The organism is Mesorhizobium sp. M0954 (assembly GCF_040319155.1).
Taxonomy (GTDB): Bacteria; Pseudomonadota; Alphaproteobacteria; order Rhizobiales; family Rhizobiaceae; genus Mesorhizobium.
Genome location: NZ_JAMYNR010000003.1, coordinates 1 through 342,400 on the forward strand (window position 1 = coordinate 1; position 342,400 = coordinate 342,400).

Genomic DNA, 342,400 nt, shown 5'->3' on the forward strand with positions numbered 1-342,400 from the left:
ACGATGAAGCTTTTTCCCGTCTGCTTGGGAACGTTAGCTTCGGTGAAACCCTTGCAATTCGACATTTTCGATCCTTATCTATGAGTGACTACATACTCATTTAGGGGCTAAAACTCAGGCGGCAGACCCCTTCCAGAAAAGGTCGAACCCGGCCTGCCGGATGGCGTCACTTTCCTGAGGTTTGGCTGTGACCGCGTTGATGCTGATGTCGGCCAAGTCGAAGAGAATGGTATCGATGTAGAAGGCGATCCTGTCAGGCGCGGCATGGCCGGCGAGACACTCCTCCACCATCGTCCGCGCATCCCGCTGGATGGCGTGACACCGGTTCCGGCTTTCCGCTGTCACGCGATCCGACACCTTCAACTGACGAAGGGCCTTGCGCGCCGTGGCGTGAGCCAGTCCCCAGTCAATCAGACGGTTCCAGACCGCGAATAGTCGGTCTTTGGGGGAGGCGTCCGCCGGATATGGCGCCAGCATCATCTCTACCAAGTCGGCCTGGATCTCGAGAAAGAGCTGGTTGAGCAGATCGTCCTTGGTTGGAAAGTAAGTGAACAGCGTTCCCTCAGACACGCCAGCAGCCTTTGCGATCTTGGCCGTGGACGCGCCTGTGCCCAGGCTGGCGACGAACTCGGCCGCTGCATCGAGCAGTGCCTGTCGCTTTTCTTCACTGAGGGGACGCGCCATATTTCCGTCCAACGACATTGAGTGAGTACATACTCGATTATATAGGGAATAGCATGAGATTGGTCAAGGGATGCAGCCCCGCATCTTTCGCGGTCCATACCGACCAAGCTCGAATGAAGATTGTGTGGGCACACACCATGAGGCTGCGGCTGCCTTTTCAATAAGGGACGCAGTGGGGATCGAGATGTCTGTCGAAAGGGAAATGCATTGAATTCAGGGCGTTGATTGCAGTCCCCGGGGCATCATCATGCCTACTTCGATGAGAGCAGGTGATGGCACGCCCAGCCCTGACCAATCCAAAAGCGTGAACGGCACCACAAGCGGACATTACTCGGTATCTATCGAGATGTGTGAGCCGCCTACACTACGACACAGTTTCCCGCAGTATCCGAAACTACGCTCCCCTCACTCCCACTCGATCGTTTTGAGCCATCGTAACGCGTTGACGCGGCAGCACAAACTTTTCTGCACGCCCTAAAGAACCGACTCTGCGATCCGTCAGAAATCTGCGCTCTTGATTTCAAAAGGGAATTTCGGCGATTCGGGATCGGCTCGGTTTCGGCGACTATCGACAACAATCGGTCTATTTTCGACAGCCGCGCCGCAACAAGCCGCGACCCACTGGGGACCAAAAAAAGGACCGTCAAACACGGCCGAGCGGTCCGCACGGTTGCGCCCGGCATTCGCTCGTCGCCGTGGCGTGCCTCACTTGCCGTATGACGCAAGGAACACCCGTACGCCGGCCGCGGCGTGCCGTCGAAGCTTCGCCGGTTTCGGAATCGACTCGTCACCCAACAGCATGGCCCTGTTCAATGGCTCGCCCATAATCAACCAATTGAACTGGGAAGCGGCGACGGCCGGATCATCGATCGCAAGCAGGCCGTGATCAGCCAAACGCTCGAACAACACTGCCATCGCCGCAATTGCGCGCCCGGGTCCGCCATCGAAGAGTGCCTTTGCCAGTTCCGGGAAGCGGCCGACCTCGCCGATCACCAGACGGCGCAGCTGCATGACGCGCGGCGTGAGCACGGTGGCAAGCTGTCGGTAAGCATAGCGCTGAAGATAATCGGCAATATCTTCGCCCTCGGCGAGTTCGGGCATTTTACTGTGGACCCTATCGCTGGCTCGATTGGTCACGCTGCTCACGATCTCTACGAACAGCGTCTCCTTGCTCGGAAAATTCTTGTAGACGGTCTGTTTCGACACCGCCGCAAGCGCCGCGATCTCGTCCATGTTGGTGGCCAGATAGCCCTTTTGCAGAAACACCTCTGTAGCCGCATCGAGGATGGCCCGGCGCTTTTTCGCCGACCGTCCGTGCGGTTCGAGTTCTTCTGTAGCACCTGCTGAACGCGTCGTGGTCATGCTCCTGGCGTGTCCGCTGCCGATTGACTCATGGGTACTGGACCGTCTAGTTTGATTTGGACCGAGATGCAACGGGGAGAGATCGACAATGCACATCCAGTTCGCGGAGCTTCCAGTGTTCGACCAGGAACGCGCCAAGGCGTTCTACATCGATCACCTGAATTGCCGCATCGTCGCCGATCAGCCCATGAGCAATGATGGCTGGCGATGGATCGAACTCGGATTTCCAGGGGCCGAAACCACCCTCCACTTCCTAAGGCGCAAGGACGAAACACCATCTGAGGGGCCCGTCCTCGTGCTGGTTGACAACGAAATCGAAGTCACCGTTCAGAGACTCAAATCGCGAGGCGCCGAGATCATAGCAGAACCGCGCCCCGCGCCATGGCAACCGGGGCGCACGATCGCGGAATTTCGGGACAGCGAGGGCAATCGCATGATGATCACCAGCAGATGACGCACTCACCTATCATGACCGCAACTTGCTCTTGCGGTGGCGTCGAACTCAAAGCCTTTGGCAGGCCGATCGTGAGCAGTGCCTGCTACTGCGACGACTGCCGGAAGGGAGCTGATCAGATCGAAGCTTTGCCAGGTGCTGGCGCTATACGCGATCCCGATGGCGGCACCGCATACATCCTCTATCGAAAGGACCGCATCGAGTGCTCCAAGGGGGCCGAATTGCTGAGGGGTTACAAGCTTAAGGAAACTTCAGCCACGAATAGGGTCATCGCCATGTGCTGCAATTCAGCGATGTTAATGAACTTCGATAGAGGTCCACATTGGGTCTCGGTATACAGAGCGCGGTTTCACGGGAAACTCCCGCCACTGCAGCTGCGGATTTGCACGAAGTTCAAGTCGGACAGCGATGTCATTCCTGACGACGTGCCGAGCCACCGGGGTTATCCTCTAGGGTTCGTCGTTAAACTTTTGGCATCGCGCGTGGCGATGTTGCTAGGTCGATAAACCGGCCGCCAGCCTGCGCGATAAGATTCAGACAGGTGCGCAAATCGGATACGGCCCTGCCGCTCAGGCTCAGGCCTCAATGAACTTCTGTAGGCGATCCGCCACGATCAACCCTGCCCGGCTGTTCAAGTGCACGCCGTCAGTGTGAAATAGCCAGCCATTTACGCGGGCGACATCATCCGGACGCTGCCGCAGCACCAGTACGCGAAAAGCATCGCGATAGAATGGAAGAAAGTTGAACGCCGTGTAGGCCCGGCCAGGCGAGGCGCGAACCGCCTCGGTGAGCGCCTCATGGAGCTGGACATAGCCGCAGCGTTCCTCGTGCGCGATGGCCGCCACGATCGCAGAATATTCCTTGATCCGCCGGTTGAGCTCGCTCTGGAACGGATCGTCCGAATCCGGCGCTTCTCCTATCGGAGGGAGCGAGCAAAGGCCGATGTCCGCCGCCGTCTCGCGCTTCAGCCTGCGTGCTATCTCGGCCAGATTCTCGTGGAACCAATCGGGCGAAGGTGTGCGGGGCAGACGCTTCCAAAACGTAAAGAACCGCCGCACCTTGCGTGACACGAGCGTGAGAACATCATTCCCGCCGACCCAGACGATGACCTTGTCGGGACGGCAGGCGAGCACATCCGGCAACCGCTGCAGCGCATTGTAGGCCAAGTCGCCGCCGACGCCAAAATTCCGGAACTCAAATTGCCCGTTGCCCGGCCGCCGGCGGAGCTCCGCCATCCAATCGAATGCCTGGCGCTTGCCCGCCGTGCTGCTCGACCCGAGGCACGCCACGATTTTTCGTTGAGGACGCACCATCGTAACTCCGCCAGGCCAGAAGTGAGAAATCGCCGCCTTATGCTCTTCCCAAAACGGCCGGCCCAGTCATGAGTTTCAGGTCGGATTCCGCGGCGTTTTCCAACATCCATGGACAGGCATAATAATCTTCGATGCGATCGATGACGCGACCGGCGACATGGACACGAACCGGCCACGCGACCTGCCACCGGTCGCCTCGCTGGAAGAGCACGATCAGGACAGGCTCTCCGTCGATCGCCCCCAACTCCATGGTCCACGTCTCCGGGTTTCGCTCGTATTCGACGAAATAGGGAGAACTTCTGACCAGGCCGTCGAAGCAGTCGGCGACCCGCAACCGAGCATCGGCGCTGGTCAGGCTCCGCACGCCATCCCAGTCATGGCGGTTGAAGAGGTCAACATAGCGCTGCAAGAGCCGCGCGGTGTCGGGATCAAGCGGACGGCTCGGTTCACCGGCAGGTTCAGCGGGCAAGTCGGCGAGCTTCGCCCGTCCGCGGGAGAGCGCGGCTTTGACGCCCCCAACCGTCGAGTCCACGAGTTCTGCGGTCTCTTCCAGCGAATAGTCGAACACGTCCTTCAAGAGGATGCAGGCGCGCTCCTTGGGCGGCAAGCGGCCAACCAGCCGTTCGATGGCGCGGCGTGCATCGGTCGCTGCCGGCTCTGCAGAGACAACGCCGATGTCGTCCGAATAGCCGTGCTCCGCGCGCTCGCGCACATCGCGTCGCCTCAGAAAGTCGATGCAGCGATTGTGAGCGATGCGAAACAACCAGGATTTTAGCCTGCGGGGATCATCGAGGGTCTCGATCTTCGTGTAGGCCTCGAACAGCGTCTCCTGCACGAGATCCTCACCGTCGAGGCGTGAGCCCGTCATGCGGGCGCAGTAGCGATGCAGTTGGGCGCGGGCGCCTGACACCGTCTCGAGGAAGGCGCGATATCGCGCATCGAACAGGCCGGTCGGCCGCTCGGGCATGTCCTTCAGCTGCCACATCTTGGTTTCAATTTGCCAGTCATGCGACCTCCTGACCTTCAGCGCGTGTTGCCGCGGTTGCGGCCAGACCAAGTTTGGGGCGAACCCATTGTGCCAACCGCGCGATCGCGTCGTCGGCTTCGGGAGCGCGGCCGGCCATCATCTGGAACGAGTGCAGCATCCCGGGAAATACGTCTAAGCGCATCTCGACGCCGGCGGCTTTCGCGCGGTCGGCGAGCGCTCGGCTGTCGTCGAGCAGGGTTTCGTCTCCACCCACTTGCAGATAGATCGGCGGCAGGCCCTTCAGATCGGCAAAGATCGGGCTGGCGAGTGGATGCCGGGGATCGGTCCCTGCAAGGACTTGCGATACCAGCATATCCACGACCGCCTTCTGGAAGAAGGCGTCCTTCTCGCGGTTGCTTTCGTAGGAGTGCCCGCTCGCCGACAGATCATACCAGCCAGAGATGCTGAGGATCGCGGCCGGCAGCGGCCGTCCCGCATCGCGGAGTTTCATCGCCGCCGCAACGATCAGGCCAGCACCAGCGGAATCGCCTGCAGCTATGGTGTGCTTCGGCGCGACACCCTGCTCGGCGAGCCATTCGAACGCGGTCACGGCCTGCTCGATTTGGCGCGGAAACTTGCTCTGGAAAACGTAGTCGTACGTAGCGAGCAGAGCGTAACAGCCGATCGCCTTAGCAAGGTGTCCGACCATCTTGCGATGGGTCCAGATCGATCCGCCGACATAGCCACCGCCGTGCAGGTAAAGCATGACCCGGTCTTTGGCCGCCGTTTTTGGCTGAACCCACAGCGCGGTCTTGTCGCCGACCTTCGTCTCGACGTAATCGACGCCGCCCGGTTCTGCCGTCAAAACGGACCACTCGGATGCTTCCTGTGGCGATTCTCGACCGCTGCGAAAAGCCTCCGCGAGCGTTTCGTAGTGTATCTTGTTCGCTAGGCTCTGCTTGCTGTTCATTTGTCACGCTCCAATTCGTCCAGGAGGGCGATGTCAAGGATGACCGTGCCCATGAACAGCTAAGACGGATGAACCCAGCGAAAGGATACGTGGCCGGCAGATGCAACGCCTCGCCGGTGGCAGTTGCCGCGGACCCCGGGTGTCAAACCCAGCAAGGCTAGGCTGCTCCACCCTTCTCTGTGGGACGTTCGTTCCAGACATTCGCCGATCGGCCAGATGCTTCGTCTATGCCGTCGCCGGGTGGCCGGGGGCTGGGACTATTGACTATTATCGCCGAGCCAACATCGCCTTAAACGTGCTGCTCTATCCTCTTCTACTCCGCAGTACTCCTCGTCACTCCCACTCGATTATCAATCGTTAACTTAAGAACTTGAATTCGCTTCACAAAATGTTTTTTCGGTTTCTGCATACCGTCATATAGACCGCCAAAAGTACCGGCTTTTGAAATCATTGGTTTTTTCTGGCATATCGCGGAAATTACGGTTCCGCCATCTATCGGCAGGCGCGGCGGCGACATCACTCCTTGGCCCGCACCGCCGCCTCTACGCCAGACTACGCCGCCCACGATTCCTCCCGGAATTATACCGTCACGGCTCGGTCCGCCATCCCCGGCGCGTGAACGTCCTTCACCTTCAAACAACCGCTTGGCCAGGCGCGCGAAGTGAAGGTCGCGTTGTGAGGCCTGCTGTGCCCTCCCCTATCGCTCACCCTTTGCGTGTCAGAAAAAAGAATGTGACTCGACAAGGATATCATCTCCACGTCGGAGCAGGATTGAATTGAAGCCCTGCCTACGGTGTAGTCCTTCGTCGTCCGCGAGTTCGCCCCGCGACATTCATCCATTGCTGATCGCCAGCAAATGTTCGGCGTTGCGTGGGCCTCTCTGGCGCAATCGCGCCACATCTCTCGACGGCGGCAACCCGAACTGACGAGCATATTCGCGGCTGAACTGGTTTGGGCTTTCGTAACCCACACCGAACGCGACGGACGTGGCGTTGCCTTCTCCGGCAATGAGCAGGGACCGGGCGTGTAGCAAGCGCACGTGCTTTTGGTACTGCAGCGGGCTGAGCGCCGTCACGGCCTTGAAATGGCGGTGGAACGCGGAAACACTGAGAGCCGCCATCTCCGCTAAAGCCTCGACGCGCAACGGCTTGGCGAAGTTCTCCCTGATCCACTGGATGGCGATCCCGATCCGCGAGAGAGCAGTGTCAGGCGTGGCGACATCACGCAGCATCCAGCCGAGCGGCCCCTGCATCACGCGGAAGAGGATCTCGCGCTCGTAGGCAGGCGCCAGGGCTGCGATCTCGTTCGGACGCTCCATCAAGCGCAGCATGCGAAGCCAGCAGTCGAGCAGGTCCGGTGTGACCGGCGCGACGGAGAAGCCGGGTCTGTAGAGCTCACCTCCAGCAGGTTTGGGCAGGTCGGCCAGCAGATTGGCGACGATCGCCGGCTCCAGAGTCAGGCTGATCGCCAGATAGGGTTCTCCGTTTTCAGATGGGTGCACGGAGCCAACCGCCGGCAGATCGACCGACATCACGAAATAGGTCGCGGGATCGTAGCGAAACGTCCGATCGCCGACCGTCATCGTCTTCGACCCTCTCAGGATCAGATTGACCATGGGATCGTAGACAGCGGCAAGCTGATGTTCCGGTATGTCGCCCTGAACCATGGCGACACGCGGAATGCCCGTCTCCGTGCGGCGGTTTTCCGCGCGAGAAGCCAGCTGCCTGAGTTCCTGAAGCTGCGTGCCCATGGGCATCGTTGTTTCACAGCGGTGCACGCCGATCAACAGGGAAGCAGAAATAGGCAAGATCCGAGTAGGATCGTGCGAGCGGCCGCGATCCCCCGCGCCTATCACCTGGTCAGCAAATCCAAGGAGCACCAAATGAGCATCGTCATCATCACAGGCGGCAGCCGCGGCCTCGGCGCCAGCGTCGCGATCCAGTGCGCCAGGCGCAGCATGGGTGTCATCCTGACTTACAACAGCAATCCGGATGCGGCAGCGAAGGTCGGCAAGGCGATCGTAGCGGATGGCGGCAAGGCAGTCGCCATAAAGCTGGACGTCAGCGACAGTTCGGCGTTCCTTGCGTTTCGCGACGCAGTCGGCGAAGCGCTGGCAAGGACCTGGAACAGAAAGACCTTCGATTTCCTCGTCAACAATGCGGGGTACGGGCTCTATAACCCCATCGCCTCGGTGACCGAAGAGCAGTTCGATGGACTGTTCCGCGTGCATCTCAAGGGGCCATTCTTTCTCACGCAGGCCCTGCTTCCCCTGATCGCCGATGGCGGTCAGATCGTGAACGTCACCAGCGCAACCAGCCGCGTCGCGACCGCCGGCGTTGCGCCCTACGCCTCCTTCAAGGGCGGCCTCGAGGTGCTGACGCGCTACATGGCCAAGGAATTCGGCGAGCGCCGCATCCGTGCCAACTCGATCGCGCCGGGGCCCATCCGCACCGAGCTTGGCGGTGGGCTAAGCGAAGAATTCGAGGCGCTACTCGCCGGGCAGACTGCGCTCGGTCGCGTCGGCGAACCGGACGATGTCGGCTGCATGGTCGCCAGCCTGCTGTCAGACGAGAACCGCTGGATCAACGCCCAGAACATCGAAATTGGCGGCGGCTACATGATTTGAGGAAGCTCACATGCTCGATCATGTGCTCCTGACAGTAAATGATACGGCGCGGTCGATCGCCTTTTGCGAAAGGCCACTTCCTATGCTCGGGGTCACCGACCGCCTCGACTACGACGGTAAGGACGGACCGGCGGGGCATCCCGACCTCAAGGGCTTCGGCGCCAAGGGCCGGATGTTCTTCTGGCTGAGGGAGGGCTCGGCAGCACCCGGCGCGGTGCATGTCGGTTTCGCCGCCGATTCTGAAGCGATGGTGAATGCCTCCCATGCCGAAGCTTTGGCGGCCGGTGCGACCAAGATCAACGCACAGGGACCGCAGCTGCACTATGATCCCCGCTACTATGCGGCGCAGGTCAGAGACCTGGACGGTTGCAGCCTCGAATTCGTCTTCAAGAGCTGGCAGCACGGGAGCTAAAGCGATGACCGCCAACACCTTGCGCAAAGCGGCAGATGCGCTGATCGCGGCAACCAACGCGTTCGACGCCGACGCGGCGGTGACCTTGTTCACGCCAGATGCGGTGATCGACGACCCGTCGACCGGTCACCGATTCGACGGTCATGCCGGCGTCCGCGATTACATCGAGCGGTATTTCGTAGGCTATCACACGGTCACCCGCTTCCTCTCGATCGACGGCATCGGCGCCGGCCAAGCGCGCGTGCGGGTCAATTTCACCGGAGACTTTGGTCACGAGACCGGCCTTCTTGACATCTCGGTTAATGCCGCCGGGCTGATCGTTCGCATTGACGCCGATCTCGAATAACTAGACTAGCTTTACGAACCTGCCGTTCTCGTCTCTCTACAGTTCCAGCAGTCTGTCCAGCGCACGCAGCAGCTTTTGGGCGAAGCGCAACGCGTCGCGTACAACGTCCAGAACATCGACCAGGCGTAGCACATCACCCTACGGCAATGCCTCGATGTCCACCCGGACCAGCAGCTCGTCGCCGACGCACGCGAACCCTGGCAGAACAACGTCGGCGGGCATCGAGGGGAACGTCTCGGCATTTCAATTGGGCTGCGAAAGCGCGACGCAATTCAATCGTGAGTTCCGGCGTCTGTTTGGCGCTCCCCCTCTGCGCGACGTGAAGCGCCTGCGCCGGTTCGAACAGGCCGCGCAAGAACGTCGCTTCGACGCGACGACATCGACGTGCACTGAATGGAATCGACGAGAGATCAATTTGCGAGCCGCTCTATGACTAGGTCGAGCAAGGCTCGTAACCGTGCGAGCCGCCGTAAGTCCCGGTGGTAGCCCACATGGGTATCCCGGCCGGGTGGCGTTTCGCCGATGTCTATCGCTGCGAGCCCAGGCGTGCGGTCGCCCAGTGGCCTCGGCAAAACCGCAAGCCCGGCGCCCTGCGCACAAAGCTGCGCCTGGACCTCGCGATTGTTGCTGCGCAGGCAGACTTCAGCGTTAGGCAGCTTCTGTTTAAGCCACACTGCGTCGGGCATTTCTGCGTATGCCATATCCATGGTGATCAAACGCGCGCCCGCACCGTCTCCCAGCAACGGGGAGGCCATGCCTGCTGGTGCGTAGAGCGCATAGGGAATGTGCATCAGTCGACGCGAGATCACTTCCACGTCGCTGAATGGGGTAATCCGAAACACCAGATCGGCCTCTCGCCGGGGAAGGCTGTAGAGGCGCGCGTCGGTGAGCAACTCCACGCATAGCTTCGGATGCCGGCGGCCAAACTCGGCTAGAACGGGAGCCAGCATGATGTGACCAAACCAATCCGACGACGAAACGCGCAAGTTGCCCTCGAGATGCGCCTCGGCGCCGGCAAGCCGCCGCTCGAAGGCGAGCGCCTCTTCCTCGATCTTTTCGGCATGGCCGAGCACCGCTTGACCTTCGTCGGTCAGAACAAAACCGTCGGAGTTGCGTTGGAAAAGCGTATGGCCGACAGCCTCTTCCAGCGCGCGCAATCGCCGACCCATTGTCGGCTGCGTCTGCCCAAGTCGGCGCGCTGCTGCGCCCAAAGTGCCCTCGCGGGAAATAGCCAGAAATATCTTTAGATCGCTCCATTCCATCCTTGATACTCAAACGTGCTCGCATGGATTCTCACGAAGATCGCCCATCTTCATGCGATTTCATATGCAGCAGATCGAGGCGGGGCGCCATGGGAGGCGCGATATATTCGAGCCGGGAATGCAAGCGCCGGCTCGAATCGTGGGATTCTTGAGCATCCACGCCGCCCGTCACGCAGATATGGGTGGGGCCAACCGAGCAAATTCCTCCCGCGTCGCGGGATTTCCGTCAATCGACTCGTAAACCGTCTTGCTTCGTTCGAGCATGCCCATCAGAGACTTCGGACCTTCGAACGGGCGTCCGCCAATGTGCCAGCCATCGGTGTGGAGTTCCTCGATCAAGATCCACACTACTTCGCGAAACGCCTCGGAACCTTCGAAGCGAACCATGACGTCTGTGAGGGCCTTGGCCATTTCATGCTTCTCCTCGGCGGAGAAGACGTTGTCGACCAACGTAACGCGAATATAAGGCATGATGTTTTCCTTTTAGGTTCTTGGGATCCGTGAACGGAGACGTCGTCTGGGAGGCTGTCACGGTCCCGGAACAGCCCGCTTCGACGTTCCGCATCAGACGTCTATGTCGACGACCAGCTTGCCCTGGGCATTGCCATCTTCGATGGCAGCGTAGGCGTCGCTCGCTGTTTCGAGTGTGAAGAGACGCGGATCGACGATCGGGACAAGCTTGCCAGCCTCGGCCAGCCGCGCGGCCTCCCGCATGATCTCGCCGTGGTGTTCACGGCCAATGCCTGTCAGCAGCGGAAGAAGCGTGAACACGCCCGAATAGGTCGCCGCCTTGAACGACAGTGGCGCCAGTGCGTGACTACCCCAACCGAGGGAACTGACGACATGGCCAAACCGCTTGACGGAGGCGAATGACGCGTCCAGCACCGTCCCGCCGCCGGTGTCGTAGACGACATCGAAGCCGCGACCGTCCGTGTATTCGGCGACATATTGCTCCACCGTCTTCTCGCGATAATCGATCGCGACCGCTCCCAGGCGCTCGATCAACGGCTTCTTCGCGGCTGCGTCAGTGGCGTACACCTCGGCGCCGAACGCCTTCGCGATCTGGATCGCAACATGACCGACGCCGCCCGCACCGCCCTGGACCAGGACCTTCTGACCTGCCGAAACCTTGGCACGATCGACAAGGCCCTCCCATGCGGTGATGAAGACCAGCGGCAGCGCTGCCGCCTCGCGCATGGACAGGTTCGTGGGCTTCGGTGCAAGCAGCCGCGCATCGACTGCTGCGAACTGGGCCAGCGAACCTTGGTTCCCGCCCACGCCTCCGGTCATGCCAAAGACCTCGTCCCCGCGTTTGAACGCGGTGACACTCGGACCAACCTGCTCGACGACGCCGGCAAGGTCGATGCCGAGAATCGCCGGAAGCGGATGTTTCGCATGTGCCGCAGCGCCTGCACGGATCTTAGTGTCGAGAGGATTGACGCCGCTCGCTCTGACCCTGACGAGAACCTCGCCGTCGCCAGGAACGGGCCGCGAGACTTCCGAGAGCCTGAAGGGCTGTTTGAACTGACCCAAGATCAGCGCATGCATGGTGTGAGTGGATTGGGACATTGACGTACTCCGTTGTTTGTTGACGGACTTACGTTGCCCCATTTAAAGCCGCTTGGAGATTAACGATACTGCACGACATCCAAACATAAATGTTTGGCCCGAGCGTTGGAGCAACCGGCCTTGCGCACCAGCGTCAGCGCCACGACCTGGTCGACCAGCCTGGCCTCAAGCGGCGCGATGCCCGGAGGCCGGGTCTTGACGCGCAGCAGTCCTTCGACACCCTCGGCCATGAAGCGTTCCTTCCATCGCCACACGCAGGTTTTCGACTTGCCGGTCGCCGCCATAATCGCGAGCGTTCCAAGCCCCTGATCGGTCAGCAGAATGATCCGCGCCAGACATGCTTCTGCGGCGAACTCCGCCCCGCCACGATCGCTTCAAGCCGAGCCCTGTCCGAGGCCGTTACAGAAATGCTGATGCCAGTACGCATCCCCTAACGTCGCACGCTGCGGCGACAACAGAAATCCCAACAGGACTCTTTCGTCCCAATCAATCCACTAGAAGTGGCCGCAGATCGGAGTTGCCGGGCAAAGATGGAGAAAGCCAGCTTAGCGGAGTGAAAAACTCGACTAGAACAGTAATTGCGCGGCGATGAAACTAGCCGCCCAAACTACGATATTGCCGCCGTTTGTACCCCTCACTCCCACTCGATGGTGCCTGGCGGTTTGCTCGTCACGTCGTAGACGACGCGGTTGATGCCGCGTACCTCGTTGATGATGCGGGTGGCGGCTGCTCCCAGGAATGCCATGTCGTAATGGTAGAAGTCTGCCGTCATGCCGTCGACCGAGGTGACGGCGCGCAGCGCGCAGACGAACTCGTAGGTGCGGCCGTCGCCCATCACGCCGACGGTCTGCACGGGCAGCAGCACGGCGAAGGCCTGCCAGATGGCGTCGTAGAGTCCGGCCTTGCGGATCTCGTCGAGATAGATGGCGTCGGCCTCGCGCAGGATCTCCAGCTTTTCGCGGGTGATGCCGCCCGGACAGCGGATGGCGAGACCGGGACCGGGGAACGGATGCCGGCCAATGAAGCTGTCGGGCAGGCCGAGCTCCTTGCCGAGCGCCCTCACCTCGTCCTTGAACAATTCGCGCAGCGGCTCGACCAGCTGCATGTTCATGCGTTCGGGCAAGCCGCCGACATTGTGATGCGATTTGATCGTCACCGACGGGCCGCCGCTGAAAGAGACGCTTTCGATGACGTCGGGATAGAGGGTGCCTTGTGCCAGGAAATCGGCGCCGCCGAGCTTCTCGGCCTCCTCCTCGAACACTTCGATGAACAGCCGCCCGATGGTCTTGCGCTTCTTCTCGGGGTCCGACTCGCCCTCGAGCGCGCCGATGAAACGGTCAGAAGCGTCGACCAGGATCAGCGGCAGATTGTAATGCTGGCGAAACATCTCCACCACGCCTGATGCCTCGTCCTTGCGCATCAGACCGTGGTCGACAAGGATGCAGGTGAGCTGGTCGCCGACCGCCTCATGGATCAGCAAGGCCGCGACCGAGGAATCGACGCCGCCCGACAGCGCGCAGATCACCTTGCCCTTGCCGACCTGTTTGCGGATCGTCTCGACCGCGTGCTCGCGGTAGGCGCGCATCGTCCAGTCGCCTTCGATGCCGGCGATGTTGTGGACGAAGTTGCGGAGCAGCCTGGCGCCGTCCGGCGTATGCACCACTTCGGGGTGGAACATGAGGCCGTACATTCTGCGCTCGACATTGCCGAAGATGGCGAAGGGCGAGCCCTCCGATTTTCCGAGCACCTCGAACCCCTTGGGCAGGGAGATGACGCGATCGCCATGGCTCATCCACACCTGGTGGCGCTGGCCGGGCGCCCACAGGCCCTCGAACAACGGGCTGTCCTTGGCGATCTCGACGAAGGCGCGGCCGAATTCGCGGTGGTCGGAGCTTTCGGCGACGCCGCCCATCTGCACGCACATCGCCATCTGGCCATAGCAGATGCCGAGCACCGGCACGCCGGCATCGAAGACGATCTGCGGCGCGCGCGGGCTGCCGATGTCGCCGGTCGAGGCCGGACCGCCGGACAGGATCACCGCCTTCGGATCGATGCGCTTGAACGCCGCCTCGGCCGACTGGAAGGGCACGATCTCGGAAAAGACGCCGGCCTCGCGGATGCGGCGGGCAATCAGCTGGGTGAACTGGCTGCCGAAATCGACAATCAGGACGGTGTCGGGATGATTGGCTGTTTTCATGGCGAGCGTTTAGAGAAAGAAACGAGTCGGCGCAATGGGTTGTGAGGTCGCGCTTTCACTTCGATTCCGGTGTATCGTCCTGAACGCCAGAGGCTTTGTCCAATGCATCAGTTTGCGTTGTATCGAGTGACCGCAAGGCGCCCATCAGCGCCGCGAAACGCTCGTGACCAAGGCGGGCAACATAGCTCCGTTCGATCTGCAGCTTGATGCGGTCGCCATCGCGCAGGGCGTCCAGGCCCTTGCGGGTGTAGCGCACAAGCTTGCCGCGACCGTCTTGCGGATCGGGCAGACGGTGCAACACACCTTCCGTCTCCAGGCCATCGAGCAATTGCTGAATCGCCTGCTTTGAGATCGCCGAGCGCTCGATCAGCGCCGACTGGCGCATGCCGCCGCGCGGGATATGTCCAAGCAGGCCGGCACGCGCTTCGGTGAACCAGTGATGGCCGGCAGCGCGCATCGCAGCGGCGAACTCGGTCTGCCAGGCGCGGCTCGCCTGCCACAGCCGCCAACCTATGTGATCCGGCAGCGCTTCAGGTTTTTCGTCAAGGCCCTTGACCAAATTCTTCTCGCCCGATACATAGTCAAGCATCTTGACTACTAGTTCACTCTAAGTGGCGATGCCGGTCAAGGCAATCGGCGACTTCAATTCAGGAGGAAATCATGGCAGCACTTCAGAAGGAAGCCCTTGCAATGCTCATTCCGGGCATGACCCATGTGTTGGAACGAAACGGCAAGGAGGCTTACGTCTATTTTGAAAGCGAGGGTGCCGCGCACATGCTGCTCGACGATGGCGAGGCGCGACGCGGGCGCTGGCGGATGCTCGATGACGGTTATGTCGCCGACTGGGACACCGGCGCGACCGGACGCTGGACCCTCGATCACGAGCCCGGGTCAGTCACTTACATCAATCGCGACAACGCCGTTCGCTTCAGGATGATCGGCGTGCTGTTCGGCAACGCTAAGAACCTGCCGCCCCAACAAGCTTGAAGTCGATCGCGCCTGAGGCGATCGCCTGTTGCAGCAGTTGCACCGCCGCGGCCAGCTTCTCGTCGATGACGTGCAGATATTCGGTCCAGTCGCCAACGTGTCTCAGATCGGCCGCGCCGTCGGAAATGCCGCGCAGGCCGATAAGCGGAACGTCGAACAGCTGGCAGGCGCGCAGGCAGGCGAAGGTCTCCATATCGACCATGTCGGCGGCGATCGCGTCGTAGGCGGCGCCGGTGACGATTGCCGCCCCGGTCGACAGCGTCGCCTGTCTGACGCCTGGTATCCTGAACGGCAGCGGCACGCTGACAGGCAGGTCGAGGAACGGGGTGGCGCCCTTCTCGAACCCCAGGGGCGAGGCGTCCATGTCGCGGTAGCCAACCGAAACGGCCTGGTAGATTTCCGTCTGCTCCAGCGTCCGGCTGCCCGCCGACCCGAGCGACACGACGAGATCGGGCAGCGCCATCCCGGCATGCAGCCGGGATAGTTCGGCGCTGAGTCCGACGCCGGCCTCGACCGGTCCGACGCCGGTCATCAGCGGTGTGAACAGCCGCTGCAGGTGTGGACCGTATTCGGCCTCGGCCGCCATGACGAAGAGAACGGACTTGCCGGAGATCGGGGTGAGCTCACCAGGTGTCTTGCCGGCCATGATCGTCCATCCTCCCTACCCGCTCCTCAGCCCTCGATTCCGTCGCGGCCGAGCACTGTCATCATCGTTCCGGTCATCGTGGCGATCAGCTTGGCCTCGCCGTCGACGGCGAACGCATAGGCTTGTCCATCGGCGACGATGATGGTGCGGCCGGGCTTGGTCACCGAGCCGCGGAACAGGAAGCGCTCGCCCCTGCCGGGCGCCAGCAGATTGACCTTGAACTCGATGGTCAGCACGCCGGAATTTTCCGGCATCAGCGAGAATGCCGCATAGCCGCAGGCCGAGTCGAGAGCCGTCGAAATGACGCCGGCATGGAGAAAGCCGTGCTGCTGCGTCAGCGCCGCAGAATAGGGCATTTCGATCTCGATGATGCCGGGCGTCACCAGCGTCAGCTCGGCGCCAATCGTCATCATCGCGTTCTGGCGCGCGAAGGACGTCCTGACGCGGTCCTCATAATCGGGAGCAGGAACGATCTTTGCTGCCATGGCCGTCGCCCTTCGTTTCTCGGGCAAATCTTATTGCAAAGGCATTTATCGCAGAGGGGTGGGCGGCAGGCAATCGCAAATGCTGCACTGCAGCATTCGGCTTAGCCCTGAATCGATGGCGACGATTCAGCCGGCCCACCGCAGCGCGCAGAAGTAAAAGCCGTCAGTGCCGCTCAGCAATGGCGACAGCGAAATGCCGCCCGCAGCGCCGATGCGCAGTGCCGCTTCGTGGCCCGGAAAACGGCTGTCCCAAAGCTGGCGGTGATCGAGCGGGACAAAACCGGGATGGCGATCCCGGAACGCCGAAACCTGGTCGCCATTTTCCTCGTCGAACACCGAACAGGTGATGTAGACCAGCAGGCCACCGGGTTTGACGAAGTCCCTGGCGGCATCGAGGATCGTCTCCTGCTCGCCCTTGCGGGCGTCGAGCTGCCTCTGCGTCAGCCGCCATTTGGCATCCGGCCGGCGCCGCCAGGTGCCGCTGCCGGTGCAGGGCGCATCGATCAGGACGATATCCATGTGCCTGCCGAGCGGCGCCAGTTCGGCCGGCCTGGTGACGATCTGCACATTGCGGTTTTCCGAACGGCGGATGCGATCGAAGATCGGCGCCAGCCGTGCCTTCTCGGCATCGTGGGCGAAGATCTGGCCGCGATTATCCATCGCCGCGGACAGCGCCAGCGTCTTGCCGCCGGCGCCGGCGCAGAAGTCGAGCACCTGCATCCCAGGCTCGGCGCCGGCCAGTTCGGCCGCAATCTGGGAACCCTCGTCCTGAACCTCGAACCAGCCTTTCTGGAAGGCCGGCTCGGCCTGCACGTTCGGGTGCCTGCCGTCGCCCTCGATCGGCGGGATGCGGATGCCGTGCGGCGCGATCCGGGCAGGCTTGGCGCCGGTCTCCGCCAGTTCCGCCAGCACCTTGCCGCGATCGGCTTTCAGCGTGTTGACCCTGAGGTCGAGCGGCGGGCGCGTCGCCAGCGCGGCACCCTCTTCCACCCAGGCCGTGCCGAACGCCCGTTCGAACAGCGGCATGCACCAGTCGGGGATGTCTGCCCTGACCGCCGGCGGCGCATCGGCAAGCCGGCGACCGCCGAGCGTTTTCAATTCGTCGGCGGTAAGCAGCGGCGGCGCGAACTTGTCGCCCTCGAGCGCCTCGTTCAGCGACTGCGCCGTCTGGCCCCATTCGAGCAGCAGCGCGCCGAAGCCGATGGCGCGCGGGGTGTCTTCGCCCAACAGCCAGCCGGCCGAGCGCTTGCGGCGCAGCGCGTCGTAGACGATGTTGCCGATCGCGGCGCGGTCGCCGCCGCCGGCGAAGCGGTGCGACAGGCCCCAGTCCTTCAGCGCATCGGCCACCGGCCGGTGGCGCCGGCCAATGTCGTCAAGCACTTCAATGGCTGCCGCCAGCCGCCCGCCCAGTCTCATTTGTCGTCTTCCATTACTCAGTAAATTAATTCCGGCCCTGCTCTTAGAGCTTTTCGTGCCCTGATTGAAACAGTTCTGTTTCGCCGACGGCGAGACGATCCATGCCGAGGGGTGACGAATGTGGGTTGGTGCATCGCGAGCCGCGGCCACCAGGCGGGCGCCGGCATGCGGAACGAAAACAATTCGATCAGTATATTACATGCTTCTAATGTGCGTGTCCGGCGCTCACAAGCATAGCGGCTTGCGAAACTGCTCTGCTTTGCAAGTTTTCCGGTTGCGAATACTCTTTGCGCGGTGATTCGCGTCGCAGAAAAAGCGGAGCCGCGGGTCGATACGAGGAGAGGGCAATGAAAACTTATCTGGCGGAAGTTCTAGGCACGTTTCTATTGGTGTTCATCGGCACGGCTTCGGTGGTGACGGGCGGCTTCGGCGGCGCGCTGCCGCTCGGCCAGGAAGGTATCGGTCTGGCGTTCGGCATCGGCCTGATCGCGGCGGCCTATGCGATCGGCCCGATTTCGGGCGCGCACCTCAATCCGGCGGTGACGCTCGGTGTGTTCCTCGCCGGGCGGATGCCGGCCAGGGACGTCATTCCCTATTGGATCGCGCAGGTCATCGGCGCCATCATCGCGTCGCTGGCGCTGTGGATCATCGTCTCCGGACAGGTCGGCGGCCACACCGGCGGCTTCGGCGCCAATGGCTGGGACGTGACGAAATGGGGCGTCAGCTCGGCCTTCCTGTGGGAGCTGATCGGCACCTTCACCTTCGTCACGGTGATCCTCGGCGTCACCAACGCCAAGCACACGACGGCCTTCGCCGGCCTGGTCATCGGCCTGACGCTGGCCGGACTGCACTTCGCCATCATTCCGGTGACCGGCACATCGCTCAACCCGGCCCGTTCGATCGGACCGGCGCTGTTTTCGGGAACTGCGGCGATCGGCCAGCTCTGGCTGTTCATCGTCGCGCCGCTGATCGGCGGCGCCATCGCCGGCGTGGTCGCCAAGGCCGGTATCTTCGAGAAGGACTGATTTTTCGAAGGCTTCATGAAAAAGGCGCGGGTCGAGGCCCGCGCCTTTTTCGTTGCGTCGAGAAATTCGTATGCCCGGATCAGGCCGCGAGGTCGAAACGGTCGGCGTTCATCACCTTGGTCCAGGCGGCGACGAAGTCCCTGACGAACTTCCGCCCGGCGTCCGCCGAGCCGTAGACCTCGGCCAGCGCCCGCAATTGCGCGTGCGAGCCGAAGATCAGGTCGGCGCGGGTGCCGGTCCACTTGACTGCCCTGGTCTTGCGGTCGCGCGCTTCGTAGACCTCATCTGAGCCGGCGGCCGGATCCCAGATCGTGTTCATGGAGAGCAGGTTGACGAAGAAATCGTTGGTCAACGTGCCCGGCCTGTCGGTGAACACCCCGTGCTTCGACTGACCGGTGTTGGCGCCGAGCACCCGCAACCCGCCGACGAGCACCGTCATCTCCGGCGCCGTCAAGGTCAGCAGCTGCGCCCGGTCGACCAGCATCGCTTCGACCGACATCGGCGGCTTGCCCCTGACATAATTGCGGAAGCCATCGACTTTCGGCTCGAGCGCGGCGAAGGACTGGACATCGGTCTGTTCCTGCGAGGCGTCCATGCGGCCTGGCGTGAACGGCACCCCCACGTCATGGCCGCCGTCTTTCGCCGCCTTCTCGATCGCGGCGACGCCGCCAAGAACGATCAGGTCGGCAAGCGAGACCTTCTTGCCGCCGGACTGCGAGTTATTGACACCCTTCTGGATGCTTTCGAGTGTCTCGAGCACCTTGGCCAGCTGCGCCGGCTGGTTGACCTCCCAATCCTTCTGCGGCGCCAGGCGGATGCGGGCGCCGTTGGCGCCGCCGCGCTTGTCGGAGCCGCGGAAAGTCGAGGCCGAGGCCCAGGCGGTCGAGACCAGTTCTGAGACGGACAGGCCGGAGGCCAGGATCTTCGCCTTCAGCGAGACGATGTCCTGCTCGCTGACCAGCTCGTAGTCGATTGCCGGTATCGGGTCCTGCCAGATCAGCTCTTCCTTCGGCACGAGCGGGCCGAGATAGCGGACGGCCGGACCCATGTCGCGATGCGTCAGCTTGAACCAGGCGCGGGCGAAGGCATCGGCGAACTGATCAGGATTCTGATGGAAGCGCCGCGAGATCTTCTCGTAGGCCGGGTCGACGCGCAGCGCGAGGTCGGTGGTCAGCATCGCCGGCGCGCGGCGCTTGGAGGGATCGTGCGCGTCCGGCACGGTGCCTGCACCGGCGCCGCCCTTCGGCGTCCACTGATGGGCGCCGGCCGGGCTCTTGGTCAGCTCCCATTCGTAGTTGAACAGATTGTCGAAGAAGTTGTTGCTCCATTTGGTCGGCGTCGTGGTCCAGGTCACCTCGAGGCCCGAGGTGATGGCGTCGCCGGCAATGCCGGTGGCGTGCTTGCTCGACCAGCCGAGGCCCTGCGCCTCGATGCCGGCGCCTTCCGGCTCCGGGCCGACCAGCGATGCATCGCCGGCGCCGTGGGTCTTGCCGAAGGTATGGCCGCCGGCGATGAGCGCCACGGTTTCCTCATCGTTCATGGCCATGCGGGCGAAGGTTTCGCGGATATCGCGCGCCGCGGCCAATGGATCGGGCGTGCCGTTCGGGCCTTCCGGGTTGACGTAGATCAGCCCCATCTGCACGGCGCCGAGATGGCCCTGAAGTTCGCGGTCGCCGGAATAGCGCTCGTCGGCGAGCCACTTGGTTTCCGATCCCCAGTCGACGTCCTGCTCGGGCTCCCAGACATCGGCGCGGCCGCCGGCGAAGCCGAAGGTCTTGAAGCCCATCGATTCCAGCGCGACGTTGCCGGTGAGGATCAACAGGTCGGCCCAGGAGATCTTCCTGCCGTATTTCTGCTTGACCGGCCACAGCAGCCGGCGCGCCTTGTCGAGATTGGCGTTGTCCGGCCAGCTGTTGAGCGGCGCGAAACGCTGCTGGCCGGCGCCGGCGCCGCCACGGCCGTCGCCGATGCGATAGGTACCGGCGCTGTGCCAGGCCATGCGGATGAAGAGCGGGCCGTAATGGCCGAAATCGGCCGGCCACCAATCCTGCGAATCGGTCATCACCTGGTGCAGATCCCTGATCACCGCATCGAGATCGAGGCTCTTGAATTCCTTGGCGTAGTCGAAGTCCTCGTCCATCGGGTCCGACAGGCTGGACTGCTGATGGAGGACGCCAAGGTCAAGCTGGTTCGGCCACCAGTCACGGTTGCTCCTCCTGGCCGATCCATGTGGGACCGGGCATTTGCCGGCGCTGTTGTCGTCGGTTTTCGCGTCCATCTTTGCCTCCGATTTGTTGATTTTCCGGGATTTTGTTGATTTTCCGGGCAGGGCCGGCGGCCGCGCCATCCTGGAATGGTTCCAGACTAGCCCGCCGAGCCGATAAAGACAAATTGCCTTTGCTGTTTATTCTGATAGGTTTTCCTTATGATCGGTTTGACCGTCCGGCAGATGCATTATTTCGAGGCGCTGGCGCAGACGCTGCATTTCGGCCGTGCCGCAAAACTCGCCGGCGTCAGCCAGCCAGCGCTGTCTTCGCAGATCGCCGAGATGGAGCTGCGGCTGAATTGCCGTCTGTTCGAGCGCGGCGGCAAGGTGGTGCGGATGACCGACGAGGCCGTGGCCCTGCTGCCGCGCATCGAGCGCATCCTTGCCGACGTCCGCGACGTCGAGGCGACGGCCCGGCGCGGCCGCCCGGCGCTGGAAGGCCGCTTCCGGCTCGGCATCATCCCGACGGTGGCGCCCTATCTCTTGCCGCATGTGCTGCCGGAGCTGAAACGGCATTTCCCGGCCTTGCAGCTGGAACTGCGCGAAGCCGTGACCGCCTCCCTGGTCGAGGACACCAGTTCGGGTAAGCTCGACGCCTTCGTCGCGGCGCTGCCTCTCGATTACCCAGGCCTGGTTACCGAGGAACTTTTCTCCGACCGGTTCTTCCTGGCCGTGCCGGCCGGCGATCCCGCCTTCGCCTCGCCGCCGGTGCCACCGGAGAGCCCGGCACTGGAGCGGCTGATGCTGCTGGAGGAAGGCCATTGCCTGCGCGAACAGGCGCTCGCCGTGTGCGGCAACGTGCGGCCGGTGGCGATGGCAAGCTACGGCGCGACCAGCCTGACGACGCTCTTACAGATGGTGGCGCACGGGCTCGGCGTCACGCTCATCCCGGAAATGGCGGCCGGACCGGCCAGCACTATCCCCGATTTGAAGATCGTGCCGTTCCAGGAACCGATGCCGCAACGCACGATCTGCCTCGCCTGGCGGCGCAACAAGGTCCGGCACGACGAATGCGTCGAACTGGCGAAGATCATTCGCGGGCTGGATGCGGCGGTGCTGGCGGCTTGAGCGGCGGGTCAAGGATCCGGTTTTAGCCCCGAAGCCAACCTGCAAGAAAACGGCTTCAACCCTTTTTCCAGGCTGCGAGCAACGGGCCGTTGCTTCCATAGACAGGGTCCTTGCGCGGACGGCCGACCCTGGGGATCGTGACGACTGCCTTGGCATGGTCGGCGGCGGTCGTACACAGGTCATAGGTGCCGGATGGAGGATAGGCGCCGACAACCAGAAAATCGTCGGATGCGGAAAGACGCTGGTGCCCGGTGCCGGCCGGAAGAACCGCGACGTCGCCGGCCTTCAGCGGCAGCGTTCGTCCCTTGCTGCCGCCAAAGCGGACCTTGGCCGTGCCGCGCGCAACGCCCAGCACCTCGTGTATCCGCGAATGGTAGTGGACGTAACCGTAGATGCCATTGCGCCAGCTATCGCCCCAGTCATTTGCCTCGAAAAGCGCCTCCATGACCGCCGCCGGATCGAATTCCTCGGGCAGCGTCACGGCGCCGCGATAGACGACAAGCGGCCAGGACGGATGGTTGGGCACCAGGCCATCATCCCCAAACCGAAACGTATTCGGTTTACTCGGCCTGACTAGATCGGGGACATCGCGCCGGCCCGGTCTGGCGATACCGGTGACCTGCTCGACGGCTTTCTTCGTGGTTTGCAGAATGCTCATGATGTGGCCTTGGATTGGTGGTGGCTTCATGCCGATTAACCGGCTGCATGGCGGGTCGGTTCCGCTGAGGGCAGAGATCTGCGATCTGTGCGGTCGGCATTTGACGTCCGGGCACATCGAAGCCGCCCAAGTTTCAAGACTTGAACACCGCAAGATCCAATCGGTCCCGCCGCTGCGTCGTCCCATGGCACGGATGAGACGATACACTGTTTTGCCACAGCGCTCGCGACAGCTCGCGAAACGGGCGACCCGCAGAGGCTTTTTTCGTGTTATGATGCACTTGCAACGCGCGTAATCTCGACCTCGGCAATATGGCAAGGGTCGAACGCAATTTTTGCCCTGGCGTCGCCCAGCATGGACTCAACTCCGGATGGCTGGGTGTGCTTATCCGGGGCGAGGAGGTTGTCCATGTCCACGAGTAATGTCGAACGCCCGCTGCAGCCGGGCGACCGGGCGCCGAATGTTATTCTCGATGCGATCTCCCGCGAAGGCAAGATCGCGCTCGATGATTTTCGAGGCCGTAGCCCGTTGTTGATCGGTTTGTTCCGAGGCCTGCACTGTCCGTTCTGCCGGCGCCATGTCGCGGCGATGGCGCAACTTAAGCCGGCCCTGCGTGAGAAAGGCGTCGAATGCCTGGCGGTTGTCAATACGCCAGTCGAGCGGGCGCGGCTCTATTTCCGTTACCACCCGGCACCCGATCTTCTCGCCGCGTCCGACCCGGAGCGGGCCTCGCACCGTGCTTTCGGCTTGCGCGAGGTCGGGATGGACACGGTCATGGCGATCCGTGTCGATCTGCCGGGCGAGTTGCCCGAGCCTATGGACGTCATGGCAATGTACGAGTTTCTTAACAAGAAGGAAGGATATGAGATTACGGGAGCCGATCAGCAGGCGATGGCTTCCGGCCAGGGGCAGCTTGTCGGTCAATTCCTAATCGACCGGGCGGGCATCGTACGCTGGAACTTCACTGAAGTTCTGGAGGATGGCCTCAATACCTTCAAGGCGCCGAATCCGGAGGAATTGATGTCAGCGGCCTCCCAAGTTGCACATTGATGGGCTGCGGAAATAGGCGGCTGACAACTCGCTCGACGACCGCGCCCTTCCCGCTCTGGCCTGCTTGGGCACCAGGCCATCATCCCTAAACCGAAACACATTCGGTTTGTGCGGCCTGACAAGATCGGGAACCTCTCACCTGCCCGGTCTGGCGACACCGGTGACCTGCTCGACGGCTTTCTTCATGGTTTGCAGAATGCTCATGATGCGGCCTTGGATTGGTGGTGGCTTCATGCCGATTAACCGGCTGCATGGCGGGTCGGTTCCGCTGAGGGCACGAGAGGACGGTTGTCTGGTCTCAATAGCGTCTATGCAAGGCGCTGCTTCTTCTTGCGCCAAGGAGCGTTGGCTTCCCAATTTCCAGCCATAATGCAGCCGTACGGCAATACCTCGTCGACAATTTCGGCCAAGCCATATTTCTCTATCTGGCGACGTACGGCCGATGCGCTTTTGTAAGCGCTGGGCAGTTCCGAAATATCCGTCACGCCTGAGAAAAAGCGGGCGTCGATCCCCTTCGTCTCCTCCGCAAAGATATCAGCATCGCTGCGTCCCGCCTGCATGCGGCGGTGCTGGGTGCGCGAGAAGTTTCGCCCCGCGCCATGGGGCGAGAAGCCGAGGCCGTTGGGCGCATCCTTGCCGCGCACGATCAAGACCGGTTCCGCCATGTTGAGCGGGATCAGAGTGAGGTCGGTGGCATCATAGGCCCAGCCGTCAAAGGCCGGCGTCGCGCCCTTGCCGTGATAAAACAGTCCATCGGAACGTCGAAAGACGAAGTTGTGCTCGTTCCAGAAGCGGTCCGATACCCTAGCCGACGAACGTTCCGCCGCCATGTCGTGGATCAGCGTATGATTGGCTTTCGTCCATTCGCGGATGATCTGAAGAGCGTCCCAATAGTCATCGCCCTCCCGCGTATCCGCAGGGATCCATGCATTCTGCGGCAACGTCTCGGGCGAGAGCTGCTTGCGGTGTGCTTCGGCGATCTTCATGCCCTTGCTGTAGAGGCGGGCGCCGGGAGAACGGGATCCGTGGTGCGTCACCAGCGCCGTCTCGCCGCTCGACTTCAAGGTGCCGACATAGGCGAAGTGGTTGCCGTCGCCCTGCGTCCCCAGATGCTCGATCGCAGCGCCGGTGACGTCGCGCAGCAGCGGGTTCGCCTCGAAACGCTCGAACACCTCCCTCGACGGCCGGAACTGTTGGCCGCGCGGACGCCCGCCGGGACCGAAATGGGTGACCGCCTGCACCGCGTCGAGCAGAGCCGCCGGGGCCACGCCCGGAAACACCGAGATCGCCATGGAGCAGCAGATGTCGGCCGAATGCATGCCCGGGTGAATCGCTTCGGACACGGCGATCCCGCCGACGGGGATGGTGCCCGAAGGACCGGCCGGGCAAGCATCCGGCATGATGGCGCCGGCGCGGATGACGGGCGTGCGCATCAGCTCGGCCATGCTCGTGGAAACCGCTGCGATGTTGGCCTGCTCGTCGGGCGTGTCGGCCTCGATGTTGACGTGAAAGGCCAAGGCGCCGGCCGTGCGCGGCGGGGTCGGCGGCGGCGGCACGAAAGTGCGCACCGCTTCCAGCGCCTCTTCGAACGAGCCGCCACGCTCGAGCACAGCGTTGCCCTCGGCAAGCGCCTTGCCGAACCACTTGCCCTGCGCCATTCCAGCGTCGATCAGATCCTGTCCGCTCAAAACTTCAACCATGTCACTCTTCCAAAAAGACCGTTCAAACAAGCCGAAGGACGGCAAGAAACGGGAGACCTTACATATTCCGCCACTTCGCGATCCGCGAAGGAAGGACACGAACTTTCACGCCTTTCGGCCACCCGCATTCGCGGGCTGCGTCTACCTGTAGTCCCACCTGCATCCGTCATTCGATCGAACGGGTCGGACGACAAGCTCTTGCAAGACATCGACGGATCAGACGGCCCGTCGAGCGGATTCGAACCGCTATTACCCATGTAGTCCTGCATTCATTCGTCCTTCCCGGTGCGCGGGGCGACAAAGTGTCGGCGAGACATTTTTCTGAGCTACTTTCCACAATCTGTGGAAGGAGTCGCTTGAACACTCGACCTCTTGCCCCTTTCAGCGCAAGCGCTCTATCCATGTAGCCCCGCTGGCATTCGCCCTTGTCCGGCGACGAGGATCGGCAAGACGATTTTCTGCGCTACTCTGGTTCTGAACCAAAGGGGCGATTTGAACACCCGACCTCCCGCCTTGCGGCGGGCGCGCTACCTGTAGTCCTGCCTGCATTCGCCGTTTCTTCCTATAAGCTGCGGCGACAAGGATGGACGAAACCCGGGAGTCCCGCTCGTGCCAGTGAGCGCCTGCGTCGGGTGAGGAGTCGAACCCCACGGAGCATCCCTTCCTTTGGTGCTGTAGTTCCATCCGGCATTCGCCGCGGCTATCTGGTTCAAGGTCGCGACGACAAGAGATTGGCGAAACGTCCCCTTCTGCTCTACCGGCTGAGCTACGGACCCGATTGGCAGGTCCGGCGGGGCTCGAACCCGCGACACGAAGACTATGATGTAGTTTCGCCAGCATTCGTCGCGCTAGATCTTCTCCTTCCGTTCACCGACAGCGGCGGCTATGCAAGTCGCCAGGCATGACCGCAAGAGTCATGACGACAAGAGTGATGAAACGTCTCCCGCGTGAGCGGGTCCTGCTCTATCCACTGAGCTACGGGACCATGGTGGAGATCCCGGCGGGATTCGAACCCGCGACCTGGAGGGTGAAAGCCTGTAGTTTCATCGGCATTCGTCATGCCCGTATTAGAATTCCCTTGCCGGTCCCGGCGGCAAATCCGCCGGGACCGTTGTCAAAGTTCCACCGCCTCGATCGTGCGGACCCAATGGTCTGGGTCGCCCTTCGAGGACAGCATGGTCCCGATCACGTCAAAGACACGATCGGAGAAGCCGCCGACATTCAGCACGTCGGCGCGCCCCTTGGCCTGTGTCGTCGTGTAGGGCTGGATGTCGATGCAGACGAGTTTGGCTTCTGGATTTGCGGCCTTGAGCTTGCTCCACTGCTGCATCGTCGCCGTGCCCTGGTGCTGGTACACGGTTGTATCCACCCAGGACTGGTTGTCCGAAACGAACACGACGAGGTCGACCTTGGCGCCTTCGCTCACCAGCCGGGCCAGCGGCGCGGAACAGTTCGTTCCGCCACCACCGATCGCGGCGAGCTTCTTCGCGTTGGTCATCACCGTATCGCGAGCGTTGAGGCGGATATCCACCACATCGTTCTCGAACGGCAGCACCCGCGCCGAGGGATTGCGGCGCAGCAACGCGGCAGCCACGAGGGCGGCCACATCGATGCAGCGCACGACCGAAGTCGAGCCCTTGCGGAAGCCCGTCACCGGCGAGGCCATGGAGCCGGACACGTCCGGACACACCACCACGCGACCGTCGATCTCGGGCACGTTGGAGAGCGCGATTTCCATCGCGTCCTGCAACGCCTCGGTCACCACGGCTGGCACGCCCTCGCCGACGGTGTTGAACGCCACCATCAGCTGATACGGGAATACTCGCGAACGCCGAACCTCGTGCTCGTTGCGCAGCCGCGCCGCCAGTTTCCCGGCAAACCCTTCCACCTCGAACACGCCGTTGCGTGCAAAGGTGTTCAGGTTCTGCCGCAGCATCTGCCAGCCCGCCGTTTCCGCGATCTGGACCCAATGCGCCTTGCTCAGCGGCATCGCGGTCAGCATCTGGAACGGCACTTCCGGCACAGGCAGCGACGGATCGCGCTTGAACGCCTCGAAAGCCTGCACCACTTCGGGCAATGCCGCGACATCATGCGGCTTGCCGATCAGGTAGCCATAGAGCGCCTCACGCGTCGCCGACTTCGGCTTCGGGTGAACCATCTTAATGACGTCGGCCAGCGACGGGTCGTTGCCGACTGCCGCCCGCATGATCTCGAAGTCGTTCGCCTTTTCGAGCCACACCTGGACCATCCGTTTCGGGCGCGTACCGAGCGACTTCCGCCCAGTTGCTCCCGACCGCATGACCTGCACGAAATTGCGCAGCATCTTGCCATTCTTCACGATGCGCCCAAAGGCCTTGGTGAACTCGTCACCCTGCATCTGGGAAAGCACCGCCAGAATCAGCGCCGGCATGTCCTTCATGAAACCCTGCTCGAAAGCATACACAGCGGTCTTCGCCAGAAAATCCGGCTCGACCTGCCAGGAAAGCTTCAGAACGTCGTCGAGCTGCTCCCGCGCGTCGGCGTAAAACGTCCGGTTGAACGTCCCAGTCGCCGTCAGTTGCGCCAGAGCCTGGTGCGACGTTAGGGCATAAGCCCCGGCAGCCTCATGGTTCACGGCATCGGTGCGCGGGAGCAGCTTTCCTGCCATCGTCGCAAACACGGATTTGTTTGCCATTGTCATTTTTTCCTTCTGTTCACGCTGGATACATTTCAAGTCGCGTGCCAGTTGGATGGTGATCGCCAGCTAGCTCAGAATAATTTTGATAACCAATTGATCTTTAAATGATAATTTTTGTATGACGAGTGGGCGGTATCTACCCCGGGGTTGCGAGGCGGTAGGATATCCGATATTGCAATCTAAAGTTTTATACGATGAGATAAGAATGAGACGCCGGGTTGCGATCGGAATTCTCGGGACGACGCTTGATGTGGGTCGCGTGGATCGCTGGAAAAAATGGCGACCGACGGTGGCTCTCTGTCAGCAACAGGGGTTCTTCATCGACCGGCTGGAGCTGATCTGCGGACCCAACTCCTCCGGCCTCGCCCGTCAGGTCGTCGGCGACATAGAGCAGGTCTCGCCGGCGACCGTTGTCAGAACGCACGTCATTCCGATGAAGGACCCGTGGGATTTCAGCGAGGTCTATACCGGCCTCCGCGACTTTGCCCGCGCCTACGCTTTCGATCCGGAGAAGGAAGACTATCTCGTCAACATCACCACCGGCACGCATGTCGCGCAGATCTGCTGGTTCCTGCTGACGGAGGCGCGTTTCATCCCGGCCCGTCTCATTCAGCTTTCACCACCGCGAAACCGGCAGGAAGGCGACGATTATTCGGGCAACCATTCAATCATCGATCTCGACCTGTCGCGCTACGACGCGATCGCGACGCGTTTCGCAGCCGAACGCGACGAAGCCACGTCATTCCTCAAGTCGGGTATCGCCACCCGCAGCGTGGCTTTCAACCATATGATCGACCAGATCGAGAAGGTGACGATACGTTCACGCGCTCCAGTGCTGCTGACCGGCCCGACCGGCGCCGGCAAGTCGCAGCTGGCGAAGCGCATCTACGAACTGAAAAAGGCCCAGCGCCAGGTTTCGGGGGCTTTCATCGAGGTCAACTGCGCGACACTGCGCGGCGACCAGGCGATGTCGACGCTGTTCGGACACGTGAAGGGCGCGTTCACCGGCGCGCAATCGGCGCGTGCCGGCTTGATGAGGTCGGCCGACAAAGGCGTCCTTTTTCTCGACGAGATCGGCGAACTCGGGCCGGATGAGCAAGCGATGTGCCTGCGGGCGATCGAGGAGAAGCGCTTCCTTCCGGTTGGCGCCGACGAGGATGTCGGCTCCGATTTCCAGTTGCTTGCAGGCACCAACCGTGATCTCTCGATCGGGGTCGCCGAAGGGCGGTTCCGCGAGGACCTATTCGCGCGGCTAAACCTCTGGACGTTCCAACTGCCGGCCTTGAAGGACCGCAAGGAAGACATCGAACCCAACCTCGAATTCGAGTTGCGCCGGTTTTCAGAACGCGAAGGGCAGAACGTTACCTTCAACAAGGAAGCACGTGACCTCTATGTGAAGTTCGCCGTGGCGCCGGACTCTTCCTGGCGTGCTAACTTCCGCGATCTTTCGGCATCGGTAACCCGTATGGCCACGCTCGCGCCGCAGGGGCGGATCAATGAAGAAACTGTGCGTGACGAGATTGCCAGATTGAAGGCACAGTGGAACACGGCTCCGGCAGGTTCGACCGACGACGCCGTTCTGGAGGATATCCTCGGCGCCGAAGGCGTAAGCCGCATCGACCTCTTCGAACGCACCCAATTGGCGGCCGTGGTCCATGCTTGCCGGGATAGTCCATCGATCAGCGCAGCCGGGCGAAAGTTGTTCTCAGTTTCGCGGTTGCAGAAAACCAGCGGCAATGACGCTGATCGGCTGCGCAAGTATTTGCACCGCTTCAACCTGACCTTCGAGGCTCTGAACCGGTCCGGCGTGTGATTGTGGTTTTCCCAACGATTTCGGGTCTGCAGCCGATTGCTACCTCGCCCCCCAACCCTCACGGCACAAATATCAAAAACACCCAGGTAAAAAACACCACCAGATGCACCAAGCCGGTCAGGAACGTCGTTCTCTCCGTGCTGAAGCTCACATTGCAGATGAAAAGCGCCAGGACCAAAAGCACCGTGTCGGTCGCCGGCAGCCCCAGGGTCAGGCCTCTTCCGGTCAGCAGGCTGGCGGCGGCTATGCCCGGTATTGTCAGGCCGATTGTGGCACAGGCCGAGCCCATGGCGACGTTCAGGCCGCGCTGCAGTTCGTTGTTGAGCGCGGCACGAACCGCCGAGATCGCCTCCGGCATCAGAACCAACCCGGCGATCATTGCGCCGACAATGGCGTCGGCCTGCGGCACCTGGTAGGCGACGAGCGCGTCCTCAACGCTTGCCGCGACCTGTTCGGCGAGCATGACGATGCCGATCAGCCCGATCAGCAGGAGAACAGCGCCGGCGGCGACGCCTTCGTGGGCGTCGGTTCGCACTGCGGCGCCGTGTGCTTGCCCGTCGATGAAATCGTCGCGGTGGCGGACAGTCTGCGCGAACAGAAAACCGGCATAGAGCAGCACCGAAAGCACGCTGACGAAGCCAAGTTGCGCGGCCGAGAACGTGCCGGGATCGGTGGTTCGCGTGTAGGTCGGCAGAATGAGCGTCATGACGCTCAGCGCGACCAGCACCGCCAGATAGGCGCTGGTCCCTTGGCGGACGATTGCCTGCTTGCGATGGCGCCAGCCGCCAAACGTCAGGCACATGCCGACGACACCGGTGGAGGTGATCATCACCGTCGAGAACACGGATTCGCGGGCAAGCGTCGGGTTGTTCGCGCCGTGCAGCATGATGGAAACGATGATCGACACTTCGATTGCAGTCACCGCGATGGTCAGCACCAACGTGCCGTACGGCTCGCCCACCCGCCGGGCCACCGCCTCGGCGTGGTCGAGCACCACGAAAATGGTGGTGAACATGATCGCGCTCGACAGCGCGCCGATAAATATCCTGGTGCCCAGCGACCCTTCGTCGACCGACACCCCGCTGGCCCTGACCGCGACAGCCATCACCAGAGCGGCCAACGGCATGCCGTAGGAAATCGCCGATCTTGCGAAACCACTCATTGTCACCTTCTTGCCTTCCCGCAAATCCCGTGGAAGGGCGATTTGCAATCACTGTTGCGCACCGCGACCATCCAGAGAAATCGCATATGACAGGTCATGACGCCATCGCGGCGTACCCCAGCCCTAGCCCCTCCCCACAAGGGCAGCGCAATCGCGTACGCATTCTTGCGAAGAGGACCCCCACCCTAACCCTCCCCACAAGGGGGAGGGAACGCTGCCGCGCGCCCTTGCTTTCCCTTTGGCGCCGAAAGGCAGGCAATTTGCCGAGGTCGGCGCCACCGAAAGTCCCCCTCCCCCTTGTGGGGAGGGGTTAGGGGTGGGGGGTCCTCTTCGCAAGAATCCGCCGCGATTGCGCTGCCTCCTGCCCCCGCACACCTCGAAACATCATGTCACCCGCAGGAAGCTCGCGCGCTAGCCGGGCGTGTTGGCCTTGACGACCTTCTTGCATTCGGGCGTCAGCTCGCTCATGTGACCGGCCAGGCATTTTACGACGCGGCCACCGCCCGGCAACACGCCCTTGCACAACCTCTGGTAATCTGCTTGGCAGGCCTCACGCTCGGCCGCCGTCTGCGCCAGCACCGCGGTGGCTGCCAGCTGAGTTGCCAGGAAAAGCACGCCTAACCCAATCCGCATGGAACACCCCTCAAATATGTTGCCCAAACAACGCCTCCGTCACGCGTAGGCACAAACGGAAGCCTTTTCACGCCGTCTTCTGCGTCACCAATCCCAGCTCGTCGACCATCGCCTGGCGCATCAGGAATTTCTGCGGCTTGCCGGTCACCGTCATCGGCAATTCGGTGCGGAAGCGGATGTAGCGGGGGATCTTGAAATGGGCGATCTGGCCGGCGCAGAAGGCCTTGATCTCCTGCTCCGTGGTGATCTGGCCGGGCTTCAGCACGATCCAGGCGCACAGCTCCTCGCCGTATTTCGGGTCGGGAATGCCGAACACCTGCACCTCCTTGACCTTGGGGTGGCGATAGAGAAACTCCTCGACCTCGCGTGGATAGACGTTCTCGCCGCCGCGGATGACCATGTCCTTGACCCGGCCGACGATGTTGCAATAGCCCTCGGCATCGATGGTGGCGAGGTCGCCGGTGTGCATCCAGCCGTCGGCGTCGATGGCCTCGCGGGTCTTCTGCTCGTCGTCCCAATAGCCCTTCATCACGGAATAGCCGCGCGTGCAGAGCTCGCCCGGCGCGCCGACCGCGACGGTGGCACCTTCGGCGTCGATGGCCTTGACCTCGACATGCGGATGGACGCGGCCGACGGTCGAGACGCGCTTTTCCAGGGGGTCGTCGACGCTGCTCTGGAACGACACCGGGCTGGTCTCGGTCATGCCGTAGGCGATGGTCACCTCTGCCATATGCATCAGCGACACCACCTTCTTCATCACCTCGATCGGGCATGGCGAGCCGGCCATGATGCCGGTGCGCAGGCTGGTGAGATCGAAGGAGGCGAACTCCGGATGGTCGAGCAGGCCGACGAACATGGTCGGCACGCCGTAGAGCGCGGTGCAGCGTTCCGTTGCCACCGCCCTCAGCGTGGCGCCGGCATCGAACCCCTCGCTGGGGAAAACCATGGTCGCGCCCTTGGTGACGCAGCCCATCGTGCCCATCGACATGCCGAAGCAATGGTAGAGCGGCACCGGGATGCACAGCAGGTCGTCGACGGTGAGCCGGATCGCCGCGGTGACGAAATTGCCGTTGTTGACGATGTTGTTGTGGGTCAGCGTCGCGCCCTTGGGCGCGCCTGTCGTGCCGCTGGTGAACTGGATGTTGATGGCGTCGTCCGGTTTCAGCCCCGCTGAAATCCGGTCGAGCTTGTCATGCTCGTCGCGGCCGGCCATCGCCAGCACGTCGGCGAAATTGAACATGCCCGCAGAATTCTCCTCGTCCATGCGGATGACGGTCTTCAGCGCCGGCAGCTTGTTGGCGTCGAGCTTGCCCGGCGCAGCGTTGGCGATCTCCGGCGCCAGCGCCGCGATCATGCCGAGATAGTCGGAGCTCTTGAATGTGGCGGCGGTGACCAGCGCCTTGCAACCGACCTTGTTCAAGGCATATTCCAGCTCGACCAACCGATAGGCCGGGTTGATGTTGACCAGGATCAGGCCGATGCGGGCGGTGGCGAATTGCGTCACCAGCCATTCCCAGCGGTTCGGCGACCAGATGCCGACGCGATCGCCTTTCTCGAGGCCGAGCGCCAGGAAGCCGGCGGCCAGCGCATCGACAGTCTCGGACAGCTCTTCCCAGGTAAAGCGCTTGTCCTGCTCGACGAAGACGGCGGCATCGAGCGTGCCGTATTTGCCGACCGTATCGGCAAACAGCGCCGGGATGGTCAGGTTGAGCAGCGGCACGCTGCGCTCGCCCGAGACATGCGCCGTGCCGTCGACCGGCGCAATGAACGAACCGCCATCGCGCTTGGAGCGCAGGCTGGTGGCATTCTTCAACTCGTCGAGATTGATCGGCATCGCCGTGTCCTCCGCAGACCAGCCGAGCCTATCAGCCCGGCGGGGTGGTGGAAATCCCGTCCATGGTGGGGCTGGGTGGGAACTCGCCTGTAAGGGCCGAAAATAAAAAACCCGCCTCGGCGGGCGGGTCTTCGGGGCCAATTGGCACCATAGCGAGATTAGTAGCATAGCTGCCGGCACAAAGCAAGAACAAAATTGCTGTACGCCAGGAAATTGCTTCGGGTCGGCGCAGCTGCTTATCTCCCCCCTCGAGGGGGAGATGGCCGGCAGGCCAGAGGGGGTCGCCGCGCGCGGAGCTCCAGCCTGTTCTGTCGGTTAGGAGAGTCGCGTCAAGACGTACCGACCTCTGTCGCCTTCGGCGACATCTCCCCCTCAAGGGGGGAGATCGGCTGGTCGTCAGCCTGAATTCACCGATGCCATCCTGCCCGCAATATCGCGCAAAGTCGCCTCGTCGGCCGCAGCGCGCGCCTTCCTCGACGCCACGAGGCAGGCCTGCGAGCGCAGGATGACGCCGTCGGCCAGCACCTTGAGATGGTTGGCGCGCAGCGTCGCGCCTGACGTGGTGATGTCGACGACGATATCGGCCAATCCGGCCGCCGGCGCGCCTTCGGTGGCGCCAAGGCTTTCGACGATGCGGTAGACCTGGATGCCGTGCTTTTGCGAAAAGAACTGCTGGGTCAGGCGCCAGTATTTGGTGGCGATCCTGAGCCGCCGGCCGTGGCGCTGGCGGAAATCGGCGGCGACGTCGTCGAGGTCGGCCATGGTGTCGACATCGAGCCAGATGTCGGGCACGGCGACGACGACATCGGCATTGCCGAAACCGAGGCGGGCGATGATTTCGGCGCGCGCCTCGCAATCGGCGAGGTTTTCGCGCAAAAGGTCCTCGCCGGTGATGCCGAGATCGACCGACCCCTGGCCGATTTCGCCTGATATCTCCGAGGCCGACAGGAACGCCACCTCGACGCCGTCGAGGCCGTCGATGCGGGCGCGATATTTGCGCTCGTCGCCGGGCAGGCTTACGGCAAGCCCGGCCTTGGCCAGCACCTCCAGCGCCTGCTCCTTGAGCCGGCCTTTCGACGGGATCGCTAGCGTGATCATGGCGCCGTCTCCCGCAGCGCCTCGATGCGGTCGAGCCAGACGGAAAAACCGACGCCGGGGATCGGCGTTTTGGCGCCGAGCAGCGTCAGCAGCCGGTCATAGCGGCCACCACCGGCGAGCGGCCGGTCGCCATCCTGCGCCGCGATCTCGAAGACCAGGCCGGTGTAGTAATCGAGCGGCCGGCCGAAGGCGGCGTCGTAGCTGATTTCAGACATCGGCAGGCCGAGGTTTTTTATGGCCGCGGCGCGGGCTGCGAAATTCTCCAGCGCAGCCCCCAGTGAAAGCCCGGCATCGATCGCAAAGCTTTCGAGCGCCCCGGCGGCGCTGTCGAGCGGCACGTCGATGGCCAAAAAGCTCTTCAGCGCCGCAAACGCCTCGTTCGACAGCCGCACGCTGCGCAGTTCGGCCTTCTCGATCAGGCGCCGCGCAATCTCGGACGGTGAACGCCCGGCCGTTGCCGACAGCCCGGCCTGTTCCATGCCGCCGGCGACATGCGCCGAAAGACCGTCGAGATCGCCGTCGAGGACAAGGGCGGCGACCGGGCCGGCAAGCTGGCTGTTGCGCGGTGGATTGGCGAGGTCGGCAAGTGCTGCCTCCAGCATCGGCGCCGAGCCGAAGGCACGGGCCAGCCGCATGCGCCAGCCGCGCGGCAGGCCAAGTGCTGCCAGCACCGCCTCGAAAATGGTCTGGTCGCCGAGCGTCACCGCCAGTTGCCGGCCAGGCAGCACCAGCGACAGCAGCGCATGCGCATCGGCCAGCGAACGGGCGTCGGCGGCGGCCGTGTCGCGGTCGCCGAGATCCTCGATGCCGGCCTGGAAGAACTCGTTGCCGCCCTCGCGGCGCTGGCGAAACACCTCGCCGAGATAGGAATAGCGGCGCGGCGTGCCGGCCTGGCTGGCGATGTGGTCGAGGCAGACCGGAATGGTGAATTCCGGCCGCAGGCAAAGCGTCTGTCCGGTCTCGCTCTCGGTGAGAAAGATGCGGCGCCGCAAATCCTCGCCGGCCATGTCGAGGAACGGATCGGCCGGCTGCAGCACAGCGACCTCGACCGCGTGCGTATTTCGCGCGGCGAAGAGGCTGGTGATGTCGGATGCGATGGCGGGGCGCGAGGTCATGGCAGGCGCCCTTCCCTTCTCCCCCAGGGGGAGAAGGTGGATTGGCGCGAAGCGCCAAGACGGATGAGGGGTGCCGGAAGAAATGAGGCGTCGGCGTTCCCTGGAACACCCCTCATCCGACCGAGCTTCGCTCGGCCACCTTCTCCCACAAGGGGAGAAGGGAGTGGCGCCCTACTTGCCACGCGCCCGCTCCTCGGCCTGCGCCGCCAGTATCTTCTTCACCTCGGCGACCAGATCGCCTTCCGCCACGGTCACCTGCGCCGGTCGTGCGGCGCGCCATTCGGCGTTGTCGGCGATCTCGGCCGACATCTTCGCGCCTTCGATCAGGTCCTTGATCTGCACCTCGCCCTTGGCGCGCTCGTCGCCGCCCTGGATGACGGCTACCGGGCTGCCGCGGCGGTCGGCATATTTCAACTGCGCCTTCATGCTGGCGCCGCCGAGATACATTTCCGAGCGGATGCCGGCGGCGCGCAGCTCGGCCACCATCTTCTGGTAGCGGCCGAGGCTTTCCGTGTCCTTGTCCATGGTCAGCACGACGACCGGCGCGATGACATCGGAAGTATCGAGCTTGCCGAGGTTCTTCAGCGCCGTCATCAGCCGCGAGACGCCGATCGAAAAACCGGTCGCCGGCACCGGCTCGCCACGAAAGCGCGAGACGAGGCCGTCATAACGTCCGCCGCCGCCAACCGAGCCGAAGCGCACGATCTGGCCGTCCTCGTTGGGGATCTCGGCCAGCAGCTCGGCCTCGTAGACCGGGCCGGTGTAATATTCGAGGCCACGGACGACGGATGGGTCGATGCGAATGCGATCCTCACCGTAGCCGCTTTGCGCGACCATGGTTCTTATCTGCTCCAGCTCTGCAAGACCCTCGACAAACGAGGCATTCGTTATGCCGAGATGTTCGAGTTTCCTTTCCTCGACAAGATTGCTGAGCCCCGGGGTGATAGATCCCAGTGTCTGGACAATTTGTTCGGGATCATGCTGCGCCATGACCGTGAAATAGCTGATCACAACATCGATTTGCGCGTTACCCAGCCCGGCGCCCTTGGTAAAATCACCGCTCTCGTCCTTGCGCCCGGCGCCCAAAAGCAGGCGAACCCCCTCGACGCCCAGCTTGTCCAGCTTGTCGATCGCCCGCAGCACCTGCAGCCGGCGGCCAGCGTTCTCGTCGCCGCCGAGGCCGATCGCCTCGAGCACACCGTCGAGCACTTTGCGGTTGTTGACGCGGACGACGTAATCACCGCGCTTGATGCCGAGCGCCTCCATCACGTCGGCCATCATCATTGCCATCTCGGCATCGGCCGCGACACCCGGCGTGCCGACCGTGTCGGCGTCGAACTGCATGAACTGGCGGAAGCGGCCGGGACCGGGCTTCTCGTTGCGGAACACCCAGCCGGAACGATAGCTGCGATAGGGTTTCGGCAGGCGCTCGAAATTCTCGGCGACGAAGCGCGCCATCGGCGCGGTCAGGTCGTAGCGCAGCGACAGCCACTGGTCGTCATCGTCCTGGAACGAGAACACGCCCTCGTTCGGCCGGTCCTGGTCGGGCAGGAATTTGCCGAGCGCATCGGTGTATTCGATCAGCGGCTGGTCGACCGGCTCGAAACCGTAGAGCTCAAAGACCGAGCGGATCGTCGCCATCATCTTCTCGACGGCGCGCAGATCGTCGGCGCCGCGGTCGACAAAGCCGCGCGGCAGCCGCGCTTTCATCTTTTCGGATTTGTCGGCCATGGGATGGGTACTTTGCTGCGTAAACGGTGACTTATTTCGGGTCGGCGTGTCCTACCGATGCAGCCCGGAGAAGGCAAGGGTTTGCGGCTCTCCTTCTCCCCTTGTGGGAGAAGGTGGCCGAGCGAAGCTCGGTCGGATGAGGGGTGTTCCAAGGAACGCCGACGTCTCGTTTCTTCCAACACCCCTCATCCGGCTCGGCGCTGCGCGCCGATCCACCTTCTCCCACAAGGGGAGAAGGAAAGGCGAAAAAGAAGCTGAAACAATTGCGCCATGCGCGCGGCATCGTGCCGACACAATCCGGGCCGATAAGCGCGCCGAAACAAGGGGTTCGGGGCCATGGCCACGCTACAGAAGTTCGACATCATCGATAGCGGCGCACGCGACGCCTCGGTCCGGCTGCGGCCGGCCGATTGTTATGCCCCGAATACGAAGCAAATCGCCGGACCGTTCGAGGTCGCGGCGCAACAGCGCAGTGGACCGACGATGCGCGACGTGCTGATGACCGGCCTGCTGGTGATCTATCCGGTGTTCGCCGCGCTGGCTGCCATCCTTGCCGGGTTTTTCCTCGCCGGCGCCGGCGGCGCCTGAGCCGCTATTTCGGCCGCTTGAACGCTTTCCGTTCCGCCTCGACCGGTTCGCGGCAGACGCAGCCCTCGAGATGGTCGTTGACCAGCCCCATCGCCTGCATGAAGGCGTAGACGGTGGTCGGGCCGACAAAGCTCCAGCCGCGCTTCTTCAGCTCTTTCGAAATGCGGACCGAGACGGCCGTCGTCGGATTGGCGCGCAAATGCGCGAGGTCGACGATCTCGGGCCGCTCGTGCGGGCCGGGCTCGAACTTCCAGAACCAGGCGGCCAGCGAGCCGGCCTCGTCGATGAGTTCGCGGGCGCGCTTGGCGTTGTTGATGGTCGAGACGATCTTGCCGCGATGGCGGATGATGCCGGCATTGCCGAGCAGGCGATCGACATCGGCGTCGGTGAAGGCGGCGATCTTGTCGACATCGAAGCCGGCAAACGCCTCGCGGAAATTGTCGCGCTTGCGCAATATGGTCAGCCAGGACAGGCCCGACTGAAAACCTTCGAGGCAGATCTTCTCGAACAGGCGGCGGTCGTCGGCGACCGGCCGGCCCCATTCGTGGTCGTGGTAGTGCAGATAATCCGGCAGGTTGCCGTGCCAGAAGCAGCGGGCGATGCCGTCGGGACCGGCAAGCAGACCTGTCTTTTCATCCATGGCGGAATTCCGTTCGTGTCTTGGCGTTAACGCGTTTTGACGCGGCCTTTACCGCGGCTTTACCAGATTCCTGAACCGGGCGGTAACCACACCAAAAGCTTTACTGACAGATCGGCATTTTACACATTCCGATTCATGTTTCGGTTGCCGCTTCGCGCCCAATGTCGGCGAAATCGGGGAGGCTTTGCACCCCGGCATGTTCGACGATCAAGGTGCGTTGCGATGAAGACATTCTTGTTCCCACTGTTCGGCGCCGCGGCCGTACTTGCTGCCGGCGCCGCCAATGCCAACGACCGCTATGCGGAGAGGCCGCCGGTGGTGGTCAGCCCGGATCTTTCGGCACCCTGGGTGCTGCAGCTCGGCCATGCCCCGGGCATCGTGCGGCAGAGCCGGCAAGAGGCGCAGCCGCAACGGCGCTACCGGCGGCTGGCCGAACCCGATCAGCTGCGCACCGCAGCGGTGCAGGCGCCGGCCAAGCGCATGGTGATGCGGCCGCAGATCGACCCGATCTATCTGCCGCAGGAAGTCGCCTATGACGGCCCGCAGAAGCCGGGCACGATCGTCATCGATACGCGAGAGAATTTCCTCTATCTGGTCGGGAAGAACGGTAAGGCGCGGCGTTATGGCGTCGGCACCGGCAAGCCGGGCTTCGAATGGTCCGGCACCCACAAGATCACCAACAAGCGCGTCTGGCCGGATTGGCGGCCGCCGGCGGTGATGATCGCCCGCGAAGCCGCCAAGGGCCGTTATCTGCCGACCTATCTCGCCGGCGGCATGGAAAACCCGCTCGGCGCACGCGCGCTCTATCTCGGCTCGACTGAGTACCGTATCCACGGCACCAATCAGCCCTGGACGATCGGCGGCGCGGTGTCGTCGGGCTGCATCCGCATGCGCAACGAGGACGTGGTCGACCTTTACGAGCGGGTCAATGTTGGCACGACGGTTGTAGTCATGTAATCTGCGGTTGACCTCATCGATGATTCTGCTCAGAAGCCTCGGGAGCATTGAATAACGGGGGACGGGCCGTGTGGGGATGCGGCCAGTCACGAAAGGGCAGCGCGGCAAGCCGTGCTGCCCTTTTTGTTTCCGCCAGCAGGAATTGACGGGAAGATTTTGCCGGCACGTCGCGCGACCGGCATGGCGGTTCGCTTTTCGCGCTGCCTTTTCGCGGTTGCTTTGCTATGTGGCGGCTAAAGTTCCAGACAAAGGCCCCATCCCGGTGTCCCTTTCCGACGACAGCCGCTATCTCAGAGGCGGCCCGGTTGCTCAACGCATCATCGCCGGCGTGCGCGAGGACGCGGCGATCGCCACCGCCGAAGGCTTTCCGCCCAAGCTGGTGTCGGTCACCGTCGGCGATACCGCCGCGGTCGATGTCTATGTCCGCAACCAGCGCGCCAAGGCCGGCTTGGCCGGCATCGGCTTCGAGGAAAGGCGCTTTCGCGCCGACATCACCGCCGGCGAGCTGGAAGCGGCAATCCACGGGCTTAACGCCGACCCGCGCGTCACCGGCATCATCATCCAGCGGCCGGTGGCGGTGCACATTCCGATCAAGACGCTGCAGGCGGCGGTGCATCCGCTCAAGGATGTCGAGGGCATGCATCCGGCCTCGATCGGCAACATCGTCTACAACCAGCTCGACCTGGCGCCCTGCACCGCCGCCGCTTCGGTCGAACTGCTCAGGGAAACCGGCCTCGACCTCAAGGGACTCGAGGTGGTGGTCGTCGGCCATTCCGAGATCGTCGGCAAGCCGATCGCGTTCCTCTTGATGAGCGAAGGCGCGACGGTGACCGTCTGTCACCACATGACGCGTTCGGTGGCGGCACACGCACGCCGCGCCGACGCACTGTTCGTCGCGGTCGGCAAACCGCGGCTGATCAAGGCCGACATGGTCAAGCCGGGCGCCGCCGTCATCGATATCGGCATCAATTCGGAAATCGGGCCGGACGGCGAGAGCCGCATCGTCGGCGACGTCGATGCCGAGAGCGTCAGGCATGTCGCGTCGTGGATCACGCCGGTGCCGGGCGGGGTCGGCCCGATCACGGTGGCGATCCTGCTGCGCAACACGATGGTAGCGCTCAGCCGCCAGCGCGCCCGCTACCAGGCCACCTACGGCATAGCGGACAGGCTGGCGGCGGAGTAGGCGCTTTCGTCACGTGTATTGCGGCACATGGCAGGTGATCCGGGACTCGTCATCCCAGAAGACGTAGAGCACGCCGCCGCTGCCCCAGAAGAAACCGGCGAGTGAATCGAACTGAAGAAGAAATTTCATTTCCCGGTCCGTTCCGGGAACGACTGGAAACTGCGGTCCCTGAATCCATGACGGCAGCCCACCAAGCCGAAACAGGTTTTGCCTTGAATTGCTTATCCCGTACGACTGCCTGAGCCACCGTTTAGGGGTCGGTGCCAACCGAACAGTTCTTTTCTCGGCGGCTTTTGCAGGCCTCTCAATGTAGGGCGAATGCAGAGGTGCGATCGGCGTCGGCACACCGGCAGCGTCGTGGGAATAATAGGTCGGTTCGAGAGAATTCGCACAGGTCTCGATACGGAGTCTGGGAAGAGGCATCGTCAGCTCATTCCCAAGATCGTCCAGCGTAATCAGATGTATCAGTCGCTCTCGACAGGTCGGGCACACTGCCGATCCTTCGCCGCCGACCGTAAGTGGCCTGCCAGTCGCCGGCAGATGCCAGGTAGGATGATGGCGATGCGTCGGAAAAGACATGTCGCTCGGAGCGCCTTCCTCAAAGCTGAAATGATGACATGCCGGCGGCGAACGAGGATCATCATGCGTCAGCCAGTCTGCGAAATCGGGAATGTCGCCCAAGGTACTGTCTGGAAACAATTCCGGCGCCTGCAAGGCGACGTGAGCCAGCAGATCCTCCACGTCTATTCCGCGTTTCACTTCCTCTTGCAGGAAAAATGCCAGACGAGCCAAATGCGCGTCGTCGAGAAACGAAACGGCGTCGATAATCAGATTGTCTTGCTGGACGTCGGCTTCTACCGCTGCCTTTATGAGCGCAAACAGGAATTCGGACCCATCCTTGAGATGACGAGCGATGATTGTCTGGCATTCGCCATAGCTGGCCTGGAGCGTCGCCGGCGATTTGTCCGACAGCAGCCGAACGACGGTTCCAATCTCTTCGGACTTTGGGTTGGGCATCTCGGCAGTCTCATCGGCGGGTGCGCAGCAATCAAACCAATTTTGGCGGCTCGCCGCCATAGGCCCAGTCCAGCAGCTTTATCGTATGCACCACCGGCAGCTTGGCGGCGGAAGCGATCTGGGTGATGCAGCCGATATTGCCGGTGGCGACGATTTCAGCACCGGTCGCCTCGATATTCCTGAGCTTGCGGTCGCGCAACGTCGCCGAAATCTCGGGCTGCAGGATGTTGTAGGTACCGGCCGAACCGCAGCAAAGATGCCCTTCGCGCGGCTCGCGCACGACGAAGCCGGCACGGACCAGAAGCTCCTTCGGCTGGCGGGTGATCTTCTGGCCGTGCTGCATCGAGCAGGCTGAGTGATAGGCGACGATGGTGCCCGGCTTGCGGACCGGCTCGGGCAGGTCGAGGCTTGCCAGATATTCGGTGATGTCCCTGGCCAGCGCCGAGACCCGCGCAGCCTTGTCGGCATAGGCCGGATCGAGGCGCAGCATGAAGCCGTAATCCTTGATGGTGGTGCCGCACCCGGATGCGGTGATGACGATGGCGTCGAGTCCACCCAGCTCGATGGCGCGCGTCCAGGCGTCGACGTTCCGTCGGGCCGACGCCAAGGCAGCGTCCTCGCGCCCCATATGATGCACCAGCGCGCCGCAGCAGCCCTCGCCCTCGGCCACCACGACCTCAACGCCAAGCCGGGTCAGCAGCGAAATCGTCGTGTCGTTGATGCCGGGATCGAGCACGGATTGCGCGCAGCCGGTGAGGATGGCGACGCGGCCATTTTTCTTCGCGCCCTGCCCGGCATGGACGCCCGGCGAGGCCATCGGCGAGACTGCCGGGACCGACGCCGGGGCCAGCTTCAACATCGCGCCCAAAGGCTTCAATGCCTGGATTTTCTCAAACAGGCCGGCGAATGGCTGGCCGAGCTTCGCCAGCTTGAGCGCCGCGCGGAAACGCGAGGGGTAGGGCAGCACGAAGGCCAGCATGGCGCGTGTCAGGCGATCGGCCAGCGGACGCTTGTAGGTCTCCTCGATATGGACGCGGGCGTGGTCGACCAGATGCATGTAGTTGACGCCCGACGGGCAGGTGGTCATGCAGGCGAGGCAGGACAGGCAGCGGTCGATATGGGTGACGATCTGCTTGTCGGCGGGGCGACCGTTCTCCAGCATGTCCTTGATCAGGTAGATCCGCCCGCGTGGCGAATCCAGTTCGTTGCCGAGCGTCACATAGGTCGGGCAGGTGGCGGTGCAGAAGCCGCAATGCACACATTTGCGCAGGATCTTTTCCGATTCCGCGACATGCGGATCGGCAAGCTGGGCAGCTGAGAAATTGGTCTGCACGTAAACGAATCCCTACCGTTTGAGCATGATCTTTTCCCAAAACCGGTACCCAGTTTTGGGGATCATGCTCATAATCCCAGAAACCAGCTTTCCGGGTTCTTGACCGCCTCGCCGCGCTGCAGCGCCTGCAGGCCGAGAATGCAGCGGGCGATGAACCAGACGGCAACGGCAACCATCAGCACGACACCGATGACCACGATCATCAGCAGCGCCGAGATCAGTGCATAGAGCAGGCCGATCCAGAAGGTGCGGATCAGGAATGTGTAATGGCTTTCGACGAAGCCGCCGGCCTTGCCGCGATTGATATAGGCCAGGACGACGCCGACAATGCCGCTGACGCCGATGGCTAGGCCGGCGAGATAGAGGATGTAGATGACCAGCGCGTTGGTCGGGCCGGGCTCCAGCCAGCGGTCGGTCTGGCGTGACGTACCGTTTTGGCCTGGATCGCTCATTGTGCTCCTCCCTCGGTTGCCGGCGCGAGAGTAGCAGAGCTTGCGCCCGGCGCCATACGGCCGGGATTGAGGATATTCTTCGGGTCGAATTCGGCCTTCAGCCGCGCCGACAGTGCTGCCAGTTGCGGCGCTTGCGGTTCGAACACCGGTACGGCGGCGCGGTGCGAAGGGGTTGCGCGCACCAGCGTCGCATGGCCGCCGCCATGTCTTCTGATCAGGCCGCGCAACAGGCCGGCCTCGGGATCGTCCTGCTGCATGCGCAGCCAGATCAGCCCGCCCTGCCAGTCGTAGAAGGCATCGACCGGGGCCTGCATGCGCAGCGCCAGCACCATCTGGTGGCCCCGCGACGGCGCCATCGAGACGCGCCACACCGGCCTTTCGCTGCCATCGGCGAACGGCGCGCAGTCGCGGACACCGCGCCAGACCGAGTACGAGACCGAACCGGAAATCTCCTGCAGCGGCCCAGCGTTTTTCAGCAGGTCTTTCAGCGCGGCAATGCGGTAAGCGACCGACGGGCCAAAGCCCTCGATGCGCAGCAGCGTCGCGGCATCGCTGCCGAGACTGCCGCCGGCGACCCTGGCTGCGACCCGTTCGGGAAGATGGGCAGCACTCGACACTTCGGCGCTGGAACCCAGCGCCAGCGCCATGGCGGCGGCGGCGTGATCGTCGAGCAGGCCGCGGATGGCAAGCGTGACTTCGGTCTCGGCAGCAGGCAGCACCTTGAAGGTGACGTCGGTGAGCACCGCCAGCGTGCCCCAGCTGTTGGCCATCAGCTTGGACAGATCGTAGCCGGTGACGTTCTTGACGACGCGGCCGCCCGACTTGAAGGCCTCGCCGCGCCCGGAAACGGCCGCTATGCCGAGGATATGGTCGCGCGCAGCACCCACCTTCAGCCGGCGCGGGCCGGAAAGGTTCGCGGCGAGCGCGCCCCCGATCGTGCCTCGCGCTGGCTCACCGCCGAGCAGCGGGCCGTAATCCATCGGTTCGAAGGCAAGTTGCTGGCCGTTTTCGTCAAGCAGGCTTTCGATTTCGGCCAACGGCGTGCCGGCTTTTGCCGACAGCACCAGTTCGGCCGGCTCGTAAAGCATGACGCCGGAGAGTTTGGAAAGGTCGAGCGTATGCTCGCTCTGCTGCGGCCGGCCGATACCGCGCTTGGAGCCGTGGCCGAGGATTTCGAGCGGGGATTCCTCTGCGGCTGCCCAGGCGACGGTGGATAGGGTTTCCGCGGCTGTGGACGGGGTGAAGGTGGTCATGGGACGGACGCGGCATTTGCAAATGCGGGAACGTCGCGTTCCTTCGCGCCCCCCTCTGTCCTGCCGGACATCTCCCCCTCAAGGGGGGAGATAGGATGCTGCGTCGGGCTTCGCCAATCTCCAGCGTTAACAGGAGGGCGAGGCGCCGAAGCTGGCAATCTCCCCCCTTGAGGGGGAGATGTCCGGCAGGACAGAGGGGGGTGTTCAAGTGCTAACATACGCACTCAAAACCTCGGAATGTCCGGAAACGCCACTTGCCCGCGATGCACGTGCATCCGCCCGAGCTCGGCGCATCGCCTCAATTGCGGGAAGACCTTGCCGGGATTCAAAAGATGGTTGGGGTCGAAGGCGCATTTGATGCGCATCTGCTGGTCGAGGTCGATCTGGTTGAACATTTCCGGCATCAGGTCGCGCTTCTCGATGCCGACCCCGTGCTCTCCGGTCAGCACGCCACCGACCTTGACGCAGAGCCGCAATATGTCGGCGCCGAAACTCTCCGCTTTGTCGAGTTCGCCCGGCACGTTGGCGTCATAGAGGATGAGCGGGTGCAGATTGCCGTCGCCGGCGTGGAAGACATTGGCGACGCCGAGCCCGTATTTCTGCGACAGCTCGCGCATGCCGGCGAGCACGCGCGGCAGTTCCTTGCGCGGGATGGTGCCGTCCATGCAGTAATAGTCGGGCGAGATGCGGCCAACCGCCGGGAACGCCGCCTTGCGGCCGGCCCAGAAACTCAGCCGCTCCTGCTCAGATTGCGAGATGCGGCATGTGGTCGAGCCGTTCCTATAGGCGATGGCTTCGACCAGGCCGATCAGGTGATCGACCTCGACACCCGGCCCGTCCAGCTCGACGATCAGCAGCGCCTCGACATCGAGCGGATAGCCGGCCTGGACGAAATCCTCGGCGGCGTGGATGGCCGGACGGTCCATCATCTCCATGCCGCCCGGAATGATGCCGGCGCCGATGATATCGGCAACGCATTGGCCGGCCTGCTCGCTGGTCGGGAAACCGATCAGCAGGGCACGCGCCGTCTCCGGCTTCTTCAGGATGCGTACGGTGACCTCGGTTACGACGCCGAGCAGTCCTTCGGAGCCGGTCATGACGCCGAGCAGGTCGTAGCCTTCCGCGTCGAGATGGCTGCCGCCGAGGCGCACCACCTCGCCATTCATCAGCACCATCTCGATGCCGAGCACATTGTTGGCGGTGAGACCGTATTTCAGGCAGTGCACACCGCCGGAATTTTCCGCGACATTGCCGCCGATCGAGCAGGCGATCTGGGAGGATGGATCGGGGGCGTAATAGAAGCCCTCCTGCTCGACGGCGGTGGTGATGCCGAGATTGGTGACGCCGGGCTGGGCGACGACGACGCGGTTCTGAAAATCGATCTCGAGGATGCGGTTGAAGCGGCTCATCACCAGCAGCACCGCGTCTTCGAGCGGCAGCGCACCGCCGGAGAGCGAGGTGCCGGAGCCGCGCGGCACGACGCGGATGTTGCGGTCGCTGCAATATTTCAGCACCCGCGACACCTGGGCCACGGTTTGCGGCAGTACAACGACGAGCGGCAATTGCCGGTAGGCGGTGAGCCCGTCGCTCTCGAAGGCGCGCATGGCATTGGCGGCGTCGACGACGCCCTCGCCCGGCACGATGATGCGCATATCGGCGACGATCTCGTCGCGCCGGCGCATCGTGGCGTCGTCTGGTTTCGGCATGGCAAGGCCGGACATCGACAGCCTCCTTCGATCGACTGGTAAAAATCATTTACCAGCGACAGTGGTCGCTTGCAAATGCCGCGTTGGCCGGGATGAGAGGCCTATGGCCGGGACAGCCTTCCGCAGCGGCAATCTGCCGCTGCGCCCCACATTACTCGCCCGCCTGCTTGCCTGGTTCGGAGTGCATGCGGCGGACGCGGCGCACGCCCCACCAGACGAGCACGACGGCGAGCGGCACCGAGGCGGCGGTGACCATTTCCGGCGCGAAGGCATGGCCGAAGATCGAGGCGCCCTTGGCGACGTACCCGATGAGGCCGACGACATAGTAGGAAACCGCGGCGACCGAGAGCCCCTCCACCGTCTGCTGCAGCCGCAATTGCAGGCGGGCGCGATTATTCATCGATGCCAAAAGATCGCGGTTCTGCTTCTCGACCTCGACGTCTACCCAGGTGCGCAGCAGTGTGGTGGCACGGGTGAGCTTCGTCGACAGATTGGCCTGACGCTCCTCGACCGAACGGCAGGTACGCATCGCCGGCGCCACGCGGCGCTGCAGAAAACCGCCCCAGGTGTCGTAGCCGGGCACCGCCTCTTCGTCGAGCGCCTCCAGCCGTTCACGCACGATGCCGTCATAGGCGCGGCTGGCGCCGAAGCGGTAGAGGCTGGAGGCGGCATCGGCCTCCAGCTCGGCGGCCAGCTCGGTCAAGTCGGCAAGCAGCGTCTGGCTGTCGCGGGTCTCGGCGACCTTCATTTCCAACGTGGTCTGGGCCAGCCTGTCTTCGATGCGGCGGGCCCGACCGGACAGCGTCAGGGCCAGCGGCAGCCCGAGCATGGCCAGCGTGCGGTAGGTCTCGATGTCGATCAGCCGCTGCGACAGTGCCCCGGTGCGCGCCGGGGTCAGGCCGCGGTCGAGCACCAGCATGCGGGTCAAGCCGTCGCCATCCTGACGGAAATCGGTGACGATGGCCGCGTTGCCGCGCTCGACCAGCGAATAGCACAGGCTGGTCGGGTCGAAGCCGGCGATCAGTTTTTCGTTCGCCGGCGTCCATTTGCGGATCTCCAGCCTGATGCCGGAAATCACCGTGCCCGGCGGCGAAAACCCGTTGCCGAAGGGTGTGTCTTCTTGCCCCCTGCCGTTTTCGGCGAGCGGGCCTTCCCAGAGATAGGTCGAGAATTCCGTGTGGCGTTCCCAGCGCAGCGAGCCCTTGCCCCATTTCATCGCGTGGTGGCGGGCGTGAGGGTCGGGCGCGGCGATGCCGAGGCGTCGCGACAATTCGGAAAGCACGGCCTGATCGATCCCGGATCCAGCTTCGGTCATGAAGGAAAGCTGCACCAGCACGCGCGGCTTTTCGACCAGCGGCTGCGGCCGGGCGTGGACCTCGCCGAGCGCGCCCGGCCGACCTTCATGCGCCGGAAAGCCCATGACGGTGCCGCCCACGGCTTTGGCGCGCAGCTGGAATTCGAGGTTGGAAGGGTCGGCGTCTGGCACGGCTGGTCCCCCGGGCTTCTGTGAGCCCTTGGCAATGATGTCCCTCTAGAGGCAATCGCCAGGGGACGCAAACGCCCAATTTAGCTGAAGATGATATGGCGCCGCGGCTGTGAAACGGACCCGACCCCCGGCGAATTGGATAAATAATTTGACCAGTTGGCGACGCCGGCTTTATCTTGCGCGACATCGGTTCAACCCCCAGGCATCCCGTTTGAGCGACATTTTCTCCCGGATCGAGCATTCGCGCACCGCCGACGAGGTGGTGCAGCAGATCGAGAGCCTGATCCTCGAAGGCGTCCTGCGCACCGGCGACCGGCTGCCGGGCGAGCGCGAACTGGCGCGCCAGTTCGAGGTGTCGCGGCCGATCCTGCGCGATGCCTTGAAAGCCTTGGAAGGGCGCGGGCTGTTGACGACACGGCCAGGCGGCGGCACCCATGTCGCCGATGTCATCGGCCAGCTGTTCACCAAGCCGGTGACCGACCTGATCTCGATGCACCGCAAGGCGGTGACCGACTATCTGGAGTACCGCCGCGAGATCGAGGCGGTGGCGGCGGAATATGCGGCGCGGCGTGCCACATCGGACGATCTGGCGCTGCTCGACCGCATCATGGCACGTATGGACGAGGCGCACCGGACCGGCAATTTCGACGACGAGGCGGAAATCGATGTCGAGTTCCATCACGCGATCTGCGAATGCGCGCACAACATCATCCTGCTGCACACGCTGCGCTCCTGTTATCGGCTGCTGTCGGAAGGCGTGTTCCAGAACCGGCGGCTGGTGTTCAACGTGCCGGGCGCGCGCGAGGCGCTGCTTTCGCAGCACCGGGCGATCTACACCGCGGTCAAGGCCGGCGATCCGGCTGCGGCGCGGCAGGCGGCGATGGACCACATCTCGTACGTCGAACGGTCGATGGCCGAGGCCGAGCGCAGCGGCGACTGGCAGCGCGTATCGCGGCTGAGGCTCAGGCAGCGCTCCGAGCCCGGTGGCGGTGAGCCGGCAAGAAAACAGCCGTAGGCACCGCCCAGAAAATTCAACGACGAAGCAGCGAAGAACCAGCGGAAAAAAGATCCATGAGCAGCATTCTCACCATCGCCGACCTCAAGGACCTGGCGCGCCGCCGCGTGCCGAAGATGTTCTTCGACTATGCCGATTCCGGCGCCTGGACCGAAAGCACCTACCGGGCCAACGAGGAAGATTTCCAGAAGATCAAGTTCCGCCAGCGCGTGCTGGTCGACATGGACAACCGCTCGCTGGAGTCGACCATGATCGGCGAGAAGGTGACGATGCCGGTGGCGCTGGCGCCGACCGGCATGACCGGCATGCAGCATCCGGACGGCGAGATGCTGGCGGCCCAGGCGGCGGAAGAATTCGGTGTGCCGTTCACGCTGTCGACAATGAGCATCTGCTCGATCGAGGATGTCGCGTCGGTGACCAGGAAGCCGTTCTGGTTCCAGCTCTATGTGCTGCGCGACAAGGATTTCGTCTTCGATTTGATCGACCGCGCAAAGGCGGCGAAATGTTCGGCGCTGGTGCTGACGCTCGACCTGCAGATCCTCGGTCAGCGCCACAAGGATATCCGCAACGGGCTTTCGGCGCCGCCGCGGATGACGCCGAAGCACCTGTGGCAGATGGCGACCAGGCCGCGCTGGTGCGTCGGCATGGCCGGGACCAAGCGCCGGAGCTTCCGCAACATCGTCGGCCATGCCAAGGGCGTCGGCGACCTCGCCTCGCTGTCGTCGTGGACGAAGGAGCAGTTCGATCCGCATCTGTCGTGGAAGGACGTCGCCTGGATCAAGGAGCGCTGGGGCGGCAAGCTGATCCTGAAAGGCATACTCGACAAGGAGGATGCGCTGATGGCGGCCAGGACAGGCGCCGACGCGATCATCGTTTCCAACCATGGCGGCCGCCAGCTCGACGGCGCCTCGTCGTCGATCATGGCGCTCGAAGAGATCGCCGACGCCGTCGGCGACGCGATCGAGGTGCATATGGACGGCGGCATCCGTTCCGGCCAGGACGTGCTCAAGGCACTGTGCCTCGGCGCCAAGGGCACCTATATCGGCCGGCCTTTCCTGTACGGCCTCGGCGCACTCGGCAAGGAAGGGGTTACCAAGGCGCTGGAAATCATCCGCAAGGAGATGGACATAACGCTGGCTCTGTGCGGAAAGCGCCTGGTCACCGACATGGGCAAGGATCAGCTTCGGCGCTAAAGTCCCGTGACGGCATGACCACGGAGGCGACGCAGGCATTGACGGAGCCCGGCATCAGTTTCTACGAGGCGCGCGGACCGCAAGGCATGCGCCTTTACGCGATCGGCGATGTGCACGGCCGGCTCGATTTGCTGACCGCCATGCACCGGCGGATCGAGGCGGAGCTCGGTCAAAGGCCGTCGGCCGATTGGCGCGTGATCCATCTCGGCGACTATGTCGATCGCGGCCCGGACTCCAGGGGCGTCATCGATTTCCTGATCGACGCGCAAAGACGCGATCCGCGTCACCTGATGCTCGGCGGAAATCATGATCTCGGCTTTCTCGATTTTCTCGATGTCCCCGATCCGGACGGGCTGTTCATGCGCTATGGCGGCATCCAGACGGCGCTATCCTATGGCGTGTCGCTCGGTGGGAGCAGCGCCTGGTTTGGCCGCGCCGATGCGGCACTGCAGCAAGGGCACGCCGCACTGGTCGAGGCGGTGCCGCAGAACCATGTCGAGTTCCTGCGCTCGCTGCCCTTCTCAGTGACGTTCGGCGACTTCTTCTTCTGCCATGCCGGCATCCGGCCCGGCGTTGCGCTGGAAAGCCAGAGCCGGCAGGACCTGATCTGGATCCGCGAGGTCTTCCACGACCACACCGGCCTTCATCCGAAGATCGTGGTGCACGGTCATACGCCGGTGCCCAAGGCCGAAATCACCGGCAACCGCGTCAATGTCGACACCCTCGCCTGGCAGTCGGGAAACCTCACCGCGCTCGTGGTGGACGGCGCGGACAAGCATATCCTGACAGTGACGGGTGAGCGAGCGTAGGAAACGCGTGGGATTATGAGCAGAGAGGCTAGCGAAGCGCGGCGGTGACGCCGTAGCCGTCAACGGCATTGTGGTCGTTGGCCGCGTCGGCGGAATAAATGCCGAGGCCGCACAAGACGATAGCCGACAACATGACAAAGGACAAAAAGGCTGCTTTCACGGACGTCATCTCTTGTTGAGCTTCCTGCATCTATGCACGAGCGGGTTACCAATGCGTTGAAACGCAAAATACGTCGCAAATGTCGGACGGTTTCGCGCTTCTAGGCATGTTCTGTATCGGCGGTGTGTCGCGCGGGTCACAGGAAAGGTTCATCGCGGTTGCACGCAAGATGCAGAGCGCGCGCCTTTTAGGCTGGCGGACAGACACAGGCCAAGGATGAAACGCGCTATCCCCGGCGGATTTGCCGCCGCGTGCCAAATATGCAACGTCGCCAAATACGTTGACTATATGGGCCGTCAGATCGTCGCCACCCAGGCGCGGGCGATGGCCAGGCCGGCGGCATCGGCTTGCGGTCCGTTGCGGGCCATTTCGTCGTCGAGCCGGACGGCCCAATCCGGATGGCGTTCGGCGATCAGCGGTGCGAAGGACGTGCTCCAGTCGCGAACCATCGGCCGGTCGGCCTCGAAATGAAACTGGAAGCCATAGACGGCGCGGCCGATGCGGAACGCCTGGTTCTCGGCGACGGCATTGCCGGCCAGCCGCACGGCAGTCTCGGGCAAGACAAAGGTGTCGTCGTGCCATTGGAAAATCGGGAATTTTTCAGGCAGGGCGGCGAGCACCGGATCGGCCTGCGCCGCCGCGGTGAGCGCGACCTCGTGCCAGCCGAACTCCGACGCGCCGCCGATCTGGTTCTCGCCGCCAAAGGCGCGCGCGACCAACTGGCTGCCGAGGCAGATACCAAGCACCGCGCGATCCCTCTCGGCAAAGTCGCGCGTCAGGTCGAGCAGGCCAGGAAAATAAGGACAGAGCTCGTCGTCCAGCGCATTCTGCGCGCCGCCGAGCACCACCATGGCGTCATGCCCGCCGCTATCTTGCGGCAGCGCGTCGCCGCAGTAGGGACGGCGCAGGTCGATAGCGGCACCCGCCTCGACAAGGGCCGCGCCGATCTGGCCAAGGCCCTCATTGTCGAAGTTCTGGACAACCAAGACCCGCATCGAAACCTGCTGACATGAAATTGATGCAACGAGCGATATCATGGCGCCAGCATTGCAGCCAACAGGGAACGCCTATGCCACTGCAAAACCGGATCGACCCGTTCGGCACCATCCATGCCGTGCCGGAGCGCGGCCTGTTCATGGGCAATCGCGGCATCATTCACGACCCCGAGACGAGAACGCTGTTGAAGAAGCGCTGGGCGCTGCAAGCCTGGATCATCTGCGTCTGCGAATTCGGCAACGTGCGGCGCGAGCCGATGGGACGCAACCGGGCTGGCGGCAAGGCCGGCTGGACCGAGCTGTTTTTCCTCGACGAGGTGACGGCACTTGCCGCCGGCCACCGTCCCTGCTTCTTCTGCCGGCGCGAGCGGGCCAGGGATTTTGTCCGGCGTTTCGGCGACGCCTTCGGCATTGCCGAGTCACGCGCGCCGCAACTCGACAAGCGCCTGCACAAGGAGCGCCTGGCATCGGGCGGGCGGGCGACGAGACTGAAACCGGAAGCGCTTGCGGATTTGCCGGACGGCACGATGATCTCGTCAGGAAACAGGGCGTACGCCCTGTTTGACGGCGCCGCGCTGCCCTGGAGTTTCGGCGGTTATGGCGAACCGGTGGGATTCGGCGATTTTACCGACGGTCCAATCGGCCTGCTCACGCCGGCGACAACTGTTTCCGTGCTGAAGCGTGGCTACAGACCTGTCTGGCACGCCAGCGCGGAGGCTTGACGCCGGCGATGGCCTCGCCCATTCCTCGGCGATGCGCGCCAATTACAAGATGCAGCGGCTGTTCGTGCCGGACGGGCTTGGACCGGACATCGAGTTCGACATCGGCCCGCAGCAGAGCCATTATCTCTCGCACGTGCTGCGGCTCGGCGAAGGCGCCGAAATTCTGGTCTTCAACGGCCGCGACGGCGAATGGTCGGCGGCGATCGCGGCAAAATCGAAGAAGGCGTTGCGCCTGAAGTTGCTGGCATTGCAGCGGCCGCAGCCGCCGTTGCCCGATCTCGTCTACTGTTTCGCGCCGCTGAAGCAAGGGCGGCTCGACTACCTCGTGCAAAAGGCGGTGGAGATGGGCGCCGGCATGCTGCAGCCGGTCATCACCCAGCATACGCAGGTGGCAAAACCCGGCATCGAGCGCCTGCGCGCCAATGTCGTCGAGGCGGCCGAGCAATGCGGCATATTGGCGGTGCCAGAGCTGCGCGAAGCGGAAAAATTCGAGCGCCTGCTGGCGGGCTGGGACCGCGAGCGGCGGCTGATCTTCTGCGACGAGGATGCATCGACCAACAATCCCCTGCCGGCATTGCAGGCGGTGCGGGAGAGAAAGCTCGGTCTGCTGGTCGGACCGGAGGGCGGCTTTTCCGACGAGGAACGCAAGATGCTGAGAGCGCTGCCTTTCGTTACCGCGATTCCGCTCGGGCCGCGCATCCTGCGGGCGGACACGGCGGCGGTGGCGGCACTGGCGCTGATCCAGGCGACAATCGGCGATTGGTGATCAATTCCAGTTACCCGCTGGCTCAGGATTTTTCGCTTGATCGGCTACTGACATTTCGTCCATCTAGCGCCGGCAGTGGCCGCGTGTCCTTTCGGGCGCGCAAAGGACGCTGTAGCATTTGATTGGGCACATGATCCTTTCCGAAAATCGAAGCCGGTTTTCGGGGCCATGTGCGGAGGGCTATTATGGCGCGCGATACTACCGATTTCCGGCCGATCGAAGGCGTCGACGAACTCGTCGAGCACCTGGCCGAAGGCAACAAGCCGCGCGACAAATGGCGCATCGGCACCGAGCACGAGAAATTCCCGTTCTATGTCGACGGCAATGCGCCGGTGCCCTATGGCGGCGAGCGCGGCATCCGCGCCATCCTCGAAGGCATGCAGGACAAACTCGGCTGGGACCCGATCATGGATGCCGGCCGCATCATCGGCCTGGTCGAGCCGACCGGCCAGGGCGCGATCTCGCTGGAGCCCGGCGGCCAGTTCGAGCTGTCCGGCGCGCCGCTGGAGACGATCCACCAGACCTGCCGCGAAGGCAATGCGCATCTGGCGCAGGTGCGCGAGATCGCCGAACCGATGGGCATTCGTTTTCTCGGCCTTGGCGGCAGCCCGAAATGGTCACTGGCCGAGACGCCGAAGATGCCGAAATCGCGCTACGAGATCATGACCCGCTACATGCCCAAGGTCGGCACCAAGGGCCTCGACATGATGTACCGGACCTGCACTATCCAGGTGAATCTCGACTTCGAAAGCGAAGCCGACATGCGCCGCAAGATGCAGGTGTCGCTGAAGCTGCAGCCGCTGTCGACGGCGCTGTTTGCCAACTCGCCCTTCACCGAAAGCCGGCCGAACGGCTTGCAGAGCTGGCGCGGCGAGATCTGGCGCGACACCGACAATCAGCGCTCCGGCCTGCTCGAATTCTGCTTCTCGCCCGATTTCGGCTTTGCCGATTATGTCGAATGGGCGCTCGACGTACCGATGTATTTCGTCATCCGCGACGGCCAGTATCACGACATGACGCACATCACCTTCCGCCAGTTCATGGCGGGTGCTGCCCGTAACGACCTGCCGGACGGGCTGCCGACGATGGGCGACTGGGCGAACCATCTGTCGACGCTGTTCCCCGATGTGCGGCTGAAGCGCTTTCTCGAAATGCGCGGCGCCGATGGCGGGCCGTGGCGGCGCATCTGCGCGCTGCCGGCCTTCTGGGTCGGGCTGCTCTATGATGCGGCTGCGCTCGACGCGGCCGAGGCGCTGACCTCGAGCTGGAGCTACGACGAAGTGCTGGCAATGCGCAACGCGGTGCCGGAACAGGGCATTTCGGCGCCCTTCCGCAACACGACATTGCGCGAGATCGCCCGCGACGTGCTTGTCATCTCGCGCATGGGACTGAAGAACCGCGGCCGCAAGAACCGCGACGGCTATGACGAGACGTCGTTCCTCAACACGCTGGACGAGGTCGTCGCGCGTGGCACCACCAGCGCCGAAGAGATGCTCTCGGCCTACCACACACGCTGGGGCGGCTCGATCGAGCCGGTGTTCATGGAATACGCGTATTAACGCTTCGCTATCCGCTTGGCCGATGGTCCGGCAAATTCGCTTCAATCGGTGATGGAAACGAACTAGGCTTCTCCAACGAGGATTTTCCCGGAGGAGAAATCAATGCCTTCCTTGTTCGATATTCTGGCGCAGGCCCAGAACGGCAACGGCATGCAGGCGCTGGCCCAGCAGTTCGGGCTTTCGCAGCAACAGACGCAGGCGGCGGTCGCGGCGCTGCTGCCGGCCTTTTCGCAGGGGCTGAAGCGCAACACGGCGGACCCTTACGGGCTCGGCTCCTTCATGACGGCGATGGCCAGCGGCCAGCACGCCAAATATTTCGACGATGCAAGCCGGGCCTTCTCGCCGCAGGGCCTCGATGAAGGCAACGGCATTCTCGGCCATTTGTTCGGCTCGAAGGACCTGTCGCGGGCCGTCGCCAACCAGGCCGCGCAGGCGAGCGGCGTCAGCCAGCAGGTGTTGCAGCAGATGCTGCCGGCAATCGCCTCGATGATGATGGGCGGGCTGTTCAAGCAGACCACCAACCAGCTAGGCGGGCAGATGCATGCGGCAGGCGGTGGCGGTAATCCGCTTGGCGAGCTCATCGAGCAGATGATGCGGCAGGCGGGCGGCGGCGGCCAGGTGCCGGCCCCTCAGCCTGCAGGCCCCACGGATAACCCGCTCGGCAAGGTGTTGCAGGACATGTTCGGCGGCGCACAGCAGCCGCAACAGACGCAGAGCCCTTACGGCGACAACCCGCTGGGCAAAGTGCTGCAGGACATGTTCGGCGGCGGGCAGCAGCCGCAAAGCCGGCCGCAGCAGACGCAGAACCCTTATGGTGACAATCCGCTCGGCAAGGTGCTGCAGGATATGTTCGGCGGCGGTGCACCACAGCCACAGCAGCCGCAGAACCAACCCCAGCAAACACAGAACCCTTATGGTGACAATCCGCTCGGCAAGGTACTGCAGGACATGTTCGGCGGTGGCGCACCGCAGTCTCAGCCGCGTCAGGCGCCGCAGCAACCCCAGGCGCCGCAGCCGCAGGCCAATCCGAGCGGCAGGCCGAGAAATCCGTTTGACGACCTGTTCGGCAAGATGTTCGAGACAGGCGCCCAGCAGCGCGACGACTACCAGAAAGGCATGGAGTCGATCTTCGACCAGTTCAAGCAGGGCATGGGCCGGCGCTAGATCAGATACCGGCAACCAATCATCAGTGCCGCCCAAAAAAGAAAGCCCGGTCCTGGGAGGACCGGGCAGCGCGCAGGCTGGCCGGGGGGATCCGGCAGGGAGTGGGGAGCCTGCGTAACTTGGTGGCGTCGTGCCTCAAAAAGGTTCAACGCGCCCGAACGGCGAAACCCACGCGATCACACGACCTTGCGGGCAATATCCTCGATCGTTTCGGCGCGCTCGACCGCGATGACGCGAAGCCTCTCTGTCGGATCGCGGCCAAAGGGTACACCGACAGCGACGTGCAGGTCGGCGCGGGTCAGGCCGATGTCGGCGAGCTCGGCATCCGACATCTCGCCGAGGCGATAAAAGGCGCGGCGGTTTTTCCAGGCGCGGTAAACATTGGCAGCGGCATTGGCCACGCGCGTCGCAACGGCCGGACGCGAGGTGATGCGCGAGGTCTCGGTAGCGAAATCAAACGTAGCCATGTCGGTCTCCTTCACATTCGAACGGGCGAAACCGGTCGATCGGGCGCTGGCGACAGCGGCCGTTCCGGCTTCGATTCATCTAAGATGATGCATGTCGTCGCCCCAAAACCGGTGCCCACTTTTGGGCGACATGCATTCGCTTCATGTGGACAATCGGAATTTGCCATGGCCCGATTGATTAATCCAACGAATGTTTCTAATCTTTAGCATCAGCATCAATGATGGATTAGGCCAATGAAAGCGCCGCTCGATCTCGATCAGTTGCAGACCTTCATCTCGATTGTCGACACCGGCAGCTTTACCCGCGCGGCGGAAGCGGTGCATCGGACCCAGTCTGCGGTGTCGATGCAGATGCGGCGGCTGGAGGAACGGATCGGCAAGCCGCTGTTCGAAAAAGACGGCCGCACCAACAGGCTGACCGAGGAAGGCGACAGACTGCTCTCCTACGCAAGGCGGCTGCTCTATCTCAACAAGGAAACACTGGCCGCCTTCGACGACCGCCGGCTCGAAGGCACCATCCGCATCGGCACGCCGGACGATTATGCCGATCGCTTCCTGCCAGAGATCATGGCGCGGTTTGCCCGTTCCAACCCGCATGTCGAACTGACCGTTATCTGCGAACCGACGCCGGGACTGGTCGAACACATCAAGCGCGGCAATCTCGACCTGGCGCTGGTGACGCACAACGACGCGCGCGGCCAGTCGGAAGTGGTGCGGCGCGAACCGCTGCTGTGGGTTACCTCGGCCAACCATGCGACGCATGAGCAGCCGATCCTGCCGATGGCCTTCGGCCGGCCGAACTGCATCTGGCGGCGGGCCGCCGCCGACGTGCTCGATCAGCAGAGCCGCGACTATCGCATCCTGTTCACCAGCTTCTCTGCCACCGTCATCGCCGCCGCGGTGCTTTCCGGCCTGGCGATCTCGGTGCTGCCGGAATGCGCCCTGCGGCCCGGCATGCGGGTGCTGGGCGAGGCCGATGGTTTCGGCGCCCTGCCCGATTGCCGCATCGGCATCATGCGCGGTCAGACCTCGCGGCCGGAGATCGTCGACGCGCTTGCGCGCCACATTTCGGAGAGCCTCGACAATATTTCCGTGCCACTCGGCGAGGAGACCGGCACGTTCGACTTCGCCGCCCTCGCCTTCGCCAAGATGAAGCGGACCAAGCCGAACCAGATCCTGCCGGGCTGGTGATCGCGCGATTGGGGCGGACATCGAACACGGCCGCCTTGACGCCGGCCAGCAATCGTCCCCCAATCGGCCGATGAGCGACGCAGCATCCGAATCACGCACCAACGCTACCGAATATACGGTGAGCGAGATTTCCGGCGCGCTGAAGCGTACGGTCGAGGACGTCTTCGGCAATGTACGGGTGCGCGGCGAGATTTCCGGCTATCGCGGACCGCATTCCTCCGGCCATGCCTATTTCTGCCTGAAGGACGATCGCGCGCGGCTCGACGCCGTGGTGTGGAAGACCACAATGAGCCGGCTGAAATTCCGTCCGGAGGAAGGCATGGAGGTGATCGCCACCGGCCGGCTCACCACCTATCCCGGAAAGTCGAACTACCAGATCGTTATCGACAAACTCGAGCCGGCCGGTGCCGGTGCGCTGATGGCGCTGCTGGACGAGCGCAAGCGCCGGCTGCAGGCCGAAGGCCTGTTCGACGCGTCGCGCAAGCGGCGTCTGCCGTTCATGCCCTGCGTCATCGGCGTCGTCACCTCGCCGACAGGCGCCGTCATCCGCGACATCATCCACCGCATCAAGGATCGGTTTCCACTGCACGTGCTCGTCTGGCCGGTGCGGGTGCAGGGCGAGACGGCGGGTGCGGAAGTGACCGCTGCCGTCAACGGCTTCAACGCACTGCCATGGGACGGCGCCATCGCGCGGCCCGATCTGTTGATCGTGGCGCGCGGCGGCGGCAGCCTGGAGGATCTGTGGGGCTTCAACGACGAAGCGCTCGCCCGGGCCGTCGCCGCTTCGGGCATTCCGGTGATTTCCGCGGTCGGCCACGAGACCGACTGGACATTGATCGATCTGGCGGCGGATGTTCGGGCGCCGACGCCGACAGGCGCCGCCGAGATCGCCGTGCCGGTCAAGGTCGACCTCGAAGCGACGCTTGCCGGCCTTGGCGCGCGGTTGAAGACCGCACTGTCGCGCAATTTCGAACGCAAGCGGCAGGCGGCACGCGCGGCCGCCCGTGCGCTGCCCTCGCCCGACCAGTTGCTGGCGCTGCCACGGCGGCGCTTCGACGAGGCGACGAGCCGGCTCGGCCGGGCGCTGTCGGTCAGCGTCGAGCGCAAGCGAGCCAGGCTTCTGGGGCAGCGGCTGACGCCGGCGACTTTGTCGCGGCGCATGAACGAAGCCCGCACTCTGACGCGCCGCGACCTCGCCCGTGCGCAAGCGGCTTTCTTCGCCATCGTGCGCGAGCGTCGAGCGCGGTTTTCGCGCACGGCGACCAGACTGTCACCGGCGCCGATCGCAAGACGGCAGAAACTGCAAGGCGATGCCCTGCTGGCGCTGACGCGGCGTCAGGACCAGGCAATTTCGCGGCGGCTGGACCGTCTGCGTGGAAAACTGACGCAGGCAGACCGGCTGCTGGCGACGCTCTCGCACAAGGCCGTGCTGGCGCGAGGCTTCGCGCTGGTCAAGGATGTGGACGGCGCCGTGGTCAAGCATGCGGCAGAAGTTGTGTCGGGGATGGCGCTTTCGCTGGAGTTCGCCGACGGCACCGCCGATGCAGTCGCCATCAGTGGCACGGCGCGGCCGAAGACGGTTGCCAAGCCCGCGGCCAAGCTCAAGGCGCCAGGCGGCCAAGGTTCGCTTTTCTGAGGAAGAAATGACCGACCCGCATCTTGCGACGTCCTCGGGCAAACTGCGCGCCCGTGCCTTCGCGATCCCATTCGAGGGCACGCCAGGCCGCTTCAATGCCATCACCGATGTGCCTGGCGTGATGGTCGGCTATACGACGCTGATCTCAGGGGATGGGCCGCTCGTCGTCGGCAAGGGTCCGGTACGCACCGGCGTGACCGCGATCCTGCCACGGCCCAGAGGCGAGTTGGCCGTCCCGGCGTTCGCCGGGATGTTCAGCGCCAATGGCAATGGCGAACTGACCGGCTCGCATCTGATAGAGGAACTCGGAGCGTTCAATCTTCCCATCACCATCACCAACACCCATTCCTGCGGCGTCAGCCGCGACGCAACGTTGCGCTGGATGCAGACGGTGCTGCCGCAATCGCTCGACAGCGCCTGGGCGCTGCCGGTGGCGGGCGAGACTTACGACGGCTTCCTGAACGATATCAACGGCCACCATGTGAGCTTCGAGCACGTGTTTTCCGCGCTCGAAACGGCTGAAAGCGGGCCGATCGAAGAGGGCAGCGTCGGCGGCGGCGCAGGCATGATCACCTTCGGCTTCAAGGCAGGGTCCGGCACATCCTCGCGCAGCGTCGACTGGAATGGAGAGCGTTTCACGATCGGCTGCTTCGTCCAGTCGAATTTCGGTGCACGGCGGAACCTCGTGATCCGTGGCATCAGAGCCGGAGCGGAACTCGCCGACCCGGCGACCCGGGACAACACGCCGCGAGCGGAAAAGAGCTCCATCATCGCGATCGTCGCCACCGATGCGCCATTCATGCCGCACCAGTTGAAACGGCTGGCGAAACGCATGCCGCTCGGCGTCGCGCTGACCGGCGGCTATGGATACAATTCATCCGGCGATATTTTTCTGGCCTTCAGCACGGCCAATGCCGATGCGGCGCGCGGCGCGGCCGGCAAGCTGGTCAGCGCCGGCTATATACCGGATGCCGACATCAACCCGTTCTTCGACGCCGTCGTTCAGAGCGTGGAAGAGGCAATCCTCAACGCACTGGTCGCCAATGAAGACATGACCGGGCGCGACGGCAATTTCGTGCCGGCGTTGCCGGAAGCATGGCTCGAGGAGAGATTTGGCAAAGCTGCGCGGCGATAAGACCGCGCAACTGCATCAGACAGCCAATGTTCGCCCGGCAGGTTTTGCCGGGGGGCGGTCCGTCAGCCGGCAGGCTTGTTGGAATTCCGCTCGTCCTGATCGGCCTCGGCCGCCTCTTCGAGCCTCGAAGCAATGAGCTCCTGAATGTCGCCGACCTCTTCCTGGATATCCTCCAGGGGTATGCCGGCTTCGGCGGCCTTGGCCGCACATTCCCTGGCGAGGGTCTCGGCCTGCTTCTCGATCCTGGCTGGCGAGGGCTGGCAGTGGACTTTTTCGCCAATCCACCCGCGCAAGAACTCGATTGCGTGTTCACTCATACTGCTGTTTCCCTAGCGGCTATGCCGGTTGGTAATCATAAACGTCGGCATCTTCGAAAAGATGCGTGCTGCCATTCGAGCCGAGTCGGCTTCGCCCGGCAAGCCGAACTTGTCCGAGGTCCACAGAGCCGAAGGGAATGGAGGGTTCAAGGAGCACGTTCTAGTTCTTGAGGACTGATTCTCTCGAGGAAACTCGTTCGACCCGCGCTATTGTTTCTATTTGCTTTTTGTCGGTTTTCAAGCCGTTTTAGATCACAATAGATGTCACAATAGCTAGCACATTTACCCCACTCTCGCCGGCACCATGTAAGAGGCGAGCCGTCAAAGCCGCCGCTATATAGTGATAACCATTTGCAATGTCGACTCTGCTTGCGGTCCTGCTTCTTTCCGCCGCGCTTGCTGGGAGATATGTGGTGTGACGGGCCTTGCCGTGCAAGCTGCCGAGCGCCTCATGCAAGGCGTGCAATAGCGTCTTGTGGAACCCTGAAGTGCTTGTCTAGCGTGGCTCTCTACCGCTGGCGATAAAGGATCATGCCGGCATGATAGAGGACGCCTTCGACGAACTCACCATCCGCGGTGAAGCCCGTATCGTCCCAGTATTCTATGTGGTTGCCGTGCATTTCATAGCGTCCCCGGTAGGCGCTTTCGCGGTCACCGCGCGCTTCGTCATAACGGCCGTTCGGCAGGAGTTCGTGCCTGATATGGCGATCCTCGGTGACCCACATTCCGACATAGGGATGATCTTGGTGCGTCATTGGTTCCTCCGCAAGGATTGGAGTTGCAGGAAGGGTCAGGCCGGTTGGAGCTACAGCAACGGCAATACCCGTAAGCACTGCGGCCAAAGTGGATCGCATCAATGCGCCGCCTTCGTCGGACGCACGACTATCTCGTTGACGTCGACATCGTCGGGCTGTTCGATTGCATAGAGCACTGCCCTGGCGATGGCATCGGGTTGCAGGGCAATAGCACGCCAGGTTTTCATGGCGGCGGCAGCGGCTTCGTCGGAGATCGTGTTCGCCAGCTCGCTTTCCACCACGCCAGGATGAATGCAGGTTACGCGGATATCGTCACTCTCCTGGCGGAGCCCATCGGAAATCGCGAGGACAGCGTATTTCGTTGCGCAATAGACGGCAGCCGTGGGCGAGACGGCCAGTGCGCCGATGGAACCGATATTGATGATGTGACCGGAACCGCGTGCCGTCATCTCGGGCAGAACCGCCGCGACGCCGTACAGAACACCCTTGATGTTGACGTCCACCATCAGCTCCCATTCGTCGACCTTCGTGGCTGCCATGGCCGACAGCGGCATGACGCCCGCATTGTTGACGATGACATCGACCTGGCCCCATTCGGCCCGGGCGGCGTCGGCGAATGCTGCGACATCCGCCCTCCTGGTGACGTCGAGCGCTCGCACGCGAACCGTTCCACCAGCTGCCTCGATTTCGGCCGCAAGCGCTTCAAGGCGGTCGGTGCGGCGTGCGCCGAGCATCAGCTTCGCACCTGCCGCGCCAAGCTCGCGGGCAATGCCGGCGCCGATGCCGCTGGAGGCACCGGTGATCAGAACAACTCTGTTCATGGTCATCGAGATGATCCTTTTGGTCTGTGATTATTTTCACGATGTGAAGGGATTGGGTGCGGGTGAGCTCCCGCGGCGCGCCGGCCCTATTTGGGGGGGCTCACTGGGCGGTGTAGCCGCCATCGACCAGAAGCAAGGCCCCGGTGATGAAACTGGATGCCGGCGAGGCAAGAAAGGCGATGGCCTCGGCAACTTCTTGCGGCTGGCCGATCCGGCCGATTGGATGCGCGCCGCCGAAGCTGCGCAGCATCTCTCGGCCATTCTCCACCACACCTTCCATGATGTCGGTTTCGATCACGCCAGGAGCAACGGCGTTGCAGCGAATGCCCATGCGCCCGTATTCGATCGCGATCACCTTGGTCAGCTGTGCGACAGCGGCCTTGGAGGAGCCATAGGCCGCCTGCGTCTCGAAGGCCGCGACGGCCGAGATCGACGAGACATTGACGATCGAGCCGCCACCGCCGGCAGCCATCAGTTCCACCGCGGCACGGGCAGTGACGAAGCTGCCGCGCGCGTTGATCTGCAGAATGCGGTCATAGTCGTCGACCGAGGTCTCAGTCAGTCGTTTGTTGAGCGTGCGACCGGCATTGTTCACGACGATGTCGAGTCGACCGAAGCGCTTCGCGGCGAGTTCGACCGAGCGTCTGGCCAGGTGCTCGTCGGCGACATCGCCGACCAGCGTTGCCACATCCTCGGCTTCCAATTCGCGTACGGCGTCGCTGAGATCGCTTGCCACGATCCGGGCGCCGCGCGCCCGCAGCAGTTCCGCCGCGCAGCGGCCGATGCCGCGTGCCGCGCCGGTCACGAGGGCGACTTTTCCATCCAGGTCCCAGGAGGAAGGGAGTGATGTCATGGGATATCTCCTTGGTCAGCCGGCTTCGGCTTGGATCGGGAGGATCAAGCCTTCTTGCCATTGCGACAGAGATAGAGCCGTGGCATTGTCGCGATAACCCGCCCGCCGTTAACCTCGATGGTAAGTTTGACTAACCAATGGATATCGATCTCAATGCAATTGCCGTCTTCGTCGCGGTGGCCGAGGAACGCAATTTTCGTGCTGCGGCAGGCCGGCTGGGCGTGACGCGCTCGGCGGTCAGCCAGAGCATCCTCAGGCTTGAACAGCGCCTTGGCATCGCATTGCTGCAGCGCACGACACGCAGCGTCAACCTGACCGAAGCGGGCGAGCGCCTGCTGGCGAGCGTCGCACCGGCGATCGCCGACGTGAACGCGGCAATCGAAGCCACCACGGAGTTGCTGGACCGCCCGCGCGGCCGCCTGCGGATCGCGGTTTCGTCGATCGCAGAGGCCTTTCTGTCAGGACCGTTGCTGGCGTCCTTTGCAGAAAGGTTTCCCGAGGTGCATCTGGATATTGTGGTCACCGACGAGGAATTCGACATCGTTGCCGAAGGCTATGATGCGGGAGTGAGGCTCGGCGAAGTGATCGAGCAGGACATGATTGCCGTGCCGGTATCGGGCGATCAGCGGCAGGTGGCCGTCTGCGCCCCGCGCTATCTCGAAAAGTTCGGAGCACCCGCCCATCCGCGCGAGCTTGTGGCTCATCGCTGTATCGGCTGGCGGCCGGCGCCGGGAGTTTCGCCCTATCGGTGGGAGTTCGGCGAGGACGGGCGCGAGTTCGACGTGGCGGTTGCGCCCGAGATCACTACCAACGACATGTGGCTGATGATCCGGCTGGCCGTTGCAGGCGCCGGGATCACGTTCGGCATGGCCGATACATTCCGCCCCTGGCTCGACCGCGGCGAGCTCGTGCCAATCCTCGACGGCTATTTTCCGCCGTTTGCGGGTTTCTATCTTTATTTCCCCAGCAGACGGAATATCGCGCCGAAGCTGAGGGCCCTCGTGGACCACCTGCGCGCCACGCGCCAGGCGCGGGATCGCAGGTAACCGCAACCGGATCGTAGAGATCGCTTGCGCTATTGGTCAGAAGCCTGGCTGAAAGCTGAATGGTACCGTTGGCTGGGATCGAACCAGCGACCTCCGGATCCACAATCCGGCGCTCTAACCATCTGAGCTACAACGGCACGTTTGCCTGAGCGGGATCGAGATGAAACGTTCGGGACCCGCTCTGTCGTTCGGCGATGCGTCCATACGGGCTATCGGAGTTTAATTCAAGGCTTTTGGCAAGGCAAAAGCTCGCTCCGGCATCGAGTCATTTTCCGCCGGACAAAAGAAAAGGCCGGCGGGAGGAGGTGCCGGCCTTTTCCTGTTACGAGCCAGCGGGAGGAGGTGCTGGCTGGTCATCCCGGTGAGCAGAGGGAGGAGGTTCCACCCGCCGGGTATTCACTTAAACCACTATATCGCACATCTATTTGTCTGACGAAATGCGACCTTTTGATGCATCGTCAAACTGTGCGCAAATATTAGGCGATCTTGATTTCTTTCACGGCCTTCTCGAAGGCGGTCTTGATCGGCTTGGATACGTCCTCGGCCGCCTTGGCAGCAACCGCCTGGAAGTCCTTAGCCTGCTCGACGGTCATTTCGACGCGCTTGCGCAGGAAAGCGGTCTGCAACTCGACGACTTCCGACAGCGACTTGGCGCCGATCAGGGCTTCGAAATGCGCGAAGCCGGCTTCGGCATTGGCGCGCAGGGCGGCAATGGTCTTGAGCGACAGGTCGCTGGAAACGGTCTTGGCGGTCTCGTAGGTCGACTCCAGAGCCTTCTGGGTCTCCTCGGCGCCGGTCTTCAGCTTGGCATAGGCCTCTTTCGACTGCTCAACGCCCTTTTCGGCGAAGGCACGGATCTGGTCGGTGGCCTTCGAAGCGTCGAAGCTCGGGAACTCAACGTTTTCGATCGTTTCAGCGGTCTTGGTCCTGGACATTTTCCATCCTTTTCAGCGGCAGCGGCTTTGACAAAATGCCGTCTCGTTCATCTATCATGGCAATATAAAGGCAAATTTTGTGCATTGCAACATGTTTGTTGCATCGCACCATAAAATATTTGGTTCGCGGCGTTAACCACGCGCCTAGAGATTCCGCTGGTTGCACGCTATGACTTGTGGACCTTCGCGCCGTCGGCTTTTATTAACAAAGCGTTAACCGCAAATTGCCCGCTCTGTGAGGGTCGCCAAGCGCATGCCGGCTGAAAACTACTCCTTCCTTGACGTCGCCGTGCTCGACGCCGTCCGCCTGCGCTTCGCCGCAGGCGACGCGATCGCCATTCTGTCGGCAGATCTCGAGCAGGTGATCTGGGCCAACGGGCCCGGCGCGGCGGTATTCGGCTATCCGGACATCGGCGCTATCATCGGCGCCTCGGCAGGGTTGCCGCTGATCGCCCGGCGCCAGATCATGGCAACCAGCGGTTTTCCGCAGATCGGCCGCGACCGTGCCATCACGGTCCGGCTGGCGACCGGCCTGACCAGCCGCGCCGTCGGCTTCCTGGCCAGCGCGGTGACCATGCCCGATGGCGAGGAAGCAATCATGCTGGCGCTGCCGGCGGCGCAGACCGGCTCGCGCAGCGCCGCCGAGATCGCCGACCGCGCCATCGGTGGCTTTACGGAAGACGGCCACTACATCGCCTTTGTCGATGCCAAGGGCAATATCGACGCCGCATCGGACGGCTTTTCGGCGCTCGGCATCCGGCCTGAGACGCTGGCCGCGCTTGTCGCCGACGTGGCGAACGAGAGCGACCGCATCGTCAAGCGCCTGGTTCCGGGTGGGTCCAGCTCCTATCCCGCGGGCCTTGCCCGGCTGACGGACGAGCGGCACCTGCTGGTGGTGATCGACGAGGACCGGCTTGACGGCGAGGCCCCCGATGGCGAGCGCGCCGGCGGGGAAACCGAGGCGGCAGCGGCACCGAGCGGTGGCGATCTTCCCCAGCCAACGGACCAGGACAACGAGCAGCTGATCGCCAGCACCGGCGCGGCGGAGATCGACCTTGCAGCGATGCAAGGCACCTCGGCATCGGCGGAGCACGAACCTGCCGACGCGGCCGACGATCACCGCACGGTTGGCGAAACGCCGACGCAGCATGACCATTGGTACTTCAATGCCGGCGACGACGCGCAGGTCCCGCCCGGGGCAGCTGCGTCCGGCAAATTCGAGACCAGCCCGGACGCTTCGCAGGCCGGCGCGGATACTTCGCCGGAAAGCGCCGCAAAGGCCACCAAAGCCGCCTCGCCGGCCGAACACAGCGCTTCGGCGATCGATCGCACCGCCGCGCCCATGCGTTTCGTCTGGCGTACCGACGCGGAGGGCCATTTCAGCGCCCTTTCGCCGGAATTTGCCGAGCTCGTCGGCAAGCCTGCCGCCGACGTGATCGGCCGCCGCTTCGAGGACGTTTCGGCCGCCTATGGCCTCGATGCTTCTGGCGAGATTGCCGGCCTGCTCGAACGGCGCGACACCTGGTCCGGCCGCTCCGTGCTGTGGCCGGTCGCCGGCACCGATCTGAAGATACCCGTCGATCTGGCGGCGCTCCCGGTTTACAGCCGCAGCCGCGTTTTCGAAGGTTTTCGCGGTTTCGGCGTGGCCAGGAGCGGCGATGCGGTGGTCGATCCGGATGCCGTCGGCATGGCCCTTGTCGCCGAGGAGAAACCTGCCGCGACCATCGGGCCGAAAGCCGTCGAACCTCTCCCCGAGACACCTAAACCCGCCGATCCGTTCAGGGGCGAAGTGCCGGCATTGACCATCGTGCCAAAACCCGAGCGGCGCTTTGCCGACAAGGTGATCCGGCTGGCCGAGCACCGGCAGCCGGCCAACGACAAGGGCCTGTCGACGCTGGAACGCAGCGCGTTTCGCGAGATTGGCGAGCGTCTCAAGAAGGACAGCACCCCGGCCGAAGAACAGCCCGGCGCCGGAAAGCAGAAGCCGGTTGAGAAAGTCGAGGCAGCCGGCAGGGCCGACGAGCCAAAGCTGAAAGAAGCCGGGCTGGCGGACAAGGGTGAGATGCCGGCACAAGGTCCGGAAAGCGAGGCGGCTGCCGCCGAACCGCCAGAGGCCGATGCCGAGGACCAGAAGGACCTTGCCCGGCTCGACGGCGAGCAGCCGGATGAGGCGGTAGCAGAGGCGCAAGCCGGCGAACCCGTCACACGCCCTGTTTCCGGATCGCTGCTCGACTATGCCGACCGCGAACCCAGCGACGAAGCGCAGGAAGGCATTGAGCCCAGCACGAACCGTCGAACGATCGTCGCCGAAGCGCCGCGGGATGGCGACGACGACAGCATGACGGCCGAAGATTTCCGTGACGCCGAGGACAGCGAGGATTGGTCCGAGGACAGCGCAGCCGCAGCCGACGCTGCCGGCCAGGTGCCGCCCATCGAGCGGCCGCAGGCACCACCGCTCAAACTCGACGGCTTCGTGCCGTCGGCGTTTGCCGGAGAGGACAACAAGGGGCCGGATACCTCGATCCTCGGCAAGCTGCCAGTACCGGTGCTTATCCATTCCGGCGATCAACTGCACTACGCGAACGACGAATTCCTCGGCTTGACCAGCTATGCGACGCTCAATGCCCTGGACGAGGCCGGCGGGCTCGGCGCGCTGTTTGCCGATCCTTATGCCGACGACGGCAGTTCGGACGGCGGCGACCGCGCTCTGCGGCTGAAAACGCGCGAAGGTCAGGAGTTTCCGATCGATGCGATTTTACGCTCCGTGCCCTGGGGAAACGGCAAGGCGCTGATGCTGGTCGTACGTCGTTCCGGCGACGACGAGGCAACAGCCATTCCACATGGCGCCGCCGAAGACCAAACGCAGCCGGATGTTTCCGAGCTCAAGGCACGCATTGCCGAAATGCGCACTATCATCGACACCGCCACCGACGGCGTCGTGCTGATCGGCCGTAACGGAACGATCCGTTCAATTAGCCGTCCGGCGGAAGCGCTGTTCGGCTTCGACAGCGACGAGGTGGCCGGCAAACCGTTCGTCTCGCTGTTTGCGATCGAAAGCCAGCGCGCGGCGCGTGACTATCTCGAGGGGTTATCGGAGCCCGGCGTTGCAAGCGTGATGAACGATGGCCGCGAGGTGATCGGGCGCGAGGCGCAGGGGCGTTTCATTCCGCTGTTCATGACCATCGGCAGGCTGCCCAACGACAGCGGCTTCTGTGCGGTGGTGCGCGATATCACCCAGTGGAAGCGGGCCGAAGAGGACTTGACCCAGGCGCGCGCGGTCGCCGAACGCGCCTCGTCGCAGAAGACCGATTTTCTGGCCCGCATCAGCCACGAGATCCGCACGCCGCTCAACGCCATAATCGGCTTTTCCGAGCTGATGGTCGACGAGAAATTCGGGCCGGTGGCCAATGACCGCTATCGCGACTATCTGCGCGACATCAACCGTTCGGGCAACCACGTGCTCGATCTGGTCAACGACCTGCTCGACATTTCGAAAATCGAGGCCGGCCAGCAGGAGATGGCCTATGAGGCGGTGTCGCTTAACGACACGCTGGCCGAAACCGTGGCGATGATGCAGCCGCAGGCCAACCGGGAACGCGTCATCATCCGCTCCAGCTTCGCCTCGCGGCTGCCGGAAGTGGTGGCCGATCTGCGCAGCGTGCGGCAGATCGCGCTCAACATCCTGTCGAACGCCGTCCGCTACACGCAGGCTGGCGGCCAGGTGATCGTGTCGACGGCTTACGAGATCTCCGGCGATGTCGTCATGCGCGTGCGCGATACCGGCATCGGCATGAGCCAGTCCGAGATCGAGCAGGCGCTGAAGCCGTTCAAGCAGATCAATGCGCTGAAGCGCGGCCGTGGCGACGGCACGGGTCTTGGGCTGCCGCTGACCAAGGCGATGGTCGAAGCGAACCGGGCCCGGTTCACCATCAACTCGACGCCCGGCGAGGGAACCCTGGTCGAAGTCGCCTTTCCCTCGACCCGCGTGCTCGCCGGTTAGCTATGGTTGCGCAAAGAAAAAAGGCGTCCAACAGGACGCCTTGAATGATAGGATTGCTGTCACAACGGGGCTTGAGCGAATCAGATCCTCTCGGGGCTAAGAGGAACGGGATTTCTCCCTCAAGTTACGCACGACTATTGATGCCGGGCCTTAACAAATCCTTACCGGCACGCCGGAAAATTTACCAATGTGTACCACTCATGAAATCTAGGTAAATTCCGAAGAGATAATTTGTTAACGATACCGGAGACCTCAAAACAGCTCCTACCTTGGATCCCGGGGTCAGTCGGCAAGCTGCGGCAGGTTGCGGAACAGCTCGAGCGCTTCGGGATTGGCGAGCGCTTCCTTGTTCTTGATGGCGCGGCCGTGCACCATGTCGCGTACCGCGAGCTCGGTGATCTTGCCCGATTTGGTTCGCGGAATATCGCTGACGGCGACGATCTTGGCCGGCACGTGGCGCGGGCTCGCCCCGGTGCGGATTTTCGCGCGGATGCGTTTTTCCAGCTCGGCATCGAGCTCAACGCCCGCCGCCAGCCGCACGAACAGCACGACACGCACGTCATTGTCGAAATCCTGGCCGATGCACAGCGCTTCGAGGATTTCCGGCATCTGCTCGACCTGATTGTAGATCTCCGCCGTGCCGATCCTGACACCGCCCGGATTGAGCGTGGCGTCGGAACGGCCATGGATGATCAGGCCGCCATGGACGGTCCATTCGGCGAAATCGCCGTGGCACCAGACATCGTCGAAACGTTCGAAATAGGCGGCTTTGTATTTCCTGCCGTCAGGGTCGTTCCAGAAGCCGATCGGCATTGCCGGAAACGCCTTGGTGCAGACGAGCTCGCCCTTCTCCTGGCGGAGCGGGCGGCCGTCATCGTCCCAGACATCGACGGCAAGGCCGAGCCCGGGCCCTTGGATCTCGCCGGTCCACACCGGTTCGATCGGCACGCCGAGCACGAAGCAGGAGACGATATCGGTGCCGCCGGAAATCGAAGCCAGATGCACGTCCTTCTTGATGCCTTCATAGACGAAGCGGAAATCTTCCGGCGATAGCGGCGAGCCGGTCGATGAGATGGTGCGCACGCTGGAAAGATCATGCGTGCGGATCGGCTTCAGGCCGGCCTTGCGCACGGAATCGATGAATTTGGCCGAGGTGCCGAAATAGGTCATCTTTTCGGCATCGGCGAAGTCGAACAGCGCATTGCCGTCCGGGTAGAACGGCGAGCCGTCGTAGAGCAGCAAGGTGGCGCCCGATGCCAGGCCCGACACCAGCCAGTTCCACATCATCCAGCCGCAGGTGGTGAAGTAGAAGAAGCGGTCGCCGTCGAGCAGGCCGGCATGCAGCCGTTCTTCCTTGACGTGCTGGATCAGCGTTCCGCCGGCCGAATGGACAATGCATTTGGGAATGCCGGTCGTGCCCGATGAAAACAGGATGTACAGCGGATGCGAAAACGGCAGCCTTTCGTAGGCGACAGGCCTTGCGGCAAAGGGTGACAGCGCCTCTTCCAGCGCAGCCGCCTTGCCGATGGTCGCGGCGACGTCGAGCGAGGTGCCGAGATAGTCGACAATGAGGACTTTGCGGACGGTGGCGAGCTTGCCCGCCACGGCCGCGATCTTGTCGGCGACTTCGATCGCCTTGCCATTGTACCAGTAGCCGTCCGGCGCGATGAACACGACAGGCTCGATCTGGCCGAACCGGTCGAGAACCCCCTGCTCGCCGAAATCTGGGGAGCAGGACGACCAGACCGCGCCGATCGAGGCGGCCGCCAGCATCGCAGCAACGGTCTCCGGCATGTTGGGCATCATCGCGGCGATGCGGTCGCCCTTCTTCACCTTGAGCGACAGGAAAAGCTGCTGCAGTCGCGAGGTCAGCGCATGCAGCTCGTTCCAGGACAGCCGCCGCTCGACCTTGTCCTCGCCGCGAAAGACGATTGCGTCGCCAAGCCCGGTTTTCTTGAGGAGATTCTCGGCGAAGTTCAGCTTTGCCTCAGGAAAGAAGGTCGCGCCGGGCATCTTGTCGCCATCGACCAGCACGCGTTCGCCCTTGTCGCCGACGATGCCACAAAAGTCCCAGACCAGGCTCCAGAAGGTCTCGCGATCATCGATCGACCAGCGATGCAGGTCGGCATAGGAGGAGAAAACCTTGCCGGCCATGTTCGCCGCGGCATTCATGAAGGCGGTCATCGGCGCCGCGTCGATCTGCTCTTGCGTCGGGATCCAGAGCGGTGCGTCGTCAGTCATCATTGTTTCTCCGTAGGCTGCATCGCTTATGCATATCGCGATGCAGCAGAGCAAGATTTTGTTGGACCGCGCCGGTCAGGGTGTGCGCAAATGCCATCGCCGGGCCATAAAGACTTGAAATGCGTCAGCCGTCGGTTACACCCGTCGGGCGATTTTGTCGGAATGGAAGCATACGGGGCGATATGCCATCACCTTTGATCCGACGCGGAATATGGGCGATCGGCGCAGCCGTCATCGTCATCGCGCTGGTTGTCGCAGCCTTGCCGTTGATCGCCTCGACCCGCATCGTACGCGACCGTATCGCGTGGGAAATGAGCGCGTGGAGCGGTTTCCGGGTCACCATCGACGGCGCGCCGCGTATCGAGGTCTGGCCGAATTTCCGGGCGATCCTGAGCGACGTGACGCTGTCGCAATGGACAGAGACGGATGCGCCGCCCGTGGTCGAGGCCGAACGGGTCGAGGTCGACCTCTCAGCGATGGCGGCGCTGCGTGGCGATGTGGTGTTTTCGACGGCGCGGCTGGTACGACCGACGATCCGGGTTCAGCGTACCGCGAGCGGGTTTTTCCTGCCTGCGATTCCCAGCGGCGGGCGCATTACGCGTTCGATCGATGCTGCCCGCGCGGTGATCAACACAAATCCCGCCAAGCCGGATCTCGGCAAGCTGCCGACAGATCCGTTCGGCACAGTCGAGTTCAGGGACGGCCGCGTAGTGGCTGCCATCGGCGGCAAGGACCAGGAGATATTGAGCAGCCTGAGCGGCCAGGCGAACTGGGCCGCGATGAACAGCAATGCGACGCTGTCGGCGACCGGGATATGGCGCGGCGAAAGTGTTGCCATCGACGCCGCATCGCCGAACCCGCTCGTGCTGTTTGGTGGCGGCACAGCACCGGCCACATTTTCCTTCAAGGCGGCACCGGCCAGTTTTTCGTTCGACGGCCGCGCCAGCATGTCGGAGAACGGCTATTTCGACGGCCAGGCAAAATTCGCCGCACCTTCGCTCCGACGCGTGCTCGAATGGTCGCAGGCCGGCATCGCGCCCGGTGCCGCAATCGGCTCGATCTCGGTTTCAAGCAAGATCACGGCGACGGCCGGGCGAGTCAAATTTGAAAACACGGCACTGACCCTCGACAACAACCCGGGAATGGGTGCGCTGGACTTCACCTATGGTGAGGCACTGCCGGTGATCTCCGGCACACTTGCCTTCGATACGCTCGACCTCAGATCATTTCTCTCCGCCTTTACGCCGGTACCATCCGCCGGCGGCACCGGCCCGGGCGAAATCGATACGAGCTTCGCCGACCGGATCAATCTCGATCTCAGGCTGTCGGCGGCGCATGCCACCGCCGGCGCCATCCAGCTTGCCGACGTCGCTGCCACTGCCCAGGTCAAGAACGGCCTTGCCGTCTTCGACATCTCGGATGCATCCGCCTTTGGCGGCAACGTCCAGAGCAGCGTCCGTTTCGACCGCAAGCCCGCCGGCACGGAAGTCGAGATCCGGCTGCTTGCTTCCGATATCGACGGCGGCGCTTTCGGCACCGCGGCCGGGATGACACGGCTGGTGCCGATCGGCACTGGAACCGTTTCGGTCATCCTCAAGGGGCCTGGCAGAACCTGGGACTCGATTTTCGAAAACGCCAATGGCTCGCTGTCGGCGACGTTCGGCGCGGGTGCGCTGAGCCGGCTTAACCTGCCGGCGTTCCTCAAGCACACCGAACAGGGCGGATTCTTCGCGCTGGACGACGTCTCGGACGGAACGCTGCCGATCGACGGGGCCGAGCTCAAGGCGAGCATTTCGAACGGCGTGGCGCGCATCGACAAGGCCGAGGTGAATTCCGCGCAATACAAGATCTGGCTTTCCGGCATCGCATCCTATGCCGGACGCGGGCTGGCGCTGTCCGGCGGCATCGTCCAGCCGAGCCAGGCTGCCACGCAGACGAACGGCCAGGGACCCAATCAGTCGTCGTTCTTCGTCGGCGGCACGTGGAGCACGCCGTTCATCTCGCCGATAAGCCGCGGCGTTTCGGGAGAGTAAGCAGCAGCAGCATCAACCGCGCTGCGCGGCCTGCTCGTCGCGTTGGCGCTGCACCTCGCGGCGTTTGTTTGCGAGCGAAGCGATGATCACGCCAACTGCGACGACCGCGATCAAGATGGTGCAGGCTGCGTTGATTTCCGGCGTCACGCCAAGGCGGACCTGGCTGTAGATCTTCATCGGCAGCGTCGTGGCGCCGGGTCCCGAGGTGAAGCTGGCAATAACCAAATCGTCGAGCGACAGCGTGAAGGCCAGCATCCAGCCGGAGACGATAGCCGGCATGATGACCGGCAGCGTGATCTGGAAGAAGGTCTTCACCGGTGGCGCGCCGAGGTCCATCGCGGCCTCTTCCAGCGAACGATCAAAAGTGATCAGGCGTGACTGAACCACCACCGCAACGAAGCACATGGTTAGCGTGGTGTGGGCAAGCGTCACCGTCAGAAAGCCGCGGTCGAGGCCGACGGCGACGAAGAGCAGCAGCAGCGACAGGCCGGTGATGACTTCCGGCATGACCAGCGGCGCAAACACCATGCCGGAAAACAGCAGCCGGCCGCGAAAGCGCGTGTAGCGTGTCAAGGTGAGCGCCGCCAGGGTGCCGAGCACGGTCGCCACGCTTGCCGAGATGACGCCGACGCGGGCCGTCACCCAGGTGGCGTCCATAAGACCCCGGTTGTGGAACAGCGACACGTACCATTTCGTCGAGAAGCCACCCCAGACGGTGACCAGCTTCGATTCGTTGAAAGAGAACACAACGAGCAGGACGATCGGCAGGTAAAGAAAGGCAAAGCCGAGCACGATCGAAATGATGTTGAAGCGGCTCCAGGTCGCGTTCATTGGTCCTGCTCCTGGGTGCGCGCCTGGGCTCGCTGGAAGAGCATGATCGGCACGATCAGCAGCAGCAGCAAGATGACGGCGACGGCGGACGACACCGGCCAGTCGCGGTTGCCGAAGAACTCGTTCCACAGCGTCCTGCCGATCATCAGCGTCTGCGAGCCGCCGAGCAGATCGGGAATGACGAACTCGCCGACGGCGGGAATGAACACCAGAAGGCAGCCGGCGATGACGCCGGGCAGCGACAGCGGGAAGGTGATCTTCCAGAAGGCGCTGGTCGGCGGACAGCCGAGATCCTTGGCGGCCTCGATCAGCGAATTGTCCATCTTCTCCAAGGCCGAATAGAGCGGCAGCACCATGAACGGCAGATAGGAGTAGACGATGCCGATGAAGATCGCCGTGTAGGTGTTGAGGATGATCAGCCGATGGCTGATGATGCCGGTGGCGAGCAGCAGCTCGTTGAGCAGGCCCTCGGGCTTGAGAATGCCGATCCAGGCATAGACACGAATCAGGAACGAGGTCCAGAACGGCAGGATCACCAGCATCAGCAAGGTCGGACGGATCGTCGCCGGGGCGCGTGCCATGCCATAGGCTATGGGATAGCCGATCAGCAATGTCAGGACGGTCGAAATGGCGGCGACGATGACGCTCGTCACATAGGCGTTGAAGTAGAGCGCATCCTGCGTCAGCAAGATGTAGTTGTCGAAATTGAGGGTGCCAAACCACGCGATAACCCCGGAAATGCCGCCGCGGAAATCGAGCACCGGCGTGTAGGGAGGCATGGCGATCGCCGTCTGCGACAGCGAAATCTTGAAGACGATGATGAAAGGGACGAGAAAGAAGAACAGCAGCCAGAGGTAGGGGATGATGATGACGAGCCGGCTAACGAACGCCGCTCCCAGCCTGACCAAGGCGGATTTGCCGGCAGCGCTTGCCGGAGAGCTTGTTGCGGCGGTGACAGCGGACATGATCAGTCTCTACCGTGTCAGGACGACGCCGGCGTCGGGGCGGAAAGAAACCCAGGCGCGGTCGTTCCAGGTCAATGGGTCCTCGGTGAGGCGTGCCGCGTTCATGGTGCTCGCCCGCACCACCTGACCGTCGTCCAGCCTGACGTGATAGACGGTCATGTCGCCGAGATAGGCTATATCGTAGACCTCGCCCTCGATGGCGTTGACGGCACCGGCCGGTTTCGTGGAGGACACCTTTATCTTCTCCGGCCTGATGGCGAAGGTAACCGATGTTCCGGCGGCGGCACTGCCGGCATTTTCGGTCCGGATGGTGATGCCGTTGCCGGCATCGATGCTCGCGCTGCCGGCCTCGCCAGCCGCGATCTTGCCGTCGAACATATTCACATTGCCGACGAAGCCGGCGACGAAGCGGGAACCCGGCGCTTCGTAGACCTCGGCCGGCGTCGCCACCTGCATCACCTCGCCCTTGTCGATGATGGCGATGCGGTCGGCCATCGTCATCGCCTCTTCCTGATCATGGGTGACGACGACGAAGGTGAGGCCGAGGTTCTGCTGCAGGTCCATCAGCTCGAACTGGGTCTCCTCGCGCAGCTTCTTGTCCAGCGCGCCAAGCGGCTCGTCGAGCAGCAGGACTTTCGGCCGCTTGGCCACCGAGCGCGCGAGTGCGACGCGCTGGCGCTGGCCGCCCGACAATTGGTGCGGTTTGCGCTTGGCGAACTGCTCGAGCTTGACCAGCTTCAGCATCTCGGCGACGCGCTTGTCGATGTCGGCCTTGGCCATGCCTTCCTGCTTGAGGCCGAAGGCGATATTGTTCTCGACCGTCATGTGCGGAAACAAGGCGTAGGACTGGAACATCATGTTGACCGGCCGCCGGTAGGGCGGAATGCCGCGCAGATCCTGGCCGTCGAGCAGGATGCGGCCGGCGGTCGGCTCCTCGAAGCCCGCAAGCATCCTGAGCAGTGTCGATTTCCCGCAGCCTGAGGCCCCCAGCAAGGCAAAGAATTCGCGTTCGAAAATGGTCAGCGACAGGTTGTTGACCGCTGTGAACTCACCGAATTTCTTGGTGACGTTGTCGAACTGGATGTATGGCTTGGCGTTCGGATCGTTCCATGGCGCAAAATCCCTGCGGATGCTGCCAAGCGATTTCATGTCCCACTCCGTCCTGCTGCTTGCCCCATGAGAAAGCGGCTCCGGCAACGGCTGCCGGAGCCTGGTCAGATTGCTATTGGCCGGTGACGATCTTGGTCCAGGTGCGGGTGATGATGCGCTGGGTCTTGGGATCGTAAGGCGATACGGTGTAGAGCTTCTGCAAGGTGGCTGCATCCGGATAGATCGCCGGATCTTCCAGGATCGCCTTGTCGATGAACTGCTGCGAAGCCTTGTTGCCGTTGGCATAGAGCACATAGTTCGACGATTTGGCGATCACTTCGGGCTTCATCATGTAGTTCAGGAACTCATGCGCTTCGGCGACATGCGCTGCACCGGCCGGGATCGCCATCTGGTCGAACCACATCTGGGCACCTTCCTTCGGCACGGAGTAGCCGATCTCGACACCCTGCTTGGCTTCGTCCGCGCGGTTGCGGGCCTGGAAGACGTCACCCGACCAGCCGACCGCCAGGCAGATGTCGCCATTGGCCAGGGCGTTGATGTATTCGGAGGAGTGGAACTTGCGGATATAGGGCCGGACCTTCAGCAAGGTTTCTTCGGCCTTGGCAATCTCATCGGGCGACGTGCTGTTCGGATCGAGGCCCAGATATTTCAGTGCCGCCGGTATGATGTCGGCCGGCGAATCCAGTACATAGACGCCGCAGTCCTTCAATTTGGCCAGGCTTTCGGGATTGAAGAACACGTCCCAGCTGTCGATCTTGTCGGTGCCGAGCGCTGCCTGCACCTTCTTGATGTTGTAGCCGATGCCGACCGTACCCCACATGTAGTTGATCGAATATTCGTTGCCGGGATCATATTTGGCGGTCCGTTCCATGACCGTGTCCCACATATTTGAAATGTTCGGCAGTTTCGACTTGTCGAGCTTCTGGAACACACCCGCCTGGATCTGGCGTGCAAGGAAATTGCCGCTGGGCACGACGACATCGTAGCCGCTGCCGCCGGCGAGCAGTTTCGTTTCCAGGATCTCGTTGGAATCGAAAGTGTCGTAGACGACCTTGATGCCGGTTTCCTTGGTGAAGTCGTCGATGATCGAACTGTCGATATAGTCCGACCAGTTGAAGACGTTGACGACGCGATCCTCGGCATGCGCGCCAAAGGTAAAAACTGCCAGAAACGCCGAAGTCGCCGAAAGCCAGAGCGCTTTGCGGGTCATGCTATTCTCCTTTGATGAGTGTTCCGTCGCCAGCTCGTCGCGGCGTCCGCGCGGCTGGGCATTTGCTTCAAGGTATTGGGCTTGCAGGCAGGCGACAAGCGCGAATTGCCGGCGCCATTATGGTTCGGCGGCGAGCCGACAGCGAAGACCTGGCGTGGCGTTGGTGGTGTTCCGACGCCGTCGGAAGCTTTCGCTACGGCGCGGGCAGGGAGACGACGATATTGTCCGGCCTCAATGCGGCCGGCATGGAGACTTGGCAAGATACGCCTGTCTTGTTGTTGCCGTGATCGCAGCCTGCCCGCGCGGCTGCGACGTTGTCAATGGTTCATCTCGCTTTGACGCGCGCACTGCATCAATTAGGTGACGGCACACCGATGACGCCCGCTCGCGCGGGCCGCGTCTGGCGCTTGAACTCGAGCCCGATATGGACGAGGAGCGCGGTGACGACGACGGCACCGCCGACGATGGTACGCGCCGACGGCACCTCGGAATGAATGAGCCAGACCCAGATCGGGCCAAGGATCGGTTCGAACGTGCCGAGCAGCGCCGCCACAGCGGCCGGAACAAGCCGGGCACCGGTGGCGAAGAAGGCGAGACCGAGTCCCAGATTGATCACGCCAAAGGCAAAGAGGAAGCCCATATCGTGGCTGGAGACGCCCAGCGCCGACGCCTGCGATGCCGCAAAGGCGGCCGCCAGCATCGTGCCGAGGCAGGTCGCCGGCGTCATGCGCACATGGGCAAAGCGGCGCGTGATGACGGTGGCGATCGAGAACATGACAGCGATGAGCAGCGCCAGCCCGTCGCCGATTGGCGACACCGCGCCATCGAGCGATTCCGACACCATGATGGCGACGCCGACAATAACGGCGGCGATCGCCACCCAGGTCGCCACCGCCACCCGTTCGCGAAACAGCGCCCAGGCAAACAGCGCCGCCAGAAGCGGCACGCCGGCCTGCATCAACAGGATGTTGGCGACGGTGGTATAGGCAAGCGCCACGACGAAAGAGGTCGACGCCGTGGCGAAGCAGAACGCCACCGCAAGGCCGGCCAGGCCCATGCCGCGAAACAGCTTCAGCGTGCCACGCCAGCCATCGCGCCAGACCATGAAGCAGAGCAGGAAGGCGGCGGCCCAGACCGAGCGCCAGAACACCACCGTCCAGCTGTCGGCGTTGTCGATGAAGCGCGCAATGCTGCCGCCGAAGCTCCACATCAACGCCGACAGGAATACCAGCAGGAAGCCGACGCGTTCGCCTTGCGGCGACACGATCGGCGAAGCGGCAACCGGAGATGATGCGGTATCGGTCATGGGTATGACTGTCGGCGAATTCGGAGCAGCACGATGTGCAATGGACGACAGAGACGTGCCTCATTCGCGTAACGCAAAGCAGAAGGCCGGGCGTGATCCAGTTCGATGTTCCGTTTGGCGCACTGATGAGGGCGCCTCGCCCCTCGCCCGGCGATGATCCGAGGCGACTTGTCGATGATGCGTTACGAGGTGCTCTTGTTGCCGCGGATAAAACGCCAGAGACCGGCCAGCGGAACCAGCAGGAGCAGGCCAAACTTTTTCAGCGCGATCAGCGCCACGACCAGAAAACCTGCTTTCGCCGCCAGCTTGCCGGCAATCAGGCCACCGACGCCAATCGCCGCAACCGTATCGACGCCCGGCACGAAATCGGCGTATGTCTTGCCGGTATTGAAGTCCGCGAGGCCAAGCACCTCATCCAGGCTTTGCCTTATCTCCGGCAATTGTTCCACCGTCGCGATATAGCTCATCACGAAGACGCCCTCCCTGCCAAGGAAACGGACGTCGTAGTTGAGCGTATGGGCGGCATCGTTGCCAAATTGCAGCTCCTTGGCCCAGTGCAGGCGCTTGTGGGCCGCGTCATAAACCGGCGGCGACGCCCAGCCGATCAGCGTAATGGGCGCATAGCCATCCTTTACCCTCTGATCGTTGCCGGACAGAGTGTCTGACTGCATGTTGCGCAGCAGTTCATTGTAATCGATGGACGCGGCGTCGCTGTCGTCGACGTAACCGATCTTTTCCCAGCGCAGCTCTATCCCCCAATTGTTGTCGGCAATGGGATCATGGGAGACTGGAAAGATCATGCCGAGGGCATCGGAACCAGAGTCGGGCGGATTGCCCCAGGCTTCGGTGAGGACGGAGAGCGTGTCCTTCTTGTCCAGAAAATAGAACTTGTCCTTGAGGTCGAGATGGATGCCTTCGGCAAGATTTATCGCGCCGGTCTTCGGATCGATCTTGTCCAGGAACGCCTTGCCGGCATCATTGTAGTGTTGATAGGAATTGAAGAAATCCGAGGACTTTTCAGCCAATGCGGGATCGGCCGAAAACGCGAGCGCCAAGCCAAGCCAAAAAACTGTCCTGCCCATGATTGATCCCCCGACCGTTGCGCAGTTCTTTTTTTTGATACCGTACCGTCAATGCTGAATCAATATTCGGCTGAATCAATATTTTGGCTGAACCAATATTTTGGCCGGCAACCGCGAACCAGCTTACTGGTTGCCGCCGCAGGAACAGATGAGGTCCTTTGGTCGAAGATTCAGCCGCAATATTGCTGGAGCCGAATCACTGGAAATCGAACGCCGACAGTCCCGTGACCATCTCGTCGAGGCCGAGTGGACGTGTAACGGGTGGCTCGGCGCGGGCGAGGCAGCCGATGCGTTCGCACAGCCGGCAGGCAGGGCCGACCGGCGTCGCCAGCGCAGCGGCGCTCTGTCCGGTCTTGCCGATGGCGGCCGGCCCCGGCAATGCCGCTCCATAGACGACCTCGTCGCGAAAACCGATGTCGCAGCCGAGCAACAGCGCCGTGCGCCGCGGGCGCTCGGCAAACGAGCCCTGCGGCCCTTCGAGCGTGCGGGCCATGCAGAGGAACGCCGCACCGTCGGGCATTTCCACTGCCTCGACCAGGATCTGGCCGGGCTGGGCGAAGGCGGCATGGACCGGCAGCTTCGGACAGCCGCCGCCGAAGCGGCTTTGCGGAAAGCCGTGGCTGCCCGCCTTGCGGAACCGATTGCCGGCACTGTCGACCTCGAGCATGAAGAACGGCACACCCGACGCACCCGGCCGCTGCAGCGTGGTCAGCCGGTTCGCCGCCTGCTCGAAAGAGACGCCGAAGCGCGACCGCAACATGTCGATGTCATAGCGGGCACGGACCGCAGCGGCGCGAAAAGGTTGATAAGGCATCATCAGAGCGTGCGCGGCATAGCGGCCGAGCTCGAAACGCGCCAGCCGGCGGGCTTCGTCCGTGGTCAGCTTCAGCACCTGGATCTCGGCAGCTACAGCGACGCTCATGCGGATCAGGCAGGCCTCCATCGCCACCTCGCGCACTTGATCGAATGGCGACAGCCGCTCGGACAGGAACAGGCGCTGCGAGTGACGGTCATAGCGACGCCGCCAGTTGGGCATCGTGGCGACCGGCAGTACCTTGACGACGATGCCGAATTCACGCCGCAGCCAAGCCTTCAACGCACTGAACAGATCGTCGCCGGGATCGAGCACCGACGTGAATGCCTCGGCTTCCTCTTCGAGCGCGGCAAAATGGTTCGGCCGGCGTTCGAAAATCTCATGCACCTCGTCGATCGGCAGCCTGGCACCGGAGAGGGCGGTGGCCTTGCCCTCACGCGCGAGCAGCTCGTTGATATCCGACAATCGCTCGGCCTGCTCGCGATAGGCGCGAAACAGCTTTATGACAGCGGTGGAAGCGTTGGGCGCCGCCTCGGCAAGCTCGATGAGTTCCTGGTCGCCCGGCAGTTCGCCGGCCAGCAACGGATCTGAAAACACTTCCTTCAAATCGGCGACCGACCCCCTCGCCTCGCCCTGCAATTCATGTGGGTCGACCTTGTAGACGGTTGCCAGCCTCAGGATCAGTTGCACCGTCAGCGGCCGCTGGTTGCGCTCGATGAGATTGAGATAGGACGGCGAGATGCCGAGCCCTTCGGCCATCGCCGTCTGGGTCAGCCCCTTGGCGTTGCGGATGCGACGAATGCGCGGCCCGGCAAAGATTTTGTGGTCGGCCAATCGAGTTTCCTTGACAGAAATTTACATCCGCCGATGGCATGGCTGTCTTTACAATCATGACAGATTTACAGCTCTCATCAGTCAAACACAACACAGGTTTTCCCTTATTTTATGACTGATCAGGAGGTTTGCCTCGCTTGCGTCGTGCCGACGTGTAAATGGTGTCACACATATGGCGCACATATTTTCCCTCTGCGACGCCTTCCTAAACCGGCATCAAAACCGCCTGGAGTGATCAATGACCGACTTTTACAACCTCGTCCCGTCGGCGCCGCAAGGCCGCTTTGATGGCATCGAAAGGCCCTATTCGCCGGACGACGTGAAGCGGCTGCGCGGCTCGGTGCAGATCCGGCAGAGCCTCGCCGAAATGGGGGCAAACCGGCTGTGGCAGCTCATCCATGAAGAGGATTTCGTCAACGCGCTGGGTGCCATGTCGGGCAACCAGGCGATGCAGCAGGTGCGGGCCGGGCTGAAAGCGATCTATCTGTCAGGATGGCAGGTCGCCGCCGATGCCAACACCGCTTCCGCCATGTACCCGGACCAGTCGCTTTATCCCGCAAATGCCGCGCCCGAACTGGTCAAGCGCATAAACCGCACCTTACAGCGCGCCGACCAGATCGAGACTTCGGAAGGCAACGGGCTGTCGGTCGACACCTGGTTCGCGCCGATCGTCGCCGACGCGGAAGCCGGCTTCGGCGGGCCGCTCAACGCCTTCGAGATCATGAAGGCGTTCATCGAGGCGGGTGCGGCCGGCGTCCATTACGAGGACCAGCTGGCTTCGGAGAAGAAATGCGGCCATCTCGGCGGCAAGGTACTGATCCCGACCGCCGCACACATCCGCAACCTCAACGCCGCGCGGCTTGCCGCCGACGTCATGGGCACGCCGACGCTGGTCGTGGCGCGCACCGACGCTGAAGCGGCAAAGCTCTTGACCTCCGACATCGACGAACGCGATCGACCCTTCGTCGATTATGGCGCCGGCCGCACGGCGGAGGGCTTCTACCATGTCAGCAACGGCATCGAGCCCTGCATCGCCCGCGCCGTCGCCTATGCGCCCTATGCGGACCTGATCTGGTGCGAGACTTCCAGGCCCGATCTGGCGCAGGCCAGGACGTTTGCCGAAGGCGTGCGCAAGCACCATCCGGGCAAGCTGCTTGCCTATAATTGCTCGCCGTCTTTCAACTGGAAGAAGAATCTCGATGACGCGACGATTGCGAAATTCCAGAAGGAACTCGGCGCCATGGGTTACAAGTTCCAGTTCATTACGCTGGCCGGTTTCCACCAGCTCAATTTCGGCATGTTCGAGCTCGCCCGCGGCTACAAGGAGCGGCAGATGGCAGCCTATTCGGAACTGCAGGAGGCGGAATTCGCCGCGGAAGCCAATGGCTATACCGCCACCAAGCACCAGCGCGAGGTTGGCACCGGCTATTTCGACGCCGTCTCAATGGCGATCACCGGTGGCCAGTCTTCGACCACGGCCATGCATGGATCGACCGAGCACGCCCAATTCAGGCCGGCGGCGGAATAGCGGAACAGCAGACAAACAGAGGGAACGCCCAAGCGGGCATGGCAACACAACAGGCAAGGCAACACAGGGAGAAGACCAATGGCATCGATAAGCCGCGTCAAGGAACGGGCCGAAGAGCAGGCCACCAGCATGAATGTCGACCAGCAGGCGACCATCCGCATGCTGGCGAACGATCTGCACAGGCTCAATCAGTCGGTAATGAAGGCGGTCGAGGCCGGCGTCTCGGTCGAACTGGTGCGCTCGGCACGGCACCATGGCGGCGACGGCAATTGGGGCGATCTGCTGATCCCGGTTATCGTCACACAGCGGAGCCACGACTAATGAATTCTACCGCACCGCGCCTTTTTTGAACGCGGGCTATCGCACCTCGCAGGCAGCGGCTCTGCCTAGTCCGGCAGAGCCGCTAGTGCAACGATTTCAATAACAAGATCAGGCTGCGCAAGTGCTGCAACGCCGATAACTTCCGAGGGCGGCGGGTTGTTGTAGCTGCAGTGCTTCGGGCAGTGCTCGGCAAAGAATTCGTCCAAGACGTCCAGGCGAAAATTGGGAGAGCTCAGAACGCCGCCATCGGGAAATGGTCCCTTAACGAAGAAGGTCAGCCTGATCAGATGCTCGAGCGCACTGCCAAGCTCCTCCAGGTCTGATTTGATATTGGTGAGAATTGTGCGCCACTGTGCCGCTGCACCGCCAATGGCGCCGCCGCCGCTTTTGCCGATCGGATCGTAGTCCTCGGCGGTCGCGGTGTTTCCGGAAAGGTAGACAAACCCCTTCGCGCCGGTAACGACCGTACCCTTTCCCCATGGCATCAACCGGCCATTTTTGAATTTCTTGTGAGTCACGAGTTCCATTGTCATCTCCCGTCGATCAAAGAGACGTGTGTAGCCAACGAGGAAGGGTAGTCCGGCGAGGCGATGCGACAAGCTCGCGACAGACTTGCCTCGACTTCATCCAACCTTTCGTCAATCTGGCTATAGCTGTTAGTTGACGCGTTCGCGCTGCACAGCCAAACTTAGCTGAGCCTGCCCGTTTGTGGTGGCGACTTCTCCTTTCGAGCGGCGGCAAAGAAAAGCATTTAATTTTAATTTTAATGTTTCTTGCGATATTCTCCTGATACGCCATTTGAGCTTGACATGAGCAGTGATCTCACGCCAATTACCTCTCGAGTTTCAACCCTGCATTGAAACATTGAACAACGGCCTGCCCCGCCATGTGCCCTGCGAATCGCGACATCGAGACTGCAAAACAGCTGCCTTTCGCTAGCCGGGACGTGGAGACGCGGATGCTCCCGGATTTCTCGCGGGTGCTGGTGGTCGGAAAATCACCGATCAACCGGGTCGTGGTTTCAAAGATCGTCGAGCGGTCCGGCCTCAAACCGATCTCGGAAACTCCCGAAACCGCGGCAAAGGCCTTGCACGCGCTGATTCCCGGCACTGTCGTTCTCGACGGCGGTGCGGAGAACGGGGACTGCGACGCCTTGCTGTCGGGTATCGATGCACTGCGAAGGGCGTCAGGCAGATCGCTTCCGTCGGTGATCCTGCTTTCAGTCAAGACCGGCACGCCGGAGAGCCTGGGCCTGTCCAGCGTCATCGACGCAGTGGTCGTCAAGCCGATCACCACCGAACGGCTGCAGCCGGTGATCGACCGGCTGATCGCAATTAGCCGCAATTGACGCCTACCGCGATGCCTCGGCTGCAGACCTGATCAATCAATCTCGCCGATACGCTCGATCAAGCCCGGCAGTTCACCGAGATTGGCTATCTGGCGAAAGCGTGGTGCCGAGACCGGCGGCTCGACATGTTCCAGCACCCAGGTCAGCTCATGCGGAACGTGGATGCCCCAACTGCCGGCTTCGATGGCCGGCACGACGTCCGATTTGAGCGAGTTGCCGACCATCATGCCCTTTTCCGGGCCGTCGCCGTGGCGGCTGAAGATGCGGCTATAGGTGGCCGCGCTCTTGTCGCAGACGATCTCGACGGCATCAAACAGCTCGCCCAGGCCGGATTGCGCGAGCTTGCGTTCCTGGTCGAACAGGTCGCCCTTGGTGATCAGCACCAGGCGGTAAGCGCCGGCCAGCTTTTCCACGGTCTCGCGCGCATGGGGCAGCGGCTCGATCGGATGGCTGAGCATCTCGCGGCCCGCGGCGAGAATTTCAGCAATGGTTGAGGCAGGCACCTGGCCTTCGGTGACCTCGATCGCCGTCTCGATCATCGACAGCGTAAATCCCTTGATGCCGAAGCCGTAGACCGCGAGGTTGCGCTTCTCGGCCTCCAGCAATCTTGCCGAAATCCGATCCTCCTCGGCGTGGTCGGCGAGCAGCGCGGCGAGGCGCTGCTCGGTCATGCGGAAGAACTGTTCGTTCTGCCACAGCGTGTCGTCGGCATCGAAGCCGATCGTCGTCAGTTTGCGGCTGTGTTGCATGGGGACCATTAATTGCAGCGTTGCGGGAAGCCGACCCTAGACCAGGAGGCTTTTATCCGGAAGTCGTTGTGTTCCCCCGGTTATCGAGGCGCACGCCAGCCGGCTCCCCTTCCCTTTCGTCGTCGGCAACGGCTATACTCCACAATCTGCAACAAATCTGGTGATTGATGCCGCCTGCAAAAAAGGAAGTCCGTCCGTCGAGCCGCGGAGGACGCGCCCGCACGCCTGCCTTCGTGAAAAACCAACGTGGCGTCAAGAACTGGAAGGAAGTCAGCGCCTGGCTGGAATGGCGCGGCATCGAAGATATCGAATGCATCACACCCGACCAGGCCGGGGTTGCGCGCGGCAAGATGATGCCATCGAAGAAGTTCACCTCCAACACCTCGCTGGCGCTGCCTTCGGCGGTGTTCATGACAACGATTTCCGGCGGCTATCCGGAGGACGGCAACGGCTTCCACTATCCGGAGGACGACGGCGACCTCAAGCTGATGCCTGACCTCTCGACGCTGACGGTGGTGCCGTGGGAGGAGGACCCTACCGCGGCGGTTATCTGCGACCTCGTCCACCAGGACGGCCGCTCGGTCGAGTTCACGCCGCGCAACGTGCTGAAGCGCGTGCTTGCCGCCTATGACAAGCGTGGGCTGAGGCCGGTCGTGGCACCCGAGATCGAGTTCTACCTGGTGCGCAAGAACCCCGATCCGGACTATCCGCTGACCCCGCCGGTAGGTCGATCGGGACGGCCGATCGGCGGCGGCGCCGGCTATTCGATCGCCGGGGTTAACGAATTCGACGAATTGATCGACGACATCTACCATTTCTCCGAAAGCCAGGGCCTGGAGATCGACACGCTGATCCACGAGGAGGGCGCCGGCCAGCTCGAAATCAATCTGCGTCACGGCGATCCGATCGAGCTCGCCGACCAGGTGTTCATGTTCAAGCGAACCATCCGCGAGGCGGCGCTCAAGCACGAGATCTACGCCACGTTTATGGCCAAGCCGATCCAAGGGCAGCCCGGTTCGGCCATGCATATCCATCAGTCGATCATCGACAAGAAGACCGGCAAGAACGTTTTTTCGGCGGAGGACGGCTCGGAGACCGAGGCCTTCTTCCATTTCATCGGCGGCATGCAGAAACATGTGCCGAACGCGCTGGTGATGTTTGCGCCCTACGTCAATTCCTACCGGCGGCTGACGCAGTCGGCCTCGGCGCCGGTCAACAACAAATGGGGCTACGACAACCGCACCACGGCCTTCCGCGTGCCCCGCTCCGACCCGGCGGCGCGGCGCGTCGAAAACCGCATCCCCTCCTCCGACGCCAACCCCTATCTGGCGCTGGCGGCATCGCTTGCCTGCGGACTGATCGGCATGACCAACAAGATCAAGGCCGAGCCGCCGGTTCTGACGACCGCCAACGAGGACCAGATCGACCTGCCGCGCAGCCTGCTCGAAGCCGTCGACCTGTTCGAGGCAGACGAAGAACTCGGCGCGCTGCTCGGCAAGTCATTTGCCGCCACCTATGCGGCGATCAAGCGAGCGGAATTCGAAACCTTCATGGAAGTGATCAGCCCGTGGGAGAGGGAGTATTTGCTGCTGAATGTGTAGTAGGGGAGTAGGGGAGTAGGGGAGTAGGGGAGTAGGGGAGTAGGGGAGTAGGGCAATATGGCAGTAGGGCAGTAGGGCAAGGATGACGGACAAGATCGCATCGTACAGGGATCTGATCGTTTGGCAGCAAGCCATGGACCTAACAGTTGCAATCTACCAGGTGACAAGGACTTGGCCGAAAGACGAGATCTACGGGCTGACGGGTCAGGTGCGTCGGGCAGCAACGTCGGTGCCCGCCAACATCGCCGAGGGTTACGGCCGAGAAAGCCGAGCTTCCTACCAGCAGTTTCTCAGGATCGCCCAGGGATCACTCAAGGAACTGGAGACACACCTTTTAATCGCGCAAAGGGTTGGAATTACCTCTCGCGAGGCGGTCGAGTCATTGATGCCCCACAGCGAGAGCGTAGGAAAGCTCTTGCGGCTTCTGATCCGCAAGCTGTCGGCTGAATAGACACCTACTGCCCTACTGCCCTACTGCCCTACTGCCCTACTGCCCATCTGCCCTACTGCCCTACTCCCCTACTCCCCTACTGCCCTACTGCCCTACTGCCCTACTGCCCTACTGCCCTACTGCCCTACTGCCCTACTGCCCTACTGCCCTAGCCGAGCATCATGACTTACCAATCCCCAATCTCCCCCGGCCGCTCCTGGTACGAAGACACGGCCGGGCCAAGGCCCGAATATCCGGCGCTCGACGGCGACCGGACATGCGATGTGGTGATTGTCGGCGGCGGCTTTACCGGCCTGTCGGCGGCGGCTCATCTCGCCACGACAGGCGCGGATGTCGTGCTTATCGAAACGCATCGTTTCGGTGACGGCGCATCGGGCCGCAATGGTGGCCAGCTCGGCACCGGACAACGGGCCTGGGCAGAGGAACTGGAAGCGGAATACGGCTTTTCCCGCGCCAAGGCACTGTTCGACCTGGCCGAAGAGGCCAAGGCGCATCTGCTCGACTTTGCCGCGATGCACCAGATCGAGATCGACTATATGCCCGGCCAGATGTCGGTGGCGCACAAGAAGCGCTATGTCGACGACTACAAGGCGCATGCCGAGATCATGGCAAACCGGTTCGGTTATCCGCACATCTCATTCATGGATGCCGCGGAGACAGCCGAGCGGCTGGGCTCGACGCATTATTTCGGCGGCACCCGCGACACCGGCACCGGCCACATCCATCCGCTGAAACTGGTCATCGGCACCGCAAAGGTGGCGGCAGAGGCCGGCGCAAAGCTTTTCGAGCAGACGCCGTCGACCGGCATCACCTCCGGCGGCGGCAAGGTCAGGGTTGCGACGCCGAAGGGCACGATCACCGCCGCTAAATGCCTGATCGGGGTCAATGCCTATGGCGGCACGCTCGAACCGGTGAGTGCCGCGCATATCATGCCGATCGGCTCGTTCATCGGCGCGACGGTACCGCTGGGAGCCGATTCCAAAATACTGCCGGGTGGCGAGGCGGTCGACGATTCGCGCTTTGTCGTGCGCTATTTCCGCAAATCGAAGGATGGGCGGCTGCTGTTTGGCGGGCGCGAGATCTATGCGGTCAACGATCCCAAGGACATCCACATCCACATCCGCCGGCAGATTGCCGAGATTTATCCGGCACTGAACGACGTCGAGATCACCCATGGCTGGGGCGGCTATGTCGGCATCACCGTGCCGAGAAAGCCGTTCGTGCGCGAAGTGATGCCCAATGTGACCTCGATCGGCGGTTATTCCGGCCACGGCGTCATGCTGTCGAACTTTTTCGGCAAGCTTTATGCCGAGACGGTCGCCGGCAACCGCGACCGGCTGAAGCTGATCGAGGACCTGAAAATTCCACCCTTCCCCGGCGGCCGGCGTTTGCGCGCGCCACTGCTCTTCCTTGCGCTCAACTGGTACGCGTTGCGGGACAGGATCTAACCAGACGTTGCAGAATCCTTAACCAGGGCGCAGAATTCCCGCCAAGGGCGCAGTGATGCCACAATCGCGGGCGAAAGATGATGCTCGTGGGCAGCTGAACGGGGAATTTTTGCGGGCCTGCCCGCTTTTGGTTTGGGACCGATGCCGATCGAAATGCCGGCTCTCCGGCATGGGTCGTAAGAACATCGGCCCGCAAATGGAGGTGGCAAGTGTGAGAGAGCCCTTCAGTTTCGGCGCGCCGGAACGACGGCGCCTTGCGATGCAATTCGGTTACGATATGCGGCCGACGTTCTGGCACGGGGTCCGGTCGAACGCGCATCTGGTGATAGCCGCGCTTGGCACGGTCGCACTGCTCGGCGTTGCCGCGGTGGCACTGTGGCTGGCATTGCCGGCAAATGAGCGACAAGCGGCCGCAAGTCCTGAGCAGATCGTTCCGACCATCCCGGTCAAGACGACGAAGATCATGCCTGCCAAGGTTGCTGCGGCGCCGCGGACGACGGGCAAGGCAGATGCGGTTTCCCCAGCGGTGGCCGCGGCGGAAGCCGAGATACCAGCGCTGGCTCCCAACGATCCGCGCTGGACAGGGCCAAAGACGGCATCGGCCGCCGCCACGGCAGCATCCGACCAGCTGGCAAGCCAGACCGAGCAGGCGACCGATAAATCGTCTGCTTCGGTGGCATTCGCCGACCCGGCAGCAAAACCCGACGCTGCGGCATTGTTTGCCAAAGTCGCGGCTCCCGGCAGCTCAACGAAAAACAGCGGGCCCGATGGCGCGCAGACCGCCGCCATCCCCACGCCTAAGCCGCAACTGCCGACGCAGACTTCGAGCGAAGACGACAACAGCACCAAGGCAAATTCCGGAAGAGCCAATACTGCCGGTACCGGACGCATCCTGAGATCCGTCACCATGCGCACCGCCCCAAAAAAGAATGCAGCCGCCATTCTCACCGTGCCGGCCAAGACCTCGGTGCAGGTGATGAGCTGCAAGCAATGGTGCCAGATCGTCTACAACGGCAAGCGCGGCTGGATTTACAAGAGCTACGTCAAAACCGGGGCGTAGGGCCGGCAGAGCGATTGCGGGTCGCTCGCCATCAGCCAGTCCTTCGCCGGAGGCCCCGGCCGTTCAAATACAACGTCCGCCGTCGACTTCCAGCGCCACGCCAGTGATGAAAGCCGCTTCGTCCGAAGCAAGCCAAAGCGCGGCATTGGCTATGTCGAGCGGCGTCGAAAGCCGGCCGAGCGGGATCGACGCGCGGAACTTCTCGCGGATCTCGAGTGTGTCGGCGCCCATGAATTTCGCGAGCATGCCGGTCTCGCCGGCAACTGGGCAGAGGCAGTTGACGCGGATGTTCTTCGGCGCGAGTTCCACCGCCATCGATTTGGTCGCGGTGATCGCCCAGCCCTTCGATGCATTGTACCAGGTGAGGCCAGGCCGCGGCCTGATACCGGCCGTGGAGGCCGTCGTCAGGATGACGCCACCGCCTTGCCGTTCCATGACCGGCACCACTGCAAGCGCTGCGTGGTAGATCGCCTTCATGTTGACTGATGTGATCAGGTCGAAGGTCGCTTCGTCGACTTCCAGCATGTCACCGTTGCGATGGGTGTAACCCGCGTTGTTGACCATGATGTCGATGCGGCCGAAGGCGCTCATTGTGGCATTGACCATGTCGTCGAATTCGGACCGCAGCGAGACGTCGGTCTGGGTCCAGATCGCCTTTTCGCCGATCTCGCCGGCAACGCGCTCTGCGCCCTTGGCGTTCAGATCGGCGACGACTACCCGCGCGCCCTCCTCGGCAAAGCGCCTGGCCATGCCCTCGCCAAAGCCCGAGGCAGCGCCAGTGATGATTGCGACCTTGTTTTTGAGGCGCATGCTTTTCTCACTCATCGTTGAAAGCGATCGATGACGCGTTTGGCCATGGCCATCGAAAGATGTGTGTCCATTGCCGATTTCTTCTTTGGCTTTCGCTGCCATCCGGCTCTATGCTGCAACTGCGAAGGCTCCGGAAGCATCGCTTGCCGACAAGCCTCCGGCCAGCGCCGGTGTCAAGAGCACACGCGGATGTGACGCAATGGCACTGGCAAGTTTAAATCGATTAGATTATATCAGCCGCGTTATCGCGACCGGCGTCACAGCGGACAGACCATGACCAGCCAGATCATTCCCGTCGACCCTTTCGACTTCATCATTTTCGGCGGCACCGGCGACCTGTCGGAACGTAAGCTTCTGCCGTCGCTGTACCACCGGCAGCGCGACCACCAGTTTTCCGAGCCGACGCGCATCATCGGCACATCGCGTTCGAAGATGACCGACGAGGAATTCCAGTCGTTCGCCAGGCAGGCGATTGCCGATCATGTGAAACCGGAGGATATCGACGCCACGGAACTGAAGACGTTCCTCGCGCGGCTCTCCTATATCCCGGCAGATGCAACCACAGGTGCCGGCTTCGACAGGCTGAAGAAGGCGATCGGCGACAGCGAACACATCCGCGCTTTCTATCTGGCTGTGGCACCGGCGCTGTTCGGCGACATCTCGCACAAGCTGAAGGAGCACGGGCTGATCACGCCGAATTCGCGCATTGTGCTGGAAAAGCCGATCGGCCGCGATCTCGCTTCGGCGCGCGCGCTCAACGACCTGGTCGGCGACGACTTCCATGAAAGCCAGATTTTCCGCATCGACCACTATCTCGGCAAGGAGACGGTCCAGAATTTGATGGCGCTGCGCTTTGCCAACGCGCTCTACGAGCCGCTTTGGAATTCCGCCAATGTCGATCATGTGCAGATCACCGTGGCCGAGACTGTCGGCCTGGAAGACCGCGTCACCTATTACGACAAGGCCGGCGCATTGCGCGACATGGTGCAGAACCACATGCTGCAGCTGCTCTGCCTGGTCGCGATGGAGGCGCCGTCGTCGATGGACGCCGATGCCGTCCGTGACGAAAAGCTGAAGGTGCTGCGGGCGCTGAAGCGCATCAACGGCAACGAAGCGCCGAAGCACACGGTGCGCGGGCAGTATCGTGCCGGCGCCTCGGCCGGCGGGCCGGTGAAAGGCTATGTCGAGGAACTCGGCAAGAACAGCAACACCGAGACTTTCGTTGCGCTCAAGGCCGAGATCGGCAACTGGCGCTGGGCGGGCGTGCCGTTCTACCTCCGAACCGGCAAGCGGCTGGCGACCCGCGTTTCGGAGATCGTCATCGAATTCAAGCCGATCCCGCATTCGATCTTCGGCGAGAGCGCCGGGCCGATTTCCGCCAACCAGCTGGTCATCAGGCTGCAGCCCGACGAGGGCGTCAAGCAGTTCATCATGATCAAGGATCCGGGGCCGGGCGGCATGCGGCTGCGCCAGATTCCGCTCGACATGAGTTTTGCGCAATCCTTCGACGGCCGCGCCCCCGATGCCTATGAGCGGCTGATCATGGACGTCATCCGTGGCAACCAGACGCTGTTCATGCGCCGCGACGAGGTCGAGGCGGCGTGGAAATGGATCGACCCGATCCAGGACGCCTGGGAAAGCGGCAGGCAAGAGGCGCAAGGCTACACCGCCGGCACATGGGGCCCCTCGGCCTCGATTGCGCTGATCGAACGCGACGGGCGGACATGGCACGAGAGCAATTAGGCGGCGCCTACAACTGGCACGAATTTGCCGGACGCCAGGAGTTGGCGACAGCGCTTGCCGGCCACGTCGCCGGCCGTCTGTCAAAGGCGATCGCCGAGCGCGGCACGGCGCTGCTTGCGGTCTCGGGCGGCACGACGCCGGCGAAATTCTTCGCGGCGCTTTCGACCGTTCCGATCGCCTGGGAAAAGGTGACGATAACATTGGTCGACGAGCGCTTCGTGCCGCCCTCATCGCCGCGCTCCAATGCCGGCCTGGTTGCCGCCAACCTGCTGCAGAACGCGGCCGCCGACGCGAATTTCGTGCCGCTCTACCACGCCGCGGCAAGTATCGAGGGTACGGCGGTCTCCGACAGTGAGGCGCTGCAAGTGCTGCCCTGGCCACTCGACGTCGTTGTGCTCGGCATGGGAACTGATGGCCACACCGCCTCGTTCTTTCCGGATGCCGACAACCTGGCAAGATTGCTCGATCCGTCGTCGCAAAGGATCGTGCTTCCGGTTTATGCGGCAAGCGCCGGCGAGCCACGGCTGACGCTGTCACTGGCGCGGATCATCAAAGCCGCCTTCATCGCGCTGCATATCGAGGGCGCGGAAAAACGCAGCGCATTCGAGGCCGCGCTTGGAACTGGAACACGAAAGCCCATTCGCGCCGTGCTCGATGCCACTCAAAAGCCCGTAGAGGTTTTCTGGGCACCCTGATCTCAACTTGGCTGCAGGTCCCGGCAACAGCCGGAAGGTGTTTGCGGGACCTCGCCTGAAAGGACCGACCGCCATGACCGCAAGACGCGATATCGAAGCCATCACCCAGCGCATCCGTGAGCGCTCCAAGCCCGGTCGCGAGGCCTATCTCGGCCGCATCGCCGAAGCCTCGAACCGCACCGCCAACCGGGCCGTGCTGTCCTGCGGCAACCTGGCCCACGGCTTTGCCGTCTGCAGCCCTTCCGAAAAGGTGGCACTTGGCGGCGACCGGGTGCCGAACCTCGGTATCATCACCTCCTATAACGACATGCTGTCGGCGCATCAGCCTTTCGAGACCTTTCCGGCGCTGATCAAGGATGCGGCGCGCGAGGCCGGCGGCATCGCCCAGGTGGCCGGCGGCGTGCCGGCGATGTGCGACGGCGTCACCCAGGGCCAGCCCGGAATGGAGCTGTCGCTGTTCTCGCGCGACGTGATCGCCATGGCCGCGGCAATCGGCCTGTCGCACAACATGTTCGATGCCGCCGTCTATCTCGGCGTCTGCGACAAGATCGTGCCTGGACTGGTGATCGCGGCGCTGACCTTCGGCCATCTGCCGGCGGTCTTCATCCCGGCCGGGCCGATGACGACCGGCATTCCGAACGACGAAAAAGCCAAGATCCGCCAGCTCTATGCCGAGGGCAAGGCGGGACGGGCCGAACTGCTCGAAGCGGAATCAAAATCCTATCACGGGCCGGGAACCTGCACTTTCTACGGTACCGCCAATTCCAACCAGATGCTGATGGAGATCATGGGCCTGCACACGCCTGGCGCTTCCTTCGTCAATCCCGGCACGCCGTTGCGCGACGCACTGACCAGGGAGGCGACGAAGCGGGCGCTGGCGATCACCGCGCTCGGCAACGCCTACACGCCGGTCGGGCGGATGATCGACGAGCGCTCGATCGTCAACGGTATCGTCGGCCTGCACGCCACCGGCGGTTCGACCAACCACACCATCCACCTGATCGCCATGGCAGCGGCGGCCGGCATCGCCATTACCTGGCAGGATATTTCCGACATCTCGGAAGCCGTGCCTCTGCTGGCGCGAGTCTATCCGAACGGCCTTGCCGATGTGAACCACTTCCATGCCGCCGGCGGGCTCGGCTTCCTAATCCGCGAACTGCTCGACGCGGGCATCCTGCATGAGGATGTGCAGACGGTGTGGGGCGAAGGGCTGCGCCCCTACGCGGTCGAGGCCAGGCTCGGCGCCGACGGCGGCGTCGTGCGCGAGGCTTCGCCGCGCGAGAGCGGGGACGAGAAGGTGCTGGCGCCGTTCAAGAAGGCGTTCCAGCCGAGCGGCGGTCTGAAAGTGCTTTCGGGCAATCTCGGCCACGCCGTCATCAAGACATCGGCGGTCAAGCCGGAGCGGCGCATCATCGAGGCGCCGGCCAAGGTGTTCGACAGCCAGCAAGGCCTGAACGAGGCGTTCACGGCGGGGTCGCTGACCGGCGACTTCATCGCCGTCATTCGGTTCCAGGGTCCGAAGGCCAACGGCATGCCGGAATTGCACAGGCTGACCACCGTGCTCGGCATCCTGCAGGACCGCGGCCAGCATGTGGCGCTGGTCACCGACGGCCGCATGTCGGGCGCTTCAGGCAAGGTGCCGGCGGCGATCCACGTGACGCCGGAAGCGGCGGAGGACGGGCCTATCGCCAGGATCCATGACGGCGATATCATCAGGCTCGACGCCGAGGCCGGGACGCTGGAGGTACTGGTGCCAGCCCGCGATTTCGCACTGCGCCGCCCCGCGGACAGCGACCTCATAGGCAATGAATTCGGCTTCGGCCGCGAGCTTTTCGCCGGGTTCCGGCAGTTGGTGGGACGCGCCGACCATGGCGCCAGCGCCTTCGGTACGGCGTGATTTTTTCGGCAATAAGTAAGAGCGGCTAATGGCTGCTCTCCACTGGATTTATTGAACCGTCAGTTCGGCTCGCGCGCCGGCCCTGACCGTTACCGTGCCTTCCTTCGAGCTGTTGTCCGATTTCTCCGAAACCACCGCGTAGTCACCGGCCGACAGGGTGGCTTCATACTTCTGATCATAGGCGTAGCCGACCGACTTGCGGGTTCCGTCGATGGCCTTCCTGGCCTCGAATATCTCGATCTTCGAGGCTCCTGGCGCGGTTATCGTCAGCATGCCGGCGTTCATCGCGATCTTCAGATCCTGATGGTCGCCAACCTTGACGCTGAACGGCTGCTCGGCCACCGCAAGGTCGACCGTCGCGACCATTACATAATCGTCGGGCGGCAGATCGAACTTGCTGTCCGGACCGTAGGCATAAGTCACCTCCTGCCTGGTTCCGTCGACGTTCTTTTTCGCCTGGAGCACTTTGAAGCCGATGCCCGAACCCTCGGCCTTGTCGCCGCCGGCAGCATAATAGGCGTTGGCGACGACACGCCCGACGCCGACGATGATGTCCTTGTCGATGACCCTGCCGGCGGCAAGCGGGATCGTCTCGATAACCATGCCCTGGCCGATCGTGACCGTCACCTTCTGGTCACCGGCCGGCAGCACGACTTTCGTGTCACTGTAATAGGTCGGCGGGGTGTCGACGCCGGGATAGCCGATTACGACAGCCGCGCCGTCATCAACGTCCGCTCCTTCGCTCGGCCTGGGGTGGATGACCAGCGTGCCGGCATTCAAGTTGAAGTGCGGTTTGGCGACCTGGCCAGGCTCTATTGTGATCTTCTGTTCGGCCCTGGCCTCGCCGGCACGCGCGACGACGATATAGTCGCCCGGCTCCAGATTGCCTTTGTAGGTGCCATATTCGGTGGTGACGGGATCGCCGCGCGTGCCGTCGGAATTCGCCTTGTAGATCTCCCAGGCATTGCCGTCGGTGACGGGATCGCCACCCTCGGCAAGCACGACGGTGGGCACGAAATTGGACTCCGCCGGCTGAGCGGGCGCCGGCTGGGGAGCAGGCTGCGGGGCGGGAGTCGGTTCAGGGGCGGGTGGCGGAGGCGCGACGGTCTCGACGAGGGCGTCCTGCAATGCCTTTTCATCCGACGCTTCGATATATTTGCCGCCGGTATTGTCGGCGAGGCAACCGATCTGCTTGCCTTCGGCCGCCGTCAGGCCGAAGCCGACGACATTGACGGTGAAGTCGACGCCAGCAGCCTCCAGTTCCTTGCCGAGCGCACAGGGATCGCCGTTGCATGTCTCGATGCCATCGGTGATGAGCACGACCGTCGCCTTGTCCTCGGTGTATTTCAATGCTTCCGCCGCTTGCTTGACCGCGGCGGTCAACGGCGTCTTGCCCTGAAATTTCAAGCTGTCGGCCGCGGCTGAGATCGCACTTGCCGAGCCTGCCTGCGGTGGCACGATGAGTTCGATGTCGTCGCAACTGGCCTTCTCGCGATGGCCATAGGCCATGAAGCCTATTTCCTCCTCGGCCGGGACCGATTGCAGCACGTTCCGCAGCGATTGACGGGCGATTTCGAGCTTGGGCTTGCCGTCGATCTGCGCCCACATCGAGCCGGAGGCATCGAGAATGACGATGACGCGATCGGCGGCGAAGCCGAACCCTGTCGTCCACAGCAACAGGGCCGCCGCAGCGACGCTCTGCACAAATCCCGTCATCAAAAATCCCCCGTCAGTGGCCGCCGCTCGGCGCCGGAAAGCTATTTGACGCTGCGTCGCGACACAAGCCCGGGTGGAGTACGAAGCTGCGCCACCTCTGTGCAACCCTCAATAGGTCGTGCGGCGTTCCTCGGAAGGCGGCCGGCCGAATTGGAGCCGATAGCTCTGGGCAAAATAGGAATGCGAGGTGAAGCCGGTGGCGATCGCCACGTCGAGGATCGGCATGTTGGTCTGGCGCAGCAGTTCGCGCGCCCGCTCGAGTCTAAGCCGCATATAGTAGCGCCCGGGCGTCACGCTGAGATGGCGCAGGAACAGGCGCTCGACCTGGCGCACCGACAGGCCCGCCGACTTGGCGAGCTGCACCGCCGACAGCGGCTCGTCGAGATGGTCGGCCATCAGCTCGACGATGCGGCGCAGCTTCTCCGACTTGCCGGTCAGGTCGCGTTCCGGGCCGACGCGCTGGCGGTCCCCGGCCGAGCGGATGCGCTCATGCTGGAACTGGTTGGCGACGCCATTGGCGAGGCTCGAGCCGAAATCACCGCGCACGATCTCCAGCATCAGGTCGATCGATGTGGTGCCGCCGGCGCAGGTGTAGCGCTTTCGGTCGATCTCGAAGACGTTGCCGGTGCAGTTGATGTCCGGAAAGCGTTCGAGGAAGCCGGCGCGGTTTTCCCAATGAATGGTGCAGCGATAACCATCGAGCTGGCCTGCTTCGGCAAGCAGGTAAGAGCCAACCGAAAGCGCGCCGAGCGCATTGCCGCGCCGGCCCCAACTGCGCAGCGCTGCCAGCACCTTGCTCTTGCCGGGAAATTCCGTCGTCAGCCCGACCGAGACGAACAGGATATCGACCGGCGGCAGATCGGCAACCGCGTAGTCGATCTTGAGCGGCAGGCCGTTGGACGCCATGACGGCGTCGCCGTCGGACGACACCGTAGTCCAGCCATAGAAATCGCGGCCGAGCAGCCGGTTCGCCGACCGGAACGTGTCGATTGCCGCGGCCAGCGAGAACATGGAGAACTTGTCGACCAACAGAAACCCGAACTGCCGCCCGCCCTGAACGGGATCATTGGTGACCGGCCGTTCTAAGGGAACAGTGAGGTTCGGCAAGGACGCTGCTTTCTGGTCAGAAGGAAGGCCGTTTCAATCCGGCTGCGAGATAGGCGGAAGCTAGCGTGTTGGCCATCAGCATGGCAATGGTCATCGGCCCGACGCCGCCAGGCACCGGCGTGATGGCGCCGGCCGCCTTCGCTGCTTCGGCAAAGGCGACGTCGCCGATGAGGCGCGTCTTGCCTTCGCCCTTTTCAGGTGCGGCGACGCGGTTGATGCCGACATCAATGACGGTGGCGCCAGGCTTGACCCAGTCGCCGCGGACCATTTCAGACCGGCCGACGGCGGCGACCAGAATATCGGCGGTGCGGGCAAGCGCCGGCAGGTCCCTGGTCCGGCTGTGTGCGATGGTGACGGTGCAGTTGGCGGCAAGCAGAAGATTGGCCATCGGTTTGCCGACGATGTTCGAACGCCCGACGACGACCGCATTGAGACCGGACAGGTCCTTGCCGCGCACCCGTTCGATCAGCAGCATCGAGCCGGCCGGCGTGCAAGGCACGAAGGCGGTCTCGAGCTCGCCGGTGCCGAGCTTGCCGACATTGATGAAGTGGAAGCCGTCGACATCCTTCTCAGGCGCGATGGTCTGGATGATCTTGCCGGAATCGATATGGCCGGGAAGCGGAAGCTGCACGAGGATGCCGTTGATGGCCGGATCGGCGTTGAGCTGGCCGATGATCTTCAACAGGTCCGGCTCGGAGGTTTCGGCCGGCAGCGTGTGCTGAACCGAATGGAAGCCGCATTCCTTGGCGGTGCGGGATTTGGAGGCGACATAGACCTGGCTCGCCGGATCCTCGCCGACGATGACCACGGCGAGACCGGGCTGCCGTCCGCCCTTTTCCGCCAGTTCGGCGGTCAGGGCCTTGACCCGCCGCACCACCTCTTCGGCGACGCTTTTTCCGTCAATCAACTCAGCCATGAACCACCCTCGACGCCTATCGCGTAAGCCTGCCGCGTTAAAACATCCATGCGGCGCGCTCCAGATATCTTTTATGCAGGCCGTTGCCCAGAACCATGCGCTGCGGGCGGACATGCAGCGCGGCATTTTCACGAAAATCGAGCCGGGCAATCCCGTCAATGCGCCGTCGCATGCCGTTAACTCGAAACCGGCATGTTTTATTCGACGTTCAGAAATAGCGGCGATGCGTGCGGTTTTCGGTGAGCTCGCGAACCGCCTCCCGGAATTCGCGCAGGCTGGCGCGGATTTCCTCGATCTGGCTTTGCTGATCGGCGGCTTCCGAGGCCTGATTTGCCTTCCTCGACCAGGCCTGAGTATGGGCCGAATGCGGCGGCGCGGGTTGCTGCGGATAAGGTGCCAGACCGGCATAGAGCGGCTGCGGAGGGAAGGCGGGCGGCATCGCTGCGATGGAATTTGTCGCGGCGGAAGTCTCACCGGACGCCTCCGGCGCTCTGCCAGGCATGAGCCGGCTCAGCGCCGACAACACGGCACCGATCGGACCAGGACGTTTGGTACGCGCGACCTCGACCGGCTGAGCGGGAGGCGGCGCTGCCCGGTATGCTGCGTGATCGGCGGAACCGGCATCGGGGCCGCCAAGGGAGCCAGCGGGGCCGAAAAACCCATCGGCAGCTGCAGCCTCTTCCATCAGTATGGTGCCGGCCTTTGGCTCATCAGGATCGGGCTGGCTTATGCCGGCGGCTAACAACAGGATCGGACTGGCACGCGCTTCGCGGCGCGAGCGGGCAAGACGATGGCGTGTGGCGGCATCCTCGCGCCATGACGGGCCTGCGCGGTCTTCTAGCGAAACCAGCGATGCTTCGTCCTCGCCGCGCACCGCCTCGACGAGCGACAGCAAGGACTGCTCGTTCCTCCAGTGTTCACGATTTTTCCTATAAGCCATGGTTTCTGGAGCCTTCCCCTCGGGCTGGGACGTAGCGACCGCCACTGGTTAAGCGATGCTAAACAGGCATAGGAAATAAAAGGTTAATTTGGTCGCCGCGACTGCGCGACTACATGCGCATCCCAACCGCAAGGTCGGGGTTTCCGCCTGATCACGGTCCCAACAGGGCTTCCCCGTCCTGCCGCGAACGTCTATGGGGAAGCCATCTCTATGGGAGGCTTTCGATGACGATCAGGCTTGTTCTCGCCGGTTGCGGCAATATGGGCTACGCCATGCTCTCGGGCTGGCTGAAAGCCGGCAAGCTCGCTCCGGCTGCGGTGTTCGTGGTCGAGCCCAATGCCGAGTTGCGCAAGCGTGCCGAAGCACTGGGCTGCGCTGCCGGCGCGGATGCTGGCGCCATACCGGCGGACGCCGTGCCGGCCCTCGTCGTCCTTGCGGTCAAGCCACAGGTGATCCGCGACGTCACGGCTGGCTACATCCGCTTCAACGATGGCCGGACCACCTTCCTCAGCATCGCCGCCGGAACGCCGGTGGCCACGTTTGAAGGTATTCTCGGCGACCGCGCGCCGATCGTGCGCTGCATGCCCAACACGCCGGCGGCGATCGGCAAGGGCATGATGGTGGTGTTTTCCAACAGGCTGGTTTCCGACGAAACCAAACGCTTCGTCGCCGACCTGCTTTCGGCAAGCGGGCAAGTGGCCGATATCGACGACGAGGCCCTGATGGATGCGGTGACGGCAGTCTCCGGGTCGGGGCCGGCCTATATCTTCCATTTCATCGAAGCGCTGACCGTGGCCGCCGAGAAAGCCGGCCTGCCGACCGGGACTGCCAAGCTCTTGGCAATGCAGACGGTCTACGGCGCCGCCTCGCTGGCCGCCGAAAGCGGCGAGGAGCCGGGCGTGCTCAGACAGCAGGTGACCAGCCCCAACGGCACCACGGCTGCGGCCCTTGCAGTACTGATGGGCGAGGACCGGCTGACGCGCCTGCTCACCGAGGCGGTGGAAGCGGCGCGGCTGCGGTCTATCGAGCTGGGGAGGTAGGGCTTCTGGGGGAGCCGGTCGGCGGTGACGATCGATCGTTCCTTTCGGCATTAGCTACCGGTAGAAAGCCGTTACGCGGCGTTCCTTCGCGCCCTCCACTGTCCTGCCGACATCAAAATCGCGATAGCCTAGAATGTCGACAGATATCAGCGATGCCCCCACAAGTCGTCGATCTCGTCCTTGTTCAGGGGCCGCCCGTCTTTGCCGGCTTTGGCTTTGAGATCATCGACAATGGCCGCGAGCCGCTCTGCCAGAGAAAGGCGTCCATTTTCCCGCTTCAACTCGGATTCACGGACCTCAGCCATCACCAAGATTCCCATACAGCATCTCGTCCTGCAGCCGGCGCAAGGCGAACAGCCCGGTCGTCGGGTCGGGCGCGGCATTGTCGGCGGTGAGCAATTCGCCTTTCCTCACCGGTTTCAGCACCTTGCCGCCTTCGAGCAGACCGACCGGCACGGCGCGATGGGCGCGGGCCTGTTCGACGGTCATGGTCCAGGAGCGGTAGCAGGTCTCGCCGATCGCATCGAAAACCTCGCCTGCCGCCAGATCCCGCTTGGCCACCGCGCAGACCTCGGCCACCGGCCGCGGCAGCGGCACCATGTCGGGCTTGCCGTAAAGCGCGATGCGAGCGGCCGTCAGCGGCACTTCCAGCGAGGTCAGATGGTAGGGCCTGAAGAAGCTGTAATAGGGACCGTGGCCGATATGCAGATCGTCCATGCGCTCGATGATGCGCGGATGCGTCGCCTCGACGATGACGAAGACACCGGGCGCCACGCCCTTGCCGACGGTGTAGTCGACGACGCCCTTCTTCGACAGAATGCCGCCCTGCTCGCGCGGGATCAGCACCTTGACCAGCTCGTCGCGATCGGCCTTGGGGCCGTGCATGCCGGGAACGTCGGGCACCAGCCCGGTGGCGTTGGCAATGGCGCACATCTCGACCATGGTTTTCGAGCCGTCGACGAACTCGACCAGCATGCGCGGATTCATGTTGCGGCGCAGCGCCTCCTCGCGGTAGTCGTCGGGAACGGCGTCGTGGTTGAGAGGGTTGTTTTTGCCCTTGCCGGCGGAGACGATGGTGTAGCCGAGCGCCGAGGCGAACTCGATCAGCTCCATGCAGCTCGACGGCTCGTCGCCGGCGCCGACCGAATAGACGACGCCGAGCCGGTCGGCCTGCTGCTTTAGATAGCAGCCGATGGTAACGTCGGCCTCGACATTCATCATCACCAGGTGCTTGCCGTGCTGCATCGCCATCAGGTCGAAATCGGCGGCGACCCCGGGCTTGCCGGTGGCATCGATGACGACATCGATAAGCGGATTGGTGACCAGCATTTCGTTCGAGGTGACGGCAATCTTGCCGCTTTCGATCGCCTGGCTGACCTTCGAAGCGCTGTCCGCTTCGGCTGCCATCGCCTGGTCGCCATAAGCAATGCGGATGGCGTCACGCGCCGTATGCGGGCGGCGCGTCGAGATCGCGCAAACCGAAATGCCCGGCATCAGCATGCCTTGAGTCACCAGGTCGGTGCCCATCTCGCCCGAACCGATAACGCCGATGCGCACCGGGCGGCCTTCCGCGGCGCGCTTGGCAAGATCGCGGGCAAGCCCGGTCAAGGCGACATTGGTCATACTGGAACGTCCACTGCTTTAAGTCTTTGTTTTTATGCATGTCGTTGTCCCAAAACCGCGGCACACTTTTGGGCGACATGCATTATGAAGCGGGAATAGCAGGGAACGGCAACCCATTGCCAATCGAAACCGGCCGCGGCCACCTTTTCCTGTGCGCTATTGCAATTCGGCCAGCAAGGCTTTTGCCTCGGCAAGGTTCTTGGCGGAGCCGGCGGCAAGGTCGTCCATCTTGCGCTCACTGAAGATGACGAGCGCATGCTCGCAGGCGCCTATCGCTTCCTCGACCATTGCCCTCTGCTTGCGGGCAGCACCCAGATCGGTAAGCACATCGCACAGGCTGTCCTCGGTGAAGGCGACGCCCGGCACCGAACCGATCTTCTTCTGCACAGCGATCGCCTCGCGCAGGATCGGCACTGCCTCCTCGAATTTGGCGACGTTGTCTTCGGCGCGGCCGGCGAGCGTCAGCTGATAGCCGATCTCGTTTTGCAGGCTCGCCCAGCGGTCGGGGTCGCGGTCGCGGCCGACCTCGTCTGCGAGCGCCCGGTTGACGGCGACCGCTTCGGCGAACAAAGCCGGCGAAGGCTCTTTCGCGCCGATCATGCCAAGCACATTGGCCAGGCTTGCCTGCGTGCTGGCCCAGGGTTCGGGGGCGCGGTCGCGCGTGCGCACGCTCTGGATCGAGCGATAGATGCCGGCCGAGCGCTTCAGCAGGGCGACGTCGTCGCGCCAGTAGCCCAGCGTCGACAGCGCGCTGGCCAGGTTTGCCTGGTTGCGCAGCCATTCGTCGGCATCCCTGTCGCGGCTCATCACCGTCAGTGCCGCCTCATAGGCCTGGACAGACTTGGCCATGGCGTCCGGATCGGAGCTGGCGTTTGCCTGCATCATGCGGGCATTGCCGAGGTCGCCTTCGACCGAGGCCCAGAGCGAGCGGTCGGGCAACGTGGCATAGACGGCCAGTGCCTTTTCATGCGCGGCCGCCGCCTTCTGGTAGAGCGATGGGTCATTGGCGCTGCCGGCAAGGTAGTAATAGGCAGTGCCTAGTTCGTTCTGCAGCTGGGCGTGATCTTCCGGCACCGTGGCGAGGTCGTAGAAGGGCAGCGCCGCTTCTAGCGCCGTCGCCGACTGGCGGAACGCTTCGCCGTCCTGCGTGCGGTCGCCCAACACCAGGAGCACGTGGCCCAGGCCCCATTGCGTTGCCGCCCAGGCGTCAGGATCGCTGTCACGGCTCTGCACTTCGAGCGCCGCACGATAGGCCGCCGCCGAGCGCTGGAGCGCCTCGTCCGGACCGCCATTGGCCTTGCCGAGCATGGAAAGTGCTGCACCCAGCCGGAACTGCGTCTTCGCCCAGTCCTTCGGGGCGCTGTCCTTGCTTCGCACGGTGAGCGCTGCACCATAGGCGGCGACCGCTTGTTCCAGCACCGCTTTGTCGTTGGCGCGGTCGCCCCAGGTCGACAAAGCGTTGCCGAGACTGTGCTCGATCGAAGCAAACTCGATTGGAGCAGCGGCGGCGGTATAGATCTGCGAGGCCTCGCGATAGGCGGACGCCGACTCCCGGAGATAGTCGATGCCGGTGTCCCGATCGCCAAGCGTCGCATAGACTGAGCCTAGATTCTGCTTCAACGAAGCCCAGTCGAGCGGCAGCTTTTCGCGCGGATATTCAGAAAGTGCGGCCTCATAGGCAGCGATCGCCTCGAGCAGCGCGTCGTTGCCTTCCTGCCTGGCTCCAAGGCGCTGCAAGGCATTGCCAAGCGTCAACTGGCCGTTCGCCCAGCTCGCCGGCGCATGCTCGCGCGTCCAGACCGCCAGTGCGGCCTCTGCGGCCTCCCGAGCATGCTGAAGCGTGGCGATGTCGCCATTGATCTGGCCGATCGATTCCAGCGCCGAGCTCAAATTATTCTGGATCGTCGCCCATTGCGCCGGGGCGCGCTCGCGCGTCATCTCCTCGGTCGCAGCCTGATACGCGGCCACTGCCTGCTCAAGCGTCGGCACGTCTTTTTCACGCTCGCCAAGGCGAAACAAGGCCGCGCCGAGATTGACCTGGCTCAACGCCCAGTCGAGCGGGACGCGCTCTCTGCGGTATTCGGTCAGCGCGGCGCGATGCGCTTCGATCGAAGCGCGGAAACTGTCGATCGTGGCCTGGCGCTCGCCGATCTCGGACAGCACGATGCCGAGATTATTCTCAGTCGCCGCCCATTCGAGCGGCATTTTTTTCGCCGCTTGCACCGCGAGCGCCGCGCGGAAGGAGGCGACGGCCTTGTCGAGCAGTGCGATACCATTCTCGCGCTGGCCGAGCCGCCAATAGACGGTGCCGAGATTGCCAAGCGTCGAGGCCCAGTCGTCCGGATCGGCGTCGCGTGTGTAGACGGTCAGCGCCTGGTCGAAGGCGGCAGCCGCCTTGTCGAGGTTTTCGCGACCGGCCTCGCGTTCGCCCAGCGTCGACAGTGTGGTGGCGAGATTGTTTTGCGTGGCAGCCCATTGCCGCGGGCTGTTTTCGCGCGACACATAGGTCAGCGCCTTTTCATAGGCAGCGACCGCCTGCACCAGAAAGGCATTGTCGCCAGAGAAAGAACCATGCGCGGAGAGCGCCTGGGCCTCGGCTGCCTTGTAGAACCAGGCTTCATGGTCGTCCCATTTCTCGACCTGCTCATAGGCCTTGGCATAGTCCTGTGCTGCCGCCTGATAGCGGAAGGAAATTTCGTAGGTTTTGGCGCTGTCGCCGAAAACCTCGGCAAACTCGAACCGACGCGCCTTGAGGTCGGCTTCGGCCTGGTCGACGGTCTTCGACAGTTCGCCAACGCGGGCCTTGGCCTGTTCATGGATTTTCTGCGCTGCTTCGAGTGCGCCTTCTTGCACCGCCTGCTCGGCCAGTCTTGAAAGCCGCACGATTTCCGGATCCTGGCTCTTCAGCGTCGCCTGCTCGGCTAGTACCTGTTTCAGCCGCTCGGTCTGGCCGCGCAGCAATTTATCGAGCTCGGCCGCATCCCTGGGTTTCTCGGTGCCCAGCGTCTTCAGCATGGCGTAGAGCGCATCCATCGGTACGCCGCCGTCGCGGGCGATCGTCTCGATCTGGCGGCGTTGCGGGTCGGGCAGCGTCGAGATCGTCACCAGCAGCCGGCGACGCTCGCTGAGTATCTCGCCCTCTTCGCCTTTCGGCACCTCGGCGGGCGTACCGAAATAGAGCAGCCGGCGCAGGCTCTCATTGACCCACGGCCGCTGCCGGCCGCCGGTCTTGAGATAGACCTCCTCGCCGATCATGCGCAGCACGGTGCCGAATTCCTCGCCGCCCATCATGTCGATGTGACGTAATATGGCTGCCGCATAGGGGCTGTTGCCGTCTGCGGGACCGTCGAGCGCCACCTTGCCGGGCTCGGCGGCAAAGCCGATGACCTGGCCCAGGCTGTCATCCGCCGCACCCTTGGCCGGCGCTCTGCCGTTCAGCGCCACGACGCTGCGGGTTTCGCCAAGGCCGCCGGCGCCGATCGGCTTGCCCGCTTCGCCCGGCGTCAGTTTGAGCAGCGTGCCCGGTGGAAACGGATCGTTGCGGCAGGCATCGAGCAGCACGATGGTGACCGGCACCTTGGCCTTCAGCTCGGCCACGATCGATGACAGCGGCACCAGCTTCTCGCCGGCATCGTCGAGCGCTGTAATGTCGGTATCGACCGGCACCAGGAAATTCTCGCCGCCGGCTTCGATGCCGTGGCCGGAATAGTAGATAATGGCGACGTCGGCACCCTCGGCATCGTCGACGAAGCCTTCGAGGTCGCGTCGCAATTTGCGCGCGTCGCGATTGGTCGCGACATCGGTTTCGAAGCCGAGCCTGTCGAACATATCCTCGATGGCGCGGGCGTCGTTTTCCGGATTGGGCAGCTTGCCGACATGCTCATAATCGGACTGCCCGATGACGAGCGCGACGCCCTTAAGCGCCTTCGGCTCTTCAGCCCGCGCAGGAACCAGCGCGCACAAAAGTGCAAGCAGCGCGGCAAACGCCACGCCTATGCGCCCTGTTGCCCCTGAAAACAGCATCGTCGTCCCACCCCAAACCCAGCGCGCCATCTTCCGCAACGGCATGGCATCATGATGGCCGGCGCGTGGCAAGTGTTCGGGCAAGAGGTGTTCTTGTCGTGGGGAAGGGAGGCAGGAATGTCATGCTGCTCCGCGCCCCCTCCTGTCCCGCCGGCCTCTCGCCCCTCGCCCAGCGCTGCGCGGCCGCTACTTGTTTGTTGACAGGCATGCGAGGCCTACATGTGGAATTTGGCAGCAGAGGGCTGGAGGCTCCTCAAGCAGAGCGTCATCGGCTTCATCGACGACAATGCGCTGAGCCATGGGGCGGCGATAGCGTTTTATGCCACGACCTCGCTTGCGCCGATCCTGCTCATCGTTGTCGCTATTGCCGGCATGGCCTTCGGGCACGAGGCGGCGCAACTCGCCCTTTCGGCACAGATCGCTGGCCTGATGGGGCCGCAAAGTGCCGAGCTGCTGCAGGCGACGATCGAGAGCGCCTCGCAGAAGGAAGCGGGAACCCTTGCCAGCATTCTGGGGCTGGTCACGCTGTTCGTCGCCGCATCCGGCGTGTTCGGCGAAATGCAGCTGGCGCTGAACGAAATCTGGAAAGTCAAACCGAGCGGGGCAACGATTTCACGAATGGTGCGGGCACGCATTGCAAGCCTGGGCCTGGTCGCCGCGCTTGGTTTCCTGCTGCTGGTGTCGCTGGTCGTAAGCGCTGCAATTTCGGCGCTCGGAGAGGTCATCAACGCCGACCTGCCGTTCGGCACCATCATCCTGAGCGCCATCAACGGGATCGTCTCGTTTGCCCTGATCACACTGCTGTTTGCCGCAATCTACAAGGTGCTGCCGGACCGCAGCCTGCAATGGCGCGATGTCGGCATCGGCGCCGCGGTCACCGGGTTTCTGTTCACCATCGGCAAGTCGCTGATTGGCTGGTATATCGGAACCAGCGCCATCTCATCATCATACGGCGCGGCCGGCGCCCTGCTCGTCGTGCTGTTATGGGTCTATTATTCAGCGGAGATATTTCTGCTGGGCGCCGAATTCACGCGAGCCTATTCGGTTCGACATGGCAGCCGGTCCGATTTGAAGAACAAGGTGGAATTGCATGGCAAATGAGTTCACGCCGAAATTCGACCTAGCCGACGAGGTGGTGGTGGTCACCGGCGCCTCGCGCGGCATCGGCCGCGCCAGGACAACCGCACTGGGTCAAACCTAGTGTCCGGCTTCCTCATTCATTGCCGGCAAGCCAACGGACCATATTCGCCATCAGTCTTCCGTAGAACGGCCACGCGAGGAAATCCTGCGAGAGCCAATGCGGGCCGATATCGGTTGCCCAGGCAATCGTGCGGCCGCGGCCATGGCTATCGACGGCAAGGAGCGGCCAGTCGGTGCCGCGATGGTGGCAGGTCGCCAGAAGCCGGGACGAACCGTCGCGCCTGAATTCCAGCTTGTTCATGCCGAGAATCGGCGGCAAAGGCCCCTCCACCCCGGAAAAAATCGGATGTGACGACTGCAGGATGGAGGCCTGCAGGCCTTGCGGCACCTCCATGCCGTCGCAGTAGGGTAGGCAATGGACCGGCAGAACGTCCTCGACCGGGGTGTCGTGGAAACGCGCCGTCCCGAACATGCCCTGAAAGCCCATATAACCGCCGGCCAGCATCAGCCCGCCGCCACCTTCGACATAGGCCTTGAGCACATCGAGGCGGTTGACGCCGACACGCCCGGCGCGGGCATCCGGCGTCACCAGCAATGTCAGGGCGCCGACATCGGAGATCACCACCGCCTGATATTGGGCGAGCCCATCGAGGTCATAGGGAAACTCCGCGCTGCAACGCTCGCCGCCGATCTGCGTGACCGCGATGCCTTCAGTGGCCAGCGCGGCATTGAAGGCCGTCGCGCCATTTGTCAAGGCCGCACTTGTAAGCACGTCGCTGCCGATGGCGATCGACGTCGTCGCCGCAAAGGTTTCGCCCGCAAGCAAGATCTTCATTGCCGCCCCGCACTGTTTTCATTTCGAGAGGTTTTTGGGAAGGGCGCCGGATGGACCGGCGCCCCCTAGAACTCAAGCTCTACAGGATCAGAATTTGAACTCGGCCAGATTTTCGGGAGTTACGATCTTGGCCGGACCAAGGATCAGTTCGCCGCCGGCGCCAATCGTGTATTCGCCGAGCCTGCCTGCCGTGAACTTCTCACCCTCCTTGCCGGTGATCTTGCATTGCGCAAACGCCTGGGCCGTCTGATAGGTAAGATAGCCAAGATCGGTGACGTTCCACCAGATATCCTGAGCCGCTTCGTCCTTGATGTATTTCGAGATCAGAGTGGCCGGCGCGAGGCCGGTCAGCTTGACCTTGCCGATCATGCCCGCTTCCTCGAGTGCACGCGCGGCCGCCGGAAGGCCGATGCCTGCCGGGACGATGATCACCTTGAGATCGGGAAACGCCTGCACCAGCGCCAATGCCTGCTGCTGGTTGATCTGTTCGCTTTCTTCGCCATAGGCCACCTGCACCAGCTTCATTTTGGAGAACTTCGGCTCAGCCGCCATTTTCGCCTTCATGAAGTCGATCCAGGCATTCTGGTTGGTCGCCGTCGGCGTCGACGACAGGATCGCGAATTCGCCTTCACCGCCGCTGAGGGCGAATGCACTTTCGAGCATCATCTCGGCGAGGCTGTCGCCCTTCACCTGATTGACGAACACCGCACGCGCATCGGCGGCCACATCGGAGTCATACGAAATCACCCTGACGCCCTGCTGAACGGCGCGCTTCAGCGCAGGCGCGACGGCGTTGGCGTCGTTGCCGGCAATTGCGATGACTCCGACCTTCTGCGAGACAAGGCTGTTGATGAATTCGATCTGCGCCTCGGCGGTCGCCTGCGATGGGGCGACCTGGGTAGCGGTGCCGCCAATTTCCTTGGCTGCCTCTTGTGCGCCTCCAAAGGCCACTTTGAAGTAGGGATCCGTGTCGAGCTTGGGCAGGAAACCGACCGTTACGGGTTCCTTGGCGCACTCCTGGCTGAAGGCCAGCGAGCTTTGCGCAAGCAGAACCGCGGATGCGAGCAGGGCTAATCTAAACGCTTTCATTGTGACTCCTCCGTCAAAATTCGGGCTTGAAGGAAGGGGCCCGAGATCACCCCTTTGTCTCGCGCATTGCGCGGGATCTGCTGAGCATCTCCTGTGTGGAGCGCCAGTAATTGCCGACCAGCAGCGAGCCGATCAGAAGCAGGCCGATGATCATGCCCTGCGCGTCGCCACCGATCTGGTTCAGCGCCAGCACGTTGCGGATGATGGCGATCAGGACCAGTGCCAGCATGACGCCGGTCAGGCGGCCCTTGCCGCCAAAGACGCTGACGCCGCCGAGCAGCACGATGGTGATGACGTCGAGCTCCATGCCGAGCGCATTGTTGGCGCGGGCGTTGGAAAGGCGCGCGGTATAGACGATGCCGGCCATCGCCGCGACGACGCCCGAGACGACGAACAGGTTCAGCACCATCCGGCGCGTGTTTATGCCGGAATAGCGCGCCACCTCGGGGCTGCCGCCGAGCGCGTAGATGCGCTTGCCGGTCGGCGTCTTCTGCAGCACGACCGCAAACACCGGCGCCAGCACCAGGAAGGGCACGATGGTCCACGGTATCTCGGTGCCAGGCAGGTTGTTGATGCCGAAATCGACGACCGCGGGCGGCAGGATGTTGACCGAGCCGGTGCCGAGCAGGATGTAGCCAATGCCTCGATAGAGCGCCATGGTGCCGAGCGTCACAACCAACGACTGCAGTCCGAGGCCCGAGACCAGATAGCCGTTGAAGGCGCCGAGCAGGCCGCCGATGACGAGCGTCAACGGGATTGCGGCAAGTGTCGGCACACCGGCCTGGACCAGCAAGCCAAAGACGACGGACGTCAGCGCCAGCACCGAGGCGATCGACAGGTCGATCTCGCGGGTGATGATGAGCAGCGTCATCGGCAGGATCAGCAATGCCTTTTCCGAGGCGCTGGCGGCCAGTTGCGAGAGATTGAAGCCGGAAACGAAATTCGGCACGAAGATCGCGGCATAGAGGAAGATGGCCACGCAAGAGGTCGCCAGCAGCAGATCCCAGAAGTCGATCGAACGGAGGAACTTTTTCACCGCGCCCTCGCCTGTCTTGCCTGCTCGGCCCGCCGCACGATGAAGGTGTCGATGCCGATGGCGACCAGGATCACGAGGCCGTAGACGCCCTGCAGCCACAGCGGGTCGACGCGCACCAGCGTCAGCCCGTTCTTGATGACGAGCAGCGTGAGCGCGCCGAGGATGATACCGAGCAGCGTGCCCGAACCACCGCGGATGGCGACGCCGCCGACCACCGCCGACGCGATCACGGTGAGTTCGAAGCCGAGCGCGACGCGTGCATCGATGGTCGCATAGCGCGATGCCCACAGCGCGCCGCACAGGCCGCCGAGCAGGCCGGCCATGCCAAAGGCCAGCAGAATGCGGCGGTCGACGGGGATGCCGATAAGACGCGCGCCGTCGGGATTGGAGCCGGCGGCGAACAGTTCGCGCCCGATCGCTGTGCGATAGAGCAGCACGTAGCCCAGGCACAGGATAACGATCGCGATGATGACGATCAGCGGCACGCCGGCGATCTTCAGGCCGGTCATGTCGAGCCAGGCTTGCGTGACTTCGTCGGCGCTGATCTGGTCACCGGCTGCCCAGATCGAGTTGAAGCCGCGGAACATCGACATCGAGGCCAGAGTGACGACGATCGCCGGGATCTTTCCCCTGGTGACGACGAGGCCGTTGATCAGGCCGGCGACGCCACCGACGGCGCATGCGGTTATCAGGCCAATGCCGATGTCGAGCCCTGGATAGGCCTGGACCATGCTGGCCGCCATGTAAGCCGACAGGCCGATCACCGCAGCGATCGAAAGGTCGATGTTGCGGGTGATCAGCACCAGCATCTGCGCGAGTGCTGCAACGACGAGCAGGGCGGCATCCATCGACACGGCGGTCAGGTTTGCAGCGCTCACCATGCGCGGGTTGATGATGGTGACGGGGACGGCGACCGCCAGCATCGCGGCGAGCAGACCGAACTCCCGCCGCTTCAGTATGTCGAGCGGTCCTTTTCTCTTCTCCTCGCCGGCGGCCTGTGCCGCCGCATCGGCGCTTTCGCCGGCCTTGGTCGCTGCTTCCAGCACCTTTTCCTGAGTGGCTTCGCCCCTGGCAAATTCGGCCGTCCGATGGCCTTCGCGCAGGACGATGATGCGGTCGCACATGCCGATGAGCTCGGGCATTTCGGAGGAGATCAGGATGATTGCCATGCCCTGGGCGGCAAGGTCGGCGATCATCGCATGCACTTCCGCCTTGGTGCCGACATCGATGCCTTGCGTCGGCTCATCGAGGATGAGGACGCGCGGCTCGGTGCGCAGCCATTTGGCCAACACCACCTTCTGCTGGTTGCCGCCGGACAGTTCCTTTACCGGCTGCGCGTAGCCGGAAAAGCGAAGCTTCATGCGCTTCAGCCAGTCCGAGACCAGATTGATCGCGCGGTTCGTGCCGTAGAAGCCGGAGCGGGCTGCCTTGTCGAGGACGGGCAGCACAGCGTTGTCGAGGATGGAAAAATCCATCACCAGGCTCTGGCCCATGCGGTCTTCCGAGACATAGGCGATGCGCGCATCCATGGCGTCGCGCGCCGAGGCGAAGCGCACTGCCTCGCCGTCGATCAGGATTTCGCCGGCATCGGGCTGGTCGATGCCGAACAGCACGCGCGCGATCTCGGTCCGCCCGCTGCCGACCAGGCCGCCGAGCCCGAGCACCTCGCCGGCATGGAGCTTGAGGTCGATATTGGAAAAGCCGCCGGCGTGCGAAAGCCCCCTCGCCTCCAGCACCAGTGCGCCGGTGGCGTGGCTTCGTTGCGGATAGAGGTCGGTGACCTCGCGGCCGACCATCATGCCGATGGCAGCGGCGCGGCCAAGCTCGGCCTTCGGCTTGACGCCAATGAGGCGCCCGTCGCGCAGCACCGCGATGCGGTCGGCGATGCGGAAGATCTCGTCCATGCGGTGGCCGACGAACATCATCGCGACGCCATGCAGCCGCAGGTCGGCGACGACGGTGAACAGCCGCTCGACCTCGCGCTGCGACAGGGCGGCCGTCGGCTCGTCCATGATCAGCACCCGCGCGTCGAGCGACAGGGCGCGGGCGATCTCGACCAGTTGCTGTTCGGAGGTGCGCAACGTTCCGAGCCGGGTTTCGGCCGGCACGTCGAGGCCGACTGTCGCCAGCACCCTGCGCGCGCCGGCAAGCATGGCGGCGTTGTCGATGCCGCCGAAGCGGTCGCGTGGCATATGGCCGAGATAGATGTTCTCCGCCACCGAAAGATCAGGGAAAAGACCGGGGTGCTGGTGCATGACCGAGATGCCGGCAGCCTGGGCGTCGTGCGGCGAATGGAAGACCACAGGCTTGCCATCGACTTCGACATGGCCGCCGGTCGGGAGATACACGCCGGCCAGCAGCTTTACGCAAGTGCTCTTGCCGGCGCCGTTTTCGCCAAGCAGAGCCAGCACCTCGCCTGAGCGCAATTCGAAGGACGCGTCCTTGAGGGCGATCGTGCCGCCGAAGGCTTTTGTCGCCTGAACCAGGGCAACGGGGACAGCCGCGTCGCTCTTCACCATGGCGTCGGCTTCGCCTAATGCGCCCAAGTGCAGCACCTTTCCTCCCTGGTCCTGTTTTTTCAATTTGCTATATTAAATGGCCGAATGCCGCAACTGGAAAATTGACTTCCATGGCCGCGAAGGGCACTGTCGCGTCGCGCACGGGTGCGATTGGAGTGCTCGACCCCGCGGCAGCCTCAAAGCTGCAAGCGGCTGGAGTGGCTCTGCGGGAATGAATGGGGAGGCGCCGGTTTTGTCCGGAAAAGGCAGCAATTCGGTCAAGGTTCGGCATTATAACGAGCGCTTCGTGCTTGATGCCATTCGCCGCCTGAAGGAGGCATCCAAGTCCGATCTGGCGCGCGCCGCAAATCTGACGCCGGCCGCGGTCGCCACCATTGTCGACGGGCTGGAATCTTCCGGATTCGTAAAGCAAGTGGGAAAAAGGTTCGGGCAACGCGGATCGCCGTCCACTCTCTACCGACTTGCACCTGAGCGTATCTACAGCGTCGGCATCAAGATCGGCCGGCGCGCGCTGGAAGCCGTGCTCGTCGACTTTGCCGGCGAGGTCCGCTCGCGCGAGTCGCACGAATATCGCTTTCCGGATCCCGACATGGTGCTCAAGGCCGGCAACATGTCGCTGGCCAATTTCGACATGCTGGTCGAGGGGCTTGGCGATGCCAGCATCGTCGGCGTCGGCATCGCCTCGCCATATTTCCTCGGCGGCTGGAGCGAAGAGCTCGGCTTTCCCGACGATCTCGGCAGCCGCTGGGAAGCAATCGATCTGACGACGTTCTTCGCCACAAAGCCGAAGACCCCGGTCTTCGTGGAAAACGACGCATCATCGGCCGCACTCGCCGAACTCATCCAGGGGACCGGCGCGCGGTTCCGCGACTTCATGCATATCTCGATCGACACCTTTGTCGGCGGCGGACTGGTGCAAGGCGGCAAGGTCCATACCGGGCCGCACGGCAACAGCGCCGCGCTCGGTCCTTTGCCGGTCTCGCCTTCAAGCCTCGATTCGGTGGCGGCCAAGCCGGCGCGCTACCAGAGCCTGCTGCATCGCGCTTCGATCTATGTGCTGGTCAATCATCTCAAATCGCGCGGCATCGAGATCAACCGCGTGCGCGAACTCGACCCCTTGCCGCCAGGGGCGCGCGAACCGCTGTCCGAATGGATCGACGATTGCGCCAATGCGCTGGTCGAGGCGATCATCGCCATCACCTCCGTCATCGACATCGAGGCGATCGTTCTCGACAGCATCCTGCCGCGGCCGATCCATCTCGAGCTGCTGGCAAAGGTGCAGACCCAGTTCAACAGGATCAGCGCCATCGGCATCGTGGCGCCGGAAATCGTCTCGGGACAATTCGGCCCCGAGGCCTCGCCGATCGGCGCGGCGATGCTGCCGTTCTCGGCACTGTTGGCGCCCGACAGCGGCGTGCTCATGATCGGCAAGGACAGAACAATGCTGCCGGGCAGCCTTTCGAGGCTTGCCAGCCAAGGCCAACCAGCAAGAAGCTCAGCGCCTTCAACGGCATAAGACAGTGCCGCGAAAGAGCATCAAGCTCCAGGCATCATCAACATCAGCTCGCAGTCCGGCACGGGCACGACGGGCTTTTTGCGCCGGCACCGGAACTTTTAGCGGCTGCTAATCTTCATTCGTCACCAACATTGAAATGCCGATCGGTCCGCGCTCCGCTTCAGTGCGGGCCCAGGAAGCAAGGAGGAACATATGAACTGGGATCAAATCAAGGGAAAATGGACGCAGTTCAAAGGCAAGGCGAAGGAGCAGTGGGGTGACCTCACCGACGACGATCTTGATCGGATCGAGGGCAACCGGGACCAGCTCTTGGGGCGTATCCAGGAGCGATATGGCATCGCCAAGGAAGAGGCAGAGCGCCAGGTTGATAACTGGTCCAGAAGCATCAGCTGAGCCTTGGACGCAACGCCGTCTTCTGCCCCCACCGGGGTGAAACGCTGCGTCGCCCGCCGTGCCGACTGGTGCGGTGGGCTCTTTCGACAGCGAGGCCCCACGAGGAACCTTTAGCCGTATCTAATATTCTACTTGTGTGGCGGGCTTCGCCCCGGCGTGCGCCCCGCCCGGAGGCGAAGGAGTGCAATGATGAACAACATTATCTGGCTGGTCGGCGCGATCGTGATCGTAATCGCCATTTTGAGCTTTTTGGGTCTGCGATAGCATCCTGAACCCTCTCTTCGAGCCGGCGACCGTCCCCGCTCGGTATGGCCTCAGCGCGCCCAAGCTGGTCAGACTTAGGTCCCAAGCAAGATACTCCAGGATTGGACCGAAGCCCCGGCTGAGGAACGTAGCCGGCTGGTTCACGTTGTGGTGAGCTTTGGCGCGACGAAGATGCGTCCGGGCGGAAGAGTTCAAAGCCAGGGAGGAGAGGCCCGACGCTCCGAACGGGCGTCGGGCCTGGGCGTAATGCAAACAATCAGCAGACTGTTCAATTCCCATGCCCAGGCAGCACGTGCCGTGGCCAAGCTTCAGGCTGCCGGGATTCGTCGCCGGCAAATCAGCGTGGTCGGATCTTACAACGACAATGATGAACCGATCAGCGTTGCTGGATATTACGACGATGAGATGAGCGCTCTCTGGCGGGGTGCGATTGCTGGTGCCGCACTTGGCGCGACGGCTGGTCTGTTGGCCGGCTTCAGCGCTTTTGGAGCTCAAGACGTTGATCCTGCGGGGATGACCGGCATGGCCCTGGTCGGTGCGGCTTGGGGCGGCTTTGCCGGCGTGCTTCTCGGAACTTTTGCCAATTTTGCCCAGAAGCTGCGCAAGCCGAAGATCGCAGAAGGTGTCGTACTGGTGATGGCCCGCGTCGATGAAAGGCAGGTCGGCGCCGCGCACACGGTGCTCCGGAGTTTCGCGGAGATGCCTTCCGGGCAGATGAAGAGGAGCGCTTTGCCAAATTCAAGCCGGCTCCGCGTCCGATCTGGTGCCCGATGAAGTTTGTTTCGCGAAACGGGAATTCAAATCGGAGGCGCCCGACGAAAGCTTGGCAAACCAACACTTTGGAAGCATGCGGGCTACTTGCCGTCGTGTTGTCCTTTATTCTTACCGTTCTGTTGGTTGGTCTCATCCTTGGCTGAACCCATGCCCTTGCCACCGGCGACACTATGCCCGGCAATTGGCGAAGGTTGTGGCCAGTTCGAAGGATTAAACCATTCGTGCTAAGCGTTAATAGCTTGTAGCCATAGGAGAGGACGCCAACGTGGACAAACGGGCTGAAGGAGACGCGGAGAGATTGGCTCGAGGCGAGTTCGAGCTCAAAGCCGAACGATATGGTGTGAACGCCTTTCTTCTCGTTGTCGAACTCGTAAATCTGCTGGAAAAGCGTGGAACGATCAGCAGCGACGACGTCGCGAAAATAGCCGAAGCCGCCGCACTTGCCGTTGCCGCATCCAGCGAACCCGACGTGAACAGCATCAATCTGTTGCAGGCCATCGCTGCCGCACGCCGGCCCAAATAGGCTTATATCAAATCCGCCAGCAATCGGCGCCCACCGATAAACGCTATATTGAACTGATCTCGATCGAGCGTGCGGAGCCATTCCATGTGCAATGACTACGAGCAGCACATCGCTTGGGCCGAATACTGCCGGATGATGGAATCGCTGGCGCTCAAAATCCCCAGCCATCAAACCGAACTGGATCTGCCGCAGGCGGATGACATCCGCATCAACGACCCCGCACCTGTAATGCGCGCCGCCGGCGACGCAATCGAACTGGCGTCGATGACATTCGGCTTTCCTCCGGCCGGGCCAAAAGGCGGACCTGTATTCAACTTTCGCTCGGAGGGCCGGCAGTTCAGCAACAGCAAGCGCTGTCTCGTTCCGGCGTCGGCATTCTTCGAATTCACGGGAACGAAATATCCAAAAACCAAGCACAGGTTCACGCTGAATGGCCATTCGTTCATGGCGATTGCCGGGCTGTGGCGCGAGGGTGTCGGCAACAAGCCGCCGACGTTCACGATGCTGACGAGCGAGCCAGGGCCGGACGTGGCGCCATATCACAACCGGCAAGTGGTTGTGCTGCGGCCATCGGACTGGGCGGCCTGGATCCATCTCACGAGGTCCGAGGCTGAACTCCTGCGGCCGTTGCCGGTAGGGTCGCTCAGAGTGGAGACAGCTCGGGCAGGTTCGGAGTAGGAACCATCGGAAAATTGCGCGCTGAGCTGCGGCCGCGCCTCACGGCGACGCGCGCCATGCTCAGAACGAATGCCCGCGCGATATAAGCGCTTCAGCCCCGCTTGACGTAGCCGGCGGTGACCTCGTCCTTGTGGGCGGCGAAAGCTTCCAGGACTTCGGTTTTCTCAGGCTTCGGAATCTTGAAATGATCCAAGGTCCGCCCGAGTTCGGCTGCGACCTCATCGAATTCCGCGGGGGAAATCCGCAGGTCGCGATGCGCCTCCTCGAGGCCGAGCGGCGTCGTGCCGGGCTTGGTGGCGACGAACTTGAAGGGCCCGCCAGAAACGTCGCAGACCCACAGCGTGCGCATGAACTTGAGGCCGGGCAACCTTTCAAGGTTCTTGGTGTGCCATTTGCGCAGCTGCGGATTCTTGGACTTTTGGCCTACGATCGGGTTCCTCACGACGGCGTCGCTGAAGTGATCGATCACCGCTGCGATGGCAAACACGCCGCCCAGCCGCTCATACAGACTTTTCTCGGATGTGGTTTTCTTCGTCTGCGCGAGCGCCTTGTCGGCAGGCAATACCGACGTCGATGCGGCGGTCAGCGCCAGCGCGGCGACAACACTTCGTCTTGTCAGAGAAGTCGAAATTTTCATCCCTGGTTCCCTTCGAGGTTAGGCCAGAGCGAGCCGCAGCCTGTCTGGCGGGCTTCATGAAATGACATTCGGACACTTTGCCGTATTTTAGCATCACCTAAAGAACTAACGAGCCCTTCGCCCGAATTATTCCGATTGGGCGGCATTGCCGTGGTCAACATGCGTCAAAAGGGGCGAAGGCCGCGCGGATGAGGAAGTGTTAAGCACGCGTCGCTGCACGCGGCAGAGGTCGCGAAGCCACTTCGGCCGCATCTGTGCCCCTGACCTTGGGCATTTTCCTTCTGTGTCGTGTTGTCGGCGGCAATCAGCCCCGGTAGGGGCGTACAATCGCTTCCCGCGGCTTTGCCGGCTGCTTGCGGCCAATAGCCTGTGCTTTTCGAAGATCGCGAGCTTCTGCGGATAGGTCATCCGCACCTTGGCGTTGCACCCGTCGCATCTGAAGTGCGCGATTGTTCTTAGTGCAGAGCCCTTTCTTACCGCCGGATGCAAGCAATCCGGACATTCGAATGTGAGCGCGACATCCGATAAGTCTTCGGCTAAGCCCATTTCCGTCCCCTTCGCAAGCTCGGTGGCTACACTCTGGCGATTCTCAATGAGCAATTCAGATGCCAATCCGATTGTGCCAATGCGGGACTAGAACAATTCGCCTCGGAACGCCGCCTAGCTAGTGCGCCTTCTCTGCGCCTTTTGAGCGACGAAGAGACCTAACTTCCTCCAGCAGTTCGCGCTCATTGGTAGTCACGTTTCGGAAGATTGCGACAATCATCACCGCCAAGGCTTCGGCATCCAGGCTTAGAGGGTCAATGTGCTCATCTGCGCAAACCTGATCAAACACGCGTTCACAAATAGCCAAATCGTGAGGGCTGAGGCGAGTGCGATTGAAACGCCGGCGCGACATTTGCGAGCCTTCGACGCCCGCCGCCCCGTTGCAAAAGAAGCGGGCCTTGGCAAGAAACGCGAGTCGTTGAGTGGTTGTTCCCGGCTGCAAGCTTTGTTAAGCCGCCTGCAGCTGGGCAGACTGGAACGCCTTCCCCGCGCGCATCATGGCGCGTGCGAGCGGAGCTGTGCCTCGACCTTGGCATTTTCCTAGCATGGCGAGATGCTTGGCACCTCAGGCATTTTCGGGCGCCCGCCCGAACGGGGCTGGCCGCCATGCGCGGGCCCTAGAGGGTTTGGCATCATGAACAGTCTTCTTTGGCGGCAGGCGCTTTAGCTCGCTCGAAACTTGGTCCGTGCCGTAAGTCGGTACATATGCTATAGCTAATATTGGGTCGAGGGGACGACCATGAAAGGGAGGACCAACCATGAAGCCGCATTCCCTCAGCGCCCGCCGTATTGGCCTGCTTATATTCTCGGTGTGTGCTTTCGGGCTGATGACGTCAGCCTCAATACCCGCAGACAGCAAATTCGCCGTCGAGCCGGTGGTTGAGAAAAAGGTGAAGGAACTGCCCTCCGGACCGTTGTACTGGCGGCTGGATAATCTGCCAACGCTGGCGCAAGCCCAAAGCGTTGCGGGCCCGACCTCGCTTGCGGCCGAGGTCGCAGGCAAGGTCTGGCTGTTCACGCTTGGACCGAAGGATGGCTCTACGACCGGCGGAACCAAGGTCGTCGAGATCGGACCGATCCCTCCGATCAGCGCAAGCGAGTATTTGCTGCGTGTCAACCGCGCCGGTGGAGCGCCCGGCGTCAAGACGAAGATCCATACGCATCCGGGACCGGAGGCCTTCTATGTGCTGGCCGGCAAGCTCGGCCAGAGAACGCCCCACGGAGTGACCTATGCTGAAGCTGGCACGGCAATGATCGGACACGGGGCCAACACGCCGATGGAGGTGTTCAGCGCCGGCACAACCGATCTCGATGAGCTGGCCATCTTCGTGGTCGACGCCAATCAGCCGTTCTCGTCGCCGGCCAGCCTCGATTGAGGCGACATTTCCCGGGATGATACTTCCGCTCTCCACCTGTTGCAGACAGTCGGCGACCAGTTGACGCTAACAGGTGCATGCTGAATTCGATGGTGCTGCGAGAGAGGATTGAACTCTAGGTATCTATAATAAAATCAACTACTTACGATGAGTTTTGTAACATTGTGACGGGCGACAAAATGGCTGGGAATCACTTCTAGCCTGCGGTTCTGGCTGGACGCCAAAAGACCCGCCTCCCCTTTACTGTTTTCTCTCCAAGGCATTCTAGATCAAGCCTTCATTTGAATGCCTGGACCTTCACCGCGCCGCCAAGCACCAGGAACCGAAATACGTTTACGACGATCCGTATGCGCCGTGATGATAGATCAGCGCCGGGCCCGGCTCTCCGCTCACCACATGCCGGACGCTGCCGAGGATCAGCGCGTGGCTGTGGCGAATAATAGTATCCTCAACCGCGCAGTCGACCGCGGCAAGCGCCTCGTCGAGTGCCAGTGCGCCGCTTGCAAGGCTGGACCAGCGAGCGCCCTCGTAGCGCGCCGACCCCTTCAGGCCACCGCGCCCGGCAAAGCGGTCGGCAATCGCGATCTGGTCGGCACGCAGCACATTCACGCAGAAATGCCGATGCCGGCTGATGGCTGCCCAGGTAGACGAGTTCAGATTGATGCTGACAACCATCACCTCTGGTTCGACCGATAGGGAATGGGCGGTGGTAACGGTTGCGCCCGTCCGTTCGTCGCCAACACCGGCGGTGACCACAGAGACAGCTCCGGCCAGGTGTCGCATCGCAAATTTCAGGGGAACCCGGGTTTCCACTAAGGTTTCCAATAGGGGAACGCGTTCGGTCAGTGTCATCTGGATAGCCTCATCGTGTTTGCAGCTTCACGACGCCTTGCGACGCAACGCCGTTTGGTATCCCAACCATTGGTGAATTTCGGCGGCGATGCGCTCGGCATGTGCGGTGACTTCGGGAATTCCCATCAGTTCGCCGACGCTGCCTCGCGCCAGTGGCCCGCTGACGAAAATGCTATCGGTCGGGCGCCCGGATGTGCCGACCGCACGGCCTTGGCTGTCGGTATCCAAACCAAGACCAATCGGATCGAGCCGGACCAATCCCATCCGCGCGAGCGCCGCAATCGCCGTGTTGGTCCGCAAGATATCGGCGTGCGCCGGTCCGGTCGTCACGATCACACTGTCGAAAGCATCGACAACGAGGCTGCGTTGGCCACGCAGTCGCTGCCTGACGCAAATGCGTCCGTCGACCTGTTCGGCGCCGACAATCGTTGCGGCGCGATAGGCAAGCTTGCCCTCGGCGACGCATCGATCGAGCACGTCCGCAACTTGCGGCGCGAGGCGGAAGCGATGCACGTCCCAGAGCGCACGAAGATGGCGTGCCACACGTCGCTGCTCGGCCAGCGGCAAGGCCTGCCAGATGGTTTGTCCCTGACGTCGGACAGCATCGAGCACCGGATGCCAGTCTTCGCCCCGACGCTTGGCATCAAGGATCGTTACCCGGATGCGCCTGAATAGTGCCGTTGCGCTGCGTGAAGGCAGGGTCGTGAAATCGCCAATTGGATCGGCCAGCATCGCGGCTTGGCCGCGCGAGCGATAGCCGTGGCGTGACAGCGCGACGATGTGGCCACGATGCCCCTTGCGGTCGAGCGTTGCAATCACGTCCGCCGACGTCAGTCCGGTGCCCACGACCAGGACACGGTCGTCGCGGCCGATCGCTTCCAGCCTCTCGAGATCATAGGGATTGGCCACCAGCCCGGCTGTGCCAGCCACGGACTTCAGGGGCATCGGCAAGGCCGGCGGCGGATGCGTCGTCGCAATCACCACGGCGTCGGCAGCGAGCGCCCCGCCATCAGCGAGGATCAGACGGTAGCCCTCGCCGGTGCGCTCGACCGATGCGACGGCGGACCTGACATGGCGGATCGTTTTGCTGAGAAGGAAGGGCCGGAGATGAGATTCCACATAGCGCCCGAAAACGCGACGCTGCGGGTAGAGTGCTCCGTAGGCGGCAATAGCCTCGGCATCGTCTACAATGGCTCTGGTCTGCTCCAGCCAGTCGGCAAAGTGGCTGTCCTGGCCGGAGATCAGCGTCATTCTCGACGCCGGCACATTGATACGATGCGCCGGATCGGCCGTGGAGTAAGCCAGACCATAGCCGAGCCCCTCGCGGGGCTCGACGACCACGATATCGGATGCACCGGCCGGGAGCAGTCGCGCCAGATGAAACGCAGTCGCCGCACCTGAAAAGCCGCCGCCGACAATCGCTATGATCGGTGCGCTGGCGCTCAAGACTGGCTCGCGCGCAGCGCCGACGGGCGATGGTCGCCGGCCACGGTTTCGCCGAAGGGGCCCATGTTGACGGCCGTCTGCCGCGTTGAGATCTCGTGATCGAGTGGCAACTGCGGCAACACAAGTTCGCCGAAGCGATAGGCTTCCTCCAGATGCGGGTAACCGGACAGGATGAATGTATCGATGCCTATGCGCCGGTATTCATCGATCCGTGCCGCCGCCGTAGCCGCATCGCCGACCAGAGCGGTGCCGGCGCCGCCACGCACCAGGCCGACACCGGCCCACAGATTCGGACTGATTTCGAGTTTGTCGCGACGGCCGCCATGCAGCCGGCTCATGCGCGACTGGCCGACGGAATCCATGCGCGCGAAAACCTTCTGCGCCTCGGCGATCGTCTTGTCGTCCAGGCGGCTGATCAGGCGGTCGGCATCGGCCCAGGCTTCGTCATTGGTTTCGCGAACGATGACATGCAGCCTGATGCCGAAACTCACCTGGCGTCCGGCCTTCTCGGCAAGGCCGCGCACATGGTCGACCTTTGCGGCGACGTCAGCCGGCGGTTCGCCCCAGGTCAGATATTTATCGATCTGCTCGGCGGCGACCGCATTGGCCGCCTCCGACGAGCCGCCGAAATATAGCGGCGGATGCGGCGTCTGCACAGGCGGGAACAGCAGCCTTCCGTCCTCGATGCGGAAATGTCTGCCTTCGTAGGCAACGGTCTCGCCGCGCAGCACGGCCTTGTAGATATCGAGGAATTCCCGCGTCACCTCATAGCGCTCGTCATGGCTGAGGAAGATGCCGTCGCCCTTGTTCTCGACCGGGTCGCCGCCGGTGACGACGTTGATGAGCAGGCGCCCGCCCGAAATGCGGTCGAGCGTCGAGGTCATCCGCGCCGCGAGCGTCGGCGACTGCAGCCCGGGACGGACGGCAACGAGGAAGCGGAGCCGCTGCGTCAACGGCGCCAGCGCCGACGCCACGACCCAGCTGTCCTCGCAACTTCGGCCGGTCGGCAGCAGCGCACCGTAATAGCCGATGGCGTCGGCGGCCTTGGCGACCTGGGTCAGATAGGGCAGGTCGACCGCCCTGCCCCCCTCGGAGGTGCCGAGATAGCGGCTGTCGCCATGGGTCGGAAGAAACCACAGGACCTTGATCCTGTCGGGGATGGCAGTGCTCATGAACAGTCCTCTATGACTTTACGGCGTTCTCGCTCAGCTCCAGGCGTGTAGCGGCGGATTGACGTCGTTCAGGTAATAGTTGCCGAGGATCGCGTATTTCCAGCGCACCGGATCGTGCAGCGTGTGGGTTCGGGCGTTGCGCCAGTGCCGGTCGAGATTGTGCTCGGCCAGTGTGGATCGCGTGCCGGCGAGTTCGAACAGTTTGTTGGTGGCGTTGATGGCGATCTCGGTGGTGAGGATCTTGGATTCGGCAACCGCGATCTGCGCTTTCGCGACGGTCCTATCGTTCGGATCGGCCACGGCGCGGTCGACCGCAAGGCCGGCCTTGTCCAGAACCGCCTGCGCCGCATTGGCCCGCAGGCGGAGGTCGCCGACCGCCTGGATAGTGTAGGGATCCTGCCAGGCATGATCGACGCCGCTGTCGATCCATGCGCGCGACTTGGTGCGCACGAAGCTGACGGTTTCGTCGATCGCCGCGTTGGCGATGCCGAGATCGACAGCAGCCTGGATGATCTGGAAGATGGCGCCGTCGGCGGTCGGCCGGTCATAGCCCTTGTAGCCGGGGACGAGATGCGTCTTCGGCACTTTCACATTGTCCAGCAGGACTGTGCCGGACAGCGTCGTCTTCTGGCCGAAGCTCGACCAGTCGTCGATGACCGTCAGTCCGGGCGCGCCGCGATCGGCGATGGCATACCAGGCCCGGCCCTCGTCATCGAGCGCCACGATCGGCACCAGATGGGCGAGCAGCGCGCCGCTGGAATAGAATTTCTGGCCATTGACCACGACGTGGTCGCCAGCGTCGACGAATTTGGTCTCGAAATCGGCCGCCCGCTTGGAGCCGAATTCCGAGAACGCGTTGCCGAACCGCGTGCCGGACAGAACCTCGGCGAAGAGCAACTGCTTCTGGGCCTCGTCAGAGACGGTGCGGATGGCGGCGACGACGCCGAGATGGTTCTGCGGAATCTGGCCGAGCGACGGATCGGCCGCCGAGATGATGGTGATCACCTTCGACAGCGTCACATAGGAGAGTTCCGGTCCGCCATGGGCCTTCGGCACGTTGATCGACCACAGGCCGCTCTGCGAAAACGCATCGAGCTCTTCCTTCGGCCAGATGCGCTCGCGGTCCCGCCTGGCGGCGTCCTTGGCGAAGTCTGCGGCCAGTTTTTCCGCCACAGCGATCGCCTCGGCGTCGGTCTTGATGACATGCGCTCTGGCCGACGGACGCTCAACCGGGGGGACGGCGCTGCGGATATCGGACGGCTGCTTCGATTGGATGGTCATGCTGCGGTCTCCTGGGGAAAATGTTGCGATGGAAGCGGCGTGCCGCCGAGATAGTAGGTCTTGATGTCGTCGCGCTGGCGCAGGTCGGCGGCCGACCCTTCCAGCACGCTCTTTCCGTTTTCGAGCACGGTGGCGCGGTCGGCATATTTCAGCGCCACTGCCGAATTCTGCTCGGCGACAAGGATCGAAAGATCTTCGTCCCGATTGAGCCGCTTCAAAGCGCTGAAAATCTCGTCGACGATCAGCGGCGCCAGCCCCATCGAAGGCTCGTCCAGCACGAAGAGTTTCGGCCGCGACATCAGACCGCGGCCGATCGCCGTCATCTGCTGCTCGCCGCCGGAGGTGAGGCCGGACCGGGTTCGCCGCTTCTCGGTGAGCCTGGGGAAAAGCGCATAGACGCGGTCGAGGTCGGCCTTGACGCCGGTGCGGGAGGACGAACGCCCGAGCGCGCCGGTCAGAAGGTTCTCCTCGACCGTCAGCGAGCGGAAGCAGTGTCGGCCCTCGAGGACCTGGACCAGACCCTTGCGGACGAGGTGAGAGGGGCTTGCCCTGGAGACATCCTCGCCGTCGAAAGTGATCCGGCCAGCGGTAACAGTACCGCGCTCGGCCGGGAGGAGATTGGATACGGCGCGTAGCAGGGTCGTCTTGCCGGCGCCGTTGGAGCCGAGCAGTGCGACGATCTCGCCTTTGCCGACCGACAGGTCGACACCGTGCAGGGCGGCGATGGCGCCGTTGTAGACGGCCTCCACGCGACTGACCGACAGGATCGGATTTTCCGGGCTGGACATCGATGACTCCGCAATAGGCAGGAAATCGCGGCCGGCCCGGGGGCCGGCCGCGAGTTGTTGGACTTCAGTTGCTGACCACTGCTTCGGCGTCTTCGGCCGTGCGGATCTTGATGCCCTTTTCCTTGGCATAGGCCTCGGACGACTTCTCGATGATCGGACGCAGCAGCTTCCAGTCGGGCGCAATCCAGTCGGAGACGACGTTCCACTTCTTGCCGTCCCACTGCTGGAAGGTCACGTAGCCGTCACCTTCGTGATTGTCCCAGGAGACGTTGATCGAGTGGAACAGGTCCTTGGCGCCCAGCGCCTCGACGCGTGCCGGATCGAGCTTGAGATGCTCGAAGCCCCAGCGGACTTCGTCGCCGGTGAGCGTGCGGTTGCCGAACTTGGCCTGCGCGATGCGGACCGCCTCGACATTGAGGATGCCGTTGACGATGCCGAGATTGTGGTAGACCGAGCCGATACGGCTCTTTTCCTCGAGATTGCCTTTGCCGGCGCCGTAGACCGTTTTGACGATCTCCTGGACCACCGGATACTGCTCGCCTGACGCCTGGGTGGTGATGGCCGTATAGCCCTTGGCGGCATCGCCGGCGGGGATCACATCCTCTTCCGAATTCGACCAGACATTGCCGACGATGTGATCGGCCGGGAAGCCGGTCTTCTGCGCGGTCTTGAGCGCAACCGGGTTCATCACGCCCCAGCCGCGCAGCACCACATAGTCCGGATGCTCGCGACGGATCGTCAGCCACTGCGCCTGCTGCTCGTTGCCTGGATGCGGAACCTCGATCTGCGACAGCTCGAAGCCGTATTTCTGCGACAGCAGCTCATAGATCGGAATCGTCTCCTTGCCATAGGGCGAGCCGTGATAGAGCACGACGATCTTCTTGCCCTTGAGCTTGTCGAGGCCACCTTCCTTGGAGGCGATATAGTTCACGATGCCCGAGGTCTCGCTGTAGGGATTGAGCAGCAGCGGGAAGACGTAAGGGAACACGCGTCCGTCCGTGGTGTCGGTGCGGCCGTGGTTGATGGTAATCAGCGGCACCTTGTCATCGGTGATGCGGTCGATCATGGCATAGGCGATGCCGACCGAAAGCGGGTTCCAGGCGGCGATGCCGGGATTGCTCTTCAATCGTTCATAGACCTCGACGCCCTTCTCGACCTCATACTGCGTCTCGCCCTCGCTCCAGGTCAGCTTGACGCCGTTGACGCCGCCGTCGCGGATGTTGATCAGGTTGAGATAGTCGATGAAGCCGCCGAAGAAGCCGGTGCCGCCGGCGGCATAAGGGCCGACGCGGTAGCTCTGCAGGGGAAAATACTGCTCGTCGGCGTGGACCGCCGTCGCGCCGAGGACGAAGGCCGTGGCGATCGCCGCTTTCTTGAGGTGACTGAAGAAGGTCATGGATTGCGTCTCCTGAGGTTGTGGTCCGTGAGAGGATGTCGAGCGGCGCTCAGCTGGACCTTGAGCCGATCCGTCGTTTCAGGCGGTCGAAGAGGGCCGACAGCCCGTTCGGTTCCGCGATGAGGAAGATGATGATGAGCGCGCCGAGCACGATGCGCTGGCTCATGTCGAGAACACCCGAATCGAACAGTCCGCCAAACAGGAAGGCGCCAAGCCGCGACAGGATGAGCGGAAAGATGACGATGAACGCCGCTCCCAGAAAGGCGCCGCGTATCGAGGCCAGCCCGCCGATGATGATGATGAACAGGATCTGGAACGAGCGGTCGAGATTGAAGCCGGCCGGCTCGACGGTGCGCAGATAGGTGAAGGCCCACAGCACCCCGGCGACGCCGATGATGAAGGACGAGATGGCGAACGCGAGCAGCTTGGTCTTCAGCACAGGGACGCCGATCACCCGCGCGGCGGTTTCGTTGTCGCGCACGGCGATGAAATTGCGGCCGGTCGCGCTGTTGACCAGGCGCCAGACGAGCGCCGTGAGCACGATGACCGTGGTCACCGAGAGCAGGTAGCGGCCCGTCGCCCTGTCGAGCGAGAAGCCCGCAACGGCAAGGTGCGGCGCCGAGATCACCCCGGAAGGGTTGTCGTTGGAGAACCAGCCGAACTTGGTCAGCGCCCACTGCACGAAGAACTGGGCGGCGAGCGTCGAGACGGCGAGATAGAAGCCGCGCAGGCGCAGGCTCGGCAATCCGAACACGACGCCGATGCCGGCGGCCGAAATCCCGGCCAGGATCATGGTTGCAGCCAGCGGCAGTCCTTCGACCCGAAGGTTGAAATTGTAGGCGGCGAAAGCGCCGACCGCCATGAAGGCGGAGGAGCCCAGCGAAAGCTGGCCGCAATAGCCGGTCAAAAGGTTGAGGCCGACCGCCGCCAGGCTGAGCGCAAGGAACGGCAGCAGGATCGCCTCGACGAGATAGCTCGACGCATAGGCGGGGATCAGGCCGTAGGCCACGGCAATCAGGGCGACGGGCAGAGCTAACCTCTGCCAGTCGATGGGAAGCCTTGCGGCATCGAGCGCTTGCACGGCCATCGGTCAGACCCTTTCGACAGTCTTCTGGCCAAACAGGCCGGAGGGGCGCACCAGCAGGACGACCAGCGCCAGCGCATAGGCGAACCAGCCTTCGATGCCGCCACCGACAAAGGGTCCGAGGTAGACCTCGGCGAGCTTCTCGCTGGCGCCGATGATGAGGCCGCCGACGATGGCGCCGAGGATGGAATCGAAGCCGCCAAGCACCAGTACCGGCAGCGCCTTCAGCACGATCAGCGACAGCGAGAACTGGACGCCGAGGCGCGCGCCCCACAAAAGTCCCGCGACCAGTGCCACGAACCCCGCGGCCGTCCACACCGTCCCCCAGATCCGGGGCAGCCGCAGCCCGACGGCGAGCGCCGCGAACTGGTCGTCTGCGACGGCGCGAAATGCCAGCCCGATCCGGGTCCAATAGAAGAATGCGCTCAAGCCGGCGACCATCGCCGCGGCAATGCCTGCAGCAAGAAGATCGAACGACGATATCAGGATGCCGCCGACCTCGAACGGCGTGTCGTCGATGCCGAGATCGAGCCCGTGCACCTGCGTGCCCCACACCAACTGGGCAGCGCCTTCAATGATGTAAGACAGGCCAAGCGTGGCCATGAACAGCGTCATCGGCGAGCGATTGACCAGCGGCCTCAGCACAGTTCGCTCGATGGTGAAGCCCAGCGCAACCATGACCGCGAGGGTAATGAGCAGCGAAAGCGCAAACGGGATGCCGCGTTCGACAAGGCTGACAAAGGTGAGTGCGGCGAACAGCACCATCGACCCTTGCGCGAAGTTCAGCACGCCCGACGTCTTGTAGATCAGCACGAAACCGATGGCGACGAGCGAATACATGACGCCTGAGAGCAAGCCACCGACCAGCACCTCGATGACGAAGAGGAAATCATAGTAGCTCATCAGATGCCCTCGCCATCTTCGCCTTGGGCGGTGCCGATATAGGCCTGGATCACCGCCGGATTGGCCCTGACCTCGGCCGGTGTCCCGTCGGCGATCTTGCGGCCGTAGTCGAGCACGGCGACGCGGTCGGAGAGCCCCATGACCACGCCGATGTCGTGTTCGATGAGGATGATGGTGACGTCGTGCCGGTCGCGCGCTGCGCGCACGAAACCGGCCATCTCGGCCTTCTCGGTCGCCGTCATGCCGGCCATCGGCTCGTCGAGCAGCAGGATCTTCGGCTCGGCGACAAGCGCGCGCGCCAGTTCGACCCGCTTCTGCAGGCCGTAGGGCAGCGTTGCGACCAGGCGATCGGCGACGGCCTCGAGATGCAGGAAGGCGATTGTCTGGTCGACCTTTTCAGCGATCGCGGCATCTTCGCGCCGGGCGCGCGGTAGACCGGCGATATGTTCGACAAAGCTGGCGCGCCGGGTGTGGACGCGGCCCGACGCGATGTTGTCGCGCACTGAAAGCCCACCGAACAGTGCCAGGTTCTGGAAGGTGCGCGCGACGCCGAGCCGTGCCAGACGGCTTGCCGACACCCGGGAGAAGGACTGGCCATCGATCGCGATCTTGCCCTGATCGGCGTGATAGAGGCCGCTGATGATGTTGATCAGCGAGGATTTGCCGGCGCCATTGGGACCGATCACCGCGCGGATCTCGCGGCTTTTGACCTCGAGGTCGACATCCCGCAATGCCATGACGCCACCAAAAGAAATGCTGATCCCGCCCAGCGCCAGGATCGCATCAGCCTTTGGCGACAGGCGCGCCGGGCGCGTGTCTTCGACGGGACCAGCACCAGCAAGAATCCCGGAGATTTCGGGCGCGCGCTCGTATGCGGCGGCTCCCAGCGAAGCACCAATCATGAAACGTCCCTGATTTTGAAGGCGTGCGGGCGGCGGCCTGAAGGCCGCGCCTGTCCTATTCCGCGGCGACGAGCTCCCTGTCGCGCGCCGCTTCCAGTTCGCGCACCAGAGGGATGACGCGCTTGCCGAAGAACTCCACCTCTTCCTGGAAATGCAGGAAACCGAGCAGGATCAGATCCGCGCCGGCATCCTTCAGCTTGAGGATGCGTTCGGCAATCTGTTCCGGCGTGCCGATGAGATTGCTGCGGAAGCCGTCATTGTATTGGACAAGATCCTCGAAAGAGGATTTCGCCCAGTTACCCTCGCCTTCCGGCGAGGCCTTGCCGGCGTTCTTGACCTGATCGGCGAAACCCTGCACCGCCTCCGGATTGGCCTTGGCGATGATCTCGTCGAGCACGGTGCGCGCTTCTGCCTCGGTTTCGCGAGCGATGGCAAAGGCGTTGACGCCGATCTTGACCTTGTGGCCATTGGCCTTCGCCTTGGTCTTGATGTCGTCAACCTGCTTCTTGATCTCTTCCGGCGTGTTGCCGTTGGTGAAATACCAGTCGGAAACCCGCGCAGCCATGTCGCGCGCCGCGCGTGATGAGCCGCCCTGGAAGATCTCCGGCTGCGGATCGATCGGCTTCGGCTTCATCGAGTAGTTGGTAAAGCGATAGAAGTCGCCCTTCAGAGTGAAATTGTCCTCGGTCCAGATGCCGCGCAGCGCACGGATGAATTCCTCCGAGCGGCGATAGCGCTCGTCATGGTCGAGCCACAGCTCGCCGATGGCGGCGAACTCACCGCGGAACCAGCCGCTCACGACATTGACGGCGACACGGCCATTGGTCAGGTGATTGATGGTGGCTATCTGCTTGGCCGCCAGCGCTGGATTCCATGGGCCCGGCAGGATCGCCGCGATGACTTTCAGCGTTGTGGTGGCAGCGAGCAAGGCATGGCTGAACGAGACGGATTCGTGCTGGTTGTCGGCGCCATAGCCGGCCGTGAAGCGTATTTGGCTCAGCGCGTAGTCGAAGCCGTTGGCCTCGGCGATCTGGGCGAGCTTGCGGTTATAATCGATGTCCCAGCCTGTCCGCTGCTCGATGTTCGAGATGACAAGGCCGCCCGAAACGTTCGGGACCCAGTAGGCGAACTTCACGTTGTCGGAATTCGAGGTCATTTCGTTTCGTTTCCCCTTTTTGATTGGCTTCAACCGACGCGCGTGGCGACGGCAGCATTTGCATGACTGGAATTAAGCAAGGAAATCGCTTCGGTAGCGGCCCGTGAGATGCGCTCGATAATCGCCGCGCCGACGATCTTGGCATCGACGAAATCGTCGGGCGCGCCGTAGACGCCGGTCGGGACGGTGACGGCCCCGAAAAAACCGAACAATGGCCGGAGCTGATGTTCGAGAACCAGGCCATGGTATGGACTTCCGCCGGTTGCCGCGAGAAGCACGGTCTTGCCCGTCAGTGCACGATGATCGACGAGGTCGAACAGGTGCTTGAGAGCGCCGGTGTAGGACGCCCGATAGACCGGCGTTCCGACCACGAGCAGGTCGGCCTTCTCGACACGCTGGATGATCGCTTCGCCAGACGCGCCGAGCGCACGACGAGACAGCCCGGCGAAAATCGAAGGCGCCGCCTCGGTGATTTCGATCACGCCGGTGTCTGCCGGGACGCGCAAGGCGACTGCCTTGACCAGCGCGTTGACCACCGCGGTAGTGCGCGATGGTGTGCTTACGCCGCCGGATATTCCGAGAACCGATAGCCTTGCCAACTCGTCAATCTCCCGGACCCTGCATGCGCATCGGGTCATTTCCAAACCGGGGCAGACGATATTCGACAAAATCTATAGAGATAAGGAACTACGTTCCGATTTTTCGGCCTCGCGGAGAAAAATGCCGTTCTGCTAATGGACGTAGCAATGTCCGTATAGCGAGCAGACCGAAGCTCAGGCCATCAATACGGCTTCGCATTCATCCATCACCATTTTCAAACGCGCCTAAGCCTTGGGCAATTAGGTTCGTTGCCATGACCAGTGAAACGATCGCGCCGGAATTGAAAACGACGACCCACCATTTACCGCCGGACAGGAAGCCGTAGCCGTCGGCGACGGCTAGCCCCCAATCGGCCGACGGCGGCTGGATGCCGAGGCCCAGAAAACTCAGCGTCGCGATCGAAAAGAACCCGTAGCCCAGCCGAGTGACGAACTCGATGAGGATCGTCTCCCTGATGTTGGGCAATATCTCCAGGAACATGATGGCGAGCGCGCCTTCGCCGCCAAGCCGGGCGGCGCTGACATAGTCGCGCTGCTTCTGCTCGCGCACGGCGGCGCGGACGGTGCGCGCCACCAGCGGCGCATAGGCGATGCCGATCACCAGGACGACGGTCAGGTTCGACGGCCCGATCGCCACCAGCGTCATGGTGACGAGAACGATGAATGGAAACGCCATCAGTGTATCGAGCAGCCGCGCGCCGATGGCATCGGTGAGGCCATCGAAATAGCCGAGCACCAGGCCGATGATGCTGCCGGCGGCAACGCCGACCAGCGTCGCCAGCGGCGCAACCAGCAGGATATCGCGCGATCCGACGATAATGCGGGACAGCACGTCGCGGCCGAGCTGATCGGTCCCGAACCAGTGCGAGGCATCGGGCGGCGTCAGCATCGCCAGAAAATCCTCGGCATAGGGATCATACGGAACGAAAAGATTGCCTGCTACCGCGCATATGACCCAGAACAGTAGCAGCAGCGTTCCGATCACGACCGATGGGGGCAGTCCGGAGAAGGCACTGCCGATCCTGCGCACCGCCGGAAAACCGGCCACGGCGCGCCGTGATGCGGGAAACTCCGTCAGATCCGTCATGGCGAGGTCCGACGGCGTTGCCGCGGATCGAGCAAGGCCAGCACGAAGTCGCCCGCCGCCGCCGAAAGAACAAAGATTGCCGCCATCACCAGCACCCCCGCTTCAAGCATCGGGAAATCTCGCGCCTTGGCCGCGTTCAGAACCAGATTGCCAAGTCCCTGGATGCCGAACAGCGCTTCGATCACAACCAGCCCGCCAAGCATGTATCCGGTCTGCGTCGCCAGCACCGCGATGGTCGGGGTCAGCGCATTGCGCAGCACGTGCCGAAGGATGATCTCGCGCCGCTCAAGCCCTTTCAGGACGGCGGTGCGTGTGTAGTCGGCGGCCATCGCCTCGATCACGCCGGCCCGCGTCATCCGGGCGATGTAGCCGGCAAGATTGAGCACCAGCGGCAGCGCCGGCAGGATCAGATAATAGCCTTGCGTCCAGAAGCCCGCGCCATCCGGCGCAACGCCTGAGATCGGGAACCAGTTCAGCCACAGGCCGAAAACGATGAGCAGCATCAGGCCGGACACAAAATCCGGGACGATGCCGAAGGAGACGCCCGCCATCACGATCAGCCGGTCGATGAGGCGGCCGGCGTTGAGACCGGCGATGACACCGCCGCCAACCCCGAGCGGAATGAGAAAGACCAAAATAATGCCGGCAAGGGATGCGGAGCGCTTCAGGCTCTCCAGCACGAACGGGGCCACCGGCGCGCGCATCGAAAGCGAGGTGCCGAAATCGCCTGACACCGCCTTGCTGAACCAGAGCCAATACTGGACGAGAACTGGCTGGTCGGCGCCCAGCCGCTTGTTCAGCTCCGCCACCGCCTGCGCGTCGGCAAACGGCCCGAGCATCACGCGGCCGACATCGCCGGGCAAAACCTGCCCGGCGAAGAAAACCAGGACACTGACAAGCCACAGCGTGAGGACGAGAGTGCCGACACGCGCTGGCAGAATGCGGCCGGTCAGCATGTCGCGATCATGCCTGGACGAAGGAAACGCGATCGAGCAGCAGATGCGAGATTGCGGTGAAGCGCACGCCCTCGACCTTCGAGCTGACAATCCGGCTGTATTGCGAGAAGTAGCTGATGATCGCCGGCGTCTCGTCAAGCAAAAGCGTCTGGATCTTGCCGGCAGCAAGGCGCTGGGCATTGAGGTCACGCGCCTTCGAGTAGTCGAGCAGCAGCGCATCATAGCCGGGGTTGTTGAAATGCGCCGCGTTCCAGGCTCCCGTACTCTTCAGCGTGGCGTTGAGGAAGATGTCGGGCGTGCCGCGATGGCCGTAGTCGGTGATGCCGAGAACCGAATCCAGCCAGGGCGAGCTGCCGAAGGTCGCCGAGCCGTAATAGGCGTCCTGCGGCAGGACATTGAGCTTGACATCGATGCCGACCTTCTTGGCGAAGTTCTGGATGATCACCGCATAGTCGGGAATGTCATAGGCGCGTTCGGTGGTCAGCGTCACCTCGAAGCCGTTCGGCACGCCAGCCTCGCCAAGCAGCCGCTTGGCCTCCGTGATATCGTGCTTGCGCTGCGGCACCGACGGATCGGCCGAAGGGAAGATCGGCGCGAACGGGGTGTCGTTGCCGACGATGGCGCGGCCCTTCAGCAGGCCCTTGACCACCGCCTCGCGGTCGATGGTGAGTGCCAGCGCGCGGCGGATGCGCTTGTCGGTGAACGGCGCCTGGTCGGTTCGCAGATGCACCTGATCATGCGAGCTTGCCTGCACGCTGAGCAGCTTGAAGGCGGGGTTGCCCTCGATCGCCAGTTCCAGGCGCGTCGTGCTCGGGATGACGTCGAGCTGGCCGGCCTGCAGCGCCAGCACCTGGGCCTGCTCGTCGTCGAAGAACTTGATCTCGACACGATCGGGAAGTGCCTTCTCGCCCCAGTAATCGGTGTTGCGCACGAAGCTGGCGCCTTGCTTGGGACGGAAGGATTCGAGCTTGAACGGGCCGGTGCCGTTGAAAGTCTTCTCGAAATCGCCGGCATAGTCGGCCGGCAGGATGACCGCATTGTAGACGTCGGAGGAGACATAGAAGGGAAAGTTGCTGTTGGGACCGTCGAGATCGAAGGCGACTGTCTGCTCGTCGACCAGTTTGGCGCCACCCTTGGACAGGATGCCCTTGTAGGCTGAGAGCGCCGACGAGCCGCTGGCCGGATCGACCAGCCGCTCGAAGCTCGCCACCACGTCCTTGGCGGTGACGGCGCGGCCATCGTGGAATTTCACTCCTTGCCGCAATTTGAAGGTCCAGCGGCTGGCTGTCTCGTCGGCCTCCCAGGACAAAGCGAGCTTCGGCTGGAGACCGTCCTTCGGATCGTCGAGGATCAGATATTCGCCGACCTGGCTGATCACCCCGATGCTGGCCGGATCGGTCACCGAAACCGGATCGATCGCCTTGGTCGGCTGACCGAGCCCGACACGAACCGTGCCGCCGGCGGCGGCCGCGGCGCGTGCGGCTCCGAACCCCTGCGAGGCGGCAAAGCCTGTCAGGCCGAGCAGTGCGGCGTATTTCAGGAGATCGCGGCGCTTGAGAAAGCCGCCCTGATATTCGTCGACGGCGACATTCCAGATGTCCCCCGACAGGCTGCGAAGTGCGTCGATATCCCTGCGTTCGGTCATGTTAAACCCTGCTTTGAAATGAAAATTAAAAATCTATGCGACGGGTTCGCCGTCGAGATGGATGCGGTCAACGGCCTGCGGATAGAAGGCGATGAGGCCTTTGATCTTCGGCATTTCGACGATTGGATCCCGGTAGCTCCAGGCGATGTCCGGGCGCACCGTTCCGTCGCTCAGCAGCCCCGACCAGTAGGAGGCAATGCCCTTGTAGGGACATCGCGTCGTTGTAACGGACGCCATCAGCCGCTCCAGCCGGATGTCTTCCGCCGGCAGATAGAAACGCGTCGGCAGATGGGTCTCGAACAAAAGCACCGGGCGGTGACTGTCGGCGATCGGCTCGCCGTCGAACCAGACCTGCACATGGCTCGTGCTTTGCAGCACATCAATGCGCGCATAAGGGTCTCGCGCATGGACGAAGACCTCTTCGTCCTCCTCGAACCATTGGTCGACGGCCTTCCAGGTGAAGGCGATCCGCCCGGCCAGGGACGCCAGCGCTTCGTCCGGCGGCGAGATGAACGCCCACGCCGCGTTGGCACTGCGCCTGTCGCCGCTGTCGATATCCCAATAGGCCGTCTCGCCACCGACTGGATGCGGTTCGCGATGCAGCGAGGGCTTCAGCACCGACGGATCTACCGCTGACGGCGGGAAGAAATAGATCGGCAGGAAATGGTTGGAGCGCAGCACCAGCACGTTGCGGCTGTCGGCGATGGTGCGGCCGCCGAATTTGACGCGCACACGCTTGGGACTGTGCAGGACATTGACGAGCTGCGGCGCGGTGGCTTCGCGAGGCTGCAATCTTGGCGCGACGGTCATGATCGTTCTCCCGGTCAGGACACGGCGCGTGCGTTGTCGCGCTGCTCGGCGAAGCGGTTTGCCGGCCGCGCCAGACCGAAGCGGTCACGCAGCGTTCCCGGCGCGTATTCGGTCGGGAACACGCCGCGGCGCTGCAGCTCCGGCACCACCTGCTCGGCGAAATTCACCCAGTCCTCGGGCAGCAGCGGGAACATCAGGTTGAAGCCGTCGGCGGCGCCTGAAACGAACCAGTCCTGCAACTGGTCGGCGATCTGTTTGGGCGTGCCGGCGACGGTCGGCACCGAACCGCTGTTGGCGAGCTTGCGGGCGATGTCGCGTAGGCTGAGATTCTGCTTCGACCATTCCTTGACCCGGTTGAGCGATGTCCGTCCGCCATTGAAGGTGCTCTCGTCCGGCAGCGGCGGCAGCGGCCCGTCTGGCGGATAGACGGAGAGATCGATGCCGCTCCAGCTGGACAGAAGGTCGATGCCGACCTGATCGGGCAACAGGGTCTGGAGGTATTCCTGCTTTTCGCGGCCTTCCGCCTCGGAAGCGGCGACAATCGGCAGAATGCCCGGCAGGATCTTGAAGCTCTCCGGCTTCCTGCCATAGCGGGCGAGGCGCTCGTTGATGTCCTGCCGGTATTTGATGCCGTCTTCCCTGGTGCTGTAGATGGCGAAATGCACGTCGGCCTGGGCGGCGGCGAAGTTCTTGCCGTCCTCGGACGAGCCGGCCTGGACGATCAGCGGGTGGCCCTGCGGCGGCCGCGAGACGTTGAGCGGCCCGCGCACCTTGAAGTGCTTGCCCTTGTGATCGATGGGGTGGACCTTGTCGGGATCGGCGAAATAGCCCGCCTCCTTGTCGATCAGCAGCGCCTCGTCTTCCCAGCTGTCCCAAAGCGCCTTGACGATATCGAGGAATTCGGCCGCGCGCTCATAGCGGAACGCATGTTCTATGTTGCCGTCGCGGCCGAAATTGCGCGCCTCCTCGTCCATGGCCGATGTGACGACGTTCCACGACGCCCTGCCCTTGCTGATATGGTCGAGCGAGGCGAACATGCGCGCAACATTGTAGGGCTCGCTGTACGAACTCGACGCCGTGGTGATCAGGCCGATGTGTTTGGTCACGCCGGCCAGTGCCGACAGCAGCGTCAATGGCTCAAGGCGGGCATTGGCGTAGTGGGCGACACCGCTCTTGACCGAATCCCAGATCGAAACGTGGTCGGCGACGAAGATGGTGTCGATCCTGGCCCGCTCGGCCGCCTGCACGAGATCACGGTAGAACTCGAAGTCCAGCACCTCCCGGCCCGGCGCCCGCGGATGGCGCCACGACATCCGATGATCGCCCTGCGGGTTGAAGAAAAATGCGCTGAGGATCATGTGGTCTCGAGCCATGCCAGTCTCCTTCCAGATCTGCCCTGGAGCCAAATCTGCTCCGGAGATTGTCGCGCTGCTTCGGCAAGCGGCGACAATCGCTCTTGAGCCATGAAAGTTAGATTGCGCTCCGGCTTAATTCTAGTAATTTTATAGAGATAAAGCATTGCAAAAGTGGAAGCGATTGCCCTCGATCGCGACGCTGGAAGAAAGTGGTTTCAAGCTCCCAATGTCCTCATCAGTTCTGAACGTAGAGCAGCTTTCTATCACCTATGAAGGGCGAAAAGGATCGCATCCCGCCGTCAGCGGCGTATCACTGCACATAGGGGAAGGCGAAGCACTCGGCCTGGTCGGCGAATCAGGATCGGGAAAAAGCTCGGTGGCGCTCGCCATACTGCGCTATTTGCCGAAAAACGCCCGGGTCGCGGCGTCAGCGCTTGAATTCCAGGGACGGGAAATCCGCGAACTCTCAGCGGAACAGCTTCGCAAGCTGAGGGGCGACCATATCGCCGCCGTCTACCAGCATCCGGGTGCGGCGCTCAATCCGGCGATGACGATCGGCCGGCAGATCATCGAGACGATCCTGCGGCATCGCCCGGTTCGCCACGAGGAGGCCCGCTGGCGCGCCGCCGATCTGCTAGAGCGTGTCTGGGTCGGCAATCCGGACCGGATGCTCGAGCTTTATCCGCACGAGCTTTCCGGTGGCATGCAGCAGCGCGCCAACATCGCCATCGCGATTGCGCTCGACCCGTCGCTGCTGGTGCTGGACGAGCCGACGACGGCGCTCGACGCCAGCGTCCAGTCCGAGATCATCGCCATCCTCTCCGGCCTGCGCAGGGACCACAAGACCAGCATTCTGCTGATCAGCCACGACATCAACATGATCCGCCGCTCCTGCGACCGGGTGGCGGTGATGCAGTCGGGAACCGTGGTCGAAAGCGGCGCCGCCGGCGATATCTTCGACAACCCCTCTCACGCCTATACGAAGGCGCTGATCGCCTCGATCCCGGCGCTCAACTACACGAAGCGGAATGGAAGACTGGCGGAGACGGACGGCCTGCCATCGCACTCAGCGGTCCAGAATGAAGATGCCGGCGAGCGCAAAGAACGCCGAATCGCGATCGCCTGCAAAGGCATCAGCCATGCGTTCGGCAGCCAGGCGGTGCTGCACAATATCGACTTGCAGATCGGCCAGGGCGAGACATTCGGGCTGATCGGCGAGTCCGGTTCCGGCAAGTCGACCCTGGCAAGGATCGTCACCGGCCTACAGATGCCGAGCGAGGGGGCTGTCGAGCTATTCGGCAAGACGGTTGCGCCGCGCGTCGAGAAGCGGGCGCCGGGCGACCGTCGCAACGTGCAGATGGTCTTCCAGTCGCCGGATCGCACACTCAATCCGCGACACAGGATCGGCAGGATTCTCAGTCGTCCGCTGTGGCGGCTTGCCGGCCTCAGCCGCGGTGAGGCGGTCCAGCGCGTCGGCGACCTGCTGCAATCAGTCCGGCTGGGCACCACCACGGCTGAGCAAAAACCGCGCTCGCTTTCCGGCGGCCAGCGGCAAAGGGCGGCGATCGCACGGGCCTTCGCCGGCGTGCCGAAGGTCGTCGTGCTCGACGAACCCACTTCGGCGCTCGACGTTTCCGTCCAGGCAACTGTTCTCAACCTGCTCAACGACCTGCAGCGCGACAAGGACACGACCTATCTGTTCATCAGCCACGATCTCAGGGTCGTGCGCTACATGGCCGACAGGATCGGCGTGCTGTACCGCGGCCGCCTGGTCGAAACCGGCTCATCCGACCAGATTTTTCACGGACCCAATCATCCCTATACGAAACTGCTGCTGGCGGCGTCTTCAGACGATGCAGCGCCGAAGATCATCTCTCAGGCCGACATCGCGGCGGGCCCGAGCCAGGGATGCGCCTTCGCCGGCCGTTGCTCGCTCGCTGTTGCCGATTGCTGGAAAGCCGAACCGCCCCTCAGCCAAGCTGGCGACGAGCACCTGATCGCATGTTGGCGGCTCGACCAAGGTTCATGAAGGACGGATCATCATTCTGAAGATCCGTCGCGCTCGCGAGGAAGGCGCGATGGAGCTGATCCCCGTCGCAAAGTGCCAAGAGACCGGGAGCTGCGGCCGTTCGAGGCGCGGATAGCAGGAAGCTTGGCGATCAAGCATCCACCGTAGTCACAGGCAAGCTCGCATGGTATTTCGTCTGAGGCTCGCTCCTTACAAGCCAATGTCTACAAGTTTGATAGACATTTGCTAAGAAGCCGGTCATACTGCCCGCTTCAAGTGCCTGACTTTTCGCCGTCCATGTTCGCAGGATCAGGAGATGACGATGACGCAGACATTTCTGGAAGCCGTTCCGGGCTGTATCAGGATCGTGATCGGCGCCCTTTTCCCGCCCATGGAGCGTTCACGTTATGCGCCGGATCAGGCGCAGGCGGACGACGCTTCTGACTCCGAGGCGAAATTTCGCCGCTCAGGACGGGATGAAGCCTTCTATTGGGGCATCGGCACTTGCGGCTATTGGGTAGGCGCCCGTCGCATCCGGCCATAGACCAATCATCGAAATGCGGGGGTTACCTGGCAGCATTGGCTGGCTGCCGCGATCCAGGAGGAGACCGATGACCACACGCCTTTTACCCGCACTGCATGAGGGCCATGCTCCGATTCATTTGCACGGAGCCTTCGACGATGCCTTGGAAGCTTACCAAACCTGGATTCCGGGAACGGACGAGCCGCACGTGGAATTTGAGGACCAGATGGTGCCGATCAGTTCGGTCTTCGGCCGCATGCGGACCTGCACCGATATTCTTCCTTGGCGCATCGAGGGCGATGTCCTAGAGGTTGTCGGCAATGCACTGGTTTTCGGCGGCGAAAAGGCGATCACTTACGCCGATGCCGCTCTGGTCCTTCGCGCTTTGTGCGTGAAGCGGCTCCGGAGCGGCGACGTCGGCAACTAACAGGCGACGCTGCATAGGTTCCCGTCAAAGCCCGAGGATGCGGGCACAAGGCAGCTCGGCTCCGTATCATTCAGCCGGTATGCGTCGCGATCTGCCCTGATAGCCTCTATTTGCTCAGTCGGTCATGCGCGGCGATGGCCATAGCTCTGCATGGTGCGGATAGACTGGTGCTGCGAGAGAGGATTGAACTCTCGACCTCTCCCTTACCAAGGGAGTGCTCTACCACTGAGCTACCGCAGCCGCCGATGGCGGGGCTTCTGCCATATCGAACCGGCAAGCGCAAGGCCAAGACAAAGACGGGTTGAAAGGCCGCACCGGGCGATCGTTGCGGACATGGCCGTGCCACAATGTTGGCTATCCCTTGATCCGCACCGGCGGGTCGCCGGCCGGGGACAGAACGATGAACGGCAAGACAGTTTCTCCGAACAAGGATGGATCACCGAAGAAGGATGGTTCAGCGAAAAAAGCCGGAACGGGCCGCAAGGACCGGCTGGCCGAGCAGTTGCGCGCCAACCTGCAGAAGCGCAAGGCGCAATCGCGGTCGCGACGGACCGGCGACGCCGATAAGCGGCCGGAGGGGCTGCAAGCGGTGATGAAAAAAGATTAACGCGAATCGGCTATGTTGGTCGCCGGTACTTTGGCCAAGTCGGCGTGGGCCAAAGTGGGGAGTAGCCTGTTTCTTGAACCAAGCCGGCCAATGGTCTAGATGGCCGCAACAGACTCAACCGATTTAAACCGGCCTTGGCGCCGAGGGGACGCTCTTCATGGATCGCATCAGAATTGTTGGCGGCAACAAGCTTGCCGGAAGCATTCCGATCTCGGGCGCGAAAAACGCTGCGCTGCCGCTGATGATCGCCGCGCTTTTGACCGATGACACGCTGACGCTGGAAAACGTGCCGCATCTGGCCGATGTCGAGCAGCTGATCCGCATCCTCGGCAATCACGGCGTCGACTATTCGGTCAATGGCCGCCGCGAAAAGCAGCAGGAAGGCTATTCGCGCACCATCACTTTCTCGGCCCGCAACATCGTCGACACGACGGCGCCTTACGAGCTGGTGTCGAAGATGCGGGCGTCGTTCTGGGTGATCGGACCGCTGCTGGCCCGCATGGGCGAAGCCAAGGTGTCGCTGCCCGGCGGCTGCGCCATCGGCACGCGGCCGGTCGACCTCTTCCTCGAAGGCCTGCAGGCGCTGGGCGCCGATATCGACGTCGACACCGGCTACGTCATCGCCAAGACCAGGAACGGCCGGCTTGTCGGCAACCGTTATGTGTTCCCGAAAGTTTCGGTCGGCGCCACCCATGTGCTGATGATGGCGGCCTCGCTGGCCAAGGGCGAGACGGTGCTCGAAAACGCCGCGCGCGAGCCGGAGATCGTCAACCTCGCCGAATGCCTCAACGCCATGGGCGCGAAGATCTCGGGCGCCGGCACGGCGACCATCACCATCGACGGCGTCGAGGCGCTGTCGGGTGCTCGCGTCAGGGTGATCCCCGACCGCATCGAGACCGGCACCTATGCGATGGCGGTGGCGATGACCGGCGGCGACGTCGTGCTGGAAGGCGCGCGGCCCGACCTGTTGCAGACGGCGCTCGACATCATTTCGCAGACCGGCGCCGAGATCACGCAGACTAATTCCGGCATCCGCGTCAGGCGCAACGGCGCCGGCATTTCGCCGGTCGATGTGACGACGGCGCCCTTCCCGGCGTTCCCGACCGATCTTCAGGCGCAGTTCATGGGCCTGATGACGATGGCCAAGGGCAAGTCGCGCATCACCGAGACGATCTTCGAAAACCGCTTCATGCACGTCCAGGAACTCGCCCGGCTCGGCGCCCACATCACGCTGTCCGGCCAGACGGCGATCGTCGACGGCGTAGCGAAGCTGAAGGGCGCGCCAGTCATGGCGACCGATCTTCGCGCCTCGGTGTCGCTGGTCATTGCCGGCCTTGCTGCCGAAGGCGAAACCACGGTCAACCGCGTCTACCATCTCGACCGCGGCTTCGAGCGGCTGGAGGAAAAGCTGTCTGGCTGCGGCGCGGAGATCGAGCGCATTTCGGGGTGACCATAGCAGGCTCAGGTCGGCGCTGCCCCTCATCTGCCTGCCGGCATCTTCTCTCCGTATAGGGACGGGGAGAAGGGACGCCTCGCGAAGGATTTCGCCAATCTCCAGCGTTGCGGGAGGGTGCCGAGGTTGCGGCCAGCCCCTTCTCCCCGTCCCTATACGGGGAGAAGGTCCCGGCAGGGGGATGAGGGGCAGCGCCGACTGGGGCGATTGCCTGGACAAGACCTCCGGCGCGGTTGCACGAGCAGGAAAGACCGCCTAACAGAAGGTCGAATAATCAACTCGCAGGTGCGAATTCCGCATGAATGGCCTCAAGCTTGTCGCGCTCGACGATCAGGATCTGAGCATCATCTCGGCGCATGTCCAGGATGCCGTCATGAAGGTCAGCGATCTCGAATACCTGCCTTCGGTAAAGCGCTTCGTGCTGACCATGAACCGCTTCGTCTGGGAGGCGAAATCCGGCTTCTTCCGCCAGCACAATGAGCGGCGGCAGGCCGTGCTGCATTTCGACCGGGTGCTCGGCGCCAAGACCAGCGGCATTGCCCGCGATAAGCCGGACGAGGTGCTGTCACTGCTGGCGATCAGCTTTCTCGCGCTCGACAAACCGGCCGGCATCGTCGAGCTGATCTTTTCGGGCGGCGGCGCGATCATGCTCGATGTCGAATGCATCGAGGCGCGGCTTGCCGATGTCGGCGGCGCCTGGGAAGCGACGTCGCGCCCGGTCCACAGGGTCTGATGTGATGGTTATCACGCTTCGCCAGTCCGACGCCGATTTCGAGCAGCGCTTTGCCGCGTTCCTGCTGACCAAGCGGGAAGTCTCGGCCGATGTCGACGCCGTGGTGCGCGAGATTATCGCCAAGGTGCGTGCCGAGGGCGACGCGGCGCTGGTCGGGTACACGCAGAAATTCGGCGGCGGCGACCTGGCCAGGCTCGGCATCGCCGTCTCCAGGGACGACATTGCCAAGGCTTACGAGGCCGCCGATCCGCAGACGGTCGAGGCGCTGAAATTCGCGCGCGAGCGCATCCGCGCCCATCATCGGCGGCAGCTGCCGCAGGACGACCGCTACACCGATGCCGCCGGCGTCGAGCTCGGATCGCGCTGGACGGCAATCGAGGCCGTCGGGCTCTACGTGCCGGGCGGCACGGCGAGCTATCCGAGTTCGGTGCTGATGAACGCGGTGCCGGCCAAGGTCGCCGGCGTCGAGCGCATCGCCATGGTGGTGCCGGCCTCTGGCGGCGAGGTGCCGCCGCTGGTGCTGGTGGCAGCCGACCTTGCCGGTGTCTCCGAAATCTACCGCGTTGGTGGCGCCCAGGCGATCGCGGCCCTTGCCTATGGTACCGAAACGATAAAGCCCGTCGCCAAGATCGTCGGCCCTGGCAATGCCTATGTCGCGGCGGCCAAGCGCCAGGTGTTCGGCACGGTCGGCATCGACATGATCGCCGGGCCGTCGGAAGTGCTGGTTGTCGCCGACGGCAGCAACGATCCGGACTGGATCGCCGCCGACCTCCTCGCCCAGGCCGAACATGATGTGTCGGCGCAGTCGATCTTGATCACCGACGACCGTGCCTTTGGCGCAGCGGTCGAACAGGCGGTGGAGCGGCAGTTGCAGAACCTGCCGCGCGGAGAAACGGCGGCGGCGAGCTGGCGCGATTTCGGCGCCGTCATCCTGGTGCCGACGATCGAGGCAGCACTGCCGCTGGTCGACCGAATCGCGGCCGAACATGTCGAGCTTGCCATCGACGACCCAGAGGCGTTCCTGGCGCGGATGCGCAATGCCGGTGCGGTGTTTCTCGGCCGCCACACGCCGGAAGCCATCGGCGACTATGTCGCCGGCTCCAATCACGTGCTGCCGACGGCGCGCTCGGCGCGCTTTTCGTCCGGGCTTTCGGTGCTCGATTTCGTCAAGCGCACTTCGATCCTGAAGCTCGGGCCGGAGCAGTTGCGGGCACTGGCGCCGGCGGCGATCACGCTCGCCAAGGCGGAAGGCCTCGATGCGCATGGACGCTCCGTCGCCATCCGGCTGAACATGTAGAAATGTCCGACTACGACCAAACCCGCGCCAGGCTGATCGATGTCGAGCTCGACGAGACGATCGGCCGCTCGACGCCCGATGTCGAGCATGAGCGGGCGGTGGCGATCTTCGACCTGATCGAGGAGAACCGCTTCCAGCCGGTCAATGACGACGGCGCCGGGCCATACCGGCTGAAACTGTCGCTGGCCGAGTCCCGGCTGGTGTTCGCGGTGACGCGCGAGGACGGCGCAGCCGTGGTCACCCACATCCTGTCGCTGACGCCGCTTCGGCGCATCGTCAAGGACTACTACATGATCTGCGAAAGCTATTACGATGCCATCCGCACCGCGACGCCAAGCCATATCGAGGCGATAGACATGGGCCGGCGCGGCCTGCACAATGAAGGCTCGCAGAGGCTGATGGACCGGCTTGCCGGCAAGATCGAGATTGACTTCGACACGGCGCGCCGGCTGTTCACGCTGGTTTGCGTGCTGCACTGGCGAGGCTGAAACTGGCCGCCCCGCTGCCCCGCCAGATCCTGCCCCGCTCGATCCTGTTTGTCTGCGGCATGAACGCCGTGCGCTCGCCGATGGCCGAATTGCTGGCGCGCAAGGTGCTCCCGCCTACCACCTTCGTCGCCTCGGCGGGAGTGCGCGGCGGCGAACGCGATCCGTTCGTCGATGCCGTGCTGGCCGAAGAAGGGCTGTCGTTGGGCGAACGGCACCCGAGAACGATGGATGACCTCGAGGACGATTATTTCGACCTGATCGTCACGCTGGCGCCGGAAGCCCACCACATCGCGCTCGAACTCACCCGCTCGCTGGCCGTCGAGGTCGAATATTGGCCGATGCCCGACCCGACCGGCGTCAGTGGCACGCGCGAGCAGATCATGGCCGCCTACCGCGACGTGCGCGAGCGGCTGAAGGCGCGGATCGGCCGCCGTTTTCTCGGCAACGGGGCTGAAAACGCCGCGGATTAAGCATGTTCACAAGCGGGCGTTTATCATATAGGTTCCGCGCAACTTTCCGGCCGGGGCGCTGGAAGTACCCATCCAAGCAAAGGTATCGAATGCCGAAGGAAGAAGTCCTCGAGTTTCCGGGTGTCGTGACGGAACTGCTGCCCAACGCGATGTTCAGGGTCAAGCTCGAAAACGAACATGAAATCATCGCCCATACCGCCGGCCGCATGCGCAAGAACCGCATCCGCGTTTTGACCGGCGACAAGGTCCTGGTCGAGATGACGCCCTACGACCTGACCAAGGGCCGCATCACCTACCGCTTCAAGTAAGTTCAAGGACCCGGCCGGGATCGCGATGGGCATTTTGCAGAAGCTCGTGCTTGCCTCGGGTTCGCCACGCCGGATCGAGCTGCTGCAGCAGGCCGGCATCGAGCCGGACCGTGTGCTGCCGGCTGATGTCGACGAGACCCCGCTGCGCGCCGAACACCCGCGTTCGCTGGCCAAGCGCCTGGCGATGCAGAAGGCCGAGAAAGCGCTGGCCTCGCTGAAAACCGAGACGGACTACGCGCCGAGCTTCGTGCTGGCGGCCGACACGGTGGTTGCCGTCGGGCGACGCATCCTGCCCAAGGCCGAGACGCTCGACGACGCCGCCAACTGCCTTGGGCTTTTGTCCGGCCGTTCGCACCGCGTCTATTCCGGCATCTGCCTGATCACACCTGGCGGCAAGCAGCGCTTGCGGCTGGTCGAGACCAGGGTGCGCTTCAAGCGGCTGCCGCGCGAGGAGATCGAGGCCTACATCGCATCCGGAGAATGGCGCGGCAAGGCCGGTGGCTATGGCGTCCAGGGGCTTGCCGGCGCCTTCGTCGTCAAGCTTGTCGGCTCCTACACCAACGTCGTCGGCCTGCCACTCTACGAGACGGTAGCGCTTTTGAGCGGCGAAGGGTTTAAGGTGCACGCCAACTGGCTGTCGGGTGCGCGGATATGAGCCCGGACGACAAGGTCACGCCGTTGCGGCCCAAGCGGCCCTGCCCCGAATGCGGCAAGCCATCGGCGCGCGAAACCTACCCGTTCTGCTCGACGCGCTGCAAGGACATCGACCTCAACCGCTGGCTGAAGGGGGTCTACGTCATCCCGGGCCGCGACGACGAGGATGAGAACGACGACCAGAAATAGCACCGTCCACCTGCGGTTTTCCACAGGCTTGGGACGGTTTCGCAGCCGCGATCGTGACGATGATCGGCCTTGCGGACTGCCTGTCGTTTCCCGCCTGAAATCAATGTCCAGAACTTGTTCCATCCGGACACTGTCGGACGGAACAGCTTCTGGCGTTTTGTCTGAGCATGATCTTTTCCGAAAACCGGATTCCACTTTTCGGGATCATGCTTTTTATCTGAGCATGATCTTTTCCGAAAACCGGATTCCACTTTTCGGGATCATGCTCTAAGCGCTGGACAGGCCGGATTCCCGTGCTATAACCCACGCGCTTTCAAGGGGTGCCGACGGCGCTTTCATGAACCCGGTGTGCAGATTGCCGCCCACCGGAGCAGGCCCAGATAGCTCAGTTGGTAGAGCAGCGGACTGAAAATCCGCGTGTCGGTGGTTCGAATCCGCCTCTGGGCACCATTTTTCCCTGTACGGCTCGGAGACATGGGTAACAGTTTGTACCTAAGACATGGGTGACAACCTCGCGCCGATCGGATTGTCGATGGCGTGCAAGAATTATCGGGACCATGGCGCCAGCGGCTCCTGCTCGGCCAAATGTCAATGGAGAGCATCTTCGGCATCTTGCATCCCGCTCTGGCCATAACCGGTCTACAGACCGAGGGCGCAGCCGTCCTTGCGCGGTTCAGAACCGCCCAGCAGGGTCCCGTTTGCCCAATCGATGCGAATGGCCTGCGCACCGCCGATCGGGTCCGTGGCGGGAATGATTTCGAAACCGCGTCGGCTAAGTTCAGCTACGGTTTCGCCAGCGAGCCCGTGTTCGGCCTGGACGTTCATGGTGCCGCTGACGGGGGCGACCCGCGGCAGATCAATCGCTTCCTGCAGATCCATCCCGAAGTCGAGCACCTTCGTCAGCAGGTGCGCGTGGCCCATTGCCTGGTAGTAGCCACCCATAACGCCGAAAGGCATTTCTGCCCGGCCGTCTCTCGCAAGCATCCCGGGTATGATGGTATGCAAAGGTCGCTTGTTCGGCGCCACTGCATTGGGGTGCCTGGGGTCAAGCGAAAAGCTTTGTCCGCGATTGTGCAAGACGACACCGGAGCGTGGCGAGACCAGGCCCGAGCCAAAGCTGTCGAAGACCGAGTTGATGAAACTGACCGCATTGCGGTCCTTATCGACAACGGAAATATAGACCGTGTCGCTGTGCAGCGGCATATCGAAGGCCGGCAGGTCCGCGCGGGCGCGCTTTAGGTCAATCATGCCGGCCAGACGATCGGCCCAGGCATTCGACAACATGTCGGCCACCGGGACCTCGGACGTGTCGGGATCGGCGACGAGCAGGTCACGCGCGGCGTAAGCGAGGCGTGTTGCTTCGATTTCCAGGTGAAGCCGGTCCGCGGATTGCGGGTCGCCGTGCGCTTCGAAGCGCGAGAGGATGTTTAGAATGAGCAGCGCGATCACACCCTGGCCATTCGGCGGACATTCGAACACATCGCAGCCTCGAAACGCCGTGCTGATCGGGGTCACGTATTCGCCTGTTGCCGAGGCGAAATCTTCGAGTGTGTGCAATCCGCCGAGCCCACGAAGATAGACGACCATGTCGTCGGCCACAGGGCCAGTGTAGAAGGCCTCTCGTCCCTTCTTGGCGATCAGCCGCAGCGTTGCAGCCAACTCAGGCTGGCGATGCACTTCGCCAACGCCTGGCGCGCGGCCGTTTGGCAGGAAAATCCGTTTCGCGGCTACATCGGAGGCCAGAAGTTCTTCTTCCAACGCCCAGTCACGATGGACCCGCGGTGAAATGGCGTACCCTTCCTCGGCGAAACGTATAGCGGGGGCCAGGATTTGATCGAAGGGCATATGTCCATGATCAGTGTGCAATCTGGTCCAGGCATCGATGGCTCCCGGGATGGTGACGGAGCCAGGAGAATTGCGGGCCACCTCCGCCATGCCACGTTCGAGGAACCAGTCAATTGTGAGGGCGGCGGGTGTCCTGCCCGATCCGTTGTAGGCGATGACCTCGCCGGATCCGTTTCGCGACAGAAGAGCGAAGCAGTCGCCTCCAATGCCGGTCGAGGCTGGCTCGACGACACATTGCACCGCGCAGGCTGCGATGGCGGCATCCATGGCGTTGCCGCCGGCCGCCACGATCTCCACCGCCGTCAGGGTCGCCGACGGATGAGAGGTGGCGGCCATGGCCTCGCGTGAAACGACGACCGAGCGCGTTGGTTTCTCAAAATTTCGCATGCTATGCCCTTCTGATCGTGCTCAAGAGGCGGCGTCGCTCATCGTCGAGGGGCGGTGCCGCAGATGCCGCGACATCCAGTATTCGAGTGCCGCCAAGGCACGGATGATCGCGAAGTTCAAAGTGAGATAAATGGCGCCCGCGCAGATGAAGACTTCAAAGGCGCGGTAGGTCTGGGAGATCAATCCCTGGGCAATTCCAGTCACCTCCATCAAGGTCACGATGGAAGCCAGAGACGTGCCCTTGATCATCAGGATGATTTCATTGCCGTAACTCGGCAGCGCCTGGCGAAAGGCCAGCGGCAGGATAACGTGCCGATAGGTCAAATAGGTGGACAGGCCGACAGACCGGGCCGCCTCGACAAGGCCGCGTGGCACCGATTGAATCGCGCCGCGGAGGATTTCGCTGCCATAGGCGGTGGTGTTGAGTGTCAGCGCGATGATTGCGCACCAGTAGGGTTCGCGGAAAACGGCCCATAATCCAATTGCCGACAGTTGGTGCCGGAATTGACCAAGGCCATAATAGGTCAGAAAAATCTGCACCAGCAGAGGCGTGCCCCTGAACACGGCAACGAAGCCACGGATCGGCAAGACGACGAAGGGCGATTCCGATTGCTGGGCAAGCGCCAATGTGACGGCAAGAATGAAGCCGGCAACGATGGAAGTCAGGGCCAGTTCCATCGTGAGCGGCAGGCCGGCGAGTAGCTTCGGCAGGATCTCGAGGAAAAAACTGAAATCTATCATGCCGACCGGACGCGCCACGGCGCCTTCCGTTCCAGACGGTAAAAGGCGTGGCCCGTGACGGAAGCGATAGCCAGATAGAGCAAGGCTGCAGCAATGTAGAAAATGAACGGTTCACGGGTCGAACCTGCAGCGATCTGCGCCTGGCGCATCAGTTCAACGAGGCCGATTACCGATATCAGCGACGAGTCCTTCAGAACCAACTGCCACACATTGCCGAGACCTGGCAGCGCGTATCTCAGGAGCTGGGGAAAAATAACCTGTCGCAGCCGCTGCAGCCGGTTGAGACCAAGCGCGCAAGCGGCATCGTGCTGTCCCTGGTCGATGGCGACGTAAGCCCCTCGATAGACCTCGGCTTGATAGGCGCCCGAGATGATCGCGATCGCCAAGGTTCCGGTGGCAAAGGCCGGAACGCCGACGAATCCGGACCCGCCCAGGCTATGACCAAGCGAGGTCAGGGCGACGCTACCTCCATAGTAAAGCAGATAAATGGTCAGAAGGTCGGGCACGCCCCTGAAAACCGTGCAATAGCCAAGGGCCAAGAACCTCAATATTTTGGAGTTGCGGAGACGCCCGGCCGCTGCCAGACCGCCAAATACAGCGCCAAGCGCAAAGCCCAGCACAGACAGGAGCACTGTGACCGAGGCCGCCATGAGAAGAGCAGCCCCCCAACCTCCGTGCTGGAAACCAAGCAGCCGGAATGCGTCAACCATTGATACCCCCGGCATTGATACCCCGGCAGGACGAACGGCTCAGCTCCGGAACGTGGTCAGGAATGGCCGTTCGCCGGCAAGCGCTTACTTGACTGGAGTGACGTCGCTCTTGAGCCCATTTAAGCGACAGGGTTTTGATCGTGCCGTCGGCGGTCGCGGCGTCGATGGCGCCGTTGAGCATGTCTTTCAGCTTGGTGTCCTCTTTGCGGATGCCGGCCCCGGAGCCAAGACCGAAGAGGCCCCCGACAAATCCTGGTCCTGCAAGCGTATAGTCGCTGAACTCCGGCTTGCTCAGCGTGGCGGCCAGCGCTGTCTGTTGCGCGAAGAGCGCGTCGATGCGACCCGCGGCAAGATCGAGATCGTGTTGCTCGGTGGTCTTGTATTCGCGAATCTCGGCGACGTCCGAGAAGTATTTTTTCAGGAATTCCAGGTTCGCCGTTGCAGCCTGAACTCCAATGATCTTTCCCTTCAGCAATGGCTTGAGCTTGTCGATTGCCGCCTGCGAAGAGGCTTCATTGTCCAGCTTGAACCGCTCGTTGGAAATGCCGAGCTTGCCCAGTTCGCTATCCTTGGCGACCGCGAAACCTGAGGGGTCAACCGCATATGGCTGGGTAAAATCAATGACCTTCAGACGTTTTTCAGTGATGAACATGCTCGCCATGATCACGTCGAACTTGCCGACGGTCAGCGCGGGGATCATGCCGTCCCAGTCCTGTGCGACGATCTTGCACTCGATCTTCATTCGCCCGCACAGATCATTGGCGAGATCGACTTCGAAGCCGTCCAGCTTGCCGTCGGCTGTTGTGAAATTCCAGGGCGCGTAGGCTCCTTCGGTGGCAATGGTAATTGCCTTTGGTGTTTCTTGTGCAACGGCGGCCTGGACCAGGCCGAACAGGACCGACGCAATGGCTGCGATGCGGCTAATTTTCATGTCATTCTCCTCTTTTTTGCCGGTACGGCAGTTCCCTTTCGTCGTGCCGGATTATCTTCCGGCTTCAACGAGTTAGATGGTATTCCCTAGCGGGACTTGCGAAGTTGGCCAGAAGCGGCGCTGTCTCGACGATATGATCCCGCATGACGATCTCAGCCTTGCCGGCGTCACCTGACCGCAGCACGTCGATCAGGATCTCGTGCTCGGCACGCGCGCTGGCGGGCTTGTCGACATAGTCGAACCAGATGCGCAGGTAGGGTTCGATCACGACGTGCAGGCTGGCAATCTGCCGGACGAGTTTGGGTCGGTTGCTCAGTTGGCAAATCTGCAAATGGAAGGCCTGATGGCGCACGACCCAGTCGCTGCTGCCGGTCTGGCTGGCGCGCTCCATGCGGTCCAGCTGGCGTTCCAGTTCTTCAAGCACTTCGGCATCGATGTGCGGCATGGCAAGCCTCACCGCCAGCCCTTCGAGCACCGAGCGTATTTCAAAGGTTTCGTAGATCTCATCGAGGGTAAGCCCGGCGACGATGCAGCCACGGTTCGGGCGAATGACCACAAGACCTTCCGCGGCCAGTTGGCGGAATGCTTCGCGAACCGGCATGCGGCTCATGCCGATTTCCGTCGCGATCTCTTCCGGGATCAGCCGGTCCCCGGCCCGGTAACGCCCCATCCTCAGGGCCCGCTGAATGTGGCGATAAGCCTCCTCCTCGGCGGTCGTGATGCCCAACGGCTCGATTGCGTCAGCTGCCATGTCCCTGGTCCGATCAGAGCGTATCTGTGTATCCACTTATCCAGTTATCGAAACCTGTGTCAAGCACCGATGCTTGGGCGCTTTAGAATTTCTCTTGTGAGAATAAGCACTTGGCAGGGGAAATCGGGCTAAGCACACCGTGATCGGCTAAGCCGCTGATCGGCCTACTTTTCAACGTCCGGCAAAAGGCCCGCCGCTCCATTTGCGAAGCGGCGAGGCCCCATATTCGGGGACGATTGCCGGGATTTCCCGGCATTGCCTGCAGTGCAATTCAGGTGCCAGATTTGTTCATCCAAAACGGGTCACCGCACCGGAGGCGCCAACGCGGACCTTCCGCGATCACGCTACTGCCGCGCTTTGCCGTTCCTGCTATGTTACTTTGCGGCGGACGTAATTTTTCCGCCTGGCCGGCGCCCCATCAGGCAACTTACCCCAACGCGCCCCCCAGTGGCGCCGGCCAATTTCCCCTTATTGGGGCACGGGCGCGCCGATTCCGTTATGCGCTTTCGAGCTATGGCAATCCGCCGGCGAGCCGCCTTGTCCAGCTTGCAACCATCAGTCCGCACGCGATTCCCGCGCAGTCGGCGACCCAGTCGAATAGATCCGGGTCGCGCCCTATCAGTCGCACGGCTTGAAGCCCCTCGATCGCCGCACCCGTGAGAACGAGGAGTACGATCAGCTTCGCCTTGCGTTCCGGCCAGCCGAAACTTCCGAGAGCCGCCAGGACGACGAAGGCGGCGGCGTGATTGAGCTTGTCGTGATCAGACGTGAAAGCCAGGCCAAGGCCCCGCAGGAGTTGCTCCGGCAAAAGGGCGAACAGCAGAACGCCGGCAAACGCGGCCGGAAAAGCAACCCTTGCCACGATCTGATAAGAATCCAGGCGCGACAAGGGTAGAATAGCCTTTCATCCGAAATCTGCAGGGAGCATCGGCCGCCATAGTCGCGAGCGAGCGCGGTGTCCAATTTCCGCCGTCGGGGCGTCCGATGCATCGTCAGAATGAATGAATGCCGCGGTTCAGCCGCTGGGCAGGCCGAACTGCTGGGGAGGGCTCTGCAATGGTGCGGCTTCCGCGATCACGCAATTACCTGCTGCGCCGGCGCGGCTACAATCTGGCTGCGGCGGACCTGATTTCCGCTTGGCCGGCGCTGCGTCAGGGCACCTTACCCCATGCCACACGAAGCGGCGCCGGCCAGAATTCCATCGATTGCGTGATGACCGACCCGCGTCAAAAAAGCCCGCCGCCCTGTCGGACGACGGGCTCCGTTGCCTGGGCGCCAGGGCGCCGCGGTAGCGACAGATGTTACTAATGCTCCCGCAGGCCTCCAATATGCTGCTGCCGAACGGTGTTGTGCATCGGCTAAACAAACGAAGCCCGCGCCTCTGGCGGAGGGCGCGGGCCGATCGGGTTGCACCCGATCTGCAGCAGAAACCTGGGAGGTTCCCGCTGCTTAAGATAACAATTAGAGATTTCTAATGTTCCGCGCCAGGGGAAGTTGCCGCTGCATCAGAAATCTGATGGTCGGCGCGATGATGATCGAGCCGTCAGTTCGTGCGCAAGTCGATCCGGAAAATCCGCTCGTCGAAGTGCCGCGTTTCAACGGCAAAGGTCAAAGCCACTTCAAGGACCAGACCGCCGCGGTCGTCCCGGACCTTGACTGCAATCCTGCGATGAGGAAGGCCATCCCTGGCCATCTCGGCCAATGTGCGAAGGGCTTCTTTCCTGACCAGCGGGAGATCGTCATATAACGTTCCCTGATCGTCGGAATAGACAATTCCGTCTTCATCGGAATCGAAGAAGTAGCGGGGCATTGCGCTTGGCCGAAGCGGCGGCATCCGGGCACGTTGTCGATAGCTGGCCGGATCTCGGCCGATCGCGATCAGTGCCTTTCCACCGTTGGCTTCGCCGCCAGCTCACTTGCGCTCGCGCAATGCCTTCACCGCCTGCGAGAGGATCATCCGGTCGCCGCCGGTCCTTTTGATCAGCTTGCTTACCTGGCTGGGCGAAACACCATTTTCCCGCGCGAAATATTCGACCTCATAATATTCATCCGCCGAAACGCGATTGCGGTCGCTGAAGTCTCGCTTGCTCTTGTCATCGGCCATTTCCGCTCTCCTCGCCCCTTCTCTTCGCTTCAGGGGGTCAACTTTGGTGCACGCAGCAATTTGAGGGTTCGCCCGCCACAAAGTGACGCGCGAACCCTTATCGGCGCAGGAAGGGACAGTGCTGCGCAGATGCCGGGTTCGATCGGAATGGAAACAGCCAGGACCGGTGCGAGCAACCGTCGACCTTTTCCATGGAATCCTCCCGGAACGTGCAGCCAGCAACGGCCACGCGCCGCCACGGTTCCGGGTCACGCGGCAAACCCACCCTTTGCGCGCAAGGATCAGACTTAGGTCCTGCGGCAACACGTCGGTTGGTCCCTGCCGGGCGGGACCGAAGCCCCGTCGACGGAACGTTTTCAGCTGCCTTCCGTTCGAGTGAGCCTTGGCGTGAAGAGCGGACCGAGTTCGCAAAGGAGACGACCATGAGAATGCATCTTTCCACCGCGGTGGCGGGATTTTTGCTGCTGGCAGGCATCGGCGCCGCTGCGGCGCAAGACGTTGTCATCGAACCGCAGCAGGAAACGATCATCAAGGAGTATGTGAAAAAGCAGCCGCTGGCCTCGGTGAAAATCCCTGGGGTGGAGCTCAATATCGGCTCGACGCTCCCCGATACCGTCGAGCTTCATGAAGTCCCCAACGTCAAATACCGCTATGTCGTCGTCGACAACCGCACCGTCGTCGTCGACCCAGGCACGCGCAAGATCGTCAAGATCATCGAGTGACGTGAAAGCTCGGGCAGTCGTCGCCCGCCGCTCGGAAATGCGCGGCGGGCGACGTATGCGTTAGGCGGTTCCTCGGCGTCGTCGCTCAGCAGGAACCCGCCGCACCGTCGAGGGCCGGGGGGCCTCACAGGCAGTTTCAATGCGAACAATCAGCAGACTTTTTGATTCCCATGACCAGGCGGCGCGAGCCGTCGAAGCACTTCAGGCGGCAGGAATTGCGCGCCACCAGATCAGTATCATCGGACCCTACGACGACGAAATCGGCGCCGTCTTGCGCGGTCCAGGCACCGGTGCCGCCCTCGGCGCGGCGGCGGGTTTGTTGGCCGGCCTCGGCGCCTTCGATATCCCCGGCATCGATCCGCTCGGCGCGGGATGGCTGGCATCGGTCCTCGTCGGTGCAGTCTTGGGCTGCGTTGCCGGTAGACTTTTCGGCGCATTGTCCGATATCGGCAAGCTGCCAGGCAAGCCGGATGCCGCACAAGGTGTGATCCTGCTGCTGGCGCATGTCGATGAAAGGCAGGCAGACAGCGCACAGGCGGTGCTTGGGGCTTCCGTTCAGGCAACGCAGTCTTTGGCCAGGGCGGCATGAAGATTCAGCTCGGGCAAAGCGCTTGACCAGGCCGCGCAGCGGGGCGGCGATCCAATCGCGAATTCAAAAATCTCTGGCAAGCCGCCGCCAGAAAGTGTTGAACACCGTGCCGATCACATTCGGCGAGCGGTTGCGCTCGGCGAGGCTTGATGATTTGCTGTCGGTTTGCGGAGAACGAATAATGCATGAGCCTGTCGGTCAAGACGAATATGGGTCGACCAGCCCGTTCGATCCGGACGATCTATCGAGGTTGAACGCAATCGGCCCGAGCGCCGGCAGCAACGATTTCGAAAAATACGCAGTCGCCGTGATCATCGTGTTCGGCGCCCTGATCATCGGTGGCCTGATGGCTGCCGGCTTGAGCTTCGGGCGCCGCAGCACCTTCTTTTTCGCGCTTGGTGGCGCCACCGCGGCATGGATATCCGGCAATGCGCTTCTGCTCGACCGGCCACGCATCTACGCCCTGTTCGTCGGCATCGCGGCGCTGATGCTGATAGCGTCCACGATCGCGCTGGTCACCTGATTCAGAGCGAAATCATCTTGTTGGCCATGATCTTATCCGAAAAACCGATTCCCACTTTTGGGGTCTAATACCCGATAGCCTTGCCGGATGCCGCGCGGCTGTCGATGGCGCCATTGTAGCGGGCGCCGCCGCCCTTCTCGATTTCCGCCAGGCTCTTGCCGCCGACCAGGATGCCGGCCGCCTGGCCCCAGGTCGTGTCGGCAAGATCGAGGTGGTAGCCCATGCCGGTGAGCAGCTTTTCGGTATCGGGCGACAGGCCGAACGGTTCGATATAGACCGTGTCAGGCAGCCATTGGTGATGGATGCGCGGTGCGTCGATGGCCTCCTGGATGTTCATACCGTGGTCGACGACGTTGACGATCGCCTCCAGCGTGATGGTGATGATGCGTGAACCGCCGGGGCTGCCGATGACCATGAACGGCTTGCCGTCTTTGGCGAGGATGGTCGGGCTCATCGAGGACAGCGGCGTCTTTTTCGGCGCGATCGCATTCGCCTCGCCCTGGACCAGGCCATAGAGATTGGGCACGCCGGGTTTCTGGGTGAAATCGTCCATCTCGTTGTTGAGCAGGATGCCGGTGCCGGCGGCGACAACGCCGGCGCCGAAAGAGCCGTTCAGCGTGTAGGTTACCGCGACGGCATTGCCATCATTGTCGATGATCGAAAAATGCGTCGTCTCGTTGCTCTCGCCAAAACCCTTCGGCATCAATTCCTGCGAGACGCCGGCCCGGAACGGATCGATCTTTTCGCGAATTTCCCTGGCGTAATTCTTGTCGAGCAGTTTTGCGACCGGATTGTCGATGAAACCGGGATCGCCGAGCGCCGAATTGCGGTCGACATAGGCGTGGCGCATCGCCTCGACCATGACGTGAACCGTCTCGGCCGAACCGGCGCCGAGATAGGACAACGGATAGAACTCAAGCACGTTGAGGATCTCGCAGATGATGACGCCGCCGGAGCTCGGCGGCGGCGAGGAAATGATCTCGTAGCCGCGATAATTGCAGGTCACCGGCTTGAGCTCGCGCACCGCATAGCTTTCGAAATCAGCCCTGGCCAGAATGCCGCCCTTCTCGCCACTCGCCTTGACGATGGCGTCGGCGGTCGCGCCTTTGTAGAAGGCATCCGCCCCGCGTTCGGAAATGGCGGCAAGCGAAGCCGCGAGATCGGGCTGAACAAGGCGCTCGCCGACAGCATAGGGCTTGCCGTCCGGCTTGAGGAAAATGGCCGCCGCCGCTGGGTCCCTTGCCAACCGCTCCGCGCCGCCCTGGAGCGAGGCCGCATCGCCCTGCTCCAGCACGAAGCCTTCCTTGGCAAAGCGGATGGCCGGAGCCAGCAAGTCCTGCCGCGACAGCGTGCCGTATTTCTCCCGCGCCATCTCGAAACCAGCGACCGAGCCCGGCACGCCGACCGCCAGATAGCCGTCGAGACTGGCGCCTTTTACCGGCTTGCCGTCCTTGTCGAGATACATGGTTTTGGTCGCGGCCAGCGGCGCGCGCTCGCGAAAATCGAGGAAGGTCGAGCGGCCGTCCTTGAAGCGGATGGTCATGAAGCCGCCACCGCCGATATTGCCGGCGGTCGGATAGACCACGGCCAGCGCATAGCCGACGGCGACCGCGGCATCGACCGCGTTTCCGCCCCTCTTCAGCACCTCGACGCCGACCTCAGACGCAAGATGCTGGGCGGTCACCACCATGCCGAGCTCGCCCTTCGCCGGCTGCGGCGAGGCGGCATAGGCGAGGAAGGGTACGAAGGTCAGGGTGAGGGAAAGGCTTACGGCAATCAGCGTCCGGCAGAAATTGTGCATGGCCGTGCTCCGAGGCGTGGGGTAGGCCTAGGAAACGCGCTTGGAGCGGTTGAGTCTACTGCGAAGATCGAAAGAATCGGGAGGGTTCGCACGCCTGTGCCGGTTCGCCTCGCAACCGCCGTTGCAATCTTCGGCGACTGCAACGGCATGGATCCTAGGGTCTCCGCTGCGTCGCGGAGACCCTAGGATCCATGCCGTAACTGCTGAGCGCCGCAGCGTTGGTAGCAAGGCCACGCTTCATCGCGGCTCTCAGAATTTTTCAGTTATACAGCAACTTTGTTCTTGCTTTGTGCCGGCAGCTATGCTACTAATTTGGATATGGTGCTAATTGGCTCCAACGACCCGCCCTTCGTGGCGGGTTTTCATTTTCAGCCAATATCAAACAATCCCGCCGCCGACGCTCGCCACCGCCGGCCGTTCGGCTGCGACCTTCGCCCGGTAGCCGGCGGCGCGGTAGGCGGCGACCGGATCGATGGCGCCGCCGGTCTTCAGCCGCGCCATGGCAAGGATAGGCCGCAGCCACTGAGCATGGTACAGGCGCAAGCATGGCTGATCCGAAGCAATCCCAGATCCACAACTTCAAGGACGTAGCCCGCGGGCCTGAACGCGACGACGAGAAGCCCTTGGGCGAGCGGCTCAAGAAGCTGGTGAAGTACAAGCCGACAGAGAATCTGACGTGACCGATGAGCAGTTGGTTTTGGTAGCGATCCCATCGCTTGTGGCGGTTCTGCTCAATCGCGAACAGCAAAAGGGCTCGCCTTTGACTGAGGACGAAGTCGTGGCGATCAGGGACAGCGCCGCATGCATGGCGATGCCATACGACGTCGCCGCGCAGGTGGCGGAGAAGCGCGGCTATGATGACATCAGGCTTGAGAATGCTTGGGAAGACTGGAATGCGGTCCGCCCAAGCCTGGGCTTATAAACGCAACAATCGCGATTGATTCGCACCGACGACCCGCCTTAGGCGGGTTTTCGTTTTTCAGCCAATATCAAACAATCCCGCCGCCGACGCTCGCCACCGCCGGCCGTTCGGCTGCGACCTTCGCCCGGTAGCCGGCGGCGCGGTAGGCGGCGACCGGATCGATGGCGCCGCCGGTCTTCAGCCGCGCCATGGCAAGGATAGGCTCGACGTCGGTGCGATAGGCTGTCTTCAGCGTCTGCGTCGCCATCAGCGCGTCATTAGCGTCCTGGAAGCCTTCGAGCGCCTTGCGGTCGACCAGCAGCGCCTGCGCATAGGCGCGCTGCACCTCGACCGCCGACAACATCAGGCTTTCTATCGGATCGGTGACGTTATGGCTCTGGTCGAGCATGTGGGCCGGATCGAAACCTTCGGCACCGGCAAGCTCGGCATCGACCAGTTCATTGAAGACGAGGAACAGCCGGTAGGGATCGATCGAGCCGGCGTCGAGATCGTCGTCGCCATATTTCGAATCGTTGAAATGGAAGCCGCCAAGTTTCTTGAACTGGATCAGTCGCGACACGATCATCTCGATGTTGACGTTGGGGGCGTGATGGCCAAGGTCGACCAGACAGAACGCCTTGTCGCCAAGCTCGTTGGCGATGATGTAGTTGGTGCCCCAATCCTGCACGACGGTCGAATAGAAGGCCGGCTCGTACATCTTGTGCTCGGTGAACAGTTTCCAGCCGTCCGGCAGTCCGGCATAGATCTCCTTCATCGCGTCGAGATAGCGCTCGAATGCCTTGGCGAAATTGACCTGGCCGGGAAAGTTCGAGCCGTCACCGATCCATACCGTCAGCGCTTTGGAGCCCAGCGTCCTGCCGATCTCGATGCATTCGAGATTATGCTCGACCGCCTGCCGGCGTGTCGCTGCATCGGCATGCGACAGCGAGCCGAATTTATAGGAAAGTTTTTGGTCCCTGGCGTCGGAGAAGGTGTTGGAGTTGATGGCGTCGAAGCCGAGGCCGAAGCGGGATGCCGCCTGCTTCAGCCGGTTCGGATCGGCCTTGTCCCAGGGAATATGCAGCGAGACGGTCGGCGTCGCCTGCGTCAATTGCCGGATGACGGCGCAGTCCTCGATCTTGTCGAAAATGTCACGCGGCTCTCCGGCGCCGGGAAAGCGGGCAAAGCGGGTGCCGCCGGTGCCGACGCCCCAGGACGGGATGGCGACGGCGAATTTCTCGACCTTGTCGCGGATGGCGTCGATGGCGATGCCGCGGCGGTCGAGGCGCTCGCCGAGGGACTCGTAGTCGCGCTTGAGATTGGCGTTGCGCGCGGCATTATCTTTCTCGACAACATCGGCGGAGATGATGGTTTCGGACACTAAAGTTTCCTCCCAAATGCGTTCGGTTGGCGCTGCCCCTCATCCGCCTGCCGGCACCTTCTCCCCGTATGGTAACGGGGAGAAGGGTAAAGCTCCGGCGTCGGCGCCAACCCTCAAACGACTGCTTATCGCGTAAAGCTCTGTGCGTTGCCGGCGTCGACGTTGATGATGTTACCGGTCGATTTGGCCGACATATCGGAGGCGAAGAAATAGATCGCCTCGGCGATGTCTTCGGGGAACACCGACCGCTTCAGCATCGAACGCGAGCGGTAGTGCTCCTCGAGATCGTCGGTCGACATCTTGTAGGCGGCGGCGCGCTGTTCCTTCCATTCGCCGCTCCAGATCTTAGAGCCGCGCAGCACGGCGTCGGGGTTGACGACATTGACCCTGATCTGCGCTTCCGCGCCTTCCAGCGCCAGGCAGCGTGCCAGATGGATTTCGGCGGCCTTGGCAGTGCAATAGGCGGCGGCGTTTGGCGATGCGGCAAGCCCATTCTTGGAGGCGACGAAGACGACGTTGCCGCCGATCTTCTGCGCCCGAAACAGCCGGAACGCCTCCCGCGAAACCAGGAAATAGCCGGTCGACAGGATGTCCATGTTCTTGTTCCACAGCGTCAGCGTGGTGTCCTCGATCGGCGCCGAGGAGGCCAGGCCGGCATTGGAGACCAGAATATCGATGCCGCCGAATTCGACCGCCGTTTCGGCAAAGCCGGAGATCACCTGATCCTCGGACGTGACGTTGATGACTACGGGCCGCACGAAATCCTTGCCATAGGCCTTGGCAAGCTCGTCATTGGCGCCGGCAAGGGCTGCTTCGTCGATATCGGCCAGCACGACGCACGCGCCCTCGCGCAGCAGCCGGTTGGCGGTGGCCCGGCCAATGCCGCCGGCGCCGCCGGTGACCAGCGCAATCTGGCCGGCAAGAGCCTTTGGTTTCGGCAGGCGCTGCAGCTTTGCCTCTTCGAGCAGCCAGTATTCGATGTCGAAGGCTTCCTGGTCGGGCAGGCCGACATAGGTCGAGACCGTCGAGGCACCGCGCATGACGTTGATGGCGTTGACGTAGAACTCGCCCGATATGCGCGCCGTCGCCTTGTCGCCGGCGAAGGTGAACATGCCAACGCCGGGCATCAGATAGACGACGGCGTTCGGATCGCGCACCGGTGGCGAATCCGCGTGCTTGCAGCGGTCATAATAGGCCTGATAGCCGACGCGATACTCCGCCACATCATCGGCAAGACGGGCAATGACGGCATCGACGTCGGGATTTTGGGGGTCGAACTCGATGACCAGCGGCCGGATCTTGGTTCGCAGGAAGTGGTCCGGGCAGGACGTGCCGAGTGCCGCCAGCGGCCGCAAATCCCTGGAATTGACGAATTCGAGCACGGCAGGGGAATCGTCGAAATGGCCGAGCTTGTGGCTGTTCTCCGAGATCAGGCCACGGATCCTCGGCATCAGTTTTGCGGCCGCGGCGCGACGCGCAGGCGCATCGAGGGATTTGACGACTTCGCCGCCGAAAATCGGCTTGCCCTGGCTCTTGCGCTCGAACCAGTCGATCGCCTGGTTGATCACCGAGATCGTCGTCTCGTAGCATTCCTTCGGCGTGTCGCCCCAGCTGAACAGGCCATGACTGGCCAGTACGACACCCTTGGCTTCGGGGTTTTCGCGGCAGAATTTCTCCAGCCACAGGCCGAGCTCGAAGCCCGGACGTTTCCATGGCAGCCAGCCGATCGTGTCGCCGAAGATCTCCTTGGTCAGCGCCTGCGAATCCTTGGCGGCGGCAATGGCGATGATGGCATCGGGATGCATATGGTCGACATAAGGCTTCGGCACGAAGGCATGCAGCGGCGTGTCGATGGAAGCCGCGCGCGGGTTGAGGTTGAAGGTGCAATGGGGCAGATAGCCGACCATCTCGTCTTCATGTTCGAGGCCGCGATAGAGACCTTTCAGCGCGCGCAATTTGTCCATGTAGAGCGTGGCGAAGCCGTCGAGCTTGATCGAGGCGCTGTCGCCGCCCGAGCCCTTGACCCACAGCACTTCCACGCTCTCGCCGGTGAGCGGATCGTTTTGCCAGATCTTGGAGGAGGTGTTGCCGCCGCCATAATTGGTGACGCGCTTGTCGGAGCCAAGAACATTCGAGCGATAGACCAGACGTTCGGGCTCGCTCATTGCTTGCGCTTTTGCGTCATCCCAAAGATTGGCGAGGCGCGTGCCGGAGCGCTTGTCGAGCATAGGTATCCTCCCTTTGGGACACGCAAACGGCGCGGGTCCCTTTTGTACGAATTTCTACGCAAGCGGCGGCCTTGTCAATCACAAACGATCAATACCAGTCATATTGCATTGCACAATGAAATTATCTGATCGGAAATGATTGACACTGCGCGCTTTGGGTGACTAGATGCTCCGGCAGGGAGGAACCATGCACGAGAAAGAGCGCCACAGGATCATTCTGTCCGCCGTCCAGGAAAAGCCTGTGGTGACGGTGCAGGAGATGGTCGACCTGACGGAGTCGTCGGAGGCGACGATCCGGCGCGACATCGCGGCATTGCATGTGCAAAAACGGCTGCGCCGGGTGCGCGGCGGCGCCGAGGCGCTTTCGCCGCCGCAGTTCATCGGCCTTGCCGGCCGGCCCTTTTCCGTCAACGAGACCATCAACGCTTCGCAGAAGCGGGCAATCGCGCGGGAAGCCGTGGAACTGTGCAAGGACGGCGAGCCGATCATCATCAACGGCGGCACCACCACCTTCCAGATGGTGCATTTCCTGACCGGCCGCCGCATGCCGATCTTCACCAATTCCTTCCCGATCGCGGAGCACTTGCTCAGGCACTCCAAGAACACGGTGATGCTGTCGGGCGGCACCATCTACCGCGAGCAGAACATCATCCTGTCGCCGTTCGACAATGACGTGACGCGCAATTTCTACGCGCGCCGCATGTTCATGGGCGCGCAAGGGCTGGGGCCGCTCGGTCTTATGGAAGGCGACCCGCTGCTGATCCAGGCCGAGCAGAAACTGATCGACCAGGCAGACGAATTGGTGGTGCTGGTCGATGCCTCGAAGTTCCGCAAACGCTCGAGCCTGATCCTGTGCGGCCTGTCGCGCATCGCCACGGTGATCACCGACGACGCCATCGAGGATCGCGAAGCCAAGATGCTGGAGACCGCCGGCGTGACGCTGATCATCGCCCGCACAACGGCAACCAACAAGGAAGAATCTTCGCTGCAGGCCTGAGAACCACTCGCGCCCGCAGCGGCGATGGAATGCAACGCTCAAGGGAGGATATTCGATGAGCTTTCTGAAGAAACTGATGGTTACGGCGGCGTTCTCCGCCGCCATGTTCGTGAATGCCGCCTACGCCGAAAACGTCAAGATCGCGCTGGTGGTGAAGTCGCTCGGCAACGGCTTCTTCGACGCCGCCAACAAGGGCGCCGAAGAGGCGGCCAAGGAGCTCGGCGATGTCGACATCATCTACACCGGCCCGACCAAGGCGACCGCCGAAGCGCAGATCGAAGTGGTCAATTCGCTGATCGCCCAGAAGGTCAATGCCATCGCCATTTCGGCGAACGACGCCGACGCGCTGGTGCCAGTGCTGAAGAAGGCGATGCAGCGCGGCATTACCGTCATCTCGTGGGATTCAGGCGTCGCGCCGGAAGGACGCCAGCTTCACCTCAACCCCTCCGATACCAACCTGATCGGCGAGACCATCATCAAGCTGGCCGCCGACTACCTGCCGGAAGGCGGCGATGTCGCCATCCTGTCGGCTTCTTCGACCGCGACCAACCAGAATGCCTGGATCGACGCGGCCAAGAAGGTGCTGCCGGAGAAGTTCCCCAAGATCAAGCTCGTCGCCACCGTCTATGGCGACGACGACTCGGCCAAGAGCACGGACGAAGCCAAGGGCCTGCTGAAGTCCTATCCGAACCTCAAGGCGATCATCGCACCGACCACGGTCGGCGTCGTTGCCGCCGCGCAGGTGGTGACCGATGAAGGCCTGATCGGCAAGGTCAACGTCACCGGCCTGGCGCTGCCGTCGGAGTTCAAAAAGTTCATCGACAATGGCGCCAGCCAGGCGGTTGCGCTGTGGAACCCGATCGACCTCGGCTACTCCGCCGTCTACCTCGCCCACGATCTGGCGGTGAAGAAGGAAGAGGCCAAGCCCGGTGCTACGCTGTCGATCGGCCGCGTCGGCAAGGTCACGCTCGACGACACCAACTCGGCTGCGATGGCTCCGCCCTTCCAGTTCGACAAGTCGAACATCGAAAAGTTCTCCAAGATCTATTGATCCTGGGACCTTCGAAACGGTGCGGCGGGGCTCAGGTCCCGCCGCGCTTTCAAACGAACCTTGCTACAGGGCTTGATACGATTATGGACACGACAGCCCAGCACGAAGTGGCACATGAAGCGCCTTTGTCATCCGGACCGCGCCTGACGCTGTCCGGCATCTCGAAAAGCTTTCCCGGCGTGCGGGCGCTGCACAATGTCGGCCTGTCGCTCTATCCCGGCCAGGTAACCGCGCTGATCGGCGAAAACGGCGCCGGCAAGTCGACGCTGGTCAAGATCATGACCGGCATCTACGAGCCGGATGCTGGCACGATCAGCATCGACGGCCAGCCGGTCACACTGCCCAGCGCCCACGCCGCGTTCGGGCACGGCATCACCGCCATCCACCAGGAAACCGTGCTGTTCGACGACCTGACGGTGGCCGAAAACATCTTCCTCGGCCATGCGCCGCGCACGCGTTTCAAAACCATCGACTGGCGCACCATGCGCAAGAATGCCCGCGAGGTGCTCGACACGATGGGCGCCGGCCATATCGACGCCGACGCCAGGCTGAAGGACCTCGGCATTGCCAACAAGCACCTAGTCGCGGTTGCCCGCGCCATGTCCATCGACGCGCGGATCGTCATCATGGACGAGCCGACGGCAGCGCTTTCGATGAAGGAGATCGAAGAGCTTTTCCTGCTGATCGAATTCCTCAAGAGCGACGGCAAGGCGATCCTGTTCATCAGCCACAAATTCGATGAGATCTACCGCATCGCCGACCGCTATACCGTGTTCCGCGACGGCGAGATGGTCGGCGAAGGCCTGATCAAGGACGCCGGCCAGAGCCAGATCGTGCGCATGATGGTCGGCCGCTCGGTCGATCACATCTTTCCGCAGCGCAAGGCCGAGATCGGCGCGCCGGTGCTGGCCGTCTCCGGCCTGTCGCACCCGACCGAGTTCGACGACATAGCCTTCGAGCTGCACAGGGGCGAAATCCTCGGCTTCTACGGCCTTGTCGGCGCCGGGCGCAGCGAGGTGATGCAGGCGATATCAGGCATCACCCGCACCAGCGGCGGCACGATCACGCTGGAGGGTAAGGCAATCGCGCCGAAATCGGCGGCGGATTCGATCGACGCCGGCATCGTCTATGTGCCGGAGGAGCGCGGCAAGCAAGGCGTGGTGATCGGCCTGCCGATCTTCCAGAATGTCTCGCTGCCCTCGCTCAAACGGACATCCAAGTCCGGCATATTGCGGCTGGCCGAAGAGTTCGCGCTGGCCCGCTCCTACACCGAGCGGCTCGATCTGCGCGCCTCCTCGCTCAGCCAGGACGTCGGCACGCTGTCGGGCGGCAACCAGCAGAAGATCGTCATCGCCAAATGGCTGGCGACCGCGCCCAAGGTGATCATCCTGGACGAGCCGACCAAGGGCATCGACATCGGCTCGAAGGCGGCCGTGCACGGCTTCATGGCCGAGCTCGTCGCGCAAGGCCTGTCGGTGATCATGGTGTCGTCCGAATTGCCGGAAATCCTCGGCATGTCGGACCGCGTCGTCGTTATGCGCGAGGGCCGCATTGCCGCGGTCTACGACAATAAAGGGCTCGACGCCGAAACCTTGGTCAGGACGGCAGCGGGGATCGCGGCATGAAGGCTCTTCTCAAACACCGCGAGGTCTGGCTGCTGGCGGCAATCGTCGTGCTGATCGGGCTGATCTCCACGCGGTTTCCAGGTTTTGCCGATCCGGCCAACCTGCGCCAGGTGTTCAACGACACGTCGATCCTGATGATCCTGGCGCTCGGCCAGATGGTCGTCATCCTGACCCGCTCGATCGACCTGTCGATGGCTTCAAATCTCTGCTTCACCGGCATGGTGGTGGCAATGCTGAACGCCGCGCATCCGGCGATCCCGATCCCGCTGCTGATCGTCATCGCACTGCTGGTCGGCCTGGTGCTCGGCGCCATCAACGGCCTGCTGGTATGGCGGCTGAACATTCCCTCGATCGTGGTAACGCTCGGCACCCTCACCATCTACCGGGGCGCCACGTTCGTTATTTCAGGCGGCGCCTGGGTCAACGCCGACCAGATGAGCGCTGAGTTCATCGGCCTGCAGCGTGCGGCTTTCCTCGGCATTCCGGTACTGTCGTGGATCGCCCTGCTGGTCATTGCATTGTTTTTCCTCGTGATGACGCGCACCGCGCTCGGCCGCTCGATCTATGCCATCGGCGTCAACCCGACCGCATCGGTCTATGCCGGCATCGATGTCGGCCGGACGAAATTCATCGTCTTCTGCATCTCGGGGATGATCGGCGGCCTCTGCGGCTATCTGTGGATTTCGCGCTACGTCATCGCCTCGGTCGAGGTCGCCAACGGCTATGAGCTCAACATCATCGCCGCCTGCGTCATCGGCGGCATCTCGATCGCCGGCGGCATCGGCTCGGTCGGCGGCGCCGTGCTCGGTGCGCTGTTCCTCGGCATCATCTCCAACGCGCTGCCGGTCATCAATATCTCGCCCTTCTGGCAGATGGCGATTTCAGGCAGCGCCATCATCCTGGCCGTGGTGCTCAACGCGCGCGGCGAACGCCGGCAAGGCCGCATCATCCTCAAGAAAGCGGAAGCGGCATGACCGACACCCCTGCCCCACGCCACATTCCCGATCGGCTCGACAAGCCGCTGACGTCGGCGATCTTCTCATGGGAGGCGCTGCTGGTCGTCGTGGCGGTTGCCATCTTTGCCGTCAACAGCTTTGCCTCGCCCTACTTCCTCGACGCGTGGTCGTTGTCGGACCTGACCTTCAACTTCACGGAAAAGGCGCTGATCGCGCTGGCCATGGCGCTGCTGATCATCTCCGGCGAAATCGACCTGTCGGTGGCCGCCATCATCGCGCTGGCGTCAACAATGATGGGCATGGCGGTGCAGGCCGGCGCCGGCATGCCTGAACTGGTGGCAATCGGCCTCGTCGTCGGGCTCGGCTGCGGCGCCTTCAACGGACTGCTCGTCACCAGGCTCGGCTTGCCGTCGATCGTCGTCACCATCGGCACGATGAGCCTATTTCGCGGCATTGCCTTCATCATCCTCGGCGACCAGGCCTACAAGGGCTATCCCGCGAGCTTCGCCTTCTTCGGCCAGGGCTATGTCTGGTGGGTGGTGTCGTTCGAACTGACGCTTTTCCTGGTCGCGGCAGTCGTCTACTGGTTCCTTCTGCACCGGACGAGCTTCGGCCGCCGGGTCTTTGCCATCGGTAACAACCCGGTCGCGGCGCAGTTTTCCGGCGTACGCGTCGGCCGTATCAAATTCATCCTGTTTTGCCTGACCGGCCTGATGGCGGGCATCGCCTCAGTGCTGATCACATCGCGGCTCGGCTCGACCCGGCCGTCGATCGCGCAGGGCTACGAGCTGGAAGTCATCACCATGGTGGTGCTTGGTGGCGTCAGCATCCTGGGCGGGGCCGGCAGCATAGTGGGCGTGGTGCTCGCGGCCTTCATCATGGGGCTGGTGACCTTCGGCCTCGGCCTGCTCAATGTGCCAGGGATTGTTATGTCGATCTTCATCGGCCTGCTGCTGATCATCGTCATCGCGCTGCCGATCCTGTGGCGGCGAGTACGGCGGGAGCGCTTTGCCTGATGCCGGAGAAATACGCGTTCAAGATGAAGCTCAATCCGGGCATGAAGGCCGAATACAAGAAGCGCCACGACGACATCTGGCCGTCGCTGGTCGAGCTGCTCAAGCAGGCCGGTATCTCCGATTACTCGATCCATCTCGACGAAGGGACCAACACCTTGTTCGGCGTGCTGTGGCGCCGTGACGACCACGGCATGGACGAATTGCCGAAGCATCCGGTGATGCAGCGTTGGTGGGCCGAGATGGCGGACATCATGGAGACCAAGCCGAACAACGAGCCGGTGGCGGTGCCGCTGGAAACAATGTTCCATATGGAATGACCCGCCACGTCGCCGTCATCGATATCGGCAAGACCAACGCCAAGGTGGCGCTGGTCGATCTTGCCGCAGCAAGCGAAGTCACGCTGCGCAGGATGGTGAACGAGCCGGTTCGGCAAGGCCCATACCCGCACCATGACGTCGAGCGGTTATGGGCGTTTATCCTTGGCAGCCTGGCCGAGATCGACTGCGAGCAGCGCATCGATGCGATATCGATCACCACCCATGGCGCAACGTCCGTGCTGGTCGACGCATCAGGCGAGCTGGCGCTGCCGGTGCTCGACTACGAATTCGACGGTCCGGATGCCCTTGCCGGGGACTATGACACGATCCGTCCGGCGTTCTCCGAGACCGGCACGCCGCGCCTGCCGGCCGGCCTCAATCTCGGCGCGCAGCTGTTCTGGCAGCAGAAGCGCTTTCCGGCGGATTTCGCCAGAACCGCCGCGATCCTGATGTATCCGCAATACTGGGCCTTGCGCCTGACCGGCGTCGCCGCCAGCGAGGTGACTTCGCTCGGCTGCCACACCGATCTGTGGAACCCGTGGAAAGCGGATTTTTCGTCGCTGGTCGACCGGCTGCAATGGCGCCGGCTAATGGCGCCGGTGCGGCAGGCCAAGGACCGCTTGGGCCCGATCCTGCCCGCGCTTGCGACACGGACCGGGCTCGACCCGCAAACGCCGGTGTTTTGCGGCCTGCACGATTCCAACGCCTCGCTGCTGCCACATCTCCTGTCCGACCGACCGCCTTTCTCCGTGGTCTCGACCGGCACCTGGGTGGTGTCGATGGCGGTTGGCGGCAACAAGATCGCGCTCGACCCGGCCTGCGATACGCTGGTCAATGTCAACGCGCTCGGCGATCCCGTGCCGTCGGCGCGCTTCATGGGTGGCCGCGAGTTTTCCGTGCTGACCGAGGGCCAATCGGAGAACTGGACGGAAGACGATGTTGCCACGGTGCTGGCGCGCAAGACGTCCCTGTTGCCCTCGACCCAACAGGGTTCGGGCCCGTTTCCGCATCATACCGCATCATGGCTTAACGCGGACGGTATGAGCGTCGGCCAGCGCTTTGTCACCATCTCGTTCTACCTGGCGCTGATGACCGCGACCTGCCTCGACCTGATCGGCGCGGACGGTCCAACCATCGTCGAAGGACCCTTCGCCCGCAACCGGCTGTTCACCCGCATGCTGGCTGCGGCGGCGGCGCGCGCCGTCATTGCCTCCGAGGCTGCGACTGGTACCAGCATCGGCGCCGCCTTGCTGGCATCGGACCAGGGGACACCGCAAGGCAGAGGCGAAAGGACCGAACCGTCGGCCGATCCATTCTGGACAAGTTACGTGCGCTCCTGGCGTTCGGCGGTCGACGAACGAGCCTGACCGCCGAGCTCATGCCGCCCTGATGTCCGGAGATGCCTAGCCCGCATAGAGCAATCCTTGCGGATCGATCTCCGGCTTGCGGCCGGCAACTATGTCGGCAAGGAACTTTCCCGAGCCGCAGGCCATGGTCCAGCCGAGATGACCGTGGCCGGTGTCGAGGTAGAGATTGTCGTACCGCGCCCGGCCGATGACCGGCACGGAGTTCGGCATCATCGGGCGAAGTCCAGCCCAGACCTCGGCCTTGCTCTCGTCGAAAGCGCCGGGGAACAGGTCCTTGCCGGTGTTCAGGATCGAGTTGAAATCGCGTGGCTTGAACGTGCGGTCGAACCCGGTGAACTCCGCCGTCGAGGACATCCGCAGCCGATTTCCCAGCCTGGAATAGCCGATCAGCCGGTCCTCGTCGGCGCCACCCATGATCGGCCCCTTGCTTTCATCTTCCAGCGGAACAGTCACGGTATAGCCCTTCACGGGATAGACGGGCAGATCGATGCCGTAGCGGCGGCCGAGCAGACCGCTCTCCGGCCCCATGGAAATGACCACTGCGTCACCCGCCACCGGGCCGGCCGAGGTCATCACGGCGCGCACCCGGTCGCCGTCGATGTCGAGGCCTTCGACCGTGGTGCCGTAGAGGAATTGGACGCCGAGTTTCTCGGCGGCATAGGCAGCGAGGTTCTGCGTGAATTGGCTGGAGTCGCCGGTCTGGTCGATCGGCGAATAGACGCCGCCGGCTATCTTGTCCTTGGCGCCGGCAAGGCCGGGCTCGAGCTCGACCAGCCGGTCGCGGCCGACGATCTCGATCGGCAGGCCGTGTTCGCCGAGATAGCGATAGTTGTCGGTGCCGGTATCGAAGCTCTGCTGCGAGCGGAAGAAATAGAGAATGCCTTTCTTGCGCTCGTCATAGTGGATGCCGGTTTCGGCCGAGACGGCGTTGATGCAGTCGCGCGAATAGAGCGCCAGACGAAGCTTGACGTCGGTGTTGGCGCGCATGCGCTTATGCGTGCACTGGCGCAGGAAGCGCAGGCTCCAGGCGAAAAAATACGGATCGAAGCGCAGCCGCACCTTGATGCCGAGATCGTGGTTGTAGAGGCCGCGCAGGAACGTCTTCAGCGCGGCGGGCGAGGCCCAGGCGGTGGCATCCCCGGGCGACACCAGGCCGGCATTCGACCGGCTGGTGCCGCGTGCCGCCGCCGGATGGCGCTCGATCACCGTCACCTCATGGCCGTCGCTGGCCAGATAAAAGGCCGCCGCCGTACCGACGACGCCGGCCCCAAGCACCAGGATTTTCATTCCGCCCCCAGCGCGCTGAGCCAACCTTTGCGGAGAGCCCTTCTTCACCCCAGAGCCGAATTCTTGCTGGTCAGGATGCGCTCCCAGGCAAGCGCATCGGCAACGATCTGGTCGAGGTTGTCGCGCTGCGGGGTCCAGCCGAGCTCGCCGCGCGCCAGCTCCGAATTGGCGACGACCGCGGCGGCGTCGCCGGCGCGGCGATCGCCCATCCGCACGTCGAAATCATGGCCGAAGACGCGGCGGACGCTGTCGATGACCTCGAGCACCGAATAGCCGTGGCTGTAACCACAATTGGCGACCAGGCTCGATCCGCCGGCACGCAGCCGCTGAAGCGCCAACCGATGCGCCGCCGCCAGGTCGCTGACGTGGATATAGTCGCGCATGCAGGTACCGTCCGGCGTCGGATAGTCGGTGCCGAACACCTGCATGAAGGGGCGCTTGCCGAGCGCCGTCTCGCAAGCGACCTTGATCAGATGCGTGGCACCGGGCGTCGATTGGCCGGTGCGGCCCTTCGGATCGGCGCCGGCGACGTTGAAATAGCGCAGCGCCGTATAGCGCAACCCATGGGCAATCGCCGCGTCGCGCAGCATCCATTCGCTCATCAGCTTGGACAGGCCATAGGGCGATTCCGGCGCAAGCCGGGCATCCTCGCGCACCGGCTCCAGGCCGGCGCCGCCATAGACGGCGGCGGTCGAGGAAAAGATGAAATTGGGCACGCCTTCGCGCACCGCGGTCTCGATCAAGGTGCGCGTCTTGCAGGTGTTGTTCTCGTAATAGGCAAGCGGGTCGGCGACCGATTCGGGGACCACGATCGAGCCGGCGAAATGGATGATCGCGTCGACCTTATTGTCGCGAATGATCGAGGCGACCAGTTCCCTGTCGGCGACGTCGCCGACGACGAGCTTTGCTTCCGGGGCGACCGCCCATTCAAAGCCGGTGGAAAGCCGGTCGAGGACGACGACGTTGTCGCCCGTGTCCAGCAATTCCCAGACCATATGGCTACCGATATAGCCGGCACCGCCTGTCACCAAAACCGTCATCCGCATCCTCGCTATTCATGATTTGTCGGAACTGTCTCAATCGTCGCCGTACTGGAAAATCTGCCGCCAGGCCATTAAAACCTGCGGTAACCAGTCTCATCGGCGCGTGGCATTGTCCTGAAACAAGATTGATCCACATCAAGGGAATAGGCCACGTTCCGTGGTCGTTAGGAACAGGCTCGGGGCGTGGCATTTTGACCAAAAAGGCCAGGTGGACGATGAATGGGCCAATGACTATGATCCCGCGCAAAACTGGGAAGGCGACATGAATTACCAGCGGTTTTTCGAGGAAGCGATCGACCAGCTCCATGCGGAGCGTCGCTACCGCGTCTTCGCCGACCTTGAGCGTATCGTCGGGAAATTCCCGCGCGCCATCTGGCGCGCCAATGGCCGCGCCGAGGAAATCACCGTCTGGTGCTCCAACGACTATCTCGGCATGGGCCAGCATCCCGACGTCATTGCCGCGTTCCAGAAGGCGGCAGGCAAGATGGGGTCGGGGGCCGGCGGCACCCGCAACATTTCCGGCACCAGCAACCCGCTGGTCGAGCTCGAACTGGAGCTGGCCGACCTGCACGACAAGGAAGCCGCACTGGTTTTCACCTCCGGCTTCGTTTCCAACGAGGCGTCGATCTCGACCATTGCAAAGCTGCTTCCCAATTGCCTGATCATCTCGGACGAGCTCAACCACGCTTCGATGATCGAGGGCGTGCGGCGCTCAGGCGCCGAGAAGAAGATCTTCCGCCATAACGACGTCGCGCATCTCGAAAGCCTGCTGCAGACGGCCGGCCGCGAGCGCGCCAAGCTGATTGTCTTCGAGAGCGTCTATTCGATGGACGGCGACATCGCGCCGATCAAGCAGATCGTCGATCTCGCCGAGCGCTACAACGCCATGACCTACATCGACGAGGTCCATGCCGTCGGCATGTACGGGCCGCGCGGCGGCGGCATCACCGAGCGCGAAGGGCTGGCCGACCGCATCGACATCATCGAGGGCACGCTGGCCAAGGCGTTCGGTACGCTTGGCGGCTACATCGCCGGCAACACTGCGGTGATCGACGCGGTGCGCTCCTATGCGCCGGGCTTCATCTTCACCACGGCGTTGCCGCCGGCGATCGCCGCCGCGGCAACCACCTCGATCCGCCATCTCAAGCGCTCGCAGGCCGAGCGCGATGCGCAGCTGCGTCAGGCGACACGGACCAAGCAAGTGCTGGCCGCGGCCGGCCTGCCGGTGATGGAGTCGCCTACCCACATCGTGCCCCTTCTGGTCGGCGATCCCGAGCTCTGCAAGATGGCCAGCGACCGCCTGCTCGGTGTGCACGGCATCTATATCCAGCCGATCAACTATCCGACGGTGCCGCGCGGCACCGAGCGGCTGCGCATCACGCCTACACCGTTCCATTCGGACGCGTTGATTGCGTCCCTGCAGGACGCGCTGGTCGAGACATGGGATGCGTTGGGGATTCCCTACGGTTCGGCGGGCCGACCGTCGGTCGCCAAGAGCGACCGCGTCATTCCGTTGCTGGTGCCGAAGTCGGGCGGGTGAAGGTTCCGCCTGGACGAAGTGCTGCCTGTTGTTCAACGCAGCAGCGCTCAAAGGTTACGGCATGGATCCTAGGGTCTCCGCTACGTCGCTTCGCTCCTGCTACGCCCTAGGATGACGAACGTGTGGTGGCGTAAGGCCAATCGCGGACGTCGGAGATTGGCTGGAAGCCTCCCTTCGCTTCGTCATCCTAGGGCGGAGCGAACGCGAAGCGGAGCGCAGACCCTAGGATCCATGCCGTTACAGCGGCCGAGAAGTGCAGCGATCCAGGTTGCCTGCGCCCGTATCCGGCTCCGTCCGACCTGAACCTCACATATTCTTCATCCATTTCGCCAGCCGGTGCGCGGCTTCCTCGAGCTGGTCGAGACGGCGGTGGAAGCACAGCCTGAGGAAGGCTTCGCCGCCGGGGCCGAAGGCGGTGCCGGGAGCCAGGCCGACATTGGCGCGGTCGACCATGTCGAAGGCGGCAGCGCGGGAATCGGAGATGCCGTCGACCGCGAAGAACAGATAGAATGCGCCCTGCGGCACGGTGAACCGCGCCCTGCCGGTTTCGGCGAGAATGCCGCACACCAGGTCGCGCGCCGCCCTCGCCCGCTCCACCTGCTCGACGATGAAGGCGTCGCCCTCATCGAGGGCAACGACGGCGCCGCGCTGCATGAACTGCGCAACGCCGGACGTCGAATACTGGACCAGGTTCTCGAACACCTGCTGCAAGGCGGGATGGATCTTGATCCAGCCGATGCGCCAGCCGGTCATCGCCCAGTTCTTGGAAAAGGAATTGACGAACAGGATGCGGTCCTCATCGGCCATGATGTCGATGAAGGACGCCGCCCGGCCGTGACCGTAATGAAACAGCGAATAGATCTCGTCGGCGATGATCCACAGGCCCCTTTCACGGGCAAGGTCGAGGATCGCCTGCAGCGTCTCCTTGTCGGCGGTCCAGCCGGTCGGGTTGGACGGCGTGTTGACGAACAGCGCCTTGGTCCGCGGCGTGATCGCCGCTGCGATCTTGTCGACATCGCAGGACCAGCCATTGCCCGACTGGTCGAGCGTGACCGCGACTGGAACAGCGCCCGCGACGCCGGCGGCGGCGGCGAAGTTCGGCCATGCCGGCGACAGGTAGACGAGTTCGTCGCCCTTGCCGGCCACCGCATCGATGGCCATCTGGATGGCGTGCATGCCGGAGCCGGTGACGATGAATTCCTCGTTGGCGAAAGTCTTGCCGAAATGCCTGGTGTAGTAGCGGGCGAGCGCCTGCCTGAGTTCGGGAATGCCCCGCTGCCAGGTGTAGAAGGTCTCGCCGCCGGCGAGTGCCTTGGCGGCTGCATCGGTGATGAAGGCAGGCGTCGGCAGGTCGCCCGCCCCGGCCCAGCGGGGTATATGGCCGGCGCGGCCGCGCCCGCGGTTCATGACGGCGACAATGCCGCTTTCAGGCGCCGCCCGCGCTTCGGCGCGCAAAGTATCGATCAGGGTCATGGATGGGTCCGTTTTCGTTTGCTCGACTGCTAGCGTGTTTCAGGGCGGACGAAAACAGAAAACCCCGGGCGCAAGCGACCGGGGTTTTGGTCCAGAAAGTTGCCGCAGGCGCTATTTTCTGGCGAGGAGATCGCGAATTTCGGTGAGCAGCGCGACGTCGGCCGGTGGCGGGGCAACCGGGGCGGCCGGTTTCTCGCGCTCCAGCCGCTGGCGCAGATTGTTCACCGCCTTGACCATCAGGAAGATGATGAAGGCGAGAATGAGAAAATTCAGCGCCACGGTGATGAAGCTGCCATAGGCGAAGACCGCGCCCTGTTTCTTTGCCTCAGCCAGCGATGTGGCGTTAACGGCCGAGGACAAGGGCAGAAAATAGTTGTTGAAGTCCAATCCGCCCAAAATCGCCCCGATGACCGGCATGATGATGTCGTCGACCAGCGAGGTGACGATCTTGCCGAAGGCAGCGCCAATGATGACGGCGACGGCCAGGTCCATCACATTGCCCCTTGAAATGAATTCCTGAAATTCTTTCAGCATTCGACCCTCCTTGTCCTGACCGGCCGTGCTGCCGTCCACGCCTCGGCATCGACCGGCCGGCAGAATAGCAAAAACCTGCGGTTGCGACAGGCGCAAAGACGTGTTTCCCCGGCCTTGATTGTGCGAAGCCGCGGCCATAATGCGCCGAAAGCCGCGATGGACTCGGTCGCCAAGCTGTGATTGCGTCTGCAAGGCCGGATGAAAAAGCCGGCGCAGGGAGGAAGTTCGAGCCGTGCAGGGCTGGTTCATCGTCATCATCGCGATCGCCTACGTGACGTTGCTGTTCGTCATCGCCAGCCTGGGCGACCGGCGCTCGACTTCATCCGGGCCTGGCCGCGCCCGGCCCTTCATCTATGCGCTCAGCCTCGCCATCTACTGCACCTCCTGGACCTTCTTCGGCTCGGTCGGGCTGTCCTCCGAGCGCGGCCTCGAGTTCCTCGGCATCTATATCGGACCGGTGCTGGTGTTCGTGTTCGGCTTTCCGCTGCTGCAGCGCATCGTCAGGCTGGCCAAGACCGAGAAGATCACCTCGATCGCCGACTTTCTCGGCGCCCGCTACGGCAAGAGTTTTGCTGTCGCGGCGATCGCCACGCTGATCGCGACCATCGGCGCGGTGCCCTATATGGCGCTGCAATTGAAGGCGATCTCGGGCTCGGTCAGCCTGATGGTCGAGCACTATACCGGCTCGCCGCCGTCGTTCGATCCGTTCGTCAGCGACATCTCGCTGGTCGTTGCCATGCTGCTGGCGCTGTTTGCGGTGCTGTTCGGCACGCGCCACGCCGATGCCACCGAGCACCAGGACGGGCTGGTGCTGGCGGTGGCAGTCGAAACCGTGGTCAAGCTCGCCGCCTTCCTGGCAATCGGCCTGATGGTCATGTTCCTGATCTTCGGCGGGCCAGGCGACATGTTCGACCGGCTCGCCGAAAACACGCAGGTGCGCCAGGCGATGGGCTACAACACCTCGCTCGCCACCTGGCTGGTGCTGACATGCCTGAGCGGCTTTGCCATCCTCATGCTGCCGCGCCAGTTCTACGTCACCATCGTCGAAAATCGCAGCGAGGCCGAGCTGCGCACCGCGACATGGGTGTTTCCGCTCTATCTGGTGGCAATCAACCTGTTCGTGCTGCCGATCGCGCTGGCCGGCCTGGAACTGGTCGGCCCCAGGACCAGCAGCGACCTTTACGTGCTGTCGCTGCCGCTGTTCAGCGGCCACGACGTGCTGGCCATGGCCGCCTTCATCGGCGGGCTGTCGGCGGCGACCGCAATGGTGATCGTCGAAAGCGTCGCGCTGTCGATCATGATCTCCAACGACCTGGTCATTCCGCTGTTCGTGCGCCGGCTGCTGCGGACCACGACATCCGAGAACGAGGACTGGTCGACGCTCATCCTCAATGTACGGCGGGCGGCGATCTTCATCATGCTGTTCATCGCCTTTCTCTACTACCGCGAGAGCACCAATAGCGCGCGGCTGTCCTCGATCGGCCTGATGTCGTTCGCCGCGATCGCGCAGTTCGCGCCGGCAATGATCGGCGGCCTGATCTGGCGCGGCGCCAACGGAAGGGGTGCCGCACTTGGCATGGTCGCCGGCATCGTCGTCTGGAGCTATACGCTGCTGCTTCCCTCGCTCGTCGCGCCCGATACCGGCATCCTCGTCCACGGCCTGTTCGGCTTCGATGCATTGCGGCCGCAGGCTCTTTTCGGCACCGTCGCCGAGCCGCTGAACCATGGCGTGCTGTGGAGCCTGTCGATCAACACGATTTTTTTTGTGTTCGGCTCGCTGTCGCGCGCCTCCGTGCCGCTGGAACGCATCCAGGCATCGATCTTCGTGCCGCGCGAGGCGGGGCCGCTGCCGAGCCTGCGCCGCTTCCGCACCACCATAACCGTCAACGACCTCAAGGACACGATCGCGCGCTATCTCGGTGTCGAACGCACCGAGCGGTCATTTCAGTCGTTCGAAAAGAGCGGCGGCACTTCACTGCACGGCAACGAACAGGCCAGCATGGATGTCATCCGCTTCTCCGAGCAGCTTCTGGCCAGTGCCGTCGGCTCCTCTTCGGCGCGGCTGATCCTGTCGCTACTGCTGCGCCGCAACGACCGCGAATCCAAGGACGCCTTCCGCCTGCTCGACGACGCCACGGAGGCGCTGCAGCACAATCGCGATCTGCTGCAGATCGCACTCGACCAGATGGAACAGGGCATCACTGTCTTCGACCGCGATTTCCGGTTGATTTGCTGGAACCGCCAGTACCGGGCGCTGTTCGACCTGCCCGACGAGATGGGCCAGGTCGGCGTCTCACTCGATCGTATCCTGCGCCACCTTGCCGAGCGCGGTGACATACCGGCAGACCAGCGCGTCACCATGCTCAACCGCCTGACCAGCTTCGTCAGCCCATGGCAGATGGAGCTGAAGACCAGCGGGCGCATCCTGGAATTGCGCTCCAATCCGATGCCGGACGGCGGCATCGTCGCCACCTACGCCGACATCTCTGGACGCGTCGAGCAGGATCTGGCGCTGAAGCGCGCCAACGAATCCCTGGAACAGCGAGTGAAGAGCCGCACCGCCGAGCTCACCCGCGTCAATGAGGAGCTGGCGCAGGCGCAGATGCTGGCCGAGGAGGCCAATCTCGGCAAGACCCGCTTCCTCGCTGCCGCCGGCCACGACATCCTGCAGCCGCTGAACGCCGCCCGCCTCTATTGCTCGTCACTGATCGAGAAGACTGGCAAGGGACCTGCCGGCAAGGCGGCGATGAACATCGAATCGTCGCTGGAATCGGTCGAGACCATCCTCGGCGCGGTGCTCGACATTTCGCGCCTCGATGCCGGCGCGATGAAGCCGGACGATACGAGCTTCGGCCTCGACGGGCTGCTGCGCCAGATCGGCAACGACTTCCGGCCGCTTGCCGCCGAAAAGAAGCTCGAACTCTCGATCATGCCGTCGTCGCTCAGCGTCATGACGGACCGCAATCTGCTGCGCCGGCTGATCCAGAACCTGGTCTCAAACGCCATTAAATACACGCGCCATGGCCGCATCCTGGTCGGCGTGCGGCGGCGCGGCGAATTGGCCGAGATCCAGGTTATCGACACCGGCATCGGCATTGCCGGCGACAAGCTCAACACCGTGTTCCGCGAATTCACCCGGCTCGACGAGGGCGCACGCGAGGCGGAAGGCCTCGGCCTTGGGCTCTCCATTGTCGACCGCATCGCCCGCGTCCTGCGCCTCGAAATCCGGATCTTCTCCAACCCAGGCAAGGGCACACGCTTTTCCGTGTTGCTGCCGGTGGCGGCCGTGCAGGCGCCGCGGCGCGAGGCGGAGGCGAAGCCGCCTGCCCGTGCAGCGGCCTCGCTTGCCGGGCTCAATGTGCTCTGCATCGACAACGACGCCCGCATCCTCGACGGCATGCGGCTCCTGCTCGAGGGTTGGGGCTGCAGCGTCGACACGCTTTCCGGCGCGGAGGATCTCGACAGGTCCGGCATGCATCGGCCGGACATCGTGCTTGCCGACTATCATCTCGACAACAGGACCGGTCTCGAATTGATCGCCCAGTTGCGTGCGATCCATGGCGAGGACCTGCCGGCCGTGCTGGTCACCGCCGACCGCTCCAGCGAGGTTCGCGCCGCTGCCGGCAGGCTTGACGTGCCGGTGATCAGCAAACCACTGAAACCGGCGATGCTGCGCTCGATGATGGCCAGGGTCAGGCCGCTGGCGCCGGCGGCCGAATAGGAATCAGCCGGCCGCCTGAACCGGGTCGCTGCCGATTTTGGACAAAAGGATGACCGCCTGCGTGCGGCTGTCGACGCCGAGCTTCTGCAGGATAGCCGAGACATGCGCTTTGATCGTCGCTTCGGAGACCCCGAGCTCATAGGCGATCTGCTTGTTGAGCAGTCCCTCAGCCAGCATGCCGAGCACGCGCGTCTGCTGTGGAGTCAGCGCTTGCAGGCGCTTGATCAGGTCGGAAATCTCGGGATCGCGCTCGACACCGAGATCGACCCCGGCGGGTGCCGCGATATCACCTGCGAGCACCGACTGCACCGCATTGCGGATCTCCTCCATGCTGGCCGATTTGGAGATGAAGCCGGAGGCGCCGAGATCGAGCGCGCGCCGGATCGTCACCGGATCGTCATGCGCCGAGACCACCATCATCGGCACCGCCGAATGGATGCCGCGCAGCGAAATCAGGCCGGAAAGACCGCTTGCCCCCGGCATCGAGAGATCGAGCAGCACCAGATCGACATCCTCATTGGCCAGGACCAGCGCCTTGGCGCTTTCGAAATCGCCGGCCTCGTGAATGGCGGCAACGTCTCCGATGCCCGCGAGTGCCTCCCTCAATGCACCGCGAAAAAGCGGATGATCGTCGGCAATGACGAATGTGTAGCCCAACGGTGATATCCCTCCCCGACTCCCATTGGCGATGTTCCGCCTGCAGGATCTGAACGATTGTAACGCTACGCCTGCCGTCCGGCGTGGGCGGCTTGCTATTCCCGCCCCAGGTCTTTTTGCGAATTGCCTAGGTCTTTTGCGAATTGGGCTTGGCGCCGTCTTCGTCCTTGTCCATGTCCTTGACGATGTCCATGAAGCTGCGCAGGAAGCGCTCCATGTAGCCCATCGTCTTGTTGAAATCCTCCTCGCTGGGCAAAGTCGATTCGAAACGCGCGGCAAGCGAATTTTCGAGCTTGGCGACGCGCTCGTCGAGCGCCTTCACCGAATTTTGCAGCCGGTCGACCTCATCCTGGAGGGCGGCACGTTCGTCGGCCGCCGTCTTGCAGACGAGCTGGCCGGAGCGTTCCTCGCAGAGCGACATGGCGCCGGTTTGCGTATCCATGCGGACATAGCCATTGGCCGATTTCTCCAACCGGTAGCGATCGGCTTCCTCGGAAAAGGCCGACGCCGCGATAAGCGACACCACTGCTGCGGGGATCAAGACGTGTTTCAGACGCATGTTTTCCTCCATGAGCCAGTCAGCGCAATCTATCACAGTTTGCGCCTGAAATGGGGACGAACCTGAAATGGGGAAGAACACGGCCTGCCCTTCCCCGCGTGGTCGGTTCGGACTATAGCGCAACCATGTCCGAGATCATCTACAAGATAGTTCCCGAGGCGCTGTGGCGCGAGGCTGAAAGAGAAGGCGGCTTCACCGGCGCGCCTATCGACGTTGCCGACGGCTTCATCCATTTTTCCACCGCCGGGCAGGTTCGGGAAACGGCAGTAAAACATTTCGCCGGCCAGGCCGGGTTGCTGCTGGTTGGCGTCGACAGCGCGCGCCTCGGCGATGCGCTGAAATATGAGGTCTCGCGCGGCGGCGCCCTGTTCCCGCATCTCTATGGCGGGCTCGGCCTCGATGCGGTCGTTTCGGTGCAGGCATTGCCGCTCGGCGCTGACGGCCGGCATGAATTCCCGGCGCTGGAGGCCGAATGAGCGCGTTCGACCGGATCGGCCAGAAACTGCTGTTCACGCTCGATCCGGAAACCGCGCATGGGCTGTCGATTGCCGCGCTGAGATGCGGGCTGCCGGTCGCCGGTCGTCCGCCGCAGGACAACAGGTTAAAGGTCAGCCGTTGCGGGCTGGATTTCCCGAACCCGCTCGGCATGGCCGCGGGTTACGACAAGAATGCCGAAGTGCCGGACGCGCTGCTCGGCCTCGGCTTCGGCTTCGCCGAGGTCGGCACGATCACGCCGCTGCCGCAGACGGGCAATCCGAAGCCGCGCATCTTCCGGCTGCCTTCGGACGGGGCGGTGATCAACCGGCTGGGCTTCAACAATGAAGGCCACGCCGCCGCAGAGAAGCGTCTTGCCGCCCGAAAAGGCCGCCCCGGCATCATCGGCATCAACATCGGCGCCAACAAGGACAGCGCCGACCGCGTCAGTGATTATGAGCGCGGCGTGATCCGGTTCGCGCGATACGCCGGCTATCTGACAATCAATATCTCCTCGCCGAACACGCCGGGCCTGCGCAATATGCAGGCGCGCGAACAGCTTGGCGAGCTCCTGTCGCGGGTCATGGCCGCGCGTGCGGCGGCACCGGCAAAACCGCCCGTGTTCCTCAAGATCGCGCCGGATCTGGTCGAGGCCGAGCTTGAGGACATCGCTGCCGAGATCAGCGACAAGCAAATGGACGGCGTCATCGTCTCCAACACAACGATCGCGCGAGCCGGCCTGAGCAGCGCCGGCCTTGCCGGCGAGACCGGCGGGCTTTCGGGGAAACCCTTGTTCGAGCGCTCGACTATCGTGCTGGCAAGGATGCGAAAACTGCTTGGCCCGGATCCTACTATCATCGGCGTCGGCGGCGTCGATTCCGCCGAGACGGCGCTGGAAAAGATCCGTGCCGGCGCCGATCTCGTCCAGCTCTATACCGGCATGATCTATGCCGGGCCCGCGCTGCCGGGGCGCATTCTTTCCGGCATGGCCCGTTTCATGGACAATCAAGGGCTGAAGTCGCTGTGCGAGCTTCGCGACAGCCGCCTCGATCACTGGGCGGCGAAACCGCTTTAGCGATCAGTTAAAGGCTGTGCGCACCCGCAGCCGCAATATGGCGAGCAGGCTGAAGCCGCGTACCAGCAGGAAGACATGCAACGCCGCCCACAAGCCGTGATTACCGAAGGCCGGCGCCAGGATCAGCAGCGCGGCGCTGAACGCCAGGAATGACAACAGCATCATGTTGCGCATGTCGCGCGACCATGTTGCGCCGATGAAGACACCGTCCATCTGGAAAGCCAGCACGCCGCTGAGCGCGGTGAACGCCGCCCAGGGCAGGTAGATGTCGGCAATGGCGCGGACGTCCGTCGCGGTCGTGATCAGGGCGATCAGATCCGTGCCCTCCAGCAGGAAGAAGAGCGTCGCCGCGCCGGCCAGACCGAGCCCCCAAAGCAGCGTCAGACGCACCGCCTGATCAAACGCCGTGGCGGCACGGGCGCCGATGGCGCGCCCGGCGAGCTGTTCGGCAGCGGTGGCGAAACCATCGAGGAAATAGCCGGCAACCAGGAAGAGGTTCATCAGCACGGCGTTGGCGGCCAGCGTCAGAGTGCCGAATTGTGCGCCCTGGCGCGTGAACAGCGCGAAGGCGGCGAGCAGCGAAAAGGAGCGGATCATGATATCGCGATTGAGCGACATCATGCGCAGGAATGCCGGCAGATCGAGGACGCGGTGGCGCGGCAGCCTGGGCGCCGCCCAAAAGCGCCGGCCGACAATGGCGAGACCAAGCAGCATGGCGACGAATTCGCCGGTGACCGTTGCCCAGGCAACGCCGGCAACGCCCCAGCCGAGCTCCAGGCCAAGCAGGACGCAGAGGGCGATGTTGATGCCGTTCAGCATCAACTGCAGCATCAGCCCGAGCCCGCCCTCGCCGCGCCCAAGCACGTAACCGAGGATGGCGTAATTGATCAGCGAGAACGGTGCCGCGAGCATCCTGATGCGGATATAGACGTCCATCGCCGCGCTGACGCGCGGCTCGGCGCCGATGAACCATTGCCCGGCGGTGGAGACCAGCGGCGCAAGCGCGGCAAGCACGATGCCGGCGGCGACCGCGATCAGCACGGCGCGCCAGAACACCGCCTGCTCCTCCAGCGCATCGCCGCGCCCGAAGGCCTGGGCGACGAGGCCGGTGGTGCCGGAGCGCAGGAAATTGAAGGTGGTGAAGACGACATCGAAGATCAGGGCGCCGGCCGCCAGGCCGCCGAGAAGGGCGGCGTCGCCGAACTGCCCAACCACCGCCGTGTCGACAATTCCGAGCAACGGCGTCGTCAGATAGGCAAGCGTCATCGGCACGGCGATGGCGAGCACCGAGCGGTTGGTGACGACAAAGGCCCTGGCTTCGGTGGCGTGGGCTTCGGTGGGTAAAGCCTGCTCCAAACGCGTGTTGCTTCCTGTTGCGGCTTGATCGGCCAGCCGATGTGCCCCAGTTTGCGGACCTCGCGCAACCATCCACCCCGTTATGGTCAACCGAAATCCGCCTCTGGCGCACCGGCCGCCCCATGCCCTTGCAGATCGTTCATCATCCCGACTACGACGCCGGCTTCGCCGTCAACCACCGCTTCCCGATGAGCAAATATCCGCGGCTGATGGATGCGTTGCGGGCACGCGGCCTGGCGCAGCCCGAAGCGCTCAACATGCCGGAGGCGGCGCGGCCATCATGGCTGAAGCTTGCCCACGCGGCAGACTATGTCGACCAGGTGCTTGCCTGCAAAGTGCCGGTGGCGATCGAGCGCGAGATCGGCTTTCCCGTCGGACCGCGGGTTTCGCTGAGGGCGCAGCTCGCAACGGCCGGCACGGTGCTGGCAGCGCGGCTAGCGTTGCTGAACGGCATCGCCTGCAACACCGCCGGCGGCAGCCATCATGCACGGCGCGCGCAAGGCGCCGGCTTCTGCACCTTCAACGACGTAGCCGTTGCCGCGCTGGTGCTGCTCGCCGAAGCTGCTGTCCAAAACATCCTGGTCGTCGACCTCGACGTGCATCAGGGCGACGGCACGGCGGATATCCTGAACGACGAGCCGCGCGTGTTTACCTTCTCCATGCATGGCGACCGCAACTACCCCGCGCGCAAGATCGCCTCCGATCTCGATGTCGCCCTGCCCGACGGCGCCGCCGATGCAGCCTATCTGGAGCGGCTGGACGCCATCCTGCCGGAGCTGTCGGCGCGAAGGCGCTGGGGCCTCGCCTTCTACAATGCCGGCGTCGATGTCCATGTCGAGGACCGGCTCGGCAGGTTGTCGCTCACGGATGACGGGCTGCGCGCCCGCGATGATATGGTGATCCGCCATTTCCGCACGCTTGGCATACCGGTATGTGGCGTTATCGGCGGCGGCTATTCGACGGATGTCGCAGCACTTGCTGCACGGCACGCCATCCTGTTCGAGGTGGCGGCGGGCTACGCCTGAAAATTCACTTCCGGTAGTTAGCGATCCTGAGCAGGATGAAGGCCGGCACGACGATCGCGGCACCGAGCAGGATGTAGCCGAGAAAGCGGTCGATGGCGTGGAAGCCCATATTCCACAGGTCGATGAAGAATTTGCGCATGCCGTAAAGCACATCCATCGGCGACCAGCCGAAGGCATTCATGACCAGCCCGACGAGGAACGACACCACAAGCAGCTTCAGGATCACCCGGAGCGGCGTATCGCCGAGAAAGCGGTTCAGTGCGGACAAGCCTGTCTCCACAGTCGGGTGCCGCGATTCGGGCACATGCCTAGAAATACGCAGTTGGTCGTCCGGCATCAAGCCGAGCCCTCAAACCGGATTGCGCATCGGCGCCGGGCCATGATATCGGAGGAACCAGCGCGGGTATGATGTAATGGTAGCTTGTCAGCTTCCCAAGCTGAACGCGCGGGTTCGATTCCCGCTACCCGCTCCAGCTTTTGCCCCCGGTGCATTGCACTTGTTCTGGCCAAGCTGAAAACCAGCGGATTTATAGGCAGTTTTACAGCCCGGCTGGCCGTCTTTCATCTGTTTGGCCGATGTGCCAGTTCGTGGAATATCTCACATTGAGGGTCGGCGGGGCCTCGAATGACCCCAACCGGAAAGTCTACCCTTGGTCCGCTGGCTTCTGCTGGCGGGCCTTTTTTGAGCATCAGGCAGTAGTGGCCGACGTGCATCGGCGCCGCTGCTGGCGGGCCTGTCTGGTCGTCTGGCCGGCCACGGGATGCGCTCCGCTTGCCGCTCCAGCCCTTATCCCACCTCCCGCAGAATAAAGTCGTGCAGCATCTTGGCTGCCGGTGACAGCGCGCGGTTCTTCACCGTGATCAGGCTGTAGGGCCTGACCTCGATGTCGAATTCAGTCTGGACAACATCGATGGCGCCGGCCAGGCCTTCGGGGTTCTGGATGAACTTCGCGACCTGGATCGAAACCGGCGCAATGGCGTCGGATTGCGCGACCATGACCAGAGTCAATAGTAGCGAACTGGTGTTGAGGATGCGGTCCGGCAGCGCGATGTTGCGGTTCAAAAAGTTGCTTTCCATCGCCTGGCGCAGCGGCGAGCCGCCCGACTGGAAAACCCAGTCATAGGCGGCGGTGTCTTCCAACCGGACCGCCTTGCCCTTGGTCAGCGGGTGGCCGCGGCGCACGATCAGGCAGGCTTTCTCGACGCCGATGACGCGCGCTTCGAACAGCCGCGGATTGAGGTCGTCGGGGATGCGGGCGATGATGAAATCGTGGCGCGAGGCGATCAGCTCGCGCGCCAAGACGTTCGAGGTCTCGACCTGCATGGTGATTTCGATGCGCGGATAAAGGCGCCGGATCTCGCGGATCGCCGGCACCGCCAGCTCGATCGCCGGTGCTGTCACCGCGCCCAGGAATACCGAGCCGCCCTTGCCCGCCTTGAGCTCGAAAATCTCGCGGTCGACCTCACGCATCTCGAGCAGGATCGATCGCGCGCGCCGTGCCAACGCCTTGCCATAGGGTGTCAGCGTGATGCCGCGCGGCAGCCTTTCGCAGAGCTTGACGTCGAGCACGGCCTCCATCTCGGCGATCATGCGCGAGGCCGCCGGCTGCGAGATGTTCATGACCTGGGCCGCGGCGCTCACTCGGCCGTGCTCGTCGAGGGCTGCGATCATGCGCATGTGACGCAGGCTCAAGCCGCTGCGCAGCAAGGTTCCGCCATCACCCGGGATCTCATCGTAACCGGCTGATATTCCGCCAGGATTTCGCAGCGCTGCCATGATTCTTCCCTACTCTTACGCCCGGCGCCCTGGCTGGATCCGGCAGCGTCGTCACTAGCCTAAGCCATATCAGTCTCGATATAGCAACCATCAAAGATCGCATTTGACAGTTATGGCAAAGCGACACACCCTTCGCGCGTCCTGAGGCTTGACGGTCGGTGACGAGGGAAAACTCGTATCGATTGAACCAGAGTCTCGGGGCCGATTGGGAGGATACCGGAGATCGATTGACGGCAGCGGCGCGTTTGGCGCTCCTGCACGATTGCGCGGCCCACGAAACCCAAGGGTACGCGTCCATCAACCAGGGAGAGTTAATGTGAAGATTATCAAGACACTGGCCGCCGTCGCGGCCCTAGGCATCGCGGCCATGACGCTGCCGGCGCAGGCGGGCGAAGGCCTGATCGGCGTGCTGATGCCCACCAAGACCTCGCAGCGCTGGATCAACGACGGCGACGCCGTCAAGTCCCAGCTCGAGGCTCTGGGCTACACTGTCGACCTGCAGTACGCGCAGGACGACATTCCGAACCAGCTCAGCCAGCTGGAAAACGAAATCACCAAGGGCCCGAAGGCGCTGATAATCGCTTCGATCGACGGCACCACGATGGGCGATGCGTTGCAGAAGGCGAATGACGCCGGCGTTGTCGTCGTCGCTTACGACCGCCTGATCAAGAAGACGCCAAATGTCGACTACTACACCACCTTCGACAATTTCGGCGTCGGCGTCATCCAGGCCAAATCGCTGCTCAAGGGTCTCGGTTATCCCGAGAAGAAGGGCCCGTTCAACATCGAGCTGTTCGGCGGTTCGCCGGACGACAACAATGCGTTCTTCTTCTATAACGGCGCCATGTCGGTTCTTCAGCCGCTGATCGACGACAAGACCCTCGTCGTGAAGTCCGGCCAGATGGGTATGGACAAGGTCGGCACGCTGCGCTGGCTGGCGGCAACCGCCCAGGCCCGCATGGACAATCTGCTCTCCGCCAATTACTCGGACGGCAGCCGCGTCGATGGCGTGCTCTCGCCCTATGACGGCCTGTCGCGCGGCATCATCGCTTCGCTGCGCGCCGTAGGCTACGGCACCGCCGATCAGCCATGGCCGATCGTCACCGGACAGGACGCCGAGACCGCTTCGGTCAAGGCGATCATCGCCGGCGAACAGTATTCGACCGTGTTCAAGGACACCCGCGAACTCGCCAAGGCGACGGTCGAACTCGTCGACAAGGTGCTCTCGGGCGGCAAGCCGGAAGGCCTCGACACCACGACCTACAACAACGACGTCAAGGTCGTTCCCTCGATCCTGTTGACACCGCACGACGTCGACAAGTCGAACTATCAGGCCCTGGTGGTCGACTCCGGCTACATCAAGGCCGAAGAGCTGAAGTAATCGCGGTTACAAAGCCTGGGGTCCTGCGCAGGCAGGGCCCCTTTTCGTTGGCGAGCCAGCCCGGTATTGTTTGCGGACCTCGCAGGAGTGGTATTCTCAATGGCATCGACGATTTTGGAGATGCGCGACATCACCAAGACGTTTCCCGGCGTCAAGGCGCTGTCGAACGTCAAGCTCATGGTCGAGGAAGGCGAGATCCATGCCGTGGTCGGCGAGAACGGCGCCGGCAAGTCGACGCTGATGAAGGTGCTGTCGGGTGTGTATCCGTCCGGCACCTATGACGGCCAGATCATCTATCGCGGCGATGAGTGCCATTTCAAAGGCATCCATGACAGCGAGCGCAAGGGCATCGTCATCATCCACCAGGAGCTTGCGCTGGTGCCGATGCTGTCGATCGCCGAAAACATCTTTCTCGGCAACGAGCACGCCAGATACGGCGTCATCGACTGGAATGCCAATGAGGCGCGCACCAGCGCCCTGCTCAAGAAGGTCGGCCTCAAGGAAGACCCCAACACGCTGATCACCAATATCGGCGTCGGCAAGCAGCAGCTGGTCGAGATCGCCAAGGCGCTCAGCAAGGAAGTGAAGTTGCTCATTCTCGACGAGCCGACCGCGAGCCTGTCCGAAAAGGACAGCCAGGCGCTGCTCGATCTGCTGCTCGAATTCAAGCGGCAAGGCATCACGTCGATCCTGATCTCGCACAAGCTCAACGAGGTGAACCGGGTCGCCGACAAGGTCACCATCATCCGTGACGGGCGGACCATCGAGACGCTGGCCAAGAAGGACATCTCGGAGGACCGCATCATTACTTCGATGGTCGGCCGTTCGCTCGATGACCGCTATCCGCCGCGCGAGCCGAAGATCGGCGAGACCGTTCTCGAAGTGAAAAACTGGTCGGTCTACCACCCCATCCATGCCGAGCGGCAGGTCATCAAGGGTATCAACCTCAACGCCCGCAAGGGCGAAGTGGTCGGCATTGCCGGGCTGATGGGTGCCGGCCGGACCGAGTTTGCCATGAGCCTGTTCGGCCGGTCCTATGGCCGTCGCATCACCGGCGAGGTGTTCCTCAACGGCAAGCCGATCGACGTCTCTTCGGTGAGCAAGGCGGTGGAACACGGCATCGCCTACGTTACCGAGGACCGCAAGACCTACGGGCTCAACCTGATCGACCACATCAAGCACAACATCACTCTGGCCAACCTGCCCGGCGTGTCGCGCCACGGCGTGATCGACGATTTGCGCGAGCTTTCGGTCGCCAACGATTATCGCGGCAGGACCAATATCCGCGCCTCGAGCGTCTACCAGATGACCGGCAACCTTTCTGGCGGCAATCAGCAGAAGGTGGTGCTGTCGAAATGGCTGTTCGCCAATCCGGAAGTGCTGATCCTCGACGAGCCGACACGCGGTATCGACGTCGGCGCCAAGTATGAAATCTATACGATCATCGCGCGTCTCGCCTCCGAGGGTAAGGCAATCATCGTCATCTCGTCGGAAATGCCCGAACTGCTCGGCATCACCGACCGCATCTACGTCATGAACGAAGGACGCATCGTCGGCGAAATGGCGGCAAGCGACGCCAGCCAGGAAAAGATAATGCGCGCCATCGTCCGCGGAGAAGGAAAAGCATCATGAGCACCGAAAGCGCTCCCGGGCCGCAGACCGGCGTTGCCCAGGATCTACAACAGGGACCTCGCATTGCCGTCTCGGCGCTGGTCACCAACCTGCGCGAATACGGGTTGGTGCTGGCGTTGATCGCAATCATGGTGTTCTTCCAGTTCACCACGTCCGGAACGCTGTTCAAGCCGGTGAACCTCAGCAATCTCGTGCAGCAGAACAGCTTCATCATCGTGATGGCGCTGGGCATGCTTCTGGTGATCGTTTCGGGTCACATCGATCTCAGCGTCGGCTCCGTCGCCGGCTTCATCGGCGCACTGGCGGCGATGATGATGGTCATCTGGCCGCTTGGCCCATTGAGCAATCCGCTGGTGGTGTCGATCATCTGCCTGATCGTCGGTGGTGCGATCGGCGCGGCACAAGGCTACTGGATTGCCTATCACCGAATACCGAGCTTTATCGTCACGCTGGCGGGCATGCTGATCTTCCGCGGCATCTGCCAGGCGCTGCTGGGTGGCGGGTCTTCCGTAGGGCCGCTTCCCGTCGGCTTCAAGGCGCTCAGTTCCGGCTTCATTCCGGACCTGATCGGCCCATTGACGCTGATACCGCCAACCGTGAACGCCGCCGGCAAAACCATTGTCGGCAGCGGCCTGACGCTGCACCTGACGACGATCGTGATCGGCCTCGTCGCCGTGCTCGCCTATGCCTATTTCGGGCTCAGGGCTCGGCGCACCCGCGAGAAGCATGGCTACGAAGCCGAGCCCTTCTCGCTGTTCGTCGTCAAGACCCTGGTGATCAGCGCGCTGGCGCTGTTTCTCGTCTACCAATTCGCCACCTATAGGGGCCTCCCCATCGTTCTCATGGTGATGGGCGTGCTGATCGCGTTGTTCGTCTTCGTTACCAAACGCATGACGATCGGCCGTCGCATCTATGCAATGGGCGGCAATGCCAAGGCAGCCCAGCTATCGGGCATCAAGACCGAACGGCTGACGTTGATGGTGTTCATCAATATGGGCGTGCTGTCGGCACTCGGCGGTCTGATTATCGCAGCGCGCCTGGGGCAGGCTGTGCCGGCGGCCGGCCTCGGCAGCGAGCTCGACGTCATCGCCGCGGTGTTCATCGGTGGCGCTTCGGCGATGGGCGGCGTCGGCCAGGTCATCGGCGCGGTGGTCGGCGGCTTCATCATGGGCGTCATGAACAACGGCATGTCGATCATGGGCGTCAATGTCGACTGGCAGCAGGTGGTCAAAGGCCTGGTGCTGCTCGGCGCCGTCGTCTTCGACGTCTACAACAAGAACAAGGCTTGAGAGGCAACCAGGAGGCATACGGGTCACATCGCGGCGCTGCCGGGCGGCGCAAAGAAGTCCCCCGAGGGACCTGATCCGCGAGCGCAATCCGGACGAAGAATTTCAACCGAGGCGCGGACAGGGTCCTGGCCGCGCAGGGCAGGGTTTGCCGAGAAAGGGCAGGCCAGCCCACAATTCAGAGAGGGTTACCATGCTGATCTCACAAATCCTCGACGACGCCGAGACGATCCGCGTCGTTGCCCGCAACGGCGGCAAGACCCGCGTCATCAACGGCGCCCGCAGCGTCTATTCGCTGGCGATGGAAGCCGCGCGTACCGGCAGCGGGCTTGTCGCCCTGATCGAGCGCAAGGGCTTCGGCGAAACCGTCGATCTCGACGCAGCCTACAAGAAGGGACGGCTGCTGTCGCCGATCAACCATCCCGATCCGGCGCATCTCCATCTCACCGGCACCGGGCTGACGCATCTCGGCTCCGCCGCGACCCGCGATTCCATGCACAAGAAGCTCAGCACGGACGGCGAGGAACAGCTGACCGATTCCATGAAGATGTTCCGCATGGGGCTTGAGGGCGGCAAGCCGGCGAAAGGCCAGATCGGCGTGCAGCCGGAATGGTTCTACAAGGGCAACGGCACCATGGCGGTGGCGCCCGGGGCGGCGCTTATGTCGCCGGCCTTCGCCCAGGATGCCGGCGAGGAGCCGGAAATCGCCGGTATCTATGTGATCGGCGACGACGGCGCCCCGTTCCGCGTCGGCTTCACGCTGTCTAACGAGTTTTCCGACCACGTCACCGAGCGTGTGAACTATCTCTTCCTTGCCCATTCCAAGCTGCGCAACGCTTCGTTCGGGCCGGAGATCCTGATCGGCGATCTGCCGTCCGATATCCGCGGCGCTTCACGCATCCTGCGCGACGGCAAGCTGCTTTGGGAAAAGCCGTTCCTGTCGGGCGAGGCGAACATGTCGCACACCATTGGCAATCTCGAGCATCACCACTTCAAATACTCGGCCTTCCGCCAGCCGGGCGACGTGCATGTGCACATGTTCGGCACGGCGACGCTGTCCTTTGCCGACGGCATCAGGACCGAGGCCGGTGACGTATTCGAAATCGAGGCGCAGGATTTCGGCCTGCCTCTGCGCAACCCGCTTGAAATCGAGCAGCCGGTGAAGGTGGCGGTGAAGGCGTTGTAAACTGGTGACATAATTCAGGGGCGAGAAATGAACGGCCTGCGGATTGGCACTGTGTTCGTAAGTTTAGTCCTGTTCCTCGCCTATTTCTCCCCAGCGGCTTACAGCGCCGGACAATGCAGCGCAAAATCCTATCGCGGGGCCCGGATGTCGATGACTAACCGGCTTCTGGCCACCGGTTATTCGAAATCGCAAGTGAGCTTTCTGATGCGCAACGCGGATCGCATGACGTCCGCACTCCGCGCTGACAGACTGAACGACAATGGCAGAGCCTGCGGTATCGACTCCGCCAGAGCCCATGTGCTGGGATGTATCGACAAGCAGTTGTTCCCCTTGCAGTCCAGCTCAAGCGCCTCACTTGACGACGAGAAGCAAACCAGAGGATTTTGGGGGAAGAAGCGATTGGCAGTGCGAGAACTGCTCTTTATCGGTCAGTTTCATGGCTGCCTTGGCGCCGCGAAAGAATATCTGTTTCGCGGCTGACGGAATTGCGAACAAGCTCAGCGGGCGGCGCGGAAATGCTTGGACAGTTTCAGGCCCTGCGCCTGATAGTTCGAGCCGAGATCTGTGCCGTAGAGCGCCCGCGGCCGTTTCAGCATGTGCTCGTAGACCAACCGTCCAACGATCTGGCCGTGATCGAGGATGAACGGCACTTCGTGGCTACGCACCTCGAGCACCGCCCGACTGCCGGTGCCGCCCGACGCCGAATGGCCGAAACCCGGGTCGAAGAAACCGGCATAATGGACGCGGAACTCGCCGACCAGCGGATCGAAGGGCGTCATTTCGGCCGCGTAGAGCGGCGGCACATGCACCGCCTCGCGCGACACCAGAATATAGAATTCGTCCGGATCGAGCACCAGCTCGCCGGCACCGCTCTTGTAAAGCGGCTCCCAGAAATCGACGACATCCTGCGCGGCGCGCTTGTCGACGTCGACCAGGCCGGTGTGGTGCTTGCCGCGATAGCCGACAAGCCCATCCTTGTCGCCGTCGAGGTCGATCGACAGCGCGATGCCGCCGCCTGAGATGTTGGGTGGTTCGGTGGCGACCAGCATCTCGGTGCGGTGCAGGTCGTGCAGCTCGCTTTCCGACAAGAGCGCATTGCCGGTGCGGAACCTGATCTGCGACAGCCGCGAGCCGGTGCGCACGACGATCGGGAAAGTGCGCGGGCTGACCTCCAGATAGAGCGGGCCTTCATAGCCGGCGGCGATCTTGTCGAACTCGTGGCCGCGGTCGGTCATTACCCGAGTGAAGATATCGAGCCGTCCGGTCGAGCTTTTCGGGTTGGCGGAGGCGGAAATATGGGCGGGCAGCGCCAGGCTTTCGAGCAGCGGCACGATGTAGACGCAGCCGGTTTCCAGCACAGCACCTTCGGCGAGGTTGATCTCGTGCAGCTTCAGCCGGTCGAGCTTGTCGGCTACCCTGTGGTCCGGGCCGGGCAAGAAGGAAGCACGCACCCGCCAGGCCTTGTCGCCGAGCCTGAGGTCAAGGCTGGCCGGCTGGATCTGATCGGCATCGAGCGTGCGCGGCGATTTCAGCGCGCCCGTCTGGAACAGCGCGGAAATATCCTGATCGGGAAGAATGCCTGTCTGCCGCAAGGGTCTGGCTCCGTTCGAACGCCGGGCGAGGTCTTGTTCTGTCGCAGGTCCGACCGTGGACGCCTTTGGCACCTGCTTGGTACAACCCTCTTAATCATGCCGGCAATTGACGCAAGCGTGGCGCGGGTCTAAAGCTCGTTATCCCGTGGTGATTTGGCCGGTCGGCTTGCAGCCACGTTAAACAAGTCGCTAAAGGACCGTCGGGCCGCAAGGCCATATGGACCGGTTGCGACTTTCGCGACCGGTTTTTTGTTGTTTGGACCAATTTTGGTGTTTGGATGGAATGATGACCAAGAAGCGCGACTGGAAGCCTCAGACCGCACTCGTGCATGCCGGAACGCTGCGTTCCGGCTTTGGCGAGACCTCCGAGGCGATGTATCTCACCCAAGGCTATGTCTACGAGACGGCGCAAGCGGCGGAGGCCCGCTTCAAGGGCGAGGAGCCGGGCTTCATCTATTCGCGCTATGCCAATCCGACGGTCGACATGTTTGAAAAACGCATGTGCGCGCTGGAAGGAGCCGAAGACGCGCGCGCCACGGCATCCGGCATGGCGGCGGTGACGGCAGCACTGCTGTGCAGCGCCAAGGCGGGCGACCATATCGTAGCGGCGCGCGCGCTGTTCGGCTCCTGCCGCTGGGTGGTCGAGACGCTGGCGCCGAAATACGGCATTGAGGCAACGCTGGTCGACGGCACCGACATCGCCAATTGGGAAAAGGCGGTCAAGCCGAACACCAAACTGTTCTTCCTGGAAAGCCCGACCAATCCTACGCTGGAAGTGATCGACATTGCCGCCGTCGCGGCACTTGCCAATTCGATCGGCGCCAGGCTGATCGTCGATAATGTCTTCGCCACGCCCTTGCAGCAGAAACCCCTGCAGCTCGGCGCCCACATCGTCGTCTATTCGGCCACGAAGCATATTGACGGCCAGGGGCGCTGTCTTGGCGGCATCGTTCTGTCGGACAAGAAATGGATCGACGAGAACCTGCATGACTATTTCCGCCACACCGGCCCAAGCCTCTCGCCCTTCAATGCCTGGACGCTGCTGAAAGGCCTTGAGACGCTGCCGCTACGCGTACGCCAGCAGACGGAAAGTGCCGGCCGCATCGCGGATTTCCTGGCCGAGCGTCCGCAAATCGCCCGTGTCATCTATCCTGGCCGTGCCGACCACCCGCAAGCGGCCGTGGTCAAGAAGCAGATGTCGGGTGGCTCGACGCTGATCTGCCTCGATGTGAAGGGCGGCAAGCAGGCGGCCTTTGCCTTCCAGAACGCACTCGACGTCGTGCTCATTTCCAACAATCTCGGCGACGCCAAGAGCCTGATCACCCATCCGGCGACGACGACGCACAAGAACTTGACCGATGAGGCCCGCGCCGAGCTCGGCATCGGACCGGGAACACTCAGGCTGTCAGTTGGCCTTGAGGACGCCGACGACCTGCTCGAAGACATCGAGCAGGCACTGAGAGTTGCCGGATAAGGGATGGCCGAACAGAGGCGAGCGGGGACGCGCCGATCAGGCGCCGGACGGGGTCTCTTCCAGCTCCGCGACGGTCTTTGTCTGGATAGTCATCACGTTGCCGCGCCAGTCGACGGCGCCGCTCAGCCATCCGCGCGCCCAAATGGCGGGAAGCATCAGGTCTCGCGCCATCATCGCCGGGATCGTGCGCGGCGACAGCTGCCATCCCTTGGCCGAGGCCAAGGCGCATTCCGGCAGGTAGGCCGCGACCAGCACGGCGATGGCGGTTGCCGGCAGGCTGACGCCGGCGTCAGCCGCCGCGATCAGCGCAAGCACCAGCGGCGGCGCCGCGCCGATCAGGATCTCGGGGGCGAAGAACAGCGCGAAGGTGACGCGGCGCAGCCGCGCCCAGCGCGCCTGCCGCGACCAGATCTCGCCAAGCGTGCGCCGGCCGAGCGGCTGTTCGAAGGGCGAGGCGACAAGATTGACCCGCAGTCCGAGCCCGTTGACCAGCTTGGTCGCGGCGGCGTCCTCGGCGATCTCGGCGGCAAGCGCGCGGATGCCGCCATTGGCGTCGAGCATCGGCTTGTTCCACAACATGCTCTTGCCCTGCGCGAAGCCGAGGCCGAGCGCCTCTCCAGCGTACTGCCAGCGTGCCTGCAGCGTGTTGAGAAAGGCGCATTCGACCTCCCCCCAGAAACTGTCCGGCCGTGAGCCGATCGGCGTCGAGCAGACGAGGCCAGTGCCATGCCGCCATGCCGCCATCAGCTGCTGGACGTAGTCGCTCGGCATAAGCACATTGGAATCGGCAAGAATAACCCAGCGATAATGCGCCGCTTCCCAACCCTTCACGCAATTGTTGAGTTTTGGATTGCCGCTGATGCGGTCGTCACCGACTAGAAGGCGGGCGCGAATAGCTGGAAAGCGCGCCATTGCGGCGGTGATCGGCTTGACCACCGGGTCGTCGGCATGGGCAACGCAGAAGATGAGTTCGTAGCGCGGCCAGTCGAGTGAGAAGGCGCGCTCCAGCGTCTCTTCGGCAAACGGCTCGACGCCGCGTGCCGGGATGACGATCGATACCGGCGGCGCGTTGGCGGGCGGTGCGATCCTGGCTGGTCGCTTCAGCTTCAGCGAAGCTAACAGGATGCTGGCGAGATTTGAAAGAAGGAGGGCTATGGAAAGGAGAGCGGCTGCGAATGTCGGTTCCATCGAGATCTGGTCACTCCAGAAGTGCCGGCCGCATGACGGCCGTTTTCAACAATTCGACAGAACGCTGAGTCGCCCGGCACAAGCCTGCACACCATCATTGTCATGTGTCACTTAAATGACATTGTTTTTCGGCACCTGCGCTCGAGTCGGGCAAGGAGATGACGCGCATCGTTGATCAAACTGCGCTGAGCGTCGAAAGTTCCATCTACATTGCTTTGGAGCAGTTTATGTACAGCGCCGTCACCCGCAACATCGAAGTGCAGGTCAGGCCGTTCTATCTGGAGGATCACTCCGACCCGCCGCAAAACCGCTATGTCTGGGGATATCAGGTGACCATCGACAATCAGTCGGATGAGTTCGTGCAGCTTCTGTCGCGCTACTGGCACATTACCGACGGCACCGGCAAGGTCGAGGAAGTGCGCGGCCCCGGGGTCGTCGGCGAGCAACCCGGACTCAACCCCGGCGACAGCTATCAGTATACGTCTGGATGCCCGCTCTCGACGCCGTCCGGCATCATGGTCGGGCACTACACCATGCGCAACAAACGGGGCGAGACGTTCGACGTCGCCATCCCCGCCTTCTCGCTCGACTTGCCGGGAATGCGGCGCACCGTCAATTGACGGCCGTCATCCGGCCGCTGCAAACTCCGCCGGGTCGAAGTCATATTGCTTCGAGCAGAATTCGCAGGCGACGTGAATGCTGCCATCCTCGGTGCTGTCCCTGATCTCCTCGGCGGAAAAGCCTTCGAGGATGCCGTGGATCTTCTCCCTCGAGCATGAGCACTGGTCGGCGACCGGCACCCCGCCGAACACGCGGACGCCATGCTCGTGGAAAAGCCGGTAAAGCAGCCGTTCGGCGCCGATCGTCGGATCGATCAGCTCGGTCGGTTCAATAGTACCAAGCAGCGCCAGCAGCTCCTGCCAGGAATTGTCGGTCGGGTCGTGGATTTCCTCACGCGGATCGCCATCGCCACCGGGAAGGTCGGGTACGCGCATGCGCTCCGCCGACTGCGGCAGGAATTGTGCCAGCAGGCCACCGGCCCGCCATTGCTCGCGGGCACCGCCGACGCCGGGCGTCAGAAGCTTGGCAACCGAAAGCCGGAGGTCGGTCGGAATCTGCTCAGACTGGCGGAAATAAGTGCGTGCGGCATCTTCCAGTGTGACGCCGTCGAGCTGGACGATGCCCTGATAGCGTTGTGTGTGAGCGCCCTGGTCGATGGTCAGCGCCAGGACGCCGCTGCCGAGCAGCGTCTGCGGTGACGTCTCGCCGGCAGAAGTCAAAGCCTGCAGCCGGTCGGCATCGAAGCGGGCATAAGCGCGCAGCGCGTGCGGCGTGGAGAAATCCGCGACCAGCATGTCGACCGGCCCGTCGGTGCGGGTCTGCAGAATGAACTTGCCCTCGAACTTCAGCGAAGTTCCGAGCAATACCGTCAACACACAGGCTTCAGCCAGGAGCCGGGCGACCGGCTCGGGATAGTCGTGGCGGCTGAGAATAGCATCGAGCATCGGCCCGAGCTGGACGGTGCGACCGCGCACGTCGAGCGGGCCGACCTCGAACGGCACGACATGGTCGTCGCCGGCGTAGCCGAATTCGCCGAGCTTGGGTTTATGTTCAGCCAATTGATGAGTTTCCAACATGACAAAGCTCCGGGGCGCGGCGATGCCGCCCTCCGGGGCGCATGCGACGAGACGCGCTCGATTTGCGTGATGCGCCTGAGATAGGCACCACCAACTCCCGGATCAAGGCGGCCCAGATCAAGGCGGCGCAGATCAGGCCGGCCCGGATCACCGCGGCTCGTATCAAGCGCCCAGGCACCAGGCCAGGACCGCCTTCTGGGCATGGAGCCGGTTCTCGGCCTCATCGAACACCACCGAATGCGGTCCGTCGATGACCTCGTCGGTAACCTCCTCACCGCGATGCGCCGGCAGACAGTGCATGAATAGCGCATCCGGCTTGGCTTTCGCCATCAGTGCCGCATTGACCTGATAGGGCAGGAAGACATTGTGGCCGCGGGCACGGTGCTCCTGGCCCATCGACACCCAGCAGTCGGTGACGATGCAGTCGGCCTCGTGAACGGCCTCCTCGGGCGAACGGGTGAATTTCAGCTTGCCGCCATTGGCTTTCGACCAGTCGACATGCTTCTGGGCCGGTTCGCTGCCCTCGGGCACGGCGACATTCAGCTTGAAATGGAACCGCGCGGATGCCTCCAGCAGCGAATGCAGCACGTTGTTGCCGTCGCCGGTCCAGGCGATCGTTTTACCGGCCACCGGACCGCGGTGCTCTTCGAAGGTCATGATGTCGGCCATCAGCTGGCAGGGATGGGTCTCGTCGGTCAGCCCGTTAATGACGGGGACCGTAGCGTTTTCCATCAGTTCCAGCAGCCGGTCATGCGAGGTGGTGCGGATCATGATGGCATCGACGTAGCGCGACAGCACCTTGGCCGTGTCGGCAATGGTCTCCGAGCGGCCAAGCTGCATCTCGGTGCCGGTCAGCATGATCGTCTCGCCACCCAACTGCCGCATACCGACGTCGAACGACACGCGCGTGCGCGTCGACGGCTTGTCGAAGATCATCGCCAGCACCTTGCCTTCGAGCGGCTTGCTGCGTTCGCCGGCCTTGAGCCTTGCCTTTCGCACCGCTGCGTCGTCGAGCATGAAGCGCAGATCGCCTTCGGAAACGGCGGAAAGATCGGTGAAATGGCGAAGGGACATCAGGAATTCCAGGATTACTTCGCAGCGGCAGCGACGATGGCATCTGCCAGGCTCTTGGCGCCGGCACGAATGCGCTCGAGCGCTTCGTGGATCTCGGCGTCGGTGACGGTGAGAGGCGGCAGCAGGCGGATAACGTTGTCGCCGGCCGGAACCGTCAAGAGATGCTGGTCACGCAGTGCCACCGTGACCTTGGTGTTGGGCATCGCGCATTTAAGCCCGAGCATCAGGCCGGTGCCCCTGATGCTTTCGATAACATCCGGAAATTCGTCGGCGACGCCAGCGAGCCCCTGCTTCAACAGCAGTGCCTTGCGCTGGACGTCTTCGAGAAAGCCGTCTTCCAGTACCACGTCGAGCACGGCGTTGCCGACCGCCATTGCCAGCGGATTGCCGCCGAAGGTGGTGCCGTGCACGCCGGCGGTCATGCCGACCGCTGCCTCGTCGGTGGCGAGGCAGGCACCCATCGGGAAGCCGCCGCCGATGCCTTTGGCCACCGCCATGAGGTCGGGGGTGACACCCGCCCACTCATGCGCGAACAGCTTTCCGGTGCGGCCGACGCCGCATTGGACCTCGTCGAAAATCAGGAGCAGTCCGTGCTGATCGCAGAGCTGCCTGAGCCGCTTCAGCGATTGCGTCGGCACTTGCCTGATGCCGCCCTCGCCTTGCACCGGCTCGATCAGGATCGCCGCGGTTTCAGGCGTGATCGCCTTCTCGGTGGCATCCACATCGTCGAAACCGACCTGGTCGAAGCCGTCGACCTTGGGGCCGAAACCTTCCAGATACTTGTACTGGCCGCCGGCGGCGATGGTCGCCAGGGTGCGGCCGTGGAAGGCGCCTTCGAAGGTGATTGTGCGGTAGCGCTCGGGATGGCCCTTGACGAAGTGGTAGCGCCGCGCCGTCTTGATGGCGCATTCGAGCGCCTCTGCGCCGGAATTGGTGAAGAACACCTTGTCGGCAAAGCTTGCGTCGGCCAGCCGCTCGCCGAGCCGGCTCTGTCCCGGAATCTCGTACAGATTAGAGACGTGCCAGAGCTTGGCGGCCTGCTCGGTGAGGGCCGCGACCAGATGCGGATGGCTGTAGCCCAACGAATTCACGGCGATGCCGCCGGCGAAATCGAGATATCGCTCGCCCTTGTCGGTGACCAGCCAGGTGCCTTCACCGTGGTCGAAAGCCAGGGGTGCGCGAACAAAGGTCTCGAAAAGCGCCGAACCGCTCATTATATGCGTCTCCGGAACCGGAAAAATCAAAAAGCCGCCAAAGCGGCGGCCCTTGTGGCTTATCGTGTTTTTCGGCCGTGAAGTCAACGAAAAGGTCGCGCAAGGTCGCGCGGCAAGCCCCCCAGCATAACGCCGGCTCCTAAGCGACCGGGCAAGTTGGGGAAAACCGAAAAAACCGATTCGTGTTGGCCTTGGGACTCTTGTCACCGAGTCAGCGCATAAGGTAATTGTAGCAGAGAAATAACTAGATTTCGTGCGGCGGACCTAATCACCCGATATATGTGGTGTCTGCCCGGCAGAAGCCGGGTCGGGAATGGATTCCGATTGCCGCACGTTTCAGCAGGAGCGCGGTCTCATGAACTGGACTGACGAGCGAGTCGAACTTCTCAGAAAATTGTGGTCGGAGGGCCTCAGCGCCAGCCAGATCGCCGCACAGCTTGGCGGGGTCAGCCGCAATGCGGTCATCGGCAAAGTGCACCGGCTGAAACTGTCCGGTCGCGGACGCACGACCGCCTCACCGGCACGCCAGAAGAAGACGGTGCAGGGATCGACGATCCAGAAATCGGTGTCCCGGGCAGCAAGCGCCACGCGCCATGCCACCACCTCGATGTCGATCGGTGCGACCGCGCTCAAGGCGCAGTTCGATGCCGAACCGGTGGCGCGCCACTATATCCGCCCGGTCGAGAACGTCGTCGTGCCGATCTCGCGGCATCTGCAACTTGTCGAACTCAACGAGCGCACTTGCAAATGGCCGAACGGCGATCCGCTTTCGGAAGACTTCCATTTCTGCGGCAACGACGCCGCCGAAACCGGCCCCTACTGCAAGTACCACGCCCGCGTGGCGTTCCAGCCGGCATCGGAGCGGCGGCGGAGCAGATAGTTAGGGGAATAGGGGAGTAAGGCAGTACGGCAGTAGGTGAATTGTAGAGAAGCGCGCTCCCGAAGCGATAGCCTACTGCCCTACTGCCCTACTGCCCTACTGCCCTACTGCCCTACTGCCCTACTGCCCTACTGCCCTACTGCCCTACTGCCCTCGCTTCAAAGCCACCCATTCTTGCGAAACCGCCAGTAAAGAAACGTGCAGATCAGGGCAATTGCCGCCAGGACGGCCGGGTAGCCATATTCCATCCTCAGTTCCGGCATGTCGCTGAAATTCATGCCGTAAATGCCGGCGAATGCCGTCGGCACGGCCAAGATTGCGGCCCATGAGGCAAGCTTCTTGGAGATCGCCGTCTCCTGGCTTTGACCGACCAGAAGGCTCGCCTCGAAGGCGAAGGCGAGAACCTCACGCAGGCTGTCGATCTTTTCCTGGACAGTGCGGATGTGGTCGGTGACGTCGCGAAACAGCGGGTGCATGGCTGTGTGGATTTGCGGCAGATCGGCGCTGGTGAGCCGCCGGCAGACCTCCACCAGCGGCAGGGCCGCATTACGCAGGCGCAAGAGATCGCGGCGCAGCATGTAAAGCCGTTCGATATCGGAGCCGGTCATCGGTTTCAGCAGAACCTTGTCCTCGATCGCCTCGACCTCGTTTTCGATCTGCTCAAGCACCGGCATATAGTTGTCGACGATGAAATCGAGAATGGCGTAGAGGACGAAATCCTCGCCCTTGGCAAGGGAATGCGGGCAGCTTTCCCAATGCTGGCGAACGGCGGCGTAGGAGGTCGACGGGCCATGCCTGACGCTGACGATGTAGCCCGCGCCGACGAACAGATGCGTCTCGCCGAAGGTGACGCGGCTGTCGATCAGCTGCGCCGTGCGGGCAACGATGAACAGGGCATCACCATATTGCTCGATCTTCGGTCGCTGGTGCGGATGCTCGGCGTCCTCGATCGCCAGCTCATGCAGATGGAATTGCGCCTGGACGCGCAGCAACAAATTGCGGTCGGGCTCCAGCAGTCCGATCCAGACCACGTGGCCCGGCTTCCCGGCCCATTCGCCGGCTTCCTCGATCGGAATGTCGGCGATGCGCCGCCCAGCCGTATAGACGCCGCAAGCGATTATACCCGACATCGGCGGCGCAGGAGCAAACTCGCGGACATATTCCATCGCAGCCTCCTGAAGGCGGGGCCTTCATCGCGGAACTGAGAAGTCGGCGCGTCGAAAGCTTAGCGCAATTTTCTGTCGGGTGGCGAATCCGAAATTCGCATCAGGGCTGAGAGAACTCACTTCGCTGGTTGGGTTGCGGGAAGAATAATCTTGTCCGTCTTATCGCCCTTCGGACGATCGGCCGGCATCTGGTCGCCGGTGACGATATAGTAGATCGTCTCGGCGATGTTGGTGGCGTGGTCGCCGATGCGCTCGATGTTCTTGGCGCAAAACAGGAGATGTGTGCAGGGCGTGATGTTGCGTGGGTCTTCCATCATGTAGGTCAGCAATTCGCGAAACAGAGAGGTGTACATGGCGTCGATCTGGTCGTCGCGGTCGCGCACGAAACCGATTTTCTCCACCGACCGCGACGCATAGACGTCGAGTACTTCCTTGAGCTGGGTCAGTGCCAGATTGGCCAAAGCCTCGAGGCCGCGGAACAGGCTGTTCGGCTGGCGCCCGTCTGCGACGGCAACCACCCGCTTGGCGACGTTCTTGCCGAGGTCGCCTACCCGTTCGAGGTCAGCCGAGATGCGGATCGCGCCGACGATCTCGCGCAGATCCGTCGCCATCGGCTGGCGTTTGGCGATGATGATGATCGCCTTGTCGTCGATCTCGCGCTGTCCCTCATCCAGAACTAGGTCGTCCCGAATGACTTTCTGGGCAAGCCCCGGATCCGCATTGACCAGCGCCGCGACCGCCTGCTCGACCATGCGCTCGGCATGCCCGCCCATCGCAGCGATGCGCTTCGACAGATATTTCAGCTCCTCGTCATAGGCGCTGACGATATGCACGGACTGCATGGACGAAATGCCTTCCCGGGATCTCGTGGTTGAGTCGTTCCCTCGAATCCCCGCTGATACGCTAGCCGGATGACAGAAAAAAGAAACGGCCCATTATGTGCTAGAGATAGTACTACGTTAGCGAGCCGGCAAATGGACCGTGAACGCCGCACCCTTGCCGATCTCCGACCTGATGGAGAGTCTGGCGTTGTGGCGGGTCAGGATATGCTTGACGATGGACAGGCCAAGGCCGGTGCCCTTCTGGGTTCGGCTGTTCTCGACGTCGACGCGGTAGAAACGCTCGGTGATGCGCGGGATGTGCTCTTCGGGGATGCCGGGGCCGAAATCCCTGATGGTGACGTCGATGCCCGGTTCGGGATCGCTGTCGCTGCGTATGATCGACACCACGACACGTCCGCCCGACTGACCATATTTGCAGGCGTTTTCCAGCAGATTTTCGAAGACCTGGAAAAGCTCGTCCCGATCGCCGGCCACGTCGAGCGGCCCTTCCGCGAAATCACGCTCGATGACGACGCCGTTTTCCTTTGCGAGCGGCCCAAGCGAATCGATGACGCTGTCGATGGCCTGGCGCAGGTCGACCTCGGTTCCCGGCTTGAGATAGGGCTTCATCTCCAGGCGCGACAGCGACAGAAGGTCGTCGATGAGGCGCGCCATGCGGCTGGTCTGGTTCTGCATGATCTGCAGGAACTGCTCGCGCGCCGCGGGGTCGTTGCGGGCCGGCCCGCGCAGCGTCTCGATGAAGCCGGCGATCGAGGCGAGAGGCGTGCGCAGCTCGTGGCTGGCATTGGCAATGAAGTCGGCACGCATTCTGTCGATCCGGCGCGCCTCACTCTGGTCCTTGAACACCAGCACGTAGAGATCCGTGGCATGGCCGACTGAAGACGCGCTCACCCGATAGGCTCGTTCGACCGGCAGCCTTTCTATGTAGTCGACGCTGTCCGAAGCGACGTTGCCCGCCAAGATGCTATCCAGCAAGGCCTGCATTTCCGGCGCGCGGAATTTCAGCGACAGCGACATGCCGGGGGCAATCCCACCGAAGGCGGCAAAGGCAGCGGCGTTGGCGTGGACGATGGCGGCGGAGCGATCGAAAATGATCAGCGGATCGGCAACCGCCGCCGCGAGATATTCGCCGGAAAGTTGTTGCACGCCCGACTCGATGGCCGCGGCATTTTCGGTCGATTGGCGGGCGATGCCGGCCGGCAGCATCGCAGCGGCAACCAGCACGGCGCCAGCCAGCAGCACCACATAGCCAGACATGCCGGCAAAACCATAGACCATCAGAACCGCAACGAGACCGGCCGCCAGCAGCCAGCGGCTGTTCCACAGCCGCATGGCGACGGTTTGCGCCCTGCCTCTCCGCTCTGTGCCGATGTCGGCCATTTGCGCTCCGTCTGCGGCCACTTCAAGAACTTCTTGCTGGACCGGCGCTAGAGCGCAGTGCGTCCAATTGGGCGCACAAAGGACGCTCTACCTCTTTATCTGCTGCATCGTTCTTTCCGAAAATCGATTCCGATTTTCGGGCCGATGCAGTAAGGCTCCCAATAGCACGAGTCCGGAAGCTGGAAAGGTTCGCCTCGATGAAAAACGCCAAGGAAAGCCCCGCCGCACCCTCATCGGGGCCGCTGAAGATCATGATCGACGGCAAGGAGAGGGCGTTCGACATCGAGGCCCCCGCGCTTCCCGACTGGGTCGAGGACCGCAAGCTCACTGCCGGCGGTTACCCTTACGACAAGAAGATGAAGAGCGAGGAGTATGACGAGAGGCTAGAGAAGCTGCAGATCGAGCTGGTCAAGGCGCAGGCGTGGCTGCAGTCGACGGGCAAGCGGGTAATGTCCCTGTTCGAGGGGCGCGACGCTGCCGGCAAGGGCGGCACGATCTTCGTTTTGCGCCAGTATCTGAACCCTCGCACGGCGCGCAACGTGGCGCTGACCAAGCCAACGCCCACCGAGCTTGGACAATGGTACTTCCAGCGCTACGTCGACCACTTGCCGACGTCGGGCGAATTCGTCACCTTCGACCGCTCCTGGTATAACCGCGCCGGCGTTGAACCGGTGATGGGATTCTGCACGCCCGAGCAGCACGAGCAATTTCTGGACGAGGTTCCGCATTTCGAGCGGATGATTCGCAACGAGGGCATACATTTCTTCAAATTCTGGCTGAACATCGGCCGGGAAACGCAGCTCGAGCGATTCCACGACCGCCGCTGGAGCCCGCTGAAGAGCTGGAAGTTTTCGCCAATCGACATCGCCGGCATCAGCAAATGGGACGAATACACCAAAGCGCGCGACCTGATGGTCGAGCGCACGCACAAGGAGTTCGCGCCCTGGATCATTGTGCGGGCGAACGACAAACGGCGCGCGCGGCTGGCCGTCATGCAGCGCATTCTCCTTTCGCTTCCCTATGACGGCCGCGACCTCGACGTCATCGGCAAGGAGGACAAGAAGATCATCGGCGAAGGGCCGACTTTCCTCGAAAAATAAGCTCACCTCATCGATATGCGGCTCTCATGCCGCCAGCCGGGCAATCCGCTGCAGTCGCTTCAGCGTGGTGTCGTCCTGCAGCGCCTGCTGGAAAAGCGAGATCTCCTGATCGATGCGGTCGCAGAGCGCGCCGGTGTCGCCCCTAAGCAGGTCGCGCGTCTGTAGCAGCGCCGCGACAGGCTTCTTGGCGAGTTGCCTGGCTCTTGCCAACGTGGCTTCCTCGACGCTGCCGTCCGTCACGATCTCGCCGACAAGGCCCAGTGCCCTGGCATCTTCGGCGGCGAGCGTGTCGCCCAGGCAGAAGAAGCGGAACGCCCCGGCATAGCCGAGCTTCTGCGGCGCCAGAATGCTGGTCGCCGCGTCCGGCACCAGGCCGAAATCGACGAACGGCACCCGAAACGTGCTCTTGCTCGAGGCGATCACCATGTCGCAGTGGAACAGGATGGTGCAACCGACGCCGACGGCGTCGCCGTCGACACAGGCAAGGACCGGTTTCGGAAACGTCGCCAGCGTGCGGAACATATCGGTGACGGCGGCGATCAGTCGCCGATGTTTGGTGGCGTCGAGAAATTCGGAGAAATCGGCACCGAGGCAGAAGCACCCGGCCAAGCCGCGCAGGACCACTACGCGGACGTCGTCGTCGACAGCGGCTTCGTGGAATGTCCTGGCCAGGCTTTCATAGGCCCGCCTGTCCAGCACCGGGCGGCCGTCACCCGACGATACCGTGACGATCAGCGTGTGATTGCGGAATTCTGCTTTTGAGTGAACGTTCATGGCCTCTCTCCAATCTCACGAGGCGCGTCTCTGTCCGAGCATGTCCGGGTACCCTCTGGCCAGCACCGGCGCAAAGTGGTTGCGGCGCGAACGCACCACGTCGAGCGTGTGCTCGTTGAAGGTGAGCAGTGTGGCAACCACCTGCTGGTTGCCATAGGTACGCTGGTAACCGAGCGGCGTTGCCAGGAAATGCAGCTGCAGCGCGCGAAGCACCCACATCGGCTCGAATTCGATGATCACCTGGTTGACGTTGCGCCTCAGACCCCACTCGACGAAGCCGGCGATCAGCTCGGTGCCGACCGTCGACACGCCGCGCCGACCGTCGCGGAATCCCGGCGCAACCGCATAGCGGGTCAGTTCATAGACATTCGGGCCCGACGGTGGGGTTCCCTCATAAAGGTCCGCCAGCACATCGGTTAGAAGATGGGCCCGGGTTGTCGGTAACATCCGCTGATAACCGGCGAGCTCGCCATTGCGGATGACGATCTGGTGCACTGCCTCGTCGTGGTCGAATTGATCGATCTCGAGGCCATCAGGGCGCTGCAGATCGGTCCATCCCATCTCTTCGACGAAAACTCTGTAACGCAAACGATGAACTGCCTCCCAGAGGTCGGGCCGTTCCATCAATTCCTGGGTTGTGAGGGAAAAAAGCATTTGCCGTCTCCTAGTTTCAATAGGAAGATACGGCCGTGCTTTCCCAAAAAAATTACGCGATCACGCAAGCAAGAATTTCTAGGCCGGCGCGGCCGACCTAGTTAATATAGCCGCGCCTTATCGCTTCCGCGACGGCCTGGACCCGGTTGACGGCACCGAGTTTGCTTTTGGCGTTAAGAAGGTGTTTCTCTGACGTGTGTTCCGAAATGCCGAGAATTTGTGAAATCTCCCATTCGGACTTGCCAACAGCAGCCCATTGCAGGCATTCGCGCTCACGCGGCGTTAATTCGACATGATCGATGGTTTTGCCCGCCATAGTGTGGAGCTGCATTGCGCGGCCAATCGCATAAGTCGAGACCAGCGACACCAACCCGAACTCGGCACTCGACAATTCGACAGCCTCGCCGCCTAGCGACACCATGACGATCTGGCCATCGAGCGTGATTAGCGGGAAGGCCAACCCGTCGCGCAGCTTGAATTCGCCGGCATCGCCCATCACCTCGCCGCCGCTCTTGCCGATGCGGATGCCCTGAGATGCTTCCCGCCACTGGAATGGCGCTTGAAGCTGCTTCATGTGGCTGACGACGGGGTCGTGATCGACGTAGTTGCGCGCGACGTAGCGCTCAAGCCATTCAGCCGGCCAGTCGCAGAGCAGCACATGGTCCTTTTGCTGGTTTCTCGGCGTGCCAGGTTGCGGAACCGTCCCGGCCATCAGCGCGGTCAGCCCGAACCCGCTTGTTACCCCCAGCAGCTTTTCGCAGACGGCGGCGGCTGTGCCGGCGTGCTGCAACTGATCTATCAACTCCAGCGTACGATCGAAATGACCCATCGCAACATCTACCCCATGTTGCCTTCCGCTCTTGACGCCAATGGCAGTGATCAACCCGCACCACGCCATCAACCCCGGACTGCAAAGCTGCCTCCCCTGTGCGTCCTACTGCTCCTCTTCAGCCGGTATCACGCAGTCACTTGCAAACTCACTAAACAATATCCCTAAATTGCAATGATGAAACCAAAAACCGTCGTACCTGTGTTTTTTTCGTACAAAAACCTGTTATTTCGTACGAAAGCCGGGGCAAGACCGGACGGAGTCGTCGCGTGGCGTTTCGGCGCATATCCATTTCATTGATCTCGATATTGATCGGAGCGCAATCGCTTGCGGTTGCTGCGCTCGCCGCGGAGCCGCAGGTGCCGGTGTTCTGGGACGCCAAGGAGCGGCTGCCAAAGCCGGACCTTTCAATGCTGCCGCGGCTGCGATTCCTGACCACCACGGATTTCCCGCCGTTCAATTTCCTCGATGGGGCAGGCCGGCTGTCGGGCTTCCATGTCGACCTGGCGCGCGCCATCTGCGCCGAGCTCGGCATTGCCGAAAAATGCCAGATCCAGGCGCTGCCCTGGGCCGAGCTCGAAGGTGCGCTCGGGAAAGGCGAGGGCGAAGCGATCATTGCCGGCATCGCCGCGACGCCGGAGTCGCGGTCGAAATACGCATTTTCACGCTCCTACCTGCAATTTCCGGCACGCTTCATCATGCTGAAGACACAGGCGCTGACCGAACCAATGTTCGACAAGCTGCGCAGCAAGCGTGTCGGCGTGATCGCCGGCTCCGCGCACGAGCGGATGCTGCGCGATTATTTCGGCGACGTCCAAATCGTCCCGTTCGCAAAGCCGGAGGAGCTTTATGGCGAGCTGAAAGCCGGCAAGATCGACGCCGCCTTCGGCGACGGCATGCGTTTCGCCTTCTGGCTCGGCGGTTCGGATGCAGCGGGCTGCTGCCGCTTTGCCGGCGGCCCCTATCTGGCGCCCGAATATCTCGGCTCAGGCATGGCAATCGCCACCAGGGCCGACGATCCGGCACTGGCCGCCGCTTTCGACTACGCGCTGCAGGAAATCTCGGTGAAAGGCACGTTCGCCGAGTTCTATCTGCGCTATTTTCCCGTCAGTTTTTTCTGAGCTTGGCCGCCGGCTCAGGTCAGCGTGCGAAGGCGGGCCTTGGCGGCTCGCGCAATGGCGGCGACCGTCAGCGCATCGAGGTCGAGTTCCCGGCGGACGAGCTGCAGGACGCGCACCTCCTCCAGGCGCATTTCGAGATCGACAGCTGCGACCTCGAAGGCGGCGGCATAGGCGGTGTCACGCAGGCGTTCGGGCAGCGCCTCGGCGACGCGCGCCAGGACGCCCTCCAGCCCATCCTTTTCATGCAGCATTTTCTGGCAGGCCTGGGCGACCTCGACCAGCCGCTCCTGGTTGAAATCCTCAAACACCGGCCAGGATCGAACGACGTCGCCGATCCGCGCCAGTTCGACGTCGGTCATGTCGCGGTCTGACGCCGAGGTGATGACCATCAGGTAGATCATGGCTTCGTGTGGCGACAATGGCATTTACAACTCCTTGAGATGGTCCCGAAGTTAGGAACGAGGGACCGGCGCCGCAAGGAAAAACAGCCGCGATCGTTGGCGCTCCGATCACGCCTTGGAAGTTGATCCATCCTGACTATCGGGACGGGGGCTTCTTGCCTGATCACGGTCCTGCCCGAAAACCGGGTTCCACTTTTCGGGATCATGGTCTAGAGCATGCGGCTGCCGGCATGGATGCTGGCAAAGTTGCAGGAATAGCATCATGGCCGAACAACAGCCGATCGATCTCAGCCCGGAAGTCCTCGCCGCCGCCGCCGAAAGCAAGGCGTGGCCATTCGAGGAAGCGAAAAAGATCGTCGCCCGCTACGCGAGCAGCGGCTACCCGGAAACGGTGCTGTTCGAGACCGGCTACGGCCCGTCCGGCCTGCCGCACATCGGCACGTTCGGCGAGGTGGCGCGCACATCTATGGTGCGCCACGCCTTCCGCGTACTGACTGAAGACAAGGTCAAGACGCGGCTGCTGTGCTTCTCCGACGACATGGACGGATTGCGCAAGGTGCCGGACAATGTGCCTAACAAGGACATGCTGCGCGCCTATCTCGGCAAGCCGCTGACCAGGATACCGGACCCGTTCTCCAATGAGTATCCGTCCTTCGGCGCCGCCAATAACGCACGGCTGCGCACTTTCCTCGACCGTTTCGGCTTCGATTACGAATTCGCTTCCTCGACCGACTATTATACTTCCGGCCGCTTCGACGCGACGCTGCTCAAGATGCTCGAGCGCTTCGATAAGGTGATGGCAATTATGCTGCCGTCGCTGCGCGAGGAGCGGGCGCTGAGCTATTCGCCCTTCCTGCCGATCCATCCCAAGACCGGCATCGTCATGCAAGTCGCGATCGACGAGCGCAAGCTCGACGCCGGCACCATCGTGTGGCGCGACCCGGACACCGGCGAGCGCTTCGAGACGCCGGTGACCGGCGGTCATGCCAAGCTGCAATGGAAGCCAGATTGGGCGATGCGCTGGGCAGCACTCGGCGTCGATTACGAGATGTCCGGCAAGGATCTGATCGATTCCGTCAAGCTCGCCGGGCAGATTTGCCGCGCGCTCGATGCTCCGGCACCCGAGGGCTTCAATTATGAGCTGTTCCTCGATGAGAACGGCCAGAAGATCTCGAAGTCGAAGGGCAATGGGCTGACCATCGACGAGTGGCTGACTTACGCGCCGACCGAGAGCCTTAGCCTTTATATGTTCCAGCGCCCGCGAACCGCGAAGAAGCTTTATTTCGACGTCATCCCGAAGGCGGTAGACGAATATTACACGTTCCTCTCTGCCTATCAGAGGCAGGACTGGAAGGAGCGGCTGGGCAATCCGGTCTGGCACATGCATGACGGCAATCCCCCGGCAGTCGACCTGCCGGTTCCGTTCTCGCTGCTGCTCAACCTGGTCAGCGCCTCGAATGCGCAGAACAGGGACGTGCTGTGGGGTTTCATTTCGCGCCACGCGCCGGGTGTGACGCCGACAACCCATCCCGAGCTCGACCGGCTGGCCGAATATGCCATCCGCTATTTCGACGATTTCGTGAAGCCGGCGAAAGTGTACCGTGCTGCCGACGCGGTCGAGCGCGAGGCGCTGACCAAGCTTTCGGAAGCGCTCGCCGCGCTGCCGGCTGATGCCGACAGCGAGGCAATCCAGAACGCTGCCCTCAATGTTGCGCGCAAGATCGAGCGCTACCAGGACCATTCCAAGCAGAGCCCGGAGGGCGGACCCGGTGTCTCCGTCGCCTTCTTCCAGATGATCTATCGGGTGCTGATAGGTCAGGAACGCGGACCGCGCTTCGGCTCCTTCGCCGCGCTCTACGGCATCGCCGAAACGCGCGAGCTCATTCAGCGGGCGCTGGCTGGTCAACTGGCGGCATGAGGACGCCGTCTTGCTCCTCCAGGATCGAGCTAGGCGCTACAGGCGCGGATCGCGACGCAGCAGCCGGGAGCGGCGGCAGGCCTGAAACGCTCGGCGCCGGCCCGAAGACGCCTTTTTTTGCTGCACGCGCCTTCTCGCCGGCTTCTGCGTAAGGGCCGCCCTTGGCGGCGCGCGCCCAGCCATTTTCGACCAGCCATTGGCCGATATCCTGATTGCCGATCCGGCACTCGGCGGCGATCAGATCACGACCGCCTTCGGGCGGCACGGCACAGACCACCGCACGACTGCGGAGAAAGGCGCGGAAGGCCGTTCGCGCCCGAATGCCGCAATTCCAGGACTCGCCGCCGTCGGTGCAAGTCTCCTCCTGCTTGACGATGTCGATACCGGAAACCGCAATCGAATAGCCCTTTGCTTCGATGACCCCGGCGGCCGACGCGACGGGCTGGAATAGTTTCGTGCCTTTCCAGTCGTCAGGCATTTTCGTTTTTGGCGGCTTGGGCGGTCCGGCCAATGCCAGATCGCTCAACGGGGCGCGCGGCTCTATCCGTTCAAGCTCGTTGGAACCGGGCTGCGGCGGCACCACGATGTCTGGATCGATTGCCCTCGAATGCGCCGCCTGCTTGGCTGGCACTGGTTTCGGGATGGCCGACGTAGCCGGCGCGGCGGGCTGAGTTTCGGCGCCGACCTGGATTTGCTCCCAGGGGCCGCCGCTTTCGCTCTGGACGGCGCGGCCGCCGGCGACAATTGCCGTGGCCATCGCCGGGATCGCCAGAACAGCCAAGGCAAGGTGAGGCAGACGCACCGGCCCCGCGCCTACTGGCTTGCCCAGACAATCCGCGCCACCCATTCGACATCGCGCATGGGGATGTCGCGGTCCGGGTGATCGGGATTGAGGGAGACCAGCGCGATCGACCTCGGTGTCTGGCGGTCGAGCACCTTGGCCATCACCTCGCCGGCATTGGTCTTGACGACGACGCGATCACCCTTTCGTATGGTAGCCCCCGGCTCGACGATCAGGACATCGCCATTGCGATAGAGCGGCAGCATGGAATCGCCCTGGACCTTCAAGGCATAGGAGGTCTCGGTTGCCCGTGCCGGAAGCTCGATCAGGTCCCATCCCTGCCCCGCTGGAAACCCGGCGTCGTCGAAGAAGCCACCGGCGCCCGCCTGGGCGAAGCCGAGCAGCGGCACCGACGATCTCTGCACGGATAGTGCGCCGGAATTACCCCGACCCTCGACCAGCCCCGCAAATTCGTCCAGCGAGGCGCCGGTCGCCTCAATGATCTTGGCCAGCGATTCGGTCGACGGCCAGCGCGGCCGTCCATCTGAGGACAGCCGCTTCGATTTGTTGAAGGCGGTCGAGTCGAGGCCTGCGCGCCTGGCCAGTCCGGAGGCCGAAAGCGAATAACGCTCGGCGAGAGCGTCGATGGCGGCCCAAACGCGGTCGTGCGAGAGCACCTTGCTCTCCTTCGAAACAGGAAAAAATACCTTCTCTGTTCTACCCCTTGGCCGCCATCTTGTCCACCGCCGAAGACGGCGTCAGGCCGCCTCCTTGGCCTCGTCCCTGGTATAGGGATCGAAGCGCTCGTAGAAGGTCTCGCCCTTCTCGGCCATATCAAGCAGCAGCTTCGGCGCCTTGAACTCGGTGCCGTATTTCTTCTGCAGGCGCTTGGCGATTTTGACGAATTTCTTAGCGCCGATGCCGTCGATGTAGGACAGTGCACCGCCTGTATAGGGCGCGAAGCCGAAGGCCAGGATCGAGCCGACATCGGCCTCGCGTGGGTCGGTAACGATGCCCTCTTCCATCACCCGTACCGCCTCAAGCGCGATGGTGACCAGCAGCCGCTGCTTCAGTTCCTCATAATCAACCTGCTCCGGCGCCAGCTGCGGGTAGAGATCCCTGAGACCTGGCCACAGCTTCTTCTTGGCCGGTTTTGCCGGATAGTCATAGAAGCCCTTGCTGTTCTTGCGGCCCAAGCGACCATGCGTGTCGACCATCGTGTTGATCAGCGCCATCTGCTTCGGATCGACCGCCTTGTCGCCGAGATCGCGCATGGTCTGCTTCATGATCTTCTGGGCAAGGTCGATCGCGGTCTCGTCGGTCAATGCCAGAGGACCGACCGGCATGCCGGCGGCTTTCGCCGCATTCTCGATCATCGGCGCCGGAACGCCTTCGATCAGCATCTTGTAGGCTTCCGACATGTAGCGCAGTACGCAGCGATTGACGTAAAAACCGCGCGTATCGTTGACGACGATCGGCGTCTTCTTGATGGCGCGGACGAAGTCGATCGCGGTGGCCAGCGCCTTGTCGCCGGTCTTCTTGCCGAGGATGATCTCGACCAGCATCATCTTGTCGACCGGCGAGAAGAAATGAATGCCGATGAAATTCTTCGGGCGCGCCGAATTCCTGGCCAGCGATGTGATTGGGATGGTCGACGTGTTCGACGCGAAGATCGCCGACGGCTTCAGCACCGCCTCGGCCTGTTCGGTGGCATCCTTCTTAACGGCCGAATCCTCGAACACCGCCTCGATCACAAGATCACAGCCGGCAAGATCGGCGTAATCGGCCGTCGGCGTGATCAGCGACAGCAATCTTTCCTTGTCCTCTGGCTTGGCGCGGCCCTTCCTGACCTGATCCGAGATCAGGTTGTCGGAATGCGCTTTGCCCTTGGCGGCGGACTCTATGTCGCGGTCGAGCAGCACCACCGGAATGCCGGCCTTGGCCGTCACATAGGCGATGCCGGTGCCCATGAAGCCGGCACCGAGCACGCCGATCTTCTTGAACTTCGTTTCCGGCACACCGGCCGGGCGGCGCGCGCCCTTGTTCAGTTCCTGCAGCGACACGAACAGCGAACGGATCATCGCTGCCGCTTCCCTGGTCTGCATGATCTCGGTGAAATAGCGTTGCTCGATCCGCAAGGCGGTGTCGAACGGCACCAACAGGCCCTCATAGACGCATTTCAGGATGGCGGCAGCGGCGGGATAATTGCCATAGGTCTCGCGGCGCAGAATGGCGATGGCCGGGGGCCACAGATTGGCACCGGCCACCGAATAGATCGGGGCGCCGGGCAGCTTGAAGCCCTTTTCATCCCATGGCGCCACCGGTTTCAAGCCGTTCCTGATCATCGCCTTGGCGGTTTCGACCAGCTTGTCCGGCTCGGCAATCTCATGGATCAGGCCCATCGACTTGGCCTTCTGAGGCGACAGCGTCTGGCCGGACGTCAGCATTTGCAGCGCCTGCTGCTGGTCGGTCAGCCGCGGCACGCGCTGGGTGCCGCCGGCGCCCGGAAAAATGCCGATCTTCACTTCGGGAAGCGCCATCCTCACTTTGTCTGAATCGGCCGCGACACGGCCATGGCAGGCGAGCGACAATTCGAGCGCGCCACCCATGCATGTGCCGTTGATCGCCGAAACCCATGGCTTTCCCGAAGTTTCCAGCTTGCGGAATAGGCCGTTCATGGTGCCCGCATTGTCGAACAGGGCCTTGGTCGCCTTCTCCGGGTCCTTCGCCTTGTCGGCGGCGAGGGTCGCCAGCATCTTCTGCAGCATGGTGATGTCGGCGCCGCCCGAGAACGTATCCTTGCCGGAGGTGATCACCGCGCCCTTTATCGCTGCATCGCTCGCCACTTTGTCGACGATGGTATTCAGTTCGAGCATCACCTCCTCGGTGAAGACGTTCATCGAACGGTCCGGCATGTCCCAGGTGACCAGCGCAATGCCGTCGGCGTCGATGTCGAGGGTGAAATTGGTGTAGCTCATCATCTCTCTCCGTCAGACGCGTTCGATGATCGTTGCAGTGCCCATGCCGGCGCCGATGCAAAGCGTCACCAGCGCGGTGTTGAGGTCGCGGCGTTCCAATTCGTCCAGCACCGTACCGAAAATCATCGCACCGGTGGCGCCGAGCGGATGGCCCATGGCGATGGCCCCACCATTGACGTTGATCCGGTCATGCGGAATGTCGAAAGCCTGCATGTAGCGCAGCACCACCGAAGCGAAGGCCTCGTTGAGCTCGAACAGGTCGATGTCCGACAGCTTCATCTTCGCCCGCTTCAACAGCTTCTCGGTGACGTCGACGGGGCCGGTCAGCATCAGCACCGGTTCGGAGCCGATGTTGGCGAACGCACGGATGCGTGCGCGCGGCTTGAGGCCGAGCGTCTTTCCCGCCTTTTTCGAGCCGAGCAGCACGGCCGCCGCGCCATCGACGATGCCGGAGGAATTGCCGGCATGGTGGACGTGGTTGACCTGTTCCACCTCGGGATGCTTCTGCACGGCGACGGCGTCGAAGCCGCCCATTTCGCCGGGCATGACGAAGGACGGGTTGAGCGCGGCAAGCGACTGCATGTCGGTCGAGGGCCGCATATGTTCATCATGGTCGAGGATGGTCAGGCCGTTCTGGTCCTTGACCGAGATCACCGAATTCTTGAAGCGGCCCTCGCCCCACGCCTTGGCGGCACGCTTCTGGCTTTCGACTGCGTAGGCATCGACGTCGTCGCGCGAAAAGCCGTATTTGGTGGCGATCAGGTCGGCCGAGATTCCTTGCGGCACGAACCAGCCGGGTAGGCCGACCGATGGGTCCATGAACCAGGCGCCGCCGGAGGCGCCCATGCCGACGCGCGACATCGATTCGACGCCACCGGCGATGACGACCTCGTCGGCGCCCTGCGCGATCTTGGCGGCGCCGAAATTGATGGCGTCGAGGCCCGAGGCGCAGAAACGCGATATCTGCATGCCAGGCGCCTTGGTGTCGTAGCCGGCCTCGAAAGCGGCGGCACGTGGAATGACCGCACCCGCCTCGCCAACCGGATCGACACAACCGAAGATGATGTCGTCGACGGTGCCGGTGTCCAGCCCGTTGCGGTCGCGGATGGCCTCGAGCACCTTGGCGCCGAGCCGCACCGCCGGCACTTCGTGCAGCGAGCCATCCTTCTTGCCCCTGCCGCGCGGCGTGCGCACGGCATCATAGACATAAGCTTCGGCCATTTTCCTGCTCCTTGGGTTTGCCGAAAAGTCGCTCAGAGCGAGCGCCCGATCAGCAATTTCATGATCTCGTTGGTGCCGCCGTAGATGCGCTGGACGCGGGCGTCGCGGAACATGCGCGCAATCGGATATTCATTCATGTAGCCATAGCCGCCATGCAATTGAAGGCATTCGTCGACGACTTTTCCTTGCAGGTCCGACAGCCAGTATTTGGCCATAGACGCGGTCACCGGGTCGAGGCCGCCGTTAATGTGGCGGGCAACGCAGTCATTATAGAAGACGCGGCCGATGGTCGCCTCGGTCTTCAATTCGGCAAGTTTGAACTGGGTGTTCTGGAATTCGATGATGGGCTTGCCGAAGGCCTTGCGCTCCTTGACGTAGTCGATGGTAAGCGCCAGCGCCCGCTCGATCATGGCGATAGCAGTGGTGCCGATCTGCAGCCGCTCCTGCGGTAATTGCTGCATCAACTGGACGAAGCCCTGGCCTTCCTCGTTGCCGAGCAGGTTCGAGGTCGGCACACGCACGTCGTTGAAGAACAGTTCCGACGTGTCGTTGGCCTTGAGGCCGATCTTGTCGAGGTTGCGGCCGCGCTCGAAACCTTCCACCTCGTCAGTCTCGACGACGATCAGCGAGATGCCCTTGGCGCCCTTCTCAGGATCGGTCTTGGCAACGACGATGATGAAATTGGCGAGCTGGCCGTTGGTGATAAAGGTCTTCGAGCCGTTGAGCTTGTACTGGTTGCCGTCCTTTTCGGCGCGCGTCTTGACGCTCTGAAGGTCGGAGCCCGCACCCGGCTCGGTCATGGCGATGGCGCCGATCAGCTCGCCGGTCGCCAGCCTCGGCAGCCATTTCTTCTTCTGCTCGTCCGAGCCGTAATGGAGGATGTAGGGGGCAACGATCGAATTGTGCAGGCCAATGCCGAACCCGTCGACGCCGACATGGCCGATCGCCTCGATAATGGCGCTCTCATGCGCGAAGGTGCCGCCCGATCCGCCATATTCCTCCGGCATCGAGGCGCACAGCAGGCCGGCAGCACCCGCCTTCAGCCAGCTCTCGCGGTCGACCATTTCGTTCTTCTCGAACTCGTCGTAACGCGGCGCGATCTCTTCCGACATGAAGCGGTGCGCCATGTCGTAAAGCATGCCGACCTCGTCCGCCGCCCAGGCGGGCTTGGGAAGGCCAAGGATTTCGGCGGGGTGGGTCATGGTTTCTCCCTCGCGCCGACGTTCCCCTCCCCCTCGAGGGGAGGGTGGCCGCGAAGCGGCCGGGTGGGGTCGCCGATGACTTGCTCGACCTTATCTTTTACAACCTGCGCCATGTGCCACGGCATTGCGATCATTTTCCTCCAAGGCATGCACCAGAATGGAGGTCGGCGCACTGCACGCAGGACCCCTCCCGGCCCTTCGGGCCACCCTCCCCTCGAGGGGAGGGGAACGCCGAAGCTAGAACGCTTCCGCCGGCAGTGCCATCAATGTGTCGGCACCGCTGGAGATGCGGGCAAGATGCGCCGACGTCTCCGGCATGATCCGCTCTATGAAGAAGCGCGCCGTCACCAGCTTGTTGTCGTAGAAAGACGAAGCGCCGTCAGCGCCATCAGCCAATTTCGCTGCGGCCACCCTGGCCATCCGGGCCCACATATAGCCCAGCGCCACCAGGCCGAAGAGATGCATGTAGTCGGTCGAGGCGGCACCGGCATTGTCGGGCTTGGCCATGCCGTTCTGCACCAGCCACATCGTCGCCGCCTGCAGATCGTTGAGGCCCTTTTTCAGCGCCTTGGTGAAGGGCGCCATCGTCTCGTCGGTGCGGTTCTCCTCGCAGAACTCTCCGACTTCCCTAAAGAAGGCCTGGACCGCGCGGCCGCCATTCAAGGCCAGCTTGCGGCCGACGAGATCGAGCGCCTGGATGCCGTTGGCACCCTCATAGATCATGGCGATGCGCGCATCGCGGACGAACTGGCTCATGCCGTGCTCTTCTATATAGCCGTGGCCGCCGAAGACCTGCTGCGCCATTACCGCATGATCGAACCCCTTGTCGGTGAGCACGCCTTTGACCACCGGCGTCATCAGGCCGGTGTAGTCGTCTGCGACCTGGCGATCTTTGTCGTCTCCGGAGCGGTGAGCGATGTCGGACTTGATCGCCGTCCACAGCGCCAGCGCGCGGCCGGCCTCGTTGAAAGCCTTCATGGTCATCAGGCTGCGGCGGATGTCCGGATGGACGATGATCGGATCGGCCTTCCTGTCCGGCGCCTTCGGCCCTGACAGCGAGCGGCCCTGCAGACGATCCTTGGCGTAGGAAACCGCATTCTGATAGGCGACCTCCGATAGCGAGAGGCCCTGCAGGCCGACGCCAAGCCGCGCCTCATTCATCATGGTGAACATTGCTTTCAGCCCGCCATTGGCCTCGCCGAGCAGCGTGCCTTCAGCGTCGTCGTAATTCATGACGCAGGTCGAGTTGCCATGGATACCCATCTTCTGCTCGATCGAGCCACAGGAGACGGTGTTCTTCTCGTCCGGATTGCCTGAGGCATCGAGCTTGAGCTTCGGCACGATGAACAGCGAGATGCCCTTCACGCCATCCGGCGCGCCCTCGATACGGGCCAGCACAAGGTGGACGATATTGTCCGACATGTCATGCTCGCCGGCAGAGATGAAGATCTTCTGACCGGAGATCCTGTAGGTGCCGTCGCCATTTGGGACGGCCTTGGTGCGCAGCAAGCCAAGATCGGTTCCGCAGTGTGGCTCGGTCAGGTTCATGGTGCCGGTCCAGGCGCCCTCGACCAGCTTCGGCAACCATGTTGCCTTCTGCTCTTTGGTGCCATGGGTGATGATCGCAGCGATCGCGCCTTGCGTCAGGCCGGCATACATCATCAGCGACATATTGGCCGACACCATGTATTCGGCAACCGCAGTGTGCACCGCGTAGGGCAAGCCTTGCCCGCCAAACTCGACAGGTGCCGCGAGCCCCATCCAGCCGCCTTCGCGATACTGGTCGAAAGCTTCCTTGAAGCCTTTCGGCGTCGTTACCGAACCGTCGTCATGGCGCATGCAGCCTTCCACGTCGCCAATGCGGTTCAGCGGCTGCATCACGTTTTCGGCGAGCTTCGCGCCCTCGGCAAGGATGGCCTCGAGCACATCCGGTGTGGCGTCGGAAAATCCGGGAAGATTGGAATAACGCTGATATCCCAGCACTTCGTTCAGCACGAACAGCGTGTCCCGGACCGGCGCTCTGTAGATCGGCATGCGTTTCCTCCACCATGCGGTCTTGGCCCCGAAATCAGCCCCAGCATATGAGGATGGCAGACGGACCAACGTTGTGGTCGAGATAACAAATATTGACGTTTGCGTAAACGTCAATTCTGTGCTGAGGCAAATTTTCTCCCGCGCGCCAGGACGACAAACGACAAAGCACGGCAAACGACGAAGAACCGCGCAGCGAAAGCCGCGCGGCTCCTATTCGTCACAAATCGAAAGCTTAGTTTAGCTCGCCACACTGGCCTGCGGGGTCGAGCGCTCGATCAGCATTTGCCGGACGGTCGACATCGAAGCACTCAGTTCGCTGATGGCATCGTCGATCAGCGCCCGCTGCTTCTGCAGGCGGGCAAGCTGCTTCTCCGACTTGTCGAGCGCCAGCCGCAATTGCTTGGTGTTGGAGCCGTTCGGATCGTAGAGGTCCATCATCTGCTTGACGTCACGCAGCGAGAACCCGACCTTGCGGCCAAGCAGGATCAGCTTCAGCCGGGCCCTGTCGCGGCGTGTATAAAGACGGGTCGAGCCGTCGCGCTGCGGGTTGAGCAGACCCTTGTCCTCATAGAAGCGCAGCGTACGCAGCGTCACTCCGTATTTCTTGGCCATTTCGCCGATGCGGACAAGCTCTTCACCGGCTTCGCTCGACATATCGTTGGTGTTGGCCGCGGCTTGGCCGGGCGAAATAAGTTTCATGGTCACTGGCTTTCCCCGTCTGGTGGCGTCGCGGTCGCGGACCTTGCGTCGCCTGAGTGAAAGCGGGGGCGTGCTTCCACTCGTGGTTTCAACAAACAAATCGCAAACGGCGTAATCCGCTCATTTACGTTTACGTCAATTCTATATCGATAGCCGCCTCAGCACGCAAGAGTGTTCTGGTCTTGCAACTTTATGCCGCAGCACCAGCGGACAACCTAAAAGGTCGTTGCCGATTTCGGGAGCGATCATGCGGCTGATCAAAATTCTACAACGTCTTTTGCGCGTCCAAAAAAAGACACCCGGCGCCGTCGGCAGCCAGCCGACAAAGTTGCAACTTCTTAAGCTTGGTTAACGCGTTGTTTACCACGTTGGGGCGAAATGTGCGCATGTCGGTTACCCGTGTCTATCCTGTACTGAATTTTTCACGGTTTTTCGGAGCGCGGATGAGACCGGGAAGCTCGTCTTCCACTGCAACAAGCCAAGCAGTCGCCTTCGTCCCGGCAGGACTTTGGGAACCTGGTGAAAGCCAGCAATTCTGAAACGGGCGCATTGATGAACAGCAAGCGGTCCTACCTCGATACACTCAACGCCGGCAGGCAACGCCGGCCGCACACGACGCTTGAAGAGCTCAACCGCTCCCTGGAAACTCTGGAGCAGCGGCTGGAGCGGACGCGCGAGGAGACGGCAAGCCACGCCGATCCGCGCCGACCAGCGGCAGAACCACGCTATCCCAGCGCCCAACCCTATGGCCAGCAGCGCCGGTATGAGGATCCACGCGCGCAGCGGCCGAAAGGTCCAGCAGCGGCTTTCGACCAGAATTACCAGGCGATCGCCCGCGATATCGACCGGGTGCGGGGCCAGGAGGACGGCGTCGCCCTAGCCGGCAAGATCGCCGGCGAATTGCGCGGCCTGCGCGAAGAGTTGCGCCAGCAGATGACCTCCGGCCTGCAACGCGAGTTCGAGGTACTGCGCAAGAATATTGAGCGAGCCTTCCAGTCAAATGGCGGCGGCAAAGGCAGCGCCGAACTCAGCGTCGAATTCGAGCGGCTTTCCGGCGCCATCCAGACACTGGCCGAAAAAAGCGACGACAGAAGCGTCAATATGCTGCGGCTCGAGCTTGAGCAGGTCAAAGCCGCGCTCGATACGCTGGCGCGCGAGGAGAGCGTGCAGGCGGTCGGACGCCGCTGGGACGATTTCGACCGCCGCTGGAACGCTTTCGAGGATCGCGTCGAGGCCGATCAGCGCAAGCGTTCCGATGCACCCGGCCTGTCGGCGCTAACGGAGCGGCTCGAACAGATCAGCAATGCCGTCAGCAATCTGCCGGAATCGCTGTCGCTGCGCTCGCTCGAGGAAAAGGTCCGCACGCTTGCCGGAGCGGTCGACCATTTCGCCCGCCAGCAGGACAATCGCGGCGGCGACACATTCAGTCAGATCGACGAGCGGCTCGACGAGATTTCCCGCGCGATCGTCGCCTCGACGGTTGCCGCGCAAGCCAATTCGTTCGACCCCGAGCCCTTCGAACGCATCGAGAAGCGGATCGATTCACTGGCCCAGCAAATCGAAGAAGTGTCGCAGGATCGTCCGGGTCGGGAGGTCATCGACCGTCTCAACACATTGTCGAGCCGCGTGGATGAACTGGCCGGCCGAGCCAATCTGCCGGAACAGGCGATGGAGCGCCTTGCCAGGCAAGTCGCGCTTATTGCCGACAAGATCGACCACGCACCTGCCATGCCCGACGCCGACTACATCTTCCAGGGGCTCGAGCAGCGCTTCGACGTGCTGTCCAGCATGATGGAACGTCGCCAGGGCGACGCAATCGAACAAGGCAACATGCTGTTTCGCGACCTTGAGCGCCGGTTGGACGAGGTCGCCGACAGGCTGGACCAGCGCATGCCGCAGGTCGATAGCGCCGGCATCATGGATGCCATCGACGCCCGCTTCACCGCGCTGGCCAAGCGGATTGAGACGCGCGTTCCAGATCCCGCCAACGAGGCGGCGATCCGTGGCCTGGAGAGCCGGCTCGAAGACATCTCAAGCCGGCTGGATTCGTCCGCGGCACAGGTCGCCAGCATCGACCCGGCGTTGATCCGCAGCCTTGAAGCGCAGGTCGCCGGCCTGACGGCGCATCTTTCCAAGCCTGGCACGCCGCTGCCGGAATTCGACGACATCAGCCCGCGTCTCAACGAAATCGAGAAGTCGCTGGCCGGAACCCGCGATTCCATCCTCGGCGCGGCGCGCGAGGCGGCTGAGAGCGCCGTCCGCTCACTGGCCGGATCAAGCGCCAACACGGCGGCCGTTACCGGCCTCGCCCAGGACCTGAAGACGCTCGAGGCACTGACGCGGCGTTCGGACGAGCGCAATTCGAGAACGTTCGAGGCTATCCACGATACGCTGCTCAAGATCGTTGACAGGCTTGGTTCATTGGAGACGGGTGAACCGGCAAGCGCTGAGTTGAGCAAGCGTTTCGGCCGGCCATCCAAGATCTCGGTACAGGACGCACCGTCGATGGACCTCGACCAGCCGCTGCCGTTGACAGGCAGCATGGCCGATCTCGACGGCCGCGCCGCGGCGCTCGTCCGCGACGAGCCAGGTCCGCGTACGCCAGCCGAGGCCGCCGCCGCAGCAGCCCTGGCGGCTCTCGGTTCAGACACGACGCGTGAAAAATCCGAGCAAGGCGGCGGCAGGAAATCGATGTTAGGCGGGCTGGCGCGCGCCTTGAAGGGCAAGAAGGACGCCGAGATGCCGCCGCTTGCAGGCTCGGCGCAGAGCGCCGAGATACCGAGCGTCGATCTCGACGAGCCCCTCGACCCCAAGCTCGCCAACCGGCCACTGGAACCCGGCTCCGGCGCACCCGACCTCAGCGCCATCATGAAGCGCGTGCGCGACGAGCGCGGGCAGCCGACCCGGGAAGGCGGCGCTGAGGCGGCAAAATCGGACTTCATTGCGGCAGCCAGACGGGCTGCGCAAGCGGCGGCTGCCGAGGCGGACGCCCTCAAGCGCCAGTCGACGATGAAAGGCCCGGTCAAGGCACTCAGGATCGGCGACCTGCTCAAGGCGCGGCGCAAGCCGATCCTGATGGGGGCAATCGCCATCATGCTGGCGCTTGCCGGCCTGCAACTGGGCAAAGCCTTCTTCTCCGACCCGGTCGAAGTCACCAACAATGAGGCGGCACCGGCCGTGGCCGTACAGCCGGTGGAAACCAATTTGGCCAGCGTTGCCAGCGAGCCGAAGGCGGACGCGCAGACGACACCACAGGAGAGCGCGCCGTCGCCCACCGTCAGGCAGGCAGAGCCATCCGCATCGATGACCAAGGACGACACGGCGGCGCAAACCGGCCCCGCTACACCGGCAGCCGAGACATCGACGGCGCCCTCGGCTTCCGCGGAGCCCGCTGACCTGGCGGCGCAAGACTCCGCGGCCGCAGTGCCCACGCCGGCAGCGGCGACGGCCAGCGACGCCGAGCCAATGGCTGCCGCGCCTGCTATAGCCACCGCTGCGACGCAGGACTCGACCGGCACGGTGCCACCGGCGGATGCTGCCGCGGCAGGCGTTGCCAAGATCGACGTTCCGGCCGATGCCGGTCCGGCCGCCCTGCGCGATGCAGCGGCGGGCGGCGACGCCAAGGCGCTGTTCGAGATCGGCTCGCGCTACGCCGAGTCTCGCGGCGTCAAAGAAGACATGGCGGCGGCGGCCAAATGGTATGAGAAAGCTGCCGAACTCGGTTTCGCGCCGGCAGAATACCGCATCGGCAATTTCTACGAGAAGGGCATCGGCGTCGCACGCGACATCAAGAAAGCGAAAACCTGGTACCAGCTTGCCGCAGCGCAGGGCAATGCCAGCGCGATGCACAATCTTGCCGTGCTGTTTGCGATGGCGGCGGATGGCGTGACCGACAATGAATCGGCAGCGCGCTGGTTCCAGGCGGCGGCGGATCTCGGCGTCAAGGATAGCCAGTTCAATCTCGGCATCCTCGCGGCGAAGGGCGTCGGCATGAAGCAGAACCTCGAGGAGAGCTACAAATGGTTCGCACTCGTCGCCAAGACCGGCGACAAGGATGCGGCGGCCAAGCGCGACGAGATCGCCAAGGCGCTGAGGCCCGAGCAGCTGGAGCGTGCGCGGGCCGCGGCTGAACTGTGGAAGGCCAAGCCGCTCGATCCAACCGCCAATTCGGCCGACGTTCCTGAATCGTGGCAGGACGGCACACCACAGACGACCGCCGGCATCGACATGAAGAAAGCGGTCCAGAACATCCAGCGCATTCTCAACAAGAACGGTTACGAGGCCGGCAATCCCGACGGGATGATGGGCCAGAAAACCAAGAACGCGATCATGGCCTTCCAGGCCGACAACGATATGAAGGCAACCGGCGTGATTGACGAAAAGCTGGTCAAGGCGCTGCTTGCGCGTAAATAACGGCGGATGCGTCGTTTCCGCGACGCCCTTGCCACAGATTTGCCTGTTAACTGATTGAGTTGTTTTTTGTTTCGGCGGTGCGGCGAAGTTTGACTTCACGGCCCGGCCGGCGCAAGAACGAGATAGCCTTCTGACGCAAAATGCCCGCAACGGTTGCATTCGCCAGGAGGCAAACTGATCGAGACTGACGGGTGGGCATCTATCTCCCGATCGCGGAAATTTCCGTCAACATCTTCGTGCTGCTGGCCATGGGTGCGGCGGTGGGTTTCCTGTCGGGCATGTTCGGCGTGGGCGGCGGCTTTCTCATTACGCCACTGCTGATCTTCTACAACATACCGCCGGCAATCGCGGTCGCCACGGGCGCCAACCAGGTCATCGCTTCCTCCTTCTCCGGCGCCCTGTCGCACATGAAGCGCGGCACGCTCGACTTCAAGCTTGGCGGCGTGCTTTTAGCCGGCGGCATCGTCGGCTCGACTGGTGGTATCTATGTCTTTGCGCTCCTGCGCCGGCTCGGCCAGCTCGACCTGTTCATCTCGCTGCTCTACGTCGTGCTGCTCGGCACCGTCGGCGGACTGATGCTGGTCGAGAGCGTCAATGCGCTGCGCGCCACTCGCAGCGGCGCCGCACCGGTGTTGAAGAAATCCGGCCAGCATAATTGGATCCACCGCCTGCCGCTGAAGATGCGGTTCAGGGCCTCGAAGCTCTTCGTCAGCGTCATTCCGGTGCTTGGGCTGGGCGCGGCGATTGGCTTCCTGTCCTCGATCATGGGCGTCGGCGGCGGCTTCATCATGGTGCCGGCCCTGATCTACCTTTTGAAAGTGCCGACCAACGTCGTCATCGGCACCTCGCTGTTCCAGATCATCTTCACCTCGGCTTACACCACGCTGGTCCACGCCACCACCAATCAGACGGTCGACGTCATGCTCGCCTTCCTGTTGATGGCAGGCGGCGTCGCCGGCGCGCAATATGGCGCCAAGGCTGGTCAGAGGCTGCGGGGCGAGCAACTCAGGGCACTGCTGGCGCTGCTCGTGCTGGCGGTAGCCATCCGGCTTGCCATCGATCTTTTCGTCACGCCGCCCAATCTCTATTCTCTGTCCGGCGTGGGCCTGAGCTGATGGCCGGCCTAAGGACGCTCGCGGCCGCCGTCTTGCTGTCGCTGCTGGCTGCTGCGCCACCGGCGAAGGCGCAGGCGCCACTAACCGAAAACATCCAGATCGGCCTTTCCACCGACAATGTCTCGATTACCGCCGGCTTTTCCGGCGCCGACCTGACCATTTTCGGCTCACTGGAAAATGCCGATCCGCTTGTCGCGCGGCAAGGGCGCTACGACGTGATCGTCGTGCTGGAAGGCCCGGCTCGGCCGGTCGTCGTGCGCCGCAAGGACCGGGTGCTCGGCGTCTGGGTCAATCTGGAGTCGGAGACCTTCAAAAACGTACCTGTCTCCTATTCGGTGGCGACGACGCGGCCGCTGCAGGACGTCACCGATCCGAACAGCTACAAGCAGCTGTCGCTTGGCGCCTCCAACCTCTATTTGCAGCCGGCCGACGCGGAGGACAGCCCGGCGACAATCGAGGAGTTCACCGCCGCGCTGCGCGAACGCAAGGCGGCGACCGGCCTCTACAGCGAGAATGTCGGCGGTGTGCAGTTCCTGTCGCAGAACCTGTTCCGCGCCACCGTCAGGCTCGCCCCAAACGTTCCGGTCGGCACCCATAAGGCCCGCGCCTTCCTGTTCAAGAGCGGCTTGTTCATCAAGGAAAGCTCCGCCCAGCTCGAAATCCGCAAGTCCGGTTTCGAACAGTCGATCTTCCGCGTCGCGCACGACTATTCCTTCCTCTACGGTGTCTTTGCCGTATCGCTGGCCATGCTGACCGGCTGGCTCGGACGACTGGTGTTCAGGAAAGACTGAACTCTCGTAAAAGTGGTTTCCCTTTCCGAGGGTATGGGTTAGACCGCGACCCCGGCCCGACCGGATACGAGCTGCTGCTCCCCAAATCAGAACTACAGGAACGCACGATGCGACCAGCATTTGCCGGTATCGACTTCGGCACTTCGAATTCCACCGTGAGCGTGGTCAGGAACGGGCAGCCGCGGCTGGTGGCGTTGGAAGACGGCCAGGTCACGCTGCCCAGTGCGGTATTCTTCAATTTCGAGGACAACCGCACCTATTTCGGGCGACGCGCCCTTGCCAACTATACGGACAGTATCGAAGGCCGCCTGATGCGCTCGTTGAAGAGTGTGCTCGGCAGCTCGCTTGCCCACGAAAAGACACGCATCAAGGCGCGCTCGATCGGCTTCATGGAGATTGTCGGCCTGTTCGTCGGCCATCTGAAAAAGAAGCTGGAAGAAGAAGCCCATGACGCGGTCGACAGCGTCGTGCTGGGACGGCCCGTGCAGTTCGTCGACGACGATGCCGAGGCCGACGCCAAGGCGGAGCACGAACTCGAAAACGCCGCTCGTGCCCACGGCTTCAAGCAGATCGCCTTCCAGTTCGAACCGATTGCCGCGGCGCTCGACTACGAACAAAAGGTGACGCGCGAGGAACTGGCGCTGATCGTCGACATGGGCGGCGGCACGTCCGACTTCTCAATCGTGCGGGTCTCGCCCGAGCGCGCCCGCTCGCTTGACCGCAAGGACGACATCCTGGCCAGCCGCGGCATCCACATCGGCGGCACCGACTTCGACCGGCTGCTGAGCATCGCCCATGTGATGCCGCAGCTCGGCTATCTCTCACCGACCAAGGATGGCAAACGTAATCTGCCGGCGAGCTACTTCATCGACCTGGCGACGTGGCAGCGCATCAACCTGGTCTATACCGCGAGGGCGATGACGCATCTGCGCCAGATCCGCTATGAGGCGGAGCACGCAGACCTGGTCGACCGCTTCATCCACATCGTCGAGCATCGTTACGGCCACGCGCTGGCGGCGCTGGTCGAAAAGGCCAAGATCAAGCTGACGGACCGATCGTCGGCCGATGTCGAGGTCGCGCTGCCCGAGGTGAGGTTCACGGCAGAAATCACGCGCAAGGGTCTCGAAGCCACCATAGCCAGGGACATTGAGCGTGTTGCGGCTACGGTCGAGCAGACCATCCGCGACGCACAGGTGAAGGCCTCGGACATCACCGCGGTGTTCCTGACCGGCGGATCGACCGCGATCCCGCTGGCCAGGCAGCAGATCCTGGCGCTGGTGCCGCAGGCGTCGGTAATCGAAGGCGATGTGTTCGGCTCGGTCGGGCTTGGGCTGGCGCTCGACGCGCAGCGGAAGTTCGGCTGATCGGCTTAAAGCGGCGCGGATCTCTCAGCTTTGCCGCCAAGATGCGCCTTGAGCGCCATCTGGGCCAGGCTTGGCTGCCGGTCGCGATGCGTGATCATGGCAAATTCGCGCTTCGGCAGATCGACCGGCACAGAACGCAGGCTGCCTTCGGCGACCGCGCGGGCGACGACGAGTTCCGAGATGATGCTGGCGCCGGCTCCGGCCTCGACCGCCTGGCGAATAGCCTCATTGCTCGGCAATACCAGGAATATCTGCAGGTCCGCGAACGAAACCCCGTCGCGTCGGGCAAGGTCCTCCAATGCCTCGCGCGTGCCCGACCCGCCTTCGCGGATGATCCAGCGAAGCCCGCCAAGGTCGGGATGTCCAGGCGAAACTTCCGCGATCTCCGGGTGCGAGCGCGCCACGACCAGCATCATGCGATCGATATCGACCTTGGCACGCCGCAAAATGTCGGATTCGGTGCGCCCCTCGACCAGGCCAAAATCGGCTGCGCCATCAAGTACATTGGTCTCGACCTGCCTGGTGTTGCCAATGTCCACGCTCAGCCTGACGGCAGGATAGGCTTCGTGGAAAGAGGCGAGCCGGCGCGGCAGCCAATAGCTGGCGATGGTCTGGCTGGCAGCTATCGAGAGACTGCCTGATATCGTCTGCGAGACATGCTCCAGCACATTGTGGGCCGCCGCAGCCCGCTCGAGGACCGCCTTGGCTTCGGGCAAGAATCGGCGTCCGGTCTCGGCGAGCTCGATGTTGCGGCCGACGCGGTTGAACAACTGGACGCCATGCTGCTGTTCGAGCGAGCGGATCGCGGCGGATGCGGCCGACTGTGAGATGCCCAGCAACTCGGCCGCTTTGGTCATGTGCGCCCGTTCGGCGACGGCGACGAAGATCCGCAACTGGTCCAGGGTCATTCCGATACTAAGAAGCAAATCCGATTGGAATTACAAGAGCAAGTTGTTAGACGGATCGGTCGCTTTGTTCTAAATTTTGGCCCGAAATTGGAAAAAAGTCGCGCCAGAGCAGTCGAGGTAGAATTGGTGGGGCGGTTCAAATCCGTGTTTGCGCACTGGACCCGCAGCCTGCGGTGGCGGCTCTTGGGTGAACGCTATCGGCCGGAAGAGCATTACATGCGCGGCCCAGGTCCGAAGACGAGAGCCAAGTTAGCGGAGCGCAAGAGCATCACCGGATCATGACCAACAACCTGCTGCGCGGAGCCAATTCGGCACCATCACAACGGCCGCTTGCCGATACGCGCGCGCCCGCTGAACGCGATGGTGTCGATACGTCGCCTGATGTCTCCGACAGCATCGCCAAGACCACCTGCTATATGTGCGCCTGCCGCTGCGGCATCGACGTCCATATCAAAGACGGCAAGGTCCGCTACATCAACGGCAACAAGGATCACCCGGTCAACCGCGGTGTGCTGTGCGGCAAGGGCAGCGCCGGCATCATGCAGCATTACAGCCCGGCCCGGCTGAAGAAGCCGCTACTGCGCACCGGCCCGCGCGGCTCGGGCGAGTTCCGCGAGATTGAGTGGGAGGAAGCTTTGTCGATCGCGACAGAACGGCTTTCGAACATCCGCCGAACCGATCCGAAGAAACTTGCCTTCTTCACCGGGCGCGACCAGTCGCAATCGCTGACCGGCTGGTGGGCGAGCCAGTTCGGCACGCCGAACTTCGCCGCCCATGGCGGCTTCTGCTCGGTCAATATGGCGGCCGGCGGCCTCTACACGATTGGCGGCTCGTTCTGGGAGTTCGGCGAGCCCGACTGGGACAACACCAAATATTTCATGCTGTTCGGGGTTGCCGAAGACCATGATTCCAATCCGATCAAGATCGGACTCGGCAAGCTCAAGGCGCGCGGCGCCAAGGTGGTTTCAATCAATCCCTGCCGCACCGGCTATAATGCAATTGCCGACGACTGGATCGGCATCCGGCCCGGCACCGACGGCCTGTTCGTATTCGCCCTCATCCATGAATTGCTGAAGGCTGGCCGCATCGATCTCGAGTACCTCTTGCGCTACACCAATGCCCACATCCTGGTCGTTCAGGAGCCTGGAGCTGTCGATGACGGGCTGTTCATGCGCAATGGCGACGGCAATCCGCTGGCTTGGGACAGGGTGGCGAAGACGCCTGTCAATGCCAGCGATGCCGACGCGAAGCCCGCATTGACCGGCAGCGTTCTCGTCGACGGCCGCCGCTGCGTGCCGGTCTTCCAACTTGTCGCCGACCGTTATCTGGACGAGAGCTATTCACCGGACGCCGTCACTGACCGGTGCGGCATCTCCGCCGACACCATCCGACGCATTGCCGCAGAACTCGCCCATGTCGCCTTCGAACAGCAAATCGAATTGCCGGTGGCCTGGACGGACTGGGCCGGCCGCCGGCACGAGACCATCAAGGGTCGCCCGGTGTCGATGCATGCGATGCGCGGCATCTCGGCCCATTCGAACGGATTTCACACTTGCCGCGCCATTCATCTGCTTCAGGTGCTTCTCGGCACGGTGGACGTGCCGGGCGGCTTCCGCTTCAAACCGCCTTATCCGCGGTCCGCGCCGCCGGGTACAATGCCCGCCGGCAAGAATGTGAAGCCGATGACACCGCTCGAAGGCATGCCGCTCGGCTTCGTCTGCGGACCGGAGGACCTGCTGATCGATGAAGGCGGCAAGCCTGTTCGTATCGACAAGGCCTACTCCTGGGATGCGCCGCTGGCCGCACACGGGCTCATGCACACGGTTATCCGCAACGCCTGGGCCGGCGATCCCTACAAGATCGACACGCTGTTTATGTACATGTCCAACATGGCCTGGAACTCGTCGATGAATACGGTCGAGACGATGGCGATGCTGACCGATATCGGTGCGTCGGGCGAGTACAAGATCCCGTTCATCATCTATTCCGACGCTTATTATGCCGAGACCGTGCCTTTTGCCGATCTGGTGCTGCCGGACACCACCTATCTCGAGCGTCATGACTGTATCAGTCTGCTCGACCGGCCGATCAGCCATGCCGACGGTCCGGGCGACGCCATCCGCCATCCGGTCGTCGAGCCGGACCGCGACGTCAGGCCGTTCCAGACGGTGCTGATCGAACTCGGCGCGCGGCTCGGTCTGCCCGGCTTCGTTCATGACGACGGCTCCGCCAAATACCGCGACTATGCCGACTACATCGTCAATCACGAGCGCACGCCAGGTGTCGGTCCGCTCGCCGGCTGGCGCGGCAAGGACGGGGCCTCGGTCGGCAAGGGCGAGGTCAATCCCGACCAGTTGCAGCGCTACATAGATAATGGCGGCTTCTGGCACCAGGATTTCGCCGCCGATCAGCGCTATTACAAGATGGCCAACCGCTCGTATCTCGAATTGGCTGAGAGCATGGGCTTCATGCCGAAGGCCGAGCCGATCGTCTTCCAACTCTATTCGGAGCCGATGCAGCGCTTTCGCCTTGCGGCGCGCGGCCATGGCGGGGTGCTGCCGCCGGAGGCGGAGCGCAGCCGCATCGAGACCTATATGGATCCGCTGCCGTTCTGGTATGCGCCCTTCGAAGAGGCTGCGGTCGACAGCCAAGCCTATCCGCTGCACGCGCTGACGCAGCGGCCGATGCACATGTACCATTCCTGGGGCGGGCAGAATGCCTGGCTAAGGCAGATCACCAGCCAGAACCGACTGTTCGTGCACTACCGGACGGCAGCCGGCCTCAGCCTTGTCGACGACGATTGGGTTTGGATCGAGAGCATCAACGGCAAGGTCAAAGGACAGATCAAGCTGGCCGACGGCGTCAACGCCGATACGGTGTGGACCTGGAACGCGATCGGCAAACGGCGCGGCAGCTGGGGGCTCAAGGACGACGCGGCCGAATCCAATCGCGGCTTCCTGCTCAACCACATCATCGGCGACCAGACCTCCGCCGATGCCAACGGCAAACGCTATTCGAATTCCGACCCGGTAACGGGCCAGGCCGCATGGTTCGACCTGCGCGTGCGCATCGTCAAATGCGCAGACGAGGAAGCAGGCTTCACCGAACCGCAGTTCGAGCGGTTCCGACAGCCCCCGCATTTTGAGCTCCCGCCCGATAAGCTTAGTTTCGGCGCCGAATTCCGTCGGGAAAGAGAAGCTGCCAAATGACTTGCCTTCCCACCCATACCGACAAGAAGCTCGGCCTTGTCATCGATCTCGACACCTGCGTCGGCTGCCAGGCCTGCGTTACCGCCTGCAAAGAATGGAACACCGGCGGCCATATGGCGCCGCTAACCGACATCGACCCCTATGGCGGCAATGTCGACGGCGTCTGGTTCAACCGCGTGCACAGCTATGAGCACATGACCGAGATGGGTGGGCGCACGGTCAATTTCCCACGCTCCTGCCTGCACTGCGAGACGCCGGCGTGCGTCACGGTCTGCCCGACCGGCGCCTCCTACAAGCGGGCGTCGGATGGCATCGTGCTGGTCGACGAGGACAAATGCATCGGCTGCAAATTGTGCAGCTGGGCCTGCCCCTATGGCGCGCGCGAGTTCGACACCGATGTCGGCGTGATGAAGAAATGCACGTTGTGCGTCGACCGCATCTACAACGACAATCTGGCGGAAGAAGATCGCGTGCCGGCCTGCGTCGCTGCTTGCCCGACCAGCGCGCGGCATTTTGGCGATCTGGGCGATCCGGCATCCGCTATCTCGCAACTGGTGGCCGAGCGCGGCGGTGTCGATCTGATGCCGGAAATGGGCTATAAGCCGACCAACAAATATCTGCCGCCACGTGCCCACACCACCCGCGCCGCATCGGTGCCGGCGCCAGCGCTTGAAGCGGTGCGGGCCGAAGGCGGCTTCCTCGGCTGGGTCGACCGCATGCTCTCGAACTGACCCGTGCCTTCATGCATCCAGCCTTCTCCGTCGTCTTTTTCACCACGGCCACGGGCGCCGGTTACGGCCTGCTCGCGCTGCTTGGCGTGCTCGCTGGACAGGGCTTTATCCCGCCCGATTTCTGGCTTGGCCTCACCGGCATGGGGCTGGCGCTTGGCCTGATCTCGACAGGCCTGCTGTCGTCGGCCGGCCATCTCGGCCGGCCCGAACGCGCCTGGCGTGCCTTCTCGCAATGGCGTAGCTCATGGCTGTCGCGCGAAGGTGTTGCCTCGGTCGCCACTTTCGTGCCGGCGGGACTGTTCGGTATTGGCTGGGTGGTCCTCGGCCGTACGAGCGGCTGGGCGGCTGTCGCCGGGCTGCTCGCTGCCGTCGGCGCGGTCGCAACCGTCTGCACCACCGGCATGATCTACGCGTCGTTGAAGCCGATTGCCCAGTGGCACAGCCGCTTCACCCTACCCGCCTACCTGGTCTTTTCGGCGATGACCGGCAGCGTACTGCTCAACGCCCTGCTGCAGGGATTTGCCGCAGGCTCGAATATGCTTCTGGCGGCTGCCCTGTTGCTGACCGCGCTTGGCTGGGGTTTGAAGCTGGCGACCTGGCGATACAATGACAGGCTGGAGATCCCGACCAATGCCAACACCGCAACCGGGCTTTCCGGCGGCACGGTGCGGTCGCTGGAATGGCCGCATACCGAGGAAAACTATCTGCTCAAGGAGATGGGTTTTCGCATTGCGCGCAAGCACAGCGCTAAACTCCGCCAGATCACGCAGGTGCTGGCCTTTGCTTTGCCCGCGTTGCTGCTGGTCGCGGCGTTCGCCTTGCCGTTGCCCTATGCGGCAGCACTGTCGATACTCGCCCCAATCGCCCAACTCGCCGGAATGCTGGTCGAGCGCTGGCTGTTCTTCGCCGAGGCCAAGCACACGGTTACTTTGTACTACGGCAGGTAGGTTCAGCCCGGCCTGAGCATCGCGTGGGAAATCGCGAAAATGCGCTCTGTGCCAAGCATATAGGCCATCAGCGTTTCGCGGCGGAACAGCCCGGCATAGGCGCGATCGAGCACGTTGAGCGAGCCGGTATAGGCGCCGAAAGCCGGCATGATCATGCGGCCGCCATCGCCGGCAAAGCAACGACGCCGCACCGAACGGCCTTGCTGCACGATGCGGGCGCAAGGATGCAGGTGGCCTGATATCTCGCCTTCCGCCCTCACCGCCGAAGGCTCGTGCCGGAAGAGCAGAGAACCGATGGCCAATTCGCGCACGGTTTCGCCCGGCAGGTCGGCCGGTGCTTCCGGGTCATGATTGCCGGCGACCCAGAACCAGTCGCGCCCGACCATCAGCCCCTCCAGCCTTTGGCGAAAGCTCGCGTGCATACGTGCGGCGCCGCCGCCATCGTGAAAACTGTCGCCCAGGCTGATAACGATCGCAGGCTGATAATCGGCGATCACCGCCTGCAGCCGGAGCAACGTCGCACCGGTGTCGTAAGGTGGGACCAGCGTGCCGCGCCTGGCCAGTGATGAACCTTTTTCCAGATGCAGGTCGGATACGGTCAGAAGCCGGAATTCGGGAAAATAGAGCACGCCGCGACGGTCGCAGATCGCGCGTTCGCCGGCGATACGGACAGCGCCCGCATCCGCCAGAGGCGCAGCCATGGCGAGCGCGACAGTCATTTCGTCCCCATGGCCTCCTCGACCAGCGTGGCTGCATCCATCAGCAGCGTGTCATCGGCCTCGCCGTGCACCGGCATTTTGCCGATCTCGAGCATGATCGGCACGGCGAGCGGCGATATCTGCTCGAGGTTCTTATGCATGATTCGACCTTGGACGCGCGAGAGCATCTCGGCAAGTCTGCTGACATCCAAGAGACCGGTCGCGGCATCGGCACGCGTCGCCTGCAAAAGGATGTGGTCGGGCTCGTGGCTGCGCAGCACGTCGTAGATGAGATCCGTCGACACGGTTACCTGGCGGCCGCTCTTCTCCTGCCCAGGGTGGCGTTTCTCGATCAATCCCGAGATCAGCGCGCAATTGCGAAAGGTGCGCTTCAACAACCAACTGCCGGCGAGCCAGGCTTCGAGGTCGTCGCCCAGCATGTCCTGATCGAATAGCGCAGCCAGCGACGGCTTCTTCGCCCTGAACATATGGCCCATATCGGCCAGCGACCATATGGCAAGCGCATAGTCTGTGGCGACGAAGCCGAGCGGCTTGGCTCCCGCCCTGTCGAGGCGGCGGGTGAGCAGCATGCCGAGCGTCTGGTGCGCCAGCCTGCCCTCGAACGGATAGGCCACCAGATAGTAGCGGTTGCCGCGCGGAAAGGTCTCGATCAGCAGATCGTCGCGTTTCGGCAGCACCGACTTGTCGGCCTGAAAGCGTAACCAGTCGGCGACCTGCTCCGGCAGCTTCTTCCAGCGCTGCGGATCGTCCAGCATGGCGCGGACCTGTTCGGCCAGGTACGTCGAAAGCGGGAATTTGCCACCACCGTAATACGGCACCTTGGCGTCGCTGCCGGGTGCATTCGAGACAAAGCACTCATTCTCGCGGATACCTTCGAAGCGCAGCACCTTGCCGGCGAACATGAAGGTGTCGCCATGCGTCAGCGTTTCGAGGAACGCCTCCTCGATTTTGCCCAGAACCCGGCCGCCACGCGAAGCCGCGCCTCTGCTGCCGGCCTGGACATAGCGGACGTTGAGCGCCGGCACTTCGATGATGGTGCCGACATTGAGCCGGTATTGTTGGGCGACGCGAGGATTTGAGACCCGCCACAGCCCGTCCTTGTTGAGACGAATACGGGCGTAGCGTTCATAGTTCTTCAGCGCATAGCCGCCGGTGGCGACGAAATCGATGACGCGATCGAATGTCGGCCGATCGAGATCGGCATAGGGTGCTGCCGTTCGCACTTCCTCAAACAGCGCATCGGCATGGAACGGCGCACCGCAGGCACAGCCCAGCACGTGCTGCGCCAGGACGTCGAGCCCGCCATTGACCAGCGGCGGCGTATCCTGGGCACCGAGATAATTGGCGTCGAGCGCCGCCCTGCATTCCAGCACCTCGAAGCGGTTGGCCGGTATCAGGATCGCCTTGGACGGCTCGTCCATACGGTGGTTGGCGCGGCCGATGCGCTGCGCCAGCCGGCTGGCACCTTTCGGCGCGCCGACATGAACGACCAGGTCGACGTCGCCCCAGTCGATGCCGAGGTCGAGCGTCGACGTGGCGACGATGGCGCGCAGGGCGTTCTCGCCCATTGCCTTTTCGACACGCCGGCGCTGCGCGACATCGAGCGAGCCGTGATGCAGCGCGATCGGCAAGGTCTCCTCGTTGACCCGCCACAACTCCTGGAACAGCAACTCCGCCTGGCTGCGCGTGTTGACGAACAGCAGGGTTGTCTTGTGGCGCTTGATCTCGTTGTAGATTTCCGGCGTTGCGTAGCGGGCCGAATGTCCCGCCCACGGCACGCGCTCCTCCGAATCGAGAATGGAGATATCGGGCTTGGCGCCGCCAGTGACGACGATCAGTTCGGCCATCGGCCCAGGTGGATTCTGGCTGACCAGCCAGCGCCGCAATTCGTCAGGCTCGGCGACCGTCGCCGACAGGCCTATCGTCTGCAGGGCGGGCACAAACGAGCGCAGCCGGGCCAGCCCGAGCGACAGGAGATGCCCGCGCTTCGAGGTCACCAGCGAATGCAATTCGTCGAGCACGACATAGCGCATGTCCTCGAAGAAGCGCCTGGCATCGGGCGCGGCAATCAGCAGCGCCAATTGCTCGGGCGTGGTCAGGAGAATGTCGGGCGGCGCCAGCTTCTGCCGCTGGCGCTTGTGTGCGGGCGTGTCGCCGGTGCGCGTCTCGACGGTGACCGGCAGCCCGATTTCTTCGACGGGTTTGCCGAGATTGCGCTCGATGTCGACGGCCAGCGCCTTCAGCGGCGAGATGTAGAGTGTGTGGATGCCTCGATGCGCCTGCCCCGGCCTTCTCCTCGGCCGGCCGGCCAGTTCGGTCAGCGATGGCAAGAACCCGGCCAGCGTCTTGCCGGCGCCGGTCGGGGCGATTAGCAATACCGACCGGCCGCCCTGGGCTTTGGCCAGCAAATCGATCTGGTGGGCGCGCGGCGACCAGCCCTTTTCCGCAAACCATTTGACAAATGGCTCGGGCAGGACGACGGCGGCATTCTGTTCGGCAAGGCGCGGCTGCTCTGTCACGCGCCCGACGTAGCGCGGCGGCGCGCAATCGCCAAGCAGAATCAGAACAAAAGGTGATCGATTCGCACTACGGCCGGCGAAACCCGGTCGGTCCGCCATAGAGATAGCCGATACGGGCGACCGCCTCCCTCAGTCCTTCACGCGACACCAGCATGGTGTGGCCGTTGGCGTGGATCATGGTCTCCGGATCTGTCATGATCGCGACGTGGCCTTTCCAGAAGACCAGGTCGCCGCGCCGCAACCCGGCAAAATCCGGCCCGGGTTCGAGCGGCTCGCCGACGGTCGCCGCCTGCATGTCGGTGTCGCGCAGCACTTGCCTGCCAGCCATGTGCATTGCAAGTTGCACGAGACCGGAACAATCGATGCCGAAGCCGGAGACGCCGCCCCACAGATAGGGCGTGCCGAGAAACGCCTCGGCGACCGCGACGTAGTCGGGATGAACCTCGGCGACCGGCCTGAGATGACCCGAGATGACCGCCTGGCCGGACGGCAGCAGAGCATAATGCGTGCCGCGCGTTTCCGCTGAGCCCGTCACCGCCACCAATGACCCCATCGAGAGCTCCCCGCTCACCGGGAACCGCAAATCCGGTCCCGGATAGAGGAAAGTGCGCGGCACCGAGACAACATGGGTGGGCGCATGCTCCCGACCGCCCAGCACGGTGTCGGCGACATAGCCGACATAGCCGTCGCGCTCGGCCTGTATCCAGGCCCAGCCCTCAACGTCGTCGAAGACGAGGACGTCTTCGCCGAACAGAAGCTGGGTATCGACGCCGGCGTCCGGGCGCGGCGCCTTGCGGATGTCGGCGACGCAGGCTGATATGCGAGCCGGCCGGCCGGCGACGAAACGGTCGGCGGCGACCTCGCCTCGCAGCCTGGCGTCGGCGAGATCGGAGCGGAAGGCATGGAGGCGGGCATCCCTGGCGGTCAAATCGGCAACTCGTTCAAATGGGCAACTCTTGGGCTCTGGCAATGATAACATCGCCAAAGCGCTCGACAAAGAGCGCGCCTTCGACTGTGCGCCTGACCAGCACGTTGCGCTTGTCGAGCTCGTCGCGGTGGCGCGACACCAGTTTCAGCGCCCCCATCGTATCGAGCGCACGGGTGATCACCGGCTTGGTGACGTTGAGGCGGGCGGCTAACCCCCGTACCGTGTGGGGCGGCGGATCGAGATAGATGGTGAACAGGATCGCCGTCTGGCGCATGGTGAGATCGGGCGCGTCGTCGCGCACCTCCGACAGCACCACCTGTTGCCATAGTCGCAACGCTTGGCTTGGACGCATGATAATCGACATCCGTCCAGCATGACGGAAAATTGTTTCGGTTCCGTTTCAGTCAATAACCTTCGTCGGCTATGCCCGAGAATCAGCCGTAGCGGTTCGAAATGACCTGCTCCAGCGCCCGGATGCCTTGCGCTTCGCCACCGGCAAGGCCGTGCGGGCGGTCGAACGGGTTCCAGGCGAAGATGTCGACATGCGCCCAGCCGGCGGTCTTTTCCACGAAGCGCTTCAGGAAAAGCGCCGCGGTGATCGAGCCGGCGAAACCGTCCGGCGTGACGTTGTTGACGTCGGCCACCTTCGACGCCAGCTTGGCGTCATAGGGCTTCCACAACGGCATCCGCCATAGCGGATCCTCGACCGCAACGGAGGCGTCCGCCAGCTCGGATGCAAGCGTCTCGTCACCGGTATAGAACGGCGGCAAGTCGGGACCGAGCGCAACACGGGCAGCGCCTGTCAGCGTTGCCATATCGACCAGCATCTGCGGCTCTTCGTCATCGGCCAAGGCCAGGGCATCGGCGAGCACCAGCCGTCCTTCGGCGTCGGTGTTGCCGATTTCGACGGTAATGCCCTTGCGGCTCACCAGCACGTCGCCTGGCCGGAAGGCGTTGCCGGCTATCGAATTCTCGACAGCCGGGATGAGCACGCGCAGCCGAACCTTCAACCCGGTGGCCATGATCATGGAAGCGAGACCCAGCACGTTGGCAGCGCCACCCATGTCCTTCTTCATCAAAAGCATGCCCGAGGACGGCTTGATGTCGAGACCGCCTGTATCGAAGCAGACGCCCTTGCCGACCAGCGTTATCTTGGGGGCATTGTTCGGCCCCCAAATCATGTCGATCAGGCGTGGCGCGTCGGCAGAAGCCCGACCGACGGCGTGGATCATCGGAAAGTTGGCGGTAAGAAGATCGTCGCCTTTGGTCACCGATATTTCGGCCTTGTGCGTCGCGGCCAAGGTCCGGGCGGCCTTTTCCAACTGCCCGGGGCCCATATCGCTGGTCGGCGTGTTAACCAGATCGCGCGCCAGGAAAATGCCATCGGCGAGGCGGCGGATGCGGGCGGCGTCGGTGCCTGCCGGCAGCGCGAGGCGAAGCGTCTTGCCTGGCTTCTTGCCGTAGCGGGTGAAGACATAGCCGCCGAGCGCCACGGCGAGTGCCGTAAGCTCCGGCTTGGCCGGTGCGGACGCAAAATGCCACTCGCCTGCGGGCAAGGCTCTCGCTAGTGCGCCGATGGCCAGTGCGCCCTCGCCATCACCGGTGCCGAACAGGGCTCCGGCAATCGCGCCGTTGTCGCCAGGCATGATCAGCGTCCTGCCGGCCTCGCCGGAAAAGCCGTTGGCCTTGGCCCAGGCGACCGAGGATGGCGCAAGGCCCGCCGCCGCCAGAGCATCCTTCGCCACCAGATGGACCGGCAGCGCATTGCTCAATTCTTTCTCGACGAGTTCGACAGGCATTCGCTGGCCTCCGGCTTCCGAGTCGGCGTTTCTTAACTCTCCGTTAGGGTTAACAGAATATTTCTGCGGGAGGAAAGATGACCTCGCAAATGGTCACGCGCATGAACGGAGCCCTGGTGCCGATGCCGACCAACCGCAGGATGAACGCCAGCGCAAATAGGCTGATCACCACGGCGTTGATGATGGTGCTTGCTGCAGGCGTCGCCGGCTGCGGAACCAGCAAATTGACGACTGGCTCGATTTCTCGTCCAAGCGGCAAGCCGCTGGAAACAATGTCGGCGGGCGAACTGCACAACGCTACGATGGCGCTCGGCCAGTCCTATTCGAAAAACCCCAGCGACAAGCGGATCGCGACAAATTATGCCGCGGCGCTGCAGATGGACGGCGACGCAGACCAATCGCTTGCGGTGATGCGCAAGCTGGCGATCGCCTTGCCGAAGGATCGCGACGTGCTCGCCGCCTATGGCAAGGCGCTTGCCGCCAACGGACAGTTCGAGCCGGCACTCGATGCCGTGCGCCGCGCCCAGACGCCCGAATATCCTGACTGGAAACTGGTATCGGCGGAAGCTGCTATTCTCGACCAGCTCGGCCAGAAGGACGAGGCTCGCCAAGGCTATCGCAAGGCGCTTGACCTCAGGCCGAACGAACCGTCGATCCTTTCCAATCTCGGCATGTCGTACGTGCTGGAAGGTGATTTGCGCACAGCCGAAACCTATATGCGCTCAGCCGCCCAGCAGCCGAATGCAGACAGCCGCGTCCGCCAGAACCTTGCGCTGGTCGTCGGTCTGCAAGGCCGTTTCGACGAGGCAGAGAAGATCGCCTCGCAAGAGCTGTCGCCGGATCAGGCGCAGGCTAACGTCGCTTACCTTCGCCAGATGCTGGCGCAGCAGAATGCCTGGAGCCAGCTCAAGGACCAGGACAAGGCAAAGCCCGCCACCAACTGACCGCTTCGAGCGCCGAACCGGCGCGCGAATTCCGCAACATGTCTAACGCAAAGAGCCGCGCTGCACCGGCAGCGTGGCTCTGGATCGTATCAGCGTTTCTGGCAACGCCGCTGGCGCTACTCGCTGCTTGATTTCGGCTGGTCGCCAAAGATGCCGCGCTGGCTCACCTGGATGCCGGCGGGACCCAGAATGATGGCGAACAGCACCGGCAGGAAGAACAGGATCATCGGCACGGTAAGCTTCGGCGGCAGCGCGGCCGCCTTCTTCTCGGCGGCATTCATGCGCATGTCGCGGCTCTCACTGGCAAGCACCCGCAATGCATGCGCCACGGGCGTGCCGTAGCGCTCGGCCTGAACCAACGCCTGGGACACCGACCTGACGGATTCCAGGCCAGTTCGGCTTGCAAGGTTCTCGTAGGCCTGCTTGCGCTCCTGCAGATAGGAAAGCTCGGCGTTTGTCAGGATGAATTCTTCCGCCAATGCCACCGATTGCGCGCCGATCTCATCGGCGACCTTGCGAAGCGCCGCTTCCACCGACATGCCGGACTCGACGCATATCAGCAACAGGTCGAGCGCGTCCGGCCACGCCATCTGAATCGATTGCTTGCGCTTGGTAGCGCGGTTGTTGACGTAGAGCACCGGCGCGTAGAATCCCGCATAGGCTACCACGATGCACACGAACAGCTTCACGAAAAGCGGCTGCTCGGGCAATCCGCCGAGCACGAACAGATACATCGCCGCCAATGCAAAGCCGATGAAGGGCAGGACGAGACGGAAGAAAAGGAAGCGCGTCAGCGGATTTTGCCCGCGAAAACCCGCCACTTTCAATTTCTGCAAGGTACCTTCATCCGCCAGCGCACGCCTGAGATCCAGGCGATCGACAATATTGCGCATGCCGACCGACTGTTCTTCGCGCAGGCCCTTGCGGCGGCGGTCGGCTTCGACTGCCAGCCGCGCGCGCTGCTTGGCGCGCAGCTCATCGCGCTCCAGCGCTACGGATTTCATGCGCGCCTTGAGCTGGTTCCCGCCAAAAGCGGGCAGCAGCGTGAAGACGGTCGCAAACACCGCGATGCCGACCAGCAGTGCGATCAGCAGGGACGGGTCGGTGAGAGTTCTGATGACGTGATCGGTCATAGCGAGTCCTAGACTTCGAAATTCATCATCTTGCGCATTACCAGGACGCCCATCGACATCCAGATGCCGGAACAACCGAGGATCAGATGGCCGGTGCTGGTGATGAAGAGGGGCATGATGTAGTTCGGGCTCGTCAAATAGACGAGAAAGGCGACGACGAAAGGCAACGCGCCGATGATCACGGCGGATGCCTTGGCTTCCATGGACAATGCCTGGACCTTGGCTTTCATTTTCTTGCGGTCGCGAAGCACGCGCGAAAGATTGCCCAGCGCTTCGGAAAGATTGCCGCCGGCCTGAGACTGGATCTGGATGACGATGCCGAAGAAGCTCGCCTCGGTGCACGGCATCGTTTCTGGCATGCGCATGGCCGCGTCAGGGATCGACAAACCCATTTGCTGCGAATCGACTATGCGGCGGAACTCGGTCTTGACCGGCTCGGGGGATTCGTTGGCGATCAGACGCACGGCGTCGTTCAGCGGCAGGCCGGATTTTACCGCACGCACGATGATGTCGAGCGCGTTCGGAAATTCGTTGAGGAACGCCTTGACGCGGTGCGCGCGGCGAAACGAGACGAACCAGCGGGGCAGACCCAAGACGCCGACCAGCAGCGCAGCCGGCAAGACCAGCAACGGTGCGCCGATGAAATATACAAGAGCCGTCAATACGACGCCGCAGACCGCCGAGTAGACATAGAAGCGCTCAAGCGAGATCTTCATGCCGGCCTGGCGGATTTGGATCTTCAGCGGTGGTTTCTTGACCAGGCTCTGATTGGACTTTTGCTTTTGATCGAGATCCTTCAGCGAATCCTGGACGGACTTGCGACGCTTGGCCGCTTCCGCCACGCGATCGCGCGACGCCTTGACGACGGAACGATCCGTCTCGGCGGTCTTGATCGATTCAAGCCGCTTGCCGACCTGCTTCTCGGTGCTGATCCGGTTGAACAGGAAAGCATAGGCCACAGCGCCGGCGCTGAAGCCGGCGAGCACGACGAATGCCAATACGGTGCCGTCAATTCCGAACATCGACCCTGGCCCCCACGCTTCCAGACGGATCAATCAGCGCGTTTCTCCATCGCCTCGAGCGCAACCGCGAGGCGCTGCTCCTCACCGTAGTAGCGGGCGCGCTCCCAGAAATGCGGACGGCCGATGCCAGTCGACACGTGCTCGCCCAGCAGCCTGCCGTTCGCGTCCTCGCCCTTGATGTTATAGAGAACGATGTCCTGGGTGATGATGACGTCGCCTTCCATGCCGATCACCTCGGTGATGTGGGTGATACGCCGCGATCCGTCGCGCAGGCGTGCAGCCTGTATGATCACGTCGACGGAGCCGACGACGATCTCGCGCACGGTTTTTTGCGGCAGCGTGTAGCCGCCCATGGCGATCATCGACTCTATGCGGTTGAGGCATTCGCGCGGGCTGTTCGAGTGGATCGTTCCCATCGAGCCGTCATGGCCGGTGTTCATCGCCTGCAGCAGGTCGAACACTTCGGGTCCGCGCACTTCGCCGACGATAATACGTTCGGGGCGCATGCGCAGACAGTTCTTGACCAGGTCGCGCATGGTCACTTCGCCCTCGCCTTCGAGGTTGGGCGGACGGGTTTCGAGACGCACGACATGCGGCTGCTGCAATTGCAGCTCAGCCGAGTCTTCGCAGGTGATGACGCGTTCCTCCCGGTCGATATAGTTGGTCAGGCAATTGAGCAGCGTCGTCTTGCCTGAGCCGGTACCGCCCGAGATGACAATGTTGCAGCGGACACGCCCGATGATCTTGAGAATCTCGGCCCCTTGCGGAGAAATCGAGCCGAACTTGACCAGCTGGTCGAGCGTCAGCTTGTCCTTCTTGAACTTGCGGATGGTAAGTGCGGTGCCGTCGATAGCCAGGGGCGGTGCGATGACGTTGACACGGGAGCCATCAGGAAGACGCGCATCGCAGATCGGGCTTGATTCATCGACGCGGCGGCCAACCTGGCTGACGATACGCTGGCAGATGTTGAGGAGCTGCTGGTTGTCGCGGAAACGGATGCCGGTCTGCTCGACCTTGCCGTTGACTTCGATGTAGACGTTCTTGGAGCCATTAACCATGATGTCGGCAATATCGTCGCGGGCAAGCAGTGGCTCCAGCGGCCCGTAGCCCAAAACGTCGTTGCAGATATCCTCGAGAAGCTCTTCCTGCTCGGCGATGGACATCGCGAAATTCTTGATCGCGATGATGTCGTTGACAATGTCGCGGATTTCCTCGCGCGCGCTTTCGGGATCGAGTTTGGCGAGCTGCGACAGATCTATCGTATCGATGAGTGCGGCGAAGACCTGGCTTTTGGTGTCGTAGTAGGTTTCGCTCTTTTGGCGCTGGATACTTTTCGGCTCCGGCGCCAATGGCGGCGGCTCGACCGCACGGCGAACCGCCGGCGCGGCAGGCGCGCCGGATGGCGGCAGCGCCGCCGGCCTGGCAGTTACAGCCGCTTCCACAGGGTTCGCGGCCGCCGGCGCAGCAGGTGCGGGTGCTGGCTGACGGAATTCCGGAATGGTCCGGTTGCCGTCGTCGCTGCCTCTTTTACCAAACATGATCGCTTACCAATTCCACCGCTGAGGCATCACTTCTTGTTGCGCGAAAGCTTGCCGATCAGATTGCCGAGGCCAGCCTTTTTCTTCACCTTGATTTCGCTGCGCCCTGTCAGCACATGGGCGATCTCGTTGATCGTGGCGACAACCGGACTCTTGGCATCCATCTCACCGAGCATACGTCCGTTGTTCGCAGCATTTCCGAACAAAAGCGGCTCGAACGGGATGACCGACATCGGCGAAAGGCCGAGCGATTCGGAGAAGTCGGACGGCGTAATCTCAGGACGTTTCGGCACACCGGCCTGGTTGATCACAAGCTTTGGCGCGGGGTCGTTCGGACGAAGCCGCTTCAGCATGTCGACCAGGTTCTTCGTGTTGCGCAGATTGGCCAGTTCGGGCGTCGCCGTGATGACGATCTCGTCGGCCTTGACCAGCGTGTTCTTGGTCCAGCCGGCCCACACGTGGGGAACATCGAGCACGAGGAGCGGCGCGCTACGCTGGGCTATGTCGATAAGCTGGGTGAAGGCGTCGGGATCGAAATCGTAGACCCGCTCCAGGGTCGAAGGGGCCGCAAGCAGCGACAGGTGCTCGGCGCATTGGGCGAGCAGCCGGTCGAGATAGACCTCGTCGACGCGTTCCGGCGAGAAGACTGCCTCGGCAATGCCTTGCGCCGGATCCTGGTCGAAATTGATATTGGCCGTTCCGAAGGCGAGGTCGAGATCGGCGACAACCACTTCGGATTTGAAAAGGGACGACATGGCCCAGGCCACATTATGGGCTATGGTCGAGGAGCCGACGCCGCCTTTGGCGCCGATGAACGCAATCGAGCGGCCGATCGGCTCAGCTTCCGGATCAACGAAGATCGAAGACACCACGCTGACGATGTCGGCCATCGATACGGGCGCGATGACATATTCGGAAATGCCCGAACGGATGAGTTCGCGGTACAGGCCGACATCGTTGTAGTGGCCGACAACCACCACCTTGGAGCTCGGGTCACAATGCTCGGAGAGCTGCGCGAGTTGTTCCAGCAACAGCTTCGGCTCGCTGCGCGATTCAAGCAGGATCAGGTTTGGTGTCGGCGCCGACTGATAGAATTCGATAGCGGTGGGGATGCCCCCCATATGCACCTTCAGATGGGCCTTGGCCATGCGGCGATCCTCGCCGGCGCGCTCGACCGGATTGGCTACGCCTTCGGTCTCGCAAAATGCCTGGATCGAAATGCGCGGGATCGGCCGCAACGCCTGCATCGCGGCAATATCCTGCTCCGAAGTTTCGCCGCCCGGTACCTCTGTGTCGTAGGCAAGATTGCTCATTGTCATCACTTTCCGTGACTTGCGCGGCTTAGGGTTTGTTGAGCCTCAACACTCGTTAATATTCGACTTCCGAATTGCCGAGGAATTCGTCCGAAATACCTCTGTCACGATAGACGTCGATCACAGCACCGCGATTTTCCGCGTCGATCGGCGTCGGCTTGCGTGGCCCGATCAGATCGGACGGATTGGCCATCTGGGCAGCCAGGTTGTTCTGATACGAACAGCCGAAATCGGCATAGTGCTTGTTTTCCGAAGTCTGCAGCAGGTCTTCGGGCCAGCGACCGCATTTATCCGTCTGAGCCTTCACCGAGACGTAGGCAACACGGACCGGTGCCGACGCTTCGGCCGAAACAGACTGGTAGGACCGCATGTCGATCCGCTTCCGGCTGATGCCGCTGGCTATGGCCAGCCTGGCGAAATCGCGGCCGGCCGCGGCCGCTGCGATTTCGTTGGCTGAGCCGCTCGGAATCTCGATCGTCAGCACCGGAGCCGCGCTCCTGTCGTATCCGTCCAGAAAGCCCAGGAGCGTGTCACGCTGGGATCTGGTCATGCCACGGTCGCCGGCGCCGACCGGAAGGTCGATCTTCTGTATCTTCTCGGCTATGACGATCGGATGGGTGGTGCGATAATCGTCCGGTATGGCACCCACCGTGACGCTGTCGCGATTGGCGCAGCCGGCCAGCAATGCCGCCACCGCGATCGCCATAATGGGAACGGCCGGCCGCCAGATTCGCGAATGGACTGACCGCGTCGCGGTGATCGCCCGTGCCTTCGATGTTGCCTTAGACATGACCGCTTCCCCGCTTACTTGTAGATAAAGCCGACAACGCCGTGGTAACGGCCGTTGGGCTTGTCGGTCTGCATGGTGCCGTAGACACGGTTGACGCGGCCAAGGAAAATGCCGGCGCCATCGCTGGCGGCGTTGAAATTGTCATCCGGCTTGGCAAGATCATTGCGCGCCACCGGCTTCACCAGATAGGGCGTAATGATGATGACGAGCTCGGTCTCGTTGCGAACGAAATCCCTGCTGCGGAACAGCGCGCCAAGCACTGGAATGTTTGTCAGACCGGGCAAGCCGTTAACAGCTTGCCTGAGATCATCGCGGACAAGGCCGGCAATCATCATCGAGCCGCCCGAAGGCAGTTCCACCGTTGTGTCGGCCAAGCGCTTGCGGAGAGACAGGGCATTCATGCCCGGGCTCGTTACACCTTCGGACAAAGACACAGACCCCTCCGTTGTCGGCTCGGAAACCGAGGTTCTGACTTTCAGGCTGATACGGCCGGGAGACAGCACCACCGGCTGGAATTCCAGGCCAATGCCGTATTCGATCTTCTCGACAGAATACGTCTTCAGACCGGTCTGGTTATCATTTGATACGGCTTGGGAAACGCTGGTCACCATATTGTATTCGCCGCCAACCTTGAAGGTCGCTTTCTCGCCGGATACGGCCGTCAATGTTGGTTCGGCGAGGGTTTTCATGACACCGGACTGTTCCATGGCATTGATGTAGGCCTGCAGCGTCGAGCTGCCGATAGAGAGGCCCGAGTTCGACAGCGACTTGCCCAAACCAGTGAAATTGTCGCTTACCGCGCCCCAGCTGATGCCGTTGCTGCTGCCGTTGCCCACCATGTTGACGCCGAGCTGCTTCATCACCGAGCGGCTGACTTCCGCGACCGTCACCTTCAGCGTCACCTGGTCGTCGCCGATGATCTGCAGCAAGTTGACGATCTTGCTGACGCGGCGCTCGGCATCCGGGTTATCGATCGCGACGCCGGCTTCAGCCGAACCGCCGGCAGCGGTCTGCGAATATTGACCCGTGGTTGCCTCGCCGCCGGACACGAAAATGGTTGCCAGATCGGCCGCGCGCTTGGCGTCCAGAGGAGTGTCCACGGTTCCGGTCAGAACGACGTTGTCGTTCAGCAACTCGACCTTAACCTCCGATGACGGGATGAAGCGTTTGATATAATCCTCCAGCCCGGCAACGTCACGTTCGACCGCTAGGTCAAGGCTGACGATCTGCTCGCCATTCGGGCCAAAGACGAAGATATTTGTCTCGCCGACCGCCTTTCCAAACAGATAGATGCGCCTGGCAGTGCGGGTCACCGCGTCGGCTACAGCGGGGTTGGCGACGAGAATGTCGTAGGCATCGCTCGGGAGGTCGATGACCACCGACTTGTTCAGTCCGAGCTTGACCCGCTGGGTGGCGGTCGAAGCCGTCACCCTGGCATTGCCCGCCGCACTGGCATCGACAATGCCATATGCATTCGTTCCAAGGAGAAACAGGCCGATCGCCGCAGCCAGGATGAGCGGCAGTTTGGTTTTTAGCCTCATTTCCTTGCCCCCACTTCGGAAACTTCGCCCGACTTGATCAGCCGCACGGTTCCGCGCCGGCCATTGCCGGAAACCAGGTAATCGGCTTCGCCCACATTCTTGTCCTGACTGTCCTTGATCGAGCGCAGCGCCAATGTCAGGCGATCCGCCATCTGCTGTGCGACGGTGATGATCTCGGACTGCTGCGGCGTCAGTTCCAGGGTGGCGGTCTGGCCAACCCTGGTCTTCTTACCTTCCTCGTCCTCCTGAATGGTCTGGTCGATCGCCAGGACGCGAATGTTCTTCAGGATAGTTTCGGTCGTGAAGCCCGGACCACCGCCGTTGGCGGGATCGGCTCTGCGGGTCATGATGACGTCGACGAAATCGTTGGGAAGAATAAAGCCACCGGCCGAGGTGTCGGCCGAGATGCTTGTGGCAACGGCCCGCATGCCGGAGGGCAGGATCGACGACATGAAGCTTTGCCCTTCACCGATCAGCTTCGAGCGCCGCAGCGGCTCGCCGGCGTAGAGCGCCACGCGAGCGACGGCGCCCTTCAGCTTGTCCAGCGCTTCAGGCTCGGCGGCGCGGGTGATGAAATTTGCGTTGATGCCGGCGGACGGCCATGACTCCCAGGAAATGTTGTTTTCAAGCGGACTGCCCATCGGAACGTCGCCGGAAAGAACAAGCACATCCTGCAGCGCGATCGCCGGCGCCTGAGGACCGGAATCGACAACCGGAGGCGGCGGAGCCACGACCATGTTCTTCGCGACATAGCCTGCACCACCGGCCGCGGCTATCGCCACGCTCAGAATAATCAATCGGGATGCTGGCATCTGTCCGAACCTCGCCTTGGCAAACCACGTAGCCAAGCGGGACTTTGCAGCGGCAATCGTCAAAACAAGGTTAATGTTATACTTACGATCGTGATTAATTTAACGTTTATATAAATTGGATCGACAAGCCCGGCCCGAAGGAAAACGTGGCCAACTCGCCTGCTCGGCGCCAACCGCGTAAAGTGAACTTCAGCCCGCCAGCCTGGTAAGTCCCCAGGCCATCAATGGCGAGTCGGAATAGGTGAGCAGACCGCCAATGCCAAGCGCGATGCCGTACGGAACGCCGGTCGCCTCATCGGCGAAATGGCGCAGGAACGGATTATGGCTTGTGACGGCGGCAAGCGGCGATTTTCGATAGGCGAGGATGGCTAGCGTCAGCAGGCCGCCGATGAATGTCGAGGCGACGAGGTATTCGATGAGATGGATGTTCAGTCCCATCCACATGGCAGTGGCAGCCAGAAGCTTGGCGTCGCCGCCGCCCATGCCGCCCAGCGCGAACAGGCCGAACGTCACCGCGAGAACCAGGCCGGCGGCGGCGAAATGCCAGCCATAGGTGGCCCAGTCCATACCGGTCAAAGGCGCAACCAAGACGAAGACGACCACAAGCAACACCGGCACGCGATTGGCGATCGTCATCGAAAGCATGTCGGAGATCGCGGCAAAAAGCATGCAGAACGGAAATACGACGAAGATCACGGCTTCAAGCATCGGCGCGCCTATGACCCAATTGCATCTGGCCCCCAACCCAATCCTATTCGACTAACGACTGATGAGGCGCAAATTTCAATTCATACCAGGACTAAATAAGGGCCGCCAGTGCGGCGGCCCTTATTTCAGAACAACCGAACCCGTTACGGTCAGCTACCGTTCACCTTAGTGGAGATGGCGGTGAACTTGGCGTTCAGCGAGTTGCCGAGCTGGCCGGCGCCGACCATGATAGCGAGTGCGATAAGAGCGGCGATCAGACCGTATTCGATAGCGGTCGCGCCGGATTCGTCCTTCACAAAACGTGCGATGAGGTTAGACATTCGAGCTCCTACTCCAATTGTTACAGCACTTCCGTCAACTTCTCTTGGTGGCTGATCGGATACTGCGAATCTAAGGAGAAGCTGTTTCAATCGGCTTAATAAACAGGCTTACCGATTCCTTTCCCGCTTCGACGACATTGCGTGGTTAACCCAGAACTAAAATACCCGCCGCCAGGGCCTCGGCCGACAAAAGGCGCAACAGGCGCAATTCGGCAAAGACGTTTCAGCCGTGCCGGCTAGGCCCAATGCCGGTTCCGGCTTGATCCTGAATTCCAGCCGCTTAACGGTTGGTTCACCAATCTCGTTCATGTTCCGTTGAACAGTTTGCCAGGGGGCGCCTCAATGGCCGGGCCGAGATCATCATTTCCAGTTGCCGTGCTTTTTGCCGCAGCGGCTTTCGCCTTTCCAGCCAAGGCCGGCGCCGGCATCGAGGTGACGATGAACCAGGCAAAGATCATCAAATTGTCGCGCACCGCCGATACGATTGTCGTCGGCAATCCGGCGATCGCCGACGCCTCCGTGCAGGACGCATCGACGATCGTACTGACCGGCAAGGGATTTGGCGTCACCAATCTCGTCGTCCTCGACCAGCAGGGCAATCCGATCGTCGATGAGCAAATAACCGTCGTGCGCCAGGCAGCGTCGTCGGTGCGCATCTATCGGCGTTCCGAAGTACAGACCATGTCCTGCGCGCCATATTGCGAAAGCTCGTATAAGAGCGATGCCGAGAAGGCCTCTGAAGCCGAAATGAGCGCCGTGCATTAGCTAGCCGACGTCTCCGTCTTTGGCGGGAACGTGCTTCGGTTATCGCCAGGTTAAGGCCTTCCCGTCGAATTTAACGGTCATTCCAACCGGACTTCAATCGGTTGCGACTAACGGTGGACCGATACAGAAGCGGGCATCGGCGGGCAGCGGACATGAGCAAGGTAGGACGAGCAAGTTCTCCAAGACGGTTTTTGGGCGACCGCCGCGGAAGCACGGCGATCGAATTCGCCATGCTTGCAATTCCTTTCGCGCTTCTTGTCTTCGCCATCCTGGAGAGCTGCATTTCTTTTGCCGCACAGGAAGTGATGGCAAACGCAACCGACGACATCGCGCGCCAACTGCGTACCGGCCAACTAAGACCGGCCGATGTGTCCGGCACCAAGCTGCGGGATATGATCTGCACCAAATTGGAGATCATGGTCGCCAAGACCTGTCCCGGATTGCTGGTGGACTTGCGCGAATATCCGACCTTCGCCGATGCGGCGCTGGCCGGTTTCAAGATCCAGGATGGCGACGTCGTGCTGACCAAAGGCACGAGCACACAGACCTTCACCGTCGCACCTGGCCTGGCGGAGTCGAGAAACATGCTGCGTGTTTTTTACAAATGGCCGGTGATGACCGACTTCATGGCCAAATCGATGGCCAACCTGAAGGACGGCAAAACGCTGCATTTTGCTTCGATCACTTGGCAGAACGAGCCGTTCGACAACTGAACCACGTAGTCGCTTGAAAAGGGCAAAGCCATGATTCGTGCGGGGGCACAGCTGGGCATCGCAGGGATTTGTACAAGAGCAGTCCGGCTTTGCTCGGACCGCCGCGGTATTGCGGCTGTCGAGTTTGCCCTCATCGTGCCTATCCTGTTGATCATGTACTTTATGACAATGGAGGCCTCGCAAGCCATCGAGACCAGCAAGAAGGTCAGCCGCATCGGCAGCATGGTAGCGGACCTCGTCACGCAGCAGCAGACCGTCAAGGCGGCCGATGTCGATGCCATCATGGCGATCGGCAGTTCCACGCTCCAGCCCTACAACCGCTCGAAACCGAAGATCATTATCACGGCGATACAGGTGACGAACGAGACGACGCCGAAAGTCCTGGTCGTGTGGTCGCGCAAGCTGGTCGATGGCGTCTCTAGCGTCGACGCGGTCAAGGATTCCACCACGACGGTCCCGAGCGCGCTCAAGATCAAAGGCACGTTCCTCATTCGGGTCGAAAGCGATCTCGCCTACAAGCCAATCATCACCTGGTCGGCGGACGGCCAAAGCCGGTTCGGGTTGAGCTCGGTCTTCAATTCGATATCGATGGCGGAAACTTATTATCTGCGGCCGCGCAGGAGCCCGACCATTCCGTGCAGCGATTGCTGACGCCTGAAGCCCGCTAACCGGTCTGTTGCTATTGCTTGCGACTGCGGGCCGAGACTAGACGCACGATGGCTGCAGCCAGCACATAGTCCCTCGACCGGCAACGGTTCGGCGACGATACCGATACGGAACGTTCCGATAACATCGCGCCAATCGGCTCGCGCCAGGTTTGTGCAAGACGCATCCAGCAGCAAAGCCAGTACGGTGGCGAATGCTGTCAGGGCAAGCCTCATGCGAGCTCCGCGCCGCGCATTTCCATCCGCAGATCGACCATGCCGCGATTCGTCTCTCCGGGACCAGCACGCCAAGCCGTGCTGTTTGGGTTTCCGAATTGCCAATGGTGGCGCGGAACCCTATGTCTGAGCCAACACACAGGCAATGATGAACCTTTCGATGGCACGCGCCTTCCTTTTTGTCCTCGACTCCTTCGGCATCGGCGGCGCGGCCGATGCGGAACGTTATGGCGACACCGGCTCCAATACGTTCGCACACATCGCGCGGGCCTGCGCAGAAGGCCGCGCCGATCGCGAAGGCCTGCGTGCCGGACCCCTTCTTGTACCAAACATGCTCGCGCTCGGTCTCGGCCAGGCCGCGGCAACGGCAACGGGTTTCAGGTTTGAGAATGCCGGCAGTGCACCGCTTGCCGCCGCCTTTCACGGCGCGGCCCAAGAGGTTTCGAGCGGCAAGGACACGCCATCGGGCCATTGGGAAATAGCCGGCCTGCCGGTCCGTTTCGACTGGGGTTACTTCCCAGACAAGATTCCCGCCTTTCCGGCCGAGTTGACCGAAGCAATGGTGCGTGAAGGGAAGGTGCCTGGCATCCTCGGCAATTGCCATGCTCCGGGCACCGAGATTATCGAACGGTTCGGCGAAGACCATATCCGCACCGGCAAGCCGATCTGCTACACCTCGATCGACTCCGTCCTGCAGATCGCCGCGCATGAGGTTCATTTCGGCCTGGAACGGCTTTACGAGTTCTGCAAAGTGGTGCGCAGGCTCGTCGATCCGCTGAATATCGGCCGCGTCATCGCGCGGCCGTTTATCGGTGAAACCGCGGCCACGTTCGAGCGAACGCATAATCGTCGCGACTATGCCGTACCGCCACCGGAACCGACGCTGCTCGACCGGCTGACGGCGCGCGGCAGCCGGGTTATCGCGATCGGCAAGATCGGCGACATTTTCGCCCATCGGGGGATCTCGGAAGTCCGCAAGGCTGCCGGCAACATGGCGATGTTCGACAAAACGCTTGGTGCCATGGAAGACGCCCGCGACGGCGACCTCGTCTTCGCAAACTTTGTCGACTTCGACACCGAGTTCGGGCATCGGCGCGACGTTGCGGGATATGCCGCCGCACTCGAAGCGTTCGACCGGCGCCTGCCCGAGGCATTCGCACGGCTGAAGCCAGGCGATCTGCTCATCTTGACCGCCGATCACGGCAATGATCCGACGTGGCGCGGCACCGACCACACGCGCGAGCGTATTCCGATTATCGGGACACGGCCGGGTTTCAAAGGCGCAGACATCGGACTGAGGACAACATTTGCCGACATCGGCGAAACCGTGGCCGAACATCTCGGGCTGGCGCGCGGCCGTCACGGCACCTCCTTCCATGCCACGATAGGTGGCCATGCCTGAGTTGCCGGAGGTAGAGACAGTCAGGCGCGGTCTGCAGCCGGCCCTTGAAGGTGCCCGCATTGTCGGTGTCGAGGCACGCCGGCCGGATTTGCGGTTTCCGTTCCCCGAGAGATTTTCGGAGCGGCTGACCGGCAAGACGATTGCGGCGCTCGGCCGCCGTGCCAAATATCTGACAATGCACATGGACAACGGCCCGGTTCTGATCTGCCATCTCGGCATGTCGGGTTCGTTTCGCATCGAAACGGCCGACGAGAGCGCAACGCCTAGCGTGTTCCACCACGAACGTTCGAAAAACACTGCTCACGATCACGTCGTCTTCGACATCGCATCCCCTGCCGGCGTCCGCTCTCGCGTGATCTTCAACGACCCGCGCCGCTTCGGGTTCATGCTGTTTTCGGAAGGCGAGCCCGACATGCATCCGATGCTGGCGGGATTAGGCGTCGAGCCTACAGGCAACGCACTGGACGGCGCGCTGCTCGCTTCGTTGCTGAAAGGTCGCAAGTCACCGCTGAAAGCGGCACTTCTGGACCAGAGGCTGATTGCCGGGCTAGGCAATATCTACGTCTCGGAAGCGCTTTGGCGGGCCGGCCTGTCGCCGCTGCGCGAAGCGGGCACCCTCGCGAGAGCCGGCAAGAAAGCCAAAGAGCAGAGCGAACGCCTGGCCGAAGCAATCCGCTCGGTCGTCGCCGATGCGATCGCCGCCGGCGGCTCGTCGTTGCGCGATCATATGAAGACCGATGGATCACTGGGCTACTTCCAGCATTCCTTCGCGGTTTACGATCGCGAGGGGGAAGGCTGCTCCAAGCCTGGTTGTGGCGGCCACATCGAGCGTATCGTGCAAAGCGGTCGTTCGACCTTCCACTGCCGGGCCTGTCAGGCTTGAACCAGAACCGAGGAGGAGCAAAGCATGGGCTATGAAACCATCATCGTCGAAACCCGCGGCAAGGTCGGGCTGATTACGCTGAACCGGCCGCAGGCGCTCAACGCGCTGAATTCACAAGTGCTGGCGGAACTGGTCGCGTCGGTGAATAGCATGGGCGCCAATGCCGACATCGGCGCCATGGTCATCACTGGTTCGGAAAAGGCTTTCGCGGCAGGTGCCGATATCAAGGAAATGCAGTCCATCTCCTATGTGGATGCCTATCTGCAGGATTTCTTCGTCGGCTGGGAAGAATTTACGCGGGCACGAAAGCCGATCATCGCGGCGGTGGCGGGCTATGCGCTGGGGGGCGGCTGCGAACTGGCGATGATGTGCGACTTCATCATCGCCGCCGACACTGCCAAGTTTGGCCAACCCGAGATCACGCTGGGCGTCATGCCCGGCATGGGCGGATCGCAGCGCCTGACCCGCTTTGTCGGCAAGTCGAAGGCGATGGATATGTGCCTGACGGGTCGAATGATGGACGCAGCCGAGGCCGAGCGTTCCGGCCTTGTCTCGCGCGTGGTGCCAGCCGGCGAGTTGATCGAGGAAGCGCTTAAGGCAGCGGCCAAGATCGCTGGTTTTTCCTTGCCGTCGGTGATGATGGCAAAGGAGGCCGTCAACCGCGCCTATGAGACGACGCTCACCGAGGGTCTGCGGTTCGAGCGCCGGCTGTTTCATTCGCTGTTTGCGCTGGATGACCAGAAGGAAGGCATGGCGGCCTTCAGCGGCAAGCGGAAGCCGAATTTCACGAACCGATGAGATGACGAAGGCGCCGGTCAAAAAGAAAGCGCTGCAGCGTTGACGCGCCGGAAAAGCTGAACTATAAGCCGCACCAACCGAGGCGGCCCTGTGGCTGCCCGTTTGTTTTTTGCGCCCTGCGGTATCCCGCAAGCGCCCACCAGATCAGAAGAGAGGCACCATGGCCAATACCTCCTCGGCCAAAAAGGCAACGCGCAAGATCGCCCGTCGCGCAGCGATCAACAAGAACCGCCGCTCCCGCGTCCGGACCTACATCCGCCAGGTCGAAGAGGCGCTCGCGGCCGGCGATAAGGCGGCCGCACAGGCTGCCTTCAAGGTGGCCGAGCCGGAATTGATGCGCGCCGCGACCAAGGGCGTGGTGCACAAGAACACGGCATCGCGCAAGGTGTCGCGGCTGGCCCAACGGGTCAAGGTGCTGTCGGCCTAATATATCTTTTCCTGAACTGCGCTTCTTCAAACCCGGCCAATCGCGCCGGGTTTTTTTCGTTTGCCGGCAAGTACTTAAAAGAAAGCCCGCAAAATGGCGCTCCGCGTGCATTTCAAAGTTCGAAATGCTTTGCCGGCGTATACATACCCGCTGATATTCGCAGCCTTCGAAACTGCCAATGCGAAAATTTCCGAGCGTCACAGATTACTGTTTTTTTTCAGAGGTTTACCGATGGTGATCCACAGCTTGTTCACATCGGCTGCGGTCGATAGGCGGCAATTGGCTGTCAAGCGAATTATTTCAGAAAATTTCGCATTTGTGTGGCCTTTTTCACATTCGCCGGAAAAGGGTTTGAATCACAATGGCTTTGTCAAAATCAACTGTTGCGGCATGGCGTTCGAAACGTGCCTTCCTAGTCAGATTCCTTAAAAATCCGTTAGGGGTGGCCTTGCCCTATCCACAGCGATTTCGGTAATGTCTGTCCATCGAAGGGACGGGCCCTTGGCCCTTGACCAGCCTGAAACCGGCCAGCTCAAATTGGCAGAGTTTACACCGCGGATTTAACTCCGCGGACGGGGTTGGTTTGTCTTTTCGATACGGTAGGGGACTGGCGTAATTGTACATGGCAGGTCGACGGTGCGCCGGCGGTTTTTCGCCGGACGGCATTTTGTTGCCCTGACATGACCAAAGCGGATCGGCTCTTCGGCGCCGGACCGACAACGAGGCGATTCATCAGCCGGCGGCGGCGATGGTGTCGCAGCGAAGACACGGTCGCCGGAAACATGGATGCAGGAGGCGCATCCCCGGCGGAAAACAGGTACAAGAGACAAGGAACTCGATCATGCAGAGCGGCGGCATCGAAAGGGAGCTTACAGGCGACCTCCCATTTCCTGGAACGTTAATCGGAAGGAACGACATGGCGGCTTCCAATGAAGCTGAACAGAAGTTCGATCGGGTCAAGGCCCAGTTGAAGGCGCGACTGGGAACCGAGGTCTATTCGAGCTGGTTCGGGCGCATGAAGGTCGCTGAATCCTCTAAGGGCATTGTCCGCATCTCAGTGCCAACCGCATTCCTGCGTTCATGGATCAACGGCCACTATCTCGATCTCATCACCGAGTTGTGGAAGCACGAGGATCCGGAGATCCTCAAGATCGAGATCGTGGTTCGCACCGCCACACGGCAGGGCCGCAACAGCGTCGAGCCAGAAGTGGCCCCGGCGCGCAAGATGACCAGGCAGACGCAAACCGCGCTCTCTGCGGGCACGGCGAGCCCCAGCAGGGTCGAACGGGTCCCGGTACCCCGCCCGGGGATGCCGGCAGAAACCGAGTTCCGGCACAATGTTCTCGGTTCGCCACTCGATCCACGCTACACTTTCACCTCCTTCATCGAAGGACCATCGAACCGAGTGGCTTTTGCCGCCGCCAAGGCGGTCGCGGAATCGCAGTCGAGCGCGGTGCGTTTCAATCCGCTCTTTCTGCACGCGACGGTCGGGCTGGGCAAAACGCACCTGTTGCAGGCGATCGCCGCAGAATCGCTGAAGCAGAATCCGAAATCGCGGGTCGTCTATCTGACGGCTGAGTATTTCATGTGGCGGTTCGCCACCGCGATCCGCGACAACAACGCACTGACGCTGAAAGAACAGCTGCGCGACATCGACCTCCTCATCATCGACGACATGCAGTTCCTGCAGGGCAAGTCGATCCAGCACGAATTCTGCCATTTGATCAACATGCTGCTCGACAGCGCCAAGCAAGTGGTGGTCGCTGCCGACCGGCCGCCGTCGGAATTGGAGTCGCTGGAGCCACGCGTCCGCTCGCGCCTCAACGGCGGCGTCGCGCTGGAAATGTCAGCCCCGGATTTCGCCATGCGTATCGGTATGCTCAAGCTCAGGCTTGCCACCGCCAAGCTCGACGATGCGTCGCTCGATATTTCCGAAGAGATCCTCAACCACGTCGCCCGCACGGTGACCGGCAGCGGACGCGAGCTCGAAGGTGCCTTCAACCAGCTTTTGTTTCGCCAATCCTTCGAACCGCAGATCACCATCGACCGCATCGACGAGATCCTTGGCCACATCTATCGTTCGGGCGAACCCAAGCGGGTGCGTATCGAGGACATCCAGCGCATCGTCGCGCGCCACTACAACGTGTCGAAGACCGAACTTCTGTCCAACCGGCGCACACGCACCATCGTCAAGCCACGGCAGGTCGCCATGTATCTGTCGAAGGTGATGACGCCGCGCTCGCTGCCGGAGATCGGGCGGCGGTTCGGCGGTCGTGACCATACGACCGTGCTGCATGCGGTGCGCAAGATCGAGGATCTTTCCGGTGCCGACAACACACTGGCGCAGGAACTCGAATTGCTGAGAAGGCTGATCAACGACCAGGCCTGACGGCCCGAAAAACGCCGGCTCGCGGACTCCGGCCTTTTTATCCCCTTTATCCCCGGAAAGCCCGTGCAGCCGGTCCGAACCGGTGGCGCGGGCTTGCGTTTGCCGGGTTTTTCCTGTCAGTTTACGCAGATTCTGAGCCTGTTCAGACCTTTCGCGGGGCGCCGCTTGCCGGAGACCCGTTCATTCATTCAAGCGAGCCTGTTTTGTCATGCGTGTTATCCTGGAACGGTCAAATCTCCTGAAGTCGCTCAACCATGTTCACCGCGTGGTCGAGCGGCGCAATACCATTCCGATCCTGTCGAACGTGCTGCTCAGCGCCGAGGGGGCCAGCCTTGAAATGAAGGCGACCGACCTCGACCTGGAGGTGACCGAAGCAACGCCGGCAAAGGTCGAACGTGGCGGGGCGACGACGGTCCCGGCACATCTGCTCTACGACATCGTGCGCAAGCTTGCCGACGGCGCGGAGGTGGCGCTGAAGACCGACGAAGACGGCAACGCCATGACGGTGACGTCGGGGCGCTCGAGCTTCCGCCTGCAATGCCTGCCGCAGTCCGACTTTCCCGAGCTTTCAGCCGGGTCGTTCTCGCATATTTTCCGGCTCGATTCCGTCGGACTAAAGGGCCTCATCGAAAAGACCCAGTTTGCCATCTCGACCGAGGAGACGCGCTATTATCTGAACGGCATTTATCTGCACACGCACGAGGCCGGCGGCAAGCTGAAGCTGCGCTCTGTCGCGACCGACGGCCACCGGCTGGCGCGCGCCGAGATCGATGCGCCGGCAGGCTCTGAGGGCATGCCTGGCGTCATAATCCCGCGAAAGACGGTCAGCGAGCTGCAAAAGCTGGTCGACGATCCCGATGTTGCAGTCACCACCGAGTTGTCCGACACCAAGATCCGTTTCACCATCGGCAGCGTTATCTTGACCTCCAAGCTGATCGACGGCACTTTCCCGGACTACCAGCGCGTCATTCCGACCGGCAACGACAAGAAGCTGATTATCGATCGCCAGAGTTTCGCCGCTGCCGTCGATCGCGTTTCGACCATTTCGTCCGAACGCGGCCGGGCGGTGAAGCTTTCGATCGCCGAAGGGCAGGTCACGCTTGCGGTCAACAACCCGGATTCGGGCAGTGCCACCGAGGAACTGGCGGCCGACTATTCGTCCGATCCGATTGAAATCGGCTTCAACGCCAAATACCTGCTCGACGTTGCCGCGCAACTGACCGGCACGGAGGCGAAGTTCATGCTGGCGGATGCCGGTTCCCCGACACTGATCCACGATATGGCCGACGAGACCGCGCTCTACGTGCTGATGCCGATGCGGGTGTAGGGCCCGAACGGGGCCATCTTGCTGTCGTGACCAGATCTGCAAAACCGCAGCAGACGTACATAAGTAAGCTCATACTTACGAATTTCCGCAACTATGCGGCGTTGGCAATCGACCTTGATCCCGGCGCTGTCGTTTTCTCCGGCGACAATGGCGCCGGCAAGACCAATCTGCTTGAAGCGATCTCGCTGCTCACGCCGGGCCGCGGCCTGCGCCGCGCACCCTATTCCGAGGTGGCGCGCGAAGGCGGCGACGGTGGCTTTGCGCTGCATGCCCGGCTTGACGGGCCGGAAGGCCAGGTCGAGATCGGTACCGGAATATCGGGCAGCGACGGCGAAGCCGGCCGGCGGGTGCGGATCAACGGCGCGACGGCACGCTCAGCCGAAGACATGCTGGAATGGCTGCGCGTGGTCTGGCTGACACCGGCCATGGACGGCCTGTTCCCCGGGCCGGCTGCCGACCGCCGGCGCTTCCTAGACCGGCTGGTGCTGGCGATCGATCCTGGCCACGGCCAGCGCGCGCTTGACTACGAAAAGGCAATGCGCGGCCGCAACAGACTGCTCGCCGACGGTTCACGCGACGGTGCCTGGTTCGATGCGATCGAGATGCAAATGGCCGAGACCGGCGTGGCGATTGCCGCGGCGCGTGCCGAACTGGTGCGCCTGCTCGCCGCCATGATCGACCGGCTGCCCGGCGACGGACCGTTTCCGCAAGCCGACATCGGCATCTCTGGCGAACTGGAAGGCGAACTCGGTATTTTGCCGGCCGTCGACGTAGAGGAACGGTTCCGTCGTGCGCTTGCCCAGGGGCGCGACCGCGACCGCACCGCCGGACGCACGCTCGACGGCCCGCACCGTTCCGACCTCGTGGTGCGCCACCGGCCCAAGGCGATGCCGGCCGAGCTCTGTTCGACCGGCGAGCAGAAGGCGCTGCTGGTCGGCATTGTCTTGTCGCATGCGCGGCTAACCGGTGAGATGTCGGGCATGACACCGATCCTGCTGCTCGACGAGATCGCCGCCCATCTCGACGGCGGTCGACGGGCGGCCTTGTTCTCGATCCTGGAGGAACTAAACTGCCAGGCCTTCATGACCGGGACCGATGCCGCGTTGTTTGACAGCCTCAAGGGACGCGCGCAATTCCTGACCGTCGATCACGGCACGGTCAGGCCGACCATTTGAACTTGGTTCATGGCGCACTTCTGAGCGGCATGCATTGATACCTGACAAGCTTTTTCCTCCGCTATATGGTCCGGCGATGATCACAGCCGCCCTCACCGATGAAGAGCTCGAACGCTACGCCCGCCACATCGTGCTGCCCGAGATCGGCGGCGCCGGCCAGCAGCGGCTGAAGCGGGCGCGGGTGCTCGTCATTGGCGCCGGCGGATTGGGAGCGCCTGTGCTCGAATATCTCGCCGCCGCAGGGATTGGCACTCTCGGTATCGTCGACGACGACATCGTTTCGCTTTCCAACCTGCAACGACAAGTGATCCACGGCACGGACATGGTCGGCATGGCAAAAACCGACAGTGCCAGAGCGGCGATCATCCGCATCAATCCAAACGTCGTCGTGGAAGAGCACAATTTCAGGCTGACCGTCGACAACGCCCCTACCCTCATTGCCCGTTATGACATCGTCGTTGACGGCTCCGACAATTTCGAGACACGCTACGCGGTGGCCGACGCCTGCGCCGCGGAAAGCCGGCCGCTCGTGCATGCCGCCGTTGGCCGCTTCGACGGCTCGGTCACCGTACTGAAGCCATTCGAAACCGGCCCGGACGGCAAGTTGAACCCAAGCTACCGCGATCTCTTTCCCGAGGCGCCGCCGCCGGGACTTGTGCCATCCTGCGCGGTGGCCGGCATTGTCGGCGCGCTGACCGGGGTCATCGGCACGCTGCAAGCCATGGAAGCGATCAAGCTGATCACCGGGATTGGCGAGCCGCTGGTCGGACGACTGCTGCTCTACGATGCGCTGGCGGCACGCTTCGACACGATCCGCTACAAGCGAACCAGCCCATGAGCCTGCCTGCCGACGTTTCCATCGTGCAGCTTGCGGCCGATTTCGACCGTTGGGACGAGGTGCTGGCGCTGGTCATGCGCGCCTTCGCCTTTATGGACGAGGTTGTTGACCCGCCGTCCTCGGCGCATCGGCTCACCGTTGAAAATCTCAGGGCTAGAGCGCTGGAGGAGACAGCATTCCTGGCACTGAAGGGAAACGAGATCGTCGGTTGCGTCTTCGTCCTGAAGCGCGCAGACGACCTCTATATTGGAAAGCTCGCGGTCGAGCCGACGCTTCAGGGACAAGGCGTCGGAAAACAGCTGATGCAGGCCGTCGAAGATCTTGCCCGCAGCCGCAACAGGACCGCCATCGAGCTCCAGACCCGGGTCGAACTGACTGGAAACCACGCTGCCTTCGCCCGCCTCGGCTTTCGCGAAACCGAACGGACAGCACACAAAGGTTACGACCGGCCGACCTCAATCACCATGCGCAAGGTGCTTTTGTAAGCAAACGCTATCCAAAAGCGAGCAGGCAGCTGCCGCGACCAGAATTCGCTGCCACGATGGCCGGTCACGCCCGCAGCGGCAGCACGCGGTCGGGCGGGCGATGACCGTCGAAGAAGGCGCGGATGTTGATGATTACCTTCTCGCCCATGTCGATACGGCCTTCGAGCGTCGCCGAGCCCATATGCGGCAACAGCACGACCTTGCCTTTGTGGGCGAGTTTCAGCAGCTTGCTGTTCAGCGCCGGCTCGTGCTCGTAGACGTCGAGGCCGGCGCCGGCGATCTTGCCGTCATGGATGAGCTTGACCAGCGATTCCTCATCGATGATATCGCCGCGCGCGGTGTTGACTATGTAAGCTGACGGTTGCAGAAGCGCCAGCCGCCGCGCCGAAAGCAGGTGGAAGGTTGCCGGTGTCGATGGACAATTGACCGAGATAATGTCCATGCGGGCGAGCATCTGGTCAAGGCTTTCCCAATACGTGGCTTCCAACTCGTCCTCGATTGCCGGCAGTACGCGGTGGCGGTTGTGGTAGTGGATCGAGAGGCCAAACGCCTTGGCACGCCTGGCGACGGCGGTGCCGATGCGACCCATGCCGACAATGCCGAGCCGTTTGCCCCAAATGCGCCGGCCGAGCATCCAGGTCGGCGACCAGCCCGCCCATTTCTTATCGCCGGTCAGCACGTTGGCGCCTTCGGCCAGCCGCCGCGGTACGGCCAGCATCAGCGCCATGGTCATGTCGGCCGTATCTTCGGTCAGCACGTTCGGCGTGTTGGTCACGGTGATGCCTTTCTTGGCCGCTGCCGCAACGTCGATCTTGTCTACCCCATTGCCGAAATTGGCGATCAGCTTGAGGTTGTCGCCGGCCTGGGCAATCAGCGCCGCGTCGATATTATCGGTGACGGTCGGCACCAGCACGTCGGCCTCCTTGACCGCAGCCACCAGTTCCGGCTGCGTCATCGGCCTGTCCTCCACATTCAAGCGGGCGTCGAACAACTCGCGCATGCGGGTCTCGACCGGGTCGGGCAATTTGCGCGTGATGACGACGAGGGGCTTCTTTTTGCCTGCCATTGTTTTCCTCGAACCCGATCTCGTTGAGACCTCTTTAACCAAGAACGGCGAAACTGAGTGCCGATCGCGGTACCGGTCATTCATGTAACAAGCGGTTCCGCCGAAGACAAAGAAAAAGGGGCGAAGGCCGATGGGCCGGCGCCGAAAGGAACGAAAGTGTCTGGTTTCGCGTCGCTCCGCCTGACCCTCAGTGCAGCATTCCTCGGCGCTCTCATCCATAGCCCACTGGTGATGGCGCAAAGTGCCGCCGCACCCGCCCAGAGCATCACGCTCGGACCAAGCGGCTTGCCACTGCCGCGCTTCGTCAGCCTGAAATCCGGCCGCGTCAACTCGCGCGTTGGGCCGGGCGTCAATTATTCCGTCGACTGGATGTATATGAAGCCCGGCCTGCCGATGGAGATCATCCAGGAGTTCGATACGTGGCGCCGTGTGCGTGATGCCGACGGCTCGGAAGGCTGGATCAATCAGTCGCTGCTTTCGGGCCGTCGCACGGCGATCGTCGCCCCCTGGCAGCGCGGCAAGGACGCTCGCGTCAACCTCCTTGACGACCCGGCAAAAGACGCAGGCGTCATCGCGATCCTCGAACCGGGGGTGATGGGCACGATCAAGTCCTGCGATGGCCAGTGGTGCGAAATGACCTTCGACGGCCATACCGGCTGGCTCGCGCAGTCGCTGGTCTGGGGTGCCTATCCCGGCGAAAAGGTCAAGAACTGACTTTCCGAACCGCAGGTCGGGCCAGCGCTGCAAGCACCGGATCCGGCATTTGTTTCGCTGGTCTTCGGTTCGGGGATGGTTTAGCGGCCGATGCGGCCGAGATGGGTATCCTGGAAACTGCTTGACAGCTTCAAACCATAGCCCAGAGCGCGGTCGATGGCGATGTGGGCGATCCAGATCAGCGCGACAGCTACCGCCATTGCATTGTCAAAGACGCTGCCGACAAGCGCCAGCAGAACGGGGAAGATCAGTATGTGCAAGGCGTTGTAGGCGACGGCCCCGACGCGCGGCCCGGCGATGTAACCCAGCATCGACAGGTCGGGCGCCAGAATGAGCACGGCAAACAGCCACCAGGAAACACCGGCGATTGCATAGAAGATAAGAGCCGCCACCGCGACGGCGACCCATTCGAGCCGGAGCGTCAAATCCAGGAATTTCATAAGTGCCGGTCAGTCGCAGCGTTTCGGACGCAGTCTCACCACGATATCGACATTGGCGATCTCCATGCCCTCCGGCGGCTCCGGCAGGTTGGAAACCGTCACCGGGCCGCTGTCAATATCGAAGATCCTGTTTTCGCCCTCGATATAGAAATGATGGTGATCGGAGGTGTTGGTGTCGAAATAAGTCTTCGCCCCCTCGACGGCAAGGATGCGCAGAAGACCGGCCTGGGTAAACTGGTGCAGAGCATTGTAGACGGTGGCCAGAGACACCGGCACGCCGGCGGCAAGCGCCTCCTCGTGCAGTTCCTCGGCCGAAAGATGGCGGTCGCCCTTGGCGAAAAGCAGATCGGCCAGCGCGATGCGCTGGCGTGTCGGCCTCAGACCGGCCTCACGAACCCGCTTGTCCACAGCGACATTATCCTTCCGGCAACCCAGATCCATCTATCCGTCGCGCTCACAGTTCCGCCTCAGACGGTCCAAAATGGCAGAAATTGAGCATCTGCCGAAACTGGACGTGTCCTGACATATATTCTGTCGACCGAATGCGATCAATAGCGCGCATTGACCCGGGCAGACGGGCAGGTTAAGCGCAAACGCCGGTTTCCGGCCTGAAACAGATTGTGTTAGGAAACCACCGACAAGGGCGCCTTTCGCCCGGGACGATCACGGGGACGAGATTGATGGCGGATCCGAAATCCAGCTACGGTTACGAGGAATTGCTTGCCTGCGCCCGCGGCGAGCTGTTCGGACCGGGAAATGCGCAGCTGCCCTATCCGCCGATGCTGATGTTCGACCGCATCACCGAGATCAGCGAGACCGGCGGTGCGTTCGACAAGGGTTTCATCCGCGCGGAATTCGACATCAAGCCGGATTTGTGGTTTTTCGCCTGCCATTTCATCGGTAATCCGATCATGCCGGGATGCCTGGGCCTGGACGCCATGTGGCAGTTGACGGGGTTCTATCTCGGATGGCTCGGTGAACCCGGCAAGGGGATGGCGCTGTCGACCGGTGAGGTGAGGTTCAAAGGCATGGTCACGCCTTCGGTCAAGAAGGTGGAGTATGGCGTCGACTTCAAGCGCGTGATGCGCGGTCGGCTTGTGCTGGGCATCGCCGATGGCTGGCTGAAGGCAGATGGCGAGCCCATATACGCGGCAACGGATCTGAAGGTCGGTCTGTCCAAGCAATCGGCCGCCGTCTGAACGAAGACCCTACAGTACGACGTCTTGGACGTCTGATGAACGCTGTAGCACTTTAATTTTGCGCATGGTTCCATTCCGGAAATTGATTTCAGGTTCGGGGTCGGCGCTGGAAGGAGTTGCGAATGAGACGGGTCGTAGTCACAGGTCTCGGCATCGTGTCGTCGATAGGCAACAATGCCAACGAGGTGCAGACCTCGCTGCACGATGCCAGATCCGGCATCAGCTTCTCCGACTCTTTCGCCGAGCATGGCTTCCGTTGCCGGGTGTGGGGTGCGCCGACGCTGGACCCATCGGGCATGATCGACCGTCGCGCCATGCGCTTCCTGTCGCAGGGTGCTGCCTGGAACCATGTCGCAATGGACCAGGCGATCGCAGACGCCGGCCTCGACGAGGCCGACATCACCAATGAGCGCACCGGTATCGTGATGGGCTCCGGCGGACCGTCGACCCGTGCAATCGTCGAGGCGGCCGAGACCACGATTAAAAACGGCAGCCCCAAGCGGATCGGGCCGTTCGCGGTGCCAAAAGCGATGTCGTCGACCGCGTCGGCGACGCTTGCCACCTGGTTCAAGATCCACGGCGTCAACTATTCGATCTCATCGGCCTGCTCGACGTCTGCGCATTGCATCGGCAATGGCTACGAGCTGATTCAGTGGGGCAAGCAGGACATCGTCTTCGCCGGCGGCCATGAGGATCTCGACTGGACGATGTCGGATCTCTTCGATGCCATGGGCGCCATGTCGTCCAAGTTCAACGACAGGGCGTCGGTCGCCTCACGCGCCTACGACGTCGATCGCGACGGTTTCGTCATTGCCGGCGGCGCCGGCGTGCTGATTCTTGAAGAGCTCGAGCATGCCAAGGCACGCGGCGCCAAGATCTATGCCGAGATCGTCGGCTATGGCGCGACATCGGACGGCTACGACATGGTGGCGCCGTCGGGCGAAGGCGCGGCGCGCTGCATGAAGCAGGCGCTCGCAACGGTGTCCTCGCCGGTCGACTACATCAATACGCACGGCACCTCGACGCCGGTCGGCGACTCCAAGGAAATGGGCGCCATCCGCGAGGTGTTCGGCGAGAAGATGCCTTTCATCACGTCGACCAAATCGTTAACCGGCCATTCTCTGGGCGCCGCCGGCGTGCAGGAATCGATCTACTCGATCCTGATGATGCAAGGCGGCTTCATCGGCGAGAGCGCCCACATTGAGAACCTCGATCCGGAATTCGAGGGCATGCCGATCGTGCGCAAGTGCATCGACGATGCAAGGATCGACACCGTTTTGTCCAATTCGTTCGGTTTCGGTGGCACCAACGCAACGCTGATTTTCCAGCGCTATTCCGCATAAGGATTTGCCGACCATGGACGGATTGATGAAGGGCAAGCGCGGGCTTGTCATGGGTGTTGCCAACGATCATTCGATCGCCTGGGGTATCGCCCGCAAACTGTCCGAACATGGTGCGGACCTCGCCTTCACCTATCAGGGCGAGGCCTTCGGGCGCCGGGTCAAGCCGCTCGCCGAGAAATTGGGCGCATCCCTGGTGGTGCCTTGCGACGTCGAGGACAGCGTGTCGGTCGCCGCGACTTTCGAGACTTTGGGGAAGGCGTGGGGCGGGCTGGATTTCGTCGTCCATGCCATCGGCTTTTCCGACAAGAACGAGCTGAAAGGCCTCTACGCCGACACGAGCCGCGACAACTTCATCCGCACCATGGTGATCTCCTGCTACTCCTTCACCGAGATCGCCCGTCACGCCGCCACATTGATGAAGGATAGCGGTTCGATGGTCACGCTGACCTATGCCGGTTCGGTCCGTGTCATGCCGAACTACAACGTTATGGGTGTCGCCAAGGCGGGGCTGGAGGCCAGCGTCCGCTATCTCGCCAACGACTACGGCCCGCGCGGCATCAGGGTGAACGGCATATCGGCGGGACCGGTACGGACGCTTGCGGGCGCCGGGATTTCCGACGCACGCCACATGTTCTCCTACCAGCAGCGCAACTCGCCGCTACGCCGTACAGTGACGATCGATGAAGTCGGCGGCTCCGCGCTCTATTTGCTGTCCGACCTGTCCTCCGGCGTCACCGGCGAAATCCATTATGTCGATTCCGGCTATCACATCGTTTCCATGCCGACGCTTGACGAATTGAAGCAGACCGACGGCGGGCGGGAATAGCGCGAGCGACGTATCGCCGGCTTGCCCCGCAGGATTTCAGCGTCGCGCCGATAAGACCTTGAACATGCCGTCGCGGGCGAGCTCCGCATGGCTGGAGAAGGCGGCCGCCAGCACCGGTTCGTAGGGAAGCTGGCGGTTTGCCACCATGAACAGCCGGCCGCCGGGCTTCAGCGCCTTGCCTGCCGCGCGGATCATGCCGGCACCGATTTCCGGCTCAGTCGCCCGGCTGCGGTGAAAGGGCGGGTTCATGACGACCACGTCGTAGCGGCGCTCGACCGGTTCGCTCAACAGATCTATCCAGAAGAAACGTGGCTCCACGCCTGTGTTGCCGACATTGGCCTTGGCCGCCTCCAGCGCCTCGAAATCCGCTTCGTAAAGGTCAAGCGCCGATATGCCGGGTGAGCGGGCGGCGACTTCGGCGGCGACATAGCCCCAACCGGCACAGAAGTCCGCAACGCTGCCACGCAGATCGTTGGGCAGATTTTCGACTAGCAGCTTCGATCCGGCATCGATCTTGTCGAAGGAAAACATGCCTGGGGCCGTGCGGAAGCGGTCCTCGACCACCAAGTCCGGATTGGCGGCGCGAAGCGTTGCCGCGGCAACGGTATCGGCCGGCCGGCGAAACCAGAAGGCAATGCCGTGATGCTTCGGCAGGTGGCCTTCGAGCGGCACAAGGGCGCCGACATGCTTGCGCAGGCTGGCGATTCCATCGTCCTTGCTGCCGGCGACGACGATCAACCCGCCTGGTGCTGCGCGTTCGACCGCTTCGGCAACGCGCAACTCGTTTTGGCCGCGATGGCGGCCAGCGAGCACAAATGCCGCGTCGAAAGCCTCGCCTTCGACCTGCGGCGTGACCGCGAAGCCAGACGCCTGCAAGGCGCGAAAGTGCGGCCTGAAGCCTTGGACAAGATGAAGCTTGGCATCAAAACTTTCCGGCAAGCGAAAGCCGGGCTCGGCACCGAGAAAGAGTATGCGTTCATCCTTTCGTGGCAGGGAGACAGCACCGGCCCCGAACGGATGGAAAAGCGTTTTCAGCGGCTCGGCGGACATTCACCACTCTTGAACTGCAAGGCTGTTGTTGAAACGCAAACGGGCGCGACCTTCCGGCGCGCCCGCTTCGATTGCATAGTTAGATCAGCTTAGGCGGCGTTTTCTTCGCCTTCGCTCTTCTTGTCGCGCACGATTTCCTTGCCGGTGGCCTGGTCGACGACCTTCATCGACAGGCGGACCTTGCCGCGCTCGTCGAAGCCCATCAGCTTGACCCAGACCTTGTCGCCTTCCTTGACCACATCGGAGGTCTTGGCGACGCGGTCATTGGCGAGTTGCGAGATGTGGACGAGGCCGTCACGCGGACCGAAGAAATTGACGAAAGCGCCGAAGTCGGCGGTCTTGACGACCGTGCCTTCGTAGATTTCACCGACTTCCGGCTCGGCGACGATGGTGTGTATCCACTTCTTCGCCGCCTCGATCTCCTTGGCATTGGCCGAGGCGATCTTGACGGTGCCGTCGTCCTCGATGTTGATCTTGGCGCCGGTCTTTTCGACGATCTCGCGGATGACCTTGCCGCCCGAGCCGATCACGTCGCGGATCTTGTCGGTCGGGATGTGCATGACCTCGATGCGCGGCGCGAACTCGCCGAGCTCGGCACGTGCGCCGGACAGAGCGTGGGCCATTTCGCCGAGAATGTACTGACGGCCATCCTTGGCCTGGTCGAGGGCGATCTTCATGATCTCCTCGGTGATGCCCTCGATCTTGATGTCCATCTGCAGCGAGGTGATGCCGTAGGCGGTGCCGGCAACCTTGAAGTCCATGTCGCCGAGGTGGTCCTCGTCGCCAAGGATGTCGGAGAGCACGGCGAAGCGCTCGCCTTCCTTGATCAGGCCCATCGCAATGCCGGCGACCGGCTTGGCAAGCGGCACGCCGGCATCCATCAGAGCCAGCGAGGTGCCGCAGACGGTAGCCATCGACGACGACCCGTTGGACTCGGTGATCTCCGAAACGACGCGCAACGTATAGGGGAACTGGTCGGCGGTCGGAAGCATCGGCCGGATGGCGCGCCAGGCGAGCTTGCCATGGCCGATTTCGCGGCGGCCCGGCGAACCCATGCGGCCGGTTTCACCGACCGAATAGGGAGGGAAGTTGTAGTGCAGGAGGAACTTCTCCTTGTACATGCCGGTCAACGAATCGACATACTGCTCGTCCTCGCCGGTGCCGAGCGTGGCGACGACCAGCGCCTGGGTCTCGCCGCGAGTGAACAGCGCCGAGCCGTGCGTGCGCGGCAGGACGCCGACTTCCGAGACGATCTTGCGGACCGTCTTCAGGTCGCGGCCGTCGATGCGCGAGCCGGTGTCGAGGATGTTCCAGCGCACGACCTTGGCCTGGAGCTCCTTGAACACGGTGCCGATCTGTTCGGACGTGTATTTGGCCTCTTCGCCTTCTGCCGGCGCGAACGCGGCCTTGACCTTGGCCTTGACGGCGTCGACGGCGGCATAGCGCTTCTGCTTGTCGGTGATCTTGTAGGCATCGCGAAGCTCGCCTTCGACGATCTTGAGCATCTCGGCTTCAAGTGCGGAATAGTCCGGCGCGTTGAAGTCGCGCGGGTCCTTTGCCGCGACTTCAGCCAGCTTGATGATCGCGTCGATCACCGGCTGGAAGCCCCTGTGGCCGAACATGACGGCGCCGAGCATAAGGTCCTCGCCGAGTTCCTTGGCTTCGGACTCGACCATCAGCACGGCGTCGGCGGTGCCGGCGACGACCAGGTCGAGCTTCGATTCCTGCATCTCGTCGACGTGCGGGTTGAGCACATATTCGCCGTTGATGTAGCCGACACGGGCGCCGCCAACCGGGCCCATGAACGGCACGCCGGACAAGGTCAGGGCGGCGGAGGTGGCGACGATCGACAGGATGTCCGGGTCATTTTCGAGATCGTGCTGGACGACGGTGACGACGATCTGGGTGTCGTTCTTGTAGCCTTCGGCGAAGAGCGGGCGGATCGGGCGGTCGATCAGGCGGGAAACCAGCGTTTCCTTCTCGCTCGGACGGCCTTCACGCTTGAAATAGCCACCCGGGATCTTGCCGGCGGCGTAAGTCTTCTCCTGGTAGTTGACCGTCAGCGGGAAGAAATCGAGGCCGGGTTTCGGCTCCTTCATCGAGACGACGGTGGCGAGAACCTTGGTTTCGCCGTAGGTGGCCAGCACCGCGCCATCAGCCTGACGCGCGATCTTGCCGGTTTCGAGAATGAGCGGACGGCCGCCCCATTCGATTTCCACTTTGTGGTAATTGAACATGTCTTGTCCTTCGTATGCGGAAAGGGCCGCGCCGTCTTAGCGTGCGCGGATGCCCCTTTCCCTTGGCTTCCTTTCTCGGGCAGCCACGGGCAAGACAACGGGAAGCTCGGCTATTCGGCGCATTTGCCGCACGAGCGTCCTGCAATCCTGCCCCATGACCGTCCATGGGCGGTTTCGAGCGGCCCTCTGCTGTTCGAAACCGGGTTGGCCAATCGATCCGAGTGGCCTTGCGCGTGAACCCGAAAACCAGGTTTTCGGAAAATATCCTGCGCAAATCTAAACTTCAGAGCGTCCTTTGCGCATCCAAACCGATGCGCGGCGCTCTACTTCCTTCATGGAGCCTTGGATGACCCGATGCTCCAATGCGCGACCGGCGGGCTCTCGAAAGAACCCGCCGGTCAATTCGTCAACGGCGCAGACCGAGCTTCTCGATCAGCGTCTGATAGCGCGCGTCGTCCTTGCGCTTGAGATAATCAAGCAGGCTGCGGCGCTGGGAAACGAGAGCGAGCAGACCACGGCGGGAATGGTTATCCTTCTTGTGGTCCTTGAAATGGTCGGTCAGGTTCTTGATGCGCTCCGAAAGGATGGCCACCTGGACTTCCGGAGACCCGGTATCGCCCTTGGCGGTTGCGAATTCGCCCATCAATTCCTTCTTGCGTTCGGCAGTAATCGACATCGTGTTTTTCCTTGTCTGTTTGAGGAAACGGGACGCCCTCAGCCGGGATGTCGTCCAGCAGGGGCCGGTGCAAGCAACGCGTCAAAGCGCGAAGCTGCGGCGCATATAGTGCAATTCCGACAAAAAGGCCAGCCTAATTCACAAGCCGGCTTTTTGCTGCATAAACGGGCACTTCCGCCTAGTCAGAGCCATTTCTTCCATTTGAAGTACGCAAAGAGCCCGACCGCAACAAGCGCCATGAAGACGAGCGACAGGGGATAGCCGTAATAGGCCTTCAGCTCCGGCATGTTCCAGGGCGAGGTGTCGGGGTCGAAATTCATGCCCCATACGCCGACGAGAAAGGTAAGCGGCATGAAGATCACCGAGACGATCGTCAGATAGCTGATGACGTCGTTGGTGCGCGCCTGGCTGAGCGACAAGTGCATCTCGATCAGGCCGGTCAGCATGTCGCGCTGGGTTTCGACCAGTTCGATCAATCGCAGCGAATGATCGAGCGTGTCGTTCAGAAATATCTTGGTTTCGGCCTTCACATAAGAGACGTCATTGCGGATCATGGTCGCCAGCGCGTCGCGCATCGGCCAAAGCACGCCCTTCAGCACATTGGCATCGCGCCGCAATTCGTGAAGCTGCCGCATCTGATGCTTGTGCGCCTGGTTCAGCATCTGGTCCTCAATGCTGTCGACCAATTCGCCGGCAGCCTCGATTGGCGGGAAATAGCTGTCGACGATGGCGTCGATCAAAGCATAGGCGAGATAGTCGGCGCCGCGCGAGCGCAAGCGGTTGGGCACCGAGCTTGCGATCCGCTTGCGCACGGGATCGAACGGGTCGCCTTCGCGTTCCTGGAAGGTGACGACGAAGTTCCTGCCGAAGAAGACGGCGATCTGTTCGTAGCGATGCGCGGTGACATCGTCGATCATCCTGACGACGACAAAGGCATGGTCCTCGAAGAAATCCACCTTCGGCCGCTGGCCGGTGTTGACGACATCTTCCAGCGCCAACGGATGCAGGTTGAAGATCCGGCCGATCTCCTCGATCAGCTGGATGTTGGCGAGGCCTGTGCAATCGAGCCAGATAACCGGCCAATTGTGGCAATGGGTGTTGACGTCGTCGATGCTGGCATTGTCGATGGTCTTGAACTTTTCGGGCGAGATCAATGTCAGCCTGAGCTCGGAACGGCGTGCCGCCGGGTCGGCGATCAGCGTGCCGGGCGAGGCCCCGACCGGCGGCCTCCGTGTTTTGAGCGCCGCTCGTTTGTTGACCGTGTCAGCCTTTGCCATGTGCCCCCTCGAGTGCAGCGTCGAACGGCACTACAGCGCAGTGCATCCTTTCGGACGGCAAACGACGCCGTAGGCCTGTTGATTTAGCGCATGATCCTTTCCCAAAATAGAATCCGGTTGGAGATCATGCGCCGAGAGACAGCTGTTACCCGATAAAGACCCGCTTTGGCTTGAACATGCCTTGCTCGATGGCGCCGATGGCGACCAGCTTGCCGCGCGCGGTGGCGCAGGCCTCCTCCGCTTCTACCGGCGCGTCACGGCCGCGAATGATGACCGGATTGCCGAGGCGGATTTTGGTTGCCGCATCATCGCTGATCGCGACCTGCGGCAGGCATTCGAGCGCGGCGGCGGTGTCGACCAGAAGTGCATCGATGGCACCGAAGTCGATCGGGGCGTCTGCTGCTTGCGGCTCGCCCTGCTCGCCGAAGCGGGCGGCTTCCAGCTCGGCCAGGGTAACGAAATCTTCCTGCGTGAACGGCTCGACCTCGACCCGCCGCAGCTCGGCGATGTGACCAAAGCAGCCAAGGTCGCGGCCCATGTCGCGCGCCAGCGAGCGGACATAGGTGCCCTTGCCGCATTCGACCTCGAAGATGGTGCGATCGGCCATGTGCTCGACCAGATCGAGCCGGCCGATCTCGACCTCGCGTGCCGGAATGTCGATCGTCTCGCCATCGCGGGCAAGGTCGTAGGCGCGCTCGCCGGCGATCTTGATCGCCGAAAATTGCGGCGGCGTCTGCATGATGACGCCGGTATATTTCGAAAGCAGCGCCCGTACGTCGGCTTCCGCCGGACGGCGGTCCGAGCTTTTGGTCGCCGGGCCTTCGAGGTCGTCGGTCGAACGCTCCTCGCCCCAGGCAACCGTGAAGCGGTAGACCTTGGCGCCGTCCTGGACGTATGGCACGGTCTTGGTCGCTTCGCCGAGCGCGATCGGCAGCATGCCGGACGCCAGCGGGTCGAGCGTGCCGGCATGGCCGGCCTTTTCCGCCTGGAACAGCCATTTGATCTTGGAGACGGCTTCAGTCGAGCCCATGCCGACCGGCTTGTCCAGTACCAGCCAGCCCGAGATCGGCCGGCCCTTCTTCTTGCCGCGACGCGCCACTATTCGCTGTCCTTCCGGTCGTCTTTGTCTTTGTCGTCGGCGCTGAGATCGCGCGCCACTTCGGGCGAGTGCAGCAACTCGTTTATCTTCTGGAAATTGTCGTAGCTGGTGTCGAGCCGGAAGCGGAATTCCGGCATGTACTTCATCTGGCGCAGCGCGCCGGAGACGCGGCCGCGCACGAACTTCGCATGCTTGTTGAGCGCCTCGATCACCGCCCCGGCATCCTTGGCGCCGAGCGGCGAAACGAAGGCGGTGGCGATCTTGAGATCGGGCGACATGCGCACTTCCGAGACCGAAACCACCGTGTTCTCGATCAGCGGATCGAGGATCTCGCCGCGCTGCAAGGTTTCCGACAGAGCATGGCGCACCTGCTCGCCTACGCGAAGCATGCGCTGGGATGGGCCTGATGTGATTGAACGGGACATTTTTCTCTATCCTGAAATCGTGGGGCGCGGGATAGGACCGCACCACATGTCTCATATGGTTTGGGCGGCGGTCTTTCGACCACCGCCCGGTCTCGATGGATGCCCGAACTCGAACGTTCGAGCTCAGAGCGTCCTGGTCACCATCTCGACGCGGAAGCACTCGATGACGTCACCGACGCGCATGTCCTCGTAGTTCTGGAAGGCCATGCCGCATTCCTGGCCGCCCGGAACTTCCGAAACCTCGTCCTTGAAGCGCTTCAGGGTCTTCAGCGTGCCTTCGTGGATGACGACGTTGTCGCGGATCAGGCGCACGCCCGCACCACGCTCGACCTTGCCTTCGGTGACACGGCAGCCGGCGATCTTGCCGACCTTGGTGATGTCGAAGATCTCGAGGATCTCGGCATTGCCGATGAAGGTCTCGCGACGCTCCGGCGAGAGCAGGCCGGAGAGCGCCGCTTTCACATCATCGACCAGATTGTAGATGATCGAATAGTAGCGGATCTCGATGCCTGCCGCAGCCGCGGCTGCGCGGGCCTGCGCATTGGCGCGAACGTTGAAGCCGATGATCGCAGCCCCCGAAGTTTCCGCCAGCGACACGTCGCTTTCGGTAATGCCGCCAGCCCCCGCATGGACGATGCGGGCGCGCACCTCGTCGGTGCCGAGATTGTCGAGCGCCGCGTTGATCGCCTCGATCGAGCCCTGCACGTCGCCCTTGATGACCAGCGGGAATTCCTTCAATCCGCTGGTCTGCAACTGCGACATCATCTGTTCAAGCGAGCCGCGCTGGCCGGCATGCCTGGCCACAGCCTTCTCACGCGCCAGACGCTGGCGATATTCGGTGATCTCGCGGGCGCGGGCTTCGTTGTTGACAACGGCGAAGCGGTCGCCGGCCAGCGGCGTACCTTGCAGACCGAGGACTTCCACCGGCATTGCCGGCGGCGCTTCCTTGACCTGCTCGCCGCGATCATTGACGAGCGCGCGTACCCGGCCCCATTCGTTGCCGGCGACGAGAATGTCGCCCGGCATCAACGTGCCGGTCTGCACCAGCACGGTAGCGACTGGGCCGCGGCCCTTGTCGAGCTGGGCTTCGATGACCACGCCTTCCGCGGTGCGGTCCGGATTGGCCTTCAGGTCGAGGATTTCGGCCTGCAGCAGGATCGCTTCGAGCAACTTGTCGAGATTGATGCCCTTGGTCGCCGACACCTCGACATCCAGCACCTCGCCGCCCATCGATTCGACGAACACCTCGTGGCGCAGCAGTTCCGAACGCACCTTCTGCGGGTCGGCGTCATGCTTGTCGATCTTGTTGATCGCCACAATGATCGGAACGCCGGCCGCCTTGGCATGATTGATCGATTCGATCGTCTGCGGCATGACGCTGTCGTCGGCTGCCACCACCAGGATGGCGATATCGGTCGCCTGGGCACCGCGGGCACGCATCGCCGTGAAGGCGGCGTGGCCGGGCGTGTCGATGAAGGTAACCTTGTGAGCGTTCTTCTCGACCTGATAGGCGCCGATATGCTGGGTAATGCCGCCGGCCTCGCCGGAGACGACGTTGGCATTGCGGATGGCATCGAGCAACGAGGTCTTGCCGTGATCGACATGACCCATGATCGTTACCACCGGCGGACGCGGCTGCAGGTCCTCGGGACGATCGGCGATGTTGAACAAGCCCTCTTCGATGTCGGACTCGGCGACGCGGCGGACCGTGTGGCCAAATTCGGTGGCGACGAGTTCGGCCGTGTCGGCGTCGATGACGTCACCAGGCTTCAGGATCTGGCCCTGCTTCATGAAGAACTTGACCACGTCGACAGCGCGCTCGGACATGCGCTGCGCCAGCTCCTGGATGGTGATGGTTTCGGGCAGGATCACTTCACGCATGACTTTCTCGCGTGGCTCGTTATGCAACGCGCGCTTGAATTTCTCCTGACGGCGGCGCATCGACGAGAGCGAGCGGGCGCGCGCATCCTCGTCGGAAAGCGCCGAATTCAGCGTCAGCTTGCCGCGGCGGCGGTCCTCCTCGCCCTTGGTCGGTTTGGCCGGACGCGCCACTTCCGGCGTGACCAGACGGCGCACTGGTGCGCCGGCACCGGTCCGCTTCGGTTTGACCTCTTCCTCGTCATCGACTGTTGCCAGTTCGGCGGCGAGCGGCGCACGGCGGCGCGCCTCTTCCTCGGCACGGCGGCGGGATTCGGCCTCGGCTTGCCGCCGTGCCTCTTCCTCGGCCTGACGGCGAGCCGATTCCTCCCGCTCGCGGCGGCGGCGCTCTTCGTCCTCGCTGCGGCGCTTGGCTTCCTCGATGGCGCGCTGGCGATCCTCGACATCGCGGACCTTCGAGCCCTCGAGAGCCCGGCGGCGTGCTTCCATTTCCTGGCGCGACAACTCGTTCAGCACCATGCCGCCGCGTTCGACCGGCGGCGGAGGGGGAGGCGCCTTGGGAGCTTCCTGCACGGCGGGCGCTGCCGCGACCGGCTTCGGCGTGAAGACGGACACAGGCGCTGCCGCCGGCTCCGGCTTGTCGCCGGGCAGCGAGAACTTGCGCTTCTTGGTCTCGACGACCACCGACTTGGTGCGGCCGTGCGAGAAGTTCTGGCGCACCGTGCCCTGTTCCATGCCGGGGCGCTTCAGCGTCAAGGTCTTCTTCGGCGTAACACTCAGCGTCTTGTCGTCGCCCGATTTCGTATCGCTCATTCCATATCCTCTGCGGCATCATCTTCGTCAGCAACGGCCGCAAGCATTGCCAGATCGTCCGGGGAACCGCCCCGATATCGGTCGAGCGCAACCATGCGCTTCTGGACCGCCCTGCCCGCGTCTCCCGCGAGAACGGCAGCATGTATCACATTTGTACCCCCCAATGCCAAGCTCAACTCGGCCTCGGAGAAAAGTTTGTAAGCGCGGATCGCAGGCCCGCCAAGGTGGACGGTTGCCCGTCGCGCCTGGCTTATCTTGCGGACGCCATCGTCGGAAGCCTCGGTCGCGTGGAGCACGAAAAGTGCAAGTCCGCCGCGCACGGCGCTCTCGACCTTGGTCGCTCCGAGCGCCATAGCGCCCGCCTTGCGGGCCAGGCCAAGCATGCCCAGAGCGGACCTGGAAAGCAGCGCGTCCACCATGCCGCCAAGATCGGCCGGCACGCTCACCTGCGCCTTAAAAGCACGGGCAAACAGGTTTTTGGCCGCTGCCTTCTCTATATGTAGGCGGTCGGCCGTCACCCAGCAACCGCGGCCGGGCAGGTTTCTCTTGATGTCCGGAACGACGGCCGAATCCGGGCCGACGACGAAACGGATCAGTTCATCCGGTTCGGCTTGACTGCGGGTGACGATGCAGGTGCGATCGTTCATCTCGTCCAAGGGCGGGTTCGGTGCGATGCGGTTTCACCTCACGCACCGACGGTTTCGTCAGCCGGCACGCCCTCGGCGGCAAGCTCGTCTTCGGTGATCCAGCCAGCCTTCAGGCGAGCGGCCAGGACCATCTGCTCGGCATCGGCGCGTGATACGCCGTGGTTGGCGAGCACACCCGGGAATACCTTCGTCTCGCCGTCCTTGCGTTCCTTCCAACCGGTCAGGTCGTCGGCGGCGTAGCCGGCGAAATCCTCGATCGTCTTCACGCCGTCCTCGCCGAGCGTCACCATCATGGCGGTGGTGATGCCGGGGATCTCGCGCAGCTCGTCCTTGACGCCGAGCGCCTTGCGCTTCTCGTCATGCTCGGCTTCGATCTTCTCCAGATATTCGCGGGCGCGGGTCTGGATTTCCGAAGCCGTGTCCTCGTCGAAGCCGTCGATCGACGCGATTTCGCCGGAGTCGACATACGCGACCTCCTCGACGCTGGTGAAGCCTTCGGAAGCGAGCACCTGGCCGACCATCTCGTCGACGTCGAGGGCTTCCATGAACAGCGACGACCGTTCGACGAATTCCTTCTGGCGGCGTTCGCTCTCTTCCTGCTCGGTCAGGATGTCGATATCCCAGCCGGTGAGCTGCGAGGCAAGACGGACGTTCTGGCCGCGGCGGCCGATGGCCAGCGACAGCTGATCGTCGGGAACGACGACCTCGATGCGCTCGGCATCCTCGTCGAGCACGACCTTGGCGACTTCCGCCGGCTGCAATGCATTGACAATGAAGGACGCCGCCGAAGGCGACCAAGGAATGATGTCGATCTTCTCGCCCTGCAATTCACCGACGACCGCCTGGACGCGGCTGCCGCGCATGCCGACGCAGGCGCCGACCGGATCGATGGAGCTGTCGCGCGAGATGACAGCGATCTTGGCGCGCGAACCCGGATCGCGGGCGACCGACTTGATCTCGATGATGCCGTCGTAGATTTCCGGCACTTCCATGGTGAACAGCTTCGCCATGAACTGCGGATGGGTGCGCGACAGGAAGATCTGCGGGCCGCGCTGTTCGCGGCGCACGTCATAGACATAGGCGCGGACGCGATCGCCATATTTGTAGTTTTCGCGCGGAATCAGCTCGTCGCGGCGGATGATCGCCTCGCCGCGGCCGAGATCGACGATGACGTTGCCGTATTCGACGCGCTTGACGGTACCGTTGACGATCTCGCCGATACGGTCCTTGTATTCGTCGTATTGCCGGTCCCGCTCGGCCTCGCGCACCTTCTGCACGATGACCTGCTTGGCCGACTGGGCGGCGATGCGGCCAAAATCCATCGGCGGTAGCTGTTCGGCAATGAAATCGCCGAGCTGGGCGTCCGGATTGCGCTCGCGCGCCGAGGAAATGGCAATCTGTGTCGCGTAGTCATCGACCTTCTCGACCACTTCCATCAGCCGCTGCAGCTTCATCTCGCCGGTGTTGGCATTGATGTCGGCGCGGATATTGGTTTCCTGGCCGTAGCGCGAGCGCGCGGCCTTCTGGATCGCATCGGCCATGGCGGCGATGACGATCGACTTGTCGATCGACTTTTCACGCGCGACCGCATCGGCGATCTGCAGCAGTTCAAGCCTGTTGGCGCTTACAACCATCTTCTTTCTCCCGAGCTTGTTGCCGACCTCTACGGCCGGCAGCCCAATCACATTTCCTGTTCGGTTTCGTCTTCCGCACCCTCTGGTGCGTCTTCGGGTTCGCCGCGGCGTTTCCTGGCTTCCTTGCGCGCCCGATTGTCCTTCGACAGCGCATCGCGGATAAGGTCGTCGGTCAGAATCAGCCGCGCTTCGGCAATCGCATCGTAGGGAACACGTACCGTCGGCTCCTCGCCGTAAGCGGCCTTGTCACGCTCGATCAGCACACCGTCCGCGTCGCTTTCGGCGATCTTGCCCTTGAAGCGCTTACGGTCGGCGACGAGAACCGACGTTTCCATCTTCACCAGATGGCCGGTCCAGGCTGCAAAGTCCGATTTGCGGACCAGCGGCCGGTCGATGCCCGGCGACGACACTTCGAGATGATAAGCCTTCTCGATCGGATCATCGACATCGAGCGCCGGCGATACCGCCCGGCTGACCTCTTCACAATCCTCGACCGTCATGGTGCCGTCCTCGCGCTCGGCCATGATCTGCAGCGTCAGCCCGTTCTGGCCCGACAAGTGCACACGTACCAAGCGGAAGCCAATGGCGCGCAGTACCGGCTGAACGATCAGCGCGATGCGCGCATCGATGCCGCTTTCGCGGATGATGCGGTCGTCGCCTTCGCTTGCCGTCACTGTCATTCGGTCCCGTCACTCGATTTCTGTCGGTCGGCAGGTAATAAAAAAGAGCGGGACCGGGTGGACCCACTCTTCGTCATACCGACCAAGAATTTGAAGCTGATATAGACGATCGTGGTCCTCGTTTCAAGCCCGTCCTGCATGACGGCAAGGCTCCGAGTCCGCAGCGCTGCTCCAAATGCATGGCGCCCATGCAGTGATCACCGTTTGAGCACCGGCCACGCACGACTATCTACGTTGCATTGCACAATTGGAGCGCTCACTGCGCTCGAAAGGGGATTTTTTTCAGCCATAGGCGATGTCTTTAGCGTGTTCGGCAGCGCCGTAGCCGCGTCGCGGGCTGTGGAAAGCGGTCGCAAGCCGCGTGCGCATGATCTGCGCAATCCCGGCATGGAGCCGGCAGCCTTCGACAAGATCCGTCGCTTCTGAGCCAAGTGAGCGCCGAGAGCCTTCGGCCGGCTCGCCTTGTGCTCAGCTCTAATTTCCCGCTTATTTCCGCACGAAGGTGAGATAGGCGGGCCGTCGGCCTTCGCGAATGGCCTTGGCCTCATAGCGCGTCCCCGGCCAGCCATCATAGGGCCGGTGCCAGTCGGCTGCTTCGCTTGCCTGCCACGTGAAGGCGTCGTGCGCCCGGCAATGCAGGAGCGTCCAGTTCACATAGCTATCGATATCGGACGCAAAGTGGAACTTTCCGCCGTGCTTCAGGACGCGCGCGAAGCGGTTGAGATTGACCGGGCTGACGAAGCGCCGCTTCCAGTGCTTCTTCTTCGGCCACGGATCCGGATAGAGAAGGTCAATGCCGTCAAGCGAAGCCTGCGGCAGCCAGTCCAGCAGACGTGTGGCGTCGTCGTCGTAGACGCGCAGATTGGCAAGCGGCCGCTCCCGGACCGCCATCATCATCTTGGCCATGCCGTTGACGAAAGGCTCGACGCCGATAAAGCCGGTCGCCTGGCTGGCCGTAGCACGGTGCAGAAGATGTTCGCCGCCGCCAAAACCGATTTCGAGCTGGACAGCCGAAACTTCGGCTTCGAAAAGGCTGCGCAAGTCGGCCGGCGGTTCAACCGTCAGATCGAGCTTGTAGGCGGCGAAGCCGCTCTCCAGCGCCGCTGCCTGTTGTGGTCGAATGGTCTTGCCGCGCCGGCGACCGAAAAAGGCCTCGGTCGCACGGCTTGGCCGGTCCTTCGGATCCATAGGCGCCGCGGTTAGGCGGCGACTGCTTCGGCGACCGGTTCGGCGAGAGCGTCCTTGAGCGCCTTGGCGAGATCGGTCTTCTCCCAGGAGAAGGATCCGTCGCGGCCGGCCTTGCGGCCAAAATGGCCGTAGGACGACGTCTTGGCATAGATCGGCTTGTTGAGATCGAGGTGGCGGCGGATGCCGGAAGGCGACAGGTCCATCACGGCGCGCAGTGCACGCTCGAGTTTTGCCTCGTCGACCTTGCCGGTGCCGTGCAGGTCGACGTAGATCGACAGCGGCTGGGCGACACCGATCGCATAGGAAAGCTGGATGGTGCAGCGATCGGCGAGCTTTGCGGCAACCACGTTCTTGGCGAGATAACGCGCCGCATAGGCCGCCGAGCGGTCGACCTTGGTGGTGTCCTTGCCAGAAAAAGCGCCGCCGCCATGAGGCGCAGCCCCACCATAAGTGTCGACGATGATCTTGCGGCCGGTCAGGCCGGCGTCGCCATCAGGCCCGCCGATGACGAACTTGCCGGTCGGATTGATGTACCAGTTGCAATTGTCGGCAATCTTCAGGTCGCCCAGTGCTTCGCGAATATAGGGCTCGACGACGTTGCGCACCTTCTTCGAATCCCACGTCTCATCGAGATGCTGGGTCGACAGCACGATCTGCGTCACTTCCGCCGCTTTGCCGTCGACATAGCGGACGGTGACCTGGCTCTTGGCATCCGGCCCGAGCCTGCCGGCATCACCGCTGCCTTCATGGCGCGCAGCCGCCAGCAATTCGAGGATCTTGTGGCTGTAATAGATCGGCGCCGGCATCAAGTCCGGGGTTTCGCGGCAGGCATAGCCAAACATGATGCCCTGGTCGCCGGCTCCCTCCTCGCCTTGCCGGTCGGAGGCGTTGTCGACGCCTTGGCCGATATCCGGCGACTGGCCGTGCAGCAGGACCTCGATCTTGGCTGTCTTCCAGTGGAAGCCGGCCTGCTCGTAGCCGATTTCGCGGATCGCCTTGCGAGCGACCGACTTGAACTTGGCCGGGTTGACGATCGGATGGCCGGCCGCATCCTTCAGGACGTTGCCCTCCTTGTCCTTCTTGAGCAGCGTCTCGGGGACGCGCACCTCGCCGGCGATGACAACGCGATTGGTCGTCGCAAGCGTCTCGCAGGCAACGCGGACCTTCCACGGGTCCATGCCGGTCTTTCTGGCTTCGCGATAGACGAGATCGACAATCTCGTCGGAGATGCGGTCGCAGACCTTGTCGGGATGGCCCTCGGCAACGGATTCCGAGGTGAAGAAGTAATTGTGCCGCGTCACGGGTGTCCCCTCTTGAAAAAAATATCGGCAGGCCGCCGATTTTGGCGCGCCAGTTGTTAACGGTGCCGGGCGTCGCTAGTCAAGCCATGCAGCCGTTCTGGCATGAATTTTGACGTTATTATCCTTGCATCCCGAGACGGCGGCAGGGCGCACTGCGATCAGCCCTTGCGCAACAGACTGAGGAAAACGGCTTCCAGGAAGCGAGTCGAGCGAAATCGATCTGCGCTTTAGCGCATCTGCGGAATGAACATCCCTCAATGCGCGCAGCCGCGAGAAATTGCATGCCCAGCTACGACGAGCCCTTCCTTGTTGAACTCTTCACGGGCCAGTCAATCGACTTCGTCGGTGGAAAGCGACTTCACCAACTCGATGATCTTGCGGCGCACTTTCACATCGGCGATCTTGACGAAGGCGCGATTCAGCTGGAGGCCTTCCGGGCTGCCGCAGAATTCGACGGCGGAGGTCATCGAAGCATCCTCGGCAAATCCACGGTTGCCCACGGGCTCCTGACCGGGCGCATCCTCGAAAAAGAAGGCGACGGGGACGCCGAGTATGGAGGCGATTGCCTGCAAACGGCTGGCGCCGACGCGATTGGTGCCCTTTTCGTACTTTTGGATCTGCTGGAACGTTATGCCGAGGTTTTCACCCAGTTTTTCCTGGCTCATTCCCAGCATATTGCGGCGAAGCCGGATGCGGCTTCCGACGTGGATGTCGATCGGATTCGGCTTTTTCTTGTTTTCTTCTGTCATTTTTTCCTCGCCGAATTTTTCCGGCTTTTTCTATTTTGCTGCCCAAACGACGCCGCGGCCCGTGCCCCAACAGAACGACCTTATCGACTTCGAAAATTTTCAGGCGCTTACAGTATGAGTTTCTAATGTGTCGGCTGTCAATTCGCCCGTAGCCTTTGCCTTACGTTCAAAATGCATGCCGCAACGGCAAGCAAAAACATGATCAGCATTCCGTTAATGCGTCGTTGGCCGGAGGAAACGATGGCTTGGTTGGAGATCGGCACACGCACATCGATCGCGCCGCGTGCATCGATTGCCAGCGCGTCGACGATGCGACCGCGCGAGTCGACAACGGCCGAAATGCCGTTATTAGCCGCGCGCAACAGGGGCACCCCATTCTCCACCGCCCGGATCTGCGCCTGCCTGAAGTGCTGGTACGGCCCCGGCGTGTCGCCGAACCAGGCGTCATTGGTGACGTTCACAATAAGCTCGGCTGACGTTGCGTCAACTGCGACCAGATCGGGAAAGATGACCTCATAGCAAATAAACGGCAGCGCCCGGATACCGCCGGGCAGCGCGATCGGATGCCGCTCATTGCCCGCCGCGAAGGTCATTGGACCGGCAACAAGCTGCTCAAGCCCGAAGCGGCCGAGCAGATCGGCAAAAGGCAGGTATTCGCCGAAGGGTACCAGGTGGACCTTGTCGACGGCATCGACGATTTCGCCCCTTTCGTCGATCGCCACCACAGAGTTGTAGTAACGGCTGCCGGCCGCCGAGCCGCCTTCTTCGCGAACGACGCCGGCGACCAGCATCTGGCCATCGCCGAGCATCTCTCCGATCGCAGGCAGGGCATCCGGACGTTCGGTGAACAGAAACGGCACGGAGGTCTCCGGCCACAGGATCAATTGCGGCCTGTCATGGCCGGGTTCCGGCGCCTTGGCCGAAAGCCCCATCATGGTGGCGAAGATGCGGTCACGCACCGAGGTATCCCATTTTTCCGTAAGGTCGACGGCAGGCTGCACGATACGGACGTCAAGGCTGCGGGCGGCCGGCTTTTCGGGGGCGGCGAGCCGGATATAGCCGAAGCCGGCATGGGCGGCGACGAGCACGACAAGCAATGCCGCGCCGAGGCGGAGATGCCGGCGCGCCGCAAGCAGCGCCGGCAGCGCAAAGACGAAGACCGCAAGCGCGTCCATGCCGACCATGCCGGTCACCGAGACGCTCTGCATCAGCAAAGGTACCGGCATCGCCGCATAGCCGACGGCATTCCACGGAAAGCCGGTGAACAGGAAGCCGCGCAGCCATTCCGCCAGCGCAAAGCCGAAGGCGAGCGCGGCGATGCGTCCGATGTCGTTGCTCCACAACAGCCGGGCGACCACGGCGGCGAAACCATAGAAGAAGGCGAGCGCGAGGGGGATGCCGACCACCGCGAACGGCAAGGCCCAGGCAAAGCTGTCGGCCTCGACCAGAAGCGCCGAGCCGACCCACCAGAGACCGGCAAGAAAGTAGCCGAAACCGAACCACCAGCCGATGGCGAAGGCCGGACGCAAGCGCCGCAGAAAACCGTCCGAGGCTTCGCCGGTCGCGCCGTCGAGGAGCCACACCAGCAGGGGAAACGAAACGAAACAGACGGCGAAGAAATCGTACGGCGCCTGGGCAAGAACCGCCAGCGCGCCGGCAAGAAACGCCACCAGCGCGCGCCGCCAGCCCCAAAGCAGAATTATCCGGCCGGCCTGGCGCTCCATCTATGCTTCCGAGTCGTGCGAATCAGGAAGCAAGATTTATCAGGCCGCGGCCTTGGCTCCAAATGGCGCCCAGCTGGGGCTGCCGAGCATTAACTTCGGCCTCGACCTCGGCAGACCTTGCCCAGCGATGCGATGATGCTGGTCGTCACGGGAGCACAATTCACTTGAGGCGACATTCGCTGCTCAATGGCGTCTGGCCATGCTGATGGTTTCCGTCCCAAGTGCAGTCCTGCTGTTCGCGCTGGCTCGGCCTTGGAAAGGAACTCTTTCGGTGTCGGATCTTTGGACCGCATTCGCTGCAAGCCATGGTCCAGGGTTGGCTCTAACGGCCAGCTAAGACGCTAAACGGTTTCCACCGCTTGCCGAAACGCAGCGTCTAAGCCTGCTCGGTGCGGACGGCGCGGCGGCGGCGCTCGCCCTTCAGGGTCTCGACGATGCGCACGCGCTTGACGCGGCGCGGATCGGCGTCGAGCACATGGAACTCGAAGCCGGGTATGGCCTGCACCACTTCGCCGCGCGCCGGCACCCGGCCAAGCGTGTTGAAGATCATGCCGCCGATCGTGTCGACATATTCGCCGTGCTCGCCGGCGGCGAAATCCTCGCCGATCATCTTGGCGACGTCGTCGATCTCGGCCTTGCCGTCGACGATGAAGACGCCTTCGCCGGCCTGGGTAATCATCGGCTCGTCCTCGTCATGCTCGTCCTCGATGTCGCCGACCACCATCTCGACGATATCCTCGAGCGAGACGAGACCGTCAGTGCCGCCATATTCGTCGATGACCAGCGCCATCTGGGTGCGCGTCGTCTGCATTCGCCCCATCAGGTCGGAGGCGAGCATCGACGGCGGCACGAACAGCACCGGTCGGATCAGGCTGAGATCGCCGATGGTGCGCGCCAGATCGACCTGGGCGAGATCGAGAACCGTCGCGACCGGAGTTTTCCTGGTCGTCCTGCCCTTTCTGACGCGGGCGACCTTGGTGATATGCGCCAGCACGTCGCGGATATGGACCATGCCGCGCGGATCGTCGAGCGTCTCCGAATAGACCGGCATGCGGGAATGGCCGGACTGCTCGAACAACCCCAGAAGGTCGCCGAGCTTCGTGGTGATCTCGACCGCCTCGATGTCGGCGCGCGGCACCATGACGTCCTCGACCCGCACTTCGCGCAGGCGCAGGATGTTGTTGAGCATGGCGCGTTCGCCGGGCGAGAAGGATTCTGCATCGCTCGCCGTTTCGGCAAGCGCACCGGCAATCTCCTCGCGCAGGCTGGTGCCGTTGCGGTGCCTGAAAAGCCCGAGCACGCGATCGAACAGGGAAGGACCGGCAGGCGATGCCTCGCTGGCGAAGCTGCCGGTCGTGGTACTCGGACTCGAGCCCTCTTCCGTCGTTTCGGAAGGCTTGATCACACTGCCGGCGTCGGAGCGGGCGGCAGTCTCTGGTTTGTCGTTCATCATCGTCCGGTCAATTGGTCTTTTGTAATTACGTGTAGGGATCGGGAATGGCAAGCCTCGCAAGTGCTGCGCGCTCTGTCGCTTCCATCAGTTCCGCTTCGGCATCCGTTTCGTGATCATAGCCCAGCAAATGCAGCAGGCCATGGATGACGAGATGGGAGATATGGTCCTCGATGGGCTTGTCTTCCAGTGCCGCCTCGCGCGCGACAGTCTCGGCGGCCAGCACGATGTCGCCGAGCATCGGCGGCAGAGGCCCTCCCCTGGCAAACGGAAAAGCTGGAAAAGACAGGACGTTGGTCGGCTTGTCCTTGCCGCGCCAGCCGGCATTGAGCGTGCGGATACGGGCATCGTCGGAAAAGACGATGCTGAGCTCGGAACGGCCGTCGGCACCGGTTTCGGCAAAGGCGGCCGAGACGGCGTGGTCGACCAGCCGCATCAGCACCGCCTCGTCGGGCCAGTCGCCCGCCTCGATCGCGATATCGATTTCGACGGGAAGCGGTCCCCCCGCCTTTTGCTCCTCAGCCATGCGGCCGCATAATCGTATCAGCTTTCGACACCCAAACCCCTGGCCAGCTTGCCGTCACGGTCGTAGGCCTTGACGATCTCGGCGACCAGCGGATGCCTGACGACGTCGCCTTCATTGAAGCGTACGGTCACCATGCCGGTGACGCCGTCGAGGATTCTCAGCGCCTCGACCAGGCCGGATTTGGTGTTTGGCGGCAGATCGATCTGGGTCGGATCGCCGGTGACGATCATGCGCGAGTTCTCGCCGAGCCGGGTCAGGAACATCTTCATCTGCATCGGCGTGGTGTTCTGCGCCTCGTCGAGGATGACGGCAGCGTGCGCCAGCGTACGGCCGCGCATGAATGCCAGCGGCGCGATCTCGATGACCTCAGCAGCAATCGCCCGCTCGACCTTGTCGGCCGGCATCATGTCGTAGAGCGCGTCATAGAGCGGCCGCAGATAGGGATCGACCTTCTCCTTCATGTCACCCGGCAGAAAGCCAAGCCGTTCACCGGCCTCGACCGCGGGGCGCGACAGCACGATCCGTTCGACCATGCCACGTTCGAGCAGCATTGCCGCATGCGCCACCGCCAGATAGGTCTTTCCGGTGCCGGCCGGGCCGATGCCGAAGACGAGTTCCGACCGCTCCAGCGCGCGCATATAGGCGTCCTGGTTGAGCGAGCGGGCATAGATGGTCTTCTTGCGCGTCGATATCTGGGCGGCGGACACCTTGCCCTTGCGCTCCAGCGTCGGCAGCGTCAGCTGGTCGTCGGTGGCGATCGCCATGCGCACGGCGCCGTCGACATCGGACTGGCCGATATCGGTGCCTTTCTGCAGAATGCCGTAAAGATTGTCCAAGGCGCGGCGCGCCTGCTCGGCGGCCGAGGAAGAGCCCTTGATGGTCAATTGGTTGCCACGCGAGCGGATATCGACGCCGAGCTTCTGCTCGAGCCTGGCCAGATTCTCGTCGAACTGGCCGTAAAGGGCGCTGGCAAGCTTGTTATTGTCGAAAGTCAGTACGATGTGCGCGATATCCGAGGCCCCGGAGGGTAGATTCTGGGGCAGGTTCTTGACTTCAGCAGCGCTCAACCGTCTCTCCTCATCTGCCGAGGCCTTCAGGCCAATTCGGCGAACAGGCTGTTGTAGCCCGTCTTCGTGATTCGTACCTGGATAATGTCACCGATTTCGCCGGCCTTTTCATCAACAATAACCGGCTGCAGCCACGGCGAGCGGCCAACCTTCTGGCCGGCCTGGCGGCCAGGCTTTTCGATCAGCGTGTCGATAGTCCTGCCGACCAGGCTTGCGCCGAAATGCTGCTGCTGTTTCAGAAGCAGCGCCTGCAGCCGCTGCAGGCGCTCGTCCTTGACGGCCTCCGGCACGTGATCGCCCATCTCCGCGCCCGGCGTGCCGGGGCGCGGAGAATATTTGAACGAGAAGGCCGAGGCATAGTTGACGTCTTCGACCAACTGCATCGTCGCCTCGAAATCCGCTCCCGTCTCACCGGGAAAGCCGACAATAAAATCGCCGGACAGTGCGATGTCGTTCCGTGCGGCACGGATGCGGTCGATCAACGTCAGATAGTCCTTGGCCATATGCCTGCGGTTCATCGCCTTGAGTATGCGGTCGGAGCCGGATTGCACCGGTAAATGTAGATAGGGCATCAGCGTAGGCAAATCACGATGGGCGGCGATCAATTCATCGTCCATGTCGCGCGGATGGCTGGTCGTGTAGCGCAGCCGCGCCAGACCTGGAATCTCTGCCAGCCTGAACAGCAGCCGGCCAAGGCCCCATTCCTCGCCGTCTTCACCTCTTCCGTGCCAGGCGTTGACATTCTGGCCGAGCAGCGTCACCTCGCGCACGCCGGCATCCGCCAGGCGCTCGGCTTCGGCGACGATCTGTGCCACCGGCCGCGAGACTTCCGAGCCGCGCGTATAGGGCACGACACAGAAGGTGCAGAACTTGTCGCAGCCTTCCTGAACGGTCAAGAACGCCGTCACGCCGCGCCTGATCAGTTCGGCGCGCTTCGGCTGCGGCAGATGCTCGAACTTGTCTTCGACGGCATAATCGGTCTCGACGATCTTTTCGCCGCTCCGCGCCCTCGCCAGCACCCCGGGCAGCCGGTGGTAGGTCTGCGGACCGATGACCAGATCGACAGCCGGCGAGCGGCGGATGATCTCGGCACCCTCGGCCTGCGCCACGCAGCCGGCGACGCCGACCAGCATTTCGCGCCCGGCCTTGGCACGTTCCGCCTTCAGCTCACGGATGCGCCCAAGTTCGGAATAGACCTTTTCCGCCGCTTTCTCGCGGATGTGACAGGTGTTGAGCAGCACCAGATCGGCCTCGCCGATGGCGTCTGTCGCGGCATAGCCGTCGGCCGCCAGAGCATCGGTCATGCGCTGCGAATCGTAGACGTTCATCTGGCAGCCATAGGTCTTGACGAAGACCTTTCTGGTCGCGGCAGGCGGAACGACCAGGTTTTCGGCGGCAGCGCCGATGTCGTCACGTTCTATCGTGTTCAATTCCATTTCGCGGCTTCTAGCGCCTTTCCCCGACAAAAAACAGACGAATCTGGCCGGAACCTGCTCAGCCTACCGGCTCGGACGCGGTTCGGCGAGCGCCGCTTGTACCATCTCGCGAACCTGGCGTTCCATCTGCTTTGCCGTCTCCTTGCGGCTCGAGCCCCTGGAGAAAGCAATCGCCTCGCCAAAATGCACCTCGACGTCGAGGGCGCCCTCGGCCATCAGCACCTTGAGGTGCGGCATCAGCTCCTCATCGCCGATCCAGGCGGCAACCGGCCGATGCCGGCGGCCGAGCGGCACGCCATGCAGGCGCGTATAGACGATCGCCACCGGTTGGATGAAGACCTGTTCGGTCGCCCCTTCCGCAATCGCCATTGTAGCGGCGCCGAACAGCGTGCTCTTGAACGGCAGGATCATGTTCCCGTCGCCGGTCGAGCCTTCGGCGAACAGCACCATGGCGTCGCCCTTGGCCATCCGGCCGGCGATCTCGCTCGCCTGGTCGCCCGACGAGCGTTTGCGCTCACGTTCAATGAAGACGGTGCGTTGCAGCTTCGACAGCATGCCGATCAGCGGCCAGCCTGCCATATCGGCCCTGGCGATGAACGTCACGTCGACCATCGACCCCAGCACCATGATGTCGGTCCAGGAGATGTGGTTGGCAGCAATCAGCAATGGGCGCTGGCCGGACAGCGCTCCCTTGACATGGATGCGCAGCCCCAGCGCCCTGACGATCATTCTGTGCCAGATCTTCAGGATGAAGGTCTCGCGCCAGAGTCCGGTCCTCATCGACAGTATCTGCAAAGGCACAAGCACCAATGAGCCGACGACAACCAGCCCCAGGGCCAGGAAAATCCTGATTTTTCCGATCATCCGCACCACCCCGGCGTTTGGCTAGCGAAGATCGCGGCGCATGACAAGCGCGCCGGTCGGGCCGTGCTCCGGCGACTTGTAATAGTTGGCGCGCTTGCCGACCTCGCGGAAGCCGAACCGCCGGTAGAGCGCGATCGCGGCGACATTGGTCTCGTCGACCTCGAGGAAAAGTGCCTCGGCGCGCTGTGCGTGCAGTTCACGCAGCACCGCATCCATCAATTGCCAGCCGAGCCCCCGGCGCCGATGCGAGCGTGCCACCGCGACCGTCAGGATCTCCCCCTCGCCGGCCGCCAGCCGCGCCAGCACGAAGCCGACCGGCGGCTTGGCACCCTGTCCGGTCTCGCGCGCGGCATAGCCGAACACCGTGTCCTGCTCGAGCAGCGCGGCGAATTCGTCGTCGGTCCACGGCCGCGCGAAATCCTCGCGATGCAGCACCGACATGGCCGCGCTGTCGGCAACCGTCAGCGGCTCGATCGCATAGTCCCTGCGACGCGGCTGGAGGAATGGAATGCGCATCAGTTTTTTTGCCTAGATAGAATAAAGCCGGCCTGCGGCTTGGCGTCGGCGCCGCGCAGATAGAGCGGTTTCGGCTTTTCGCCCTCGCCCTTTTTACCGGCACGTTGGGCGGCGGCCAGCCGGGCATAGACGGCGATGTCGGCGGTGGCCGCCGTCCCGCCGAGATCGAAGCTGCGCCCGGCCGCCGCGGCAATTTGGGTTGCCGCCGTGCCGGCGAGAACCGCAGATCTGTCGACCGCGATGGCGGCTGCTTGCGAGAGCGTGGTCACGGCCGGACCATAGATCAGAACCGACCTCTCATCGTAAAGTGCCGCATGGATCTCCTCGCGACCTGCATCGAGCGCGGCGAGCACGGCGCGACCGGGAAATGCCGCTCTCGCTTGCGCCGCCAGGGCCTCCAGAGTCGTCACGCCGATCGCCGGGATTTTCAGCGCCAGCGCAAGGCCGCGCGCCGCCGAGACGCCGACGCGCAGACCGGTGAAGGAGCCCGGACCCATCGAAACGGCAATGGCGCCGAGGCCGGAATAGTCGGTTCTGCTGGTCCCCAACGCCTTTTCGATGACACCCATCAGATGCTCGGCATGACCCTTACCGAGATCGAGCACCGAACGGCCGAGTTCTTTCCCGGCCGCCGCGTCGTAGACGCAGGCGGCGCAGAGATTGGCGGCACAGTCGATGGCAAGCAATTTCATGAAGCGGCCGGTTGAGACAGTTTCGAAAACAGCTTCCCTCTGCCCGCCAGGGCTGATCCCCGCAAGGGAATAATGGATAAATCGTCAGGCGACTTGGCTTCGGCGCGGGTCCAAGAATGTAAGTTCCAACGCACGCAATCGCCACAATAGGTATCGGGACTAGCCGACCTGCTCGATACGCAGCACGTGATTGTCCCAGACATAGTCAGGCTCGGAATGTATCGAGCCACCGGACTCGACGATATCGCCGGCGCCGGTCGTCGCCATGAAGCTTTCCCCATCGGCTGCAACGCCGCAAACCTCGACCAGCGCCTTGGTGGCGACGATGCGGCCGCTGGCCGCGTCGATCACGGCAAGCGAATTGCCCTCAGGCGAAGACACCGCGATGGTGCCGGCGGCAGGGTTGGCGGCGACCGAGCCGATATAGTTCCTGAAGGCGGAGAGCACGTCCTGCGACATATCGAGCAATTTCAAGTCCATGCCGCGCGGCGCGCGGCCAACCAGCGGGGGACGATCGGTACCCGGCCCCCTGTATTGACAACCGAACCAGACGGTGCCGGAGCGGTCGGCGTCCATATGGCGGATCGACAGTTGGTGCAGCGCCGGCGGCAATTCGTGCTTTTCGGTGAGATCGCCTGTGAGACGGTCGACCAGCACGTAGGATGGCCGCATCGTGGCAATGTTGAGCTCGGCGCGGCCATAATCCGGATGCGTCTCGATGCCGCCATTGGCCACAGCAATCGTCCTGCCATCGGAAAGCAGCAAAAGCTCGTGTGGGCCCATGCCGTAGGTCGGGAACTCGCCGATGCGCTTGAATTTCGCATGCGCGTCATAGACGCCGACGACGCCGGCGGCATTGTCGAAATCGTTCTCGGTTGCGTAGAGCAGCGTGCCATCGGCCGAGAACACACCATGGCCGAAGAAATGCCGGCCGGCAACGCTGGCAATAGTGTGCGGTTTATCGCGGCCGGTATGGTCGAAGACGACAGCAAAGGTGCCCGGCTGCCTGGCAAACACCACCGAACGCTTGGACACCGGGTCGAAGGTAACGTCGTGGCCCCGATCGGGCAGATCGATCGTGTGCAACAACTTGCCGGCCTCGGACAGGACGGCCGCGCCATAGCTGCCGTCGCGCTTGACGAAAGCGGTGGCGAAGACCGCGTCGGCGTCGATTGTCTTTGCCCAGGCCGACGGCGCCATCGCCGCTACGAAACCAGCGCCTGCGGCCCTCAGGAAATCGCGCCGATCGATCAGCGGCGTCCTCATGATCAGTCACCATCCAATGACGAGAACCCGGCGGTCAGGCCGAATTCGGCGGTCAGCCTGGTGCCGATCAGGGTCGTCAGGCTGGATGTCACCAGCGAGAAATAGTCGAGCTTCTGGCGCAGCGCCGGATCGGCAAGTGCCTTGTCGATCGGTCCCCTGATCGCCTTGGCCGCCTCGATCCCGTTGGTGAGCTGGATGTGGAACGATTCTGCCATCCAGCGCGCATCGGGCGGCAGCGCGTCGCCAAGCTGCGAGGCCTGGAACAGCGTGTCCATGCCCGCCAGATTCCCGGTCAGCGAGCGGGCGGTGTTTTGCGAGCGCCAATAGATCGCCTGTTTCGGTTTGTCGGTCTCCGGCTTGGCGCCCAGGAAGCCTTTCAGGCGTACGTCTCGGACCATTTCCAGCTCGTTGATGAAGACGCCGACCAGTTCGGTCACCGCTTCGGTGCCGTCGTGGTAGAGCGCGTTCTGCGGACCCGGATTGGCCCAGAGCGCGGCAAAGCCGTTGGGATCCTTCCAGGCATCGGCAACCTCGCCGGCAATCTTCTCGACATTGCCGGCAATGGCCGCACCGTAGGCGCAGCGATAGGCGTCGTCCCTGCCGACCAATTGACCGGCTCCGTCGCCGTAGAGGACGAATTCCAGTGCGCCGAGCCCTTGCATGGCGACGCTCTTTGTAGCCAGCTGGGCCGGATCGGCGGCTGTCGGATCCTTGCCGGCAAGTGCTGCCTGCACCTGCTTCAGGCCGATGCTCTTGCGATCCGGCCAAAACAGCATGCGCTCAAGCCGGTTGTTTTCCGCGATCGGCCCGAAACGGATGATTTCCACCACCGACCAGGCATCCACGACGCCTGAGAATTCGGCGCGTGCCGCATCGAGATTGTCTCGCGAGGGCGCTTGGCAAAGCGCGTGCATGGTCTTGGCCAAGCTGTCCGCATGGTCATGCAATCTGGCATAGGCCGGGCGGACGAAGCCGTCGATCGCCCGCTGGATCACATCCGAAGCCTTCACCGTCGCGGATGCCGGCAGCGCACCGGCGAGGACCAGCATCAGAGCGAATGCAAGACGCTTCCGCATCAGAGCGACTCCAGAAACTTGATCAGCGCGGCGCGGTCGGCCGCATCGGCAGCGGCAAAGCGGTCACGCGCCTTCTGACCCTCGCCGCCATGCCACAGAATCGCCTCGGCCAGGCTTCGTGCGCGCCCGTCATGCAGGAAGAAGGTGTTGCCGCTGACGGTCTGGGTGAGCCCGATGCCCCACAGTGGCGGCGTGCGCCATTCGCTTCCCGTGGCCTCGCCCACCGCCTGTCCGTCGGCAAGACCGGGTCCCATGTCATGCAGCAGGAAATCGGAATAGGGCCAGATCAGCTGGAAGGCCTGCGCCTTGTTCGGGGTGTCGCGACGGGTGACGAATTTCGGCGTATGGCAGGAGATGCAGCCCATATCGTAGAACAGTTTTTTGCCGGCGAGCACGTCCGGTCTGTCGAGATCGCGCCGGGCCGGCACGGCAAGGTTTTGCGAATAGAAGGTCACGAGGTCCATGACCGGCGGCGGCGCTTCGACCGGACCGAGGCGCTCCTGTACACCGTTAGGTAGGCCAAGGCAGGTCTTTTCCGCGGCGCTGCAATCGCCCCAGTGCTTCGGCACTTCGGGCGTCGAAATGCCAATATCGCCGGCAAAAGCGTCCGCCGATTGCTGGCGGATCGATGCCGCCTGCGCCTTCCAGCCGAAACGGCCGAGCGTCAGTTCACCGCTGCTGGCGTCGCGTATTATGTTTGGCCTGCCGGAAATCCCGTCACCACCGCGGTCGGCCGCATCGGCACGCGTAAGGATGTCGGCGGGAGCGATCTGCTCGACCAGGCCAAGGCCGATCATCGGCGGTGTCATGCGCGGCGACAGCGTGGTGTGCGGATCGAGCGGCCCGTAGGCGAGACCCTCGACCGAATAGCTCGGCTTACGCAGCGACACGACGCTGCCGTCCGCCAGTTTTACTTTTTGCTCCTGATAATCGACATGCATCCTGCCTTCGCCCTGCAGGCCGGGAACGGCTAGCTCCTGAAGTTGTGTGCCATAGACCGGGTCGGGAAAGTTGAGCACCTTGTGATCGGCGAGCGCGGCTTTCTCCTCCTCGGTACTGGCTTCCCTTGCCAGGCGCAGGAACATCGAGGTGGTGCCGCTGTCGCCTTGGGGCGGATGGCCGCGACCGTCCTTCAGATGACAGTTCTGGCAGGCGCGCTCGTTGAACAACGGACCGAGCCCATCCGAGGCTTGTGTCGAGGATGGCGAGGACACCCAGTTCTTGCGGAAAATGGCATTGCCGAGCTTGAAGGTGCCCTCTTCCTCGAAGCTGATGTTGGCGGAGGATTGCGAGAAGGCGTCCTTGTTGACGTCCTTCTTCGAGGTGCCGGCGCCGCCCTGCATCAGCTCGAATTGCTCGGGCTTGGAGAAATCGCTGGTCGGCCTGGTGATGGCGATGACGCGCGCCAGATCCTTCGGCGTCAGATCCGTGCGGCTGGTGGCAAGCCCCGCCGGTTGCGGCGCCCCGGCCAGCGCCGAGGCTGTGAGCGTCGCCACCACGGCAAGAAAGGCGCCGCGAAGGATACCGTATCGCGGCTTCTTCTGAGGCGGCAGGCCACAATGCTCGGCCGGCCGCAAGCGGCGCATGAAATCTAGGGGGCGCCGCATTCCGGCATGTCCTTATTCCGCCTCGTCGGCCGACGCTGCGTTGAGTTGACCGTACTTTTCTTCGCCGATCGAGGCGAGCAGGTCGAGTTGCGTCTCGAGAAAGTCGATGTGACCTTCCTCGTCAGCCAGCAATTCCTCGAACAGCTTCATCGTCACGTAGTCGCCTGCTTCGTTACAAACCTCGCGCGAACGCTTGTAGGCGGTGCGCGCGTCGTATTCGCCGGCAAGATCGGATTCGAGCACTTCCTTGACATTCTGCCCGATGCGCAGCGGCGCCACGGACTGCAGGTTCGGATGGCCCTCGAGGAAGATGATGCGCGCCACGAGCCGGTCGGCATGGTGCATTTCCTCGATCGATTCAGCGCGTTCCTTCTTCGCTAGCTTGGCGTATCCCCAGTCTTCCAGCAGCCGGAAATGCACCCAGTATTGATTGACCGCCCCAAGTTCCAGAAACAGAGCCTCGTTAAGCCGCTCTATGATCTGCTGTTCGCCTTTCATGGGTTCTGCTCCCGTATTGGACGCGCAGGCCTCTGACGCGATCCAGGTGTGAAACGATGTCCACGCCACTCGCCGCCGAGCGGGCATGGTAATTTTCGGTGACCCGAATGATCGTTTCGACCACATTTGGGAAGCAGCCGCAACAGCGACCGCGCTTGTGCATGGCGTGATAGACCTTCGCCGGCACGATCAGCTGCCAGGGGTCCTCATCCAGCAGCCCGACGATCGTCTGCTCTATCTCCTTTTCGGTGATGATGTTGCAATGGCAGATCAGCATTTTGTCGCTCTGGCTAACGGCGCTTCGCTGCGTCGCGTGGCTGGTGGTTTCGATAGTCTATTGGAACACCTTGTCCGGTGAATCGAGGCTGTCCGAGCCCTCGAAGGCTATCGCATTGAGCTTCAGGGTACCGACGGCGCGTTCGATCGATTTGGTCTGATCGACCAGCGCGTCGATCGCCGCCTGCACAGTGGCATTGCCTTCCGTGTTGCCTTCTCCGATCTGCTGGTCATAGGCCTCGCCGGCAAGCGCCCGCGCCTTGATGGCCTCCATCTTGGCGACGGTGACGTCCAGTTTGTCCGACAATTCCTTGGCAACCGCCGGGTCGGCCGCCTTGACCATGTCGGCCACCGACGGCCCCTCGACGACAGTGCCGTCGAGCCGCTTGTAGCTGCCGTGATAGGCGGCACGGATGCCGATCGCATCGTAAAGATGGGAGTTGTAGGTGTTGTCGGAGAAGCAATCGTGCTCCTCTTCCGGGTCGTGCAACAAGAGGCCGAGCTTCATCCGCTCTCCGGCGAGCTCGCCATAGGACAGCGAGCCCATGCCGGTGAAGATGGTCGAAATGGCGGCGTTCGGCTCGCCATCGACAAGGTTCTTGCGGGCGGCGCCGCCCTCCTTCCAGTCGTCGACCATATCCTTTAGATCGGAAACCAGAAGGTCGCTCGCCGATTTCAGATACTGTCCGCGGCGGTCGCAATTGCCGCCGGTGCAATTGGCGAGGTCGTAATCGGTGTAGGGCCGTTCGCCGGCGCCCGGACCGGTGCCGTGCAGGTCCTGACCCCAAAGCAGGAATTCGATCGCGTGATAGCCGGTCGCCACATTGGCCTCGATACCGCCGGCCTCCTGCAGGGTGCCGGAGAGGAACTCCGGCGTCAGGTCGGTGGCGTCGACCTTCTTGCCGTTGATCTCGATCGACTTGTTGGCGATCACATTGGCGGTGTAGAGCGCGTTGGCGTCCGACTCGGTGCCGTAGCTCTTGGCGACATAGTCGATCAAGCCTTCGTCGAGCGGCCAGGAGTTCACCTTGCCTTCCCAGTCATCGACGATGGCGTTGCCGAAGCGATAGACCTCGGTCTGCTGATAGGGAACGCGCGATGCCTTCCAGGCCTCGCGGGCGGCGTTCAGCGTTTCGGCAGATGGCTTGGCGAGCAGCGCATCGACAGCCTTGTCGAGCGCCTCGGCCGCGATCAGCGAATCCTCGTATTTGGCGAGCGCAATGTCGGAATAGGTCTTGATGACCGCCTTGGCATCGGTTTGCGCCTTGGCCGGCAGCACGAACACGGCCGCCGTCAGCATTGCGGTGGCGCCGATCGCCGCAAGCCTGCCGCCATACCGTGCCGTGATCATCGTTCTCATGATTGTCTCTCCTCGGGAATCAATGAAATGCCGGCGCCTCGGCGGGCAGCTGCCAGCGGGCAAAGAAGGGTCGCGCCATCGCGCGGTTCGCGGAAGAAAGACACCGAAATGCCTCCAATCGAAAGGGTTCAAGGCCCAGACATCAAAGGGATGCGCTGACGCGCGAGCTTCCATAAAACGGCGAAGACGCCGGATGTCAACTGGTGGCATAGAAAAAATTCAATTGAAACAACAGTTTAGAATTATTCTAAACTAGAACTGTCAACTTTAACACCGACGTATGAGGAATGCCGGCGCATGACGCAGTTGACAGGCGGCCGTTCCGGGTGCGACCCGGATCGGCGCTCTTGCGGCGGCGCCGGACAATCGCCACCTGGCGAGACGTCCTAGATTTGGATGAGGAATCGGGCTGTTATGAAGAACGGGGTCGTCATTGTCGGTGCGGGTCATGCGGGCGTGCAAGCGGCCGCCAGCCTGCGCGAAGAAGGCTATGACGGCCCGGTGATCCTGGTCGGCGACGAAAACGAATTGCCCTACCACAAGCCGCCGCTGTCGAAGACCTTCATCAAGGATCAGCAAGCAAAGCCGCAGCCGTTGCGCGGCGAGGCTTTTTATACCGGCAGCGCCATCGACTTCCGGCCAGGCATCCGGGTCGAGCGGATCGACGTAGGCGGCCGCAGGCTGGAGATATCGGGCGGCGGTGTGTTGCCGTTTGACCGGCTGATCCTCGCCACCGGCGCGCGGCCGCGCCTGCTGCCGCTGCCGGGTTCGGAGCTTTCTGGCGTTGTGTCGCTGCGCTCGCTCGGCGATGCCCGCCTGATCCGCGAATTGAGCGCGCAAAGCGAGGAGGTCGTCATCCTCGGCGGCGGCTTCATCGGCCTGGAGATTGCCGCGACGCTCACCGCGGCAGGCCGCAAGGTTACGGTGGTCGAGGCGGTCGACCGGCTGCTCGGCCGCGCCGTGGCACCGGTCATCGCCGGCCATGTGCGCCAGCGGCTGGAGGCCTCCGGTGTGCGCATCCTTACCGGCACCACCATCGAACGGCTGGAGGACGAGAACGGCCGTGTTTCGGCTGCAATCACCTCATCCGGCGAGACATTGCCGGCTCAGATGGTCGTCATCGGTATCGGCGTCGTGCCGAATGTCGAACTGGCCGAAGCCGCCGGCATTGTCATCGCCAACGGCATCCGCGTCGACCAGCAGATGCGCACGTCGGTGCCGGAAATCCTCGCCATCGGCGACGCGGCGTCTTACCGGCACTGGTTCACCGGCGGCGACGTGCGGCTGGAATCGGTGCAGAACGCCACTGACCAGGCGCGGCTCGCCGCGCGCACCATCGTCGGCCACACCGACAATTACTCGGCGGTGCCATGGTTCTGGTCCGATATCGGTGACATGAAGCTGCAGATGGTCGGCCTGATTGCGGGTGGCGACAGCCATGTCATGCTGGGCGACGTGGCCGAGAACAAATTCTCCATCTACCACTATGCCGGAAGCCGGCTGCTCGGCATCGAATCGGTCAACCGGCCGGGCGACCACATGCTTGGCCGCAAGATGCTCGGCGCCGGCTTTTCGCCGTCGCCGCAGATCGTCGCGACCGGGCCCGACGGGCTGAAGGCCGCGCTCGCCGCCTTCCAGCAGGCAGAGCCGGCCCGCGCGGCAGGATAAGATCAAACCCAATCACCCTGAATGACCGAGTTCGACCGGGAGCTGACCTTCAAAACATATAGCGAAGTAAAGGAAACAGCGGTATTTTGACCAATTGAAATTCGTCGGGGGGTGCTCATGGCTCTATATGTCATTGGCGCAGGCATGGGTCGCACTGGCACATATTCGCTGAAGCTCGCCTTGGAGCATCTTGGGTTCGGGCCGTGTCATCACATGGCAGATGTCCACGCCAATCCCGAGCAGAAGGCGCTGTGGCGCGCCGCCGGACAGGGACAACTCCCGACCTGGGATGCGGCATATGCCGGCTATCTTTCCGCGGTCGATTGGCCAACGGCGCATTTTTGGCGCGAAGTGAGTGACCACTACCCTCATGCAAAGGTTATCCTGACAGTTCGTGACCCCGAAGCCTGGTATGACAGCATGGCGCAAACAATAGGGCTCACGATGGATGCTGCTACCAATGATCCACAGTCCTTTGGTGTGGCGGTGGTTGGAAACAGTGTCTTTGGCGGTCGATTTGATAACCGTGATCACGCAATCGCTGTCTATGAAGCACATAACGCTTCCGTGAAATCAACGCTGCCACCTGAACGCCTTCTTACTTATCAGGCCTCCGAAGGGTGGGAGCCGCTTTGTGCCTTTCTCGGTGTACAGTTGCCTTCCGAACCGTTTCCACGCACCAATTCGACTGCCGAATTTCGTGCTCGCATAGGGCGTTGAACGGCGGCTTGCCACCTATCTCGGCCTTCGCCGCAGTTGAATCTAGGCGATATCCTCGCCGCTCAGGCGGCGCGGGCCTCGCGGATCGAACTTTCCAGAATGTCGAGCGCCTCGTTCATGACGCCATCCTGGATGGTGATCGGCGCGAGGAAGCGGATGACGTTGCCGTAGACGCCGCAGGTCAGCAGGATCAGGCCCTTGTCGAGCGCCTTCAGCCGGACCGCATTGGCGAGTTCCGGAGACGGCAGGCCCTTCGCCACATCGTTGAACTCGACCGCGTTCATGAAGCCGGGGCCTCTGATATCGACGATCTCCGGGGCTTCGTCGCGGATCGATTGCAGGCGCTGCTTCAGACGGTTGCCCAGCGTGTTGGCCCGGTCGCAGAGCTTCTCCTCGTCGATGACGTCGAGCACGGCATGCGCCGCGGCGACGCCGATCGGGCTGCCGCCATAGGTGCCGCCGAGTCCGCCGGGGTTCGGCGCATCCATGACCTCGGCGCGCCCGGTGACCGCCGCCAACGGGAAGCCGCCGGCCAGGCTCTTGGCCATGGTGGTGATGTCGGCCGCCACCTCGTGGTGGTCCATGGCAAACATCTTGCCGGTGCGGGCAAAGCCGGTCTGCACCTCGTCGGCGATCAGCAGCATGCCGTGCTGATCGCAGATCTTGCGCAATGCGGTCATGAAGTCGCGCGGCGCCTCGTAGAAGCCGCCCTCGCCCTGCACCGGCTCGACGATGATGGCGGCAACGCGGGCCGGATCTACATCGGCCTTGAACAGCCGGTCGAGCGCAGCCAGCGAATCGGCGACCGACACGCCGTGCAGTGCAACCGGGAACGGCGCATGGAAGACATCCGCCGGCATGGCGCCGAAGCCGACCTTATAGGGCACGACCTTGCCGGTCAGCGCCATGCCCATGAAGGTGCGACCATGAAAGCCGCCGGAAAAAGCGATGACCGCGGGCCGGCCGGTGGCGTTGCGCGCAATCTTGATCGCGTTCTCGACCGCCTCGGCGCCGGTGGTGACAAAAATCGTCTTCTTGTCGAACTTGCCGGGCAGCATGCCATTCAGCCGTTCGGCCAGCCTGATATAGCTCTCATAGGGCACGACCTGATAGCAAGTGTGGGTGAAGCGCTCGAGCTGCGCCTTGACCGCTTCGATCACCCTGGGGTGACGGTGGCCGGTGTTGACGACGGCGATGCCGGACGAGAAGTCGATGTAGCGGCGGCCTTCCACATCCCAGATCTCCGAGTTTTCGGCGCGATCGGCATAGATCTGAGTGGTCATGCCGACGCCGCGCGAAATCGACTGGCTCTTGCGTTCGGAAATGGCTGAATTTGTCATCGTATCCCTCACCGGGCCGGCGCCCGCTCTCGTTTGATGGCTGTTGAGACTCTTCTGGGCTTATTTCAGGTTTTCCTCAAGTTGGCACTGGCGGCGGGCGATTGGGCCTGCGGTCCGGCGGGCGACCTGACACAAAGTTGCCAAGTCCCGTTCCTTCGCGCCCCCCTCTGTCCTGCCGGACATCTCCCCCACAAGGAGGGAGATTGGCAGCTTCGTCGGCAGCGTTCCTTCTATAACGTTGGCGATTGGCGAAATCAGTGGTGACGGCCAATCTCCCCACCCGTGGGGGAGATGGCCGGCAGGCCAGAGGGGGCGCGAAAGAACACGACGCGGGGAATTGAAAGCAAGCCTACTCACGCCGTCCGCACAAATCCCTCGCTGGCCCTCAGCAAATTGCGCGTATAATCCTTGGTGACACGGCGTTCGACAAGATCGTCCGCGGTCAGATTCTCCATCGCCTCGCCGTTCTGCATCACCATCAGCCGTTCGCACATGTGGGTGATGATGGCTAGGTCGTGGCTGACCATCAGGAAGGTCAGCTTGCGGCGGCGCCTGATCTCTTCCAGCAGGTTCAGCACCTCCGCCTGCACCGAAGCGTCGAGCGCCGAGGTCGGCTCGTCGAGCAGCAGGATCGACGGTTCCAGAATCAGGGCGCGGGCGATCGCCACGCGCTGGCGCTGACCGCCGGACAATTGATGCGAATAGCGAAAACGGAACCCGGTGCCGAGGCCGACCTCGTCGAGTGCCCGCTGGATGCGCTTTTCGCCGTCGGCGAAGCCGTGAATGGCGAGCGGCTCCTGCAGCAGGCGGTCGACGGTCTGGCGCGGGTGCAGCGAACCGTACGGGTCCTGGAAGACCATCTGCACCTCGCGGTAAAACGCCTTGTCGCGACGCGCGCCGAGCGTTTTGCCGTTGACCGCGATGGTGCCTGATGCGGCCGGCGCCAGGCCGGCGATTGCCCTGAGCAACGTCGACTTGCCGGAGCCGGACTCGCCGACCAGGCCGAAGGATTCACCGGATTCGACCTCGAGGCTGACGCCTTTCAACGCGCGGAAGCGGTCGAAGACCACCTCCAGCCTATCGACGGAAAGGGCTGCCGTCATGCTGCCCACTCCGGCTTGCGGTCGAGCACCGGCAGCGGGTGACGGTCGGCGCCGATCTTGGGCATGCAGTTGAGCAGGCCGCGCGTATAGGGATGCTGGGCGCGGCCGAGCTCCGAGGCTTTGAGCTGTTCGACCACCTTGCCGGCATACATGACGATGACACGATCGCAGAAAGACGAGACCAGGCGCAGATCGTGCGAGATGAAGATCAGCCCCATGCCGCGCTCGCTGACCAGCCGGTCGAGGATGCCGAGCACGTCGAGCTGGACAGTAACGTCGAGTGCCGAGGTCGGCTCGTCGGCGATCATCATCTCCGGCCCGGCGATCAGCATCATGGCGATCATGGCGCGCTGGCCCATGCCGCCGGAAACCTCGTGCGGATGCAGGTCGAAGACACGGGCCGGATCGCGGATCTGCACCGCCTCCAGCATGGCCAGCGCGCGGTCGCGGGCTTCGGCCTTGGAGACCTTCTCATGCGTGCGCAGCGTCTCGACGATCTGGCGGCCGATGCTCATCACCGGGTCGAGCGAATATTTCGGATCCTGCAGGATCATGGCGATACGCTTGCCGCGCAGCGCGCGGCGCTCGCGCGCCGAGGCGGCCAGCAGGTCGATGCCGTCAAAAGCGAGCGTCTTCGCGGTCACATCGGCCTGCGGCGGGGTGACGCCCATGATGGCGCGGCCGGTCTGCGACTTGCCCGAACCGCTCTCACCGACGATGCCGAGCCGCTCGCGGCCGAGCGAGAAGGAAACGCCGCGCACTGCCTCGATCAGGCCGGTGCGCGTCGGGAAGGTAACGCGCAGGTCGTCGACTTCGAGAAGCGTGCTCATTGGTCGCCACTCATTGGTCACCGCTTCGGGGATCGAGCGCGTCGCGCAGGCCGTCGCCGAGCAGGTTGAAGCCGAGGCTGACGATGAGGATGGCAAAGCCCGGCGCGCCCGCAACCCACCACTGGTCGAGCACGAAGCGGCGGCCCGATGCGATCATCGCGCCCCATTCGGGCAGCGGCGGCTGCGCGCCGAGGCCGAGGAAGCCGAGGCCGGCCGCGGTCAGGATGATGCCGGCCATGTCGAGCGTCACCCTGATGATCAGCGAGGAGATGCAGAGCGGCATGATGTGGCGAAGCACGATGCGAAACGGCGAGGCGCCCATCAATTGCACCGCCTTGATGTAATCGGAATTGCGCACCGTCAGCGTTTCGGCGCGGGCAATGCGGGCATAGGGCGGCCACGAGGTGATGGCGATGGCAAGCACGGCATTTTCGATGCCGGGGCCGAGCGCGGCGACAAAGGCCAGCGCCAGGATCAGCTTCGGAAAGGCGAGAAAGATGTCGGTGATGCGCATCAGGATCGCATCGGTCCAGCCGCCGGCGTAACCGGCGACGGTGCCGACCAGCAAGCCGATGGGCGCGGCGATGATGGCAACCAGAACGACGACGTACAGTGTCCAGCGCGAGCCGAAGATGATGCGCGAATAGATGTCGCGGCCGAGATCGTCGGTGCCGAACCAGTGCGCCGCACTCGGCGCCAGGAGCCGCGAGCCCTTGAGGTCGCCGAATGTCGGCGAATAGGGCGCCAGCACATCGGCGAATGCCGCGACCACCAGCAGGGCGACGATGATGAGCAGGCCGGCAAACGCCAGCCGGTTGGCGGAAAAGCGCCGCCACGCCACATAGGCGCGGCCGAGCCTCGCCTGGACGCGCGACGCCGGCCGCTCGCTGAGCAGCCAGTCGCGGCGAGTTTGAATCGCTTCCGTGCTCATCCTGCCTTGGTCCTCATCCTGCCTTGGTCCTTGGGTCGAGCAGCCGGTAGAGCAGGTCGGAGAATAGATTGATGGCGATGAAGACCGAGCCGATGATGATCGTGCCGCCAAGCACGGCATTCATGTCGGCGTTCTGCAGCGAGTTGGTGATGTAGAGGCCGATGCCCGGCCACGAAAACACTGTCTCGGTCAGCACCGAGCCTTCGAGCAGCCCGGCATAGGACAGAGCGATCACCGTGACCATCGGCACCGCGGCGTTGCGCAGCGCGTGACCCCAGATGACGCGCGTTTCCGACAGGCCCTTGGCGCGCGCTGCGACGATGTATTCCTGGGTGAGTTCGTTCAGCATGAACGAGCGCGTCATGCGGCTGATGTAGGCGAGCGAGAAATAGCCGAGCAGCGAGGCCGGCAGGATGATGTGGCGGAAGGCATCGGCAAATACGTCCCACTGCCGCTGCCAGAGCGCATCCAGCAGGTAAAAGCCGGTAATCGGCGTGAAGGTGTATTCGTAGACGACGTCGAGCCGGCCGGGAAAGGCGACCCATTGCAGCTTGGCGTAGAACAGCACCAGCGCCAGCAGCCCCAGCCAGAAGATCGGCACGGAATAGCCGACAAGGCCGATGATGCGCACGATCTGGTCGATGACGCTGCCGCGCCGCACGGCGGCCAGCACGCCAAGCGGCACGCCGATCACCGAACCGATCAATGTTCCCAATGTCGCCAGTTCGAGCGTCGCCGGAAAGGCGCGGCGGATATCGGTCATCACCGGATTGGTGGTCAGCACCGAGGTGCCGAAATCACCGTTCAGGGCATGTTTGACATAGATGTAGAACTGCTCGACCAGCGGCAGGTCGAGGCCCATCTCGCGGCGCGTTCGCTCGACGACGTTGGCCGGCGCCCGGTCGCCGAGCACCGCCAGCACCGGGTCGATCGGGATCACGCGGCCGATGAAGAAGGTCACCGCGAGCAGACCGAGATAAGTCGTTATCGCGATGACCAGGAACCGGGCGATCGATGAGGTCACGGCAACGGCGCGGGCGCCGCCGCGCCCTGCCGTCACTTCGCTTTCAACTACGCTCATACGGCGCGTCCGCCGGCGTCACTCCCCGGCATCACTCTTTCGAGACGGGGCCGACGAAGTTGGTGTCGAAGCTCGGGCCGAGCGCAAAACCCTTGAGGTTCTTGCGCAGGCCGGCCACTTCCAGCTGCTGGTGGATGATGACGAAGGGGCTGGTATCGAGGATCTTCTTCTCAAGATCCTGGTACATTGCGGCGCGCTTGGCCGCGTCCTTCTCGAGCAGGGCGGCTTCGGTCTGCTTGGTCAGGTCCGGGATGTCCCAGGCGTTCCGCCAGGCCAGCGTCTTGGTCTTGCCTTCATCCGAATTGTCGGGGTTGCTGGCGAAGGTCTGGGCGTTGGAGTTCGGATCGAAATAATCCTGGCCCCACTGGCCGATATAGATGTCGTGGTTGCGGGCGCGGTATTTGGTCAGCGTCTGCTTGCCGTCGCCGGGGATGATCTCCAGCTTGATGCCGGCCTGTCCCAGCGTCTGCTGGATCGATTCCGCCATGCCCGTCGTCGGCTGCCCGGTACGCACGTCCATGGTGACGCTGAAGCCGTCGGCGAGGCCGGCCTTGGCGAGCAGTTCCTTGGCCTTGGCGACGTCGAGCTTGAACGGATTCTCGTCCAGTTCGCCAAGCACGCCCTTGGGCAGGAAGGTCTGGTGGATCTCGCCGATGCCCTTGAGGATGGTCGTGCTCAAGGCGTCGTAATCGACCAGGTATTTGAACGCCTGGCGAACCTCGGGCTTGGCCAGGTTGGCGTTCTTCTGGTTGAGGCTGATGTAATAGACCGTACCCTTCGGCGCGCTGGTGGTGGTGAGGTCGGCATTCTTGGCAATGGCATCAAGGTCGTTCGGCTCGAGATTGCGGGCAACGTCGATGTCGCCGGCTTCCAGCGCAAGGCGCTGGCCCGAACTTTCCTTCATGTTGCGATAGATGACGCGGGCAAGCTTGGCCTTGTCGCCGTAATAATTATCGTTGCGCTCAAGGACGACGGCCTCGTTGGCGCGCCATTCGCGCAGTTTGAAGGCACCGGAGCCGGCATAGCCGGTCTTCAGCCAGGCGTTGCCGAAATCATTGTCCCATTTGTAGTCGGCGCTCGGCGTGACCGCGGCGACATGCTCCTTGACCAGCTTGGCGTCGACGACCGAGGCGACCGTCGCCGACAGGCAGTTCAGCACGAAGCTCGGCGCGTAGGCCTTGTCGACGGTGAACTGGAACGTGGTGTCATCAACGGCCTTGGCTTTCTCGGTGACGTTGCCGCCATCGATACCGAACTGGCCGATAATAAAGGCCGGGCTCTTGTCGAGCTTGATGGCGCGCTCGAACGAATAGGCGACGTCCGCCGCTGTGATCGGATTGCCGGAGGCGAATTTGAGGCCGGGCTTGAGCTTGAACGTGTAGGTCAGGCCGTCGTCGGAGACGCTCCAGCTTTCGGCGAGATCGCCCTTGACCTTGGATGTGTCGCTGAGGTCGAGGCGTACCAGAAGATCATAGGTGTTGCCGGTGACCTCTGCGGTCGACAATTCGAATGCTTCGCCCGGATCCATGGTGATGATGTCGTCGATGGCGAAACCCTCGACCAGCGTGTCGGCGGGCGTGACCGCGAAGGCAGGCGCACCGGCCAGAAGCAGCGCGGACATGGCCGCGCCCGCGAGCAAGAAGCGGGAGCGTAGAGCAAACTTTTCCATCATCATTTTAACTGTTCCCTGTTTTTGTTGACCTGAGTTCCCGGCTCAGGGTTGTGGCATTTCTTGCCGCGTCGAACGGTGATCCCCGGACCGTTGTCTTGGCAATTTTTTATGCGGTTCCGGTTCACCATATCCGGCGGTTTCGAGCGCGGCAACGAGCATTTGCAGAACGGTCGATTGGGCCAGACCGGCGGTGCGAAAATCCGGCTATTTCAGCGCGGTAACCAGGTCGGCGTCGGGAAAGCAGGTAGCGGAACGGCCGTTGCTGGCCTGCCATTTGCCGATCGAGCGGCGCGTCTTGAAGCCAGGCAGGCCGTCGGCGCTGCCGACATCGTAGCCCTTGGCTTCCAGCGCCCGCTGCAGGGCGGCGATGTCGGAGCGGTAGAGCCCGCCGACTGCGCCCCAATTGCCCGAGAAATTGCTGTCGCCATGGGCGATGCGATCGGCGCCATGGCCGATGAACAGGGCATAGAGATCGCTGGTGTTATACTGCTTCAGCACATAGAAATTGGGGGTGACGATGAAGGCCGGGCCGCTACGCCCGGCCGGCATCAAAAGAAAGCCCTCGGCTTTCAGTTCGCTCGGCGGGAACGGTTTACCCGACACACGCCTGATGCCCATATCAGCCCATTGGGAAATCTTCTTGCCCTGGTCCGGACCTTCGAGCGAGCACGGGACGCTGTCCGGCACAGTCACCTCGAAGCCCCAGCCGCGGCCCCTGACCCAGCCATAATGGACGAGATAATTGGCGATCGAGGCCAGTATATCGGGCGTCGAATTCCAGATGTCGGTGCGGCCGTCGCCGTCGAAATCGACGGCATGCTTGAGGAACGATGTCGGCATGAACTGCGGCTGGCCAAGCGCGCCTGCCCAAGACGATTTCATCGCGCCGACCGGGGCAAGCCCGCGCTCGACGATCTCGAACGCAGCCAAGAGCTCGGTGCGGAAGAATTCCTTCTTGGTCGACATGAACGCCTTGGTGCCCAGCACCTCGAAGGCGTCATAAGGCATCTTCGCCGCACCGAAGCCGCTCTCGCGGCCCCAGATCGCCAGCAGCACTTCGCCAGGCACGCCGTAGCGTTTCTCGATCGCGGCAAGAGTCCTGGCGTTGGTCGCCTCGCGGGTGCGGCCGCCGGCGGTCACCGCTCGGACTATCTTTTCAGCGAAATAGGCGCCCGGCGAACCGAATTCGGCCTGATGCTGCTTCTGCGGCGTCGTCGCCTTCTCGCCCGGCTTCACCAGGTCGGGCAGCTTCAGGTTCGGCTTGACGCCGTCGAAGGCGGCATCGAAGGTTTTCCTGGAGATGCCTTTGGCATTGGCTTCGGGCCAGAGGTCGTTGCTGAGCCAGGCGCGGAACTGGTCGTCGATCTTTGCGGCGGAGGCGGGGGTGGCGAGGATCAACCCAAGTAGGGCTGCTAGAAACGAGAGGCAGGCTAGTGTGCGAGCTCGGCGTTCTGTCGCGCCCCCCTCTGTCCTGCCGGACATCTCCCCCACTTGGGGGTGTTTGGACCGGAGACATCGCGAACAGGTGTGCGAGGACATCGCGAACAGTTTGGCGCGCTTTGGACAGAGGGGGGCGCGAAGGAACGCAGTCATCTCAAGAGCACCCTTCCCCCAACCTGCTCAAAACACTGTCCGCGACTTCAGTGCTGCGGCCAGCGTACCTTCGTCGAGATAATCGAGTTCGCCGCCGACCGGAACACCGTGCGCCAGGCGCGTCACCTTGATGTCGAAGCCGGAAAGCTGGTCGGTGAGGTAGTGCGCGGTGGTCTGGCCCTCGACAGTGGCGTTGACGGCGAGGATCACTTCCTTGACTTCGCCACCGGCGACGCGATCGACCAGCGAACGGATGTTTAGCTCATCAGGACCAATGCCGTCGAGCGGCGACAGCGTACCGCCGAGCACATGGTAACGCACGTTCATGGCTGTCGCCCGCTCCAGCGCCCAAAGGTCGGCCACGTCCTCGACGACGATGAGCGTAGTGGGGTCGCGGCGGGGGTCGGTGCAGATCATGCATGGATCCGAGGTATCGACATTGCCGCAGGTCGAGCAGATGCGCACCTTGTCGACCGCCTCGCCCATGGCGGCGGCGAGCGGCGCCAGCAGCTGTTCCTTCTTCTTGATGAGGTGGAGCGCGGCGCGGCGTGCCGAACGCGGACCGAGCCCCGGCACCTTGGCCAGCAGCTGGATCAGGCGTTCGATCTCGGGACCGGCGATTCGCTTCGACATCGCACCGGTTTAGGATTTTTCCGCACGCTTTGGAACAGTTGAGCGGCCAGGGGCTCCGCTCTTCCCTTCTCCCCTTGTGGGAGAAGGTGGATTGGCGCGCAGCGCCAAGACGGTTGAGGGGTGTTGGCCGGAGCGCCGTCGATGCCAAGCTGGAGCACCCCTCATCCGACCTCGCTCCGCGAGGCCACCTTCTCCCACAAGGGGAGAAGGGAAGGCCGACGTCGCGGCCAGTGCTGCCGCCTCAGTTTTCTTCCAGTGGTCGGGTCTGGCCGGCGATCATCGCGCCGATGGCGTCGGTGTTCTCGGGCGTCGCCTCGAACGACATTGTCGGCTCTGCCGGCGCGGCCTGGAAGGAGGTGACAGGCCGCTCGCTCACGGTTCCGCCAAAACGGGCCGCATCCGGCTCCTGCATTGGTTCCTGCAGCGCCACAAGCATCGGCTTCTCCGCCGTCGCCTTCTCCGGGGTCGCCATTCCGGCGGTCACCCTTGTCTGCTTTGCCGGCAGCGATGCGGCGGCGGTAACATAGGTTGCCTTGGCGAATGTCGGCTTGACCTCGCGAGCCGGCTCCGCCGAGGCGACAAGTATGGCCTGAGCGGCAGGCGCTTGCGGCTTGGCCTGGGCCATGGCGACCACCGGTTCGTCCGGCAGCGGCTGCCAGTTGCGGCCGCGCTTTTCATAAAAGGCATTACCGCCGGCGACCATGGTGTAGTGCATGTTCCTGTAGGGGAAGCGCAGGCCGGCGGTGTGGAAATACATGGTGTTCTTCAGCTTGGCTTTGCGCTCGCCCTTGAGCACCGCCTCGGCGGCCTCCTCGACGTCGGGCATCGCCTTCGAATTCATCGGCCGTGTCATGACGCCCGGCGCGAACTGGCCGCGCTCGCCAACCACTTCGCAGATGGTGCTGCCGTGATTGCCGGACCGCAGCCGGTTCATCACCACCGTGCCGACCGCAATCATGCCGTCACGGCTGGAGCGGTTGGACTCGAAGAACATCGCCCGCTCCAGGCATTCCTTCTCCTTCGGCGTGGAATTGTAGGAGCGCGAGCTCAGGAAACTCGGCGTAATGGCATCGGTCAGGCTGGACATGCCGTGCGAGGCGGTCTGACTGCAAGCGGCCAAAAACAGCGGCGAGATAACGACGCCGAGCCGCAACGGCGTCTTCCATCGGGTAGAGATCAACAGGTGTCCCCTCAATTCTGCTGCCAGCCCGCCCCTGGTTGCGGCAAGAATGAGACACTTTCAGGCAAAAAGATGGCTAAAGCGTTATTAAGTGTGGGGAGTTGCCCAATAGACACAGTTGGCGGGCTTCCGAGAACCGGAGCGGAGCGTATGTTTCGTGAGCACCGGAAGCGCAGGAAGCCGCCGTTTGCAGGCCGGCATCACCTGGATATCAACACACCTTAGAACGGCAGTTTCATTCCCGGCGGGATCGGTAGGCCCGCGGTCAGCGCCCTGGTCTTCTCCTGCATGATCTGCTCGACCTTGGTCCTGGCGTCGTTGTGGGCAGCGAGAAGCAGGTCCTCGAGAATCTCGACCTCGTCTTCCTTGAACAGCGACGGGTCGATCTTCAGCGACTTCATCTCGAATTTGCCGGTCAGCGTCACGCTGACCAGGCCGCCGCCGGCCTGCCCGGTGGCTTCCAGCGTGGCGATCTCATCCTGCATGGCCTGGAACTTAGCCTGCATTTCCTTTGCCTTGCCCATCATGCCGAGAAGGTCTTTCATCGCACGGTCCTTTGCAGCTGGTCCTGGTTGTTCAGGTTTCGTCGTCGTCGGCCGGCGGCTCGACCGGCACTTCGGCCTCGTCGGCTTCCGGCGCGTCGGGAATGCGCACGTCGATGATCTTGGCACCGGGAAAGCGCGCCAGGATGGCGGCGACCGTCGGGTCGCTCTTGGCATCGAGGAAGGCGTTTTCGCGCTTTGTCGATTCCATCTCGGCCAAGGTCTGGCCGCCCTCGTCCTTCGACAGCGACACCAGCCAGTTGCGGCCCGTCCAGGCGCGCAGCTTGGCGGTCAAATCATTGAGCAACATCTTCGGCGCATCGTCGGTCAGGCTGACGTCGATACGACCGGGCTCGATGCGCACCAGGCGCACGCAACGCTTCACCAGCACCTTGAAGGCCATGTCGCGCTGGGCGTCGGCAAGGGCGACAATGTCGGCCAGCGATTTCACCGGCACCGGCGGCGCCTCGACCGCCGGCTCCGGCGGAGCAACGAAGTTGGTCGGCACGGGCTCGGCCTCGACCAGGCGCATCGTCTCGACCAGGCGCATTGTCTGGGCGCCGCCATTGGCCGTCGGCATCCGCGCCTGCGCCACGGCGCCGGCACCACCGCCTGCAGGCGCATGGTTTGCCGGGCCGGGGCTTGCCGGCGTGCCATTCACGCGCGGCGCAGCGCCCGGCAGGGTGCCGCCGTTCTCCAGCGATTTCAGCGCCTCGTCCAGCGTCGGCAGGTCGGCGGCATGGGCCAGCCGGATCAGCACCATCTCGGCGGCGCTGACCGGGCGGTTGGAGGTCTGCACCTCGGGAATACCTTTCAAGAGCATCTGCCACGTCCGCGACAGCACCTTGACCGACAGCGTGCTGGCGAAATCGGCGCCGCGCCGGCGCTCGTCCTCGGACAGCGAGGCGTCGTCGATGGCAGCCGGTACGAAACGCAGACGGGTGACCAGATGGTTGAACTCGGCAAGGTCGGTCAGCACCGCGGCAGGATCGGCGCCGGTATCGTACTGGGCACGGAATTCGGCAAGTGCGGCGGCGACGTCGCCCTTCATGACGTGTTCGAACAGGTCGACGATGCGGGCGCGGTCGGCAAGGCCGAGCATGGCACGCACCGCTTCGGCGCTGACCGCGCCGCCGCCATGGGCGATCGCCTGGTCGAGGATCGACTGCGCATCGCGCATCGAGCCTTCGGCCGCGCGCGCGATCATCGCCAGCGCATCCTCTTCGACTTCGATGCCCTCCAGACCGGCTATCCTGGCAAGGTCGGCCTTGATCATTGCCGCATCGATGCGCCTGAGGTCGAAACGCTGGCAGCGCGACAGGACGGTGATCGGCACCTTGCGGATTTCGGTGGTGGCGAAGATGAATTTGACGTGCGGCGGCGGCTCTTCCAGCGTCTTCAGCAGGCCGTTGAAGGCCTGGTTGGAAAGCATGTGCACTTCGTCGATGATGTAGACCTTGTAGCGCGCCGACACCGGGGCATAGCGCACACGCTCGATGATGTCCCTGATGTCGTCGATGCCGGTATGCGAGGCGGCGTCCATCTCGATGACGTCGACATGTCGGCCTTCCATGATCGCCTGGCAATGCTCGCCGAGCACGGCAAGGTCGACGGACGGCTGGTCGACGGTCGATGTTTTGTAGTTCAGGGCCCGCGCGAGTATGCGCGCGGTCGTCGTCTTGCCGACGCCACGCACGCCGGTCAGCATCCAGGCCTGGGCGATGCGGCCGGTGGCAAAGGCATTGGTCAACGTGCGGACCATCGGCTCCTGGCCGATCAGTTCGGAGAAATTCGACGGTCGGTATTTGCGCGCCAGCACGCGGTAGGCGGCAGGCTTGTCCAATTTCCCGGCCTCGTTTCCGGCTTCGCTCATTCGCCCGTTAAGCTCCAAGGGCTGCCACTGGAGGCGGCCGATTCCTGCGCATAGTTTCGCCCGCGCGGCTTGGCGCCGTCAATGTCGGGGTAAAAGGCGAAGAGGCGGGAGGCTGGAACAATGACCCGTTCCGGGCTCGTTAGGGCTGCTTCCTTCCGGACCTGACCCGGTTGGCGAGTGGACCGTCCACCACCAACCTCCCAGCCTCCATATCGGCAATCCGGCGATGAAATGCAAGTGCGGATGATAGGGTCCTTGAGCGATGGCGAAAGCTGAAACCAAAAACCCGCCTCGGCGGGCGGGTCGTTGGTGCGAATAATCACCATAGCGAGATTAGTAGCATAGCTGCCGGCACAAAGCAAGAACAAAATGTGGCCGCGATCAAAATCGTCAATCTCGGCGGGGCAGCGCCAAGCTGATGCAATTTGCCCGGGCCTCACTTCTTCGCGCACAATCAGCGCCGCGACGGCCAATGTTGCTTGCTGCCCCTTGCGGCCCTTCGGAAGCCGCTCTAGCGTCGATGGAGGTCAAAAAACGTCAAAAAGTGTGGGAAACGCCAATGCTGCCGGGCCTCAAGGCCGGATTCACGCTTGACGCCCAGCTGGAAGCCGACAGCGAACAGCTGATGTGGCTCGGCCTGTGCGAATTGCGCGTCATGAACGACCGCCGCTGGCCATGGCTGTTGCTGGTGCCGCAGCGGCCGGGCATCGAGGAAATCCACGACATGACGCCGCTGGACCAGGCGATGCTGACCTTCGAGACCAACATGGTGGCGCTGGCGCTGAAGCGGGTGACCGGCTGCACCAAGATCAACACCGGCGCACTCGGCAACATCGTGCGCCAGCTGCATGTACACGTCATTGCGCGCTCGGAAGGCGATCCCGGCTGGCCTGGCCCGGTGTGGGGGCACGGCCTGCGCGAGCCCTATCAGCGCTCCGACCTTCGCAAGTTTGCGGAAAAGATCAAGGCAGCGCTATAAGCCTCTCCCGTGTCCACCTTGAACCTTCCCGAGTCTGCATGAGCTTTCGCCTGTTTGACGCGCCCTTGCGCGAGCCGAGCCAGTTCGTCGGCTTCGCCGGCAACATTATCGACCGGCAGTCCGAAAACCGCGCCGACGATTCCGTCGAAAACGCACTCGCCGATCCCTCGGCGCGGCTTTTGCTGATGCGTGGCGGCCGGCTCTATCTGAAGCTTGCGCAAGGCGCATTCGACCCCTGGTTCGGCGTGGCCGAATGCCGGCCGCTCGAAGCATCGCTCGAGAACGGCGTCCTGCTCGGTTTTTCCGAAAGCGGCCCGGTGCTGGCGGTGCCGGCCGGGGTCGAGCCCGAACAGCTTCCCGAGACGATCAAGGCGATCGACTATCGCTCGGTCTATATGCAGGGGCTGATCGACGAAGCGGCGGCGGGTGCGCTGGCGCAAGGGGCGGCGCTGCTCGCCTGGCATGCCAGCCATCGCTTCTGCAGCAAATGCGGCACCGAAGCCGCGATGCGGGCGGGCGGTTACAAGCGGCATTGCCCGGCCTGCGGTACGGAGCACTTTCCGCGCACCGACCCGGTGGCGATCATGCTGACGGCAACACGCGAAAAATGCCTGCTCGGCCGCGGCCGGCATTTCGGGCCCGGCATGTATTCGGCGCTCGCCGGTTTCATCGAGCCGGGCGAGACGATCGAGGCGGCGGTGCGCCGCGAAACGCTGGAGGAAGCCGGCATCAGGCTCGGCCGCGTCGTCTACCACGCCAGCCAGCCCTGGCCGTTCCCCTATTCGCTGATGATCGGCTGCTTCGGCGAACCGCTCAATGACGATATCCAGCCCGACCTCAACGAGCTGGAAGATTGCCGCTGGTTCTTTCGCGACGAGGTGCTGTCGATGCTGGCCAGGGAACATCCGGGCGGCCTGGTGACGCCGCCGAAAGGCGCGATCGCCTATAACCTCATCCGCGCGTGGGCCGACAGCGCGTGACACGAAGACATCGCAGGAGCAGAAAATGATCCGTCACACCGTCGTGTTCACGCTGAAACACCCGCCGCATTCGCTCGAGGAAAAACGGTTCCTCGCCGACGCCAAGAGGATTCTCACGGCGATAAAGGGCGTCACGCATTTCGAGCAGTTGCGGCAGGTCAGTCCCAAGAACGACTACCGCTTCGGCTTCTCGATGGAGTTTGCCGATCAGCGGGCCTATTCCGGCTATAACGACCATCCCGACCACGTCGCCTTCGTCCGCGACCGCTGGATCCCCGAGGTCGCGGCGTTTATGGAGATCGACTACATGCCGCTCGGCTGGGGCTGAGACTGGAAAGCGGCGCTCTAATACCCGGCGTTGCGGTCTACCACATTTTCCAGCGCTTCGCCGCGCTCGAAGGCGTCCATCTGGCGCAGCATGATCGGCGCCAGGTGGACCGGATCGGAAGTTGCCGCCGCATGCGGCGTCACGAACACTTTGGGGTGGCTCCATAGCGGGCTGGTCTTCGGCAGCGGCTCGACCTCGAACACGTCGAGGCTGGCTTCCTTCAGCGTGCCGTCGTCCAGCGCGCGCAAAATGTCGGCGTCCTTCTGCAGCCTGCCGCGCCCGGCGTTGATCAGCACCGAGCCGCCGAGGCCGTTGCGCTTGCGCAGCTCCTTCAGCACGCCGTGGTTGATGATGCCGTGCGTCTGTGGCGTCAGCGGCAGCAGCACCACCAGGATGTCGGTGGCGTTTAGGAACGGGATCAGGCCGGTCTCGCCCGCGTAAGTCGAGACACCTTGCATCGGCCGATCGCTGCGCGACCAGCCATTGACGGGAAAGCCGAGCGACAACAGCACCGATGCCGCCGCGCGGCCAAGCGTGCCGAGCCCCATAATGCCGACCGAGATGTCGCTGGCCGGCCGCTGCTGCGGTTCATGCCAGATCTTCTTCTGCTGCTGGGCGCGGTAGAGCATGCCCTGGCGATGGTGGTCGAGCACCCGCCAGACGACGTATTCGGTCATGTACTGGGTCAGGTTGTCGGCCACCACCTTGACGACCGGTACGTCGGGCAAGGTGGGATCGGCGAAGATGTGGTCGACGCCGGCGCCGATCGAGAAGATGGCGCGCGGATTGGGCAGCGACGACAATAGGTTCGGCCGCTGTTTCCACACCACCGCATAGGTGATCGAGGGATCGCCGGCGCCGTTCGGCTCGAGCACCACCTCGCGCTCCGCCGACAGCAGTTCGCGCCAGCGCAGCGGATGAATACCGGTGAGGGCAAGCAGGATGCGGCCTTTTTCCATTGCGGATTGTTTTTCCCTTTTTACCAACAGCGTTCGCGTCCCGACGCGCAAGGCGCGGCTGCGTTTTGATTTTGTGCATGATCTCTGGCGAAAATCTACTCGCTGACGATGCCGACCGGCGCCGTTTCGATCTTGAAGGCGGCCGAGATCAACGCCTTTGTATAGTCGGTCCGCGGTTTGCCGAAAATCTGTTCGGAAGGACCGGCCTCGACGATCCTGCCGTTGCGCATGACGATGACTTCGTTGGCGAGCGCGCGGATGACCCTCAGATCGTGGCTGATGAAGAGGTAGGCGAGGTCGTGCTTGGCCTGCAGGCTGCGCAATAGGTCGACGACCTGCGCCTGCACACTCATGTCGAGCGCCGAGGTCGGCTCGTCCAGCATGACGAAACGCGGGTTGAGCACCATGGCGCGCGCGATGGCGACGCGCTGGCGCTGGCCGCCGGAGAATTCGTGCGGATAGCGGTTGCGCGTCGCCGGATCGAGGCCGACTTCCTTCAGCACGTCGACGACACGCTCGTCGCGCGCATCAGGCGACAGCTTCGGCTCATGGATCTTCAACCCTTCCTCGATGATCTCGGCGACCGACATGCGCGGACTGAGCGAACCGAACGGATCCTGGAAGACGATCTGCAACTCGCGCCGCAGCGGCCGCATTTCGTTGAAGGACAGCTGATCGATGCCGCGTCCGTTGAACTGGATGGTCCCGGTCGACGAGATCATCCTGGCCAGCGCCAGGCCGAGCGTCGTCTTGCCTGAGCCGGATTCGCCGACGACGCCAAGCGTCTGACCGGCCCGCACGGTGACGTCGATGCCGTCGACCGCCTTCACATTGTCGACGGTGCGCCGGAAGAAGCCCTTCTTGATCGGGAACCAGACCTTGACGTCCTTGCCGACCATCACCGGCTTGGCGGCCTGGTTGGCCGCCGGCGGCTTGCCTTTCGGCTCGGCGGCAAGCAGATGCCGCGTGTAGGCGTGCTGCGGATTGGCGAATATCTCCTTGGTCGGGCCGGTCTCGACGATCTTGCCCTTGGTCATCACGCAGACCCTGTCGGCGATCTTCCTGACGATGCCGAGATCGTGGGTGATGAACAGCATCGACATGTTCTTGCGGCTTTTCAGGCCGGCCAGCAATTCGAGGATCTGCGCCTGGACGGTGACGTCGAGCGCCGTCGTCGGCTCATCGGCGATCAAAAGTTCAGGCTCGTTGGCCAGCGCCATGGCGATCATGACGCGCTGGCGCTGGCCGCCGGATAGCTGGTGCGGATAGGCGTCGAGCCGTTTTTCCGGTTCGCGGATGCCGACCTCGTGCAGAAGTTCCAGCGTGCGCGCCTTGGCTTTGCGATCGCCCAGGCCCTGATGCAGCTTCAATACCTCGACGATCTGCTGCTCGATCGTATGCAGCGGGTTGAGCGAGGTCATCGGCTCCTGGAAGATCATGGTGATCTTGTTGCCGCGCACGCGGCGCAGGTCTCTCTCGTCGGCGGCAAGCAGGTCGGCGCCGAGAAACAGTATCTTTCCCGACGGGTGGCTGGCGGTCGGATAGGGCAGCAGCTTCAGAACCGACAGCGCGGTGACCGACTTGCCGGAGCCGGATTCGCCGACCAGCGCCACCGTCTCGCCCTTGGCAAGGTCGAAGGAAATATGGTCGACGGCGATCGACTGGTCGCCGCCTTGCGTGAAGGCGACGCTGAGATCCTGGACCGAAAGCAGCGGGGTGTCGCTCATCTGAACGTCTTGCGCGGATCGAAGGCGTCGCGCGTGGCCTCGCCGACGAAGACCAGCAGCGACAGCATCAGCGAGATGACGACGAAGCCGGAAATGCCGAGCCAGGGCGCGTTGAGGTTGCGCTGTGCCTGCTTCAACAGCTCACCGAGCGAGGCGGAGCCGGGCGGCAGGCCGAAGCCGAGATAGTCGAGCGAGGTCAGCGTCGAGATCGAGCCGCTGAGCAGGAACGGCAGGAAGGTCAGCGTCGCCACCATGGCGTTGGGCAGCAGATGCCGGAACATGATGGTGACGTTGGACACGCCGAGCGCGCGCGCCGCATTGACATATTCGAAGTTACGGGCGCGCAGGAACTCGGCCCGCACCACGCCGACCAGTGCCACCCAGGAGAACAGCAGCATCAATCCGAGCAGGATGAAGAAGCCGGGCGGCAGGATGGCGGCAACGATCAGGAGCAGATACAGCACCGGGATCGCCGACCAGATCTCGATGAAGCGCTGGAACAGAAGATCGGTCCAGCCGCCGAAATAGCCCTGCAGAGCGCCGGCCGCCACGCCGATCAGCGCCGAGCCGGCAGTCAGGATCAGGCCAAACAGCACCGAGATCCTGAAGCCGTAGATGACGCGCGCCAGCACGTCGCGGGCCTGGTCGTCGGTGCCCAGCCAGTTCCAGTTGCCGACGTTGCAATTGGGGTCTGCCTCGCCTTTCGGATACTGGTTGCAGCGCGTCTTCTTGTCGTAGAGCCAGGACGGCTTGGTCGGTGCTGCTTCGGGAATAGCGTTGTTGACGGTCTGGTAGGAGTAGCGCACCGGCGGCCAGACCATCCAGCCATTGGCGTTGATCTCGTCCTGGATCACCGGGTCGCGGTAGTCGGTGACCGCATAGAAGCCACCGAACTTCTCCTCGGGATAGGCGACCAGGACCGGGAACAGGATCTCGCCCTTGTAGGAGGCGATGATCGGCTTGTCGTTGGCGATCAGTTCGGAAACCAGCGACAGCACGAACAGGAACAGGAAAATCCACAACGACCAGTAGCCGCGCCGGTTGGACTTGAAGTTCTGCAGGCGCCGCTGATTGAGCGGCGACAGAAAGGGCCGCGCGATCCGAGCCGGCGCCGTTTCGGCCATGGTCCGCGCCATCAGACGTCTCTCCGCTCGAAATCGATGCGCGGATCGACCCAGGTATAGATCAGGTCGGACAAAAGCCCGACGAACAGGCCAAGCAGCGAGAAGATGTAGAGATTGGCGAACACCACCGGGTAATCGCGCTGCACCACCGAGTTGAAGCCGAGCAGGCCGAGGCCGTCGAGCGAAAATATGTTCTCGATCAGCAGCGAGCCGGTGAAGAAGGCCGAGATGAAAGCACCGGGAAAACCGGCGATGACGATCAGCATGGCATTGCGGAAAACGTGGCCATAGAGCACCTGCCGCTCCGACAGGCCCTTGGCGCGGGCGGTGACGACATATTGCTTGCGGATTTCCTCGAGGAAGGAATTCTTGGTGAGCAGCGTCGTCGTGGCGAAGGCCGACAGCACCAGCGCGGTCAGCGGCAAGGTCATATGCCAGAAATAGTCGACGATCCGCGCCGGCCACGACAGCTGGTCCCAATTGTCGGAGGTGATGCCGCGCAGCGGAAACCAGTCCCAGAACGAGCCGCCGGCAAACAGCACCATCAGCAAAATGCCGAACAGGAACCCAGGAATGGCGTAGCCGACGATGACGACGCCGCTGGTCCAGACGTCGAAGGTGGAGCCGTCCTTGACCGCCTTGCGGATGCCGAGCGGGATCGAGATCAGATAGGACAAGAGCGTGATCCACAGCCCGATCGAGATCGACACCGGCATCTTTTCCAGGATCAGGTCGAGCACCGATATGTCGCGGAAATAGCTGTCGCCGAAATCGAAGCGGAGATAGTTCCACAGCATCATGCCGAAGCGCTCGAGCGGCGGCTTGTCGAAGCCGAACTGCTTCTCCAGCTTCTTGATGAATTCGGGATCGAGCCCTTGCGCGCCGCGGTATTTCGAGCCGACGTCGCCGGCGACATCGACATTGGCGCCGCCGGCATCACCGCCGCCGCCGCCGAGGCGATCGCTGCCGCCCTGGTTGGTCAGCCTGGCGATGACCTGCTCGACCGGCCCGCCTGGAGCAAACTGGATGACGGCAAATGACACCGCCATGATACCGAACAGGGTCGGGATCATCAAAAGGATGCGGCGCAATATGTAGGCGCCCATCAGGCTTTACCCTCCTTGAGGACGACCATTGTGTCTGAAGGTGCCCCTAAGGCAATCGCCCCAGGCCAATTGCCGAAGACGGTGCCGCCCCTCATTGCCCTGCCGGACATTTCTCCCCGTATAGTGACGGGGAGAAAGGGGCTGGCCCTAGTCTCGGCGCTTCTATTGCGACGCTTATGATCGGCGAAACCATCGATGAAAGCGCCCCTCTCCCCGTCGCTATACGGGGAGAGGATGCCGGCAGGCAGGTGAGGGGCGGCGCCAGCGCTCGCAAGAAATTCAGGCTTTGCCAATTTTTGCCGCCTTGTCTTTGTCGAACCACCACGACGTCTCGACCGGAAAGTCGTAATCCGGCTTTTGAGCGGGAAAGCCGAACATGTCCCAGAAGGCTGCCCGGTGATTCGCCAGATGATATGTTGGAATCCAGTCTAGCCGCGCGCGCAAGACCCGATCGAGCGCGTTGAGCGCGGTGACGAGTTCGATCCGGCTCTGCGCCTTGCCGGCTGCCTCGATCAGCGCGTCGATGGCTTTGCTTTCCGTACCCGGATAGTTGCGCATCCCCGGCGTTTTCGCCATCCGGGAAGCATAGAGGATCTCCAAACCATCGGCGGTTGGCGTCGCTCCGATCGACCATGCGAGCATGTTGAAGTCGAAGTCGAAATTGCTCTGCCGCGCTTCAAACTGCGCCGAATCGACTTGGCGGACCGAAGCGTCGATGCCGATCGCCTTCATATTCTCGGACCACGGAAGGAAGATGCGAACGAGGCCATCGTCCTCGGCCAGCATTTCCACCCGCAGCCGGTCGCCCTTGTCATTGACGACGAAATTGCCCGTTCGCTTCCAGCCGGCTTCGGCAAGCAGTCTCGAAGCCTCGCGCAGCAGCTTGCGGTCGTGGCCCGAACCGTCGGAGACGGGTTGCATCACCGGGTCGCCGAAGGTCTCCGGCGGCAACTCGGCTCGAAACGGCTCCAGCAGTTTCAATTCCTGGGGTGAGGGTAGGCCCTTGGCCTTGTAATCCGACCGCTCGAAGTTCGATTGCGAACGCTCGTAGGAGTCGAAAAACAGAACCCGCCTGGTCCATTCGAAGTCGAAGCAATAGGCGATTGCCTGTCTCACGCGAATGTCGCGGAACTGCGGACGGCGCTGATTGAGTGCGACAGCCTGCATGGATGGCGTTTTCTCGCCGGGAAATTCGCGTTTGACGACCCTGCCATCCTTCAGCGCTGGAAAGTCGTAGCCGGTCGCCCATACCCGCGCGGTGAACTCCTCGCGAAAATGCGTATCGCCTTTCTTGAACGCTTCAAAGGCTGCCTGGCGATCAAGGTAGAAATCGATACGGATACGGTCGAAATTATTAAGCCCGCGGTTGACGGCGAGATCGCGCCCCCAATAATCGGCGACGCGTTCATATTCGACAGTCTGCCCGGCCACCACCCGCCCCACTCTGTACGGTCCGGAACTGAGCGGTGGGGTCATCGTCGAGGCGTCGAAATCATTGGCCGTGTAGAAAACTTTGGACACGATCGGCATTACGACGATGGCGAGGATATTCTGCGCGGACTGCTGGCCGTTGAAGGTAAGGCTGACTGTAAGCGGATCGATTGCGACCGCATCCGTCATATGCCGCAGTGCTTGGGATAGGTTCGGATGTCCCCGGTCTTTGTAGAGGTTCAAGGCGAAGACAACGTCCTCAGCCGTCAGCGGCGAGCCGTCATGAAAGCGCGCTTGTGGCCGCAGGCTGAAGCGGAAGCCGTTGCGGTCCTGCGACAAGGTGACGGATTCGGCAAGCAGGCCGTAGACCGCATCCGGCTCATCGACTGCCCTTGCCATCAGGGAATCGAAGCAGATCTCGGTGCGCGGCGGCGAATCCCCTTTCAACACCAGCGAGTTCAGCGTGTTGAAAGTCAGGAAGCTCTGATTGAGGGTGGAGTTCGGCGGGGCGAAATTCATCCGGCCGCCCTTGGGAGCGTCCGGATTGACATAGTCGAAATGCGCGAAATCCGGAGGATATTTGAGATCGCCGAAGGCCGACAGGCCGTGCAGTTTCACGCCGGTCGGGATCGTGGCGAAAGCCCGGCCGGGCAGCAGCGCCGCGGCCGCGGCGGCACCGCCCAGGGCGAGGAAGTCGCGACGGGGCAGCGCCGTCATCAATTGCCACTCTTGTATTTGGCCGCCAGCGCCTTTTCCTTGACCGGATCGACCCACCAGGAATTCTGGTCGACGCCACTATAGGCGGGCTGCTTCTCCGGCATACCGAACTTGTTCCAGTAGGCGAGCCAGACCACGGCACGGTAATATTGCGGCACGACGTAGAAATTCCACAACAGCACCCGGTCGAGCGCATGGGTGGCGGCAACCAGATCGTCGCGGTCGGTGGCATAGATGATCCGGTCGACCAGCGCATCGACGACCGGATTCTTGATGCCGGCGTAATTGCGCGACGCGGGCGTATCGGCAGCCTTGGAGCTCCAGAAGTCGCGCTGTTCGTTGCCGGGAGAGTCCGACTGGCCAAGTTGCCCTATGATGACGTCGTAATCGAAATGCTTGACGCGGTTGATGTACTGGGTCTGGTCGCTCAGGCGCAGTGTGGCGTCGACGCCGATTTTGCGCAGATTGGCGATATACGGGCTGGCGATGACCTGGTCGGTGTCGTTCCAGCCGAGGATTTCGAATTTGAATGGTTCGCCAGTCTTGGCGTTGACCATCTTGCCGCCCTTGATCACCCAGCCCGCCTTGGCGAACAGATCGACCGCGGTCTTCAGATATTTGCGCTCCGCCTGCGGGGTGTCGTAGACCGGCAGCTTGAATTCCTGGGTGAAGACTTCAGGCGGCAGCTTGTCGCGGTACTGCTCGAGGATTTCCAGTTCCTTGCCTTGCGGCAGGCCGCTCGACGCCAGTTCGGTGCCCTGGAAATAGCTGCTGGTGCGGGTGTTGGAACCGAAGAACAGGGTCCGGTTCATCGTCTCGAAATCGAACGGATACATCAGCGCGGCGCGCACCAGGCGATCCTGGAACAGCGGGCGCCTGGTGTTGAGCATGAAGGCCTGCATCGGTTCGGGCGACGCGGTCTTGAATTCCTTCTTGATGACGTCCCCGGCCTGAACTGCCGGGAAGTCATAGGCCGTGTTCCAGCGCCTCGAACTGTTCTCCGGCTTGATGTCGTCCAGCCCGCCCTTGGTGAAGGCCTGCCAGGCGGCATTGTCGTCGAGAAAATAGGTGAAACGCTGCCTGTCGAAATTCTCGCGACCGATTTTTACGGGCAGCTTGGCCGCCCAGTAATCGGGCACGCGCTGCCAGATGATTTCGGAGCCAGGCTTGAAGCTGGCGATCTTGTAGGCGGCGGAGCCGAGCGGCGGCTCCTGCGTCGGCTTTGTGACGTCGCGCTTCTTGCCGTTGGCGTCGGTGCCTTCCCACCAGTGCTTGGGCAGCACAACGAGATCGCCGATGATCTTCGGTAGCTCCCGGTTGCCCTTCTGGCTGAAGTGGAATTCGACCTCGCGGTCGGACACCGCGACGGCGTCGGTGACGTTTTCGAAATAGCGGCTGTACATCGGGCTGTTGGCCTTCAGCACCTGGAACGACCAGATCACGTCCTCGGTGGTGATCGGCTGCCCGTCATGCCATTTGGCCCGTGGATCGAGCCGGTAGGTCGCCGAGGAATAGTCGGCCGGATATTTGTAGCCGTCGGCGATCAGCGTATGGCTGGTGCTGCCCTCGTCCGTCGCCTGCTCCATCAGCGTGTCGTAGAGCAGGCCGCCGCCGAACTGCGCGAAGCCGGCGGCCGGCGAACCCTGCACGATGTAAGGATTGAAGCTGTCGAACGTGCCGAGCACCACTGAGTTCACTGTGCCGACCTTCGGTGCATCCGGATTGACGTAATCGTAGTGCTGGAAATTATCGCCGTATTTGGATTCGCCGATCAGCGACGAGGTCGTGCGCCATTCGTCCGCGAAGGCCGCCTGCAGGCCGCCGGCAAAAGCAGCCAGCATCAGCACCGATTTCAGAAGCGTCCGCGCTCGGCCAACCGTCATGCGTTCTCCTCTTCGCGATATAGCGCCGTCACCATAGCGTCTGGGGCCCAATCTAGATCATTTGGCGGCGCTGAAAACCGCAACCGAGCGGCTTTGTCGTCGCATATGCATTTTTCCTAACGAAAAAGCCGGGCTGAACCCGGCTTTTTCAAGGATAATGTCATTACAGTTTTGTTATTTTGCGGGCGGCGCCGGGGCGGCTGGCGCCGCGCCTTCTGCCGGCTTGGCGGGCGCGTTTTCGGCCGAGGCGCCGGGCGCCGGCAGCGGCTTCGGATTGTCCGACAGCGTGCGCAGATAGGCGATGACGTTGGCGCGGTCCTCATCCTTCGGCAGGCCGGCGAAGCCCATCGCCGTGCCCTTCACGAACTTCTTCGGCGAGGTGATGAAGTGGTTGAGATTGTCGTAGGTCCACTTCTCGCTGCCGCCCTTGGAGAACTCCTTCATGCCGGCCGAATAGGCAAAGCCCTCATGCTCGGCGACAGGACGGTCGACGATGTCCCAGAGATCGGGCCCAACCTTGTTGGGGCCACCCTTTTCGCCGGAGTGGCAAGCCTGGCATTTCTTGAAGATGGCGGCGCCCGCTTCGGCGTTGGCGGTGGTCAGCAGCTCGGCGATCGGCTTCACGGCCGCGGCGGGAGCGGCCGGGCCGCCTTCGGCGGGCTCGGTCGCCTCGATGGCGAAGCCGGGCTTTTCCGGCGCCGGCGAGGCAAACAGCGCGTCGGACACGATGCCAACGGAAAAGACGATGAACACCGTGCCGAGAAAGCCGGCGAGCAGCTTGTTGACTTCGTTGGAATCCATACGCCCCAGGCTCCCTTTTCCGGCGGACCGATCCGTCCACTCCGTCCGTCGGTATCGTGAACCACCCTGCGAGGCGGTCAAATCGCGCGGAAACTAGGTCTTTTGCTCCGGCGTTGCAACACCTATAAGGGCGCTGCCAGTGAGACCTTTTGCCACTTTTGTCCCCCTCTTTTTCGAGCCCCTGCCCGCCTCATGTCCACGCTCATCCTGATCCCGGCCCGCATGGCCTCGACGCGCCTGCCGGGCAAGCCGCTGGCCGACATTGCCGGCACTCCGATGATCGTCCACGTCGCCCTCCGTGCTGCCGAGGCCGGGCTCGGCCGGGTCGTCGTCGCCACCGACACGCAGGGCGTTGCGGAGGCGGTGCGCGCGTATGGTTTCGAGGCGGTGATGACGCGGGCGGACCACGAAACCGGTTCCGACCGCATCTTCGAAGCGCTGACCATCCTCGACCCTGGCAACAGCGTCGAGACCATCGTCAATGTGCAGGGCGATCTGCCGACCATCGACCCTCTTGTTATCGGCGCCGCGCTGAAGCCTTTCGAGAACGCAGCGGTGGATATCGCCACGCTCTGCGTCGAGATCGTACGCGACGAGGAAAAGACCAATCCGAACGTCGTCAAGCTGGTCGGCTCGCCACTCTCGACGACGCGGCTCAGGGCGCTCTATTTCACCCGCGCCACCGCCCCTTGGGGCGAAGGCCCGCTCTACCATCATATCGGCCTCTATGCCTATCGCCGCGCCGCGCTCGAACGCTTCGTTGCGCTGAGGCCGTCGCCGCTGGAGCGCCGCGAGCGGCTGGAGCAGTTGCGGGCGCTTGAGGCCGGCATGCGCATCGATGCGGAGATCGTGCAGTCGGTGCCGCTTGGCGTCGACACGCCGGACGATCTCGAACGCGCCAGGGCGCTCCTTTCCGACTAAGAAATTCCCTCAATTCCCGAGACTCCGCGCATGCCTGAAAAGACCAACAAAATATCCTTCCAGGGCGAGCCGGGCGCCAATTCCGACACCGCCTGCCGCAACATGTTCCCGTCGATGGAGCCGTTGCCGTGCCCGACCTTCGAGGACGCCTTCAACGCCGTCGAGACCGGCAGGGCCGATCTGGCGATGATCCCGATCGAGAACACCATTGCCGGCCGCGTCGCCGACATCCATCACCTCTTGCCGGAATCGAAGCTGCACATCGTCGGCGAATACTTTCTGCCGATCCACTTCCAGCTGATGGTGCTGCCCGGCGTCAGGCGCGACGAGATCAGGACCGTGCACAGCCACATCCACGCGCTCGGCCAATGCCGCAAATACATCCGCAAGAACGGCTGGAAGGCGACGGTGGCCGGCGACACCGCGGGCGCAGCCAAGATGGTCGCCGCGATGAAGGACCGCACCATGGCCGCGCTGGCGCCGGCGCTGGCCTCGACCCTCTACGGGCTCGACATCATCGAGGAGAATGTCGAGGACACCGACAGCAACGTCACCCGCTTCGTCGTGCTGACCAAGAACAAGCAATGGGCCGAACGTCCCTCGGCCGACGCCAGGATGATGACGACCTTCATCTTCCGCGTCCGCAATGTGCCGGCGGCGCTCTACAAGGCGATGGGCGGCTTCGCCACCAATGGCATCAACATGACCAAGCTGGAAAGCTACCAGCTCGGCGCGTTTACAGCGACGCTGTTCTACGCCGATATCGAGGGTCATCCCGACGATCCGCTGGTGAAGCTGGCCCTCGACGAGTTGCGCTTTTTCTCGCGCGAAATGCGCATCCTCGGCGTCTATCCCGCCAGCGCCTCGCGCGAGCAGTGGAAGGTGGCGGATTAGGATCCGGTCAGGTCAGGCCGAGCTTGTTCTGTTTGGCCGGCTTGCCGCATTCGCGCCGGCTGATCGACCGGTTCATGGCGTCGATCTTGCCGCTTGCCTGGTCGGCGTCGCGTTTGGCTTTTGAGCGCATATCCGGCGTGAACGGGCCAAAGCCCGTCGCCGGGTTGGAGAACGACGGCTTGGCGTCCACCGGCAGATGATATTGCTGCGCCAGGCCGTTTCGTTGCGCCAGCAATTGATCGCAAGGCACCTTGTCATATAGCAGCGAGGACTGGACGTTTTCGTCCTGCCGTTCGGACATCGAATTGCCGACGCAGCCGGCCATCGCCAGGCAAGACGCCAAGACCGTCATGTTCCAGCGCATGAACGTGCTCCTTGTCTTTCGCAGCTGCGGCTTCTCATGCGCAGCGGCAGAAGTCTTAGCCAGATTTTACGCTGCCGGAAAGCAAGCTTGCCACTACGGCCAGCCCTTCGACCGGTTCGCGGCGATCCTGCCGGATGATCGTTGCCTGCAGCGACAGGATCGAAAAGCCGTCGGCATCCAGAACGCGCTCTACATAGCCTTGCGAATGCGCGTAGCGGCGCGACGGCTGCAAGGCGAAGCCGGCGCTGTCAGACGATTCTCCGCCCGGGAGCGTCTCGACGGAGAACGCAAACAGACCGCCGCCGGCAAGCATTCCGGCAATCTTGTTCACCACCTTTTCAAGTAGGCCGACATACATGAACACATCGGCCGCCGTCACCAGATCGGCTTTCGGGCCAGAATAGCAAAAGTCCTGCAGATCCGTCTTGACGAGCAGATCGTAGACGCCTTTGGCGCTCGCCTGCCTCAGCATGCCGGCCGAGATGTCGTAACCCTCCAGCCGGTCGGCGATCGGCCGCAGCTTCTGGCCCATGAGGCCGGTGCCGCAGCCGAGATCGAGCACCAGCGAAAACCGGCCCGGCCGTGCCGCCTGGATGGCGCGGTCGAGGCATTCGGGCAGGCGGTAGCCGAGCCTGTCGACTAGTTCAGCCTCGAAACTCCCGGCATAGTGGTCGTAAAGCGTCTCGACAAAGGCGCTGGGCGGCGCCTGTGCCGCCGCCGCCATACCGATCAATTGCAGCTTGAGCACCGCGCCAAGCCTGTCCGCCGGGTCCAGCCGCAGTGCCGTCGTCCAGGCCTGCGCGGCACGATCGCGCGCGCCCGCCGCTTCCTGCATCTCGCCGAGGCGGAACCAGCCGGCTGGCCATTGCGGCGCCAGTTCGAGCGCGCCGAGCAGCAATTCCGCCGCTGCCGCATGATCGCCGGATGCATAGAGCATTTCGGCATAGTCGGCGCGGCGGTCGGCGGTCAAATCGCCGGACGAGGTCTGGAGCGGTTTCATCGTGATCGGGTTCCGCCGGGTGTTTGCAGCCGGCTTGCGCTCTATGCTGGAGTCAGCAGTGACTTACAACAGGCTTCCCGCGCCGGAATTAGCGCCTATCTTGGGGCCATGCGCGCCAGCGACCTGCTTCATCCCCGGCCGGAAGGGCTGTATTGCCCGCCCGGCGATTTCTTCATCGACCCGGTGCGGCCGGTCAACCGGGCGCTGATCACACATGGCCATTCCGACCATGCCCGCTCCGGCCACCGCTCGGTGATGGCGACGCAGCAGACGCTCGACATCATGGGGCTGCGCTACGGCGACAGTTTTGCCGGAACGACGCAAGCCGCCGTGCTCGGCGAGACGATTGCGCTCGACGGCGTCACCGTCAGCTTTCACCCGGCCGGCCATGTTCTGGGCTCGGCGCAGATCAAGGTCGCGCATCAGGGCACGTGCATCGTCGCGTCCGGCGACTATAAACGCCAGAAGGACGCGACCTGCGAGCCGTTCGAGCCGCTCAAATGCGACGTCTTCATCACCGAGGCGACGTTCGGCCTGCCGGTGTTTCGGCATCCGCCCGATACCGAAGAGATCGCCCGGTTGCTGAAATCGACCGAACAGTTTCCCGAGCGCACGCATCTGGTCGGCGCTTATGCGCTGGGCAAGGCGCAGCGTGTCATGCGGCTGCTGCGCGATGCCGGCTACGAAAAGCCGATCTACATCCATGGTGCGCTGGCCAAGCTCAGCGAATATTACCAGAGCCAGGGCATCGATCTCGGCACATTGGAACCGGCGACCGTCGAGACCGGCCAAAAAAGCGACTTTGCCGGCGCCATCGTCGTCGGCCCGCCATCCGCCTTCGCCGATCGCTGGGCGCGGCGTTTTCCCGATCCGATGTCGTGCTTCGCCTCAGGCTGGATGCGCATCCGCCAGCGCGCCAAGCAGGGCGGCGTCGAGCTGCCGCTGATCATCTCCGATCACTCCGACTGGGACGAGCTGACAGCAACGATCAAGGAGACCGGCGCCGAAGAAATCTGGGTAACGCATGGCCGCGAGGAGGCGCTGGTGCGCTGGTGCGAACTCGAAGGCATCGCCGCCAGGCCGCTGCATCTGGTTGGTTATGAGGACGAGGGCGATTGAGAATGCGAGGTTCGATGGTCACCTGCGCAGAGCTCTACGGCGCCCCCCTCTGTCCTGCCGGACATCTCCCCCACGAGGGGGGAGATTGGATGTCGCGCCGGCTTTCGCCAACCACCAACGTTGCTGGACGGGTGGCAAGGACGAAACTGCCAATCTCCCCCCTCGTGGGGGAGATGTCCGGCAGGACAGAGGGGGGCGCGACAGAACGCAAGCCTTTCCCATTGGCGCTCCGCTCATGAACCGCTTCGCCGAGCTTCTCGACCGGCTGGTGCTGACGCCGTCGCGCAACGGCAAGCTGACGCTGTTGACCGACTATTTTCGCAGCGTCGAGGATCCGGACCGCGGGCTGGCGCTGGCGGCCATTACCGGCGATCTGTCCATCGCCGCGGTCAAGCCGGCGATGCTGCGCACTCTGGTGATCGAGCGCATGGATCCGGTGCTGTTTGGCTATTCCTATGATTATGTCGGCGATCTGGCCGAGACCGTGTCGCTGGTCTGGCCGCAATCGCCTCTCGATATCGCGAACCACGAGCCGACGCTGGCCGAGGTGGTGGCCAAGCTGCAGGCGGCGAGCCGCTCCGACGGGCCGCAGGTGCTGGCCCGGCTGCTCGACAGCGCCAGCACGTCGGCGCGCTTCGCCATCATAAAGCTGGTCACCGGCGGCCTGCGCATCGGCGTCTCGGCGCGGCTGGCCAAGCAGGCGCTAGCCGATTTCGGCAAGGTCGATATCGCCGAGATCGAGGAACTCTGGCACGGGCTGACGCCGCCCTATATCGGGCTGTTCGCCTGGCTGGAGCGTAAAGCGGAAAAACCCAGGAAGACGGCGCTGGCGCTGTTCAGGCCGGTGATGCTGTCGAATGCCGTCGGCGACGGCGACCTCGAAAAGCTCGACCCGGCCGACTACGCGGCCGAATGGAAATGGGACGGCATCCGCGTCCAGGCGGTTTGCGAAGGCGGCATTCGCCGGCTCTATTCGCGCACCGGTGACGATGTCTCCGGTGCCTTTCCGGATCTTGCCGAGGCCATGGATTTTTCAGGAGCCCTCGACGGCGAGCTTCTGGTCGGTGACCCCAGGCAGGCGACGGGCACGTTCTCGGACCTGCAGCAGCGGCTGAACCGCAAGACCGTGTCACCCAAGATCCAGCAGCAATACCCCGCCTTCATGCGCTGCTACGATGCGCTGCAGATTGGTGACGAGGATGTGCGCGGATTGCCCTTCCGCGAACGACGCGGCCGGCTCGACGCCTTCGTCAGGACGCTCGATCCGAGCCGCTTCGATCTGTCGCCGCTGGTCGAATTCACCAACTGGCAGGCACTCGAGGAATTGCGCCGCAAGCCGCTGCATCCGGTCATCGAAGGCGTCATGCTGAAGCGCTGGGATTCGCCGTATGTGGCCGGGCGGCCGAAGGGCCCGTGGTTCAAGTGGAAGCGCGATCCGCACACGGTCGACGCGGTGCTGATGTATGCCCAGCGCGGCCACGGCAAACGCTCGAGCTTCTATTCCGACTACACATTCGGCGTCTGGTCCGGGCCGGAAGGATCGGAGGAGCTGGTGCCGGTGGGAAAAGCCTATTTCGGCTTCACCGACGAGGAACTGAGGCAGATCGACAAATATGTCCGCGACAATACGATCGAGCGCTTTGGCCCGGTCCGCTCGGTGCGTGCCGACCGCAGGAACGGGCTGGTGCTGGAGGTTGCGTTCGAAGGTCTCAACCGCTCGACGCGGCACAAATCCGGCGTTGCCATGCGCTTTCCGCGCATTTCGCGGCTACGCTGGGACAAGCCGGCGGCCGAAGCCGACCGCATCGAGACGCTGCAGGCGCTGCTCGATAGTTAATGCATGTCGCGCAAAAAGTGTGCAGCGGTTTTGCGGTAACGACATGCATCAAAACAAGAACCTGAAGCGCGTCGCATGAGGCCGGAACGCGACGTGCTTTAGGGAACGACTGAAACGCGGATCTCGTAGATGTCGACCGACTTGCCCTGCTTGTCGAAGTCGGAATTGATGGCGATGGTGCCGGCAGCGCCCGGACGCTTGTTGGGAAAGCGCACGTCGAACAGATATTCATTGCGCTCGCGACCGACGGCATAGCGCTTGCGGCCGCAGTCGCCGAGTTCGCCGAAATTGCAATCGACGGAAATCTGCGTCTCCTGGCCCTCCTCGGAGCGCGCGATGATGTCGAATGTGGCATGCTTGCCGGCCAGTTTTTCCAGCACGCCTTGTCCGACGTCGAAGCTGATGGCCGAGCCGGATGCCCCCGAGCGGATGCGCAGGAAGGAACCGCTTTCGTCCTGGATGACGTCGGCCTTGGCGTCCGACGGTGCATTGACCTGCGTCGGGTCACCCGGCGAAAAGACATTGATCCAGTCGTGCGTCTGGTCCTGCTCGCCCTGCTTCGGCGGCGAAGCAGTGTCGTCCGGCGTGAAATCATCGCCGTCGACCGTTGGCGGCGCTTCCGGTGGCGCTGTGTCGAGCTCGGTCGCCGATTTGAAGACGCCGGTCTGGTTGGCGAAATAAAGGCCGATGCCGGCGGCTGCGAGCAGCGTCACACCGAAGAAGATGGCGGTCAAGGGCAGGCGCCGCCGCCTCGCCCGCCGGTCGTCGCGGTCGGGCGTCACTTCCGCGTCGTCCGTTTCGGCGTCGGCTTCGGTCGGAACCGAGGCCCCCATGTCGATCACGGGCGCCTCGGCAACAGGCGCATCGGGCATGATGTCGGGAACGACCGGCAGGACGCGCGACCGCGGCGCATCGGATTCGGGCGGCTGCGCCGGACCGTCAACGACGACATCGGGCGACGGCGCGGCTTCAGCTTCGGCCGGGGGCTCCACCTCCGGTGCTGCCTCCAAACTGTCGGTCGGCGCGGCGACGTCGGCAACCGCCGGCAGGAATTCCGATTCGATTTCGGTGATCTTCGCCTGGACCGCCTTGCGCCGCTTGATGGCGACCTCCACCGTGACGTTTGGATTGGCCTGCAGGGCACGGTCGAGTGCCGCGAAAGCCGATCGATAGACCCGCTCGCGAAACGCCCGGTCGTCGGCATTGCCTTTCTCGAAGGCATTGCGGATCGCTTTTTCGATCGCGTCCAAGCGAATTCCCTCTGCAATTTCACTCACATTGCCATGATCGTTAGCCGCAGGCGACCAATCAATCAACAAGCGAGCGGCCGCATTCTGCCTTGCCGAGGGGCACAAAGCTCATTTCGGCGGTTTTCGGTAAAGGAATCAACATTTTTCGCTGATTTTCCCGCCACCGCCAACGTGGCGGACGGGACGGCATCACGCGGCCAACGGCAGATCCGCGCGGCGGCTGCCCTTGCGCCCGGCCGGAGGCGGCACCAATTGCCTCGTCCTGAAATCGCGACTGCCATCTTGAATTCGCGGCCGGTTGCGTCTATCACGCAGCCCATCTTGGAAGCTCGGCTTCCCGGGCCGCTTTAGCTCAGTTGGTAGAGCACATCATTCGTAATGATGGGGTCAGGTGTTCGAGTCACCTAAGCGGCACCAAACGATTTCCCAGCATTTAGAATCGCTTGTGCTGGGCTCCCTTCCCAAAGCTTATTTGGGCTCGGCATCCAAATAAGGAAAACCTCGTGTTGGCTTCGGCTAGTCAACTCTCATAGGGGTTGTTAGGTTGAGCCACCCGGGGGGCATCCGTTGAAATTTTTCCTTTCCATGTGGAGAGCTTTTCGATCTTGGTGGTTTGACACTGTTAGCGGTGCCGGCCTGCGTCTGTCGAATTTGAGTGAAGTCATTCGATGGTCGTTCATCTCGAACTTCGGTCAGTCTCCTGCTGTCCGGTTGACGATACTGGTACCCTTCATAGGGTATTTGATAATTTTCAATCAAAACCTCCAATCGTACGTAGGGTTGGTTTTCGATAGAATCGAGTACGTGTCGATCCCGCAATCTTCCTCAGGAGCGTACGCTCCCCTGCGATTTTACAATCTATATTTTGGATTGTTGTTTCTCGGGATCGGGTCATTTCTTTATACGATCTTTGCTCCACGACAGATCAAGCAGCACCCTCTCGTTGCTGACTACGTCAAGTACATGGATTCGATCGCTACCGAGAACCTGACCCGAGCGAGCTTGGATAATCTGCTTGGAATATTTGTGGGGTCGAATGACGATGAACAGCGGCACCCTATATTTGGAGTGCCGTCGCTCAGTTTTCCAAGCGAAGTATCCTCCCTTACACACGCCTTTATAAGATCAGTTTTCCTCAAATCGGAATGGGCAAGGAAGCCACCACAGCCAGAACCCGAACCGGATGATGACAATCAGCAGGAGGAGTTCCCAGAAGACGAGGCGTATCTGGCCGATCTATACACTGGTTCCGGCTACCTTCTCACGAATGTCATCGTCGAAAGAATGTATGCAAACCGACGGTTCGATTGGTATTTCGTTGATTCTATGTTCACCTCAGCGCTCCAAAGCAGCAGAGATGTTTTCGTACTTGAGCATCAGGCTCTCGACTGCTCGAATTTTCTTGGGAGGGCTGTTGTCTCTGCTTTCTACGCTTTGGGCTTCTCAATCCTGTTTATCCCGACTGCAAAAATCACGTTCGCCATTGTAAAAGCGCTGTATCTCGGTGAGGCGGCGTAGGCGGCGTAGCCGACAGGCGGCCAAAGCCGGGCCCTGTAGCGCGACAAGCATGCGCATCGCCCCAAGTGTGTGGGCGGCGCGGGAGCAACGTAGGAGGGGGAAGGCAATGCTTGATCGCGTTCTGCTGGATGACGAACATTTCCGTGTCTCAATGGGATTGCTGGGGGCCGTGACAGTGCTGGTGAAGCACCGGAGTCTTTCCCGCAAGGCACCATCGGAATACGCCACTCACCTTAAGCAAACGATTGACGAGCTTCAAAGGCGAGGGGTTCCGATCCGACCCGACTCACCGATACTGATGGAACTACTGACCGACTTTGCCGAAGCACTGTTTGCCCCTCACGGGGGTGGCTACTGGTCCACAGCATTCGGAAAGCTTCCGGCTGATCGGGCTGCGGAGCTGATCCAAGAGAACACCTAAAGCTCAGATGACAACTGCCAGTCGCTCTACCAACTAGGAATGTTGTCCTAGTCTGCTTTCGTCCAACAAGGACGTGCCAGACAGGAGAACATCACATGCCCAAGAGCAAAGACGTTGCAGCAAACAAGCCACAGACCAAAAAGGCCCGCGTGCAGGAAATGCTAACTGCCGGTGCCGTTAGCGTGGCAGAGATTGCCGACGCACTTTCGATTAGCAAGCAGGCCGCCTATTCGCTGATCGGCGACGTGAAGCGCAGCAGCGTTGAAATTGCCGGCGTCGTGAAGGACGGTTCGATGCGCTACTCGACCGTCAAGCCAAAGCGGTCAAAGGAGAAGACGCTCGCCTTTGGTAAGGGAGCGACCGTCAGCGCTGCCCCGTCGGAGGTGAAGGAATGACGATTCAGCAACTAATCGACGCGCTGACCGCCATTCGCGACGCGACAGGCGGGGACATTGAAGTCCGCATGGGAAGTAAATGGCGGTCGCATTCCGTGGCTGAGGCCCAGGTTGTCTTTCAGGAAGCAAACGCCTTCGAACCGTATGTGCTGATCATCGCCGAAGCCAACTGAGTTGTGATAAGCGCGCGGGGCGGCCAGCCCTGCGCGCTTCCTCAATGGCGCAGCTTAAGCCGCTCACTAAGCCGGTTGAAGTGACTGCCAGCGGCGGGGCGAGCGGGCTTGCCGCGATATGCTGCCCCTTCCTCGCTCTGCATGAACTGCTGGACGACGCCATCAACAGGAGCGAGTCCAAGACTTGTCCGGGCGAGCACGGCGTAGGTGCCCTCATCAGACTTCTCCGCCTCAAACTCATTCCTCTTTTTCAGTATCGACATAGCGCCTTCAACCAGCCCTTCGTGTGCCCCGGCTTTCGCGAGCGACAATTGAACGGTCGTATTGATCGCGTCGTCGCGCATCTGCTGCTTCACGGCGGCGAGCTTTACTGGTCCCTCCACTTGAAGCTTTTCGAACTGCGCTTTGAGCGACGCTAGCTCGGCCTCGCCATCCCGAATGACATCGGCGATAGCGGTGGACAGTTCGTAGCCCCGACCGGGGTCATCTTCCTCGATGTAGTCGTATGCGGCACGGTAGGCTTCCGGGATCGCCTCCAACCGATCCGTAGCAATGCGTCGCGGCAAGCGCAGTGGACCGTCAGGGTAGATGGCTGAGTGGACATAGTAGCTGTGGATTAGGTCTGGACTGGCCATGTTCATGCCCCCTGTTGATGTGCCGCCAGCGCGCTTTCGCGCTTCGTGCGGGCGGTGATAGCTGCATTGGTGAAGTTGCCGAATCTGCCGTCGCCGACCTGCTTCACGAGCTTGACGAATGCTCCGCCGCCTACGTCTGCCGCGGCGCGCATCTTCTTGAGGCGCTCCAAACGGGCCATCTCAGCCGGAAAATGCTTCTGCTGGTATCGGTGCCTGAGCGAGGCAAGCTCAGCGCTCTTCATCCGCGTCAGCAGCCCAGGGGCGCGCAGCACGGAACCGATCAGCGTCATGTCGCCAGCTTCCAATGCCTCGCTGAGAGCTTCGGAGCGTTGATCGGCGGTCATGTCCTTCAGCGCGGCGCGAATTTCAGGGTCCAGCGGGGACGCACCCTCCGGGGCGAACGTGGCCTTTTCAATTGAAGCAATGGTGGCATCCACCTTCGCGTTGGCAGCGACAAGACGCGCAGCAACGCGCTCACCTGTCTTCTGCGCGGCGGCAGCGAGCTGGATCACGGCTTGTTCGGGCGTCTGCGATGCATCCCCGTACACAGCCTCAGCGAGAGCGACCAGCGCGCTGGCCTCCTCCCTTGCGGTCCGCATAGCTCCTGATAGGGCGACATGCTCCAGGTCGGGTTCGGGCTTGACGTTGCCTCTCTGCCTTGCAGCAAAGTGGTCGAAGACCCTCTCATCGATTGAGGGCGAGACGTGCAGTTTTTGTTCCAGATCGGCAACGGTTGCCATGGTTCTTCTCCTAAAGGGGTGATCGATTTTGGACGACGAGCAGGGCAAAGCTGGCGCGGGCAACGCCGGCCTCGATCTGAACAAATCCGCCGCTCGATAACTGGCGTCGGCGTGGTTCCAGCATGATGCGCGCCACGTCGCCATCGCGGCTCATGTACGTGCCCTTGAAACCGTCAATCGTCACTGCATCGCCGGACTCGAAAACAGGTGTCTCCACCGGGATCAGCATTTCGGCGTCCTTCTGGAGTCCAGTGAAAGCGCCCTCGCTGTTTTTGCGGATCAGCTTCGCGTCCTGTGTCCCGGATGCGTTGCCAACGAAGCCCAAGACGCACCACCGCAGCCCTGACCCCGATACGATGATATCGCCAACTGCTACGGTCATCAGATTTCCTCCGGCCGCGCTATGCGGCCCTGCGCTTGCGAAAAATCGATGGGCGGCTTACCGTCGCGGTCACGCTGCATCAGCAGCGCGAATTGCCAACGCCACAAAATGAGGTGGTCTGAGCCGCCGCTGTCGCTATCATATTGCACCGCGACGAACAGGTCATTGAAGCCCGACGCTTTGACCAGCATCTTGCCGTCATGCGTCTCCATGAAGGGGTGAACTTCTGCCGTAGCGGGCACCGCGAAATGGAGCGTGTCCTGTTTCACAAGCGACACCGAACCATTCAAGTACGCAGCTGACGAATAGCCGACTTCAAAGTCGTTGCGCTGCCAACCCTTCCGGATGTCGGATTGGGGGCGCAATGTGAACAGCAGGTTGGGCGTGCCATTCCAGTCAATAGCGCGAATCAGGAAAAAGTGACGGCCCTTGCCGAGAGCGCGTTCGTAGGCGCCTTCCTCGACCGCATAGCCGATGATCCACTTGTGCCCGCGCCGTGATTTTATGATGTCGCCGCTACGCATGTTTCATCGCCTCGAATAGTTTGGATAGACGATCTCGTGGAATGGACGGTCACGAGGACCGGGCTCTGTGACAGAAGCGCCGTAGCCCCTGCCCACGCACTTCTCCAGGAGCATCTTCATCTCTCCCGCATCGTTCTCCGACAGGCCCCCCACTCCGACCTCGCCCACCTTGTGGTTCAGGAGCTTGAGGCGTTGCTGCTCGTCAGGGGTGAGCTTGCTGACGTCGTAAGTTACCTTGCCGTCTTGAGGGGGATCAACGCGGCTGAGACCCAGCGTCTCGAAGATGCGCCGAAGGCTGTTTGCAACGGACTGATACGCCAACAGTGCAGGAAGACTAACAGTACCGTCGCCAGCGAATTGGACTTCCCATTGCTCAAGAACAATCGTCGCGTTTGCTGCGCTCTTTACCAAAATGTACTGCGACTGTGTGACATGGCCGGGTCCACCGAGGTCAGCGACGTGATTGGCAATTAGATCATGCAGGCGCCGCGCCCACTTGGACCGGCCATCGATACCCGGCAACAGCTCTTTGCCGTTGGTGACCCCGCTTCTGCCCTTAATCTTTCGACGGACTGGATAGGAGGCGTCCAATGTGTACCCGCTATGTGACTGTTATGTAGTTTTGCTTCAAAACTAGGGAGCCAGCTAACAGTATATTAGCTGTTGTGAAGCGTAAAGCTGAACATTTACAGCGCCTTATGATGCAAGTTGTTTTAGCAATAAGGAAAATCGGCTAGAAGGGTGGCCTTTCGGGACTGGTGTCCGAAGACGCTGCCGCTATGCATGCGGTGCGAAGCTGGGGCGCAGAAAATAGCGCTGCCGCTCGGAATTCGTGATCACCCGATATTTCCGGGAAACGCGGGGCGATATTCCTTCCAGTGCAAAAACACTGCAAAAGCTATAAGTGCATATATAGGGTTTGCAGTGTTTTACGGCCGGAGGGACTACCGCTGTCCTGCCTCCTGCCAGTCCCGGCTAAACTCAAGTGCCCTTTGGCGCGATGACGCATAGATGGTGCCCGGTGTCATGCCCTGCACGTACACCGGCACCGCGTCCAGCAGCTTCTGGAAGTCTCCGTCACCTCGCTTCTTGAAGTCATCGATGGTGTTGTCCACCGCTCGGACCGTCACTCCAAAGCGCTGAGCCAACCACTTCCGTTTCTGGATCGGAAGAACACCCCCAAGCTCGTCATACCATTTCTTGAGACGACTGCCGGGGCCGCCACCTCCGCCCCTCTCGCCCGTGCGTCCGACGACATCCTTATACGGCGCCAACTCATCAACGATGATGCCCGGCAAGGGTACCTCGGACAGAACGCAAACGAATGCGCACGGGCCAGGTCTAAGCCATTGCGCCGATTGATCGGCCAAATCGCCATCATATCCCCGAAACACCAGCCGGAGCCTATCAATTGCCTGGACGCTTTCTGCCTCGGTGAACTGCCGCCGTATTGCCTCGACCAACGGATCCACGTGCCTGACGGCATGGATGCCCTGCTTATCCTCGTAGCTGGACAGATCGTAGCCAACGAGGGTTTCGGTGTAGCTGCCCGGACACGACAGAGGTTGCAAGCTGTCATAGGCCAGCGCCTTGGCATAGCGCTCCGCCTCCAGCGCCCTGATCTGCATGCGCGCGGCAATCAGGATCCAGTCGTGATCCTTGTATCTGTCGATGCCCCGCAGATTGCCGAAGTAGATGACATCAACCCCCTCGGGGAGCATTTGTTGCAGGCCAAGCTCCAGCGACTCCTTCGTTGCGACCACTAGGCCCCGCCTGCCGCGCCTGCTTGCCATATCGCGCGCCACGTGGGCCACTTCCTCGCGGTACTTATCGGTGGAGATGTTTCCGATCTTACCCATCGCTCCGCTGTTGCCGGTCGTCTGGATGACGTAGGCATTGCGCTCAGCCTCTATCGTTACCTGCTCAATGCCGGGGAAGCTGTGTGCCATCAGACTCGCATCGCCAGTTGCGTCGAGCATCAGGACCGGCAAGTCCTGCCGAAGCAGTTTCACCTTTGGCCGGTGCTGAAGGAATATCAGCTTCGTCGTATGTGCCGGAACCTTCTCGGTCGCCGCGACCGCCACTTCGGGCGCAAACGTGAATGACCGCGTGCCATGCGTCCGGCCTGCCTTCATCTCGTTCTTGAGGTTCCGCAGCATGCGGATGGTGGTCGATTTGCTGCGCTCCTTCTTAAAGGCAGAAGCGTTTTTGGCCAGCTTCGTGCTGTCGATGCCCGGATAGGCGACATTGCTCCGCGAAGCCCTGTCGGCTTCCTCCATAGCAACCTGTTCATCGCGAAGCTGTTGCCACGTAAGGCCCATCGCTAAGAGCGTCTGGATCGGGTCGGCTTTTGGGTCGTCGGACAGCACCGCATGGAGGCGCGCCAGATGCTCGCTCTGCAACATGTCGTCGAATGCGATGCCGCCGCCGGTGCTGGTCAGTTTGCTGAGTATGGATTCGTCAATCACTAAGAGATCGGCCTTGCCGAACAGGTCCTGATCTAGTGTCAGCATTGCCATGTCGTGTGTCATGAAAACGATGTCGGCACTTGCATCCGCCTGTGCGTAGTACCTGCACCCGTTTTCAAAATGCTCGCAGGTATGAAAGACCTTGGTGTCTTCGTCGTATCGCTTGCAAAGCGAGCTTTGGATGTAGAGCCCGGCACTGGCGGCGATTTCAACGTCGCGGGGCTTGAGGCAGGGTGTGTTCTCTGGGTCCTTCGCGAGCCCATGCGTGCGGCCCCGTATCACAATGCCCCGCCCGCCCACTACCTGGTACTTAAGGGCCAGTTCTCCACACAGCTCTATGGTCGGGCAGAGATAGAAGACACGGCGTTTCAAATCCCCTCGGGCTACGCTGGACTTGAACAGGTCGGCGAGCAATCCCAGCAACATCGTGCTCTTGCCCAAGCCGGCGGAACCGGCAATGAGAAGTCGGGGAACAGTGGCTTCAAGCGAAGGACCTTCCGCCAGATAGGCATCCATCTGCTCGACCGGATTCCAAAAAGGCAGAGCTGTCAGGAAACCCATCAACTCGCGTTGCAACGTTTGGGTCGCGGCATAAGGCGTCATCGGATCGGAGCGCCGGTTTGGTGCTGTCCCCGGAACGAGGCCACGCTTTTGCCTGCCGGCTCGGATTTTTGTTTCGTGCTTCTGGGCACGGGCAATCTGCTTGGTCAGAAACCTTTTTAGTTGGGTATCGTCGCTCCACTGCCATCTGCCCTTGTGCGGTCGCGTAAGGTCCACCTGGGCCCGAACCCAAGCCGTCGCGTGGGCAAGTAGGATTGCAGCCTCTGTGCCCACTGGGTGTGCTGTAATAGTCGCGGCCACAACAGCCGTGATGAAGTTGTCGCGGTTGTCGCGCACAATTCCGTCTGAGTCGTAGCTGAAATTGAGAGCGGAGCGGAGCTTCGGGAAATTCATTAGCCGACGTCATTTACTGGTTAGAATCGCGCGGCTATATTGTGGGGGAGTTGGTCCAAGGTCGGTCCGCAAGACACCTCGGCTCCTTCTTTTTCGTCCAATACCAGTTCCAGCGCCGGTCCCTGAGGACCGGCGTTTTTTTGTTCGACCAAAGGCTAAGCGTATTCGCGTGTAGAGCGGTACTCTGCCCGGCTTTTCAGCCATTCGCGCAGTGAGTCACGCCGATAACGGATGTTGCGCAGTCCAATGCGAATGAACGGGGGGCCGTAGCCTTTCGTCCGTCCGATCTCAAGCCACTGGGTGCTGACGCCTAGAAGCTTTGCGGTCTGAGCCGTATTCAGAAGGTCCTCATCGTCCCCGGCAACAGCCGAGACAAGGTTGTCGGCTCGTTTGTCGAGATGCAGATTCAATTCCATAACAGGCATCCTTTTGCTGTTGGCCAAGGACGCGCGGGAGCTGAACAACAAAAAAGCCCTCGCGCGCGTTTGCACACGAGAGCCTGTCGTTTGGATGGGTCGTATATACGGGTACGACCCCGAAAGGCCCAATGCCACCTCAGCAGGTAGCCTACGGACTGCACTACAATAGGGGCGCTAAATAAAACCCACAAGCGGAACGTTTGCTCACGCCAACACGGCTACCTTTTCATCATCAATGGGAACGATGCCGCATAGCTGTTTCAGGCTGTCCGTAACCTTCTGAGCCGGAGCACGAAGACGTTCAACCCTCATCTGCACATAGCCCTCTGTCACGTCCTTTCCGAGGGAATGGTTGACCAACGCCTTCAACGCCATCGGGCTAATTTCCGTTTCCTCTGCCACGGTGATAAACGTGCGGCGCAGATCGTGCACGCACACGCTGACACCGCAGGCCTTGCCGACAGCATCCAGAGGAAACTTCGGCTCGGCAATGTAGCCGGTCTTCTTGCCGTGCGACGGGAAGACGTAGCCGCTTGGCTCTTTTCCAACGCTTCGGCGGGCGACAAGCAGATTGCGAACGAAGTCCGTCATAGGCAGATCAAGCTTCCGCTTTGCCTTGGTGTTGTTCGCTGGAATCCGGATCAGCTTTTGGTCGAAGGCGACATGCTCCCATTTGAGCATGGCCGCCTCACGTCGCCGTAGCCCGGTGAACAGAACGAACAGAATGTAGTCGCGAGCCACGGGATTGGGCAGGGCGACGACGGCATTGTAAAAGCCTGCCATATCGGTTGCCTCAACGATCCGATCTCTGCGCTTTTCCTCATACCAATCCCCGCGCAGATTAACTGGATTGGCAGCGAGCGAGGGATCGTTCTTCGCGGCAAAGTTCCAGAGGAGGCGAAGAGTTCGCATCGCGGCGTTGGCGCTGCTCTCGCCCTTCCCGCCCCCTGCTTCGGCTATCTCCTTGGCAATTGCAGCGTGGCGGTCCTCGACAGCCTTGCGAGTGATGAAAGTCAGCGGCTTCGACAGCCAGGCACTGAGATGCCGCTCGACCATCGTCCTATAGTTCTGCACCGACGCTTCGCTGAGCTTCTCGCCCTTCTTTTTGAGATAGCCATCAAGCGTTGACTGGAGGGTGGCAGAACGCAGCTTCGGGTCCTTGCCCTTGCGTAACTCGACCAACATCTCAGCAGCATCCTCCCGCGCCTTTGCGAGATCCATTTCATTCGCTGCCGCGACGGTGACGCGGCGCGTCCGTCCGTCGGGCAGCGTGCGCTGGACGATGTATGTTTTTGAGTTGGTGACGCCCGAACAAAGGACGCCAAACCCTTTCAGATCGGCATCCCAATGCAACACTTGTTTGCCGCTGGGATCTGGCGCTGCCAGCCGATCGATAACTCGTTCTGTAAGCTTGATACGCGACATGGAACATCTCCCGATTGAACAAACACAAATAAGGAAAACCACCTTATTTGCGCCACCATAGGTTGTTTTACAACCAGGAGATGTTATGTGCTTTTTGCCGTAAAAGCTATTGAAATCAACGCGTTGGTGGACAATTAGGCTTATTTTTAAAACACGCTATTCGTGTATCGAGCTAATTCGTAATGATGGGGTCAGGTGTTCGAGTCACCTAAGCGGCACCAAATCCCGCGTGTCCAACCCGGAGACATGGGTAACAGATTGTACTTAAGACATGGGTGACAACCTCGTGCCGAACGGGTTGTCGATGGTCTGCAAGGTCCTCTGTTCCAAGTCGATATACCCGAGATCGTAATGCATGAAGCTGACGA

The 342,400-nt window shown here is 62.6% G+C and carries 315 protein-coding genes, 5 tRNA genes, 1 other RNA gene, 3 pseudogenes and 1 riboswitch; of the genes and pseudogenes, 124 read left to right on the plus strand and 200 right to left on the minus strand.

Features of this window, described 5'->3' with window-relative positions:
* Nucleotides 1-114: 114 nt before the first annotated feature.
* Nucleotides 115-684: a TetR/AcrR family transcriptional regulator gene (locus NKH93_RS05170; RefSeq protein WP_352851344.1), complete on the minus strand. Its 570-nt coding sequence runs from the start codon at nucleotides 682-684 to the stop codon at nucleotides 115-117.
* Nucleotides 685-1,389: 705 nt separating this feature from the next.
* Entirely contained in the window at nucleotides 1,390-2,046 is a 657-nt protein-coding gene (locus tag NKH93_RS05175) for a TetR/AcrR family transcriptional regulator (protein ID WP_352473464.1), read from the minus strand.
* Between the two features lie 88 nt (nucleotides 2,047-2,134).
* Here NKH93_RS05175 and NKH93_RS05180 point away from each other — a divergent pair, with 88 nt between their 5' ends.
* Together NKH93_RS05180 and NKH93_RS34305 are read left to right on the plus strand one after the other, a co-directional pair.
* Entirely contained in the window at nucleotides 2,135-2,500 is a 366-nt protein-coding gene (locus NKH93_RS05180; protein WP_352473465.1) for a VOC family protein, read from the plus strand.
* Nucleotides 2,501-2,514: 14 nt separating this feature from the next.
* A complete protein-coding gene (locus NKH93_RS34305; protein WP_502896433.1) occupies nucleotides 2,515-3,006 on the plus strand; it encodes a GFA family protein in 492 nt (163 codons plus the stop codon).
* 69 nt (nucleotides 3,007-3,075) lie between these two features.
* On the opposite strand, the gene NKH93_RS05185 is transcribed toward NKH93_RS34305, so the two are convergent.
* From NKH93_RS05185 to NKH93_RS05205, 5 genes are all read right to left on the minus strand, one after another.
* The gene (locus tag NKH93_RS05185) at nucleotides 3,076-3,813 is read right to left on the minus strand and encodes an SGNH/GDSL hydrolase family protein (protein ID WP_352969485.1); all 738 of its coding nucleotides are present in this window, start codon (nucleotides 3,811-3,813) and stop codon (nucleotides 3,076-3,078) included.
* Between the two features lie 37 nt (nucleotides 3,814-3,850).
* On the minus strand, nucleotides 3,851-4,798 hold the full coding sequence (locus NKH93_RS05190; protein WP_352969487.1) for a sigma-70 family RNA polymerase sigma factor: 948 nt from the start codon (nucleotides 4,796-4,798) through the stop codon (nucleotides 3,851-3,853).
* Between the two features lie 19 nt (nucleotides 4,799-4,817).
* Entirely contained in the window at nucleotides 4,818-5,750 is a 933-nt protein-coding gene (locus NKH93_RS05195) for an alpha/beta hydrolase (RefSeq protein WP_352502123.1), read from the minus strand.
* Between the two features lie 313 nt (nucleotides 5,751-6,063).
* Nucleotides 6,064-6,315, minus strand: coding sequence for a hypothetical protein (locus NKH93_RS05200; RefSeq protein ID WP_352969489.1), 252 nt, complete (start codon nucleotides 6,313-6,315; stop codon nucleotides 6,064-6,066).
* Nucleotides 6,316-6,582: 267 nt separating this feature from the next.
* Nucleotides 6,583-7,500 carry an AraC family transcriptional regulator gene (locus tag NKH93_RS05205; RefSeq protein ID WP_352502121.1) on the minus strand — a complete coding sequence of 306 codons (918 nt, stop codon included), beginning with the start codon at nucleotides 7,498-7,500 and terminating at the stop codon, nucleotides 6,583-6,585.
* Nucleotides 7,501-7,632: 132 nt separating this feature from the next.
* Here NKH93_RS05205 and NKH93_RS05210 point away from each other — a divergent pair, with 132 nt between their 5' ends.
* Genes NKH93_RS05210 through NKH93_RS05220 form a run of 3 tightly spaced genes read left to right on the plus strand, consistent with a single transcriptional unit; the run spans nucleotide 7,633 to nucleotide 9,134 of the window.
* Nucleotides 7,633-8,376: an SDR family NAD(P)-dependent oxidoreductase gene (locus tag NKH93_RS05210; RefSeq protein WP_352502120.1), complete on the plus strand. Its 744-nt coding sequence runs from the start codon at nucleotides 7,633-7,635 to the stop codon at nucleotides 8,374-8,376.
* A gap of 10 nt (nucleotides 8,377-8,386) precedes the next feature.
* The gene (locus NKH93_RS05215) at nucleotides 8,387-8,788 is read left to right on the plus strand and encodes a VOC family protein (RefSeq protein WP_352502119.1); all 402 of its coding nucleotides are present in this window, start codon (nucleotides 8,387-8,389) and stop codon (nucleotides 8,786-8,788) included.
* A gap of 4 nt (nucleotides 8,789-8,792) precedes the next feature.
* The gene (locus tag NKH93_RS05220; RefSeq protein WP_352502118.1) at nucleotides 8,793-9,134 is read left to right on the plus strand and encodes a nuclear transport factor 2 family protein; all 342 of its coding nucleotides are present in this window, start codon (nucleotides 8,793-8,795) and stop codon (nucleotides 9,132-9,134) included.
* Nucleotides 9,135-9,544: 410 nt separating this feature from the next.
* Here the strand turns inward: NKH93_RS05220 and NKH93_RS05230 are convergent, their stop codons facing one another.
* The 6 genes and pseudogenes from NKH93_RS05230 to NKH93_RS05255 all read right to left on the minus strand — a co-directional run bounded on the left by NKH93_RS05230 (nucleotide 9,545) and on the right by NKH93_RS05255 (nucleotide 14,751).
* The gene (locus NKH93_RS05230) at nucleotides 9,545-10,396 is read right to left on the minus strand and encodes a LysR family transcriptional regulator (protein ID WP_352541805.1); all 852 of its coding nucleotides are present in this window, start codon (nucleotides 10,394-10,396) and stop codon (nucleotides 9,545-9,547) included.
* Nucleotides 10,397-10,564: 168 nt separating this feature from the next.
* On the minus strand, nucleotides 10,565-10,867 hold the full coding sequence (locus NKH93_RS05235) for a tautomerase family protein (protein ID WP_352969492.1): 303 nt from the start codon (nucleotides 10,865-10,867) through the stop codon (nucleotides 10,565-10,567).
* Between the two features lie 93 nt (nucleotides 10,868-10,960).
* The gene (locus tag NKH93_RS05240; protein ID WP_352836481.1) at nucleotides 10,961-11,965 is read right to left on the minus strand and encodes a zinc-dependent alcohol dehydrogenase family protein; all 1,005 of its coding nucleotides are present in this window, start codon (nucleotides 11,963-11,965) and stop codon (nucleotides 10,961-10,963) included.
* 128 nt (nucleotides 11,966-12,093) lie between these two features.
* Nucleotides 12,094-12,392 (minus strand): annotated as a pseudogene (locus NKH93_RS05245) (helix-turn-helix domain-containing protein); the annotation flags it as partial.
* A gap of 207 nt (nucleotides 12,393-12,599) precedes the next feature.
* Nucleotides 12,600-14,162 (minus strand): glutamine-hydrolyzing GMP synthase, encoded by a 1,563-nt coding sequence (gene guaA / locus NKH93_RS05250; protein WP_352969494.1) that lies wholly within the window; start codon nucleotides 14,160-14,162, stop codon nucleotides 12,600-12,602.
* A gap of 55 nt (nucleotides 14,163-14,217) precedes the next feature.
* A complete protein-coding gene (locus NKH93_RS05255) occupies nucleotides 14,218-14,751 on the minus strand; it encodes a MarR family winged helix-turn-helix transcriptional regulator (protein WP_352680884.1) in 534 nt (177 codons plus the stop codon).
* A 71-nt stretch (nucleotides 14,752-14,822) separates the two neighbouring features.
* Here NKH93_RS05255 and NKH93_RS05260 point away from each other — a divergent pair, with 71 nt between their 5' ends.
* Nucleotides 14,823-15,149: a hypothetical protein gene (locus tag NKH93_RS05260; RefSeq protein ID WP_352680882.1), complete on the plus strand. Its 327-nt coding sequence runs from the start codon at nucleotides 14,823-14,825 to the stop codon at nucleotides 15,147-15,149.
* On the opposite strand, the gene NKH93_RS05265 is transcribed toward NKH93_RS05260, so the two are convergent.
* From NKH93_RS05265 to NKH93_RS05275, 3 genes are all read right to left on the minus strand, one after another.
* On the minus strand, nucleotides 15,121-15,795 hold the full coding sequence (locus NKH93_RS05265; RefSeq protein WP_352969497.1) for a 5'-methylthioadenosine/S-adenosylhomocysteine nucleosidase: 675 nt from the start codon (nucleotides 15,793-15,795) through the stop codon (nucleotides 15,121-15,123). The genes NKH93_RS05260 and NKH93_RS05265 overlap by 29 nt on opposite strands.
* Nucleotides 15,796-15,821: 26 nt before the next feature.
* Nucleotides 15,822-16,280, minus strand: coding sequence for a PaaI family thioesterase (locus tag NKH93_RS05270; RefSeq protein WP_023677140.1), 459 nt, complete (start codon nucleotides 16,278-16,280; stop codon nucleotides 15,822-15,824).
* A gap of 126 nt (nucleotides 16,281-16,406) precedes the next feature.
* The gene (locus NKH93_RS05275; RefSeq protein WP_352969499.1) at nucleotides 16,407-17,696 is read right to left on the minus strand and encodes an RsmB/NOP family class I SAM-dependent RNA methyltransferase; all 1,290 of its coding nucleotides are present in this window, start codon (nucleotides 17,694-17,696) and stop codon (nucleotides 16,407-16,409) included.
* 347 nt (nucleotides 17,697-18,043) lie between these two features.
* Here NKH93_RS05275 and NKH93_RS05280 point away from each other — a divergent pair, with 347 nt between their 5' ends.
* Nucleotides 18,044-18,721 carry an MIP/aquaporin family protein gene (locus NKH93_RS05280; RefSeq protein WP_023677138.1) on the plus strand — a complete coding sequence of 226 codons (678 nt, stop codon included), beginning with the start codon at nucleotides 18,044-18,046 and terminating at the stop codon, nucleotides 18,719-18,721.
* A gap of 79 nt (nucleotides 18,722-18,800) precedes the next feature.
* On the opposite strand, the gene katG is transcribed toward NKH93_RS05280, so the two are convergent.
* Nucleotides 18,801-20,999 carry a catalase/peroxidase HPI gene (gene katG / locus NKH93_RS05285; protein ID WP_352969501.1) on the minus strand — a complete coding sequence of 733 codons (2,199 nt, stop codon included), beginning with the start codon at nucleotides 20,997-20,999 and terminating at the stop codon, nucleotides 18,801-18,803.
* A 147-nt stretch (nucleotides 21,000-21,146) separates the two neighbouring features.
* Here katG and NKH93_RS05290 point away from each other — a divergent pair, with 147 nt between their 5' ends.
* The gene (locus tag NKH93_RS05290; RefSeq protein WP_352680873.1) at nucleotides 21,147-22,055 is read left to right on the plus strand and encodes a hydrogen peroxide-inducible genes activator; all 909 of its coding nucleotides are present in this window, start codon (nucleotides 21,147-21,149) and stop codon (nucleotides 22,053-22,055) included.
* Nucleotides 22,056-22,110: 55 nt separating this feature from the next.
* Here NKH93_RS05290 and NKH93_RS05295 read toward each other — a convergent pair whose 3' ends face one another.
* Nucleotides 22,111-22,713: a cupin gene (locus NKH93_RS05295; protein WP_352969503.1), complete on the minus strand. Its 603-nt coding sequence runs from the start codon at nucleotides 22,711-22,713 to the stop codon at nucleotides 22,111-22,113.
* A gap of 408 nt (nucleotides 22,714-23,121) precedes the next feature.
* On the opposite strand from NKH93_RS05295, the gene NKH93_RS05300 reads away from it, so the two are divergent.
* The gene (locus tag NKH93_RS05300) at nucleotides 23,122-23,763 is read left to right on the plus strand and encodes a peroxiredoxin-like family protein (protein ID WP_352969726.1); all 642 of its coding nucleotides are present in this window, start codon (nucleotides 23,122-23,124) and stop codon (nucleotides 23,761-23,763) included.
* Nucleotides 23,764-24,071: 308 nt separating this feature from the next.
* Here NKH93_RS05300 and NKH93_RS05305 read toward each other — a convergent pair whose 3' ends face one another.
* Both NKH93_RS05305 and NKH93_RS05310 read right to left on the minus strand, forming a co-directional pair.
* Nucleotides 24,072-25,463: an RtcB family protein gene (locus NKH93_RS05305; RefSeq protein WP_352969505.1), complete on the minus strand. Its 1,392-nt coding sequence runs from the start codon at nucleotides 25,461-25,463 to the stop codon at nucleotides 24,072-24,074.
* Between the two features lie 1,114 nt (nucleotides 25,464-26,577).
* A complete protein-coding gene (locus tag NKH93_RS05310; RefSeq protein WP_352969507.1) occupies nucleotides 26,578-28,137 on the minus strand; it encodes a vWA domain-containing protein in 1,560 nt (519 codons plus the stop codon).
* 208 nt (nucleotides 28,138-28,345) lie between these two features.
* Between NKH93_RS05310 and rtcR the strand changes: the two genes are divergently transcribed.
* Entirely contained in the window at nucleotides 28,346-29,953 is a 1,608-nt protein-coding gene (gene rtcR, locus NKH93_RS05315) for an RNA repair transcriptional activator RtcR (RefSeq protein ID WP_352969509.1), read from the plus strand.
* A 58-nt stretch (nucleotides 29,954-30,011) separates the two neighbouring features.
* Here the strand turns inward: rtcR and NKH93_RS05320 are convergent, their stop codons facing one another.
* The 6 genes from NKH93_RS05320 to hisS all read right to left on the minus strand — a co-directional run bounded on the left by NKH93_RS05320 (nucleotide 30,012) and on the right by hisS (nucleotide 37,526).
* Nucleotides 30,012-31,115, minus strand: a complete 1,104-nt coding sequence (locus NKH93_RS05320) for a calcium:cation antiporter (RefSeq protein WP_352969511.1) — start codon at nucleotides 31,113-31,115, stop codon at nucleotides 30,012-30,014.
* A gap of 411 nt (nucleotides 31,116-31,526) precedes the next feature.
* The gene (locus NKH93_RS05325) at nucleotides 31,527-31,748 is read right to left on the minus strand and encodes a cysteine rich repeat-containing protein (RefSeq protein ID WP_352450969.1); all 222 of its coding nucleotides are present in this window, start codon (nucleotides 31,746-31,748) and stop codon (nucleotides 31,527-31,529) included.
* 67 nt (nucleotides 31,749-31,815) lie between these two features.
* A complete protein-coding gene (locus tag NKH93_RS05330; RefSeq protein ID WP_352969513.1) occupies nucleotides 31,816-33,582 on the minus strand; it encodes an AMP-binding protein in 1,767 nt (588 codons plus the stop codon).
* 396 nt (nucleotides 33,583-33,978) lie between these two features.
* Nucleotides 33,979-34,680 (minus strand): ATP phosphoribosyltransferase, encoded by a 702-nt coding sequence (gene hisG / locus NKH93_RS05335; RefSeq protein ID WP_352969515.1) that lies wholly within the window; start codon nucleotides 34,678-34,680, stop codon nucleotides 33,979-33,981.
* Nucleotides 34,677-35,795 (minus strand): ATP phosphoribosyltransferase regulatory subunit, encoded by a 1,119-nt coding sequence (locus tag NKH93_RS05340; RefSeq protein ID WP_352969517.1) that lies wholly within the window; start codon nucleotides 35,793-35,795, stop codon nucleotides 34,677-34,679. The genes hisG and NKH93_RS05340 overlap by 4 nt, the downstream gene beginning before the upstream one ends.
* Nucleotides 35,796-35,966: 171 nt before the next feature.
* Entirely contained in the window at nucleotides 35,967-37,526 is a 1,560-nt protein-coding gene (hisS, locus tag NKH93_RS05345) for a histidine--tRNA ligase (protein ID WP_352969519.1), read from the minus strand.
* Between the two features lie 336 nt (nucleotides 37,527-37,862).
* Between hisS and NKH93_RS05350 the strand changes: the two genes are divergently transcribed.
* Complete coding sequence (locus tag NKH93_RS05350) at nucleotides 37,863-38,114, plus strand: hypothetical protein (RefSeq protein ID WP_352969521.1); 252 nt, start codon at nucleotides 37,863-37,865, stop codon at nucleotides 38,112-38,114.
* Between the two features lie 4 nt (nucleotides 38,115-38,118).
* Here NKH93_RS05350 and NKH93_RS05355 read toward each other — a convergent pair whose 3' ends face one another.
* Nucleotides 38,119-38,754, minus strand: a complete 636-nt coding sequence (locus NKH93_RS05355) for a DNA-3-methyladenine glycosylase I (protein WP_352472682.1) — start codon at nucleotides 38,752-38,754, stop codon at nucleotides 38,119-38,121.
* A gap of 222 nt (nucleotides 38,755-38,976) precedes the next feature.
* On the opposite strand from NKH93_RS05355, the gene NKH93_RS05360 reads away from it, so the two are divergent.
* Nucleotides 38,977-39,711 (plus strand): L,D-transpeptidase, encoded by a 735-nt coding sequence (locus NKH93_RS05360; RefSeq protein WP_352472683.1) that lies wholly within the window; start codon nucleotides 38,977-38,979, stop codon nucleotides 39,709-39,711.
* A gap of 262 nt (nucleotides 39,712-39,973) precedes the next feature.
* On the plus strand, nucleotides 39,974-40,894 hold the full coding sequence (locus NKH93_RS05365; RefSeq protein ID WP_352969523.1) for a bifunctional 5,10-methylenetetrahydrofolate dehydrogenase/5,10-methenyltetrahydrofolate cyclohydrolase: 921 nt from the start codon (nucleotides 39,974-39,976) through the stop codon (nucleotides 40,892-40,894).
* 9 nt (nucleotides 40,895-40,903) lie between these two features.
* Here NKH93_RS05365 and NKH93_RS05370 read toward each other — a convergent pair whose 3' ends face one another.
* From NKH93_RS05370 to NKH93_RS05395, 6 genes are all read right to left on the minus strand, one after another.
* Entirely contained in the window at nucleotides 40,904-41,971 is a 1,068-nt protein-coding gene (locus tag NKH93_RS05370) for a hypothetical protein (RefSeq protein ID WP_352969524.1), read from the minus strand.
* The gene (glcF, locus tag NKH93_RS05375; RefSeq protein WP_352969526.1) at nucleotides 41,943-43,244 is read right to left on the minus strand and encodes a glycolate oxidase subunit GlcF; all 1,302 of its coding nucleotides are present in this window, start codon (nucleotides 43,242-43,244) and stop codon (nucleotides 41,943-41,945) included. Before glcF ends, NKH93_RS05370 begins: the two co-directional genes overlap by 29 nt.
* 68 nt (nucleotides 43,245-43,312) lie before the next feature.
* Nucleotides 43,313-43,696 (minus strand): DUF4870 family protein, encoded by a 384-nt coding sequence (locus tag NKH93_RS05380; RefSeq protein ID WP_352683086.1) that lies wholly within the window; start codon nucleotides 43,694-43,696, stop codon nucleotides 43,313-43,315.
* On the minus strand, nucleotides 43,693-44,949 hold the full coding sequence (locus NKH93_RS05385) for an FAD-binding protein (RefSeq protein WP_352969528.1): 1,257 nt from the start codon (nucleotides 44,947-44,949) through the stop codon (nucleotides 43,693-43,695). The genes NKH93_RS05380 and NKH93_RS05385 overlap by 4 nt, the downstream gene beginning before the upstream one ends.
* A 224-nt stretch (nucleotides 44,950-45,173) precedes the next feature.
* Nucleotides 45,174-46,670, minus strand: a complete 1,497-nt coding sequence (locus NKH93_RS05390) for an FAD-linked oxidase C-terminal domain-containing protein (protein ID WP_352969529.1) — start codon at nucleotides 46,668-46,670, stop codon at nucleotides 45,174-45,176.
* Nucleotides 46,671-46,806: 136 nt separating this feature from the next.
* Nucleotides 46,807-48,141 carry a DUF3422 family protein gene (locus NKH93_RS05395; protein WP_352969530.1) on the minus strand — a complete coding sequence of 445 codons (1,335 nt, stop codon included), beginning with the start codon at nucleotides 48,139-48,141 and terminating at the stop codon, nucleotides 46,807-46,809.
* 211 nt (nucleotides 48,142-48,352) lie between these two features.
* Here NKH93_RS05395 and NKH93_RS05400 point away from each other — a divergent pair, with 211 nt between their 5' ends.
* From NKH93_RS05400 to NKH93_RS05410, 3 genes are read left to right on the plus strand one after another with little or no spacing between them, the layout of a single operon-like run.
* A complete protein-coding gene (locus NKH93_RS05400; protein WP_352502088.1) occupies nucleotides 48,353-49,156 on the plus strand; it encodes a FadR/GntR family transcriptional regulator in 804 nt (267 codons plus the stop codon).
* Nucleotides 49,157-49,212: 56 nt separating this feature from the next.
* Nucleotides 49,213-50,349, plus strand: a complete 1,137-nt coding sequence (locus NKH93_RS05405) for an alpha-hydroxy acid oxidase (RefSeq protein ID WP_352680839.1) — start codon at nucleotides 49,213-49,215, stop codon at nucleotides 50,347-50,349.
* Between the two features lie 38 nt (nucleotides 50,350-50,387).
* Nucleotides 50,388-51,158 (plus strand): metallophosphoesterase, encoded by a 771-nt coding sequence (locus NKH93_RS05410; RefSeq protein ID WP_352969728.1) that lies wholly within the window; start codon nucleotides 50,388-50,390, stop codon nucleotides 51,156-51,158.
* A 28-nt stretch (nucleotides 51,159-51,186) separates the two neighbouring features.
* On the opposite strand, the gene NKH93_RS05415 is transcribed toward NKH93_RS05410, so the two are convergent.
* The gene (locus tag NKH93_RS05415; RefSeq protein ID WP_292664785.1) at nucleotides 51,187-51,327 is read right to left on the minus strand and encodes a hypothetical protein; all 141 of its coding nucleotides are present in this window, start codon (nucleotides 51,325-51,327) and stop codon (nucleotides 51,187-51,189) included.
* Nucleotides 51,328-51,614: 287 nt separating this feature from the next.
* Nucleotides 51,615-52,313 (minus strand): type 1 glutamine amidotransferase, encoded by a 699-nt coding sequence (locus NKH93_RS05420; protein WP_352969532.1) that lies wholly within the window; start codon nucleotides 52,311-52,313, stop codon nucleotides 51,615-51,617.
* A gap of 74 nt (nucleotides 52,314-52,387) precedes the next feature.
* Between NKH93_RS05420 and NKH93_RS05425 the strand changes: the two genes are divergently transcribed.
* The 4 genes from NKH93_RS05425 (at nucleotide 52,388) to NKH93_RS05440 (ending at nucleotide 56,524) form a co-directional block, all read left to right on the plus strand.
* Nucleotides 52,388-53,035 carry a hypothetical protein gene (locus NKH93_RS05425; protein ID WP_352747853.1) on the plus strand — a complete coding sequence of 216 codons (648 nt, stop codon included), beginning with the start codon at nucleotides 52,388-52,390 and terminating at the stop codon, nucleotides 53,033-53,035.
* Nucleotides 53,036-53,066: 31 nt separating this feature from the next.
* Nucleotides 53,067-53,801: a 16S rRNA (uracil(1498)-N(3))-methyltransferase gene (locus tag NKH93_RS05430; protein ID WP_352969730.1), complete on the plus strand. Its 735-nt coding sequence runs from the start codon at nucleotides 53,067-53,069 to the stop codon at nucleotides 53,799-53,801.
* Nucleotides 53,802-53,986: 185 nt separating this feature from the next.
* On the plus strand, nucleotides 53,987-55,360 hold the full coding sequence (locus NKH93_RS05435; protein ID WP_352969533.1) for a glutamate--cysteine ligase: 1,374 nt from the start codon (nucleotides 53,987-53,989) through the stop codon (nucleotides 55,358-55,360).
* Between the two features lie 102 nt (nucleotides 55,361-55,462).
* Nucleotides 55,463-56,524, plus strand: coding sequence for a DUF937 domain-containing protein (locus NKH93_RS05440; protein WP_352969534.1), 1,062 nt, complete (start codon nucleotides 55,463-55,465; stop codon nucleotides 56,522-56,524).
* Nucleotides 56,525-56,700: 176 nt separating this feature from the next.
* On the opposite strand, the gene NKH93_RS05445 is transcribed toward NKH93_RS05440, so the two are convergent.
* Nucleotides 56,701-56,991, minus strand: coding sequence for a DUF1127 domain-containing protein (locus NKH93_RS05445; RefSeq protein WP_352616701.1), 291 nt, complete (start codon nucleotides 56,989-56,991; stop codon nucleotides 56,701-56,703).
* 234 nt (nucleotides 56,992-57,225) lie between these two features.
* On the opposite strand from NKH93_RS05445, the gene NKH93_RS05450 reads away from it, so the two are divergent.
* From NKH93_RS05450 to NKH93_RS05460, 3 genes are all read left to right on the plus strand, one after another.
* Nucleotides 57,226-58,182, plus strand: a complete 957-nt coding sequence (locus NKH93_RS05450) for a LysR substrate-binding domain-containing protein (RefSeq protein ID WP_023680469.1) — start codon at nucleotides 57,226-57,228, stop codon at nucleotides 58,180-58,182.
* Between the two features lie 70 nt (nucleotides 58,183-58,252).
* Nucleotides 58,253-59,818 (plus strand): exodeoxyribonuclease VII large subunit, encoded by a 1,566-nt coding sequence (gene xseA / locus NKH93_RS05455; RefSeq protein ID WP_352969535.1) that lies wholly within the window; start codon nucleotides 58,253-58,255, stop codon nucleotides 59,816-59,818.
* A 7-nt stretch (nucleotides 59,819-59,825) separates the two neighbouring features.
* Entirely contained in the window at nucleotides 59,826-60,953 is a 1,128-nt protein-coding gene (locus NKH93_RS05460; RefSeq protein WP_352969536.1) for a DmpA family aminopeptidase, read from the plus strand.
* Nucleotides 60,954-61,015: 62 nt separating this feature from the next.
* Here NKH93_RS05460 and NKH93_RS05465 read toward each other — a convergent pair whose 3' ends face one another.
* The 4 genes from NKH93_RS05465 to NKH93_RS05480 form a co-directional block, all read right to left on the minus strand.
* Nucleotides 61,016-61,270: a DUF768 domain-containing protein gene (locus NKH93_RS05465; RefSeq protein WP_023677464.1), complete on the minus strand. Its 255-nt coding sequence runs from the start codon at nucleotides 61,268-61,270 to the stop codon at nucleotides 61,016-61,018.
* A gap of 509 nt (nucleotides 61,271-61,779) precedes the next feature.
* Nucleotides 61,780-62,124, minus strand: a complete 345-nt coding sequence (locus tag NKH93_RS05470) for an Atu4866 domain-containing protein (protein WP_352969537.1) — start codon at nucleotides 62,122-62,124, stop codon at nucleotides 61,780-61,782.
* On the minus strand, nucleotides 62,124-62,852 hold the full coding sequence (locus NKH93_RS05475) for an SDR family oxidoreductase (RefSeq protein ID WP_352969538.1): 729 nt from the start codon (nucleotides 62,850-62,852) through the stop codon (nucleotides 62,124-62,126). The genes NKH93_RS05470 and NKH93_RS05475 overlap by 1 nt, the downstream gene beginning before the upstream one ends.
* Nucleotides 62,853-62,946: 94 nt before the next feature.
* Nucleotides 62,947-63,699, minus strand: coding sequence for an SDR family NAD(P)-dependent oxidoreductase (locus tag NKH93_RS05480; protein ID WP_352969539.1), 753 nt, complete (start codon nucleotides 63,697-63,699; stop codon nucleotides 62,947-62,949).
* Nucleotides 63,700-63,836: 137 nt separating this feature from the next.
* Here NKH93_RS05480 and NKH93_RS05485 point away from each other — a divergent pair, with 137 nt between their 5' ends.
* A complete protein-coding gene (locus tag NKH93_RS05485; protein ID WP_352450941.1) occupies nucleotides 63,837-64,745 on the plus strand; it encodes a LysR family transcriptional regulator in 909 nt (302 codons plus the stop codon).
* Nucleotides 64,746-64,805: 60 nt separating this feature from the next.
* On the opposite strand, the gene NKH93_RS05490 is transcribed toward NKH93_RS05485, so the two are convergent.
* Together NKH93_RS05490 and NKH93_RS05495 are read right to left on the minus strand one after the other, a co-directional pair.
* Nucleotides 64,806-64,882, minus strand: a tRNA-His gene (locus tag NKH93_RS05490).
* 339 nt (nucleotides 64,883-65,221) lie between these two features.
* Nucleotides 65,222-65,680: a phasin gene (locus tag NKH93_RS05495; protein WP_352450940.1), complete on the minus strand. Its 459-nt coding sequence runs from the start codon at nucleotides 65,678-65,680 to the stop codon at nucleotides 65,222-65,224.
* Between the two features lie 253 nt (nucleotides 65,681-65,933).
* On the opposite strand from NKH93_RS05495, the gene NKH93_RS05500 reads away from it, so the two are divergent.
* Nucleotides 65,934-69,680: a PAS domain S-box protein gene (locus tag NKH93_RS05500; RefSeq protein ID WP_352969541.1), complete on the plus strand. Its 3,747-nt coding sequence runs from the start codon at nucleotides 65,934-65,936 to the stop codon at nucleotides 69,678-69,680.
* A gap of 282 nt (nucleotides 69,681-69,962) precedes the next feature.
* Here the strand turns inward: NKH93_RS05500 and NKH93_RS05505 are convergent, their stop codons facing one another.
* Nucleotides 69,963-71,921, minus strand: a complete 1,959-nt coding sequence (locus NKH93_RS05505) for an acetoacetate--CoA ligase (protein WP_352969543.1) — start codon at nucleotides 71,919-71,921, stop codon at nucleotides 69,963-69,965.
* 182 nt (nucleotides 71,922-72,103) lie between these two features.
* On the opposite strand from NKH93_RS05505, the gene NKH93_RS05510 reads away from it, so the two are divergent.
* On the plus strand, nucleotides 72,104-73,954 hold the full coding sequence (locus NKH93_RS05510; protein ID WP_352472706.1) for an AsmA family protein: 1,851 nt from the start codon (nucleotides 72,104-72,106) through the stop codon (nucleotides 73,952-73,954).
* Nucleotides 73,955-73,966: 12 nt separating this feature from the next.
* Here NKH93_RS05510 and NKH93_RS05515 read toward each other — a convergent pair whose 3' ends face one another.
* From NKH93_RS05515 to NKH93_RS05545, 7 genes are all read right to left on the minus strand, one after another.
* Nucleotides 73,967-74,785 carry an ABC transporter permease gene (locus tag NKH93_RS05515; RefSeq protein ID WP_023677454.1) on the minus strand — a complete coding sequence of 273 codons (819 nt, stop codon included), beginning with the start codon at nucleotides 74,783-74,785 and terminating at the stop codon, nucleotides 73,967-73,969.
* Nucleotides 74,782-75,750: an ABC transporter permease subunit gene (locus NKH93_RS05520; RefSeq protein WP_352450936.1), complete on the minus strand. Its 969-nt coding sequence runs from the start codon at nucleotides 75,748-75,750 to the stop codon at nucleotides 74,782-74,784. Before NKH93_RS05520 ends, NKH93_RS05515 begins: the two co-directional genes overlap by 4 nt.
* A gap of 9 nt (nucleotides 75,751-75,759) precedes the next feature.
* Nucleotides 75,760-76,899, minus strand: coding sequence for an ABC transporter ATP-binding protein (locus NKH93_RS05525; protein ID WP_023677452.1), 1,140 nt, complete (start codon nucleotides 76,897-76,899; stop codon nucleotides 75,760-75,762).
* 73 nt (nucleotides 76,900-76,972) lie between these two features.
* Complete coding sequence (locus NKH93_RS05530) at nucleotides 76,973-78,070, minus strand: polyamine ABC transporter substrate-binding protein (protein ID WP_352472707.1); 1,098 nt, start codon at nucleotides 78,068-78,070, stop codon at nucleotides 76,973-76,975.
* Between the two features lie 352 nt (nucleotides 78,071-78,422).
* A complete protein-coding gene (locus NKH93_RS05535) occupies nucleotides 78,423-79,376 on the minus strand; it encodes a DMT family transporter (protein WP_352680813.1) in 954 nt (317 codons plus the stop codon).
* 182 nt (nucleotides 79,377-79,558) lie between these two features.
* Entirely contained in the window at nucleotides 79,559-80,458 is a 900-nt protein-coding gene (locus NKH93_RS05540; protein WP_352821902.1) for a DUF2167 domain-containing protein, read from the minus strand.
* 196 nt (nucleotides 80,459-80,654) lie between these two features.
* Nucleotides 80,655-82,106, minus strand: a complete 1,452-nt coding sequence (locus NKH93_RS05545) for a helix-turn-helix domain-containing protein (RefSeq protein WP_352821900.1) — start codon at nucleotides 82,104-82,106, stop codon at nucleotides 80,655-80,657.
* A gap of 238 nt (nucleotides 82,107-82,344) precedes the next feature.
* On the opposite strand from NKH93_RS05545, the gene aceA reads away from it, so the two are divergent.
* Nucleotides 82,345-83,634 (plus strand): isocitrate lyase, encoded by a 1,290-nt coding sequence (aceA, locus tag NKH93_RS05550; protein ID WP_352969544.1) that lies wholly within the window; start codon nucleotides 82,345-82,347, stop codon nucleotides 83,632-83,634.
* 78 nt (nucleotides 83,635-83,712) lie between these two features.
* Nucleotides 83,713-83,955, plus strand: a complete 243-nt coding sequence (locus NKH93_RS05555; protein WP_023719402.1) for an SMc00767 family acetate metabolism repressor — start codon at nucleotides 83,713-83,715, stop codon at nucleotides 83,953-83,955.
* Nucleotides 83,956-84,020: 65 nt separating this feature from the next.
* Here the strand turns inward: NKH93_RS05555 and NKH93_RS05560 are convergent, their stop codons facing one another.
* The gene (locus NKH93_RS05560; RefSeq protein WP_352969545.1) at nucleotides 84,021-84,482 is read right to left on the minus strand and encodes a RidA family protein; all 462 of its coding nucleotides are present in this window, start codon (nucleotides 84,480-84,482) and stop codon (nucleotides 84,021-84,023) included.
* Between the two features lie 431 nt (nucleotides 84,483-84,913).
* On the opposite strand from NKH93_RS05560, the gene NKH93_RS05565 reads away from it, so the two are divergent.
* Nucleotides 84,914-85,303, plus strand: a complete 390-nt coding sequence (locus tag NKH93_RS05565; RefSeq protein ID WP_245274728.1) for an ANTAR domain-containing protein — start codon at nucleotides 84,914-84,916, stop codon at nucleotides 85,301-85,303.
* Between the two features lie 32 nt (nucleotides 85,304-85,335).
* On the opposite strand, the gene NKH93_RS05570 is transcribed toward NKH93_RS05565, so the two are convergent.
* The gene (locus NKH93_RS05570) at nucleotides 85,336-86,052 is read right to left on the minus strand and encodes an HAD family hydrolase (RefSeq protein WP_352969546.1); all 717 of its coding nucleotides are present in this window, start codon (nucleotides 86,050-86,052) and stop codon (nucleotides 85,336-85,338) included.
* 167 nt (nucleotides 86,053-86,219) lie between these two features.
* On the opposite strand from NKH93_RS05570, the gene NKH93_RS05575 reads away from it, so the two are divergent.
* From NKH93_RS05575 to NKH93_RS05590, 4 genes are all read left to right on the plus strand, one after another.
* The gene (locus NKH93_RS05575; RefSeq protein WP_352457076.1) at nucleotides 86,220-87,653 is read left to right on the plus strand and encodes a glutamine synthetase family protein; all 1,434 of its coding nucleotides are present in this window, start codon (nucleotides 86,220-86,222) and stop codon (nucleotides 87,651-87,653) included.
* Nucleotides 87,654-87,735: 82 nt separating this feature from the next.
* On the plus strand, nucleotides 87,736-88,104 hold the full coding sequence (locus NKH93_RS05580) for a four helix bundle protein (RefSeq protein WP_352502066.1): 369 nt from the start codon (nucleotides 87,736-87,738) through the stop codon (nucleotides 88,102-88,104).
* Nucleotides 88,105-88,265: 161 nt separating this feature from the next.
* A complete protein-coding gene (locus NKH93_RS05585) occupies nucleotides 88,266-89,552 on the plus strand; it encodes an NAD(P)/FAD-dependent oxidoreductase (protein WP_352969548.1) in 1,287 nt (428 codons plus the stop codon).
* A 259-nt stretch (nucleotides 89,553-89,811) separates the two neighbouring features.
* A complete protein-coding gene (locus tag NKH93_RS05590) occupies nucleotides 89,812-90,612 on the plus strand; it encodes an SH3 domain-containing protein (protein WP_352503605.1) in 801 nt (266 codons plus the stop codon).
* Nucleotides 90,613-90,675: 63 nt separating this feature from the next.
* Here the strand turns inward: NKH93_RS05590 and NKH93_RS05595 are convergent, their stop codons facing one another.
* On the minus strand, nucleotides 90,676-91,422 hold the full coding sequence (locus NKH93_RS05595) for an SDR family oxidoreductase (protein ID WP_352969550.1): 747 nt from the start codon (nucleotides 91,420-91,422) through the stop codon (nucleotides 90,676-90,678).
* A gap of 273 nt (nucleotides 91,423-91,695) precedes the next feature.
* Between NKH93_RS05595 and zwf the strand changes: the two genes are divergently transcribed.
* The 3 genes from zwf (at nucleotide 91,696) to edd (ending at nucleotide 95,757) form a co-directional block, all read left to right on the plus strand.
* The gene (gene zwf, locus NKH93_RS05600; protein ID WP_352472717.1) at nucleotides 91,696-93,165 is read left to right on the plus strand and encodes a glucose-6-phosphate dehydrogenase; all 1,470 of its coding nucleotides are present in this window, start codon (nucleotides 91,696-91,698) and stop codon (nucleotides 93,163-93,165) included.
* On the plus strand, nucleotides 93,147-93,860 hold the full coding sequence (gene pgl, locus NKH93_RS05605) for a 6-phosphogluconolactonase (protein WP_352969551.1): 714 nt from the start codon (nucleotides 93,147-93,149) through the stop codon (nucleotides 93,858-93,860). The genes zwf and pgl overlap by 19 nt, the downstream gene beginning before the upstream one ends.
* 73 nt (nucleotides 93,861-93,933) lie before the next feature.
* Nucleotides 93,934-95,757, plus strand: coding sequence for a phosphogluconate dehydratase (gene edd / locus NKH93_RS05610; protein ID WP_352969553.1), 1,824 nt, complete (start codon nucleotides 93,934-93,936; stop codon nucleotides 95,755-95,757).
* 48 nt (nucleotides 95,758-95,805) lie between these two features.
* Here edd and NKH93_RS05615 read toward each other — a convergent pair whose 3' ends face one another.
* From NKH93_RS05615 to NKH93_RS05635, 5 genes are all read right to left on the minus strand, one after another.
* A complete protein-coding gene (locus tag NKH93_RS05615) occupies nucleotides 95,806-97,473 on the minus strand; it encodes a vWA domain-containing protein (protein ID WP_352969555.1) in 1,668 nt (555 codons plus the stop codon).
* A gap of 108 nt (nucleotides 97,474-97,581) precedes the next feature.
* On the minus strand, nucleotides 97,582-98,580 hold the full coding sequence (locus tag NKH93_RS05620) for a GlxA family transcriptional regulator (protein ID WP_352969556.1): 999 nt from the start codon (nucleotides 98,578-98,580) through the stop codon (nucleotides 97,582-97,584).
* A gap of 16 nt (nucleotides 98,581-98,596) precedes the next feature.
* Nucleotides 98,597-99,496 (minus strand): bifunctional methylenetetrahydrofolate dehydrogenase/methenyltetrahydrofolate cyclohydrolase FolD, encoded by a 900-nt coding sequence (folD, locus tag NKH93_RS05625; RefSeq protein WP_352969558.1) that lies wholly within the window; start codon nucleotides 99,494-99,496, stop codon nucleotides 98,597-98,599.
* A 37-nt stretch (nucleotides 99,497-99,533) separates the two neighbouring features.
* Complete coding sequence (locus NKH93_RS05630) at nucleotides 99,534-99,668, minus strand: hypothetical protein (RefSeq protein WP_352768092.1); 135 nt, start codon at nucleotides 99,666-99,668, stop codon at nucleotides 99,534-99,536.
* 36 nt (nucleotides 99,669-99,704) lie between these two features.
* Nucleotides 99,705-100,436: a hypothetical protein gene (locus NKH93_RS05635; protein WP_352969560.1), complete on the minus strand. Its 732-nt coding sequence runs from the start codon at nucleotides 100,434-100,436 to the stop codon at nucleotides 99,705-99,707.
* Between the two features lie 224 nt (nucleotides 100,437-100,660).
* On the opposite strand from NKH93_RS05635, the gene proC reads away from it, so the two are divergent.
* Entirely contained in the window at nucleotides 100,661-101,476 is an 816-nt protein-coding gene (gene proC / locus NKH93_RS05640) for a pyrroline-5-carboxylate reductase (protein WP_352686527.1), read from the plus strand.
* A gap of 146 nt (nucleotides 101,477-101,622) precedes the next feature.
* On the opposite strand, the gene NKH93_RS05645 is transcribed toward proC, so the two are convergent.
* The 3 genes from NKH93_RS05645 to NKH93_RS05655 all read right to left on the minus strand — a co-directional run bounded on the left by NKH93_RS05645 (nucleotide 101,623) and on the right by NKH93_RS05655 (nucleotide 107,206).
* Complete coding sequence (locus NKH93_RS05645) at nucleotides 101,623-101,781, minus strand: hypothetical protein (protein WP_352686524.1); 159 nt, start codon at nucleotides 101,779-101,781, stop codon at nucleotides 101,623-101,625.
* On the minus strand, nucleotides 101,774-103,099 hold the full coding sequence (locus tag NKH93_RS05650; protein ID WP_352503596.1) for an NAD(P)H-dependent oxidoreductase: 1,326 nt from the start codon (nucleotides 103,097-103,099) through the stop codon (nucleotides 101,774-101,776). Before NKH93_RS05650 ends, NKH93_RS05645 begins: the two co-directional genes overlap by 8 nt.
* A gap of 156 nt (nucleotides 103,100-103,255) precedes the next feature.
* Nucleotides 103,256-107,206, minus strand: coding sequence for a caspase family protein (locus tag NKH93_RS05655; protein WP_352969562.1), 3,951 nt, complete (start codon nucleotides 107,204-107,206; stop codon nucleotides 103,256-103,258).
* A 135-nt stretch (nucleotides 107,207-107,341) separates the two neighbouring features.
* Between NKH93_RS05655 and NKH93_RS05660 the strand changes: the two genes are divergently transcribed.
* Complete coding sequence (locus tag NKH93_RS05660) at nucleotides 107,342-108,223, plus strand: YihY/virulence factor BrkB family protein (RefSeq protein ID WP_352768081.1); 882 nt, start codon at nucleotides 107,342-107,344, stop codon at nucleotides 108,221-108,223.
* Between the two features lie 112 nt (nucleotides 108,224-108,335).
* Here NKH93_RS05660 and NKH93_RS05665 read toward each other — a convergent pair whose 3' ends face one another.
* The 4 genes from NKH93_RS05665 to NKH93_RS05680 form a co-directional block, all read right to left on the minus strand.
* Complete coding sequence (locus NKH93_RS05665) at nucleotides 108,336-109,097, minus strand: glutamine amidotransferase (protein ID WP_352851554.1); 762 nt, start codon at nucleotides 109,095-109,097, stop codon at nucleotides 108,336-108,338.
* Nucleotides 109,098-109,184: 87 nt separating this feature from the next.
* Complete coding sequence (locus NKH93_RS05670; RefSeq protein WP_352686514.1) at nucleotides 109,185-110,186, minus strand: rhamnose ABC transporter substrate-binding protein; 1,002 nt, start codon at nucleotides 110,184-110,186, stop codon at nucleotides 109,185-109,187.
* Between the two features lie 46 nt (nucleotides 110,187-110,232).
* Nucleotides 110,233-111,222 (minus strand): ABC transporter permease, encoded by a 990-nt coding sequence (locus NKH93_RS05675; RefSeq protein ID WP_352969564.1) that lies wholly within the window; start codon nucleotides 111,220-111,222, stop codon nucleotides 110,233-110,235.
* Nucleotides 111,219-113,777 carry an ATP-binding cassette domain-containing protein gene (locus NKH93_RS05680; protein WP_352969566.1) on the minus strand — a complete coding sequence of 853 codons (2,559 nt, stop codon included), beginning with the start codon at nucleotides 113,775-113,777 and terminating at the stop codon, nucleotides 111,219-111,221. Before NKH93_RS05680 ends, NKH93_RS05675 begins: the two co-directional genes overlap by 4 nt.
* 196 nt (nucleotides 113,778-113,973) lie before the next feature.
* On the opposite strand from NKH93_RS05680, the gene NKH93_RS05685 reads away from it, so the two are divergent.
* The 5 genes from NKH93_RS05685 to NKH93_RS05705 all read left to right on the plus strand — a co-directional run bounded on the left by NKH93_RS05685 (nucleotide 113,974) and on the right by NKH93_RS05705 (nucleotide 117,889).
* Nucleotides 113,974-115,257: an ROK family transcriptional regulator gene (locus tag NKH93_RS05685; RefSeq protein WP_352969568.1), complete on the plus strand. Its 1,284-nt coding sequence runs from the start codon at nucleotides 113,974-113,976 to the stop codon at nucleotides 115,255-115,257.
* Nucleotides 115,258-115,449: 192 nt separating this feature from the next.
* On the plus strand, nucleotides 115,450-115,650 hold the full coding sequence (locus NKH93_RS05690; protein WP_023719429.1) for a CsbD family protein: 201 nt from the start codon (nucleotides 115,450-115,452) through the stop codon (nucleotides 115,648-115,650).
* Nucleotides 115,651-116,211: 561 nt separating this feature from the next.
* Nucleotides 116,212-116,688, plus strand: coding sequence for a hypothetical protein (locus tag NKH93_RS05695; RefSeq protein WP_352969570.1), 477 nt, complete (start codon nucleotides 116,212-116,214; stop codon nucleotides 116,686-116,688).
* A gap of 265 nt (nucleotides 116,689-116,953) precedes the next feature.
* Nucleotides 116,954-117,211, plus strand: coding sequence for a hypothetical protein (locus NKH93_RS05700; protein WP_352571650.1), 258 nt, complete (start codon nucleotides 116,954-116,956; stop codon nucleotides 117,209-117,211).
* A gap of 84 nt (nucleotides 117,212-117,295) precedes the next feature.
* Nucleotides 117,296-117,889, plus strand: coding sequence for an SOS response-associated peptidase (locus NKH93_RS05705; RefSeq protein ID WP_352541740.1), 594 nt, complete (start codon nucleotides 117,296-117,298; stop codon nucleotides 117,887-117,889).
* A gap of 91 nt (nucleotides 117,890-117,980) precedes the next feature.
* Here NKH93_RS05705 and NKH93_RS05710 read toward each other — a convergent pair whose 3' ends face one another.
* Together NKH93_RS05710 and NKH93_RS05715 are read right to left on the minus strand one after the other, a co-directional pair.
* Entirely contained in the window at nucleotides 117,981-118,451 is a 471-nt protein-coding gene (locus tag NKH93_RS05710) for a group I truncated hemoglobin (RefSeq protein ID WP_352541739.1), read from the minus strand.
* Between the two features lie 739 nt (nucleotides 118,452-119,190).
* The gene (locus NKH93_RS05715) at nucleotides 119,191-119,514 is read right to left on the minus strand and encodes a hypothetical protein (RefSeq protein WP_352453636.1); all 324 of its coding nucleotides are present in this window, start codon (nucleotides 119,512-119,514) and stop codon (nucleotides 119,191-119,193) included.
* Nucleotides 119,515-119,830: 316 nt separating this feature from the next.
* On the opposite strand from NKH93_RS05715, the gene NKH93_RS05720 reads away from it, so the two are divergent.
* A complete protein-coding gene (locus NKH93_RS05720) occupies nucleotides 119,831-120,448 on the plus strand; it encodes a cupin domain-containing protein (protein WP_352969571.1) in 618 nt (205 codons plus the stop codon).
* A 333-nt stretch (nucleotides 120,449-120,781) separates the two neighbouring features.
* On the opposite strand, the gene NKH93_RS05725 is transcribed toward NKH93_RS05720, so the two are convergent.
* From NKH93_RS05725 to NKH93_RS05800, 16 genes are all read right to left on the minus strand, one after another.
* Nucleotides 120,782-121,300 carry a flavin reductase family protein gene (locus tag NKH93_RS05725; protein WP_352453638.1) on the minus strand — a complete coding sequence of 173 codons (519 nt, stop codon included), beginning with the start codon at nucleotides 121,298-121,300 and terminating at the stop codon, nucleotides 120,782-120,784.
* A gap of 27 nt (nucleotides 121,301-121,327) precedes the next feature.
* Nucleotides 121,328-122,746: an FAD/NAD(P)-binding protein gene (locus NKH93_RS05730; RefSeq protein ID WP_352541736.1), complete on the minus strand. Its 1,419-nt coding sequence runs from the start codon at nucleotides 122,744-122,746 to the stop codon at nucleotides 121,328-121,330.
* Entirely contained in the window at nucleotides 122,743-123,918 is a 1,176-nt protein-coding gene (ssuD, locus tag NKH93_RS05735; RefSeq protein ID WP_352969572.1) for an FMNH2-dependent alkanesulfonate monooxygenase, read from the minus strand. The genes NKH93_RS05730 and ssuD overlap by 4 nt, the downstream gene beginning before the upstream one ends.
* A 33-nt stretch (nucleotides 123,919-123,951) precedes the next feature.
* Nucleotides 123,952-125,199, minus strand: a complete 1,248-nt coding sequence (locus tag NKH93_RS05740) for an SfnB family sulfur acquisition oxidoreductase (protein ID WP_352969574.1) — start codon at nucleotides 125,197-125,199, stop codon at nucleotides 123,952-123,954.
* Complete coding sequence (locus tag NKH93_RS05745; protein WP_352475067.1) at nucleotides 125,196-125,987, minus strand: ABC transporter ATP-binding protein; 792 nt, start codon at nucleotides 125,985-125,987, stop codon at nucleotides 125,196-125,198. Before NKH93_RS05745 ends, NKH93_RS05740 begins: the two co-directional genes overlap by 4 nt.
* A 64-nt stretch (nucleotides 125,988-126,051) precedes the next feature.
* Nucleotides 126,052-127,383 carry an ABC transporter substrate-binding protein gene (locus NKH93_RS05750; protein WP_352516270.1) on the minus strand — a complete coding sequence of 444 codons (1,332 nt, stop codon included), beginning with the start codon at nucleotides 127,381-127,383 and terminating at the stop codon, nucleotides 126,052-126,054.
* Between the two features lie 49 nt (nucleotides 127,384-127,432).
* Complete coding sequence (locus NKH93_RS05755; protein WP_023722896.1) at nucleotides 127,433-128,470, minus strand: branched-chain amino acid ABC transporter permease; 1,038 nt, start codon at nucleotides 128,468-128,470, stop codon at nucleotides 127,433-127,435.
* Between the two features lie 3 nt (nucleotides 128,471-128,473).
* On the minus strand, nucleotides 128,474-129,370 hold the full coding sequence (locus NKH93_RS05760; RefSeq protein WP_023722895.1) for a branched-chain amino acid ABC transporter permease: 897 nt from the start codon (nucleotides 129,368-129,370) through the stop codon (nucleotides 128,474-128,476).
* On the minus strand, nucleotides 129,370-130,272 hold the full coding sequence (locus NKH93_RS05765; protein ID WP_352920605.1) for an ABC transporter ATP-binding protein: 903 nt from the start codon (nucleotides 130,270-130,272) through the stop codon (nucleotides 129,370-129,372). Before NKH93_RS05765 ends, NKH93_RS05760 begins: the two co-directional genes overlap by 1 nt.
* A 55-nt stretch (nucleotides 130,273-130,327) precedes the next feature.
* Complete coding sequence (gene sfnG / locus NKH93_RS05770; protein WP_023722893.1) at nucleotides 130,328-131,428, minus strand: dimethylsulfone monooxygenase SfnG; 1,101 nt, start codon at nucleotides 131,426-131,428, stop codon at nucleotides 130,328-130,330.
* Nucleotides 131,429-131,457: 29 nt separating this feature from the next.
* Nucleotides 131,458-132,027, minus strand: coding sequence for an FMN reductase (msuE, locus tag NKH93_RS05775; protein ID WP_352772567.1), 570 nt, complete (start codon nucleotides 132,025-132,027; stop codon nucleotides 131,458-131,460).
* A 199-nt stretch (nucleotides 132,028-132,226) separates the two neighbouring features.
* Complete coding sequence (locus tag NKH93_RS05780) at nucleotides 132,227-133,114, minus strand: ABC transporter permease (RefSeq protein ID WP_352969577.1); 888 nt, start codon at nucleotides 133,112-133,114, stop codon at nucleotides 132,227-132,229.
* The gene (locus tag NKH93_RS05785) at nucleotides 133,111-134,070 is read right to left on the minus strand and encodes an ABC transporter permease (protein ID WP_352969579.1); all 960 of its coding nucleotides are present in this window, start codon (nucleotides 134,068-134,070) and stop codon (nucleotides 133,111-133,113) included. The genes NKH93_RS05780 and NKH93_RS05785 overlap by 4 nt, the downstream gene beginning before the upstream one ends.
* A gap of 7 nt (nucleotides 134,071-134,077) precedes the next feature.
* Nucleotides 134,078-135,715 carry an ABC transporter substrate-binding protein gene (locus NKH93_RS05790; protein ID WP_352969581.1) on the minus strand — a complete coding sequence of 546 codons (1,638 nt, stop codon included), beginning with the start codon at nucleotides 135,713-135,715 and terminating at the stop codon, nucleotides 134,078-134,080.
* Nucleotides 135,716-135,748: 33 nt separating this feature from the next.
* Nucleotides 135,749-136,525: a DUF427 domain-containing protein gene (locus NKH93_RS05795; RefSeq protein WP_352813648.1), complete on the minus strand. Its 777-nt coding sequence runs from the start codon at nucleotides 136,523-136,525 to the stop codon at nucleotides 135,749-135,751.
* 14 nt (nucleotides 136,526-136,539) lie between these two features.
* A complete protein-coding gene (locus NKH93_RS05800; RefSeq protein ID WP_352470158.1) occupies nucleotides 136,540-137,898 on the minus strand; it encodes an LLM class flavin-dependent oxidoreductase in 1,359 nt (452 codons plus the stop codon).
* 208 nt (nucleotides 137,899-138,106) lie between these two features.
* Between NKH93_RS05800 and NKH93_RS05805 the strand changes: the two genes are divergently transcribed.
* The 3 genes from NKH93_RS05805 (at nucleotide 138,107) to NKH93_RS05815 (ending at nucleotide 140,838) form a co-directional block, all read left to right on the plus strand.
* Nucleotides 138,107-139,909, plus strand: coding sequence for a dipeptide ABC transporter ATP-binding protein (locus NKH93_RS05805; protein WP_352969583.1), 1,803 nt, complete (start codon nucleotides 138,107-138,109; stop codon nucleotides 139,907-139,909).
* A gap of 295 nt (nucleotides 139,910-140,204) precedes the next feature.
* Nucleotides 140,205-140,432: a hypothetical protein gene (locus NKH93_RS05810; protein ID WP_352541336.1), complete on the plus strand. Its 228-nt coding sequence runs from the start codon at nucleotides 140,205-140,207 to the stop codon at nucleotides 140,430-140,432.
* A gap of 67 nt (nucleotides 140,433-140,499) precedes the next feature.
* Nucleotides 140,500-140,838 carry a BRA0787 family protein gene (locus NKH93_RS05815; RefSeq protein ID WP_352613946.1) on the plus strand — a complete coding sequence of 113 codons (339 nt, stop codon included), beginning with the start codon at nucleotides 140,500-140,502 and terminating at the stop codon, nucleotides 140,836-140,838.
* 165 nt (nucleotides 140,839-141,003) lie between these two features.
* On the opposite strand, the gene NKH93_RS05820 is transcribed toward NKH93_RS05815, so the two are convergent.
* A tRNA-Thr gene (locus NKH93_RS05820) sits at nucleotides 141,004-141,078 on the minus strand.
* 160 nt (nucleotides 141,079-141,238) lie between these two features.
* Here NKH93_RS05820 and NKH93_RS05825 point away from each other — a divergent pair.
* From NKH93_RS05825 to NKH93_RS05870, 10 genes are all read left to right on the plus strand, one after another.
* The gene (locus NKH93_RS05825; protein ID WP_352920614.1) at nucleotides 141,239-141,445 is read left to right on the plus strand and encodes a hypothetical protein; all 207 of its coding nucleotides are present in this window, start codon (nucleotides 141,239-141,241) and stop codon (nucleotides 141,443-141,445) included.
* A 157-nt stretch (nucleotides 141,446-141,602) separates the two neighbouring features.
* Complete coding sequence (gene murA, locus NKH93_RS05830) at nucleotides 141,603-142,895, plus strand: UDP-N-acetylglucosamine 1-carboxyvinyltransferase (protein ID WP_023677408.1); 1,293 nt, start codon at nucleotides 141,603-141,605, stop codon at nucleotides 142,893-142,895.
* Nucleotides 142,896-143,196: 301 nt separating this feature from the next.
* Nucleotides 143,197-143,631, plus strand: a complete 435-nt coding sequence (locus NKH93_RS05835; RefSeq protein ID WP_352470153.1) for a DUF2948 family protein — start codon at nucleotides 143,197-143,199, stop codon at nucleotides 143,629-143,631.
* Between the two features lie 4 nt (nucleotides 143,632-143,635).
* On the plus strand, nucleotides 143,636-144,928 hold the full coding sequence (hisD, locus tag NKH93_RS05840) for a histidinol dehydrogenase (protein WP_352969585.1): 1,293 nt from the start codon (nucleotides 143,636-143,638) through the stop codon (nucleotides 144,926-144,928).
* Between the two features lie 2 nt (nucleotides 144,929-144,930).
* Nucleotides 144,931-145,416, plus strand: a complete 486-nt coding sequence (locus NKH93_RS05845; RefSeq protein WP_352470151.1) for a UPF0262 family protein — start codon at nucleotides 144,931-144,933, stop codon at nucleotides 145,414-145,416.
* The gene (locus tag NKH93_RS05850; RefSeq protein WP_502893829.1) at nucleotides 145,404-145,886 is read left to right on the plus strand and encodes an arsenate-mycothiol transferase ArsC; all 483 of its coding nucleotides are present in this window, start codon (nucleotides 145,404-145,406) and stop codon (nucleotides 145,884-145,886) included. Before NKH93_RS05845 ends, NKH93_RS05850 begins: the two co-directional genes overlap by 13 nt.
* A gap of 89 nt (nucleotides 145,887-145,975) precedes the next feature.
* A complete protein-coding gene (gene infA / locus NKH93_RS05855; protein ID WP_006200926.1) occupies nucleotides 145,976-146,194 on the plus strand; it encodes a translation initiation factor IF-1 in 219 nt (72 codons plus the stop codon).
* 25 nt (nucleotides 146,195-146,219) lie between these two features.
* The gene (locus NKH93_RS05860; protein ID WP_352969587.1) at nucleotides 146,220-146,849 is read left to right on the plus strand and encodes a Maf-like protein; all 630 of its coding nucleotides are present in this window, start codon (nucleotides 146,220-146,222) and stop codon (nucleotides 146,847-146,849) included.
* Nucleotides 146,846-147,037 (plus strand): DNA gyrase inhibitor YacG, encoded by a 192-nt coding sequence (gene yacG, locus NKH93_RS05865; RefSeq protein WP_023677402.1) that lies wholly within the window; start codon nucleotides 146,846-146,848, stop codon nucleotides 147,035-147,037. Before NKH93_RS05860 ends, yacG begins: the two co-directional genes overlap by 4 nt.
* Before the next feature lie 374 nt (nucleotides 147,038-147,411).
* Nucleotides 147,412-147,487 (plus strand) — tRNA-Phe (locus NKH93_RS05870).
* 189 nt (nucleotides 147,488-147,676) lie between these two features.
* On the opposite strand, the gene ggt (NKH93_RS05875) is transcribed toward NKH93_RS05870, so the two are convergent.
* The 8 genes from ggt (NKH93_RS05875) to NKH93_RS05910 form a co-directional block, all read right to left on the minus strand.
* The gene (gene ggt, locus NKH93_RS05875) at nucleotides 147,677-149,269 is read right to left on the minus strand and encodes a gamma-glutamyltransferase (RefSeq protein WP_352969589.1); all 1,593 of its coding nucleotides are present in this window, start codon (nucleotides 149,267-149,269) and stop codon (nucleotides 147,677-147,679) included.
* A 21-nt stretch (nucleotides 149,270-149,290) separates the two neighbouring features.
* Entirely contained in the window at nucleotides 149,291-150,010 is a 720-nt protein-coding gene (locus NKH93_RS05880) for an ABC transporter permease (protein ID WP_352969732.1), read from the minus strand.
* Complete coding sequence (locus tag NKH93_RS05885) at nucleotides 150,007-150,720, minus strand: ABC transporter permease (RefSeq protein ID WP_502896431.1); 714 nt, start codon at nucleotides 150,718-150,720, stop codon at nucleotides 150,007-150,009. Before NKH93_RS05885 ends, NKH93_RS05880 begins: the two co-directional genes overlap by 4 nt.
* Entirely contained in the window at nucleotides 150,713-151,651 is a 939-nt protein-coding gene (locus NKH93_RS05890; protein ID WP_352969591.1) for a transporter substrate-binding domain-containing protein, read from the minus strand. The genes NKH93_RS05885 and NKH93_RS05890 overlap by 8 nt, the downstream gene beginning before the upstream one ends.
* A 64-nt stretch (nucleotides 151,652-151,715) precedes the next feature.
* Nucleotides 151,716-152,402, minus strand: coding sequence for a GntR family transcriptional regulator (locus tag NKH93_RS05895; RefSeq protein ID WP_352969593.1), 687 nt, complete (start codon nucleotides 152,400-152,402; stop codon nucleotides 151,716-151,718).
* 511 nt (nucleotides 152,403-152,913) lie between these two features.
* The gene (locus NKH93_RS05900) at nucleotides 152,914-153,264 is read right to left on the minus strand and encodes a VanZ family protein (protein WP_352969595.1); all 351 of its coding nucleotides are present in this window, start codon (nucleotides 153,262-153,264) and stop codon (nucleotides 152,914-152,916) included.
* A gap of 681 nt (nucleotides 153,265-153,945) precedes the next feature.
* Complete coding sequence (locus tag NKH93_RS05905) at nucleotides 153,946-154,212, minus strand: DUF6894 family protein (protein WP_352501726.1); 267 nt, start codon at nucleotides 154,210-154,212, stop codon at nucleotides 153,946-153,948.
* A 102-nt stretch (nucleotides 154,213-154,314) separates the two neighbouring features.
* The gene (locus NKH93_RS05910) at nucleotides 154,315-154,506 is read right to left on the minus strand and encodes a DUF3606 domain-containing protein (protein ID WP_023719459.1); all 192 of its coding nucleotides are present in this window, start codon (nucleotides 154,504-154,506) and stop codon (nucleotides 154,315-154,317) included.
* Nucleotides 154,507-154,928: 422 nt separating this feature from the next.
* Between NKH93_RS05910 and NKH93_RS05915 the strand changes: the two genes are divergently transcribed.
* From NKH93_RS05915 to NKH93_RS05925, 3 genes are all read left to right on the plus strand, one after another.
* Nucleotides 154,929-155,228: a DUF1236 domain-containing protein gene (locus tag NKH93_RS05915; protein WP_352470142.1), complete on the plus strand. Its 300-nt coding sequence runs from the start codon at nucleotides 154,929-154,931 to the stop codon at nucleotides 155,226-155,228.
* Between the two features lie 139 nt (nucleotides 155,229-155,367).
* Nucleotides 155,368-155,817 (plus strand): hypothetical protein, encoded by a 450-nt coding sequence (locus NKH93_RS05920; RefSeq protein ID WP_352775778.1) that lies wholly within the window; start codon nucleotides 155,368-155,370, stop codon nucleotides 155,815-155,817.
* A 181-nt stretch (nucleotides 155,818-155,998) separates the two neighbouring features.
* Nucleotides 155,999-156,340: a hypothetical protein gene (locus NKH93_RS05925; protein WP_292663955.1), complete on the plus strand. Its 342-nt coding sequence runs from the start codon at nucleotides 155,999-156,001 to the stop codon at nucleotides 156,338-156,340.
* Between the two features lie 64 nt (nucleotides 156,341-156,404).
* Here NKH93_RS05925 and ggt (NKH93_RS05930) read toward each other — a convergent pair whose 3' ends face one another.
* A complete protein-coding gene (ggt, locus tag NKH93_RS05930; protein ID WP_352969598.1) occupies nucleotides 156,405-158,141 on the minus strand; it encodes a gamma-glutamyltransferase in 1,737 nt (578 codons plus the stop codon).
* Between the two features lie 378 nt (nucleotides 158,142-158,519).
* Nucleotides 158,520-158,660 (minus strand): annotated as a pseudogene (locus NKH93_RS05935) (sugar isomerase); the annotation flags it as partial.
* Between the two features lie 26 nt (nucleotides 158,661-158,686).
* Here NKH93_RS05935 and NKH93_RS05940 point away from each other — a divergent pair.
* Both NKH93_RS05940 and NKH93_RS05945 read left to right on the plus strand, forming a co-directional pair.
* Entirely contained in the window at nucleotides 158,687-158,821 is a 135-nt protein-coding gene (locus tag NKH93_RS05940; RefSeq protein ID WP_352470139.1) for a hypothetical protein, read from the plus strand.
* Nucleotides 158,818-159,063, plus strand: a complete 246-nt coding sequence (locus NKH93_RS05945; protein ID WP_352813658.1) for a hypothetical protein — start codon at nucleotides 158,818-158,820, stop codon at nucleotides 159,061-159,063. Before NKH93_RS05940 ends, NKH93_RS05945 begins: the two co-directional genes overlap by 4 nt.
* Nucleotides 159,064-159,130: 67 nt before the next feature.
* Here the strand turns inward: NKH93_RS05945 and rhaI are convergent, their stop codons facing one another.
* Nucleotides 159,131-160,423 carry an L-rhamnose catabolism isomerase gene (rhaI, locus tag NKH93_RS05950; RefSeq protein WP_352470137.1) on the minus strand — a complete coding sequence of 431 codons (1,293 nt, stop codon included), beginning with the start codon at nucleotides 160,421-160,423 and terminating at the stop codon, nucleotides 159,131-159,133.
* Between the two features lie 125 nt (nucleotides 160,424-160,548).
* Nucleotides 160,549-162,651, minus strand: coding sequence for a bifunctional rhamnulose-1-phosphate aldolase/short-chain dehydrogenase (locus NKH93_RS05955; protein ID WP_352501722.1), 2,103 nt, complete (start codon nucleotides 162,649-162,651; stop codon nucleotides 160,549-160,551).
* 187 nt (nucleotides 162,652-162,838) lie between these two features.
* Between NKH93_RS05955 and NKH93_RS05960 the strand changes: the two genes are divergently transcribed.
* The 7 genes from NKH93_RS05960 to NKH93_RS05990 all read left to right on the plus strand — a co-directional run bounded on the left by NKH93_RS05960 (nucleotide 162,839) and on the right by NKH93_RS05990 (nucleotide 169,980).
* Nucleotides 162,839-163,648, plus strand: coding sequence for a DeoR/GlpR family DNA-binding transcription regulator (locus NKH93_RS05960; RefSeq protein ID WP_352969600.1), 810 nt, complete (start codon nucleotides 162,839-162,841; stop codon nucleotides 163,646-163,648).
* 55 nt (nucleotides 163,649-163,703) lie between these two features.
* Nucleotides 163,704-164,699 (plus strand): rhamnose ABC transporter substrate-binding protein, encoded by a 996-nt coding sequence (gene rhaS, locus NKH93_RS05965; RefSeq protein WP_352448664.1) that lies wholly within the window; start codon nucleotides 163,704-163,706, stop codon nucleotides 164,697-164,699.
* Between the two features lie 83 nt (nucleotides 164,700-164,782).
* Entirely contained in the window at nucleotides 164,783-166,324 is a 1,542-nt protein-coding gene (locus NKH93_RS05970) for a sugar ABC transporter ATP-binding protein (protein WP_352969602.1), read from the plus strand.
* Complete coding sequence (locus NKH93_RS05975; protein WP_352613932.1) at nucleotides 166,321-167,298, plus strand: ABC transporter permease; 978 nt, start codon at nucleotides 166,321-166,323, stop codon at nucleotides 167,296-167,298. Before NKH93_RS05970 ends, NKH93_RS05975 begins: the two co-directional genes overlap by 4 nt.
* The gene (locus NKH93_RS05980) at nucleotides 167,295-168,296 is read left to right on the plus strand and encodes an ABC transporter permease (RefSeq protein WP_352541322.1); all 1,002 of its coding nucleotides are present in this window, start codon (nucleotides 167,295-167,297) and stop codon (nucleotides 168,294-168,296) included. Before NKH93_RS05975 ends, NKH93_RS05980 begins: the two co-directional genes overlap by 4 nt.
* On the plus strand, nucleotides 168,296-168,613 hold the full coding sequence (gene rhaM / locus NKH93_RS05985; RefSeq protein WP_352613931.1) for an L-rhamnose mutarotase: 318 nt from the start codon (nucleotides 168,296-168,298) through the stop codon (nucleotides 168,611-168,613). The genes NKH93_RS05980 and rhaM overlap by 1 nt, the downstream gene beginning before the upstream one ends.
* Nucleotides 168,610-169,980: an FGGY-family carbohydrate kinase gene (locus NKH93_RS05990; protein ID WP_352541321.1), complete on the plus strand. Its 1,371-nt coding sequence runs from the start codon at nucleotides 168,610-168,612 to the stop codon at nucleotides 169,978-169,980. Before rhaM ends, NKH93_RS05990 begins: the two co-directional genes overlap by 4 nt.
* Nucleotides 169,981-170,016: 36 nt before the next feature.
* Here NKH93_RS05990 and NKH93_RS05995 read toward each other — a convergent pair whose 3' ends face one another.
* Entirely contained in the window at nucleotides 170,017-171,267 is a 1,251-nt protein-coding gene (locus NKH93_RS05995) for a D-amino acid dehydrogenase (RefSeq protein ID WP_352501717.1), read from the minus strand.
* Nucleotides 171,268-171,311: 44 nt separating this feature from the next.
* Complete coding sequence (gene galE, locus NKH93_RS06000; protein ID WP_352448657.1) at nucleotides 171,312-172,307, minus strand: UDP-glucose 4-epimerase GalE; 996 nt, start codon at nucleotides 172,305-172,307, stop codon at nucleotides 171,312-171,314.
* 265 nt (nucleotides 172,308-172,572) lie between these two features.
* On the opposite strand from galE, the gene hemA reads away from it, so the two are divergent.
* On the plus strand, nucleotides 172,573-173,850 hold the full coding sequence (gene hemA / locus NKH93_RS06005) for a 5-aminolevulinate synthase (protein ID WP_352448656.1): 1,278 nt from the start codon (nucleotides 172,573-172,575) through the stop codon (nucleotides 173,848-173,850).
* A 306-nt stretch (nucleotides 173,851-174,156) separates the two neighbouring features.
* On the opposite strand, the gene NKH93_RS06010 is transcribed toward hemA, so the two are convergent.
* A complete protein-coding gene (locus NKH93_RS06010; protein WP_352969605.1) occupies nucleotides 174,157-175,323 on the minus strand; it encodes a pyridoxal phosphate-dependent aminotransferase in 1,167 nt (388 codons plus the stop codon).
* Nucleotides 175,324-175,434: 111 nt separating this feature from the next.
* Nucleotides 175,435-175,857 (minus strand): large conductance mechanosensitive channel protein MscL, encoded by a 423-nt coding sequence (gene mscL, locus NKH93_RS06015; RefSeq protein ID WP_352488570.1) that lies wholly within the window; start codon nucleotides 175,855-175,857, stop codon nucleotides 175,435-175,437.
* Between the two features lie 232 nt (nucleotides 175,858-176,089).
* Between mscL and NKH93_RS06020 the strand changes: the two genes are divergently transcribed.
* Nucleotides 176,090-179,578, plus strand: a complete 3,489-nt coding sequence (locus NKH93_RS06020) for a PAS domain-containing hybrid sensor histidine kinase/response regulator (protein WP_352969607.1) — start codon at nucleotides 176,090-176,092, stop codon at nucleotides 179,576-179,578.
* Nucleotides 179,579-179,581: 3 nt separating this feature from the next.
* Here NKH93_RS06020 and NKH93_RS06025 read toward each other — a convergent pair whose 3' ends face one another.
* The gene (locus tag NKH93_RS06025) at nucleotides 179,582-180,244 is read right to left on the minus strand and encodes a response regulator (protein WP_502896434.1); all 663 of its coding nucleotides are present in this window, start codon (nucleotides 180,242-180,244) and stop codon (nucleotides 179,582-179,584) included.
* Between the two features lie 118 nt (nucleotides 180,245-180,362).
* A complete protein-coding gene (locus NKH93_RS06030) occupies nucleotides 180,363-180,794 on the minus strand; it encodes a hypothetical protein (RefSeq protein WP_352685293.1) in 432 nt (143 codons plus the stop codon).
* Nucleotides 180,795-180,919: 125 nt separating this feature from the next.
* Between NKH93_RS06030 and NKH93_RS06035 the strand changes: the two genes are divergently transcribed.
* Nucleotides 180,920-181,270 carry a DUF952 domain-containing protein gene (locus NKH93_RS06035; protein ID WP_352969611.1) on the plus strand — a complete coding sequence of 117 codons (351 nt, stop codon included), beginning with the start codon at nucleotides 180,920-180,922 and terminating at the stop codon, nucleotides 181,268-181,270.
* Nucleotides 181,267-182,343: a quinone-dependent dihydroorotate dehydrogenase gene (locus tag NKH93_RS06040; protein ID WP_352685291.1), complete on the plus strand. Its 1,077-nt coding sequence runs from the start codon at nucleotides 181,267-181,269 to the stop codon at nucleotides 182,341-182,343. Before NKH93_RS06035 ends, NKH93_RS06040 begins: the two co-directional genes overlap by 4 nt.
* Nucleotides 182,344-182,346: 3 nt before the next feature.
* Here NKH93_RS06040 and NKH93_RS06045 read toward each other — a convergent pair whose 3' ends face one another.
* The gene (locus tag NKH93_RS06045) at nucleotides 182,347-183,771 is read right to left on the minus strand and encodes an MATE family efflux transporter (protein ID WP_352969734.1); all 1,425 of its coding nucleotides are present in this window, start codon (nucleotides 183,769-183,771) and stop codon (nucleotides 182,347-182,349) included.
* 50 nt (nucleotides 183,772-183,821) lie between these two features.
* Between NKH93_RS06045 and NKH93_RS06050 the strand changes: the two genes are divergently transcribed.
* Nucleotides 183,822-184,724, plus strand: a complete 903-nt coding sequence (locus NKH93_RS06050; protein WP_352969614.1) for a histone deacetylase family protein — start codon at nucleotides 183,822-183,824, stop codon at nucleotides 184,722-184,724.
* Nucleotides 184,725-184,728: 4 nt separating this feature from the next.
* Here NKH93_RS06050 and NKH93_RS06055 read toward each other — a convergent pair whose 3' ends face one another.
* Entirely contained in the window at nucleotides 184,729-184,992 is a 264-nt protein-coding gene (locus NKH93_RS06055; RefSeq protein ID WP_352969616.1) for a DUF6460 domain-containing protein, read from the minus strand.
* Between the two features lie 131 nt (nucleotides 184,993-185,123).
* Between NKH93_RS06055 and NKH93_RS06060 the strand changes: the two genes are divergently transcribed.
* A tRNA-Gly gene (locus NKH93_RS06060) sits at nucleotides 185,124-185,197 on the plus strand.
* A gap of 314 nt (nucleotides 185,198-185,511) precedes the next feature.
* Here NKH93_RS06060 and NKH93_RS06065 read toward each other — a convergent pair.
* Nucleotides 185,512-186,501, minus strand: coding sequence for a LysR family transcriptional regulator (locus NKH93_RS06065; RefSeq protein WP_352464898.1), 990 nt, complete (start codon nucleotides 186,499-186,501; stop codon nucleotides 185,512-185,514).
* Nucleotides 186,502-186,817: 316 nt separating this feature from the next.
* Here NKH93_RS06065 and chvE point away from each other — a divergent pair, with 316 nt between their 5' ends.
* The 5 genes from chvE to NKH93_RS06090 all read left to right on the plus strand — a co-directional run bounded on the left by chvE (nucleotide 186,818) and on the right by NKH93_RS06090 (nucleotide 192,466).
* The gene (gene chvE, locus NKH93_RS06070) at nucleotides 186,818-187,882 is read left to right on the plus strand and encodes a multiple monosaccharide ABC transporter substrate-binding protein (protein WP_254816339.1); all 1,065 of its coding nucleotides are present in this window, start codon (nucleotides 186,818-186,820) and stop codon (nucleotides 187,880-187,882) included.
* A gap of 99 nt (nucleotides 187,883-187,981) precedes the next feature.
* On the plus strand, nucleotides 187,982-189,514 hold the full coding sequence (gene mmsA / locus NKH93_RS06075) for a multiple monosaccharide ABC transporter ATP-binding protein (RefSeq protein WP_023677359.1): 1,533 nt from the start codon (nucleotides 187,982-187,984) through the stop codon (nucleotides 189,512-189,514).
* Nucleotides 189,511-190,803 (plus strand): multiple monosaccharide ABC transporter permease, encoded by a 1,293-nt coding sequence (gene mmsB, locus NKH93_RS06080; RefSeq protein ID WP_292659525.1) that lies wholly within the window; start codon nucleotides 189,511-189,513, stop codon nucleotides 190,801-190,803. Before mmsA ends, mmsB begins: the two co-directional genes overlap by 4 nt.
* Nucleotides 190,804-190,993: 190 nt before the next feature.
* The gene (araD1, locus tag NKH93_RS06085; RefSeq protein ID WP_352457733.1) at nucleotides 190,994-191,986 is read left to right on the plus strand and encodes an AraD1 family protein; all 993 of its coding nucleotides are present in this window, start codon (nucleotides 190,994-190,996) and stop codon (nucleotides 191,984-191,986) included.
* A 27-nt stretch (nucleotides 191,987-192,013) separates the two neighbouring features.
* Entirely contained in the window at nucleotides 192,014-192,466 is a 453-nt protein-coding gene (locus tag NKH93_RS06090; protein ID WP_352819290.1) for a hypothetical protein, read from the plus strand.
* 17 nt (nucleotides 192,467-192,483) lie between these two features.
* On the opposite strand, the gene NKH93_RS06095 is transcribed toward NKH93_RS06090, so the two are convergent.
* On the minus strand, nucleotides 192,484-193,578 hold the full coding sequence (locus NKH93_RS06095; protein ID WP_352969618.1) for a 2'-deoxycytidine 5'-triphosphate deaminase: 1,095 nt from the start codon (nucleotides 193,576-193,578) through the stop codon (nucleotides 192,484-192,486).
* Between the two features lie 135 nt (nucleotides 193,579-193,713).
* Nucleotides 193,714-193,791: riboswitch (SAM riboswitch) on the plus strand.
* A 70-nt stretch (nucleotides 193,792-193,861) separates the two neighbouring features.
* Between NKH93_RS06095 and NKH93_RS06100 the strand changes: the two genes are divergently transcribed.
* Nucleotides 193,862-195,052 carry an O-succinylhomoserine sulfhydrylase gene (locus tag NKH93_RS06100; protein WP_031211967.1) on the plus strand — a complete coding sequence of 397 codons (1,191 nt, stop codon included), beginning with the start codon at nucleotides 193,862-193,864 and terminating at the stop codon, nucleotides 195,050-195,052.
* Between the two features lie 36 nt (nucleotides 195,053-195,088).
* Here the strand turns inward: NKH93_RS06100 and NKH93_RS06105 are convergent, their stop codons facing one another.
* Nucleotides 195,089-196,240 carry a ceramide glucosyltransferase gene (locus tag NKH93_RS06105; RefSeq protein ID WP_352969620.1) on the minus strand — a complete coding sequence of 384 codons (1,152 nt, stop codon included), beginning with the start codon at nucleotides 196,238-196,240 and terminating at the stop codon, nucleotides 195,089-195,091.
* Between the two features lie 227 nt (nucleotides 196,241-196,467).
* Between NKH93_RS06105 and apaG the strand changes: the two genes are divergently transcribed.
* Nucleotides 196,468-196,860 carry a Co2+/Mg2+ efflux facilitator ApaG/CorD gene (gene apaG, locus NKH93_RS06110; protein WP_023677352.1) on the plus strand — a complete coding sequence of 131 codons (393 nt, stop codon included), beginning with the start codon at nucleotides 196,468-196,470 and terminating at the stop codon, nucleotides 196,858-196,860.
* A gap of 6 nt (nucleotides 196,861-196,866) precedes the next feature.
* Here the strand turns inward: apaG and NKH93_RS06115 are convergent, their stop codons facing one another.
* From NKH93_RS06115 to NKH93_RS06125, 3 genes are all read right to left on the minus strand, one after another.
* Nucleotides 196,867-197,877: an Hsp33 family molecular chaperone gene (locus tag NKH93_RS06115; RefSeq protein WP_352501705.1), complete on the minus strand. Its 1,011-nt coding sequence runs from the start codon at nucleotides 197,875-197,877 to the stop codon at nucleotides 196,867-196,869.
* A 162-nt stretch (nucleotides 197,878-198,039) separates the two neighbouring features.
* Nucleotides 198,040-198,951, minus strand: a complete 912-nt coding sequence (argF, locus tag NKH93_RS06120) for an ornithine carbamoyltransferase (protein ID WP_352470112.1) — start codon at nucleotides 198,949-198,951, stop codon at nucleotides 198,040-198,042.
* Nucleotides 198,952-198,965: 14 nt separating this feature from the next.
* Entirely contained in the window at nucleotides 198,966-200,165 is a 1,200-nt protein-coding gene (locus NKH93_RS06125; protein ID WP_352470110.1) for an aspartate aminotransferase family protein, read from the minus strand.
* Between the two features lie 355 nt (nucleotides 200,166-200,520).
* Between NKH93_RS06125 and NKH93_RS06130 the strand changes: the two genes are divergently transcribed.
* Complete coding sequence (locus tag NKH93_RS06130; RefSeq protein WP_023677348.1) at nucleotides 200,521-201,045, plus strand: GcrA family cell cycle regulator; 525 nt, start codon at nucleotides 200,521-200,523, stop codon at nucleotides 201,043-201,045.
* A gap of 158 nt (nucleotides 201,046-201,203) precedes the next feature.
* Here NKH93_RS06130 and NKH93_RS06135 read toward each other — a convergent pair whose 3' ends face one another.
* The 3 genes from NKH93_RS06135 to NKH93_RS06145 form a co-directional block, all read right to left on the minus strand.
* Nucleotides 201,204-202,211 (minus strand): magnesium and cobalt transport protein CorA, encoded by a 1,008-nt coding sequence (locus NKH93_RS06135; RefSeq protein WP_023677347.1) that lies wholly within the window; start codon nucleotides 202,209-202,211, stop codon nucleotides 201,204-201,206.
* 116 nt (nucleotides 202,212-202,327) lie between these two features.
* Complete coding sequence (gene phoU / locus NKH93_RS06140; RefSeq protein WP_023677346.1) at nucleotides 202,328-203,053, minus strand: phosphate signaling complex protein PhoU; 726 nt, start codon at nucleotides 203,051-203,053, stop codon at nucleotides 202,328-202,330.
* Nucleotides 203,054-203,170: 117 nt separating this feature from the next.
* The gene (locus NKH93_RS06145) at nucleotides 203,171-204,433 is read right to left on the minus strand and encodes a sensor histidine kinase (protein ID WP_352969622.1); all 1,263 of its coding nucleotides are present in this window, start codon (nucleotides 204,431-204,433) and stop codon (nucleotides 203,171-203,173) included.
* Nucleotides 204,434-204,630: 197 nt separating this feature from the next.
* Between NKH93_RS06145 and ppk2 the strand changes: the two genes are divergently transcribed.
* Complete coding sequence (gene ppk2, locus NKH93_RS06150; protein ID WP_352969624.1) at nucleotides 204,631-205,533, plus strand: polyphosphate kinase 2; 903 nt, start codon at nucleotides 204,631-204,633, stop codon at nucleotides 205,531-205,533.
* 24 nt (nucleotides 205,534-205,557) lie between these two features.
* Here ppk2 and NKH93_RS06155 read toward each other — a convergent pair whose 3' ends face one another.
* The 3 genes from NKH93_RS06155 to NKH93_RS06165 all read right to left on the minus strand — a co-directional run bounded on the left by NKH93_RS06155 (nucleotide 205,558) and on the right by NKH93_RS06165 (nucleotide 207,790).
* On the minus strand, nucleotides 205,558-206,307 hold the full coding sequence (locus tag NKH93_RS06155; RefSeq protein ID WP_023677343.1) for an enoyl-CoA hydratase-related protein: 750 nt from the start codon (nucleotides 206,305-206,307) through the stop codon (nucleotides 205,558-205,560).
* Between the two features lie 15 nt (nucleotides 206,308-206,322).
* Nucleotides 206,323-206,961 carry an acyl-homoserine-lactone synthase gene (locus tag NKH93_RS06160; protein ID WP_352969626.1) on the minus strand — a complete coding sequence of 213 codons (639 nt, stop codon included), beginning with the start codon at nucleotides 206,959-206,961 and terminating at the stop codon, nucleotides 206,323-206,325.
* A gap of 97 nt (nucleotides 206,962-207,058) precedes the next feature.
* Nucleotides 207,059-207,790, minus strand: coding sequence for a helix-turn-helix transcriptional regulator (locus NKH93_RS06165; RefSeq protein WP_023677341.1), 732 nt, complete (start codon nucleotides 207,788-207,790; stop codon nucleotides 207,059-207,061).
* A gap of 269 nt (nucleotides 207,791-208,059) precedes the next feature.
* On the opposite strand from NKH93_RS06165, the gene NKH93_RS06170 reads away from it, so the two are divergent.
* On the plus strand, nucleotides 208,060-208,911 hold the full coding sequence (locus NKH93_RS06170) for an ABC transporter substrate-binding protein (RefSeq protein ID WP_023677340.1): 852 nt from the start codon (nucleotides 208,060-208,062) through the stop codon (nucleotides 208,909-208,911).
* 14 nt (nucleotides 208,912-208,925) lie between these two features.
* Here the strand turns inward: NKH93_RS06170 and NKH93_RS06175 are convergent, their stop codons facing one another.
* Nucleotides 208,926-209,336: a tellurite resistance TerB family protein gene (locus tag NKH93_RS06175; RefSeq protein WP_023677339.1), complete on the minus strand. Its 411-nt coding sequence runs from the start codon at nucleotides 209,334-209,336 to the stop codon at nucleotides 208,926-208,928.
* A 238-nt stretch (nucleotides 209,337-209,574) separates the two neighbouring features.
* On the opposite strand from NKH93_RS06175, the gene NKH93_RS06180 reads away from it, so the two are divergent.
* Nucleotides 209,575-211,230 (plus strand): lysine--tRNA ligase, encoded by a 1,656-nt coding sequence (locus NKH93_RS06180; protein ID WP_352819277.1) that lies wholly within the window; start codon nucleotides 209,575-209,577, stop codon nucleotides 211,228-211,230.
* Here NKH93_RS06180 and NKH93_RS06185 read toward each other — a convergent pair.
* The 7 genes from NKH93_RS06185 to NKH93_RS06215 form a co-directional block, all read right to left on the minus strand.
* Nucleotides 211,193-212,032 carry a thermonuclease family protein gene (locus NKH93_RS06185; RefSeq protein WP_352969628.1) on the minus strand — a complete coding sequence of 280 codons (840 nt, stop codon included), beginning with the start codon at nucleotides 212,030-212,032 and terminating at the stop codon, nucleotides 211,193-211,195. The genes NKH93_RS06180 and NKH93_RS06185 overlap by 38 nt on opposite strands.
* Nucleotides 212,033-212,043: 11 nt before the next feature.
* Complete coding sequence (locus NKH93_RS06190; RefSeq protein ID WP_352501699.1) at nucleotides 212,044-212,688, minus strand: S24 family peptidase; 645 nt, start codon at nucleotides 212,686-212,688, stop codon at nucleotides 212,044-212,046.
* Between the two features lie 81 nt (nucleotides 212,689-212,769).
* Nucleotides 212,770-214,989, minus strand: coding sequence for a 3-hydroxyacyl-CoA dehydrogenase NAD-binding domain-containing protein (locus tag NKH93_RS06195; protein WP_352969630.1), 2,220 nt, complete (start codon nucleotides 214,987-214,989; stop codon nucleotides 212,770-212,772).
* A gap of 12 nt (nucleotides 214,990-215,001) precedes the next feature.
* Nucleotides 215,002-216,210 (minus strand): acetyl-CoA C-acetyltransferase, encoded by a 1,209-nt coding sequence (locus NKH93_RS06200; RefSeq protein ID WP_352541294.1) that lies wholly within the window; start codon nucleotides 216,208-216,210, stop codon nucleotides 215,002-215,004.
* 32 nt (nucleotides 216,211-216,242) lie between these two features.
* Nucleotides 216,243-217,412 carry an acyl-CoA dehydrogenase family protein gene (locus NKH93_RS06205; protein ID WP_352613911.1) on the minus strand — a complete coding sequence of 390 codons (1,170 nt, stop codon included), beginning with the start codon at nucleotides 217,410-217,412 and terminating at the stop codon, nucleotides 216,243-216,245.
* A gap of 237 nt (nucleotides 217,413-217,649) precedes the next feature.
* Nucleotides 217,650-219,446 (minus strand): acyl-CoA dehydrogenase, encoded by a 1,797-nt coding sequence (locus tag NKH93_RS06210; RefSeq protein WP_352613910.1) that lies wholly within the window; start codon nucleotides 219,444-219,446, stop codon nucleotides 217,650-217,652.
* Nucleotides 219,447-219,683: 237 nt separating this feature from the next.
* Nucleotides 219,684-220,145: a MerR family transcriptional regulator gene (locus tag NKH93_RS06215; RefSeq protein WP_023677331.1), complete on the minus strand. Its 462-nt coding sequence runs from the start codon at nucleotides 220,143-220,145 to the stop codon at nucleotides 219,684-219,686.
* A 552-nt stretch (nucleotides 220,146-220,697) separates the two neighbouring features.
* On the opposite strand from NKH93_RS06215, the gene NKH93_RS06220 reads away from it, so the two are divergent.
* The 4 genes from NKH93_RS06220 to NKH93_RS06235 all read left to right on the plus strand — a co-directional run bounded on the left by NKH93_RS06220 (nucleotide 220,698) and on the right by NKH93_RS06235 (nucleotide 227,828).
* Entirely contained in the window at nucleotides 220,698-224,558 is a 3,861-nt protein-coding gene (locus tag NKH93_RS06220; protein WP_352969633.1) for a peptidoglycan-binding protein, read from the plus strand.
* A 191-nt stretch (nucleotides 224,559-224,749) separates the two neighbouring features.
* Nucleotides 224,750-225,673 (plus strand): sulfite exporter TauE/SafE family protein, encoded by a 924-nt coding sequence (locus NKH93_RS06225; protein WP_023676949.1) that lies wholly within the window; start codon nucleotides 224,750-224,752, stop codon nucleotides 225,671-225,673.
* Nucleotides 225,673-226,464, plus strand: coding sequence for a TIGR02186 family protein (locus NKH93_RS06230; protein ID WP_352448631.1), 792 nt, complete (start codon nucleotides 225,673-225,675; stop codon nucleotides 226,462-226,464). Before NKH93_RS06225 ends, NKH93_RS06230 begins: the two co-directional genes overlap by 1 nt.
* Nucleotides 226,465-226,571: 107 nt before the next feature.
* Nucleotides 226,572-227,828: an Hsp70 family protein gene (locus tag NKH93_RS06235; RefSeq protein ID WP_352969635.1), complete on the plus strand. Its 1,257-nt coding sequence runs from the start codon at nucleotides 226,572-226,574 to the stop codon at nucleotides 227,826-227,828.
* Nucleotides 227,829-227,833: 5 nt separating this feature from the next.
* Here NKH93_RS06235 and NKH93_RS06240 read toward each other — a convergent pair whose 3' ends face one another.
* On the minus strand, nucleotides 227,834-228,736 hold the full coding sequence (locus NKH93_RS06240; protein WP_352969637.1) for a LysR substrate-binding domain-containing protein: 903 nt from the start codon (nucleotides 228,734-228,736) through the stop codon (nucleotides 227,834-227,836).
* 278 nt (nucleotides 228,737-229,014) lie between these two features.
* On the opposite strand from NKH93_RS06240, the gene NKH93_RS06245 reads away from it, so the two are divergent.
* The 3 genes from NKH93_RS06245 to NKH93_RS06255 are packed head-to-tail and all read left to right on the plus strand — an operon-like array spanning nucleotide 229,015 to nucleotide 233,623.
* Nucleotides 229,015-231,945, plus strand: coding sequence for a molybdopterin oxidoreductase family protein (locus tag NKH93_RS06245; protein ID WP_352969639.1), 2,931 nt, complete (start codon nucleotides 229,015-229,017; stop codon nucleotides 231,943-231,945).
* Entirely contained in the window at nucleotides 231,942-232,676 is a 735-nt protein-coding gene (locus NKH93_RS06250; protein WP_352541286.1) for a 4Fe-4S dicluster domain-containing protein, read from the plus strand. The genes NKH93_RS06245 and NKH93_RS06250 overlap by 4 nt, the downstream gene beginning before the upstream one ends.
* Before the next feature lie 11 nt (nucleotides 232,677-232,687).
* Nucleotides 232,688-233,623, plus strand: a complete 936-nt coding sequence (locus tag NKH93_RS06255; protein WP_352470093.1) for a dimethyl sulfoxide reductase anchor subunit family protein — start codon at nucleotides 232,688-232,690, stop codon at nucleotides 233,621-233,623.
* Nucleotides 233,624-233,625: 2 nt separating this feature from the next.
* Here NKH93_RS06255 and pdeM read toward each other — a convergent pair whose 3' ends face one another.
* From pdeM to NKH93_RS06280, 5 genes are all read right to left on the minus strand, one after another.
* On the minus strand, nucleotides 233,626-234,342 hold the full coding sequence (gene pdeM / locus NKH93_RS06260; RefSeq protein WP_352470092.1) for a ligase-associated DNA damage response endonuclease PdeM: 717 nt from the start codon (nucleotides 234,340-234,342) through the stop codon (nucleotides 233,626-233,628).
* A complete protein-coding gene (locus NKH93_RS06265; RefSeq protein ID WP_352969642.1) occupies nucleotides 234,339-236,861 on the minus strand; it encodes a ligase-associated DNA damage response DEXH box helicase in 2,523 nt (840 codons plus the stop codon). Before NKH93_RS06265 ends, pdeM begins: the two co-directional genes overlap by 4 nt.
* A 67-nt stretch (nucleotides 236,862-236,928) precedes the next feature.
* Nucleotides 236,929-237,840, minus strand: coding sequence for a C40 family peptidase (locus NKH93_RS06270; RefSeq protein WP_502896432.1), 912 nt, complete (start codon nucleotides 237,838-237,840; stop codon nucleotides 236,929-236,931).
* Nucleotides 237,803-238,153 (minus strand): MarR family winged helix-turn-helix transcriptional regulator, encoded by a 351-nt coding sequence (locus tag NKH93_RS06275; RefSeq protein ID WP_023676939.1) that lies wholly within the window; start codon nucleotides 238,151-238,153, stop codon nucleotides 237,803-237,805. Before NKH93_RS06275 ends, NKH93_RS06270 begins: the two co-directional genes overlap by 38 nt.
* 70 nt (nucleotides 238,154-238,223) lie before the next feature.
* The gene (locus tag NKH93_RS06280; RefSeq protein WP_352613902.1) at nucleotides 238,224-239,588 is read right to left on the minus strand and encodes a leucyl aminopeptidase family protein; all 1,365 of its coding nucleotides are present in this window, start codon (nucleotides 239,586-239,588) and stop codon (nucleotides 238,224-238,226) included.
* A gap of 122 nt (nucleotides 239,589-239,710) precedes the next feature.
* Here NKH93_RS06280 and NKH93_RS06285 point away from each other — a divergent pair, with 122 nt between their 5' ends.
* Nucleotides 239,711-240,532 (plus strand): tetratricopeptide repeat protein, encoded by an 822-nt coding sequence (locus tag NKH93_RS06285; protein ID WP_352470190.1) that lies wholly within the window; start codon nucleotides 239,711-239,713, stop codon nucleotides 240,530-240,532.
* Nucleotides 240,533-240,648: 116 nt separating this feature from the next.
* Here the strand turns inward: NKH93_RS06285 and NKH93_RS06290 are convergent, their stop codons facing one another.
* From NKH93_RS06290 to NKH93_RS06330, 9 genes are all read right to left on the minus strand, one after another.
* Complete coding sequence (locus tag NKH93_RS06290) at nucleotides 240,649-241,665, minus strand: type II secretion system F family protein (protein ID WP_023676936.1); 1,017 nt, start codon at nucleotides 241,663-241,665, stop codon at nucleotides 240,649-240,651.
* Nucleotides 241,666-241,673: 8 nt separating this feature from the next.
* Nucleotides 241,674-242,687, minus strand: a complete 1,014-nt coding sequence (locus NKH93_RS06295) for a type II secretion system F family protein (protein WP_023676935.1) — start codon at nucleotides 242,685-242,687, stop codon at nucleotides 241,674-241,676.
* Between the two features lie 29 nt (nucleotides 242,688-242,716).
* Nucleotides 242,717-244,225: a TadA family conjugal transfer-associated ATPase gene (locus NKH93_RS06300; RefSeq protein WP_352448622.1), complete on the minus strand. Its 1,509-nt coding sequence runs from the start codon at nucleotides 244,223-244,225 to the stop codon at nucleotides 242,717-242,719.
* A 29-nt stretch (nucleotides 244,226-244,254) separates the two neighbouring features.
* Complete coding sequence (locus NKH93_RS06305) at nucleotides 244,255-245,538, minus strand: CpaE/TadZ family protein (RefSeq protein ID WP_352470086.1); 1,284 nt, start codon at nucleotides 245,536-245,538, stop codon at nucleotides 244,255-244,257.
* 55 nt (nucleotides 245,539-245,593) lie between these two features.
* Nucleotides 245,594-246,328, minus strand: coding sequence for a CpaD family pilus assembly protein (locus NKH93_RS06310; RefSeq protein ID WP_352448620.1), 735 nt, complete (start codon nucleotides 246,326-246,328; stop codon nucleotides 245,594-245,596).
* Nucleotides 246,329-246,342: 14 nt separating this feature from the next.
* Entirely contained in the window at nucleotides 246,343-247,869 is a 1,527-nt protein-coding gene (locus NKH93_RS06315; protein ID WP_352969646.1) for a type II and III secretion system protein family protein, read from the minus strand.
* The gene (gene cpaB / locus NKH93_RS06320; RefSeq protein WP_023676931.1) at nucleotides 247,866-248,681 is read right to left on the minus strand and encodes a Flp pilus assembly protein CpaB; all 816 of its coding nucleotides are present in this window, start codon (nucleotides 248,679-248,681) and stop codon (nucleotides 247,866-247,868) included. Before cpaB ends, NKH93_RS06315 begins: the two co-directional genes overlap by 4 nt.
* A gap of 189 nt (nucleotides 248,682-248,870) precedes the next feature.
* Nucleotides 248,871-249,389, minus strand: a complete 519-nt coding sequence (locus tag NKH93_RS06325; protein WP_352969648.1) for an A24 family peptidase — start codon at nucleotides 249,387-249,389, stop codon at nucleotides 248,871-248,873.
* Nucleotides 249,390-249,538: 149 nt separating this feature from the next.
* Complete coding sequence (locus NKH93_RS06330) at nucleotides 249,539-249,709, minus strand: Flp family type IVb pilin (RefSeq protein WP_023676929.1); 171 nt, start codon at nucleotides 249,707-249,709, stop codon at nucleotides 249,539-249,541.
* Between the two features lie 342 nt (nucleotides 249,710-250,051).
* On the opposite strand from NKH93_RS06330, the gene NKH93_RS06335 reads away from it, so the two are divergent.
* The 3 genes from NKH93_RS06335 to NKH93_RS06345 all read left to right on the plus strand — a co-directional run bounded on the left by NKH93_RS06335 (nucleotide 250,052) and on the right by NKH93_RS06345 (nucleotide 251,838).
* Nucleotides 250,052-250,474, plus strand: coding sequence for a pilus assembly protein N-terminal domain-containing protein (locus NKH93_RS06335; RefSeq protein ID WP_352969650.1), 423 nt, complete (start codon nucleotides 250,052-250,054; stop codon nucleotides 250,472-250,474).
* A 152-nt stretch (nucleotides 250,475-250,626) separates the two neighbouring features.
* Entirely contained in the window at nucleotides 250,627-251,187 is a 561-nt protein-coding gene (locus tag NKH93_RS06340) for a TadE/TadG family type IV pilus assembly protein (RefSeq protein WP_352969652.1), read from the plus strand.
* A gap of 30 nt (nucleotides 251,188-251,217) precedes the next feature.
* Nucleotides 251,218-251,838: a TadE/TadG family type IV pilus assembly protein gene (locus NKH93_RS06345; protein ID WP_352470083.1), complete on the plus strand. Its 621-nt coding sequence runs from the start codon at nucleotides 251,218-251,220 to the stop codon at nucleotides 251,836-251,838.
* 101 nt (nucleotides 251,839-251,939) lie between these two features.
* Here the strand turns inward: NKH93_RS06345 and NKH93_RS34310 are convergent.
* Nucleotides 251,940-252,068: pseudogene (locus NKH93_RS34310) on the minus strand (phosphate/phosphite/phosphonate ABC transporter substrate-binding protein); the annotation flags it as partial.
* Nucleotides 252,069-252,228: 160 nt separating this feature from the next.
* Between NKH93_RS34310 and NKH93_RS06350 the strand changes: the two are divergent.
* The 9 genes from NKH93_RS06350 (at nucleotide 252,229) to NKH93_RS06390 (ending at nucleotide 261,792) form a co-directional block, all read left to right on the plus strand.
* Nucleotides 252,229-253,470: a phosphopentomutase gene (locus NKH93_RS06350; protein WP_352541275.1), complete on the plus strand. Its 1,242-nt coding sequence runs from the start codon at nucleotides 252,229-252,231 to the stop codon at nucleotides 253,468-253,470.
* Nucleotides 253,463-254,353 carry a bifunctional DNA-formamidopyrimidine glycosylase/DNA-(apurinic or apyrimidinic site) lyase gene (gene mutM / locus NKH93_RS06355; RefSeq protein WP_352541274.1) on the plus strand — a complete coding sequence of 297 codons (891 nt, stop codon included), beginning with the start codon at nucleotides 253,463-253,465 and terminating at the stop codon, nucleotides 254,351-254,353. Before NKH93_RS06350 ends, mutM begins: the two co-directional genes overlap by 8 nt.
* A gap of 24 nt (nucleotides 254,354-254,377) precedes the next feature.
* Complete coding sequence (locus tag NKH93_RS06360; protein ID WP_352685689.1) at nucleotides 254,378-255,151, plus strand: enoyl-CoA hydratase; 774 nt, start codon at nucleotides 254,378-254,380, stop codon at nucleotides 255,149-255,151.
* A gap of 160 nt (nucleotides 255,152-255,311) precedes the next feature.
* Nucleotides 255,312-255,578: a 30S ribosomal protein S20 gene (gene rpsT, locus NKH93_RS06365; RefSeq protein WP_023676922.1), complete on the plus strand. Its 267-nt coding sequence runs from the start codon at nucleotides 255,312-255,314 to the stop codon at nucleotides 255,576-255,578.
* Nucleotides 255,579-256,494: 916 nt separating this feature from the next.
* Nucleotides 256,495-257,967 (plus strand): chromosomal replication initiator protein DnaA, encoded by a 1,473-nt coding sequence (gene dnaA, locus NKH93_RS06370; RefSeq protein WP_023676921.1) that lies wholly within the window; start codon nucleotides 256,495-256,497, stop codon nucleotides 257,965-257,967.
* Between the two features lie 208 nt (nucleotides 257,968-258,175).
* The gene (gene dnaN, locus NKH93_RS06375) at nucleotides 258,176-259,294 is read left to right on the plus strand and encodes a DNA polymerase III subunit beta (protein WP_023676920.1); all 1,119 of its coding nucleotides are present in this window, start codon (nucleotides 258,176-258,178) and stop codon (nucleotides 259,292-259,294) included.
* 26 nt (nucleotides 259,295-259,320) lie between these two features.
* Entirely contained in the window at nucleotides 259,321-260,469 is a 1,149-nt protein-coding gene (recF, locus tag NKH93_RS06380; RefSeq protein WP_352470079.1) for a DNA replication/repair protein RecF, read from the plus strand.
* A 76-nt stretch (nucleotides 260,470-260,545) separates the two neighbouring features.
* Nucleotides 260,546-261,307 (plus strand): molybdopterin-synthase adenylyltransferase MoeB, encoded by a 762-nt coding sequence (locus tag NKH93_RS06385; protein WP_352470078.1) that lies wholly within the window; start codon nucleotides 260,546-260,548, stop codon nucleotides 261,305-261,307.
* A complete protein-coding gene (locus NKH93_RS06390; RefSeq protein ID WP_352819237.1) occupies nucleotides 261,304-261,792 on the plus strand; it encodes a GNAT family N-acetyltransferase in 489 nt (162 codons plus the stop codon). The genes NKH93_RS06385 and NKH93_RS06390 overlap by 4 nt, the downstream gene beginning before the upstream one ends.
* A gap of 64 nt (nucleotides 261,793-261,856) precedes the next feature.
* On the opposite strand, the gene NKH93_RS06395 is transcribed toward NKH93_RS06390, so the two are convergent.
* A complete protein-coding gene (locus NKH93_RS06395) occupies nucleotides 261,857-262,858 on the minus strand; it encodes a 2-hydroxyacid dehydrogenase (protein ID WP_352470076.1) in 1,002 nt (333 codons plus the stop codon).
* 156 nt (nucleotides 262,859-263,014) lie between these two features.
* Here NKH93_RS06395 and NKH93_RS06400 point away from each other — a divergent pair, with 156 nt between their 5' ends.
* Nucleotides 263,015-263,572: an SH3 domain-containing protein gene (locus tag NKH93_RS06400; protein WP_352541270.1), complete on the plus strand. Its 558-nt coding sequence runs from the start codon at nucleotides 263,015-263,017 to the stop codon at nucleotides 263,570-263,572.
* A gap of 80 nt (nucleotides 263,573-263,652) precedes the next feature.
* Here the strand turns inward: NKH93_RS06400 and NKH93_RS06405 are convergent, their stop codons facing one another.
* Both NKH93_RS06405 and irrA read right to left on the minus strand, forming a co-directional pair.
* Nucleotides 263,653-264,012, minus strand: coding sequence for a DUF4260 domain-containing protein (locus NKH93_RS06405; protein ID WP_352770784.1), 360 nt, complete (start codon nucleotides 264,010-264,012; stop codon nucleotides 263,653-263,655).
* Nucleotides 264,013-264,021: 9 nt separating this feature from the next.
* Nucleotides 264,022-264,453, minus strand: coding sequence for an iron response transcriptional regulator IrrA (irrA, locus tag NKH93_RS06410; RefSeq protein WP_352969655.1), 432 nt, complete (start codon nucleotides 264,451-264,453; stop codon nucleotides 264,022-264,024).
* A 239-nt stretch (nucleotides 264,454-264,692) separates the two neighbouring features.
* On the opposite strand from irrA, the gene fabA reads away from it, so the two are divergent.
* The 3 genes from fabA to fabI all read left to right on the plus strand — a co-directional run bounded on the left by fabA (nucleotide 264,693) and on the right by fabI (nucleotide 267,380).
* On the plus strand, nucleotides 264,693-265,211 hold the full coding sequence (gene fabA, locus NKH93_RS06415; protein WP_352470073.1) for a 3-hydroxyacyl-[acyl-carrier-protein] dehydratase FabA: 519 nt from the start codon (nucleotides 264,693-264,695) through the stop codon (nucleotides 265,209-265,211).
* 122 nt (nucleotides 265,212-265,333) lie between these two features.
* Nucleotides 265,334-266,554, plus strand: a complete 1,221-nt coding sequence (gene fabB, locus NKH93_RS06420) for a beta-ketoacyl-ACP synthase I (protein WP_352969656.1) — start codon at nucleotides 265,334-265,336, stop codon at nucleotides 266,552-266,554.
* Nucleotides 266,555-266,567: 13 nt separating this feature from the next.
* Nucleotides 266,568-267,380: an enoyl-ACP reductase FabI gene (fabI, locus tag NKH93_RS06425; protein ID WP_352613887.1), complete on the plus strand. Its 813-nt coding sequence runs from the start codon at nucleotides 266,568-266,570 to the stop codon at nucleotides 267,378-267,380.
* A gap of 36 nt (nucleotides 267,381-267,416) precedes the next feature.
* Here the strand turns inward: fabI and NKH93_RS06430 are convergent, their stop codons facing one another.
* The 27 genes from NKH93_RS06430 to NKH93_RS06560 form a co-directional block, all read right to left on the minus strand.
* A complete protein-coding gene (locus NKH93_RS06430; RefSeq protein WP_352969657.1) occupies nucleotides 267,417-268,430 on the minus strand; it encodes a class I SAM-dependent methyltransferase in 1,014 nt (337 codons plus the stop codon).
* Between the two features lie 89 nt (nucleotides 268,431-268,519).
* On the minus strand, nucleotides 268,520-270,667 hold the full coding sequence (pnp, locus tag NKH93_RS06435; RefSeq protein WP_023676908.1) for a polyribonucleotide nucleotidyltransferase: 2,148 nt from the start codon (nucleotides 270,665-270,667) through the stop codon (nucleotides 268,520-268,522).
* 406 nt (nucleotides 270,668-271,073) lie between these two features.
* The gene (gene rpsO / locus NKH93_RS06440) at nucleotides 271,074-271,385 is read right to left on the minus strand and encodes a 30S ribosomal protein S15 (protein WP_280940423.1); all 312 of its coding nucleotides are present in this window, start codon (nucleotides 271,383-271,385) and stop codon (nucleotides 271,074-271,076) included.
* 140 nt (nucleotides 271,386-271,525) lie between these two features.
* Nucleotides 271,526-272,620, minus strand: a complete 1,095-nt coding sequence (gene corA / locus NKH93_RS06445; protein ID WP_352680483.1) for a magnesium/cobalt transporter CorA — start codon at nucleotides 272,618-272,620, stop codon at nucleotides 271,526-271,528.
* Between the two features lie 145 nt (nucleotides 272,621-272,765).
* A complete protein-coding gene (truB, locus tag NKH93_RS06450) occupies nucleotides 272,766-273,719 on the minus strand; it encodes a tRNA pseudouridine(55) synthase TruB (RefSeq protein ID WP_023676905.1) in 954 nt (317 codons plus the stop codon).
* The gene (gene rbfA / locus NKH93_RS06455) at nucleotides 273,719-274,144 is read right to left on the minus strand and encodes a 30S ribosome-binding factor RbfA (protein WP_352969659.1); all 426 of its coding nucleotides are present in this window, start codon (nucleotides 274,142-274,144) and stop codon (nucleotides 273,719-273,721) included. The genes truB and rbfA overlap by 1 nt, the downstream gene beginning before the upstream one ends.
* Nucleotides 274,145-274,267: 123 nt before the next feature.
* Entirely contained in the window at nucleotides 274,268-276,835 is a 2,568-nt protein-coding gene (infB, locus tag NKH93_RS06460; RefSeq protein WP_352969661.1) for a translation initiation factor IF-2, read from the minus strand.
* On the minus strand, nucleotides 276,832-277,482 hold the full coding sequence (locus NKH93_RS06465; protein WP_352470189.1) for an RNA-binding protein: 651 nt from the start codon (nucleotides 277,480-277,482) through the stop codon (nucleotides 276,832-276,834). The genes infB and NKH93_RS06465 overlap by 4 nt, the downstream gene beginning before the upstream one ends.
* Before the next feature lie 38 nt (nucleotides 277,483-277,520).
* The gene (nusA, locus tag NKH93_RS06470; RefSeq protein WP_023676901.1) at nucleotides 277,521-279,116 is read right to left on the minus strand and encodes a transcription termination factor NusA; all 1,596 of its coding nucleotides are present in this window, start codon (nucleotides 279,114-279,116) and stop codon (nucleotides 277,521-277,523) included.
* A gap of 47 nt (nucleotides 279,117-279,163) precedes the next feature.
* The gene (rimP, locus tag NKH93_RS06475) at nucleotides 279,164-279,796 is read right to left on the minus strand and encodes a ribosome maturation factor RimP (protein ID WP_023676900.1); all 633 of its coding nucleotides are present in this window, start codon (nucleotides 279,794-279,796) and stop codon (nucleotides 279,164-279,166) included.
* A 486-nt stretch (nucleotides 279,797-280,282) separates the two neighbouring features.
* Entirely contained in the window at nucleotides 280,283-280,984 is a 702-nt protein-coding gene (gene trmB / locus NKH93_RS06480) for a tRNA (guanine(46)-N(7))-methyltransferase TrmB (RefSeq protein WP_352969663.1), read from the minus strand.
* A gap of 11 nt (nucleotides 280,985-280,995) precedes the next feature.
* Nucleotides 280,996-282,285: a methionine adenosyltransferase gene (gene metK / locus NKH93_RS06485; protein WP_023676896.1), complete on the minus strand. Its 1,290-nt coding sequence runs from the start codon at nucleotides 282,283-282,285 to the stop codon at nucleotides 280,996-280,998.
* A 329-nt stretch (nucleotides 282,286-282,614) separates the two neighbouring features.
* The gene (locus NKH93_RS06490; protein ID WP_023676895.1) at nucleotides 282,615-283,034 is read right to left on the minus strand and encodes a helix-turn-helix domain-containing protein; all 420 of its coding nucleotides are present in this window, start codon (nucleotides 283,032-283,034) and stop codon (nucleotides 282,615-282,617) included.
* 137 nt (nucleotides 283,035-283,171) lie between these two features.
* Nucleotides 283,172-284,758, minus strand: coding sequence for an apolipoprotein N-acyltransferase (gene lnt, locus NKH93_RS06495; protein WP_352969665.1), 1,587 nt, complete (start codon nucleotides 284,756-284,758; stop codon nucleotides 283,172-283,174).
* A 376-nt stretch (nucleotides 284,759-285,134) separates the two neighbouring features.
* A complete protein-coding gene (locus NKH93_RS06500; RefSeq protein WP_352613880.1) occupies nucleotides 285,135-286,208 on the minus strand; it encodes a hemolysin family protein in 1,074 nt (357 codons plus the stop codon).
* Between the two features lie 28 nt (nucleotides 286,209-286,236).
* The gene (ybeY, locus tag NKH93_RS06505) at nucleotides 286,237-286,734 is read right to left on the minus strand and encodes an rRNA maturation RNase YbeY (RefSeq protein WP_352541254.1); all 498 of its coding nucleotides are present in this window, start codon (nucleotides 286,732-286,734) and stop codon (nucleotides 286,237-286,239) included.
* 17 nt (nucleotides 286,735-286,751) lie between these two features.
* Entirely contained in the window at nucleotides 286,752-287,801 is a 1,050-nt protein-coding gene (locus NKH93_RS06510) for a PhoH family protein (protein WP_352541253.1), read from the minus strand.
* A 26-nt stretch (nucleotides 287,802-287,827) separates the two neighbouring features.
* Nucleotides 287,828-289,237: a tRNA (N6-isopentenyl adenosine(37)-C2)-methylthiotransferase MiaB gene (gene miaB / locus NKH93_RS06515; RefSeq protein ID WP_352681250.1), complete on the minus strand. Its 1,410-nt coding sequence runs from the start codon at nucleotides 289,235-289,237 to the stop codon at nucleotides 287,828-287,830.
* A gap of 63 nt (nucleotides 289,238-289,300) precedes the next feature.
* A complete protein-coding gene (olsA, locus tag NKH93_RS06520) occupies nucleotides 289,301-290,101 on the minus strand; it encodes a lyso-ornithine lipid O-acyltransferase (protein WP_352613878.1) in 801 nt (266 codons plus the stop codon).
* Between the two features lie 21 nt (nucleotides 290,102-290,122).
* Nucleotides 290,123-290,617, minus strand: a complete 495-nt coding sequence (gene rimI / locus NKH93_RS06525; protein ID WP_352470057.1) for a ribosomal protein S18-alanine N-acetyltransferase — start codon at nucleotides 290,615-290,617, stop codon at nucleotides 290,123-290,125.
* A complete protein-coding gene (gene tsaB / locus NKH93_RS06530) occupies nucleotides 290,617-291,309 on the minus strand; it encodes a tRNA (adenosine(37)-N6)-threonylcarbamoyltransferase complex dimerization subunit type 1 TsaB (RefSeq protein WP_352969667.1) in 693 nt (230 codons plus the stop codon). The genes rimI and tsaB overlap by 1 nt, the downstream gene beginning before the upstream one ends.
* Nucleotides 291,310-291,468: 159 nt before the next feature.
* Nucleotides 291,469-292,575, minus strand: coding sequence for a DUF1513 domain-containing protein (locus NKH93_RS06535; protein ID WP_352969669.1), 1,107 nt, complete (start codon nucleotides 292,573-292,575; stop codon nucleotides 291,469-291,471).
* Nucleotides 292,576-292,577: 2 nt separating this feature from the next.
* Complete coding sequence (locus NKH93_RS06540; RefSeq protein WP_352969671.1) at nucleotides 292,578-293,651, minus strand: imelysin family protein; 1,074 nt, start codon at nucleotides 293,649-293,651, stop codon at nucleotides 292,578-292,580.
* Nucleotides 293,651-295,258, minus strand: a complete 1,608-nt coding sequence (locus NKH93_RS06545) for a di-heme oxidoreductase family protein (RefSeq protein ID WP_352969673.1) — start codon at nucleotides 295,256-295,258, stop codon at nucleotides 293,651-293,653. The genes NKH93_RS06540 and NKH93_RS06545 overlap by 1 nt, the downstream gene beginning before the upstream one ends.
* A 12-nt stretch (nucleotides 295,259-295,270) precedes the next feature.
* The gene (bfr, locus tag NKH93_RS06550; protein WP_023676883.1) at nucleotides 295,271-295,756 is read right to left on the minus strand and encodes a bacterioferritin; all 486 of its coding nucleotides are present in this window, start codon (nucleotides 295,754-295,756) and stop codon (nucleotides 295,271-295,273) included.
* Nucleotides 295,722-296,033, minus strand: a complete 312-nt coding sequence (locus NKH93_RS06555) for a (2Fe-2S)-binding protein (RefSeq protein ID WP_023676882.1) — start codon at nucleotides 296,031-296,033, stop codon at nucleotides 295,722-295,724. Before NKH93_RS06555 ends, bfr begins: the two co-directional genes overlap by 35 nt.
* A gap of 57 nt (nucleotides 296,034-296,090) precedes the next feature.
* Nucleotides 296,091-297,383: an imelysin family protein gene (locus NKH93_RS06560; RefSeq protein WP_502895699.1), complete on the minus strand. Its 1,293-nt coding sequence runs from the start codon at nucleotides 297,381-297,383 to the stop codon at nucleotides 296,091-296,093.
* Between the two features lie 423 nt (nucleotides 297,384-297,806).
* On the opposite strand from NKH93_RS06560, the gene NKH93_RS06565 reads away from it, so the two are divergent.
* Nucleotides 297,807-299,060 carry an NAD(P)/FAD-dependent oxidoreductase gene (locus tag NKH93_RS06565; RefSeq protein WP_352969675.1) on the plus strand — a complete coding sequence of 418 codons (1,254 nt, stop codon included), beginning with the start codon at nucleotides 297,807-297,809 and terminating at the stop codon, nucleotides 299,058-299,060.
* Between the two features lie 117 nt (nucleotides 299,061-299,177).
* On the plus strand, nucleotides 299,178-299,780 hold the full coding sequence (locus NKH93_RS06570; RefSeq protein ID WP_352969677.1) for a sulfotransferase family protein: 603 nt from the start codon (nucleotides 299,178-299,180) through the stop codon (nucleotides 299,778-299,780).
* A 62-nt stretch (nucleotides 299,781-299,842) separates the two neighbouring features.
* Here the strand turns inward: NKH93_RS06570 and NKH93_RS06575 are convergent, their stop codons facing one another.
* From NKH93_RS06575 to ffs, 12 genes are all read right to left on the minus strand, one after another.
* Complete coding sequence (locus NKH93_RS06575) at nucleotides 299,843-301,120, minus strand: 4-aminobutyrate--2-oxoglutarate transaminase (RefSeq protein WP_352969679.1); 1,278 nt, start codon at nucleotides 301,118-301,120, stop codon at nucleotides 299,843-299,845.
* Nucleotides 301,121-301,473: 353 nt separating this feature from the next.
* Entirely contained in the window at nucleotides 301,474-302,223 is a 750-nt protein-coding gene (locus tag NKH93_RS06580; RefSeq protein WP_352542927.1) for an ABC transporter ATP-binding protein, read from the minus strand.
* On the minus strand, nucleotides 302,220-303,053 hold the full coding sequence (locus NKH93_RS06585) for an ABC transporter ATP-binding protein (RefSeq protein WP_352767069.1): 834 nt from the start codon (nucleotides 303,051-303,053) through the stop codon (nucleotides 302,220-302,222). The genes NKH93_RS06580 and NKH93_RS06585 overlap by 4 nt, the downstream gene beginning before the upstream one ends.
* A gap of 10 nt (nucleotides 303,054-303,063) precedes the next feature.
* The gene (nikC, locus tag NKH93_RS06590) at nucleotides 303,064-303,984 is read right to left on the minus strand and encodes a nickel transporter permease (protein WP_352455096.1); all 921 of its coding nucleotides are present in this window, start codon (nucleotides 303,982-303,984) and stop codon (nucleotides 303,064-303,066) included.
* 13 nt (nucleotides 303,985-303,997) lie between these two features.
* Nucleotides 303,998-305,065, minus strand: a complete 1,068-nt coding sequence (locus NKH93_RS06595; RefSeq protein ID WP_352969681.1) for an ABC transporter permease — start codon at nucleotides 305,063-305,065, stop codon at nucleotides 303,998-304,000.
* 31 nt (nucleotides 305,066-305,096) lie between these two features.
* Complete coding sequence (locus NKH93_RS06600) at nucleotides 305,097-306,740, minus strand: ABC transporter substrate-binding protein (RefSeq protein WP_352969683.1); 1,644 nt, start codon at nucleotides 306,738-306,740, stop codon at nucleotides 305,097-305,099.
* Between the two features lie 201 nt (nucleotides 306,741-306,941).
* On the minus strand, nucleotides 306,942-308,219 hold the full coding sequence (locus NKH93_RS06605) for a lytic murein transglycosylase (RefSeq protein ID WP_352969685.1): 1,278 nt from the start codon (nucleotides 308,217-308,219) through the stop codon (nucleotides 306,942-306,944).
* A 138-nt stretch (nucleotides 308,220-308,357) separates the two neighbouring features.
* Nucleotides 308,358-308,963 carry a recombination mediator RecR gene (gene recR / locus NKH93_RS06610; RefSeq protein WP_023676872.1) on the minus strand — a complete coding sequence of 202 codons (606 nt, stop codon included), beginning with the start codon at nucleotides 308,961-308,963 and terminating at the stop codon, nucleotides 308,358-308,360.
* Between the two features lie 241 nt (nucleotides 308,964-309,204).
* A complete protein-coding gene (locus NKH93_RS06615; protein ID WP_352969687.1) occupies nucleotides 309,205-310,143 on the minus strand; it encodes a cell wall hydrolase in 939 nt (312 codons plus the stop codon).
* Between the two features lie 221 nt (nucleotides 310,144-310,364).
* Nucleotides 310,365-310,688: a YbaB/EbfC family nucleoid-associated protein gene (locus NKH93_RS06620; protein WP_023676870.1), complete on the minus strand. Its 324-nt coding sequence runs from the start codon at nucleotides 310,686-310,688 to the stop codon at nucleotides 310,365-310,367.
* Between the two features lie 31 nt (nucleotides 310,689-310,719).
* A complete protein-coding gene (locus NKH93_RS06625; RefSeq protein ID WP_352969689.1) occupies nucleotides 310,720-312,558 on the minus strand; it encodes a DNA polymerase III subunit gamma/tau in 1,839 nt (612 codons plus the stop codon).
* 104 nt (nucleotides 312,559-312,662) lie between these two features.
* Nucleotides 312,663-312,759: signal recognition particle sRNA small type (gene ffs / locus NKH93_RS06630), an RNA gene on the minus strand.
* A 358-nt stretch (nucleotides 312,760-313,117) separates the two neighbouring features.
* On the opposite strand from ffs, the gene NKH93_RS06635 reads away from it, so the two are divergent.
* Genes NKH93_RS06635 through NKH93_RS06645 form a run of 3 tightly spaced genes read left to right on the plus strand, consistent with a single transcriptional unit; the run spans nucleotide 313,118 to nucleotide 314,845 of the window.
* A complete protein-coding gene (locus NKH93_RS06635; RefSeq protein ID WP_023676868.1) occupies nucleotides 313,118-313,537 on the plus strand; it encodes an HIT family protein in 420 nt (139 codons plus the stop codon).
* Nucleotides 313,538-313,575: 38 nt separating this feature from the next.
* Nucleotides 313,576-314,517, plus strand: a complete 942-nt coding sequence (nudC, locus tag NKH93_RS06640; protein WP_352969691.1) for an NAD(+) diphosphatase — start codon at nucleotides 313,576-313,578, stop codon at nucleotides 314,515-314,517.
* A gap of 25 nt (nucleotides 314,518-314,542) precedes the next feature.
* Nucleotides 314,543-314,845: a Dabb family protein gene (locus NKH93_RS06645; RefSeq protein ID WP_352969693.1), complete on the plus strand. Its 303-nt coding sequence runs from the start codon at nucleotides 314,543-314,545 to the stop codon at nucleotides 314,843-314,845.
* A gap of 17 nt (nucleotides 314,846-314,862) precedes the next feature.
* On the opposite strand, the gene NKH93_RS06650 is transcribed toward NKH93_RS06645, so the two are convergent.
* From NKH93_RS06650 to NKH93_RS06680, 7 genes are all read right to left on the minus strand, one after another.
* The gene (locus NKH93_RS06650) at nucleotides 314,863-315,804 is read right to left on the minus strand and encodes a 2-hydroxyacid dehydrogenase (RefSeq protein WP_352969695.1); all 942 of its coding nucleotides are present in this window, start codon (nucleotides 315,802-315,804) and stop codon (nucleotides 314,863-314,865) included.
* Nucleotides 315,805-315,899: 95 nt separating this feature from the next.
* Complete coding sequence (locus NKH93_RS06655) at nucleotides 315,900-317,531, minus strand: ABC transporter ATP-binding protein (RefSeq protein ID WP_352969697.1); 1,632 nt, start codon at nucleotides 317,529-317,531, stop codon at nucleotides 315,900-315,902.
* The gene (locus tag NKH93_RS06660) at nucleotides 317,528-318,667 is read right to left on the minus strand and encodes an ABC transporter permease (protein ID WP_352767092.1); all 1,140 of its coding nucleotides are present in this window, start codon (nucleotides 318,665-318,667) and stop codon (nucleotides 317,528-317,530) included. Before NKH93_RS06660 ends, NKH93_RS06655 begins: the two co-directional genes overlap by 4 nt.
* Nucleotides 318,667-319,761, minus strand: a complete 1,095-nt coding sequence (locus tag NKH93_RS06665; RefSeq protein WP_352470038.1) for a microcin C ABC transporter permease YejB — start codon at nucleotides 319,759-319,761, stop codon at nucleotides 318,667-318,669. Before NKH93_RS06665 ends, NKH93_RS06660 begins: the two co-directional genes overlap by 1 nt.
* Nucleotides 319,762-320,040: 279 nt before the next feature.
* Nucleotides 320,041-321,909: an extracellular solute-binding protein gene (locus NKH93_RS06670; RefSeq protein WP_352969699.1), complete on the minus strand. Its 1,869-nt coding sequence runs from the start codon at nucleotides 321,907-321,909 to the stop codon at nucleotides 320,041-320,043.
* Nucleotides 321,909-323,792: an extracellular solute-binding protein gene (locus NKH93_RS06675; protein ID WP_352969701.1), complete on the minus strand. Its 1,884-nt coding sequence runs from the start codon at nucleotides 323,790-323,792 to the stop codon at nucleotides 321,909-321,911. Before NKH93_RS06675 ends, NKH93_RS06670 begins: the two co-directional genes overlap by 1 nt.
* A 174-nt stretch (nucleotides 323,793-323,966) precedes the next feature.
* Nucleotides 323,967-324,593 carry a c-type cytochrome gene (locus NKH93_RS06680; RefSeq protein WP_352969703.1) on the minus strand — a complete coding sequence of 209 codons (627 nt, stop codon included), beginning with the start codon at nucleotides 324,591-324,593 and terminating at the stop codon, nucleotides 323,967-323,969.
* Between the two features lie 192 nt (nucleotides 324,594-324,785).
* Between NKH93_RS06680 and NKH93_RS06685 the strand changes: the two genes are divergently transcribed.
* Both NKH93_RS06685 and NKH93_RS06690 read left to right on the plus strand, forming a co-directional pair.
* Nucleotides 324,786-325,514 (plus strand): 3-deoxy-manno-octulosonate cytidylyltransferase, encoded by a 729-nt coding sequence (locus NKH93_RS06685; protein ID WP_352969705.1) that lies wholly within the window; start codon nucleotides 324,786-324,788, stop codon nucleotides 325,512-325,514.
* Between the two features lie 30 nt (nucleotides 325,515-325,544).
* Nucleotides 325,545-326,408 carry a prephenate dehydratase gene (locus NKH93_RS06690; RefSeq protein WP_352969707.1) on the plus strand — a complete coding sequence of 288 codons (864 nt, stop codon included), beginning with the start codon at nucleotides 325,545-325,547 and terminating at the stop codon, nucleotides 326,406-326,408.
* Between the two features lie 7 nt (nucleotides 326,409-326,415).
* Here the strand turns inward: NKH93_RS06690 and NKH93_RS06695 are convergent, their stop codons facing one another.
* Both NKH93_RS06695 and NKH93_RS06700 read right to left on the minus strand, forming a co-directional pair.
* Entirely contained in the window at nucleotides 326,416-326,772 is a 357-nt protein-coding gene (locus NKH93_RS06695; RefSeq protein WP_352681286.1) for a hypothetical protein, read from the minus strand.
* Between the two features lie 55 nt (nucleotides 326,773-326,827).
* A complete protein-coding gene (locus NKH93_RS06700; protein WP_352969709.1) occupies nucleotides 326,828-327,772 on the minus strand; it encodes a methyltransferase domain-containing protein in 945 nt (314 codons plus the stop codon).
* Nucleotides 327,773-327,880: 108 nt separating this feature from the next.
* Here NKH93_RS06700 and NKH93_RS06705 point away from each other — a divergent pair, with 108 nt between their 5' ends.
* Both NKH93_RS06705 and NKH93_RS06710 read left to right on the plus strand, forming a co-directional pair.
* On the plus strand, nucleotides 327,881-328,891 hold the full coding sequence (locus NKH93_RS06705; RefSeq protein ID WP_352969710.1) for a ligase-associated DNA damage response exonuclease: 1,011 nt from the start codon (nucleotides 327,881-327,883) through the stop codon (nucleotides 328,889-328,891).
* A gap of 235 nt (nucleotides 328,892-329,126) precedes the next feature.
* Nucleotides 329,127-330,728: a cisplatin damage response ATP-dependent DNA ligase gene (locus NKH93_RS06710; RefSeq protein ID WP_352969712.1), complete on the plus strand. Its 1,602-nt coding sequence runs from the start codon at nucleotides 329,127-329,129 to the stop codon at nucleotides 330,726-330,728.
* A gap of 98 nt (nucleotides 330,729-330,826) precedes the next feature.
* On the opposite strand, the gene NKH93_RS06715 is transcribed toward NKH93_RS06710, so the two are convergent.
* On the minus strand, nucleotides 330,827-331,978 hold the full coding sequence (locus NKH93_RS06715) for a hypothetical protein (RefSeq protein WP_352969714.1): 1,152 nt from the start codon (nucleotides 331,976-331,978) through the stop codon (nucleotides 330,827-330,829).
* Between the two features lie 341 nt (nucleotides 331,979-332,319).
* Here NKH93_RS06715 and NKH93_RS06720 point away from each other — a divergent pair.
* The 5 genes from NKH93_RS06720 to NKH93_RS06740 all read left to right on the plus strand — a co-directional run bounded on the left by NKH93_RS06720 (nucleotide 332,320) and on the right by NKH93_RS06740 (nucleotide 334,485).
* Nucleotides 332,320-332,395 (plus strand) — tRNA-Thr (locus NKH93_RS06720).
* A 150-nt stretch (nucleotides 332,396-332,545) separates the two neighbouring features.
* Complete coding sequence (locus NKH93_RS06725; protein WP_352969716.1) at nucleotides 332,546-333,496, plus strand: hypothetical protein; 951 nt, start codon at nucleotides 332,546-332,548, stop codon at nucleotides 333,494-333,496.
* A gap of 106 nt (nucleotides 333,497-333,602) precedes the next feature.
* Nucleotides 333,603-333,917: a hypothetical protein gene (locus NKH93_RS06730; protein WP_352871262.1), complete on the plus strand. Its 315-nt coding sequence runs from the start codon at nucleotides 333,603-333,605 to the stop codon at nucleotides 333,915-333,917.
* 95 nt (nucleotides 333,918-334,012) lie between these two features.
* On the plus strand, nucleotides 334,013-334,312 hold the full coding sequence (locus NKH93_RS06735; protein ID WP_352871260.1) for a helix-turn-helix domain-containing protein: 300 nt from the start codon (nucleotides 334,013-334,015) through the stop codon (nucleotides 334,310-334,312).
* Nucleotides 334,309-334,485, plus strand: a complete 177-nt coding sequence (locus tag NKH93_RS06740) for a hypothetical protein (protein WP_352449263.1) — start codon at nucleotides 334,309-334,311, stop codon at nucleotides 334,483-334,485. The genes NKH93_RS06735 and NKH93_RS06740 overlap by 4 nt, the downstream gene beginning before the upstream one ends.
* A 41-nt stretch (nucleotides 334,486-334,526) precedes the next feature.
* On the opposite strand, the gene NKH93_RS06745 is transcribed toward NKH93_RS06740, so the two are convergent.
* From NKH93_RS06745 to NKH93_RS06780, 8 genes are all read right to left on the minus strand, one after another.
* Nucleotides 334,527-335,126, minus strand: coding sequence for a hypothetical protein (locus NKH93_RS06745; protein WP_352969719.1), 600 nt, complete (start codon nucleotides 335,124-335,126; stop codon nucleotides 334,527-334,529).
* Nucleotides 335,123-335,860, minus strand: coding sequence for a hypothetical protein (locus NKH93_RS06750; protein WP_352871256.1), 738 nt, complete (start codon nucleotides 335,858-335,860; stop codon nucleotides 335,123-335,125). The genes NKH93_RS06745 and NKH93_RS06750 overlap by 4 nt, the downstream gene beginning before the upstream one ends.
* Before the next feature lie 10 nt (nucleotides 335,861-335,870).
* Nucleotides 335,871-336,242, minus strand: a complete 372-nt coding sequence (locus NKH93_RS06755; RefSeq protein WP_352871254.1) for a hypothetical protein — start codon at nucleotides 336,240-336,242, stop codon at nucleotides 335,871-335,873.
* Nucleotides 336,242-336,766, minus strand: a complete 525-nt coding sequence (locus NKH93_RS06760) for a hypothetical protein (protein WP_352871252.1) — start codon at nucleotides 336,764-336,766, stop codon at nucleotides 336,242-336,244. The genes NKH93_RS06755 and NKH93_RS06760 overlap by 1 nt, the downstream gene beginning before the upstream one ends.
* Nucleotides 336,767-336,769: 3 nt before the next feature.
* Nucleotides 336,770-337,357, minus strand: a complete 588-nt coding sequence (locus NKH93_RS06765) for a hypothetical protein (RefSeq protein ID WP_352871250.1) — start codon at nucleotides 337,355-337,357, stop codon at nucleotides 336,770-336,772.
* Nucleotides 337,358-337,710: 353 nt separating this feature from the next.
* Entirely contained in the window at nucleotides 337,711-340,188 is a 2,478-nt protein-coding gene (locus NKH93_RS06770; RefSeq protein WP_352969723.1) for a hypothetical protein, read from the minus strand.
* Nucleotides 340,189-340,343: 155 nt separating this feature from the next.
* Nucleotides 340,344-340,604, minus strand: a complete 261-nt coding sequence (locus tag NKH93_RS06775) for a helix-turn-helix transcriptional regulator (RefSeq protein WP_352871247.1) — start codon at nucleotides 340,602-340,604, stop codon at nucleotides 340,344-340,346.
* 207 nt (nucleotides 340,605-340,811) lie between these two features.
* On the minus strand, nucleotides 340,812-342,032 hold the full coding sequence (locus NKH93_RS06780; RefSeq protein ID WP_352871245.1) for a tyrosine-type recombinase/integrase: 1,221 nt from the start codon (nucleotides 342,030-342,032) through the stop codon (nucleotides 340,812-340,814).
* Nucleotides 342,033-342,400: the final 368 nt, after the last annotated feature.

What these genes read in the sequence shown, in the direction of transcription:
- NKH93_RS05170 (WP_352851344.1), bottom strand. Translation starts at nt 684, where the DNA reads ATGGCGCGTCCCCTCAGTGAAGAAAAGCGACAGGCACTGCTCGATGCA.
- NKH93_RS05175 (WP_352473464.1), bottom strand. Translation starts at nt 2,046, where the DNA reads ATGACCACGACGCGTTCAGCAGGTGCTACAGAAGAACTCGAACCGCAC.
- NKH93_RS05180 (WP_352473465.1), top strand. Translation starts at nt 2,135, where the DNA reads ATGCACATCCAGTTCGCGGAGCTTCCAGTGTTCGACCAGGAACGCGCC.
- NKH93_RS34305 (WP_502896433.1), top strand. Translation starts at nt 2,515, where the DNA reads ATGACCGCAACTTGCTCTTGCGGTGGCGTCGAACTCAAAGCCTTTGGC.
- NKH93_RS05185 (WP_352969485.1), bottom strand. Translation starts at nt 3,813, where the DNA reads ATGGTGCGTCCTCAACGAAAAATCGTGGCGTGCCTCGGGTCGAGCAGC.
- NKH93_RS05190 (WP_352969487.1), bottom strand. Translation starts at nt 4,798, where the DNA reads ATGTGGCAGCTGAAGGACATGCCCGAGCGGCCGACCGGCCTGTTCGAT.
- NKH93_RS05195 (WP_352502123.1), bottom strand. Translation starts at nt 5,750, where the DNA reads ATGAACAGCAAGCAGAGCCTAGCGAACAAGATACACTACGAAACGCTC.
- NKH93_RS05205 (WP_352502121.1), bottom strand. Translation starts at nt 7,500, where the DNA reads ATGGGCACGCAGCTTCAGGAACTCAGGCAGCTGGCTTCTCGCGCGGAA.
- NKH93_RS05210 (WP_352502120.1), top strand. Translation starts at nt 7,633, where the DNA reads ATGAGCATCGTCATCATCACAGGCGGCAGCCGCGGCCTCGGCGCCAGC.
- NKH93_RS05215 (WP_352502119.1), top strand. Translation starts at nt 8,387, where the DNA reads ATGCTCGATCATGTGCTCCTGACAGTAAATGATACGGCGCGGTCGATC.
- NKH93_RS05220 (WP_352502118.1), top strand. Translation starts at nt 8,793, where the DNA reads ATGACCGCCAACACCTTGCGCAAAGCGGCAGATGCGCTGATCGCGGCA.
- NKH93_RS05230 (WP_352541805.1), bottom strand. Translation starts at nt 10,396, where the DNA reads ATGGAATGGAGCGATCTAAAGATATTTCTGGCTATTTCCCGCGAGGGC.
- NKH93_RS05235 (WP_352969492.1), bottom strand. Translation starts at nt 10,867, where the DNA reads ATGCCTTATATTCGCGTTACGTTGGTCGACAACGTCTTCTCCGCCGAG.
- NKH93_RS05240 (WP_352836481.1), bottom strand. Translation starts at nt 11,965, where the DNA reads ATGTCCCAATCCACTCACACCATGCATGCGCTGATCTTGGGTCAGTTC.
- guaA (WP_352969494.1), bottom strand. Translation starts at nt 14,162, where the DNA reads ATGAAAACAGCCAATCATCCCGACACCGTCCTGATTGTCGATTTCGGC.
- NKH93_RS05255 (WP_352680884.1), bottom strand. Translation starts at nt 14,751, where the DNA reads ATGCTTGACTATGTATCGGGCGAGAAGAATTTGGTCAAGGGCCTTGAC.
- NKH93_RS05260 (WP_352680882.1), top strand. Translation starts at nt 14,823, where the DNA reads ATGGCAGCACTTCAGAAGGAAGCCCTTGCAATGCTCATTCCGGGCATG.
- NKH93_RS05265 (WP_352969497.1), bottom strand. Translation starts at nt 15,795, where the DNA reads ATGGCCGGCAAGACACCTGGTGAGCTCACCCCGATCTCCGGCAAGTCC.
- NKH93_RS05270 (WP_023677140.1), bottom strand. Translation starts at nt 16,280, where the DNA reads ATGGCAGCAAAGATCGTTCCTGCTCCCGATTATGAGGACCGCGTCAGG.
- NKH93_RS05275 (WP_352969499.1), bottom strand. Translation starts at nt 17,696, where the DNA reads ATGAGACTGGGCGGGCGGCTGGCGGCAGCCATTGAAGTGCTTGACGAC.
- NKH93_RS05280 (WP_023677138.1), top strand. Translation starts at nt 18,044, where the DNA reads ATGAAAACTTATCTGGCGGAAGTTCTAGGCACGTTTCTATTGGTGTTC.
- katG (WP_352969501.1), bottom strand. Translation starts at nt 20,999, where the DNA reads ATGGACGCGAAAACCGACGACAACAGCGCCGGCAAATGCCCGGTCCCA.
- NKH93_RS05290 (WP_352680873.1), top strand. Translation starts at nt 21,147, where the DNA reads ATGATCGGTTTGACCGTCCGGCAGATGCATTATTTCGAGGCGCTGGCG.
- NKH93_RS05295 (WP_352969503.1), bottom strand. Translation starts at nt 22,713, where the DNA reads ATGAGCATTCTGCAAACCACGAAGAAAGCCGTCGAGCAGGTCACCGGT.
- NKH93_RS05300 (WP_352969726.1), top strand. Translation starts at nt 23,122, where the DNA reads ATGTCCACGAGTAATGTCGAACGCCCGCTGCAGCCGGGCGACCGGGCG.
- NKH93_RS05305 (WP_352969505.1), bottom strand. Translation starts at nt 25,463, where the DNA reads ATGGTTGAAGTTTTGAGCGGACAGGATCTGATCGACGCTGGAATGGCG.
- NKH93_RS05310 (WP_352969507.1), bottom strand. Translation starts at nt 28,137, where the DNA reads ATGGCAAACAAATCCGTGTTTGCGACGATGGCAGGAAAGCTGCTCCCG.
- rtcR (WP_352969509.1), top strand. Translation starts at nt 28,346, where the DNA reads ATGAGACGCCGGGTTGCGATCGGAATTCTCGGGACGACGCTTGATGTG.
- NKH93_RS05320 (WP_352969511.1), bottom strand. Translation starts at nt 31,115, where the DNA reads ATGAGTGGTTTCGCAAGATCGGCGATTTCCTACGGCATGCCGTTGGCC.
- NKH93_RS05325 (WP_352450969.1), bottom strand. Translation starts at nt 31,748, where the DNA reads ATGCGGATTGGGTTAGGCGTGCTTTTCCTGGCAACTCAGCTGGCAGCC.
- NKH93_RS05330 (WP_352969513.1), bottom strand. Translation starts at nt 33,582, where the DNA reads ATGCCGATCAATCTCGACGAGTTGAAGAATGCCACCAGCCTGCGCTCC.
- hisG (WP_352969515.1), bottom strand. Translation starts at nt 34,680, where the DNA reads ATGATCACGCTAGCGATCCCGTCGAAAGGCCGGCTCAAGGAGCAGGCG.
- NKH93_RS05340 (WP_352969517.1), bottom strand. Translation starts at nt 35,795, where the DNA reads ATGACCTCGCGCCCCGCCATCGCATCCGACATCACCAGCCTCTTCGCC.
- hisS (WP_352969519.1), bottom strand. Translation starts at nt 37,526, where the DNA reads ATGGCCGACAAATCCGAAAAGATGAAAGCGCGGCTGCCGCGCGGCTTT.
- NKH93_RS05350 (WP_352969521.1), top strand. Translation starts at nt 37,863, where the DNA reads ATGGCCACGCTACAGAAGTTCGACATCATCGATAGCGGCGCACGCGAC.
- NKH93_RS05355 (WP_352472682.1), bottom strand. Translation starts at nt 38,754, where the DNA reads ATGGATGAAAAGACAGGTCTGCTTGCCGGTCCCGACGGCATCGCCCGC.
- NKH93_RS05360 (WP_352472683.1), top strand. Translation starts at nt 38,977, where the DNA reads ATGAAGACATTCTTGTTCCCACTGTTCGGCGCCGCGGCCGTACTTGCT.
- NKH93_RS05370 (WP_352969524.1), bottom strand. Translation starts at nt 41,971, where the DNA reads ATGGCGGCGAGCCGCCAAAATTGGTTTGATTGCTGCGCACCCGCCGAT.
- NKH93_RS05380 (WP_352683086.1), bottom strand. Translation starts at nt 43,696, where the DNA reads ATGAGCGATCCAGGCCAAAACGGTACGTCACGCCAGACCGACCGCTGG.
- NKH93_RS05385 (WP_352969528.1), bottom strand. Translation starts at nt 44,949, where the DNA reads ATGACCACCTTCACCCCGTCCACAGCCGCGGAAACCCTATCCACCGTC.
- NKH93_RS05390 (WP_352969529.1), bottom strand. Translation starts at nt 46,670, where the DNA reads ATGTCCGGCCTTGCCATGCCGAAACCAGACGACGCCACGATGCGCCGG.
- NKH93_RS05405 (WP_352680839.1), top strand. Translation starts at nt 49,213, where the DNA reads ATGAGCAGCATTCTCACCATCGCCGACCTCAAGGACCTGGCGCGCCGC.
- NKH93_RS05415 (WP_292664785.1), bottom strand. Translation starts at nt 51,327, where the DNA reads ATGACGTCCGTGAAAGCAGCCTTTTTGTCCTTTGTCATGTTGTCGGCT.
- NKH93_RS05420 (WP_352969532.1), bottom strand. Translation starts at nt 52,313, where the DNA reads ATGCGGGTCTTGGTTGTCCAGAACTTCGACAATGAGGGCCTTGGCCAG.
- NKH93_RS05425 (WP_352747853.1), top strand. Translation starts at nt 52,388, where the DNA reads ATGCCACTGCAAAACCGGATCGACCCGTTCGGCACCATCCATGCCGTG.
- NKH93_RS05430 (WP_352969730.1), top strand. Translation starts at nt 53,067, where the DNA reads ATGCGCGCCAATTACAAGATGCAGCGGCTGTTCGTGCCGGACGGGCTT.
- NKH93_RS05435 (WP_352969533.1), top strand. Translation starts at nt 53,987, where the DNA reads ATGGCGCGCGATACTACCGATTTCCGGCCGATCGAAGGCGTCGACGAA.
- NKH93_RS05440 (WP_352969534.1), top strand. Translation starts at nt 55,463, where the DNA reads ATGCCTTCCTTGTTCGATATTCTGGCGCAGGCCCAGAACGGCAACGGC.
- NKH93_RS05445 (WP_352616701.1), bottom strand. Translation starts at nt 56,991, where the DNA reads ATGGCTACGTTTGATTTCGCTACCGAGACCTCGCGCATCACCTCGCGT.
- NKH93_RS05450 (WP_023680469.1), top strand. Translation starts at nt 57,226, where the DNA reads ATGAAAGCGCCGCTCGATCTCGATCAGTTGCAGACCTTCATCTCGATT.
- xseA (WP_352969535.1), top strand. Translation starts at nt 58,253, where the DNA reads ATGAGCGACGCAGCATCCGAATCACGCACCAACGCTACCGAATATACG.
- NKH93_RS05460 (WP_352969536.1), top strand. Translation starts at nt 59,826, where the DNA reads ATGACCGACCCGCATCTTGCGACGTCCTCGGGCAAACTGCGCGCCCGT.
- NKH93_RS05465 (WP_023677464.1), bottom strand. Translation starts at nt 61,270, where the DNA reads ATGAGTGAACACGCAATCGAGTTCTTGCGCGGGTGGATTGGCGAAAAA.
- NKH93_RS05470 (WP_352969537.1), bottom strand. Translation starts at nt 62,124, where the DNA reads ATGCGATCCACTTTGGCCGCAGTGCTTACGGGTATTGCCGTTGCTGTA.
- NKH93_RS05475 (WP_352969538.1), bottom strand. Translation starts at nt 62,852, where the DNA reads ATGACCATGAACAGAGTTGTTCTGATCACCGGTGCCTCCAGCGGCATC.
- NKH93_RS05480 (WP_352969539.1), bottom strand. Translation starts at nt 63,699, where the DNA reads ATGACATCACTCCCTTCCTCCTGGGACCTGGATGGAAAAGTCGCCCTC.
- NKH93_RS05485 (WP_352450941.1), top strand. Translation starts at nt 63,837, where the DNA reads ATGGATATCGATCTCAATGCAATTGCCGTCTTCGTCGCGGTGGCCGAG.
- NKH93_RS05495 (WP_352450940.1), bottom strand. Translation starts at nt 65,680, where the DNA reads ATGTCCAGGACCAAGACCGCTGAAACGATCGAAAACGTTGAGTTCCCG.
- NKH93_RS05500 (WP_352969541.1), top strand. Translation starts at nt 65,934, where the DNA reads ATGCCGGCTGAAAACTACTCCTTCCTTGACGTCGCCGTGCTCGACGCC.
- NKH93_RS05505 (WP_352969543.1), bottom strand. Translation starts at nt 71,921, where the DNA reads ATGACTGACGACGCACCGCTCTGGATCCCGACGCAAGAGCAGATCGAC.
- NKH93_RS05510 (WP_352472706.1), top strand. Translation starts at nt 72,104, where the DNA reads ATGCCATCACCTTTGATCCGACGCGGAATATGGGCGATCGGCGCAGCC.
- NKH93_RS05515 (WP_023677454.1), bottom strand. Translation starts at nt 74,785, where the DNA reads ATGAACGCGACCTGGAGCCGCTTCAACATCATTTCGATCGTGCTCGGC.
- NKH93_RS05520 (WP_352450936.1), bottom strand. Translation starts at nt 75,750, where the DNA reads ATGTCCGCTGTCACCGCCGCAACAAGCTCTCCGGCAAGCGCTGCCGGC.
- NKH93_RS05525 (WP_023677452.1), bottom strand. Translation starts at nt 76,899, where the DNA reads ATGAAATCGCTTGGCAGCATCCGCAGGGATTTTGCGCCATGGAACGAT.
- NKH93_RS05530 (WP_352472707.1), bottom strand. Translation starts at nt 78,070, where the DNA reads ATGACCCGCAAAGCGCTCTGGCTTTCGGCGACTTCGGCGTTTCTGGCA.
- NKH93_RS05535 (WP_352680813.1), bottom strand. Translation starts at nt 79,376, where the DNA reads ATGACCGATACCGCATCATCTCCGGTTGCCGCTTCGCCGATCGTGTCG.
- NKH93_RS05540 (WP_352821902.1), bottom strand. Translation starts at nt 80,458, where the DNA reads ATGGGCAGGACAGTTTTTTGGCTTGGCTTGGCGCTCGCGTTTTCGGCC.
- aceA (WP_352969544.1), top strand. Translation starts at nt 82,345, where the DNA reads ATGACCGACTTTTACAACCTCGTCCCGTCGGCGCCGCAAGGCCGCTTT.
- NKH93_RS05555 (WP_023719402.1), top strand. Translation starts at nt 83,713, where the DNA reads ATGGCATCGATAAGCCGCGTCAAGGAACGGGCCGAAGAGCAGGCCACC.
- NKH93_RS05560 (WP_352969545.1), bottom strand. Translation starts at nt 84,482, where the DNA reads ATGGAACTCGTGACTCACAAGAAATTCAAAAATGGCCGGTTGATGCCA.
- NKH93_RS05565 (WP_245274728.1), top strand. Translation starts at nt 84,914, where the DNA reads ATGCTCCCGGATTTCTCGCGGGTGCTGGTGGTCGGAAAATCACCGATC.
- NKH93_RS05570 (WP_352969546.1), bottom strand. Translation starts at nt 86,052, where the DNA reads ATGCAACACAGCCGCAAACTGACGACGATCGGCTTCGATGCCGACGAC.
- NKH93_RS05575 (WP_352457076.1), top strand. Translation starts at nt 86,220, where the DNA reads ATGCCGCCTGCAAAAAAGGAAGTCCGTCCGTCGAGCCGCGGAGGACGC.
- NKH93_RS05580 (WP_352502066.1), top strand. Translation starts at nt 87,736, where the DNA reads ATGACGGACAAGATCGCATCGTACAGGGATCTGATCGTTTGGCAGCAA.
- NKH93_RS05585 (WP_352969548.1), top strand. Translation starts at nt 88,266, where the DNA reads ATGACTTACCAATCCCCAATCTCCCCCGGCCGCTCCTGGTACGAAGAC.
- NKH93_RS05590 (WP_352503605.1), top strand. Translation starts at nt 89,812, where the DNA reads ATGCAATTCGGTTACGATATGCGGCCGACGTTCTGGCACGGGGTCCGG.
- NKH93_RS05595 (WP_352969550.1), bottom strand. Translation starts at nt 91,422, where the DNA reads ATGCGCCTCAAAAACAAGGTCGCAATCATCACTGGCGCTGCCTCGGGC.
- zwf (WP_352472717.1), top strand. Translation starts at nt 91,696, where the DNA reads ATGACCAGCCAGATCATTCCCGTCGACCCTTTCGACTTCATCATTTTC.
- pgl (WP_352969551.1), top strand. Translation starts at nt 93,147, where the DNA reads ATGGCACGAGAGCAATTAGGCGGCGCCTACAACTGGCACGAATTTGCC.
- edd (WP_352969553.1), top strand. Translation starts at nt 93,934, where the DNA reads ATGACCGCAAGACGCGATATCGAAGCCATCACCCAGCGCATCCGTGAG.
- NKH93_RS05615 (WP_352969555.1), bottom strand. Translation starts at nt 97,473, where the DNA reads ATGACGGGATTTGTGCAGAGCGTCGCTGCGGCGGCCCTGTTGCTGTGG.
- folD (WP_352969558.1), bottom strand. Translation starts at nt 99,496, where the DNA reads ATGGCTGAGTTGATTGACGGAAAAAGCGTCGCCGAAGAGGTGGTGCGG.
- NKH93_RS05630 (WP_352768092.1), bottom strand. Translation starts at nt 99,668, where the DNA reads ATGCGACGGCGCATTGACGGGATTGCCCGGCTCGATTTTCGTGAAAAT.
- NKH93_RS05635 (WP_352969560.1), bottom strand. Translation starts at nt 100,436, where the DNA reads ATGGCTTATAGGAAAAATCGTGAACACTGGAGGAACGAGCAGTCCTTG.
- proC (WP_352686527.1), top strand. Translation starts at nt 100,661, where the DNA reads ATGACGATCAGGCTTGTTCTCGCCGGTTGCGGCAATATGGGCTACGCC.
- NKH93_RS05645 (WP_352686524.1), bottom strand. Translation starts at nt 101,781, where the DNA reads ATGGCTGAGGTCCGTGAATCCGAGTTGAAGCGGGAAAATGGACGCCTT.
- NKH93_RS05650 (WP_352503596.1), bottom strand. Translation starts at nt 103,099, where the DNA reads ATGACCAATGTCGCCTTGACCGGGCTTGCCCGCGATCTTGCCAAGCGC.
- NKH93_RS05660 (WP_352768081.1), top strand. Translation starts at nt 107,342, where the DNA reads ATGTGGAATTTGGCAGCAGAGGGCTGGAGGCTCCTCAAGCAGAGCGTC.
- NKH93_RS05665 (WP_352851554.1), bottom strand. Translation starts at nt 109,097, where the DNA reads ATGAAGATCTTGCTTGCGGGCGAAACCTTTGCGGCGACGACGTCGATC.
- NKH93_RS05670 (WP_352686514.1), bottom strand. Translation starts at nt 110,186, where the DNA reads ATGAAAGCGTTTAGATTAGCCCTGCTCGCATCCGCGGTTCTGCTTGCG.
- NKH93_RS05690 (WP_023719429.1), top strand. Translation starts at nt 115,450, where the DNA reads ATGAACTGGGATCAAATCAAGGGAAAATGGACGCAGTTCAAAGGCAAG.
- NKH93_RS05705 (WP_352541740.1), top strand. Translation starts at nt 117,296, where the DNA reads ATGTGCAATGACTACGAGCAGCACATCGCTTGGGCCGAATACTGCCGG.
- NKH93_RS05720 (WP_352969571.1), top strand. Translation starts at nt 119,831, where the DNA reads ATGAAGCCGCATTCCCTCAGCGCCCGCCGTATTGGCCTGCTTATATTC.
- NKH93_RS05725 (WP_352453638.1), bottom strand. Translation starts at nt 121,300, where the DNA reads ATGACACTGACCGAACGCGTTCCCCTATTGGAAACCTTAGTGGAAACC.
- ssuD (WP_352969572.1), bottom strand. Translation starts at nt 123,918, where the DNA reads ATGAGCACTGCCATCCCCGACAGGATCAAGGTCCTGTGGTTTCTTCCG.
- NKH93_RS05740 (WP_352969574.1), bottom strand. Translation starts at nt 125,199, where the DNA reads ATGACCATCCAATCGAAGCAGCCGTCCGATATCCGCAGCGCCGTCCCC.
- NKH93_RS05745 (WP_352475067.1), bottom strand. Translation starts at nt 125,987, where the DNA reads ATGTCCAGCCCGGAAAATCCGATCCTGTCGGTCAGTCGCGTGGAGGCC.
- NKH93_RS05750 (WP_352516270.1), bottom strand. Translation starts at nt 127,383, where the DNA reads ATGACCTTCTTCAGTCACCTCAAGAAAGCGGCGATCGCCACGGCCTTC.
- NKH93_RS05755 (WP_023722896.1), bottom strand. Translation starts at nt 128,470, where the DNA reads ATGGCCGTGCAAGCGCTCGATGCCGCAAGGCTTCCCATCGACTGGCAG.
- NKH93_RS05760 (WP_023722895.1), bottom strand. Translation starts at nt 129,370, where the DNA reads ATGAGCTACTATGATTTCCTCTTCGTCATCGAGGTGCTGGTCGGTGGC.
- NKH93_RS05765 (WP_352920605.1), bottom strand. Translation starts at nt 130,272, where the DNA reads ATGATTGGTGCTTCGCTGGGAGCCGCCGCATACGAGCGCGCGCCCGAA.
- sfnG (WP_023722893.1), bottom strand. Translation starts at nt 131,428, where the DNA reads ATGACCTCGAATTCCGACAACGTGAAGTTCGCCTACTGGGTCCCGAAC.
- NKH93_RS05780 (WP_352969577.1), bottom strand. Translation starts at nt 133,114, where the DNA reads ATGACGGATCTGACGGAGTTTCCCGCATCACGGCGCGCCGTGGCCGGT.
- NKH93_RS05785 (WP_352969579.1), bottom strand. Translation starts at nt 134,070, where the DNA reads ATGCTGACCGGCCGCATTCTGCCAGCGCGTGTCGGCACTCTCGTCCTC.
- NKH93_RS05790 (WP_352969581.1), bottom strand. Translation starts at nt 135,715, where the DNA reads ATGACCGAACGCAGGGATATCGACGCACTTCGCAGCCTGTCGGGGGAC.
- NKH93_RS05795 (WP_352813648.1), bottom strand. Translation starts at nt 136,525, where the DNA reads ATGACCGTCGCGCCAAGATTGCAGCCTCGCGAAGCCACCGCGCCGCAG.
- NKH93_RS05800 (WP_352470158.1), bottom strand. Translation starts at nt 137,898, where the DNA reads ATGGCTCGAGACCACATGATCCTCAGCGCATTTTTCTTCAACCCGCAG.
- NKH93_RS05805 (WP_352969583.1), top strand. Translation starts at nt 138,107, where the DNA reads ATGTCCTCATCAGTTCTGAACGTAGAGCAGCTTTCTATCACCTATGAA.
- NKH93_RS05810 (WP_352541336.1), top strand. Translation starts at nt 140,205, where the DNA reads ATGACGATGACGCAGACATTTCTGGAAGCCGTTCCGGGCTGTATCAGG.
- NKH93_RS05815 (WP_352613946.1), top strand. Translation starts at nt 140,500, where the DNA reads ATGACCACACGCCTTTTACCCGCACTGCATGAGGGCCATGCTCCGATT.
- NKH93_RS05825 (WP_352920614.1), top strand. Translation starts at nt 141,239, where the DNA reads ATGAACGGCAAGACAGTTTCTCCGAACAAGGATGGATCACCGAAGAAG.
- murA (WP_023677408.1), top strand. Translation starts at nt 141,603, where the DNA reads ATGGATCGCATCAGAATTGTTGGCGGCAACAAGCTTGCCGGAAGCATT.
- NKH93_RS05835 (WP_352470153.1), top strand. Translation starts at nt 143,197, where the DNA reads ATGAATGGCCTCAAGCTTGTCGCGCTCGACGATCAGGATCTGAGCATC.
- hisD (WP_352969585.1), top strand. Translation starts at nt 143,636, where the DNA reads ATGGTTATCACGCTTCGCCAGTCCGACGCCGATTTCGAGCAGCGCTTT.
- NKH93_RS05845 (WP_352470151.1), top strand. Translation starts at nt 144,931, where the DNA reads ATGTCCGACTACGACCAAACCCGCGCCAGGCTGATCGATGTCGAGCTC.
- infA (WP_006200926.1), top strand. Translation starts at nt 145,976, where the DNA reads ATGCCGAAGGAAGAAGTCCTCGAGTTTCCGGGTGTCGTGACGGAACTG.
- NKH93_RS05860 (WP_352969587.1), top strand. Translation starts at nt 146,220, where the DNA reads ATGGGCATTTTGCAGAAGCTCGTGCTTGCCTCGGGTTCGCCACGCCGG.
- yacG (WP_023677402.1), top strand. Translation starts at nt 146,846, where the DNA reads ATGAGCCCGGACGACAAGGTCACGCCGTTGCGGCCCAAGCGGCCCTGC.
- ggt (WP_352969589.1), bottom strand. Translation starts at nt 149,269, where the DNA reads ATGCGAAATTTTGAGAAACCAACGCGCTCGGTCGTCGTTTCACGCGAG.
- NKH93_RS05880 (WP_352969732.1), bottom strand. Translation starts at nt 150,010, where the DNA reads ATGATAGATTTCAGTTTTTTCCTCGAGATCCTGCCGAAGCTACTCGCC.
- NKH93_RS05885 (WP_502896431.1), bottom strand. Translation starts at nt 150,720, where the DNA reads ATGGTTGACGCATTCCGGCTGCTTGGTTTCCAGCACGGAGGTTGGGGG.
- NKH93_RS05890 (WP_352969591.1), bottom strand. Translation starts at nt 151,651, where the DNA reads ATGAAAATTAGCCGCATCGCAGCCATTGCGTCGGTCCTGTTCGGCCTG.
- NKH93_RS05895 (WP_352969593.1), bottom strand. Translation starts at nt 152,402, where the DNA reads ATGGCAGCTGACGCAATCGAGCCGTTGGGCATCACGACCGCCGAGGAG.
- NKH93_RS05905 (WP_352501726.1), bottom strand. Translation starts at nt 154,212, where the DNA reads ATGCCCCGCTACTTCTTCGATTCCGATGAAGACGGAATTGTCTATTCC.
- NKH93_RS05910 (WP_023719459.1), bottom strand. Translation starts at nt 154,506, where the DNA reads ATGGCCGATGACAAGAGCAAGCGAGACTTCAGCGACCGCAATCGCGTT.
- NKH93_RS05915 (WP_352470142.1), top strand. Translation starts at nt 154,929, where the DNA reads ATGAGAATGCATCTTTCCACCGCGGTGGCGGGATTTTTGCTGCTGGCA.
- NKH93_RS05920 (WP_352775778.1), top strand. Translation starts at nt 155,368, where the DNA reads ATGCGAACAATCAGCAGACTTTTTGATTCCCATGACCAGGCGGCGCGA.
- NKH93_RS05925 (WP_292663955.1), top strand. Translation starts at nt 155,999, where the DNA reads ATGCATGAGCCTGTCGGTCAAGACGAATATGGGTCGACCAGCCCGTTC.
- ggt (WP_352969598.1), bottom strand. Translation starts at nt 158,141, where the DNA reads ATGCACAATTTCTGCCGGACGCTGATTGCCGTAAGCCTTTCCCTCACC.
- NKH93_RS05940 (WP_352470139.1), top strand. Translation starts at nt 158,687, where the DNA reads ATGGCTGATCCGAAGCAATCCCAGATCCACAACTTCAAGGACGTAGCC.
- NKH93_RS05955 (WP_352501722.1), bottom strand. Translation starts at nt 162,651, where the DNA reads ATGCTCGACAAGCGCTCCGGCACGCGCCTCGCCAATCTTTGGGATGAC.
- NKH93_RS05960 (WP_352969600.1), top strand. Translation starts at nt 162,839, where the DNA reads ATGCACGAGAAAGAGCGCCACAGGATCATTCTGTCCGCCGTCCAGGAA.
- rhaS (WP_352448664.1), top strand. Translation starts at nt 163,704, where the DNA reads ATGAGCTTTCTGAAGAAACTGATGGTTACGGCGGCGTTCTCCGCCGCC.
- NKH93_RS05970 (WP_352969602.1), top strand. Translation starts at nt 164,783, where the DNA reads ATGGACACGACAGCCCAGCACGAAGTGGCACATGAAGCGCCTTTGTCA.
- NKH93_RS05975 (WP_352613932.1), top strand. Translation starts at nt 166,321, where the DNA reads ATGAAGGCTCTTCTCAAACACCGCGAGGTCTGGCTGCTGGCGGCAATC.
- NKH93_RS05980 (WP_352541322.1), top strand. Translation starts at nt 167,295, where the DNA reads ATGACCGACACCCCTGCCCCACGCCACATTCCCGATCGGCTCGACAAG.
- rhaM (WP_352613931.1), top strand. Translation starts at nt 168,296, where the DNA reads ATGCCGGAGAAATACGCGTTCAAGATGAAGCTCAATCCGGGCATGAAG.
- NKH93_RS05990 (WP_352541321.1), top strand. Translation starts at nt 168,610, where the DNA reads ATGACCCGCCACGTCGCCGTCATCGATATCGGCAAGACCAACGCCAAG.
- NKH93_RS05995 (WP_352501717.1), bottom strand. Translation starts at nt 171,267, where the DNA reads ATGAAAATCCTGGTGCTTGGGGCCGGCGTCGTCGGTACGGCGGCGGCC.
- galE (WP_352448657.1), bottom strand. Translation starts at nt 172,307, where the DNA reads ATGACGGTTTTGGTGACAGGCGGTGCCGGCTATATCGGTAGCCATATG.
- hemA (WP_352448656.1), top strand. Translation starts at nt 172,573, where the DNA reads ATGAATTACCAGCGGTTTTTCGAGGAAGCGATCGACCAGCTCCATGCG.
- NKH93_RS06010 (WP_352969605.1), bottom strand. Translation starts at nt 175,323, where the DNA reads ATGACCCTGATCGATACTTTGCGCGCCGAAGCGCGGGCGGCGCCTGAA.
- mscL (WP_352488570.1), bottom strand. Translation starts at nt 175,857, where the DNA reads ATGCTGAAAGAATTTCAGGAATTCATTTCAAGGGGCAATGTGATGGAC.
- NKH93_RS06030 (WP_352685293.1), bottom strand. Translation starts at nt 180,794, where the DNA reads ATGCGTCTGAAACACGTCTTGATCCCCGCAGCAGTGGTGTCGCTTATC.
- NKH93_RS06035 (WP_352969611.1), top strand. Translation starts at nt 180,920, where the DNA reads ATGTCCGAGATCATCTACAAGATAGTTCCCGAGGCGCTGTGGCGCGAG.
- NKH93_RS06040 (WP_352685291.1), top strand. Translation starts at nt 181,267, where the DNA reads ATGAGCGCGTTCGACCGGATCGGCCAGAAACTGCTGTTCACGCTCGAT.
- NKH93_RS06045 (WP_352969734.1), bottom strand. Translation starts at nt 183,771, where the DNA reads ATGGTTGCGCGAGGTCCGCAAACTGGGGCACATCGGCTGGCCGATCAA.
- NKH93_RS06050 (WP_352969614.1), top strand. Translation starts at nt 183,822, where the DNA reads ATGCCCTTGCAGATCGTTCATCATCCCGACTACGACGCCGGCTTCGCC.
- NKH93_RS06065 (WP_352464898.1), bottom strand. Translation starts at nt 186,501, where the DNA reads ATGGCAGCGCTGCGAAATCCTGGCGGAATATCAGCCGGTTACGATGAG.
- mmsA (WP_023677359.1), top strand. Translation starts at nt 187,982, where the DNA reads ATGGCATCGACGATTTTGGAGATGCGCGACATCACCAAGACGTTTCCC.
- mmsB (WP_292659525.1), top strand. Translation starts at nt 189,511, where the DNA reads ATGAGCACCGAAAGCGCTCCCGGGCCGCAGACCGGCGTTGCCCAGGAT.
- araD1 (WP_352457733.1), top strand. Translation starts at nt 190,994, where the DNA reads ATGCTGATCTCACAAATCCTCGACGACGCCGAGACGATCCGCGTCGTT.
- NKH93_RS06090 (WP_352819290.1), top strand. Translation starts at nt 192,014, where the DNA reads ATGAACGGCCTGCGGATTGGCACTGTGTTCGTAAGTTTAGTCCTGTTC.
- NKH93_RS06100 (WP_031211967.1), top strand. Translation starts at nt 193,862, where the DNA reads ATGATGACCAAGAAGCGCGACTGGAAGCCTCAGACCGCACTCGTGCAT.
- NKH93_RS06105 (WP_352969620.1), bottom strand. Translation starts at nt 196,240, where the DNA reads ATGGAACCGACATTCGCAGCCGCTCTCCTTTCCATAGCCCTCCTTCTT.
- apaG (WP_023677352.1), top strand. Translation starts at nt 196,468, where the DNA reads ATGTACAGCGCCGTCACCCGCAACATCGAAGTGCAGGTCAGGCCGTTC.
- NKH93_RS06115 (WP_352501705.1), bottom strand. Translation starts at nt 197,877, where the DNA reads ATGTTGGAAACTCATCAATTGGCTGAACATAAACCCAAGCTCGGCGAA.
- argF (WP_352470112.1), bottom strand. Translation starts at nt 198,951, where the DNA reads ATGTCCCTTCGCCATTTCACCGATCTTTCCGCCGTTTCCGAAGGCGAT.
- NKH93_RS06125 (WP_352470110.1), bottom strand. Translation starts at nt 200,165, where the DNA reads ATGAGCGGTTCGGCGCTTTTCGAGACCTTTGTTCGCGCACCCCTGGCT.
- NKH93_RS06130 (WP_023677348.1), top strand. Translation starts at nt 200,521, where the DNA reads ATGAACTGGACTGACGAGCGAGTCGAACTTCTCAGAAAATTGTGGTCG.
- NKH93_RS06135 (WP_023677347.1), bottom strand. Translation starts at nt 202,211, where the DNA reads ATGGAATATGTCCGCGAGTTTGCTCCTGCGCCGCCGATGTCGGGTATA.
- phoU (WP_023677346.1), bottom strand. Translation starts at nt 203,053, where the DNA reads ATGCAGTCCGTGCATATCGTCAGCGCCTATGACGAGGAGCTGAAATAT.
- NKH93_RS06145 (WP_352969622.1), bottom strand. Translation starts at nt 204,433, where the DNA reads ATGGCCGACATCGGCACAGAGCGGAGAGGCAGGGCGCAAACCGTCGCC.
- ppk2 (WP_352969624.1), top strand. Translation starts at nt 204,631, where the DNA reads ATGAAAAACGCCAAGGAAAGCCCCGCCGCACCCTCATCGGGGCCGCTG.
- NKH93_RS06155 (WP_023677343.1), bottom strand. Translation starts at nt 206,307, where the DNA reads ATGAACGTTCACTCAAAAGCAGAATTCCGCAATCACACGCTGATCGTC.
- NKH93_RS06160 (WP_352969626.1), bottom strand. Translation starts at nt 206,961, where the DNA reads ATGCTTTTTTCCCTCACAACCCAGGAATTGATGGAACGGCCCGACCTC.
- NKH93_RS06165 (WP_023677341.1), bottom strand. Translation starts at nt 207,790, where the DNA reads ATGGGTCATTTCGATCGTACGCTGGAGTTGATAGATCAGTTGCAGCAC.
- NKH93_RS06175 (WP_023677339.1), bottom strand. Translation starts at nt 209,336, where the DNA reads ATGCCATTGTCGCCACACGAAGCCATGATCTACCTGATGGTCATCACC.
- NKH93_RS06180 (WP_352819277.1), top strand. Translation starts at nt 209,575, where the DNA reads ATGGCCGAACAACAGCCGATCGATCTCAGCCCGGAAGTCCTCGCCGCC.
- NKH93_RS06195 (WP_352969630.1), bottom strand. Translation starts at nt 214,989, where the DNA reads ATGAGCTACACCAATTTCACCCTCGACATCGACGCCGACGGCATTGCG.
- NKH93_RS06200 (WP_352541294.1), bottom strand. Translation starts at nt 216,210, where the DNA reads ATGGCCGAAGCTTATGTCTATGATGCCGTGCGCACGCCGCGCGGCAGG.
- NKH93_RS06205 (WP_352613911.1), bottom strand. Translation starts at nt 217,412, where the DNA reads ATGACCCACCCCGCCGAAATCCTTGGCCTTCCCAAGCCCGCCTGGGCG.
- NKH93_RS06210 (WP_352613910.1), bottom strand. Translation starts at nt 219,446, where the DNA reads ATGCCGATCTACAGAGCGCCGGTCCGGGACACGCTGTTCGTGCTGAAC.
- NKH93_RS06215 (WP_023677331.1), bottom strand. Translation starts at nt 220,145, where the DNA reads ATGAAACTTATTTCGCCCGGCCAAGCCGCGGCCAACACCAACGATATG.
- NKH93_RS06220 (WP_352969633.1), top strand. Translation starts at nt 220,698, where the DNA reads ATGAACAGCAAGCGGTCCTACCTCGATACACTCAACGCCGGCAGGCAA.
- NKH93_RS06230 (WP_352448631.1), top strand. Translation starts at nt 225,673, where the DNA reads ATGGCCGGCCTAAGGACGCTCGCGGCCGCCGTCTTGCTGTCGCTGCTG.
- NKH93_RS06235 (WP_352969635.1), top strand. Translation starts at nt 226,572, where the DNA reads ATGCGACCAGCATTTGCCGGTATCGACTTCGGCACTTCGAATTCCACC.
- NKH93_RS06240 (WP_352969637.1), bottom strand. Translation starts at nt 228,736, where the DNA reads ATGACCCTGGACCAGTTGCGGATCTTCGTCGCCGTCGCCGAACGGGCG.
- NKH93_RS06245 (WP_352969639.1), top strand. Translation starts at nt 229,015, where the DNA reads ATGACCAACAACCTGCTGCGCGGAGCCAATTCGGCACCATCACAACGG.
- NKH93_RS06250 (WP_352541286.1), top strand. Translation starts at nt 231,942, where the DNA reads ATGACTTGCCTTCCCACCCATACCGACAAGAAGCTCGGCCTTGTCATC.
- NKH93_RS06255 (WP_352470093.1), top strand. Translation starts at nt 232,688, where the DNA reads ATGCATCCAGCCTTCTCCGTCGTCTTTTTCACCACGGCCACGGGCGCC.
- pdeM (WP_352470092.1), bottom strand. Translation starts at nt 234,342, where the DNA reads ATGACTGTCGCGCTCGCCATGGCTGCGCCTCTGGCGGATGCGGGCGCT.
- NKH93_RS06270 (WP_502896432.1), bottom strand. Translation starts at nt 237,840, where the DNA reads ATGTTATCATTGCCAGAGCCCAAGAGTTGCCCATTTGAACGAGTTGCC.
- NKH93_RS06275 (WP_023676939.1), bottom strand. Translation starts at nt 238,153, where the DNA reads ATGTCGATTATCATGCGTCCAAGCCAAGCGTTGCGACTATGGCAACAG.
- NKH93_RS06280 (WP_352613902.1), bottom strand. Translation starts at nt 239,588, where the DNA reads ATGCCTGTCGAACTCGTCGAGAAAGAATTGAGCAATGCGCTGCCGGTC.
- NKH93_RS06285 (WP_352470190.1), top strand. Translation starts at nt 239,711, where the DNA reads ATGCCGACCAACCGCAGGATGAACGCCAGCGCAAATAGGCTGATCACC.
- NKH93_RS06290 (WP_023676936.1), bottom strand. Translation starts at nt 241,665, where the DNA reads ATGACCGATCACGTCATCAGAACTCTCACCGACCCGTCCCTGCTGATC.
- NKH93_RS06295 (WP_023676935.1), bottom strand. Translation starts at nt 242,687, where the DNA reads ATGTTCGGAATTGACGGCACCGTATTGGCATTCGTCGTGCTCGCCGGC.
- NKH93_RS06300 (WP_352448622.1), bottom strand. Translation starts at nt 244,225, where the DNA reads ATGTTTGGTAAAAGAGGCAGCGACGACGGCAACCGGACCATTCCGGAA.
- NKH93_RS06305 (WP_352470086.1), bottom strand. Translation starts at nt 245,538, where the DNA reads ATGAGCAATCTTGCCTACGACACAGAGGTACCGGGCGGCGAAACTTCG.
- NKH93_RS06310 (WP_352448620.1), bottom strand. Translation starts at nt 246,328, where the DNA reads ATGTCTAAGGCAACATCGAAGGCACGGGCGATCACCGCGACGCGGTCA.
- NKH93_RS06315 (WP_352969646.1), bottom strand. Translation starts at nt 247,869, where the DNA reads ATGAGGCTAAAAACCAAACTGCCGCTCATCCTGGCTGCGGCGATCGGC.
- cpaB (WP_023676931.1), bottom strand. Translation starts at nt 248,681, where the DNA reads ATGCCAGCATCCCGATTGATTATTCTGAGCGTGGCGATAGCCGCGGCC.
- NKH93_RS06325 (WP_352969648.1), bottom strand. Translation starts at nt 249,389, where the DNA reads ATGCTTGAAGCCGTGATCTTCGTCGTATTTCCGTTCTGCATGCTTTTT.
- NKH93_RS06330 (WP_023676929.1), bottom strand. Translation starts at nt 249,709, where the DNA reads ATGTCTAACCTCATCGCACGTTTTGTGAAGGACGAATCCGGCGCGACC.
- NKH93_RS06335 (WP_352969650.1), top strand. Translation starts at nt 250,052, where the DNA reads ATGGCCGGGCCGAGATCATCATTTCCAGTTGCCGTGCTTTTTGCCGCA.
- NKH93_RS06340 (WP_352969652.1), top strand. Translation starts at nt 250,627, where the DNA reads ATGAGCAAGGTAGGACGAGCAAGTTCTCCAAGACGGTTTTTGGGCGAC.
- NKH93_RS06345 (WP_352470083.1), top strand. Translation starts at nt 251,218, where the DNA reads ATGATTCGTGCGGGGGCACAGCTGGGCATCGCAGGGATTTGTACAAGA.
- NKH93_RS06350 (WP_352541275.1), top strand. Translation starts at nt 252,229, where the DNA reads ATGGCACGCGCCTTCCTTTTTGTCCTCGACTCCTTCGGCATCGGCGGC.
- mutM (WP_352541274.1), top strand. Translation starts at nt 253,463, where the DNA reads ATGCCTGAGTTGCCGGAGGTAGAGACAGTCAGGCGCGGTCTGCAGCCG.
- NKH93_RS06360 (WP_352685689.1), top strand. Translation starts at nt 254,378, where the DNA reads ATGGGCTATGAAACCATCATCGTCGAAACCCGCGGCAAGGTCGGGCTG.
- rpsT (WP_023676922.1), top strand. Translation starts at nt 255,312, where the DNA reads ATGGCCAATACCTCCTCGGCCAAAAAGGCAACGCGCAAGATCGCCCGT.
- dnaA (WP_023676921.1), top strand. Translation starts at nt 256,495, where the DNA reads ATGGCGGCTTCCAATGAAGCTGAACAGAAGTTCGATCGGGTCAAGGCC.
- dnaN (WP_023676920.1), top strand. Translation starts at nt 258,176, where the DNA reads ATGCGTGTTATCCTGGAACGGTCAAATCTCCTGAAGTCGCTCAACCAT.
- NKH93_RS06385 (WP_352470078.1), top strand. Translation starts at nt 260,546, where the DNA reads ATGATCACAGCCGCCCTCACCGATGAAGAGCTCGAACGCTACGCCCGC.
- NKH93_RS06390 (WP_352819237.1), top strand. Translation starts at nt 261,304, where the DNA reads ATGAGCCTGCCTGCCGACGTTTCCATCGTGCAGCTTGCGGCCGATTTC.
- NKH93_RS06395 (WP_352470076.1), bottom strand. Translation starts at nt 262,858, where the DNA reads ATGGCAGGCAAAAAGAAGCCCCTCGTCGTCATCACGCGCAAATTGCCC.
- NKH93_RS06405 (WP_352770784.1), bottom strand. Translation starts at nt 264,012, where the DNA reads ATGAAATTCCTGGATTTGACGCTCCGGCTCGAATGGGTCGCCGTCGCG.
- irrA (WP_352969655.1), bottom strand. Translation starts at nt 264,453, where the DNA reads ATGGATCTGGGTTGCCGGAAGGATAATGTCGCTGTGGACAAGCGGGTT.
- fabA (WP_352470073.1), top strand. Translation starts at nt 264,693, where the DNA reads ATGGCGGATCCGAAATCCAGCTACGGTTACGAGGAATTGCTTGCCTGC.
- fabB (WP_352969656.1), top strand. Translation starts at nt 265,334, where the DNA reads ATGAGACGGGTCGTAGTCACAGGTCTCGGCATCGTGTCGTCGATAGGC.
- fabI (WP_352613887.1), top strand. Translation starts at nt 266,568, where the DNA reads ATGGACGGATTGATGAAGGGCAAGCGCGGGCTTGTCATGGGTGTTGCC.
- NKH93_RS06430 (WP_352969657.1), bottom strand. Translation starts at nt 268,430, where the DNA reads ATGTCCGCCGAGCCGCTGAAAACGCTTTTCCATCCGTTCGGGGCCGGT.
- pnp (WP_023676908.1), bottom strand. Translation starts at nt 270,667, where the DNA reads ATGTTCAATTACCACAAAGTGGAAATCGAATGGGGCGGCCGTCCGCTC.
- corA (WP_352680483.1), bottom strand. Translation starts at nt 272,620, where the DNA reads ATGGCAAAGGCTGACACGGTCAACAAACGAGCGGCGCTCAAAACACGG.
- rbfA (WP_352969659.1), bottom strand. Translation starts at nt 274,144, where the DNA reads ATGTCCCGTTCAATCACATCAGGCCCATCCCAGCGCATGCTTCGCGTA.
- infB (WP_352969661.1), bottom strand. Translation starts at nt 276,835, where the DNA reads ATGAGCGATACGAAATCGGGCGACGACAAGACGCTGAGTGTTACGCCG.
- NKH93_RS06465 (WP_352470189.1), bottom strand. Translation starts at nt 277,482, where the DNA reads ATGAACGATCGCACCTGCATCGTCACCCGCAGTCAAGCCGAACCGGAT.
- nusA (WP_023676901.1), bottom strand. Translation starts at nt 279,116, where the DNA reads ATGGTTGTAAGCGCCAACAGGCTTGAACTGCTGCAGATCGCCGATGCG.
- rimP (WP_023676900.1), bottom strand. Translation starts at nt 279,796, where the DNA reads ATGACAGTGACGGCAAGCGAAGGCGACGACCGCATCATCCGCGAAAGC.
- trmB (WP_352969663.1), bottom strand. Translation starts at nt 280,984, where the DNA reads ATGGATCCGAAGGACCGGCCAAGCCGTGCGACCGAGGCCTTTTTCGGT.
- NKH93_RS06490 (WP_023676895.1), bottom strand. Translation starts at nt 283,034, where the DNA reads ATGACAGAAGAAAACAAGAAAAAGCCGAATCCGATCGACATCCACGTC.
- lnt (WP_352969665.1), bottom strand. Translation starts at nt 284,758, where the DNA reads ATGGAGCGCCAGGCCGGCCGGATAATTCTGCTTTGGGGCTGGCGGCGC.
- NKH93_RS06500 (WP_352613880.1), bottom strand. Translation starts at nt 286,208, where the DNA reads ATGAACGACAAACCAGAGACTGCCGCCCGCTCCGACGCCGGCAGTGTG.
- ybeY (WP_352541254.1), bottom strand. Translation starts at nt 286,734, where the DNA reads ATGGCTGAGGAGCAAAAGGCGGGGGGACCGCTTCCCGTCGAAATCGAT.
- miaB (WP_352681250.1), bottom strand. Translation starts at nt 289,237, where the DNA reads ATGGAATTGAACACGATAGAACGTGACGACATCGGCGCTGCCGCCGAA.
- olsA (WP_352613878.1), bottom strand. Translation starts at nt 290,101, where the DNA reads ATGATCGGAAAAATCAGGATTTTCCTGGCCCTGGGGCTGGTTGTCGTC.
- rimI (WP_352470057.1), bottom strand. Translation starts at nt 290,617, where the DNA reads ATGCGCATTCCATTCCTCCAGCCGCGTCGCAGGGACTATGCGATCGAG.
- tsaB (WP_352969667.1), bottom strand. Translation starts at nt 291,309, where the DNA reads ATGAAATTGCTTGCCATCGACTGTGCCGCCAATCTCTGCGCCGCCTGC.
- NKH93_RS06535 (WP_352969669.1), bottom strand. Translation starts at nt 292,575, where the DNA reads ATGAGGACGCCGCTGATCGATCGGCGCGATTTCCTGAGGGCCGCAGGC.
- NKH93_RS06540 (WP_352969671.1), bottom strand. Translation starts at nt 293,651, where the DNA reads ATGCGGAAGCGTCTTGCATTCGCTCTGATGCTGGTCCTCGCCGGTGCG.
- NKH93_RS06545 (WP_352969673.1), bottom strand. Translation starts at nt 295,258, where the DNA reads ATGCGGCGCCCCCTAGATTTCATGCGCCGCTTGCGGCCGGCCGAGCAT.
- bfr (WP_023676883.1), bottom strand. Translation starts at nt 295,756, where the DNA reads ATGAAAGGCGAACAGCAGATCATAGAGCGGCTTAACGAGGCTCTGTTT.
- NKH93_RS06555 (WP_023676882.1), bottom strand. Translation starts at nt 296,033, where the DNA reads ATGCTGATCTGCCATTGCAACATCATCACCGAAAAGGAGATAGAGCAG.
- NKH93_RS06560 (WP_502895699.1), bottom strand. Translation starts at nt 297,383, where the DNA reads ATGATCACGGCACGGTATGGCGGCAGGCTTGCGGCGATCGGCGCCACC.
- NKH93_RS06565 (WP_352969675.1), top strand. Translation starts at nt 297,807, where the DNA reads ATGAAGAACGGGGTCGTCATTGTCGGTGCGGGTCATGCGGGCGTGCAA.
- NKH93_RS06570 (WP_352969677.1), top strand. Translation starts at nt 299,178, where the DNA reads ATGGCTCTATATGTCATTGGCGCAGGCATGGGTCGCACTGGCACATAT.
- NKH93_RS06575 (WP_352969679.1), bottom strand. Translation starts at nt 301,120, where the DNA reads ATGACAAATTCAGCCATTTCCGAACGCAAGAGCCAGTCGATTTCGCGC.
- NKH93_RS06580 (WP_352542927.1), bottom strand. Translation starts at nt 302,223, where the DNA reads ATGACGGCAGCCCTTTCCGTCGATAGGCTGGAGGTGGTCTTCGACCGC.
- NKH93_RS06585 (WP_352767069.1), bottom strand. Translation starts at nt 303,053, where the DNA reads ATGAGCACGCTTCTCGAAGTCGACGACCTGCGCGTTACCTTCCCGACG.
- nikC (WP_352455096.1), bottom strand. Translation starts at nt 303,984, where the DNA reads ATGAGCACGGAAGCGATTCAAACTCGCCGCGACTGGCTGCTCAGCGAG.
- NKH93_RS06595 (WP_352969681.1), bottom strand. Translation starts at nt 305,065, where the DNA reads ATGAGCGTAGTTGAAAGCGAAGTGACGGCAGGGCGCGGCGGCGCCCGC.
- NKH93_RS06600 (WP_352969683.1), bottom strand. Translation starts at nt 306,740, where the DNA reads ATGATGATGGAAAAGTTTGCTCTACGCTCCCGCTTCTTGCTCGCGGGC.
- NKH93_RS06605 (WP_352969685.1), bottom strand. Translation starts at nt 308,219, where the DNA reads ATGTCCGGCAGGACAGAGGGGGGCGCGACAGAACGCCGAGCTCGCACA.
- recR (WP_023676872.1), bottom strand. Translation starts at nt 308,963, where the DNA reads ATGTCGAAGCGAATCGCCGGTCCCGAGATCGAACGCCTGATCCAGCTG.
- NKH93_RS06620 (WP_023676870.1), bottom strand. Translation starts at nt 310,688, where the DNA reads ATGAAAGACCTTCTCGGCATGATGGGCAAGGCAAAGGAAATGCAGGCT.
- NKH93_RS06625 (WP_352969689.1), bottom strand. Translation starts at nt 312,558, where the DNA reads ATGAGCGAAGCCGGAAACGAGGCCGGGAAATTGGACAAGCCTGCCGCC.
- NKH93_RS06635 (WP_023676868.1), top strand. Translation starts at nt 313,118, where the DNA reads ATGCTGCCGGGCCTCAAGGCCGGATTCACGCTTGACGCCCAGCTGGAA.
- nudC (WP_352969691.1), top strand. Translation starts at nt 313,576, where the DNA reads ATGAGCTTTCGCCTGTTTGACGCGCCCTTGCGCGAGCCGAGCCAGTTC.
- NKH93_RS06645 (WP_352969693.1), top strand. Translation starts at nt 314,543, where the DNA reads ATGATCCGTCACACCGTCGTGTTCACGCTGAAACACCCGCCGCATTCG.
- NKH93_RS06650 (WP_352969695.1), bottom strand. Translation starts at nt 315,804, where the DNA reads ATGGAAAAAGGCCGCATCCTGCTTGCCCTCACCGGTATTCATCCGCTG.
- NKH93_RS06655 (WP_352969697.1), bottom strand. Translation starts at nt 317,531, where the DNA reads ATGAGCGACACCCCGCTGCTTTCGGTCCAGGATCTCAGCGTCGCCTTC.
- NKH93_RS06660 (WP_352767092.1), bottom strand. Translation starts at nt 318,667, where the DNA reads ATGGCGCGGACCATGGCCGAAACGGCGCCGGCTCGGATCGCGCGGCCC.
- NKH93_RS06665 (WP_352470038.1), bottom strand. Translation starts at nt 319,761, where the DNA reads ATGGGCGCCTACATATTGCGCCGCATCCTTTTGATGATCCCGACCCTG.
- NKH93_RS06670 (WP_352969699.1), bottom strand. Translation starts at nt 321,909, where the DNA reads ATGACGGCGCTGCCCCGTCGCGACTTCCTCGCCCTGGGCGGTGCCGCC.
- NKH93_RS06675 (WP_352969701.1), bottom strand. Translation starts at nt 323,792, where the DNA reads ATGACGGTTGGCCGAGCGCGGACGCTTCTGAAATCGGTGCTGATGCTG.
- NKH93_RS06680 (WP_352969703.1), bottom strand. Translation starts at nt 324,593, where the DNA reads ATGGATTCCAACGAAGTCAACAAGCTGCTCGCCGGCTTTCTCGGCACG.
- NKH93_RS06685 (WP_352969705.1), top strand. Translation starts at nt 324,786, where the DNA reads ATGTCCACGCTCATCCTGATCCCGGCCCGCATGGCCTCGACGCGCCTG.
- NKH93_RS06690 (WP_352969707.1), top strand. Translation starts at nt 325,545, where the DNA reads ATGCCTGAAAAGACCAACAAAATATCCTTCCAGGGCGAGCCGGGCGCC.
- NKH93_RS06695 (WP_352681286.1), bottom strand. Translation starts at nt 326,772, where the DNA reads ATGCGCTGGAACATGACGGTCTTGGCGTCTTGCCTGGCGATGGCCGGC.
- NKH93_RS06700 (WP_352969709.1), bottom strand. Translation starts at nt 327,772, where the DNA reads ATGAAACCGCTCCAGACCTCGTCCGGCGATTTGACCGCCGACCGCCGC.
- NKH93_RS06705 (WP_352969710.1), top strand. Translation starts at nt 327,881, where the DNA reads ATGCGCGCCAGCGACCTGCTTCATCCCCGGCCGGAAGGGCTGTATTGC.
- NKH93_RS06710 (WP_352969712.1), top strand. Translation starts at nt 329,127, where the DNA reads ATGAACCGCTTCGCCGAGCTTCTCGACCGGCTGGTGCTGACGCCGTCG.
- NKH93_RS06730 (WP_352871262.1), top strand. Translation starts at nt 333,603, where the DNA reads ATGCTTGATCGCGTTCTGCTGGATGACGAACATTTCCGTGTCTCAATG.
- NKH93_RS06735 (WP_352871260.1), top strand. Translation starts at nt 334,013, where the DNA reads ATGCCCAAGAGCAAAGACGTTGCAGCAAACAAGCCACAGACCAAAAAG.
- NKH93_RS06740 (WP_352449263.1), top strand. Translation starts at nt 334,309, where the DNA reads ATGACGATTCAGCAACTAATCGACGCGCTGACCGCCATTCGCGACGCG.
- NKH93_RS06745 (WP_352969719.1), bottom strand. Translation starts at nt 335,126, where the DNA reads ATGAACATGGCCAGTCCAGACCTAATCCACAGCTACTATGTCCACTCA.
- NKH93_RS06750 (WP_352871256.1), bottom strand. Translation starts at nt 335,860, where the DNA reads ATGGCAACCGTTGCCGATCTGGAACAAAAACTGCACGTCTCGCCCTCA.
- NKH93_RS06755 (WP_352871254.1), bottom strand. Translation starts at nt 336,242, where the DNA reads ATGACCGTAGCAGTTGGCGATATCATCGTATCGGGGTCAGGGCTGCGG.
- NKH93_RS06760 (WP_352871252.1), bottom strand. Translation starts at nt 336,766, where the DNA reads ATGCGTAGCGGCGACATCATAAAATCACGGCGCGGGCACAAGTGGATC.
- NKH93_RS06770 (WP_352969723.1), bottom strand. Translation starts at nt 340,188, where the DNA reads ATGAATTTCCCGAAGCTCCGCTCCGCTCTCAATTTCAGCTACGACTCA.
- NKH93_RS06775 (WP_352871247.1), bottom strand. Translation starts at nt 340,604, where the DNA reads ATGGAATTGAATCTGCATCTCGACAAACGAGCCGACAACCTTGTCTCG.
- NKH93_RS06780 (WP_352871245.1), bottom strand. Translation starts at nt 342,032, where the DNA reads ATGTCGCGTATCAAGCTTACAGAACGAGTTATCGATCGGCTGGCAGCG.